The organism is Pseudoalteromonas sp. SWXJZ10B (genome assembly GCF_015864475.1).
Classification (GTDB): domain Bacteria; phylum Pseudomonadota; class Gammaproteobacteria; order Enterobacterales; family Alteromonadaceae; genus Pseudoalteromonas; species Pseudoalteromonas arctica.
This window is the reverse complement of sequence record NZ_JADYXD010000002.1, coordinates 1-372077: the sequence shown is the minus strand read 5'-3', so window position 1 is coordinate 372077 and position 372077 is coordinate 1. Positions and strand designations below refer to the sequence as shown.

Sequence of the window (372077 nt, the reverse complement as noted above, 5' to 3'; positions counted from 1 at the left end):
TTTTAATTTCGTCATTTTTTCACCCAAATTTGTATGCTTATTAGCATAACATTTCTTTCTTAATGGGTGGCCAAAATTACTGTACCACTACAAATGGCCAAGCAATTCCATTGCACTTTGAAATAAGGGGGATTCAATTGCCACGTTTTCTCCTAGGTGACTAACACCACTTTGGCGGTTTATAACACCACTTTTGGGGTTTATAACACCCCAAAACGGCATATATTGCATGGCTCAATAATTCCACCAAACAACTTCAATGTAAACAAGTGATTACGTATGTTGTAAAATTACCGTTGTTAAAATACACAAAACGACTTTTAATAATGTTATTGGACAAAACACAAGGCACTGTCTATACATACAGTTCACATTTGAAGTTGAATATTATTTATAAAATTTATCTTTTAACGATGATTAAAGAGCTTATGTATAGCAAGCTGTTTACAACAAAATACCAATGCCGTTACCAGCCCTTTTTCAAGATTATAAACTTCCCTATTTAAAACAAAAAAGCACAGCCCACAAGCGCCATGCTTTTTTAAATAAACCTTAATCCAGTTCGGTTTACAAACGAATCCCGCCGTCTATTTCAACCACGCGGCCGGTAAAAAAGTCGTTTTCGATTATGTATTGTGCAGTATGGGCAATTTCGTCGCTTTCGCCTAAGCGCCCTACGGGCGTTACTGCAAGCATACGCTGCTTGGCTTCGGGCTTCATGGCGTCGGTCATGGCGGTGCTTATTACACCTGGTGCAATAGCGCCTACACGTATACCAAAGCGGCCAAGTTCTTTAGCCCATGTGGTGGTAAGTGCCACTACGCCTGCTTTTGATGCTGCGTAGTTTGTTTGGCCTATGTTACCTGCACGCGCTACGCTCGACATATTCACAATTACGCCGCCTTTGCCTGATTCAATCATGTGGCTTGCAGCTTCGCGCCCGGCTAAAAACACACCGGTTAGGTTTACATCAATTACTGATTGAAATTGCTCAAGAGACATTTTTTTAACGACTTTGCCGTCTTTAGCCTTTATAAACATGCCGTCGCGTAAAATACCGGCGTTGTTTATAAGCACGCCAATGTGGCCAAAATCACTGTTAATGGTATTAAATACGTTTTCTACTTCGCTCTCAGCAGTTACGTTTGCGGCATACCCTTTAATGTTGCCTGTGACACCTTCAAGCTGTGTGAGTTGCTCGCATGCTGTATTAAGAAGCTCTTGCGCCATATCTATTAAAGCAATGTTTGCGCCCATAAGTGCAAACTTTTGCGCCATTGCAAAGCCTAAACCTTGTGCGCCACCGGTTATTACTACCGTGTTATTTTTAATTTCCACGCGTTGCTCCTACTTAGAAAACAGTTTAAAAATGGCACTAAAATCATCACTACCCGCACCTTGGTGCTGTAGCATAGTGTATAAATTTTTAGCCATTGAACCCATAGGGGTTGATGAATTACTTTGCTGCGCGGCTTCCATAGCAAGGCCTAAATCTTTAGCCATTAAATCAACCATAAAGCCTGGTTTGTAATCGTTACTTGCAGGTGCGGTATCCATTACACCTGGGCATGGGTTGTAAAGTTCAAGCGTCCAGTTACGGCCAGAACTTGCGGTCATTATGTCGCTAAGTACTTTAGGGTCTAGGCCGTTATTTATACCCATTTGCAGTGCTTCGCTGGTGCCTGCCATTAAAATGCTAAGCAGCATGTTGTTACATATTTTGGCAACTTGCCCTGCACCAATATCGCCTGCATGAAATATGTTTTTACCCATATCACTAAGCACTGTATTTGCTTTATTAAACGCTGCTTTTTCGCCGCCTACAATAAAGGTAAGTGTGCCTGCGGTTGCGCCTGCAACGCCGCCCGATACCGGTGCATCTACAAAGCTTATGCCTTGTTCACCAAGCGCACTGCCTACAACACGGGCTGATTCTGCATCTATTGTTGAGCAATCAATTACTAATGTATTTTTGTTCAGGACGTTAATTAGGCCGTTGTCGTCGTTATTACCTAAGTAAAGCGACTTAACATGTTTGCCCGCAGGTAACATACTAATAAGTACGTCAGCATTAGTTGCGCACTGTTTTGCATCAACTGCTGCTTTTGCGCCTTTGCTTGCAAGTTCGTTTACGACCGATTGGTTTAAATCGAACACGCTAACAGTATGCCCAGCTTTAATTAAGTTAGCCGCCATTGGGCCGCCCATATTACCTAAACCAATAAAACCTATGTTTAATTTACTCATAGTTGTTCCTTTTAGATACCAATTTTATTTAACAGCAAGCTCATTGAGCGGGTGGTTTTCGCCAAAGCGGTTAGCAAAAAAGCTATCTATTATTGTTTGTGGTACATCACTAAGTGTTTTGTATTGCCAATTTGGTGCACCGTCTTTATCTATTAGTAGCGCCCTTACACCTTCTTGAAACTCACCTACTTCGCCAGCGCGAACCGACATACCCAGTTCCATTTTAAAACACGCTAATAAGCTTTTGCCTTGGCTTGTTTTTAATTGTTCACTTACAAGTGCACAACTTAGTGGGCAGCCATGTTTAAGTGATTTTTGAGCGCGTTGTAGCCATTTATCGTCAGTGGTTAGCCCTAAAATGTAATCAACTTGCTCTTGCAAGGTTGTAAACTCACCCAGTTTTTGAATCGTTTTTAGGTTAGCTTTTACGTTGCCTTTGGGCATACGCGCCGACCGGTTGTCTAAATCGGTGAGTAAATCGGTTAATCGCTCATGATTTAGACTTGCCGTTTTGCCCCACTTGGCAGTTAAAATTTGCGCAAGCATGGCATCATATTTGTTGCTATCGATAAAGTGATCGGCAAGCGATACAAAACGTGCGTCGTCGCAGTTTATAGAAGCCGACGTTAACCCTAAAAATAACCCGACACTTTGTGGCATTTTATGTAAAAAGTAACTGCCGCCTACATCTGGGTATAAACCAATGGTTTGCTCTGGCATGGCAATGCGTGATGTTTCAGTTACGACGCGGTGGCTAGCACCGGCCATTAACCCTAAACCGCCGCCCATTACTATGCCGTTACCCCAAACAAGGATTGGTTTATCAAAGGTATGAATAAGGTAGTCAAGTTTATACTCTAGAGTAAAAAACTCTTCAACTAGGCTTGTTGGTTTACCTTGCGCCATTGCATGATGAAGGCTGACAACATCGCCACCAGCACAAAATGCTTTATCGCCAGCGCCTTTTAACAACACCATTGTAATAGCATCATCGTCTTGCCAAGCTTGCAATTGCGGCTCAAGTAATTTGATCATCTCAAAATTAAGCGCATTTAACGCTTTTGGCGCGTTGAGTGTAATAAGCCCTATTAAACTGCCGTTTTCTGCGGTTGCGGTTTCAAATATCACGGGCTCATCGGCGTTATTTAATAATGTTAAAGCACTCATTAGCCGTTTACCCAATTAGCGCGGCGTTTTTCTAAAAAGGCATTTACGCCTTCTTGTTGATCTTCGGTATCAAATAAACCAACAAATAATTCACGTTCAAGAGGCAATACACTTGCCATTGGTTGATGACGCCCTTTTTGAATCAATGTTTTACACGCAGCTACTGAGGTAGGGCTTTGATCGGCCACTTGGTTGGCAAGCTTTAATGCCGCTGCAAAGCTTTCGCCTTGTGATACTACTTCTTCTACTAAGCCAATTTGTAGGGCTTTATCGGCTTTTAAGCGCTCGCCGCATAAAATCATGCGTTTTGCCCAGCCTTCACCTACAAGCCATGCTAAATTTTGTGTACCACCCGCACACGGTAATAACCCTACTTTAGCTTCAGGTAGCGCCATTTGTGCTTGCTCTTCAGCAATACGTATATCGCACGCAAGGGCAACCTCTAAGCCACCGCCCATTGCATAACCGTTAATGGCAGCGACCGACACACCTCTAAAATTAGTCAGTGCTTCAAATGCTTCACCAAATACACGCGACATATCGGCGGCAACGCCTTTATCGCCACCTGCAAATACGTTTAGGTCGGCACCGGCGCTAAAAAACTTCTCGCCTTCGCCAGTCAGTACTAAGGCATAAATATTTTTATTATTGTTTAACTCGTTAACGGTATTTTTTAAATCAACTAAGGTGTCTTTTGTCCAGGTGTTTGCTGGCGGGTTAGACATCGTTAAAATTGCAACATGACCTTCGGTTGTAAGTTCAATACTTGGATTAGATTTAGATTCTGACATACATTGCTCCTTATAAAACGTCGCTTGCTGACTCGGCTAAAATACGGCGCGCAATAATTACGCGCATGATTTCGTTAGTGCCTTCTAAAATTTGATGAACGCGTACATCGCGTACATGGCGCTCAAGTGGGTATTCTTTTATGTAACCGTAACCACCATGAATTTGCAGTGCGTCGTTACACACGGTAAAGCCCACATCGGTAGCAAAGCGTTTAGCCATGGCGCAGTAAGTGGTTTTTTCAACGTCGTTATTATCAAGTTTGAATGCAGCAAGCCTTACCATTTGGCGCGCAGCTACAAGCTCGGTGTTCATATCGGCAATTTTAAATTGTAGTGCTTGAAACGCAGCCAATGGCTTACCAAATTGCGTGCGTTCTTTTAAATATTCGCGGGCGGTATTGAGTGCTGCCTGCGCTGTACCAATTGAACATGTGGCAATGTTAATTCGGCCGCCATCAAGGCCTTGCATCGCAAATTTAAAGCCTTCGCCCTCAGCCCCTAATAAGTTGTGCGCAGGAATGCGTACATCTTCAAAGCTAATTAGGCGTGTAGGTTGTGCGTTCCAACCCATTTTTTCTTCTGCTTTACCGTATTCAACGCCTTTTGCGTCGGCAGGCACTACAAATGCCGAAATACCCGCAGCGCCTTCGCCGCCTGTACGTGCCATTACCACTAGTACTTCGGTTTCGCCAGCGCCCGATATAAACATTTTTGAGCCGTTAATAACGTACTCATCGCCCTCAAGCACAGCTTTTGTTTTAAGTGATGCGGCATCTGAGCCCGAGCCTGGCTCTGTTAAACAATAAGAGGCAAGTAGCTCGCCCATGACTAATTGCTCTACGTATTGGTCTTTAACTGCATCGGTACCAAAACTTGCTACCATCCAGGTGGCCATATTATGAATGGTCAACATGGCCGTGGTTGCTGTACAGCCCATAGCAAGCTGTTCAAAAATAATGCTCGAATCTAAACGTGATAAACCAAGGCCGCCGGCTTCCTCTGGCGTGTATAAACCACAAAAACCAAGCTCGCCTGCTGCTTTAATCGTGTCTTTAGGGAAAATATGTTCGCGGTCCCATTTTGCTGCATAAGGTGCGAGTTCTGACTCGGCAAATTGTCGTGCTGTTTGCGCAAAGGCTTGTTGATCTTCAGATAAGTTAAAGTCCATGTTAGACCTCTTTAATTGTGTAAGTTATGTTAGTTGTGTTGTTAGTGTTTCCCGTTACGGGGATATCGTGACGAGCGGCGAAGGCTTATGTGTGTTGTGTGTGAAGTAGCCTTCGCGCCCATCTTTATTATTAATTATTCTTTTATTTACTCATTTTTTAATTACGATTATTTTAAGTTAATGCTCATGTTTGGACCCGAAGCAATATCATCTTCAAACCAACGTGAGGTAATCGTTTTAGTTTCTGTGTAAAAACGAATACCTTGCTTACCGTACGTGTGCGTATCGCCGTAAAACGAGCCTTTCCAACCAGTGAACGAAAAGAACGGAAGTGGCACCGGAATTGGTACATTAATACCTACTTGCCCTACTTCAATTTCGTGTTGGAATTTACGAGCCACTGCGCCGCTTGAGGTAAATAACGAGGTGCCGTTACCGTAAGGGCTGTCGTTAATAAGTGCGATTGCTTCATCAAGCGTGTCTACAAACATACACGCCAGTACGGGGCCAAATATTTCTTCTTTGTATAAATCCATCTCTTTGGTTACATCGGTAAATAACGTTGGGCCAACCCAGTTACCTTGCTCAAAACCTTCAACTGTAAAGTCAGAACCATCAATTAAACAGGTAGCGCCTTGTTCTTTACCACCGGCAATAAGCGATAAAATACGCGACTTTGCTGCTTTTGATGTTTGTGGCCCGTATGCTGCTTTTGCATCATCCCACACACCTGGGCGTACATTTTCAAAGCCTGCTTTAATTTCATCTACCCATTCGCTCGCTTGGCCTACAAATACAGCAACCGAAATACCCATACAACGCTGGCCAGCAGCACCTACTGATGCGCCTACTAGGTTATTTACAACGTGCGATTTACTTGCATCTGGCATAATAACCATGTGGTTTTTAGCACCAACACACGCTTGAACGCGTTTAAGGTTTTGCGTGCCTTTAGAATAAATATAAGCACCTACACCACACGAACCAACAAACGAAATAGCGCGTACTGCTTTATCTTCTAGTAGACGGTCTACTTGTGGTTTTGTACCGTGTACAACTTGTAATACGCCTTTTGGTGCGCCCGCTTCAATAAATAGCTCGGCTAAGCGCGTTGGTGTAAGTGGGTCTTGCTCAGACGGTTTTAAAATAAAGGTGTTACCACACACAATAGCCAGCGGGAACATCCAAAGTGGGATCATCGCAGGGAAGTTAAACGGAGTAACGCCCGCACATATGCCAAGTGGCTGCATGTAAGAATACGTATCGATTTTACGCGCTACGTTTTCCATTGTTTCACCCATCATTAATGATGGTGCGTTCGCTGCTTGTTCTACTACTTCAATACCACGCCAAACATCGCCTTTTGCATCTTCAAATGTTTTACCCAATTCGTGGCAAATAATGGTAGCAAGCTCATCGTGATGTTCTTTTAATAGCGCCGCGTACTTCATCATAATGCGAGCACGTTCAGTAATGGGTACGTCTTTCCATGTTTTAAACGTTTCAGAGGCTGAGGCAATTGCTGCGTCCATTTCTGACTCGGTGGTACATGGCACTTGTGCAAGTACTTCTTGAGTTGCTGGGTTTATAACATCGATAAGCTCTTTAGACGCTGATTGAATAAATTCGCCATTAATAAGTAGTGGTACTTGGTGCATGATTAAATCCTAGTGTGTGAGTTGTGTGTTCTCTTTTAAAATTGGTAGCGCCGCTTTGTTAGTATTATGAGTGCAGCGCCTTTATAGTTATTCGTTAAAGTATTCGTCTAGCTATTCATGTAACCCTAATTAGTACGCTTCTACGGCCATAGCAACCGCTTCACCGCCACCAATACATAAAGACGCAATGCCTTTTTTAAGGCCTCGGTTTTTAAGGGCATGAATAAGCGTTACTAAAATACGCGCGCCGCTTGCACCAATTGGGTGGCCAAGTGCACATGCACCGCCGTTAACGTTTACTTTGCTTTCATCAAGTTTTAACTCGTTAATAGCCAGCATGGTTACCATGGCAAATGCTTCGTTAATTTCCCAAAGGTCAACATCGTTTACAGCCCAACCTGCTTTTTCAAGCACGCTGCTTATTGCCCCTACTGGCGCTACTGTAAATTCACTTGGTTTTTGAGAGTGAGTACTGTGCGCCACAATTTTACAAAGCGGTGTTAAGCCTTGCTCTTTTGCTTTTGATTCGCTCATTAATATAAGCGCCGCGCCACCGTCTGAAATTGACGATGAATTAGCGGCTGTAATGGTGCCGTCTTTTTTAAAGGCTGCACGTAAGGTAGGAATTTTTTCTGGGCGGGCGTTACCTGGTTGCTCGTCAATCGAAACTGTTACATCACCTTTGCGTGTTTGCATTGTGTGCGGTGCAACTTCGTTATCAAAGCTACCATTTTGTATTGCTGCTTTTGCTTTACTTAATGAGCCTAATGCAAACGTATCCATTTGCTCGCGACCAATGCCGTATTCGTCGGCGGTGTCTTGTGCAAAACAACCCATTGCTTTGTTGTCGTAAGCATCTTCAAGGCCGTCGCTCATCATGTGATCTTTTATTTCGCCATGCCCCATACGCATTCCGCCACGCGCTTTTGGAATAAAGTACGGTGCGTTTGTCATGCTTTCCATGCCACCAGCAATAGCAGATTGAATAGAGCCGGCTTTAATTAAATCGTTTGCAAGCATGGCTGCTTTTAAACCAGATCCGCACACTTTATTAATTGTTGTAGCGCCAGTGCTAAGTGCAAGCCCTGCTTTTAACATTGCTTGGCGTGCAGGCGCTTGCCCAAGCCCTGCTGGTAATACACAGCCCATAATTACTTCGTCTATTGCATCATTAGCTAAACCAGTTTGTGCAAGTGCACTGGCAATGGCGGTAGCGCCAAGCTCGGTAGACTGCGCATCACTTAACGCTCCCATAAAACCACCCATTGGGGTGCGTTTTGCTGCTACAATTACCACTGATTCTAAAGTCATAACTAACTCCGTTGTAATTTAATGCAAATAATTGTTAGTATATTTGCTCTATTAATTTAGTATTCATTTATTATTTAATACCTACACACAATACTAACGTTTACGCCAACGTCAACTAAAAACAGCTTAATTTTTAGTTTTATAAGTGTAAGCATTATTTTCCAGCTGTTAGGCCACACTGAGGAAATAAAATTAACCTACTGAAAATTAATAAAATAAGTCAACTCTTCGCGCCAACATTCCTTTATAAATAGTTTCAAAACACACCAAGCTTTACCTTTACGTAAACTTCACTTATATTGGAGTTATTCGAATGAGGTAAATACAATTATGAAACCAGATAATCAAACAAACTTTGCAAGCTCAGCCAAAATGCCGGCTAGTAATGAACAAACATTTAGCATTAGCGAACTCGCTAAAGAATTTGACATTACAACCCGCTCTATTCGCTTTTACGAAGATCAAGGGTTAATAACGCCTGATCGTAATGGTCAAACACGTATTTATTCAAAACGCGACAAAGTTCGCTTAAAACTAATATTACGTGGTAAACGATTGGGCTTTACGCTTGCCGAAACCGGCCGTTTGTTTGAACTGTACGACGCTGATAAGTCGAGCGCTAAGCAGCTGGTTACCATGCTTGATTTAATAGCTGATAAAAAGTCTGACCTATCTCAACAAATGGACGACATTAAAGTTGTTCTTATGGAATTAGTGACGGCCGAACGCCGCTGCAGAGACACACTTAACAAAATAGACGAGTAGCCTATTTTAAGAATAACAACACACTGACGACACACAGGAATGAATCATGAGCACTATTTCACTATATAAAGAAATGAACTTTGGCCTAGGCGAAACCGCCGATATGATCCGCGACCACGTAAACAGTTTTGCGAGTCAGGAAATTGCCCCGCTTGCTGAAAAAACTGACTTAGATAACGCTTTTCCAAATCAACTTTGGGCACAAATGGGCGAAATGGGCGTACTGGGTATGACCGTATCTGAGGAGTTAGGCGGCGCGGGGTTAGGTTACTTAGAACATGTTATTGCTATGGAAGAAATTAGCCGTGCCAGTGCCTCTATTGGCCTAAGCTATGGCGCGCATTCAAACCTGTGTGTTAATCAAATTAACCGTAATGGCACACAAGCTCAAAAAGAAAAATACTTACCTAAGCTTATTAGTGGTGAGCACATTGGTGCCCTTGCAATGAGTGAGCCTAATGCAGGCTCTGACGTTGTATCAATGAAACTTAAAGCTGAGAAAAAAGGCGATAAGTACATTTTAAACGGTAACAAAATGTGGATCACTAATGGCCCAGACGCACATACATTAGTTATTTACGCTAAAACAGATTTAGATGCTGGTGCTAAAGGCATTACCGCGTTTATTGTAGAGAGTGACTGTCCGGGTTTTTCTACGGCGCAAAAGCTAGACAAACTAGGCATGCGTGGCTCAAACACCTGTGAGCTGGTATTTGAAAACTGCGAAGTACCCGAGGAGAACATTCTAGGTAACTTAAACGAAGGCGTTAAAGTACTTATGAGTGGCCTTGATTACGAACGCGTAGTACTTGCAGCAGGCCCGCTTGGCATAATGCAAGCGTGTATGGATATAGTAGTACCGTACATTCATGAGCGTAAACAGTTTGACACCCCTATTGGGCAGTTTCAGTTAATTCAAGGCAAAGTAGCCGACATGTATACACAAATGAATGCTGCGCGCTCATATGTATACACGGTAGCTCGCTCTTGTGACCGAGGTGAAACCACCCGTAAAGATGCCGCCGGTGCAATTTTATACGCCGCAGAGCTTGCAACCAAAATGGCGCTAGATGCGATTCAAATTTTAGGTGGCAATGGCTACATAAACGAATACGCAACAGGCCGCCTGCTGCGTGACGCCAAATTATACGAAATTGGTGCAGGTACATCAGAAATACGCCGCATGCTTATTGGCCGCGAACTTTTCACTGAAAGCCGTTAAGGATTAAACCATGACGATTTTAAAATCGAGCGTTAATCCTCACGATCCAACGTTTGTGCAAAACCATAAAAACATGTCGACGCTGGTGGATGATTTACGCAGTAAAGTAGCCACTATTAGCCAAGGCGGAGGCGCCGCATTAAAAGAGCGCCACGAAGGCCGTGGTAAGTTATTTGTACGCGACCGTATAAGTACGTTAATTGACGAAGGCTCACCGTTTTTAGAAATTTCACAATTTGCGGCATTTGGTGTGTACGAACAAGCAATACCGTGCGCCGGTGTTGTAGCCGGTATTGGCCGTGTTAAAGGCATTGAATGCATGATTATTGCAAACGATGCCACGGTTAAAGGCGGTACGTACTTTCCGCTTACTGTTAAAAAGCATTTACGTGCACAAGATATCGCAGAGCGTTGCCACTTACCGTGTATTTATTTGGTTGATTCGGGCGGTGCAAACCTGCCAGAGCAAGACGATGTATTTCCCGATAAGCTGCATTTTGGTCGTATTTTTTATAATCAAGCGCGTATGTCGGGTAAAGGTATCCCACAAATAGCCGTGGTAATGGGGCTGTGTACTGCAGGGGGTGCATATGTACCTGCAATGGCCGATGAAAGCATTATTGTAAAAGATCAAGGCACTATATTTTTAGCAGGCCCGCCGCTGGTAAAAGCAGCAACAGGCGAGGAAGTAACAGCCGAAGAACTTGGCGGCGCCGATGTGCACTGTAAAGTGTCGGGTGTTGCCGACCACTTTGCTGAGAATGATGCTCATGCGCTTTCTATTGCGCGCCAGTGTATTGAGCGAATTAATTACACACGCCCTACAGCCCCTCTTCTAGAGGATGTAAAACCACCGCGTTACGATATTAACGAGCTTTACGGCATTGTAGGCACCGACCTTAAAAAGCCATTTGATGTACGCGAAGTAATAGCGCGCACAGTGGACGACTCATCATTTGATGAATTTAAACGCTACTTTGGTGAGACACTCGTCACCGGTTTTGCCAGCATTTATGGCAACCCTGTTGGCATAGTGGCTAATAACGGTATTTTATTTAGTGAGTCGGCGCAAAAAGGCGCGCACTTTATTCAGCTGTGTGCTCAGCGCAATATTCCTTTGGTGTTTTTACAAAATATTACTGGCTTTATGGTGGGTAAAAAATACGAAGCCGAAGGCATTGCAAAGCACGGCGCTAAAATGGTGATGGCGGTTTCGTGTGCTGATGTGCCTAAATTTACAGTACTTATTGGCGGCTCTTACGGCGCAGGTAACTACGGAATGTGTGGCCGTGCATTTGAACCTACCATGATGTGGATGTGGCCTAATGCCCGTATTTCGGTAATGGGCGGCGAGCAAGCAGCCGGTGTAATGGCGCAAGTTAAACAAGATGGTTTAGCACGCAAAGGTCAAAGCATGAGCGAGCAAGAAATCAGTGACTTTAAAAAGCCAATTATTGATCAGTACGAAGAGCAAGGTCATCCGTATTACGCCAGCGCCCGCTTGTGGGATGACGGCATTATAGACCCTGCCGATACGCGTAATGTATTAGGGCTTGCGTTAACGGCTGCGAACAACGCACCAAAACGTGATTCGAAATTTGGCGTATTTAGAATGTAACCGGAGCGCAAAATGTCAGTAACACTACAAATAACAAAATCTAATGTGGCTGTACTTGTGTTAAGCCGCCCAGAAAAAAGAAACGCATTTAACAGTGAAGTAATACACGAACTGATTCAGTGTATTGAACATGCAAATACGCTTGATATTCGCGCTTTGGTTTTAAAAACAGAAGGTAAACACTTTTCAGCCGGTGCCGATTTAGCCTGGATGAAGTCGATGGCTGATAACAACTACGCCGATAATTTAGCTGACTCAATGCAATTAGCTAAATTAATGCAAGTGTTGGCAAGCTCGCCACATCCTACAATATGCGCTGTACAAGGCGCTGCTTTTGGTGGTGCACTGGGCTTAATAGCCTGTTGTGATATAGCCCTTAGTAAAGACGATGCGCAATTTTGTTTAAGCGAAGTAAAGCTGGGCCTTATTCCGGCTGTTATTAGCCCATACGTAATTAAAGCAATTGGTGAGCGCGCTGCTCGCAGATACTTTTTAACGGCTGAGGTATTTGATGCACATACTGCAAAACAACTGGGTTTAATTCATCAAGTAACCGGTAATTTAGACTGTGCGCTCGATAACATGCTGCAAACACTGATTGATAACGGACCTGTTGCAGTAAAAGCCGCAAAAGTATTAATTAACGATGTCGCAAACATGCCGATTACCGATGAACTCATTGAGCTTACCGCTGAGCGTATTGCAAAAATTCGTGTATCTGAAGAAGGTCAAGAAGGGCTAACTGCTTTTTTTGATAAACGCCCACCCGCTTGGCAACTGTAGGATTAATTATGAACACACAACGATTACAAAAAATACTGATTGCCAATCGTGGAGAAATTGCGTGCCGCGTAATGCGCAGTGCAAAACAAATGGGCTTAACCACGGTCGCGGTTTATTCTGATGCAGACAAAAATGCCCAGCACGTAAAAATGGCTGACGAGGCTTACCATATTGGCGCTGCGCCAAGTAAAGACTCGTATTTAGTGGCAGACAAAATTTTACAAGTAGCCAAAGACTGCAGCGCTGATTGTATTCACCCGGGGTATGGTTTTTTATCTGAAAACAGCGAATTTGCTAAAGCCTGCGAAGCGAACAACATTGCTTTTGTAGGGCCACCTGCAAGTAGCATTGAAGCAATGGGGTCTAAAACCCGCGCTAAAGAAATAATGGCAGCAGCTAATGTGCCTTTAGTACCTGGTTATTACGGTGATAAACAAGACCCTGCTTTTTTACAAAGTGAAGCTGAAAAAATTGGCTACCCTGTACTTATTAAAGCCGCCTTTGGTGGCGGTGGTAAAGGCATGCGAGTAGTTGAAAAAGCAAAAGACTTTATGGGCGCACTACAAGGTGCGCAACGTGAAGCTATTGCCGGCTTTGGTAATGATTTAGTTCTGCTTGAGCGCTACGTTAACCAACCTCGCCATGTTGAAGTACAAGTATTTGCAGATAACCACGGTAACTGTGTTTATTTAGGCGATCGTGATTGTTCTTTGCAACGTCGTCATCAAAAAGTAATTGAAGAAGCCCCTGCCCCGGGTTTATCTGACGAGCTACGCAAAGAAATGGGCGAAGCGGCTGTACGCTGTGCGCTTGCAATAAATTATCGAGGTGCAGGTACGGTTGAGTTTTTACTGTGTGGCGATGAATTTTTCTTTATGGAAATGAATACGCGCCTACAAGTAGAGCACCCAGTGACCGAAATGGTAACCGGTGTAGATTTAGTCAATTGGCAAATTAATATTGCGGGTGGGCAAACATTGCCACTGGCACAAAGTGATATTCAATTGCAGGGCCATAGCTTTGAAGCGCGCATATACGCAGAAGATCCAGCTAACGACTTTATCCCGTGCTCGGGCACTATTGAAGCACTGCATACACCGCTTAACAGTGAATTTGTACGCATTGATACAGGTATTGCACAAGGCGATGAAATCAGCCCATTTTACGACCCGATGATTGCAAAGCTGATTGTGCACGACGATAATCGCGAACAAGCACTGGGCCGTTTACAACACGCCCTTGAGCAATTTCATTTAGCGGGTTTTAGCACTAACATTGGTTTTTTACATAATTTAGCAAGCCACCCTACGTTTAAACAAGGTGCGCCCAGTACGCACTTTATTGCAGAGCAAGGTGACTCGTTAGTAGCGGTTGATGAGCAGTTGTTGCAAGCAAGCCAACTTATTGGTGCTTTTGCATATTTAGAATCGTTAACTAACACACAAAATGCGCCAAGCAGCGCAAGTCCGTGGCAACAACTAAGCGGTTTTACACTCAATGCGCCGCAAGCAATTAAAATTCCTTTTGCCGATTTACAGCTAAGCGCTATAAAAACGACAGCGGGCTATAGTATTACGCATAACGAGCACGTATTTACCCTACAAGGCACATTAAATAACGGCCTATGCACTGTATTTATTAACGGCGAAAAACACAGCGCACACGTAACTACGGTAGGTAATAATACCGTGGGCAATAATACCGTTGGCAATAGTACAGTAGCTAATAGTGTGACAGTGATGAATAAAGCACTGCAAACTAAGCTTGAACTAGTTGATAAACATTATATTAGTTCGCACGAAAGCGAAGCACTTCCACTTGCCGCCCCGCTCAATGGCACGGTAGTAAAACACTTAATTGACATTGGCAGCACAATTACCAAAGGCGATGCGGTTGTTATTATTGAAGCCATGAAAATGGAATACACGCTTAACGCGCCTCACGACGGTATTTTAAAAAGCTATTGCTTTGGTGAAGGTGAATTGGTAACGCATGGTGCCCTGCTTGCGATAGTCGAAGATACGACTGAGGAAGGTGCATAATGAGTGCTTTTCCGAGTAAAGTCCGTATTGTTGAAGTTGGCGCGCGAGACGGCCTTCAAAACGAAAAAACAGTCAGTACAGCGGATAAAGTAGCGCTTATTAACGCGCTAAGTACGGCAGGTTTAAAAGACATTGAAGCCGGCGCGTTTGTCTCCCCTAAGTGGGTTCCGCAAATGGCAGACTCGGCTGATGTAATATCAGCACTTGATTTACCTGATGTGAATTTAAGTGCCCTTACACCTAACTTAAAAGGTGCGCAAGCAGCGCACGCTGTTGGCATTAAAGAGTTTGCTATATTTACCGCTGCGAGTGAGTCGTTTTGTCAAAAAAACATAAACTGCTCAATTGATGAAAGTATTGAGCGTTTTAGTGAAGTAATGGCGTTTGCTAAAGCGAATAATATCCGCGTACGTGGTTATGTAAGCTGTGTGCTAGGTTGCCCTTACGAGGGTGATATAGACCCACTAGCAGTACTGAGTGTATCGCAAAAACTATTAGATTTAGGCTGTTACGAAGTAAGCCTTGGCGATACCATAGGTGTTGGCACTGCTAAAAAAGTAACGCAGCTAATAGAATTACTTTTAACACACATTGATAAAACCAAGTTGGCCGTGCATTTTCACGATACTTACGGCCAAGCGCTCACAAATATTTACGCAGCCTTAAACCTAGGTATAGCAACGGTTGACGCGGCAGTTGCAGGCCTTGGTGGTTGCCCTTATGCTAAGGGTGCGTCAGGAAATGTTGCCACCGAAGATGTAGTTTACTTACTGCAAGGGCTTGGCATTGAACATGGAATTGATTTACAAAGGTTAAGTGATGCTGGATGGGAGATAACCAAAGCACTTGGTAAGCAACCTGTGAGCAAAGTATCTGTGGCACTACACACTAAATAGCTATCTTATAAAATGATAACTCACTACTAATACAAGATAGTTAACAACAAATAGCACACAATGAGGAGAGACTCATGGCCGGTTTTGATAAAGTAGTTTCTAGTTACAAAGCTGCAATGGAAGGATTAAAAGACGGCGATACTATTATTGCCGGTGGTTTTGGTTTATGTGGTATTCCTGAGGGCTTAATTAAACAAATTAAGCAGATGCAAACAAAAGACTTAACCGTGGTATCTAATAACTGTGGTGTTGATGACTTTGGTTTAGGTATTTTATTACAAGACAAACAAATTAAAAAAGTAGTTGCCTCATACGTTGGCGAAAACGCCCTATTCGAGCAGCAGTTATTAAGTGGCGAAATTGACGTAGAACTTACGCCACAAGGTACTTTGGCTGAAAAAATGCGGGCTGGTGGCGCAGGTATACCTGCATTTTACACAGCAACCGGTTACGGTACTCCAGTTGCAGAAGGCAAAGACGTAAAAGAATTTAATGGTCGCCCGTATATTTTAGAAGAGTCTATAACAGGTGAATTTGCCATAGTAAAAGCATGGAAAGCCGATCGTTATGGCAATTTAGTGTTTAGACACACCGCCATGAACTTTAATCCAATGGCAGCAACGGCGGGTAAAATTACCGTTGCCGAAGTAGAAGAAATTGTAGAGCCGGGTGAGCTTGAACCAAGCCAAATTCATACCCCGGGTATTTTTGTAAATCGCGTTATTAAAGGCAACTTTGAAAAACGCATTGAACGTGTAACAACACGAGATTAAGCAGGAGCATAATTATGGCATTATCACGTGAACAAGTTGCAATGCGCGTTGCACAAGAACTTCAAGACGGCTATTACGTAAATTTGGGTATAGGAATTCCGACACTCGTCGCAAACTATGTACCGGATGATATTGAAGTTATGTTACAGTCCGAAAATGGCCTTTTAGGCATGGGCCCGTACCCTACTAAAGCAGAGCTAGATGCCGATATGATTAACGCGGGTAAAGAAACCGTGACAGCTGCCAAAGGTGCAGCCATATTTAATAGTGCAGATAGTTTTGCCATGATACGGGGTGGTCATGTAGACTTAACTGTTCTGGGTGCATTTGAAGTTGACCAGAACGGCAACATCGCCTCGTGGATGATCCCTAAAAAGCTGATTAAAGGCATGGGTGGCGCGATGGATTTAGTCGCTGGCGCAAAAAATATTATTGTTACTATGACCCATGCAAGTAAGCATGGTGACTCTAAATTACTAGAGGCCTGCTCTTTACCGCTTACTGGCGTTAATTGCGTTAAAAAAATAGTAACAGATTTAGCCGTATTAGAAGTTAAAGACGGCGCATTTCATCTATTAGAACGTGCTCCGGGCGTAACTGTTGATGAAATCATTAGTAAAACAGCAGGTAAATTACTTGTTGACGGTGAAGTACCAGAAATGGTTTTTTAGGAACTTTTTAACAAGTTAACTTAAAATAACGCTTTACCCTGTACCGACCTCATTCCCAGTGCCAATGGCGCTGAGTTACCCAAAATCCCTCTCACGAGGGATTTTTTTTGTCTTTTTTACTTATTTTTAGTCTTGTTCATACATCTGTAGTAAATTTTTATCTATAATAGTTGCATAAATAGATGATTAGTTAGTTAGAACATTTGCACTACTATGCTTTAATGATGCACCACTTTTGTGAATTTACGCTGTTAATATTTTTAACTTATTGATATTATTGTAATTACTAATTGGTTCGATTTTTGCCTATACTAGGCTATATAAACAACTTAATACTGGAAAACATGCAAACTCCTATTCGTGGCCTTCGCTCTTTTTGCTTTGCAGCAAGAAGCCTAAGTTTTAAGCATGCAGCTAATGAACTGTACTTAACACCTTCGGCAGTGAGCCACCAAATAAAACAACTTGAAGAACAACTTGGTATTGAACTTTTTCAACGTAAAACGCGTTCAATTAGTTTAACCACTGCGGGTAAAAACTTTTTTGATGCTGTGTCCCCAATTATCACTATGTTAGAAGGCACCATTAATGAGTTTAGTCAGATGCAGCAAAATACAAATTTGACGATTACGTTGCCTGAGTTTTTTGCCAGCGAACTACTCATGCCTAAATTAAGTGAGTGGACGTCAGAGCACCCTAATATAAACCTGCAAATGGATACGCTTAAAACACGTAAAGAAATAACCCGTCATAGCGATTTATCTATTGTATTATCATCGAGTAAACCCACTGAAGGTTCTGCAACAGAGCTATTTAATCTTGAATATATCCCTGCATGTAATAAAAAGCTGCTCGATCAGTGGAGGGACGATCACCGTCAAGCGCTTAATCAAGTTCCGCTAATACTACACAAAGCTCGCCCTTGGGCATGGCACCAGTGGGCCGAAAAAGCAGGAATTGATGACTTCTCTCCTTCTCAAATTATTCAAATAGATAGTATGTTTGGTGTAGCACGTGCAGCGCAGCAAGGCATGGGCATTGCGCTTATCCCACTGCCTATTAGTCAAAGCTGGTTAGATGAGCAATGGCTTTATAAATTATTCGAACAGCCTTTAACAACTAAAGATAAGTATTATTTAGTGCAGCACGAATCAAGCACACCTAATCACCCGCTTGATTTATTTGCGAAGTGGGTTGTAAGCACATTTAGAAAAATTCAAGAGTAACTCTCTATTAGGCGAACTTATTAATACAGCCATTGTGTGTTGTATTTATGGTTCGTCTAAATCCTAAACCTCACTTTATACCAACTCCAATAAATAGCTGATCTATTTTACTTGCTAAAACAACCCATTTCTTTGTTGTAAATTTCGCAAAGGGAACAACCATTTACATCAATTTACGCCTAGAACTGAATTATTTTTTCGGCGTAAAATGTAGATCACATACTTAATGGAATTGGTATTATTTTTCAGTAATTTCTTTAAAATACAATCTATTAAAATCACAGTTTAGACTAAAGTCTATAGTTAAATTTTTTTCACTCATTGGTTTCATTTTTATCGTTTGTCGAAAATAGAGTTAAATATTAAAGTTACTTTATCGGCTCGAAACAGTTAAGTTTAATTGTTTATTAAGAGTAATAAATGCAACCTTTTGAGTTTTAGTGACTCAAACCTTGCAGTGAAAAGAATCTTTATATTGTGTGTGAAGATGTTGTCAGTGTGAAAAATGGTTCAAGTTAGGTGGTGACTTGGCTTGAACTGTTTTTATTCTTGGCTCAAACCACATGATATGCAATACAAATGCTTTGAGAGCGTAGCAAACAGAATCTTTATATTGTGTGTGAAGATGTTGTCAGTGTGAAAAACGGTTCAAGTTAGGTGGTGACTTGGCTTGAACTGTTTTTATTATTAAACCACATACATAATATAGCTATATACAGGTTAAATACCTTTGTAAAAAGCCCCGTAAGTTATAACTTACGGGGCTTTTTTAGTTAATTTTTTATTTGATATTCTTTTTTTAATTTACGTATCTGCGCTTTATGTGAAAGCAAAAATGTATCAAATTTCTTAACTACCTCAGGGTAGTCAATGGACGATAATAAAAAGGCTTGTAAATCTGTCGGCAATTCGTTTTGAAAATAAACGGGTCGGGTTAATTTGAAATATTTAACAATATTATAGTTTAATACATCGTTAGATATGTAAATACACTCCACTCGCTCTTTCAAAAGCATCTCTATTAATTCCATTACATTAGCGGTTTCAATTAGCTCAACGTTTTCGTTATTCATTAAAGGTTTAAAGCTTTGAGACGTAAACCCTCTCACCGTTGCAAAACTAACGCATTCATCAATAGTGATATTTTTATTTAAACTCGCAATACCCGTTTTAGTCACAACGGTTGGCTGCGAATAAATAATTTCATTTAAATCATCAAAGGAAGCTTTATAACTTGGTTTCCATTGAGGATTATCTGGATATTTAAAATCAACATGATGGTGATCAATAAATTCTTTATAAAGACGATTAATTGGCAGCGTGTAAAACTCAAATTTAAAGTCGTGCTGCTGTGCAAACAAAGTTAGCAACTCTTCACTGAAGCCATAATAGTCAGCACCATTTGCTCCACTACCATCAAAGTAAGGTAGATACTCTATATTCTCTACGCCGACGACATAGTGCGTTGCCGACTTAGCATCGGTTATAAAAATTAATAAAGCTAAAGGCAAATACATTAACTGCGTTGTTATTTTTATAAATTGATTCATTTATAACCTAAGTAATATTATTGATTGATGTGTAGCTGAACGCTTTAATTTTAACAAATTTGCAAAAAATATGATAAATCTATTTTATTTTATGCAAAAAAAAAGCCTGATTAAAATCAGGCTTTACAAAGTAAAAGGTTTAGCTTTTATCTCTTGGTACAAAATCGAGTACTGTTGCGTTTATACAGTAGCGGTCTGTGCCTCTAGGGCCTTCTCCTGGGAATAAATGACCAAGATGAATACCTGTACTTTTAGAGCGAAGCTCAATACGTGTTATTCCCCAGCTGCTATCGTCATGCTGCGTTACACTACTTTTTACTGGGTGCTTAAACGACAACCAACCAGTGCCTGAATTAAATCTATCACGTGTATCAAATAGTGGCTCTCCACTTAATTTATCAACAAAAGTGCCATCAGGTGTATTTTTAAACTCCTTGTACTCTTTACAGTAAGGTCTATCTGTTCTTGCATCAAATGCGACTTTATAAGCGTCACTTTTACCTAACTTAAATGCACCCAATGCTTTATAAAATTCTTCAGGTGTTGCATAACCTTGACGCCCATATACTTCAATGCCATTTTCTAAAAACAAAATAGTCGGTGTTGCCCACGTGGCTGACTTAATAGTTAAACCTTTAAGCTGGTCAGCATGGCGAAACGACATTGGTATAGTCCCTTTGTAATCATTTGCGACTGTTTTTTTAAATTTTTCACAGTATGGGCAGTATTCACGTGAATCTAAGACTACGATCTGCTTACCTGCGAGTAAGTCACTGTTATCGACTTTTTCTACGGGTTTTTTATTAAAAACAACGCCTGTTGAATGATCTGGGCAATAGCCATTAGGGTTCTTTTGTAGATAATTTTGATGATATTCTTCTGCCGATACAAAACCTGTAAGCGGTTTAATAACCGTTTCGATTTTGCCGTAGCTCGCATCAGTTAAAAGCTGCTGATATTGCGATTTAACTTGCTCAGCTACTTTAGCTTGTGCATCAGTAGTCGTTAATACAATTGAACGGTATTGCGTACCGATGTCGTTACCTTGGCGATTTTTTTGCGTAGGATCGTGACTTTCAAAATAGTTTTTTAAGAGATCTTCTGCTGAAATTATATTGCTGTTATACATAACTTGCACAACTTCAGCATAATTGTTCTCGTCAAAACGACGAGACTGATCAGTAATATTTCTGTACGTTGCTTTAAACCCATTACCGTCAGCATAACCCGACTCAGCATCAATAACGCCATTAAGCGCTTCGTAGCGTTTTTCTGCTCCCCAAAAACAACCAGACCCCAGTACAATGGTTTCTACATGCATGGTGGCTTCTACATTACTGTGTTCTACCTTTTCCATAGATAAAGCAAAGCTGCCTGCGCTAAATATAATAGCAGCGCCTGATAAATATAATAAATGCTGGTGTTTCATAAAGTACCTCATAAACAAGTGCGTGCTAATTAAGACCTCCTTATCTTAATTTTCATTTCAACCTAATTACTTATTTAGTACGAAATGTATTAAGTTTTAGTCCTCAATAAGTTAAATACGATTAATTGAATATAAAAACACTCTTAAAGTAAGCTGGGTAAATAAACACTAAACATAACGACTTAGTCGCAATGGTGTAAATAAATTAATAAAACTGTGTTACGTTTAAATTATGTTGTACAAATAGGTTTATTTAATGAAGCCAGCTCCCCATATTTATGCATTAACAAACAGTAGTTTACTGCTTGATGCATCGCATTTAGACGCTATAGATAGACTCTCTATTCAAAAGAAAATTTGGGCTTTAACCAGCCACTGTAAATGCACTGATGAATTTACCGATTTGGTGCCAGCCATGAACTCGCTCACTCTCTATTTAAAATCAGATAAACACTTAAATAAGTGGTTAAAAGTGCTACCTTCGCTGTGGAATGATATTAAAACGAGTACTTTTAAAGGGCAACATCACTTAATCGAAACCATATACAAGGGTGAGGATATTAATTACGTGGCTCGTTATCATAATTTAAGCGCTGATGAGGTTATTAATATTCATAGTAAAACCAAATACCACGTTTTATTTTTAGGCTTTCAGCCCGGTTTTGCCTACCTACATGGCTTAAATCAGCAATTACATACACCAAGGCGTGATGAGCCACGCATTAAAGTTCCTAAAGGCTCTGTTGCGATAGGTGCTGAACAAACCGGAATTTACCCCGCAGATACCCCTGGTGGTTGGCACATAATAGGTCATACAGATACTGCTTTGTTTGATTCGACCTCGGAGCAACCTTGTTTAATTCAACCAGGCGATACGCTTGAATTTGTTCCGCTAGTTAATAGAGGAGCAACTCATGATTAAAGTACTTAGAAGTGGTGTATTACTTACAATTCAAGATTTTGGCCGTGAAGGCTACCGCCATTTAGGTGTAAGCAAAGCGGGTAGCTTAGACCCATTTGCACAAATAATTGCTAATAGATTACTTAACAATAATGACAATGATGCCGTTTTAGAAATAACCGTTGGTTTGTGCGAGCTGGAATTCACCTGCGACACAGTAATTGCGCTTCATGGTGCAGATTTGCAAGCAACCCTTGATGGACAAGCAATTTACCCTGGTTGGACATACGCAGTAAAAAACAAACAAGTACTGAGCTTTGCTACTGGTAGAGCCGGCTTAAGAGCTTATTTAGCAGTGAAAGGCGGTATACAAAATACTGATGTTATGGGCTCTAAATCTACAGATTTAAATGCACGTTTTGGTGGTATTGAAGGTAGAGCTCTCACCACAGGTGATGAAATACCTATTACTCCTTATTATGGAAAGTTTATAAAAGTAGGTGCAATTGCTCCACCTCAGCGCAAAATTATACGCTTGTACCCGAGCCCTCACGCTAACTTACTGGGTAAGCCATTATTGGATACCTTTGCAGCTACTGCATTCAAAGTCAGTACTAACAGTAATCGAATGGGCGTAAGGCTTGAGCATAATAAGAATAGCTTGGTGCATTCGCACTCTTTGCCATCACTGGGTGTAAGTCCTGGGAGCATTCAACTACCACCAAATGGTGATCCTATTGTGCTACTTAACGATGGACAAACCACTGGGGGCTATCCTCTTTTAGGAACAGTTATTGAAGCCGACTTACATCAATTTGCACAATTTAGACCTTTAGATACAGTTGAATTTAAATATGTAACGTTTGAAGAAGCAGCAAAGGCAAAGCAGAAACTTGACGGGCACCTACATCAATTGAGCCTTGCACTTAAAAATAACCTATAAAACATTCTAGAATCAACATGCCCTAGATTTAAAAAATAGGTACCATGTAATAAAGGCCCAAATTCCGACGGCAGTTACCTTACTCGCCGTTAATATTATTTTAATGTATAGCTTGGTGTTTAATGACTAAATCAACTTCTACTATGCCGTGTGTATTAATAACCGGTTTTGCTCCTTTTGGTGGCGAAACTATCAATCCTTCTTGGCAAACAGTGCAAAAACTTGATGAAACTATCATCATGAAACACAAAATATGCACACTAGAACTTGCCTGTGAGTTTAATACGTCTATCAGTCAGCTTATAAACGCCATTGAGTCGCATAACCCGGCGGTTGTTTTGTGTATAGGACAAGCTGGTGGGCGCAGTGAAATATCAATCGAGCGTATTGCAATAAACGTTGACGATGCACGCATTAAAGACAATGCAGGTAAGCAGCCTATCGATACGCCAATTGAAAAAAATGGCCCTGATGCCTATTTCACAAACTTACCCATAAAGCGCATGTTACAAGCATTGCACAACAGTAATATCCCTGCTGCTATTTCAAATACGGCAGGTACGTATGTGTGTAATCACGTTATGTATGGCCTTATGCATTATATAAACGATCACTGCGCGGTGATGAAAGGTGGCTTAGTACATGTCCCTTATTTACCAAGCCAAGCGGTGCACCACAATGGCGCACCAAGCATGAGTGAAGAAACCATTATTAACGCTTTAAAGGTCATGATCGCACAAGCTTTGAACAACAATAGTGATGTAAAAATAGCAGCAGGCACCACGCATTAACCATTTTGGTGCAGTTACATCTAAGTTGGTGCATAAATTATTCTTAATTAATTGTAAAAGCTATGTGACTTGAGTAATTTTTTCTGATAAAACAAGGTTTCGCAGTACAGTAAATTAGCTCTGCTGCACACATAATAGGAATGAGGAGTTACTATGTGTTCAATTTTTGGGGTATTAGATATTAAATCTGATCCCACTCAATTGCGTACCCAAGCAATTGAAATGTCAAAGCTGCTTAGACACCGTGGTCCGGATTGGTCTGGTGTATATGCATCTGAAAAAGCTATTTTAGTACATGAGCGTTTAGCTATTGTTGGTGTATCAAGCGGTGCACAGCCTTTATACAACCCAGAAAAAACAAATATTTTAGCGGTTAATGGCGAGATTTATAATCATAAAGAACTTGCTGCAGAGTTAGACGTTGATTTTACTTTTCAAACTCAATCAGACTGTGAAGTTATTTTAGCGCTATATAAACAAAAAGGGCCTGACTTTTTAGATGACCTAAACGGCATTTTTGCATTTTGTTTATACGACGAAGAAAATGACGCTTACTTAATTGGCCGTGACCATATTGGTATTATCCCGCTTTACACCGGTCACGACGAGCACGGTAACTTTTACGTTGCTTCTGAGCTAAAAGCACTTTCTCCAATTTGTAAGCATATTGAAGAATTTCCTCCAGGGCATTACCTGTACAGCAAAGATGGCAAAATGACGCCTTATTACAAACGTGATTGGGAAACATTTGATGCAGTTAAAGATAACAGCGCAGAAGCGCAAGACGTTAAAGATGCATTAGAAGCGGCCGTTAAACGCCAGCTAATGTGTGATGTACCTTACGGTGTATTACTTTCTGGTGGTTTAGACTCATCGGTTATCTCTGCTATTACGCAGCGCTTTGCCGCAAAACGTATTGAAGATAACGACGAAAGTGACGCATGGTGGCCTAAGCTGCATTCTTTTTCAGTAGGCCTTGAAGGCTCACCAGATTTAGCTGCTGCACAAAAAGTAGCTGACATGATTGGTACTATTCACCACCCTATCATTTTTACCATTCAAGAAGGTATTGATGCATTACGTGAAGTGATTTACCACATAGAAACCTATGACGTAACAACTATTCGTGCCTCTACACCTATGTACCTAATGGCTCGCCAGATTAAAGCAATGGGCATTAAAATGGTGTTATCTGGCGAAGGTGCTGATGAGCTATTTGGTGGTTACTTATACTTCCATAAAGCCCCTAACGCACAAGAGTTTCATGAAGAGCTAAACCGTAAAGTATCAAAACTGCATATGTTTGACTGTTTACGTGCTAATAAATCAATGGCGGCATGGGGCGTAGAAGCACGTGTACCGTTTCTTGATAAAGAATTTGTTGATGTTGCTATGCGTATCAACCCTGAAGCTAAAATGTGTAAAGATGGCAAAATTGAAAAACACATTTTACGTGAAGGCTTTGAAGGTTACTTACCTGATGAAGTGCTATGGCGTCAAAAAGAGCAATTTTCAGACGGTGTAGGCTACAGCTGGATTGATACCTTAAAAGAGTTTGTAAATGAGCAAGTGAGCGATCAAGAGCTTGAAAATGCGAAATTTAAATACCCTATTAATACGCCAGATTCAAAAGAAGCTTACTACTACCGTACTATTTTTGAATCGCATTTCCCTGGTGATGCATCAGCTAAATGTGTACCTCATGGTAAATCGGTAGCGTGTTCGACTCCTGAAGCACTTGCATGGGACGCATCGTTCCAAAACAATGCTGATCCATCAGGTCGTGCTGCAGGCGTTCATAACGACGCATATGCAAGCAAAGGTTAATACTCTTTGTTTAGCGAAGCGTAAGCCTAAATGGCTTACGCTTCGCTTTATAGAGCTCACTTCCACCGAATCTGTTTTTTATAGCCCTGCACATAACTTAAAAGGCTCAAGTGCTTTAATTGTTATTTATAAAAATGGGTTAACATCAAAAACAATGCAATATATTGCATCACAATCAACTTACCCTGCTACCGTATTTTTAAATCAAAATGAGATAACTAAACGCCATTGTAAAATTCGCTGGTTTAATCAAGCGAGTGAAATTAAACGCTGTGGACATGGTACTTTAGCAGCCGCTAATTTTTTAATAGACCATTTGGGTTATTGCCCTGAAGTATTTACTTCAATGAGTAATGAGCGCTTTACTATAAGAGTAAAAAAACAACGCGCTCAGCTGTCACTAAAAAGCATAGAGCCTAAAAAAAGCAAGTTAGCTAAAGGTGAGTTAAAAAGTGTGTTTTCAGTAGCAATAAAAGCAGCCTACAGTACCGGCGACAAAAACGGTTATACGGTTGTGTTATTTAATGAAGAATTTAATAAAAAACTCGATAAAGAGTTTAATGAAGAACTTGAAAATAATTCCGATGAAAAACAGAACTTAAAAAATTTACACGTTAATTTTAAAGCTTTGTGTGCACTCCACAAAAATGCAGTAATTGCCCTTAGTATAAAAAATAAAGACAAGAAAAATGCCATAGCGCATTTTAGATACTTTGCACCCCAGTTTGGTGTAAATGAAGACAGTGCTACAGGCTCTGCGGTATCTGTTATTGCCCCCCTGCTATTTAGACTACACGGTTTAAATAAAGCTATGCTTGTACAGCAGTCAAATAGTGGCGCATTGCTAAACTATGAGTTTAACAATGCTAAAGTTGTCATTTACTAAACATAACTTAAGTAATGCTTAAAGCGGTCTTAATAAACACAGGGCAAAATAGTTACTATCGTCTTGCCATGTTTGCTCTAACTTTAAATTAGCTTGCGCTGCAAGCTGCTTAAACGACTCGAGCGTGTACTTGTGAGAGTTTTCTGTATGGATACTTTCGCCTTCTATAAAGTCTATTTGCTGATCATTTATAATCACGCTTTGAGTACGATTACTTACTAAATGCATTTCGATACGGCTATGTTGCTCGTTAAAGCGTGACTCGTGGCTAAAGTTATCTATATTAAATGTGCCGTTTAGCTCGTTATTAATACGTTGTAGTAAATTTTTATTAAAAGCAGCGGTAACTCCCGCTTTATCGTTATATGCATCAAGTAACACTTGGCGCTCTTTTACTAAATCAACCCCAATTAATACATAACCATTTACACCGCATAAGCGATGGAAATTATTCATAATTTCTATGGCTTTAACTGGGGCAAAATTACCAAGAGTGGAGCCCGGAAAGTACACCAAATTAGTTTGGCTGTCTAAAGCGGTGTCTTTGGTTAACTGTTTGACCATTTGGCTGTGTGTAAAGTCTCCTAATAATGGCGAAATTGCCAAATCTGGAAATAACGGTGACAAATGTGCAAGTGAATAACTGAGCATCTCCTCAGATATTTCAAACGGTACAAAGGTTTTAACGTTTGCCATATGCGCTAATAAATAGGCTACCTTTTTACCCGAGCCACAGCCGGGCTCTATAATAGAGAGGTTTTCAGGTAGCATTTGAGCAATCGACTTCGAATGTTGCTCTAATATAGAAAGCTCCGTACGTGTTACGTAATACTCTTGTAAGGTTGTTATTTGCTCAAATAATGCAGCACCTTTATCATCATAAAAATATTTACACGGAAGCGTTTTTTGTTGTTGAGTTAATCCGCTTATCACGTCGTTTAGAAATTCAGTGTCGGTTATGTTGCTTTGCTTAATCGCTGTTACTTGGCTCATACTATATCCTTAACTAGTCTTATCCCGCTGCACATCCACGCTTGATGCGGGTAATAAAAATTACGGTATGTTTGTCGTAAATGGTTTTGAGGGGTAAACACACACCCACCACGTAACACCATTTGGTTATTCATAAATTTACCATTGTATTCCCCTGCTATTCCTTCAATAGGCTTAAAACCGGGGTATGGTAAATATGCACTGTTCGTCCATTGCCAACACGAATCAGTTAACTGATTTATTTTAGTATCACCTTTTGCTTGCTGTGGTGTTAGGTAGTGATTATTAGTGTCTTTTGAAGGAGTATTTTTAGCTGCATATTCCCATTCGAACTCTGTAGGCAAGCGAGCTTTTACAAAATTAGCATAGGCGCTGGCCTCAAAATAACTAACATGACAGATCGGGGCATTTAAATTGAGAGGCTCTAATCTATAGTGTGTAAACTCAAACCACTCGTTATCTATACAATGCCAATATAATGGTTGTGTTAGAGCGTTGTTTTGTATATTTGCCCAACCGTCACTTAACCAATACTGTGGATTGCTGTATCCACCTGCATTTATAAAGTCTAAATATTCACCATTGGTGACCAATCTATTAGCAAAACTGAATGGATGAATTAATACTTGGTGTTTGGGGCGCTCGTTATCATATGCAAATTCATCGTCGGCATTTGTACCTATATTAATAATACCTTGCTCAAAATTTATAAAATTAAGAGGCTTAATATCTGCTGATTTGTTTTGGCTGTTTAAAGGCGATGTTTTATATTGCGGAAATAATGGATTTACTGAAAAGTTATATTTGATGTCCATAAACATTAGTTCTTGATGCTGTTGCTCATGGTGTAACCCAAGTTCAATAATATCTTTAATTTGTGGACTAACTTCAGTTTTAAGTAATTCAACCATACAGCTATCAACATGCTCTCTGTAAGCTAGCACTTCATCTAAACTAGGCCTGGATAAACTACCTCGGTTGGCGCGCTTAAATTGCTCTCCAATACCATTGTAGTAAGAATTAAAAAGCATTTTATAGTGAGGATTAAACACTGTGTACTGTTTACAATGAACGCTAAGTAAAAACGTTTCAAAAAACCAGGTGGTGTGCGCTAAATGCCATTTGCTTGGACTGGCATCTGCCATAGCTTGTAGTTGGCAATCTTCTACAGTGAGAGGTTCAATAATAGCCAGACTTTCGCCTCTAACGCTGTAAAAGCGTTTAACAAGTTCGTTTTGATTGGTATTGTTTAAAGCGCATTCACGCATAATAGTATTAATCCTTTGCCTATCTATTTATAAAATATAGCTTAGGGCATGCTGAGTTTTTTGGATTGAAATTTATTCAATCTAGGGGCGATTAAATCGCGGCACGAGGTTTGTAACCTAGTGGGCTAAGTAAAAACCGAGTAACAAAGAGTTAATCGTCCCTAGAAAGAACCCAAAGGGCAGTGTATGTTTGGTATTTATGCTGCGTTATCGCCTATTTATGGGGAATGACCACACTACATAGGCTCTGCCTTGCCTAAAAACCAAACATACTACTGTAAATTCAATCGCCAAAATTCAACATGCCCTAATGTTGTGTTAAATCATATTCATATTACAACTTGATTAAAGATGCTTATCAGCTTATAAATTTATACTAGCCCTGGAGGGAAATTTGCTCTTTACTGCTCAGCTTTTAATTATTCTCACGTGTATGTAAGCATGTAGAATAACGCAGATTTGAAACAGCACCGTTAGGTTACAAACTTAGGATCGATTAAATCGCTCCTAAATAGAACAAATTTCAATCCTAAAAGGTCAACAAGCCCTAGTATTTAAGCATTAATTAAGTTGCTTAAAAGTGATCTTTTTTTACTTAACCAAGTAAATTAATACTTTTAATAGCAAACTAAATTTTAACGTTCACTGAATTTATAATTTTAGGGCTTTTTAAATAAAAGAATCATGAATTTGGCTATATAAACAGCGTTTTAAATGCAAATTCATTTACATTTAATATTTAACTCATACACTACTAGCTGTATGATCACTCTTCAAATTAGTTAGTCTTCAAATAATTATGGTATTACATTTACTTAATATTTAAAGGCTAATGTAATTCGATATGACGCCGAATTTATTTTGGCTTGTTAGGACAACTAAAGAGGTATTGCATGAAGGAAAATCATGACAAATATAGTATTGACAGTACAGACTACACTGTAGGTCAAGACAACGTACAAAAATGGGGGCTTGATATACATAACTCTGTTTTCGGCATAAGTGCCGGACTGATTGTCATTTTTTTAATCGCCATTCTTGTTACCGATCCACAAACGGCTAAATCTGCTCTTAATGGTATAAAAACAGATATTATCAATAACTTTGACGCCTTATTTATGTGGGCTGCTAATTTTTTCGTTGTTTTTTGTTTAGCGCTTATTGTTTCACCTTACGGTAACATTCGTTTAGGTGGTGATGATGCTAAACCGACTCATTCACGTATCTCATGGTTAGCTATGTTATTTGCTGCGGGAATGGGTATTGGCTTAATGTTTTGGGGCGTTGCTGAACCACTTGCTTATTATACAGGCTGGTTTGAAACACCACTGAATGTAACACCTAATACACCCGAGGCGGCAAAAGTAGCAATGGGTGCGACTATGTTTCACTGGGGCCTTCACCCTTGGGCTATTTATGCCGTTGTAGGGCTTTCGCTTGCATTTTTTACTTATAATAAAGGCTTGCCACTGTCTATTCGTTCTATCTTTTATCCTATTTTAGGTGATAGAGCATGGGGCTGGCCAGGTCACCTCATCGATATTTTAGCCGTGCTTGCAACCCTGTTTGGTCTTGCTACTTCTTTAGGACTTGGGGCACAGCAAGCTTCTGCAGGAATAGACCATGTATTTGGTACCTCAGGCGGAGTTGGTTCACAAATTTTAGTCATTATAGGTGTTTCACTTTTAGCTATTGTTTCAGTAATTCGAGGGATTGATGGCGGCGTTAAAGTACTTAGTAATGCCAATATGCTAATCGCCTTAGTTTTGCTTATCTTTGTTTTTTTAGTAGGCTTTGCTGTTTCTGTAGGTAATATCCCAACTACTGTTATGGGGTATATAGAAAATATTATTCCACTAAGTAATCCTCATGGTCGTGAAGATGAAACTTGGATGCACGGGTGGACTGTATCTTATTGGGCATGGTGGATTTCTTGGTCACCGTTCGTAGGTATGTTTATCGCGCGTGTATCACGTGGTCGTACAATTCGTGAATTCTTAATTGCGGTATTGCTTGTTCCTACTGCTGTTACTATTTTATGGATGTCTATATACGGCGGAATTGCAATTGATCAAGTAATCAACGGTGTAGGTGAACTAGGTGCTAATGGCCTAACTGAAGTACCTTTAGCTATGTTCCAAATGTTTGATGCATTACCTATGGCGAACATTTTATCATTTGTAGCAATTATTTTAGTATTGGTTTTCTTTATTACTTCATCGGACTCTGGTTCTTTGGTAATTGATTCAATCACTGCCGGTGGCAAAATTGATGCTCCAGTACCACAGCGTATTTTTTGGGCTGTGACTCAAGGTGCGGTAGCCGCTGCATTACTTTGGATAGGCGGGACTGAAGCGATTCAAGCACTTCAAGCTGGCTCTGTATCGGCAGGTTTACCTTTCACTATTGTATTGTTATTTATGTGTTTAAGCTTAGTTTTAGGTTTGCGAACTGAGCCTCGCCCAATTAAATAATACTTTTAGGTAACACTTTTACTTAGTAGTACTTTTACTTAGTAACAAAGCGCCGCAATTTTTTGCGGCGCTTATTTGTTTAATACCAATCTGCTTATATAGGGTCTATTTAACGTTAAGAAAATTACGCTAGAACTAGGAAAAAATTTTTAACGACGTTATAGTGAAATTTAATTCGTTAAATTGATCAAAGATTTATGCAGGTTGGTATAACTATTTAAGATTATCAATTCGCTTAATAAAGTGATCTAATTGGTATTATACCCACAACTCTGAAATTGGAGTATCTACACGGTAATGATGACTCAGCTGCGCTTGTAATAGCTCAGCGGTAGCAAGAGCATCTGTTAATGCATTATGGTTTTGATACGCGGGCAAAGAATAACGCGCACGGCAATCTGTTAATCTGAGTGAGCCAAGTTTTGTGTTAAACAATCGACCTAATACTCCCTGCCTTGCTTTTAGTGCTCTTTTTTCTAACTCCATTGTATCAACAAGTGCAAACTCAATACCTTCTTTAAGCCTCAGTAATAACGCATTATTTAAAAAATGGCGCTCTATTGCAGCGTAATGCACCACGACAACTTTGCCACTTAGCGCTTCAAGTAAAGGTTCAATAATTCGGTTAAAGTCAGGAGCGTCATCCACCTCAGAGTGCGTTATTCCATGGATTAAAATAGACTCTTCATGCAGGTTACGTCTAGGTTGAACAACCCAATGCCGGCTGTGCTTACAATAAATACGCTTTAAATTAAATGGCACTAAGCCAACACTCACAATATCGTCGTTCTGGCTATTTAAACCTGTTGTTTCAAAGTCCATTGCTACAAAAGGCACATCTTCTACTGCGGCTTTATCTTGGTTATAAGCACCTGCATAAAAGTGTTTTAACAATTTATTTTTGGTGTTGTTGGCAAGCTCGTTATATCTAGCTTGCCAATCAAGTACTTTATAATTACGTGGATTCATAGGCTACTTCACACCAGAATTTGCTGTGTAGCTAAATTTTAAATAGCTTTGTGCTTTTTCTAAAATAGCAAACGCCTCTTTTAAATTTCGCTGCTCGAACGGAGACAATAAATGTGGATCTAAGTCATTATCAGGCTCTTCGCCCTTCTCTATTTGCCACGCTTGATGACGAATTCGCATCATAGCAATATACTCAAGTGCATCACGTAAATCTTGGGCTTTACCCTGCGGTAATAGTTTAGCTTCAATAATATCTTCTAAACGCTCAAACGAATTTTGTTTACGCGAACCAATCGCTAACGCATGCACGCGTATAACATCAGAAAGCGGTGCTGTACCTCTTCGCTTTAAGTTCATTGAACGTTTATGCTGGCCATTATGCTCCATAACAAAGCCTTTAAAAAAACCAAGTGGCGGTGTTCTATTTCGAGCATTTGCTGCCATGTTAGCTAGAAATATACGATTCGCTTTACTTTGTTTCGCTATAAATATTTTAAGCTCATTAGCCCACTTAGTTTTACCCCACACCCCGTCTAAATCAAAAAATATAGAACTATTAAGCAGCGCTTGTGGTTTTGGCTGAGCAATCCAATCAGCAAATTGATCAAACCACTCTGAGCGAGTTTTACGCCACTTTTTAAACGACGCCATTATTTCGCCATCACAATAGGTATAACCACATTGCGCTAGGCCATCACAAACAAAGTCTGAGATATTTTGAAAATATTCATTATGTTTTTCGTCGTCGTAACTGTCATCTAAAATTAATGCGTTATCTTGATCAGTTACAATAAGTTGCTCGTCGCGAGCCATTGAGCCCAGTGCAATAAAGCAATAAGGAACGGGAGGTGGGCCAAATTTTTCTTCAGCTAATACGAGTAATCTTTGCTTAAATGTACGCCCGATAACAGCCATGGCAGTACCAATCATGTGTGAATTTGCATCTTCATTAACCATGCGTACAAATACATTGGGTAATTGGCGTGCATAATGCGCTAAATCCTCAATTGTTTGTTGAGCAAGTATGCCGCGCACAAGTAATAAGCTGCTTTGCGATTCATAACGTAAAATATCAGAGAGTGATATAACTCCTATAGGACGTCTTTTTTGTACTACAGGCAAATGATGTAAGTTGTCTCTAAGCATGGCCAGTACGGCTTCGAAAATATAGTCATTAGCATCTAAAAGCACTAAGTTAGTCGACATAATCTCTTTTGCTTGAGTATTAAAATCAAGTCCTTTAGCCACTACTTTTGAGCGTAAATCCCTATCGGTTATTATGCCAACGACTTGCCCATCATCTTCCTCAGGGTCATCATTTATAGGTTTATTTACATCAGTTACCAAAACTGACGAAACGGCCTCTTCGGTCATCAATTTTGCAATATCTTGTATTGTAGACGTTGCATCTACGGTGACTACATCTCTGTGAATTAATGATTTTACCTTCGCAGTTGTAAGGTCATTGCCATCAGCTTGTTCAACAATAGCTTGATGTAAACGCACGTTACCATCTGTTTCAAAGTAGTCAGCAAATGCATCAAACTCATCACAGTAACGATTAAATAGTTCAACATTTATGCAATAAACTAACGTATCTTCAAGAGCAGTTGCAGGAAAACGGACCTTACGGTTCATCAATAAACCCATTTGACCAAATATTCCTGCGATAGCCAAACGATTGTATAGCTCACCATTTCGGCGATACATTTCTACAGAACCACTTCTAATCACATACAGATCAGATATGTCTTGTCCAAAACTTAAAATGTCTGTTTTTGCTCTAAAATAAGCAACTTCTACTTGTTGAGCTAGCTCATTAAGCGCTTTTTGAGGTAAGTCATCAAAAGGAGGATGTTGTGCTAAAAATTGTGCGATTTCAACTTGTTCGGCTTGCATAAATCCCTTCCTGTATGCGCATTAAAATGACTAAATATGTTTGCAGATTAACACTATCATCGGAGCGTGAAAACAATTACTGCACAATTTTGGGCACAAAAAAAGAGCCCAGATAGACTCTTTAAATGTGATACTTATTGTAAAAATTTATTTACCGCGCTGAGCGTCTTTTTGTGCTTTTTTAGCTTCTTTACGTTGCTGTAAAACGGCTTGCGCTTCATTGCCAATATGACCTTCACCACGGGCTTGTGCTAGTTCTATTTGCTTTTGGCGTTCAGCAAATCGCGCGCGTTGCTCGTCTGTTACTTCCTCAATACAATGATGACAAGATACACCTTCCATGTATTCAGGCTTTAACTTTTCTTCTTCTGTAATTGGCATACGGCACGCGTGGCATTGATCATAAGAACCTTTTTGTAAGTCGTGATCAACCGCAACGCGATTATCAAATACAAAACATTCGCCTTCCCACATGGTTTCTTCTTTTGGCACTTCTTCAAGGTATTTTAAAATACCGCCTTCAAGATGATAAACCTCATCAAAACCTTGCTCTTTCATGTAGGCTGTCGATTTTTCACAGCGAATGCCGCCGGTACAAAACATTGCTACTTTTTTATGTTTCTCAGGGTCTAAGTTTTCTTTTGCCCACTGTGGAAATTCACGGAATGTCGTTGTATTTGGATCGACTGCATTTTGAAAAGTACCAATCTCAATTTCGTAGTCGTTTCGTGTATCAATTAAAATAACTTCTGGATCAGAAATAAGCGCATTCCAATCTTTTGGTTTTACATAGCTACCCACAACTTTTAGAGGGTCAATTCCCTCAACGCCCATCGTTACAATTTCTTTTTTGAGCTTTACTTTAGTGCGATAAAACGGGCATTCATCATCGTAAGATTCTTTTGTTACGATGTTTTTTAAATTTGGTTGCTTATCAAGCCATGCTAGTAAATTGTCTATCCCTTCACGTTTTGCAGAAACAGTGCCGTTTATTCCTTCAGCCGCAAGTAGTAATGTACCGCGTACTTCATTCGCTTCCATCACTTCAAGTAATGGCTTACGGATAGCTTCAAATTCAGGTAAACCAACAAACTTATACATCGCACACACTACAAAGTGCTCATTTGTTACATTATCTTTATGGACAGCCGTCATTTTATTTCCTATTTTGCTTTTTTAGCCAGTATTGGCGTTTACCGAATCGTAAATCCGGCGCATATGGGGCGCGTATTTTACGCTTTTTTAATTTAATTGCAAAAAATAGCGCTATAGATTGGTTTTTACTGTTAGCGACCTATCTGTGTAAGCTATAATGCACTGATAAATTTATAGACTTAATTTGCTCATTTTGGAGAAACACACATTGCAGTTTACTGATCTTGGGATTGATACACGCCTTGAAACACAATTAGCACATCAAGGGATCACCCAGCCCACCGACATTCAAGCTCATGCGGTGCCTACAGCACTTGCGGGGTATGATATTTTCGCTCAGTCTAAAACTGGGTCGGGCAAAACCTTGGCGTTTTTATTACCTGCTGTACAAAGGGTTATGAAACAAAAAGCACTCAGTAAACGCGATCCTCGTGTACTTATTGTTGCTCCTACGCGTGAGCTTGCTACGCAAGTATTTACTCAACTGCGTTTATTAATTGCAGGTACAGCCATTAAGGCCGTAAAAATACTTGGCGGCGAAAACTTTAATGACCAAATAAAAGCACTTAGAAACGATCCACAATTTGTAGTTGCTACACCTGGGCGTTTAGCCGATCACATTACAAAACGCTCACTACAATTGAGTGGACTAGAACTGCTTATTTTTGATGAAGCCGATCGTATATTAGATTTAGGCTTTACCGAGCAGTTAAAAATGATTAACGAGCAAGCGAATCATCGCTTACGTCAAACGTTATTGTTTTCTGCAACACTTGACCATGCGCAAGTAGATGCACTATCACGTAATCTATTAAAAAAGCCAAAGCAAATTACGCTAAGTGCAGCAAACGAGCAACATAGCGATATTAAACAAACGTTATATCTTGCCGATCACCTTGATCATAAAGAAGCGCTTTTAGAGCATTTCTTGAATCAAGATGATGTTGGCCAGTGCATTATCTTTACAGCAACACGTTCTGACACGAGTCGTTTGAGTGAGGCGCTTAATGCTAAAGGCTTTAAGTCTGTAGCGCTTGCTGGTGATTTAACACAAAATAAACGTTTAGATATTATGGATTCGTTTAGTCGCGAAAACTTTAAAATATTAATCACAACCGATGTTGCATCTCGTGGTTTAGATTTACTAAGCGTAACGCATGTTATTAACTTTGATTTACCAAAACACGCAGAAGAGTATGTACACCGCATAGGTCGTACTGGGCGTGCTGGTTTTAAAGGTAACGCAATTTCATTAGTTGGTCCTAAAGATTGGGCAAGTTATTTAGCTATTAAAGCATTTTTAAATGACGAGTTAAAATTTGCGAGTGTAGAGGGTTTAAAAGCTAAGTTTAAAGGTTTAAAAGAGAAAAAACCTGAGACAACGTGGGATAAATCTAAAGAAAAAGCAGCTGCTGTTAAAAAGCCTGTATTTAAACGCAAAGCTAAACCTAAAAAGCCAACTGCACCAATTAAAGCACCAATGAACATTGATGGCGATACACCAATGCGCCGTAAAAAAAAGACTGAGCAGGAATAATTATGAGTTACCTAGGAACCACACAAACATTATTTGTAAAAGAAGTGAGTAACGAAGGTGCTTACTTAGACGGCCATGATTTAGGTGAAGTGTTTTTACCAAAGCAAGAAATTAAACATGAGCTTGAAGCTGGCGATAGCATAAGTGTTTTTATCTTTTTAGATAATGCTAATTTAGCGACTGCGACAACTAAAAAGCCACACGCACAAGTAGGTGAATATGCCCTACTTCGCGTTAAAGAAATTAATAGTATTGGTGCATTTTTAGATTGGGGTCTTGAAAAAGATGTTCTAACTCCGTTCAACGAACAAAAACCACGCATGCAAGAAGGTCATTCATATTTAGTTCGTTTGTACCTTGATAATGCAAGCCAACGTATTTGTGCATCAAACAACTTTAATCGTTTCTTATCTAAAGATGAGCCGCAATATACTCACTTACAAGAAGTGGATTTAATCGTCGCTGGCAAAACAGATATTGGCTACAAGGTATTAATTGAAGAATCGCACTTCGGTGTTGTTTTTTACAATATGGTATTTAAAAGTTTATTTGTAGGCCAAAAGCTTAAAGGATTCATTCAAAAAGTACGTGAAGACGGAAAAATTGATGTTGTACTAGAAAAGCCAGGCATGGGTAAAGTAAGTGACCTTGGTGAAACTATTATGCAAAAACTTAAAAACGAAGGTGGAGTTATTCCATTAGGCGATAAGTCTGAACCTGAAGCGATTAAAAAGATGTTTTCTACTAGTAAAGCTAATTATAAAAAAGCGATTGGTGGATTGTTTAAACAAGAGTTAATAGATATTGAAGCGAAATCCATTCGCTTAAGATCTTAGTCATAAATAATAGGCTTTAATTACCAATAATATCTGTTGGTAATTAACCTAAAATATACTTATAAGGCAATGTACATTGCGTATATTGCCTAGAATAATCAAGCACTTCACCTTTCGACTCAATATTGAGTGGCGCTAAACGAAAAACCTTTTTTTCACATTCTGTTTTTTTATCATCAAGTTTCGATATGCATTCACTCACACTTACATGCTGAGATATGAGTGTATCTTCATTTTTGTAACACAGGTGATGAGCATAATCTTGCATTGTTTTTTTAAAATCAAACATATTGATTGGATATGTTTGAATTATATCTGTAACGGTTGTTACACCGTCATATGCTTTGTTAGAAAAAACATATTTATTTACGCTAAATCCCGCAACAATAATTATTAATGAACCAAATAATAACTTCAAAACAAACCCCTACTTCATCTTCATTCTAATAATGTAACATAAAACACACATTAGGTAAGGGTTATTAGCACTATATTGCTGCTTTTTGTTAATTTATACTATAGAACTATTAACATCACTAAGAACTTTTACGGGATCATCCGCCTGAGTAATAGGTCGGCCTATTACTAAATAATCACTTCCTGCATCTATTGCTTGCTTAGGAGTCATAATACGCTTTTGATCGCCAGCATCACTGCCTTCAGGACGTATACCTGGTGTTACAAGTTTAAAGTTCTCACCTAACTCTGCTTTTAATGCTTTAGCTTCTTGCGCAGAACACACAACGCCATCAAGCCCTGCTTCCTTTGCAAGCTTAGCTAAATATATAACTTGTTCTTGAGCTGATTTATCAACACCCAAACGCTTAAGTTCTGTTTCATCCATGCTGGTTAATACAGTAACAGCAATAAGTAGTGGCGCTTTGTCACCAAATTGCTCAAGAGCAGACTTAGCTTTACTCATCATTTCAAAGCCACCAGATGCATGTACATTAACCATCCATACACCCATTTTCGCAGCTGCAGTAACCGCTTTAGCTACTGTATTAGGGATGTCATGAAATTTTAAATCTAGAAAAACATCAAAACCTAAGTCAATTAACTCTTTAACAAATATAGGTCCAAAATAAGTAAACATCTCTTTGCCGACTTTAAGACGACATGTATTAGGAGAAAGTTGTTTAACAAAGTTTAAGGCAACTTCTTGATCATCGTAATCTAATGCTATAAGAATTTTTTTTGAGTGTTCGAAAGACATGACTATCCTAATGTATGGCAGTAAAATTATTAATATGGGGTTATTAAAATCCGTCTAAGCCTCGACTTGGAACAATGGTTTCCCAATGCTTACAAGAGGGGCAATTCCAATATATTGTGTAACTTGTAAAACCACAATGCTGACATTGAAAGTCAGGCTTTGTAGCAATATAAGAGGTTACAAGTTTATCAATTTCGTTAAGTACTTCTTTGGTATTTTTATTTTGATCGCCCATCAATTGCAGTAAAAAACTGAAACCACGAATAGTAGGTTGACGTTTTAAGCTATCAGTTAAAAATTCAAAGGCTTGTTTTGTATGCCCTTGTTCAAGTAAGGCTTGGCAATGTTTTATTTTAATTAATACACCGCCCTTTTCTAATAAATCACTGACTAATTCATGAAATTGATGCGTTAAATTTAATTGTTTATAACTGTGGGCAAGCTCATCAATAAATAAAGGCGCAAACAAAGTGAATTGAGTAACAAGTTCACGCCAGTAATAAATAGCTTTAACGTAATCTTCTTTTGCGTAAGCAACTAAACCTAATTCGTACAGGGGACGCACAGCTTTATAATTTAAGCTAATCGCTTTTCTCATTAGTTGGGGGGTACTGTCACTTAAAGCCGACTCACAATAAAAATTAGCAATCGCTTTAAATTGTTGTTCTTTTGAAAATAGCTCGCTATGGGCTTCAAACATGTTGATGCCTTTCTCCCATTCACGGGTTTGCGAGTATAAAGTAATAATAGGATCTAGCGCTTCTACATGCCCTGCTTTAACTAACCAAACTAAGTGCTCTTCCGCACTGTCTAGTAGCCCAGCCATTATGTAATCTTCGGCAAGTTCTAAACGGCTTGTTGCAGCTTGTTGTTCATTTAAGCTTGGGTGTTTTAATAAAAGTTCATGAATTTTTATTGCGCGGTCTAATTCACCTCTACGACGAAACATAGCGGCAAGTGTAGAATAGTGTTCAACCGAGTCGGCTGACACTTCAAGTAAGTTAATTAAATGCTCTAAGCCTTGATCTTCTTCTCTGTCGAGTAGAAACTTTAAGCCTTTGCTGTATTCAGAAGTGATCTGACGATTAAGTTGATGAGCTTGGTTTTTAGCACTGTTTTTACCCATAATCCAACCGTAACCGGCGGCAACAGGTAATAGTAAAAACAAAAGCTCAATCATAGTTAGGTGTCTTTATTCGCGGCAAGCTTTTTTTTATCTTTTTCAGGCGCTAATTGCTTTTTTAAACGGTAGTTTTGCCACTTTAATTGCGAAAACAATTTAAAGCTAATAAAACAACCAATCAAAACACCTAACAAAAAGCAGATACTTATTATTACAGCTAAAGGTAATGTATTACTGGCTATAATATAATTTATTTGTACTAACTGTGGGTTTTGTGACCCTAATACAAATGCACTGATAAGGCATAGTGCAACCAGAATAATTTTTAATACCTTGAACAAGTAACTACTCCACTAAGTTAACTAGGCAATGCTTTCATTTACGCGGTCGCGTAATTCTTTGCCTGGTTTAAAATGAGGTACATGCTTTCCTTCAAGCTCAACTGTATCGCCAGTCTTAGGATTACGACCTGTGCGAGGAGCGCGGAAATGCAAAGAGAAACTACCAAAACCTCTGATCTCAATACGATCTGAAGTAGATAATGAGCCGGCCATTTGTTCAAGAATTTCTTTTACAGCATTCTCAACATCTTTCACTGGAACGTGTGCGTGTTGTTCCGCAAGTGTTTCTATCAGTTCTGACTTAGTCATAGCGTTTCCTTAAAAAGAGATATAGGAAGGGCAAAAAATGCCCTTCCAACTAAAAACTAATTATATATTAGTCTTTTTGTGCATTTGCGAAAGCAGCTGCCATTGCGTTTTCAAACACTGGCTCTTCTTTCTTAAGCTTCTCTAGTACTTCTTTCTCTTCTGCTTCGAAAAGAGCTTTTACAGATAAGCTTAAAGTGCGGTTCTTACGATCAACACCAACGTATTTAACTTCAATCTCGTCGCCTACAGAAACAACAGTAGTTGCATCTTCAACGCGCTCTTGAGCGATATCAGCTACACGGATGTAACCTTCAACGCCTTCGATAAGTTCAACAGTTGCGCCTTTCGCATCAACTTCAGTCACTTTACCTTTAACAATAGCACCTTTTTTGTTTGCATCAAGGTAGTTATTGAATGGGTCAGCTTCGATTTGCTTAACACCTAGAGAGATACGTTCACGCTCTGGGTCAACTTGCAATACGATAGCAGTGATTTCGTCGCCTTTCTTGAATTCACGTACAGCTTCTTCGCCAGGTGTATTCCAAGAAATGTCTGAAAGGTGTACAAGACCGTCAATACCACCGTCAAGACCGATAAAGATACCGAAGTCAGTGATTGATTTGATCTTACCAGTAACTTGATCGCCTTTGTTCTGTAGACGAGCAAATTCCTGCCAAGGATTAGCAATACATTGCTTAAGACCAAGAGAAATACGACGACGTTCTTCGTCAATTTCTAAAACCATAACTTCAACAGTGTCGCCTAAGCTAACAACTTTTGAAGGATGGATATTTTTGTTAGTCCAATCCATTTCAGAAACGTGTACTAAACCTTCAACGCCTTCTTCGATTTCCACGAAACAGCCGTAATCTGTAAGGTTAGTAACACGACCAGAAAGTTTAGAACCTTCTGGGTAACGACCAGCGATAGCTGCCCATGGATCTTCACCAAGCTGTTTAAGGCCTAGAGATACACGAGTTTTATCTTTGTCGAATTTTAGAACTTTAACTGCGATTTCGTCGCCAACATTAACGATTTCTGAAGGGTGCTTAACACGCTTCCAAGCCATATCAGTAATGTGTAGTAGACCATCAACACCACCAAGGTCAACGAATGCACCGTAGTCAGTAAGGTTCTTAACGATACCTTTAACTTCTTGACCTTCAACAAGGTTAGCAAGAAGCTCTTCACGTTCTTGTGAGTTTTCAGATTCGATAACTGCACGACGTGAAACAACAACGTTGTTACGTTTTTGGTCAAGCTTGATTACTTTAAATTCAAGCTCTTTGCCTTCAAGGTGAGTTGTGTCACGTACTGGACGAACATCAACAAGTGAACCAGGTAGGAAAGCACGGATTGAATCAACTTCAACTGTGAAACCGCCTTTAACTTTACCGTTGATAACACCAGTAACAGTCTCTTGCTCTTCACATGCTTTCTCAAGACGGATCCATGCTTCGTGACGCTTAGCTTTCTCACGAGAAAGAATAGTTTCACCGAAACCGTCTTCAATTGCATCTAGTGCAACATCTACTTCGTCGCCTACAGCAACTTCAAGTTCACCAGCAGCATTTTTGAACTGCTCTGCAGGGATAGCACTTTCTGATTTAAGACCAGCATCTACAAGTACAATGTTATTCTCGATAGAGATTACTGTACCTTTAACGATAGAGCCTTGCTCTGCTTCAAAACCCTTTAAGCTTTCTTCAAATAACTGCGCAAAATTTTCTGACATACGAATATACGTCTCTATATATTATACCAATAAGCAACCATGCTGCATGGGGTTGTTAAAATAGCACTGGCATCCTGCTGGCGCATAAAATGTGTTTTAGCTTCGTTTAGGAAGCTTACCTTCAGATATTGCAATATCTAATAAAGTTATTACTTTATCAAACACTTGCTGTGCATTAAGTTCGCTAGTATCGATCTCAATAGCATCCTCTGCAGGCACAAGCGGAGCAACGGCACGATTCATATCGCGCTCATCACGAGCTTGAATGTCCTGTAATAGACCACTTAGTGTAACATCAAGACCGCGCGTATTCAACTCAACAAAACGTCTACGAGCACGCTCTTCTGCGCTTGCTGTTAAATATATTTTTAACGGTGCATCTTGAAAAACCACAGTGCCCATATCACGACCATCGGCGATTAAGCCATTTTCAGTGCGAAATGCACGCTGGCGGCGTAATAATGCTTCACGAACGCGAGGTAATGCTGCAACCTTTGACGCTGCAGCGCCTACTTCTTCATTACGAATAGTAGTCGTTACATCTTCGCCTTCTAAAATAACTTTTCCTGCATTAGTTTGGCTATCTACCAAAAACTGCACATCTAAATTTGCAGCAAGAGGGACAAGCCCTTCTTCATTGTCTAATGCAATTTGGTGGTGAAGTGCAGCTAAAGATAAAACGCGATAAATCGCACCACTATCTAGTACATCCCACCCCAACTTGTCGGCTAACAAGCGACAAACAGTTCCTTTACCTGAACCACTTGGGCCATCAACGGTGATCACGGGCATTAATAACGCCTGCATTTAAAACCTCCTGCAATGCACACCTAAATAAACCGCGACATTATACGTCAGTTATTAAAATATATCTGCTATTAGTGTGTAACTTTTGTAATTACTTCTAAATAGCTTATTCACTGACTGATGCTAAAACATTGAAAAATGTAGGAAATGTTTTATAAGTACACTTTGGATCATTAATCGTTATTGGCTTTCCGCCTACGGCAACCATAGCAAAACACATAGCTATACGGTGATCGTCGTAAGTATCAATAGCAACATCATTAAAATGTTCAGGTGGAGTGATTTCTATAAAATCTTCACCCTCTACAACTTCAGCGCCTACTTTTCTAAGCTCAGTTGCCATTGCGTACAAACGGTCTGTTTCTTTAACGCGCCAGTTATAAATATTACGAATAGCGGTTTTACCTTTAGCAAACAAAGCAACTGTTGCCAGTGTCATTGCTGCATCAGGAATTGCATTCGCATCTATATCTACGCCATTAAGCTCGCCTTTGCGAACAACTAAACGCTCATCATACCAATCAATTTTAGCGCCAACCTGCTCCATGACTTTAGCAAAGCCAATATCACCTTGAACCGATTTAGCGCCAACACCTTTAATTTCTATCTCGCCACCGGCAATCGCTGCAGCTGCAACGAAATAAGAAGCCGATGAAGCATCACCTTCAACCATAATACGCTCGATTGATTGATACTGTTGACCACCTTTAACGTTAAAAGTTGCATAGTCACTGTGCTCAACATCAATACCAAAGCGCGCCATAACACCTAACGTAATATCAATATAAGGTTTAGATACTAAAGTACCCTTAATAGTTATATTTGTATCGCCGTTAAATAAAGGTGCTGCCATTAACAAGGCAGTTAAAAATTGGCTTGAAATACTGCCGTCAATTTCAACTTCACCGCCTTTTATTTGACCACCTACGATTTTAAGTGGTGGATAGTCTTTGTGTTTTGTATAGGTAACATCACCACCAAGCGCTTGTAGAGCATCAACTAAGTGCCCTATTGGACGCTCTTCCATACGCGGCTCGCCTATTAGCTCGTACTCACCACTTACAGCAGCTAGTACGGCGGTTAGAGGTCGGTAGGCAGTACCTGCATTACCTAAAAATAATGGTTCGCTCGGTGTTTTAAACACACCACCAACACCCTCTACAGTGGCTACAGTGCGTTCTTCATTAAGTGTTACATTTACACCTAAAAGCTTCAGAGCACCCAACATATGACGAATATCATCACTATCAAGTAAGTTCTCTACAACAGTTGTACCACTAGCAAGCGCTGCTAATAATAAAATACGGTTTGATAAACTTTTTGACCCAGGTAAGGTAACTGTGCCATTTACACGAGAAATGGGCTCTAAACGAAGCTGCTCCATTAGCTATTTTCCTTTGCAAAGGCAGCCATAAAGTCAACTAGTGCTTGAACACCTTCAAGTGGCATTGCGTTGTAAATGCTGGCGCGCATACCGCCCACTATTCGGTGACCTTCCAAAGCAAGTAAACCCGCTTCGTTAGATTGAGCAACAAATTTGCTATTTAAGCTTTCATCATTCAACCAAAAAGGAACATTCATACGTGAGCGACAATGCTTAGCAACAATATTTGAATAAAAATCAGAGTTATCGATAAAATCATACAGTAAATCTGCTTTAGCAATATTTTGTGCTTCCATGGTTTTTACACCACCATTGCTTTCAAGCCATTCAAATACTTCAGCCGCTAAATACCAAGCAAAAGTCGGTGGGGTATTAAACATACTGCCCTGCTTTGCTTCAAGTGCGTAATCTAAAATACCAGGTTTTGCTAAACCTTCACGCTCTAGTAATGTTTTACGCACAATAACGATTGATATACCTGATGGACCAATATTCTTTTGTGCACCGGCATAAATTAAATCAAATTTATTAACGTCTATTTCGCGCGATAAAATAGTTGACGACATATCAGCAACAATTGGTGCTGTTGGGTGGCTAGGCACATCAAAAATCTCTAAGCCATCAACGGTTTCGTTAGGGCAATAGTGGATATACGCTGCATCTGCTGGTAAATCCCAGTCAGCAACCGCTTTAATAGAAAACTCGCCATCAGCATCATTACGTATGTCGGTAAAAGTCGTTTGAGTAAATTTACTCGCTTCATCTCTCGCGCTTTTTGACCATACGCCATTTTCGCAATAAAAAGCGGTTTTACCTTCTTGATGTAAGTTTAGCGGTACAGCACTAAATTGTCCTCGGCCACCACCATGCATAAACAACACTTCAAACTCATCACTAATATTCATTAAGCGGCGAAGGCTAGCTTCACATTTTGCAGTAACCGCTAAAAACTCTTTACTACGATGGCTTATTTCCATCACAGAAACACCCAAACCTTGCCAATCTAGGAACTCTTTTTGCGCTTTTTTCATCACCGCTTGCGGAAGCATAGCCGGTCCCGCACAAAAATTATATTTACTCATTACCTTTGCCTCATTCCAGTAATTAAAAATTTCAAGCCTGATCGCACTGCAAACAAGCTGTATTAGTTTTATTCAACAACATAAAAAAAAGCGGCTAAAGCCGCTTTTTCAATTTCAATTATTCAGAAGGAGGATTGTCATCCACTACTTCTTCAATAACCGTATCAACTGTTTCAACGTCTTCGATATCAATTAAGTCACTCTCAGTAACTTCAATCTCTTCTATACGTTGTAAACCAACTACTTGCTCTCCGTCAATAGTTCTGATCAAAATAACACCTTGCGTGTTACGTCCAACCGTAGAAACTTCATTAACGCGAGTTCGTACTAAGGTACCACGATTAGAAATAATCATTATTTCATCGTTGTCATCAACTTGCACAGCACCAACAACAGCACCGTTACGTTCACTCACCTTGATAGATACAACACCTTGTGTTGCACGACTCTTAGATGGATAATCTTCAAGCTGTGTACGTTTACCGTAACCATTTTCAGTTACCGTTAGAATAGCACCGTCAGTTTTTGGTACAATTAACGATACTACGCGTTGCTCGTCTGGCATTTTAATACCACGAACACCGGTAGCAGTACGACCCATTGGGCGAACACCTTTGAAGCGAATCTCAGGGTTGCCTTCTTCATCAAGTACTGGGTTACCGTTTTCATCAACAACGGTTGTTTCTTCAGCTTCTTTAAAGCGTACTACTTTACCAGCATCGGTGAACAACATAATTTCGTTGCTACCATCGGTAATATCAACACCAATTAAGCTATCGCCATCATTTAAGTTAACAGCAATAATACCGCTTGCACGTTGACGACTGTAAGCCGTTAATGGTGTTTTCTTAACAGTACCAAATGCAGTTGCCATAAAGATGTATTTATCTTCTGCGTACTCGCGTACTGGCAATATAGCTGTAATACGTTCATCAGCTTCAAGTGGTAACAAGTTAACAATTGGCTTGCCGCGCGCTGCACGACTTGCTAGTGGTAACTGATAAACTTTAAGCCAATATAAACGACCCGCTGTAGAGAAACACAATATAGTATCGTGCGTATTTGCAACTAACAGACGTTCAATGAAATCTTCATCTTTCATCTTCGTTGCTGACTTACCTTTACCACCACGACGCTGCGCTTCGTAATCAGACAATGCCTGATACTTCACATAACCTTCGTGAGAAAGCGTTACTACAACGTTTTCTTCAGTAATTAAATCTTCTAAGCTTATATCGTGAGCTGCGGCGTTAATTTCTGTACGACGTTCATCGCCATATTGCTCTTTAATTTCTACTAGTTCGTCACGAATAACTTCCATTAAACGCTCAGGCGTAGCCAAAATATATAAAAGATCAGCAATTAAATCTAATAAGGTTTGGTATTCACTTATAATTTTTTCGTGTTCAAGACCAGTCAACTTATGTAAACGTAAATCTAATATTGCTTGAGCTTGTTGCTCAGAAATATAATATTGACCATCACGAATACCTAAATCAGCGGCTAACCAATCAGGACGAGCTACATTATCTTCACCCGCTTTCTCAAGCATGCCTTGTACATGACCTAGTTCCCACGGACGCGCTGTTAAAGCAATTTTAGCTTCAGCAGGTGTAGGAGATTTACGAATAAGCTCGATAATTGGGTCAATGTTTGCAAGTGCAATCGCTAAGCCTTCAAGCGTGTGTGCACGGTCGCGGGCTTTGCGTAAATCAAACACGGTACGACGAGTTACTACTTCACGACGGTGAATAATAAACTCTTCAAGCATTTCTTTTAAATTAAAACACTTAGGTTGGTTATTAATTAAAGCAACCATATTCATACCAAACACAGTTTGTAACTGAGTTTGTGAATATAAGTTATTTAGAATAACTTCGCCTACGTCACCACGTTTGATCTCAATAACGATACGCATACCGTCTTTATCTGATTCATCTCGTAGCGCGCTAATACCTTCAATTTTCTTATCTTTAACCAGCTCAGCAATTTTTTCAATTAGGCGAGCTTTGTTAACTTGATAAGGAATTTCGTGAACGATGATTGTTTCACGGCCTGTTTTTTCATCGGTTTCGACGTCGGCGCGTGCACGCATGTACACTTTACCACGGCCAGTTAAGTAGGCTTGTTCGATGCCCTTCTTACCGTTGATAATTGCAGCCGTTGGGAAATCAGGACCAGGGATATAATCCATTAACTCTAAAATAGTTAAATCAGGATTTTGAATAAGTGCCAAACACCCGTTCACAACTTCAGTTAAGTTATGTGGTGGAATGTTTGTAGCCATGCCTACTGCAATACCCGACGAACCATTCACTAATAAATTAGGAACTTTCGTAGGTAACACGTCAGGGATGAACTCTGTGCCATCGTAGTTAGGAACGAAATCAACCGTTTCTTTTTCAAGATCGGCTAATAACTCATGCGACATTTTTGCCATACGTACTTCTGTATAACGCATTGCCGCTGCTGAATCACCATCAACCGAACCGAAGTTACCTTGGCCATCTACAAGCATATAACGTAGTGAGAATGGCTGAGCCATACGAACTATCGTGTCATAAACTGCACTGTCGCCGTGTGGGTGGTATTTACCGATTACGTCACCGACCACACGGGCCGATTTTTTGTAAGGCTTGTTCCAGTCATTACTAAGCTCGTTCATTGCAAACAAAACGCGGCGGTGAACAGGTTTTAAACCGTCACGTACGTCTGGTAATGCACGTCCTACTATTACGCTCATTGCGTAATCTAAGTAGGAGTTTTTTAACTCGTCTTCAATATTGACTGGCAGAATTTCATTGGCGAGATCAGTCATTTGATATCACATTCCTTCAGTATCAGCTCTCAACAACCCGGTATTGGGTATTAAGAGTATTTGTTATTATTACTAACAGCCATGCTATCACAATTAATTTCAATTTACAGGCGCAAAACTTTGCGATTTATCAATTTAGCCCTATATAATGGCCTCAGATTGACGAGGAAGTATTTTATGACCGAACATCAAAATGTAGATCACGCAGAAATAGCAAAATTTGAAGCCATCGCAGAGCGTTGGTGGGACCTAGACGGAGAATTCAAACCTCTTCACGAAATTAACCCGTTACGTTTAGATTTTATAGCAAACAAAACGCAAGGCTTATTCGATAAAGAAACACTCGACGTTGGCTGTGGCGGCGGTATTTTAAGCCAAAGCATGGCGCGTATGGGTGCAAAAGTAACCGGCATCGATATGGGACAAGAACCTTTAACTGTTGCTAAATTGCATAGTTTAGAGACAGGCGTAAATGTAGATTACATAAAAGTACCTGCAGAAGAGTTTGCATCACAAAACCCAGAACGTTTTGATGTAATAACATGTATGGAAATGCTTGAGCACGTACCCGACCCAGCTTCTATCATTCATGCTGTAGCTGCACTTGCAAAACCAGGTGCAGACGTGTTTTTTTCAACGCTAAACAAAACACCTAAAGCATATTTATACGCGATTGTTGGTGCCGAAAAGCTATTAAAAATGGTACCTGAAGGTACACATGATCATAAAAAGTTTATAAAACCTGCGCAACTTATTGCATGGGCGGAGCAAGCGGGTTTAAAAGTACGTGCAAGTACAGGGCTTTCTTATAACCCACTATCAAAGCAATATACGCTTAATAACGACGTTAGCGTAAATTACATACTTTATTTTGAGAAGTTAGCTTAATGGCTAGCTCTCAAGCCCCCCTGCCTCTTATTGAGTACGATGCATTTTTATTTGATTTAGACGGCACCCTGCTCGATACCGCTGATGATTTAGGCGCCGCTTTAAACGCAGTCCTTATTAGTAATAAAATCAAACCTGTTAGTAGTGATGTATACCGCCCTGCAGCCTCTAACGGCGCAGGTGCATTATTAGAGGCTGGTTTTAAAGAGTTATGGGCTAAACAACACCAAAGCGAGCTTATTAAGCAATTAGTTGACGAGTACGCTGCGAACATAGCAAAACACACGCATTGCTTCTCTGCAGTTGAATCGCTACTTATCGCCCTTGATCAAAAAAAGATCAAGTGGGGGATCATGACTAATAAACCAGGGTTTTTAACCGATCCTTTAGTTGCAGCTATCCCCGCTTTAAAAAACGCCAGTGTAGTAATAAGTGGCGATACCTTGGCTGAGGCCAAACCATCACCGCTACCACTACTACATTGTGCAAAGCTTATGGGGGTAAAACCAAACCGTTGTTTGTACATTGGTGATGCACAGCGTGACATACAAGCAGGCAAAGCGGCAGGTATGCACACTGCAACGGCACTTTGGGGTTATATACCAAGTATTGATGAAGCCAACAGCTGGAATGCTGATTTTAACTGGCAAAGTCCAATTGATGGTTTTAACCATATATAGTGCTATGTTAATTATTAAACACTATATATTGTGATTGTGTTAGTTTTCACACAAAGCTTGTCGATAAAAAAGCAGTCAGAATTTATTTTTAAAATGCGCAAATTTAGCAGAACATTAGTTTACTTTTTAAACGCCTTTAATTAAATGGTCGTTTAAGTGTGAGCGTCTACTAACACAAATGCGTTATCCCAAAGTTATACACAAACAGGGGCAATTATGTCCCTTGCAAAACAACTCAGACCACATTAAAGTTTTATTAACACTTTGATGGAATTGATATTTCAACTAGGTGGAGGGGCTAACACCATACTCAAGGTTTGAATATGATGTTAGCAAAGACACTTGCTAAAATTTAGGAAAGCGCCCAAGTGTGGAAATTTGAGCGTAACTGATTCTTATATTATCGGCAAGTGACTAACTCAGATTTAGGATAACTAAAGTTGAAACTCAATATTTCTATAGAAATTTCAGAGAGTGTAATAATGATTCTTTTTAAAATTATTACACTGGGTAGCATGCTCTTCGCATAAACTTAAATGGGCTATCTTTTAGCCCATTTCTATTTCTTACCCCTAATTATGCTTTTTATTTCTGAAAGCATTGAATCGTGAACATTAAACAACTAACTTAGATAGTCCATTAAAACCATATATAGTGCTATGTTAATTATTAAACACTATATATTGTGATTGTGTTAGTTTTCACACAAAGCTTGCTGATAAAAAAAGCAGTCAGAATTTATTTTTAAAATGCGTAAATTTAGCAGATCATTAGTTGATTTCTGCATATTCTAACTTAAATGATTGTTCGAAGGTGAGTGTCTACTAACACAAGTGTGTTATCCCAAAGTTATCCACAAATAGGGGCAATTATGTCCCTTGCAAAACAACTCAGACCACACTATCTTGTGATCTCTAAATTGAACAACACCAGATATTGTGGCCAAATGTTATTCAATTAAATTCGCCATTACGGTGAAACTTATAATAAATGAGTACTTACCTTGCTATTGCGAGGTATGACCCATTGGTCAAAATACATAATTCCCAAGGAATACAGGCAAATGAACCAACAGTTATCTGTAAGCAAACGTGACGGGCGTAAAGAGCCTCTTGATCTTGATAAGATCCATCGCGTTATTGAATGGGCCGCCGAAGGTTTAAGCAACGTTTCGGTTTCGCAAGTTGAATTAAAATCGCACATTCAGTTTTACGACGGTATTCGTACTAAAGACATTCACGAAACCATCATTAAAGCAGCAGCGGATCAGATTTCAAAAGAATCGCCTGATTATCAATACTTAGCTGCACGTTTAGCTGTATTCCATTTACGTAAAAAAGCGTACGGTCAATTTGAGCCACCACGTTTATTTGACCACGTAACAAAAATGGTTGGCGATAAACGCTACGATGCTCACTTATTAGTAGATTACACAGAGCAAGAATTAGACGAGCTTGATGCATACCTTGATCATTCTCGCGATCTTAACTTTAGCTACGCGGCTGTAAAACAGCTTGAAGGTAAGTATCTCGTTCAAAACCGTGTATCGGGTGAGATTTACGAAAGTGCACAGTTTTTATATATTTTAGTCGCGGCGAGCTTATTTTCTGACTACCCACGTGAAACACGCGTTTCTTACATTAAGCGTTTTTATGATGCAGTCTCGTTATTTAAAATATCATTACCTACGCCTATTATGGCAGGTGTACGTACGCCTACTCGCCAGTTTAGCTCATGTGTATTAATTGAATGTGGCGACAGCCTTGATTCAATTAATGCTACATCGTCTGCGATTGTTAAATACGTATCACAACGTGCGGGCATTGGTATTAACGCAGGTCGTATTCGTGCGTTAGGTAGCCACATCCGTAATGGCGAAGCGTACCACACAGGTTGTATTCCTTTTTATAAGCACTTTCAAACAGCTGTTAAAAGCTGTTCACAAGGTGGTGTACGTGGCGGCGCAGCAACATTATTCTACCCGCTTTGGCACCTAGAAGTAGAAAACCTACTTGTGCTTAAAAATAACCGTGGTGTAGATGACAACCGTGTTCGCCACCTTGATTACGGCGTACAGTTTAATAAATTAATGTACTCTCGTTTAATTAAAGACGATTACATTACGTTATTTAGCCCATCAGATGTGCCTGGTCTTTACGATGCATTTTTTGAAGACCAAGAAGAGTTTGATGCGCTTTACGTAAAATATGAGCAAGACGAATCTATTCGTAAAAAGCGTATTAAAGCCATTGAGCTTTTCTCTATGTTTGCACAAGAGCGTGCAAGTACAGGTCGTATTTATTTACAAAATGTGGACCACTGTAATACACACAGCCCGTTCATTGCTAAAGTTGCGCCTATTCGCCAATCTAACTTATGTTTAGAAATTGCATTGCCAACTAAGCCACTAAGCAACGTAAACGACGAAGAAGGCGAAATTGCCCTTTGTACACTGTCTGCGTTTAACTTAGGCGCCATTGAATCACTAGATGAGCTTGAAGAGCTAGCTGAACTTGCAGTGCGCGCACTTGATAACTTACTTGATTTCCAAGACTACCCTGTACCGGCTGCAAAAAATGCGACTATGGGTCGTCGTACACTAGGCATAGGCGTAATTAACTACGCATACTACTTAGCTAAAAACGGTAAGCGTTACTCAGATGGCAGCGCAAATGCACTGACTCACAAAACGTTTGAAGCGATTCAATACTACCTAATGAAAGCATCAAACGAGCTTGCTAAAGAGCGTGGTGCCTGTCCTAAGTTTAACGAAACAACGTATTCACAGGGCATTATGCCAACAGATACGTACAAACGTGACTTAGATAAAATTTGTGATGAACCACTTCACCTTGATTGGGATACATTACGTGCCAGCATTAAAGAGCACGGCATGCGTAACTCAACACTAAGTGCGTTAATGCCTTCAGAAACATCGTCGCAAATCTCTAACGCAACAAATGGTATTGAGCCACCACGTGGTCACATTAGCGTTAAAGCAAGTAAAGACGGTATTTTGAAACAAGTAGTGCCTGAGTACGAACGTTTAAAGAATAACTACGAGTTATTATGGGATATTCCATCAAACGATGGTTACCTACAACTTGTGGGCATAATGCAGAAATTTGTTGACCAAACTATATCGGCAAACACAAATTATGATCCAAATAAATTCGAAGGCGGTAAAGTACCTATGCAAGTCTTATTAAAAGACTTACTAACTGCGTACAAACTGGGTGTTAAAACCTTGTACTACCACAACACTCGCGATGGTGCCTCAGATATGCAAGAAGATACTCCAGAAGTGGAAGATGATGATTGTGAAGGCGGCGCGTGTAAAATATAGTTATTAATTTTTATTTTAAGCGGGCATTTAGCCCGCTTTTTCTGATAGTTTTTTGAGTGATAAACATGTCTTATACTACATTTAGCCGAAACCATAATAACCAAATGCTAGAGCCAATGTTTTTTGGCCAAACTGTTAACGTATCTCGTTATGACCAACAAAAATACCCAATTTTTGAAAAGTTAATCGAAAAGCAACTGTCTTTCTTTTGGCGTCCTGAAGAAGTAGATGTAAGCAAAGACCGTTTAGACTTTCAAGCATTACCAGATCACGAAAAGCATATATTTTTAAGTAACTTAAAATATCAAACTTTGCTTGATAGCGTACAAGGTCGTTCACCTAACGTTGCCCTACTTCCTATTGTATCGTTACCAGAGCTTGAAACATGGATAGAAACGTTATATGGACAACAAGTTAATTAAATATCTAACTATTTAATCATTAATTAACTTAACTCCAATTAAATCAGTAACTAAATAAAAAACCAACTTACATTAGATCTAACTTAACTCAACGTTTTAATAATAATACTAATAATAAATACAACTTTGGTTAGGTTATAATTAGAAGTGAAGCAATCATGAAATATACAACCTTTAATCAGAAAAAATTTAATCACATGTTGGAGCCGATGTTTTTTGGTAATCCAGTAAACGTATCTCGTTATGATGAACAGAAACACCCTATCTTCGAAAAGTTAATTGAGAAACAGCTTTCTTTCTTTTGGAGACCGGAAGAAGTTGATGTATCAAAAGATAGAGCTGATTGGCAAAATTTATCTGATGCAGAGAAGCATATTTTTATTTCTAATCTAAAATATCAAACCTTGCTAGATTCAATTGCAGCTCGTTCAGTTAATATGATAATGCTTCCTATTACATCACAACCTTCCATGGAAACATGGGCTGAAACGCATGCATTTTCAGAGACTATTCATTCAAGAAGTTATACTCATATTCTGAGAAACCTCTTTACAGATCCTGGTGAAGTCTTTGATGATATAATTATTAATCCAGCCATAATCAAAAGAGCTCAGAGTATTACTGATATCTTTGATGATTTAATTAAACATACTCAGGCATTCAATTTACACGGTGAGGGGACACATATAATTAGCGGAGAAGCTATCATAGTGTCTTTGACAGTGTTAAAAGAAAAGCTCTTCTGTTCAATCTGTGCACTCAATGCATTAGAAGCAATAAGATTTTATGTTTCGTTTGCATGTTCTTTTGCTTTCTCTGAACGCGAGTTATTGGAAGGTAATGCTAAGATAATTAAGCTTATCGCTCGTGATGAATCTCTTCATTTAACTGCGACTCAACATATATTAAATCTATGGGCATCTGGTAAAGATGATCCTGAAATGAAAATAATTTCTGAAAAATTACAATATAAGAGTAGAGAAATATTCTTAGAGGTTGTTGAACAAGAGAAAGAATGGGCTGACTATTTATTTAAGAATGGCTCAATGATCGGTATTAATGCAAATATATTAAAACAATACGTTGAGTATATTGCTAATCAAAGGATGTCGGCAATAGGCCTAGAACCCGCTTATAATGCTCCGAGCAATCCTATTCCGTGGATAAACTCATACTTGTCTAGCGATAATGTTCAAGTTGCCCCTCAAGAAGCAGAGATATCGAGTTACCTCGTTGGACAAGTTGACTCAAATGTATCAGTTGCTGATTTTGGGGATTTCGATTTGTAATGGATAAGAAAATAACTATTGAAGGGAGAGAATTGACCTTTTTTGATAGCGACATTAGTATTCTTAGATCATTAGAACGGGAAAATATAGACATTGAGTTTCACTGCCGTGATGGTTATTGCGGGGCTTGTCGATGCAAGCTCCTTAAAGGAGATATTTGTTATTTCATAGAGCCTTTGGCACATGTTCGATCTGGTGAAATACTCACATGTTGTTCAAAACCACTTTCTGATATTACAGTTGATATCTCCTCTTGATACCATATCGAGCGTAAGAAACACATCCACTTTGTTTGTGAACCACTTTTCGGTCACTCTATATTGATGTTCAATCAATATAGAGTGTTTTTATATTTCCATTAGTAACTGTACATTTTGCTAGCTTGGTTGTATATCTAGTTAGGGAAAACCCTCACTTTTTACCTATATTTCGTCATAGCCCCGCATAATATCAAACCTTCCTATATAATACTCAAGGAGCTTTTTCTTCATGTTTATTTCTGACTTTTCAGAAACACAGCCATTCGTTTAATCTAAATTTGGTCTTCCACTGTAACTCCGTAGCTGTGCAATCCCTTATTAATAAAGTGATATGAACTACTTGCCGTTAATCCCTAAGTATAACGGCTTAACCTGTGGCATTTTGATGATTAGAATGCACCAAATCTATAATATTAGTGAATTGTCAGTTCTACTAATAATTACCTGTGTATATCAGAAATTAAAATCACCCAATTTTAGGCATTATCTATGTTTCAATTTTGCTATGGGTTTAGCCAATCGATATAACTCATTTACGAATGGGCTTTATTTTTAATCGCGATAACAAACTAGAAATTATACTAAATCATCTTCATCTTCATCTTCATCTTCATCTTCATCTTCATCTTCATCTTCATCTTCATCTTCATCTTCATCTTCACAGTCCTCAGCACCTAAAGGATTCCAATCATCGCTGACTTCTTTTGTTGCTTGCTCAACAAATGTATCACTAAAGCAGTCTGAAAAAGTGTCATCATGTTCTGTAATAGCTTTTTCAGTATTTTGGATTAACTTAATAACTTTATTTATATCCTCTTCACATCTTATTTGATCTACTTCTATAATCATTTCATCAATTGATTCTACTATGCCATCTGTACGAATTAACTCCTCACCGAATGGCTGATTGTCTAAAGGAACATAATTATCATAACTATGAACTACTTTGTCATTTTCATAGCGTGCGTAGTTTGTAGTTGATTCGACTTTATTTCTTAAGTTTTCTGCATCCTCTATGACCTCATCAATAGTTGATTCTATTTCCAATAATATGTCATTAGTACTCATAATTTATCTCCTTAGGTAGGGCTGTAAAGTTAATAGTTAGGCTTACATTTAATCTATATCGATCTGTTCTAGCTCTTTAAGCCTTTTAATTTTATGATACCCAGAATAAATTAATACCGTAAAAGACGGATTAGCAATGTTTATACCTCATAATTACTTAAAGTTACTCAGTTTAGTTTTTGATTACTCTGGCGTAACTAAAGAAGCAGCAAGAAATGATAAGCTTGGATTCAAGGAACACTCAAGCCTAGAGCGTCACCAAGAAGCCTATAGACATACTTTAAATCTCTTTGTAGAGAACCTTGCTCAAAACCATCCAAAGCTTCTTTTAGAATACGCATCTAATTTTCAACGTTTTATTAATGAACTTCAGTCACTTCCATTCGAAACTAGTGTAAATCAAAGTAAAGGAGATGATATTTTTTGGCGGTATCTCTATGCTCCTATGATTGCAGCACTATTACATAAATATTTAGACTGCGAGTATGAAGGTAATGCAATCCACTTTTTAGGTAAATTTCTAATATCAATGAATGAAGCTCCAAATTATTGGTCTTCAGAGCCTACTGAGAAAAACAGATGGGCAAAAAATATTATTAAATCTCAAATCGAATTTCTCACTCCAAATTTTACGGCGCGGATCAATGATATTCGAGGAACTAGCATCCGCAGTATCACTACAATAAAAAATGATATATTGATTCTCGAAGAAGATTTAAAAAAATTAGATGACAAAAACATAGATATTCAGATGAACTTACAGAAAGTGAAATCATCATATATTGCAGCTATGGTTATCAGACGCCTTGAAGGTGATGGTTTACTCAGTCATTTAAAGCTCATAACTGAATATCTTGTGAATTTTGATAACCTGGAGTACACCGACAGTAGATTGCTTATATTACACAAGCGTATATGTACAAAATTACTTCGCGGGGACATTTATAATGAATGGCAAACAAAGGAAGGCGCTGAACTTATTTCGCATTTAGAGCAGCACCTTGTAAAACATATTTCACCTACTTTCCCAGCTATTCAGTACAATCTTTTAAACAGTGGCAGTGATGACCTTTGGCCTGATCCCTATTTACTCTATAAAGAGCTAGTGAATTACTATGGCTTTAGGCTTTATTATGAATACGAAGATAGCTTATTAACTAAGACTCTATTGGACTATTACAAAATGTTTCATTGCACCGAAAAAAGTGAATTTCAGAAAGCACTTAGTTTTTATGAAAAAGTAGAATCAGCTATTTATAAAGTTCACCTTGGGAAATTCTTAGCTGCCGCATTAGTACATAAAATCGTTTTACATTGGCTCATATCTTCAACAATGAAACATAACCAATTTGATTCTGAGATCACGACTATAGCTCTTAACATACAAGATGAAAATGAATTCTGTATAAATGAATTTTTTATCGAATACCTTGAAAACCTTACTGACGGAGAAATGATGATGTTCAAAGTGTTTAAGCTATTTAATAGAGCACACCCTAAAATAGCGGCAAATCCACTTCAGACAATAGAAGATGCAATGTCTTTAGCAATTATTCTTTGTGAAAACAATAACTCTTTAGTTGAAGATCTACTACCTGTTTTTCAAAAACAATTTAACACTAAATATAAACGAACACTATCAGTAGTCCCATTCTGTCGCCTAACATTGTCCCAGAGCGTTGACATGTTACCAGAGCTATTCGTCTTTGTGGGGCTAAGTATAAATCATAAATCCCTACATAACTTTAATAGTAATACAAAGTGTAGACAGCTCATTGAAGCATATGATTCAAAATTGATGCAACGCTTGAAACTCGTTAACCAAGATAACTAAATCACTCAGTATATAGACAATTAATAATAAGATATCGTATCTGAAGTAAAGGTTACTATTGTAGGTTTTCATGAATTAATTGTTCTACAAATCTCGTTGCTGTTTATTGACCAGTACATATTGAAGTATTCGAAGGGCGAAGTACGAGGTAAAACATGAGGAATCAAGGGAGATTTGAAGCTCCCTGACCCTATTAACTTTTGGAATTTCGTATTATTGTTGATTAGTTTAACTCTTCCTCATGAAGTAGCTTGTAAACTGTTTGAATAAAGTTGTTATGAATTTATTTAACCCTAGCAGAGTCTACTAAGTACTTTTTTGATTGTGTTTTATCTGCTAGCGATAAAAAACACTGTAACTCTGCTGGTCTATCGTAGCCAATTTTTAGCGAGCAGGTATTTTTAAAGAATACGTCAAAATGATACCTAGGGTGGATGTCTCCATTAACGTTGTCAATATCATCATCAAACCTAAAATAGCCATGATCCTCAGAAAGAATAGAAACAAACGCATCTATGTATTTCGATATTTCTTTCCAATCAATTTCAAAGCCTTGATGAATTGATAGAACGATATCGTCATAGGAATGACCTGACTCACGAACAGTCTGAATCGCGTTCTTCATAACAGCTATAAATAGTCCACTAACTGGCTCTGCCATTTGATCGCAGTTGAACGAGATTGTGTCATTACCAAAGTTGACTTGGAAAGGGTTAGCCATCGAGAAATATCCACTATCTTTATTGACGACAAACCGTTGTAAATCCTTCGTAAATACGGCAATATCAAAGCCATCTTGAGGAGTCATTGTTCTCAATTCAGGGTGAGAATTAATTACCTCTATAATGGTTAAGATATTCCATAGGTTATCTAATGGGGTTCTTACCGCGCATAACTTGTCTATAAGATATGCGGGGATATCATTAAAATAATACGTATTCATAATTTTTCGAAGCGTTTGAACTCAACATTGATGATTGCATTGAAATATTCATCGTCAAAATCCTCATCGCCCATCACTTCCGTCATTCTGTGGATTAATTTTGCCTTGAGTCTAGGACTAACCCCCCTCTCTTCACAGTATACGGTCACCTTATCCTCTATAGAAGGTTCCTCTTGCCATACGATTAAATCCTGCTGGTTCTCTATTTCTTCCCTAGTGGGGATTCGAAGGTTCATGTGTCCATTGTTATTAATGCATTCTAAGCCTTCATTTAAATTTTTTAATAAGTTAGCGTCTGTTCTAGTCCCCAAAATTAAATGACTCTCTAGAAATGAACGAGCCATCATTGTGTATAGACCATTACGGAAAGATGAATTGACTCGAAGGTCTCTTGCAACACAAATAACAAAAGGGAATTCTAATCCCTTCGCGTTGTTGATATTCGAAATGAAGAACTTAGCTGAATCACTAGTTTTAGTTTCGTGTGAAATATTCACAGGCCAGCCTAACCGTTCGATAATTTTACCAGATAGCTTTGTCATTTCATCATAGATATAATTAGCTTTATCTAAAAAAAGAACAGCTATATCTCCGGCTTCTACACTTTTATGTCGATCCTGAATTTGGTTTATAACCGAAAAAATTGAATCGGAAAGACCTTGATCAGCTTGTGATAAATGGATTGATGTAGATGAAAATTCTTGCGGGAGATCTTCAAATCTGCGTAATGGATCTCTACTTATAATTGCACGGGTATCTACTTCACTATAATTATATCCACACGCAGCCCATTCATTATCTTTAAGCCACCTAAGCACTGGCTGTTCATACAACCCCATGCCTAGAGCATGAGAAAACATTAAATTCTTAGGATCTGTTCGGTAGCACTTTTTTAAAACTAAATCAGCATGACTAACTGAGTCATCAATTGTTCTAAAGATATTTTGAAATACATCACCGGCAACGAACACTTTTTTCTCAGTTACTAATTCACATAACTCTACAAAATGCTCACCGAAATCCTGACTTTCATCAATAAAAACATAATCAAAAATGTATTCGTAATCTTCATTGGATCGACTATTCTTTATATTTTCTATAGCTTGCTTGCATAACTGATCAAAGCTTCCTGCTGCGAAAGTGCCAAACGGTATTCCATACATATGGCAAATATAGCGATACATACCTGAATTTGGGTATCTACCACTTCCCCATGAATGGAAACAAAAAAGCTTATTTTCCCAATCAATCTGTTTTTCGACTTTCATAAAGTTAAAAAATTCTGGAATACGGCTTTTCATACTTGAGGCAAGTATCTTATTGAAACATGTAAAAGCTATCCTTGCTTCTTGCTCATTAGAATAGACCTCTTTGAGTTTATGCAGAAGAAGCTCTGTTTTACCCGAACCAGCTAAACCCTGAATCATAAACCTTTTATTCGTATTCATCTTAAATACAAAACCTGTTTGATCTGTATCAAAGAGAACAATCTTAGACTTTATACTGTCAAGCAGATTATTTGCATCAAGGTTGACTCTGTTTACATCATTGATACTTCCTATAACCAAAGACGTTAGTAGATCTGCAATTCTTTTATCTCTCGGGTTTTCTAGCTTTAGAGAGGTAAGCTCTAAGTCACCATGCTCTGTAATCTCGATTAGCTCAAGCCAATGCTTTTTTCTACCAATTTTCTTACGATATTCAAATTTCTCTGACAAAAAAGCTATGTCATCTATAAAATCATCGACGAATTCTTCAAATTTTTCTACATTACTTCCAGTATCAACAAAGCATGGTTTATAGCCCGAAGCAAAAATTACAAATCCTTGTTCATAATCATAAGTGAGATCTTCTTTCGATAATGGTCGAGTTAAAACATAAATTTGCTTTTTGTTATTTTCTGCAAATTGTTCTAATAAATATTTGAGGTTAGCTGATTCAGCTAGTGCCTGAGACTCCGGGGTAAAAAAACAATATTCGGACATTACGTTTCCTTGAGTAGTTTTAGCTCTGAGCTACCGATGCTTCTTATATAGTGGCCTAGCCTATTAAATTACTTGGGATTTGTCATCAGGTATCGAGAAATAAAAACTAATAAACCTAGACCAAGGATTGCATCTTGATGTTCATATATAAGAGCTATCGATTGACTACCTATAGTTAATAGAGGAGCATTTAAGGTCGATTACAGAAGCACTCTATATTTCACTTATAAGACTGAAGATACTTGTAGACCTTATAAGATCTATCTCGCTTCACACCTACTTTTAACGACATTGTTCTCGCTTTTCTGTAAGCTAGATATTTTTTTTGCTCTAGTACATTCCCAATCATCTACAGGGTACATATTATCCCACGCATTCATCAGCTGTCGCTGTGATGAGCTCATATTATAACGTTTATAAGCGCTCTCCATATAAAGGTAAGTACGTGCAATCTCTCCTCTAGCTGATTCAGGCGGTTCTGCTTTTCTGTTATCTATCTTCATCGCACAACTACCGAAATCACTTTGTGCTGAAGGCAGTACAGTGAAATTATAATTACTTCTTAACGCATTAACAGCACCTATAGCAGGATAAAGGTTAAACATGTCAGCCTGCATAAGGCGATACTCAGTATTAACTTTCTCCGCACATCTTCGACCTTTAAATGACTTCCCTTTACTACTAACACATTGGCTATGTCCATCTCTCCATTCACTGAAAGTACGGCCAAAATTCTCCGCAGGCACAATATGCTCCCACTCAACTTTTTTGGCACGCTTCAGATACTTAGTCGTGGTAAAGCCTTTTGGTGCTGTTACTTTTTTCTGAGAATCAAATTCAGCACCACAGTAAAGCGTACTTCGGTGATTGTTATAAACTTGCTTTTCTAAAATCTTTTTCGCTTTACTAAATGATTCGATTTCTTGATTTTCAGCTAAGACTTCTGAACTGCCTAGTATTGTTAGTAGTAAGGTTGTTAATAATTTCATAGTGTTACCTGATAATTAGTTATTCCTATGAATATGCCTGTAACTGAGGAGGAGTTCAATATATAGAGTGGCAAGAGATAAATTTAAATAAACTGGCTTCTTTATGAATACAAACTTGGACCCTTGATAATCGTGGGGTGGTATACAAAATGATAGGAATTTATTACCTAACATAAAGGTTCATCTACAAATTTAATTTGCCCCCTAAATTAAAATTAAAAAAGTATTGGTATGTTTTATCTCTCAAACTATACTGTACATATAAACAGTATAGAGGTGCATATGTACATTATTCCAATTTTCATAGAAGCAGGTATTACAGGCTTTGAATCTCCTGCCGCAGAATATATTGAGCTAGATATTTCAATCGATGAGCTGATAATAAAACATCCTAACGCCACTTTTATTGGCCTAGCTTCAGGCCATTCTATGCAAGACGTAGGGATATTCGATGGTGATTTGTTAGTTATTGATAGAGCTGAAGATGTAAGTACAGGCGATATCATTGTTGCAAACTATAACGGTACATTTGTTTGTAAAATCATCGATAAATCAAAGCGTTTACTAATCTCTGCATCTAACGATTATAAATCTGTTTATATTTCTAAAGATGATGACTTTAAACTCGAAGGTGTCGTTACTACGAGTATCCGCCTACACAAAAATAAAGTTGAGTTAAATCGATGTTTGCCCTCGTAGATGCGGTGGCCTTTTATGCAAGTGCAGAAAAGGTGTTTGACCCTTCTTTACGGCACAAGCCCGTTGTTGTATTGACAAATAATGATGGCTGTATCTGCGCTATATGTCCTATTGCGAGAAAGCTTAACATCCCTAAGTTCGAGCCTTACTTTAAAATAAAACCCTATTTAGAGCAGCATAATGTCGTTGTGCGCTCATCGAATTATGAACTCTACGCTGATTTGAGTGAAAGAATGATGACAGTCATCAATCGTTTTTGTGATGACCATTATGTTTATAGTATTGATGAGTCATTTTTACGTTTTACTGGTTTTTCTAAAATTATTAACGACTGGACTGACTACGGACACACTATACGCCGGGCTGTATGGCGTGAGACAGGACTGCCCGTTGGGGTAGGCTTTGGCACTACGCCAACGTTAGCTAAAGCAGCCAATCATGCAGCAAAAAAACTGTCAGGCTATAACGGGGTTGCTGTGATTAATGATGATATATCACGCCAAGAAGTACTTATGCGGTTGGATGTTACCGATGTCTGGGGTATTGGTTCTCGACTCGGTAGGAAACTCAAGGTGATGGGAATTAAAAGTGCATGGGATTTAGCGAATCAAAACCCAAAAGCAATGCGACGTATTTTTAGCGTTGTTGTTGAGAGGACTGTAAGTGAACTCAATGGCATCGCCTGTTTGAGCTGGGATGAAGTAAAACAGAATAAAAAAGAAATCTACTCTACAAGAAGTTTCGGGGAAAGAGTGAGTGATTTAAATACATTAAAATCAGCCCTCGTGACACACGCAGCGATTGTTGGGCGTAAGCTAAGGAAACAGCAGTCATTAGCAAAGCGACTCGTTATATTCGCTGCAAGCTCGCCACACGAAGACATGTATTATAAAAAGTCTTTGCTCTATGATTTTCCTATACCCACATCTGATACCAATGTCATAGCTAACGCTGTCTCAGATGTTATTAATGATATTTTTAAATCTAACACGCGCTTTTATCGCTGCGGTATTGGCGCAATAGAATTAGAAAATGAGTCATTCCAGCAAAAGGATCTGTTTGCTGTAAGCAAAGATAATCCAGAAGTAATGGCGTGCTTGGATGCTATAAATAAACGTTATGGGGTTGGCACTTTATCTCTAGGAAGTGAAAAGCTTACAAAGTCATGGAGCATGAAGCGAGCTTTTCTATCGCCTCACTACACAACTCGTTGGTCAGATATCCCAATCATAGATTGCGATTAAAGAGTCTTATAGCTGTGATTAGGTGCAATATAACAAGTCTTGAATTAGAGCTATTTTAATTACTTGTTTACAATAGTAAGTATTGGTGAAATTATCGGATCATGGAATACACACTGTTCAGTGTTAACTATTAACCACAAAAATGGTGTTATTTTTCTTTGCGTAATGTAACCAAATCGTGAGATGGAGTTTAAGATTTGTCAAAGTCATTCATAGAATATCAAAAATTCTTGTCTCAATCCTCAAGCTCTATGAGTGTTCAAGAATTAAAGTTAGCAAATTTGATTTTAACTAACTTTTCAGATGTAGAAGCTAAATCCTCCTCTGGCGGTGCCAGAGCAAACAAATTGGTTGAACTCATCAAGAGTGATGGCAAAAATGTTTTGCCATATGCCAATTCTGAAATCGAAGTACCTTCAAACAAACCAAAAATTAAAAGCCTAAAAAAGCTATCAATTAAAGGCTTTCGAGGTTTCAATGAGCAACAGTACTTTGATTTAAGCAAGAGTTACACTTTTATATTTGGACTTAATGGAACAGGAAAATCCAGCTTCTGTGAAGCTCTAGAGTATTCTCTGACAGGTAAAGTCAATGAGGCCTCAAGTAAAAGATTTGACTCTTTTCAGTATGCAAGCAACATGTTATCGCCAAACATAGCAGTATCTTTAGAAGTTGAATATGATGACGGAAAGTCAGGCTCAGCAATCCAAGCGCCACTAGATAATGAATTTATTTTTGTTGAAAGGAATAGAATAGAATCCTTTGCTAGAGTGTCTTCATACGCGCCACAAGGCCAACAGCAACGTTTATCTGCTTTGTTTGGTCTGGAGGAGTTTAATAGCTTTTGTAATGGTTTTAATAAAACAATAGAGAACAGGTTACCAGTTGTCGCCCTTAAAGAAAATGAGTTGAAAGCTAAGGAAAAGGAAGTTGAGAAGTCAATGCTTGTTATTGATAACAAGAATGCAGAATTAAGTGGGTTTGAAAAAAGAAAAGATCGACTACTTTCTCGATACCCTAATAAAACCTTGATTTCCGAAGCTCTAATCTTACTCGGGGACGAAACCAACGGCTTAATCGTTAAAAAGAAAGAAGATATAGAAAGGTTGTCTAAGGTAATGTTAAAGCCAACAGATAAGTTGGAAGCAGCTCTCAAAAAATTATCCACATTCCCTGAGTTAATATCTAAATTAAGTATACTATCTAACGAGGTGACCAAATATAAAGATGAGATTAACTTTTTCGACTTGTATACAGCAATTACAAATATGTCATCTGATGAGATGCGTTCTTGTCCGGCCTGTGACACTCCAATTGAACAAGTAACTACTAATCCTTACCTTAAGGCAAACAAGCAACTAAAACTTCTTGAACAGATATCAGCCAAACAAAAGAAACTCCAACAAAACGAAAAGGAAATATCTGATTCATTGCTGACTTTTTCTTCTGAATTAAAAGAGATTGGTATTGACTGTAAGGCGAGCTATCGCGATTTTCTGGATGAATTTGATAGATTGAAGGATGAAATCGAAAAGAAAATAACTGACGCAAACAAGTGGAATCGTGAGAATAGAGAAGTATTTTCAAAGGTGTCAATTCTTAAGGAAGATCTTAAGGTTCTTGAAAACGATTATATGGAGTGCTCAACTATATCTGAGCTATATAAAGCAGCATTTTTAGAGAAAAGTCGAGCTGAAAATCTAATCAAGGAATTTCATACTTCAAATACAGAGCTGCTAACTGCTGTTGATGAAGAAAAGAAAGCAATATCTTACTATTTAGGCTATTCACGGGCATATGAAAGTTTTATTGATAAGCTTAAGGGTTATTCAGAAAAGCTTCCGCTTAAACTATCTCAATCACTCGAAAGCCAAGTGCTCAGTCTTTATAACGCTATCAATAAACACCCCTATGATCATGAGGTCTTAAAGTCGCTCACTCTTCCAACAAAACCAAATGAAGGAATTGTTATTGAGTATCTTGATGGGACCAAAGAAAATGCTTTAAGGGTCCTAAGTGAAGGGCATCTAAGATGTTTAGGGCTATCAATACTTCTTGCTAAGAATATTAATGATAACCACAATGTTATAATCTTTGATGATATTGTTAATGCTATTGATGACGAACATAGAGCGGGTATTATCAGTGAGCTGTTCTCAAACCCTTTACTTTCAGATAAGCAAATAGTCCTTACAACTCATGGTGAGGATTTTATAAAAAGGTTAGAAAACCAACTTGCTAGTAAGGTGATCAATAAAAAACTATCTAGATATGATTTTCTAAGAAATCGTGAGTCACGTGATGTGTTAGTTGAACAAAACCTAAATAGACATTACTTAATTAAAGCAGATAAAAATCTCAAGGAAGGTTTAATTAAGGATGGGCTTATGGAGTGCCGTAGAGCATTAGAAGAGCTTGCTCCAAGATTATGGAAAAAAATGAGAGCTGAAGGTCTTGATCCTGCCCTTAGTGTCAAATTAAGAGCTCCTTCAACAGAACCTGATTTATATAATCTTATAGATGGAATAATTAGCTATATTACAGAAATCGAAAAACGTCCCGGTATCCGTAATTTCTCTCCACATCGTCAATGTTTGATGAAAGTGAAAGATGCTAGTAAAAAGAATAAAGTGACTTGGAATTTATTGAATAAGGGTACTCATCAGGAAGATAGGGATGAGGAATTTGATGAAAACCAAGCTGATGAGTTATTTAAGCTGTGTGTTGAATTTGAAAGCTTAATAAAAAATTACTCAAGAAAAGAATTTGAAGTTACTGTGAGCGATTAAAATAACAAGCCGCTGCTAGCAGACAAATTTTACGCTACGCTCCTAATCAGCCACTGAGCGGAGCTTTATTTTTAGGTGACTTACATGAAACATTCTATATTTAAGTCGTTCCTGAGAGATCTTGAAACGCACAAGAAAGACCAGGATTTGAGCACTGAACAGCAGTATCACATTACTTGCTGGAAAACGTGCCAAGCAGTTTTCACTGCTTTAGATAAACTAGAGATAGCGAAAGAGTGTATTAAACATGCTTATAAATATGCGCCAAAAGAACACTTAGTTCCAGATTACATCGAATATCATATTGAAAATTATTTAATTAGAAGTAGATCAGTCTACGATAGAGTTCTAATATTCACAAATAGCCTCTGTGACATTGGGAAAAGCAAAGAACAAGTAAAACATAAATTAATTATTGGTCATCCGAAAGTGAAAAGTTGTGGACTAGTAAAGCTGATCGAAGCTATTAACGAAGAGTGTAATACATATCGAGAAGTAAGGAATGGCGTTGTGCATCATGATAAATATCAGAATAATGAACTAGCATGGGTGCACGCTGCGGTTAAGGCTAAATATATCTTAGATGGTGAAATTGAGAAAATTGGTATCACAACTGAAAACATAAATGCTAATATAATGAATATCATCTCACTGCATGTAAGTGATTTCGATAAAAATACTATGATGATTAATCAGTTAATATCAGTTTTTCTGGACTCTGCAAATAGTATCTATGATTCGCATATAGAACAAAAATATAAGTAATTCACATGTATGTATAGCGACCGTCATTGAATGAGCCGTTATGTTTACCTGAACATAAGAAACTTTGTCTGTAACCTCGAGACAATGAAACATTAACGGTACTATAAAAAACAAGGGAATATGTAATGACTCACACGGTAACGAAAATAACCTGTTCAGATTGCAAACAAGAATTCACTGGTGTTTTACACAATTTATTTAATGTGAGTGAAAACTATGCTGCTGAGTGCCCAGAATGTAAAGGTATGACTTTTTTCTATGGCGTTGCTGATTTTGTAAATGTTGATATACCAGTCGGCGCTGTTGAAATTAAATATGTCGCAAAACTGTAAACAGAACAAGAACTTCAAACGAAGTGAATACAGCTGGTTGTTTTCACTTCGTTCAACATTTTGCCAACTATATTTTTCTGCTTAAGGAGGTGGTTAAAAGCCCTATTAGGCTTGGCGTATACTTAAATAATTCTATTCATATCTATTTCACAACCTGACTCTTTCATTTCTTTTGCTAATTTGAACTTCCATGCACCAGCTTCATCAAAAGTCTCGTAAACAACACCACTAATGTCGTTTGGTTTTTCGATATTTCCTTTAACTATTGCCGTTACGTTCTCTCTACCTAATTTCCCTATGAAATACCCATGTTCAAAAATCACATTCTGACGAGCTCTTAGTGATAGTTCTGTTAGACCGACCACAGAACCTTGATCACAGGGAGTATATAAGACAATGGCAAAACATACTTCACCAGCATACTTTTCAATTTTTTCAATTATCGTTTTACTTGAACTAGCTTGCTCATGCAATATTATTGGTTCGAGCCCTACTTGGCTTACAAATCGAGCTAATTGTTCTTTTGCCAACTCATCATGACCATGAACAATGAACACCTTATTCTTAATGAGTATAAGGTTGCTGCAAACTGGACTATCTTGAGGGAAAGGTTGAGAGACTGCTTTAAATACCCCAGTAGCAGATGGATGCATAACTGGAGCATTTTTAATTTGGGAGTTTACAATATTTGGTTGTTTGGTTGGGAAAGGAGTCATAGGCAAACTAGTGTTTTCTAACCTCATAGCAATCTGTAAACAATGACTTTTTAATTCTTGGTTTCTATTTTTATTATATGTGGGATATAGAGAATGTTTATCTTCATCATCTTCAATTATCTCTCGAATTAATTTGCCAACTAATTGATTAGACTCTAAATGCCATATAGCACGCATTCTATTTGCTTTTGAGCCTGATCCAATTTCATATTTATCTGAATAAAGTTCTATATCTACTGATTCTGAAATAAATTGCTGTAAAGAATTGTTAGAAAAATCTAAAAAATATCCACTACCCATTTCAAAATAAGTTTCTAGCTTTCTACATTCTTTCGCGGTTAAATCAGACATCTGAGACCTTTAATAATTAAATCATAGTTCTAGCTTATTGTATTGTCCTATATTAACCTTGCAAAGGGCTTATAACAAGGCGTTTAAACGGACAAAAACCACTTGGCTTTTAGCAAAGCGTTGGGGATGTTTTTTCTAAAATAGAAATTCTAAAGGCTCATTAGCCCTAAAGAATTAAGGTTAGTTGAGAATAAAACACCTCTATTAAAACATGATAATGAGCAAACTCTTCGGGCTAGTACTGAAATATAATGATGGCTTCCTCTAATGACCAAAATTACTGCACCACTAGAATGAAGTTAATGTAGTAAGGTTAGTACTATTTTGCATGAACTCTCAATAATATTGGCCCAATTTGAATAATAATTCACCATAAAAACAGCTTAGTTGCATACAGTAGCCTCAAAACTAATACAACGGCTAGATTTAATTAACGACAGTGTAATCAAGTACAACAGGATTTTTAAGAAACTCTTTGCCAATCCCAAACTTTTTCGCTAGTAATCTCCCCTCTTCAGGCTGTATTCCGTGTAAATTTGAATCCCATATACAAAGACCAACTAAATAAGGTTTATCAAGATTCAAGCCTCCAACAGCTTGTTTTTCACACAACATATCAAAATCATTTTTAGCTTTCCCAACAAGGTATGTTACGCCATTACTTGCTTCATATGGTGGAAAGTCTTTGTCTTCTATTGATATAAACCCACAAGCAAGCTCTAACTGGATAGGTACCCCATAATTTAGTAATGATATCAAATCGGTTAAGTTTGTCTCTTTTGTTGCCAGCATTAATACGGATCCTCACTTTTATATTATTATTTCATACAGTGCTACAAATATGATTTAGTCTTTTGAATCGACAATCAATTTTCCATAGTTGTATATTCAATTTCAAAAACTATCGATGTTCGGTTAAATATTGACGCTATACTTTACTAATACCATTAAATGACATACTTGTTAAACAGTAATTTCTTTAAATAATCAACTTAAACTAATGTAGTTAATATTATTTTCTTACGGGCATGTAAGGCAGTATTGTGAAACTAAACAATCTCTTATTTAAGCTAAAAAATAGGGAGGGAAATCAAAAAAAAAAGCAGATTTAAACAAGAACAACATTATGTGTATGGCTTCCTCAATATTAAATATGCCCATAAAATAGTAGACAAAAATTATTACAGATTAATAGTCAGATTTAAGTACTAAGAGGACTTCTCTGTTATAAAGCTCTATTAATTGCTCTATGATCCCTATTTTGTTTTTAAGAAGGCTAGATTTATTTTTTAATAGTTCATGGGCGGGCTTCATTATTTCTTCTAAATCATGGCTATTTGCGTACGATTTAGAATACACTTCAAGTGCTTTGTCATATTCAAACATTTCAAAAATAAATCTAGCTCTTTGTGCTCGACAATCCTTAATAAACTCAGTTAACAACCAAGCTCTTGTCTTAGTAATGTCATTACTATCATAAAATAAACGAGTTTTTTTATAAGTTTTGAACTTATTATTTGCAATTGATGACTCTTCTAATTGCCCTTTCTTGAGCAACTTTTTTACATAGCCAGACACTTTTCTCTCTATTTCTGAGAGCTCAAAATGTTCTGTTTTAGTCAAACAACAAAAACCGACACTTACCTCTTTCATAGTAAAGTGATCTACGTTACTCATACTAATGACAGTGTGAAAAAATGAATCCAGATTTAAATCCATGAACCCTCTTATTTTATGACTTATAATACATATAATATGTACTATAGTACATATGGGGGTGACTAACAATATGGGATTATTATCTTTTTAAGATTCGGGTCCTAATTTAATGCGGTCAGTAATAAAAATGATTGGTAAAAATATAAAACTAGCACGTGTAAAAAAAGATTGGAGCCAAGCAGATCTAGCTCATCTGTTAAATGTAGAACAAGCCTATGTCAGTAGGATTGAATCAGGCGCGGTAGCTGTCTCATGTGAAAGAATATATGAAATAATGAACTTGTTAGATTGTGATACTGTTGATATATTTCCACCAATCTCGACAGTGAGAAACAACGTTAGTTAAAAAGGTTATACAATATTTAGGTACATCTCTTAAGGTGGAGCCAGCATGAAACATGAATCAAGTAAGTCAAATAAGGTTACCTCCGAGACATTTTTTAAAATTATGGAAATTTGGGATGTGCATCATGAGAGTCAAGTAATATTGCTTGGAAACTTATCGCCATCAAATTTTTTAAATGTTAAAAATGGAAATTTTACAGAGTTAAATTCTGAAGTAATCAGAAAGATTAAGTGTTTAATCAGTATATATAAATTTTTGAGAATACTATTTCACTCAAAAACCCAAGCTGATACTTGGGTTAGGAGACCTAATACAGCTTTTGAAAACCTATCTGCTTTAGAATTTATGTTAAAAGGCAGCAAGGAAAATATTGATCACGTTTATAGATATCTACGCGCCCAACTATTTTGAGTTTAATAATTCTTATTTGTTAATGATTTTAGGCCTAATGACTAGGCAATTAACTGCTTACTAAGATAGATAATTTTGGTCTAGTAATGTATTACTAGACCTTCTTATTCCTATAGCTCAGTATCATACATATACCCTTATGCAGCTAACCACACGCCATACAAATACAATTAAGCTTTAGGTGTATAAAGTGGAGTAATTTAAATTAAACTATTAAGGGCTTTTAAGCTAATTGGTTTTAATATAGTTTGTTTACTCAATGAACAGACAAGTCTCTGGCTACTCCCCTCTCCTTTCAAGTCACAATCTCTATCAAGCAACTCATTAAATATAGTTGTTATAGCTAATCTTTGAGTATCAGATACCAATGTAGAGGTTCTATCTATATCTATGGAATCATCGCCGCTTGATCCTGCTTCAACAAGCTCTTGTATTGAAATACCAGTAGATGCTTCCCGTATCAAAAATTGTTCTTTTAAAATATTTTCCAGCATTCTATTTCTATTATTCAAATTATTAATAATGATTTGAGCTGTAAGCGGAAATTCTGCCTTCGATTTACCTTTTATCGAACTATCTATCTTTTTAGTTATTCCTAGTTGCTCATATAAATCGAGCAAAGCCTTATAATTACCCGCTTTTTGCCTATCATTATAGATAAACTGTGCTGTAATTTTTCTTTTTTCAAACTGAGTGTATTTTTCAATCTCTATAGGTGATACTTCATTCCCTTCTTTTATTATTTTATTGCATACTTCTTTTAATTCTTCCAGAGTATTTTTAACTCTTTTATTACTAGTATTTTGAATTAAAGCATTTGCTTTTGCATTAGTGAAATCTAAAGTATCTTGTGTAATATTGCTCATTTAATTGTCCTCGATTAAAGACTCTTCAATGGATGTTAAGCTTGTACCTAGAGCATTGAATTTTTCTGTTCCTAAATTCTGAAGTAAGAGTTCTGGTGAACTAAACTCTTCATCGGTAATCTTTCTACCCATCATTTCACTCACATCATATAACTTATAAAGTATTGCTACTTTTTTTATATTCTCATCGGGTATGAGGTGGAGTGGGTTCGATTGTTTTGATAGCGACGCTACTGTAGCTAAAAACTTTTCTAAGTATTGTGATGACAACTCCACATTAGAGTCTTCTAAACCTAATACTACAGCCTGTGTAGTAACTTCCATACAAGCATCAAATAAACTCATCTCTTCAATATTTACACCATCAGGCTGATCATCAGAGTTCAAGTTCAGTGGAAGATTCTTGTTTTTTGAAGCAAGAGATACAGACTCATCAATTAACTTTTTTCTTCGCCTAGATTCAGTAACTTTAAATGCTAGAGTTTTTGTTAATTTATCAGCTTGTCTTTCATATCGTTCAGCAATGATATGACCATCTTGTAGCGATGGATTATCGTAATATGTATTGGCTTTTTCAATTAATTGCTCTCTTTCATCAAGTAATTTTTTTATTTCCATGCCTATAATATTAAAATAATAAATCTGCTCGGCGAGGAATCGAGGCCCAGTTCTAAAATATCGACAATTACCACAATTGAAATCACCTCCCACAACACGACTCAATTCAACTTTAACCCCACCTTTAACATAGCTGACATCAATTCCACCGTCAGCACAGTTAAAACTAGAGCAAATGCCACCATTAATAACTTGATCACGTCCACCATCTTTGAAGTTAGGTCTAGCTTTATAAATACCCTCAACATTCCACTCATCTACAACATCAAATAATGCAATTAAATCTTCACTATTAGAACCACCATTTTTCAATAGTTCGCGTTCATTAGCTATTGAAATACCTGTTGATTGTTTTGCATCTCTTAAAATTTTCATGAACTCTTCTCTAGACTTCTTATAGTAGTATAAAGTCATAATATGAGATGCGTGGCCAACTATCATTTGAACTACTTCAAGCGGTACTCCGTTATCTAGTAAGTCTGTAATACCGTAAACCCTCAAAGAGTGTAAATCATATCTAGAAAGACCATCATCACTAAATGCTATATATGAGTCTTTAAATTGTGGATACTTGTCTTTATAAAGATCTTCAGCTTTTTTCAATACCTTATAAAATAATTTGGTTATGCTATCAGAAGTAATTGGCATCAATAATTGATCTCTATTGAGTGCATCTAATTTCGAGACTGACTCAGTTCGCCTCCTGAATAGCGGTGTATAATATGGTATATTCATCTTTAAGCCAGAATATATAAAAGGGCTTTCATCTCTTTGGTTACAAGGCATGACTATTGCTGGAGAGTACTTATTATTAAACTTCTTTTGTTCATCTAACAAACGCCAAACAACATTAAGTGTTTCATTATCCGTATTAGTTGGCCAAGGGATTTCATACCCAATATTTTTCCCACCACTTAAAAGCTCTAATCTACTTTGAGTTTTATTTGTATTTATGAAAATATTTAAATCTTCATTTCCTTCACTCGACTTTGAACGTAATACTCCCGTACGTCCAAAATTCTGAGTATGAGTTTTACCATTAGGATAAATGAATTGACTAAGTGGGTGGCTGTTTTTTACATACTTTTGAAGATCGTAATCCCAGATATAATCATCTAACAGGCCTTCATCCAACCATCGAGCCTGCATACCTCTCACAGGAAGAGACAAAAGCATATGTAAACACCTCGGTGTTGTAGCGTCAAAAACATCACTATCTACCGATTTTGTTTCAAAGTTGTAAAGTCTTAACTGTTTACGGTTTAGGCCATCTCGATATAATTCATAGTTGTTATGACTTAACACTTCTACACAAAAGCTATGTAGTAAACTTGGCATTGATTCACGAGTCGTTACTGAATTTTTACTAGGGGAACCGAATGGCTTATCCTCAATAAAAGGACTAGCTATATTTTCTCCTAGTTCAATCGACTCCTTCTTTGACCACCAGACAAAGAACGCTTTGATATTACTCCAATCATTTTGTTTTGTGTATAAACTGGAAGAACCATCATGTTGATCTAAATATTCAAATAAAGTACGTCGCAGTGAAGTTTTTTTCTCACCATTTGAATAAATAAAATTATTTTTAATTTCTTTTAAATTTCCAATTCGTAAATTGATTGACTCTTCGACAATCCAAGCCCCAAACTTGTTCAAAGAGGTTACTATCGACTTTGACTTACCTCTAGAAAACTCTTTAAGGTTTTCAATAACTGATTCATCAGTATATAATTTCATGAAATAGAATTGGGCGCTTTCCAAAAGAGTGTGCTGTGTCCTGAGCATTCTATTTGATGTTTTATTAAAATCAGTTCTGTTGAAACGACCATGATTACGTAACCAATCCTCGTTTTCGATATACTCAAAAAGATTCCGCCATGCACCTAAGGATACGCCGCCAGTTGAATAGCCTTTAGCTCTATAAAAATCACGATAACTACCTGATATATCAAGTATAAAATCCTTCGGAATATCTTGAATATTTATAATATTTGAACAAGATACGACCCCTCGAAGTGATAATCGGTGACCAGTCATATCTTTAATGTCAAGTTGCCCTATATAATTTAGATAGATAGATATAAGAGAGTCAGAATCTGTTGACATATATTTAGTGACTAAATTATTTGTCGAATATGAAAATAAATAAGGTAAAAAGAGATAATTTCTACTAGCTAATAATAGGAGTAATGAGCCTAAACTAGCTTTAAGTATTCTAAAAACATCAGAAATAGGAACTCGGGTACATTTACTGGTAAATGCCCTCAGATAGTCGTCTAAAGTATCTTCAATAGGTTCAATGCAACTATAAGCTATTTCAACAGACTCTTTAACTTTGAGTATTGATGTCAGTTTACCTATTGGAGACTTCAATATGTCAGCTACACTCTTATATCCTTTTAGAGGCTTCCTTGTATCACTTGGTAAAGTAGGGAAAATACGCCTTGTCGCATACACTAACCACTTGATAATTTCAATATCTGAATACCCTTCAAATGTCTTCTCCCACGAAATCCACAAAACAGAAAACTGGTGAGTTGTGAGACCTTTTTTAATTTTATTTTTAGATGATATTACTTCAAATTCTAGATTGTAAATAAAGTTGATTTGTTCTGATAATGCGGCATTTTTATTAAAACCAGCCTTTAATAGTGCATTATATGTATTAACTGATGGAAAGTTATTATATGCATCTCTTGTTATACACCCATCAACTGCGAGTGACTCTAGCCTCTGCTTTAAAATTAACTCGGAGAATTCATTCAGTAAATTTACCATCCCACCAACATGGATAACTTTATCCATATTTATAACTACTGTGTTATGGGAGTTATTATAAAGTACAGTATTTCCTGAACTATAGCCTTTATCACACGCTAAGAAGCTGAGGTCTGTTGTGAACTTTACAGACTCTAAAGGGTTTGAATTAACTATTTCTTCCCATTCATTAAAGAGATCCATGCCTATCCTACTATTAGTTTATTTTCGATAAATTAGCTAAGCATTTGAAGTCTTGTGACTGCCAATTTGTATTTTTCGCCTGTTTAAATGCCGAATTTTGACCCAAATAATCTCTAGTTGTTTCATCCTGCAAATTATAATAAATTTCAGTCGAGGTACTCCGCTCATGTCTGAGAATTACTTTTGCGAAAAGAATATCTTTCTTCAGAGTATTCGCTATATAGAAACCACAAAAATGTCTCAAACAATGAGTACCGTAACTGTCTCCACATAATTCAGTAGAGGCACGACTAAGCCTCCTATAGTAAGTGTTATAAGTCAAAGGTGTACCGTTTGTATTTAAACAAAATAAATAAGGATGACCTAATCTTGATTGACCAAGTAAATGAGGTATTAATCTTTCAAAAGCCATACGGGCATAATCATTAACCCACTCTAAAGTGTATCCATATTTTGACTGTGCACCGTAGGAAACTGATATTCCTTTCCAACCTAAATGATATTTCCCCACAGCATTAGTTCTCGGTTTTGGGTCATTCAGATACTTTAGTGTAGATTTGTCTAAAGGAATATGACTGGTATCATCTAGTTTGAAATTCAATAAAACTTGCTTCCTATCGATTAATTTATTCGAAGTCGGACAATACGTTTTACTATGAGGAGGTGATAAAATGATGTCACTGCAAATAATACTTGTTTCACTTGCAACAATATCAGTTACCATAATGTTAAGGGCCTCACTAGCCCTTAGCCCAGTGAAAGCACAGAGCAAGTATAATGCTCTTTGATTTATATCATTTGTTCTATTCAATAGGGATTCAAGTTTATCAGGAGGGAAGAACGAATACTTTGAATTACTATTATGAAACACCATTTTAGGATCATGTTCATATGTGATCCCATTATTATCCCAACGTTTTGTTTTGGAGTCTAGGTCTAAGTGCTCTAATAACGAATAGCTTTTATTTTTAAAAAATTTATTTCCCTGTGCAGACATTCCTGAAAATAAATCTCTAATATTAAGTACGTTGTAATCTAGGTAATTAGATACATAGGCAGCATATTGGTCAAACTCATTTATCAATTTCCTCATCGTATTTAAGCTTACCCCATCCCAACTTAAATCATACAAACAAGTGTTATTTACTGTGCCGCAATATAAATCCTCAAAAAAACATAAGAGCATTTGTTGTGGATGTTTTTCCCATTTTGGAATCATATCTGAACGATGAAGGCAATACTGAGTTAGGTCACCTACGACCCTGAACAAATCATATAGTTTAGTAGTATTTTTACCTCGCTTCGTTTTATACAAATGATTCATATAGCAAAGTAAAGAATAGGACAATGTACCATTACATAAGTAAACTAAAGGAAACTCTCGTTCAGGAAATTCAGCGCAACTCGTCCATTGAACAATATAAGAAGTTGATTTTTTAAAATTCAAAGTTGCACTTTTGATTATATAATGATTGTCCATAGTATAAGCAGCAACTCGAACATTAGCAACATTTTGATTATCCATCTAAAACTATCAAATCATATTTTAAGTAATTAAATATCATTAACTTATCTAAAAATAACTTTGATTATATTTGTTGTCCATAAATGAAACGTGGGCATTTAGTGAAACGATTCACAGCCGCTCGTACACGCATATTATTCGTAATGTTACACAAGCCCCTGAACTTATTTTTGATGACATAGTTAGCAACGATAAAATAAGCGAACGCGCCGATGCTGTAACCACATACTACGATGACTTAATTAATTCAGTGTCGCTTTACAACCTTTACGGTGAAGGCAAACACGAAATTAACGGCAAAACAGTGATCGTTAATTTGTTCGAACTTAAAAAGAAACTTTACCTTGCCATGATGTCGGTAAATATTCTTGAAGCCATTCGTTTTTATGTAAGCTTTGCGTGTTCGTTTGCGTTTGCTGAGCGTGAATTAATGGAAGGTAACGCTAAAATCATTAAGCTTATTGCGCGTGATGAAGCACTTCATCTTTCGGGTACTCAGCATATTTTAAATATTATGCAAGACGGTAAAGACGACCCAGAAATGGCAATTGTTGCAGCTCAGTGCCGCGACGAAGCTATTAAAATGTTTGTAGAAGCCGCAGAGCAAGAAAAAGAATGGGCAGAGTACCTATTTAAAGATGGTTCTATGATTGGTCTAAACAAGCATATTTTATGTCAGTACGTTGAGTACATTACTAACGCACGTATGACCGCTATTGGCTTACCAGCACAGTTTGAAAATAACAGTAACCCTATTCCATGGATCAATTCATGGTTAGTGTCTGATAACGTGCAAGTAGCACCACAAGAAGCTGAAATTAGCTCATACCTTGTTGGTCAAATCGACTCGCAAGTAGATGCCTCTGAATTTGGTGACTTTGATTTATAATGAGTGACAAGTCTGCTGCAAGCATAACGCTTGCAGAAAACAGCCAGTGTATAGAATTTACCACTGGCTGCCTTTCTGTTTTACAGTGCTTAGAATCCATGAAAATAGACGTTGCATTCCAATGCCGCGAAGGTTACTGCGGCGCCTGTAGAGCAACGTTAGTTTCAGGTAACGTCGAGTATAACGAAGAGCCACTGGCGTTTGTGCGCGAAGGCGAAATACTCCTGTGCTGCTGCAAGCCTAATGGTGACATAAGCATAAATTTAAAATAATTTATGAATAAAATAAAAAGCCGATAATTTATTATCGGCTTTGTTATTTATAAATCAACGACCCAGGGAGATTGTTGTTTAATTATATTATTTTTCTTTTAAGTAAACGGTTTTCTTTTCTAGATATTGCTCTAAACCAAACTTACCGTCTTCACCGCCAAAACCACTTTGTTTCCAGCCATTATGAAAACCTTGATGCTGCTCACCCATACCACGGTTAACATAAACTTCACCCACTTCTAATTCGTTAATAGCTTTATTAATATCAAAAAAGTTTTGAGTGAATATATAGGCGCTTAAGCCATAAATACTGTCGTTACAGTACTGTATTGCTTGTTCCATATCTTTAACTTTTACAATAGGGAGTACTGGGCCAAAAGTTTCTTCGTGTACTGCAATGTTATCTTGCTTAACGTCTACAAGTAACGTTGGTTCGTACCAACAACCACCTTCGAAACCCTCAACAGACGCAACTTTACCACCAGTGGCAATGCTTGCACCTTGCTTAATACTTTGTTGAACAATGTGATCAATGTTGTCTATTTCACGTTGATTACATTTAGGCCCCATTTGTGTATCTGGGTTCATAGGATCCCCAACACGAAGTGCTTTTACTGCTGGTATAAATTTAGCCATAAATGCATCGTACACAGACTCTTGAACATATAAACGCTCAACACAGGTACATACTTGCCCGCAGTTAGCAAAGCGACCCCAAAGCGCACCTTCAACAGCCTCATCAAGGTCGGCATCTGCCATAACAACCATCGGGGCTTTACCGCCAAGTTCAAGCATTACAGGCGTCATGTATTCTGCGCTAGTTTTATAAATTTGCTTACCTGCAGCAGTAGAGCCTGTCATGGTGATCATTTTAGTAATTGGGCTTTCACACAATGCTTGGCCAACAACAGAACCTGATCCATTAATAACGTTTAGCACGCCAGCAGGAATCCCCGCTTCGTTTGCTAAACGACCCAGCTCGGTGGTTGCTAAAGGTGTTTCTTGGGTAGGTTTTAATACAATAGAGTTACCTGTAATCAACGCAGGTCCAATTTTACGACCAGCCAATGCCAGCGGAAAATTCCACGCAGTAATACCAACAACTACGCCACGTGGCACTTTATGAATGTATATTTTTTCATCTTCGTTATCTGAAGGTAAAATATCGCCTTCAATAGTAAGTGCATGGTCGCATGCATAGTCAATAAAAGTCGCTGTTACGTCGACTTCCATTTGTGCAACTGATAGCAATTTACCTTGCTCTGCAACAAGCATTGGTGCAAGAATATCTTTATTTTCACGAATTTTATTAGCAAACACGCGCAATATATTTTGACGTGTGCGAGCTGTCAATTTAGCCCACTTTTTCTGGCCTACATTCGCTGACTCAAGTGCATACTGCGCATCTTCTATACAGCCTTTTGGTATTTCACCAATTTTTTTACCCGTAGAGGGGCTTAGTATTTCAATGATGCCGCTCGCTTTAGACGCAACATATTCACCGTTTATAAAATTTACATTATTATGGAAGTTCATTGAACTATCTCCCCATCCATCCGCCATCAACCAATAAAATAGCGCCGTTTACATAACTAGCAGCCTCAGAAGCCAAGAACACTGCGGGCCCTTTAAAGTCTTCAGGATTTCCCCATCGACCTTGTGGAATGCGCGCTAAGATGGCTGCATTACGCTCTTTGTCATTGCGTAATGCTTCAGTGTTATCGGTATCAATGTAACCTGGCGCAATGGCATTTACATTAATGCCTTTACCTGCCCATTCGTTAGAAAGCGCCATAACCAATTGCCCAATAGCACCTTTACTAGCTGCGTAACCTGGTACTGTAATACCACCTTGAAAAGTGAGCAAAGAAGCCGTGAAAATAACTTTACCCTCGCCATGCTCTATCATTTGTTTGCCTATTTCGCGGCTTAAAATAAATTGAGCATTTAAGTTAACTTCAATCACTTTATCCCATAAATCATCTCCATGCTCAGCCGCTGGTGCACGTAAGATTGTACCTGCATTATTGACTAAAATATCAATTTTAGGAAAATCGCTTTTAACATCATTAATAAAAGAATAAAGCGCATCACGATCACCAAAGTCACATTGATAGGCTTTAAAGTTTCGGCCAAGGGCTTTAACTTCTTTTTCTACTTCTGAGCCTTCAAGCTCTAAGCTTGCAGACACACCAATAATATCAGCGCCAGCCTGTGCTAAACCTAGTGCAATACCTTTACCAATACCGCGCTTACAACCTGTAACAAGGGCTACTTTGCCTTCTAAGCTAAATTTTTCTAACATATTATTCATTTTAATACCTTTATAATTTTTATTATTGTGGATTACATTCAACAAGCGCTTTCATGCCTTCTGGATTTCCATCCATACTCGAAAATGCACTACCAATATCAGTTAACGAACTAACCGAACTAATAAAAGGTTTAAGATCTATTTGGCCCGATGAAATTAACTCTATTGCCCAATCAAAATCTGCCGCTTCGTATACGCGCGCACCTAATAACTCCAACTCTTTCCAAAAGAATTGAAATAAATCGATTTCAGGTTTAACACTGTGAATAGCCACCATGACTATACGACCCCGACGCCCTGATATTTCGGTCATAGCCTCTATTGCGGGTTTTACGCCTGATACTTCAAATACAACATCTGCACCTTTTGTTTGCGTCCAGCTATCTACATAGGCAGCTAAATCTTCTTCAATGGGATTAACCGATTTAACACCTAGCTCATTGGCAAAAGCACGGCGGCTTTCGTTAGGCTCAGACACGAGCACTTCTGCACCAACACTTTTAGCAACCGCAGCAACTAATTGCCCAATTGGCCCGCCACCAAGTACAACCACTTTCTCACCCGCTTGTAAGCGCGAGCGTCGTACATCATGGCACGCAACCGATAACGGCTCTATTAATGCGCCTTGTTTTAAATCAACGCCTGCTGGTAATTTATGCAAAGTACGCGCTTTAACTGTCCAGCTTGACTGAAAAGCACCTGGCGTATCTATTCCCATAAACTTTAAGTTTTGACAAATATGCGTATGCCCTGCATTACACGTAGGACAATCGCCACACCAATCTAATGGACGTACTACCACGTTTTCGCCTACAGCAAAGCCTTCAACGCCTTCACCTATTTCTGCAACAACACCTGATATTTCATGGCCAATTGTTTGCGGAATAGACACTCGTTGATCCATTACGCCGTGGTATATGTGCATATCTGTACCGCAAATACCAACGTATCCAACACTCAATCTAATCTCACCCGCTTTAGGTTTAATAGATGTGCCTTCAACAATGTTAAATGACTTGTTACCTATATATTGTGCAGCTTGCATATTTTTATACCTTCAAGAATGTTTAATTAAATAGTAACCAAGTAAAGCATCATTAAAACAATGCCGATACGAGGAATATCAAAGTGAACTATCATACCTTGATATGGTTTATTGTTAACAATCTACACCTAGGTATGTTGTTTGTAAAGCCACTATCAAAATTTAATATAACTTTAGAGCGCAAAAGCCAATACGTTAAAAAGCATTAAGAATAGTTATTAAAATTTACTTGTATGTTTTAATATCAACATATATTGTCAACAATTAACACAGTGTAAAGAGGGACAATAATGATTAAAAACAAAAAATCTGCGCTTAGCGTAGTGATTATCAGCGCTCTAAACTTAGCGGGATGCAGTCAAAACATACAAACACACACGCCCAGTAGTAAAACAAATAACAACGTAGTCTTTTCTGACGTATCTGAACAAGCAGGTTTAATAACACAAAAAAACTGGAAGTATGGCGGCCCTACCATTGCCGATATAAACAGTGATGGTCATTATGATCTGCTGCTAACAAATCACGACACCACCCCTATTCGTTTATTTATGGCAAATGGAGATGGCACATACACACTACAAAACGATATTTTTCCACGAGCAGATCTACACGGTATGTCGGCCGGTGATTACGACAACGATGGCGATCTCGATGTACTTATTGCACTAGGCGGTGGAAATGGCACCACACCTCAACCCCAGCGACTACTTAAGAACAATAATGGTAAATTTGAAGATAAAACTGTTGAAGCTGGCTTATCTAAAATGGGGGCTCGCGGGCGCTCTGTGCGCTGGGTTGATGTAGATGCCGATGGTGATCTTGATTTTATACAAGTAAACGCCGAAAAATTAATTCACGAAAACTCACCACGCAATATCATTTTTGAAAATCTCGGTAATGGAAAGTTTACTTATCACCCATCAGCTACTTTTGAAAATATAAAAGCCGAGCGTGTATTATTAACCGATTACAATAACGATGACATACTCGATATTTTTGCTTTTGATGGATACAACGATTTAACTATTTATCAAGGTAATAACGACTTTACCTTTGCCAATGTTACTAAAGATCTATTAGGTGCAAATAGTGAAGCCTACAAAGGCACGCTCGCAGTTGCACAAGCTGATATAGATAACGACGGCGATATGGACTACTACCTTGCTCGCGGAAAGCTAAGCTACGCTATCGCTAATAACAGTCTATCGTTTAATAAAGGCAGCAAACGGCTAGACCTGCGTGATGAAGGTAATAAAAGCCACGATGGCATAACACTCATTACCGACAACACAAACTCAGGAAGTCTTATACTAAGTGACTTTTATCACTTCCCGCGTGCCAAGCTATTAAGCCAAATGGATGTATACATAGGTGAGAAAAAAGAACTAATAAATACACCTAGTAAAAACACCACCATTAGCCAGAAAAAAGCGCAAGGGTTTCCAACTAAGCTTGATAAAACCGGCTGGTACATTGGGTATTTAGGGAATAATAAATGGCGAGTGGAATGGGTACTTACCGACAACCTTGCATGGGATGTACGCGCATCATTCAAAAATGTAAAAAACTATCAAAGCGATTGGCAACCACAAAATCTCGCCCTTCCTGATGTATTACTACGTAACGATAATGGTAAGCTGGTTGATATTTCATCTAAATTAGATGCATTAACAAACAGTAATAACTGGGGAGTTGTACCCGGCGATTTTAATAACGACACAAAAATAGACTTTATGGTCTATCGCTTTGGCGAACTAAAAGAGCGAGTTGCTGATGTTTTACTCATTAACCAAGGTGATTACAAATTTAAAGCAACAATCACTCACAACGCTGATACCGAACGTGGCTTAGACTCACACGGCGATATGGGAGCCGCATTTGACTTTAACCTAGATGGAAAACTCGACCTACTAAGCGGAGATGAAGATAACGGCCAATGGCATTTATATAAAAATACCACTGAGTTAAGTCACGCCCACTTCACCCTTATTAGAGTTGGATACTCAAAAAGTGGGGTTGATCCGTATGGTGCAAAAGTACAAATTAAAACAGCAACTGCGAACCAATATCAAGTTATTGGCTCACAAAGTGCTACTCACTCGCAAAGCTTACTTAATATTGTGCATTTTGGATTAGCACAAGCTGATACGCTTTCATCAGTTGTAATTACATGGCGAGATGGCAGCCAAAAAACGCTCACTAATGTTAAGGTAGACTCACTAATAAAAGTGGGAGAATTTAAGTAAGTCCTGTTTAATATGTACTAGCTCAGGCTTGATCTGACAGTTACCCATTTTTCTAATGATGACTGTTAGTTTAGATTTGAGCTAAATTATTTTCTGCCCAAACCGTTTTTCCATCCAGTGATGTTTTAAGTGGTGTTCGACCGCAACATACTTTCCCTTGATGAGTCCGATCATTGTTGTAGTAATCCATCCATTCGTACAGATCTTTTTATAGTTCTTCCTTAAGCGTATAGCTAACAATTGAACGAACACCACTACCTGAAAAAAACACGCCTAATTTACGAAGCTCATTGCTGCTTCTATGATGGCCGTGAGCAGGATAGTCAACTGCATATTTAATGACGGCTTGCTCTGTTTCTTCGTCAACGCGATTCTTTATATTTAGTGTACGGTGGTTCTTTTCGATTAACGCATCAATCCCCCCTCATTAACGAGTTCTTGATAACGATAAAATGTATCTCGTGATACGCCCATGACTTTACAGGCTCTTGATACATTGCCTAGTTCTTCAGCAAGGTTAAGTAAACCGGCTTTGTGTTTTATGGTTGGGTTGTTAGTGTGCAACATGAGAGTTACCTTTTTGTTTGTTTTGATTTAAAGATTCGACACCTTTATCAAAACGGGTAACTCTCACTTTTTCAAGTTGAATTGTCAGATATTGTCTGAACTAATACATATAAGTTAACTTAATATATTTTTGCCTTTATTCTCTTGTTGATGAATAGTTACTGGCCATCCTGGATACTGATTACTTGCTTTACCATCGGCTATATCTATTAAAAACTTATATGCTTCCATTGTGTATGTCAGCTTTTCAGAATCAAATGTAATAAAGCCAAAACCACTCCCTTTCTCATGTGCCTTTACATAACGATTACTGGATTTACCAACCTGTGGATTTCCTACCGCATAGACATAAATCTTATTACCGAAAGTGTCATTATATTCGCCAGTTTCGCCAAGGCCGTGTGCTGGCCGGTTTTGGTAAGGCATGCTCATCGAATCAGGTTTCCACCATCTTGGCCAACCGGCAGAAATAGCTGGCGTACAAAAAGCCCAATTGCTATCTCTTTGCTGGTTTACGCCATATTGCGATAAAGAACCTAAATGGGTATCTCCACAAATATGTAACGCCATAGAGTCACGCATTGCGTCAATTGCACGGTTACGTGCAGATGCAGGCCAACCACTCGAATCAAAATCATATTTCAAGAAGCGATCAGGTAGGGGCTGATGAGTAGAAATAGCAGCAAACACCGTTTGACTTAATACCGCTTTTAATTTATGCCCACGCCAATCATTACCCCACTTTATAAGAAAGTTCTCTTGGCGGTTTCCTAACAGGTCTAAGCCGGGGGGATTGAATATAGGATTATAAAAAAGTGGGTCTTCATCTTGTCCCGTTTCGCCAACCGCAACATTAATACGCTCTGGGCCACTTTTCCATTGTCTGTCGGCAAGAATCGCAAAACCGACACCGCCATATAGCATAGTGCCATAATACGAGCTAATACCATTAGTTGGCGTTGGATCATAAGGATCTGGATTATGGTTGAGAGTGGTTTTATGTATCATATTTATCACGCGTGCAGAATCAATATAACCACCTAATGCACTTGCTGAAGGGTCTTTGGAAATGTTTTCCATCCTTGCACCACCTTCCCCCCACAAATTACCTTGGAGTACATCATGATCATCGGGCAAACAAATTGTCGGTTGATTACGCATTACCTCTTTGAAAGCCAAGCCAAACTGATAGAATTTGCGTAAGTAATTTAAAATCGCTAAATTATCTGGAGTACGAATTACACCAAATCCGCCATGACTTTCATAAATTTGATCACCAGAAAAGAACACCAAATCGGGGTTTAGTTTTTCGACATTTTGAGCAACAGGTTGGTACGGAAAACCATAATCATTTTGACACGTGAGCGCGGCCATTCGTAATTTTTCACTCGCTGGGTTCGCTTTTATAATCCCTGAATATATATCTGGGGTTTGTGTACCATCTGTGTGTTTTTCACGGTATACAACCCGAAAAGGCGTATCGCGTGTTTCATCCCAATTAGCAATACGAAAGGTCGCCAACCAGCCATCATGGTCTATGACTTGCGAATCAATAGCGAGCCACTGATCATCACGCTGTATTTGTAGTTCTATTTGCTGATTATCTTGTTCACCTATAGGCCCTGTGTAAGCACTCAACTTCATCACAAAGCCTTCATCACTCAATGTATCGTTTAACGAATACATAGTCCAAAGTATCGGACCAAACGCTTGTTCATCTATTACTGAAAATGCTTCACCTTGCATGGTCCAATTACTAAATTTATATCGTGCGCCCAACTTGTCTTCAGGTGCATTTTCATATGTGACGGATGGAATCGAAAAGTTACTCACCAACGCCACATTGCCTAATAATTCAGTGGCTGCAGCCAAATGAGTGAGAGTACCTATCACTTTTCCTGACGACGTTAAACTAACCGTTAACTCTAAAGCCATGGCACCTGATTGAGGTGTTCCAGTCAGCGTTAAAGTAACAGCTTGATCCTCTATCGGAATCGATATAGGCACGGTGTTATTGCCTAACACTAAATCGTTGTTTTTAATACCAAGGTCATAACCCTGCTGTACAAAACAATTACTACGGTATTCATTTAATTCACTTTTAGCACCAAGACGAATACCCGCGCCACCATCGTTGCTGTTTTGCTCTAAGCGAGACACTTGCACCGACATTGTAAAAGATTGGTCAAGATGCGCTATTTGGTGAGTGAGTGAATGAACACTACGATTACCACCTCTACTTCTACATTCAGCAGCACCATTAACTACGCGCCAATCCTCCATTGGATTAGCCCAATATTGTTTTCCAAGCCATACTCTATCATACGTTTTATACCAATTATCATGATGAGATTTAGTACCGCGGGTAGTTGTTGAAGCCACTGTCCCAAAACTGCTAGTGCAACCAGAAATTCCTGTAGCAGCAACACCAGCAGCAAGCATTTTGAGGACTGAACGACGAGATATGTTTTTGTTCATAGTTTTAATCTCACAAATCAAATATTGTTAACAGTAAACAAACTATATTTGATTTTTTACTAAAGATCAGCATTTTTTTTTCTAAAAACGGTTACAAATTGATAAAAGTTAATTGCAAGTATTATCAGAGATGTTTACCTAGACACTAAATATTTTAGCTAGCTTGTTATAAAAAGGTATTATTGCAGATAGTTTTCTTAACCCGCCCTATATAAAGCTTTGTTTAGATAACCGATTAGAGCTTCCCACTATGAGAAAACTACAGTAACAATTTCTAAAATGAGATAGATTCTCCACTTTCAGTTAATAAATTTTTTGGGCTTGTTTATAAGTCATATCGCCTTTTTCTACAGCGTCGACAACTTGCAATTTAAAGCCTAATGAATAATCTCGTGTGTTCTTTTAATCGGTGTGTTCTTTTAATCGGTGTATTATTTGACTTGGTCATAATAAGTCCTAAATGTGTAAACACATTTCAGGACGAGACAAGTAACAAAAGCCAAAAAGCCCGCAGAAATGCTGCGGGCTTTTTATTAGATTAAAAATTTAGAAATTAATACGGGTATTAAGTCTCAATGTCCGGCCTGTTTTATATGCGTAAACAGTACGTGATTTAGTTGCATCGCCTTCAAGCGGGCTGCCTTCAGAAAACGTTTGGCCACCAGCATTTAAGAAACGACTGGTAAAGTATTGTCTTACGCCTTCGTCGGTTACATTGGCAACTTGTAGTGATACCGTCATGTAGTTATTTACTTTATAACTTGCAGAAAAGTCGAGCGTTTTACGTCCCTCTTCCCACAGCGATCCGTTTTCCCATGAGCGTTGTACTAGCTGATCGGTTGTCCCTTGGTAAGATAGACGTAATTGATGACCATCTTTTTCCCAAAAACCCGTTACGTTGTAGCTATGCTCTGGCGTATAGGCAACCGCCAATGAAGGAATTTTTACATTATTATCAATCGATGATACTTCTTGATCGTACTTACTGTCTTGATATGTATAGTTAGCCTGCAAGCCAAGGCCGGACCAAATACCCGGTAAGTTATCGTAGGTTTGCATGTATTGAAGCTCTAACCCTTTAATACTTGCCCCTTTACCATTTTTAATTCGGGTGGTGTTAAATTTGGCACACATTTGCTCTAAGTCGCCCGAATACATCCACTCTTTTTGATAATCCTGGCCACCTTGAAAACGCTTAGGCATACATTTTTCTAAGCTATCTTGGCCTGCAATAAGTACTAAATCGTCTGGGTTATAAGATTCGCCCTCTTCGAGTCCCACTCCACGTAGGTCATCCATGTAGGTAACAATCGTTTCAGACTCTTCAAAGTTTGTCATGTCTTTATAAAATAATGATGCTGCTAATAATCCCGAATCGTTGAAATACCATTCATATGATAAATCAAGGTTTATTGATTCAAGTGGATCGAGTTTAGGATTGGTAAGCGTAATTGAGTTGTTACGGTTTTCACCGCCCCATTGTGTTTCTCTTACTTTAAAACCAGGGCGAAGCGAGTCAATTTGCGGGCGTGCCATTGTTTTAGATGCTGCAAAACGAATAATGGTGTCTTCACTTTGCAAGTAGTTAATATTGATACTGGGTAAAAACAAATCGTAGTCGTGCTCACCAGTTACTGCAAACGAGCGTAAGCTTCTGTCTTCTGTTGGTAATAAGTTTCCATTTGCATCAAATTTACGCTCGCCATATATCCAGTTTTTTTCGGTTGATACATCAGAATGGCGCCATAACCACCACTCAGATTCATTTGGATTACCACGTACAGCGTTAGGATCATGACACGCGCCTTGAGCAGGAATAGCCACATCGTCTGATTTATCAATAGTGCCTTTTGTGTCGTAGCCTAGACCATCGGTTCTCGACCAGCGTATTTCTTCGTTGTAATCTGCACCATAAAATTGCGTTGCAGCACACAGTGGTAAGCTAGTATCACGCAACTCTGCTAATTTAAATGGGTCCATTAAACGAGCATTATTTGAAGGGTCAAATGCAAACTGTACACCCGATGCACCTTGCACTTCTACAGTCGTTTTTACATAACGCACACCCACATCACCTGTAACACGTCCATCTGCTAATTCAAAATTTAGCTTGGTGTAAAATGCTAAGTTATCTAGCTCTGTATTGCGAGTGTTTGAATCGTCTGTGGCAAAAGCAACTTCTGGACTCCCTAAAGCTACTTCAAATGCTTTAAAAGCCGAAAATCGATTCCACCCATCGGTTACATTGTCGCGGCCATAACCTAAATCAGCCATAAAATCGTCAACAGGAAACCCTTCACCGTTGGTTATTAAATCACCAGAAATATCTCTTAAACCGCTACCAAGTACTGCAGGTTGGCCTGTTGCAGGGTTTATAACTACAACCCCCTCGCCTACACTATTAAAGGCACCTTGCTGAGCATCTACATATTTTGTACGTTTTGACCATTTTGCACCAAATTCAATTGAGCGTACATAGCTTGTGTCAAGCACGTAATCAAAATCGACAAAGAGCGATTTTTGTTCATCTTCGACTTCGTTGAGGGTTCTGCCCATGTACGATAAATGCTGCGCTTTTAGCTCATCCGGATTAAATCCCGTGGTGCTGTAGTTATCCCATAGATTTGTTGGGTCACCAAAAGTGTCGTTTTCGCCGTAATCAATTAAGCCGGTGCCTGTAACTAATTTACACGGACCGCCTGCTGTACAGTCATAACCAACAGGCTCCATATCCTCTGGTGGCACATTTACTAAGCTCCATGCACTAATATTGGCAAAATTTTGCAGTGCAACGTACACTGAGTTTTCTGGTATTTGCTGCGTTTTAGAGTACCCAACGCCAGCTTCCATCGAAAATGAGTCACTAAAACCGTGATTCATATCAAGTGAGTAAACTTGGTTTTTATTTTCAAATTCACCTTCTGACTGCACTAAACCACCGTTACCAAAGCGGTTGATAAATTTAGTAAATGTATTCGTTTTTAAATCAATGGTACGCCAGCTAGCTTCAGGATCAGTAAATTTAGCTGTCACGCCAGAAAGGCCTGGGTCTTCACCTTCAACTAAGTTTTTAGTTTCCATTGAGCGCGTATTAATACCATGCATTGAGTTATTAACATCTTGTTTTGCAAGGTTTGCGTTAAAGTTAAACTCTGTGTTTTCACTTGCTCGCCACTGCAAACCTAAGTTAATACTGGTGCGGTCATTTTGACTATCAAAAAGCTGATAATTAACTAAACGAGGTGTAATACCTACCGCATTTTCAACAACGTTGCCATTTGTATCTGTTGCTAAAGGCGACTGAACTGCTGTCCACTCTGTAGCAGAGTATTGGTCTTTTCGGTATTCGTTAGTCTCTTTAACTGCAGTAAAAACCACGCCAAAGGTATCGTCAAAAAGCTTTTTCGACATCGTACCCGATATTTTATAATTTTCTTTATCAGATAAATCGTTGTACCTACCTTCTAAAGTCATAGTGGAAATTTCATAATTTAAATCAAGCGGCTTTGTAGTCGAAAGATTGATATTTGCGCCTAGCGAACCCTCTTCATGATCTGCACTCGGTGTTTTTACCACTTCAATTTTAGATAAAATATCGGATGAATACTGCGATAAGTCTACGCCTTGGCTAAAACCTGTAGAACCTAATTGCACACCATTCATGCTAATATTGTTTTGTTGTGAGTTAGCACCACGCACAGATATTCGTGCACCTTCACCATCAACGGATTGTACTGATACACCAGTTACACGCGAAAGCGCATCAGCAATATTTTGATCGGTAGACTTACCTATATCTTCCGCGTTAATCGAATCAACAACGTTTTCAGCAAAACGCTTATCATTAATAGATTTTTTAAGACTGGCGGCTAACCCGCTGACTTCAATTATTTCAATATCGGCTTCTACTTTCGGTTTTTCTTGTGTGCTTTCGTCTTGCTTGGCGTAAACCAATTGTGTTGCAAGTACTGCAGCTGTAATCGCGCTCAACTTGAACGCTTTGTTGATGATTGTCATGTGTGTTCCCTTTCTAAGGTATTATTATGTTGTCAGGTTAATCTTTTGTAAACAATAATATAATAACCAAACAATTGTCAACTGTATTTTGTTAACAATATTTATTTGATTATAAAAAACCAACTTAATGCGTAAGCATTAAATTGCTCTTAAGTAACAGTGTTAAAGTAAATATTTACACAGAGTTTATCGTCAATAGTTCTAGCCTAATCAAAATTCTTTTATATACGGCCAACCAGTAAACTGCTTTTCTGTTGATGGATCTGTATTCCACTCCCAGCACTCTAATTGATAATATTTTTTTGCATGGTTTATTTTAATAATTCCATAACCTTCACTTTTTAAGTTTCTGTCAGCTAAAAACTTACCCCACGTTGTATTTTGTTTAGCAAAAAGTTTATGCGTAACTTTTGGGTTAGCTGCCGCTAGAACTCGCATTTTATTGCCAAACGTGTCGGTAAAATCACCGGTGTTTTTGTCGTTGTTTCGCTGATTTGGTAAAGGTGCGTAGGGTTCAAACCATCGCTGCCAAAATGCTGCGCTAGCTGGGCCTGCAAAAAACAAGCTGCCATCATCAAAGGTATTTATTCCTTGGTAGGCAAGCAACCCGAGGTGTTGATCTCCCGCAATTACTAATGCGTTAGCGTCACTTACTAGTTTTACTGCGCGTGTACGCCCATCAGCCGGGTAGCCATTTGCATCGTAATCTATTAATGCTTTGCCATTTTCATCGGTTTGAGGCGACCCCCACATGGAAGCTGTAATACATATTTTAGGTTTACCCGGGTGCATAGTTTGCCAGTCTTTTAAAAAGGCTTCTTGGCGTTTACCTAATAACTCACCCGTTGTGGCAAGCTTATTAGCTTTGTAGTCAGGTGGCGTTTTAAATTTACGATCCTCAACCATCGCAAAGCTAATTCCGCCATATTCAAAAGCGGCGTAGGCTACAGGAATATCATATTTAATAGGCGTAGGGTCGTAAGGGTCTGGATTATGCCCATTTTGCATACGGTAGATCATTCTAACAAGGTCTTTGTCCCACTTATAACCGCCGTCTTCCTCTTTTAGCATATCGGAGTGATCGCCACCATCGCCCCACAAGTTACCTTGCAGCACATCATGGTCATCAACTAAAACAAGTGTAGGCTTATCTTTTATACTATCGGCAAACGCCCAGTACCATAAGTACCATTTATATAAGGTATCTAGTTTGGCATCTTTGGTGTGGCGACCATAGCGAGTCGGGTATGTTTCGTAGTACTGATCGCCACAAAAGACATACATATCAGGGTTATGGTAATTAGCATTTTCTACAAGTTCAGTGTGAGGAAATAAAATATTGTCTTTGGTGTAACGTCCTAAATCGCGCTCGCTACTAATAAGGCGTGTGTAATGTGTGTTGTCTAAGCTTTTAGAAGTAGGAATAATACAAGAGTACAATGCAATCGTGAATTCTTTAGTATTTTGTGGGTCCTTAGCAATAGTGCCAAAGTATAAAGTGTCTTCAGGCTTTTGTGGGTTAACAATTCTGTATTGAGCTTGTTTTAAATAGTTCCAATTACTTAACCTAAACCTTGCTACAAACCCATCTTCAATTTTTGCTGTGCCTGCATGCTGCCAATCCAATTGGTTTTCAAACTTATATTGCAGCTCTACGCGTGAAAATTCTTTAATATTAATAGGCATTAACTGACAAGATAACTTGAGGACCTGTTTATTAACGCTATACATACACCCCATAACCGGGCCTAAGGTATTGGCATTATTTAGAGTTATTTTACCGCCACCGGTTTCAATATCACTAAACCCCCAACGTGCGCCTGCTACAAAAGGCTCTGAGGAGCTTAATAACGAAATCCCCCCTTGCAGTTGATCTGCGGGTACTTTGTGAAGTACTGCAAATCCTAACTCCTGGGCTGTATTTGTGTTACTTGCCACAAGACGAATATCAAAATGGTGTGCATCTATTGGGTCTAAATGGCAATCGAGTGTTATTTTATCGCCGCTTTTATATTGTTGTATATTAAATGGAGCACGATTAATAATAGTAAAATCAAGCGCTTTGCTTTCATCATCAAACTGTCTAAATGATAATTTACCTAAACTGTCAAAGGCGGCAATTATTCCGCCATTTTCGCCACCAGCTCGCTGTGCTAAAGCAGCACCTTTAGCTGATAGCTCACCTTTGCCAATTCCTAATAAAAATCCACAAAAGCCCTCTTCATTCGGTGTTAAATTGCGTACGGTGGCTTTTATACGCCCACTTTGTAATGAGCCATTAAGTTGCCTGGTGAGTAACGATACAGTACGCGCTTCAAAATCTTTTCCTTCTCGGGTACATAAAAGCTCATTACCTATACGCTGCCAATCTTGTAGTCTGTTGCCCCAAAAATGCTTACCAAGCCACACCTGCTTACTAAAATTCGTATTATCTAATGGCGCAGTTGAGGTTAAGTCACCTCGGTATGATGCAAATAATCCGCTGCAACCACTTAACAGGCTTGAACTTAGTAGACCAGCGCTGAGTTTTAAAAAACTTCTCCGTTTCATTTTAATCACCTTTATTATTGTGTGTGGATTAGGGCGCCTTGTGTAGACAGTGCTTTACATAAGGAAGTTATACATTTGGATAGCCATTAGGGTTATTACTTTGCCAGCGCCATGTGTCTTTCATCATGTCTGCGAGGGTATATTGACATTGCCAGCCTAAAACAGACTGGGCTTTAGATGAATCGGCCCAAAAGGCAGCTAAGTCGCCATCTCGGCGCTTTACAATGTCAAAGTTAATATCAACTCCGGTATACTCAATAAATGCTTTTACTATGCCAAGCACAGAATAAGGAGTACCAGTGCCTAGGTTAAATGCTTCATATAGACTGTGGTGTTGCTCGCCAAGCCATTTAAGGGCTTTAATATGACCATTGGCTAAATCACTAACGTGTATATAGTCACGCTCACATGTACCGTCTTCAGTAGGGTAATCGCCTCCAAAAATAGCTAATTTGTCACGTTTACCTACAGCAACTTGAGCAATAAAGGGCATTAAATTGTTAGGAATACCTAATGGGTCTTCTCCTATTTGGCCGCTAATATCTGCGCCAATAGGATTAAAGTAGCGCAGGCTGGCTACTTGCAAACCGGTATTTGAGGCGACTATTTCTTGTAGTATTTGCTCAATCATTACCTTTGTTTGCCCATACGGGCTTGCTGCACGCCCTAGAGGTAAACTTTCGGTATAAGGCACCGATGCGCCTTGTCCATAAACTGTAGCTGATGAGCTAAACACGAGTTTATCAACATTATATTTAAGCATGCATTGGCATAAATTTAAGGTAGACACCAAGTTGGTATAATAATACTCAAGTGGTTTTTCTATGGATTCGCCTACCGCTTTTAAACCTGCAAAGTGAATAACCGAATCAAATTTATGCTCGCTAAACGTGGCAGACAACTTATCGTTATCAAGTAAACTGGCGTGAATAAATTCAACTTTTCGCTTTGATAACGCTTCTACGCGAGTTAGCGATTCACGACTCGAGTTACTTAAATCGTCTATTACTACTACGTCAAAACCATCTTTTAATAAGCTTAAAACAGTGTGGCTGCCAATATATCCCGCGCCTCCTGTTACCAGTACTTTTTTCATTAGATTGTCCTTATGCTCTTATAAGTGATACACCAGCTGAAGGTACGCTTGTGTAAATCGTTTCTTTTAATCCTGTTTGTTGCTCGTACTGCGTTTCAATAGCACTAATTACATTCTCTACCAAAAAATTAGGAACAAACGCCACTACACAACCACCAAAGCCACCGCCCGTCATTCTTACGCCGCCGTGTTCATTAATTACTTTTGCGATAATATTCACAAGAGTGTCGATTTGGGAGGTGGTTATTTCGAACAAATCACGCATAGAGGCATGGCTTTGTGCCATTAGTGTACTTAGTTTGGTTATATCGTTATTACTAAAGGCTTGCATGGCTTCTAATGTGCGCGCATTTTCATACACAATGTGCTCTACACGCTTGGCTACTTCAACGCTTAATGTATGTTTTTTTGCCTCAAACTCATCAATACTTACATCGCGCAAGCTCGGTTTAGACAAAGCTTCTGCCCCTGCATAACATTGCTCTCGGCGTAAGTTATATTCGCTATCAAGCAAGCCTCGTTTAACGTTTGAGTTAACCATTAAAATAGTCATCTTTGGGTCAATGCTCACTTCAATTAAATCAAGTGAGCGGCAATCTATACCCAATGCTTGTCCTTGCTGACCACACGCCGATATAAGCTGATCCATAATTCCACAGTTGCAGCCCACAAAATTGTTTTCAGCGGCTTGTGCAATTTGAGCTATGTCTTTTCGCTCAATAAACAATTCACATAAATGATTAAATGCATAAGCAATACCTACCTCAAGTGCAGCCGATGAACTAAGACCAGCTCCTTGCGGGACATTACCTGTGATGCATATATCGCAGCCACTGAGTTTATGATTTCGTTTTTGCAGTTCATCAACTACGCCGCGAACATAATTACTCCACGTTTGCGTACTGTGGCTATTAAGCGGTTTATTTACTAAAAAGTTGTCGGTTTGGTTATCGCAATCAAGTGCAAGTACATTTACTACATCGTCAGTTCGAGGGGACACCGCAATGTAAGTAGCGTATTCAATGGCACAAGGCAGTACAAAACCATCATTGTAATCGGTGTGCTCACCAATTAAATTAACACGCCCTGGGGCTTTGACAACAAAGTCGGCATCGCGTCCAAAGTGGTTTGAAAAAGCTAACCGTGCGCTTTGTTCAACATTCATTTAGTGTTCTCTTTATAATGCGTTAGTGATTGTTTCTTCAAAATAGTGGCAGCTTGCTCGGGTGTAATATCACGCTGTGCTTCGGCCATCATCTCGTAACCAACCATAAATTTTTTAACACTGGCTGATCGTAGTAATGGCGGTAAAAACTGCGCATGTAATTGCCAAAATAAGTGGCTTTGACCATCATAAGGCGCGCCATGCCAGCCCATAGAGTACGGAAATGAACATTGAAATAAGTTATCGTAACGAGTTGTTATATTTTTAATAATTTCAGCTAGACTACTTTGTTGAGCGTCTGTCAGCTGTATCATTTGAGTAATCGCAAACCGAGGCAATAGCAGTGTTTCAAATGGCCATGCAGCCCAATAAGGCACAACCACCAGCCAATCATCGTTTACACAAACCACGCGTTCTTGCTTTTCAATTTCACGTTTTGCGTAATCAAGCAGTAAATTACTTTTATACTTTTCGTAATATCGTTTGAGGTTTTCGTGTTTACGCGCAACCAAACTAGGTAATTTATTTTGTGCCCAAATTTGACCATGTGGATGTGGGTTAGAGCACCCCATTACAGCGCCTTTATTTTCAAATACCTGAACCCATTTGTAAGTTTTTGATAACTCTATGCATTGCTCTTGCCATGTGCTTACTACATTTGTAACTTGCGAAACACTAAGCTCTGGTAGTGTTTTTGCATGATTAGGCGAAAAACAAATAACACGCGCAGTGCCACGCTCTGTATGCATACTAAATAGGGGATCGGTTTGCTCCACATCAGGCACACCTTCACGCAAGGCGGCAAAGTCATTAGTAAACACAAAGGTGTTTTTGTAATCTGGATTTACTTCACCGTTAATACGCGTATTGCCTTTACATAAAAAGCAGCTTTCGTCGTATTCTGGTTTAACCTCAATATCTACACTTTCTTCTTGACCTTGCCATGGGCGTTTAGCCCGGTGTGGCGACACCAACACATATTCATTTAATAATGGGTTTAAACGCCGGTGTGGATGCTCTGTCGGGTCAAATTGATTTTGTTGCTCACTCATTCTTTACTTTCCCTAGTTACTGTTTTGAAAGGTACCGGCGTCGAGCACTTGCTTACGAGGAGTAAACCGACAAATATAGTTCCAGTTCCAACTGGCATCGTATTTATGGCACAATCCCCAGCTAATTCCAGGTGCTGGATTTTGCTCAAACCCTTGTGCAGGCCTATATAAACCAATTGCTTCTGGACCGCCTTTTATATGCGCCATAATTTCAAAATTAATACCGTCCTGAGCAAATTGAATGGTGTTTTTTTCAGGGCCATCGGTTGTTAGCAAACTAGCAATACCCCCTTTATAATTCCAAACAACGACCTCATGACCGCTATTTGAAATAGGGTTATAAGGCGATTTAACATAAGGACCTAATACATCATCAGCAATAGCAACACCGTGTTTTATTTCACGACCACCAAAGTTCATTCCTTCACCTTGGGTTTCGCCTTTGTAGTACAAGTAAAATTTATTATTAAAAAATACTAAACATGGGTCGTGTACTTTATGACTATCAAAACTACCTTTAGCTGTTACTGCAAAACGACTGTCTTCATCACCAAGCCATTTACCATCTTTGCTTGGGCTTACAATCGGTTTTGGTGATTTTATCCACGGCCCAAATGCAGATTCAGAGTGAGCTATTGCAATATGTTCGTACTGACGATTTGTATAAGGTGTTTGTACTGTTTGATAAACCAAATAATAATGACCTTGGTGTTCAAACACTTCAGGCGTAAAAATTGCTCTGTCGTCGTAATCACCTGGTTTACCTGGGCTTACAGCTAAGCCTTGTTCTTGCCATGTAATACTGTCTTTTGAGGTGGCATGCCAAACTTGCGTTAAATCCCATGGAAATACTTTGTCATTCGGATTAGTAGAGTTAAAACCAACCGTTTCCCCCTCACCTTTGGTGTACCAACAATGGTAAACACCATCAATGTATAAAACAGATGAAGGATCGCGACGTATAACCCCTTCTTCATAGGCAAAATCACCCAGCAACGGTTCTATATCAAATTCTGTAAGCCACTGCGGGCCATATTTATCGTAGCCACGCTCTATTGCACGCTTACTTGCTAAACTTAATTTTTTATCAGACATGTTAATTCCTTACTTACCTAGGCTTATATTTAGCGACTGGTATACGTCAAGAGGTAAAATAGCGCCTTGATGCTGCACAACTTGTGAGGCAACACTGTCAGCCATTTCTAATGCATTTTGAGGGTTTTGTGCGCACATTCTGGCGGCTAAGTAGGTTCCGGCAAATGAGTCACCTGCCGCTGTACTATCAACTTGCTTTGCAGCGGGTGTAAACGGACATGACGCTTTAAGGTCATCTTTGCAATAAACCTGCATCCCGGCACTACCAGCTTTAATAACAATTTCGTCGATATCAAATTGTGTACAGTACTGAACAATCTCTGCAATGCTTGAATGACCGAATAACACACGGTGATCATCAAGACCTGGTAAAACTACATTACTAAGCGCATAAGCACGCTCTAGCCATTCAATAGCGTGGCTTTTTGATTGCCACATACGCGCGCGATAATTAGGGTCGAACGCAATTGTGCAGCCTTGTTTTTTAAGATCAGCTAATAATGTGAGTAAACCTTGTTTAGATTCATCATCTAAAATACCTAAACTAATGCCACTGAAAAACACCCAGTCTGATTCTTTCAAACCTAAATTAAATGGCTTTTGAGTATATAAACTCATCATATGCTTCGCTGCTGATTGATTACGCCAATAATCAAAGCTTCGCTCACCATCAGCATCCGTTGAAATAGCGTAAATACCCACGTTATAGTCTGCTGTTGTAATCACGTTTTGCGTGCTAATACCTTCTTGTTGCCAACATTTGAGCATATTGGCACTCAGTACGTCGCTACCTACAGCTGTAAATAGCGCGCAATTTAGTGTGTTAGCAAAACGCTTTGCATACACAAGAGCATTGTAAGTATCGCCCGCAAATGACTGCTTGCATTCGCTAATACCTGTTGGTACTAGCTCAACCATACATTCGCCAATAGCAAGTAAAGTACTCACACACCCTCCTGTACTTTTTTAGTGTGTAGGCCTTCTAGGTAGACTTCAATTTCTTCTATCGATTTATTTTTAGTCTCTGGCATAAACTTAAATAACAATGCAAAGCCGGCTACACCCGATACGGTATAAAGTAAAAAGATGTTTGCAGCGCCTAAATTACTTAGCTGCCATGGGAAAAACTGCTGAACAAAATAGCTAATTACACTGGCAATAAATGCAAAGGTAGGAATGGCCACACCTCGAATACGAGTCGGGAATATTTCAGAAAATATCACCCACATAATTGGCCCAATCGAAAAGTGAAAGGCTGCAATAAAGCCCGCTATACCAAATGATATAAGTGGCGCGTTTATAGTTGCTGCGCGTGAAATTAAATCGCTTTCAAATAATTGCTGTTGCGAAGCTGTAAGTACGCTCGCTAAAGCCTGCTTAAATTCAATATCACTGTGATACACGGTACCAATTATGTGCTCCAGTCCTGTAATAGAGTTTAACGCTGAAAACGAGGTTATATCTTCAGCCGACAAACTATATTCTGCCTGGCTAAAGCCTAAATAACACATAAACAAACTAATTGTTGCAGCTGCTAATCCCCAAATAACAAGGGGTCTGCGCCCTAACTTATCTATCAAAGCAATAGCTACCACAGTAAATACAATACTGACTAAACCAATTAAAACAGCGTTAAAAAAAGCAGCATCAGTGCCGACTCCCAGTTGTTCAAACACCGTTGGAGCATAAAACATTATGGCGTTAATCCCCGTCACTTGCTGCACAATAGCAATAGTAAAAGCAATAATGACAGCTGTGCGAACACGACTTTCGAGTAGTTGTTTAAATGAAGAAAAATACCCACCTGTTTCGCTGTAATCAACCAAGCTCTCTTTAATACTCTTAAGTTGCTCTTGGGCCAATTCAGTATTTTTATTTAAACGATGCAAGATAGTTATAGCGCGTGTTTCGTTGCCTTTCATAACTAACCAACGCGGGCTTTGGGGAATAGTAAATAATAATAAAAACCATAAAATAGCAGGAATAATCTCAACGCCTAGCATCCAGCGCCATAAATTATCTTGTACATTCCACTGTGTTACCCACTCAAAATTACTGTGAGCTAAATCAACAAGTAAGTAGTTAGCAAAATACGCTGCGGATAATCCGACAACAATATTTATTTGAATCATAGACACTAATTTACCACGGTACTTAGACGGTGCAACTTCACCTATATACATAGCAGCGACCGATAAAGACGTGAATGCTAATCCACCTATAAAACGAGCAGTAACTAATAGCTCGTAACTTGGCGCGAAAACCGATGCAATTGCCGACAGTATGTATATAAACGCAATGCCTATTAAGGTATTTTTTCGGCCAAACATATTGCATATGTAACCGGTAATGACTAAAGCAAATAGCACACCAAAACCAGGCGCACTTACTACAGTGCCTATTTGGATGTCAGATAAATTAAATTCTGCAGATACAAAACGAACCGTACCTGAGATAAGAGCAGCGTCTAATCCAAAAATAAAGCCACCAAAGGCGACGATAAATGCAAAGAAAAACACATTACGTTTGCTACCATTCATACTTCTATCCAACTTTGTTGTTATCATTGTGTGTTGCTTTATATAGAGAATAAAGCGAGTGCTAGTGTCAAAACCCAACATTGTTAACAATTAACCATGAGTAATAACTTCGAGACTATTTCAAAATTAACGCACTTGCAACATCTATTTTAAGAAATCATGCTTTAACTTAAACTCTTTTACAATTAACATTAAAAATTAGTTAAACAAAATCAAAAGTTTATTATAAATAACACATAAAAACAAAAATTGCATATTGTCAACAATATTCAATTTGGTTTTTTTGTTGTATGGTATGTTAAATTGTAATTAAAGGTTGAACAGCAATGAAATATAAAAAGAACATACTACTCACATCGCTCTTACTTGCGCTAAGTGCCTGTAACCAACAAGAAATCAAGGTTGAAAAACCAACCAATGAGCCTACAGAGGTTAATTCAGCAGATACATTAATGTATTTATTTGCTGATGCTGCACACACACAGCTAACCCCAGTTCAATACAAAAGTAATGCAGCCACTGTAAAGGCAGAAAACTCTGTATTAGATGTGACATTTCAATCTAAGAAAAATTCGTACGCTAGTATTGTTTTTTCACCGGAAAAACCTTGGGATTGGAGTGAATTTAGTGATTTTAATCTTGCCTTTGAATTGGCAAACCCAGGAACACACTCTGTACAAATCTATTTAGATATCTCCGATATTGACGGTGCTAACTATACGCGTAGCGTTAATGTACCGGTAGGTGGATACAACACGTATTACGCAAAGCTTGATGGGCATGACCTTGCAACCCCTGATGGCGAGGAAAATGTAGAACTAAACTTTACCTCAGGACTTCGTTCAAACCCCGATACGTGGGAGTCTGATGAGGTACAGTTTATTTCTATGTGGGGTAAAAAAAATCTTAATTTAAAAGGTATAAATAAAATATCCATTAGCGTGCAAAGCAATCTGCACGACAAAGAGCTGGCAATAAAATCTATTTCACTTCGTAAAAACCCTCAATTTAATACTGCTTTTTTAACCAAAATTGTTGATGAATTTGGCCAAAATGCCAAACAAGAATTTTCAGGGAAGGTACATTCAGAAGCCGAGCTATTGAGCGACAAAAAACAAGAAGCAGCACAGTTACTTTCTAAACGCCCTACTAATCGCTCACGCTTTGGTGGCTGGGCAGAAGGTCCAAAATTAGAAGCTACTGGTTATTTTAGAACGGCTAAATATAATGATAAATGGTCATTAGTCGACCCTGATGGCTATTTATACCTTGCAACTGGAATTGATATTATTCGTCTTGCAAACTCAACAACACTAACTGGTTACGATTTTGATCAAGCGTTGTTGGCTAAACCAGCTAATGCAGGTGTAACACCTGAGGATTCAAAAGGGTTAAACCAAGTAAATAAAGAAGCGCTTAAAAGCCGCTTTGTAGCGTCACAAGTGCGTAAAAATTTATTTGAATGGCTACCTGATTATAATGAGCCTCTAGGTAAACATTTTGGCTATCGTAAAAGTGCGCATTCGGGTCCGTTAGAACACGGCGAAACATATAGCTTTTACGCAGCTAATTTAGAACGTAAATATGGTCAAAATAATGCAGATTACATGCAAAAATGGCGAGAAGTGACTCTTGATAGAATGATCACATGGGGCTTTAGCTCACTGGGTAATTGGACTGATCCGAGTTATTACGATAATCAAAAAGTGCCCTACTTTGCCAATGGTTGGATTATAGGTGATTTTAAAACCGTATCAAGCGGAAGCGATTTTTGGGGAGCCATGCCGGATGTATTCGACCCTGAATTTACAGTGCGTGCTAACGAAACCGTTAGTGTTGTTGCAAAAGAAGTTAAAAATTCGCCTTGGGCAGTAGGCGTATTTATTGATAACGAAAAAAGCTTTGGCCGCCCTGATTCCGTTAAAAGCCATTATGGTATTGTTATTAATACCTTAGGCCGTGATGCTAAAACAGTGCCTACTAAAGCTGAATTTTCTCGCTTAATGAAAGAAAAATATACTGATGTCGCTAAACTTAATAAGGTATGGCACTTAAACTTAGCCTCATGGGTTGAGTTTGACAAAGGTGTAACGGTTGATATAAAAAATGAAGAACAACTGAGTGATTTTGCTATTTTACTTACAGCCTATGCCGACAAGTATTTTAGTGTTGTAGATGCTGCTATGGATAAATACCTGCCAAATCATATGTATTTAGGTGCACGTTTTCCGGATTGGGGCATGCCAATCGAAGTGGTTAAAGCATCTGCTAAGTATGTAGATGTAATAAGCTTTAATGCATACAAAGAAGGCTTAAGAGAAGATAAATGGGCATTTTTATCACAATTTGATAAACCAGCAATTATTGGCGAATTTCATATTGGCGCATCTGACTCGGGTTTGTTTCACCCTGGGTTAATACATGCAGCTAACCAGCAAGACAGAGCAAAAATGTATACAGATTACATGAACTCAGTCATCGACAACCCTTACTTTATTGGCGCACATTGGTTTCAATATATCGACTCGCCAATTACTGGTAGAGCCTACGATGGCGAAAACTATAATGTTGGCTTTATTAGCGTTACAGATCGCCCCTATACTGAAATGGTTGAAGCAGCTAAAGCAATGAATGAGTCTATGTATGAACGACGTTTTAAAAAATAATCGTAAATACAGCCATTAATTGTACATTTATTGGTCTATTGTAATGTGTTGACAATAGACCATTCCACTTTTTTTATATACACTGAGATAAGTACATGATCTTGACTAAATTAACAAAGCTTATTAATTAATGTTAGGGTCAGATAAAGTTAATCAAATTTAGGAATAAATATGGCTGGTAACAGAGCAACTAAAATTTTATCTGTAAAAGATCAAATAGCTGAGCAATTACGCTCAGATATAATCTCTGGTGAAATGCCACCACAAACTAAGTTAAATGAAAAAGAGCTGGCAGAGCGATTTGGTCTTTCTCGCGGCCCTATTCGCGATGTTATATTACAGCTTACAAAAGAAGGTTTACTTATTTCTCGCAATAACTGTGGTGCGTCTGTAAATAGTGTTTTAGAGCCTAAATTACAACGCTTAATGATAAAACTTCGCCGTAGTATTGAAGAGTACGCAATCACTGAATTAAACGGTAATTTAACTGATCAAAACATTGCTGAACTAGAAGGCATTTTAGCATCTTTAGAAGACGCGCTCGATAGAGAAGATTATACCGAAGTAACTAAAATTGATATTTCGTTTCATCAGTATTTAATATACCAAGCTGGTGGCGAAGAACTTGTTAATATTTGGTACCCGTACGTAATGCGTATGCGCTTAAACTATAAGCGAATTACTTCAAGTTCTGAATGTGTAAACGAGCACCGCGCTATTTTAGAAGCACTAAAAGCACAAGATAGCGCCGCAGCAGTTAAAGCAGTAAAACATAATATTAAGTAACGTACTTTCGAAGTCATTTTGATACTCCGCTATATAAACTAGCGGCTATGAAGTCATAAGGGCGTGTTGATCTTTGTAGATTGAAATTTTTTCAATCTAGGAGCCGATTTAATCGCGGCCCGAGATTTGTAGTCTAGTGGGCTACCGAGCAAAAGCTCCGCGTCCCTTACCATCATCCACATCCATATAGGTAAGAAAGAGTAAATCGCTCTCGTTTATATAAATTACAGTTATAAAAAACTACCCTTTATTTATTACATTAAATGCATGAACACTCAATATCACTGAACGAGCTTTACACGCATTGAAACTGATGCGCTACGCCCTAAATTATCAACCACTCTTACGTCAAATTCGCCTACTTGCGGGTGCCAGAAAAAAGGCGTATCTCGCTCTACTTTACCAACAAAGCTGTTATCTACAAACCAGTATAAAATTCGTGAGTCTGTATCTGTGGTTGCACTAAAAGGCAGGCTTTCTTGCTTTAATTTACTGGCTCTTATCGTGTAGCTAATTAAATTACTCGGGGATGTAATAGTCGGTGCTGAGCCTTGTGTACTCGTATCATTAATTAAGCATGAATCTAAATAAGGTGGAGGTTGGCGTTTAACAATGCCTGCTTGTTTAAATAATCTGACTAAGTCAGATGGCCAAAATTCATAAACTACTTTTGTCGTTGTAGATTCATCATACTGACAAGCACGTAATCCTGATGCTTTATCAATATAAATTTCACGATGTACATCGGACACTTTAATTGGTGACTTACCTGGAATAAAAAGCCCTTTTTCTGTTTTAGGGCAATGCACATTAGGTAAATCACCGGTTGTAGAGCAAATATCTACTTCTGTAATATTTAAACCACCTGGTTTTATATCGCCTTTGATTAAGCCGTAACTATCTAATGAACGAATTATTTCGAAAAACAAAGGCGCGGCTGCTTGTCGCCCAATAAAAGATGGGTGCCCTTCTCCTGAAAAATTACCAACCCATGTAGCTAAAACATACGGACCAACAATACCTACTGACCATGCATCACGAAAAGCAAATGAAGTACCGGTTTTCCAATATACAGGGTATGCTTGCCTTCTTTCTTTTTGAAATGAGATCTCATCAACTGCACTGTTTTTACTTAGCATTTGTAAAGTCAGGTAGGCTGCCTCTGGGCTGATGAGTTGCTTGATATGTTTGTTTGGGTTGTTTGGGTTGTTTTGGTTAATACCAGTGGCGTCTTTTTTTAATATAACTTCATCCTTATACACCCCTAAATTAGCTAACATGGCGTATAACTTGACGAGCTCTAGCATCGTTACTTCACTGCCGCCCAGCGCAAGCGCTAAACCATAAAACTCTTTAGGCTGAAGCTTTTTAACATCGGCTGCAACGAGTAAATCGTATAACCCCACTTTTTGTAAGCGATACATCAAATTAACGGCAGGCACATTACGGCTCAACACGAGCGATTCAGTGGCTGATATAGGGCCTAAAAACTGCTGATCGTAGTTCTCTGGTGTATATCCTCCAAAGCGTTTGGGGGCATCTTTTACAAGCGTTAATGGATGAATTAACCCTTCATCTATCGCCAGAGCATAAATGAAGGGTTTAAGGGTTGAACCTGGCGACCGTTTAGCCCTTACACCATTTACTTGACCGCTAATGTCATTATTAAAAAAATCCACAGAGCCTAATTCTGCAACGACTTCCATGGTTTTATAATTTAGTAAAATAGCAGACGTATTACTAAGCCCGTCTCTTTGCCTACGATTAATATAATTTTTTGCATTGCGCTGAAGTAAGTTTTGTAAATTAAGGTCTATCGACGTTTTATATTCTCCAGGCTTTAAGTGCGGGTATTCGCTTTGTAAATTATTAATAAAATGTGGGGCTTCAAAAGGCAAGTCTGAAGAGGCATATACCTTTATCGGTAATTGCATAGCTGCTAGCCAATGTTTATCGTCTGGGTATTTTTCAAGCCAACGAGTAAACAGTTTTTTTCTTGTTTCTAGCAATATCAATTTAGCCGATTTTTTAATGGGATTTCGTTTGGTAGGGTTTTGCGGAATTAAGCTAAGTAATAATGACTCAGGTAAATTAAGATCAATGGCTGGTTTCTTAAAGTAAATTAAACTGGCTGCACCAACACCTTCAATATTTGATCCATAAGGCGCTAAGTTAAAATACGCCTCGAGTATTTGGTTTTTACTGTAGTGTCGCTCAATTTGTAACGCTCGAAATATTTGTTCTACTTTTCCAGAAATAACATGCGTGTTCATCCCAAAGTGTAACCGAGCTACTTGCATAGTTATTGTTGATGCACCGACTCGGTGACTTCTTTTAATATAACTAGTATAAAACGCATTTATTAAAGCAATAAAATCGACACCAACATGCTCATAAAAGTCTTGGTCTTCATACAATAAAGTCGCTTGTTGAACGCTCAAAGGGATTTTATCTATTGGCGTCCATAATCTATATCTATCGTCTGCGGCTAAATTTAAACGCAGTAATTTACCACTGCTATCGTAAAAAGCCGTTGAGTAAGCATTAGGCTGAGTAATATCAGGCTTTGGAGTAAATAAATACAACAGCACTGCAAGCAGTGCTGTTGTAAAAAAAGCCGTTTTTATTATAAAACTAAACTTTTTATTTAGCGGAGGTAACATCAAAACGACCCGATTTTGAGTGCGCTTTAATACTTAAATCATACATAGATTCAGCATAAGCCGATGGCACTACAAAGCTGCCAGATGCAGTAACCTTAACTTTGTAAGTAAGCTCACTCATGCTATCGCCAAAGCTGCCATACAATATAACGCGATCCTCTCGTATATCTTTATAGTCAGAGGTCCAGCGGTTATAGCTATTGCGAACGCTGTCTCTGAGCACTTCAAAGCCACCAGGTAGTAAATCAATAACAGCAACATCCGAAATATTTTTACCCGTTGTACTACGCACTCGCAATACAACGTTTAGCTCTTGACCTTGAACTGCGGTGGTTACAATATTACCTTTATCGTCTTGGTATTCTCTGACAACTTCTAAGCCATTACTTAATGACTTTTGTGGCACGTTTGTATCAAAACCAGCTTGGCTCATCATGTAAAATGAGCGAGGTTGCGCTAATACATCAAGCGTTTTAACGTCATTTAAAAACGAGGCTTTAGGATAAGGTGTATAGGTTACGTCTAATGCCTTTTTATCTGCCTTTGTCGTTGTTGCCATTATTTTTACATCTTCAGGCTGGGCTTGTGATAACGCAACTTTTGAGTATGCCGTCATAGCAAGTACCGACCAAGCAGACGACAACGTGTTGTAGTCTCCTTCAAAAATAGGGTCTACTACAGTAAACAAATCATCTTTAGTTAACTGCTTTAAGCGAGCCGGAAAATGTTTTGATAATAAATAAATATACTGTCCGTCGTGAGCTAGACGAGAATCGTAAGCGCCCCAATTATCGTGTTGCGTATTTTGCCCAATTTTATAGCTATTGATCAGTGCTTGCGCTTTATCGCTTGCACGTAATAGCTGATAAGTTGCGCCCATAAACGCGGACGTTATATCTTGCTGCCATACTTTGCTATTACTCGCATTTACGCTTTTTTCTAAATCAGATAAGTAATTAGTTGTTACCTCACCTTGTCGTGTTAGCAAATAAATAGCATAAGCGCGGTTTCTGTCATTCGTCTCTAAAGATCCGCTCGCTATACTGCGCACACCTTCAAAACCACTGCTCCACATATCATAAGGTATTGCTACGCCCGCTTCTTTTGCATCTAATAAAAAATGCATAACATAAAGAGAAGAATAAATAGATGCACTAGCATTACCCGGCCATAACATAAATCTGCCATCAGGTAACTGACGTTGACGAAGGGTATCTATTAAGTTGTTTATACGCTCATGTTTATAAGATACATCGCCCATATAACTTGGGTGTTCTAAATAACTCAGCACCGGAAACACACTACTTACCACTTGCTCGGTACACATATGAGGAAAGTTATCTAAATAACTAATAAGACCATCAACAAGCGCTAACGGGCTTTGTGAAGCGGTAATATTATTTTGTGCTAAATTAGGATATAGCTGTCTCGAAACCGCTATTTCTTTTTTACCTGATTCACTAAAGCCACTTTCAAAACTACTAACAAATGCAACCGCAGGGCGCACACTTAACGTAGCCGTACGTTGGCTAACATTGTCACCCGACAGCGCAGTAAATGTAATTGATGCAGCGCCAAGCTTATCGAGCACTTTTACTCTAAACGTCAATGTGTCTTCTGATTTTTCATCAATATTTAGCGTTAGTTTTTTATCACTTATTATTTCAATGTTGCTTGAAGCAAGCGCTTCTACCGTAATTGGGAGTTGTTTACCTGAATCCTCAACGCCATTGGCAATACCAAGTACAATATCAAACTCATCGCCTGGTGCCGCTGTCGTTAATACATTAGGGCTTAATACAAAGGGCCCTTTTACAAGTGTTGTACTTTCTTTAACACCAACACCCTCGTCATTTACGGCAATCGCAATTACACGTACCTGACCTGCAAAAGTATCTGGAATAGTGAACGTATGTTTTTTCGTTTTAGCATCAGCCGATAAAATACCAGACCAAAATGCGACTGGTTTTTGTACCTTACGAGAAAACGGGTTAAGTTGCTTGCTCTTGCGGTTCATTGCCATTGAGTCAGCATAACCACCACCGGCAGCTGCAAGCTCTTGCACTAGCTTAAATTCAGGTAAAATAAGATCAACAATTTGCATAGTGCTAACTTCTAATGCACGTTTTTGTAAGAAGTGATTTAACGGCTTTGGCGTCCGATAATTCGCCACTTGTAAAATACCTTCATCTACAGCAAATAAAAGAACACGTGACGGTGATTTGGCACTATATGAAATGACTAAATCGTCACCTGGTTTTACTTTATCAGGTATGTTTACGTCAAAATCTATTGCGCGTTTACTACGATCAATCGCAAATGGTTTAACTGCGTAGCTTAATGGGCTTGTAAATATTTCTTTCGATTCAAGGCTTCGAACAAATGAAACATTAACATACGCATTGCCTTCTATTCCTTTAGGTAGCGTTATTGTTTGTATGCTACTTGTTGTTTTACTCTCAAACCATTTAAAAGCGTGTACTTTATTGGTTTCAATTGTAATTAAACCCGAGCCAACATAAGGCGCTACAATACTTATTTCAATTGTTTCGCCCGGTTTGTAATCCGGTTTATTTAATTTAACTTGCAGTTCAGCATTTTTTTCAAGCTTACCCGCTATGTTACCCGTACCGGTTACCGTAAACGATACTCTACTGACGGTATTCCCTTTGCCATCAACGAGTTCTACTAAGTAATCACCTGGCTCAGCAGTGGGTAATTCGTAGTCTGCGCCATCTTCTTTAATGTAAAACGGATTGCTTGATACCTGTTTGTTTTTTCTAACCGATTGGTACTTATAAGTGCCGTTATTTTGTTGCACCAACGTAGATACATATTGTTGTTCTATTAAATTTAGCGATAAATCATCACGCGCAACTTGCTCAGTTTCTGAATTAATATTAATAAATTTTACAACACGTTTTGACTCTTTTGATATGTAGCTTAAATCGCCATCGGCTTTATAACCAACTAATTGCTCAACTGGCGAAACAAGCACCGAGCTGCTTGCGCGAACACTTTTACCACCGCCTTCTTCATACCCTTGTACTGCAAAATTTAACTGATAAGTACCTGCCTCATAGCGGGTTAAGTCAATATCAAACTCTGCCTTGCCTTGTTCATCAGTTTTGGTTTCGGTTAATGATTCATTACTGTGTCTAATATTTTTCCCTTCACTGTGGGGATCAGAAAACACATAATCTTTGTATTCATTAAAGTAAAAACCAGCTGGAGATAAACGTAAATCAGCAGTAACACGTCTATTTTGAGCGGGTGTACCAAATAAGTTTTGAAGGCTCACCAATGCTTTAAATTTTGAGCTGTTTACCCACCCCTTTGCAGATGACTGAGAAAATTGACTGCTGATTTTCAATCTATCGGGTACAAACTCTTCAACTTTAAACTCAGTACTGCCTAATTGGTCGCGGCTATTATTATTTTTAATAAGCTGGACCGATACATAATACGTTCCAGTGTTGGCGCTATTTTGTGTTTTAAAGTCAAAATCAAGCAATCCGTACTTATCCAAGCTCACACGTTTATTATAAACAGTTGTCCCTTTAGGATCGGTAATTATAAGTTCAAGCGGTATATCGCCCAGTTTTGCAAAATTTTGTTGCTTAACAATCGTGGCAAGTTTAACACTATCGCCTGGTCGATAAATTCCACGGTCAGAAAAAACAAACGCATCTATTTTATTACTACCACTGAGCCCAGAACTTACACCGCCGGTATCAAACCGAGAGTAGTTAACCATTCGAGCATAGCGATTATAAGGAATAAAAGACATGTCACTTTTAGTTTCGACTACAAAAGCAACGGGAGTTTGATCATCAGTAAACCACGTTGTGTTGTCGAAAAATGCGTGCCCCTCAGAATCTGTTTTAGCATTTAAAATAACTAATCCGTTTTTCCCCAATAACGACACCTTCGCTTTTGCTACCGGTTTTCCTGTTTCAATAGATTGGACAAATATATCGCGAGATCCATCTGCATTATTTTTTACCAAAATACCTAAATCAGTAATAAGAATAAGTCGTTTTTCTTGGGGTCCATATACGTAATTATCTTCTGTATTTAACGCTTGAGCATTTATAAAAAATAAGCCTAAACCAACTGACTCATTATACTTACTACTCAAATCAATAGATGAATAGACCGCTTTTTTAGGGTGCTCCGATTTTAAATTAACTTGTCTGGTAAAAATTGAACTTATGTTTTCTTCTGTAAAGTAATAATTATTAAATTCTGGATTAGAAATATCACCACTGGTTTGACTTATAAGGTGGTTAATTTGATTGGCTTCTACCCTACCTACTTTAACTTGAAGTGCGTTTACACCGCGGGTCAAAAATGACAATTTATGATCGCCATTTTTTGATAATATAGACCCTTTAGACATAATATTTACTTGTGTCGGATAAGCCGGCGTATCTAAAATAGTGTCGTATTTATTCACCATCGTAAACTCACCCGTCGACTTTAATCCCTTATCAATCGCGATATAAACTTGCTGGTTTTGAGGGGCGTCAAACGTAAAACTGTGTAACTTAGTTGTATCTTGCGCGGTAGGAATCGCATTTAACTTAACTTTTTGAGATTGCTTAAGCACTGCATCAGTAACTTCTCGTGGGCTACTGAAGTACTTATAGTTACCTTTTGAATCTTTAGTCGGTAATACGTAAGCAACCGTTTTACTAACCACATCTTGCGATGAAATATCATCTGTGAAGTCTAAAACAAGTGTTTGTTCGGGTTCCCCTTGCGTATTTTTTACCATCAACACATTGGCCGTATTTACTCTAAAAAAGCTATTTACACTTGGGATCAACACAGCGTCTTTGATCTCTACTGTTGTTTGAGAAGGACCCATAACCGGCTTTACACCGTTATTAATAACAAAATACAGATAGCTTTCGGTATCTTGAATACGTATTTGCTCTGAAGTAATGTAAATCTCTCGTTGATGCTTGTCGTAAGTAACATCAAATTTATATTGCGCGAGTTGGTTTTTGCCATCTTGCTCAAGTGATTGAGTCAGCTTTAGATTATTTTTTATAGTGCTTATATCTGTTGGGTGAGTCGCGTTTAATGTTGCAACCACCTTGTGACTTTTTTTAACGTTAGGGTCTTGATAAAAAGCGAGCGAGCTAAGTATTAGTTCAAAATCGGGAGTTTTAAATACATGCTCATTATCGCTTAGGTGTATATCGCTTTTAAAAATAGACGAATCAAAACGTACTGTATATTCTTGCCCTGCTGACCAATCTTGTTTTGGAATAAATTTAAGCTGGCTTTCACTATTCCAAGACCACTGTCCAATTAGCTCTGGCGTGACTTTTATACCTTTGGGGATCACTTTGCCAACAAGCGCAAGCTTTGCGACCGAGTAAGACACTGCATCCGTGTTCTCTACATCATCTAAAACAGGAGCAAAATCTATATAAAGCGGTTCAGGGTTTAAAACATCAGATAAAGTGGTAACAGCAGGTGTAGAGTGAGTTGCTTTGTAACTAATTGGCTGTAGTAAAGAAAGGAAAAAACAATAGCCTGCTATTAGTACTATCAGCATTAGCACGGCGCTAAAAAATGCTGCTTTGCGCTCTTTAGCAAATCTAAGCACACTATTTATAGCAGTGATTAACCATTTCGGTTTATGCCAAATAATGACACCAAATACATTTAAAATAACAAAAAACGTGGTCAGTAAAATCCACACACCGCCAACTGTTTTTTCGGTTACATTTACGTTGCCAAATAAGCTTGCAACCAAACCAAACAAGCCCGTTCCTATGGCTGAAAAAACAATACTCATAAATAAGCTCGCTATTTTGGGAGCGAGTTTACTTTGTTTAAGATTAACCTCTTTTGGGTTAGCCTCTTTTGAATCGGTTTTTGTATTCACGTTCAAAATCCTTTTTCTTTATACTGCAATATCAATAAATGAGAAAACTCATATTTATAATCTGATTATTTTTAATCTGGTTATTTATATTCTTCTGGGACGAAACGGTAATGCCCCGTAATTTTAAAATCGAAAAGCATGTCGCTTTTTTCAGGTCCTCGTCCAATATTATGAACAATTAATGGATTCCCTGTGTCTTTTGCTAACTCATTCACAACCATACCAATATGCGGCAAATTACCTGGCAGCATCCACGTTACAATATCACCCGTTTTATAATCTTTCGCGTTACTTGATTTAGTGAGCACTTGACCATGATTTTTAAAGTAAGCCTGTAAATTTGGCACACGGCGGTGATCTATATTTTTATCAGGTTTGGATAAACCCCAAATACGCTTAGAGGGATATAACTCAAAGCTTTTTAGCATGTCCTCATGCACAAGCTTTTGCAAATCAATACCTAAAAGTCGATATGATCGAATAACAACATCGGTACACACCCCTACATTAGCGGGCACATCGCCACCAGGGTATGCAATGGAGCGATAAGCACCATCGTAAGTAACGTTGTGTGTTGTTCTTTCAAGTAACGCAGCCACAATATCGTCATCAAACGATGCGGCATAGGCATTTACACTAAGTAAGCTCAGTAAAAAAACTGTAAAGCGTGTCATATCAATCCTTTGAAAATGTTCATTAACTACAACGCTTGAACCACGTGTTCAGGCACGTTTATTTTCTTGCCATTATTTGTAAAGTGCTTATCAAGACCATACGCCATGACTTCAAGTGGCGCAGCTGCATAACCAACCTGCTGAATTTCGGTTATGTAACGCAACATAAAAGCCTCGGCGCCAAGTTCACTCCATTGGGCTACGTGAACAAGTTCATGAAAATGCACAGCTAAATTATCAGCCACGTAAGGAAGCATGTAGTAAGTGTTTTTGTATGTAGTACCAGCCGCATCCATGTCAATAAAATCGCCTAGCCCCATTTCACGCAAAAAAGGAAAGTTAGGTTTGGGTATTTCATCGACAATAACGTAAAAGGCATTTTTTAAAAATTCAGTAGGATAAAACCCAGCAAACTCACTGGCAAATTTTTCACAGCTAATTCTTTGGTTTTTATATTTAATATTTGTTGCATCAATCCATTGTTCTATTTGTTCGAGCATGTCCATTCTCTTAATCATCAATGTTTACTGGCTAGACATTTCCCATTGCGATACAAGCCGATAAGTTAAATGATACCAAAACCAAGGCAAATAATCGAACTCCAAAACCTAAGAAGTGAACACATAATAGTCTCGAGTTGTAGTTCATTCCTTATTTCATAGGTATGAGCATTAACTAATTCACACGAACAATCAGTGGGTGTAAGTAACGCTAATTAATAAAAAACTTATTTTAAATCGTGTAACCATTTTACTAATTTTTGAACATGTCCGCTCGAACATATAATTAGATGACAAGCTTGTATGTAACCCATTGAGTGCAGAACGTTTAGTGTTTCTGCAGATAGTTGTTGTAGTGTATCTGCGGCAATAGAATACAAGCCATTGTAGCCTTGTGTTTTGCCATTTGGTTGAGTGATGTTTAGCTGCACTGCTTCAATTAAATCGTGTTTTAGTAAGGTATTGATAAACGCGGTTGTGCGTTCGCCGCCGTTCATAAGCTTAATTAGCTGCTCACTCACATTAGTTAGATAAGCAGTTGGCTCTGAATTTTCATCAAATAATTGTACCCCTTCGCTATTACTTACTCTTGGGTGCTGCTCGTTAATTGTAACGGCTAACTGGGTTTGCTCACTATTATTTGAAAGCCTATTACCTACGCCTAGCTTAAATGGTTGTCGCTGAATGTGTAATGGCACGTAAGTAGCTTGCCAGATATCCTTTTGTAAAAATAGATTTTGTCCCTCATCAAAACCGGTTAAAGCAAACAGCTCAAATTGCCCAGTCTGATTATTTTTCATAAAATAGACTGGGTAGTCTAATGCAAGTTGAGAAAGCTCATCGGCAACAACCGGAATGTAGTTTATTGCCTCACCGTACTGTGCACCTCGCTCAGTTTTAATGCGAGTGTACTTATGTGTATTTTTATCGAGTAATACTGAGTTTGTCATAGTGTGTCGCTCTTATGTTTTAACTATATTTGCTGCATACCAAATTGATTAATTTGCACTAATAATTCTTTATTTGTAGGTAATTTATTAAGTAATTTTTGGGTGACTTGCTGGTTGTTATTAACAAGCGCAATGGCCTTTTTAAAATAACTTTCTGAGTTGCCATACAGTTCGCTTGAGCCTGTAAACCCCATGCCATACATCACATATTGATAGCTTGCTGCTGGAAACACTTCTTGTGAATGATCAAAGTGGTTATCGCTTGGTGTATGAAATTCCCAAAGTGATAAGTTATCTTTTAAGCTTTGTGGAATAGTACTTTGATGACAGTGCGCTTGCCAAAATGGGCTGTCGGTTCGTTTACTCAACATATAATGCAACTTTAAAAAGTCGATTATTCGCTCCCACCGATAACTAAATGTGCGGTTAAAACGCTGCGCAGTTATATTCATTACATGCCTATTGGCCGGAAATTGCTGGGCAACAAAATTGGCTGATATTTCTACCAGTAATAAAGCAGAGGCTTCCAGTGGCTCCAAAAAACCAGCTGAGAGGCCTACTGCGACACAGTTTTTATGCCAAAATTTTTCACGATGTCCTGGTTCGAAACTAAGCTTTTTAACTTTGTATTCGCTTTGCTGATCTTTATTAATATTTAAGTAATCAAATAATTGCTGCTTAGCATCTTCATCACTAATGTGTTTACTAGAGTACACATGCCCTACTCCACGGCGTGTTTGTAACCCTATATCCCAAATCCAGCCAGATGTTTGTGCTGTAGATAAAGTATGCGAGCATATTGGTTCGTCATCTTTGTATGGCATGTGTATGGCAAGCGCACTATCAGCAAATAATACATCTTTACAAGATTTAAACCCCACCCCTAAGTTCTCACCTAGTAATAACGATTTAAAGCCACTGCAATCAATAAATAGATCCCCAGCTATCTCTATTTTATTATTAAGGCTAACGCTTTTAATATCGCCATTTGTGCAATTGTTTACACCGACGACAGTGCCTACAATGTGTTTAACATTAAGATTATTAATGCAGTGGTTTTTTAAGAATGTAGCGAATAAGCCTGCATCCAAGTGATAAGCATAATTTGCTATTGCACTAAATTCGGGTGTGGTGATTTGTTTGGGAGCTAATCCGCTTTCGCATATTGATTGCTGCGCACTTACATACTGGGCAAAAGGAAGTTTTGGCTCGTTTTTAGTTAGCCAACTAGTAGCTAAGTTATGTTCATACATCCCTGTTGGTAGTTCAAGCGGGTGATAGTAATAGTCGTCTTCTTCACCTGTAATCCATTTGGCAAACTTGGCGCCTTGTTTAAACGACACATTACACTTTTGAATAAACTCACTCTCACGTATTCCCATATCTTTAAGGGTTCTTCGCATAGTAGGCCACGTCCCCTCACCTACTCCCACTGTTGGAATATCAGATGACTCTAACAGCGTAATATTTATTTTTTTACTGTGATGCTTTTGTAAATAAGCTGCAATTATTCCTGCACTTAGCCATCCTGCTGTTCCACCGCCAACTATTACTATTGATTTAATATCATCGTTCATAGCAACCTCGTTAGTTAAAAGGCAAAAACGACAGCGCTGAGCTGTCGTTTTGTATTATTTGTCAAAAACTAACTTATCATTTACCATTTACCACTTAAGCCAATGCTAAAGCGCGGACCATATTGCTCAGCAGATACTAATTGCTCTGCAAAACGACCATGGCGGCGTGTTGTTTCATTAGTTAAATTAAGTGCATCAAAGCTAACACCCAAGGTGTCGTTAATGGTGTAATTAAAACTAAAATCTAGCTGACCGTACGCCTCTGTAAATGTAGGCTCAGTTCCCAAAGACAGTAAGAAATCATCGCGCCAGTTATAGGCTAAACGAACTTGGTAATCATCGTTTTCGTAAAAGCCGACCAAATTACCTGAGTCGCTTAGTCCTGCTAGTGCAATTGTTTGGTCAAAATCATACGGTTTAAACGATTCATCGCTATTAACTATCGTATAATTAGCAACGACGCCAAAGCCTGTATCAGGCACCATGTACTGCGCATTTAATTCCCAACCATCTACTTCACGATTTTGAAGATTATCTGGCGTTGCAATATCAAATTTAACAATCGGGTCTGACGCTTGGCTTAAACATGCTGGGTTAGGTGTATCTGAACTATCAGGACAACCAGGGCGGGGGTTAACACTTGGATCGCGTAACGGCTCGCCATTTACATCATTTAGCGTACCTTGCACTACGCCTGCACCAATGAAGTTTTCAACAAACTTTTTAAAGTAACCAACCGATGCATAGCTTCCGTCGTCTCCATACCACTCAACTGAAAAATCAAAGTTATCTGATGTAATTGGCAATAAGTTAGGGTTACCTTGCGATGCATTAAACGGTCCTTCAGGACGGGCATTAATGGTAGTTGATGGGAACATACCACCAATACCTGCACGGGCTAATGTACGACTATATGAAAAACGAGTTTTAAAGCCGTCATCTAAGTCGGCGCTTATATCAAAGTTTGGTAATATACGTGTATAACCACCTTCAAGCTCCTGCGGTGTTGCTGTTGCAGCAAATACAGGGCGAAGTTCTTCAGCATGACGATAGTTAAAAGCAACAACCCCAGGCTTGACTGAATAACCTGTTACATCGGTGTCTTCGTAGCGCACACCGACATTCATATCAATTGGAATATCGTTAAATTCGGTTTTAAGAGCAAATGATACATATATCGCGAGCGTTTGCTCCTCAACCCCATTTGTAGAAATATTTGGCTCAATAAATAATCCTTCATCTCTGACAATATCTACAAAATCGTTGGCACTGTAACGTGGAATAAATGGAAATAGCTGATCCGAACCTGAAAACTCATCAGCAAAGTCACCTTGTTCATCAAAGGTTAGCCCTAGGTTGTCTAGGGGAATATCGACAAATGAAAACTGCTCAGAAAGATAAGTATCAATTTGGTAATCGGTATACATTACACCAAAATTAATAGCGCTGAGTGCCCCACTCTTCAAATTCTCCCATTGTCCACTTGCATGATACTGCTTAATGGTATTTTTCATTTCATAGCCACGGCGCTGATATAAATCAGATACGATATTAGCAGGATCGTATGCACCGCCTGGCAATGTAGAGTCATCGACAGTAATACTCGGAATATCACCCGAAAAGTTAGCACCAATTGATTTAACAGAACCCGGTACATTTTTTAAGTTAGCAATCGTTTCGGCAGTATCTCCATCAGGGTTTGAGTGCGATGTAGAGTTATGAGCGTCAAACGTAAGTTTCAATGAATCGCTGGCTTGCCACGCTAAGTTAAGGCCTAGTGAATCATTTTCTTTTTTTTCGTAGAGTTCCCACGCCCAAAAATTCAACTCATCATTTGCATTTTTAATATCAACTAACGTACCGTTGGCATCAGTTGTACCGGTTGGATTATCGAACCAAAATGCCATTTTATTTGTGTTACTAGTTTCTTCAAAGCGCGATAAAGTGTAATCAAGCGTAGCCGTTAAGTTATCACTTGGAGCATACTGTAAAACCAGCTGCGCATTTTGACGCTCGCGCTTAGTTTCAAATCGCTCCATTTCTGGCGTCCAAGGTACCCAATAAGTACCCGTTGGATTAGCTGTTGTATCAATTGCACTGCTATCTACTCCTGTGGGGTTAGCGCGATTACGTACCCAGCCTTGCGATGTACCTACGCGCTCTCGGCCACTTTCTCGCTCTGAATGCGACAGCGCAAGTAAAACACCAAATGTATCGTCTGCAAATGTTTGGCTAACCATTCCCGAAATTTCAGGTGTTAAATTAGAATCTTCAGAGCTGGTATCTAATATTCCTTTTGCATTAGCAAAGGCTTTAAAGCCATCAAAATCAAACGGCTTTGCTGTATTTATATTAATGGTTGCGCCAATCCCTCCGGAGGCTACATTCGCTTTACCTGTTTTATAAACAGACACACCCGATACACTTTCTGCTGCTATTTCTCTAAAGTTAAAGCTGCGTGAAACACCCGCTTCTTGCAATACAGAAGAGTTAGGCATTTGGCGGCCATTTAAGGTAACAAGGTTAAAACCTGGACCAAAACCACGGACACTAACTTGGTTGCCTTCATTGTTTGCACGGTCGATTGATACACCACTAATACGTTGCAGCGATTCAGCTAGGTTAGTATCTGGTAACTTACCAATATCTTCAGCTGAAATAGCATCTACCACGCCCGATGAGTCTTGTTTTATTGACGCAGATTTACTTAATGCGCTTCTAATACCAGTTACTTGGATAACTTCAACATCACTTTGTACAGTTGTCTCGTTTTCCTGTGCGGCATAACTTACAGGAGACGTTATCAGCATTGCTGCGCAAATCGCATTTAATTTAAATTGTGTGTTAGTCATTTTTGCACCTAAATATTGTGTTTATTACGTGTAATCGTTGACGGATTATTTACGGGATGCTTATTGTTATCATAATATTGTTAACAATTAACTTTACAATAAATTAGTTTAGCTAACTAAGTCAAACAAATTGACCATTTATTTTACAGTTAGCGTTGGTTTTTTATTCGACATTGTAAGCAAGCAGTAAAGTACTGAGACTTATGCATGATTGTTGAGCGGGTTGCTTCCTACAAAAGCGCCAGTTGGTATTAGCGCTCTAATAACGAGGTTATTTTTTGGGCGGTATTTTTAAGCTCGCTAATTACACTGTGTTTATTAGCGTGAGTGTTTAGGGTTGAGTCAAAAGAAGAAATGGTCAATGCAGCTATTAAATTTGCATTAGGCTTGCCAATTAAGACACTAAAATCGTGTACTCCGGCGATAAGTGGATTGCTTTGCATTATGTGCCCTTGCACTTTGATTGTGTTTAGCTCATTTAATAATGCTTTATAGGCGTCTTTACTAGCACTGTAAATTTCATCGTGTTCGATAAGCATTTGCCGCACTTCGTCATTACTGTTAGCTAAAAGCAGTTTACCCGCGCTTGAGCTACTAAGTGGAAATAAAGCCCCCTCTGCAATACTCAAATGCATAGGGCTTTTGCTACGCGCTTGCACTACCACCATAGCTTGGCTTTGATAAAGCATACTTAGATGACATGACTGTTCAATATTTACAGCTAGATCTTCCATATGTGGCAAGGCCGATTTTAGTACATTATCCATTGGTGAAATACTTCGCGATAAATTATACAACTTTAATGACAAATGATATCGACCAGAGGTTTCAGAGCGAATTAGATAACCGCGTTTTTCAAGCCCAACAAGTACTCTATAGACTTCGTTAGGTGTTTTTAAAATACCAGCCGCTATCTCACTTTGTGTACAAGGCCTTTTATTTTTTGCTAAAAATTCTAATATATCCAACCCCTTATCTAAAGCAGGAACTGCATATTTAGTTTTTGATTTATCGTTCATTTGTACTTATTTATGCCTTTTAAAATTGATAAACAATACGTTTGTTTATATATAAATTTAAAACTTTTATTTAGCTTGAAATTTTCAATAATAATTTAAAATCAATAACTTAATAAAACAAAACCCATTCATATATGAATTCTATATTTTTATATAAATTACGCTTGACCTAAATGCTTAACCGAGCAATCATTGTTAACAATATACAACTGTAAGAGAAAATGGAAATATATTTATGTCACACACTTATTTAACACCACAACAAATAGCTGATTTTCACCGTGATGGTTATATTATTGTCAAAAATTACTACAGCGCTGATGAAATTGAGCTATTACAACAAACTGCTTTTAATGACGATACACTCTATGAGCGAGCATGGGACAAAAAAGACGCCGACGGCGCTGTAAGTAAAGTCTGTTTATGGCAAAAAACAGGCGACGATTTATACAGTATGTTTTCTCGCGGTCGTCGTTTAATTGAAGTATGCGAAACACTTATTGGCGAAGAGGTGTACCACACCAGCACTAAAATTATGATGAAAGAACCATTTGTAGGTGGCGCCTGGGAATGGCATCAAGATTTTGGCTACTGGCATCGTGATAACTACATGCTTTATCCAAAATCAATTAGCTGTATGGTCGCCATTAATAAAGCGACGCAAGAAAATGGTTGCTTGCAAGTACTTAAAGGCTCACATCATTTGGGACGATTAGATCACAGTAAAACGGGTGACCAAAAAGGCGCCTGTTTAGAGTTTGTAGAAGAAGCAATGAAGTACCATGAACTTATCAATGTAGAACTTGAACCAGGTGATGTACTGTTTTTCCACTGTAATTTACTGCATAAATCAAATCAAAACCGTGCTGCAGAACCTCGCTGGTCAATGATCAGTGCTTACAATGCGATTAGCAACCAACCATTTAAAGAAAACGAAGCTGTTTATTACCCTTTAAATCGCGTTAACGATGATGCTATTTTAAATTTTAAAGCAAAAGAACGCACTTAAAGTAACCTTCTAGCCTAAACCAGCTTATGCATTATAGCCCAATGCATAAGCTGGTTTTTTTATATGGAAAATTCTGTATGTTAACCTCAGAGCAAAAACACCTTATACCTCACGCTACTCCTAAAAATGACGAAGACCCGCACGGGAAAATAATTGGCCAAGGTCAATTTAAATACAAAATAGACGCCCACTGGGGGAAGTTAAACCCAAATAAATACCCTATAGAAAATTGTCATGCGATGGTGATGGACTCACAAGGGAGAATATTTATGATCACCGATAACACGACTAATAATATTTTAGTTTATAGCCAAAACGGTGAATTACTTGACGCTTTTGGAAGCTCTTTTCCTGGTGGACACGCTATAAAAATTGTAAAAGAAGGCGAGCAAGAATTTTTATACGTTGTAGATAGTGGCTGGATTGTTAATCGCCACTGGGATGGTCACAGCACAGAGCAATGGGATAGCCCTACTAACAATGTCATTCCACAGGCTGGCTTTATTTCCAAAATGACCTTAGATGGCAAACTGATTTACAGTATTGGCCATCCACAAACGTGCGGTGCTTATAAACCCGAGCAACCTTTTCGCCCTACTGATATTGCCATTGCCCCCAATGGGGACTTATACGTAACCGACGGTTATGGTAGCGACTTTTTACTGCATTATGATAAACAAGGCCGCTATATAAACCATTGGGGCGGTCACCATAATGATGACGAAAATTACAATTTACACAACACCCACGGTATTGAAGTAGACTTACGCGATCCATCAAATCCCACATTAATAGTAAGCTCTCGTTTTGAGCAATGTTTAAAAGTATTTTCGTTTGATGGTAAGTACCTTGATAGAATTAGCGCTAATGGGGCATATATTGGCGGTCCCGTGTTCAAAGGCGAACTATTTTATGCACCTGTTTGCTGGTCGCATATTGACAATAAAAATGCTGACGACTCTGGCTTTATTAGTATATTTGATAAAAATAACACGCTCATAGCTAATTTAGGAGCACCGCAACCCCAGTACATAAACGGTGAACTACAACCGATGCAAAGTAACGGGGACATTTTTAATCACGTGCATTGTATTTGCGTAGATCAAGACGATAACTTGTATGTTGGCCAGTGGAACTCCTCTAAAACATACCCCATTAAATTAATAAAACAACCATGCTAAGTTTAACGCTCTGAGAAAAGTGTTTATTTTTAATAATGAGTACCTTGTACTCATTGTGAAGCATAAAACTCACAGGCTTAACAGCAAAAATACACCTAAAGCCATTTCTCGCATATTTAGTATTAGTTTATTTGTATCGTGTTAGGTGGTTGTAGCCATACTAGTGAACTACCCATCGACGCCACTACGTGTCGATCAATCGGCTTCTACAGTCTAGCTTTTGAATGCTAGGCTGCTTCTTTTTTCTCAGATCCAACAGCAAACTTCGATAGCTCGAAGACTTTTATTTTATTAGCTGCTTTCCGCTGAGAAGTGGGATTAACCCTTGCGACGATTCCAGCCGCTATTAAGTCTAACTCACCTGTGTTCGCTATGCTTTTAGCCGCTGAAAGGTCGCGATTTTGATTCGCTCCGCAAGCCACACAAATGAAATGTCTATCGTTCAATGTTAAAACATGGTGCTGGCCGCATTCTGCGCAAATCCCAGTCGATTTTTCAAATCGACCAATTTCATGATAGAGCTTGCCTTCAAGCTCAGCCTTGTATTTTGAAAGCTGAGTTATCAGAGCCATCACATTGTCGGCCACCATGCTGCCATTGAATTTTTGCATCGCTTTTACGTTTAAATCTTCAAACACTAAAATGTCATTTCCATTGGTTATCTGTCGTGAGATTTGGTGTGCAAAGTCGAGCCTTTGCCTTGAGATTTTACCGTGTAATTTATTGATGCGTTGTTTTGTTTTGTGCCAGCGATTTGAGCCTTTATTTCGGCGAGCAAGCTGACGTTGCAATTGATTTAATTTTGCTTTTGATTGCTTTAAAAACTTTGGATTGTCGCCCACGTAGCCGTTCGAGCCAACTACCGTTTGCTTTGAGTTAATGTCAAAACCTGTGATTGTTTTTAAAACGCGAAGCGCTGTTTTGCACTCCACTTCTTGAGTAATACTGCATTCCCATTTACCGTGGCGATACTGAATAGTTACCGTTTTGATTTTGCTCGCCAGTTCGCGATGTAAAATGATAGGCACTTTACCAACTTTTGGAATACTGATAGTGCCATCTTCAATACGGATGCAATTAGAATTGTTTACCACTCGAAATGAATCGTTGTGAAGTTTTTTCTGTTTGTATGAGATTTTATGCTTTGGAAAGCGCTGCAAACGGCCTTTCGAGATTGCGTTCTTTAACGCTGTTTCTAAGTCGCGAGCAACTTGCTGAGCTGCTGCCGAGTCAAAAGATTTAATCCACGTAAACTCTTCAAAAGGCTTTATTTCCTTAAGAAGCGAGGCCATATCTTTGTAGAACAAGAATGTTTTATCGAACTCATATCGACGCCTATTTTCAGATAGCAATAAGTTCCAAATACCACGCGCTGTCGCGCCAAACTCTATGAGTTTAGCTTCTTGTTCTGGCGTAGGATTCAGTCTGTAATTGTATCTAAGCGTCTTGTTCATATACTGTATAGACTACTGTATATGAAAGGGTTGTCAAGATGGAATATGAAACTAAATCACACTGCAACTATCTAATAGCGTTACATTTAATCTTAGTTGTGAAATATAGAAGGCAATTGCTACAAGGTAACTTAGGTGAATGTGTAAAACAAAAAATCTCTGAAATTGCAGAGCGCTCAGAATTTAATATTGAAGAGATCGAGGTAGACAAAGATCATATACACATATTGCTTACGATTTCCCCGACCATTTGTGTTGCGAGTTATGTTCGTAGAATTAAACAATCAACGACACAAAGCCTATGGTCGAGATTTAAGTAGTTGAAAAAGTAATTCTGGATCGAGAAAACCTTTTGGTCTGACGGGTATTTTGCTTGCTCAGTTGGAAATGCTTCTGCTGATACAATTCGAAAATACATTCAAGATCAGGGCTAGTTATTCCGATTCATCCCATCGACGCCGCTTCGCGTCGAACAATGGGTTTTCTCGGAAAGATTCGATAAAAATAAAAAACTGCGAATCTATTATATAGATAAACCCGCAGTTTGTTTATTACTTAACCTTTATTACACCTTTTTAGCGAGTAATACGTTTACTCATTTTAAAGTTTTGTAGTGTAAGTGAACTAACAGCGCCGCCAGTGTCTGGAAATGTCACTTCAATACTATTCGTTTTTGCAAGGTCGCTATAAGGTACCGGTATTTCAAGTACACCAAAGAAACGTTCGCGTCCTAACCCTCCATTAACCTGGTCGTACCCTCTAAAATCAGTAGGTACAGCGACTTTATTACCATTAACAGTAACCGTAGGTGTAAGCGACTTACCATGAGGACGACCAACACCTAAGCGTAATACTGCCTCGCCATTAGTTCCTTTATCAACGTTATTAATTGTAAAAAACTGAGTTGAGTTAGCAACAATATCTTTAACCACAGCACTTGCGTAGTGCTTAGTTTCTTGATTAATATTATTAATTATCACATTACTTTGATGACTAATTTTAATGATCATCGTTGACTCTGTGCCCAAATTAACTAAATCAGGTAATACTGTACTATCGTTATCATCAAGGACTGGTTTACCTTGAGCATCAGGATGTAAATGCTTAATGTTTACGCCAGTAACGCTATTAGAACCACCGCCTAAAACACTTAAATCAATATTGGTTGGTGAATTTTCAAGGCTGTTTAATACCAAATAAACATCTTTGCCATCAACATAAGCATCTGCTTGTATATCCAAATCACTCGCCCAGCTATCGATTCGCGTCCCTTTAATATCTGACCAAAGCTGGTAAAACTTAACCATTTCGGTGTAAACCCACTGCTCGCCGGTTTCACCTTCTCCCTCTTTAGCTTGACGTAGTAAACGCCAGTAATACGGAATGGTATCGCTTATACGGCCCCACTCTGCTTTTAATGGAATAAACGGTATGGCTTTATCAATACGGTTAGGCCTTTCCATAAAGCTCATAAGCATAGAGCTCATTGCTTTTAAACATAGCCAATCACGTTGCGGTGTCCATTTAGTGCCAAAAGACCCTTGCAGTTGCGATCCATATTCCGAAATGACTATTGGTTTAATACTCCCCCATTTATAAGCCATGTATTGCTCAACCATATCAAGAGTCGCTTCCATGTTACTACCTTTACGGTATTGCTCTTGATGTTGACCACCAGGGCCGCCTGGAAAGTTTGGAAAATCGTATAAGTGCATCGAAATAAAATCCATTTTATCTCCTGCAATATCTAGAAATGCCTTGTCGCGTTGCTTCCAATTATCAAAATAGTTTGCCCCTTTTTCATAATCAGGAAATGCCACTGTAAAACCGCCTACTTTTACATCGTTCAATGCTGAATTATTATGAACTACATCTGCAACTGAGTTATGTAGCCTAAAGATGTCATATAGACTTTCTTTGTCATAACCTTTATGAGGAAAGTCGTGTAGTTCAAATAGTGGCTCGTTCATAACTTCAAGGTATGTTGGGCGCTTTTGACCTAGAGTATCTGATGCGCCAGCTTTAAAGTACTTTTGTAAAAACTGCGCCATATAATCACCAAGCGCGGTGCCTAGTGGTTCGCCGGCAGTATCAGTTTGCGAAAAAGACCAGTTTTGGTTACCAATTTTAGTACCATCTGGGTAATAAGGGTGCTGCTGTGCTGCGACAATTAAATCACTGTTACGCCCTTCATTCTTTCGCATTGCTTTAGCTTCATCTGTGGTAATATTGGAGTAATTCCATTTAACACCGCCACCATTAGTTGTAGCCGTTACCGCACTTGCATAACCTGGTTTAGCCGAATCTTCTGGTAACTGTGTTAATTGATATTTCATGCTGCCGGTATCGCGGCCAAAATATACATCATAATTTTCTAAAAAGTTCGTCATTAAATTAGGATCAGCATTAGGCGCATTTAAACTTTGAGCATTATTTCCAAACCAGTCACTTTCGGTATTAGATGAGTGCAATGTAATAAACTTACGACGATCAAAACTATCAAACTGACCCACCGCATGCTTAGTATCAATATTAAACTGTACCTTGACTGTATCGTTACTAACGTTTGCACCGCTATTTACTTGTTGCTCAACAACAAACTTACTTTGATTTGCACCACACTGCGATTTAACAACTAAATTACTACCGTCTGATGTGTTAGTTGGTTGAACACATTTACCTCCTGATACATGCTTAATAGCATTAGCCGACGTTTTAGTAAACTTCACTCGGTTATCAAAGTCACAACCCGACCACAAAACAAGTTGCTGTCCATCGACGGGGTTTGCTAAGCCGCCAGGGTGGACGCATAAACCCGACTTAACGTGCTTTATACTCCCACCAGATGTCCAGCTAAACCCTGCTGCATCACCGCTACAGTTATTGTTTAATACTACTTGAGTACCATTTACTGCATTATCAGCGGTTCTAAAACACATTTGTGAAGACGTTTGTTTAATAACAGTGCCAGCGTGTGCATTAAAAACGCTTGAAAGTAATAGCGCGCTCGAAATCGCGCAATACAATGAGCTTTTTTTCATTTTTTGTTACCTATCTTGGTGTGAAAATTAATCCTTTGTGTAAAGGCATCGAATTCACAATCAATATAATGTTAACAATTAACTGTATGCAACAATAAATTAATGATTTGTTCAAATTTCACACTTTAGTACCATAAATAGGCACGTGAATTTAAAGTTTAAATGAACAACATGAACACAATATTTATAGTTACAAATAATAGTCACTTATAACACACACGACAAAAAACAACCGTAAGCATATGTTACTAAATACTTTTTAATTTATCGGCATGAAATAAGTACAAGAATTAAATTTTTATATATGCACTTAGTTTTTTAAGAATATATTTTTTTACGACAGATTCGAATTGATATTTTAGAGGTTAAACTGTTAACAATTATTATATTTTATACTTAGACATTTAAGTAAATTGGAAGTTTTAATGAATGTAATTATTAAGATGGCTGGTCTAATTTGTTAATAAAGCAGTATTACCAAAACATTAACGAGTTTAGTTATGCACCCAGATATACAAAACAATCTTAAAATAAGACCTGCTCACATCGCCTCATTTATTGTGTTTTTATTAGTATCTATGTCTACACTTACCGCCAAAGTGTACGCCACAGATGCTGTATGGCCTTCAAAAACCACTTACAAATATGCAAACGTAAATGGTAAAAAAATATTTTATCGAGAAGCAGGCAAGCAACATGAGCAAACAATTGTACTTTTACATGGTTATCCGTCGTCATCACATAGCTACCGTGAGCTTATTCCGCTTTTATCTGGGCGTTATCATGTGATAGCACCTGATTATTTAGGCTCAGGTTATAGCGACCGCCCAAACCCAGAAACTCAAAAATATACTTTTGAATTACTAGCTCAATACGTTGAAGGGTTACTCACAACGCTTAAAGTAAAGCGCTACAGCCTATATATACAAGACTTTGGAGCGCCCGTAGGCTTTAGAATGCTGTTAAATAATCCTAATAAACTTGATGCACTTATTGTACAAAATGGTAATGCGTATTTAGAGGGGCTAACCCTACCGTGGCAAGCATTTTTTAAAGCCGCGAATGAAGATAGTTCGAAAGCTCAGCAAGATAAAATTTATTCGTTCACGTCTGAACAAGCCATTATTAATAAGCAGTATTTACGAGACGTACAAAGTAACCCAGAAGTGATGAGCCCAGATAGCTGGACGCACGATCTTCACTTTTTACAAACCAAAGCCGATAGAGTAATTCAAGTGCAATTGCTACAAGATTACTACAACAACCTTCTCGACTATCCAAAGTGGCAAGCTTATTTACGCAAGTACCAACCACCAACGTTAATTGTATGGGGTAAAAACGACCCAGCATTCATAGCCGAAGGCGCTAAAGCATACTTAAAAGATGTACCGAACGCTGAACTCTATTTACTCGATTCAGGGCACTTTAGCGTTGAAGAAAAACCAGTAGAAATTGCAAAGTACATTATCGACTTTATGAATAAGCTAGCTCAATAGTAAGCCTTTTATTTTGGTTTAGTATTTATAGCGAACATAAAAAAACGCTGAGGGTATAAACCATCAGCGCTTTATTAAGCTCAAGCTAAATCCACAAAAATCACATTTAATATGGATAAGTTATACTTTTATGTATTTAACCTTCTTCTTCAATAAGCGACTCTAGTAGGTCGTGTATTTCAGCTTTAAGCTCTTTGTCTTCAATTTTATTGGCGCTGACTTTAGCATTTTGAAGGTTTTTAATAGCTTCATCTTTTTGGCCAAGCTCAAGCTGTAATGTAGCCATTGAAAAAGAAACCGACGACATGTGATCTTTGTTATTAATCGCAATCGACTTTTCTAATGCTTTTTCGTAAGTAGTAATTGCCTCTTCTAACTCTTCGGTAAAATCAGCTAAAGTTTCCCATTGTACAGGGTGATCTTTTGAGGTGTTTTCGTTTTCAATACAAATAGCTTTTAATTGAGCAAATAACGACTCAAACTTTTCACGGTTATTTTTGTTAGCCGCCGCCATTAAATCTTCTGCTAGATCATGTACCGCTTTATATACTTTTGTATTCATCATCACTGGTTATCCTTTAATGCAGCTAAACTCATTTACTCACTCAATTTAGCTAAAATGTATCATTACAGTCATTATAAAACGTATTTAAACAACTGATTTATTTAATTTGGTGTATAGCGTAATAATACATTAATAATGAACATCGCGTAGGCGTTAAACACTCTGAGATTAAACTTTATCGCAATTACTCTTGGTAAACTTACACGCTGAATAAACTTGCAACCCAATCCAACGTAAAAATGGTCGTAAAGACTTTAAGTGCAATGACAACTAAAAATAATAGGATGATTGCCGCTTTGGCTTTGCTACTTTTAAGATTGTTCCAATACAATAGCTTTGCATTAAATTCTGTTTTTAACTTAGTGACAGCCTCCTTCATAATAACGCCCTGCTTAGGTATCTGCGCTCAGCAACATTTAACAATCACACAGTTGCTCAAGCGGGGTTTGTAATATTTTTCGCTACCTTTAGAGTAAACCATTAAATAAAGCCTGTACTATATAAAATGTAACAAAGGGTTTTAACTTAAGTTATTGTATCTAACTATTGTTTACACACCCAAAAATTAAAGGATGGGTAAATTCAGTAGAGCGTTAATAATAAATTTGGTGCTACACTAATAACTAACTTAAACTCGTTAACAGCCAACCAAATTAGCAAATTATGAAAGAATGCAACCAGTGTGGTAAATGCTGTATTAAATATGGCGGCGGCGATTTAAGCGCAACGAAAGAGGAAATAGATTTATGGGAGCTCTTTAACCCCGAAATTTATGAATACGTTAAAAACAACGAAATTTGGTTTGACCCAAAAACAGGCTTAAGACTTCAAGTGTGCCCATTTTTAGAAATTGCGCCTAAAAAAGATCCTCTCGCTAAAAATATGTATACCTGCAGTATTTACCTCGACCGCCCAGAGGACTGTCGCCACTACCCAAGCCTCATTCCTGAAATGATCAGAGACGAATGCGAAATGATTGAACCTATCGACATAAAAAATCAAACCAGGGCTCAACATAAACTAGATATACTTATGATTGATAGTCGGTAACTCTCTTTTAAACTGCAACAGGTTATTGGTTATTTTTTTATTTTTAAATAAGAGTAAACGTGTATACCAACAACCTATAGCCACAACAATAGAGCCAAAGCAAATTACAAATAAGGGTATTATAGGCTCATTCCATCCCATTGGAATAATTATAATAAATGGAGTTACACTCGCTAAAAGAACCATAGGTAAATTAAAAACATTAAATTTTTTTAATAAAATTGATATTGGTACCCCATAAACAAGTAGTGCGGGATAAACATAAAATAAGCTTCCGCCAACCATTAAGGCATCTGTTTTCTTTTCGGCCAATAGCACAAGTAAATATAATACACATAAAGATCAATCACTAATGCATACGAATTATGCCATCTATTTTTAAAATTTAATAAGACTTCTGTGATAATTAAAGATTGTCTATGAATTTAAAAAGCGGACGAATAACAACTAAGGCCACTAATAATTAGTGACCTTGCTTTTTATATCATAACAAATAGTTAGTTTTTTAAATTAAATATCATCACTGTACTCAAACGCTTGGAGCGTCACGCTGCTAACAAATCCGCCATCATCAGGATATGTAACTAATATTGTATTATTGGTTTTTAACAGCTCGTTTGGTACTTCGATTTCTAGCATACTAAATACTTGTGGGCGAAATACTTGCTCATCACCGGCATAATCGGTTGGTACAGTAACTAAAGTGTCATTTACTTTAACGATAGGTTGTTGAGCTAAATCATGCTCTCTACCAAAACTTAAACGCAATATACCTTTTCCATATTCACTTATTTTTACATCGTTAATGTTAAATTTAAGCGCTGTATTGGCTTTAATTGCCTGTTTGTAGGTTGTTGCATAGTATTTATGCTCGTCAGACTCAGCAATAATTTTTATATTGTCGCTGAACGTATATTCAATAATTACTGTGGCTTCTGCGCCTATGTTAATGCTTTTTGGTAACTCATTTTTTACACCAATATTTTGTGATGTTGTTGTAAGTGTTGGCTCACCATTAGCAAAGTGCAAGTGCTTAATTTTAATGTTATTAATCGGATTGCTTGGTAGCTCTGTTAAATTTAGCAAGGCGCTATTAGCACTTGTTTCTAAATTACTGATAATTACATATGCTTTGTTATTGTTTACATAACTATCTACTAGTAAGTCGGCTTCGTTTGATTCAGTATTAACACGTGTGCCATTTACATCTGACCACAATTGATAAAATTTAATAATGTCGGTGAATACATATTCATCGCCTGTTTCACATGTTTTTTCGTCATTGTGGCGTAGTAAGCGCCAAGCATAATCGCGTCCCTCATTACCACTCCACTCTGCTTTTGCTAAACTAAATGGAATGGCTTTAAGTATGAGATTCGGTTTAGCCATAAATTGCATCATCATAGGGCTAAACGATTTCATAGTTTGCCAGTCATTTATTGCAGTCCATGGCGTTGCTTCTGTTTTATGGTCACGCCCGCCGTATTCCGAAATCATGAAAGGTTTTACCTTACCTAGTTTAAGCTTTTCGTATTGCTCCATCATATCCATAGTGGCTTCTATACGGGCTCCTTTAAAGTTAGCAACGCCTTTATCGCGGTTTAAGTAGCCAAAGTCATAAAGGTGAATCGAAAAATAATCCATGTATTCACCGCTGGTATCTAAAAATAGCTTCATTCGCTCATCCCAACGATTGAAATTGTTATCGTCAAACCATGGAAAGGCAGTGGTGTACCCACCAATCTTAATACTTGTATTAACTTTTCGTATGCCTTGGGCTACTTCGTTATGAAAAATAAATGTATCGATAGGCTTACCGTGATGTACATCAACAAGTTCGTAAAGTGGCTCATTAAGTATTTCAAGGTATTGTGGGCGTGCTGGGCCTTTGTTCGGTCCTTGGTTGTCATTTCGATAAAATTCATTTACAAAATGTCCCATGTATTGACCCACGGCATCGGTATTAGCAAAGCTCCATTCGCCTTTGCCTTTATGATTACCAATCCAAAACTGATTAATTTGCCCGCCTATCATTACATGGGCTCTATTGTCGTATTTATGAAGCTTCGACAACGTTTTACCATAATAATCTTCGCGAGCAGTTTTGCCATAAGCAGCGATACTCTCAGGGCTTGCGTACCCTAGATTATTTGGGTTTTGCTCAACTTGAGTCGCGTAATACGGCATAGAACCGTTATCACGACCAAAGTACACATCAAGGTCGTTAAGTAAGTAGTCGAGCTTATCTTCTTCCCCCTTCCAATCGGTTGTTGTTAGCATCGAGTGCATAACAATATATTTGCTTCTATCAAAGGTTGATAGGCCGTCAATACTTCGCTTTACGTTTAAATTTACGGATACTTCTGGCTGTGCGACTAAATTGCTTGATGCAGTACATGCAAATGCAATTAAAAGTGAGCTAATGACTTTCATGGGTTATTTCCTTATTTTAATTGTGTGTGAGTTTTGCTTTCTAATTGAGCAAAAAAGATCATAGTTTTAGCTACATGTTCGTGCCAATACTCCCAGCAATGGGTGCCTGCAAAAATATCGAACGTATGAGGAACATTTTTATCAGCTAGCTTTTTTGCAAGCGCAGTATTAGCACTAAAAAGTACATCGTCTTTTCCGCAATCAAATCGCAGTGGCGGTAATGTCTTTTTATTCGCGCTCAATGTTTTAAACACGTCGCCTTTGTACTTATCAGTGGTTTTTTTTAGTGGCTTTAGAGTGTGTTCATCAACAAAGTGATTAAAGTCGTCAAGCTCAGTAATTGATGAATGCGCTGATATACCGCTAAAAATAGTTGGATGCTTTGCACCTAAACATAATGCTCCATACCCTCCCATTGAAAGGCCCGTAATATAAATATTTGATGAGCTCGAGCACATTGGTTGAGTTTGAATAACAGCGCTAATCACATCATCAACTATCCATGCTTCATAATCTGCATTTTTAAGTGGCAAATACCCGCTGCCCTCGGCGTGCGCGCCATCTGATGGCATCACTAATACAAACTCGTTAAGGCCACTGCTACGAAGCTGCTGATACACTTTATGTACGCCCCCTAGCTGGCTCCACACCCAGTGGCTACCATACACACCATGCAGTAATACAATTATAGGTACATTTTTATTACTGGTTGCTTCTTGGTAAATGCTTATATCACCTCGCCCTTTTAAGTGGCTGCTATACGCGGTTAGCGTTACAAAGTTATCAGCGGTGTAGCTGCTATTTGATATTTCTAAACGATGAATTGCCATTTTATACTCCTTTAATCATCAAACACGACGACACCTTTAGCGATACGCCCTGCTAGCATGTCGTCAAAGCCTGTTTGTAACTCATCTAACGAGTAAGTTTTTGTGACTAGCTCATCGAGCTTGAGCTTTTTTGCGTCATAAAGGTCTAGTATTTGAGCAAAGTCGCGCTTAGGATTACATTGCCCGTAGAGCGGATTTATATAAATTTTATCCCACTCAAATAGTTCGCAATCAAAATCTATTTTTTGCTCAATGCCACTCACTTGTACCGCAACTCCCGCGCTGCGTATTAATGCTAATGGCGCTGAACCAAGTGCCGGCACTGCTGTACACTCAAAGGCATAATCGGCTCCGCGACTATTTGTTAGCGCTTTAACTTCGTTTATCATGTGAACTAAATCAGGGTCATACTTTTTAGCAAGTACGGTATGTGTAGCACCAAATGCTTTAGCTTGTGTTAATCGCTCCGGTGACAAATCAATTGCTATTATTTTAGCGGCGCCTGAAATTGCAGCCCCTTGTATTGCATTTAGTCCTACGCCTCCACAGCCTAATACGGCCACTGAAGAACCTGCTTTTACTTTAGCTGCATTAACTACTGATCCGTAACCGGTCATTACGCCGCAACCAACAATACTTGCACTTGGAAAAGGAATGTCACTGTGTATTTTTATAACTGCAGCAGCCTTAACGACGGTGTATTCGCTCATCGTACCTAAATGAAATGAGCGCTCTAAGCTATTGCCATTATGCTCACACGCTTGTTTACCTGCGTGTCCGCATAAACCATTGCCAGTTACGGGGCTATTTACTTCACAAATGTGTAAATTACCCTCTTGGCACTGGAAACACTCACCACACGGAATTGCCCAATTTAGTATTACTTTATCGCCGATAGTAAATTCCGTTATACCTTCGCCCAACTCAACAACGGTTCCTGCGCCTTCATGACCAATGATAAATTTTTTATTCCACGTTTTAATTGAATCCCAATCTGTATGACAAATACCTGAGGCTTTTATTTTAATTTTTACTTCGCCAGCACTTGGTTTTCCGACATTAACGGTATCGAAGAAAAAACCGCCTTTTCCATCTGCAATTGCAGCTTTTGCCTTGTACATGTAGACTCCTAAGTCTCTAAATATAAGTATTATGTTATGAAGCAACCGACAATTTACTGTGAACCGTTTTGTATAAAAGACGGTTACGATTTCGAAATTCATCATGTAAGTTATCTTCAGCACGATAGCTATTCATGTTTTATGCACTTTCATCAGGTGCATGAATTTATATTTTTTGAACAAATTGACGGCACTTATTTTTATCATCAAGGTGAATCGATTCTTTCTGATTTTGAGGCCGTTTTTACACCCGCTATGGAAACCCACGACTTTGCTTTAAATCCGCGCCCTAAATCTTGGTATATTGTGCAATTTATGCCTGAACGCCTTAATAATCAGGCCTTACAAGAATTTATAGAATTACTAAAAACTGGTTTGCATTTAAGCTTTAGCATTGAAATACAAAAAAGGATTCATAAGTTGCTCGCTTGGATGCTTAGCGAATTTAACGAAAATCCTAAAAGTAAAACCTGTGCTCAACTGTTTGATAGCTTAATCACTATGGTGTGCGAATATGGTAAAAGCAGTTTATCTAAGCAGCAAACGTCATTAAGTAGCTCAGCAAGTTTTAAAAAGCTTGCTCCGGTAATTAATGAGCTTAAAACAAATAACGGCCTTAACCTGTCACTTGAGCAAGCCGCAGCCCTTTGCCATTTATCACCTTCGTATTTTTCAAGGGTATTTAAAAATCACTTTAGAGTGCCTTATTCCGACTACCTGATTCAGCACAAGTTATATAATGCCGCACGGTTACTCGGGCAAAGTGATGTTTCGGTGACTGATATATCTTACGATTTAAGCTTTTCTAGCCCGTCGTATTTTATTAAGCAGTTTAAACATCACTTTAAAGTGACTCCGCATCAGTATCGACAGCAGTTACGCCTGAAATAACTGAGGTTTTGCAAGTGCTATAGTCAAATTGTTCAATACCTGTTTGTTTACCTTTAAACCTTGCTTAATAGCCTGTGTGCCAAGTACATAGGCCTTTGCATAATTAACAGCTTCCACACAAAGCAGTGTGTCGTTATTAAAGTACCAAAGTGAAAATTGACCGGGAGCTTCTTGGCGCTTAATAATCTCGTTATAGCCTTGTGATAAACCTACTATTTGTAATTTATATTCGTATTGATCTGACCAAAACCAAGGGAGTGCAGGAGCTGACGTATTATTTTTAGCTAAAAACTGCGCAGCAACTTTAGCTTGGTCAACTGCGTTTTGTACCGACTCAAGTCTGATCCAACGATTATAAATTTTATTAAAATGAATAGTGCAATCACCAATTGAGTAGATATCAGGGTGTGATGTTTGGCATACGTCATTTACTTTTATGCCTTGCTCAACCACCAGCTCAGCATCTGTTGCAAGTTGTGTATTTAGCCTTACACCTACGCCAATTAAAATAAAATCGGCGGGATACTCACTGCCATCACTACATTGCACATAATGTTTATTGTTTGTGTGCTTAATTTGTACAATATCTTTTGCTGTTTGCAGGTCTACCCCCTTCGTTTTGTGTAAATCAGTTAAAAAGTTAGACATAGCAGATGATGTGACTCGCGATAGTATTTTTTCTTGTTTTTCGATAACCGTTACTTTAGCGCCAAGTGCAATAAAGGATGACGCCGATTCAAGGCCGATATAACCTCCACCAATAATCACCACTTCTTTGTTAGTGCTTGCACTTAGCGCTTTTTTTATTGCTACGGCATCACTATGTGTTCGCATTGCGAAATATTGAGAGGTGCCATATTCATCTACAGTTTCACTAAGGCCTTTAATGGGGGGTATAAAGGGCGAGCAACCAGTCGCGATCACTAATTTATCAAAATCTAGTTGTTTATTATTTTTAAGAGTCACTGTTTTGTTTTGCTTGTTAATTGCAGTAACACGCTCACCTAAACATAAATCTATATGGCTATCTGTGTAGGATTTTTGCACCTTTAAAGGTATTGATTTTACCTCTAACGATTGCAGCGTTTTTTTAGACAGCGGTGGCCTGTGATATGGCAGTTCAGGATCGCTATCGAGTAACGTAATTTTACCCAGCCAACCTTGCTGGCGTAAGTTAAATGCAAAGTTAACGCCGCCATGGCTTGCACCAATAATAACAACGCTTTGCTGCAGTGAGTTTGGCTCTAATTGTGTGTTTTGCATAATGCTGTACCCGCTTTTAATTGGCTACTCTGAAGGTCATGCCATCAATATTTTCAGACACCTCAATTTGGCAACATAAACGGCTGTATTGCGTTACGTTATCGTCCAGCTCTAGCATGTCGCTTTCTATCTCATCGGGTTTACCTACTTTTTTAAAGTCATCCGGTGTTAAGTAAATATGACACGTTGCACACGAACATACACCGCCACAATCACCATCAATACCAGCAACACCATTTGCTGATGCCAGTTCCATTAGCGAGCCACTGTCGCCCTCTACTTCAACTGCATCGTTTTTTTTGGTTATAAATATTACTTTCGCCATCGTATTAATCCTCTACTTTTACTTGTTACTGTATTTATTTAACTATTTTCTACGGTGTTTTTATTTTGATTTAAAGCTAACGTGCAGACTGTTAAAGCCTACCTTTCTTGGAAACTCACCGAGTTTTTCAATATTTTCATCTGCTTTTATTGTCTCTATTTGAGCAACTTTATTAGCAAGTGATAACACTAGTTGACGTAGAATTTGGCGGGCATGCGTTGCGCCCAAACAATTGTGATGGCTAAAACCAAAACTAATATGCGGGTTAACTTTTCGATCGAAGTCGACATTGTTGGGATCTTTGAATACCTTTTCATCGCGATTAGCCGACGCCCAACATAACGAAACTCGTGTGTCGGCTTTTATAGCGTGCTCACATACGCTTGTGTCTTGCGTAGCGACACGGCCCATTTGCGTAAGCGGCGAAAAATAGCGAATTAGTTCTTCTACGGCCCTGTTTAATATTTCAGGCTGATCATCAATACGCTTTAAATCGCTGATGTTTTCGCTAAAGTAGGCAATAGAGTTTGTGATCGCGTTTATAACGGTGTCGCGCCCCCCTGCAAAGGTGAGGATCATCACACCTTTTATTTCTTCTTTACTCAGCTTTTTACCGTTCGCCTCTGAATTTAAAAGCACTGAATATAAATCATCACCAGGGTTTAAAATGGCGTTTTCTATTTGCTCATCAATGTAGTTGTATAGAATATTGGCTTTATCGCCATCAAGGTCACTGCCTTCACTTCTAAATACATGAGTACCCCAATCTATCCATGTTTGTGCTTTATCCATTGAGGTATTAAGTAAAAGCGTTAACGCTTTAGATTGAAGTGGTAAAGCAAATTGTGACACCACATCAAACGACTCTGCTTTAAAGGCGTTTTCAATGGTTTCATCAATAATGGTTTGTAAACGCGCTTGGTAACATTCATCTAATGGGCGTTTAAACCAAGGGTTTAATAGTTCACGAAAACCGCCGTGCTCAGGCGGGTCTACTTCAAATGGAATTTGGCGTGTTTCACGTATTGCCACTTCTGATGGAATTACAATACGTCCAGGTTTAGCACCCGATTGAAAAACAGCACAATTATGCGCTGCTTTTCGTACATCTTTTAAGCCTAAGATCATATTTACAGGATCGTTTTGGTCATCCATTTGACCCATTCCTGTTACTTTTCGTTGCTGTGCAAACGCATCGGGAAACTCGCTAATACCAGTTACTTTTGACGTCATAATGAAACCTAATTTCTATTATTAATCTATTTTTGATACACCATTTTAATCACAACTTAATGATACAAATACACGGATTTGGCTTAAAAATGGTAATTTGATGCTCTTTATTGCTATTTTTAAAATATAAAAAAAGCCAGCAATTTAAGCTGGCTTTGGTGGGGTTGTGAGAGCCCTTAACTAATTAATTTAAAGCATTGAAATAAAACTATTCTCGGCGTTAATTACAACCATCGGGTTTACAGCAGACTTAGCAATTTGGGTTTGTGTAAAACAATCAATATTTGCAATGGCAATAACTATTTACCTTTATAAAAGCGTCCACAAAATCAGTACTCATAAATTAAAACTTATGACAAAGAGATTATCATTCATTCCTTGATAAATAATTTCTACACTGAATTTGTGGACACACAACAACTCTTTTCTTTTATTACTAATTTTTCTAGTTACGACTGTTTAATTAAATGTGTTCTCATTAGTTGAGGGGCAAATTCTACACCCGTCCCAATTATATCTGGCGCGCACGCTTGCCCATTTTCAAGCTTTAAAGGACGTGTTGTATATTCATCTATAGGGAATGAATGAACTTCTAAAAAACCAGCGTGAGGCTGAGATGCCAACAGTGATACATGTAGTTCATGCATGCCATGGCTACAAATAGGTAAATTATGGGTATATGCCATACTCGCTACATGTAACCACCCTGTTATGCCACCAATATTTGATGCATCTGGTTGTAAAAAACCTAATTTAGCTTGACTAATCGCATAGCCAAATTCGTGCAATGTATGCAAATTTTCACCCATTGCAAGCGGTATTGAAGTCGCTTGTGCTATGCGAGCAAAGCCTTTGTAATCATCAGGTATAGTCGGTTCTTCAAACCAGGTTATGTCGTATTTTTCAATTGATTTAGCAAAACGAATAGCTTGCTCAACAGTCATTGAGTAATTGGCATCTACCATAAGTATTTTATCTTTACCTATTAGCTCTCTTACTGCGGCTACACGTTCTATATCTTCTTTAAAGTTGGGTTTACCGACTTTAATTTTTACTGCATTAAAGCCACGATTTAAATAACCATCTATATTACTAAGCAGTTTTTCTTGGCTAAAGTTTAAATCTATTCCGCCTGCATAGCATTTTGTTTGGTCACTGCTACCACCCGCAACTTGCCATAATGGTGCATTTAAGCGCTTACACTTAATATCCCACAGCGCTATATCAACTGCTGAAATCGCAAAGCTAAGTAGTCCACCTCGGCCAACATAATGAAGATCCCACTGCAATTTGTCCCAAATTGCCATGATAGACATAGAATTTTGTCCAATTAGACCGGGCTTTATTTCATCGTTAAGGAGTGAATAAATTGCGCGACCACCTTTGCCGCCAGTGTAGGTATATCCCATCCCTTCATACCCGTCGTGAGTCATAATATGCACTGTAATAACTTCAAAGTGAGTGTGATCGCCATGCTTTGCATCACTTAACACTTCTGCTAGCGGAATTTGGTAATACTCGACTTTTACACTTTTGATTGTTTGTGATGATACTTTCATTAAGCCACCGAATTAGTTAACATGACACTGTTCATTGTTAACAATTTACAACAGGTATTTGTTGTTGTAAAGGTTATCTGTTTAATTAAGCGAAATTATCCGAAGGTCTGTTTATCTTTGAGAATTAAAATTTGTTCAAACTCGAGGCTATTTAATCGCAGCGTGAGATTTGTAACCTAGTGGGCTAAGTAAAAACCGAGCAAAGCTTCCGCGTCCTGCTCACGCCCCTTACCTTCATTCATGTAGGCAACAAAGAGTAAATAGCCCCTATCAAGCGTGCTTATAGGGGCTTTAATTTAACAATAGAATAACAAGACTATTTTAAATCAAGTGCCAATAGCTGTGTATGCGCTGTTATATAAACGCGGTTTTGTGATTGGTTAAACGTTAGATTAGCACTAATATTTGGCATTTCAATTTGAGCTAGTAGCTCAGCATTTTTATTAAATAACCATAACCCATTGGGACCTGTAGCAAATATAATCCCACTTTTATGTACCTTTAAACCATCTGGTAAGCCTTGGTCATGCTTAATTGCTGGTGGTAATTCATAAAATAAAGATTTACTTATCACTGCACCGCTGTCATTTAAATCATACTGATACCACGCAGGTTTATTAGCATTAGATGCCGCCACATATAAGGTTTTATTATCAGCTGATAATGCGACCCCATTAGGATAAATAAGATCACGATCCAATAAGGTAAGTTCCCCTGTATTTTTAAGTGAATATACCCCCTGAAACTTAAGCTCTTTGCCTTCATCATCTAATTGATTAGGTAAACCATAGGGTGGATCACTAAAATAAAGCATGCCTTGGTCGTTAAAAACGCCATCGTTTGGGCTGTTAAACTTTTGTCCATTATAATGACTTACAATTTGTAGGTATTGTGGTTTAGGCGTGCTTAATGGCGTCTTCATTTTTGATATAACACGTGAGCGCGATTGCAAAAGCACAAGCTCATTTTGTTTATTTACAATTAAACCATTTGAATAGCCACTATGCGCTAAGTACAAACTTGCACCTTTACCTGGTGTATATTTATAAACCTGATGATTAGGTATATCAGAATATAATAAATATCCTCCTTGATTAACCCAAACCGGCCCCTCTAGCCAGTCATAACCCGAAGCGAGGGGTTTAACATGGCTATTTAAGTTAAGCACTTCAAGCGCTTGCTCATTAAATATTTTGTAGGGGCCTTGCTCGAATAAAAGTGTGTTACTTTGCTTAGCAGATACACCCAAACAGAAAACACACACAGCGCTTAGTATATATTTAATTTTTTGCATTATTATACCTGCGTTCATACAACGATTTATTCACGCTTTTAGCTGCATCTACAAGCGGTTTGTAAGGAATGTCCGTTACATTTACAAAGCCTACATTGTAGTTTTCACCATCGTATGCTCGCCCAGTTAGTGGAGAGTCTATGTATTGAAACCAATGCGCACCAACAAAATATGGGTTATCTATAACGCTATTCATATATTTTTTGTATTTAGTACCACGCTCTTGCTGAGATTGAGTGTGTATAAGGCCTGGGTTTAATAGCCCAGAATCAAGCGCACCATTATGAAATTCACCTATTATGCTTGGCATGTCTATATCAGATAAAAATGCCCAAAAATCTTCATTTAATCCCTCTCGGTAATAGTTGTAGCTCATCACATCTACATGCGCGGCAGCGGCGGCTCTTATTTCAGGCGTCATACCCCAGTCAGCAAAACGTGCTCCCATATTCAGCTGATTTGGAAGGTGTTTAGCTATAGCCGCGTCAACCACTGCAAAATACTGATTAGCATAATGAAATAACATCGCTGATAAATCGATATTAGTTTGCTCGTTAAACTGCGTGAGTGCGACGCCTGCAGCAAACTCATCCCATGAGGCAATACGTGTATTCCATGCTTTATTAAGTTTGCTAATTTGGCTGTACTTATTTTTCATTAAGGTAACAAATTGTGCTTTAGTCGGGCTATTTTGGGCGTTATTTTTAAGTGTATTAATAGCAATACCATAACGTGAGGCGTCAGAATTCATCATGCCCCAGCTTTTTTCGTTATCAATAAATACACCAACACACCAAGGACTGTTTTTAACTTGCTGGGCTACTTTTGCAAGCGTTACATCTGCGCGCTCAACGAATAATGGATCAAATGGGTCAGGTAATGGGCTCCAGTAGTCGTTACCACTGCTTACCGTTTTGAAATTACCAATGATCCACGCATTAGCAAAGTAAGGTAATTGGTTAGTATGGTAATAGTCTTCTTCTATCCAATTGCCAAAAGAAGTAAAGCCCCATGAAAGCATGCGTTTTACAGTGGTATTTTGCCACTGTTTCATTAAGTCGTTGTTGTTATGGGTTTGATATTTTCGCTCTAAATTAGCGCGATAAAAGCTAAACGTTTCACCTTTTTTAATTGCACCACTGTGAACTTCGCGTCTGTAGCCGTAATTATCTGCTAAAGGGTTATTTTGCTCGGGTAGCCAATTAAACATATCAGATCTTAGTGTTGAGCTTTTATAACGTGTTGACCACGCAGTTTTTGGAGCTGGATTTAATCCTAATGAATCCTCTGGTGTTAAATCATTAGCTTCGCGCTGCTTAATATAGCTTTGGTCAAAATCGTAACCGGTAATAGTTGAAGTATTTGCCATACGAACGTTATCAATGCCGGTTGAAAAAAACAGATAACCTTCTGGGTCGACTAAACTCCATTTCCCTTTGTATTTTTCAGTTCTAAAATATCCCGTTGCCTTTAATTGTGGGCCGTTTTTCCAGCCACTATATTTAGAACGTCCTTTCATTGGTGAGTTTTGTAAGTTAATTTGCTCTTTTTGAGAAATAACTTGTAGCTGCTCTGTTGAAGATACTTTATTGGTAAAGTCTAATTTTGCATTTTGCCCAAATTTATCAACTAACCCTTTTAGATAGTTAGTATCAAAATTAGTTGGCTTTATAAGGCGTAAGTTGTCTATTAAAATTCGTTTATCGTCAAGTAGCCCTTTTACTCCAAATGATATCTTTACAATGCTGCTAACGTCGATATTTTTTTGTCCGCCTCTATAGATTATTGGCGTATAACTGCTTTTCCAACTTGGTGGGTTTGAGCGAATACCTGAATTAACATTTAAATTTGCGCCTTTTAATTCTATGTAATACGTATTTTGAGACTTTGCTGGCACAACAACACTTCGAGTTTGAAATTGTCCCGACTTGTCTATTGTCTTTATGTATAGGTGAGTAGAAGCCTCATCAGGGTTTTGTATATCAAGTGCAAGGGCAAAGTTTCCTGTTGCTTGCCAATCCCATCCTTTTGGGTTTATAAATTCAAAGTCACTTTCTACATTAGATTTAGATTTTAATGTAACCGCTAGTTTATGGTTTCCACCTTCCTTTATTAATGTACTAAAGCCATTAATTGTATTTATATATTGGCTGTAATTATCCTGTTCAAAATCAAAAATTATATGCTCTTTTTTTAATGGAGTGGCTCCTTTAGTTGAATTTTGATCTGAAGCTTTCGCATTGTGACACCCTGCAAGTACCGATAAACAAAAAAACGAGGATGCTAATTTTACACTATAAGGATTGAGAAACATGTTGGCCTACTATTGTGCGTGTTTAAATGTGTACTTTTGAGCAATAATTGATAGCTAAAAAGCGTTAAAACTACACAAGATAATTACACAAACGACGATATAAAACAATTAACTGTTAACAATGCAATGGATTTTAGAAGTATTTTATAATAGAGGGAGCTATTAAAAAATATAAATTATAGGTAAAAAACATAAAATTCAATACTTTAAACACTACTCTCCATAATCATTAGCAGATATTCTTTGAGGGTACTACGAGTAGATTTGTTACAGTAAAGTAGAGTTAATGCCAGATTAACTTCTATTGTAAAGCAAACAGTTTATCGGCACTTTTAGTGGTTTGAACGCAAAACACAAAGTTATACTATAACATTGTTGATTCGTTAATTTTGCGGTGTTATATTATATCACAACATAATAACCACGAACCAATATATCCATGACAAAGTTAACATTAATCTCCTCTGCTATTTTTTCTGTTTTATGTTCTCAATCAGCTTTGGCTACAACCGTTACTGGTAAAGTAATGGATGATAAAAATCAACCAATTAAAAATGCCTCTATCCATGTCCATGGCAAAAACCAAAGCGTTAAAAGTAATGATTTAGGCGAGTTTGCTATCGATATAGATGCAAACAGCCAATTACATATTAGTAAAGACAACTACATAGACTCTCGTATTACTGTTACCGAATCTTCAAATAATCTGTCTGTGTCACTTAAACCAACATCGGTTGAAACAGTGGTTGTTTATGCCTCTGCACTTCATAAGAACAGCCTAGAAATGATTTCTCCTGTAAGTGTGCTATCTGGTGATGAATTAAGAAATAAATCTAAACCAACACTTGGCGAAACTCTTAAAGGTTTACCAGGCGTAAATGCAAGTTACTTTGGCCCTGTATCATCAAGCCCAATTATTCGTGGTTTAGATGGCCCTCGCGTTAAAATCACACAAAATGGATTAGATGCCAGCGATGCGTCGCGAATTGGCCCAGACCACGCGACATCAAGCGACAGCCTAGCGGCAGAGCAAATTGAAGTGTTGCGCGGTCCAAGTACCCTACTTTATGGCTCTGGTGCAATTGGTGGCGTTGTAAACGTGGTTGATAACCGTATTCCTACTAGCAATATCGACGAGCTTACAGGCGCTGCTGAATACAGCCACGATACGGTGTCAAATTCAAACACCGTAGCTGCAAAACTTGAAACAGGTAATGAAGGCTTTAACTTTCATTTTGATGGTACAAAACGCAGCGGCGACGATTACCAAACACCAAACTTTACTATCACCGATGATGATGGCGATGTTGAAAAAGAAGATTCAGTAGAGAACACCTTTATTGATAGCGAAACACTCAACTTTGGTACCAGCTATGTTGGCGATCACTTAACGATTGGTTTTTCTTACGGTAGCATTGATACTGATTACGGCATTCCTGGGCATGAGCATCATCACGATCACGAAGGTGAAACTGAAGAAGAGCATGCAGAACATGAAGATGAAGCTGCTGAAGAGCCAGTTTACGCACATTTAGAGCAAGACCGCTGGCAAGGGCTTGTAAGTTACGCTCTTCATAATAACTGGATTGAAACCATCAACCTACGTGTTGGCTATACAGATTATTCACACAGCGAAATTGAAGATGGCGAAATTGGTACTACTTTTAAAAATAAAACGACTGAAGCACGTTTAAATTTAGAGCATAAGTTTGCTAATTGGCACGGAATGATGGGCTATCACTACAGCGATTCTGACTACGATGCAATTGGTGAAGAAGCATTTACACCCGCGAGTGTAACTACAACTAACGCATTATATTTACTAGAAGAGCGTGAATTTGGCGACGTGACAATAGAGCTTGGTGCACGTGTAGAAGATTACAAAATTGAAAGCCAAATCACGGCACACGAACATAGCCACGATGAAGTAGAAATAGATCATAGCGACGAAGAAACTATTGGATACAATAAAAGCTTTACCAATTTAAGCGTATCAGCGGGTGCTATATGGCAGTACAAACCAGGGCATAGTATTGCGACAAGTATTTCTCATTCAGAGCGTGCTCCACTTTCTGCAGAGCTTCTATCTAACGGTTTACACATTGCAACAGGTACGTATGAGCTTGGCCTTGGTTATAACATTGAGGGTAATGAAGCACATTTTGAGCCAGAGAATATCAAGCAAGAAACTTCAACAAACCTAGATTTAAGCTTTAGACGCTTTAGCGGCGACTTTGGTTACACGGTTAACTTTTTCTATAACGATATTAAGAACTTTTATTTCCAAGAAAATACAGGTTTAGTTTACGATGAAGAAGACGGTTTAGAGTCAGCAATTGGTGCACATGACGATGCTGTTGCGGTTTATCAGTTCACCAGCAAAGATGCAGAACTATATGGTATTGAATTTGATGCTCACTATCAAATTACATCAAGCGCTATGGTTAAAGTATTTGGTGACTCAACTCGTGCAAAACTTAAAGATGATGAAGGTAACCTACCACGTATCCCAGCCAATAAATTAGGCTCGGAGTTACAGTATGATTTAGGTGATTTACAACTAACCCTTACAGGTACTCATTACTTTGATCAAAACGATGTAACAGCATTTGAAACACAAACCGATGGCTATACGTTATTTGACGCACAAGCTAATTACCAACTAGGTTTAGGTGCAGTAGATGCGCAACTTTATATAAATGTAGATAACATTACCGACGAGTTAGGTTTTGTACATAGCTCGTTTATTAAAGATAAAGCACCGTTACCTGGTAGAAACTTTCGCTTTGGTATCCGTGGTTACTTTTAACCACTAAAATACAAGTAAATTGCTTGCTACTTTAAACATAATTAAAAACCGTATTTACTAAATGCGGTTTTTTATTTTTAATTAACTTAATCATATTTATGTATTTATAAAAAATAGGCACAAAAAAGCCGCATTCAATTTGAATGCGGCTTTTTAAATTATTACTTAATATTTATATTAAGAAATGATTTCGTGTAACTCAACGTCAAATACAAGCGTTGAGAAAGGTGCAATTGCAGCACCTGCGCCACGTTCACCATAAGCAAGCTCATGAGGAACGTAAATACGCCATTTAGTACCTACAGGCATCATTTGTAATGCTTCAGTCCAACCTTTGATTACGCCACCAACTGGGAATTCAGCAGGTTGACCGCGCTCGTATGAGCTATCAAAAACAGTACCGTTTACTAATGTACCGTGGTAATCAACACGTACTGTAGACTCAGCAGTCGGCTTTTCGCCTTCGCCAGTTGCTAGTACTTCATATTGAAGACCAGAATCAGTTACTGTGATTTCAGGACGTTTTGCGTTTTCTTCTAAGAATGCAATACCTTCAGCAGAAAGTACTTTTGATTCTTCTTCACGACGAGCTTGAATCTCTTCGTTAATTTTTTCGAATGCAGCTTGGATCTCTGGGATCTCAACTTGAAATGCGCTCTCTACGTACGCATCTTTCATGCCTTCAAACACTGAATTTAGGTTTAAGCCTTCGAAAGGATTAGACTTAAGTTGCTCACCCATTTGTAAGCCAATACCGTAACTTGCTTTTTCAGCATCTGTAGTAAAATTATCTGACATAATGTGTTTTTCACGTTTTGTTAGTTAAAAGACGCGACTATGCTATCACAAAATAAACCCCGTTTGTGCCTAGTTTTTATGGAGTTTTACCTTAATTAGACCAACAATATAACTACAAAGCGGTAAACTGAATAAAATTCCAGCAAGTAGAGGCATTGTTAGTAATCCTGATTCGCCAAACAGTAAAAATGGCACTACAAGCAGCCCTATACAACCAATAAAAACAGAGCCAATAACTGGCCAATGCTTATCGTATTTGGTAATAAGATGGGCAGCTAAAACATTAAAACCAACACCATAAATTAAAGCGGTAATTAATGGATACTCTGGTTGAGCATCTATAGCCATTTTTACTAATAAGCTAATAGCACTTTGATAGCAGTAACCAAACACAGTCCATAATAAAAGATGTTTTATTAATTTCTGCGAGGTTGAAAGGTTTGTTGCTTTTGTCACTTACTAAACTCCACAAAGCAAAAAACCGCCCATAAGGCGGTTTTTTTAAATAATGGTGGAGAGATAGGGATTTGAACCCTAGATGGGCTATAAACCCATGCCGGTTTTCAAGACCGGTGCATTCGACCACTCTGCCATCTCTCCGCACGGCGCGAATGATATGGTTAAACGTGTTACTTGTAAAGTGCTAAATATAAATTAATCGTAAATATTAGTTAATCGATTAAAAACAAATCACTTTACTCTTTTGTTACGCTAAAAAAGCTACAAATTTATTCGTTTAATAATATTGTTTTGGTCTGCGCGCAATCCAAGAACAAATTAAGCATGCTAATAAACTCAGTGCTGTGAATGTTACGCTTTGAAAAATTAAATCAAATCGATTTAAATCATCGCTTGGCACAACCACAAACATAAAAGCAGGTAGTATGCTAAGTAGTAAAACATAGCAGCATATTTTAAATGCACGGCCAAAATCAAAACGCTTGGTCTGTTGCATCCAAACAGTGAGCAACACCAGCATACCGATCGCAGAGCCTGCTATAAAGTGCGATGCATTTGTGTTCATTGCAACATACAGTGTTACAAAAGCACCAATGATTCCCCAAATTGACCATGCTAGCCAATTCTCTTTTTCTTGTAAAAATAAATTTCCCATAGTTTTCGTCTTCTTTATCGTTATTTTTATTAAGACTTTCCATAATGTATCAAAAAACAACCGATTAAAAAACAAACTGAAGAAGATTTATTAACTATTGTGCTTCCAAGCGCTTCTCACAGCCAAGTCATTAACTTTTAAATAATACTCTTTGTAACCTTAATGAATTATGACTATGTAAGTTGCGCAAAGTTCATACTATTTCACAAATTACTAAAATAATGCTCAGGCTTATGGCGAGGCGACTTTTTACAGTCCACTTCCGGTGTACCTATATATAAATACCCTACTATTTCATCTTGCTCATGTAAGTTAAGCGCTTTTTTAACCGCGCTACTTTGTGCAAAGTAGCCTGTGCGCCAAATACCGCCTAACCCTTGGGCAAATGCAGCTTGTTGCATTGCAAGCACACTGCACCCTGCGCTTTGTACTTGTTCAATACGAGGAACTTTTGGGTGTTCTTGATATTTAGCAATTGCTATTACAATCATAGGCGCACGAAGGGGAAGCTCTTTAGCACGGTTAATTACTTTTTCTTCTTGTTGCTCTGCCACTGCACTTTGATGATAAATGTCACCCAGTTTATGACGCGCTTCACCTTCGGCAATTATAAACTGCCACGGGGAAATACAGCCATGATCAGGAACACGTAATGCTGCTTGCTTAATTATGTCGAGCTGCTCAGGCGTAGGGCCCGGCTCTGTTAGTTTAGAGTCTGATTGGCGGGTAAGTAAAAGCTCGATAGCGTTCATAACGATTCCTCAAAATTCAAAACGCTAGAGTAACATTTAAAACCTTAAAAAATAAATACCGAGAAATTAAAATGTAAAACGACCGCAAAGGGTCAACTATGCGGCCGTTAGTAAAACAGATTAAATACGTTATTCTTTTACAATATTTCGCTTTAACCAGAAGTCGATGCTAACAAAGCGACCTCCTCCCATAAAAAATAAGCTAAGGAGCATCGCAAAATATATTGCAGAAAACTCTATACCATTATTTAAAATAGATGGTTTGCCTTTTTCGTAGAGATAATCAGGAAAACCGTGTTCTTCAACTAAGCCACGGATTTTTCCTATTCGATCTTGTACTTCTAATGAATTTTCGAGGCTTTCTTTAGCACCGGGAATTGATAACCAGTCGAGTACTTGCGCTGCACTTGTTTCTGGATTAGTTGGCGCAATTGCAAACCAACCATTATGCCAATGCACTGAGGTTGCAGCGACGACCATTGTGAACATAAGTGGGATACTGACCAAGCGAGTTAAAAGGCCAAATAATAAAAACCAACCACCTAAAAACTCACTCCAACCAGCTAAAAAGGCCAGTAAGTCTGGAAACGGTAATCCTAAACCCCATTCACTATTACCAAACCACTGAACCACATCAGGCGATGCTAGAAAATTATCAAAAAAGCCTTCTGTTTCACCGCTTATAGAGAGTTTATTATAACCCGCTATAATCATTACTGGGGCTAAAATCAGGCGAAATAGTAAAGCGGGTAAACCATCTAAAAATGATAATTTACTCAATGCTATATTATAAATATTGATTAGTTTATTCATGCGTATCCTGTGTGTTCAATGTTTATTAAGTTATAGACTATAAACAACAAAGACCGCATGAATTGATAAACTAATTCAATTTACTTACAAATGTTAAATACTTCTTGCTACTTGTAGGGCTTCAAAAATAGCGCGTTTTGCATCAATAGCTGCTGCTAATTTAGCGCCACCAATTACATGTACTTGTGCATTTTCGCTCTGATTTTTTAGCACTTCATTATTAGAAACCTGACCAATACAGGCAATAACCGTGTCTACTGGCAGTACTTTAGTTTCACCAGCAACATTAATAGTTAGCCCATTTTTATCAAAGCTTTGGTATTGGCAATCAGCGATTTGTTTAACGCCATGCTGCTTAGCAACTTGACGATGTATCCAACCGGTTGTTTTACCAAGCTCACTACCAAAACGCCCCGCACTGCGTTTTAACATATATAATTGACGTTCATCTTTATGCGGTTGAGGTTCACACTCAATGCCCCATTGCGATTTAAACTCGCTAATAGTTTGCGATTTATGCTCACTTAAAAACGCAACCATATCAAAACCTATACCACCGGCCCCTAAAATAGCGATTGATTTACCCAGCTCTACTTCGCCGCGTATAACTTCGTCATAAGCAAACACACGCTTATCATCGCTACACTTAATTGATGCTTCACGGGGGCGAACGCCAGTTGCAAATACGATATCGTCATAGTTTTTAAGCATTGAATCGTCATAAGCTTTACCAAGCTCTACAGTTACTTTTAACCGCTCAAGTTCATTAGTAAAGTAAGTAAGGGTATGATTAAAGTCTTCTTTGCCCGGTATTTGCATGGCTAAATTAAACTGACCACCCATTTGCGATTTTTGATCGATTAACGTGACCTTATGCCCTTTTTGAGCCAAGTAACAACTTGCCGATAAACCCGCAGGACCCGCACCAACTACTAATACATTTTTAGCTTTGGTTGCTTGTTCTAACGGGTAATCTAGCTCAAATGCGGCTTGTGGATTAACTAAACACGTAGCACGTTTATTTTTAAATACATGGTCTAAACAACCTTGGTTACAGCCAATACAAATATTAATTTGCTTAGATTGATTATTTGCGTATTTATTAAAAAACTCTGGATCGGCAAGTAGCGGCCTTGCCATCGAAATTAAATCAGCCTCGCCTGCATTTAAAATATCGTTAGCTATTTCTGGAGTATTAATTCGGTTAACAGCAATAACTGGCACGCTCACCACGTCTTTTAAACGTTTTGATGCTTCTTTAAATGCACCTGGCGGCACCATACTCGCAATAGTCGGTACACGCGCTTCGTGCCAACCAATACCTGTGTTAAATATATCAACACCCGCTTTTTCAAGCTCGGTAGCTTGTATGACAACTTCCTCTGGTGTTGAACCGTTTGGGATTAAATCAATAACCGACAATCTAAAAATGATTAAGAATTGCTCAGATACTTTTGCTCTTACAGCTTTAACTATTTCAAGCGCAAGTCGCATTCTATTTTCTAGGCTGCCACCAAATTCATCTTCACGTTTATTGGTGTGCGGCGCCATAAACTCATTAATCAAATACCCTTCAGAACCCATAACTTCAACGCCATCGTAGCCAGCTTTTTCAGCCATATAGGCAGAGTGCGCAAAGTCTTTAATCGTTTTTTTAATCGAGCCAAGCGACATCGCTTTAGGTTTATAAGGATTAATAGGTGCTTTTATTGCACTTGGTGCTTGATTGAATGGATGGTACGCATAACGTCCAGCGTGTAATAATTGCAAACAAATTTTTCCGCCGTGTTTATGCACAGCATCTGTGTAAGCGCGGTGCTTAAATACATCGTAATAACTATTAAATGAAGATGAAATAGGTGTTAATTTGCCACGTAAATTAGGGCTGTATCCGCCCGTAATTAACATTGCGGTACCGCCTTTTGCACGTGCTTCATAAAATGCACGTAAGCGTTTGCGATTATGCCATCCCTCTTCAAGGCCTGTATGCATTGAGCCCATCACTAAGCGGTTACGTAATTGTGTGTGTTTTAGTTGTAATTGTTGTTCTAACATCTTGTGCCCCGTCAACTGGTCTAACCTGTATACATTAGCTAATTCTGCTTTAATGGCAAGTAATAAGCAATATGTGCCTTCATTTAATTAAAAAAAGCCATAAAAACATGTATTAATAGCACCTCATAAACACTTCGTTACGATTTAGCAGTTAAATTTATTTTTATTCTAGGCTAAGATGGAACTAATGTATTAACTGTACCAAATTAAGGAGCTATTTTGATAGCAAAGGTATTTAAAGGTATTTGGGCTGGAATTAACTTTTCTCGTCGTTTAATACTCAACATTCTGTTTTTATTACTGGTAATTGTTTTCTTAGTGTCACTCTCAAGTGACGACGATAAAATAATAGTTGAAAATGGCTCTGTGCTTAGGCTTAACCTAAATGGCCCTATTGTTGAAGAAAAAACATACATAGATCCGGTCGAAGCTGCAATTAGTGATGCAACTTCTGGTTCTGAAGCGCCAAGCGAAATATTACTCGACGATATTGTTGAAGTAATAAACGAAGCGACTAAAGACGATCGCATTACGGTGATGCTGCTTGATTTACAAGAAATGCCTAAAGCACATTTAAACAAACTTAAGCAAATTACCAATGCTATTGATGCATTTAAACAAGCTGGCAAAAAAGTGATTGCATCGGGTTATTACTATACCCAAGCACAATACTATATTGCATCACATGCTGATGAAATAGCTATGCACCCATACGGTAGCGTAGGTATTGAAGGTTACGGCATGTATCCGCTTTACTTTAAAGACGCACTTGAAAAGCTTGAAGTAACGCAGCATATTTTCCGTGTTGGTACATTTAAGTCAGCAGTAGAACCTTTCATTCGGAACGACATGTCTGAAGCAGCCAAAGAAGCTAACCGTGTTTGGTTGGGCGCTCTTTGGAGTGAATACAAACAAGATGTTGCTGCGGTTCGCCCCTTTGATGAGTCAAATTTCGACGAGACAATGGACGTATATCTTGAAAAAATGAAAGCTGCAGATGGCGATGCAGGTAAATATGCACTTGACCACCAGTGGGTTGATTCTTTAAAAACAAATCAACAAGTTCGCAAACAATTAATTGATTTAGTTGGCGCACAAGAAGATGGCAAAACATTTAAGCAAGTTTCATTTCGTGAATACTTAAGCTTGGTTAAACCACCGATTGAATTTGATAACCCTATTACCGAAAAAGTCGCCGTTGTAGTTGCTAAAGGTACAATTGTGGATGGTGAGCGTAAAGCTGGCGAAATTGGTGGCGACTCTACAGCAGCCCTACTTCGTAAAGCACGCCTTGATGACAAAGTTAAAGCGGTTGTACTGCGCATTGATTCAGGTGGCGGTAGTATGTTTGCCTCTGAAGTTATTCGTGCAGAAGTATTAGCGCTTAAAGCTGCTGGTAAGCCTGTTATTGCCTCTATGAGCTCTGTAGCTGCATCAGGTGGTTATTGGATTGCCTCTGCTGCAAACGAAATCTGGGCAGCACCGAGTACTATTACAGGGTCGATTGGTGTGTTTGGTACGTTTATGACATTTGAAAAAACCTTATCTAAAATTGGTGTTTATTCAGATGGCGTTGCAACAACCGAAATGGCTGGTTTTTCTATCACTCGTCCCCTAAACGAAAAAATGGGTCAAGTAATTCAGATGAGCGTTGAAGAAGCATACGGTCGCTTTTTAAACGTTGTCGCTGATGCCCGTAATATGACGCCTGAGCAAGTTGATAAAATTGCCCAAGGCCGCGTATGGATTGCATCTCAAGCACTTGAACTAGGTTTAGTAGACAAACTTGGTGATAAACAAGATGCTATAAAAGCAGCTGCAGCACTTGCAAAACTTAATCACTATGAAGTTAAAACCATTAAACAAGATTTAAGCTCGCAAGAAAAAATGATTCAAAATATTTTTGGTAACGCGTCTATTAAATCGATGCTTGGTTTACAAACACAAAAAACATCTGTGTTAGCAACGCAAGCTAACTTGCAAAGCGTTATTAACCAATTAAGTACTGAAGTTGAAAACCTTAAAGATTACAACGATCCACAAGGTGTATATGCACGTTGTTTAGTGTGTAATGTTGCACAATAAAAGTGCATAGCTTTACCTAATCAGCTGTATTTAAAGTTACTTAACGTTATACTAAGCCCAGTTTTTTTACTGGGCTTTTTTTATGAAACGTAAACGCATTTATATCGCTTATACTGGCGGTACTATAGGTATGAAAAAATCGAGTCGAGGTTATATTCCTGCTGAAGGTTTTTTAACAGAAACCGTAGTGAACAACGCAGAGTTTAACCGTGATGAAATGCCTTTGTTTGATATTCACGAATACTGCCCTCTTATAGATTCTTCAGATATGTCTCCTGAGCATTGGCAACTTATTGCTGATGACATTAAAGATAAATACCAAGATTATGATGGTTTTGTTGTGCTTCATGGCACCGATACAATGGCGTATACAGCCTCAGCACTATCGTTTATGTTCGAAAACCTAACTAAACCTGTGATTGTAACTGGCTCACAAATTCCGCTTTCTCAATTACGCTCAGATGGTCAAGTAAACCTTCTGAATGCAATGTATTTAGCGGCAAATTATCCAATTGCAGAAGTAAGTCTATTTTTTAATAACCAACTGTTTAGAGGTAACAGAGCAACTAAAGCCCACGCCGATGGATTTAATGCATTTGCGTCGCCTAATCTTGATCCCTTAGCGTTATCGGGTATTAGTATTCAACTTATTAAAGGCCAACTTAGTCCTTATGTTGAAAATGAGCTGCAAGTTACCCCTATTACACCTCAACCCATTGGTGTGCTTTATTTATACCCTGGTATTAGTCAAGAAGTGGTTAAAAGCTTAGTTAACGGCAATATTAAAGCCTTGGTGTTGCTTAGTTTTGGTGTAGGTAATGCACCGCAAGATCCTAACTTTTTATCAATACTTGAAGAAGCAAGTAAACGTGGCGTCGTTATTGTTAATTTAACCCAGTGCTTAAAAGGCCATGTAAATATGGGCGGCTATGCAACGGGTAATGCACTGTTAAATATTGGTGTTATTAGTGGATACGATATGACCCTTGAAGCGTGTTTAACTAAATTACATTATTTATTTAGCCAAAAGCTAGAAGTAGAGACGATTCGTCATTTAATGCAAGACAATTTACGTGGTGAATTAAGCCGTTAAATCTCACCGCGCCTAAAATACAAAAGGCACGCTAAATAGCGTGCCTTTATCGTTTTAAACAACTGTTTATTACCTAACTTTAGCGTCGATATCTACTAAGTCAGTTAAATGGCATGTTTCACCGCTATGGGTTTTAACGCCGTGCTCACCAAAGTAATCACGCTGGGCTTGAACTAAATGCCCATTACTCGGTGTGGTTAATGTTGCTAAATACGTTTGTGTAGCACCCAATACAGGGAATGCTAAACCAGTCATTATTGCTTGTCCGGTAATTTTGCGCAAAGAGTTAGACTCTTTCTCAAGGGTATCAATAAATTCAACACCTTGTGCAACGCTATCAAGGTAGTCAGCACGAATAATACAACCAGCACGCCACGTTTGAAGCGTTTTAGATAAATCAACTTTCCACTGATGAGTACGTGATGCACCTTTAATTAACGCTAAACCTTGGCGATACGCTAGTAAGCTTGCAAGTAAGAACGCTTCTTTTAGCTCTTCTAAATCAATTTCAACATTGTTAGTTGATTTAGATGCATACGTCATCTCTTGTGCAGCCGTTGTATTACATGCATTAGTTAAATGACGAGCTTGTACAGCAGCAACAAGTGAAGGAACTGCAATACCAAGTTCTAGTGCATTTTGCGCAGTCCAAAGACCAGTACCTTTAGCGCCAACTTTATTATCAATTAAGTCCGCAAGCGGTACATTATTATGATTTTCAAGTGACAATATGTGGCTAGAAATAGACAGTAAATAGCTATTTAATTGACCTTCTGACCAGTCATTAAATATCTCAGCCACTTCTTTTGGAGAACGATTAGTGCCTAAACGAAGTAATTGGTACACTTCTGCAATAAGTTGCATAAGTGCGTATTCAATACCGTTGTGAACCATTTTTACAAAATGACCACTTGCTGATTGACCAACACGTGCAAAACACGAGTCGCCATTATAGCTAGCAGCTACTTTTTCAAACCATGGCTCAATACGTTCCCAACCACCCTCAGAACCACTTGCCATCATTGCAGGACCATGGCGAGCGCCTTCTGCACCGCCAGAAATTCCCATAGTGGCAAATTCAAATTTATTTTGGTATTTAAGTTTACGCGTTATACCGTCTTTATAATTACTATTACCGCAATCGACAATCATATCGTCACAGTTAACGCCGGCCTCTACAAGTTCATTACAAACTGTATCAACTAACTCACCAGCAGGAACAAGTAATAAAATAGAACGAGGTGCCTCTAAACGCCTTACCATGTCTCTTAAATCAGAGACAATGTGAAGCCTATCAGCCATGCCTTGAGATTTAGCACAACTTAGTAACTCTTCACCCGCATGTGGGTTTTTGTCATAAGCGACTAGCGTTATCCCTTTTTCAATCAAGTTTAGGGCAAGATTTTTTCCCATAACGCCTAACCCTACTAATGCAACTTGCATCTAGTGTCCTCCTCGGTAACAACTATTTGGTTAGAAAATTCAGTGTATAAATTAAATAATACCGCGTGCATTATACTCATGCAGTCATAAAATACTAATTATGAGTCAATACAACATGCTTTTTTATTACAGATAAATAAGCTACGTAATTATATCAAACATCAATGGTCTCGGGGTGACTAAAAGCAAAGCTAATTGAAATTAAGATCATTGACGCATTCTGACACCGGTGTCATAATGATGACACAATAGTTTTGTATAAAATAGTGGCAAACCTTTGAAGTTTGCACATAACTAAAATATTTTATTCTAATATAGATATTTTAAGTCAACAAAATAACGTCAACATGCTTTCACCAAGCAAACAGGAGAAATTGATGCTAAGACGCACGAAAATAGTCGCTACCCTTGGACCTGCTACCGATAGAGATAACAACTTAGAAAAAATTATTATCGCTGGGGCTAATGTAGTACGTTTAAACTTCTCACATGGTGTTGCCCAAGATCATAAAGACCGTGCACAAGCTGTACGCGATATTGCAAAAAGATTAGGCAAGCATATTGCTATCCTTGCTGACCTTCAAGGCCCTAAAATCCGCGTTTCTACTTTTAAAGAAGGTAAAGTAACGCTTGCTGTGGGTGCAAAATTTACCCTTGATGCAAAAATGGAAAAAGGCGAAGGCGACATAAACTCTGTAGGTATCGATTATAAAGAATTACCTAACGATGTAAGCCCTAACGATTTACTACTTCTAAATGACGGCCTTATTCAATTAAGTGTTGATGAAGTAGCTGGGCATTTAGTGCATTGTACAGTCACTGTTGGCGGTGTTTTATCTAACAATAAAGGTATTAACCGTTTAGGTGGTGGCTTAACTGCTCCAGCATTTACTGAAAAAGACAAAGAAGATTTAATAACTGCCGCTGAAATTGACGTAGATTACATTGCCGTATCATTCCCACGTAGTGGCGACGATATGCGCTACGTACGCTCACTTGCTGAAGCTGCTGGTTCAAAAGCACAGTTACTTGCTAAAATTGAACGTGCTGAAGCCGTTGAAACCCAAGAAGCTGTTGATGACATCATTTTAGCGTCTGACGCAGTAATGGTTGCTCGTGGTGATTTAGGTGTTGAAATTGGCGATGCTGCTCTTATGGGCAAGCAAAAACTAATTATTCGTCGTGCTCGTTCATTAAACCGTACTGTAGTAACAGCAACGCAAATGATGGAATCGATGATCGATAACCCTATGCCTACACGTGCAGAAGTTATGGATGTTGCAAATGCTGTTCTTGATGGAACAGATGCTGTAATGCTTTCAGCTGAAACAGCTGCTGGTGATTATCCTGAAGAAACAGTTGCGACTATGGCACGCGTTTGTTTAGGTGCTGAATCGCAAAAAGAAACGCACGTTTCTAAGCACCGTTTAGATAGTCGCTTTTCTAACAATGCTGAATCAATTGCGCTTTCTGCTATGTATGCAGCTAATCACTTAGATTCTGTTAAAGCAATTATCACACTTACTGAATCTGGTAGTACAGCGAAATTAATGTCGCGTATCAGCTCAGGCTTACCAATCTACTCGCTTTCACGTCATGCGAGTACATTAGGTCAAACAGCACTTTATCGTGGTGTTTACCCAGTATTTTTTGATTCTACAAAAACTGAAAAAGACGGTATGGTAAAAGCTGCGCTTGATACTTTAGTTTCTCAAGGGTCTTTACAGCCTGGCGATACAGTAATTATTACTCACGGTGACTCAATGGAAACTGTGGGCGCAACTAACACAATGAAAATTGTAACTGTTGCATAATTAAACGCCGAATATAAAAAATGCGAGCTTAGCTCGCATTTTTTGTGTCTGTAATAAAAGCGTTGGCTTTAACTTGCTAACGCCGCTTTAACCTTATCTCGGTAGCTACGGCTCACTTTTAATTCTTGGCCATTTTCAAGTACTAATAAATACTCACCACTTACTTGTGTAACCAGTTTACTAATTTGTTTTGTATTTACTATTGCGCTGCGGTGCACACGCACAAATAACTGAGGGTCGAGCTCTTGCTCAAGCTCTTTCATTGTTTTACGTAGAATATGCGTTTGTCCGTCTTCACAGTGTAAACACATATAGTCACCTGCTGCATCAACCCATTGGATAGTCGCTACTGGTACTCGAATAATTTCACCCTGCTCTTTTACAGCAAGCGATTCTGGGTAACGTCTGTCTGTTAGCATATCGCCAGTGGCTAATTTTTTAAGTATTTCTTCGCAATTGTTACCAGTAATACCGGCTACAAAACTCGCTAGTTTTTTCTTATGGGCGTTGTCTTGCTGCGTTTTTAAGTAGGTATGCACTTTTTCTACCGCCTGTTTTAGTCTGTTATCATCAACGGGTTTTAAAATGTAATCGAGAGCATGAATTTCAAACGCTTTTACAGCAAACTGATCAAAGGCCGTTACAAATACAATCGCTGGTAATGCTTTTGAGCTTTCGCTAAGGGCTCTTGCTACTTCAAAGCCATTCATACCTGGCATTTGAATATCTAAAAAAACCAAATCAATTTTCTCGCTTTGACACATTTCAATTGCATCAGCGCCTGAACTACACAATTTAATTACTTCAATATCAGAGTATTCTTCGAGCCTTACCGCTAAACCTTTTCGTGCTAACGGTTCATCATCAACAATGAGTGTTTTTATTTTAGTCATTTTTCACAGCCTTCTCAAAAGGTACTCGCAGATTAACTTTTAATCCACTTGGCGTATTATGTGATAATACAAACGAATAATTATTTTCATACAACGTTTTTAATCTATCTTTGGTATTAGCGACACCTACGCCTTGAGCGTTAACTAATTGGCCATCGAGTATGTCAGTACCTGGGCCGTTGTCGCCCACTTCTAGTAATAACTCATTCGCAAATACCTGTGCTTTTATATCAATTACTCCACCTTCTGTTAGATGAGCAATAGCATATTTAATCGCGTTTTCTATAATAGGTTGCAAGATTAAGCTCGGTACTAAAGCCTCTTTAGCTTGCTCGCTTATATCTACATTTACCTTTAATCGCTCATCAAAACGTACACGTTCTATTTCTAAGTAAAGCATGAGCGCATGTAACTCTTGCTCTAACGGTACTTTTTTTATTGGATCGGTATTTAATGTATAACGTAGAAAGTCACTTAACCTTGCTACCATTAAGTTAGCATCTTTGTTTTCTTTAACCAAAATTAAAGTAGAAATAGCGTTAAGTGTATTGAATAAAAAATGGGGGTTAAGCTGATACCTAAGCATTTTTAATTGCGCTTCGTGTGCCATAGTTGTGGCTTTTAGTGCTTTTTGTCGCTCACTTTGTAATAACTGATAATATTTAACGCCAAAGTACAGACCACTCCAACATAAAATAATATAAACCGAATCTAAACCTTGCTGCAGGTAATAAAACCACTCCTCTGGTCTATAACCATGGCGGTATATTTCCCACAAATTAAATTTTTGAACGACAGCCCATAAAGTACCTGTTACATAAGAGGCACCAAATACCACAATCATTAATACCCAAGGCGAGGCATTCCAAATTTTACGGTAAATATACCTAAGCGGTACTGTCATTAAGCAACCAGCGTAAGCATTTAATAAAATAACAAATACGTATATATCACGCATTTCAAATACTTTAGAGCCAATATAATTTACTAACGCATAACCAATCCAGCCTGCAATTTGCAAAAGCCAAAAAAAGCGCTGTCTGTTATCGACTAAAGATTGCCAGTTCAAAATAGATGTTTACTCCGTATAGTTAAAGACTAATTCCATAAAATAGGCGCTTGTTATTCTTTATTATTTTTACCTATGTAGGGCTAATTTTAATAAAATTAGATAGTCTTATTATATAGATTTATGAGTTTGCATAGCACTACAGCCTACCTTGCTTTTTAATAGTCTTACCGCAAACAAATAGTAGATACACTAAAAAAGCGAAAGGTTATTCACCTTTCGCTTTTTAAATATAAATAGCTTTGTGTAAATTAAGCTAGTTTGTCTGATGCTACTTTGTATGTTGGATCTTCAATCACATTCACTTCAACCAAATCGCGTGCTTTATGCAACAACTGCGTACAGTCTTTACTTAAGTGACGTAAGTGAAGTTGTTTACCTGCTTTTGTGTACTTATCAGCAAGTGTGTCAATTGCTTCTATTGCACTGTGATCAGATACGCGGCTATGCTTAAATTCAACAATTACATTTTTAGGGTCATTTTTAACATCAAATAACTCTGCAAAGTTTTTAACTGAACCAAAGAAAAGCGGGCCATGTAACTCATATACTTTAGCGCCTTCTTCATCAATATAGTTAGTTGTGTATATGTGCTTAGCATGCTGCCAAGCAAATACTAATGCAGATACAATAACACCTACACATACTGCAATCGCTAAATCGGTAATAACAGTCACACCCGATACAAGTACTATTACGAAAGCGTCTGATAGAGGCACACGCTTCATCATTTTAAAGCTGGCCCATTCAAACGTACCTAATACAACCATAAACATAACACCAACAAGTGCAGCTAGTGGGATCATCTCAATTAAGCTTGAAGCGAATATGATGAACGCAAGCAACATCAATGCAGCACTTATACCCGATAAGCGAGAACGACCACCTGAGTTAATGTTGATCATTGATTGACCAATCATTGCACAACCACCCATAGCACCAAACATACCACAAGTAATATTTGCAGCGCCTTGGCCTATACACTCTTTATTACTATGACCGCGAGTTTCTGTAATCTCGTCAATTAAGCTAAGCGTTAATAATGATTCAATTAAACCAATAGCCGCTAAAATAAGTGCATAAGGAAAAATAATTTGTAGCGTTTCGAAAGTAAACGGCACCATAGGAATATGAAACTGAGGTAAACCGCCTGCAATTGTTGCAGCTTCGTCGCCTGTCATTCCTTTTAAGAAATCAACTACAGTATGCGCTTCTAAATCCAAACCAATAACTAAAGCGGTCACTGTAATAATAGCGACTAATGTAGAGGGTACAGCCGTTGTTAGTTTAGGTAAAAACTGAATAATAGCCATCGTTAAAGCCACTAAACCAAGCATAATATATAACGGGTTACCCGTCATCCATTCTTGTCCGCCCATACCATCAGGCACTTTAAATTGTCCTAACTGAGCGAGAAAAATAACAATAGCTAAGCCGTTTACAAAACCAAGCATTACCGGATGAGGAACCATGCGGATAAACTTACCGAGTTTAAATACACCCGCGAGTATCTGCAGTATGCCCATGAGCAATACGGTCGCAAATAAATACTCAACACCATGATCAAGCACTAAACTTACCATAACAACAGCTAGTGCACCGGTTGCACCTGAAATCATACCAGGGCGGCCACCAAATATAGCCGTAATTAAACCAACGATAAACGCGGCATATAGACCAACTAAAGGTTCTACATTTGCAACAAAGGCAAACGCAACAGCTTCTGGAACTAAGGCTAGCGCCACAGTTAATCCAGATAAAATATCGTTTTTAGCAGAGCTAGGCGCCCTACTGAGTAAGTTAAACATTGAGTTCCTCAAATGGTGTAATGGGTATCAAAAAAGCGCTAAATTCTACCAAATTAGCGCTCAGTTAACAATTGTCATTATGTGGTTAAACTAAACTAAAAGAGGTTTAGCTTTTAAAAGAAGTGCTTTTATAAAGGGAGGGAAGTACTACGTTTTACACATGTCATTGTTACATTAGAATGTACTTCTTGTACATATTCTAAGCTTAGTAAATTATCGCGTACAAAGTGCTCATAACCTTCTATGCCTTGTGAAATTATGCGTAGCATAAAGTCCATTGTTCCAGCCATGGTGTAACACTCTGTTACTTGATCATAACTCATTATAAGTTTTTCAAATTCAGCAAGGTTCTTTTTACCGTGATTTGATAAACGCACATGTGCATATACAAGCATATCAAAGCCAAGTTTTTTCTCATCTAAAAGAGCCACTTTGCTTTTTATATAACCATCTTGCTCTAGCTTGGCAATTCGACGCCAGCATGGAGATTGAGACAAGCCTACTTTATCAGCAATTTCTGCGGTTGATAAACTAGCATCTTGTTGTAAAAGTGCCAATATTTGGCGATCTACGTGATTTAGAGACATTTTATTTCTTATTTATCAAATAAACTGGTTAAATTATACAACCATTTTAAAACTCAGTCTGCTTATTTTTAATTTTTATGCAGTTTACCAAACTTCAAATAAGTAACTTAACCAAACTTACCACTCACAAAAGGATTTGTTTGTTTTTCAAATCCAACCGTAGTGTCGCTCCCATGCCCTGCCAATATTTTAGTATTATCAGGTAAGGTTAGAATATGCGTCTTAATCGACTCTATAAGTTGTTCGCTATTCCCCTTAGGGAAATCAGTTCGCCCTACTGAGCCTTTAAAAATAACATCACCTACAATAACGCATTCATTGTCTTGTTGATAAAACACAATATGACCAGGTGTATGCCCTGGGCAATGCTTCACTAAAAAGCTAAGTTTACCTACGCTAACGGTGTCGTTATGGTTTAGCCAAATATCCGGGTAAAAAGGCTCAATGGGTTTAAACCCGAACATTTGTGCTTGCATAGGTAAGTTTTCAAACCAGAAGTACTCATCTTTTTGTGGGCCAATAATTTGTACGTTAAATTGATTACGTAAAATATCAGCCCCACCCACATGATCTAAATGCCCGTGCGTTAACCAAATAGCACTTAATTCTAGTTTATGCTCATTAAGGGCAGCTACTATTTTATCAGGGTCGCCACCTGGGTCTATGACTACGGCTTGTTTAGTTTCACTACACCAAATAATACGACTATTTTGTGCAAATGCAGTGACGGGTATGGTTATAATTTGCATATTAGATTTCTTTACTTTTTTGATCTGGAATAACAACTTCTTCTTCAAATGACATCAATATTGGGTACTTTAAGTACGCTTGATCATAAAATGGACTTTGCTCATATAACCAGTTTAGTCTCGCATCAGCGTCGCTTGCGAACGATTTATCTTTAAGCTTTTCATCAAACTTAAGCGCTAGCTTTGGATTGTCTTTTAGCATTTGGCGTGCAAACGGAATTAGTGCATAGTTTTCCATATACTCAGTACGCTGAAAAATAGTATTAAATTCCCCCCATGCAAAAAACGAATCTGGTGCTTCAGGATGCAATAAATGCACAGCAAGCTCACCTGCTTTTTGTTGAGTATTGACTTGATACCAACCATCTAAATCTACATTTATAGCAGGGACATAATCAAAACTTGCTGACACTCTAAAACGGCCTTCAAATGGTGCTTTATCAAACGTGTAGTCTGCCACCTTTGCTACTTTTAAAGGCTGTGTGTTTGCCCCTTCAAGTTTATTAATAGAGACACCATGTAACTTTAGTTTCTTAATAATATTGCGATATACAGGCGGAATAAAAAAAGCTTTAGGTACTTCAACTGTATGTTGTACATCTTTTTGCCAATAAATAGGTAAGTCGGTATATGTATGTGCTTTACCCAAATACTTCACTTCATTTTGGCCTGAGAGCGCATTCATGCTTGATGAATACTCAATACCTTTAAACTGCGCAATCGTATCAGCTTGCTTGGAATAGCCACGCTTTACTATTAACTGTTTAGGAACAAATTCCTGTTCTTTTTTTACTGCATTAGCTAATTCATGACTGTGCTTTGATAGCGCAGTAATAGCACCATCTAAAAATACGTAAGTTCCTAATACACGTTGCTTGTAAGGCTTCAATGAATGATTTTCAACTAAAATAGTCGGTAATGACTTTAAATCACCCCAACCATTTGAAAAGCGCGGCGTAGCAACCCATCCCGCTAATCCTTTTTTAAAGTCGCGCTTGTCCATAACAAAAACAAGTGGCCCTGGCATGTGCCCTTGCTTAGCTAGCGTATCGTCAATCAGAGGTTTAAAAAACTGGTTTAGTGCATCAGATACCGCAGGCGACTCGCTTGAAAATACCGGATTGTAGCCATAAGTCACATCGTATTGGTAATCTGCGCCATCGGTTACGTGTACATCAATGTATAAATTTGGGTTGTAGTCGTTAATAACCTTTAGAACACTTCTAACTTCTGGGGTATCTAATTTAGTAAAATCACGATTTAAATTAAGGTTATTAGCATTTGTTCTAAAGCCCATTTTTGTAGGGCCCCGTTGATTGATGCGATTGAATGCACTGCTACGTTCGTGTCCATCTACATTTAAAATAGGAATAAATAATATGTTTACCTTTTTTAAAATGTCACGGCGCTTACCCGTCGCTATATCTCTGAGTAACATAAACATGGCATCTTTACCGTCTATTTCACCAGAATGTATTCCTGCCTGGATAAAAATAGTTGGCTTAGTGCTATTAGCCATTTGCCTTGCTTCAAAAAAGCCTTGCTCACTGGCAATCAACATTTTTATTGCACGCTTGCTATTACTATAGCCAATGGTTTGAGATTGAAACTGAGTAGGGTTTGCAGCAACTAACCTATCAACAAATGCCATTGTATTTGCATAATCTGGCGACGCTTCACCTGCTGACAGCTCAAAATCAGTAGTTAGCGGCCCTTGTTTTTGTAAAAGCTCTACGCTTTTCCCCTGCCACTCAATTAATGGAGGTAAGTGTGCGTCATACGCCACACTTGCAGATAAAAATAGTAAACTTGCAAACATAAAATTCTCTAACAAACGCCTTAATTATATAAATTATATCAACTAAATTTTTTATAATGAGGAAACTGCGGTGATTCAACAAAAAAATGCAGCCAACTACATCTCACTCATTCACACCTGTCTTTTAAGGCTATATAACATTATTAATGTACAGTAATTCATTACATAACTATTTATACCAACTCGTAAAAATACTTAATCAATTTAAGGGATTACATCTGACGCTAACAGCGTCAAAAATGTCTGATATACGTCTGCATGGATCCAGGAGAGTGAGTAATGATGGAGCAATTGCCAAGAACAACTAAATAGTGAATTTCGCCCTGCTCTAACGTAATTTTTTATCGCTAAATAGAGCTCATATAAGTAGATGGGTATTAATTTGAAAAAGCCAATTTAGCTCAGCTATAAAAAAGTGTAAGTTATTAAATTACAGGCACAAAAAAAGGAGCCATAGGCTCCTTTTTTAATACTTATATGAAAAAGCTTAAGCGGCTAGGCCTTCTTTTGCTTTTTCTACAAGCGCTGCGAATGCAACTTGGTCATAAACAGCGATATCTGCAAGGATCTTACGATCGATTTCTACAGATGTCTTTTTAAGACCATTGATAAAACGGCTGTAAGACAGACCATTTTGACGTGAAGCAGCATTGATACGTGCAATCCATAATTGACGGAAAGTACGTTTCTTCGCACGACGGTCACGGTAAGCGTATTGACCCGCTTTAGTAACAGCCTGGAAAGCTACGCGGTAAACACGTGAACGTGCTCCGTAGTAACCTTTTGCTTGTTTTAAAACTTTTTTGTGACGTGCACGTGCGACAACGCCGCGTTTAACTCTTGCCATTTCTAAAAACCCCTATTAAGCGAACGGTAACATACGTGAAACTAGACCATGGTCATTTTTATGAACCATCATCTTAGGACGTAGGTGTAACTTACGCTTAGAAGTTTTCTTAGTCAGAATATGACGAAGATGCGCTTGTTTACGCTTGAAACCGCCAGAAGCAGTCTTTTTGAAACGCTTAGCAGCGCCACTGTGACTTTTTAGCTTATAAGCCATTGCAATAACTCCAAATTGTATTGCTTTTAAATTAGTAAGCAGGCGTGAGATATATTTCTATAGCTCCACTTTTAGGCCTAACTTACTGCCATGTTCCGGTGAAGACCCAGCATAAATGCCGCAATCTTACTTTAATACCGGTTAACTCAGGTGAATATTCGCATATTACTTGCAGACCTGAGCTAATTTCGGTGCGTATTATCGCTTAAAAATTATTTTTTAGCAACAGGCGCCATCATCATAACCATTTGGCGACCTTCAACACGATTTGGGAAAGACTCAACTACTGCAAGTTCTTCTAAATCGGCTTTGATACGGTTTAATAATTCTATACCAATTTCTTGGTGAGCCATTTCACGACCACGGAAGCGGATAGTAATCTTAGCTTTATCGCCAGCTTCTAAGAACTTACGTAAGTTGCGAAGCTTAACCTGATAATCACCTTCATCCGTACCAGGACGGAATTTGATTTCTTTTATCTGGATTTGCTTTTGCTTCTTCTTCTGCTCTTTTAGTTCTTTGCTTTTTTCAAAGATGAACTTACCGTAATCCATGATTCTACAAACAGGCGGCTCAGCGTTTGGACTGATCTCAACAAGATCAACACCCGCTGCATCGGCCATAGTTTGCGCGTCTTGTAATGACTGAATTCCAGCTTGTTCGCCTTCAATGTCAATTAAACGAACTTCTTGCGCTGTAATTTCTTCGTTAATACGATTTTTTTGAGCTGTTTGTTGCCCTTTCTTGCCGCCTCTAATAGTACGTTCCTCCAAGAATATCAATAATATAAGCGTGTAATTGGCTGTTTGTTAATGCCTTACACGCTCGATTTTTACTGCCGATTTTTAATTTCTTCGCTAATTTTAGCTACAAAATCATCGACATTAAATTTGCCTAGGTCTTCACCTGTGCGAGTACGCACTGCTACTTCTTGTTGTTCAACTTCTTTATCGCCAACAACAAGCAAGTATGGAATACGCTTCAGTGTATGCTCACGGATTTTAAAGCCAATCTTCTCATTTCTCAAGTCAGCAGCGGCTCTAATTCCAAGTTTATTTAATTTTTGTACAACTTCTTTAACATAAGGAGCCTGTTTATCGGTAATATTCATAATTACCACTTGCTTTGGCGCAAGCCACGTCGGGAATAAACCAGCGTACTCTTCAGTTAAAATGCCAATAAAGCGTTCAATAGAACCTAAAATAGCACGATGTATCATTACAGGTGTACGACGTTCGTTATTTTCTGCTACATAAGTAGCGCCTAAACGACCCGGTAATGCAAAGTCTAATTGCACTGTACCACACTGCCACGCTCTGTCTAAACAATCGTATAAAGTAAATTCAATCTTTGGACCATAAAACGCGCCTTCACCCGGAAGATAATCAAATTCAATATCGTTTAGCTTAAGTGCTTCGGCTAAAGCAAGCTCTGCTTTATCCCACATATGGTCTTCACCAATGCGTTGTTCTGGGCGAGTAGATAGCTTAACTACAATCTTCTCAAATCCGAATGTTTCATATGTATCATAAACCATCTTAATACACGCTGAAACTTCGTCCATTATCTGCTCTTCGGTACAGAAAATGTGAGCATCATCTTGGGTAAAGCCACGTACACGCATTAAACCATGTAGTGCACCTGATGGTTCATTACGATGACAACAACCAAATTCAGCCATACGAAGTGGTAAATCACGGTACGATTTTAAACCCTGGTTAAAGATCTGCACATGTCCTGGGCAGTTCATTGGTTTAATCGCGTATTCACGCTTTTCAGACTCAGTGGTAAACATTGCTTCTGAATATTTTTCCCAGTGACCTGATTTTTCCCAAAGTGAACGGTCCATCATCATTGGACCTTTTACTTCTTCGTACTCATATTCGCGTAATTTTTCACGTACAAATTCTTCAAGCTCGCGGTAAATGCTCCAACCATCGTTGTGCCAAAATACCATACCTGGCGCCTCTTCTTGCCAATGCCATAAATCAAGCGCTTTACCAATACGGCGGTGATCGCGTTTTTCAGCTTCTTCAAGGCGTTTTAAATACGCTTTAAGTTGCTTTTTATCGCCCCACGCTGTGCCGTAAATGCGTTGTAGCATTTTGTTTTCTGAATCACCACGCCAATATGCACCCGCAACTTTCATTATTTTGAAGTTTTGGCAAAATTTCATGTTAGGAACGTGAGGTCCACGACACATGTCTACATATTCTTCGTGATGATATAACCCTGGGTGGTCATCTTTAGCGATGTTTTCGTCCAGAATTTCTATTTTGTATGTTTCGCCACGCGCTTCAAATGTATCGCGTGCTTCTTGCCAGCTTACTGTTTTTTTCACTACGTCGTAGTTGGTTTTTGCAAGTTGCAACATACGCTTTTCAATTGCTTCAAGATCATCTTGTGATAATGAATGTTCCATATCGATATCGTAGTAAAAACCGTTATCAATGGTAGGACCTATTGCCATTTTTGCGTCTGGGAAAAGTTGCTTAACTGCATGACCAATTAAGTGAGCACAAGAGTGACGAATGATTTCAAGGCCGTCATCGTCTTTAGCGGTAATGATCTCAAGACGAGAGTCTTCACTAATTAAATCACATGCATCAACACGGTCGCCATTAACACGACCCGCAATGGTCGCTTTAGCTAAACCAGGGCCAATATCGTTTGCAACATCAAGCGTACTTACAGGGTTTTCAAAACTACGTTGACTTCCGTCTGGAAGAGTAATAACTGGCATTATAAATCCTTGCTACAGTGGTGACACCTACAATGTATCACGTGTATTTTTAATAAATTAAATGAGAATGACTCGACAACGCTTTTACGAATAAGCATTGACTAACAAATGTAGATGCAGAGTCTATTCAACTACAAAGATATATTGTCGCGTGCTGCGCATTTAATTACAAGTTTTAAGGGGTGAAATCCACCCGTTTTGAGCACAAAATGTAACTTTTAGAGCAAAAAAAATAATTTCATTAAAATATAAAAGCATCAACGCACTAATTACGCACCTACAACTATACCTACACTCGCATTTTAATGTGTGTTGCGTATAATACTGCGTAATTAAGTTATTTTAGAGAATAGACATGAGAACATGTGGTGTAGAAATTACCGGTAGTGATGTACTACTTTGTATTTTAAGTAAAGATAATGACGTATTTGATATTCGCGATGTGCGCCAAACACGCTTTACCTTAGGTAACGGTAACGACACTGAAGTAATGCGTAAATTTCAATTCGATTTTGCAAAACTAATGCAAGATTACCAAATTGATTCTGTTGCAATCCGTGAGCGTCAGCCTAAAGGTAAATTTGCTGGCAGCGCAAAAGGATTCAAAATGGAAACTGCGATTCAATTAATCGACAATTTAGATGTACGTTTATTTACCACAACTGAAATTAAAGAACAGGTAAAGCGTAATCCTATTCCTATTGATTTTGAAGAAACAGGCCTTAAAAAGTACCAAGAAAATGCATTTGTAAACGCTTACGTTTACATAATGAAAAAAACATACCGCAGCGACGAAATGTAAAGTTATTGCTCGTTTAAAAACGCGTACTTATCAGTGTAAGACGCGTTTTTTTGTATCTAAAAAACATAATTAGATTTTATTAATCTAATTATACATTAGTCTAACTGCACTTCTCTTTGTCGACAATATGTGTTTATTTTAACTTTGTAGTTTACATAACTCACACACATTTTCATGGAGAGAGCAATGCACACACACACTATTGCGGTAAAAGAAGTAGAACAAATAAATCACTTACCGTTATCGCAAAGCTATTTTAAAGGTATACAAAGCACACCTTTAACAAATTCGACTATCGGGGAGTACTTTGACTTTATTGTCGACAAAAATCCAGAGGCGTTAGCTGTTGTAGTTCATCACCAGGGTATTCGCTTAACGTATAAAGAATTTCAAAAAGAAGTTAATCAACTTGCTATGGGGTTGCTGGCACTTGGCGTGAAACCAGGCGAGCGTGTTGGTATTTGGTCTCCTAATAATATTGAGTGGTGCTTAACCCAATTTGCAACCGCAAAAATTGGCGCAATAATGGTTTGCATCAACCCTGCATATCGCCCTAACGAATTACAATACGCCTTAAATAGTGTTGAATGCTCTACTCTAATCACAGCATCAAACTTTAAAGGCAGTGATTATTTAGAAATGCTCAATGGTTTGGCTCCAGAACTTGCAACTTGCGATAAAGACACACTTAATTTAAAAGCACTGCCCACTCTTAAAAATATAATCCGCATTGGCGATGAAGCATCTCCTGGTATGTACTCTTTTAATGATGTTATTAACTTGCCAACATCAGCACATGAGCTTGAATTAAAAGCAATAGGTGCAAACTTAAATGCTGAGCAAGACATCAATATACAATTTACATCAGGCACAACAGGTAACCCAAAAGGCGCAACGCTCACTCATAAAAACATTTTAAATAATGCGCTATTCGTCGCCGAATCTATGCACTTTACGAGCGATGACAAGTTATGTATCCCCATCCCGTTATATCATTGCTTTGCAATGGTATTGGGTAGCTTGTTGTGTGTTAGTAAAGGTGCAGCAGCCATTTATCCAGGCGATTCGTTTGATGCAAAAACCACACTAGATGTAGTTCAACAAGAAGGATGTACAGCGCTGCACGGTGTACCTACCATGTTTATTAGTGAGCTTGAGCTAAGTAATTTTAACGATTATGACTTAAGTACTTTACGCACGGGTGTAATGGCAGGCTCTACATGCCCAGAGCAAGTAATGCGCAAAGTACAAACACAAATGAACATGCATCAAGTACTGATTGCTTACGGGCAAACTGAGTGCAGCCCCATAAACAACATTACCGAAACAGACTCTTCAATAGAGCGGCAAGTAACGACGGTTGGCCGCGCACTTGCCCATACCGAGGTTAAAATTATTGACGAGTTGGGTAACATTCAACAAATTGGTCAACCTGGCGAAGTGTGTAGTAAAGGTGCAGGTATAATGCGCTGCTATTGGAATGACGATGCTAAAACAAAAGCCACAATAGATGACAACGGTTGGCTACACTCTGGCGATTTAGGTGTCATGGATACAGAAGGGTTTGTCACTATTGTTGGCCGTATTAAAGATATGATTATTCGTGGCGGCGAAAACATTTACCCGCGCGAAATAGAAGAAGTGCTTTACACCTACCCGGGCATTCAAGATGCTGCCATATTTGGTATAACAGATGAAAGGTATGGCGAGGAAGTGTGCGCTTGGATCCAACCAAAAGAAGACGCTGTGCTTGATGAGCAAGCAATTCGTGAGTTTTTAAAAGACAAACTAGCCTATTTTAAAATGCCACGACATATCCGTTTTGTAGAAAACTATCCAATGACAGTAACAGGTAAACTGCAAAAATTTAAAATGCGTGAGCAAATGCAAGAAGAGCTAAGCGACAAAGCCTTCTCCTAATTTTTCTCTACAAAAAATCTGAACTCTGAATAATAAATCTACCTCAAGTAACGATTAAAAAGCACAGCCAATTGGCTGTGCTTTTTTTATACTGAATTGATTATAAATTCAGCATTCTCTTTTTTAAACGTTCTAAATCAATCGCACTCGAGCGCACTGTTAATTTAATGTGGCTGTATTCATATTCTTCTTTAACAACACTCATACTCGATCGGATTTCGCCCACGATACCTTTGGCTGTGTACGGTATAACAATCTCTTCTTCAATCATGTCCTCTTGAGCAATGCCAATAATGTATTTGTGCAATTTACTAATATCATCTGGATTACGCGTAGAGGTCATCATCGCATCAGGAAATTCATCCATTAGCGACTGCTGCTGCTCAGTACTTAATTGGTCTGACTTATTCAGTACTAATAATTTTTTGCTGCCTTCCACCCCTACTTCTGCCAGTACTTTATGTACTACTTCAAGTTGTGAGCGAAAAGAAGGATCTGAAGCATCTACAACATACAACAATAACGACGCATCATGTGCCTCAGCGAGCGTTGAGTGAAACGAAGCAACCAGGTCGTGAGGTAATTTTTTAATAAAACCAACAGTATCCGATACGAGTATACGAGGCTGTGTAATGGGGTATAACGCACGAACTGTAGTATCTAGCGTAGCAAAAAGCTTATTTTCGCCCTCTACATCACTGCCTGTAATAGCACGCATCATTGATGACTTGCCCGCATTGGTATAACCAATTAAAGCCACTGAAAATAGCTCAGAGCGTTGCGTTCTTCTGTCCATCATTACATCTTGAACACTAACAAGTTCGCGTTTTAATTCTGCTAACTGGTCACGTACTTTACGGCGATTTAGCTCAAGTGTGGTTTCACCCGCACCTTTACCCATTTGGCGTTCTTTATCACCGGTTGATGTTTCACGAAGTCGAGGCGCTACATAATTAAGACGAGCAATTTCAACTTGTAATTTTGCTGTTTTAGTTCGCGCATGGCGGCTAAATATTTCAATGATTATGCCGGTACGGTCAAATACTTCTACACCTAACTGGTTCTCAACATTACGTAGTTGAGAAGGCGTTAAATCGCAGTCAAAAACTACAACATCGGCACAAGCAAAATCTAAATCGTCTGATGGGATTTCTGACGGCATGTCGGATAATGGATCGTCATCAAGAACATTTTCATCCTCTTGCTCTTCTGCAGCAGACCCTTTATTACCAGTAAGGTGCGCTATTTCTGCTAGTTTGCCTGAGCCAAGTACATTAACCTTTTGGGTAGAACTTTGCTTTTGCGATTGAGTACCTACTACTTTAAACCCTAAAGTAGTCACCAAGCGCGCAAGTTCTGCAAGCGACTCTGTAGCTTCGTCTCCTTTAAACTGTGGTGTGCTAATAGAAATAAGTAAGGCGTTTGGAAGTGATGCTTTTGCAGTTGTTTGCATAAATTTTTGTGTTAATGCACTAAGGTGCAAACCTATTTTTCATTCGAAAGTAAGTTGATCCTACGCTGTTATAGCTCAGCTTTATAGAGTTATAATTAACTAATCACATTTATAACTAAATCTAGCCACAATTAGGTATAAATTTATGGCTAGGTTTGGCATTTAATCGTGTTTTTTATACTACGCCTTGCTCAATCATTGCATCGGCGACGCGCCTAAAGCCTGCAATATTAGCACCCAATAAAAGGTTTCCTGGTTCACCAAACTCTATTGCGGTGTCGTTGGCTGTCACAAATATATTTTTCATAATTTGCTTTAACTTCTCGTCGACCTCTTCAAAGGTCCAGCTTTGCATACTCGCATTTTGTGCCATTTCTAATTGGCTTGTTGCAACGCCGCCAGCATTTGCGGCTTTACCTGGCCCATACGCAATTTTTGCAGCAATAAAGCTCTCAATAGCCTCTTTTGTAGAAGGCATATTTGCGCCTTCACTTACTAATAAGCAGCCGCCGGTTAATAATGCGTTTGCATCGCCCTGTGTTAATTCATTTTGTGTGGCGCATGGAAAAGCAGCGTCTGCGTTAAATCGCCAAACAGCATGCCCATCTTTAGGGTAGTCATTTACAGCAATATAAATAGCATCGGGGTGAGTTTGTTTGTATGCACTTAAACAATCACGCGATTGCTCTTTTAAACACTTAATAAGGTCTAAATCTATACCCGACTCATGATACACAGTGCCACGAGAGTCGCTGCAACTTACTGGTGTTGCCCCCATTTGATAAAGTTTTTCCATAGCATAAATAGCAACATTACCTGCGCCCGAGACTAAACAGCGCTTACCTTGTAGGCTATCGCCGCGTGCTTCTAGCATGTAGTCAGCAAAATAAACAGCGCCGTATCCAGTGGCTTCTTTTCGTACAAGCGATCCACCCCACAATAAGCTTTTACCTGTTAAAACACCTTCATAGCGCCCAGTCAAACGCTTATATTGACCAAACAAGTAACCTATTTCTCTTGCCCCTACTCCAATGTCTCCAGCGGGTACGTCGGTTGTAGGACCAATATGGCGATAGAGCTCGCTCATAAATGATTGGCAAAAACGCATTATTTCAGCATCTGAGCGCCCTTTGGGATCAAAGTTTGCCCCGCCTTTACCACCACCGATCGGTAAACCTGTTAAAGCATTTTTAAATATTTGCTCAAACCCTAAAAACTTAATTATGCTGGCATTCACACTTGGGTGAAAACGTAAGCCACCTTTATAGGGGCCAAGTGCAGAATTAAACTCAATTCTGTAGCCTTTGTTCACCTGAATATTACCTTCGTCATCAACCCAAGGAACTCTAAACATAATTTGACGTTCAGGCTCAACTAAGCGTTGAATAATGGCATTTTTTTTGTGTTTTTCTGAGTTTTCTAAGATAGGTTCGAGTGATTCAAGTACTTCTTCAACAGCTTGATAAAACTCGCATTGTGCAGGGCTACTATTTTTTAATTGTGCAATTGTGCTATGGATATAATTCATAATTATTCTTCCGTGTTAATAATAAAAGTATTTATCAAATGTTAAAGTAAACGTGATCAAGTTTATGACTCATGCTTTAAGGTCTTAATTTAATATAATTAACTGCTACCTTAGCATGGAAAGTTAAGATATTTAACGGTCAGTACTTGAATTATTTTCGATTGGAAATTTGATTTTTATTTATTAAAGATGAATTTAAATTCACAGTTGCACGTAAAGATTTTTGCAAGGCTAAATTGTAATGTTTTTAAAAGGGAATTTTAGAAGTGTTAGGTTAGGTGTGGGTTTGTTTAAAAATATAACAATTAATAGGCTTTATGTTGCATTGCGCATACACAAGCCCATTAACTGAAAGCTGATTAGCTAAAACCAGTTACTCAGCAGAATCTTCTGGACGGTGCTGCTTTTGAACACCAGTTAAAAACAAGCGTAGTATTTGATCGTTACAAACACGGTAATGTTTGTTGTCTACTTTACGAGAAAATGCACTTAACTCATGTTTGCTTAAGTCAAAATCAACAAGTGCAAGTGTTGCAATAACATCTTCTGCCTTCATGTTTAAAGCAATACGCAGCTTCATGAAGATAATATTGTTATTTAGCTTTTTCTCAGGCTCTGGTTGCTCACCTTCGCGTTTGCCACGTTGGGTGTTAATAAACCCATTTAAAAAGCTAGCAAACTCAGTATCACTTATTGGGGTAAAAGCCTCTTCACCTTCTTTAGTTAACCATGCAATTACTTGCTCTTTGGTAACAGTATGCTCTGCTGATGCAAAAACATTGACCATAGCAGTATCAGTTAAGTTAAAAGTGTAGCGAATGCGGCGTAAAATATCGTTATTAGTCAAAGTAAATCCCAAAGTGAGGTATAGCAACCAAGCAGTTATTGCTTAATTTTAAATAAGCACCTAGTTTAACAGGTTTACTAATACCACCCTATTAATTTTTATTTAAGCTTCTTATACCTAATTACCTAGCACCTTGGCAGGATCTACGCGCGTTGCTTGCCATGCAGGATAAATAGTGGCAAGTATCGCAAGCACAAACGTAACAATCACTGTAATACCAATGTCTTCAAGAGCTAATTTACTTGGTAAAAACTCTATAAAATAAACACCTTCAAGCGGGTTAGCACCAAATAATTGGCTTATCCAGGTAAATAGCTCACTTATATTAAGTGCCAATACCACCCCAATTAATGTCCCGAGCGCAACTCCTACAAATGCTTGCATTAAGCCCTGCATTACAAAGGTGGCTAAAATAGTACTGTCTTTTGCGCCCATGGTTTTTAAAATAGCAATATTGCCTTGTTTTTCGCGCACTTCCATCACCAAAGACGACACAATATTAAAACTGGCTACCGCAATAATTAAAAACACCACAATATAAACAATGGTACGTACCATTTGAATATCTTGATACAGGCTGCCTTGCGTTCTAAACCAGCTAGAAATATACACGTAGTCATCAATAGTTTGACCCACTTTTAGCGCTATTTGATGCGCCGTAAACACATCATCAACGCTTAATCGTAGCCCTGTTACTTGGGTTTCATCGTAACCTAATGCTTGCTGCGCCTTGTTAAGGTGAATAAACGCAGCGGTACTATCAATGGGGCCTCCCATTTCTATAACACCTGCAAGGTTAAGTGTTACGCGTTTAGGCGCTAATAATGACTGACCTTTTTGGCCTATTTGCGGAATAAGTAACGTAATGTTGTCGCCTACTCTTGCATCTAACTGTTTTACTATTTGCTTACCTAAAATTACATCGTCAAGGGCTAACTGACTCACTAATTTACCACTGGTAAACTGGTTTACCGCCGATACATTACTCTCGAGCGATGGCTCAACACCTCGAATTTCTATCGCTTTTAGCTGGCTTTTATATTGCGCCATCCCATTCACTGCAATAAATGGCGCAGCCCCTGTTACATGCGGTTGTGTTTGTAAATCCTCAACTTTTTGCGGCCAATTTGCAATGGGTCTACTTGGTGCTACATATTCAACCTGCGGCACAACACTTAGCAATCTATGTACTAGTTGCTGCTCAAAACCATTAATTACCGACAGCGCCACAATTAAAACCGCGACACCTAATAAAATACCAATAGTCGACGCTTTAGCGATAAAACTAACAAAGCCGTTTTTTTCATCTTTGTGGCCTGAATAGGCTCTAAAACGTTTACTTAAAAATGCACTAAGCAACATGCTGCGACTCTTTAATAGCTAGTTTTCCATCGTCTAAATAAGCTATTTTGCCTAGCTTATCGGCAAGTTCTAAATCGTGTGTAACTACCACAAAACTGGTGTTTAAGCTTTGGTTAAGCTCATTAATTAAATCGTAAATTTTAATCGCATTTTGTTTATCTAAATTACCGGTTGGTTCATCAGCAAGCACAAGCGCAGGTTTAGTAACCAGTGCACGGGCAATAGCCACGCGTTGGCGCTCTCCACCAGAAAGCGCAGACGGTTTATGCGAGCTGCGATGTGCAAGGCCTACTTTTTCGAGCATATCGAGCGCTTGAGCTTTGGCTTCTTTTGCACTCAAGCCTTTAATTAATAATGGCATAGCCACGTTTTCAACTGCGCTAAACTCCATTAATAAGTGATGAAATTGATAGATGAAGCCCAAATTTTGGTTTCTAAATGCGGCTTGCTCTGTTCGCGAAAGTTTTGCAACTTCTTGGTTTTTAATTTTAGCGCTACCTGAGCTTGCGGTATCTAATGTGCCAAGTATGTGTAAAAGCGTACTTTTACCAGAGCCTGAACTCCCCACAATAGCGAGCATTTCACCTTGCTGAAGCGCTAAATCAACGCCTTTTAATACTTCAACTTGGTTGCTGCCATCTTGATAAACCTTACTTAAATTTTCACAACTAATTACTAAATCATTCATAACGTAATACCTCTGCTGGTTTTACTTTTGCGGCTTTACGCGCAGGATATAAGGTAGCTAAAAAGCTCATAGCAATACTGGCAAACGCTATTATTACTAAACTCAAAATATCAAATTTTACCGGAAGCTCTATACCCGCCAATAAGTTTAAGCCCACTAATGCAAGTAGCTCATTTATATATAAACTAAATATTACACCTAAAAATGCGCCTATTGCAGTACCAATTACGCCGTTATATAGGCCTTGCACCATAAACACTTTTTGCACTTGCGAAGGTGTTAAACCTAACGTTTGTAGTATGGCTACTTCACCTTGTTTTTCGCTTACCATCATGGTTAATGCCGATACAATATTAAATACAGCCACCAATACAATGAGGGCAAGCAACATTGACATAATGCGCTTTTCCATAGCAACGGCTGCAAATAGAGTACCTTGGGTACTGCGCCAATCACTGTAATTGTGATCTTTTAAAATACGTTGGCTTGCTTCAATAAATTCATCTAGTTCGAAAGGTTCGTGCAATGAAACACTTAAATTTGGGGCGGTGTTTTTATCCAGCTTTAATACCCGTTGTAGCGAAGCGCCACTCGTAAACGCAAGTGCCATATCTATCTCAGATCCGGTTTCGTATATTGCGGCAACTTTAAATAAACGCTGGCTGGGTACTCGCCCAAGAGGTGTATACGTTGAAGCATTAGGCATAATAACGCGAAGCTTATCACCCACGCTAACGCCTAATTTACGACTCAAATAACGGCTTATAGCAATGTTGTAATTTTTGTTTAATACAGTTTTCCAATCGCCTTGCACTATTTTATCGGTAATTTTATACAAAGAACCGCTGTCGTTATAAAGGCCTTGTAATAAAACGCCGTGCAAGTCTTTATTTGTTTGCACAATAGCTTCGCCGTGGCGATATAAGCTTACATGATCAACATAAGGAGATTGTTCGAGGTCGGTTTTAAGGGTGTTCATTTGGGTGGCAGTGTTTTTACCTGCGCTAACTTCAACATGTGGAATAAGTCCAAGCATATTGGTTTTTAGGCTATTTTCAAACCCGTTCATTACACTGCTTACCGTAAATAATGCCATTAAACCAATAGCGATACCGGCAATAGAAAAAAACGAAATAAACGATATAAACGCATTTCCTTTAGAGGAGCGACTATATCTAAGCCCTATAAATAAGCTAACCGGTTGAAACATATTATTTTTAACACTTATCGTAAAAGTATTGAGCAATAGTAGCACGAAAAAAGTGCCTTTGGGTATGGCGTAAAATGTAAGAAATAATTTAAAAATCTGATACTTGGCTATATTTACAGCAATATGTATTTAACCATTAATTCGCGGTTAAGTTTTCAGCCCTTTAACTAAATAATCGAGCAATACCCGTACATTAGTGGCCACAAACTGCCTTGGTGGATATACGCCCCATACCCCTTCTTGCTGTGGTTGATAGGGTGTTAAAATAGGCACCAATTGCCCTGAGTTAATTTCGTTTTCAATGTAGTAGTCTGGGAGCTGTACAATACCGAGCCCCTTTTTTGCGCCATCCACCAGCGCCCAACCACTATTACACTGTAGCCGCCCCGCTATTTTAATGTGTTTATCGCGCCCATTTTCGTTTACGCGCCAGTAGCTACTATTCCCAATTAAACATTCATGGCTGTTTAGCTCGCCTAAAGTATGCGGCTCACCAAATCGCGTTAAATACTGTGGTGCCGCGCACATAATAAACCGCCGCGCACTTAACCTGCGTGCTTTTAAGCTTGAATCTTTTAAATGCCCTAACCTTATTGCTAAATCAAAGCCGCCTTCTAGCAAGTTTTCTTGCTCGTTGCTTAATGTGGCAACAACTTCTACCTCAGGATGGTCATACATAAAGTTATTCACTAAAGGCATTATGAACGTTTCCCCGTACATAACCGGAGCCGTGAGTTTAATTTTACCCTTTGGTGTAGTTTGGTGCGTGGCAAGACCTTGCGTTGCTTCATCCATTGCATACTGTAAGTGCTTTATTTGATGTAAATACGCTTCACCCTCTTTAGTCAAAACGACTTTACGGGTTGTACGGGTTAAAAGTTGAGTATTTAAACGTTGCTCAAGCGCTGTTACATGTCGGCTAATATGCGCAACCGACAGCCCAAGCGTTTTAGCCGCTGCGGTAAAACTGCCCTCTTCACCTACCGCAATAAACTCATCTATCCCATCCCAACGCGCCATTATTACCATACTGTAAAAGTGTTTTAATAAATCAGAGATTATCATTGTTTGAGAAACAAATACAATAGCTACATTACCCAAGCAAATTGGGTCTACAATTATTATCTAACCACTACAAAGGATAAACACATGTCAGAATTTATTAAATCAAAAGCAGCTATTGCTTGGGGTCCTAATCAACCACTTAGCGTTGAAGAAGTTGATGTGATGATGCCTAAAAAAGGCGAAGTAATGGTAAAAATTACCGCTACTGGTGTATGTCATACCGATGCATTTACTTTATCAGGTGATGATCCTGAAGGTATTTTCCCTGCTATTTTAGGCCATGAAGGCGCAGGCGTTGTATACGCAATTGGCGAAGGCGTAACCAGTGTTGAAGTTGGGGATCATGTTATTCCTCTATACACTGCTGAATGTGGCGTGTGTAAAATGTGTACTTCAGGTAAAACTAACCTATGTTCAGCCGTGCGCGAAACTCAAGGTAAAGGCCTTATGCCAGACGGCACAACACGCTTTTTTAAAGACGGCCAACCTATATACCACTACATGGGTTGCTCAACGTTTTCTGAGTACACAGTACTTCCAGAAATTTCATTAGCCAAAGTAAATAAAGAAGCCTCTTTAGAAGAGATTTGTTTACTAGGTTGTGGTGTTACAACAGGCATGGGTGCAGTAACAAACACAGCAAACGTAAAACCTGGTGACACGGTTGCTATATTCGGCTTAGGCGGTATTGGTTTATCAGCCATTATTGGCGCAAAAATGGCAGGAGCAAGCCGTATTATTGGTGTTGATATAAACACCACTAAATTCGATTTAGCGACAAAACTTGGTGCAACTGATTTAATTAATCCAAAAGATTTTGATAGGCCAATTCAAGAAGTTATTGTTGAAATGACCGACGGTGGTGTTGACTACTCGTTTGAATGTATTGGTAATGTTGATGTTATGCGCTCAGCGCTTGAGTGTTGTCATAAAGGTTGGGGTGAGTCGGTAATTATTGGCGTAGCCGGTGCTGGCCAAGAAATATCAACCCGTCCGTTCCAACTGGTAACTGGGCGTGTATGGCGTGGTAGCGCATTTGGTGGCGTTAAAGGTCGCTCGCAACTTCCTGAAATAGTAGAACGTTATATGGCTGGCGAATTTGCTCTTAACGACTTTATTACCCATACAATGGGCCTTGAAGATATTAACGAAGCATTTGATTTAATGCACGAAGGTAAAAGTATTCGTACAGTCATTCATTACTAATAACTGCTAAGCACGTTTAATAAATAATAAGCCGTAATACTTTTAAGTAGACGGCTTTTAAGTTTGCGGCTTTTAAGGATTAAGTATGTTAGAAAATATCTCAAGTGTAAAAGTGTCTGGCGGTTGGCATAAACAATATACTCACAGCTCGCAAAGTACACATTGCACTATGCGCTTTGCCGTATTTTTACCACCTGGTGCAAGTGAAGCAAATAAAGTACCGGTGCTTTATTGGTTATCAGGTTTAACCTGTACTGACGAAAACTTTATGCAAAAAGCAGGCGCGTTTAAAAAAGCAGCAGAGCTGGGTATTGCAATTGTAGCGCCTGATACCAGCCCGCGCGGCGAAGATGTACCCAATGAAGACGCTTACGATTTTGCACAAGGTGCTGGCTTTTACGTGAATGCAACGCAAGCTCCTTACAACACCCATTTTAATATGTACGATTATGTTGTTAGTGAGTTACCGGCACTTATTGAACAACATTTTCCCGTCACAAGCACAAAAGCAATTAGCGGCCACTCTATGGGCGGGCACGGCGCTTTAATGGTTGCGCTTAAAAATCCTAAAGCATACGTTAGTGCATCTGCGTTTAGCCCTATCGTTAACCCAATAAACTGTCCGTGGGGCGAAAAAGCATTTACGGGATATTTGGGCAGTGATAAATCTCTTTGGGCACAGTACGACACGTGCGAGCTGATGAAAAAAGCCAAACAAACTGATTACTTACCGATGCTGACTACTCAAGGCGATGCTGATGGGTTTTTAGTGGAGCAACTCAAACCACAAAACTTAGTGGCTGTTGCTAACGAAAAGAGCTACCCGCTAACACTGGAGATGCAAGAAGGTTACGATCATAGTTACTTTTTTATAAGTAGCTTTATTGACCAACACTTATTATTTCATCATCAGTTTTTAACTGCTTAGACTCATTAGTGTGTAGAGATGACTTTTCTACTTCTACACACTCTTTTAGACTTTTAGTGACCTGCCTACATACTTGCGTTGTAGTGCTTTCCCCCTTCACTAGGCTAACAAGAGCCGAATCTATCTTTAATCCCATATCAGTAAAGTTAAATCCGTTTTTATCTGTAGGCACAGGTTCGAGTGGATTTTTATAAGGCTCTGAACGAGCAGGACTATTATTATATTTATTATCACGTGCATTTGACTGTGCTTGGCCGTCAATAATAGCGCCGGCAACTGTGCAGCCACTTAGGTAAATAACACATAAAAATAAAGTTAGCGTTCTCATGATTCATCCTGTTCAAAAACATTACCTAAATTATATACAACTTTAAAAATAGCATTGTAAAAATATGTAGGCATGATTACCTGAACTCATTTATAAACTCTTTTGTAAAACCCACCAGCTGAAAAATAAAAATAACTAAAAATGGCAAAGCGCCAATAATCGCAACACTTCTGTTTAACGGTTCGTTATTTTGCACTAACAAAACAAACGCGCATAAACCTAACGCAAACGACCAAGCATATAAGCTCCATGTTTGAGCTTCATTTGCACCACTCAGTTCACGAATTACTAAAACGGCAGAATCCGCTGAAGTTGCTACAAAAATAAGTAACAGTAATAAGCTTGACCAAATTAATAAGCCACCTTGCCACCCTAGCTGCTCAAAAAATACAAATAGCCCTTGTGTATAATCGGCTTTAATAGCCACTAAAATGCCTGCATTGTGCGTTTGATCCCACGCAATTGCAGAGCCCGAAAACACACTAAACCAAATAATTGTCACAAAAGTTGGTACAAATACAACACCTAAAATGTATTGCCAAACCGGCCGTCCTTGGCTAATTTTTGCCAAAAACACACCAACGAACGGGCCCCAAGCTAACCACCAAAAATAGTAATTGTATGTCCAACCTGTTGCCCATGCGGGGTCATTAAGTACGCTTTCAAACTGCCATGTACCTGTGGTTATGAGCTGAATGTAATCCCATGTTCCTCCTACAGCTATGTCTATAATTGGCTTTATAGGCACAAAAATTAATAGCCATGCTATAAGTGAAAATGCTAAAAACACATTAAACTTACTAAGAGTTTGAATTCCTTTTTTAAGCCCCAACTTTGCAGAAATGGTATAAAGCAGCGCAATTAGAAAAATTATAATAAACCCCGAAAATAAAGCCGATTCAACCCCTAGCTCAAGCTCGAGCCCTTTACGCAGTAATAAAGTTGAATTAGCAATTGTGCCCACGACACCAAAAAATATTGCAAGTATGGCAATTAATTTAATGCTAAAGCTCAACTGTAACTGCCAAGCCCGATTAATAACGCCTTTAGTTGCACTGATCACAGGAGCACTAATATCGCCCGCTTTACCACTATTGCGAGTAAGCCCACCTAATAACAAGCCAAATACTGCATAGAGCGCCCATGCATGCGCGCCCCAATTAGCTAAGGTAAGTGCCAAACCACTTGTTTGATTGTTAGGATACAAGCTTTGCTTTAAAGGCGAATTAACCGTGTGTAGTGCAGGCTCTGCTACTCCCCAAAATATAAGTCCTGAGCCCATTCCTGCTGCAAACAACATAGAAAGCCAACCAAAGGTACTAAACTCAACAAGTGCTTGCGCTCCTCCTATTTTTCGTTGCCCTAATGGGCTTATAGCAATAGCTATCACAGAAAAAAGTAACAAGTTTACCAATATAAAAAATGGCGAGCCTAAATAACCTAAAATTTTATTAATAGCGGGTTGTAAGTGCTCTGTGAGTAATTCAGGAAATAAAAAAGCAATAACAGATAACCCAACGCAAAATAGTAAGGCTGTTTTTTCAAGCTTAGTGGGTGTGCTTAATGTTTTATTTAAAGGCAAGAGATTCACATAGGTGTCTTTTAGTCTGGATAAAAGAATACGGGGCTTTAAAACTCAGATCAAATTAACTATTGCGTAAAATAGTAATAAAAACATGTAAAAGTTTCCTCAATAATTCTTGTTAAATACAGGTATTAACAATAACTAATTGATTAATAGTCATTTATTCTATGGCTTGCTGTTTGCTTATTATTAACAAAGTTAACCAGCACAGGCTCAATAATGGAAATTGATTTACAGTGGAATGAAATCATCGATAACTTAATACACTTAGGTATTGCATACCTACTTGCACTACCCATGGCTTACGACAGAGAGCGTAGTAATGATGGCGCAGGCCTTCGTACCTTTCCTCTTGTTGCTGTTGCATCGTGTGGGTATGCATTAATTGCTATGTCGGTTTTAGATGGCGCAGAAGCTCAATCAAAAATGTTGCAAGGCATCATTACTGGTATTGGTTTTATTGGCGGTGGCGCAATTTTGAAAAATAACAAATCAACCTCCGGCACAGCAACCGCAGCCAGTATTTGGAATATGGGCTTAATTGGTATAGCTGTAGCGTACAGCCGTTACGAAATAGCCATTTTACTTGCCATTATTAATTTTATAACGCTTAGGTATGTAAAAAAGTTTAAGTAACAGTTTTTTTAATAAGTATTGCAGCAAAATTCCAATGCATTATTTGAATAGCCAAAACTTATTAATGCAATAACTCCCCATAATTTATATGTGGGGAGTTACAATTTTTATAAAAAGCTTTCACCGCTTTGCTTAAGTGTAATTGTTTGTGCTTGAGCGCTTTTTATTAATAATCCACAACGCAAATCATTTTTCGAAATAACAATTTTATCAATTGTATTAGTGTCATAGTCAACGACTTTGTTTTCGCATCTAAGTTGCACTTTGCTCAGTGGTAATTCTGATTCTAATTTAACTTCAGACTTCGACATCATAGGCATTACAGCTTGTTCTGAAGCTAAACTAAATTGTTGCTTAATATCTCCCGAGTTTTTATAAATATCGTTCACTTGAGTTAACAACTGTTCCTTGTTTTGCTCTGTAAAGGTTATGGATTCAATATTGCCTAGTGCATCTATTGCATCATAAGCACGTACATAATCTTGTTTTGATATAAACCACTGTAAAGCGTTTTTAATCACACGTTTTTGAATTTGATCCGGTAGATTAGCTCTAAATAAAAACGCTTCGTAGATATGCTGATCAAAGCTCTTCCAGTCTTGCACAAAATAACTGTGCTGGCTTTTAAGCCATGCAAGCAAAACAATCTCAACCGTATTTTTTGTATGTTCATTTTCTAATTCATCGATACGGCTTTTAGCTTCATCGTATTTCTTTTCGTCGATTAATTTACTAGCTTGCTCATAATCATTAAAAAAGCCGCGAGACGCTTTATCGTTTGAAAAATTAATATGTAAATTTTGCGAACTTACAGTAATGGTTTTTGCTACAGGTATAGTCTCACCATTTAATTTTGCACTTTTGTAGTTGAGCTTAGACACGTAATCCATTACTTCTCTTTGGTACTTTTTTTGCCCAACCGTAGCTACAATTTCTATATCACTAACCTGCCCGCTTTTATCAACCAAGTAACTGCTCAAATTAATCCCCTCTAACCTCGAAGCGCGCGAAGAAGTATTAGTGAGCTGATCGTAGTTTTTATTAATTACTTCTGCAGGAATAAAGTCGTCAGAAAAAACAGAGAGTTGAGTAAAAGTACAAGTTAAAGAAAGCGCTAATATGAGTTTTTTCATCAGTTTTATCCATCCTAGATAGTGTTTATATAATAGAAACAAACGATCAACATAAAAGCAAGTGTAAACACAAAAGATTAGTTCATTTAATGAGCTTTACTTAGAAAAAACTTAATAGTAAATATATTTGAGGCATTAAAAAAGGCGCTTAAAAAGCGCCTTGCTAACAAGTATGTGTGCTTAAAACATATCTTGATAGGAATTTGTTGTGCTAAACGTAATTGCTTTTTCAAAGCCAGGTAACTGAATACTTTGCTCGTCTATTACAATATCGTTGTCGTCAATAAGTCCGTCGCCAAAGCGGTAAATAAGTTCGTACTGGCCTAAATCGGCTTGAGCTTGATACGTTTGTTGCGCGGCTTTAATTGCCACGTTTTTCTGCGCGTAACTACTCATAACTTCATCGCCATGGCGCTTAGCGAGCATTTGCATTGTTACTTTTGGTGAAAGTACGGTAGCTGTTGCATTGTTACCGCCAAAGCCTTTTGAATTTATAAAAGCAATATCCATATCGGCGCATTCGTAATGGCTATTACGAATATCAAGATGATCGGTGTAAACATCATCAGCCACTTTATCAATTGTGGTAATACCCGGCATAATATTATGGCTAAATACACCTAAAGCTATCGCTAATTGGTCGCCACTTGCAGGAGCTATAGTATGACCAACATAGGCTTTTGGCGCTGTCACTTTCCAATTATCAATAGCGAACGTTTGTGCCACTTTGTGATATATCAGCGACTCTGTTACGCGGTTTAGTGGTGTACTTGAGCCATGCGCTAAAATAAAGCTACGTTCTTGCAAAGCTTCTTTGCCTAAAAGGCTCGTTGCTAAAGCAGCCGATTTAGCCATGGTAATATAGTTACCAGGACCAGGTGACGTGATTGATTTTTTTATGCCATCTGCATTTACAAATACATCCGGTACGCAGCCCATAATGTCAGCGCCTAGTTCAAGGGCTAAGGCATCGTCCATTAAAATAGCAACTTGTGCGCCTTCACCTAATGTAAAGCCGCAGTTGTCGCCAAATGGGCGGCTACTTTTGCGATAATCTGGTTCTTCATCACTTGATAAGTTATCTAAACGGCGCAAACCTTCAACATTTGCAAGTGCGCTCATGTTACCAAAGCCTTCAATCACTTCTGGTGTAATAGCACACTCAACACTTGCGACAACCGCAACGCGTGTACGCCCTGCCTGTATGTCGTTAACCGCTGCACGTAAGTTGTATAAAAACGTAGCACAGGCGCCCGAGGTCGAAAACGTAGTACCTACATTGCCCGTAACATACGCGTTAATAAAATCAGTCGACATGGTATTTAAACCCAGTGCTAACTGTTTAGTACTAACACGGTCGCCTTGTTGGCGCGCTTTTACTAAACCGCCAAGGCCTTTGTCGTCCATTTGGCCAATTACCGATGCTGAATAAGTACCAATTTTATCTGGCTCTACGCTATTCATAATGTGTTGCCAATCAAGCCCTGTTGATTTAATCGCATCGGTAGCTGCAAAAATTGTCGCTTGCAGGCCACGTGGCTGATAACGGCTGTTATACATAACAGACGGATCAAACCCAGTTGGAAATTGCCCTGCAGATTTAATTGGGTTATCACGTGTTGAGTTGTGTTTTACATCTATTTCGGCAGCAATAGTAACTTTAACTTTTTTGCCTTCAAGTTCTTCAACCTGCCAACTCGTCGGAACCGGCGTTGGTAAATCGCGAGCACGTGTTTCAAACACAATAGCATTTTCGCTTGATGCGCTTAGTGTCATTTTTTGCTGCCACGGTGTGGCATCTGCATCAAAGTGTTCTTTTTCAATTTTACGAATAAGTGTACCAGCAATAATTTGCTCACCAAAGCGTGCTTCTATGTCGCTTTGCTCAACATTATTACCTTGTGTATCTTGTAATTGGCCGTTTACAACGCTTACTAGATTCATCAGTGTGGCGAGGCCTAAAAATGTTTCACTGCGATCTTGAGCGTTTAAACTATCTAACACGATACGGCGATAACCTTGATGAAAAGAAGTACGGCCAGCGGCGTTAATACCACCCATGCCTACTATAACGGGTAATGCAGTCATAATTTACCTTTAAAAAACGTGTTATTAGAAGAACAGCCAGTTTAAATGGATTATGCACTATGCATTGTGCTTTAATAGCCAAATATTCAGCACAAAAGGCCAAAATGTACTGGTCGGAGCATTTATATGACTGACAAACACACTAATCCACCACTAAACATTGCTATAGCGGTTTATCCGCATTTATTAGTGACTAGTTTAACGCTGCCAATTGAGATGTTAAGAGCCGGCGAGGCCTTTGCTAAAGGCCATATTGATAAACATGGCTTTAGACCGCTTGCTATAAATTTAGTGGCTAAAAATGCAGAATCTATAGCTACTCGCGCAGGCCTTGCGATAATTCCTGATTGCATAACAACTAATGCGCCCTATAGTGATTTAATTATAGTGCCTGGTATTTGGCGCAATCCGCGCCCAGTGGTGCGTACAAATCAAGACGTAGTTGACTGGCTAAGCGAGAGCTTTAGCGCAGGCAGCCATATAATTGGTGTAGGCACTGGCAACTGCTTACTAGCTGAGGCTGGCTTACTTGATGGGCACCCTGCTACCACCCATTGGCACTACGCCAATCAATTTAGCCACGACTACCCGTTAGTGCGCCTAAAACCCGACTTTTTTATAACCCAGTCAGAACGCATGTATACCGTAGCAAGCCTTAATGCCCTTGCAGATGTGATCGTACATATTATTAGTCAGTACTATGGAAAAGCCGCCGCTCAACATGTAGAGCGAAACTTTTCGCACGAAATACGTAAACCCTACGAAGATCAACGCTACTTAGAAGGCGCAGTTGACCGCCATCCCGACGAGCTAATTGCGCAAATTCAGTTTTGGCTAAAAACAAATTTAGCCACCGAGTTAAACCTTCAAGAAGTCGCTGCCCAATTTAGCTTGAGCTACCGTACTTTTACACGTCGCTTTAGAGCTGCTACCAATCAAAGCCCTATTGAGTATTGGCAACAATTACGCGTAGAAGGTGCGAAGGAGTTATTAGCGTCATCAAATCTATCAATTCAAGAAGTAGCTTTAGAGGTCGGTTATAACGATCAAGGGCATTTAACGCGTGTGTTTAAAAAGGTATTAAGCCAAACGCCCAGTGGTTATAGAAAAGTAGTTAGGAGAAAGTTATTTGGCTAACTTTTACTCTGTAAATATGTACAATGAATTACTTAGTTTCGATAAATATATACGAAGAGGCGAACCAAACAGGTAATTTTTTAGAGTCCTTTAATTTATTTTTTATTGATAAGTCAACAGAAGCTTCGAATGCTAAATAATATAAACCCGACTTTTCAATTTCAGTAAAAAAAGATAAAGTCTTTTTTACTCCAACAAGCAGATGTGCCTTCTCTATATATTTTTTATTATGAGAATTTTGATCCTGAAGGCTAGAGTATAAAAGTGGACTTAGCGATGACTCTCCTTTCAATTTATCACCTTTATATTTAGTCAAATAAATTTTTAAAGGTGATTTAACCCAAGACATACGAACATCATTGGTCCCTGTATTCTTAATAATTACATTAACTATCAAACCTACGTTCCCGTTAGGAAGGTTAGTTGTTTTTAAGTCAATATCTATTACGCTCGAGTCAACTCCATTAATTTTATTTTGTAAATCTGCGAGCTCTGCTTTACTTTTAGTTAACTCGGCTGTCGTTTTCTTTAACTCAGCCTCAGCTCTATCTTTTTGTAAAAGTGTATCAAACGTATGATAAGCCCAGAAACCAGAAACAACTAAACCAACAGCTACAACAATAAATTGAAGAGTCTCTGCCCAGTTATCTCGCCATGGTTTTTTAAATGCATCAAAAAAGTTCACTTGCAGCCCTAGATGTTCATAATATAAACATTTTATAGTTATATTTTAAGTAAATAATTAGGTTATTAATTATAAAATCAGCTTATTAGAAGGTGTAGCCTCGCCAAAACCATCATCTAGTTCCAGTAACGCCTTATCTGCTTTTTTTATCTTCAAATTTAGTTCGCTTTTACTATTACTAAATTGCGTTTCTATTTTTACTGCTTCCACTAATTTAGCTATTTGATTACTGGGGACTGTCATGTCAGCTTTAATCTCATCAGCAACAGCTATCTGCGTATTAAATAATGCAGCGAAGACAGCTGCAAAATAAATGTTTTTTATAAAATCATTTGTATTTAACTGAAGATACTCTACACCAGGAGACATAAACGCATGTTGAACTGTCAGTTCATAGTTGAAAGTACTTGCATTATCATTTAAGAAATTATGAAAATTATCTAAGGACGCATCATTTTCTCCCTCGCATGTCCTTAAAAAAGAAGAAAGTAATTCTAACTGTCGATAAGTGATTGATAAATTAGCAACTTCATTATTTCCTAAAGCTTTTTCTGAAGCAATATTAACTGAACACCTAACTTCATCATTAACTAAATGGATTGGGAAAAGCCAATGGTTTAAAGCTTGGATATGCTCACTTTTGTTTACTCCAAAGACAGCACCAGTATTTTTTAAACTTCTTTCTAAAGGGTAAGGAATATTATCTCTACTTTGGCTTCTACCCCAGTGGACATCGTATCTCAAAGAAAAATCGCAAGTCTTTACATCTTTTACTTTCACTAGATCTGTTAATTCTATTGATTGGTCACTAAAATAACAATCAGACTTAATAACGCCAGCTATGATACGTTTATCATTTACACTAATAACAATATCATTCTTTTTGATATCCGTGATAAACCGTTTTATCTGAGCGTTTTTATTACCTACCTGACTTTTTGATTCCCCTTTTTCAAGAAGAAATTTCTGATGTGATGAAATTATTTTTGATTTTTGTTCAATGGAGAGGAAGCTAGTGTCCTTTAAGGTAGATAAATTGAGCATATCAGCATGGCCAATTGCTACAAGATTATTTTGAACGAAATGAGGGAAAAAATGAGCCCCTACTCCAGCCCTAACGACCCAATATTTTCTATCTTCGGGAACTGGAAAAACATCTATACATCTTCCTTGCATTCTTAATACCTTTAATCCATTAAAAAATTAGTTTCTCATTAATACAGAGTTCATGTAAACAAATAAATTCGTTTAAGCAAAAACGCCACTTTTAGTGGCGTTCTGACTCGTTAAAATCCTTTCGATAGTAGCGCTTTTGATAGTTTTTTACTTTAGTGTGTACGCCTTTGCTTAAGCTTTTAAATTTAGCCTCGAGTACGTCTACACCGTATAAAATACCGACCACCAGCACCGAAAGTTTTATTGCAGCGCCAAGGTTTTCGGTCGCTATCATAACGCCTATTGATGCTAGCACCCAAATGGTTGCAGCTGATGTAACTCCAACCACTGCACCATCTTTTGCGAGCATAACGCCTGCCCCTAAAAAGCCAATACCTGTAATTATTTGCCCAACTACACGAGAATGATCTATTACATCCCCTTGTAAATTAAACGCAGTGGATAAAAACAAATACGTACCCAGCGTTATTAACGCTGAGGTACGAATACCCACAGGCTTGCCGCGCAACTGGCGCTCTATTCCAATAATGGCACCGCAAAAAGCCGCAGTACCAATAGCCGCCCACGAATACGGGGCTACATCAATTAAATCTAAAAAAGTCACTGTTAACCTATCTTTTATTAGCGATAGCCACCGCCGTTCGTAAACGCTGGCTACCAAATGCTGACATTTTACTAAAATCACTTCGTGCAATAGGCACATATTGGCAATCTATTGCGAGTTGTTTATCGTTACCGGGCTCACAAAACGGATCGTGAACATACACGCAGTGCTCATCAAGGTGTGTAACACACACCCAATGTGGCGATTTTTTACCATCAAAGCTGTATGTACTAATTAATAACAGCACACTAAAGCCTTTACTTAACCACTGCTCAATATGTTCAAGCTCTACATCTGTATACGTAAGCGGTATATTTGCTTGCGCTATACCATCTACAAATTGTTGATGCACGGTGGCAAGTACCACTTTTTTGTTTTCGTTACGTACGCCATCTAAAAACAAAGGCTCTGTGGTATTAACCATTACCTCGCTTTTAAAACCCCGCTTATTAGCGGCAAGTGCCAAACCAAATGGATGGCAACCACCATGACCCGATGTCATAAAAATGGTGGTACCTTCACGCCAAAGTGCTAACTCATGTGATTGAGTAAGCTCAGTAGTCGGCTCAAGTGCGCCCATTGCCATTAATAGCGCAGCAGGCCCGCACGTAAACTCGGTAGTTTGCTGATACCACGGCGTTAAACGCGCCACTTTTAACTCACTCGTTTGTCGAATGTTTTTTTGCATTCGCAGTGCGTCACTGTGGTCGTCGTAATAATCGCTGTATTGGCCAAATACTCTGTAGCCTAAGCTTTTATAAAGCCCTATCGCGCCTTCGTTATTTACAGCTACCTCTAAGCGCAGGTAAATACGAGCCCGCTCACACGTTTCTTTTTCAAGGCTAGTAAGCAGTGCTTTTGCAATGCCCTTACCTTGCATTGTGGGTAACACAGCAAGCGAATATAAACGCGCTAAACGCGTGCCTTTATGGCACCACACTAACCCATAGCCGCATATTTTCTCGCCATTTTCTGCAACGAGCAAAATACCATGTTTTGCACTAAGCCAGCGCTTTAAACTACGCGGGCTTAATTTATCGTTATTAAAGCAAGCGTTTTCAACGTCAATCAGTGCATTCAAATCACTGCTAAGCGCCTTTCGAATAACAAGGTTGCTCATGTTATTATCCACGGCCTCGTGCTTCTAAGCGTTGTTTAAACTCATCCATAATGATCATGTATAGCTCATCGCCTAAATAGCCGTCTTCTACTTTGTGATCAATACTTGGGTTGTCGTTTACTTCAAGCACGTATGCTTTGCCTTGATGCTCTTTAACATCTACGCCATATAAACCCCTACCCACTGTTTTACATGCTTTTAATGCGGCATCTAATACTGCTTTTGGTAACTCAAAGGTTGGTAGAGTTTCAAAGCCGCCAGAGAAAAACCGTTTCGCGTCGTGGTTATAAATTTGCCAATGGTTACGCGCCATTAAATAACGACATGCATAAATAGCACGACCGTTTAACACACCCACTCGCCAATCGTATTCGGTATACATATACTCTTGCGCGAGCACTAATGCGCTAAATTCAAACAACTCTGTAAGCTTAGCTTCAAGCTCATCACGGTTTGACACTTTATAAACACCTTTTGAGAAAGACCCTTCAGGCATTTTTAAAACAAGCGGATACGTAAAGGCTTCTTCTAGCTGCTCAAGCGTTTCACTTGATTGATCAGCCACTACAACCGTTTTTAAACTTGGCACTTTTTGATAATTAAATGCATCGTGTAAATACACTTTATTACAACAACGTAAAATAGACTCAGCATCGTCAATAACCACTAAACCAAGGCTTTGCGCTTTGCTCGCAAGGCGATACGTTGGATGGTCAATCGCTGTAGTTTGGCGAATAAATAACGCATCAAACTGGGCTATATTGTCAATTTCGTCAAAACTTAGGGCTTGTGCATTAATACCGTGTTTAGCAGCGGCTTTAATAAAGCGTGCAATAGCGTCTTTATCGCTCGGCGGTACTTTTTCGTTATGATCAACAAGTATTGCCATGTCCCATCTAAAACGACGTTGCACCGCACCAATACGCCACTGCGTTTTAGTAAAGTTATCTAGCTTGGCAACAAAGTCGCTGTACTGCTGCTCATTTAAAGACGACAACGACCCTTGTTGTAATAAGCCTTGCTCATCAACAAATAAAATAGGTGCTGGGTATTGTTTAAATACCGACTTTGCCGCTTTTGATTGTAAATCGTTTAGTGCATTACCAAAGTAAAGTGTGCCATCTATTTGGCCTACATTTAACATAGGGGCTTGGCCACTACGAAGTGCGTTTATTGTTTTTACACTTGGCAAAACTTGGTGCTTGCGCGCCTCAGCAAGTAACGAGCAATAGTAACCTTTGCTCAAGTATTGGCTTGAGTCGCACAGATTAATAATGCGTGTTTTTGGTTCATTTTGTTTTGGGTAATCACGTAAATAAGTATTAAAGGTAATTACATTTTCGAACGATTGAGCAAGCGTTTGCTCGTTGTTATCAACCACAATTAAGGTTTTAAACACGACTTTTCCTAGTTAAGTCAAAATATAAAAAGCATGCTTAAGTAACATTACTAAGCATTATAAATAGAAACACCCATCGTACTAAGTGGGCATTGCGCGAATCACTTAATACGATGGGTGCTTTAACAGGTACCTACTGTACACGTTAGCGCTTAAATTGCTTAAGCGACATGTGCTTTATATGCCCTTTTTTAAAAACGCACAAACGAGATATTTTTAGCGTGAAGATGAAAAATATTGATTAACTATATTTTCCACCTAATGCAGATTAAAATACGCAAAACAGTACTTTATAAGAGTTTAAAAATGTCGCTACCTGCTTGCCCAAAATGCCAATGTGAATATGTTTATGAAGACCAACAACTGCTTGCTTGCCCCGAGTGCGCTCATGAGTGGAACCCAAATAATACAAGCGACGAAGACGCTATTTTAATAAAAGATGCCAACGGCACCTTGCTAAGTGATGGCGACAAAGTGACAGTAGCCAAAGATTTAAAAATTAAAGGCAGCTCACAAGTAATTAAAATTGGCACCAAAGCGGTAGTTAGAAGAGTACTTGATAAAAAAGATCACGAGCTAGATTGTAAAGTAGAAGGCATTGGCGAAATGATGGTGACTGCTAAGTTTGTGAAAAAGGCTAATTAATTTGAGTAATACAATTTATGTTGGTCGGATAAATGGCGAAGCCATGTCATCCGACACATAGCTTCTTATGAATATAAGTAATGTATTAACGAGTGATGCCTTTCGCATTATGGCGCTTCGCTTATTCGAATTAGATGTAGTGATGTAGAATCAGCTATTAATTTTCAAGTCTTCCTTAGCAGCTTTGATAAGGGCTTTGTAGGCTAGTTCTGCTGCTTTAGATTTATGGTATAGATAATTTTCAAAGGTATCTGGGGAGCTAATATTGAATTTAGTTATTTCTCCTGTTTTAATGTCGTTCTGAAATGATTCTTCTAGGTTATTCTTTCTAATTTCTTCGGCATTGAAAAAATCATTTAAAACAACCATAACTTGGGGGCTAAGGAACAGGACACCTTTTTTATTTACTAATGATTTCAATTTAACAGTTAACTCTTTGACTTGACCATTATATATCTCATTTGCTTGGTTAAATAATTCATGCTCTATTTCATTAATTTTAGCATCATTACCCTCGTACATACCGTTTAAGGAAGGAACTTTATCTAGATATTTTTCAGCCACTAAACAGAAGTTTCTAATATCTAATATGATCTCAATCATACTCAAGAAAAGCTCTTTTCTGAACTCCCACTTCTGCTGTTCAACCCAATTTTTTTGTTGTACTTCTTCTTTTATTAAGTCAAATTGAGATTTTATTTTTTCTGTTACCTCAGTTTGATCAGATAGGTGCCTTAATAAAGTTTCATGTTGCTCATTTATCGCCTTTATTTCTGCCTTTTTCTTAAGATAAACACCAAAATAAGCGCTTAAACCTGAAAACAACGAAGTAAAAAAGATTATCCAATAATTAAAATCAGCCATAAGGTTCCTTAGAAAGGTTGGTAAACAGTGCTTTGGTTATTTCTAATATCCAAAATAAACTATATAGTCCAATAATTCCATTAGTTAACCCTATTGTAAACAATCGATTAACCAATCTATAAGCGCTTATATTACTTTAATCAAAGTGAGGCTTTAATATTTTAAAAAGACTTTTTTGCAGGGTGGCGTTTCGCTTATCCAACCTACGTTAAATCACATCAATAACTTTTTATAAAAGCTCAATCACATCATATTCATGGTTTTTTCCCATAATAGTTAGGCTAACCTCATCATCAAGGTGTTTGTCTAAAAGTAGTTTACCCAGCGGTGCTTCGGGGGTAACAACTTGTATCGTTGAGCCTTTTACTTCAACTGTTAATCCACCAGCGGCTGGGCCTAAATAAAACCATTTTTGGGCTGCGTTATCATCTTCTAAACATATCAGCGAACCGACGGCTATTTTGTCGGTTGGTTTTTCGTTAAAGGCAGGCTCAAACAATTCTATGCTTTTATAGCAATCGTTTACGCGCTGGGCCTGGCCTTGTGCTAAATAAGCGGCTTCGAGCCCTAGGGTATCGTATTTATTTTCGGCTATGTTTTCTTCATGTGTGGCGGTGTCGTGCGCGGTTTTTGCCGCCACTTTTGCTGTTGTAAGCTGCGCTTCTAGTGCAAAACGAAGATGTTCGATAACGTGGGTTTTATTCATGGGGATTAATACAATACAGGCTGTAAAAAATAAGGCAGTTAGTTTAACATTTTTGCGGGGCTTAAAACCATTGTTTTAACCCCGCAAGGTTGGTTGGAATACTTGCGGGATTTAAATAAGCATTAAACTAGCAAAGAGCCGTCGATTGGTTGGTACGGCTCTTTGCTTGTGCTTTATTAAAAACCTTATGGCATATCTAATAATGTTTGCGTGTGGGCATCTACTTTAACTTCGTAGTTTTTAGCGCTTAAACCCATTAGCTCTGGCAAGGTTGCCGCTATACAAATAGACGAGAACGTACCCACTACAATGCCGGTAAATAATGCAATAGCAAAACCTTGCAGTGGTGCGCCTGCAAGTAGCCAAACGCTGGCAACCGTAGCAAGTGTGGTACCCGATGTTATTAAAGTGCGTGTTAGCGTACTTTTAATCGCATTATTAATTATAGTCGCTGGGCTAAGTACATTGTTTGATTGAATACGTAAAAGCTCGCGTACTCTATCTCCCACTATTATTGAGTCGTTAAGTGAGTAACCAATAATAGCCAGTAAGCTGGCCAGCACGGTTAGGTTAAACTCAATTTGTAATAGTGAAAATAACCCAAGTACGAGTATTAAATCGTGCACTAACGCAACCACAGAGCCAACAGCTAAACGCCATTCAAAGCGAACTGCAAGGTAAAGCATTACCGCAATCATTGCAGCAAACATGGCTAAACAACCTTGATCAAATAGCTCATCGCCCACTTGTGATCCAATATAGGCCGATGATAAAACCTGTGCGTTTATATCATCGTTTTGTATAACGGCGCTTTGCCAATCAAGGCTATTAGTTGATGCGCTTGGCGCTTCTCTTAATTGAAAATGGCTATTACCTTGCGCGGTTAGCTCAAAATCACCGTTGTGATTTTTAGCAATAAACGATTGAAGCTCTTTTAGTTCAACACTTTGGTTGGTTGTAAACTCAGTTAAATAACCGCCGGTAAAATCCAGGCCGAAATTTAGCCCTTTTTGCGCAAGCGTAAATACCGATAGCAGCACTAAAATAGCACTTAAAAGCATACCCATAAAACGTAAACGTGTACCCTTTTCACCTTTCAAGAAAGTGTTAAGCATGTGCTTTTACTCCTGCTTTTTTACCCATTTTTAAATACAACGTTTGGCTTAATATTTTTGATACGTACACACCTGTAAATACAGACGTTAAAAGCCCCAGTGCGAGTGTAATGGCAAAACCTTTAACGGGCCCATAGCCTATGCCATATAAAATAAGTGCAGTGATCATGGTGGTTATATTGGCATCAAATATTGTATTTGCGGCTTGTTTATACCCCTCTTGAATAGCCTGATACGGTGCACGCCCTTGGCGACGCTCTTCTTTAATACGTTCAAATATTATTACGTTAGTGTCTACCGCCATACCTATAGTTAGCACTAGGCCTGCAATACCCGGAAGCGTTAACACAACCCCTGGTAATAATGACATTAAACCCACAAGCGACGTTAAATTTAATATAAGTGCTACGTTTGCAATAAGGCCTAAACGGCGATACCAAAGCGCCATAAATGCAAGGGTAATGCCCATACCTAACATAAGCGCAGCTAAGCCATTACTAATGTTTTCGCTGCCGAGGCTTGGCCCTATTGTTTGCTCGTGCACAATTGTAACAGGTGCTGTAAGCGAGCCTGCACGTAGTAACAATGCAAGATCGGCTGCCGCTTGTTGGCTTTTCATATTGGTAATACTAAAACGCGAACTTAAATGCTGAGCAATATTGGCAACATTAATAACTTCGCTTTTTTTAACTACTTCGCCTTTAGCGTTTTGAGAATACTCAGAGTAAACCGTCGCCATTGGCTTACCAATATTGGCTTTTGAAAACGCCGACATTGCATCGCCGCCTTGGCCGTCTAGGCTAAGTTGAACAAGTGGTTTACCCCAATCGTCGCGGCCTATGTTTGCATTATTGATATGGTCCCCTGTAAAAATTGGCACAGGGTCAAGCTCAATCGTACCGCCCGATTGCATATTAAATGTTTTGCCGCCAATTTCTTTTAATTGATAAAAACCAAGCGATGCTGTTGCACCAATAATACGTTTTGCTTCGGTTGGATCTTGCACGCCTGGTAGCTCTATACGAATGCGATGTTTGCCTTGTTGCTGTGTTACCGCTTCGGTAATGCCTAACTCTTCAATACGCGAACGAAGGGTTGTAAGTGTTTGCCCCATAACCTCTTTATCAAAGCTGCTGCGGCCTTGCTCTGAATAACTAAATTTGGCAGTTTTAACGCTGCCGTTATTGCTTGTTACAACGGCTAAATTAACAAATCGGCTTTGTAGCTCTTCAATAACGGGGGTTAACTTGTCGGTTGCATTAGGCAATGCGTTTATTTCAAACCCCTGCTGAGTTTGCTGCGCTTTTACGCCATGTGCTTTTTGCTTAATAATAATTGATTTAGCTTGTTGATACGCACTGACTAACTGCTCATCAACGGCTTTATCTAAATCTACGTCTAGTACAAATAGCACACCGCCATTTAAATCAAGGCCCAGCTTTATTGGTGATAAACCAAAATCTTGTAACCATGTTGGGCTGGTTGCATGCTCAACAATTTTAACTTGCGTGTTTGGATATTGCGCTTTTATAGCCGCTTGCGCCTGAGCGCTTTTAGTTGGCTCGTTTAAAAGTATATTAATAGTCGATTGCTTATCTAAACCCTGCTCAACCTCTAGCCCTTGTTTATTTAAAAAAGTAACTAGCGTTTTAGTGCTCGGTAAAGATTGCGTTTCGCTGTGCGGCGTACTACTTACGTGCAACCACGATTTATTTGGATATAGGTTTGGTAATGCGCTGATAGCTAATAAAACCAATACTATTAGCATGGCTATATAGCTTAATTTGAACTTAGCCGAAGACGGCTTTTTATCTTTTTTAAAACTTAACATGTTGAATCCTTATTGCCAGCAAAGCTAGCAACGTGCTTTTTAAAAGCACAATTAATCTGCAGGCTAAAACTTTAAAAGTTAAAACCTAATAAAATTAAATAAGGAAAATTAAGCGTGGTAGGTAGTTACAGCTCTGTAGAGTAAGTTTACGTCTTTCCAGCCACTCAAGCGCGACTTTTTACTATTAGTTACAAGCGTATACCAAGGCTGTATAGGATTAATCGCTCTTGGTCGTAAGAATATATGCCTAACAAGATTTTGAGCAAAAAATTCAAAAACCACATCGTATTCTGGCTCACTTTGAACAGTGTGCAAAAACAATGATGAATTATTGGCTGTTAACCTTGGTTGGTGCGCGTCAAAATCGGTTTGATGCGTTTTTTTATGCTGCGAAGTATCTACAGACTTAGTAATAGGCTGTATTTTAGTTAGATCGGTAATATCAGTAAGCGAAACCTGCGTACTTACATTAATATTTAAATTTTGTGAGGCGTCCATAGCATTGCTTTGCACACTAAAAAGTGCAGCAAGTAGCAAAAAGGCAGTTAAAAACACTCTAAATTTAAACATTCACGTTTTAAAACTAAAATAAGGGATGCGTAGTATATAAGGGCTAGTATTTGAAATACAATAGCCTTTAGTTATTTACTATCTATTTTAATTTTACTGAGACTTTTAATGCGCCCCAGACAAAGCAGTGAAAAACGACCAGACGCCATGAATTTACGCCAAAGTGTAAAAACACTGTGGCCCTACCTTACAAAATTTAAAGGCCGTGTTTTTATTGCACTTATGGCGCTTATAGGCGCAAAAGGTGCCACGCTTTTAATGCCTTGGGCACTTAAAGAAATAATAGACTCGGTTGATAAGTCGATTAACCCACTGCTAGTTATTCCCGCTTTATTGTTATTGATGTACGGCGCGCTGCGTTTTGCTAGCGTGTTTTTAGGTGAAATAAGAGATGCTGTATTTTCGCGCGTAACCGAGCACGCCATGCGTGATATTGGTTTAAAAGTATTTAAGCATTTGCACTCGCTTGAGCTGGCTTTTCATTTAGACAGGCAAACTGGCGGTATTAGCCGCGATATAGAACGCGGTACTAGCGGGTTAAGTTTTTTAATGCGTTTTTTAATGTTTAACATTGTGCCTACTTTGTTTGAAATACTGACCGTTGCGATTATTTTTGGCACGTTGTTTTCTGTTTGGTTTGCGCTTATTACATTACTGGCAGTTGCTATTTATATTACCTTTACTGTGGTGGTTACTCAGTGGCGAAACCGTTTTATTCGCGAAGCAAACGCTGCCGACAATCAAAGTAATACCCGCGCCATAGACAGCCTACTTAATTATGAAACTGTAAAGTATTTTAATAATGAGCAGTTTGAAGCAAAAACGTACGACACCTTTTTAGCAAACTGGGAAAAAGCCCGTTTAAAAAATAGAATGTCGTTGCTCGCGCTCAATTCAGGCCAAGCACTTATTATTGCTTGTGCTATTACCGCGTTAATGTGGTTGGGCTCAACCGAAGTAGTTGCAGGTGCGCTCTCTATTGGTGAACTTGTGATGATTAACGCGTATATGATTCAGCTATTTTTACCGCTTAACTTTTTAGGTTTTGTGTACCGCGAAATAAGACGCGCGCTAACCGATCTTGAAAATATGCTTGGGCTACTTAACAAAAAACCACAAATAACCGATGCACTTAATGCAAAAGAACTCAATATTAGCCAAGGTGAAATAACATTTAAAAATGTAAGTTTTAGTTACGATGCGCATCGCCCTATTCTTAATAACCTTAGCTTTAGTGTTAAAGCTGGCAGCAAAGTAGCCATTGTTGGTGCCAGTGGTGCTGGTAAAAGCTCATTAGCCCGACTTCTTTATCGTTTTTATGATGTAAGCGGTGGTGAAATTAGTATTGATAATCAAGCCATAAATTCAGTAACACTTAATAGTTTACGAAAAGCCATTGCAATAGTCCCGCAAGATACCGTGCTGTTTAACACGACTATTCGTGAAAATATCGCTTACGGTAGGCCATCAGCAAGCGATGCAGAAATTGATGAAGCCATTGCTATGGCGCATTTAAAAAACTTTATAGCAACTCTTGATAAAGGCGATAAAACGCTGGTTGGTGAGCGCGGTTTAAAAGTATCCGGCGGCGAAAAACAGCGTATTGCTATTGCGCGCGCCATTTTGAAAAAGTCCCCTATTTTAATTTTTGATGAAGCAACATCTGCACTCGATTCTCATTCTGAGCAAGCAATACTCGCAGCAATGCGTGAAGTTGCCAGTAACCATACGAGTATTGTTATTGCCCATCGCCTTTCTACTATTACCGATGCAGACACCATTATTGTGCTCAAAGCCGGACAAATTATTGAGCAAGGTAAGCACGATGAGTTACTTGCACTCGCCGGAGAATACGCTCGTATGTGGGAACTACAGCATAAAAAATAAGGGATAGTAGGCGTGAGTTTACCTCGCGCTTTGAGCTAACTTAAACAAGCGCGGCATAAAGCCCGCCTACGCATAAATTTAAGCCTCAGCCCACGAATACATCTAAACATTGCTGTTAAAGCGTAGGCGTGAGTTTACCTCGCGCTTTTTGAGCTAATTTAAACAAGCGCGGCATAAAGCCGCGCCTACACATAAATTTAAGCCCCAGCCCACTAATACATCTAAGCATCGCTATTAAACCGTAGGCGTGAGTTTACCTCGTGCTTTTAAGCTAATTTAAACAAGCGCGGCATAAAGCCGCGCCTACAGATAAATTAAAGCCCCAGTCCATGAATACATCTAAGCATCGCTATTAACTGTGGGCGGGAGTTTACCTCGCGCTTTTAAGCTAATTTAAACAAGCGCGGCATAAAGCCGCGCCTACAGATAAATTTAAGCCCTGCCCCATGAATAAACCTAAACATTGCTGTTAAAGCGTAGGCGTGAGTTTACCTCTCGCTTTGGGCTTGGCCTCTTCTTACTTAATCTAAGTTTTATCGAGCGCTGTGGTGATTCACCTCAAAAGGTTTGTTTGTCTGATTAATATCAATAACAATCGATAAGTTAAATATTCGTAACAATAAAAATGATTCATACCTATTTGAATCAAAAAAGCTCCTCAGGGGAACATAATGAAAAAGAGTTTAATTGCCGCAGCATTAGCTGCCACATTTATTACCGGTTGTTCAGAGCCGCAAACAACAAAAACAGACGAGCAACAACCTAAAGTAGCTACAGCAACAGTGGCAGAAAAAGCCGAATTAGGTAGTTTTGGTGTTGATTTAACAGCGCGTAACGAAGCCGTTAAACCAGGCGATGACTTTTTTATGTATGCCAGCGGCACATGGTATGACAACTATGAAATGCCTGCAGATAAAACTCGCTACGGTGCATTTTCAGGATTAGCTGAGCGCAGCGAAGACGATGTTAAAGCTATTATTGAAGAAATAGCGGCGCGTAAAGATTTAAACGCAGAAGAAAAACTCGTTGCTGATTTTTACAATGCGTATATGGATACCGAAACTCTTAATAAGCTAGGTGTGGCGCCAATCAAACCATTGTTAAGTGAAATTAGTGATATATCGTCAACTGACGATTTAGCTGAAATGTTTGGAAAGTCTTGGTTAACTGGTAATAAAGCCCCTTTGGGTGGCGGCATGTGGTTTAACCGCTTAGACCCTAATAAATATGAAATGTCACTAGGTGCTGGTGGTTTAGGCTTACCCGATCGCTCTTACTACCTTGAAGACGACGAGCGCTTTGTTAAAACGCGTGCAGCCTATGTTGCACACATTGCTGATATGCTTGAATTTACAGGCACTGAAAATACCGCTGAGCGTGCTCAAGCTATTGTTGATCTTGAAACTAAAATTGCACAAGGTCATTGGCCTCGTGAAAAACGTCGTAATCGCGATTTAACCCTAAACCAAGTTGAACGTGCCGATTTAAGCACTGCTTATCCTGGTTTTAACTGGGATTTATACTTTGCACAAACTGGTTATAAAGTACCTCAGTTGAATGTGTCTCAGCCTGAGCCAATAAAAGCGATGATTGAACTAATCAATCAAGAGGACATTGCAGTATGGAAAGACTACCTAACGTATCACGCTATTAGCGGTAACGCAGGTTTACTATCAGAAGACGTATTTAATACTAACTTTGCTTTTTTTGGTAAAGAACTAAACGGGCAGCAAGAGCCTCGCCCTCGCTGGAAACGTGCAATAAGCGAAATGTCGGGTACGACCTCTCTTGGTTTTGCTATTGGTAAAATATACGTAGCGCGTTACTTCCCTGAGTCATCAAAACAGCAAATGTCTGAGCTGGTTGAAAACCTACGTACAGCCCTGGGTGAACGTATTGATAACCTAGAGTGGATGGGCGATGCCACAAAAGTAAATGCGCGCGCTAAGCTTGCTGCATTTGTACCAAAAATTGGTTACCCCGATGTTTGGCAGTCTTATGACGGTTTAAGCATTACCAAAAACGATTTAATCGGTAATGTGAAAAACATGCGTGAGTTTTTCCACGCAGAAAGTGTTGAAAAAGAGCTACAAAAAACAGATCGTAACCGCTGGGGCATGACGCCACAACGCGTAAACGCTTACTACAACAGCTCATTTAATGAGATTGTATTTCCGGCTGCGATATTACAACCGCCATTTTTCGATCCAAATGCCGATCCGGCTGTAAACTATGGCGGTATTGGCGCTGTAATTGGTCATGAAATGGGTCATGGGTTTGACGATCAAGGTTCAAAATCAGACGAAAACGGTGTGCAACGTAACTGGTGGACTGATGCTGATCGCGCTGCATTTGACAAAAAAGCAGACCAACTTGCTGCCCAGTACAGTAAGTACGAGCCAATCGAAGGTAACTTTGTAAATGGTCGAAATAGCCTTGGTGAAAACATTGGTGATGTAGGTGGTTTGTCGATGGCTTATCATGCTTACAAGCTAAGTTTAAATGGTAAAGAAGCGCCTGTTATTGACGGTGTGACTGGCGATCAACGTTTCTTCCTTGCATGGGCACAAGTATGGAAAGAAAAACGTACTGAACAAAGCATGCTTAACCAACTTCGTGGTGGCACACATGCACCAGGTCGCTTTAGAGCACAGGCGCCACGTAACCACGATGCATGGTACAAAGCGTTTGATGTAAAACCAGGCGATGCGTTATACCTTCCTGAAGATGAACGTGTACGCATTTGGTAAATAAAATGGGGCTTTAGTTAGTCTCGTTTAATTTTATTACCCTTAGGCAACTCATTAAATGAGTTGCCTTTTTATTTAGTTAAATTTGCTCTGAAAACCACCTTTTAGCCCTCCCTAAAATCCCTTAATAACATGCACTTTATATGGCTTTTAAACGCGACAGTTTTAATCAGCTTTAATACTTACTAGCCCTTGAATGCATTTACCTTTAGAATACGTACTATAATTTTATTCTATTATTTACATATATTAAGGCGAAACGCAGATGGGAAGAGCTTACCAAAACAAAAAAGATTCAATGGCTAAGACTGCGGGTGCTAAAACTAAAGTTTATTCTAAGTACGGCAAAGAAATTTATATTTGTGCTAAAAACGGCGGTGTAGACCCAGATGGTAACTTATCATTACGTCGTTTAATTGAGCGCGCTAAAAAAGACCAAGTGCCAGCACACGTTATTGACCGCGCAATCGACAAAGCAAAAGGCGGCGGCGGTGAAGACTACTCAGCAACTCGTTACGAAGGTTACGGCCCAGGTAACTGCATGATTATTGTTGACTGTTTAACAGACAACAACAAACGTACCTTTGCTGATGTACGTGTTTGTTTTACCAAAGCAAATGCTAAAATTGGCGCTCAAAACTCTGTTTCACATTTATTTGATCACCTTGCTATTTTTGTATTTGACGGTGATGACGACGAAACGGTACTTGAAGCTCTTATGATGGCTGATGTTGATGTAACTGACGTAGAAGTTGATGACGGTAAAGTCACTGTTTTTGCTCCTCACACAGAGTACAACAATACACGTACAGCGCTTGAAGAAATGGGCGTGACTGAATTTGACGAAGACCTAATTAGCTTTGTGCCACAAATTGAAACGCCGATTGAAGGCGAAGACGTTGAAGTTATGGAACGCTTTTTAGCAATGTTAGAAGATTGCGACGATGTACAAAACGTTTACCATAACGCGCAATTCTAAAGAACAATTTAGTAAGTTAGAACGACTTTAAGCCAACAGCTATGTTGGCTTTTTCATTTTTAGAACGTGGTATAAATATATGAACTCCCTTAAAGAGCTTAAAAGTGGCAAGCTTGTTGGTGCTACTCACCTGCAATTAGTAGAAGAGCTAACCACATTTCCTGAAGAAATTTTTAGCTTAGCTGATACGCTTGAAGTGCTCGATTTATCAAATAATAACTTATCAACACTACCTGATGAATTTGCCTGTTTAACACGCCTTAAGCGAGTGTTTTTATCGTTTAATCAGTTTAAGCATATTCCTGCAGTTTTAGCTAAATGCCCTGCTCTGATAATGGCTGCATTTAAAGGCTGTAAAATAACTGAGTTTAGTGATTATTGTTTACCAAAAAATATTGAATGGCTCATACTAACCGATAACAATATTACTGAGCTGCCTCAAAGTTTTGGCCAATTTACACAGCTTAAAAAGTTAGCGCTTGCGGGCAATAAAATTAAGCAGCTGCCAAGTAGCATGGCGCAGTGTAAAAATCTTGAGCTTGTTAGGCTCTCTGCTAATAACTTAACACACGTAGACGACTGGCTTTTTGAACTGCCTAAACTTACTTGGCTGGCGTTTGCCGGTAACGATTTTAATAAGGCCCAGTGCCTTACAAAGTGCAGCTTAGAAAATAAGCCTCTTAACGATTACACTCTTAGCCATGTTATTGGTCAAGGTGCCTCGGGCGTTATTCATTTAGCAAAATCGGCTGATAGCGCTGTAGCAATTAAATTATTTAAAGGTGCAATTACCAGCGACGGCTACCCGCTTGATGAAGTAAATTGCTGCTTACAAGCAGGCGACCACGCTAGTTTAATTAAGGTACTTGCTTATATTGAACAAAGTGATCAGCTAGGCTTAGTAATGGAACTAATAGATAAAAGCTTCGCTAATTTAGGCCTGCCTCCAAGCCTCGAAACCTGTACGCGTGATACCTTTAATAATGATTGCCATTACTCAACTCACGCTATTTTAAAAATTACAAAACAAATGGCAAGCACACTGCACCACTTGCATACTAATAAAGTGAGCCATGGTGACATTTATGCGCACAATACTATGATTAACCAAGACCATGATGTTTTGTTTGGTGATTTTGGTGCTGCTACTAATTTAGCCATGTTAAGTGAGTATCAACAAAAGCAGTTAGAGCTTATAGAAGTAAGAGCCTTGGGCTGTTTAATTGAAGACTTATTAGGCACGGTAACCGGCGATGATAGGCAAAGTGAGCTATTTGATAAAATGTCCGATATGGCAAAACGCGCTATGCAACCTGTATTAAATCAAAGGCCTAAATTTACTGAGTTATTAGAAGAACTAAATATATAACTCAGTATTAATTAAATAAATTCTAAAAGGGAGCAACGTATAACGCGTTGCTCCCTTTTAGTTTATATTGTGTATTTATTCGAACTTTCGAATTTATTTAGTGCGCTTAAACGGGTAAACCTGTTGTTTAAGCATACCTACCGGCATGTAATCCCCGACTACACCGTATGCTTCTGGCCACTCTTTTTGGCCTTTAACAGCAGTACCAAACGCGTAATCTAAAAACGAAAAATGCGCAGCGTAGTTGCGGTCAATCGCGGCTTTATCTGACGCATGATGCCAATGATGAAACTGCGGTGTAACCATAAAGTACTTAAGCCAGCCAAACCTAACGCGTACATTTGCATGGTTAAACACAGCCTGTAAACCCACAATTATGACGTATAAACTAATTATTTGCTGTGAAAACCCAAGTACAAATATGGGCGTGAGCACTAAACTGCGAGTAACCAGTATTTCAAGAATATGCTGGCGAGAGCCCGCTAACCAATCCATTTCTTTGGCGCTGTGATGTACACCATGAAAACGCCATAGTAAAGGAACTTCGTGATAAGCACGATGCACCCAATATTGCATTAAATCGGCCACGAGTATAATTAAAAACAACTGCACTACAAATGGTGTTTGCTCTATATAACCTTGAATAGTCGTTGATACAGCCCAGCCAAAGCCATAATGCACAAAGTGGTTAGTAACGAGTAATACAAAACCAATAATTAAATGATTTACAAAAAAGTGGTTTAAATCTCCCCGCCATTCGCTACGTAATATTTTTTGATCTTTACGATGTGGTAGTAGCTTTTCAATCACGATAAATATAAGCGTTGAGCCGAGCAAATCTAAAATAAACCAATCAAGCCCTATGTAAGGCGTGTCGCTGGCAAACTCGTTTACCTCAACGTTTGGTCCGCCAAACATAATTGCCAGAATAATAAAAAACCACGCTGTAGCTCCTAAGCGTTTATTGGTATTACGTACAAAGTTAAGTAGCCCTAAACTGCCCGAGACCAATAATGATGCGAACATAAGTTGGCGTAAAAAGTCGACGCTGTAGCTTTTTCTCAGCTCTGGTGTGGTTAAGTATTCAGGAAAGTGAAACGCTAATACGCCTAAGCAACTCAGTATTGCTAAAAAGCAGGCTATGTAGCCACTTATGTTGCCCTCACCTATTTGTAGATGATTTGTGCGAAATATCTTTCGTGATAAAGCTTTGATCATTGTTATTATTCCTTGCGTCGTTTAAATATAACGAGATTTCCATGCCCCAATATTAACAAAATTTAGGGTATAAAAAATACAAATAGTTCCCTCCATAGTCTAAGTTGCAAATATACAGATAAACCAAACACAAAAAAGCCACGCAATGCGTGGCTTGGTTGGATAAAGCTAAACTTTTACAGAGTCAATTATAAGTACTGACCTAATGCTTTTACTTGGTCTAACATGCGGTTTGAGAAACCCCATTCGTTGTCGTACCAAGCCATTACTTTAACTAAATTGCCATCGGCTTTAGTTTGCGTTGCATCAAAGATAGATGACGCAGGGTTATGATTAAAGTCGATAGAAACAAGCGGAAGCTCATTATATTGTAAAATATCTTTCATTGAACCCGTTGACGCTTCTTTCATGATTGCATTGATTTCTTCTGCAGTCGTGTCGCGTTTGGTGATAAACGTAAAATCAACTAAAGATACGTTGATTGTTGGTACACGTACCGACATACCGTCTAATTTACCAGCAAGTTCTGGTAATACTAAACCAACAGCTGCCGCAGCACCTGTTTTAGTTGGGATCATAGATTGAGTTGCACTACGAGCACGGTATAGATCAGGGTGGTATACGTCAGATAAATTTTGATCATTCGTATAAGAATGAATAGTAGTCATGCTACCTTTTTCAATACCTACTGTGTCGTTAATTGCTTTTGCAAGCGGTGCTAAACAGTTAGTAGTACAAGAAGCATTAGAGATTATGTGGCTATCAGCGTTAATTACATCGCTGTTTACACCATGAACCACTGTTGCATCCATATCTTTACCTGGAGCAGAAACGATTACTTTTTTAGCGCCTGCAGTAATATGTTTAGCTGCATCTTCGCGTTTAGTGAAAAAACCAGTACATTCTAAAACGATATCTACGTTTAGTGCTTTCCACGGTAAATTTGCAGGGTCACGCTCTTGCGTTAACGTAATTACGTCATCGTCAATTAACATAGTGTTATTTTCAAGTGTTACTTTTTTAGAAAATTGACCATGAACTGAGTCATACTGCGTTAAATGTGCATTAACGTTAGCAGGTGCTAAATCGTTAATTGCTACAATTTTAATTTCGCTGTTTTGAGCTGACTCATAAAGTGCACGTAAAACATTTCTACCGATACGGCCGTAACCGTTAATTGCTACATTAATCATTTTAGACTCCTATTTAAGTTCACTTGCTTGGCGAGCAAGCGCTTCAATTGCTTGCCAGTCTTTATTTTCAATTAGTTGTTTATCTAGCATCCACGTACCACCAACACAAATAACGTTGTTAAGCGCTAAATAGTTCGGTGCAGTTGCTAGGCTAATGCCGCCAGTTGGGCAAAAAGTAATATGTGGTAATGGGCCACCGATTGATTTAAGCATGGCTGTTCCGCCTGCTGCTTCTGCAGGGAAGAATTTTAAATACTTAAAACCATGTGACGCAAGTTGCATAACTTCACTTGCTGTTGCAGCACCTGGTAAAAATGGTATATCTGATGTTTTAGCCAACGCAATAAGCTCATCGCTCACACCTGGACTCACCATAAAATCTGCACCAGCGGCAACCGAAAGATCAAAACTTGCTTTATCTACTACCGTACCAGTACCTATATAGGCTTCAGGTACTTCTGCTTTCATTAGCTTTATAGCTTCTGCAGCAATAGGTGTACGTAGTGTTATTTCTAAGGCTTTTAAGCCACCGTTATATAACGCTCTTGCAAGTGGTGCTGCATCTTCTAATTTTTCGATTACAACCACTGGCACTACAGGTGCCGATGCTAAGATTTTTTCAATACTCATTACTTGTTCCTCATTACCCAGTATGGCTAATATTTATTCAAGTCCAAAAGCACTCGCGCCTAAATCGGCACTGCTTACGATGTTTCTAAATCCAGTAAATAATTCTCTGCCTGTACCAAATGTGGCACTTGGTTGGCTAAGTTCTGCTTCACGTTTAGCAAGATCTTCGTCGCTAACGTGTACTTTTAATATTCCGTTTGGCGCATCAAGTGTCACTAAATCACCCTCTCGGATTTTAGCAATAATGCCGCCTTCTACAGCTTCAGGTGCTAAGTGAATAGCAGCTGGTACTTTACCTGATGCACCCGACATACGACCGTCAGTAACAATGGCTACTTTAAAGCCTTCATCTTGAAGCGTTGCCATTACTGGCGTTAACTTATGTAGCTCTGGCATACCTTTCGCTTTAGGGCCTTGCTCTTTTAGCACGGCAATAAAGTCTTGGTTTAATTCGCCACGCGTGTATGCATCTTGCAGAGCACTTTGTGAGCTAAATACTTTTGCAGGAGCAGTAACAACCTGATGTTCAATAGCAACCGCTGACACTTTGATAACGGCTTTACCTAAGTTACCCGTTAGAAGTTGCAGACCACCTTGCTTACTAAAAGGGTTACTCACTGGGCGAAGTACTTCTTCATCGTGTGAGTTTGCAGGGCAATCTACCCATTTAACTTTAGTTGGGCCGGTTGAGTTGCTCATAATAAGGCTGTCGTCTTTATCTAAACGAGGCTCTGTCATGTAAGGTGCTAAACCATCGCCTAGCATTGTTTTAACGTCTGTGTGTAAGTAACCAGCGCTTGCTAGCTCTCGCATTAAGAAACCCATACCGCCCGCTGCTTGGAAGTGATTTACATCAGCTGAGCCGTTAGGGTAAATACGTGTAAGTAGTGGTACAACTTCTGATAAATCAGACATGTCTTTCCACGTAACCTGAATGCCCGCCGCTTTTGCTATCGCAACAATATGAATAGCATGGTTAGTAGAACCACCTGTAGAAAGCAGGCCTACTAAGCCGTTTATGATCGTTTTTTCGCTGATCACATCAGCTAAACATGGGCTTTCTTTATCATCTGTAAGCTGCTTAAGCATAGTTTCTACAGCATTACCTGTAAGACCATCGCGAAGCTCAGTGTAAGGATTAATAAACGAGCTACCAGGAAGGTGTAAGCCCATTATTTCCATTAACATTTGATTTGAGTTTGCAGTACCGTAGAACGTACAAGTACCTGCGCTGTGATAAGACGCGCTTTCAGCTTCTAATAAGTCTTCACGGCTTACTAAACCTTGTGCAAATTTTTGACGAATACGTGCTTTTTCTTTATTAGGAATACCTGATTGCATTGGGCCTGCTGGTAAAAAGAACACAGGTAAATGACCAAACGACAATGCACCAATTAATAAACCCGGGACGATTTTGTCACAAACACCTAAACAAAAAACACCATCAAACACATCGTGCGAAAGAGAAATTGCCGTAGACATAGCAATTACATCACGAGAAAAAAGCGAAAGCTCCATGCCGTCACGCCCTTGCGTAACACCATCACACATTGCAGGAACGCCACCAGCAACTTGTGCTGTAGCATCGAATTTGGTAGCAATGTCTTTAATTAAATCTGGGTAATCTTTGTATGGCACATGAGCCGAAAGCATATCGTTATATGAGTTGATAATAGCAAGATTTGGCTGCTCATCAGCCTTTAAGCGCGCTTTGTCATCACTGCTACATGCAGCCATAACATGGGCTATATTTCCGCAACCTAAACCGGCACGAACTCTTGTTTGTTTTTTTGCGTGCGAAATACGTTCTAAATAATCTTGACGGGTATTTTTACTGCGTTCGATAACGCGCTGGGTAACTTCTTGAATACGAGGATGTAACATAATTTAACTCATCTCTATTAGTTAGAGGATAAAGGCTCAGTAGCAACTACAGACTCCACGTAAATAACTGTACTGAGCATCTTTGATTTACCCGTTCAAAGGTACGCTACCAGGGAGCCTCTCACAACCGCCCTGACACCGGTGTCACTGTATTAACGCATAGCAATGACACCGGTGTCAACCCTAGGTAACAAAAATAGTTTAATATTTTAACATGACCGAATAATGACCTAATTGATTTTTAGGCACAAAGTATATTTTAGCAAGTTCAGAGCAAAAAAAAGCCCGAATAAGCGTCACTCATATTCGGGCTACTGTGAAAATGTTTTTAACTCACTATTTTATCGCAGAGGTAGACTCACGTGTAATTAAGCGCGACTCAAGCGTTACTTGGTATGGTTGTTCTTGAGGCTGAGCTATGTGAGATATAAGCTGCGTTACGGCTTGTTTTGTCATTTCTTCAACAGGCTGTGCAATAGTCGTTAAACCAGGCCAAATATGACGTGCAATGGGTGCATTATCAAAGCCGGCTATTGAAATGTCATCAGGCACTTTTAATTGGCGCTGGGTAGCTAATTTTAATACCGCTGCCGCCATGTAATCGTTTGATGCAAATACAGCGGTTGGCCTAGGAGACAAATCTAAAATACTGCGTGCACTATCTACACCTGAGTGATAACTAAAGTTACCCTCCTCTACCAAGCGCTCATCAAACTCTATTCCATGGCTTGCAAGTGAACGCCTGTAGCCTTTAAAGCGTTGTTGAGTGGCACTGTGATCCGGGTGCCCTTTAATAAACGCTATAGATTTATGCCCAAGGCTAATTAGATGCTCAGTAATTTCAAATGCGCCTTGTTCATCGTTGCTACGCACAGAAATTGAGTCATCTTGAAGTAAAGCCGATGCAACTCTTGCGTAAGGAATTTTTTTAGATTTTAAAAAAGAAACGAGTTCAGCAAAATCACCAAAAGGAGGTGTTAATACAATGCCATCTAATCGAGAAGTCTGTAGTAATTGCTCAATATTATTAATAAGGGCTTCACCACGAAACTCACAAGGGTGTATCAATAAGTTATAGTTATTTTCTTTACATGCTTCTAAAGCGCCCGTTTGCACCCGAGTGATGTAACTTTTACTGGGATTATCGTAAAGACAACCAATAATAAAGCTACGATTTTGTGCAAGGCCACGCGCAATAGGATTAGGTGTGTAATCAAGTTCTTTAAATACCGCGAGTACCTTTTCTCGGGTAGCGGCACTTACATTTGGCTCATTATTTAAAACACGCGAAACGGTTTTTTTAGAAACCCCAGCATGGCTTGCTACACTATTTATGGTTACTTTTTTCATCTATCCATTATCCAAATACAACCAATAAGCCCTAAGCCCTATTTGCTATTGTGTAAACACGCAGCAGCGCCAATAAGCGGTATATTGTCTTGTGTTACAAGTGTTACAGGGATTTGCCCTGCGTACTGCGACATAATACCTTTTTGCGAAAATCGTTCAACAAAACGACTCTCTAGAAGTCTTGCTTGCATACGAGGCAGTATTCCACCGCCGATAAATAATCCGCCTAAAGCACCGTAAACAACGGCTAAATCGCCGGCAACACTGCCAATCCAATCACAAAATTGGTTAAGCGTTGCATCACACACAGCACATTCACCGCTATTTGCTAGACTACTTATTTGCGCCGCGTCTAAATTCTTAGCTGTTACACCCTTAACTGCAGCCATGGCCTTGTACAAATGCGCAATGCCAGGGCCTGAAAATACTGTTTCGATAGAAACATGGGGATGATCTTTACGTAACTCATTTAATAGTAAAGTATCGAGCTCATTAACAGGTGCAAGCGATATATGCCCCCCTTCTGAACTTAAAACAGCGGTAGATTGCGACGTTCTAACTAAACACGCTGCACCAAAGCCAGTACCTGGACCTATAACACCAATGTTTGCATTATCATCAGCTTGACCCGATTTAACAATGACATTTTGTTTAGGATCTAAATACGGGGCGGCGTATGCAAAGGCAGCAAAATCGTTTATAACTTCTAGTTGTTGTAAATCAAAATGAGTTTTAAATTCACTAACACTAAAATGCCAACCTAAGTTAGTTAAATGCACTTGCCCGGCTTTGATTGGGCCTGCAACGGCTAAACATGCGCGTTTAGGTGTAATATGCGGGACTGTTTGTAAATATTGCTCAAGCGCACTTTGAAGTGAGCCAAAATTAGCACTAGGAAAAATATTAATGTGCTCTATTACAAATTGGTTAGTGTGTTCATTAAAAGCAGTGATTAAAGCAAAGCGGGCATTAGTGCCGCCAACATCAGCAACTAAGATGGGATCAAATTGTGCAGAAGCGTTTGGGCTCATAGTATTATCTCTTTTGTTAAGCGACTCATGCTTATTATTTTACAATGGTGTACCATTGTTATTTATACTTTGAGCTATCACCTCAAAGTAGCTATCACAGTAAAAAAATGCTGCCTATAAAGATATAGACAGCGAATACGTTTTGACAACAAAATGATAAAACATTGATATTATGACACCGGTGTCAGCCGTTTATCAATAAAAATATACGTTAATTCACAAAAAGCTTGAAATTATTCATTAATAAACGAAAATGACACAATTATTTATCAAATTAATTAAGTTGTAACAATGAAAGGTAAAGCCACCTCATTTGATATTGCCCACTATGCAGGGGTATCTCAATCAACTGTATCTCGCGCTTTACGTAACAGCCACCTTGTTAATGAAGAAACACGTAAGCGTGTTTTCGATATAGCTAAAAAACTTAATTATAAAGTTGATAAAAATGCCAGTAACTTACGTACTCAGCAAAGTAGTACGCTTGCATTACTTTTATTTGAAGACCCTACTTCTGACGAATCACAAATTAACCCTTTCTTTTTAGCCATGCTTGGCAGCATTACCCGTGCTTGCGCTAAAGAAGGTTACGATTTATTAGTTTCATTTCAATCGGCCAGTGCAGATTGGCAAGCAGACTACGAAGATAGCCACAGAGCTGATGGTATTATTTTACTCGGTTATGGCGATTACATTGATTACCAACCAAAATTTAGCACCTTACTTGAACAAAATACGAAGTTTGTTTGTTGGGGTGCAACCGTTGATAACCGTCCCGATTTAACTGTTTGTTGTGACAATTACGGTGGCGGTAAGCTTGCCGCTGAGCACTTTATTGCTCATAGCAGAACTGATTGCGCTTTTATTGGTGATGCATCTGATCACAGCCCTGAATTTTTTAGTCGCTTTCAGGGGTTTAAAGATGAGCTATTGGCTAACAATGTTATTATAAACGAACGTAAAATGGCTAACGCTATATCCACCGAAGAATCTGGGTATCACGCCACTCGCTCGCTAATCGCTAATAATATTAAATTTAACGCCTTATTTGCTGCAAGCGACTTAATTGCTATTGGTGCAATACGGGCTCTTAAAGAAGCTAATATCAATGTACCAAAAGATGTTGCGGTAGTGGGCTTTGATAACATAGCCATTGCAAGTTACGTAAACCCACCCCTGACGACGATAGAGCAAAACACCACTGTAGCTGGGCAAATGCTAGTAGAGAATTTATTAAAACTAATACGTGGTGAAGAAGTACAAAGCACCCTATTACCTCCTATTTTGATTCCTAGAAAGTCGAGCTGAGCCTGTCTGATAAAATAAAGCAAAATTAACAAACCATTCTAATTGGCAGTTACAACTACTTAAATTTTATTCTCTATACTTTTATCTATTTATTTCACTTTTCGTTCTGATGTATTCCTATCTCATAAAATTCAAAATTTAAATATAAAAAAAGCCTCTAATGAGGCTTTTTGCTAAATTCTTTTTTAACTCAGACTAATAAGTTATTAAAAATCGTAAGACGCTGATAATTGAATTCTACGTGGTGATTGGTAAGACTCAGCTAAACCAAATGTAGCACTTCCATCGCCAGCAGCTACTTCTGCAGCTTCATCGTAACGAGTTTCAGTAGCAGCATCAAATACGTTAAATACATCCATAGCTAAACGAACTTTCTGATCGTTAAAGCGAAGGTTATAAGTAAAGTTAAGATCTAAACGTGCTGTCCATGGTGTATTACCCATGCTGCCACGAGGGAAACGTTTGTCACCCACGTAGTAAGTATCACCGTATTGGTATTGATCAGGGTCTGGAGTATAACCTTGACCTAAAGCAGTCCAAGGACGCCCAGATGCGATATTAACATTAGCACCAATTAAGAAGTCTTCTGTAACAGCAAAAGCACCATAAACTTTAATGTTATGACGACGATCTGCAGGTAGATTACCATTAGCACCATCCATTAAATAAGGGTAATCCCAATCTTGCGTAAGACCAGCATCATCTTGACCATTATCAGATTTAACAAAACCTTCGGTGTTACCGTAGTTGTGAGACCATGTGTATAGCGCTTTTAAAGACCAAACCTGATCCCATGTTTTCTCTAATGTTAAATCAACTGATGCATATTTACGCTTAGCTTCCGGGTAACCTAACTCTTGTGCAGTAAAGCTATATTCTTCAGTGGTGCCGTCACCATCAAGATCGAAATTGAAAGTAGCGCCATTACCAGGATTAAATAAGAACCAGTTCTCACCTAAATATTCACCATTTTCATCATTAAAGATATAAGAACCATCATCAATTTGATTACCTAAAACACGGTAAGTAGCCTTGATACCCCATGACCAATCATCATTAATTGCTGCTTGATAACCAATCATATACTCATCGTTATACATTGGTTCAAGATCTTTATCAGATAAGGTATTTGATGGTTTTGCAGTGCCGTCACCACCATTAGAAATAGCAGGGTCACCTAGCTGAGTACCTAAACCTACAGGGGTACCGTCAGCATTTAAACCTTCATACTCATACCAAGTTTGGATATATGTTTCTGCACCGGCTAAACGGATATTTGTATTAGCAGCTACTGGTAGGTAATAACGACCTGCGGTAAAAAACAACTTACTGTCGCCATCGCCATTAATATCCCAAGAACCACCTATACGAGGAGCAATTTGGTTATCAATAGCAACAAACTCTTCGCCATCTGCATTGTAGTTAGTAAAACTATCATTACGAAGACCTAATGTTAATGTTAAATCTTCAGTAACTGACCATTGATCTTCAATATAAATAGCCCAGTTTTCTACTTCAAACGAACCGCCATTTTTATAATCGCGTACACGTGTTGTCTTCATTTCTTCTGGTAAAACGTAACCATTAGCCAGTCTAGCGCCTTCTTCGTATGTACGATAATAGTAGTAAACGCCACCAGAGTTTTGTGTTGTTGAATCAGCTGTATTAGTTTCAGAATCATAGCCAAATTTTAACGTATGCTCATCGTTTAGGTAGTAATCAAAGTCAACGCGCAATTGCTCACGTTTATCTTCATTTTCACCAACGGTAAAGTTTACATAACATGTAGTATCCTGACCTAAATCGCCATCATAACCTGTAGGACAATCATCAAAGTCTGAGTAATCAGTTTCTGAAAATTTAACTTGCCCATACATTGCTGACATACTTAGATCATCTGTTAGATTACCAGTATAACGCAATGCAAAACTTTCTCCGCCTCGCTTGTGATAAGCTGTGCCACCATCTTCGGTATAATTACCATTTCCTTCAGGATCTGAAATTGTTTTTTCTGAATAAGTGCGTTTGTCACTAAAGCCCCAAAGCATTAGTTGATGATCTTCGTTAATATTCCAGTCAAATCGCGCTAGGTAATATGGGTCATCATCTTTTTCAACTGTTAAATCTGTTTGAGATGCATTACCGTATTCGTAGTCATTATCTCTTGCTGTGTAAATACCATAGAAGAATAATGTATCTTCAACTATCGCACCTGAAGCATAAATACTTGTTTCAAATGAGTTATCGTAGTCGTCTTGGTTATTAACATATAAATCACCAATACAATGCCCGTCTGCATCGTCACAACGATCATTTTGTTTGTAAAGTGAGTTAGGAGCTTGCTCACTTAACGAGTCAGATGAATAAATCGTTTCAACACCAAAGTGAAAATCATTAGAACCAGATTTAGTAACTGATGAGATTAATCCACCAGTAGTACGCCCGAACTCTGCAGAATAACCACCCGTTTTAACTTGGAAGCTGTCGTACGCGGTGAATGGGATTGTTGCACCACCAAGGCCATTACGGAAGTTAGTCATATTTAGACCATTCACGTAATAAGCATTTTCAGCTACAGAAGCACCACCAAATGAAGCTTGGTCGCCAAAACGACTGTCCCCTTCAGTTGCGCCAGGCGCAAGCAATGCTACTGAAGTTACTGAGCGAGATATAGGTAGTAGCGATAATTCTTCAGAGCTAATATTTAATGAAGACTCTGATGCAGAAACATCTATTGCACGAATAGAGCCACCTACAACAGCAATTCTTTCGATATTACCTGTAGTTAGTGGAATTTGAATGAGAGCTGTTTTACCTACCCCTATAACAACATCTTTAACTTGAGCTTGGTCAAAACCAGATTGGGATACTGTAATATCATACTTACCTACTGGCACTTGCTTAAGATCAAACTCACCATTTGCATCAGCAGTTAGTGTTTTAGAATAACCTTTGCTTTCATCTGTTATTGTTATTGATGCACCCGCTAATGAAACACCTGACTGAGCAGTTAAGCTACCTTTGATAGCGCCGTTAACGTTATCTGCCATTGCTGGCATTGCCGCACTTAACGTCATTGCAACTGCTGCAGCAGTGAATGAGCGTTTAAATGTCTTAGAAAAATTATGGTTCATTTTTGATTTATCCCTAGATAATTAGATTATTATTTTTTATGTCTTACGTTAAATACTTTATATAACGCCTACTAATTTAAAGTATTTAACCCCCTCAACGTGTAAGGAGAAACAAATTAATAACACAATAAAAACAAACTTGCCAACAAAATGCGACAGCAATTAACAGGAAAATCACCATAAAAAACAATAAATTAACAAAAAACCAAGGATAAAACCAAAAAACAAAATAAAAACAAAAAAACAAACATATAATTTACATTATTAGTTGTTTGCAAAACCAACAAAATGAATAAAAAGCAGGCTCCATTATTTATAAAAACAGCGCCATAAACACCATTAAAGAACAACTCTTATACAATTGACTTAAAACCCCTATCAAAATACTATCTCACTTAATTAGCATAAATATTCACATCACACTTCACAAACCCTATACCGTTGCAAAAAACGGAATTTAATTTAGAAAAAAAAACGCCTAATTAAAATCTTTTTTTATGTCATATAATTTCTAAATCATTACTTAAATGACTCGAAAACCACCAAATAATGATCCCAACCCGTTTACCACGGAGTAAACGTACCTGCTTAATATATTTTGCATGTATCCAAACTTTAGGTGTAGCTGAGTTTGTGTCCTCACCCAACTTATAACCTGCTTTATTTACACCTATACATCCCACGCTTATTTTGGTAAAAAAATGCCGCTATTAGCAAATTACCCTAACTCTTTTACATAACTATTTTTAATATCAGCTTGTTTTACATCATTTAGCGCATTACTTGCTAATAACGTTAAAATAAGAGAGCGAAAAATGGCTAATACTATACCCACTGAATAATTGAGGTATCACGCCGTTCACTTATCGCTAATAATATTAAATTTAACGCCTTATTTGCTGCAAGCGACTTAATTGCTATTGGCGCTATACGTGCACTTAAAGAAGCTAATATTAACGTACCAAAATTTGTTGCATCGGCTTTGTTATTACAGTCATTGCAAATTACGTAAACTCACAACTAACTACAATAGATCGAAACACCACTGTTGCTGGGCAAATGTAGTAGAGAACTTATTAAAATTGATATGTGGTGAATAAGTACAAAGTGCCCTATTAAATCCTATTCTCACTTCTAGAAGGTCAAGCTGAGCCTTCTTAATTAAGCAAATACTGATTACATCTGTTCACATTCATTTACAAACAATAAAATCATATAATAAACAATATATTAAAAAAAACACCACCCAAAAAACTATACTTTTTCATCAAAAAAACATCAATTACACATTCCTTAGCAACAGCAATTTGTTAACTGCATTTACTATTTTGTTTCTATAATGTAAATTTATTGTACCGATATGATCTTGATCTGTAACTTTATAGCCTAAATAACAACAATATCTCAGGGATTTACATATGTTTAAAACTAAAGCTCTATCAAATGCAATAAGATACTCTTTATTGCTAGGCTCTGTAGCCTTAGCGCCTAACGCGCTAGCTCAAGAAAATGACTTGAATTCAGACGTAGAATTAGAAGAAGAAGCACCTGAACGAATAGTTGTAACAGGCTCACGTATAAGAAAAGCTGAATTTTCAAATGCATCACCAATTCAAATTATCAATGGCGACTTATCTCGTGAAATGGGTTTATTTGATGCAGGCTCAATGCTTCAATCGACCAGCCAAGCGGCTGGTGCTCAAATAGATAATACATTTGGTGGTTTTGTACTAGATAACGGTCCGGGCGCTGCAACAATCGGATTTCGTGGTTTAGGTGCTGAACGAACTCTTGTACTTATTAATGGCCGAAGAATGGCTCCTGCTGGCGTTGGTGGTGCACCAACATCCCCTGATTTGAACTTAATACCTGGCGTAATGATTGAGCGTGTAGAGAATTTATTTGATGGCGCATCAACCGTTTATGGTTCTGATGCGGTAGCGGGTGTAGCTAACGTAATATTAAAAAAAGATGTTGAAGGTTTTATTTTTGATGCATCTTATCGTCAACCTAAAGGTGAAGGCGGTGAAGAAACTGTACTTTCGGGTATGTGGGGCAAAACCATGGATAATGGTTTTATCACTATAGGCGTTGAATATTCAGAACAAAAATCTCAATCTTTATCTGGTAACCCTTTTGTTAAAGGGTGTGAAGAGCGTATTTGGGAAGCTGAAGATGGCAGTATCGTAACGAGAAACAGTGGCTATGGTCCTGTGGCGAGTGGTGAAGATTCATGTGATATTTTCCCTCTAACAAATCGTATTAGCGTACCTTCTTTCTTTGGTAGTGTTTATTACACTCCTAATTTTACAAACACTGGTATTCCAAACTTTAGCGAATCAACTGTACCATCAAGTCTTGAAGGATTTTTACCTTCATGGGTAGCTGGCGATTTCGATGGCGATGGTATTAATGATGGTGTATTTGTTGATGGTAACGGAGATGGTTTCCGTGACGTTGATTTCCAAGACCCTCTATACGCTTTCCAACAATCTGATTACTACAAAAGTGGTGATTACAGAAGTAAAAATGAACGTATTTCACTAATGCTTAATGGTGAATACAACTTCCAAGACGATAACGACACAACTTTCTACTATGAAGGTTTATACGCTAGTCGTAAATCTCCAATTTTTAGCCCTGGTGCACAAATATTTCAACAAGTAGCGGCATCAAACCCATATAACCCTTGTGGTACAAACGGTATTGACTGTTTTGGCGTGTTAGGTGTGGGCCCTGGTGGACCTGAGGCCGTTCAGCCAATCATCAATATCCGTGGTGACCGTGATCAAACTGAGGTTGAAGTATCACAATATCGTTTAGTTACCGGTGTTACTGGTAATCTAGGTATGTTCGAAAACATTGGTTTAGACAATTGGTACTACGACGCGTCTGTATCGTACAGCGCATCTAAAGGTACTGACCACCGTGTTGGTATTGATGAAGAACGCTTAATTAACTCATTAGAAACCGCTGTTCTTAATGATGATGGTACTGTTACCTGTGGTACCGGTTCTGATGGATGTGTTCCTGTTAATTTATTTGCAGACAGTATTTACCAAGAAGGTGGCGGTACGCTTTCACCTGAAGAAGCGGCCTATTTATTTATTGACCGCGACATCGAAACTAAAGTAAACCAGTTTGTTTTTAATGCATTCATGGGTGGTGACTTCTTCGCACTACCATGGAATAACGAAACTGTTGCAGGTATCGTTGGTATTGAATATCGTCGTGATGAGATTGAATCAAATCCTAATGCAGCAGCATCACAAGGCTTACTATGGGGCTACTTTGCTGACCAAGGCGCTGATGGTTCTCGTAATCTAAAAGAAATATTTACAGAAGTTGACTTCCCTTTACTTAAAGGAGTTAAAGGTGCTGAAGAACTTACATTTACAGCTTCTGGCCGTGTTTCTGAGGAATCTTTCTACGATGCTGAATCAACTTATAGTCTTAAAACTATCTACCGTCCTGTTGATTGGTTTACTCTTCGTGCTACAAAAGGTACTTCTTATAGAGCGCCAAACTTACGTGAACGTTTCTTAAACGGTACGTCTGGTTTTAATACAGTTGCCGATCCATGTGTTGTTCCGGAAGATGCTCGTAATATTGACCCATTGAACCCAGGTTCAGCAGCTACATATAATGCAGCTGAAGAAACACGCGATACAGCGGTATTAAACGCTTGTCAAGCATCAGGTATTGATCCAACTACTCTTGGTTTAGGTCAAGGTGGGACTGATTCATATACTGGAACTTATAGCGCTGAGATTGAAACTGGCGGTACAACTGAGCTTAGTGCTGAAACATCAGTGGCTAAAACATACGGTTTTATCTTTGAACAACCGTTCACTGATGCATTTGATTTAACAATGTCATTAACTCGTTTTGATATTGAAGTAACAAATAGTATTGCAGAGCCAAGTGCTTTCTACAGTATTGGTCAGTGTTATTCTGCTGATGGTAATGATGCTTTTTGTAGCCGTATCGGCCGTGACGAAAATGGTCAAATTGATTTAGTTGATGCTAGCTTTATCAATATTGGTTTAATCTCTTCTAAAGGTTTTGATTACAATATCTACTTTGAAACAGATACGGTAATTGCAGAAGAAAACTTAGGTATTACACTAGACCTTCAAGCCACGCGCATGACAGAGCAAGTTTTTGATGTACTTGGTACTATTGATGACAATATGGGTGAGCCAGATTCACCAGAATGGCGCGGTACAGCACGCTTACAACTTAAATATTCTGATTTTAGGTTTAACTGGGAAACACGTTTCATCGGTAAAGGTCGTGAAGATGAAGATGATTTAGGTGAATTCGAAGAAGGTACTGCAGGTTGTCGTGGTTTAACTGACGCAAATGGTGCTCCACTTAAATGTCGCCCTGTTGGTTTCACTGATGACTACTTTGTACATAACATCGGTATGACTTGGTCTAACGATGCTTATAAAGTGAACTTTGGTGTACGTAACGTATTTAATGAAGCTCCACCAAAAGTAGACCCAAATGGTTCTTTCTCAAATACTAACATCCCTCTAGGTGTTGGTTATGATACTTCAGGACGTAGCCCATACATCAGTTTTACAGCTTCTTTTTAATTAGAATTGGCTGAGTATATATTCAATCCAGATGGCCTAAAATTTTAGGCCATTTTTTTTGAGGGAATAAAAAATGAAACTTAAAAAAAGAATGTTAGTAGGATTTACCTTACTAAGCCTATCTTCTTTCGCTAATAGCGAAACTGAAGATGCGACACAAGTGAGCAGTATCGATGCTTTCTCAATGTCATCTGCTATTCGTAGTGTTGTAGCATCACCTGATGGTAAGAAGCTTGCTATTTTAAGAGCGACTACCAAAAATGGTGACTATATAATTGAGATAAGAGATCCAAATAACCTAGAAGCAGACCCCGTAAGGTTGGGCGCTGATAAAATGCTGATATCTTCCATCGTATGGTTAAACGATGAAAAAATAGGCGTTATGTTTAGACAAATACTAGAAGATGGAAGTCGCAAATACTGGGTTAATAAGTTTGCAATAACTGATGCAGATGGTAAAGGCGACTGGTTATTACCATTTAAGAAAAAGCGAAATGTTCAATTTAATATAATAAATATACTTCCAGACAAAAAAGATGAAGTACTTGTAGAAGTTGATATTAATAATAACTACATTCCAGATGTAGTGAGATTTAATATTAACACTGGACGAAGCGTTACTGTAATGCGCGGAAATGAAAAAGTATCAGGCTCGTTTGTTTCTGACTACGATGGTGAAATAAGAATAGCCCAAGGTTGGAATAAATCTGATAACGCAATCGATTATTATGCCCGAGATAAAGGCAATGATGATTGGAAAGTAATTAAGCAAGTTAGTCCTAAAAAGCGTGAAAACTTTGAGATATTAGGATTTGCAAAAGGTAATCCTAACGAAGTTTATGTTAACGCCAACTTAGGCGAAAATACGACTGGCATTTATATTTACAATATTAAAACAGGTCAGTATTCTGAACGTCAATTTGGTCTTAAATCTGTAGATACAGACGGTGTTATACTTGATACCGACGGCACTTTACAAGGCTTTCGCTATACAACCAAGCAGCCTAAGTTTTATTTCACAGACCCAAACCTTCAAGCACTTAACGAATCTGTTGCTTCTTTATTTAAAGATAAGTTTGTACAAATCATTAGTAGCTCTGATAACGATAACGTATTAGTGGTGAGAGTATCTGCTGACGATAACCCAGGCAGCTATTACATTGTTACTAATAAGCAGAAGCTGACTAAAATTGGTGACCGACTTCCGTTTATTGATAAAAGTAAATTAGGATCCGTTAAATATATCTCTTATAAAGCAAGAGATGGACGCAAAATAAAAGCGTATGTAACCATCCCTGCGACTAAAGGTCCTTACCCTGCGATAGTACTTCCTCACGGTGGTCCTTGGGTGCGTGACTCTGTTGTATTTGATGACTGGGCGCAGTTACTTGCCTATCATGGTTACGTAGTTATTCAACCAAACTATCGTGGATCTACGGGGTACGGTCTGGAGCATTGGATAGCCGGTGATAATAACTGGGGCTTGAAAAAACAAGATGATTTAGACGACGCGGCACAATATTTAATAGATAAAGGCTTAGCAACAAAAGATAAGCTTGCTTTATTTGGTTGGAGTTATGGCGGTTATGCTGCATTTGCTGCATCTATGCGTGAAAACAACATATATAAATGTGTTGTTGCCGGTGCAGGGGTAAGTGATTTAAGCCGTATTAATGCAACTCTTAACGAAAATCGCTTTTTAAGTATTTTACAACGCCCTACGATTACAGGTGTCTCTCCTGTAGAGCAAGTAGATAAAGTAAATATTCCTATACTAGTTGTGCATGGTGATATCGACAGTCGTGTTCCAGTAAAACACAGTAGAGACTTCGTATCTGAGCTTGAGAAGTACAAAAAAGACTTTAAATATATTGAGCTTGAAGATGCTGATCACTTTTCTGATACGCTTTTCTACGATCATAAAAAAGAATTTTATACCGAGTTGTTATCATGGTTTGATAATAAGTGTGGTCTCAAATAATGTAACTAAAAAGTGACACTCATTTTATTTGAAGAGCATTCTTTTGTTTTAATATTAAGTGAGTACATAACAAAAAGGCTTCTAAATTTATTTAGAAGCCTTTTTTAATAACTACAGCATTTTATACCAATCCGCAATAATACTTAATCATTTAGCGGGGCTAAACGTGTCGCTAACTGCGTTAAAAAATTCTCATTTACGACTGCATGGATGCAGAAGGTAGAGCAATGCAGGAGCAATTGCCGAGAACAACTAAATAGCGAATTTTTTGCCTAGCTAACAACACGTTTTTCCTGCCTCAAAATAGCTCACTTAATTAAGCGAATTGGTATTATATATTAGTCTTTAAGCGATTCGGCAACCACAGGGTAATAATCCCAAACTTGTTTATCACTGAGTGAGCGTACAAGCTTGATGTATTCTGCGTGTGTCCAAGCTAGAGGTGTTGCTGAGTTTGTGCCCTCGCCTAATTCATAACCTGCTTTATTTACGCCAACGCCATCCCATACTTGCTCAGGTAGCATCATGCCGCTATTAGCAAATTGCTCTAGCCCTTTTACGTAACTATTTTTAATGTCCGCTTGTTTTGCATCATCTAGCGTATTATTTGCATTTGCAGCGGCTATTTCATAATGCCCGCGCTCACCTGTAAAAAATGGCCATACACGGCCACGTTGCCCTGGTGTGTTGCTGCCGCTTTCGGCGTAATTAGTACCGGTGGTTTCATCTTCGCCGTAACCGTCGTTACCATAACGGCGATAGCCTGCAAATGTGCCGCTACCATCGGTAAAGTTAAAGCTGTATTTAACTTGTAGATTATCTTCAAGTGTTTCGTCGTCATACTCTGGTAGCGTTTTAATGATGCTTGAATCGTTAGCGCTTCTTACTCCATAGCGAACTAATTCTAAAAACCCACCATCTAAAATCTGCTTTTTGTTAAAACCTTCACGGCCATTGTTGGTGTTAATTTTAGTATTAGAGTTAGCGTTGGTATCTTGACCTATACGAATAAAATACTCGCCATCGGTGCTATCACCTTCTAAATTACCTTGGGTGGTAAACATTTGCGACTCTATATCACTGTTATATTTTTTAGCCGTTGCTAAATAACGTTCTGCATTTTGAGTATCACCACTGAGTGTTGCTATGTCACTGGCTGTTATAAGACCAGCAACAACGGCAGCCGTTGTAGAGGGAGAATAACCACTTTGCTCTTCCCAGCGCTCTTGCTGTGTTGCAGGTGGAGTGATTTGCGTATCGTTCCATAAAATTTTAGCTCTTCCGCCATCGACTAAAAAATCAGCTGCCGGTTTTAGCATGCGTGCGTACCAATCTTTAAGCTCGGTATCGCTTAGTACGTTTGCTTGATGTAACTTCCACGCGAGCATAATAGGCATAGCCGTTTGATCTAGCTGTACCCCTACCCATTCAAGTTCACCGTCTACATGTGTTTTTTGTAAAAACCAGCCAGTGTCGCCATTGCTACCGGGGGTTTTACTGTTAACTTGTACTTTTTCAAGGTATTCAAATGCTGTTTTAGCTGTAGCAGTATCACCCAAAGCCATAAACGCCATCGCTACTTGATAAAAATCACGAACCCATACCGCTTTATAACCCGTTGACCCTTCTTTGGCCGAAACTGTTTCACCCCAAGGGTTAGAAAGCGAGGCGATAAGCGCGCCCGCATTGGTTTTATCTTCTTGCGCTTTTAGCACCATTGTACTGGTATAAAGTAGCTTTCCGTTATCGGCGGTTTGCTTAACCATTTCATTTAATGGCTCAAGGCTTTGTAGATAATCTTCCCATCCTAGCGCTTCACCTTTACCGTTGTAGGCATCGAGCACATTTTGATAACCTTTAGATAAGCTCTGCGCACCTTGTTGCTGGCTTTGTATCTGGGTTTTACCAAAGCTTAGTGCTAAATCAAATGTGGTATTACTACTTATATTGCCAAGCTCTGCAAGCATACTGACATTGCCCGATTCACTCCCTGTGTTTGAATATTGTTTGCTTAGTGTGTGTTGTTTTTTAAGTGAGGTGATGCCATCGCTCACACCTGTAAAGCCTACGCTTTTCATTTTGAATGGCGTAGATGATTGCAGTGTTAAAAAGTTATCGCCTTCCCAAGCAACTAAGCCTTGCTCAGTGGTTTTTGCAAAATCACCTAAGCCGTTGTTGTTTATATAAGGGTTAACAGCAACATACGCTTTTACACCTTTAAGTGATGTATTAAAAATACTGCGTACAAACAATGTTTGTCCGTCAGGGTCGGTGAATATGTGTTTTTCGAAGGTAAAACGCCCTTGCTTATCTGTACTTGTTACTTTGTAAGCAAGCGAGAGCGGTCTGCCTTTATCGTCTTTATGTAAGTAATCAATGGTAACGTCTAAATCGTCTGCTTCAGTAACTGTAAAATCTTTACCGGTTACTACAAACTGCATATCTTTAATTTGCGCTTGGTGAATGAGTCCAAACATAGTTTCGGTGATCATACCTTTAGCAATTGAAAACCAGACCTTTGATACTTCACCTGTCGCAGCGTTGTTATTATATTGACCGTTTTGGTATTGCTCAAAGGAAGTACCAATTCCGGTTTTACCTGCATAAGCCCAAAATGGTTCAGCGCCTGGTGCGCCTGGAGCTGATGCAATCGTAGCATCAATATTTTCATTATTCGTATTTTGCACGCCACAGGCCGTTAAACCCAAAGTTAAAAGAGAAGCGGTAATAAGGTTATATTTTTTCATTGTGTGACCCTTAGTTTGAATTTTTAACGCGCATAACAGCAATCGCAGCAACAACAAATGATGCGGCACCAATTAATAATGCGTAAATAGGCTGGTTAGAAAATACGTGGCGTAAAATAAGCCCTAAAATACTGGCAGCTAATAACTGTGGAATGACGATGAAGAAATTAAATATCCCCATATAAACGCCCATTTTACTACTCGGTAGTGCATTACTTAGCATGGCGTAAGGAAGCGACAAAATAGACGCCCATGCAAAGCCAACGCCTATCATTGGAATAAGAAGCATTTTTGGATCTGTTATAAACATAAAGCTCGCAAGGCCTAATGCGCCTAGTAGTAAGTTAAAGCAATGTGCGCCTTTTAAGCCCATTTTTTTAACTAAAAGCGGAATACACATTGCAGCAATGGCCGCAAAACCATTGTAAGCGGCAAATAAAATACCGACCCAGTCGGCACCATCGTTGAATGCTTTACTGGTTGCATCGCTGCTACCATAATGAAAGCTTGTTACTGCGGCTGTGGTGTATATCCACATAGCAAATAACGTAAACCAGCTAAAAAACTGTACCCACGCTAGCTGCTTCATTGCCTCTGGCATAGTAAATACATCTTGTACTACTTGATAAAAGCCGCCTTGTGTTTTATTTGCGCCCTTTAAAGCACCCGCTATCCACTGCACAATACCAAACGCTAATAAACCACCAGCAAGTAAATACAGTTCTTTTTCTAGCGCTAAACCCATAACTAAAGCAAGTGTTGCTAAACCTAGCACCACAAAAATAATGGCACCTTTATTGAAGTTGATATCTACTAATGCGGTGTTAGTCGGTTTGGTAGTTTGGTTTTCAAACTCAGCAAGCTGTTCAGGGCTATATTCTTTAGTGCGTGCTACAGTCCAAATAACGGCAGTAAGTAATACAACCCCACCCCAATAAAATGAATATTTAACAGATTCAGGTATTTCCCCTGCAGCAGCGGTATTACTAACATCAAACCAATTAGTCATCATCCATGGTAATGCTGAGGCCAGTACAGCACCAATACCAATAAAAAAGCTTTGTAAGCCGTAGCCTGTAGCACGTTGTTTTTCTGGCAGGTTATCGCCTACAAGTGCTCTAAAAGGTTCCATAGTGACATTGATTGAGGCATCCATAATCCATAACATACCTGCAGCAATCCAAAGGGTTGGTGAATGCGGCATGATAAAGAGTGAGATAGTAGTAAGTACCGCTCCTATGAAAAAGAATGGACGACGACGACCAAAACGCCCCCATGTTTTATCACTCCAATAACCAATTATTGGTTGCACTATTAAGCCCGTTAGCGGTGCTGCAACCCATAAAATAGGAATATCATCCACTTGTGCGCCTAGGGTTTGAAAAATACGGCTCACATTGCCGTTTTGTAGTGCAAAACCAAATTGAATACCCAAAAAGCCAAAGCACATATTCCATATTTGCCAAAAACTTAGATTTGGTTTGTTGCTGTCATAATTATTATTTTGATTATTCATGATTAGCCTTATTAGTTAAAACTGCGCTACTAAATGCATCTAGCGAAAGCATAAGCTTTGTAACTTCTTTGTCAGTGATGATCTTTACCGTGTTTTGTTCAAGTAAGTCGTGTAGCGGTTTATTTCGCTCAAAGGTATTAGCTTGCTCTGGTGTTAAATTAATTAATACCGTTTGTGGCTCCTCACTAAAATTACTAAAAACATAAATAGATTGCTGTCCCAGCGAGCGTACAAAACCAACAACGCGTTCGCTATTGCTAAGTGAAAGCTCTGACATGGTTCCACCTACAACAGCGGGCAAACTATTGAGAGCCATTATTGATTTATAATAATCACGAAGTGATGCTTGCTCGCTCGATAAGTTAGCGCCGTCGAATTTGCCGTTGTTCATCCATGCTTGATGCGCTGGTACACCAATGTAGTCAAAAATACTGGTGCGGGTAGATGTGCCAAAACCTGCGTTTTCAGATCCGTCCTCCCCCACATCTTGGGCAAAATATAATAAAGTAGGTGCGCGACTCATTAAGCTAGAAACGACCATTGCTGGTTTCCCCCAGCGTGCATCACCTGCAAAATCAGGGCTCGCAATGCGTTGTTCGTCGTGATTTTCTAAAAAGTGCAGCATGTGCGATTCAATATCGTTAACGTGGCTTTGGGCTGCAAAAATAGTATTAGCAGCTTGCTTACCCTGCATAATGGCTTTTAATGTGTCGTAAAAGCCGACTTTGTCATACAAGTAATCCATTTTTCCTTGCTGAATATACGCTCTGTACATTTGTGGGTTGTAAACTTCAGCCAATAAAAACGCATCGGGCTTTTGCATTTTTATTGATGAATTTAAAAAGCTCCAAAATTCAACCGGCACCATTTCGGCCATATCGTACCTAAAGCCATCTACGCCTTTATCAAGCCAGTACAAAGTGATGTCTCTAAATTTATACCAACTATTAGGAAGCTCTTTATTTTGCCAAAACGCATAATGAGCGCGATAATCTTGGTTTTCTAACTCTTTAGGTAATACAGGAAAGTCATAGCTGCCATCAGGCTTAACGCCATAATTCACTCTTACGGTTTCGTACCAATCGTTAATATCTGGCTTGGGTGCACGCGCACCATTACCCGTCCATTTTGCTGGCGTTTCATCAAAAAAAACGTCAGCTAAAGGGTGAGTATTACCCCCTAAAACTGTATAGCTTTGTGATGTTGGAACCTGAAAAGACTGGCCTGGTACATAATAAAAGTTATTATTTTTATCGTACTCTTTGCTGGTGTCGTCTTGTTCACCAAAGTCTTTTATTCCTTTGGGTTTTGCTACTGATTTATAATTACGAGCCACATGGTTAGGTACAATATCTATAACCACTTTCATGCCATGCTCATGAGTACGCTCAATCAGATCACTAAACTCACCCATTCTATTGGTCACATTTATGGCTAAATCTGGATTTACGTCGTAGTAATCTTTTATTGCATAAGGTGAACCTGCACGGCCTTTAACTACATCAGGGTCGTCTTGCGTAACCCCATACTGTGTATAATCGCCCACTAGCGCATGATGTAAAACACCGGTATACCAAACATGGGTTGTCCCCAATTCTTTAATACCTTTAAGTGCAGCATCGTTAAAATCGGCAAATTTACCTACACCATTTTGCTCTTTTGTACCCCAGGGCACATTCGCGGTCTGTGTGTTGCCAAATAAGCGTGTAAATACTTGGTATACAACAGGCTTTGTTAACTCATTTTGCGCCTGTTTAGGCGCTTGCTGTTGTTCGGTTTCATTATTGTCTGAGCATGCACTTGTTATAAGTGCGCTGCACAGTAATGTGGGTACATAAACTGATTTTTTCATTGTGTGTCTTTTTGTCAGTAGTGTTATAGCTTTATACTAAAGATATCTGCAGCAAGCATACAGTTGCTGCATACGTATTCACTTAAACATTCACGGCGTATTAATCACTAATACCGTAGCAGCCATTGGCTCTAAGTTAATACTGTTAGTTAGTTTAAAAGTGTGTTGTGTGAATAATGCCTGCGCATTGGCATTTTTTGGTATAACTTCTTGCATGTAATCAATATTATGCTTTTGTGTTACTTTGTTTTTATTCATAAAAACTAATACTGTTTGCGTGTCACTAACGCGAGCATAACTATAAACACCATTGTTCGGACTGAAATGAACGAGCTTACCCTTTGCCAGCGCCGGGCTTTGCTTTCTAAAGTTAAGTAGCGTGCTTATAGTTTCGTGCATATCGCGCTGATCTTTACTTAACCCGACTCCAGTAAACGCATTAGCGTTTTGATTTTTGAACCCACCAGGAAAATCAATGCGTATATCGCCATGATCTTTACTCGGCGTATTATCCAATAATATTTCGGTTCCGTAATACATTTGAGTAATGCCGCGCGTTGTTAAAAACAAAGTCATCGCCATTTTAGTTTTAGCTAAGTCTTGCCCAAGCTCTGTATATACACGGCTCATATCGTGGTTATCAGCAAACACCATAATGTTATTGGTGTCTGGGTATAAAAAATCGTTAGCTAATGACTGATATACTTTAACCCAGCCTGTGCTCCAACTTTCATCTTCATTTAAAGCTCGAATTACCGCCTCTTGCAACGAAAAGTCCATCACACTGGGTAAGCTTGACACATACCCATCTTGATTTACTTTACCGCGCTGCCAATACGACGCTATTGCAGGGTTTGAAGTCCACTCTTCGCCAACAATATTAAAGTGTGGGTATTCATCCATAATGGCCTTGGTCCAATCACTTAAAAATGCTTTGTCTGAATAAGAATAGGTATCTACACGAATACCGCTTAAATCTGCGTATTCAATCCACCAAATTGCATTTTGAATTAAATACTCATTTAATAATGGTTGGCGCTGGTTTAAATCGGGCATGCTAGCGACAAACCAACCATCGCTAAACTGGCGTTTATCGTAGTTACTGGCGTGTGGATCTTGAATTGTTTGGCGCGCATGGCTTGTGGCATTTTTGCCATTTTCAAACTGCCCATTAAAGTTAATCCAATCTTGAGTTGGTTTATCCTTCATCCACGGGTGCTCAGCACCAAAGTGATTAAGCACCATATCCATAACAAGCCCAATGCCCTGCTCTTTAGCCTTTATTGATAACGTTTTGTATAGGTTATTCGATCCCATTCGCGGATCAACGTTGTAAAAGTCTGTAATCGCGTAACCATGATAAGAGTAATCTGGCATGTTGTTTTCAAGCACTGGAGTAAGCCAAAGCTGTGTTACACCTAAATTATTTAAATACGGTAATGCGTTAATAACACCTTGAATATCCCCTCCATGCCGCCCGCCTTTAAAACCTGGGTTTGCAGCTTCTAGCATGCTTTTGACGGTATCATTTATGGAGTCGCCATTTACAAAGCGATCTGGGTTAATTAAATATAAAGCATCTGCACTTGTGAAACCTTGGCGTTGCGCGCTATTTTTATCTCGGGTAAATAAAGGAAACTCAAAGCTATGCGCTGTATTAGTGCTGTTAAACTTGAGCGTTCCTGCTTTTGCGTTATCGCTAATATTTAAATGTAGGAAAGCATAATTAGGGTTGTCGGTACGTGTTACGTTATTAAGTTCAACCCCTTTATACTTATCTAATTTAAATTCTTCGTTAGCTATATTTTGCTCATGCACGAGTACTGTAATGTTATTTTTATTCATGCCTACCCACCAATTGGCAGGCTCTACATTAAGTGCATAACTAAAGCTTGGTAAGCTACATGCGCTTACGAGTAAAAGTGTGTTTAAAAATCGCATTGTTATACCTTTTTAATGCTGGCTAAAAAATTCTGGTGAGTTGGTAACTGCGTTACAGTTGAGCTGATCAACGTTTTTAAAGTAGAGAATAAATCGCTCAGTTGATCATCACTTAGTGAATCAACAATACTGTTATAGTCATCAGGGATAAGCCCTTGCCCTATCATGACTTGCTGCCAAGCAACTTCGGCGAATAGTTCATCATCTTCACGTATTACTTTGCCTGTGTGTTTAAATAAATTCAGTTTATGGGTAAGGGAATTTGGTATATCCATTTGCATGCATTGACGCCAAAACGGGGAGTCTTCTCGCTCGGTGAGTTTATAATGCAAAATAATAAAATCACGTATGTGCTCTAATTCAATAACGCTTTGTTTATTAAACTCCGTTACTAACGCATCGCTAATACCGTTGTGTGGAAATAGCTTAATTAAACGCGTAACCGCAGTTTGAATTAAATGAATACTGGTTGACTCTAGCGGCTCTAAAAAACCACTTGAGAGGCCAACCGACACCACATTTTTATGCCATTGCTTTAAACGCCGACCTGTTTTGAATTTTATAATACGGGGCTCTGTAATTGGCTCAGCGGGTAAGCTTTTTAGCAGTAACTGCTTAGCATCATCATCTGACAAGTATCTACTGCAATAAACAAGGCCATTACCAATACGATTTTGCAGTGGTATTTGCCATTGCCAACCAGCACTATGTGCAATAGATCGCGTATAGGGCTTAAGCTCATGAGTACTTTTTGTTTGTACGGCTACTGCACTATCGCATGGTAAGTAATGAGACCAATCAATAAAACCTGTATTTAGTGTTTGTTCAATTAATAGTGCACGCAGCCCGGTGCAATCTATAAATAAATCCCCACTAATTTGACTGTCGTTATCAAGTGCTAGGCTTTTAACATTGCCTGTATCGCATTGTTCAACATGGCTTATTTTTGCATCTATGTGTTTAACACCGCGCGATATAGCCAACTTTTTTAAGTATTCAGCGTAAAGCGTCGCATCAAAATGATATGCGTAACTCAGCCCAGGTAGTTGGGTATTAGGAATTGTATTGAGGGGTGCAAATTTATGCTGTTTAGCCGTTTGGTAATTGAGTGAAAAATCCCATAAGTCGTCTTCGTAGCCCGTAATTTGACCTTTTAACCAAAAATTATAAAAATCGCAAAAGGGAAAATCTTTACCTAACGAGCCAAACGCATGCATGTAGCTATGCCCTGGCGTTTTCCAGTTTTCGAACTCTATACCTAATTTTATTGAAGCATTAGTGGCATCAATAAAATCTTGCTCGTTTATACCCAGCGCGTTATTAAGTTGAATAATGGGCGGTATCGTTGCTTCACCCACTCCTACCGTACCAATAGCTGATGATTCTATTAGTGTGATATTAATTACTTTACCTAACACTTTATTAAGCAGTGCTGCTGTTATCCACCCTGCGGTACCACCGCCTGCAATTACGACATGTTTTATTGGTTTCATATTATTGCCCACGCTTTAATACAGCGCTCAATAAACTTAATTAAGCGAATTGGTATTAATCAGTGTTTGATAAACTAGCTATAAAAAAGCCCTTGTAAAACAAATCACAAGGGCTTCTACACACAACTTTTATTATAGCTTGTAACTAAAGCCTAACAAGTAAGTACGACCGTAATCTTGATAGTCACGTACTTGTAGAGCATTATCGCCAGAAAGTGACGTAAACGGTTCTTCAGTTAAGTTTTGTACTTGAAACTGAACAGATAAACCTTCAAGGCTTTCAATGCCGGCCTCAGAGAAGTCATAACCTGCTTGAACATCCCAAATAGTTTCACCTAAAATATCAACTTGTTCAGTGTTAAAACCTAAACCATATACATCACCTTTAAAGGCACTGCGTTTGCGCATACTGGTACGTAATTGCATACCATGCATTTCGTAGTAAACTGTTAAGCTTTGAATTTTATCCGAAAGACCTGGTAGCTCGTAATCGTTACCGTTTTGATCTTCAATATCAGACTCAATACCAGTATGGCTGGCAATTAAACCAAAACCTTCAAGAGATGGATGGAATATTTTAAATGGTAACGCCAGTGAAAGCTCGTAACCATATAAATCGCCACCGCCGCCATTTATTTTACCGCTGCCTGTACCTGATGATGTTGCAGGAGCTTCACCTGTTGAAGGGTCAGCTACGCCTGACATATCAATTGCATACGTGCCGTCAAAAATCCACTGAGTTAAATCTTTATAGAAAAACGCAGCAGAGAAGTAACCTTCATCGCTAAAGTAATTCTCGTAAGTAAAATCGTAGCCGGTTGCTTCTTTAGGTTCTAAATTTGGGTTACCACCCGATACAGACCAATAGTTGCCATTTTCATCAGGTGTTTGATTATATGAAGCATTAACTGATGAATTCATTTCATCTAAGCGTGCACGAGAAATTGTTTTAGCAGCACCAAAACGTATCGTTTGTTGCTCATCAATCGCAAGTGACAAGTTTAAGCTAGGTAATACGTGCGAGTAATCATGACTTATGTTTGTAGGTGATGTAACAACCACACCATCAACAGTACTAAATGCATTACCTTGTGATGATTGATCAGTTTGTACATAACGCACGCCCACGTTACCCGTTAATGCAAGGCCGCTTACTTCAGCATTAATATTAGCTTGAACAAATGCAGAAGTAATTTCTTCTTTTACAGTCCACGATTTAGTCGCATGACTTGTATTTGTTAAGCTCTCTGCCAGTAAGTCGTAATAACCGTCGTTAACTAAGCCATTTACGTCATAAGCAATCATATCGCCCATGCCTATAAAACCTAAATCAACACTTCCGTTACGGTACTGTTCTGGCACATTAAGCATGCCTGGGTTATCAAGCGAAAAGCTAGATAACGTCATAAAGTAACCTTCTGAATCTTTTGTTTTCTCACGTTCTTTGTAAGACATACCAAATTCAATAGAACTTATGTACTCGTTTTCTAATACCTTTGAAGCCGCTATTTTTAATGTTGATAGCTCATCTTCAATGGTCGGTGCATTAATAAAACCATCTTGCGCTTGGTTTTCATACTCAGTACCAGTTAAACCATATTTATCGTTAAGTGCAGAGCTTGCACCCCACGATAGCGGGCCACCTAACTGTATTAAACCATAATCGCTATAATCTAAGTCATGAGTAAAACTTGCGCCGGTATTTCCACCATTAAATGTATAACCTAAGTTATCTGCAACACCGCGAGCATCACCACGCCCTGTACCTGAGTAGCTCTCAACACTCCAGATTTTGCGGTCTACTTGTGAATAACTTGCATCAAACTCTACTGACCACGAATCGTCAATATCATATTTAGTATTAAAACCAAAAGCTGTAAGTTCCGCTTCGCGTTCTTCATAATCGTTTCGAACTACTACACGTTGGCCTTGTGTTACTGCACTTGTTATAAAGCCAGATGCTTCATCAACTACAACACTATTTGCATCAATACTACCTTGACCCCATGCAAATGGAACTTCAATACCGCGTAGAATTTTTTCATCTGTAAAATCTACATATAATGCATCAAACGTCATGTTTAATTTGTCAGTAGGGGCTGCTTCAAGTACTAGCATTGCCGAATCACGCTCAAGGGTTGATGAACGTACAAATGGTTTAGCGCCGCCTAAAATTGAATAATCGTTACCATTTTCGGTGAATTCTGGGTAGCCCCATGAATTCCAACGTTTTTCTTGATTTGGTGAACTCATTGTATTTAAAGCAAATGCAACGCCAATTGTATCGTCAGCAAACTGATCAATGTATGAGATAGTGCCTCGATAGCCGTCATCATTACCGTCTGGATTTAATTTACCAAAGCTGGTTTGCTCATACTGCCCATTTACTTGTACAACACGTTCGCCTTTACTTAAAGGGCGCACGGTTTGCATATTAATAACACCGGCAATACCTTCAGCATCAATACTTGCATTTGGCGTTTTATAAACGGTTACACCGCTCATTATTTCTGATGGATAAAGGTCAAACTCTACACCACGGTTATCACCAATCGATACCTGCTCACGACCGTTAAACGTTGTGCCACTTTCATTCTCGCCAAAACCACGAATAGAGACACGACTTGCTCGCCCGTCTAAGCGCTGAGCTGTTAAGCCTGGTAAACGTGCAATTGATTCAGCAATTGAAGAATCTGGCAATTTGCCAATGTCTTCAGCCGATATAGATTCTACAACCTGTGTAGAGAAGCGTTTTGTGTTAATAGACTCAACCACACTGCCACGAAAGCCTTTAACTTCGATAACTTCTACATCATCTTTTTTTATTGTATCTTCTTGAGCAGCCTGTGTAGCAAAGCTTGATAAGCCTGCAGCTGTTAATGCCAAAGTTAATATACTTGGTTTGAACATAGACATAATGTTTTCCCGTTACCCATATTGTGATACCCGCGTTCAATGTTTAAGTGATAGTTAAACAAGGCGAGCTAATTTTGTTGTCAGGATGAATATTAACGCCAGATTTATTTTATTAACAACTTTATGCATACGTATTCAACAATTTCAATGTAGCCTAACATTAACATACATTACACACACATAACTTTAACCATATGATTTTATTAAAAATAAACAAAACAAAAAACACTGAAAGAGCATGACAGATTAAATCTATTTTGTAGAAAACTAATAGCCTTTCTACTTGAATGTAAACAAGATGAAATTAATTGGCACTGTTATATAACGTTTAAATAATTGCACATTTACTAAGTGTTAAATTGGTCAGACCATTTCTAGTAAAACCAAGGGTATATTTCCTTTATAGTACAAACTGTTAGGTTAAATTTAACTAAAAAATGAATGAATAACATAATTGGTAAACATTAAACACACAAAACGAACACCGCCAAAGAGGCGCTAAGCGCTTATTTTAAATAATTTTATTGCATTATTTTTAGTGCATACGTATGCAGACTTTTTACAGAATTACAGGCTTCACGTATGCTTTTTGAAAATAACGTGATTAATCGTAATCACAATAAAGAATAGTCTAAATACTGTGTGGAATGACGGAGAAAAGCATGACCCAAAAGCAGTGGTATAAAGGTGCGGTTATTTATCAAGTTTATCCGCGTAGCTTTCAAGATAGCAACAACGATGGTATTGGTGACTTAAAAGGGATTATTAATCGTATTGATTACATTAAAAGCTTAGGCGTTGATGCAATTTGGATTTCACCTTTTTTCAAATCGCCGATGAAAGACTTTGGCTACGATATTAGTGACTACCGTGACATTGACCCGCTTTTTGGTGATTTAAACGATTTTGATGAACTTATTAGCCAAGCCCACGATCGCAACATTAAAATTATAATTGACCAAGTACTAAGCCATACATCAGATCAACACCAATGGTTTACAGATAGCCGCGAAAATCAAAATAACGATAAAGCGGATTGGTATGTTTGGGCTGAAGCTAAAGATGACGGCACAGCACCTAATAATTGGCTGTCTATTTTTGGTGGTGGCGCGTGGCAGTGGGAACCTCGCCGTGGGCAATATTATTTGCATAACTTTTTAACCGAACAACCCGATTTAAACTTTCATAATCCTGACGTAAGACAAGCTGTACTTGATAACGTAGAGTTTTGGCTTAAAAAAGGCGTTGATGGCTTTAGATTAGATGCTATTAACTTTTGTTATCACGATGCACAACTTCGCGATAACCCAGCTAAACCAAAAGATAAGCGCCAGGGTCGTGGTTTTAGTGAAGATAACCCATACGCATTTCAGTATCATTACTACAACAACACTCAGCCAGAAAATATTGAGTTTATGCAAGACATTCGCACATTACTTAATAAATACCCAGGTACTGTATCGCTTGGCGAAATCTCATCAGAGGATTCATTGGCGACAATGGCGCAGTACACCCAAGGTGGCGATAAGCTGCACATGGGATATAGCTTTGAGCTCTTAACAAATGATTATTCAAGTGAATATATTAGAACTACGGTTCAAACTCTTGAACAACGTATGACTGAGGGTTGGCCGTGTTGGGCATTTAGCAACCATGATGTAGAGCGCGTAGCAAGTCGCTGGAGTGAAAATGGCGAAATAAACCCTCAGCAATGTAAAATGCTAACCGCCCTACTTGCTTCCCTTCGTGGCAGTGTATGTATGTACCAAGGTGAAGAATTAGGTTTAGGTGAGGCAAGTGTTGCCTTTGAAGACTTACAAGACCCATATGGCATAACATTTTGGCCTAATTTTAAAGGGCGTGATGGCTGTAGAACGCCAATGCCTTGGGGGCAAGCTGATTCACCTCATGCGGGTTTTAGTGACGTAAAACCTTGGCTACCTGTTGATGATGCACACAAACAGCAATCAGTCGCTGTGCAAACTAATGATAGCAACTCAATTTTAAACGCCTACCGTGAGTTTATGGCGTGGCGCAAGAGCCAAACTGTTTTACTTGAGGGTGATATTGAGTTTATTGAAACGCCTGAGCCTGTGCTTGCTTTTTATAGAACGCTTGGACCGCAAAAAATGCTGTGCATATTTAATCTAAACTCTCAACAAACAAGTATTGATATGCCAACATCAATCGTTAAAGAATACAATGAGCTTAGCCACCACAGCGCAAAATTAAGCCAAGACACACTTACGCTTGAGCCTTTCGCTTGCTTTTATGCAAAGTGTTAATGACATCAAGAATTACACTTAATATTACAGCTAAGTTCTAAACATAAAAAGCCCAAGTAAATTACTTGGGCTTTTTTGTGCATTTAATTTTTCTAATGACTTTGGGTTTTACTGTTTAAGTAGTCAGTTAAAGCAAATAAAACGCCTGACATTACAAACGTGACATGAATAGTCACTTTCCAAAGTAGCTCATCACTTGGATATGCGCCTGAGTTTATAAATACTTTTAATAACTCAACAGCAGAAATAGCGACTATCGCACTTATTAATTTCATCTTTAGACCTGAAAAACCAACCTTTCCCATCCAAGATGGTCTGTCTTCGTGATTATCAATATTAAGCTTAGAAACAAAGTTCTCGTAACCACTAAATGTAATGATCAGCAATAACCCCGCTAATAATGCTGTATCAACTAAAGTTAGAATACCGACAAGTAACTCTTGATTGGTTGCTGTAAATGTCGCAATACCCATTAAATAAAGCTGCTTAAAAAACTTTATTAACAACAGTACAACTGCAAATAGTAAACCCACAAAAAATGGGGCTAGTAGCCAACGCCCTTTAAAAATAAAAGATTCTAATGCATGCTCTACTTTATTAGCTTGGCGTGGTTTTTTATTAGGGGTGTGTGATGACATTGATTTGTCTTTTAATTAAAAAAGCGACCTTAGCTTATAAACCACTGCAACACAATGCTGCGAAATCCTGACAAGTAAATTACTCATCCTCACGATAAAAAAATTTCGTTATCTTTTATTTCGTTTTCGTTTAAAAATCAGTATACCAACAGAGTTGTTCTGGATTGGGCACTACTGGTTTAAACCTAATCTTAAACTGGGTAAATCAGTCATCACACCATTTTTTTAGGAATAAACGAATGAAAAAAGCATTGCTAGCATTAATCGTAGCTCCACTATTTGCAGTATCTGCGACTTACGCGGTAGCAGACGATGCGCCAACAGCTTCAGCCGAAATGGTAAAAGAATACACAGAAATGTGTGTTAACTGGGCTAAAGATGATGACGTAAGCAATGAAGAGCTAAATGCCTACGTATTAAAATGCGTAAATGATGAGCTTGAATCTGAAGGCTATAAAAAAGTATCTTCTGTTAAGATTTAATCATACCAATTGCATTAAATTAATGTTCTATTATACCGCTAAGAAAATAGCTCAATAGCAAGTGAAATAGCATGACATATAGTTGTTTTATATGAATGTTTTTTAACGCAGTGAGTGGGTTATTTAGTGCAATATAATGACCATTTTTTAATAAAATTGGTATCTCCAATACGCTTAGTTGAATGTACTGCTAATAAAGCCGTTGCGAAAACATTCAACTAAGCACAAAAAAACCGGAATAGACACAAGCTGTGCGTTCCGGTTTTTTTATGGTTTTTTAAAACCTATAAAAAGTTATGAATAAGCGATAACGTGCTTATTCATCTTCTTTTTTAGCTTTCGCTTTAGGCTTTGCTTTAGCTGGTGCCTTTTTTGCAGCAGCTTTCTTTTTAGGTGCTGCCTTTTTCTTCGCTTCTTCTGTCCATTTACCTGCTTCATAATGAGCAGTCCAGCCAGTAGCTTTACCGTCAACTTCAGTCATAACATACTGAGCTTTATTTTTACGGCTATAGCGTACAACAGCAAGATTACCATCAGGATCTTTAGCAGGTGCATCTGCTAAGTAATAAAACTTAGGCGAAATACGGTCTCTAAAGCGTTTTAACTCTTCTACTTTAGGTGCACGTGTTTCACGAGACTTAGGAAAAGTATTTGCAGCTAAAAATATACCCGCGGCGCCATCACGTAATACAAAATACGCATCTGACTTTTCACACTCTAACTCAGTAATGTGAACAGGATCTTCTTTTGGTGGAGCAGCTTCGCCACTTTTAAGTAGTTTACGTGTATTTTTACACTCGTCATTATTACAGCCAAAGTACTTACCAAAGCGACCAGATTTAAGCTCCATGTCAGAGCCACATTTATCACATTCGATAATTGGTCCGTCATAGCCTTTAATTTTAAAGGTACCTTCTTCAACTATATGCCCTTTACATGCTGGATTATTACCACACACATGTAATTTACGGGTTTCGTCAATTAGGTATGAATCCATTGCCGTTTCACAAATCGGGCAACGTTTCATCTGCATTAGCTTTTCAGTTTCTTCGTCTTCGACATCGGCTGCAACCGCTTCATCGCCCGACACTAAGTTCATTGTCGTTGTACAACGCTCTTTAGGTGGTAAGCTATAGCCAGTACACCCTAAGAAAACACCAGTTGATGCTGTGCGTATACCCATTTTTCGGCTACACGTAGGACATTCAATATCCGTTTCAACCATCTCGTTGAGACGCATACCGCCATTTTCTGGCTCATCTTTAGCGACAGTTAATTGCGTTGAAAAATCAGCATAAAATTTATCAAGAACTTCAGTCCATACTCGCTCGCCTTCAGCGATGTCATCTAAACGGCCTTCCATTTTTGCTGTAAAATCAAAATTCATTAAATCAGTGAAGTTTTCAACCAAACGATCGGTAACTATTTCACCCATTTTTTCAGCAAAGAAACGGCGATTTTCTACACGTACATAACCACGATCTTGAATCGTTGATATAATTGACGCATAAGTAGATGGACGACCAATACCGCGTTTTTCAAGCTCTTTTACTAAACTTGCTTCACTAAAGCGCGCTGGCGGTTTAGTAAAATGTTGCTTAGGATCAAGTTCGATTAAAGTAAGGACTTCACCTTCTTTAACAGCCGGTAGTGATTGATCTTCTTCGTTTTTCTTACGTATCGCAGGTTGTACTTTTGTCCAACCATCAAAGCGGAGCACACGGCCTTTCGCTTTAAGCTGGAAGTCGTTAGCTGCAACAGTTAGTGTTGTTAAATCGTATTCAGCAGGTACCATTTGGCACGCTACAAACTGACGCCAAATTAGCTCGTACAGTTTTTTAGCATCAGCATCTACACCTTCAACATGCCCAGATAACACGGTAACGCTTGAAGGACGTATTGCTTCATGCGCTTCTTGTGCATTACCTTTAGAGCTGTAGCTAATTGGATCTTTTGGTAAATATTTAGCACCAAACTCGTTTGTTACATACTCACGACACATTTCAACCGCGTCTTTTGAAAGATTAGTTGAATCGGTACGCATATACGTAATATAACCGCCTTCATACAAACGCTGAGCAAGCATCATGGTCTTTTTAACGCCATAACCTAAACGTGTACTTGCCGCTTGCTGCATGGTTGAAGTAATTAATGGCGCACTTGGGCGACTTTTACTTGGTTTTTCTTCAACGCTAATTACTTTATATTCTGCATTCTCAAGGCTTTTAACCGCTGCGCTAGCCTGAGCTTCATTTACAGGCTTAAATGGCTTTCCTGCTTGTTTGGCTACTTCTAAGCGTAACTCAGACTCAGTATTTTTAACGTCAGCGTGAATATCCCAAAATTCTTCTGGAATAAATGCTTTAATTTCACGTTCACGCTCTACTAATAAACGTACAGCAACAGACTGAACTCGTCCTGCAGAAAGTCCGCGGGCCACTTTAGCCCACAATAAAGGTGATACCATAAAGCCAACAACACGGTCTAAAAAGCGACGTGTTTGCTGAGCGTAAACCATATCAGTATTAAGCTCGCCAGGTGTTTCAAACGCTTGCTGTATTGCGTTTTTAGTAATTTCGTTAAAAACTACGCGCTTATATTTAGCAGGATCACCACCAATGATTTCTTGAAGGTGCCAAGCAATTGCTTCCCCTTCTCTATCCAAATCCGTTGCGAGATATATTTGGTCTGCATTTTCAGCCAGCTTTTGTAATTCTTGAACAACTTTTTCTTTACCAGGCAGTATTTCGTAATGCGGATCCCAGCCTTGGTTTGGGTCTATACCCATACGCGCGACTAAGTTTGTATAATCTCGTTGCTTTTTATACGCTGCTTTCTCTTCAGGTTCCATTTTACGAACTTCTGCTGGCGTTTTAGTTGCCGGCACTTTAGCTTTGCTCGAACCTGAAGTAGGTAAATCTCGTACATGCCCAATACTGGACTTTACGATGAAGTCATTACCTAAATATTTATTAATTGTTTTAGCCTTAGCAGGAGACTCTACAATTACTAGCGATTTGCCCATAGTTGCCTATTTCTAACCAAATATTGAAAATGTGTTTTGCCGACATAAGCGGCGCGAATATTTATAGGTATATCTACAAACACTAGTTGTTACAAGCTTTTAATACAAACTTTTCAGTATTTACTGAATAAACGAACAATTTTTGTCGTTAAATTAAACAAACTAGTGTTTTTAGATTAATTGATGTGGAATATATAGAACAGAAACAAAAATGCCAACCTAAAGGTTGGCATTTTTAAAATAAAGCCTTATTTACTATCGTAAATTTCGATTCCTTTGGAGACTGTTTTAGTGCCACCAGCCTGAGTAGTAAACTCAAATGTTATTGAAAGTACACCGTCAAATTTATCATTACCATCCGCTTCACGAGAAATACGAACATCTGAATACATTGGTTTATCCGTATTCGTACTTGGAATAATAGCGTTATTTTCGATAATAGATAAGTCGCCATTTGTAGAGGCTATAGATACAGTTGTACCCGCTGGTAGTGGATTACCAAACTCATCTGTGTAGTGAATACGAACTGTAATACCAGATAAGCCAACTTCCAATAGTTGAGGATCAGTTTCATCTGGATCCGTTTCATCATATTCAGGGTTATCTGCAAAAACATTTGATAAATCAACTGCTGATATATCACAACGCTCAGATACATCGGATGGCTCAAGTACTGCTGTAACTGAAACAGAGCAATCTGCTGGTACATAAACAGGATACGGTGCATCAAGAATATCCGTTGTTTTCAACACAGAAAAACGAACATATGGATTATCTCCAGACATAACCAATTCAATTTGTTTACGCACTTCAATTAGCTCTCGAGAACACTCACCTGCATTTTCAGCGGCTTCGCTACATAATAAGCCATTATATTTACCATCAGCAAAGTCATAAATACCGTCATTATCTAGGTCTCGCCATGTTTCATTATGACCACCTCGTGAAATTAACTCAGAACATTCATCCGTAGACGGGTCATAATTTGAAGCATCTGCATCACTACAGTTTGCTTTATCGAAGGCTGCATTTTCATTGTGATCTATAAATGCTTCAGGTAAATCGTAACTAGTATAATACTCACCAATATCAAACAAGCCATTGGTGCGTTTAACATCATCAGTGGTTTGCTCATCTACAAAGTTCTCTTGTCCTTTAGTGACAGCGAGAACACTTACACGTCCTCCCATAACAACGCCATCAGCATTATTTTTAGCGCGTGTAATACCATTTATACAAGGAGCTGCAATACCAAAATATGGGTCACAATTTATAATACCTGTTTTTGGATTAATACCTTCTGTAGTTGTTGCGTCCCCGTCAATATCGCCAATTCGGTTACCCCATTTGTAATCATAAAATGGACGGTCTCCTTGAGAGCGCCAGGTTACAACACAAGTAGCATCGTCAGTTTTACAAGTAACTTCATTGCTAGATGAGCCAATGACACCAGCTTCAGCTAAAATAGTTGCCTCTACACCGTCACCGTTATAATTATTAAATTGGTCACCAAAATATACCGTAATATCATTTAAAACACCGTTATAATTAAGTGAGTTAGTATTGAACGTATTTGGGCTTGCATCAAAACTGTTTTGGTCTGTTACGCCTGAAGCGAGCGTTAATTGAGCCGATACAGAACTTATCTGCTCGCTCAATGGTACTAAAGTAAGTGTTCCGTCTGGACAAATTTCATTGCTTGGTTCTGATGTACACAGTTCTACATCATCAACCCAACACGTTAAATCATCACCTTCAGGTAAATTATTAACATCTTCTTTAGAAATAAAACACGCTTTTACCACTAATGGACCAGGCACTATGCCAGATTCAACCGTTGTCTGAACAAAGCCTTCATTATTTGTATCACTTGTTCTAAGTGACAGTTTAGCTGCCCCCACTGAATCTGTTAACTTGAAATCAATACGTTGCTGCGTAGATGCAAGACCATCCGCATCTATTAGCTTAAATCTAACGATCGATTGAGTCGGGGCGCCGCCTTCACCTGGAGGTAATGCAATAAATGTTTCACTGACATCAACAAACTGTATTGATTGTACCGCTGATGTTTCCACAGGAATAATCGTAGTAGCAGTAAAGTTTTTACCGCCTGTCTCAACCGTGATATTAATATCATCGTCAATACTACAACCTGTAGCTCGGTATGTTGATGTTGCGATACCACTTGATGATTTTACTGATGCATCAATTACTGAGTCGCCGCTAATTACACACGTTGAGCTGAACTCAACATCTGTTGGAGTTAAGTATAAATTACCATCTTCATCTAAAAGTGTTACTTCAATAACTGTACTACCACCTGCTTTTAAAGGAATAACATTTCCTGAAGAATCTTTATTTAGCCCGTTATCAACCTCTAGGGTTAAATCAGCAATACCTACAGCAAAATTAGTTGAATTACTTTCACCTACAGACGTTACAGTAACAGTACCTGCGCCACCAGTATTACCAGGTTGCAATTTTAGTAAAGCAATACCAAAGTTATCAGTAAGGGCTGTCCCAGATGAAGGGAGAACAGAACCTAAATTTGTTGAAATATTAACTAGCGAATTTTTACTACCTTCACCACTTTGCTCATCAATGACTTCAACAAATAATTCACCTAGTTCTGATGAAGAGATAGTATTAGCTACCGTACAACCCGATGCTGCTTGTGTAGGGTCAAGTTTTACGCTAGAACGATTATCGTCCCAGCCTGCGTTACAGCCTGTTAAGAGCTTTACTGATATAGAGAATTGTGCCAGATCAACTGGTGCAGAATCACCTGATGAATAAAATACAGCTGTATTACTCACTTCTGTTGAGTTAGTAGGATTATAAGTTGCAACAACTTGACCTGCGCCTTTAAAACTACCACTAGAGAGAGTTACTTTTGCTTCACCCGCTGAGTTTGTAATTGCAGTTCCTAAGTCTGGCGTTATTTTACCTGTGAAGTTTGTAGTAAAAGTAACAAGCTGCTCGCTAAGTGCAACTCCATCATTTTTTAAAGCCGCTGTAACCGTGCCTAAGTTGTCAGTTGTAACCGGGTTTGTATCCGAATACTTAGCACCATTTTCATCGACAATATTTACTGTTAGAGTTGTTGACCCACTAACACCAGTATCATCACCCTGCCCACCGCTTGATTGAAAAGCAAAAGTACTTGTATAAGATTCACCATCGACTGTATAGGTAGCGGTTACTTCTCCAGCACCGGCTTGAGCACCGGCTGTAAGTTCAACCGTTGCAATACCATCGTTTTGAGTTAATGCACTTGATGGAGACAGTTCACCAATCTCATCTTCTAATGTAAACGTAATGCGCTTACCCGCAACAATTACACCGTCTTGAGTAAGAATTGCGCGTAAATCTAAAGAGGAGGTAGCGGTAACAGAATTTGACTCTGTTGCGTCTGTTTGAGAATACCCCTTTAATGAAACCGAGTATGTAGCAGCCTCTGTAGTGGAATCACCATCACTTATAGAACCGTCTTTTTCAAGTGACCCACCGCCACCACAGGCTGTGAGTAAAAAACTTAGCAATGAAATGCCGAGCAGTCGCATTAAAGGCATGAACCTCTCCCTAGCGTTGTTATTATAATTAAAATTAATTTACACTTAATATTAACCTATAACTTAGTCTAAAATCACAGTTTTTTATTACTTTTTTGTGCAAAATATTTTTAAATAAATACTAACTTTTTCTGTAGTAAATATTTCCTTGCTGGTAGTCTATGGCAAATTTATAAAATGTAGATCAGGAAATATGTCAAAAATCCGTTCAATGAGTTTAACCACTCGCATCATGATTGGTATGGCGCTTGGGGTTACAGTAGGTTTTATATTTCAGGCTATATTAGCTGGTGAAGACGATTATCTAATACCACTTGGGTTATTCTCTTTGCCAATTAAAGCCTTTTTTGTTGATGGTATTTTCCATGTTGGTGGTCAAATATTCATTGCCAGCTTGAAAATGTTAGTTGTGCCTCTTGTTTTTGTATCGCTTGTTTGTGGTACCTGTAGCTTAAGTGACCCTAAAAAACTAGGCCGCCTAGGTGGTAAATCTATTGGTTTATATTTATTAACTACAGCTATTGCTATAACAGTGGCGATTACACTTGCCTTATTATTTAGCCCGGGTGAAGGTATAAGCTTGCCATCTAATGCAACCTACGATGCTAAAGAAGCACCTACCCTTGCACGTGTAATTATAGATATGTTTCCTACAAATCCTTTTGAAGCAATGGCCAAAGGCAATATGCTTCAAGTTATTGTGTTTGCACTTTTATTTGGTGTAGCAATGGCATTAAGTGGTAAAGCAGGAAAACGTGTTGCTACCGTATTTGAAGATTTAAACACTGTGATTTTAAAACTAGTTACGCTTTTAATGAATATTGCCCCTTATGGCGTGTTCTTTTTAATGGCAAAACTGTTTACAACAATTGAGCTTAACTTAATTGTGAGCTTAGCGAAGTACTTTGGCGTTGTAGTGCTTGCACTGTTATTACATGCTTTTGTAAACTACACATTGCTTTTAAAAATATTAACGGGCTTAAACCCGCTTATTTTCTTAGCAAAAATGAAGCACACATGCTTATTTGCATTTAGTACCTCGAGCTCAAGCGCAACTATGCCTATTACACTTGAAACTGCTACTAAAAAGTTAGGTGCTAATAACTCGGTTGCCTCATTTACTATCCCACTGGGTGCTACCATTAACATGGATGGCACTGCCATCATGCAAGGTGTGGCTACCGTGTTCATTGCACAAGTGTTTAGTGTCGATTTGACAATATCTGATTATTTAATGGTTATATTAACAGCAACACTTGCCTCTGTAGGTACAGCAGGCGTACCTGGTGTTGGTTTAATAATGCTGGCAATGGTACTTAACCAAGTTGGCTTACCTGTAGAAGGGATTGCAATTATTATCGGTGTAGATAGATTACTTGATATGACACGTACAGCAGTTAATGTAACCGGCGATTGTATGGTTACCTGTGTTGTTGCCAAGTCTGAAGGCGAGCTAGATGAGAGCATCTTTAACGACCCTAATGCAGCTAAAGACTTAGAAGATTATCATAAATCTATTGACTCATAAGCTACATTTATACAGCTATAAAAAAACCTTGATGCAATCCATCAAGGTTTTTTTCGAGTAAAAATAATTTAACTGAATCCTGAAAAAGATTCTAATCTAAGGATTTAACGACTTAAACTTAGAAAGTAAGTTTATTCCCACTTTATTTACACCACTACTCAAGCCAAGAGCTAGCTTATCGCTCAACCCTTTTTTAACTTTGTATTTAATCTTATAAATTTGGCGCTCATGTTGCTGCTCTAGCAATGCATCATCACTTGTTTTTATAACATCTACCAAGCCTTTATCAATTGCTTGAGTTGCAAACCAATGCTCACCTGTCGCAACTAAGTTTATATCTAAGCTTGGACGTTGAGTGCTTACAAACGTTTTAAATAAACCATGTGTTTGTTCAATTTCTTCACGAAATTTTTCACGGGCCTTATCTGTGTTTTCACCAAATAAAGTAAGTGTGCGTTTAAATTCACCTGCTGTTATTTGCTCAAATTCAACATCATTTTTCTTTAATATTTTATTAAAGTTAGGTATTTGAGCTATCACACCAATAGATCCAACTATTGCAAAAGGCGCTGCAAGTATCTCGTCCGCGACACACGCCATCATGTAACCACCACTTGCTGCCACTTTATCAATTGCAACACTTAGAGGAATACCCGCACTTTTAATACGCTGTAACTGAGATGCAGCAAGTCCGTAGCCATGTACAACACCGCCACCACTTTCTAAACGAATAAGTACTTTGTCTTTACTTGGATCGGCAATAGAGATAATAGCCGTTATTTCTTCTCGTAAGCTTTCTACTTCGTGAGCGTCCATACTACCCACAAAGTCAATTACATATAAACGAGGTTTAGGCTCATCTTTATCTGCTTTTTTACTCTTTGATTTAAGTTGTTTTTGATGCGCTTTAAGCTCTTTTTTACCCAACGTATTTTGTAAAAAACTTTCTTTAAGTTCAACTAGCTGCTCTGATATATCATCAATTTGTATTTCACCTTTTTTGGCCTTTGGCTTAACTGCAGCGCCAACTATTAGCATTAAAACAACTGCGATAGCGATAACAAAAGTAACTGTTTTAGCAAAAAACAAACCGTATTCGTATAAAAATTCCAACTGGTTTCTCCATTTATAAATTTCAGCTAATTTAGCATGCTTTAAAGCAAAAAAAAGCCACTTTTCAGTGGCTTTTAAAGGTTAATTATTTTACTGGTTATTAATCAGTCACAACCTCAGGGTTGGAAACTAATAACATCCGTCCGCGAGCAGCTAAGTAAGTAGCTACTTGCAACTGCATTTCTGCATTAGCGGCAGCACTGCCTTCAACAGTTGCAGCCTGTGCAGCATCTTGAGCTGGTGTTAATATAGAACCATGATGCCCTTTAGTAAATTTAACTAAGTAGCTTGCTGGTGTTTCACTCAATGCTTGCGAAGAACTTACTGTCTCAAGACCCATCAAGTTAGCTAATGGAATTGTGCCAGAAATAGGATTATTAGCTGCCATTGGTGGTATCACTTGGTCAGGCTTGTTATCAACACCATCACCCACAACAACATTAGTATAAACAGGAGTACCTAATGCTTTCACAGTGGCTGCGTAGTTAGTTGGATCACCACTATCTAGCGCAGTTTGCGCCGCAAAAGCAAACTGTGTAAATACACCTTGAATGTTAGTAAGTTTAGTCGTTTCACCCGCAGTGGTAAGTGATGCAATATATTCGTTATAACCACATGTCAAGTAAGCTTCCATGTCTGGTATTAATGAGCCACAGTTAGAAACTGCATCTCCTTGTAAGTATGCAGTAAATTCATCAGCTTCTGTTGTACCCGCTTGTGAAAGTACTGAACCTTGAATAAATGGACCAAACGCAGCAGATTCAAGTAAGAAGCTTGCTATACCGCCACCACCGCTTGCAAGAGCTACCGTGTTTACATTAAATAGCGGATCAAGCGTTTCTGCCATTGGCGTATTAGCTTGAGCAATAAATGCTGGAGCAACAATAGAACCTAGCGAATGCCCAATGTAGGTAACGTCTTTACTATTAATAGTTGTATCGTTAATAAAGTTTAAGCCTAAACGAAGGCCTAATAAATCAGCAGCCGATTGACGTAAGCTATCACGTGCAACAAGTAATGAACTTAAGTTCATGTAACTAAGCACAGAACCCGTTGTTGCATTAAAGTCGTCTGTTCCATCACCATCAACATCTATTCCGCGCTCACCATGTCTTGGATGGTCAATAGCAACCGTTGCAAAGCCTTGAATAGAAAGCTGCGCAGTTAAAGCAAGCATACTTTCTTTTTGTGTTGTAATACCGTGCTGCATAATCACAACAGGCCATCCACCTTCAGGCATAGCGATAGGATCTAATTGTAACTGTGCACGGACACCATTAATTATCGGTAAAATAGGTTTAGTAACTTGCACTGGCACATTTGCCATGCTTTGTACTTTTGGAATTGAGTTGTATTTTGTTAAATGGCGTGTGCTGTCTAGTCCTAAGTCACGTAATTGTCCGTCACTTAATGCAGAACATAAACCATCATTTTCACTAATAGGATCTGTCGGAAATGCATCGCCTGCAACGGCCTTATAACCAATTATTGCCACTGCGTTATCACACATACCTTGCCAATATGTATCACTTAAATCACTAATATCAGTACCCGTTGGCGTACCTAAATACATCGGTAACATAATGCTACCTTTTTGATATTGCACACCAGAGAAAGCAGCAGAGACTTCTACACCCTGAGAAGCAAATACTTGTTGTACATTTACCATAGGCTGTTCAGGAACTTGAAGCGCAGGAGTTGGTAACGCAGGCTGTTGCAAGCTTGCAGCTAGTAACTTTTTAATTGTCCCAAGTACAGGGCCTGCTGATTGAATAGTCATCGCACTAGAAAAAATAATATCTTCTTTTGTGATATCTCCTGAACTTACAACTACATTTTCGTAACTGTTAACAGCACCCTGCAAACCAAGTTGGGCTTCTGTAATTAATGGCGCTTCTTGTTTAACCAGCCCATAAGTAGAAGAAGGCTCAATAGAGCGCCCTAATGAATCTTTAAGACCAGTAGTTAATACATTGATGTATGAGCTACCTGCCATAAATGGCTTTAAAGGAATAATTGCAACGCCATCACCTGAAGCTTGAGTTACAAAGTCAACACCAAAAGTAAGCTCACCGATCAATTTACAAGCAGTACCGGCAGCTACAACTGAACATTCTGCATCAGTTAAACTTGCACCCATTACAACTTCAAAAATTCTTACTGTACCAGGGGTCCCAGCAGACGCTTCATCTAAACTCACATTTGGTGGGAATGTTAAATCGATTTTATAAGGAACCTGCGAAGACCAACCATCAAGTGCACCTAGTGCAAGTTGAGGGTTTGCATAAGCTGCGCGCGAAATAGACACATTGTTGTCATCTAATTCACCAGGAATATTAAGTGTACCGTCTTGAGTTCCACTCATTAATAAATCATTGGGTACCGATAAGATACCTGCTGCTGGATCAAATGTAACTGTTGCTGTTGGGATAACTGGTGCTGTGTCGTTTTTGACATCTGTTAACGTTTCTCCACCGCCACAACCTGCTAAAGCAGCTGTAACTGAGAGTGAAAGTAGCATTTTTTTCATATTGTTGGCTCCGCACGTATTTTATTTTTATAGTGTGTTTAATCAGTGTATTAAGTTAAAACAATGTAATCAGGTTATTAATGAGACATTAGACCAGTTAAACTTAACGTAAAGTTTCTATTTTCGCCACCTAATTTTACAATAAATTCGATTACTTCACGTTTCGCTATGTTAAAATCAAAAAAATTATATGAATTGGTACTTTTATGCACACATATCAAGCAGCTGAAAACGCACTTAAAGATAAAGTTATTTTAATAACAGGCGCCGGTGATGGTATTGGCCGAGTTGCAGCAATTACGTATGCAAAATACGGCGCTACAGTTATCTTATTAGGAAAAACAACTAATAAACTTGAATGTGTTTACGATGAAATTGTTAATGCTGGCTACCCTAAACCTGCAATAGTCCCTATGGATTTAAAAGGCGCAACGAAGCAAAACTACCGTGACCTTGCTGCAACAATCGAATATCAGTTTGGACGCCTTGACGGGTTGCTTAATAATGCAGGTATTTTAGGGTCACTCGGTCCGCTTGAACATTTTTGCTCATCTACGTTCGAAAACATAATGAAAGTAAACGTGACTGCACAAGCAATGATCACTAAAGCACTTTTTCCTGTTCTTCGTAAGTCTGATAATGCATCAATCGTGTTTACGTCATCAGGTGTAGGCCGCAAAGGTCGTGAATTTTGGGGGCCTTATGCCATCTCAAAATTTGCAGTAGAAGGTATGATGCAAACATGGGCATGTGAAGTAGGTAAAACGAATATTCGTGTAAACTGTATTAACCCAGGCGCTACTCGCACTTCAATGCGAGCTGCTGCATATCCAGGTGAAGATAGAGACGCACTTGCTACACCAGAGGATTTAATGCCTACATATTTATATCTAATGAGTGACGATTCAAGTGAAGTGAATGGCGAATCGTTAGATGCTCAAGTAAAAAAGTAATTTAGAGTTTAAATAGTTTAAACAACACACATTAAAAAAGCCGCAATTAGCGGCTTTTTTGTGTTCAATAAATAACTAATTGATTATTTACGTTTAGTCGGCTTAACACGCTGATTGTGTTTTTTAACTGCTTTACGAATTTGATTGATTTTAGCGCGTTTATCTTTGCGTTTTTCAGGCATAACAGAAAGCTTAGTTTGTGTTTCGCGGCCTAATTTAACGGTTTTACGCAAGTAGTTTACTGTTTCTAAATCATACTCCATCCAACCACCTTGTGGCACGCGCTTATCAAGCTCTAGTTTACCGTAACGAATACGAATAAGACGAGATACTTCCGCATCTTGAGACTGCCATAAACGACGAACTTCACGGTTACGCCCTTCATTTAACGTTACATTAAACCATCGGTTAACGCCTTCGCCACCCATAGGGGTTACAGTCGTGAATTTGGCTGGACCATCTTCAAGCTCAACACCACGTAGTAAGTTTTTAACCGTCTCGTTGGTTACTTCACCAAATACACGTGCAGAGTATTCACGCTCTACTTCATAGCTTGGGTGCATTAAACGGTTTGCCAGTTCACCATCGTTTGTAAAAAGCATTAAACCCGATGTATTAACGTCTAGTCGACCAACCGCAATCCAGCGATCGCCATCAATACGCGGAAGTCGGTCAAATACAGTACGACGCCCTTCAGGATCTTTACGTGTGCTTAACTCACCTTCTGGTTTGTTATACATAATTACACGACAGATTCGGTCTGCTTTTTCTTCAATTTTTACACTGTGACCGTCAACACGAATCAAATCGGTTTCTTCAACACGGTCACCTAACTTTGCCACTTTACCGTTTACACTAACGCGGTTTGCGTCAATGTATTTTTCCATTTCACGGCGTGAGCCTACGCCTGCACGGGCTAAGACTTTTTGTAACTTTTCACCTTGTATAATACTCATTCGGATGGTTCTCTCACAGAAGGATCGCTCAATAACTGGTTAATTTTACTTTGCTGCTCTGTTGGCAACGCAGGTAAATTTTCAAGTCCAGTTAACGAAAAATAATCTAAAAATTGCTTAGTAGTTGCATATAAAGCCGGCTTTCCCGGAACCTCTTTATGCCCTACCACTTTAACCCACTCTCTTTCGAGTAAGGTTTTAATAATATTCGAACCCGTAGTAACACCTCTTACTTGCTCAATTTCGCCGCGTGTAATGGGCTGCCGGTATGCAATAAGTGATAATGTTTCCAGTAAAGCACGCGAGTATTTTGGTGCGCGTTCTTGCCACAAGTTATTTAACCAAGGGCTTAAACTACTGCATGCCTGAAACCGATACCCACTACCAACTTCAACTAAGCGAATACCACGAGTTTGAAAATGTTCTTGTATTGTATCTATTGCGTCATTTATTCGCGTCATAGAAATAGCTAAATCTATTAATACGATGTCTTTAAGGTGGCGTTTACTAACAGGCTTATCTGCAACAAAAATAGCTGCTTCAATGATCTCAACTAGTTGTTCATCACTAATTCGCCGACCCGCCATACACACTCTTAACAAATAAAAATACACAGCCATCTATTATGACAGAACAACACCAAACTAGGAAAATATATCTATCAAATAACTAAATTTAAAACACAAAAAAGCCAGTGACTAGCACTGGCTTTAATCTTACTTACTAAAATGGTAACTATTAGTTACTTTTAAAAGCTTCTAATGCATCATCTTCAGCTACTGCGTTACCGTATTTTTTAATGTAACCCATAAACTCGCTTTTACTAATGCGCTTATCTTGGTTTTTATCCATGTAACCAAAATGATTTGAAATATCATCATCGTTACCTTCAACTACCGAGATATAGCCATTGCTGTCGTTATCTAGACTTGCAAAGCTGCTTTCAATTTTATCGAATTTAGCAATTTCAGCTTTAAATGCCGACTCACTTACTTCAGAATCAGTGGCTACTTTGCCATTATTAAGCTTCATATAAGTGTTAAATTCTTTGCGGCTAATTTCGTTATCCATATTGGTATCAATATTTGAAAAATGGCCCCAAATGCTATCGTCATCAGCTTCAACTTTTGAGATGTAGCCATCGCTATCATTATCTAAACTTGCAAAGTCACTGTCTATTCTTTCAAGACCTTGATTAGATGAACAAGCCGCTAGGCTTAATGATGCTAAAATAGTGGCTGCTAATGTTAACTTTTTCATAAGACGTATCCTTCGTAATTAATTAAATGTCACTTTAACTAATACAAATCCAATGCCAATAATAGTTAACTTATAATAATCAATAACTTAATCTCGATCGGTATATTTATTAAACAGTTTCAATAAGTTAAGCTTGCAAGCTTTGCAAACAACCTTGTAATTTTTGCAAAAAAACACCCGGTAAAAACCAGGCATTTCAAATTTACTTATTATAGTTAAGCTAATAATTAGATTGCTGCGTTTTGGTAGCGTTTAACAAACTCAGTAACGTTTTGACCATTACATTTTAATGAGTTTAGGTTACCAATTTTTTGACGAACAGGTGCTAAACCTTGTTTTAAAGCCGTCATACATAATTGAGTTTCTTGTTGAGCGTCTTTTGCAAATACTTCTACTTTCTCAACTGATGCGTTGCTTAATGTCGTTTTTTTAGCAATATCACGAATATCTTCACCATTACATAAAATGCTTTTAGAAAAACGAGATAGGTAAACACCGTGCTGGGCAGCTTCTTTACGAGCAACGCTAAAGCCTTCGTTTGCACTTAGTACACATAACTTAGACTCAATTTTGTTATCTTGGCTAAAGTAAGTATTGCTTTGAGCTGACGCAGTTGCAGATGCTAGTAAAGCAGTGGCTAAAAGTAGTTGAGTTTTCATGAGAGATCCTATTTGAACGAGCTAAACAAGTGAATTTCGCGCATTATATATTCAATAAAGTTAAGTTCAATTGAATTTTTTATTTATTTAAATAATTAATATTGTATTCACAATGTTTAAACTTCACCCATCATTTGATCAACATTTGCGCAGCTATTATCTCAATTCAGTCATGTTATGTGCGCGTATTTACTGATACAATTTAATCTATTAAATAGAACCAATTTTAAGGTAAATTTTATGAAAGTGATTTCTTTCAATATCAATGGTCTGCGTGCTCGTCTTCACCAATTACAAGCAATTATCGACAAACATCAACCAGACGTTATTGGCTTGCAAGAGATTAAAGTTCACGACGAAGCATTCCCATTAGAAGATGTTCAAAAAATGGGATATCACGTCTACTTTCATGGTCAAAAAGCGCATTATGGCGTAGCTATGTTATGCAAAAAAGAGCCTAAATCGGTCTTAAAAGGTTTTGCCACCGATACAGATGAATCGCAAAAACGCATGATAAGCGTCACTGTTGAACAAGAAAACGGTCGCGACCTTACTGTCATGAATGGCTATTTCCCACAAGGTGATAATATTAATCACGAAACTAAATTCCCTTATAAACGTCAATTTTATAAAGATTTAATGACACACCTTGAAACCAATCACACACCCGATCAAGACGTCATCGTTATGGGTGATATCAACATATCACCTACCGATTTAGATATTGGTATTGGCGAAGTAAATGCTAAACGTTGGTTAAAAACGGGTAAATGTTCTTTTCAACCGGTAGAGCGTGAATGGCTTGCAACATTACTTAATTGGGGTTTTAAAGACACCTTTAGAGAGCAAAACCCCGAAACAGACGATCAATACTCATGGTTTGACTATCGCTCTAAAGGGTTTGTAGATAATCGAGGACTTCGTATAGATGTAGTGCTTGCAACCAATGAGCTTGCAGCACGCTGCATAGATACAGGTATTGATTACGAACTTCGCGGTATTGAAAAACCGTCAGATCATGCCCCTATATGGTCAACATTTAAGTAATTATTATGCTCAGCCTAACAATGCAGGGGCTACTTTGGGCTCTTGTAATTATTATTGCTCTATTAAGCTTTGATAAAAAAACATATAAAACATTGCTTAATACGCCAGTCCGTCAAACTGGCGTACTTGCGTGTGCGTTAGTGTTTGCAGTGCTTTGGCGAATAAAGGCTGGCATTTTAACTGGCCTTGATTTACACATACTAGGTGTTACGGCTGCTACATTAATTTTAGGCTGGCGGTTGACTATTTTAAGTAGCCTACTTGCCACAGCCCTACTCGCTGCCTTTGGTCAAATTGAACTTGAGCTGTTACCAGTACAACTGCTTATTGGTGCGTTTATTCCTATTTTATTGAGCTATCTTGGCTTTATAATTAGTTACCAATATTTACCTCGTCATTTTTTTGTCTATATATTTGTTTGTGCGTTTATAACCGCAGGATTTATAGCCTGTATAAAAATAAGCCTAGGTGCTTTATTTTACTTAGCTATAGGGCAATACAATTGGCAAGAACTTGCAGATAACTACGTTTATTTAAGTGCCATAATTTGGTTTCCTGAAGCAATGCTCAACGGCATGGCTATAACAATTATGATCACCTATCGCCCGCATTGGGTAAAAACTTTTTACGATAAGGACTACCTAGGCTCATGAGTCTTGAATATCAATGCCCCCTGTGTAACCTAGCACTTTTGAAAACTGATTCAACACTTCGTTGTGCTAACAACCACAGCTTTGATTTTGCTAAAGAAGGCTATGTTAATTTACTGCCTGTGCAACAGAAAAATTCAAAACAGCCGGGTGATTCACTTGAAATGGTACAAGCCAGACGTGCATTTTTAGAGCGTGGGTATTATCGTTTTTTACAGCAAAGCCTTAGTGATATAATCAGTAATATAAGTGCAAAAACTATTATTGATTTAGGATGCGGTGAAGGGTTTTATACCCAAGCAATAGCGAATAAAACAAATGCTGTTGTATACGGTGTCGATATTTCAAAATCAGCGGTTAAATATGCAGCAAAGCGCTACCCTAATTGCCATTTCAGTGTGGCATCAATCAGCCAAGCTCCCTTTAAAAGCCAATTTGCTGATGTACTTGTTAGCGTATTTGCACCTTTATTTGAGCAAGAGCTTGAACGCCTAGCAAATCAAAACGCAACATTAGTGGTTGCAAGCCCAGGACCCTGTCATTTAAAAGAGCTAAAATCGTATATATATTCAGAAGTAAACGAACATACTGAAATAGCCACTCCAAAAGGGTTTCAAAAATCAGAGCAGATCCTTTTAACAGAGCATGTAGCGCTTAGCTTTACTGATATTAAAAACTTAATAATGATGACGCCATTTGCATGGAAATTTAGACCCGAGCACTGGACAGCACTCGAAGAAAAAGGTGAACACACTGTCACCTTATCGTTTTATATTACTCAGTTTACCAAAATAGATAATGATGTAACTCTCTAAAACTGCTCTTTAGTAAACGCCCTGTCCATTTTATCAAACATATCTTTAAGTAAATTGGCAAGCTCCATATAACGGGGCTTGTTTTCACTTAACTGCGTTTGATATCCATTAGCTGCCATTTTAGTGTACAGCTCGTTATACCATTTTTGCATCGCAGGCTCTAAAGGCGTTTGCGCTCGCTTACCCAACCAAAATAAACCTTGTAATGGTAGCGATATAAAAAATAATGCACTTGCAATGGCTTGCGGTAAAAAATCAGAACCCAAGTAATTTAGCTGAAAAAACAATGTTAGCATGGCTAAGATTGGCATTACTGTAATGGCAAGCTCAGTCGCTCTAATTACTCTAAACTCTAAAAATAAGGGCGCAAGCTCTTTGCGCATTGGCCATTTTTTACCATACAAACGGCCAGTTTGTAGTTGTGACATCACACTTTTTTGCATCATGACTCCTCACAGATACTGCTTTTAAATACAATGGAAAAACGAGCTATACGCAAAGTGTAACACAAAATGAAAGAGTTACACTTTCTCAGTAAAACAGCTTAAATTTACCTTTTAATGGCGAATAATCCTAACTTAAACATCTCAATTAAGGTAAAGTATTTAACATTGCGTTAACCACTTTGCAATTGAACATTTAATTGTTTTAGCTTTACTTAATACCGTAAGTGTAACGATTACGAATTAACGTTTACTTACTAAATTTGTTTATGGAAATTGAATCTATGCCAACAACCTCTCCTGAATCACAACACGTTTTAGTTTTAAATTGTGGTAGCTCTAGCTTAAAGTTTGCCATTATTGATGCGAACGATGGTCACGAAATTATTTCAGGCCTTGCTGAACGCTTAGGCGCTAAAGCACCCTCTATTAAATACAAATTTAATGGTACTAAAACAGTTATCGACTTAGCGGCTAATCAAGCACATGCTAAGGCTATAAATACGCTTGTAAGCTTAATAAAAGATCACAACTTAGACGAGCAACTTATCGCAGTGGGCCATCGTGTTGTACATGGCGGCGAGCACTTTACGCGATCGGTATTGATTGACGAAAAAGTAATTGCAAGCATTACACAGTCGGCAACGCTTGCGCCGCTTCATGGGCACGCTAATTTACTAGGTATATCGTCGGCGCAGGCATCGTTTGAAGGTTTGCCACAAGTCGCGGTGTTTGATACTGCATTTCACCAAACTATGAATGAAGTTGCCTTTCTTTACGCTCTTCCATATAAGTTGTACACCGAGTTTGGTGTTAGGCGTTATGGTTTTCACGGCACAAGTCATTTTTATGTTGCAGGGCAAACAGCAAAGTTACTTGAGCAACCTATCGAGCAAAGCAATTTTATTAGTGCCCACTTAGGCAACGGCTGTTCTGTATGCGCTATTAAAAATGGTAAGAGTGTTGATACCAGCATGGGACTAACGCCTCTAGAGGGGCTGATAATGGGCACACGTAGCGGCGATATTGACCCTGGTTTATTTAACTTTTTAACCACTCAACTTGATTACACAGCCCAGCAAATAGATAACCTACTAAATCAAAAAAGTGGCTTGTTAGGTATTAGCGAGCTTTCTAACGATTGCCGTACCATTGAAGAAGCCGCTATAGCCGGTGATAAAAAAGCGATACTCGCAATTGAAATGTTTTGCTACCGACTTTCAAAACAAATCGCGGCGTATATGGTGCCATTACAGCGCCTTGATGCTGTTATATTTACTGGTGGTATTGGTGAAAACTCAGATATTATTCGTGAAAAAGTAATTACACAACTTGCCTTTTTAGGCATTAATTGTAATCCGCAAGCCAACCTCAATGCGCGCTTTGGTCAAGAAGGCGTTATTAGCTGTAAAAATTCACACGTCAAAGCAGTTGTAATGCCAACCAATGAAGAATGGGTTATTGCCCTTGATGCTGCAAATATTGTAAAGGAGCTTTAATATGGCACGTCGTATTATGTTAATTCCTGTTTCTACCGGTGTGGGTTTGACGTCGGTATCAGTTGGTTTAGTGCGTGCACTTGAACAAAAAACAGTTAAAGTTAACTTTTTTAAACCAATAGCTCAGCCACGTTCTGGTGAAACAGGCCCTGAAAAATCAACGCAAATAGTTACTCAAGGCTCACCTATCAACCCACCAATGCCTTTTGCACTTGATTATGCTGAGCAAATGATTGGCGACGGTAAAGGTGATGACCTCCTAGAGGAAATTGTTGAACGCTTTGAAAGTAAAATAAACGATAACGAAGTCGCTATTATTGAAGGTATGGTACCTACTCGTCGCCAACCTTATGCTGGGCGTGTAAACCGCGAAATTGCGCAAACACTCGGCGCCGAAATTGTATTTGTACTTACCCCAGGTAATTACACCATTACTCAAATAGAAGACCGCCTTGAAATTGCAGCAGGTAACTACGGTGGTATCGATCATCCTCGCGTACTGGGCTGTATTTTTAATAAAGTAAATGCGCCACTTGATGAAGAAGGTCGTGCACGCGCCGATTTAGTCGATGCCTATAAACCTGAAGAGCTTGAAAACGAGTTAAATCGTTTAGCCTCCCTGCCTATTTTTAAAAAAAATCCGTTTATGTTACTTGGTGCAATCCCGTGGGATTTTGACTTAGTAGCGCCGCGCGTAAAAGACTTAAGCGCATACTTAAAAGCCACGATTATTAACGAAGGCGATATGCTTCATCGTCGTCTGCGCCGTATTACTTTTTGTGCTCGTACGGTTTCAAATATTTTAAATTATTTTACGCCAGGCGCTTTATTAGTAACACCGGGCGATCGCTCTGACATACTTGTTGCTGCGTGCTTATCTGCTATGAACGGCACTAAACTTGGTGCTATATTACTCACCGGTGGTTTTGAGCCAGAGCCACGTATTATGGCCTTGTGTGAGCAAGCCATGCAAACCGGCTTACCAATACTCGCAACCGATGCAGACACGTGGCGTACATCATTACTACTGCATAACTTTAATATGGAAGTACCAAATGATGATGACCAGCGTATTGAAAAAGTAAAAGATCACAACGCAGAGCATATCAATTCAAGCTGGCTAGATACTCTAGCTAAAAGTGTAGGTAAAACTCGTAAGTTATCACCACCCGCATTTCGTTACTTACTTACCACTAAAGCGCGTAAAGCAGGTAAAACCGTGGTTCTACCAGAAGGTAATGAACCTCGTACAATTAAAGCGGCTGCTATTTGTGGTCAACGCGGAATTGCTAAAACTATATTACTAGGCGATCGCGAAGAAATAATGCGCATTGCACAGCAGCAAGGTATTGAGCTAAACGAACATGTAAGTATTATCGAGCCTCAAAGCATTATTAATGATTATATTGCGCCTATGGTCGAAATTCGTAAAAGCAAAGGCCTAACTGCCGTAGTAGCACAAGAGCAACTACAAGATAACGTCGTACTGGGTACAATGATGCTTGAGCAAGGTAAAGTAGACGGTTTAGTATCGGGTGCAGTAAACACTACGGCAAATACAATTCGCCCACCACTGCAATTGATTAAAACAGCACCAGGGTCATCACTAGTATCATCTGTATTTTTTATGCTACTGCCTGACCAAGTGTTAGTTTACGGTGACTGTGCGATTAACCCAGACCCTAATGCTGAGCAACTTGCAGACATAGCGATTCAATCTGCCGACTCTGCAGCTGCATTTGGCATAGAGCCGCGTGTTGCCATGATCAGCTACAGCACGGGCACTTCTGGTACAGGTGCCGATGTTGAAAAAGTACGTGAAGCCACAAAAATAGCAAAACAAAAACGTCCTGATCTAATTATCGACGGCCCACTACAATACGATGCAGCTATAATGGAAAACGTAGCACTTAAAAAAGCACCTAACAGCCCTGTAGCCGGTAAAGCGACCGTATTTATATTCCCAGATTTGAATACGGGTAATACCACGTATAAAGCAGTACAACGTAGTGCCGACTTGATAAGTATTGGCCCAATGCTGCAAGGTATGCGTAAACCTGTAAACGATTTAAGCCGTGGTGCATTAGTTGATGATATTGTGTATACAATCGCCTTAACTGCCATTCAGGCAGCTCAAACAGAAGCGCTAATTACTCATTAAACGTAACGTGTGCTTTTTATAGCCTAGCTATTATTTATTTAATAATTAACTAGTTAGGTTATTTATACCCTGCAACCCCCATACTTATCCACAGAAATTGTGGGTAAGTTTTTACTCCCTTCTTTTATCTACTTATTTACTGCTGAGTTAGTCGTTGTTACACCTTTAATTTAAAGCCAATAATCTATACTATAAAGCTATCAATATTGCTGTTCGCAGGCTTTTAATGTCAAAACAAACATTACAATTACACAGCACCATTTTATCTATACACAGTTTAGATGTAGATGCCGACATACCTGCGGCACTTTTAAAGCAATCTTTGTTTTTTATTTCTAAAACCCATGATGAACTTTCAATTGTATGCCCAAGCGATTTTGAAGTAAAAAGCCTGGATACCGAACCCGACTGGCAAGCTTTAGAGGTTGTAGGTCCACTTGGCTTTTCGTTAACCGGAATTATGGCTAATATTTCAGGGGTATTAGCGCGCGCTAAAATTTCTATCTTTTCAATCTCAACCTACGATACTGATTATATTCTCATAAAAAAACACACTGCAGAAAGTGCTATTTCCGCTTTAAAAAAAGAGGGTTATAACGTGGTGGTAAATTAACTTATGAAAGCTCAAAAAATTGACTATTTAGCTCAAAATAAAACGCCTCTTAATGCAATAAATATTACCAGCCCATTTACAGGTAAAGTAATTGAACTGAATGAGCACCCAGAACCTTTTTTTCGTTTTGGCACTCTGGGCCCTGGTATTATGGTGCAACTAACAAGTCATAAAATTTTAGCACCGTTTGATGGAACTTTATTACAAGTAAAAAATGCAGGTACTGAGTTTATTCTACAAGCTAATAATGGTCTAAAAATCTTGATTAACTTAACTATTTTTGATTCGCAATCAATTACGCATACCCATATTGCGCAACTCAATGGTAGCAAAATATGCAAAGGTCAACGCCTTGCTTATTTTGATTTACGAGAACTTGATACTCCAATGCTTGCTAGTTTAATTTTACTAAACGGCCATAACCTTGGCACATTTCATTACTCGCATTCGCATGTAAATGCGGGTGAAGACACACTATTAACTATTATTAAGAAGAACTAGATTTATGATCACTCTATACGGCATTAGCAACTGCGATACGATAAAAAAAGCTAAAAAACATTTAACTGATAACAACATCGAATTTACGTTTCATGACTACCGCAAAGATGGCGTAAATGAGCAAATGGTGAGTGAATTTGCAGACAAGCTCGATTGGGAGCAACTCGTTAATAAACGTGGAACAACTTATCGCGCATTAACTGATGAGCAAAAACGGAGTCTAACTAAAGAAAGTGCTATCCCATTGTTGGTTGAACAACCTGCCATGATCAAACGTCCAGTACTGGTAAACAATGGCAGTTACCATTTAGGTTTTAAAGCAGCCCAATACGACGAGATTTTTAAATAATGACTAATGACGTAATTCAACTCGCCCAAGCGCTAATCCAACGTGAATCGGTAACGCCCGAAGATGCTGGCTGCCAACAAATGATGAACGATCGCCTTGCTGCGGTTGGTTTTAATATAGAATCATTATTTTTTACCGACACACTTAATACTTGGGCTCGAAAAGGCACACAATCGCCGCACTTTTGTTTTGCTGGTCACACCGACGTTGTACCAACAGGTCCTGAAAAAAATTGGCAACATCCGCCGTTTTCAGGATTAATAAAAGATGGCCTATTACATGGACGTGGCGCTGCCGATATGAAAGGCTCGTTAGCTGCAATGCTTGTAGCAACCGAGCGCTTTGTTACTAAAAATCCTGATCATAAAGGTTCGATTTCTTTTTTAATTACTTCTGACGAAGAAGGCCCGTTTGTAAACGGGACTACTCGCGTAATTGATACATTAGAAGCACGCGGTGAAAAAATTGATATGTGCCTTGTAGGCGAGCCATCATCACGCGATGTACTCGGTGATGTGGTTAAAAATGGCCGCAGAGGTTCACTTACCGCTTACCTAACGGTTAAAGGCGTACAAGGTCATGTCGCCTACCCACATTTAGCACAAAACCCAATTCATCTAGCAACGCCTGCCCTTACTGAACTTAGCCAAACTGTGTGGGATAATGGAAATGAATACTTCCCTGCTACCAGCTTTCAAATTTCGAATATTAATGGCGGCACAGGTGCTGGTAATGTTATTCCGGGTGATCTAGAAGTACAGTTTAACTTTAGATTTAGCACGCAAGTAACACATGAGCAATTACAACAGCATGTAAATGACATTCTACAAAAGCATAACTTAAATTATGAATTAAGCTGGATAGTAAATGGCTTACCTTTTATTACCGAGCACGGCCCACTTGTTGATGCCACAGTAAAAGCGATTAAATCAGTAACCGGTTTAACCACGAATCTAGAAACTACCGGCGGCACATCAGATGGTCGTTTTATTGCACAAACAGGGGCTAAAGTAATTGAACTTGGACCACGTAACGCCACTATTCATAAAATAGATGAATGCGTAAGTACCGATGACTTAATAGCCCTTGCCGACATTTACGAGCAAATACTAGAGCAACTTTTAGCATAATGGATGTAACTAAACCAACACCAATAATGTGTATCACAGGGCAAAGTGATACACATTTAACTGATATACAAAATCATCGCTTGCACAGCGCTATTATCAGCGACTTTTTAGCGCTGCAAAGTGCAGCACAAAAAGCAGGATTTGAGCTTACTATTGCCTCAAGTTTTCGCGACTTTAATCGTCAATCAATTATTTGGAATAATAAGTTTTTAGGTATTCGACCTGTTTATAATAAACAGCAAAAGGTTGTAGATTTAACTAAATTAAATGATGTAGATAAATGCATAGCAATAATGCTCTACTCTGCATTACCTGGGGCAAGCAGGCACCATTTAGGCACCGATTTAGATGTGTTTGATAAAGCTGCGGTAAGCGATGATTATAAACTACAGCTAACACCTGATGAATACCTGCAAGGTGGGCCGTTTGCGCCTTTAAGTAATTGGCTTGATACTAACTTAGATAAATTTGGCTTTTATCGCCCTTACCAGCATGATTTAGGTGGTGTCGCACCTGAGCTTTGGCATATAAGCCATATTAAGCAATCGCAATTATTAGTGAATAAGCTTAGTGAACAAGTACTTTTTGAATGCATAAAAAACAGTGAACTACAGGGTAAGCAGGCAATACTTGATAACTTACCCGCTATTTATACACGCTTTGTAACGAACGTTAGTCCGCCATAAAGAACTTGTTTAAGTGGTATCACACCTTCTTTTTATTTAAGATAAATACCAGCACAGCGCCTAATATTAATGAGCTTGCTACAATAAATTCCATTGTGACCTGCTCTGATAAAAACAAGACCCCGGCCAAGGCTGCAAGTACAGGTACACAAAGCTGCACAACAGCAGCTTGGGTACTTTTAAGCAGTGGCATAGCCACATACCAAACACTGTAACCAATTCCAGACGCTATCGCACCCGAGGCACATGCAAGCAAAACCCCTTCAATACTCATATTTTTTAAATAACTCATACCAACAAGTAATAAAACAGGGATAGCCACTAAGCTTCTTATAAAGTTAAACCCCGTAGTACGCAGTGGCGATACGCACACTTTACCGCGAATACTGTAAATACCCCATGCCACACCACTGAGTGCCATAAGTGATGCACCTAATAATGAAGGTACAGCAGCAGATGGCAGCATTAAATATACAAACCCACCTAGCGCCACTATAAACGCGCACCACTGAAGCACACTCAACTGCTCTTTTTGATATATACCCCAGCCAATCATAGTGAGTTGCACGGCTGAAAACAAAATCAGTGCACCGGTGCCTGTATCCAGCTCTACGTATGCAATCGAAAAACAAAGTGCATAAACTAATAGGCTTATACTGCTTCGCCAGCTTCCTTTATCGCTTAAAATAGCGGGGTTAAAAGTGCCTTTTCGTTTTAAATTATGAGTATAAATAGCCATTATAATGCCCAAACACGCAGCACCACTGAGTAAGCGAATAACTGTAAAGTTCCAAGCATCTATATAGCCTTCGGCTAAAGCCATTCTGCAAAAAAGAGAGTTTGCAGCAAACGCAATTAAAGCAATTATTGTGTACAACGTAGCTTTCAAAAAAATTCCTTAGCAATAAAAACAAATTACAGCGTTATTTCAATTAATTAATTAACCTACTAAGCTAAAAACATTGTCGTAAGCGCCTATAAAACCGCTTACTGAGCAGCACATTTAAACAGGATTGGTATAACTGTGCAAAGGGAGTATTTAGTTTTAATAAATTAGATTATTTATACTAAAATCTTAGCCGCATTTGCAAAATACGGTGTCTACAACACAAGATATCCTTTTAGTATTTTTCGTATACGACTTAGTGAATATCAATTACTTCATTTAAAAAATTCATTTATCATTACGCTTTAGGGATCATTGTATTCAATAAGACCAATAAAGTACCTTAAGTATTTCAATATTGTTACCCAACAAGAAAATTCACACTTTGTTCACCAATGTCATTTTATATTTCTTTATTAGCAGGCAGTTTTACTCTACGATTTTTTACAATATTTCACACATTTAGCTAAAAATAATATGTTAATGTATACAGGTGAATTTAGAGGAGTGCGCAGTGCGCCTAAGTATAATTTTAAGCTTTTGTTGTATTTTAAGTGGGTGTAGCACAATGGGCTTTAATGACCTATTTAATGACTATGCCACGCAAATGACACCAATAAGAAATGCGATCGAGAAAAACAATATCGAAGAAGCGCAATCCCTTATTGCCGATAATAACACCATGCACAGCAGCTACTTACTCAACCAACTTGAGCAAGCTCGCTTAAACGACTTAGCCAATATGCCACAAGAGGCACAAGGTAAATTTGAGAACGTGTATACGCAAATGCAAAAAAAACGTGAAGCCGCCAAAATACAAGTAAGTGCGGGGCTTGAGCAAAGCAATGCGTTATTTACTAACGACTCAGCCATAACTTATGTGCCACCGGCTTACGAAATGAGTATGCTTCATAGTTATAAAGCACTTAACTACGTGTATAAAAATGATGTAGAAGGCGCTTTGGTCGAAATTCGCCGCGCTAATAAAGTACAAGTTGATGCACTAAGCGAAAATAAAACAGATGGCGACTCAACAGTTAAAGAAGCGCAGCAGCACTACCCTAGCATGGGCAATGTAACCAGAGATGTAAAAAATGGCTTTCAAAATGCCTACACATTTTATTTATCTGCTTTGCTTTATCAAAGTGCTAAACAGTATGACGATGCTTATATTGATTATAAAAAAGCACTGGCTATACAACCTAACAATATTTATTTACAGCAGGACGTAATGCGCCTTGCTAAAAAACAAGGGTTTGACCAAGACCTAAGTGAATTTAAAAAACGTTTTAGTGATGCACCCACAATTTCTGCAACGCAAGGCGAAGTAATTGTTTTATTTGAACAAGGCTTAGTACCAAAACAAGATGAATTTAAACTGCGCTTACCAATTTATTCATCACGCGGCGATGCACGCTTTTACAGCTTAGCAATGCCAGTGTACAAAGATAATGCCTATGTGCGCCGCCTTAATAATATAAACATAGATGCACAAAGCATAGAGCTGAGCCCATTAGTACACATTGAAGCACTTGCAGCAAAAACATTAGAAGATCAAATACCTGCAAAAGTAGCTCGCCAAGTACTCAGATTAGTAGCTAAAGAGAAAGTGCGTGCAGAACTTGCTCGCAGTGCCGGTGATGTAGGTAACATACTTGCTAATATTTATAATTTGGCGTCTGAGCAAGCTGATACACGTAGCTGGCTTACACTTCCAAATCAAATAAGTGTTGCAAGGCAAAGCCTAAATACAGGTGAGCATTCTCTGCATATAGGCACACAAGCACCTATAAATTTTACCGTTAGTAAGCAAGGGTTAACGTTAATTTACTTAACCTCCGTTAATAACTACTTTAATTACCACGTAGTTCAACTTTAGGAGCCATCATGAAATACATAGCGCCATTATTAGCAGTCTTAATGCTCAGTGCATGTTCCAGTAAACCGGTTACATCGGGTATTTCCGTTGAACAAAATAAAAATCAGTTTAATGAGCAATTACGTGTAGATAATCCAGAGCTCGGTAAAAAGCTGGCCATTACTGATGTTAAAACACGTCAAACCAACCAGTTAACCGACGTGGTAGTGACACTTTCGAGCCAGTATAAAAAATCACAGTATTTGCAGTATCAATTTAATTGGTTTGATAAAGACGGCTTTGTTATTAAAGGCAATCATTCACCTTGGCAAGCACTCACCTTATTTGGTTTTGCAAAAACACAATTACCGGGCTTAGCACCTAGCTCTGATGCGGTTACCTTTTCTTTAGCAGTAAGAGAAGTGTCTACCGAATCACAAGAATTTAAAGATTAAAGGAAACAACCATGATCATCAGTAACAAATTTAAAACAGCATCAACTTACGCTTTAGTTGGCTTGAGCGCTTTAGTATTAAGTGGCTGTGCTAATAAAGCTGTAGTAAGTTATGGCGATGCACAAGCAGTAGAAACAACAGATATTAATTTTGGTTCTACCGACTTACAAAAAGTAGCGAGCCAAATGACCGACTCATTACTCAGCTCACCTGTTGTTGGCACAATGACCGCTAATAAACGCCCTGTAGTATTTGTTGAGCGTATTAAAAATAAAACCAGCGAGCACATTGATACAGAATCAATCACCGATTCAATCTCAACACAAATGCTACGCAGCGGTAAGTTCCGTTTTGTAGATATGACCCGTGTTGAGTCAGTACGTGAGCAATTAACGTTTCAAAATGAAGATGCTCTTGTTAACCCTGCAACAGCCGTTGCATTTGGTAAACAAGTTGGTGCGCAATATATGTTATACGGAAACTTATCAAGCATCGTTAAATCAAATGCCGACAAATCAGACGTATACTATAAATTTACGATGCGTTTAATGGATATGGAAAGCGGCCTAGTTGAATGGGCAGACGAAACTGAAATTCGTAAAACGAAAGAAAAATCAACCTTTGGCTGGTAGCTAATACCAATCTGCTTATATATGGGGTCTATTTAACGTTAAGAAAATTACGCTAGTACTAGGCAAAAATTTTTGTATTTAGTTGTTCTAAATAAAAAATTTTTAACGACGTTATAGCACAATTTAATTCGTTAAATTGATCAAAGTTTTATGCAGGTTGGTATAAAAGGAGCAAGTTATGAAAGCAATTGCTGTAATTATGTGCGCTTTACTTACAATAAGCGCGCCTACGTTTGCTAAATACGAGCGCAATAAAGCAGTCCCTGTGCAGCAAGTTTTATTTGGTGACGTAAAATCGGTACGCAATATTACCGAACAAGAAATCATTCAAGACAAAAATAACGGCTGGAAAACCTTCGGCGGTGCATTACTCGGCGGCGTAGTAGGCAACCAGTTTGGTGGTGGTAGCGGCCGTACAGTAGCAACAATATTAGGTTCGGTAATTGGCGGCAGTGTTGCACATAATAGGCAGCAGCAAAGTCATTATCAGCAAAATCACTTTGTAGAGTTATTAATACAAGTTGAAAATGGCGACCAGTTTATGGTTGTTCAAGATCAGGACCAATCAATGCGTTTTAGCAAAGGCGATAACGTAAGATTAGTGTACTTGAACGACAACACAGTGCGTGTAGATAAAGCGTACTAGGCCGTGCTGAACTTTGGTGGTTGAATTTGCAGCAGAATGTTTGGTATTTAGACAAGGCAGAGCCTATGAAATGTGGTTTTTCCCTATAAATAGGCGATAACGCAGCATAAATGCCAAACATGCGCTGCCCGAAGGGTTCTGCCTAGCGGCAATTAACTCTTTGTTGCCTACATGGATGTAGGTAAGGGGCGTGAGCAGGACGCGGAAGCTTTGCTCGGTTTTTACTTAGCCCACTAGGTTACAAACCTCGCTTCGCGATTTAATCGCCCCTAGATTGAACAAATTTCAATCCACAAAGATCAACACGCCCTGTTAATATATTCATGACTAAAGTAAAAAACGAGCCAAATTTGGCTCGTTTTTTTATTATTTTTTAATAACTATACTTGGCGATAATCTTTAAAAAAGCGCTTCATTTTTAACATCGCATCCGATAAATCATCTTTGCTTGGTAAAAAGACCAACCTAAAATGATCAGGATCTGGCCAATTAAACGCCCTGCCATGCACAAGTAATATTTTTTCGGCTTTTAGCAAATCGTACATCATCTTTTCATCATCTTTGACGTTAAAAAGTGCTGTATCTACTTTGGCAAACGCATAGAGTGCGCCTTTAGGTTTTTTACAACTAATGCCTTCAATATCATTTAATCCACGCCATGCAATATCACGCTGCTCATATAAGCGCCCACCCGGGTTTATTAGACTATCAATTGATTGCACGCCGCCAAGTGCTTGTTGAATCGCATACTGCGCAGGTACATTGGCGCACAAACGCATAGATGAAAGTATTTCTAGGCCTTTGCGTAAATCATCCATTACCGAGGTACGACCGCTTAGAACCATCCACCCCATTCTCAGCCCCGCTGCACGGTATGTTTTTGCTAAACCATTAAAAGTAATAATAGGCACATCGTCGCAAAGTGAGCCGATTGAAGTATGCGTTATACCATCGTATAAAATCTTTTCGTAAATCTCATCGCTCAATAACAGCAGTTTATGTTCACGCGCTATATCAATTAATTGCATTAACAAATCATCACTGTAAACCGCACCAGTAGGATTATTAGGATTAATTAATACCAGAGCTTTAGTTTTAGACGTGATTTTACTTTTTATATCTGCAATGTCCGGAAACCAATCTTGCTCTTCATCACATAAATAATGCACGGGATTACCACCCGATAACGTGACCGAAGCAGTCCAAAGTGGATAATCTGGAGCAGGAATAAGCACTTCGTCGCCATTATTTAATAGCGCTTGGGTGATCATCTGAATAAGTTCGCTTACGCCATTACCAATATAAATGTTATCTACATCTAAATTATGTAATCCACGTTGTTGATAGTGTTGATAAATAGCCACGCGGGCAGAATAGAGGCCTTTAGAGTCACAGTAACCTTGGGCTGAATATAAGTTGCGGATAATATCTCGGTGCATATCTTCTGGCATATCAAAACCAAAAGCAGCCGGATTACCTATATTCAATTTTAATACTTTTTGACCTTCGTCTTCCATTTTTTTAGCTTGCGCTAAAACCGGCCCACGAATGTCATAACATACACCTTCTAATTTGTGACTCTTTTTAATATCAGACATTTTTACCTCTTTAGGGCGTATTGACTTTATGGATTAAATTTGTTCAACCTAGGGGCGATTTAATCGCGGCGCGAGATTTGTAACCTAGTGGGCTAAGTAAAAATTGAGTAACAAAGAGAAAATAGCCCCTAGGAAGAACCCTCTGGGCAATGCGTGTTTGGATTTTATGTGTTGTTATCGCCTATTTATGTGGGAAAACCACACTGCATAGGCTCTGCCTAACCTAAAAACCAAACACTCGTTGCAAATTCAATCCCGAAAGATCAACACGCCCTAGTGAGTCTTTAGACTAACCTAGTAAAGGCGTAAAATGCCAGCCTATTTAAACGCTTAATACTGAAATAAATTCACGTTTCAGTTTCAATAATTAACGAGATGCTAACCATTCATTTAGCTTAGCTTGAGAGCCTGTTACTTGAGCCATTAAGCTATTAGATGCGTCGATGGCTTCAGCTAAGTTATCTAGGTTTAAATTTTGTTCAATAACGCGAGATACTTCAGCAAGGCTTGAAGCACCAAACTGAGCAGCGTTAGATTTTAAGCTATGAGAATGACGAATCGCCGCTTCTCTGTCTTTTCCAATGGTTGCTAAAACTTCAGAGCCTAAACGCTCAAACTCCGAGCAGCAAAAATCAAGTGTATCAGCAAACTGCTCACCCAATAACGATTCCATACTCTCTAATGCTGATGTATCAATATTTATTTCTGTCATATTTTAAGCCCTTAAAACAATCCATGTAAATTACAGTTTAATAGTACTACTTTATATTGATGCGTAAAAAAAACCAACTTAATTACCTCATAAATGTATAATTGCGAGGATCATACTGGCAACAAAAAGTTTATTAAATGGCACGCACACTTTGTAATCATTGTAACTTTGCACTTAACACCTGTATTTGCAGCGCAATTACAAATATAAACAACAAAGTTAAGGTTATTATTCTACAGCACCCAAGCGAAGAAAAAATAGCAAAAAATACCGCTAAACTACTCAATTTGTGTCTAACTGATTGCCAAATAGTCAAAGGCGAAAATAATGACGACTTTTCTATTCTTAAATCACTGCCCGTAAGCTCAACTGTTTTGCTCTACCCTAACGAAAACGCTATTAATTTAGACGATAGCGCTGAGCAATCTAATATAAAAAACATCACCCATTTAATCGTGGTTGATGGTACATGGAAAAAAGCCTACAAAATTTTGCAGCTCACCACATTGCTAAATCAATTCAAAACGGTCAGTTTTAAACAGTTACCTAAAAATCGTTATGCTATTCGTAAAGCCCCTAGGGCTGACAGCCTATCCACACTTGAAGCTGTAGCGCATAGTTTGTTTTTAATAGAGCAGCTAAATCCTGCACCACTTTATAATGTGCTTGATGAATTAATACAAAAACAAACCCAACACATGCCCGAGCACGTAAAAGCACGTTACTTAGATTAAATTCGTTACTATATGAAACTTGCAATGCGTAACTACCCTAACAGGCTAAAACGTGGCTTTACTCGCCAAGGCCCCGACTATCGCTTTGACGACCAAGTCGACTTTAGCGATATAAGAGATACCTTTGGCTTTAGATCAATGGTCGTCGGTAAATGGGTAACTAAAGAAGAGCGCTACATTAGCGCTAATTTAATTTACGATGCACTGGCCGACCTTGCACAAATACTGCATTTACCGCCCAAAGCTATTGGTCTTCGTGGCAAACTTAATTTTGCATTTGGGCATGGCGGTCAAAAAGGTGTACAAGCGCATTATAATGCAGCTTCTCAAACGCTTGCCCTTGCAAAAAATGCAGGCGGTGGTGCACTTGCTCACGAATGGTTTCATGCGTTTGACCATCATATAAGCGAGCATTTATTTGCAGCAAAACCACGATTTGGTTTTGCCTCAAAATTATGGCTTTCAAACACGCCTAATTTATCGCATCCACTTAATAATGCTTTGAACAGTTTTTATAAACATGTATTTTTAGATGAGCACGGCGTTGATGCAAATAACTTTGTACAAACGTGTATAGAACACGATAAAGCCCACAATATGAATTATATGAGCATGCCAGAGGAGCTTGCCGCACGGTGTTTTGAAGCCTGTATTGAGCAGCATTCAAATATAAAAAATAGCTTTTTAGTGGGGGGCTTACAAAGTAGTAATTTAATATACCCAAATATTGGGCATATTAATAAAGCAAATGAAGCGCTTAACCAGTACTTTGAACTACTGGGTTATGCGCTTCATAAAATGGATTAAATCAGCTCTTAAAGTGATGCTTAGCTAAACCATTACCTGTACTAATGGTTAGCGAACTAAATCTAGTAATTTGTCTGTGCTCTGAACATTACAATAACCAAAGCTCAATGCAGCCATAAATGCATGATGAACATTATGTGCAGATACTACCACCCCATTAAATTCAAGATCTAATGTAGCACAAGCATCATGTGCTACATGACATTCATAGCCAAAATCTACTGCAGCACGAGTGACAGCATCAATACACATATGGCTCATAGCACCAACAATAATCAACCTTTCAACGTTGAGCTCTTCTAGTACTCTTTGTAAATCTGTATCGCGAAAACTATTTATTTGATGCTTTAAAACGACCGGCTCACCTTCAATTGGAGTAACCGTAGGATGGATTTTCGCACCATCAGAGTTAGGCACAAAGAACGGAGCCTCGTCAGAAGGAAACTCATGACGAACATGAACTACAGGCATACCATTATCACGAAATTGAGCTAGTAGTATTGCTGCATTTTCTGAGGCTTTTTCAGTTCCAGACAGAGGCCATTTAGCTCCTTCGAATGTAGAGTAATAATCGTTTTGTAAATCAATAAGTAGTAATGCTATGTTAGACATAATAATCTCTCTTATGTTGTTTAGGTTATCTGTTGAGACTATTATGCAAAACATCAACTCATTACACCGATGGCGAAATAGCCATAAATCAGTTTAAAAATGACAAAGCATGTTCAGATCACAATTATCGACTACCCCAACGCCCTACAAAGTGCAGTACAAGGCTTTAAAGAGTTATTTTTTTTGGCAAACAGGATAGTTATAGAAAGCCAGCTTGAAGTTCAGTTCTCTGTAAAGGTCATTCAGCCCGATATAGATTTAGATGGGATGAGCCAAAATGATATTATTATTCTCCCACCAAACTTAGATGGTGATTATTTCTTCACGCCTCAACCCAAGTTGTTGCAATACCTCAACGAGGCTCATCAAAAAGGGACTATATTATGCTCTGCTTGCGCTGGTGCATTTATACTTGCCAAAACAGGCTTATTAAATAATCGTGTTGCTACAACACATTGGCAATTAGCTGATGAATTTCATGAGGCATTCCCTAAAGTATCTCTTGAGATTGAAAGTTTACTAATTAATGACGGTGATATTATTAGCGCAGGTGGGCTGATGTCATGGATTGATCTAGGGCTAGAAATCGTGGCTCAATTCACAAAACCACACGTTATGCGTACACTTGGAAAGTTTCTTATCGTTGATACGGGTAGAAGAGAACAACGCTATTACGGTAGTTTTTCGCCAAAACTTAATCACGGGAATAAACAAATATTACTAGTTCAGCATTTCATTCAAGCAAATTATAGTAAAACACTGAATGTTTCTGTACTAGCAGCTTTGGCCTGTATGAGCGAGCGAACATTTCTTCGACAATTTACCCATGCCACAACATTAAAGCCGATACAGTATATTCAAAAAATAAGAGTGCAAAAGGCATGTGAGCTATTAGAATCGACCACTCACAGTTTTGAGCGAGTGGCTCTGAATATTGGCTATGACGATGTAAACAGTTTTCGCAAAGTATTTATTAAGATAATCGGATTAAGCCCTACGGCGTTTAAAGAAAGATTTGTTTGAATAGATAGTACCAAAGGGAAGAATCATTAATTACCGTTGTATTCTCACTTCACTATTAAAATAAATGGCTATTATTGTAAATATTGAATTAAAGGTATAAAGCTTTCATCTTTATACTTAGCAAACTTGTTGCACCCACTTAATAAAGCAAATGAAGCGCTTAACCAGTATTTTGCACTACTGGGTTATGCGCTTCATAAAATGGACGAATAAAAGCTTTATTTAGTGGTTACTTATCGTCACTAATACGACTTGCTACTGCACTGTTTTGATCTTTATATTTTGCATCTTTACGGATGTTGTATGGGTTTTCACACGGGCCCGATAGCATTTCAAAGCTCATAGCACCAATTTTCATCAGTGGGCGAAGCGCCAGTGGTAATTTACCTGAGTTGTAAAACTCTAAAACAATATTACCGCTCCAGCCTGGGTCGATTCGGTGCGCAGTTACATGCACCATTAAACCTAAACGCGCAAGCGATGAGCGTCCATCTAACCACCCTACTATGTCTGCTGGCAGAGTTACTTTTTCGTGCGTTATAGCAAGTGCAAGTTCACCTGGGTGTAAAAAGAATGCTTCACCTTCATCAAGCACTATTTCTTCACTCATGATTGATTCCATGGCTTTATTTAACTGATCTTTTGGACCACTTAAATCGACGTATGCTGCGTTGTGTGCATTAAAAGTTCTGAATTTATTACCTAGTCGCAAATCGGCAGTTACACCTGAAATCATGTCACTTGTTGGCGCAGGCTCAATAACAATGCGACCATCGCTTAGGTATTCATTAATATGTGTATCTGAAAGTCTCATTATTTACTAATCTTCTGTAATCACAATTTCAATCGCATTGTGATGCTGTTGATAATAAAGCGTGCTGGCTATAAGCCTCGCTGCTGCGCTGTATGTTTTGCTTATTGCCGCGTCGTTATCGTTGGCAATAAGTTTTCCTTGCTCAGAATACTCGCGTATATCTATTGCAAGAGGAATATGACTAAGTACGGGTACGCCGTGCTTGTGCGCCAGTTTTTGTGCGCCGTCTTTACCAAATACGTGGTTAGCTTCACCGCAGTGGCTACAAATGTAATAACTCATGTTTTCAATTAAGCCCAGCACTGGCACGTTTACTTTATTAAACATAGCAATGCCTTTTTGCGCATCGGCTAGGGCTAAGTCTTGCGGCGTAGTGACAATAACAGTGCCGCTCGCGGGTACTTTTTGGCTCATTGTAAGTTGAATATCACCAGTGCCCGGTGGCATATCTACAATTAAGTAATCAAGCTCGCCCCAATCAGTCTCGTTAAGCAATTGGCTAAGCGCGCCTGAAGCCATTGGCCCGCGCCATACGGTGGCATCATCGCTTGGGACTAAAAAGCCAATTGACTGCGCTTTAATGCCATTGGCATCAAAAGGCTGTAGCTGTTTGTTATCTTTAGTGACGGGCTCTGCGCCCACTAATCCTAAAAGCATTGGGATAGATGGGCCATAAATGTCAGCATCTAAAATACCCACCTTTGCGCCTTCATTTTTAAGCGCGCCTGCCAAGTTAACAGCAGTAGTCGACTTACCTACCCCACCTTTGCCTGAGGCAATAAGTACAATATGTTTAATCGCTTTAAACTTAGCCGCCTCTTTAATGATAACCTTGGCGCTAATAGTTACAGGCACATTTAAGCTTTCACATACGTGTTGCTCAACTAAAGGCATTTCTGATTGCCCAGCAAATGGCAGAGTTAATTTGATTTGTAGTGATTTATCGTCATTTTGAGTAATAGTATTAATGAAGCTTTCGTCAATACCGACGGCAAAAGCCGCACTACGATATGCCGCTAAGGCAGTAATAATCGGTTGTTTTTGCACCGATTTAGAAGAGAATAGTTTCGACAGTCCAAACATAGCAATTAAATAGCGTTTCTTTGATGAAAAGTGCCACGGAATTATGTAACATTCAGGGCATTAACACCAGTCAATTAATAAAAATCCATAAGCTGTGCGCACTCTAAGCAGATAGCTTGTAGATAAATTAATGATAATTGCCGTTTGTATAATAAAAACGGCGTTTTATCCTCAATTCGGAATGATTATGACGCAGCGAAAGATCCTGATTACCAGCGCATTACCTTATGCAAATGGCCCTACTCACCTAGGTCATTTATTGGAATATATTCAAACTGATATTTGGTCACGTTTTCAAAAACTACAGGGCCACGAAGCTTATTATGTTTGCGCAGACGATGCCCACGGCACGCCAATTATGCTTAATGCGCAAAAGCAAGGGATCACGCCTGAAGAAATGGTAAAACAAGTGAGCATAGAGCGCCAACGCGACTTCGCTGACTTTAATATCAAATTTGATAACTACCACAGCACGCATAGCCAAGAAAACAAAGAATTAAGCGAACTTATTTATAACCGCCTAAACGATGCCGGTCATATTAAAAAGCACACTATTTCGCAATTATTCGATCCAGAAAAAGGTATTTTCTTACCCGATCGTTTTGTAACTGGTACTTGCCCAACGTGTAAATCTGAAAACCAAAACGGCGACAGTTGTGATTCGTGTGGTGCTACATACAGCCCTACCGAACTCATTAATCCGCGTTCTGTAATGTCAGGTGCAGAGCCTGTACTTAAAGATTCTGAACATTACTTTTTTGACCTGCCAGCATTTGAAGGCATGCTAAAAGAGTGGTTACACTCGGGCACTATTCAACAAGAAATGGCTAACAAGCTAGACGAATGGTTTACCGATGGCCTGCAGCAGTGGGATATTAGCCGTGATGCGCCTTACTTTGGTTTTGAAATTCCAAATGCACCGGGCAAATATTTTTACGTTTGGTTAGATGCACCTATTGGTTACATGGCGAGCTTTAAAAACCTATGTGATAAAAAAGGCATCAACTTTGATGAGTTTTGGGCTGAAGGTTCAGACGCTGAGCTTTATCACTTTATTGGTAAAGACATCATTTATTTCCACAGCTTATTTTGGCCAGCAATGTTAGAAGGCGCTAATTTTAGAAAGCCAACTAACGTATTCGCTCATGGTTTTGTTACTGTAAATGGCGAAAAAATGTCTAAATCAAAGGGTACGTTTATTAAAGCGCGTACTTATTTAGATAACTTAAACCCAGAGTACTTACGTTACTACTACGCAGCAAAATTAAGCAGCGGTATTGTTGATCTTGATTTAAACCTAGAAGACTTTGCACAACGCGTAAATTCAGACCTAGTAGGTAAAGTAGTAAACATAGCGAGCCGTTGTGCTGGCTTTATTACTAAAAAGTTTGATGGCAAGCTAAGCAGCACTATTATGCAACCAGAGCTGTTAGCAGAGTTTCAAGCGGCTGCACCTAGCATTACAACACACTATGAGAACCGCGATTACAGCCGCGCAATTCGCGAAATAATGGCGCTTGCCGACAAAGCAAACCAATTTATTGATGGCGCAGCACCTTGGGTATTAATTAAAGACGAAACTAAGCAACAAGAAGCACACGAAGTGTGTTCTCTTGGTCTTAACTTGTTCCGCGTTTTAATTACTTACTTAAAACCAGTGCTACCAGAAATGGCCGACAACGTACAAGCATTTTTAAATGACGACCTTGCATGGGACGGCGTTCAAAATGCTCTCGTAAGCCACCCTATCAATAAATTTAAACCGTTAATGCAGCGTGTTGAAATGGATAAAGTAAATAAAATGGTTGAAGAATCTAAAGAAAGCTTAGCGCCAAAAGTAACTATTGACCCTAACAGCCCACTTGCAAAAGAGCCGATTAGCGACGAAATAGAATTTGATGACTTTGCAAAAGTAGACTTACGCGTAGCTAAAATTGCTAAAGCAGAGCACGTAGAAGGCGCTGATAAACTACTTAAGCTAACACTTGATTTAGGCGGCGAAACTCGCCAAGTGTTTGCAGGTATTAAATCAGCTTACGCACCAGAGGATCTCGAAGGTAAGTTAACCGTTATGGTCGCTAACCTTAAGCCTCGTAAAATGCGCTTTGGTATGTCTGAGGGCATGGTATTAGCAGCAGGTCCTGGCGGAAAAGAAATTTATATTCTTAACCCAGATGACGGCTCAGAGCCTGGTATGCGCGTAATGTAATATTACTCATACAATAAAAACCGCTGATACATCAGCGGTTTTTTTATGGGCTTCCCTATTTGCTTTATAAGCATTATTTAAATAATATCAGTGTATTAAAATATTTTTTAGATCAACAACCATGACCAGCAACCTTGATACCCAAAGACTAAATACCAGTGCGCTAATCAAGCAATATAAGTTACTCGCAATCTTACGCTTAAAACAACAAAGCGACGTAGCTCCATTAATTGATTGCTTAGTTAATGCAGGCATAAACGCACTCGAAATCACTTCAAACACGCCTGGCTTTGAGCAAGAAATAACAAAAGCACGCGCAGCTCATAAAAACGCACTTATTGGTGCAGGCACAATAATTAACACCACCCTTGCTCAGCAAGCAATTGATGCAGGCGCGCAGTTTATTGTAACGCCAAATACCAACAAATCGGTTGTCGAACTTGCCCACCAGCACGGGTTGCCGGTATTAATGGGCGCGCTAACACCTACCGATGTAGCAAATGCAATTGAATATAAGGCAGATATTATTAAGGTATTTCCTGCGGGCAGTATGGGCGTTGGTTACTTTAAAGCATTAACAGGTCCATTTTCAGAAGCACAATTAATACCTGTTGGTGGTGTGAATTTAGATAATTTATCACAATGGTTTGAAGCAGGTGCTTGTGGCGCGGCAGTAAGTGGCGATTTTTGTAAGGTATTAAATACCGAACAAGAGCGTAGCCACCTTACCAAGCTTGTAAAAAACTATATAAGTAAACTGCCTAAATAGGCAGTTTATTTTATTTATAAAATAGCCAAATGTGTGCTCATAAAATTTGATTGGGCGCTATACAAAATTAATTACTACTAATTAATTCAGCTTTTTCAATACGCGATCTTTTCTTGGTAGGTAATAATTATCGTAATCAAGTGACACTATAACGCGTTCTGCTTTTCCTAATAACTCGTTACGCGGAATTAAACCTATTACACGCGAGTCAGCGCTATTGTCGCGGTTATCGCCCATTGCTAAGTAATAATCATCAGGAATTGTAATTGCATCAAACCCCGATAAACGTGAAGGAATATTTGCCACTCTTATCGAATGCTCTAATCCGTTTAAATTTTCAATTTTATCAAGCGAGTCTATGTTGCTTCGCTGATCTGCATAATTAAGTTTTTTACCATTAATAATGAGCTCATTATTTTCAAGCGCAACGGTGTCTCCTGGCACACCAATTACACGTTTAATTAAACGGTTATCGGCAGCTTGTGAGTCAAAAACAATAATATCACCAGCTTGTGGATCCGCTAATTTAAGTAATTTTATGTGCGTAAATGGGACGCGAATATCGTAGGCCATTTTATCGGTAAGTATTCTGTCACCTTCTTGAATTGTCGGTTTCATTGAGCCTGTTGGCACTTCGTACCAATCGGCAACAGCGCTTCTAAATACGCTCATCAGTGCAATAAATACGATAAGAGAGCGGTTATTTTTCCAAAACTTATAAACTAATTTCATGCCTATTCCCTTCAATTGAACAAGTCTTTAATTGAGTAACTATTTATATGACTTTGCTAACTAGCTGCAGTTCAATCAATGATGTAACAAAACATGTTGACTACTAATTTTAATTGATCGATTAAATTTAGAGCGTCGTAACATTTAACGAAACCAACGGGTATTAACTTAAAGGAAAATAAAATGTTTAAGAAAATTACTACTGCATTATTGTTTACAACTGCAAGCCTTGGATTTACTACAATGGCTTATGCTGATCATCATGGTATGAAAAAAGACGTTGTTGAAGTAGCCGTTGAAAATGGTTCGTTCACTACTCTTGTTGCTGCTGTTAAAGCCGCAGGTTTAGTTGAAACACTGCAAGGTAAAGGACCATTTACTATTTTTGCACCAACAGATGCTGCATTTTCTAAATTACCTGAAGGCACTGTTGAAATGCTACTCAAGCCTGAAAACAAAGACAAGCTAACGGCGGTATTAACTTATCACGTAGTGTCTGGAAAAGTGATGGGAGCCGATGTAATGAAGGTAGACAGTGCGAAAACACTACAAGGCCAATCAGTTATGGTTAAAGCCGACAGCATGGGCGTAATGATAAATGATGCTAAAGTTGTAAAAGCTGATGTAAAAGCAAGCAACGGCGTAATTCATGTTATCGACACCGTACTACTTCCAAAAGAGTAGTCATAAAAGAATAAGTCAAATAAAAAAGCATAAGTAAATACTTATGCTCTTTTATTTATTTTTGTTTCATCACATAAAAAATTATTGATTTAGTTTTTCTTTCGCTTCTTTTACTTTTTCAAAATCTAAACCAAGTTCGTCAGTCGCTTCTTTAATAAGGTGCGGTTGAGTCATTACGACTGCCATTAGTTGCTGTAGTTTTTCTGGCGGAATACCAAGCTCTTGAACAAGCGCCATTGCCATCATTGGGTTTTGAGTAAACGCTTCAAACAATGCTTTTACTTTTTCGTCGCTTACATTGTGCTCTTTAAGTATTGCTAGTATTGGATTCATTATTAAACCTTAAGTGTTTTTTATAGGGCTTAGTATATGGACTAAACCCTAAAATTAAAGAGTTACTCTACAAGTAAAACAACTTTACCAGCATTTTCATTACGCTCTAAAATAGCATGAGCTTCGTTTGCGTCGCTCCAAGGCAATGTTTTATACAGGTTAAAGTCGTACTTTTTAGTGGCAATATCATTGTAAAAACGCGCTACAAAGTCGTCGCGCACCTGGCGTTTAAACTCAATACTACGATTTCTAAGCGTTGAGGCATGAAACGAAATACGTTTGCGTAAAAGCGCGGCAAAATCAACTTCTGCAAAACGTCCATCTAAAAATGCAAGCATTACAATTTGGCAATCCATCGCTGCAATAGCGGCATTTTTATTTAAGTAACTCCCCGAAACAGGATCTACAATTGCATTCGCTGTTAACTCATTTGCTTTCATGTATTCTACAAAGTCAGTGGTTTTGTAGTTAATTGCATGATCGGCACCGAGTTCCTTTGCGTGTTGGCATTTATCATCCGTACCGGCAGTAATAACAACGGTTGCACCTGCGCTTTTAGCCATTTGAATTGCTGCACCGCCCACACCACTAGCACCTGCATGAATAAGTGCTGTTTGCCCTTTTTGCAATTTACCAAGCTCAAATAAAGCGCCAAATGCTGTTAGGTACACTTCGCTTATTGCAGCCCCCTCTGCCATTGTTACATCATCGGGTAATTCCATAAGCTGCTTTGCATCAACGGCTACATATTCACTGTAAGCGCCGCCTGAGCACAAGGTAAAAACACGTTTATTAAGCCAAACTCTATCAACTTTACCGCCAATATCACTAACTACACCAGCGCATTCTAAACCTAAAATTGGACTATCTCCCGCAGGAGCTGGGTATTTTCCTTGACGCTGCATGCTATCTGCACGGTTCACACCTATAGCTTCTACTTTTACGAGTACTTCATGGCTCTTTAAAACCGGTTTTTCGGTTTCATTAAATGCAAGATTGCCATCTTCATGAGAAATATATTTCATTGTCGCTCCAAGTTTAAAAACTGTAATAACATATAGATGGGGATGAACACAGATTCAAACAACCTCAAAATCGCCAACTTTGTTTATAAGGATAAACATCGGGTAGATAGCCATTATGTATTTGTTGCTGGCAGCCTTGCCAAAATGGCGCTAAAAACAAATGACTGTGCTCGTTATTAAAATAGTTAAACGCAAGTTCGTTAGCACTAAAAAACACCTTAAATTGGCTCGGAAATATATCATTTTCGGCTATATCAAAATACGTGTGACTACTTAGCTCTTCAAGTGCATTTTGGGTTTGTGGCACCTCTCTAAAGTTGCAATCGGTCAGTGGGCAAATTTCGTCAAAGTCGTAAAATACCACTCGCCCCCATCGCGTTACGCCAAAATTTTTCATTAGCATGTCGCCCGGAAATATATTAGCGCCGGCTAACTCTTTAATTGCTTTACCGTAATCATGCATCACTCTTTCTAAGGTTTTGTTATCGCATTGGTTAATATACAAATTAAGTGGGGTCATTTTACGCTCAACGTAAACGTGCTTTAAAATAAGTGCCTTGCCCGATATAACCATACTGCTACCAATTTGGCTTTTCATCTGCTCAAGCAGCTCGTCGCTAAAACGGCTTAAATCAAACGCTAAATATCTAAATTCGTGTGTGTCTACCAAACGACCAACCCTATCGGCTTGTTTTACAAAGTTATACTTTTCTTTCACTTGTGCTTTGGTGGCTGTTTTTGGCGCACTAAATTTGTCTTTAATTACTTTATAAACGTAATCTAGCCCTTCAATAGTAAATACCAGCATTACCATACCTGGCGTCCCTGGTGCTGTAACATACTTAAAGTTGGCTGGACTATTTTTAGTCGTATCAACCTTGTGTCGATAAAACTCAGTTTTGGCGTGCTTTATAAAACCAATGGCGTTAAATAACTCAAAGCGTTGTTTATGTGGCATTAACACACTTAAGTAATCTACATAACGAGCGGGCTTATCGGTATCAACCATAAAATAGGTGCGTGCAAAACCAAATAATAAACTTAATTGATCGGCGCCCATCATTACAGCATCAAGCTTTAGTCCCTCATCGGTATTTAAAATAGCGATAGCAAAAGGCATATTGTCGCCATTTTTAGCAATGCAGCGCCCAATTAAATAACAGGCTTTGTTTCTAAAAAATAATGAGTTGGCGTATTCAATATACCCATCGTTTAAATTTATAAGTTCGTACACCTGTTTGCATTGCTGCTTAGAGCCTTGCATTAACGTACTTTGTAATGTGGCTACATCGCGTTCTAAATGACTAAACGGCACTCTAAATACTTGATTAGTGATAAGCGTTTTAACGGCGTTATTAAACCCATTATGTAGCGATACCCTGCTCACTAAGCTTTCATAAGAGCGTGGCTCACTACGATACTTTGCTTTTAATACAAACAAATGCACAGTACGAATTTTTTTATCGTCCCAAATTGCGCCAAACGTTGAGTTAAAAAAGGTATGCGCAATAGGTTTATTTTCGTGATTTTCTACCATATCGCCATAAATATTTTTAGCTAACTGCCACGTTTGCGGGCAAGTAAGTTCAGCATAAGCAATAACTCTGACGGCTTCACTCACGTTTTTAACTTCGCGCTCATACACCTGTAAACGTTCACGCATAGCACTTTGTACACTGTGATACTGTCGTTGCTCAAACCGGCTTTGTGCACCCAGTGTAATATTTAAAAATTGCGAAAACATCGCCTCAAATCCAGCAAAAACAGATCGTGCAAGCTTACTGGCTACAACGTGTTGTAGCGCATTATTAGATTGATTTGTTAGCTTATTTTGCATAAATACAGCACTTATATTGATGCCAGTTATGGCGGTTATTTTTTATTAATGGTTTACACCTTAGCAAGCAGGCTTTAATTTAGATAATTAATAAAGCATATAAATAGAATTTATTGGGCGTATTGACCTTTCGAGGTTAATTTTGCAGCCGTGTATTTGGTTTTTAAGCAAGGCAAAGTACATGTAGTGTTGTGACTCCCCATAAATGTACTTTAACGCTATATAAAGGCCAAATACACACTGCCCATAGGGTTCTTTCTAGGGACAATTAACTCTTTGTTGCCTACATGGATGTAGGTAAGGGGCGTGAGCAGGACGCGGAAGCTTTGCTCGATTTTTACTTAGCCCACTAGGTGGCAAACCTCGCGCCGCGATTAAATCGCCCCTAGATTGAACAAATTTCAACCCTGAAAGGCAAACACGCCCATATGAATATAAGAAATGTCGATCTTAACCTTCTCGTTTATTTAAATGTGTTAATAGATGAAAAAAGTGTGTCAAAAGCTGCAAATAAACTTGCTCTTACGCAACCGGCTATGAGTAATGCGCTAAAACGTTTGCGCGATTTATTTGACGACCCGCTACTTGTGCGTGCCGCAGGCTCTATGACGCCAACGGCAAAGGCACTTGCATTAAAGCCTGAAGTTGAGGCCCTATTAAAAATGGCTGAAGCTATTACGCAGCCTAGTGAGCAGTTTAACCCTACAACCGCTGAAGTTACCTTTAGAATAATGGCAAACGACTATATAGAGTCGACCTTAATAGCCCCTTTTATAACGGCGCAGCTTAGTAAAAACCCCGGTATTAATTTTGATGTATTGAGCCCAAGCGACGTAAACCTACAAGACATGGAAAAAGGCACTATAGATTTAGCTATAAACCGCTTTAACGGTCTCCCTCGCTCGTTTCATCAGGCCAGTGTTTGGCGCGATAACTACTGTTGTTTAACGCATCCTAAAAATACATTTTTACAACATTCAGGGTTAGACGACTACTTACAAAAAGAACATATTTGGGTAAACCGTGCAGGCTGGGGACCAGAGGCCGCTGTTACTAATAAATCAGGTAAGCAAAAATTAGGCTGGGTAGACGAAGCGCTTTGGCAACTAGAGCAAACTCGTAAAATACGTGTTTTTACTCGCCACTACATGGTCGCAAGCCTGCTTTGCCAATCAGAGCAACTTATTGCCACCCTACCGCGCAGGCAAGCTAAGTTATTAACTTCTCATACTGATTTAGTAATCAGCCCTGTGCCATTTCAAATAGTGCCTATTGAGGTAAAAATGATATGGAGCCCGCTACTACACCACGCGCCTGCACACCAATGGTTAAGGCGTGAATTATTAGCGTTTGCTAAAACGATTGCAGATAGGTAATTAAGAGCAAACCTTTGATTAGTACTCAAGAGCCTAATGAGAGTGCCTGTGCTATGTACTGAATCATCTTATTTTGAGCTAATAGCTTGGTTAGCATTTTAAATACATTGAGTTAAAAACTACCTAATGAAAAAGCTAGAACTCAAATACAATGTTCGCTGAAGAATTGAATCAAAATAGGTACTGCGTTATTCTTAATTAGTAATATAAAGTCAATAACTTTAGATACTCGTTATCAATAACCTAAGACATATTAAAAAATGGAATTTTATGTACCAATACCTATATTTGAAGTGTTCACTTATAATGAGCAAGGTCACCAAAATTAGCTTTCTTCCTTTCTCTAAAGTTGAAACTGATAATTTAAAAACCCTCTTATTTACTGCACGACTTTTTGTTTATATAGCTCTTGCATACTTTTTGAATGGGTTAGGTACTTTTTTATATGATGTTCATGAAGTTGTTAATTTATACAACTTTGAACAAACTTGGAGCGTAATATTTACAAATATTCATCAGACTCTACTGTTGAAAAAATTATTATGGGAGATGTTATTTAGCGCTGCTATATTAGCGACTGGAGGTATATTGGCTGCAATAGTTTCATTCGAGTTTAAATATGAAAGTAAAAGTGACTAACCTCAAGTCTTTGCTACATTAAAATAAACTTAATCGGATTATAAAAATACCATTAAATAACAACAATTTAAAAACCTTGCTGTGTAAGTGTTATTTAAGAGCCTTTTAAGGAAGATTATTATAAATATTGATTACTCTGCTTATTCACTTAGTGAATTAAACGAAGCAATTGAAAGTATTGACTCACATAAATATCCAGAGAACTACAAACGCCTTAAAGATGAATTAGCTAAACCAAGTCGTACTGAGCCAAAAGCTGCGCAACAAATAGTAATAGCTAAAAAGAACACTAAGAAAACAAGTAAAGCGCTCCTGTGTATTGTTCTAGGTTTGTTTATTCTTTTGCGCAGCTATTTTAATTACGAAAGTGGTGTTATTTATAAGAGATACAATGAGCCGGCAGTGGCATCTTTAGAAAATAACCCGAAAAAGTTTTATTTATTTCTTTTTTTCACAATTGGTGCCGGAGGTTTTATTACGGCATATGGTATTCATGCTTTATTTTCTAAAAAAGAAGACAATGATAAACAAACTTAATAATAAGAATAACGATACTGCAAATAAAATTTTTGCTGTCTTTCAAAAATCCTATGCTATTGAGGCTAAACTGATCGGCGCGCATAACTTCCCTCCTTTAGCGCGTAATATTAAAGGTATAAAAAAGTCAGAAACAACTTTTTATGGCTACAGCGAAAATGAATGTTTAGCAGCCGTTATTGAAGTAGATACAAACAACGAGTGTTTAGATATTTGTAGTTTAACCGTTGATCCTAGCTATTTTAAAAAAGATATCGCAAGTAAGCTAATAAATTATGTTCTAGCAATCGGTGATTTATCTCATGCAAGAGTTGAGACTGCAGTTGCTAATACTCCTGCAATAAATTTATATAAAAAGCATGGTTTCGTGGAATTCAAAAGATGGACTCCTTCACATGGTATTGAAAAACTGGCTATGTCGGTCGTAATTTAAATCAGTATTTCAAAATAGGTAATTTATAAATGGATAGTGCATCAATAATTGCGTGGAGTGTTTTGTTTGGCGGCATAGGTATTGGCTACCTTACTTACGGGCGAAGAAAAAAAGCCGTAGTGCCACTTTGTATTGGTTTGTCATTATTGGTTTTTCCGTACTTTATGACCAGTGTTAGCATGCTACTGATTGTAGGCGCTATTTTAGTGGCCATTCCCTACTTTGTTAAAATTTAACATTACCATTGTTATTGCTATTGTGACGGCTAAATAAAATACACGCGAAAAATAAAAAAGCGCCATGGTATTCAACTTTGGGAAAATACCGTGGCGCTTTTGGAAATCGTCGATATAGGAATCTACCTACAGTGTATTATTAGCAAGCTTAGTACCAACTTCATAAAATAATTAAAATTCAATAAAAACAATTAACTAAGATTCCTTCTTTATTCCTCAACTCCTCCCTTTGTTCCAGTTTTGTGCACACTTTCACCGCATTGCACCAAATTAATTAGTATTATTTAGATATGTTTTCTATTTTTTATTTAGTTTTCAAACTTACTATTGATAAAATCAATATCAGTTATTGAAAACAACAATTTTATTAATAATACACTTAGCGCTAGAGTGAAGTTAAGCCAACAAACTAAGAGTAATTATTATGACAACAGCTTCTTTCACACGCCAAGACGGATTATTCATCGATGCTAACTTGCATCAGTTCATTGAAGAGCAGTTATGCACTAAAGCTAACACCACTGAAACTTACCAAGCGTTAGCTACTTTAGTTGATGAGTTTGGTTGTAAATGCCGTAAAACAAAGCATCAACCAGATGATGTATTAGAAGTTGATACATTATTAAATGCATACCAACTTAAAAATCATCCACTTTGCCATGTAGATGCACAAACTACGGAAGCCGTTTTAGACGAATATTGCTGCCAGGTTCCTGCAATTATTGTTGTTGCGTTAATGGATACGCTTAGTGGTACACAGTGCGATGAACCCCAAGCACATGAGATTTACCATCGTGCAGCGCAGTTAACCAACCGCCCTTGTATGCACAGAGTAAAAACTGCCTCAGCAGCTTAATAATGGATGTATTTAAAAGTGCTCGATAACCTTCTTTGCAAAGCCAGTACAAGTTAAGGTTGTCGAGTTATGAATACTTGAGCTATCAGTGTGCTCTTGTGCTAAATCAAAGGTTACTTCACCGCTTTTAAATGTTTGCTCTAACGCATTTTCTATGAGTAATGCGGCTTCGTCCCAGCCCATAAATTTAAGCATTAATACCGAACTTAAAATACTACTGCTGGGGTTTGCTTTATTTTGCCCTGCTATACGTTCAAACGTGCCGTGTGTAGGCTCAAAAAATGCGACATCGTTATTTAAATTTGCAGCAGGCATTATGCCAACACCACCAACTTGTGCACTGAGCATATCCGCTAAAAAGTCACCATTTTGATTAGTCGTCACCACTACATCAAATTGCTCTGGATGCATTAAACATTGTTGCAGCATGTTGTCAGCTATGACTTCTTTAATAATTAAGGGCGATTGGTGTGCTCGCTCTATTTGCAACCAACGCCCATTTTCATGTGCAGTGGCATTAAACTCGTTTTGTGCAAGTGCAAACCCCCAACGCTTAAATGCCCCATCGGTAAATTTAAGTACATTACCTTTGTGTACTAGCGTTAGAGATTCACTATCGTTTTTAAGTGCATAGTTAATGGCATAACGCATTAGTCGCTCAGAGCCTTCTTTAGATATATTTTTAATACCAATTCCGCACTCTTGTGAAAACCTTAAGCGGGTTACCCCCATTTCCTCACATAAAAAGTCGAGCATTTTTTCGCTTTCTACACTGCCTGCTTGCCACTCAATACCTGAGTACACGTCTTCGCTGCTATCACGAAGCACTGTTATGTTTGTTAAAAATGGATTTTTTAAAGGAGAAGGGAGCGCACTAAAGCCTTTTATAGTGCGCATATTTACAAACAAATCCATTTCTTGCCTGAGGGCTACATTAAGCGATCGAAAACCACCACCCAGTGGTGTGGTTAACGGCCCTTTTATGGCAATTTTACAGGCACGTACTGCGTTAATTGTTTCTTGTGGAAACCAGTCACCGTCATACAGCTTTGCGGCCTGCTCGCCATTATAAACCTGCATCCAATGAATTTTCCGTGCGCTTTTATAACAATGTTCAATTGCACTATCAACAACATGGCGCATTACCGGCATAACATCTAGCCCCACGCCATCGCCATCAATAAAAGCAATGATAGGTTCTAACGGTATTTGCCAGTGTCCTTGTGCATCAATAGTGATATTTTGGCCGTGCTCAGGAACTTGAATATGCTGATACGTCATGGCTAAACCTAACTTAAAATAACGATTAATTGATTAAACCATGCTTAGCTAGGAGTGTCTGTATTTGTACTTTTATAGTTACTATCATTTTAAAAAATAAAGAATTAGGCGTGATTATTTATCCATTTAGTTGGTCTTGTATATTAGAATTTTCGTACCAGTTATTAAATTACAGTGGAGCATTTTAATGAAATTCTTTTTTGTACTGCTACTATTAATCAGCTCTTTTAACGCATTAGCCGTTGAAGTAGTCATACATAACCTTAGCTCGCTCTCAAGTAATGCTCAAAATACGGTGTCTACATGGGTTAATCAAAGTGCTGAAAAAACACAAAATACACTGGGACCTTTAAAACAAACCACATTGCCTATTTATTTAAAACCGCAATACTTTGCTTTTGAGCCTGTACCTTGGGCTACAGTTAAGCGCAATAACCCCGATGGGCTTGAACTACATATAGATCGCTATGCCAGTTTAAATGCATTCACTAAAGATTGGACGCTATACCATGAACTTTCGCATTTATATTTGCCGCTACTTCCCTACTCCGGTTTTTGGCTAAGCGAGGGTTTTGCTAGTTACATGCAAAACGTAATAATGCGTGACAGCGGTATAATTACCCAGCCGCAATTTGTACAACGTTTAAATGCAGGATTTGATCGTGCCCGCCTGCAAACTAAAACTAAAACACAGCCACTTAATAAGCTCTCTGCTGATATGTGGAAACAACAAGCCCAGCAACGTGTTTATTGGACGGGTGCGGCTTTTTTTGCACAGGCCGATTTGGAGCTACAAAAACAAGGTTTATCTGTCGCGGGTATAATAAAACAGTATCAAGTATGCTGTAGACCCGCTCGATCTAGTGCGAAAACCTTTATAAAAGAGTTAGATAAGCTATCCGGTAGTAGCGTTTTTACAACGCTGTATGCAAAATATAATACCCGCACCGATTTTCCTGATATTAGTAAAGAGCAGCTAAACACGCTTTAACGGCTGCTCAGTTTTATATAGTTACTATATTCAACAAGCCCTTGCGCATTAAAATTGGTTGAGTACTCGTTCATAAAACCATGCAAAAAATTGGTTTTATAGCACTTAACATCCGCTTTGGTGCTTAAAGCTTTAATAACTTCATCAACATTAAAGTGACTCTCACTTGCTGGAAATATGAACTCACAGGGTACTTTTGCACTTAAATTTAAGTTATGTCTAATTTGCGACGGATAAAAGCCAATTAACTTTTTAAGGTGTGTATTGCCTGTTAATAACTGTGCCCGCCATGCTGCACTTGCCCCTGCACTAAAAGCAATACACGTCGTTGGCAATTTTAAACTCTCAAAGCATTTTTGAAGTTTGTCGGTGTATTTATCATGGCCACACTGCTGTATAAAATTGTTGTAACTATCTTGTTCACTTTCAATGGCTTGATACTTGTTATTGTAAGGGTCAACAATAACTAAATTTGAACTAATTGCCTGTGATAACCTCCTTAAAGCAGGGGTTAAACCATAAATATCACTCACTATTAGGTAATTCATACTTATCCTTTGGTAACTAAAAACGGGCTTTGTAAGCAGTTGATAAGATTTATTATAAATATTTTTACAAAAATAGCTTGCACACAATTTATATATAAGTTACCTTCCTTCTCTGGTTTAAAGAAACCGCCGCGGTTAACCATTTACCCTGATCCAGTAAGCCCCGCAAAACGTATATTTGAAAGCTAAGTTATTGTACGGCGAGAACCCCTTGAATAATACCGAGATGATTTTTTACTATCATCGCAAAAGTGTCATAAAGATCGTCAACACTGTAATGAAGCTAAACACAACATCGTTAATTTATTAACTGCAATTTGCTATAAAAATATAGCGCAGAATAAATAACAAGAATAAAGTGAGTTTTATTATGTCTTATAAATATAATGGGTCTATGATCCAAATCGCACATCCAGTGCAATCAATTTCAGTAAACAAACATCGTGTAATCTTTAGTGATACACAAGGTTTAAAAAATGCATTGTTTCAAAAAGCGAGTGATGCACGCCAGTTTGTTAAGTGGCTAAAAGCTAACTAAGCAACACATAACTTTAATTGCCCTTTTATTATTGCAATTATTGATAAGATATTATGCCAGCCTCGTTGCTGGCATTTTACTTTTTAGCTCTTTATTGGTTACAATAGTTTTACAATAATAATTACTGGCAGCTGTTGTAATGCTCCGTATATTTTTAACTTTCTTACTTTTTTTCTGTCTGACCTCAATAGGCAATGCTAGAACCATAAACTGGCTAGCGCACGACTTTGCACCCTATTATATTTTAAATGGTCAATATCAACACCAAGGCCGTGACGAAAGCATAATTTATTTACTTGAAAAACAACTTCCTAATATTACCTTTAACCGCATGCTTATCCCCTCAGGTAAGGTAATCCAAGAGCTGTCTAATACTTCAAATAATGTTTGTGCGTTATCGCTTTATAAAAATGATTACAGAAAAGAGCATATTTATTTTACAGACGAAAGCTCAACAACGGGCCTCTCGCCTTCAATAGCAATGCACAAAAGGCTCGCCAAAGCGCTAAATATAGCGGAATCAAAAGAAGTATCACTATTAGATTTAATACAAGATAAAAAACTAACTCTTGGGATCTCTATGAGCCGCTCTTATGGCCAAGAGATAGATACATTGATAAACAGTACGCCTAATATAGATTTAGTAATTAGACCCACTCGCGATAGCCTAGCGAGCCTCACATATATGCTTAACCTAAAACGAATTGATATTTTGCTGGGTTACCCAAGCGAGCATTACTATTTAGCTAAATCAATGCACTTTGAAGAGAACTTAACGCAGCGTCCATTAACCGAATCACCTGCGTTAAGTTATGGTTTTATTGGCTGTACTAAAAACGAGCAAGGCGCAGAAAACATTGCTACTCTTAATAAGCAGCTTAAAGTTATTAAAAAAACGCAGGCTTATAATGATTTACTCATGCGCTGGTTGCCCGAGCATTTAAGGCCGCTATTACAGTCACGTATTAATAGCGCAAAATAAGCAAATTCGAAGTCGCTTAATTTGAGTTTCTGTTAAGCAAAAAAAACGCCACAGTAAGTGGCGTTTTTATATTTAATAATGCTATTACTGACGAACACCTTCTATTGATAAAATAATATCAACATGAGTAGATGCAGGTCCTAAGTTGTAATCAATACCGTAATCGGTAAGTTTAAGGCTGGTTTCGCCCTCAAAACCTACGCGGTAGCCGCCCCACGGATCTTTACCTTCGCCCACTTTATCTATTTCAAAGGTAATAGTGTTAGTTACGCCGTGCAGCGTAAACTCACCGGTTACATCAGCCTCTTCGCCGTCTTCATCAAATTTAATACTCGTGCTTTTAAATGTCGCTTTTGGGTATTTATCTACATTTAAAAAATCTTTACCATGTAAATGCTTATCGCGCTCTGCATGGTTAGAGTCAAGACTTGTAGTATCAATGTTTACCATAATTTTTGACGTATTAGGGTTTTTAGCATCGTAGCTAAATGTGCCGTCAAAAGTATTAAAACGACCATATAACCAGCTGTAACCTAAGTGTTTAATTTTAAAGTTAACAGATGCATGCCCGCCTTTTGTATCAATTACATAATCAGCTGCATTGGCGGCTGTTGCCGATAACATCATTGCAGCCGAAACGGCTGTGCTTACTAATAATTTTTTCATTTTAATCATCCTTTAATGGTTTGATCATTCTAATTAAGGTTTTATCTTTATCGATAAAGTGATGTTTTAACGCCCCTAGTGCATGCAATACTGCAAACCCGATTAATGTGCACGCGCCGTAATAATGTACTTTTCCTGCAATATCGGCTTGGTCATCAAAGGCAAAATCAAGCGCTGATACGTTAAATAAAGTAAATACTTCTATTGGACGCCCGTCTGCGGTTGATATTAAATACCCTGCAACAACAATAACAGCCAAAATAATATACATAGCAATATGCGCCGTATGCGCTAATTGGTTCATGCCTTTACTCTCACCTAATGGTTTAGGTTGTGTAGATAAAGCACGCCATAAAATTCTAAATAAAAATACGGCCACAAGCGTAATACCAATACTCTTATGTAAATCGAGTGAACCTTTATACCAGCTATCGTAATAAGTAAGCTCAACCATATATAAACCTAAACCAAACAGGCCAAAAATAGTCAGCGCCATGAGCCAATGTAAAATAATGGCGACAAGTCCGTAAGATGAAGGTGTATTTTTAAACATGTGTAAGTTCCTATAATGCTATGACGTTACAATATAGTGCACAGCCGTAAATGAAAATAACATTTACAAACACTTTACGTGCGTATACGCACAGAACTTTATTATTTAAAGTCAGTTTTGCAAATAGATGATTAAACAGATAAGTTTATAGGGTGGATTGTTCGCTTAAGCTGACATAAATTAAGCTCTCAGGGCTTACTTGCAAACAGGTAACAAGTCCTTCTTTAATAAGCTCAAGCATAGCTATAAAACTAACCACTACACCACTTCGCCCTTCATTTGGGGTAAAAAGCGCATTAAATACCACTGCCGAGTTTGCTTGCGATAGTTGCTGTAATATTTGGCTCATTCTCTCTCGGGTTGAGAGTACTTCAGCAGTAATTTGATGATGCTCAAACGTTTTTGCTCGCGCCATTACATCACTCAGCGCCAGCATTAAGTCTTTAAGTTCAATATCGGGGAGATTTTGACTTGTATCTTCACTTATTGGCATAGCGGCATGCGCTATAAAAATATCACGACCAACACGAGGAATATCGTCGAGGTTTTCGGCGGCTTGTTTAAACAGCTCATACTCTTGCAGGCGTTTAATAAGCTCAGCGCGAGGATCTTCTTCCTCTTCAAGCTCTTCGTGTACAGGTAATAATAAGCGCGACTTAATTTGCGCAAGTAACGCAGCCATTACTAAATATTCGCCAGCAAGTTCGAGTTGAAATTCTGTCATCATTTCTACATAACTTACGTACTGCTCTGTAATACTAAAAATAGAAAGTTCGAGTACATCAAGCTTATGCTTTTTAATTAAATAGAGCAGTAAATCGAGCGGGCCTTCAAAGGTTTCTAATATTATTTCGAGCGCGTCAGGTGGAATGTATAAATCTTCTGGTTTGTCTACAACCGCTTTACCATGCAAAAAAGCCAGTGGCAGCTTTTGCTGCACTGGCTTTTCACTATTTTTTGTATTCGCAGTACTTTCGCTCATTATTTATTATTCAAATGGGCTTGTATCACCACAGCCAACACGCAAAATCTTGACTTCATCTTCCGACAAATCGATTACCGTGGTTGCTTGCTCGGCTAAGTGGCCACCGTGAATAATTAAATCAACGTGTTTATCTAATCGCTCTAATATTTCATCAGGATCTGATTCTGTAAACTGCTCACCTGGTAAAATTAAAGAACACGACATTAACGGCTCACCAAGTTCGGCAAGCAATGCACAAGCAATTGGGTGCTCAATTACACGCATGCCAATGGTTTTTTTCTTGTCGTTTAATAAACGTTTAGGGACTTCTTTTGTGCCTTTAAAAATAAAGGTATAAGGCCCTGGCGTATTATTTTTAATGAGTCTAAATAGCTGATTATCTACGCGTGCATAAGTAGATAACTCCGATAAATCACGGCAAACTAGCGTAAAATTATCGTTTTTTTCAATACCACGAATACGCTCTATGCGCTCTTTGGCTTGCTTATTACCAATGTTACAACCGATGGCGTAGCCCGAATCTGTTGGGTAAACAACAACGCCGCCTTGTTTAATAATATCAACGGCTTGACTAATTAGTCTCGGTTGCGGGTTATCAGGATGAATATGAAATAATTGACTCATGTTAATGCCCCTTCTTCTCCTTCCCAAGCTTGCCAAACACCTTGGCAATCTTTTGGTAGGTATAAATTTTTGCCAAGCTCTAAATAGCTTGTCGGAAAATGAAAATCAGACCCTTGCGAGCAAAGTAGTTCGTACTCACGGCTGAGTTCACCTAAAAATTGACGTTCGCTTGGCGCCTGTTGAGGTTGTGCAACTTCCATTGCGTCCCCTCCTACACTTTTAAATTCTACTAATAATTTGCGTAGCCACTTGTTTGACATTTGATAGCTACTTGGATGCGCAAGTACAGCAACACCACCAGCGGCATGTATGGCCTCAATAGCGGTTTGCATGGTGCACCAGCAACTTGGTACGTAGCCTGTTTTGCCACGCCCTAAGTACTTTTTAAAAACACCCGGGAAATTTTTAGCAACACCACGCTCAATAAGGGCGCGTGCAAAATGTGCACGCGTTATTTGCGCGTCTTTTGCCAGCTCTTTAGCTTGCTCGTAAATGCCATCAAAGCCATTTTTTGCAAGGCGAACACCAATCTCTAGTGCACGCTCTTCTCGCTTTTGCTGCTGAGCTGATAATAAAGAGGTAAGGTCAATATTATTAATATCAATATTTAAACCTACAATATGAATTTCGAAGCTTTCCCATTTAGTAGACACTTCGGTACCCGTTATTAATGAAAGCGGTAAGTTTTCGGTTTTAATAAATTGCTGCGCAGGCTTAATAGCCGCCACAGTGTCATGATCGGTAATAGCAAACACATCAATATTTTTATCAACAGCGCGATGCAATAATTCTTCAACCGTTAAACGCCCGTCTGAATGTGTGGTATGGCTATGTAAATCATATTTTATCAAAAGAAAACTGCTTAAAATTAAGGGTTACTGGTGTTTGTGTAAGTATAACAACTTTTTTGACTAAATTGTTTTAAATAAACACTTGACACAAAAGCATAAGATACGTTTTACTGTAGCCACTTTCAGACACATTAAGAATTAACAATAATGATCAATTCAAACTTAAACACTATTTGGTGGTGGCACTCGTAATTATCGGGTGATGAATTGTCGTGTCTAACAAAAATTCAAAACCCGCAACTATGCGGGTTTTTTTATAACTAAATTTTACGAAACGTATACGTTAAAAATATTTAACAAATTTTGAGGCAGAAAAACATGAATAACGGTCTTACTCTTACACATCGTTGGTGGTGGCGCCTGATATAGCGGGACGGTAATGATCTGTTTGTAATTTAGATATCGTTATTCAAACCCCGCATTGCAAAAGCATTGCGGGGTTTAATTTTTTGAGGGAATGAGGTTTGATTTTTAGTCATATAACTACCACACCAGGCGAAGTAACAAGTATTACGCAAGTACGCGACTATATTAGTAGCCCTCTTGCATTATACGCGGCACTTGATAAGCCTAACTCACTACTGCTTGAATCGGCTGAGATTGATTCTAAAGACAGTGTAAAAAGTTTAATTTTAGTCGATTGTGCCCTGCGCATTGTATGTCAAGGTAAAACGGTAACCGTTACTGCAAAGTCAAATAACGGGCAGCAACTGCTTAGCTACTTACACGCTAATGTTAAAAGCTGTACAGCCACGCTAAACGATACAACATTAACGCTTGAGTACTTAAGCGCTAATAATGATATTGACGAGGCGAGCAAGCTGGTTGCCGATAATGCATTTAGCGCATTACGTACTTGTATTAACAGTATTAAAAGTACTACTAACAATCCTTTCTCGGTGTTTTTAGGCGGTGTATTTGCCTACGACATGGTGGCAAATTTTGAACAGTTAAGTGACGTGCCAGACGGCGAAAACACCTGCCCAGATTACGTATTTTATTTAGCCGAAACCTTAGTGGTTATTGATCATCAAAAACAAACAACTGAGCTTATTGGTAATGTATTTAACGGGCCAGACGTACATGCAAACTGCTTTGAAGTAGGTAAAGAGCTTGAGCGCTTAAATACACTATGTGATAACGCTGCTGAATTTAGTGCCGATATGCAAAGCGGCGAGTGTGACGTAAGCGTTGATATAAGTGACGAAACGTACTGTGAGCAAGTAGTAAAGCTTAAAAAGAATATTGTTGATGGCGATATTTTTCAGGTAGTGCCGTCGCGTACATTTTCACTACCTTGTCCTGACGCTTTGCATGCTTATAGCCAGCTTAAAAAGCAAAATCCAAGTCCGTATATGTTTTATATGCGCGATGAAGACTTTGCTTTATTTGGCGCATCGCCTGAATCAGCACTTAAATACACAGTGCAATCTCAGCAAGTTGAAGTATACCCAATTGCTGGCACTCGCCCACGTGGCAAATTTGCTAATGGGCAAATAAATCCAGACCTAGACAGCCGCATTGAGCTTGAACTTAGAAACGATCAAAAAGAGCGCGCCGAGCATTTAATGCTTGTCGATTTAGCCCGTAACGACGTAGCCCGCATTAGTGTTGCAGGTACTCGTTTTGCCAAAGAGCTATTAAAAGTAGACCGCTATTCACAAGTAATGCATTTAGTGTCACGCGTTGTTGGCACACTAAAACCCGATCTTGATGCACTGCATGCTTACCAAGCGTGTATGAACATGGGCACGCTTGTTGGTGCACCAAAGGTTCGTGCTGCTGAGCTTGTTCGTCAAACTGAAGGTAAACGCCGTGGCAGCTATGGCGGCGCAGTAGGTTACTTAACCGGTGATGGCGCAATGGATAGCTGTATTGTTATTCGCTCAGCTTTTGTTAAAAATAACAAAGCGTATGTGCAAGCAGGTGCCGGTGTGGTGTTTGACTCAGATCCTATTTCAGAAGCAAACGAAACTCGCGCTAAAGCACAAGCGGTTATCACCGCCATAAAATCTACGTATAAGGCGGTATAAAATGAGTAAAGCGAATCCTATTAAAATCTATTTTTTAGATAACTTTGACTCATTTACATATAACCTTGTTGATGAGCTTACGATGCTTGGCTGCGAACTGGTTGTTTACAGAAACAACATTAGCGCTGAGGTTATTTTTAACAAAATGCGCCAAGAGCAAGGCCAAGTGCTATTAGTACTTTCGCCTGGCCCTGGAACACCAAGCGATGCGGGCTGTTTAATGGAGCTTATTGAGCTCTCTAAAGGCCACTTCCCAATGCTAGGCATTTGTTTAGGCCAACAAGCGTTAACACAAAGCTACGGCGGAGTAATCGGTCACGCGGGTGAAACCGTACATGGTAAGTCTTCAATTATTAATTTAGGCGAGCACCCTGTATTTGATGGTATGGGAAATACAATGCCTGTGGCACGTTACCATTCATTAATGGCAACAAAAGTACCTGATAATATTGAGGTTATTGCCCAGTACGAAGATATCCCTATGGCTATTTATCATCATGATGACAACGCATTGGGCTACCAGTTTCATCCAGAGTCAATACTAACGCCAAACGGCGCAATGCTACTTCAGCAAAGTGTCGCTTACTTAACACGCGCTAAATAAAAGAGGACATTATGAGTACACAACCAGAACAACCCATAAATGTTCAATACGCTATTGAGCAACTAATTACGGGGCAATCATTAAGCTACGCAGACTCCAAAGCGCTTTTTGATGAAATAATGCAAGGTAATATGAGTGAAATTGAGCTAACCGCCCTACTTATAAGCCTTAAAATTAAAGGCGAAGTAAGCGACGAGATTGCAGGCGCTGCAGCTTCAATGCGCGAAAACGCCGTTGCTTTTACTACCAGCAGTACGCAACTTGCCGATAGCTGTGGCACTGGTGGCGATGGCTCAAACACAATTAATATAAGTACAACGGCTGCAATTGTTGCCGCTGCTGCTGGTATTAACATGGTAAAACATGGTAATCGCAGTGTATCGAGTAATTCAGGCTCAGCCGATTTACTCAAAGCCCTGGGCATTAATATAGATATGAGCCCAGAGCAAGCAGCAAAATGTCTTGAGCAAACCAATTTTACCTTTTTGTTTGCACCGCACTATCACAGTGGCGTACGCCATGCGATGGGCGTACGAACATCGCTTAAAACACGCACTATTTTTAATATTTTAGGTCCGCTTGCTAACCCTGCAGCACCTGAAGTGCAATTACTCGGCGTCTATAACGAAGCGTTGTGTATGCCAATGGCACAAACACTTAAAACCCTTGGCACAAAGCGCGCTATGATTGTTCACGGCTCGGGCACTGACGAAATAGCCCTACACGGCCCAACAACGGTAGTTGAGCTAAATAATGGCGAGATTACGCAGTACACACTAAACCCAAGCGACTTTGACCTTGCAAACTATTCACTTGAACAACTCGCTGGTGAAGGCCCACAATACAACGCAAATGCTAGCCTTGCCATCTTGCAAGGCAAAGGCACAGATGCACATAATGCTGCTATTGTGGTTAACGTAGCTGCCCTTTTATACCTAACAGGTAAAGCAAAAACGTTAAAAGAAGGGGCAAAACAAGTACAAACATTATTAAGTTCAGGGCAAGCCATGAACACACTAAGTGCAATTATTGAGGTAAGTAATGGCTAATGTATTAGACAAAATTGTTGCTGATAAAAAATTAGAGCTAATTGAGCGTAAAGCCGCACGCCCACTTGAAAGCTTTAAGCACCTTGCAGTGCCTACAAGCCGTAGCTTTTATAAAGCACTTGCAGCACCTGGCACTCAGTTTATTTTAGAGTGTAAAAAAGCATCGCCTTCAAAAGGGTTAATTAGAGACCCTTTTGATTTAACCGAAATCACATCGGTTTATAAAAAATATGCCACCTGCATGAGTGTGTTAACTGATACTAAATATTTTCAAGGCAGTTTTGACTATCTTGAATTTGTGCGCAGCCAAGTAGAACAACCGCTTATCTGTAAAGACTTTTTTATAGACGAATACCAAGTGTACATGGCACGAATTTATGGCGGCGATGCTATATTACTGATGCTTTCGGTACTCGATGACGAAAGCTTTAAAGCACTGCATGCTGTTGCCGATTCACTTAATATGTCGGTGTTAACAGAAGTAAGTAATGAAGAAGAAGTACACCGCGCACTTGCACTTGATGCACAAATTATTGGTATTAATAACCGCGATTTACGCGATTTAAGCACCGACTTAGCCACTACTGAAAAACTACGAAAGCTTATTCCGGCTGATAAAGTGGTTATTTCGGAATCGGGTATTTACACCCATCAAGACGTAAAACGTTTAGCTCCATTATGCGATGGCTTTTTAATTGGCAGCTCACTTATGGGCGAGCGTGATTTAGAGCAAGCATGTCGCCGTGTTATTTTAGGTGACAATAAAGTATGTGGTTTAACACGTAGCCAAGATGCACAAGCGGCATATCAAAACGGTGCTGTTTATGGTGGTTTAATTTTTCATCCTAAATCGCCTCGCTATGTCGATTTAGATTGTGCAAGAGAGCTGAGCCAAAGCGCACCACTTAACTTTGTTGGTGTATTTGTAGATGCTCCCATTGAGCAAGTTGCTCAATACGCAAGTGTGCTAAAATTAGCGGCAGTTCAATTACATGGCCAAGAAAGTGACGATTACATTGCTGAGTTGCGTACACAGTTACCAACTAATTGCGAAATTTGGAAAGCCCAAGCAATAAAAGATGCATTGCCAACGCCTGTAAATGGGGTTGATCGACACCTTTACGATACGCACAGTGATACACAAGCTGGCGGTACTGGTAAAGCATTTGATTGGTCGGTGCTTAGCGGCGCAACTACACCATTTATGCTCGCTGGAGGCTTAAATCCAGACAATATTAAAGATGCGCTTTTTAAAGGTGCCTTAGGCCTTGACTTAAACTCAGGCGTTGAAGAATCTGCGGGTAAAAAGTGCCCTAACAAATTACATAATGCTTTCACAAGCATCAGAAATTATTGAGGTTAAAATGCAAAATCCAGCTTATTTTGGCGAGTTTGGCGGTATGTTTGTACCCGAGTTACTTGTCCCTGCGCTTAAGCAGTTAGAAAATGAATTTAACAAAGCACAAAAAGATCCTGAGTTTCAGGCAGAGCTAAGTAAATTATTAAACGAGTATGCGGGTCGTCCTACCCCACTTACTTTAACGCGCAATTTAGTTAAAAATCCAAAAGTAAAACTGTACCTAAAGCGTGAAGACTTACTACACGGCGGCGCACATAAAACGAACCAAGTACTTGGTCAGGCGTTACTTACTAAGCGTATGGGTAAAAAACAAGTAATTGCTGAAACAGGTGCCGGTCAACACGGCGTTGCAACAGCGCTAGCGTGTGCCTTACTGGGTTTAAAATGTCGTATTTATATGGGTGCAAAAGACGTTGATCGTCAGCAACCTAACGTATTTAGAATGAAGTTAATGGGCGCAGAGGTTATTCCGGTAACAGCGGGTTCTGGCACATTAAAAGATGCAGTAAATGAAGCGCTGCGTGACTGGTCAGCAAACTACCAAGACGCACATTACCTACTAGGTACAGCTGCGGGTCCTCACCCATTCCCAACAATTGTACGCGAGTATCAAAAAATTATTGGTGAAGAAGCCAAGCAACAGGTACTTAAAGCAGAAGGTCGTTTACCTGACGCTGTTATTGCCTGTGTTGGTGGTGGTTCAAACGCGATTGGTATGTTTACTGACTTTATTGACGAGCCAGGCGTTAAATTAATTGGTGTTGAGCCAGCTGGTAAAGGGCTTGATACAAATGAACACGGTGCAACAATTTGTAAAGGCACTAAAGGCATATTGCACGGTACTTATACGTACATTATGCAAAATGACGATGGCCAAATTGAAGAGTCTTACTCTGTATCAGCGGGTCTTGATTACCCAGCTGTTGGTCCTCAACATGCATTTCTACACGAAACTGGTCGCGCTCAATACGTGGGTATTACCGATACAGAAGCGCTTGATGCGTTTCAGTCGCTTGCTAAAAATGAAGGTATTATTCCGGCACTTGAATCAAGCCATGCGCTAGCTTATGCGCTTAAGTACGCAGAGGAGCTAACCGAGGAGAGTGTTATAGTGATTAATTTGAGTGGTCGTGGCGATAAAGATTTAGCACACGTTCACAATGTACTAACTGAAAGAGGTCAGCTATGAGCCAAGTAAAAACGGATCGTTACGGCAAAATGTTTGCAGCGCTTAACGAGCAAAAACAAGGTGCGTTTGTACCATTTGTAACGATTGGCGACCCAGGTAAAAAGCAAAGTATTGCGATTATTAAAAGTCTAATTGACGGCGGAGCAGATGCGCTTGAGCTTGGTATCCCGTTTTCGGACCCAATTGCAGATGGTCCAGTAATTCAAAAAGCTAATATTCGCGCACTCGATGTGCACATTAACACACAAGATTGCTTTGATATTATTAAAGAAATACGTGAGTATAATGCTGATATTCCAATTGGCTTATTATTGTATTCAAACCTTGTGTTTAAACGCGGTATAGAAGCATTTTATAAAGATGCAAAAGCAGTAGGCGTAGACTCAATTTTAGTGGCTGACGTGCCTCTGCATGAATCTAAAATGTTTAGAAAGTCAGCAATGGATAACGGTGTAGACCCAATTTTTATTGCAACACCAAATGCGGATGACGACACACTTCGCCAGTGCGCCTCTTACGGTCGTGGTTACACGTATTTACTATCGCGCGCAGGTGTTACCGGTACCGATACTAAGGCACAAATGCCTGCTGGTAATATTGTCACTAAATTAAAAGAATACCATGCAGCGCCTGCTCTTTTAGGGTTTGGCATTTCAACGCCAGATGATGTTAAAGCGGCTCTTAATGCAGGAGCAGCCGGTGCTATTTCAGGCTCTGCCGTGGTTAAAATTATTGAAGCTAACCTTAATGATTTACCAACAATGACCGCGCAACTAAAAGTATTTGTAGCTGATATGAAAGCAGCGACATCGCTATAAGTTAACTAGGGCGTGTTTTATACGCATTAAAAAAGGGCATTTAAAATGCCCTTTTTTGTTTTTTAAAAATCAAACGCTATAGCAATATCCAAACGTTTTAAAAAAATTAGTGAGCTTGGTGTTTACCCTCTAAAATCTCTTCAATAAATTTAGCATTAAATGCTTCTAAATCGGCTGGGCTACGGCTTGTTACTAGGCCTTTATCTACACATACTTCTTGGTCAACCCAATTGGCACCTGCATTAATTAAATCGCTTTTAATACTTGGAAAAGAGGTAATGGTACGGTCACGCAGTTTATTAATTTCAGCTAACAGCCACGGCGCATGGCAAATAGCAGCAACGGGTTTGTTTTTTTCTGCGCCAAAAAAGCCATCAATAAAGGCTTTAGCATCTTTATCTTGGCGTAAACTGTCTGGGTTAAATAAACCACCAGGAAGCATAAGCGCGTCGTAATCAGCAGGGTCTGCGTTTGTAACTAGTTTATCTACTGTTACTTTATCGCCCCACTTATCTTCATCCCAGCCCGTAATTTGGCCTTCTTTAATTGATACTATTTCGATGTTTGCACCGGCATCAAGTAATGCGCTGCGTGGAGATAAAAGCTCACTTTGCTCAAACCCATCAGTGGCTAAAATTGCAATTTTTTTGCCTTGTAAACGCGTGCTTGTTTGTAATGTACTCATTGAGATCTCCTTATTTGATACCAACCTGCATAAATCTTTGAGCAATTTAACGAATTAAATCGCACTATAACGTCGTTAAAAACCTTTCATTTAGAACAACTAAATACGAAAAATTTTTGCCTAGTTCTAGCGTAATTTTCTTAACGTTCAATAGACCCCATATATAAGCGGACTGGTATTATTTAAAAATATGTTCGAAACACACAGTTAAACAGCATAATGCATGCCGATGGCAAGCAATTGAAAATAAAGGATTTAATGTAAGTGGGATTTATAATACCATGTAAATCATTTAGAGATTATGAATAATCTACATAGGTGCGAATTTATTTCCAGCTCATATAATTTAAAGCCACCAAACGCGAGGTGTAAAACCTCACCTACAACATATACCCGTAGGTGCGAATTTACTTCGCGCTCATGTAACTTATCTATCAATACGGGGTTTAAAACCTTAAATAGAATTAAAGTAGATCTTTTAACGCTTTAGCAGGCTTAAAAACCGCTTTATTAGCGCCTTCTATTTCAATTGCAGCACCTGTTTGCGGGTTACGTCCAGTACGCGCTGGGTAATAACTTAGTGCAAACGTACCAAAGCCATTTATTTGAACCTGATCACCCTCAGAAAGCGATTTAGTAATTACTTTTTGCAAGCTTGAAAGCGCCGCTTGAGAATCTTTTTTTGTTAATTCACTTTTGTGTGCAATGGCAGCAACGAGTTCTGCTTTATTCATTTTAGGCTCCTAAATACACGCCAAATCAGTGTTGGTTAAGCGTGGGAATATGATGATATAAAAAATACCAAACCAAATTGGCAATAAAGCCACGCAGGCTAAGGGTTACAGGGCAACAAGTCAACCTTGTAGTTGTTAAGCTTTATGTGGTAAAAAGCCTTTGACTCTTTTTTGTATAATTTAGGTAAGCTATGCACGCATTAATTGAATACATCCCACTCATACTGTTTTTTGCAGTTTTTAAGCTAGTCGATATTTACTGGGCTACCGGTTTATTAATGGCAACTACACTCATTCAAGTTGCTTATAGCTACTTTAAACATGGCTCTGTGCCAACTCGTCAGTGGATATTTTTTGGCATTGCTGCCGTGTTTGGTACGTTAACGCTGGTACTTCATGATGAGCAATACATAAAATGGAAAGCAACACTCATATACGCAGGTTTAAGCTTAACGTTACTTGTTAGCCGTTATGTACTTAAGAAAAATCTCGTTAAAAAAGCGCTTAGCTCAATCCTCGAAAATGCTAATGATACAAAACAAGCCATTGTAGTCCCAGAACCATTATGGGATAAGCTTAACCTAATGTGGGTTGCTATAACTGCTGGCATCGCAGCACTAAACATTTATATTGCATATAATTTCTCGCTCGACTTTTGGGTTAATTTTAAAGTGTTTGGTTTAATGGGTATTACCTTTGTGAGTATTTTTGCCACTATTATTGCCTTGTACAAATACCTCCCTAGTGAAGAAGAACCTGCAAAATAATTTTATAGATCACTTTGTAGATTACTAATCTCGTCATAAAAATGTCGTCTTAGCTTGATAGCTTATTAAAAAAACAAGTTGAGACGACCTTGAACGCCAATCAATATCGCTGGTTTGAATTTACCCTCATTTTTGTGTTACTACCCTTATTGGGTTTTGTATTACGCGAGTATTTAGCTAACTGGCTTATTCCTGCGCTTATTATTTTAATGAGCGTGTGTTGTATGTTGCTACTGGGCGATCCCCACTTTAAACGTTTTAGGCTTACAAGCCTTGGGCAATTTTCTGCTGTTAAAAAACGTGTGTTTAGCTTCTTTTTTTTAGGTGCACTGTTCTCAGGTATGTTTTACGGGATTATTCATCAGGGCAACTGGTTTACCCTTCCCCGCAACTCGTTTAATGATTGGCTTTTACTGTTGCTACTCTACCCAATACTGTCGGTTATTCCTCAAGAGTTAATATTCAGAACGTATTTTTTTCATCGTTATAAACGCATCATGCCCAAAAAAGCAGTGCGTATTGTAGTTAGTGCGAGTGTATTTGCGTTGGCGCATATTGTGTATGCAAATTGGATTGCAGTAGCCTTAGCCTTTTTAGGTGGCTTACTGTTTGCTTATACCTATGCACAAAGCCGCTCAACCGTCGTGTGTGTTATTGAGCATAGTTTATGGGGGATATGGATGTTTACACTCGGGATCGGCAGCTACCTTGATTCAGGCGCATTTAACTAATATAACAAGCATTAAAAAATCCGATACTAGAAAACTAATATCGGATTTTGAATATTTCTAAAACTACTTAACTAATGGTTAAAATAACGATTCAAACTCACCATTTGGAAATAAAACACCAGGAATACCACGTACTGCAGTAACATCAGCTAGTTTAGTATCACCAAAATATAAACCGCCACTGTAATTACGGCCCTTTTGCTTTACATCTAACCAACGTCCATTTTCGCCTTTCGCTATTAGATTAATGTTGCCACTAACATCACGAATACGTAAATCTAACGCACGGTTTTTTATGCTAACAAATATATCTGTAGAGGTAAGTTCTGATAAGTTTTCAACATCGCCCACGTAAGCAAACTTAAAATCGCTTGCACCACTCAACGGAAAATCTAATTCAAAAGTAAATGCTAAATCGTCATTATCTTCACCAATAAAAGGCGAAGCCTCTACTGCAGTGATATGAAATGCAGTGTCTTGAATGTCACTTACGTAATCACCATTAAAATCAAAAGTAGATAACGTCGTAGACTCTTCACCTAATGAATTAACAAAGCGATTTAAGTTTAGTGATAAGTCACCTTCAAGTTTACCAGCGGCTTTATTGATAATTACATTGGTAGTTACCTGTGTAATACCTGTGTCGGCTTCTGGATTTAATTCACTTTGAGCATCTATACCATCAAACTGAATTAGCAACTCACTTACATCTACACTTAAAACCGTAGCACCATTTGTGACTGTTGCGCTCATTACACCTTCAATTTTATTACCTAATACACCACTTACTCTAAATGTTGGAATTGATAAATCAATTGTTATAGGTAAATCATCATATGTGCCAGTTATAGCCCAAGTATAAGGTGATTGGCTGTAATCAATATCTAAGTCACGAAGTTTATATTGTCCTGATGGTGTAGAGCCATCAGCTAGTGGTGAATAATTTGTAATAACTTCGTTTAAAGCATTAGTAAGTGCATCAAGTGTTCTTTGTGTGTCTTCATCAAACGCACTTTCAAGCTCAGCGAATTTTGCGTCTAATTCATCTGAATAGCTTTTTTCTTGAAGTCTTGCTGCACCTATAATATTTCGTGTATCAACAAGTAACTCTCTTGAATCTAAGCTTTGAACTTCTGTTGAACGAGCCTGCCAATTTGTAAATGTAGTTACACTTGCAATCGTTTGCTTAACTTGACCAGCTACATTTTGCAGTAAAGCATTACCTTGGTCGCTAAATAAGTTATCTGTAACATACTGCGCTGCTAAATCGCTATAATCTTGCCATGCTTGCTGGTCAGTCTCTAAGTTAGTAAATGCATTAAAAGCACTTTCAACACTAAACGAACTATCAGCAACACCAGCTAAAATTGCCGCGTAAGTAAATGCATTAGTAACCATTTCTGCTTCAACACTTGCATTTAAATTGCTGTGCGTTAAATGATAAAAAGGCGTGGCTGATAAACTAGCTTGCGTAGCACTAAAGCCTTCATCTGTAATTGCTTTACTCAATGGCGATAAATAAACCGTATTTACACCTAGTGCACTAAATGCATCTGCTTTGTAATTAAGAGTAACGGCTGTCAATTCTTGGTAGTCTATTAAACGGTTTGCGTTTAAGTCATTTACATCACCACGAACTGTTCTGCCACAACCTGTAAAGCGAGGACAAGGTAGAGCAGTATCACTCGGTATAAACTCAAAACTATTAAAAGTAAGTGGAGTTACACTTACACTCGCAGTATTGATGTTTTCGACTTCAATTGATTCTTGCACCACCCCGTCGCTATCTAAAACATTAAGCGTGCCCTGTGGTGATTGCCAATTAGATACATAAAAACTCACAGAAGAAGATGTAGCAATCTCACTCACTGCAACAGATTCTGAACTGTCACTGTCTGATGAAGAACCACAACCTACCAATGCAATAGCTACCCCTAAGGGTATAATTTGTTTTAACATCTTCATTCCTTAAAACTTAATGTTCACGTACCAATTCACATTAGCATAATAGGCTTTATCTAAATCTAGGCTATCAGTTTGTAAATTAAGACCAAAATACTCGTTTTCTATACCAACTAAAAATGCTTCACTTTTTGTCTCATAGCCTGCCTGTACTTTCCAATGATCCCAAAAGTGTATACGGCCTTTTAATTGGCTGAACGTGTCTTTGTCGTAACGTTTTAAAGTTAACTGAGTCGAAAATCGGTCGTTTATTCTGTAATCGGCAAATGCTTGTAGTCGCATTTCCATTTCTAAATCATGAGATACCGTATTTCCAAATGCAGATGTTTTTAATGAAACTGTTGGCTGAGTAATAATATCGCCGTTGTCATCTTCGCTAAATGGGATCTCAGTAGTTTGACCCTTTACAGAGCCGCTGTCTTCGTACTCTGTTTTATAGAGCAAATCTTTTACGCTAAAACCAACTTGAAGCTCATCATTTACTTGCCAATCAGCAAAAATATCTAGGCTATAGCCAAGCCCTTCAGGTTTTTGTGAAGGTGAAAACTTTTTAAATAATATGTCTTTTGAAAAGTTGTAATCGACAGTTACAGCGCCTTCAACTTCATCACTATAAATTTCACCATTTACAGTGGCATCTTGATAGTGCGAGCTGGCAAAAACAGAAAGTTTAGGTGTTATTGTTAATGCATTTTTATCTAAAAATTTAAAATCATAAGATACAAATACACCGTTAGACGTTGCTTGTTTAGCATCAAGGTAATATGTATAAAATCTATCTTCAAACTCTAGATCATTTTTTTCGGTATGAGTATATTTGGCTGTATCAGGATCAAAGTTAAGAACATAGTCGTAACGACTTTGTAAACCGACCTTAAAATTACCGTAGCCAACACCTACTTCAAATATATTATAGGTGAATGCACTGTCACCCGATTTTAATGGAGCATCAAAATCATCTACAAAGGCTTGTACTGGTTGTGCTTCTGTATAAATTTCTGCGTCAAAGTGGGTAAAAATTTGAAATTGGTTATCTGCGGAAGCAAGAGGAGAAATAAAAGCTGTTGAAAATCCTAACAAGAGAATTTTTTTTTTCATAATTTAATCGCTTTCTATAAAAAAAGGGAAAAGCGCTGCTTTCCCCTTTTATAGTTTAAATATTACTTAGATGAATCAATTAAATCAACATCAGTGTAATCAACTACGTCACCATCAATGTAAGTAATTGAAAGACCGTTTGTTGTTTTAGCTGCAGTACCAAAAGACATCATCATCTCATTGTACATAGCCATAACGTCACCAGTGTAACCTGCACTTTCATTACCAGTAATAGACAACGTGTAACCCATTGCATTATTTACTGTAATATCTAAAGCACTTGCTTCTTCCATGTCGCTGTCAAGGTATGTAGTCATTACTTTAAAGTCTACATCACCAGAAACACCCTCTAATGTAATAGAGCCTGAATCTGTTGCATCATCAGCTGTAATACTTAACATACCAGTGAAGCCAGAATCACCATCCATGATTTCAACATGGTTAGCCGTTTCAGTCATTATGATTTCTGCATCATCTACATTATCAGCAGTTACTGCGCCATCAAAAGTAAATACTAAACATGAATCGATTTGAGTAGCATCAATTGTACCGGCTGCAAAATCAACACAATCTGTAAGTGCTTGTGTTTGTGTAGCAGCAGTAACAAGCTCAACAGATACGTCATTCTCACCTTTTAATGTAGCGCCCCAAGCAACAACAAGCTTGTCGCCTTCATAAGAAGCCGCTGCATTAATCATCTCACCTGTAGTAGCATTGCTAAGCATTAGCGTAAGATCATCTAAGCTGTAAGCATAGTCCCAATCAGCATTGCGAGTTGATGTGCCTGTACCTGAGTTATTACCCATTTCAGCTAATTCATCAATTACGTCTGCAAGAATATCTGCTGCATCAGCAACTGCATCAGCACCAGTGCCTGTAAGCACAGTCATAGTCGATAATGACTCTGATGTAGCTTTAACAGAAGTTAGTACTTCAAGTTTTGCAACTGCAGTTTCAGCAGCAAGCTGTAGATTATAAGCTGTTACAAATTGCTCGCTAGCTAGTTCACCTTGAGCTACAGCAGCTGTTTGCATAGCTGTAAGCGCATCAATCATTGCTTGTGCGCCTTCGCCTTCAAGAGCTAAGTATTCATTCGCAGCAACAAGTGCTTGCTCAATAGCAATTTCAAGTGCATCAACAGCAGCAGCAAAATCAGACGCAGCAGTAACGGCAGTCATTGCAAGCTCAAGAGCTTCTGTTGCGTTTGCAGCTGTATCTACCATTGCATTTTCTGCGTTAGCAAGTGCGCTAGTAGAAGCCGCTTCAGCTGTGTCTGCTACTGATTTTTTCTCATCAGCAACGTCTGCAGTGTCTTCAGCAACTAGTTTTGCTGCAGCAAGAGCAATATCAAACGTTTCAATCGCAGTTTCTGCTTCTGCTACTAGTGCAGCTAATGCAATGTCGTATGCAACTGTGTCAGTTACAGCAACAGATGCGTCTGTTTGCAACGACGTTGCAGAATCAAGAACTTGTTGGTAATCAGAGCTTTGAGTAACTAACGCTTTTGCTGCAGTTACATAGCCTTGTGATTTAACAAAAATAGAACCCGCTTTAGCTGTTAAACCAGCTGTAGCAGCTTCATTTTTCAGTAATGTAACAGCGCTTACAAATGCAGCTGCGTTATCAGCGGTAAGAGCATCGCCACCCATTGCTTGAACATCTACAAGTGAGCTTTGAGCTGTTTCAATGCTCATTTCTAATGCAGTAAGTGCAGTTTGAGAAGCAGTAACTTCTAATGTTAAAGCAGCTGCTAGAGCTGTATAAAAGTCATCTCCAACTGTACATTCTGCGCCAGTACAACCAATTACTTCTAGTGCTTTTTTAATTTTCACTGCAGCGGCTGCAAGGCTCGCATCAGTTGCTGCACCATTTTTAACAGCTTTATCTTTAGCAGCTTTTGCTTTTTTAGCAACATCAGCTGAGTTAGCAGCAAATGCAACTATCTCACCAGCAGTAGGAGCTGGAATTTTTGCTGCGAAAGCGGCTTCTAATGCAGTTTTAATGTCATCTTCAGTACCAGTAGCAATGGCAACAAAAACATTTGCAGTATTTGTAATAGCTGTTTGTAACATTGTCGCTATTGCTGCAATGCTAGCATCAGCATTACCTTTAAACTGGCCTGATTTAATACCAGCTTTAATGCTGCTCATTACATCACCAATTGAAGGTAAACCTTGAATTGAAGATGAAAGCTGTGCAATTGCTAAAATACCGTCAGTTAGTTCTTCTTCGCCATCAACATCACTTAAATCTACAGCGCCGCCGTTAGATAAATCACCAATAATAGCTGAAAGTAAAAGTGCAGCGTCTTGACCCATTACTTGTACAACAGTATCTAAGCTTGCTTTAGCAATTGCGTCTTCATCTACACTTGAACCTGAGTCAAGAAGAAGAGCCGCCACTAACGATGTTAAGAAAGTAACATTAGCTTTATAAGAACTAGCAACATTAAGATCGCCAGCTGCACCACTTACTCCAGATGTATCTGCTTCAACAGCTGGAACAAATTTAACAACTGAAAGCTCTAGGTCCGTTTTGTACCATTCGCCAAACTCAATCGCAGTATCGCCATCATTTACGTCATCTTCTTCTGGCGCTACATCGTAATCGCCACAACCTACGTAAGCATCACAACGTAAAAAGCTATCATCGCCTTCTGCAGACGTTTTAACAGTAATGTAAACTGGTCCAGTAAAGTCATCATCTAAGTAGATGCTGTAACGGCCGCTTTCATCAGTTAATACTTCAGGGTTAGCAGCAATTTTACTTGCTTCTACTGCAGCATCAGCAGCACTTTGTGATAGTGCTTCTTCAGAAAAAGACTCTGCTTCTGCTGAAGCAGCTGAGCGAAACGCAACAGGAACGCTTTGACCAGATGCATCTAAAGTCATTACAGTTACTACTGCACTTTTCATTGAACCTTTAACTGCTTTACCAGTTACTTCAATGTTGAACTGTGCATCACCTGTTGCAGTAAAAGATTCTACAGGTGTAACAGGAATGTTTCTGTCATTGTCCGAACCACATGCTGTTAAGCCTAATGTAAGTGCAACTGAAGCTGCAATAGGTGTAAATTTGATCGTACGCTTTACCATTTATTTCTCCTTGATAGCCTGGAATGAGTATCAGAAATTAGTTTAGTTGATAGTGGCTTGTGTAAGCTTTTATGTTTAAAAAGCATTAAAAAAGTACACAATCATAACCTTTGTTACCAGAACATTAAAAATACCATTAAGCTATATAGTTATGCTACATATTTATACGTTTTATAGAAGTATTTATCTTTATTCTATGAGCTACTTCTTTATCAGCATCTCTATTATTCAATAACCTATAGACACTCATAAAGAACCAGCACATATTGATACAATATATTCACTTTATTAAATGAATATTACATACAATCTAGTTTGTTAATTATATTCTTCAAGTAAATGCGATGGATGAGAGCTAAAAAAGAGGATAATTCGAAAAATTAATGAAAAAGGATTATTTATAATGAATGTTAGTAGGTTTTACTTTAGCTAAGCAAACGTTTATAAAACTTGTTTACTTACCTAAAGTAAATGTTTAGTAATTACTGAGGGACTCTTACAACCCCTTCCATTAATACGCGTGCACTTCGGCTCATACTTGCTTTGGTAACTAGCCAGTTGCCAGCATTATTTTTAGCCTCAGCACCTACTTTTAGCGTGCCCGACGGATGACCAAAGTTAACTTCACTCAATGCGCCGCCACCAGCGGCTATATTTACGAGTGTGCCTTCGATTGCTGCAGCCGTGCCAATAGCAACAGCAGCTGTGCCCATCATGGCATGGTGCAGTTTACCCATCGACATAGCGCGTACTAACAAGTTGATATTTGCAGCTTCAATAAGCTTTCCGCTAGACGCTTTATAATCTAAAGGCGATGCAACAAACGCAACTTTAGGCGTATGTTGGCGAGCTTGCGCTTCACTAATGTTAGTGATTAAGCCCATTTTAACAGCGCCATAAGCACGAATGGTTTCAAGCTTTTTAAGCGCTGCAACATCGTTATTTATATCGTCTTGCAGCTCTGTGCCGGTATAACCAATATCAGTGGCGTTAATAAATATGGTAGGAATACCTGCATTTATCATTGTTGCTTTTAAAGTACCAACACCCGGTACTTCTAAATCATCAGCTACATTACCTGTTGGAAATAACGCGCCATCGCCATCAGCGGGATCAATAAATTCAAGTTTTACTTCAGCTGCAGCAAAAGTAACGCCATCGAGCTCAAAGTCGCCGGTTTCTTGTACTTCGCCATTTGTCATGGGGACATGCACTAATATGCTTTTTTTAATATTAGCCTGCCACACACGCACAATAGCAACACCGTTATCGGGCACTCGGTTTTTATCGACCAAACCATTACTAATGGCAAAAGCACCCACTGCTGAGGTTAAGTTGCCGCAGTTACCGCTCCAATCTACAAAAGGTTTATCTATTGCCACTTGACCAAATAAATAATCTACATCGTGGTCAGCTTGCCCACTTTTACTTAAAATTACAGTTTTACTAGTACTTGATGTAGCACCACCCATGCCATCCGTTTGCTTAGCATACGGATCGGGGCTGCCAATAACACGCAGTAATAAATTATCCCGCGCCTCGCCTGCTACTTGAGCAGGCTTTGGCAAGTCAGTTAAATTAAAAAATACACCTTTACTGGTGCCGCCACGCATATAGGTTGCAGGCACTTTAATTTGCGGTTTAAACATAATGCTTGCCCTTATGCAGATTGTGCTGCTTCTAAAAAGTCTTGTGCAAAGCGTTGTAACACACCACCAGCCGCGTAAATAGAAAGCTCTTCTTGGGTATCGATACGGCACTTCATAGGCACAGTGAGTACTTCACCGTCTTTACGAGTAATACTTAAATTAACGGTGGCACCTGGTTTTAAATCGCCTGCTACATCGTACGTTTCACTGCCATCCAGCTTTAGAGTTTTACGCGTTGTGCCCGCTTTAAACTCAAGCGGTAAAACACCCATACCAATTAGGTTAGTACGGTGAATACGCTCAAAACCTTCAGCTGCTATTACTTCAACGCCTGCAAGTCTTACGCCTTTTGCTGCCCAATCGCGCGACGAACCTTGCCCGTAATCGGCACCGGCTACAATAATAAGCGGTTGTTTACGCTCCATGTAAGCTTCGATTGCTTCCCACATACGAGTATTAGTGCCTTGTGGTTCTAAGCGTGCGTAAGAGCCTTGCTTAACTTCGCCGTTTTCGTCCAGTACCATTTCATTAAGTAGTTTAGGGTTTGCAAATGTTGCACGCTGCGCTGTTAAATGATCGCCCCGGTGCGTTGCGTACGAGTTGTAGTCTTCCTCTGGGACGTTCATTTTGGTCAGGTATTCGCCAGCAGCGCTGCTTGCCATAATTGCGTTTGATGGCGATAAATGATCCGTTGTAATGTTATCGCCAAGAACTGCAAGCGCACGCATACCGGTCATTGTGCGCTCACCCGCAAGTGCACCTTCCCAATAAGGAGGGCGACGAATATACGTACTTTCTGGGCGCCAGTCGTAAAGTGGGTCGTTATCTTCACCGTAATCTACGGTTAAATTAAACATTGGCTCGTATACTTTTCTAAATTGCTCAGGCTTAACGCTTTGCTTAATTACTGCATCAATCTCTTCGTCTGATGGCCATAAATCTTTAAGCGTAATATCGTTGCCTTGTTGATCTTGCCCTAGTATCCCTTTTTCAATATCAAAGCGAATAGTACCTGCAATGGCGTACGCAACAACTAAAGGAGGCGACGCTAAAAATGCTTGCTTAGCGTAAGGATGAATACGCCCATCAAAGTTACGATTGCCCGAAAGCACCGCTGTAGTGTATAAATCGCGATCGATTACTTCTTTTTGAATAACAGGGTCAAGCGCCCCGCTCATCCCATTACAGGTAGTACACGCAAAACCAACAATGCCAAAGCCAAGTTGCTCAAGCTCTGTTAGTAGGTTTGCGTCTTCAAGGTATGATTGCACTGCTTTTGAGCCCGGTGCTAATGAAGTTTTAACCCAAGGTTTACGCGTTAAGCCTTTTGCATTTGCGTTACGGGCAAGTAATGCTGCGGCAATTACATTGCGTGGATTACTCGTATTAGTACAGCTAGTAATAGCGGCAATAATACATGCGCCGTCTGGCATTAAGCCTTCTTCATTTTCAACAACGCCCGAAATACCTTCTTTAGCTAAATCGCTTGTCGATACACGGCGGTGCGGATTAGACGGACCCGCAATATTGCGTCCCACGCTTGATAAATCAAACTTAAGTACACGCTCGTATTTTGCGGTTTTTAAGCTATCGCTCCAAAGGCCCGCTGTTTTTGCGTAGTTTTCTACAAGGGCAATTTGTTCTTCTTCACGGCCTGTTAAACGCAAGTAATCTATTGTTTTATCATCGATATAAAACATGGCTGCAGTTGCGCCAAATTCAGGTGTCATGTTCGAAATGGTTGCTCTGTCGCCAAGTGTAAGCGCGTCGGCACCTTCACCGTAAAACTCTAAATAAGTAGAAACAACACGTTGCTCACGTAAAAATTCAGTAATGGCCAACACAATATCGGTTGCGGTAATACCGGGTTGGCGCTTGCCTGTTAGCTCAACACCGACAATATCGGGCAAGCGAATATAAGAAGCACGGCCCAGCATTACGCTTTCAGCTTCAAGCCCACCTACACCCACAGCAATAACACCTAGCGCATCAACATGTGGCGTGTGGCTGTCGGTGCCAACTAGTGTATCTGGGAATGCAATGCCATCTCGGTTTTGAATAACCGGCGACATTTTTTCAAGATTAATTTGATGCATAATGCCGTTACCCGGTGGAATAACGTCAATATTTTTAAAGGCAGTTTTTGTCCAATTTATAAAGTGAAAACGGTCGTCATTTCGTCTGTCTTCAATGGCGCGATTTTTTTCAAATGCGTCAGGATCAAAACCGGCATGCTCTACCGCTAACGAATGATCAACTATTAACTGCGTAGGGACTACCGGATTCACTTTTGCCGGATCGCCGCCTTTAGCTGCAATTGCATCACGAAGCCCTGCTAAATCAACAAGTGCCGTTTGGCCTAAAATATCGTGGCATACTACGCGCGCCGGATACCAAGGGAAATCTAAATCTTGCTTGCGCTCAATTAGCTGATTAAGTGCATCGGTTAACATGGCAGGGTCGCATCGACGTACTAGATTTTCGGCAAATACACGCGATGTATAAGGTAGCGTGGCGTATGCACCTGGCTTAATTGCATCTACGGCTTCTTGGGTATCGTAGTAGTCGACATTTGAGCCCGGTAAGGGTTTACGGTATTGGGTGTTATTAATTATGGTCATGGTAAGGGTTCGCTAATTTGGTGACGGTGTTTGCTCACAGCTAGCGTGTTTAATGAAAAGTTTGAGAAAAACTGCTCGCTAGTGGCTATGTGCAATAAAAAAGTGAGCACATACGTGCTCACCCATTTTTTAACGTGACTCTATTAGTGTGTAACTACGTGCATCAGGCCCTGTGTAATCGGCACTTGGGCGAATAATACGGTTGTTAGCGCGTTGCTCTTTTACATGCGCAGTCCAACCCGTAACACGGCTCATTACAAATATTGGCGTAAATAACTTAGTCGGAATATCCATAAAGTGATAAGCAGACGCATGGAAAAAATCGGCATTACAAAACAGTTTTTTCTCGCGCCACATAATCTCCTCACAACGAACAGACACTGAGTAAAGCACGGTATCGCCTACCTCTGCCGCTAGTTTTTCAGACCATTTTTTAATAATTACATTGCGTGGATCAGATTCGCGATAAATAGCATGACCAAAGCCCATTATTTTATCTTTACGTTCAAGCATGCCCATTACTTCTTGCTCAGCATGCTCAGCACTTGTAAAGCCTTGAATCATATCCATAGCGGCTTCGTTAGCACCACCATGTAATGGACCACGTAGCGTACCAATCGCACCTGTTACACAAGAATGAATATCAGAAAGCGTTGATGCACACACACGACCCGCAAATGTAGAAGCATTAAACTCGTGCTCTGCGTATAAAATTAGTGATACGTTCATCACTTGTGCAAATAAATCACTAGGTGCTTTGTCATGTAACAGTGTTAAAAAATGTGCGCCAACTGAGTCGTCATCAGTTTGTGTTTCAATGCGTACGCCATCATGTGTAAAGCGGTACCAGTAACAAATAATACTTGGGAACACAGCAACCATACGGTCGATTGCATCATTGGCTTGGTTAAAATCAAGCTCCATTTCAAGGTTACCCAACATTGAGCAGCCCGTGCGCATTACATCCATTGGATGCGCGTCTTTAGGAATATTTTCAAGCACGGTTTTAAGTGCATCTGGTAAGCCGCGTAAGCTTTTTAACTTTGCTTTATATTCAGCCAATTCGCTAGTGGTTGGTAACTCACCGCGTGAAAGTAAAAATGAGACTTCTTCAAACTGCGCTTTTTCGGCCAGTTCACTAATATCGTAACCACAATACGTTAAACCAGAACCACTTTGCCCTACAGTACACAATGCTGTTTGACCAGCCACTTGTCCGCGTAAACCCGCGCCACCTAATGCTTTATCTACCATGATTTTCTCCTATCTTAAATTTGTGTGTAATATCTGTTCTAATAATTATTATTTGTCAGATTTTGATGAAAAAAGTGTATCGAGTGTGTTCTCGTACGTGTGGTAATCTAAAAAGTCGTAAAGCTCTGAACGCGTTTGCATATTTTCAATTTGGCTTTGTTGCGAGCCTTCATTTAAAATTGCTGAATACACGTTGAGTGCTGCTTTGTTCATGGCTCTAAATGCACTTAGTGGGTAAAGCACCATTTCAACGCCTACATCACTTAACTGCTCTTTAGTATAAATAGGTGTTTGACCAAACTCAGTAATGTTTGCCAAAATTGGAACATTAATCGCTTTTGCAAATGCTTGGTAATCAGCAAGGTCGTGTACGGCTTCTGCAAAAATAGCATCAGCACCGGCTTCAACACAGGCAGCTGCACGGTCAATAGCGGCATTTAAACCTTCTTTTTGAAATGCATCGGTACGGGCCATAATGTAAAAATCGCTATCGGTTTTTGCATCAACTGCCGCTTTAATACGGTCAACCATTTCACCTTGGCTTACAATCTCTTTATTAGGACGATGGCCACAGCGCTTTTGTGCTACTTGATCTTCTATATGAAAACCCGCTGCACCAGCTTTAGTCATTTCTTTTACTGTGCGTGCAATATTAAACGCGCCACCCCAACCGGTATCGGCATCAACTAACAGCGGTAAATCGCTCGCGCCTGTAATACGGCGAATATCTTCAAGCACGTTATCAAGGCTTGTCATACCTAAATCAGGCATACCAAAAGAGGCGTTTGCAACACCGGCACCTGAGAGGTAAATAGCTTGATGGCCCATCTTTTCTGCCATCATCGCTGTATATGCGTTAATAGTGCCTACAACTTGTAACGGGCGGTTATTGGCAATAGCCTGTTTAAATTTTAATCCTGCTGGCATTACTTTCTCCTCACTTTGAACGGTTGCTACGTGGAGTAACTTATAGTTTTAATCTGTAATTATAACTGTTTAACTGCTCTGCTTAATTTGAGCAGCTTATGCATTTTGCTTAGCTAATAAGTCGAATTTGGTTTGAATATTTGCTTGCGATGCGCTTATGTGGCGCTTCATTAACATTTCGGCCAGTTCACCGTCGTGGTTTTCAATGGCGTTAATAATGGCTAAATGCTCATCAAACGCTTTTGATACACGCGGCCCCACCATGCCCATTTGAACGCGGTACATGCGTATTAATTGATAAAGCTCATTACACAGTAAATGAATTAAATGCGCGTTTTTACTGCCTTTAATAATACGGTAATGAAAATCTAAATCGCCGGCTTCTTGATAATAAGACTCGCCCTCTTTAACACGTTGCGTTTGTAGGTGCTGATTAAGTAATTGCTTCAAGCCTTTTACTTCTTCGGGTTCCATATTGTCGGCAGCAAGCCTACATGCTAAGCCCTCAAGAGAGCTACGAACCTGGTAAACTTCAATCAAGCGCTCAGCGGTAAGGGCAACTACGCGGCAACCTACGTTGGCCTTACGCTCAACAAGGTAACAACTTTCTAGACGATTTAAAGCCTCTCTAAGTGTTGCACGGCTTACGCCATAACGTTTTGCAAGTTCTGGCTCTGATATTTTACTACCTTGAACTATAGTGCCTTCAACAATCTCACGGCGCATATCTACAAATACTTGATCTGATGCGGTAGTTATAGGCGCTTCGTTTAAAAATGTGTGTGTCATAAGTTATTTTTTAGATTGTCGACAATTCATGTGGTCACTATGTGCTTATTAAAAAAACATGTCAACCCTAAAAGCCAATAAAAAGACTAAAAAACACCCCGATTGTCGACACTATTAATCTAAAGTCGTATATAACTGGTTTTAAAATAAGCTGCCGCAGTAAAGTGTCGACACAACTTCAAAGTAGTTAATATGCTTTTTAGCGCTGAAAACACCTTATATAAATGTTATTATCGCGCTTTATTTTTATAGTATGAGCTAACGCGTGAACGCCAACACTTTTATTCCTGAGCACTTTATTGATGACGTAAAAACCTATTTACCAGCGCATCTAAGCTTAGATGACTTTTTAAATGCGTGTCGCAGGCCGCTCAGAAAATCTATTCGCGTTAATACATTAAAAATTAGCATTGAAGAATTTGTAAAACGTGCAGCTAAAAAAAATTGGCTACTAACCCCAATCCCATGGTGCAGTGAAGGCTTTTGGCTAGAGCGCCCAAGCGATGAAGAGCAAAATCTAGCCCTTGGTAATACCGACTTACACCTAAGCGGGGCTATGTACGTACAAGAAGCAAGTTCAATGCTGCCGCCTATCGCCTTAAAGCAAAGTATTGAACTAGCAGACCCTCAAAATAACACCGTACTTGATATGGCATCTGCGCCGGGTTCTAAAACATCGCAACTTGCAGCACTTATGAATAACCAAGGTGTATTAGTTGCTAACGAGCTTTCGTCTTCACGTTTAAAAGTACTTAGCGCCACGCTTAAACGCATGGGCGTTGGTAACTGTGCGCTCTCACACTTTGATGGCGTTATATTTGGCAACTACATGTTTGAATGCTTTGATAGTATTTTACTAGATGCGCCCTGCTCTGGCGAAGGCACAGTACGTAAAGACGCCGACGCTCTTAAAAATTGGTCAATAGAATCAAACATACAAATTGCTCAAGTACAAAAAGACTTAATTAAAAGCGCATTTTATGCATTAAAGCCAGGTGGCACGTTAGTGTATTCAACCTGCACACTTACCCCGCTCGAAAATCAACAAGTATGCGATTATTTACTCAATGAATTTGGTGACTACATAGCACCGCAATCCCTAAGCGACTTATTTGAAGGTGCAAGCAAAGCCACCACAAGTGAAGGCTATTTGCATGTATGGCCGCAAACATTCGATAGCGAAGGCTTTTTTATCGCTAAATTTAAAAAGCACGCAAGCTGTAATAATCCAAATCAAACAGTTAAAAAAGGTGCATTCCCGTTTAACGAGTTTGATAAAAAACAAAGTGCCGCGTTTATGCAATCGCTTAAAAAGCACTTTGGGTTAACTAATATACCTGGCAACTTAATGCAGCGCGACAAAGAGCTGTGGTTATTTCCTGAGGGGTTTGAAGCCATACAAAATAAAATTAAGTACGCACGTTTAGGTATTCAAATTGGCATTATTCATAAAAATGGCGTAAGACTAACGCACGAATTTGCTACTGTGTTTGGCAACGAGTGCAAAACGAATATTTACGCGTTAAATAACGAGCAAGCAAATGATTATTTTCAAGGTAAAGATATACGCTTAGCTGAGGCAACCCAAACAATAGGTGAAGTAGTATTAACATTGTGTGGATGCCCTATTGGGCTGGGTAAATGGCAAAAAAATAAGATCAAAAATTCACTCCCTCGCGATCTCGTACAAAATACGCAGTTAATAAGCTGGGGTTAAACTAAAGTATAGAGTATGCATAATTAATCTAATCCTTTATTGCCAAATGTAACTAAGTGGCAAAATTAGTTATGCTTTTTTAGGTGGTTTTACTACACTTTTAAATACTTTCTTCTTCTCCCTAATGAACCAGAAAGTTTTTAGTTAACGCTAGACTCAATTTAGAGTCATTTTATTGCCCAGAGGTTTTTTATAAACCACTGGGCAATTTTTTGCGCAGTATAATAACAATTCAGCTTTACCAAAAAAACAAGTATTCACAAAGAAGTTATGAGGCACTGCGCTTTTAGAAAAGTGATAAATCAGTTAGTTGAGTAGATCACTTGGTCTCTGCTCATTTACTCCTCATTCACTTCTCTTTGTGCAATTGGTTTATCACATTTAACTTTAACGCGAGTAAGCTCAACGATCACAAGCGGAGTTTTTCAAGTTAGTTGTCGCACCAAGTAAACATCAAACTCCTGTAGATTAGCTGCTTGCTGCCATTTAAAACAACGCTTTTACCAATAAAAAAAGTATTCACAAAGAGGTTATGAGGCGCTGCGCTTTTAGAGAAGTGATAAATCAGTTAGTTGAATAGATCACTTGGTGTCTTCTCATTTACTCCTCATTCTCTTCTCTTTGTGCAATTGGTTTATCACATTTAACTTTAACGTGAACCCGCTTCACGATTATAAGTAAGCACAATTCTCTTCTAGAGATACAAGACGTGCTGCTTGCTGCCGTTTAAAGCAACGCTTTTACCAATAAAACAAGTATTCACAAAGAGGTTTTGAGACGCTGCGCTTTTAGAGAAGTGATAAGTCAGTTCGTTGAATAGATCACTTGGTGTCTTCTCATTTACTCCTCATTCACTTCTCTTTGTGCAATTGGTTTATCACATTTAACTTTAACGTAATTAAGCTAAACGATTACAAGTAAGCACAAAACTCTTGTAGGGATACAATACGAGCTGCTTGCTGCCGTTTAAAGCAACGCTTTTACCAATAAAACAAGTATTCACAAAGAGGTTTTGAGACGCTGCGCTTTTAGATAAGTGAAAAATCAGTCAGTTGAATAGATCACTTGGTGTCTTCTCATTTACTCCTCATTCTCTTCTCTTTGTGCAATTGGTTTACGCTTTAACGTAAACAGGCTAAACACTTTCAAAACCAACCTAATTACAATGTTTTTTAAACATCCATCTTGTTCTAACGGCTTCAAAGTCGGGGCTAAATTTAAGCGACAGACATAAAATAGGTAGAGCATCAACTTGCTTAGCCACATCAAAAATTTGATAAAATTTATAACCATATTTAACGGTTAAATTTAGTTCAGCAATATACAATGCTTTATACTTTGGAGGGAGTCGCTGCCAGTTCATTAGCGCTATTTGAATAATACCAAGCTGCACATCAAGCTTGTACGGCCCGAATTTTTTAGCCTGCTGAATATACTCGTACACGCGCTCTGTCGGCCCTTCTTGGTAACTAACTACTTGTGCTAGTGCAATCCAAGTTTCTGACCATGTTTGCCTTAACTCTAATGACTTTAATAGATCTTTTTCTGCTTGTTGATAAACCAAAAGCTTATTGTTATTTTGCTCGCTAGTTACAGCTAGGTTTAGCATTTTTATATATGCACTAAGTTGCCAGTAATGAGGGTGTGTAGGCTCTTTTGCTGTTGAAAGGTTAATTGCACTCTCTGCAAGCTTTAACTCTTCAGAAGTAATTAAGCTAACCGGCTGCTTTAAAATATTGAGCGCATTAAAGTACCATGTATTTGCGCGCATACTTTGTAAGCTTTGATAGCTTATAATTAAAGTAATAACTGCAAGCAAAATTATTTGAGTAAGTCGTTTCATATTTAAATTATTCATTAAATAAAGACTCTGTTAAACGCTGTGGATTATTAAAAAACAAATTTTGCGCTTCAATTTCACCAATCAACTCGCTCACTATTTTTTTAGCTTTACTCAAAATGGGCGGCCTACGCTTAACTGAATGAGCATCAGATGCAACATAAGTTACTAAACCCTTTTTTAGCATATCTATACTAATATTTTTTGCAGTTTCGCCCCATGCACCTTCAATGCTTGAAGCTGTTAATTGAAAATCACAACCTAATTGCTTTAAACGATCAATATAAAAAGGATTTACTTGAATATCGCGATTACGCTCAGGGTGAGGAATAATTACTTTTATATTTTGTTTAGCTAGCCAATTTATAAACTTATCGTAGCCTTGGGGGACATGCGAATGCGGGAGTTCTAATAATAAATAATTTACTGAATTAAGTGTACCAATAAACGGGAGTTTATTACCAAGCACTAAACTCATTAGCTCTACATCAAGCCTAACTTCAGCGGCCACTGCTAGTTTAATACCAATATTATTTACTAATGCCTGTGCTTTTAAATTAGCAAGCTCGCTATACAATTGCGAAACCGAATTATTAAATCGCCCAATATGTATATGTGGCGTGGCAACCATATGGGTTATTCCATCATTTTGCGCAATCTTTAATAACGCTAAAGATTCACTTAAATCTTTAGCGCCATCATCTATTCCTGGCAAAATATGGGAGTGGATATCAATCATAGGTTTGGCATTTGACTATGTATTAGGTTGTTCTGGCTTTTGCGAATAATCGTAATAGTCGTAGTAGCCATGGCTATGCTCGTCTTTACTTTTACTCATATCTACTTGGTTAAGCACAATACCTGCAACATGAGCCTTAGACTCAAACAAACGTTCAATACCCGCTTTAATAGGTTTAATTCGCGTAATATCCGACTTAACCACATAAATTACCGAATCTACACTTTGTGCAATCACTAAAGCATCACTTACAGCCTGTGTAGGCGGTGTATCTATAATTATATGGTCGTACTCAGCTTTTAATATAGTAAGCACCTCACTAAAGCGCGAGTTAGATAAAAGCTCTAGCGGGTTTCCTGGTATTTGGCCGCTAGGCATAATAGCGACGCCCGATTGCCCATCAATATGTACACACTCACTTAACTGCTCAGTGCCTATAATTAAATTGCTTAACCCCGGATGAAATACCGGTATATCGAAGCGTTTAGCAATACTTGGTTTGCGTAAATCAGCATCAATTAATAAAACTTTACCCATTTGCGCAAGCGACATAGCTAAATTAGCTGAGGTTGTGGTTTTACCCTCACCCGGAGCACTTGATGTTACGGCTATTACTTTATGATCGCGCTCTAACTGAGTTAATAGTAAACTAGTTCTGAACGTACGTACCGACTCTGCAAATCGCCTATAATTATCATCAAGATAAGCGTGTATCGGAAACACGCTATTTTTTGGTGTTTGCACATGTGGTAAAAGCCCAAGCATACGCTGCGCTAACTTACTTTCAATATCGTTTTTAGTTTTAACTGTATCGTTAAGTGCATCAAATATAAAGCTCATAACTACTGCAAAACCAAAACTTGCTACAAAAGCTAATATAACAATTAACTTTTTATTCGGTTTACTTGGATCTTTCGGGGCATAAGCTCTGTCAGTAAAGCGCGCAGCTGCCGAGCTAAAATCACTTGTTACTTCGGTTTCTTTAGAGCGAGATAAAAACGTATTAAATATATTACGATTGGTCTCTACTTCACGCTTTAGCTGGTTATATTGAGTTTCTTTACGCGTGATATCTTGATATTCAGCACGTATTTTAACTAAATCACGCTCAAGCGCACTAACCGTACGTGTTATACGGTTTAGCTCTTTTTCAATACCGGTAATAAGTCCCTTAATTTGCTTATTTAAGTTATTTTTTACAGTAGCAAGCTCAGCATTAGCGGAAATCATACGAGGATGCTTAGGGCCATATACTTCGCCTAAGTCACTTAACTTACGCTCAACTAATATAACTTCACGTTTTACGTCCTGTATTACTCTATGCGATGTAATCTCTGGCATACTGCCTAAAAGCTCTAAATTATTATTTCCATACTCTCTTATTACACGGTTAATGCTTTCAAGGTTATTTTTTTCGTTACGGGCAACAATTAACTGCTGAGATATTTGCTCAAGCTCTTGCGTGGCTAGCCCTGCTATCCCCTCAATATCAACTAATTTTTGCTGCTCTCGGTATTCTTGTAAACGTACCTCGGAGTCATCAAGCTGAATGCGTAATTGCGATAAGCGTGTATTTAACCAACTAGAAGCTTGTTGGGTAATCCCCATTTTTGCGCGCATTTGGCTTTCTATATACACTTCACCAATAGTATTAGCCACAAGTGCTGCTAATTTAGGGTCGCTCGACTCAAAGCCCACTCTTACTAATTGAGTTTTAGTGATAGGAGATATCGAAAGACGCGATTTAAAGGCAGCCAGCAAATCTAACATTTCGCGCTCAGCTTGCTCTTCAGGGGCGTATACAGTTACTTCTTTTTTATTTAAAAAAGGCAGTTGCTCTTTTACTGTAGCTTTAAGCTCACTTAAAAGAGAGGGTTTTGCTATAAAGTCTGTATGCGCTTTTAAATTAAGCTTAGTAATTACTTCACGAGCAATACTGTCAGATTTAATAACCTCAAACTGAGTAAGGTAGTATTCTTTTTTAGTCGAATCTAGCCCATAAATTTCATCAAAACTTACTGCCTTAGTTTGCTCCGCTTCGATAAGTAAAGTAGCCGTCGCTACATATTTAGGTATTAACGTGAGGGCTACCATTATAGTTAGTAAGGTAACTACAGTCGCAAAACCCAAAATACGCCATTTGGCACGTTTAATTACATTGAGGTAAGATCCTAAATCAATAATTTCTTCATTATTGCTCAGGTTTTCATTTGTTTGGTTCATTAATTACTGCCTTGTTAACTGCTTAAAACAAGCGTTGTTCTATTTTTATGGTATCGCCCGCTGCAATTTGGCTATTTAAATTCCCTTTTTGTTGCTGCTGTTTAGTTTGCTCTTTAAATATGTATATTTTATCAATCGAGGCCCGCTCAGTTAAACCACCGGCAAGCGCAATCGCTTGATTAACTGTCATCGCGGGTTGATAAGGATAAGCGCCAGGCTCTTTAACTTCACCATGAATATAAAAAGGGCGGTACTCAATAACCTGAACATATACATTGGGATTTATTAAATACTCAGGCTTTAAGCCTTGCGTTATAACTTGCTCAATCTCAGACGTATTAAGCCCCGCAAGTTTTACTTTACCTAAAAATGGGTAGTTAACTTCTCCGCTATTACCTAAAAGTGCAGTTACCTCTAGATCGGGCTGACCAAACACTTTAATTTCAACCTTATCTCCTGCGCCTATTACATAACTTTGCGCAGATTGAGCAAAACATACGCTGCTTAAAAATAGCAGCGTTAAACTAAAAATAAACTTCATTAATTAGCCTTTAAAGCAAACGTAAAATTAATACCTACAACTACTCGGTCAAACTCAATAGCAGATTGGGTAGAGTCTTTATCAATAAAATCTACATAAGTAGAAACCATACCAAAGTTACTCGCAACATAGTTTAACCCTAAGCGTGCGCTTTTAGTTTTATCCTTACGGCCAATATCACCCGTATATTGCTCATCAATGTAATTAATACCCGCAAGTGAGCTTAAATAATCGCTCCAGCTATGTGTCCAATTAATACCGTAAGTACTTTCTTTAATATAATCGCCCTGTACTAGCGGATCTTTAGCTGAGCGACTTGTTGTTAATTGCACTGTAGAATAACTAAGTGGCTGCCAGTTAACCCCGGCTTCCCAGCTTAAACCACTAAAGCCTTCTCGCTCATTGGCGCTAAAATCTTTATTTTGATAACCCAATTTAAATGAACCTGAGGTAAGTGCGGTTGCTTCCCATTCCATACCAATTAACACTTTTACGTCATCTGAGTCACGTGATATACCGCTGCTAGCTAAAAAGTCGTAACGGTAATTTTCTTGCTTAACTTCTAAAAAGGTACGTGTAGCAGCTTGAGTATTATAATAACCAGTAATACCAATTAATGATTTATCGTAATCACGAAACTGCGACACGGCTCTAAAATTTTGATATTTTTTACTATAAAAGCCAGCATTTAAAGCAACTTGCGCTTTTGAGCTTAGCGCACCGTATTCGTAGCGTGCTATAAAATTTTGCTGCTGATATTTCACAAGCTCATTGACTGTATCGCCAAGACCTTCAGTTAAACCACTACCACGCGGTTCATAAAGCCAGTCGGCTTTGCCATTAACATCTAAACGATGTTGACTAGTAAACTCCTTATGTACACCAGCTCCTATATTAACTTGAGTAAAATTATCGTCAGAATCTTTATTATGTAACGAACTACTCGTACCTAAATCAAGGTTATAACTATCGGGGCCGTCTTCAATAGCTGCCTTTATATTAGGCGTAATGGTCCAAATTGTACGCGACTCTTCATTTTCTGGAGTGCTAAAAAAGTTATTATTACTGCTTATACCCGTTTGTAACGTTGGCGTGATTTCGGCGCCATCTTTAGTTATAAAACTACCTGGTTTTAAATTAGCAGCTGCAGGTGCTGCAACCCCTACACTTAACAAAGCAAATATAGGTGCAAGTGTTTTAGTATGCATTCGCATTCTTAAATCCTTTAAAAATTGTCATAAAAATAATTTTTATATCAAACCATAACGACCAGTGCTTAATATAATGTAAGTCAAATTCAACACGTTTTTCCATTTTGTTCAGCGTATCAGTTTCGCCGCGCCATCCGTTAATTTGAGCCCAGCCTGTTATACCTGGCTTTGTTTTATGCCTAAACATATAAAACTCTACTTTTTTACGGTATTCCTCATTATGGGCAACCGCATGAGGCCTTGGCCCAACTATCGACATATCGCCTTTTAAAACATTTATAAATTGCGGTAATTCGTCAAGGCTTGTACGGCGTAAAAAACTACCTAAAGGTGTAATACGCGCATCATTTTTTGTGGCTTGCGTTACCACTGCACTGTTTTCGGTAACACTCATTGAACGAAATTTCCATACTTTAATTTTACGTCCATCAAGCCCGTATCGGTCTTGCTTAAAAATCACAGGGCCTTTTGAAGTAAATTTAACAGCAAATGCAATCGCCATAACTACTGGAGAAATCAGCATTAAAATAATAGAGGCAACAATGATATCTTCAGTACGCTTTATAAATTCACGAGCACCTATAAACGGTGATTCAAACACACTTAATGTGTCAACATCCCCCACATGCTCTATACGAGCATGTATTAAGTTAGATATTAAAAAGTCAGGAATTATATGCACATCAACCGTTGTATCACCTAACTGTAATAAAATATCGGCAATGCGTTTATCAGCCTTCATTGGCAATGCAATATACAACACGCCTATTTCACCATTACGCGCTGCATTAACCGCATCTTGAATACGTCCTGCAACATCGTGTTTTGTGGAGTTTTCAAAAAGGCGTTCTGGTTGCCTGTCGTCATAAAAACCTAAAAAATTAAAGCCAAGTTCGTCATTTTTAGTAATCTCGTTATATAAATGTACTGCTGACTCGGTAGCGCCAACAATGGCAACATTGCGCAAATTTAACCCTAGTTTACGTCTACTTCTTTTAAATAAGTATGCAGCAAGGCGCCAAGCATATAAAAAAGTTACACTTAACAAAAACCACAATCCTAGGCCAATACGCGAAAGCGACTCAGTAAACTTAAATGCAAACGATATAACTAATAAAACAAAAAATGCAGCAAATAAGGAGCCCCAAGCACAAAGCACCATAGTTCTAAATTTACCAGCACGCCAGGAGCGATAAGCGGAGAATATTTCAGCACAGTATAAAAAGCTTAAAGCAACGGTTAAGACTGAAACCATATAAATAGGAGTGAGCTCAAAACTGTAGAACAAAGCTGAGCATTGAAAGGCTAAAAACAGTGCAAAAATATCGAACAAACGATAAAAATTTGCATCCGACGAGCCATTGGGCTTAAACGTCCTTGAAGATGTCATACTATGAATTCCCTATAGCTATCTTTAAAAGTGAACTTAGCTCCACAAAACTATGCGGCAAATGTTACAGCATCATACTAAAGTATTCAACTTTAAGGATGAATTTATATAGCAATAGTATGCAAAATGTCTTTAAGTAGCGAGGAGCTGACACACAAAAAAACAAATATAAACTCATATAAACTTCAGTAAACATTTGCAAACCACCCCTAAACAGAAGCATATTATTTTTATTTAAACAGCTCCTTAAACCACACCCATACTCCAAATGAGTAATTACTAAATATATCAATACCTAAAGCCGACTTAACTAAATAAATAATAAGCAGAAAAATTGTAATAACAAATAAACTAAATATAGATACGGTGATGGCCTGCGATATAGCTGCTATTTTTTGCTCTTTTTTACTAAGTTCTCGCCTGTTTCGACCAGCCAGTATAACAAAATAGTATCTGTATTTAAAAAACTTGAATACCCCTCTGCAATCAACAGCATGCTTACCCCACTGCCTTGCACCTATTGCCACTTTTAAATGAGCTAGCTGATCTTCAGTAAAGCTATCTTGCACATCACTAGGCATACGATTTAGTAAACTACGGATAGTTGGATCTGCTTTTAATTTCGACAAATGTAAACCTTACTTATTCTTAAAATATAAAAACGTTATATAATTTTATTAATATAAACAATAAAAAAGCCAACATTCACTTGATAGTAATTGAGTGATAAGTATTACTATTTAACCAGCTAGGTTAGCGGTTATAGCTGACACTATACAAACCTTTTAAATTAATATCACCAGCAGCACGATCTACGTGAAGTTAAAAGTTGTCAAACACAAACATATAGCTTTTGACTCTCTTTTTCAAAATCAAAAAAACGGATTACAAATAAGGTAACAAATAATATATGCGTGAAGGAGGATTGAAAATACTAAATGCAATAAAGACGAAAATTCAAGGTAGGGCCAAGACAAAAACAATTCCTAGCCCTTTTTACAGTATAAATTTAGTTTAGATATAACACTCAACATACCTGAGAGAAAATTTAAGCGTATATGTTTAAATATAACCTCTATTGTTCTATGTTTTTATAGATAAAATAAAATTTTACTTAAAATTAATTTTTCGTACCACTATCATTAGCGACTAAATATATAATGCTTTAAGTATTTAGTATTTTCAGTGTAGCTAATCAGCTCAGAATAAAATACACTATTCCCCCCAAAAGCCTGCGTGCAAGTCTGTTGCGCTAAAATATCATAATCGGCATTTACCTCTAATATTAGAGGGCCATTTTCAGTTAAAGCAATATCCCAACCTAATGATTTAAGGTTTGGAAACTGTAAAGCAGCTTTTTTAACAATATTAATAATTTCATCCCAATATGGAACCGTTAGACCAGAAAAGACAGCGCCTGTATTTGGGTGCTCTGAATATAGATTCTTACAATAGTCGATACCTAATGAACTTAATTCTCCAGTCTCAGTATTAACATTTACGCCTATTCCACCAGACTTCCCAGACCAATTATCGACCTTACGGCCATTCCTGCCTATGCGTAAATAGGCTGAATTGATAATCGCTTCACCTGCTTTTGAAAGTAAGGAATCTACTCTTACTGTATTTACTGACTCAGGATAAAGGCTCTGGTTAAATGAATGCTGCTGTATCTTTTCTTCAATTAAATAACTACAAGGCGATTCAGAGAATATTTTTTCTAATAACTCTACTGAGGTATAAGTAACACCCGACATTTCAAACTTTTTTATAGCATTTATATTTACATTAATTACATTAACTCCAACACCTTGGGATGAATCAATTACAGGTTTAATAACAATCGCAGGCGTAATGATAGCGTCTAAAACATCTTTAGCATTCGCGCCATTGAGACCTATTGACTCATTTGTATATGTATTATGGGAAATTACATTTATTAACTTAGCCGTTGGTATATTAGAATCAGCCATCAACTTATGAAATAAAAACTTATCGTCAGCAAATACTGTATACCTGCTATCATTTAAGTATTTTTGTCTAAAGTCACCAAAAAGTAATCCGGTTGAATATAGTTTAACTTCGTCTAAACCTTTACCTTTTTTGTATCCATCATATTTAAAATAATTATGAGGCCAATATTTTATCGCTCGCGCCAACAAGTAAAGCTCTTTAACTTGTTGTAATAATGGCTTCCTTTCCTTATCGTGAAGCATTTTGACAATAAATTCATTATAGAGATAAGTCACCCTATCTTTATTAATAACATTAAACATACTAACTTCCTTTTTTAGCTTTAAATTTTTCACTTAATAAAAGTATTAAAAACTTTGTATTTGTTTTTAAATAGCGCTTCCACATTCTACCTGGTTCTTGTATTACTCTATAAAGCCATTCAAGCCCTGCTTTTTGCATCCACTGTGGTGCACGTTTTACTTTACCGGCAACCACATCAAATGTGCCGCCTACCCCCATAACAAAGTCAACGCCAAGCTTGTCTTGCCATTTATTGATAAAGTTTTCTTTTTTGGGTGAGGTAATTGCCACAAATAATAACTTTGCACCAGATTTACGTATTTTATTAACAACGGCCTCTTCGTCATTCCCCTCTTTATTTCCAAAGAAGTAGCCATCATGGTATCCAGCTATATTTAAATTTGGATTTTGTGCTTTAACTTTTTCTACTGTTTTGCTTACAACCTCTTCGGTAGCACCGAGTAAAAAAACAGGGAAGTCTCGCTTTGCACTCATGGCTAATAGTTCATGGAATAAATCAACACCAGCAACACGTTCTGCTACATTGTGCCCTAAAAAACGTGCGCCAAATACAACACCCATACCATCAATATTTATTAAATCGCACGCTTTAACTGAATCAGCTAAAACAAGATCTTTTTGCATATTTACAATTTTTGCCACATTAACCACTACATGCTGCAAAAATTGCTTTTGTTCAATTCTACTTTCAATAAAAGAAACTGTTTCTTCCATTGTTGCTATATCCATAGGCGCTTTTAAAAATTCAATACGTTTCATTGCTGTGTCCGTTTTTAAAGTTGTTCAATAGCCGCACTTTTTGTGCTGTTCATTTTTTGACGATTAAAATAAGCAAATGAATAATAAACCCATGCTTGAGTCCAACGTATGTAATCAACCTTATTAGTAAAGTACTTATTTTTTTGATAAATAAAACGCTGCTTTTTAGGCATATATAGGGTTTGAATAGAACGATCAATTATCTTCTCTGCCATAGCAAAATCATCCTTTGTTTTACCTACTTTTAATAAGGTAAATACAGCTTGGGATACACTATGCATATCAAGTGGGTAGCGGTTATTATGATAATATTTAGATGTGCCGTCCTCTTCAAATAAATGCTTTTTATAATATTGCAAACCTAGTTTAATAGATTCTTCAAATTCATCTGTATCCAGAGCGTTACTCAATAAGCGTAATGCTTCTAAATTGTAACCTGTGTGAAAGCCATCTATAAACTGATGATGATGGCGAGATCCATAAACCCAAGAGCCATCAGCTCCCTGACCTTTTACTGACTGACGCGCAGCATTTAAAGCAAGCTGTTTATAAGGTTCATTATTTGTAAGTGTTGCCACTTTTGCAACCCATGCAGCGCCCCACAAACTTGCGTTATGCACAAATGTATTTTCACCTGGAATGTAGCCAAAAAACTGCTTACCATCATATTCTTTGTATAACGTATTTACTATAAAGTGAGCACTATCAAGCGCAGGCTCTCTATATTTATTATCGCCGGTTATTTCACTTAATGCGTACAAAGCTTGTGCTACATAAATAGTAGTAATTACATTCGGCTTTCCTTTAGGTACAAAAAAAGCGCGTGCATTCCAGTCAAAGTGGTAACCCCAACAACTATGCAACCAAGTAGCTTTATCACTTTGCTGAGTTAGCAACCAATCAGCTAGTTCTATCGCTTCATTTAAATAAAGTTGCTCGTTCGTTGCTTTATAGTCTTCCAGTAAACCTAAAATAAATAAACCAATTCCTTTAGGGTTGCGCTTTTGGGGCACAGCACATAATGGCCGCAAGTTAATTGCTAAACGTTTATGAAGTTGTATCCAAGCAAGCCCTATAATGCCTTTCTTAAACCGAGGAAATAATTCAAATAGTTTACTGTTTAGACCATCAAACGGGTCTTGGCCTGCATAGCTATTACTTTTTGCCTTACTGAACATGGTTTTTGTTATTAAGTTAATCTGACTGCTCATTTATTGGCCTTGGCAATTAGTTGCTGGTAATAACCCGATAACGTATTACCTACTACATCATCTTGAAAACACTCTAAAAACTTAGCTTTAGCTGCTTCACCAAATTTAGTTCGCTTATCTGAGTTCTGCGCCAGCTCACTCAACGCATCAGAAATCTGTTCGATGTTGCCAGGCTGCACTAATAAGCCATGAACATTATGTGTGATAGCATCTTCTACTGCACCAACAGGTGTCGTTATAACAGCTAAACCAACAGACATAGCTTCAAGAATACTCATTGGTAGGCCCTCTGCAAAACTTGGTAGCACTACAACATCTGTTCGCGCTAACAAATCAAGCTTTTGCTCTTTGTTAATCCACCCCAAGAATTCTACCTTTTCAGAAATGCCAAGTTCGCTGCAGAGTAAAGCTAAGCATTCAACATCACCGTTACCCGCAACTAGCAATCGCGCATTTTTGTTTTCTGCTTTTGCAAATGCATGTATTAAATCTTTAACCCCTTTTCGTGAACTAAGCTCGCCCATAAATGTAAAATTACACGTATTATGGTGTGATTTTTTTAATAGTAATTCAGGGACAGGGTTATATAGGACTTCCCACTTTGTTCCCATAACCTTGCCTAACGTTTGCTTCCAATAACTACCTAAACATAATCGAAGGTCATAAAGGTTAAAAATATAATCCATATATGCTCTTTTAATACCTGTTGCACCTTTATAGTATGTATCAAGGTTAGCAGCGTGGTTTTGATATATAGTTGGTATTTTAAAAAGCTTTAACCAAAGTGCATAATAGCTTTTACGGAGCACACTGCCGCCATGAATATGAGCCACTTCATAACTATTAAAAATTAATAAAAAGGGAAAATAAATAAAAGCAAACAACGTACTTATAAATTTACTAGCATTACTCCCTGGTCTATTTGTAAAAAAATAGCTAATTTTATACTTTGAGTTTAAAAATTCATTCTCCATAAATGTGCTAACAACACTAGCTACACCACCCGCCCCTTTATTTGACACACTAATTACCAATACTTTACTCTTCAATTTAATTCCTCACATTTTAACAGTTCTATTTTCAGAGAATTTTTTTTCTAGGCCACCTAAAGCTGACTGCAATCCATCAATACCAAATAATGTATTGATTTCAATAACTACAATACCATCATGCGTTATAGCAATATCCCAACCAGTTAAATTCATAATTATATTTTTATTCGCAAGTTCTAATATTTCATTATGGATATTTAACCAATTAGGAATTGCTAAATCTTTAAATTTAAAACCAGAGTCTGGGTGCTCATAAAAACGCTCTAGGCCATATTCATGAGTCGCATAATCTCTAAAGGCGCAACCGGTCAATAGATCAACACCTATAACAAGCCCTCCTGCAGATGTATTGTCTATTTCACTCCCTTTCGAACCCATCCTAAGCGTCGTAGCTATTATCTCTACTTGCCCTTGAGCATTTCTTTTTGTAATAACTCTAAGAGTGTTTACACTGTGGGCATAGACGGCAGCAATATCCAAATGTTGAGTAATGGCTTCTTCAATAACAAAATCACCTTTCAACTTACTAACATAATTAAAGTTTAACTCTAAATCCGAGTCTTTAATTTTATATATACCATCTTGCTTTTTAGCAATTAAAATTCCGCTACCGCCACGCCCATTAGCAGGTTTAATAAATAATTTAGCACTATGGGAGAAGCTTAATAATTCTGCAAAACTGTTGTTATTAAGTGAAATACCTTTTGAATTAAAAATATAGTGAGTCTTTTTCTTCGCTATAACGCTTGCCGTTGGAAAATTCATACCATCAAACAAAACATCCATTACTATTTTATCTTCTACAATATTAAGTAATGCTTTTGAATCATCATATTGTGGAAATATGATCCTATAAAAGTAGTAGCTAGGAATAAATTGTTTCATCTCTTCGATGCTAAGCGTGCAATCTTTCAAATAAAAGTCATGATTAAAATACTGAAGAGGGTAACAACCCCAGTGTCTTTTTAATTCTTTCATTTCAAAATTTATTACTACTTTACTTTTTGTATTTTTAGATAACCTATAGCGATACATATTACTTTTATATCTATAATTAAAGTTAATTAAGTATAAACATCTTACATTTTCAATTAACTTATGCTTAAAAAAAGTGAAAAATTTCATTATAATCCTTTATAGTACACACATTAATTATTACAATTTAAATTTTAATATTATTAGGTACGAAGTTCAATTATACAATCTCATTTTCGAATTTATTAGGGGTAAAGGCATACCTACTCAGCCTTTCACACCTTAGCCTTACAACTGAGGTTTCCTCACTCATAAGACTGCTTTTAAAACTGCTATTTTTTGTTAAAAATTCAGTTCGCCACTAACAAAAAACTTTCAAATCACCCTCTCTAGCCTGTGTATGGTCAATCTAAAACATAATATTTATATCTATTACTAATATATCATTTTGAGTAATAGCAACCCTTCAATCAGCTAAAATTATCTCTGTAAATTAATAGTATAATTAATTACCTTTGATTTTTACTAGTCAATTATCTGTAATATTTAAAGCGCCGATTTGTACGATAACTGGTTAAATAATGATAAAAATTATAGTGTGTTCTACAAAAGTTCTTATATTCATAGAGCTATCTATTTTTAGGTGAGTAAATGATAATATTTATGTTTCTAAAAATATTATCATTATTTTTTAACTCTGCCTGATGATTTCTTTAGCCCCTCTGTTTGAACATTAAATTACATCTAAGTCTTCATAAATAGTAATTAATTGAGGGATAATAATCTCAGGGCTAAATTTAGAAAGATATTTACTTTTAGCGTTTAATTGCATGCGTTTTATCTCAAGTGGTGACTCAATTGAAAATAGCATCGCTTGAGTGAGTTCATCGACGTCGCCGGCCTTGATAAGAACACCTTCTTCGTCTGATGTAATTGCATCTGGTATACCGCCAACGATCGTAGCTATAATTGGAACCTTGCAAGACATAGCCTCTAAAATCCCCATTGGAAAGCCTTCGTTATAGCTAGGCAGTACATAAGAATCAGCTCTTTTTAGTAGATTAAATTTTTCCTCACCAGATATCCAACCCAAAAACTCTACATAAGGACTTAAGTTCAACTCTATAACTAAGCTTTTAAACTTTTGAAGTTCTCCATCACCACCTAGTAATAAACGAGAGTGTGGGTAACGCTTTAGAACATTAGAAAAGGCAATAATTAAATCAGTAACTCCCTTTCTGTCACTTAACCTTCCTAAAAATACAAAATTAAAAAACTCGCTCCGTTGTGCAGGTTCAATGGGTTTAATTGAAACTGCGTTGTGAACAACAATACCTTTACCTTTATCTTTTAAAATAGTGTTTAACCAGCTAAGCCACTGAGTGGATAAAACAATTACTTTATCAGCCATGTTAAATGTATTACGGATATGTTCTTTTTTTTGTGTATTACATTCATCATTATAAAAATCTTTAAATTCACCGCTATGAAGATGAAGGATCACCTTCACTTTAAAAAATTTAGCAATTCTAATTAGTATTGATTTACGCATATAACTTCCTCTAGAGGACATATGAATATGGACAACACCTATGCTTTGAAATATTAAGTTAAGCAATAACCTAATCACGCATATAGAAAAAACAAACAATTGGCTTACTACGCTAAAATTATTAAAGTTAGCATGGCTAACTAGTAATTTAGAGTTGGTTCGCGCAAGGAATCCTTCGTCTTTCAATACATTAATAACACTCGACACACCTCCTTTACCACGTAGGTCTGTAGCTATTGTCAAGTTATGTTTCTTACTCAATGAGATTCTCCCGTGAACTAATTCTCTTTGTTAAATTCTTAATATAAATAGCCGAAGTTAGTATTTATAATTAAGTAAGAGTAATTAGAATTCCTTATGATTATTAGTACTAAAAATAAAAATAGTTTCGTGATTTTTCGTGCATTCCAACTAAATTGAGCAAATAGCCTGCCGTACTTTGCCATTTTTAGTACGAGGAATTGCGTCTATTATTTCAACTGAAACCGCAATACTTTTACCTAAACGTTTTTTTGTATTGTTAATAAGTTTCTCTTGTTGAGCTTCGGTAAATAAAGACGGGATAACCACAACAAGTACTTTTATTTCATAATGTGAGCTTTGTATGAATTGTGTAGCTAACAAACCTTCTACGCCTTTAGGAATATGATTAAGAATATGGATTTTTTGTCCATCCTCACCAACAAGATAATCTCCTACTCGCCCTTCAATTCTGTCTACAATCGGGAATACCCGACCACAGGGGCACGATTCTTCATCAGATAAATAAACGTGATCTCCAGTACGATAACGTACGAGAGGATATAACTCATTATTAAAATTAGTGCCTACAATTTCGTGACGACCTTCGCCTGCATCCAGTAATTCAACATGAGAGTAATCGGCTAAAATATGATATCGCCCATGTTCACAACTACCAATTGCAGCTACACGCTCGAAAAGACCATACCAATCAAATACCGTACATTTAAACCTTTTTTCAACAAGCTCTTTATCTTCTTGGCTTAAGGATTCAGAGGAAGTGATTATCGATTTTAACTCACCTAGGTAATACCTATTATTTGACTCTAAATATTTTGCCAATGCCACAATAGAAGACGGGTAAGCTTGAATAACTTGCACATTGAAATCATAAATAGCTTTAATATAACTATCTAAGTTTTTTTGTAACATATGAAAAGATGATAAAATAATAGTATCTTCAAAATAAGAATATCGCCAAAATGGAGGTTTTTTTTGTTCTAAGGGAACAATCATATCCCCTCTTATCCAAGCTTTTTTATCACCTGACTCCAAACCAGCCCATGTCATCATTCTATTAACAAAAGCTTGTTCAGCAATTACAGACTCCATATTTTGTGGTATAGACAAAGGAGTCCCTGTTGTCCCGCTTGTTGCGCCTTGTATAACTAGTCCACTTCTTTTAGAGGATACAAATTCTTTTTTATGCTTATTAACTATAGCTTTATCTATATAAGGAAAGTCTTTTATCTGACTAAATTCAGACGTGTAAAAAGATACATTTTTAGTTGCTTCTTTTATCACATGACTAAGCGCGGCTTTTGTATACTTATTCAGTGCATCAGCATCATACTCATGTGTAATAAGAGTATTCGTAAGTTCGTTACATTTTTTATTTTCCCGCATTTTTTTTCTTATAAACGCCCTAACACTGAGCATTATATTTTGAATAAAAACAGGACTCGCTTGATACAATTTACTGTTAAACATTAGTAATAATTCTTTGGGTTAATATTTGACTTTATAACTTCACCTGGAATACCAGCCACAGCACTATTATCTGGAATGTCTTTAACAACAACACAATTTGCACCTATAACACAGTTATTTCCAATTGTAATATCTCCCAAAATTTTAGCGCCTGTTGCTATATAGCAATTATCACCAATAATAGGAACGTTTATCGATTTAGATTTCCCCCCAATAGTGACATTAGAACCTATGACACAGTTTTTGCCTATAATGGATCTTTTATGTATTACTACCCCTATTCCACCATAAGCGAATATAGTGTTACTTCCAATTTCACACTCTGAAAAAATAGCACTGTTGTGAAAAAAACGGATTAAAGCATTAAAAAACTTTGGCAAAAGTGGGATTTTATTTTTATAAAACCAAGAGCCTATTTTATACAACATCATTTTTGTACTTCCTTGAATAAACTAAATATAAACACGAAATAAATAACATAATGACAGGAGTTTTAGTGGTCAGTGCGTTGTTTGTTAACGATACAGCGAATAAAATGAGTAGTGAAACTTGCATGTAAATATCATTTTTCCAAGCCATTTTTATTGATATTAAAAAACTAGAAAAAAGAAGTAAAATAGTGCCAAACAAACCAAAGCTGACTACCCATCCTATTACATAGTTTTCTATTACATTAATACCAATATAAAACTCTATATTATTCATAATTGAAGCTGAAGCACCTAACAGCCATTCGCTAATACTTAATTGTTCTAAAATAATAAACACATCAAAACGCGCTTGTGCACTGCCATCTATATACAGTTTACTTATAATCCGCTCACCCACTGGTGTAAGTGTAAGAATTAAAATTATTGCTATTAACGTAAGTAAAAAAAATGCTTGCCCTAATGCAAACTTAAGTTTTGATATTTTAATACCTGTTGTGAAAAAGCGCATCGATTTTGGTAAAGTAATTATGGCGAAACCAACTAAAAACATGCCTGCGGCTCCTCTTCCACCAAAAGCAAATAGCGAGATTAATACAGCTGTAAAATAAATAAATACAGGGACCTTTATTTTATTTACTAATAATAAAGCTAAAGAAGCAGTGATTAATGCATTATTTAATGGGTGTGTTAATAATGCCGTTGAACGAAAATGGGAAAAGCCTAAAAAGCTTGCCTCAACCAAAGTTTTGCCTAATATAAATTCTAAGATAGCAATTACGGCATTAATGAATAACAAATAAGCCACTAATTTTAATAGCTTGTCTTTATGTTCGTTTGTTAATTGGCTTAAAAGATATATAGCAAACAGTGCAGACACTATTGTATCTATTAAGTATGCCATCCCTGATGTACCAAATCGATATAATCCATACATAATTACAATAGAAACACTGATGGTGCTTATCAGCCATACTGTTTTTAATTCTCTTAAATTATCTAGCGGTTTACTAATACCTTTTTTTAGCGTAAGAAATGCAACAGATAATAATAACACATAACTATAAATATGAATTTTCACTAAAGGGTTCCCACCTTCCGACACATATTTTATGCCTAAATTTTCTAATAAGTATCCTCCTAATATAAAAGAAGATATAAAAACAAAAAACATTACTTTGTATATAGTTTGGCTATTCATTTATTTAATATCCATATTTTACATTTTTTGTAATTAAGCGAGGTAAGTACCAATAAAAATAAAAATAAACCAATAACCACATCAAAAATAATATTTAAAATCGGTATATTCATTACTAAAAATTTATAGGTACGAAGCTCAGGTAGGAAAATAGCCATACATACCGTTGAAATAATAATTTTATATACCTGCAGTGGTACAGAGTACCTATATCCTTTTTTAATAGATAAAAATAAAGCCACGCTAAATGAGATCAGACTCGCGATAAAAAAAGCACTTGCAGCGCCGATTAAACCGTAAATAGGTATTAAGGTAATTAATAAAGTAAGGTTAACGACTAAAGAAAAAACACTAATTCTTGGGAGGTACTTGGTATTTAAGGAAAACTGTAAACCATGGTCTATATAATGTGCTTTTAAATTTACAACAAATACTCCTGCACATAAAATATAAATGATTGTTGAACCTTGCGATAAGTATTCTTCACTAAGTAATAGTTGCATTATCGGTTCTGCTAATAGACAAAAACCAACTAATGCTGGCAATGCAATTAAACATAATAAAGTTAAGTACTCGCCATGAGCTTTATATAATTCAGCCTTATTATTAATTTTTTTTGTTAGTTCAGGGTAACTAGGTAAAGCTACAACCATAAAAATAAGTGCACCAATACCAAGTAAAATATTTGAAATAGCGGCGTAAATACCTGTTTGTGCTAAGTTAAGATGATCTGCAATAAAGTAACGATCTAACCGACTTGATATGGCTGCTACCAACCCACTTGCCATTAATGGTAAACCATATGAAAAAATAGCCTGAGCGTCAGCAGTTCTAAGTTTACTTATACTAAACTTTAAAGGTTTAAATACGATTGAACCCGCAGCAATATAACTTAAAAATAAGGCACACAGTGCAGACAATGTATCAGGATAAAAAAACAACAACCCTCCTGTAAATACAATAGCCATTATGGACTGAGTTAGTACAGCCACCCTATATTGATTTAAACGTTCCATAACTCGTGCTAATTCTAAATAGAACAGATAAAAAGCTTTCGTTAAAAATAGTAAAAATGTAGCTATAAAAGTGTAAAACGTTAATAAATCAGTTAAATACAAACCTAAAATGACTAATGCTAGTGCAGGTAACGTACAGCAAAAAATAATTGAAGTGGCTATAGCAGCAAAGTGCTCATACTCTTCTTCTTTTTTACTAGGGAGTAAACGCAGCATACTAGAATTAACCCACTGAGCAGCCACTGCCCTAACAACTTCTACAGTGAGCAGCATTAGTGCCAACATACCGTATTCCGTCGTCGTTAATAACTTTGTATGTATGCTAATTAAGGCAAAAACACTGATCGCTGCAAAAATTTGTACTGGCGCATATTTGAGTAATGATTTAAGCATTATTGTACTTCATCTAAAATTCTTACATATAAATTACTATATTGGCTAAAAATCGATTTAATGTTGAATTTAGTTTCGAGAGCGCGTTTCGAGTAGTCAACGTTATGCTTTACAACAAGATTATTAATTCTGTCGGGGCTCAACGAGTCTGAGAAATATAAAACCCCCATTTTTTCAAAGAAAGCTTTCTCATCTTCAAGTATACCAACCTCAGTGGCAACCAGAGGCAGACCAACAGCTAACATCTCTAAAGGAGCTAAGCCAAAGGTCTCTTCGCTAGAAGTAAAAACACCTAAATCTGCATCAAGGTATTGCTCAACAATTTGGGTTTTGTTTAGCTTACCTAAAAAGCTCACTTTTCCTTCTAAGCCCAAAGAAGTCACCTGCTTTTTAAGTTGCTCAGTATATAATCTATCGGCGGCTGGCCCGATAATAATTAGAGACGACCCAAGACCACTTTTGACTAATTTATTGAATAAAACAATAGAATCTTCGACCCTCTTTCTTGGTGTTAATAATGCACAGGTCACAACCTTTATTTCTTTTCGTTCACGTTTTATATAGTCAGCTTTAAAATATTCCTGATCAATTGGGTTATGAACCACTTCTGGTTGAAAACCATCTTTTAGTAATGCTTTCTCTAACTGCTTACCAACGACAACTACATAATCCTTTCGTTTTTTCACTATTTTAGGAATAACTTTTTCATATAATAAATTATTTATTAGACCAACATTACGACGGGCTATTTTTTTATAACTATGAACAGTTACAACTACCTTTCCTTTGTAGCCACAGCCCAATAAAAAACTCCAAAGATGTGTATGAACTAAATCTGGCTTGAGTAATTTTAATAATTTACGAATATGCCAATTTTGCCAAAGAATACCTGGAATTTTTAAACCCGTTTGCTTACTAGATGCTGGCAACCAAATAAAGTCCACATTATCGGCTAAATTAATAACTTCAGCTGTATAGGATTTTTTACTCTGCGGATCGAGCCCAATGATAGTAAACTTAAAGTTAGTGTCAGAATAATTAACCAAATATTCGGCAAACATTTGACAAACACTATCGACTCCACCACAATTTTCTGTACCCCACTCATAAGTTGAGAGGGGCATAATTAACACTACATGTTGTTTAGGCATAGCTCTTCTTTATAAAACAGATTACTAAATTCATTATTAATAAAAGACTTAAATTGCATGAAGAGCATCCATATATATTACTTTCATTTAACTTACTGGTAATCATATTAACTTACATTATCCCGCGCGTATCTATAACAACTTTTGAAGCAAACTCTGTTTTATCTGCTGCTTTAAATTGCTTGTGATCTACTAGCACTACTATTATATTTGCTTGCTCTAGTGCGGTTTCTAATGTTGTAAGCTCTACACCTTTTGATGAAAGCTTTTCAGGTAGTTCTTGTATATTAGGTTCTACAGCTAAAATTTTACCTACATTTTGTATAGCTAGCTCTTGTACTATTTGAAGAGCAGGACTTTCACGCAAGTCGTCAATGTCAGCTTTAAATGCTAAACCTAGGCACGCTATTACTGGGCGTTTAAATTCGTCGGCGGCTTTTGCTATTTTATTTATTACGTAATGCGGTTTTGCATCATTTGTTAAACGCGCTTGTTTAATTATTTTTGCTTCGTCTGGGCAGCTAGCAACAATAAACCAAGGGTCAACAGCAATACAATGCCCGCCTACACCCGGGCCTGGGTTAAGTATATTTACGCGAGGGTGGCGATTAGCTAATTTAACTAATTCCCATACGTTAATTTTAAGCTTGTCACAAATTACAGATAATTCATTAGCAAATGCTATGTTTACATCACGAAATGAATTCTCTGTTAGTTTTGCCATTTCAGCTGTACGTGCGTTTGTTACGATGCATTCACCACGCACAAATGTTTCATATAATTTTACTGCTTTTTCGCTACACGTTTTACTCATCCCACCGATAACACGGTCGTTAGATACCAGTTCTTGTAGTACATAACCTGGTAATACGCGTTCAGGGCAATGTGCGACGTTAATGTCGGCTGCATCGCCTTTATCTTGCGGGAACGATAAATCAGGGCGAGCTTCACTTAGCCATTGTGCTAGCTGCTCTGTTGCACCTACTGGTGAGGTTGATTCTAAAATGACTAAATTGCCTTTTTCGAGTACTGGGGCAATAGTTTTAGCTGCAGATTCTATGTAGCTTAGATCTGCTTTATGATCACCGCTTTCGCTATGGATAAATGGTGTTGGTACTGCAACCATAAATACATCAGCTTTTTCTGGAACCGTTGTTGCTCGTAAGTTACCTGTAGAAACAACACCGCGTACAATAATATCTAAATCAGGCTCTACAATATGTATTTCACCAGCATTAATTGTATCAACCGCTTTTTGATTTACATCTAAACCAATAACGTTAATCCCTCTTGAGGCTATTACAGCTGCTGTTGGTAACCCTATGTAGCCTAAACCTACTACTGATACTGTTTTAATTGTCATTACAAAATCCTTTAAAAAACTTTTTATTGCACGTTAAAGTGTTGTTTAATTTTTGAAATAATACGCTCACATGCTTTACCATCACCATATGGGTTATGAGCTCGGCTCATTGTTTGGTAATCAGCTTGATTTGTTAGTAGGTTTTTAACTTCATCTATAATTCGATTTTTATCGGTGCCTACTAATTTAACTGTGCCTGCAGCAACTGCTTCTGGGCGCTCAGTTGTATCGCGCATTACTAAAACAGGTTTACCTAAGCTTGGCGCTTCTTCTTGTACGCCGCCTGAGTCAGTTACTATTATGTGGGCTTTACTCATCAGGTATACAAATGGCAAGTAGTCTTGAGGTTCTATAAGCTGTACGTTTTTAACGTCTTTTAAAATACGATTTACAGGCTCACGTACATTTGGGTTTAAATGCATAGGGTAAAGTACTTGCGCCTCTGGATGTGCAAGTGCTATTTCTGCTAGTGCTTCGCAAATACGTTCAAAACCACCACCAAAACTTTCTCGTCTGTGGCCTGTTACTAAAATTAACTTTTTACTTTCGTCTAATTCTGGAAACTTTGCTTTTAGTGTACTTATTAATACTTCATCTGTTTTTACTTTATCAACAACTTGTAATAGTGCATCTATTACGGTGTTACCCGTTATAACTATGTCGCTTAAATTAACACCTTCGTTAAGTAAGTTTTGCTGTGAAGTATCGGTTGGTGCAAAGTGAAGTTTTGTAATTGCACCTGTTAATTTACGATTTCCTTCTTCTGGCCAAGGAGATGCTAAATTACCTGTGCGTAAGCCTGCTTCTACATGCCCTACCGGAATTTGTTGATAAAATGCAGCAAGGCTTGCTGAAAGTGTTGTACTTGTATCGCCATGAACAAGTATTAGGTCTGGCTTAAACTCTTCCAAAATAGGTTTTAAACCTAAAAGGATGTTTGTAGTTACATCGTATAAGCTTTGGCCTGGCTTCATTATGTTTAAGTCGTATTCTGGTACAATTTCGAATAAGTCTAAAACTTGGTCTAGCATTTCTCTATGCTGCGCGGTAACGCATACTTTAGCTTCAATACCATCAGCTAAGTTTAATGCTTTTACCAATGGCGCCATTTTAATAGCCTCAGGACGCGTACCAAATATGCTCAATATCTTAATAGCCATGACTTTCCTTAATTTGAATAATTCAATCTATTAGTTGCTTACAGCAAATAGCTTTTTAACTTGCTGGGTAAATTCCTGACCCATTTGACTCGATTGCATTGCATATTCGACATTAGCAAGCATATAACCTAGCTTCGAACCACAATCATGTGACTTACCTCTTAGATGGTATGCTTCTAGAGTTTCCAAATGGCGTAATTGTAATAATGCATCAGTAAGCTGTATTTCACCGCCCGCACCTGGTGGGGTGTACTCAAGTAAATCCCAAATAGCGGTAGATACAACATAGCGCCCTGTAATAGCTAAATTACTTGGCGCTTCGTCGTTATTAGGTTTTTCGACCATGTTTTTAATTGCAGCATTTTCGCCTGCATTTATTTTTTTACCGGCTAAATCAACCACACCATATTGATGCACTTGTTCTTGCGGTACGGGCTCTACCATTACTTGGTTGTAGCCTGTTTTATCGAATCGGTCGATCATTTGGCTTAAATTGTCAGTTTTTGAATTTGATTTATATTTATCGATAATTACATCGGGTAGCATTATCGCAAATGGGTTATTACCAACAATTGGACGCGCTGCTAATACCGCGTGGCCTAAGCCTAGTGGTGCTGATTGACGCACAGAAATTACCGTTACATCGGTTGGTACTATTGAGCGAACCTCTTCTAGCAGGCTACGTTTTACGCGTGCTTCTAGTGTGGCTTCTAGCTCAAAGCTTGTATCAAAGTGATTTTCGATTGAGTTTTTTGAAGCGTGTGTAACAAGCACAATTTCTTTAATGCCTGCTGCTACAGCTTCGTTAACTACGTATTGAATTAAAGGTTTATCTACCAGAGAGAGCATTTCTTTAGGGATAGCTTTAGTGGCTGGTAACATGCGTGTACCAAGGCCAGCTACAGGTAAAACTGCTTTTAAAACTTTCACTTTAATTCCTTTCATTATTTTGCTAAACAACAAAAAAAGAAATTACTAAGCTAAAATCCCTTTTCAAGCGCTTCACATGCCGTGTGAGATTGCTATTATACACAACACAATAATGCACTCAATAATTAAAGAGTACTTTTTGATTGTTTTTTTGTTAAATTTATGTTGCATGAAATTCGATTTCATCACACTATTCTAGTACTCCCATACTTTTTGGTGATCTACCTTTTCAAAGCTAGCAATACTATACTAGGCTTAGCTTGTTTGGTTATTTGGAAAAACAGACTTAAAGGAACATTTGTGCGTTTAGGGTTTTGCATTTTATTATTAGTGTCTTTTTTTGTATGCGCACAAGATATGCTTTTGTATTTACGCAATAGCGATATAATTGCGCGCGCTCAAAAACAGTATGGTGATGAGGGCCACAAACGCATTAAAAACTGGCTAAGTTTTATAGATGAATCGGCTGACAAAAGTGAATGGCAAAAAATCCATTTAGTGAATGACTTTTTTAATAAGCACATTAAATACAAAACCGATGATGAGCTTTGGCACCAAAAAGATTATTGGGCTACCCCGCTTGAAAGCTTAGGCGTGGGTATGGGTGATTGTGAAGACTACGTAATTGCCAAATACTTTACGTTAATAGCGCTTGGCGTACCCGAAGATAAAGTACGTTTAATGTATGTACGTCAAAAAACAGTTAATCAACCTCACATGGTGCTTATATATATTGAAACTCCTAATCAAATCCCCTTTGTTTTAGGTAACTTTAATACTAAACTACTGCCCGCTAATAAACGCTCTGATTTAACACCTATATATAGTTTTAATGGCCAAGGTTTATGGTTAGCCAAATCAAAAGGGTTAGGCAATAAAGTAAAAAATAGCCGTGGTGTTTCTGCCTGGAACACCATGCTAGAGCGAATTGAACAAGGTGAGCTTGCGCCCGCCAAAAGTGATAAAGGAACACCGAGTTATGTCTCGACTTTTTAAAAATGGATTAAGTTTAAAAACCCAAGTATATGGCCTTATTATATTGATTTCGGTACTTTCGTTTTTTGTACGCGTAATTACTGACGTTGATACCACTCGCCAATACTTACAAACACAAATGGGTAGCCACGCGCAAGATACAGCAACAAGCTTAGGGCTTTCTATTTCACCCTACCTTGAAGAAGATAGCTTAATGATTGCTCAAACCATGGCAACCGCTATTTTCGACTCAGGTTATTACAAACAAATAAAATTTACTAACGCCGATAGTAACGTGGTATTTAACCTAACAAGCCCAAAACGCGTTGAGTCTGTACCTAATTGGTTTATTACAGCAGTAAAGCTTAAAGCCCCGACTATGCAATCAGAATTAAACAATGGCTGGATTATGGCTGGAGTGCTTGAAGTAACAAGCCATGTTGGGCAATCGTATTTAACGCTATGGGAACATACTAAACGCAGCTTTTATGGTTCTTTATTATTATTGGTAGCGTCGCTTGCTGTAGCATATTTGATATTACGTGCTGTATTTAAACCTTTAAAAGCAGTAGAGAACCAAGCTCACCTGGTAACGCGTAAACGCTTTACATTAAACGACGAAATACCTGTTGCGCGCGAGCTGCGTACTGTAACTAAAGCCATAAATAATATGGTAATGAACCTACAAAGCACCTTCGACTCTTTAACAAAGCAAACACAAGCACTTACCGATGAAGTATATGTAGACTCACTCACTGGGCTGGGTAACCGCCGTTCGTTTGAGAACCACTTTAACTCAGTGGTTGACACCATTACTAGCGACACTCCAATCACTGCAATGATGGTTACTCTCCCCTCACTTGCTAATATTAACCAAACTGTAAGTTACCAAGATGGTGACGAGCACGTACATGATGTAAGCGTTACTTTGCAAAATGTGTTTGGTGCTTTGACCAACTCTAAAATATTTAGACTTAACGGTAGTACTTTTATTGCTTTAGTCCCATTCGATATGCAATTTTTAAGTAGAACACGCCTCGATATAAATGATGCCTTTAGTAAAAAGAAAAACAGCTTACACGTAAATGGTTTTGCTAACTTAGCGTTAGTAAGTGTTGATAATGGCTCATCTATTGGGAGTGTGCTTTCGGCGCTTGATACTGGCTGTACTATTGGCGATTCGGCTGTAAATAAAGTAGATAAAGATACTTTGTTTAGTGTTAAAGAGTGGCGTTCGCTTATTCAGTCAATTATTGCTACTGGTGAGGTTAGCTTTTCGGTGCAGCCAGTCAAGCGCACTAAATCAGAAAACAAGCAGTGCTACTTTGAGGTGTTTGCTCATTTTACGCATGAAGGCGAAAAGGTTAATAATGGCCATTTATTTGCTATGGCCGAAAAGCTTAACTTAACCGAAGAGTTAGACAAAAAAATAATTCGTAACTTTGTAAACGTTAAAGAGCAACACCCAGACGATACATTTGCGTTAAATATTAGTAAAGCTTCGTTGTATTCAACTGACTTTATTGAATGGCTTACTCTTTATGCTCACACTAAACCAATTATTAAAACAAACTTGGTTTTTGAATTGCATGAAATTAGCTTGCTTTATAACGTACATGTTGCCTCTTTACATATAGATACAATAAAAGATATTGGCATAAGTGTGTGTGTTGAACACTTTGGCACTAGTTTAACCTCGTTTAGATACTTACAAGGGTTAGATATTGAATATATAAAAATAGATGGTAGCTATATTCAAGATTTATTAGATAACACCCAAAGCCAATTTTTTATTCAAACAGTTAATAATATTTGTCATGGCTTTGGTATTAAAGTTTTAGCTTGTTTAATTGAAAAACCTGAAACTTTAAAGGTACTTGAAGGTTTAGGTTGCGATGGCGTACAGGGCAATTTAATAATGCCGCCAACCAAAATAATAAAAACTAATGATAATGGCGCAAATAAAGAGTTTACTTTTTGCACCGATGCGCTAAAATTTTGTAATTAATACTCTACCAAGGGACAAGAGATGAAATCATTTATATTGGCCAGCTTAATCGCTGGTGCATCTGCACTTACAGTTTTACCAAGTTATGCACAAACGGATACTGATGCAGTCGTACAAACTGAAGGCATGACTAATTTAGTCAACGTTTTAAATAGCGTAACCGCTGAAACAGCTCCAGATCAGCTTAAAGCAGACTTAGTAGCGGCTATTAACGGCGTATGTACAAATTGTACTGCTGCCCAAGTTGATTCTATGATGACTGTAGTTGTAGACGCTATTGGTGCTGATAGCCCACTTATTGCTGATTTTTTAGCTGCACTTGTAGCCGCTGGCGTTGACAGCGATACCGTTACACTTGCTGCTATTACCGCTGGCGTTGATGCCACTGTTGCCTCTGAAGCAACAGCAGCTGGCCCAGGTGGCGCTCCAACTCCTGTAGCCCCGGTAATTGTTACTTTACCAACAACTCCAGTACCACAAGGTGCCGGCGGCACAGGTGGCGATGAAGGTATATCTGAAGTCGGTAACTAACCGTTAATAAAATAATAAAAACGCAGCCTTTTGGCTGCGTTTTATTTTATATGGCTTATTTTTTTAGCCCTTCTTTTTAGGCTCTTAGTTTAGAGAATCCTGTGAATCGTTTTATATTTTTTTTACTCTGCGCAATTTTATTTTTGCTGCCCTTACCATTAGGTAGTTACCGCCCTTGGGCAATTTTAGCAATGGGGATATTAATTAGTGCTACCTTTTTTATCCATTTAGTTTACAGCAGTATTAATAACGAGCACCCTTTATACCCTCCTTTATATTCTTGGCCCTTATTTACTGTACTCGGTATAGTTGCGGGCGTATGCGCAGTACAAATATTTACCGTAAGTGTTGACCCGTTTCAAACTAAACAAATGCTTATTAAAACAAGTTTTATGATTTTATTTTGTTGGCTTGTGCTTATTTATTGCAATAGCGAAAAGCGTATTAAAAATTTAATATATGCAATTATAAGTGCCGGCGTGTTTCAAGCTTTATATGCGACTTATTTAAATTTATCGCCAGATATAATTAGCCCGTTATTTGGCTATAAACATACCGACCGTGCTATTGGCACGTTTACTTACTCTAACTTTTTGGCTAACTTTTTAGCTTTATGTTTATGTTTAGGTATTGGTGTTTTAGTTAGCGAATTAAAGCGTTCTACTAGCGATTACAAACAAACATTAAAGCAAACGCTTCGTGCGTGGGCTGAAATACTTTTAAGCTCAAAAATAATTTTACGTATTTCGTTAATTATTATTATTGTTGCGTTAATTTTAACGCGTAGCCGTATGGGTAACTCGGCATTTTTTATTGCATTAATGGTTGTTAGCTTACTCGCGTTTTTTATTTACAGGCAAAAACCTAAAGCGTTTAAACTACTTATAGTTAGTTTTTTTATAATCGATTTAATTATTATTGGCGCTATATTTGATGTAGAAAAAGTTAAACAGCGTATTAGCGAAACCAGTATTTCATCAGAAACCCGCGACGAAGTTGTTCGTGATTCAATACCCCTCATTTTAGATAAGCCTTTATTGGGCTCTGGTGGTGGTACATTTTATACTGCGTTTCCGGCGTATCAGTCTGAGCCTTATTCTGGTTACTACGATAACGCCCATAACGATTACGTGCAGTTTGCAGTAGAGCTTGGGATACCCACTACAGCCGCACTGGGCTCACTTATACTTTATTGTTTATGGTTATGTATTGCTACTATGCGAAAACGTAAAACAGCGCTGTTTCAGGGTGTTGCCTTTGGTTGTGCCATTGCAATTATAGATATGCTGCTGCACTCGTTGGTAGATTATTCTTTGCAAGCCGGTGCAAACTCAATGTTGTTTATGACTATTTTATGTTTGGCTATTTTAAGTAATAAATTACCTGCGTCTAAACGAAGTCGAAAAGAGCATAGTTAAATACAAAGCAAGTAATTATCTAATATAGAGTGATTAGAAGCTGCGCTTCTCACGCGAGCAAGCTCTGCTTCTACCGCCAAGGTTCAATTTACGGTTAACTATCCTGACACAGGGGGATAAGTAACTGTACATTAAATTTTTAAGCGATTTATTCACAAAGAGGTTATGAGGCGCTGCGCTTTTAGAGAAGAAAATAAACACCGAAACTGTATTCTGATTGGCATTGTGTCTTCTCATTTACTCCTCTTTCGCTTCTCTTTGTGCAAATAGGCCTTTAATTTATTTAATTATTGATTAAGAATTACTGTTCTTCTAAATCAAACTCGGTTAAATGCCCTTCACCGTGTATAAGTTGATAGCGGGCTAAATTTCCTTGCTCTAATGTTATTAAACTAATAGCGGAGTCGCTTACTAAGTATTTTTGCCCTTCACCTATAGTTTGGTGTTTATCTACTTCCATATGCCAACGTTTGGTAAAAAAGTTTAAGGGGCTTTTGGGGCCGTATAGAATTGAATCTAGTTTATCGAGTATGTTTATTAATTTACGCGGGAACTCGTTTTTAATACCGCTGGCGGTAAGTTGCCAAATTCGATTGGGGTGATCGCCAAAACGCTTTTGCACCGAAAAGCAAAATGAGTAATGCACGTCTCCCGATAAAATAAGGGTTTCGTTTGGGGTGTCGGTTCGTCTAAATGTATCGAGTAGCTTTTTGGCTGAGCCTTCGTGCGCCATCCAGTTTTCTACGTCAACCATGAGCGGTTGACCACATATATTAAACATGGCTTGAATGGCTTCTATTGATTTAACACCAAACACGGGGGCTGGCGATACAATAATAACTTGGTCGTGGCTTAGTAGGCTTTCTTCAAGCTCTGTGAGGCGCTCCCAATCAAGTAGACCTGAAGGCTCATTAAAGTTTTGCTCATTTCGCCAACGGTGCGTACGTGTATCTAGCACCACTACTTTAGGGGTTGTAGTTAACTCATAATGCCAAAAACTAAAATCGTTTAGTGGTTTATCAAATACTTTAAACTGCCATAAATTATTAGCAGTACGGCTTTGCTTAAAAGGTGTTAGTAACTCGCCTGTTTTATTTAGTGCATCGTTCCCTATTCCCTGAAAAAGCCAATAACTAATTAAGCCGTTATTAATGATTCGTTTACTACTTGGGTTTTCATTTATAGCTTGCTCCCACCCAGCGGTGAGGTTCCAATCGTCAGTTACATCGTGATCGTCAAACATCATTAATGTAGAGACATTGGCAAACAACCGCTCTACTTCAGTTAAGCCTTTTGCATAGTCAATCAGTGCTGTTTTTTCAGCGTTAAAAATAGTTTTGTTTTGCTCGCTTTGACCTAAATACGTTGTGTTTTGTATATCAACGCATTGCCAAGCAGCAGCACTAAAATTTAATAAATAAAGTGCTATATATTCTTCAAAATGGATAAGGTGATTGTAGGCTTTTACACTTGAAAAGTGAGGTTCGTCTTTTTTTAGCCAGTAACCAACACCTAACTTTGAGCGTTTTTGCCAAGGCGTTTTTGGTAAGAACAAATGGCGATTATAAAGTTGCTCATTTATGTCGGCGGGTAGCTCAATGGCAAGTGGTTGCTCTTTATAAATACCTAACGCTTTAATTAACTGATGAATAGCTAATAACATGGGGCCTGCTACGTCATCGGCGTAAACCTGGTCACCGCTCAGTAATAGCAATTGTGCGCCTTGAGTATTATTACCGCGCTGAGTATTTTGCCAGTGACTTGCAGACACTAAGCTATCTTTTGCTGGGTGATGTGCATTACGGCACGAGCCATGCAAAATATCACTGAGTTTATCGGGAATCACAAATGCAGGCGTTGTTTGATTGCTATAGCACCAAGGCGATAAATCGATTGCTGTATCGTCAATTACAAGCTCATAGCTTAATAAGCTATCGACAGGGAGTTTGTTGTCTATTGGCTTTATAATAACGAAATGCAGGTATAAATGTTCGCCTACAGAAACAGTATGTTGATCGCTATAACACTCAACATTTAATAAGTTTATTTGGCAGTTTGCAGGCTTGGAGGTAGCAAACTGAATACAGACTCCAGTTTGCTCTGCACGGCGCACCATTGGCCCCATTAGTAAAATAGGAAGGTTTGCCGTGTGAGTAATCATGTATTTAGCCTTTAGCTGCTAATTTAAATAAAGAATAAAAGTTTTCGGTAGTCGCTTTAGCAAGTTCATTAAAGCTAATGCCTTTAAGTTCGCTAATGTAATAAGCTACATCTTCTACGTACGCTGGCTGGTTTGTTTGCCCACGGTACGGCACCGGTGCTAAATAAGGCGAGTCGGTTTCTATTAATAATCTATCTAGCGGTATTTGCTTTACTACTTCTTTTAGCTCAATAGCATTTTTAAAGGTAACAATGCCCGAAATAGAAATATAAAAACCCATGTCTATGGCTTTTTTAGCCATATCCCAGTCTTCGGTAAAACAATGTAGTACACCACCGCAGTTTTCGGCCTTGTGCTCGCGCATTAAATTAATGGTGTCGGCGCGGGCATCACGAGTATGAATAATTAACGGTTTTTGTAATTCGTTAGCCACTTCAATATGCCCAACAAAGCTGGCTTGTTGCACTGCATGAGTATCTTTTGAATAGTAGTAATCAAGGCCCGTTTCGCCAATAGCAACGACTTTTTCGTGTGAGGCTAAGTCGATTAGTTGCTGTTTATTAAGGGCGTCTTTTTGATCAAGTGGATGTACACCACATGAGGCTGAAACATCATCGTAATGCTTAATTTTATCAAGCATGCTTGGAAACTGATCAAGCGTTACGCTTACACATAAAAAGTGCTCTATTTGCTTTGCACGCGCTTTATCAAGAACTTGGTCAAGGTTTAAGTCTAATTTATCAAAATCAAGACGATCTAAATGGCAATGAGAATCTACAATCACTATAAGGCCTGTATTATGTTCAGGGTTTAAATTTGTTCTTTTAATTTATTATGTTAGCAATTAAAAGAACCCAATATAGGGCGGCGTTAATCTCAATGAAAAACCGACCCTATAACTACATGGTATATGTTTGATCGCCTGAGTTTAACATAGTCCCAAGTAGCTTTTCGATTTTAGCGTTTAGGTTTGTTTTATCGTCTAAAAAGCTAATACCAATACCTGGAGGGTTAGAGCTTTGTGCCCCTTGTGGCGTGATCCACGACACTTTACCTGTTACTACATCATCTTCTAAGGCATCGGGCAAGGTAACTCTAAGCGCTAATGAATGCCCTGCTTCGTAACGCATATTAGTGCGTACAAATAAGCCACCTTTTTTTAAGTAAGGCATATAACAACGGTATAACTCGTCTAAATCGTCTATGTCTACTAGTAGTTCTTGCATGATTAATCCTTTTAAGAATTTCGCAATGTGTATGCTAATCGTGATACAGCAAGCGGTAAATTAAGGCCAAGTACTTGTGTGTTATTTTGTAAAAACTCGCCTAATGCATTTTGCGCACTTTGATAAGCGTCAAAACTCATACCTTGCAGTAATTGCTGCTTTAGTTGCACGCTTAAAAACAAAGTAAATATACGAACAAGTTCAGGCTGTTTATTTATTATATCGACTAACGCTTTGAAATTATGGCTTTGTTTAAACTCAGTTGCAAACTTATACAGCGTATCAATATTTTTTAGCTGGTCTTGCTGTTGCCAATGCTTTACTTGCAGCGGTTGGTTATAAAAAAGTGCTAACCAACTATAGTTAGGTATATCTAATGTCTCTAGCCATTGCTGAGCAAGTGCTGTATTTGTTATTTTTACATCGCTTTTAGCGCATCGACTTAAAATAGTTGCAGGGAGCTGTGCTGGTTGACTTGTAGTTAATATTAAAAAGCGGCTATTAGTTGGCTCTTCAAGTGTTTTTAATAATGCGTTAGCTGCTGCAGTAGTCATTTTTTCGCAATTTTCGATTATCGCTACTTTATTACCATTTTGCGCTGCTGAGTGATTCATAAAATCACTAATGCCGCGTATATCATCTACGCCTATGCTTTGCCCATCAACTTGCGTTAAACGCTTGTCGGGATGAGTACCCGCAAGAGTAAGTAAACAGCTTTTACAATGCCCGCAAGGTTTTAGCATACTGTTTTGCGCAGCTACCTGCTTAGCTATATTTTGGCATAACAAAGCATTACCAAGCTCATCACTTAACTCAAATTTACCTACGCCAACAGGCCCACAAAATAATTGCGCATGATGAAAACGCTCTGCGCGATAACTTTGCGCTAAACGTGCTTGGGTATCATGTAGCCACGGCAATGGCATATTATTTTAGGCCTTCAAAAAATGAATGCAGTACATTGGTTATATCGCGATGTACTTTATCAATACTTTGGTTTGCATCAACCGTTTTAATGGTGTTGTCGTCATTAGCAAGTTCAACATAACGCATACGTGTACGCTGAAAAAACTCAATGGCTTCTTGTTCAATACGGTCAAGCTCACCACGTCCTTTTGCACGTTCAAGGCCTATCACTGGATCAATATCAAGGTAAATAGTTAAATCAGGCTTTAAGCCCTTTAATACCATTGACGAAAGTGAAGCTAATGTATTTGAGCTAATACCACGCCCACCACCTTGATACGCCTGAGACGATAAGTCATGACGATCGGCAAGTACCCATTGGCCTTTATCAAGCGCTGGGGTAATAACATTGTGCATTAATTGCGAACGTGCTGCGTACATAATAAGCAACTCGGTTTCAAAGGCAATTTCTTCTTCGTGCTCTGCTTTTACAAGCGTACGAAGCGATTCAGCAAGCGGTGTGCCGCCAGGTTCGCGGACGTTAATGAAGTCTATTTTTTGTTTGTTTAAAAAGTCTTGGCATAACGAAATAGCGGTTGATTTACCCGCGCCTTCTAGCCCTTCTATTACTATAAATTTTGATTTCATAAAAATTAATTCTTTTTATTTAATATATACGTTTTAACTGCCGCGTTATGCTGCTTTAACGTGGTTGAAAACTGGTGGCTACCATCGCCTTTTGATACAAAGTAAACGTATTCACTTTGTGGCGGATTAACTGCAGCTAAAATAGCGGCTTTTGATGGCATTGCAATCGGTGTTGGTGGTAAACCATTAATACGATACGTATTGTAAGGCGTATAATCGCGTAAATCTTTGCGTTTAATATCGCCATCAAAATCAGCGCCTAATCCGTATATTACGGTTGGATCGGTCTGTAAGCGCATATTGGTGTTTAATCGATTAACAAACGCTGATGCAATTAACGGACGCTCGCTGGCAAGGCCTGTTTCTTTTTCAATAATTGAGGCCATTATAAGTGCTTCGTATGCTGTTTTGTAAGGGAGCTCAGCTGCGCGCTGCTGCCAAGCATCGTCTAACGTTTGCTGCATTTTTTGTGCTGCACGTTTTAATACACTGCTTGCAGTATCGTTATTATGATAGTGGTAAGTGTCGGGGAATAACCAGCCTTCTAAGTGCGTATTATTACCCAGTATTTGTGTACTTAGTTCATCACTTTTTAAATCGTTTTGTAAATTATCGGCTTTTTTAATAGCACTTAGTACTTCACGTAAGTTTTGCCCTTCAATTATGGTAAAACTAAAGTTGATTTGCTGGCCTTGATTAATTTTTTTTACGTTGTTGATAACGCTATCATCTGTTAGCTCGTAAAGGCCCGCTTTTAAATCGGTAAGTGTGGGATCTAATTTGGCAATTACTTGATAACGCCAGCAACTCTCTACCCAGTTGTTAGCTTGCCACTGCTGACATAACTTATTAAAGCCAGTGCCATGCTTAACTTCAAATTGTGTGTTTTGCGCTACTTTTAGCGGGCTATTTATTGTTGCTTGTAATTGCTGGTAACCAATAGCAGTGGTTATAACAGCTAAAAAAAGTACCGATAAAATAACTTTTAACACTCAGCCTCCTTGGCTAATAATCTAGTTAGTAATGCGTAGCTGTCGTCTGTATTAAATACCTGTTGCTCAATACGTTTAACAGGTACTGCTCCCATTAAGCTATTACACAAAAATACAGCGTCTGCTTGGGTTAAATCTTCTACTTTCACGCGTTTAAATTCAACAGGCAATTTATCACATAACGATTGTAGATAAACGCCCTTTATTCCGCACTCATCAAGCAATGGCGTAAACACACACTTATTTTTAATCGCAAAAATATTAGCTGCTGAAGCTTCAATTACATTGTTATTGTAATCAAGCACTAACACATCGTCACAGTTTTGCGTTTGCATCGCTTTTTTAACTAGCACTTGTTCAAGCCGGTTTAATGTTTTAAGGCCCGCTAAATATGGCTGTGCCGCTAATTTAATCGGGCTTATTTCGAGATTTACACCCTTTTTAGTAAGCGCTTCGTAATTACTAGGGTAATCTAATACACTCAATAAAATAGTGACATTACACTCACTTGGCAGCCCATAACCACGTCCGCCTTCGCCTCGCGTTACAAGTATTTTAAGCACGTTTAGTGGTGCAGCGTTTATATGCAAAGCAATTTGATTTTCAAGGCTATTAAAGTCTAACTCAGGAAAACCCAAGCGCTGTGCGCATTCAATCAAACGCGCTTTATGATGAGCCCAATACTGTACTTGCCCATCAACAACCTTAGCGGTTGTAAAAAAGCCATCACCGTAATTTAAGCCCCTGTCACGCGTGCTTAAAGTGCTGTTTTGATCTACTGCTATTATTGTTTGCATTTTGTTTGGCATATAAAAAAAGCCCAGTTAAACAACTGAGCTCTTATAATTTGATTCGTTGTTAAAAAAGATTATACCTTTTTAAATAGCAACGAGCCATTAGTACCACCAAAACCGAACGAGTTACACAGTGCAAAGTCTAACTTTGCATCACGTGCAGTGTGAGCAATATAATCTAAGTCACACCCTTCGTCTGGGTTATCAAGGTTGATAGTTGGCGACACTTTTTGATCTGTCAGTGATAAAATCGAAATAATCGATTCAACTGAACCTGCAGCACCTAACAAGTGACCCATCATCGATTTAGACGAGCCTACCATTACATCTTTAGCTGCATTACCAAAAATAGACTTAACAGCGGCAGTTTCTGCTTTATCGCCTGCATTTGTAGATGTACCGTGTGCGTTAATGTAACCAATTTGCTCAGCGTTTACTTGCGCATCGTTTAGTGCGTTTTGCATTGCAAGTGCAGCACCCGCACCATCTTCTGGTGGTGACGTCATGTGATACGCGTCGCCGCTCATACCAAAGCCTACTAGCTCAGCATAAATTTTAGCGCCACGAGCTTTAGCATGTTCGTACTCTTCAACTACAACAACACCTGCACCGTCAGAAAGCACAAAGCCATCGCGGTCTTTATCCCAAGGGCGAGAAGCCGCTTGTGGATCGTCGTTACGTGTTGAAAGTGCACGTGCAGCATTAAAGCCACCCATACCAATTGGGGTACAGGCTTTTTCTGCACCGCCAGCAACCATTGCATCTGCATCACCGTAGGCAATCATACGCGCTGCATGGCCAATATTATGCAAACCAGTTGTACAAGCAGTTACAATTGAAATATTAGGACCACGAAGTTCATGCATTATTGATAAATGACCTGAGATCATATTAATAATGGTAGACGGCACATAAAATGGCGATAACTTGCGCGGACCACTATTTAATAGCTTAATGTGGTTTTCTTCAATTAACGTAAGCCCACCAATACCTGAACCTACAGCTACACCAATGCGTGCTGCGTTTTGCTCAGTGATTTCAAGGCCTGAATCTTTAAAGGCTTGAACACCCGCTGCAATGCCGTACTGAATAAACAAGTCCATTTTTTTAGTATCTTTCGCTGACATGTATGCAGTTGCATCAAAATCATTTATTAAACCAGCGAATTTAGTACCAAATTTTGATGTATCAAAGTGCGTTATTGTTTGAATGCCACTTTTACCATCTAATAAGCCTTGCCAGGTTGATTGAACATCATTACCTAGCGGCGTCAACATTCCTAAGCCAGTTACGACGACTCGACGTTTAGCCACGGTTTGCCTCCAATAAGGGATATTTTACAAGGGGATGATCATACCCAAGCTACCTCAAAGTGCTAGTCCCAAATAGATTAAAAACGCATAACACAATCAAAATTAATTTTTAACTAAAATTGAGCATAGAGATTTAAGTTTTGAATCACGAACTTTGAGGTGGTTTGGATATAAAAAATTAAAGGCAGCGGATGCTGCCTTTAACGTGCGATTAATTACTCAGCGTGTGCTGTAACGTAATCGATAGCAGTTTGTACTGTAGTGATCTTCTCAGCTTCTTCATCTGGGATCTCAGTATCAAACTCTTCTTCAAGAGCCATTACTAGTTCAACAGTATCAAGAGAATCTGCACCTAGGTCATCTACGAAAGAAGATTCATTTTTAACTTCTTCTTCTTTAACACCTAGTTGTTCAATGATAATTTTCTTTACGCGTTCTTGGATATCGCTCATTCTTCTTTCCTTTATTAAAAACGCCAATGCGTTATTTTCAGATTGCGGCGTAGTTTACGCCGCATAATTCTCTGATTCAATGATTTGACCATAAATAATTGTCTGGTCAAACCTCTGAGTGTGTGTTTTGTCTTTTATCGCTTATTTTCGCAGCGATTTCAAGTATGTTTAAAGCAAGTTCACAAATAATTCAATGTTTTTGAGGTAACTTACTTAACTTTATCAAGTAGCAATCTAGGTACAATGGCGATTAAACCATGTACATCGCGCCATTTACATGCAAAGTTTCGCCTGATACATACGCAGCCGCGTCAGATGCTAAATAACATACTGCAGCAGCAATTTCGTCTGGTTGGCCTAAACGCCCTGCTGGAACATTTGCAAGTGTTGCTGCTTTTTGCTCATCAGTTAAATTATCAGTCATGTCTGTTTGAATAAAACCAGGTGCGATTACGTTAACTGTAATACCGCGTGATGCAACTTCGCGCGCAAGTGACTTAGAAAAACCAATTACACCCGCTTTAGCCGCTGCATAATTAGCTTGACCTGCATTACCCATAGTACCCACTACTGAGCCAATGTTAATAATACGGCCTTTCTTTTTCTTCATCATTGGACGAAGTACCGCTTTAGATAAACGGAAAACTGAGCTTAAATTAGTGTCAATAATATCGTCCCACTCAGTTTCTTTCATACGCATTAATAAGTTATCGCGTGTAATACCTGCGTTATTTACAAGTACGTCAATATCGCCTAAATCAGCTTTTATTGCAGCAAGTGTTGCTTCAATAGATGCAGGATCGGTTACGTTTAATGCATAACCTTTACCATTGTCACCTAAGTATTCACTGATTTTAGCAGCGCCTGACTCACTTGTCGCAGTACCTGCAACTTTTGCACCTTGTGCAACTAATGTTGTTGCAATTGCTTTACCAATACCACGGCTGGCGCCAGTAATTAGGACAATTTTGCCCTCTAATGAAAATAAATTAGACATTTTATATACTCTTATTTAGCTGCATCAATTGAAGCGGCGTCGTTTACTGAGCCACAGATCATTGCTTTATCAATTCGTTTAGCAAGTCCTGTTAATACTTTACCAGGACCAAATTCGTAGCTTTGTGTTACATCTTGCACAACCAAGGCTTGTACTGTTTCTGTCCAGCGAACTGGGCTGTAAAGCTGGCGTACTAGTGCGTCTTTAATTGCATCAGCTGACGTTTCAGCTTTTACATCAACATTATTAATTACATCACACTTAGGTGTATTAAATGTTAAAGCGGCTAAGTCTGCTGCTAGCTTGTCAGCTGCTGGCTTCATTAACTCACAATGTGAAGGTACGCTAACAGAAAGTGGTAATGCACGTTTAGCACCGGCATCTTTACATGCTTGCGATGCTCTATCTACTGCCGCTTTATGGCCTGCGATAACAACTTGACCAGGAGAGTTGTAGTTAACTGGAGATACAACCTCACCTTGCGCTGAGGCAGCACAAGCCGCTTTAATTTCATCATCGCCTAAGCCAATAATAGCAGCCATTGAACCTACGCCTGCTGGCACGGCTTCTTGCATGTATAAACCACGGTTTTCAACAAGCTTTACGGCTTCGCTCAAGCTTAATACATCGCTACATACTAACGCTGAGTATTCACCTAAGCTGTGACCCGCCATAACAACGTCTGCATCAGGGTTAGCTGCTAACCAATCACGGTAAATAGCAACACTTGCAGTTAGTAATGCAGGTTGTGTGCGGTGGGTTTGATTTAATTTTTCTTCTGGGCCATTAATAACTAGCTCTGCTAAGTCGTAACCCAGTGCATTTGACGCTTCTGTAAATGTTGCTTTAACAATGTCAGAACTCTCTAGTAGCTCTTGTAACATACCAACGCTTTGCGAGCCTTGACCTGGGAATAGAAGTGCAATTTTTTGTGCCATACTTTGCTCTTTTTAATTAAACAAATAAATAATGAAATACACGGCACATCAATTATTGATTAACCGCCGTGTCTTTAGAATGTGTTTTTTCGAAAATAGCGGCTATTTTATCAGGAAGTTGACGTTCAACCTCTTTTACCGCTTCATCAATTGCTGCTTGAAATGCTTTAGCTGACGCATTTCCATGACTTTTAACGACAATACCGCGCAATCCTACCAGAGAAGCACCGTTATACTGGTCGGGGTTCACCCTTTTATAGAGTTTTTTTATTATTGGGCGCAATATAAACGCCATACATTTATATAAAAGGTGCTTTTCGAGTGCGGTTGTAAACTTATTCATAATAAGCTTGGCAATGCCTTCACATGTTTTAAGTGCTACGTTGCCAACAAACCCTTCGCATACAATGACATCAGCCTTACCCGAAAAAATATCACTTCCTTCGCTGTAACCAATATAATTTATATGTGGGCTTTGCTGCATTAATTGTGCAGCTTGTTTAATGTCGTCGTGGCCTTTAATGTCCTCAGCGCCAATATTTAATAAACTAACGCGAGGATTATCCAAACCAAGTGCTTGTCCAGCAACAATAGAGCCCATAATGCCAAACTGATACAACATTTGCGCATCACAATGCACATTAGCACCTAAGTCAAGTAAATATACTGGGTTTTTAAGCTCTGTAGGAACAGATGAAATGAGTGCGGCACGTTTAACACCTGGCAGCATTTTTAATACATAGTGAGCCATAAAAAATAGAGCGCCGGTATTACCTGAGCTAACACATGCTTGAGCCTCGCCCGATTTAACTAAATCTAGGGCAACACGCATAGATGAATCTTTTTTTGAACGCACAGCAATTGCAGGTTCACAGGCATTAGTGACTATTTCACTACAGTGACGAATTATGAGTCTAGGATGAGGTAGAGAATCGAGAGATTCGAGTTCTTTAGATATAACGTGTTCATTGCCACATAAAATGAGAGTTAAATTGGCATGAGCATTTACCGCACAAACGGCAGCAGGAATAGATGAACGGGGGCCGTAATCGCCCCCCATCATATCTAACGCTATGGTTAGATCTTTCAGCATATAAGTAATCTCTTATTTAGAAATTACTTGAACGCCTTTGTAGTAACCATCTGCAGTCACATGGTGACGACGATGAGTCTCACCAGATGTTTGATCTACAGTTAAAGTTGGACCACTGATCGCATCGTGTGAACGGCGCATGCCGCGTCTTGCACGAGACTTTTTGCTTTTTTGTACAGCCATAGTCTTCTCCTAAGAATCTTTCTTAAGTTGTTTCAAAATATCAAATGGATTAGGTTTATCATCTTCCGCCTTTAATACACCAAAGCTGGCAGGCTTTGCTGAATAACTGCATGAAGCTTCGTTGTGGGTAGCCACTAATGGAACTGCTAAAATTAGCTCGTCTTCAATTAAATCAAAAACGTTAATTTCACCATTTTCATCAAGCGCTACTTCATCGTAGTCTTCTGGAAAAATATCCAACTCTGTATCTTCACCTACTGGTGAATATGCAAAGTCTTGAACCAAATCCAACCCTAAATCACCATTACAACGTTGACAAATGACAGTAACGTGTGTGGACAAATTGCCTCTAATCACAGCGAAACCTTGATCATCGTTTTTGCAATGTATTTTTACCGCTATTTCACCTACTTCTTCCTGCACAACTTTCTCTAAACGAGTAAGTTTTTCAAGCGGTACAATTCCGTCATACTTTAAACGGTGCTGCGCTGCTTTGCCTGGATGAAGAGTGATGGGAATTTTCACCTTTTGCATAGGGGCTGCATCATATAGATAGTTAGTTTGTTAGTCAAAGTAAAAAACCATTTTTACTTGGTTTTTAACGTGTTTTACTCTCGGATCTGATTTATCCTAACTCAATCTGAATTATTGAAGGAAAACAGTCCGTGAAGCACCCACTTATTTTAGCGTCAAGCTCGCCTTTTAGGCAGTCTTTATTACAAAAATTTAATTTACCATTTGATACGTTTTCACCAGATGTTGACGAATCAGCACTTGAAGCCGAAACACCTACCGAACTGGTTAAGCGTTTAAGTGAATTAAAAGCCTCAGCAGCTAATAAACACTTTAACAAAGGGTTAGCTATTGGATCAGACCAAGTCGCTGTATTTAACAATCAAATTTTAGGTAAACCACATAATAAACAAAATGCCGTAAAACAACTAAATTTATTTAGCGGCAATACTGTAACATTTTTAACAGGGCTTTGTGTTTACGATATTGTAACTGGCACTAAAAAAACGTGTGTTGAACCCTTTGATGTTACTTTTAAAATACTTAGTGATGCACAAATTAGTGCTTATTGCGACGCAGAGCAGCCTTATAACTGTGCTGGTAGCTTTAAAAGCGAAGGGTTAGGTATTTGTTTATTTGAAAAACTAACGGGTGACGATCCTAATAGCTTAATTGGATTACCATTAATTAAACTCAGCCAATTACTGGCTGAGTTTGGTATTGATGTACTTAATGCTCAAAACAAGTTCTAGTTAAATAAATTAGCCAAGCAAAACCTGTTGCAGCTGCAGATAGTTATCTACAGTGGCAATAGGGCTAAGCTCATTTAGTTGCTGAGCGTTGTGTACACCCATAGTTACACCAATTCTATCCATGCCAGCGGCTTTTGCCATGTTCATGTCTATTTGAGTGTCACCAATCATTACAGCGTCATTAGCGCTTATGCCAAGTTCTTCTAGTAATTGATACAACATATCTGGAGAGGGCTTAGATTGCGCTTCGTCGCTAGTACGCGTTGCACTAAAAAAGTGGCGCAATTTACTTTGTTCAAGTAAACGCTCTAATCCATCCCTACCTTTACCTGTAGCAACGGCTAAAACAATGCCCTGCTCTTTTAAGGTACCTAAAACGCTGGCAACATTGTCAAATACAGGAGTAGGTGTGGTATCCACACTATACTGATGCTTATAAGCAGAAATTAACGCTTGATGCTGCGCTGCATTATTGGGAAATAAAACGTCAATTGCTTTTTCAAGCGACATCCCAATAATATTCTTAATTGCTAAGTCGCTTGGCGGCACAATATTAAGTAACTCGGCGCTACTACGAATACAGTTAACTATTTTAGTGACTGAATCCATAACTGTGCCGTCCCAATCAAAAATAACGAGCTTATATTTTTTAATTGGGGCTACTTTTATCACAGTTTTGCATCTCGTAATTTTAGTAATGTATTTTTAAGCGTTTTATCTAGCGGTGCTTCTACTCGCATCGTTGTTTCGTTTTTAGGATGATAAAAAGTTAAATCGTGTGCGTGTAAAAATAATCGGTTTAAACCAACTTTACGCATAGAATCGTCAAAACCCTGATCGCCATATTTATCGTCGCATGCTATTGGGTGGCCTTTACATTGCGTATGCACACGAATTTGGTGCGTACGTCCTGTAACAGGTGATGCTTGTACCAATGAGCAATCGTTAAAGCGCTCTAATACTTTAAAGCGAGTATGTGAAGGTTTACCCTCAGTGTTATCTACGCGTACTACGCGCTCACCCGATTTAAGTGTGTTTTTACGCAGCCCTTCGGTTACGTTTTTAGTTTTAGAGTCCCACTGCCCTTCTACAAGCGCCCAGTAATTTTTTTCCATTGTTTTTTCACGAAGTTGTTCATGCAATGCGGTTAACACCGAACGACGCTTCGCGATAAGTAAACAACCCGATGTATCACGGTCAAGCCTATGAACTAGTTCAAGGCTACGTTCTTCTGGGCGAAGTGCGCGTAGTGCTTCAATTAAACCATAACTTAAGCCACTGCCACCATGAACAGCCATACCTGATGGCTTATTGATAACGATGAGGTATTTATCTTCAAATAAAATATCGTTTTCAAGGCGCGTTACTTTGTCTAACTTTGATGGAACAAATTCTTCACGCTCAGCAACTCTGATAGGTGCAATACGAAGTACATCTTCAAGCTGTAGTTTATATACAGGCTTAATACGCTTTTTATTAACGCGTACCTCACCTTTGCGCAAAAGTTTATAAATAGCGCTTTTAGGCACCCCTTTTAAATGGGTAATAAGAAAGTTATCAATACGCTGACCTAAATGGTCTTCGTTGATCGTGACATAAGTTACTTGTAAGTCGTTTTTTTCTGACATTGCCTAATCACTAATTTAAGTAAAATAATTTAGTTGCTAACACTGTAATAATAGTGGGATAATCAGCAGCGCAAATATTTAGTATTTGCAAATAACAACGGTGCTTTTTAACACATTAAAACATTCGTGATGCACATTCTGGGTAGCCGATCATACAGATCCGAGTTAAGTTTTCCAAAGCTTTTATGCCTCCTCAGTTAACACGTGCGATCAATTAACGGCAATGCGCGTAATATATTGCTGGTTAAGTTTGAACATGAAGCGATTTTTAACGTGCTAGAGAAAGCAATGAACAGATAATTTGTCTGATAGTGACGACGTAAAAAACGTCGTTCAGCACTAGCTCAATTATTGTAGTACCGTATAGCAGCTTATTTAGAACTAAAAAAATCTAATAAATAAGCGTTCATTAACATCGGCAGCGATTTTTGCTCTTAAAACGGATATTAGCGATACATCAGTATGTATTGCTCACCAACTTAATGAGCCCTACGCGCCTAATATGAATGATATTTAGTAAGATTAATATGACAGGCCGACTTCTGGGTAAAACTTGTAAACGTAGCTGAAAAGCCGACAGTTTTAGCACCATTAAGAATTTAATAGCGATAATAATTGCTATTGTTTGCCAGCATTTAAAATACTGCATACGAGAAACAGAGCCGTTCCGTTAAAGACCCAGTCGTGAGGCTGCACATTCTAAAAATAGGGACAACTGAACAGGCGAGAAAAACATCGTCATGTCAGCGACATAAATAAGTAGAGTAACAATATGAAACGTATGCTAATCAATGCAACGCAGCAAGAAGAAATGCGCGTAGCACTGGTTGATGGCCAGCGCCTATATGATTTAGATATCGAAAGCCCAGGTCACGAACAGAAAAAAGCCAATATTTATAAAGGCAAAATCACTCGCATTGAACCATCTCTTGAAGCAGCATTTGTTGATTACGGTGCTGACCGCCATGGTTTCCTTCCTTTAAAAGAAATTGCCCGTACTTACTTCCCTGCAGGTTACACTTTTCATGGTCGCCCTAACATTCGCGACGTGATCAAAGAAGGTCAAGAAGTTATAGTACAAGTTGATAAAGAAGAGCGTGGCCAAAAAGGCGCTGCGTTAACTACTTTTATCAGTGTTGCTGGTAGCTACTTAGTACTTATGCCTAACAACCCACGTGCTGGCGGTATTTCTCGTCGCATTGAAGGTGATGAACGTACTGAACTTAAAGAAGCATTGGGTCGTTTAGAACTTCCTAAAGGTATGGGCTTAATTGTTCGTACAGCGGGTGTTGGTAAATCGTTTGAAGAATTAAACTACGATTTAAAAGCATTATTAGTACATTGGGAAGCAATTAGACAAGCAGCCGATAGTGCTAAAGCGCCATTTTTAATACACCAAGAAAGCAATGTAATATTCCGTGCGATACGCGATTATTTACGTCGTGATATTGGCGAAATTTTAATTGATAAACCACGTGTTTTTGAAGAAGCTAAAGCGCACATTGAGCGTTTTCGCCCTGACTTTATGAGCCGTGTTAAGCTTTATCAAGGCGACACTCCTTTATTTACGCATTACCAAATTGAAAGCCAAATTGAGTCTGCGTTCCAGCGTGAAGTACGCTTGCCTTCTGGTGGTTCAATTGTAATTGACCCAACTGAAGCACTAACGTCTATCGATATCAACTCGTCTAAAGCAACTAAAGGCGGCGATATTGAAGAAACAGCACTTAATACTAACTTAGAAGCAGCTGATGAGATTGCACGTCAATTACGTCTTCGTGACTTAGGTGGTTTAATTGTTATCGACTTTATCGATATGACGCCTCCACGTCATCAACGTGAAGTAGAAAATCGTTTAAAAGATGCTGCTCGTCCAGATCGTGCTCGTGTTCAAATTGGTAAAATTTCACGCTTTGGTTTACTTGAAATGTCGCGTCAGCGCCTGCGTCCTTCATTAGGTGAAGCAAGCCAAGGCCCATGCCCACGTTGTAGTGGACAAGGTACTATTCGTTCAAACGAATCTATCGCACTTTCTATTCTTCGTTTAATTGAAGAAGAAGCAATTAAAGACAACACAGCACAAGTAAATGCACAAGTGCCTGTTGCCGTTGCTGCTTATTTATTAAATGAGCAACGTCGTAGTGTTCATCGCATTGAAAAACATCATAAATGTGACGTAGTGATTATTCCTAATCAACATATGGAAACACCACATTACGAAGTTATGCGTTTACGTAAAGACGAAACACTTGAAACGGTAAGTTACGGACAAGTTGTTGCGCCAGAACCTGAAGCATTTGAGATGTCAAAATCACCAAGTGCACCAGTACGTGAAGAGCCAATGCTAAAAGGTGTTGTAATGCCTTCTACACCGGCTCCACAAGCAGCGCCTGCACCAGTAGCTCAGCCTGTAGTAACAGAGACTAAAACTGAAGGTGGCTTGTTTGAAGCAATCACTAAATGGTTTAAATCGTTATTTGCAAGCGAAACAGTAGAAGAGAAAAAAGAAGCTGTAGAAAAAGAGCAGCAAGAAGCGCGTAATAACGCTCGCCGTGGTAACGATAATCGTCGTCGTAATAACAACCAACGTCGTCGTAATAATAACCCGCGCACTAATAAACCACGCAATGAGCGCCCTGCAGCTGAAGAGGAAGTTAAAACAGACTCACCAGCAGCAACTAGTACTGAGACTCAAGAGAGAAGCGAGAACCGTAATAAGCGTCGTCGTAACCCTAACTCTCGTAAGCGCCCAGAGCATAAAAGCGAAGACAAAGATCAAGTTAAAGCTGAAGCTCCTGTAAAAGCAGAAGTAGAAGTAGAAACTGATTCTAAGCCAGCTCAAGCTGTAGAGCCTAAAGAGCAAAAGCCTAAGGTTCGCCGTCAACGTCGTAACATACGTAAAAAAGTACGTCTGCAAGATGAAAACGCTGAGCAAGCAAACTCAACAGAGCAAACACCTGAACAAGCGGTAGTTACTGACACTCCACAAGTTCAAGAGCAAGCACCTGTTGTAGAAAAGCAAACACAAGCTCCGGCAGAAAAAACAGCGCATATTAAAGAAGAGAAAGTTGATATTGAAACTGTTGATTCTAACGATGAAACAGCAACTACAGAAGATGAGCAAGAGCAAACACGTACACGCTCACGCCGTTCTCCTCGTCATCTTCGTGCATCTGGTCAACGTCGTCGACGTCCTGAAGGTGAAGCAGAAGTTAAATCTGATGAAGCCCCTGCATTTGTTCCAGTTGCTGATCAAGCAGCTGCAGAATATGAAGCAGAACTGAAAGCGAAATCTGAAGAAACACCTGTGGATGCAGCGCAGCAAATTGAACAAGCCGTTGCCGTTGAAGACTTAGCAAAAGTTGAAGCTGTAGAAGAGCCAGCTAAAGTTGAAACGCCTGTAGTAACTGAAGAGCCAGCTAAAGTTGAAGCTCCAGTAGCAACTGAAGAGCCAGCTAAAGTTGAAACTCCAGTAGCAACTGAAGAGCCAGCTAAAGTTGAAACTCCTGTAGTAACTGAAGAGCCAGCTAAAGTTGAAGCTCCAGTAGCAACTGAAGAGCCAGCTAAAGTTGAAACGCCAGTAGTAACTGAAGAGCCAACTAAAGTTGAAACTCCAGTAGTGACTGAAGAGCCAGCTAAAGTTGAAGCGCCAGTAGTAACTGAAGAACCAGCTAAAGTTGAAACTCCAGTAGTAACTGAAGAGCCAGCTAAAGTTGAAGCAAAAGTGAAAACTGAAAAATCAGCACCGCATGTTAAAACAGCGGTTACTCAAGGGTCTGCAAGTGCGCCAATGGCACAGCCTACTCCTGTAGCTGATAGCGAAGTAAAACACACATCTGTAGCAATGGCTCACGATAAACGTGAACTAGTGCCAGATAGTGGTTTACGTGCGGGTTCTATCAAACCTGCTGGTCGTGCAAGTTCTGCAATGACTAAAACATTGAGTGTTGATTAATAACTAACACTTATTTAAAAGCCCCGCTATTTAATAAATAGCGGGGCTTTTTTGTTTACATACTTTGAATAATTATTAAAGTTTCTTCACGCCCATAATAAGCGATTTGTTCACAAAGAGGTTAAAAGACGCTGCGCTTTTAGAGGTAACAATAAAGCTAAATTGAAAAAGCTCCGCTAATAAACCATCGCTTGTGTTTTCTCATTTACTCCTCTTTCACTTCTCTTTGTGAAATAGATCTTTAAGTTGTTTTGTTAGCAAAGAAATTAAGTAAACAGAAGCGATGCTTCTCCCCCTGTGTCAGGATAGTTGTCGCCTCTAACTTTTAATAGAGGCAGATAAAATGAGACGTCGATTTACACCAGAAT

General features: G+C 38.6%; 298 protein-coding genes, 1 tRNA gene and 6 pseudogenes. 110 read left to right on the top strand and 195 right to left on the bottom strand.

The genetic code is table 11. The features are described 5' to 3' along the window. Positions 1-87: 87 nt before the first annotated feature. From I6F54_RS03490 to I6F54_RS03455, 8 genes are all read right to left on the bottom strand, one after another. Positions 88-231 carry a hypothetical protein gene (locus I6F54_RS03490; RefSeq protein ID WP_197139751.1) on the bottom strand — a complete coding sequence of 48 codons (144 nt, stop codon included), beginning with the start codon at positions 229-231 and terminating at the stop codon, positions 88-90. A 336-nt stretch (positions 232-567) separates the two neighbouring features. After that, complete coding sequence (locus tag I6F54_RS03485) at positions 568-1338, bottom strand: SDR family oxidoreductase (RefSeq protein WP_197119139.1); 771 nt, start codon at positions 1336-1338, stop codon at positions 568-570. Between the two features lie 9 nt (positions 1339-1347). Then, on the bottom strand, positions 1348-2247 hold the full coding sequence (gene mmsB / locus I6F54_RS03480; RefSeq protein ID WP_197139749.1) for a 3-hydroxyisobutyrate dehydrogenase: 900 nt from the start codon (positions 2245-2247) through the stop codon (positions 1348-1350). Between the two features lie 24 nt (positions 2248-2271). Beyond that, positions 2272-3414: an enoyl-CoA hydratase/isomerase family protein gene (locus tag I6F54_RS03475; RefSeq protein WP_197139739.1), complete on the bottom strand. Its 1143-nt coding sequence runs from the start codon at positions 3412-3414 to the stop codon at positions 2272-2274. Continuing rightward, complete coding sequence (locus tag I6F54_RS03470; protein ID WP_197139738.1) at positions 3414-4205, bottom strand: enoyl-CoA hydratase; 792 nt, start codon at positions 4203-4205, stop codon at positions 3414-3416. Before I6F54_RS03470 ends, I6F54_RS03475 begins: the two co-directional genes overlap by 1 nt. 10 nt (positions 4206-4215) lie before the next feature. Beyond that, the gene (locus tag I6F54_RS03465) at positions 4216-5373 is read right to left on the bottom strand and encodes an acyl-CoA dehydrogenase family protein (RefSeq protein WP_165727517.1); all 1158 of its coding nucleotides are present in this window, start codon (positions 5371-5373) and stop codon (positions 4216-4218) included. A 167-nt stretch (positions 5374-5540) separates the two neighbouring features. Next, a complete protein-coding gene (locus I6F54_RS03460) occupies positions 5541-7031 on the bottom strand; it encodes a CoA-acylating methylmalonate-semialdehyde dehydrogenase (RefSeq protein ID WP_197139736.1) in 1491 nt (496 codons plus the stop codon). Between the two features lie 129 nt (positions 7032-7160). Next, a complete protein-coding gene (locus I6F54_RS03455) occupies positions 7161-8342 on the bottom strand; it encodes a thiolase family protein (RefSeq protein WP_197139734.1) in 1182 nt (393 codons plus the stop codon). A 330-nt stretch (positions 8343-8672) separates the two neighbouring features. Here I6F54_RS03455 and I6F54_RS03450 point away from each other — a divergent pair, with 330 nt between their 5' ends. The 9 genes from I6F54_RS03450 (at position 8673) to I6F54_RS03410 (ending at position 18338) form a co-directional block, all read left to right on the top strand. Beyond that, a complete protein-coding gene (locus I6F54_RS03450; protein WP_024592405.1) occupies positions 8673-9107 on the top strand; it encodes a MerR family transcriptional regulator in 435 nt (144 codons plus the stop codon). Positions 9108-9153: 46 nt separating this feature from the next. Continuing rightward, positions 9154-10329, top strand: coding sequence for an isovaleryl-CoA dehydrogenase (locus I6F54_RS03445; protein ID WP_197139732.1), 1176 nt, complete (start codon positions 9154-9156; stop codon positions 10327-10329). Between the two features lie 10 nt (positions 10330-10339). Beyond that, positions 10340-11947 (top strand): carboxyl transferase domain-containing protein, encoded by a 1608-nt coding sequence (locus I6F54_RS03440; protein ID WP_197119144.1) that lies wholly within the window; start codon positions 10340-10342, stop codon positions 11945-11947. A gap of 12 nt (positions 11948-11959) precedes the next feature. Beyond that, positions 11960-12730, top strand: coding sequence for an enoyl-CoA hydratase/isomerase family protein (locus I6F54_RS03435; RefSeq protein WP_197139730.1), 771 nt, complete (start codon positions 11960-11962; stop codon positions 12728-12730). An 8-nt stretch (positions 12731-12738) separates the two neighbouring features. After that, complete coding sequence (locus I6F54_RS03430; protein WP_197139728.1) at positions 12739-14772, top strand: acetyl/propionyl/methylcrotonyl-CoA carboxylase subunit alpha; 2034 nt, start codon at positions 12739-12741, stop codon at positions 14770-14772. Continuing rightward, positions 14772-15668 carry a hydroxymethylglutaryl-CoA lyase gene (locus I6F54_RS03425; RefSeq protein WP_197139726.1) on the top strand — a complete coding sequence of 299 codons (897 nt, stop codon included), beginning with the start codon at positions 14772-14774 and terminating at the stop codon, positions 15666-15668. Before I6F54_RS03430 ends, I6F54_RS03425 begins: the two co-directional genes overlap by 1 nt. A 74-nt stretch (positions 15669-15742) precedes the next feature. Continuing rightward, complete coding sequence (locus I6F54_RS03420) at positions 15743-16441, top strand: CoA transferase subunit A (protein WP_197139724.1); 699 nt, start codon at positions 15743-15745, stop codon at positions 16439-16441. Positions 16442-16455: 14 nt separating this feature from the next. Further along, on the top strand, positions 16456-17112 hold the full coding sequence (locus I6F54_RS03415) for a CoA transferase subunit B (RefSeq protein ID WP_007580251.1): 657 nt from the start codon (positions 16456-16458) through the stop codon (positions 17110-17112). Between the two features lie 344 nt (positions 17113-17456). Continuing rightward, positions 17457-18338, top strand: a complete 882-nt coding sequence (locus I6F54_RS03410) for a LysR family transcriptional regulator (protein ID WP_166419004.1) — start codon at positions 17457-17459, stop codon at positions 18336-18338. Positions 18339-19111: 773 nt separating this feature from the next. Here the strand turns inward: I6F54_RS03410 and I6F54_RS03405 are convergent. Then, positions 19112-19888, bottom strand: coding sequence for an amino acid ABC transporter substrate-binding protein (locus I6F54_RS03405; protein ID WP_165727508.1), 777 nt, complete (start codon positions 19886-19888; stop codon positions 19112-19114). Positions 19889-20027: 139 nt separating this feature from the next. Beyond that, positions 20028-21317 (bottom strand): peptide-methionine (S)-S-oxide reductase MsrA, encoded by a 1290-nt coding sequence (gene msrA, locus I6F54_RS03400; RefSeq protein WP_197139722.1) that lies wholly within the window; start codon positions 21315-21317, stop codon positions 20028-20030. A gap of 256 nt (positions 21318-21573) precedes the next feature. On the opposite strand from msrA, the gene pxpB reads away from it, so the two are divergent. The 6 genes and pseudogenes from pxpB to I6F54_RS03370 all read left to right on the top strand — a co-directional run bounded on the left by pxpB (position 21574) and on the right by I6F54_RS03370 (position 26665). Beyond that, the gene (gene pxpB, locus I6F54_RS03395; RefSeq protein ID WP_197139720.1) at positions 21574-22239 is read left to right on the top strand and encodes a 5-oxoprolinase subunit PxpB; all 666 of its coding nucleotides are present in this window, start codon (positions 21574-21576) and stop codon (positions 22237-22239) included. Then, on the top strand, positions 22232-23161 hold the full coding sequence (locus I6F54_RS03390; RefSeq protein WP_197139711.1) for a biotin-dependent carboxyltransferase family protein: 930 nt from the start codon (positions 22232-22234) through the stop codon (positions 23159-23161). Before pxpB ends, I6F54_RS03390 begins: the two co-directional genes overlap by 8 nt. A 34-nt stretch (positions 23162-23195) precedes the next feature. Beyond that, positions 23196-23291: pseudogene (locus tag I6F54_RS20485) on the top strand (5-oxoproline transporter, DUF979 family subunit); the annotation flags it as partial. After that, positions 23284-23952: a pyroglutamyl-peptidase I gene (pcp, locus tag I6F54_RS03380; RefSeq protein WP_197139709.1), complete on the top strand. Its 669-nt coding sequence runs from the start codon at positions 23284-23286 to the stop codon at positions 23950-23952. The pseudogene I6F54_RS20485 and the gene pcp, both read left to right, overlap by 8 nt. A gap of 153 nt (positions 23953-24105) precedes the next feature. After that, positions 24106-25779, top strand: a complete 1674-nt coding sequence (gene asnB, locus I6F54_RS03375; protein ID WP_007583083.1) for an asparagine synthase B — start codon at positions 24106-24108, stop codon at positions 25777-25779. Further along, a complete protein-coding gene (locus I6F54_RS03370; RefSeq protein ID WP_197139707.1) occupies positions 25763-26665 on the top strand; it encodes a PhzF family phenazine biosynthesis protein in 903 nt (300 codons plus the stop codon). Before asnB ends, I6F54_RS03370 begins: the two co-directional genes overlap by 17 nt. A gap of 18 nt (positions 26666-26683) precedes the next feature. Here I6F54_RS03370 and egtD read toward each other — a convergent pair whose 3' ends face one another. Both egtD and egtB read right to left on the bottom strand, forming a co-directional pair. Further along, entirely contained in the window at positions 26684-27658 is a 975-nt protein-coding gene (gene egtD, locus I6F54_RS03365) for an L-histidine N(alpha)-methyltransferase (RefSeq protein WP_010552853.1), read from the bottom strand. Next, positions 27655-28926 (bottom strand): ergothioneine biosynthesis protein EgtB, encoded by a 1272-nt coding sequence (gene egtB / locus I6F54_RS03360; RefSeq protein WP_197139706.1) that lies wholly within the window; start codon positions 28924-28926, stop codon positions 27655-27657. The genes egtD and egtB overlap by 4 nt, the downstream gene beginning before the upstream one ends. Before the next feature lie 893 nt (positions 28927-29819). Here egtB and I6F54_RS03355 point away from each other — a divergent pair. After that, the gene (locus tag I6F54_RS03355) at positions 29820-31400 is read left to right on the top strand and encodes a BCCT family transporter (RefSeq protein ID WP_197139704.1); all 1581 of its coding nucleotides are present in this window, start codon (positions 29820-29822) and stop codon (positions 31398-31400) included. A 258-nt stretch (positions 31401-31658) separates the two neighbouring features. On the opposite strand, the gene I6F54_RS03350 is transcribed toward I6F54_RS03355, so the two are convergent. From I6F54_RS03350 to trhO, 3 genes are all read right to left on the bottom strand, one after another. Further along, positions 31659-32369 (bottom strand): 3'-5' exonuclease, encoded by a 711-nt coding sequence (locus I6F54_RS03350; protein WP_166419014.1) that lies wholly within the window; start codon positions 32367-32369, stop codon positions 31659-31661. A gap of 3 nt (positions 32370-32372) precedes the next feature. After that, positions 32373-34268 (bottom strand): DUF294 nucleotidyltransferase-like domain-containing protein, encoded by a 1896-nt coding sequence (locus tag I6F54_RS03345; RefSeq protein ID WP_165727499.1) that lies wholly within the window; start codon positions 34266-34268, stop codon positions 32373-32375. Between the two features lie 147 nt (positions 34269-34415). Continuing rightward, entirely contained in the window at positions 34416-35423 is a 1008-nt protein-coding gene (gene trhO / locus I6F54_RS03340) for an oxygen-dependent tRNA uridine(34) hydroxylase TrhO (RefSeq protein ID WP_165727498.1), read from the bottom strand. 208 nt (positions 35424-35631) lie between these two features. Here trhO and I6F54_RS03335 point away from each other — a divergent pair, with 208 nt between their 5' ends. Both I6F54_RS03335 and I6F54_RS03330 read left to right on the top strand, forming a co-directional pair. After that, complete coding sequence (locus tag I6F54_RS03335) at positions 35632-36960, top strand: DEAD/DEAH box helicase (RefSeq protein WP_165727497.1); 1329 nt, start codon at positions 35632-35634, stop codon at positions 36958-36960. Between the two features lie 2 nt (positions 36961-36962). Then, on the top strand, positions 36963-37796 hold the full coding sequence (locus tag I6F54_RS03330; protein WP_024590152.1) for a CvfB family protein: 834 nt from the start codon (positions 36963-36965) through the stop codon (positions 37794-37796). 43 nt (positions 37797-37839) lie between these two features. Here I6F54_RS03330 and I6F54_RS03325 read toward each other — a convergent pair whose 3' ends face one another. The 10 genes from I6F54_RS03325 to gyrA form a co-directional block, all read right to left on the bottom strand. After that, the gene (locus tag I6F54_RS03325) at positions 37840-38214 is read right to left on the bottom strand and encodes a hypothetical protein (RefSeq protein WP_165727496.1); all 375 of its coding nucleotides are present in this window, start codon (positions 38212-38214) and stop codon (positions 37840-37842) included. Positions 38215-38307: 93 nt separating this feature from the next. Next, a complete protein-coding gene (gene pyrF, locus I6F54_RS03320) occupies positions 38308-39012 on the bottom strand; it encodes an orotidine-5'-phosphate decarboxylase (protein ID WP_197139702.1) in 705 nt (234 codons plus the stop codon). Positions 39013-39055: 43 nt separating this feature from the next. After that, positions 39056-40192, bottom strand: a complete 1137-nt coding sequence (gene lapB, locus I6F54_RS03315) for a lipopolysaccharide assembly protein LapB (protein ID WP_165727494.1) — start codon at positions 40190-40192, stop codon at positions 39056-39058. Between the two features lie 2 nt (positions 40193-40194). Then, positions 40195-40476, bottom strand: coding sequence for a lipopolysaccharide assembly protein LapA domain-containing protein (locus tag I6F54_RS03310; RefSeq protein ID WP_024600249.1), 282 nt, complete (start codon positions 40474-40476; stop codon positions 40195-40197). Positions 40477-40497: 21 nt separating this feature from the next. Next, positions 40498-40785 (bottom strand): integration host factor subunit beta, encoded by a 288-nt coding sequence (gene ihfB, locus I6F54_RS03305; RefSeq protein WP_007583054.1) that lies wholly within the window; start codon positions 40783-40785, stop codon positions 40498-40500. Positions 40786-40852: 67 nt separating this feature from the next. Continuing rightward, positions 40853-42520 carry a 30S ribosomal protein S1 gene (gene rpsA / locus I6F54_RS03300; RefSeq protein ID WP_002961176.1) on the bottom strand — a complete coding sequence of 556 codons (1668 nt, stop codon included), beginning with the start codon at positions 42518-42520 and terminating at the stop codon, positions 40853-40855. A gap of 96 nt (positions 42521-42616) precedes the next feature. Continuing rightward, complete coding sequence (gene cmk, locus I6F54_RS03295) at positions 42617-43327, bottom strand: (d)CMP kinase (protein WP_076923977.1); 711 nt, start codon at positions 43325-43327, stop codon at positions 42617-42619. A gap of 106 nt (positions 43328-43433) precedes the next feature. Then, on the bottom strand, positions 43434-44711 hold the full coding sequence (gene aroA, locus I6F54_RS03290) for a 3-phosphoshikimate 1-carboxyvinyltransferase (RefSeq protein ID WP_197139700.1): 1278 nt from the start codon (positions 44709-44711) through the stop codon (positions 43434-43436). Further along, on the bottom strand, positions 44711-45793 hold the full coding sequence (serC, locus tag I6F54_RS03285) for a 3-phosphoserine/phosphohydroxythreonine transaminase (protein WP_165727491.1): 1083 nt from the start codon (positions 45791-45793) through the stop codon (positions 44711-44713). Before serC ends, aroA begins: the two co-directional genes overlap by 1 nt. Before the next feature lie 118 nt (positions 45794-45911). Further along, entirely contained in the window at positions 45912-48611 is a 2700-nt protein-coding gene (gyrA, locus tag I6F54_RS03280) for a DNA topoisomerase (ATP-hydrolyzing) subunit A (RefSeq protein WP_165727490.1), read from the bottom strand. A gap of 177 nt (positions 48612-48788) precedes the next feature. Between gyrA and ubiG the strand changes: the two genes are divergently transcribed. From ubiG to yfaE (I6F54_RS03250), 6 genes and pseudogenes are all read left to right on the top strand, one after another. Beyond that, a complete protein-coding gene (gene ubiG / locus I6F54_RS03275) occupies positions 48789-49499 on the top strand; it encodes a bifunctional 2-polyprenyl-6-hydroxyphenol methylase/3-demethylubiquinol 3-O-methyltransferase UbiG (RefSeq protein ID WP_007376602.1) in 711 nt (236 codons plus the stop codon). After that, positions 49499-50179 carry an HAD-IA family hydrolase gene (locus I6F54_RS03270; RefSeq protein WP_197139698.1) on the top strand — a complete coding sequence of 227 codons (681 nt, stop codon included), beginning with the start codon at positions 49499-49501 and terminating at the stop codon, positions 50177-50179. The genes ubiG and I6F54_RS03270 overlap by 1 nt, the downstream gene beginning before the upstream one ends. A gap of 1063 nt (positions 50180-51242) precedes the next feature. After that, a complete protein-coding gene (gene nrdA, locus I6F54_RS03265) occupies positions 51243-53525 on the top strand; it encodes a class 1a ribonucleoside-diphosphate reductase subunit alpha (protein WP_197139696.1) in 2283 nt (760 codons plus the stop codon). A 65-nt stretch (positions 53526-53590) separates the two neighbouring features. Then, positions 53591-53923: pseudogene (locus I6F54_RS03260) on the top strand (ribonucleotide-diphosphate reductase subunit beta); the annotation flags it as partial. A 182-nt stretch (positions 53924-54105) separates the two neighbouring features. Further along, complete coding sequence (nrdB, locus tag I6F54_RS03255; protein WP_197139694.1) at positions 54106-55236, top strand: class Ia ribonucleoside-diphosphate reductase subunit beta; 1131 nt, start codon at positions 54106-54108, stop codon at positions 55234-55236. Beyond that, positions 55236-55493, top strand: a complete 258-nt coding sequence (yfaE, locus tag I6F54_RS03250; protein WP_197139683.1) for a class I ribonucleotide reductase maintenance protein YfaE — start codon at positions 55236-55238, stop codon at positions 55491-55493. The genes nrdB (I6F54_RS03255) and yfaE (I6F54_RS03250) overlap by 1 nt, the downstream gene beginning before the upstream one ends. A gap of 579 nt (positions 55494-56072) precedes the next feature. On the opposite strand, the gene I6F54_RS03245 is transcribed toward yfaE (I6F54_RS03250), so the two are convergent. After that, positions 56073-56564: a hypothetical protein gene (locus I6F54_RS03245; RefSeq protein ID WP_197139681.1), complete on the bottom strand. Its 492-nt coding sequence runs from the start codon at positions 56562-56564 to the stop codon at positions 56073-56075. Positions 56565-56700: 136 nt separating this feature from the next. On the opposite strand from I6F54_RS03245, the gene I6F54_RS03240 reads away from it, so the two are divergent. Then, positions 56701-58398 (top strand): hypothetical protein, encoded by a 1698-nt coding sequence (locus I6F54_RS03240; protein WP_197139679.1) that lies wholly within the window; start codon positions 56701-56703, stop codon positions 58396-58398. A gap of 283 nt (positions 58399-58681) precedes the next feature. Here I6F54_RS03240 and I6F54_RS03235 read toward each other — a convergent pair whose 3' ends face one another. The 3 genes from I6F54_RS03235 to I6F54_RS03225 all read right to left on the bottom strand — a co-directional run bounded on the left by I6F54_RS03235 (position 58682) and on the right by I6F54_RS03225 (position 62315). Continuing rightward, complete coding sequence (locus I6F54_RS03235; RefSeq protein WP_197139677.1) at positions 58682-59206, bottom strand: hypothetical protein; 525 nt, start codon at positions 59204-59206, stop codon at positions 58682-58684. Positions 59207-59337: 131 nt separating this feature from the next. After that, a complete protein-coding gene (locus I6F54_RS03230; RefSeq protein WP_197139675.1) occupies positions 59338-61326 on the bottom strand; it encodes a DEAD/DEAH box helicase in 1989 nt (662 codons plus the stop codon). Positions 61327-61586: 260 nt separating this feature from the next. Next, a complete protein-coding gene (locus I6F54_RS03225) occupies positions 61587-62315 on the bottom strand; it encodes an endonuclease (protein ID WP_197139673.1) in 729 nt (242 codons plus the stop codon). Positions 62316-62597: 282 nt separating this feature from the next. On the opposite strand from I6F54_RS03225, the gene I6F54_RS03220 reads away from it, so the two are divergent. The 5 genes from I6F54_RS03220 (at position 62598) to I6F54_RS03200 (ending at position 68144) form a co-directional block, all read left to right on the top strand. After that, a complete protein-coding gene (locus tag I6F54_RS03220) occupies positions 62598-63014 on the top strand; it encodes a LexA family protein (protein WP_165725968.1) in 417 nt (138 codons plus the stop codon). Continuing rightward, positions 62999-64258, top strand: coding sequence for a Y-family DNA polymerase (locus I6F54_RS03215; RefSeq protein WP_197139664.1), 1260 nt, complete (start codon positions 62999-63001; stop codon positions 64256-64258). The genes I6F54_RS03220 and I6F54_RS03215 overlap by 16 nt, the downstream gene beginning before the upstream one ends. A 197-nt stretch (positions 64259-64455) precedes the next feature. Then, positions 64456-67047 (top strand): AAA family ATPase, encoded by a 2592-nt coding sequence (locus tag I6F54_RS03210; RefSeq protein WP_197139662.1) that lies wholly within the window; start codon positions 64456-64458, stop codon positions 67045-67047. 84 nt (positions 67048-67131) lie between these two features. After that, positions 67132-67812, top strand: a complete 681-nt coding sequence (locus I6F54_RS03205; RefSeq protein WP_197139660.1) for a Cthe_2314 family HEPN domain-containing protein — start codon at positions 67132-67134, stop codon at positions 67810-67812. A gap of 125 nt (positions 67813-67937) precedes the next feature. Continuing rightward, complete coding sequence (locus tag I6F54_RS03200; RefSeq protein WP_197139658.1) at positions 67938-68144, top strand: hypothetical protein; 207 nt, start codon at positions 67938-67940, stop codon at positions 68142-68144. A 122-nt stretch (positions 68145-68266) separates the two neighbouring features. Here I6F54_RS03200 and I6F54_RS03195 read toward each other — a convergent pair whose 3' ends face one another. From I6F54_RS03195 to I6F54_RS03185, 3 genes are all read right to left on the bottom strand, one after another. Then, positions 68267-69211 (bottom strand): TIR domain-containing protein, encoded by a 945-nt coding sequence (locus I6F54_RS03195; RefSeq protein WP_197139656.1) that lies wholly within the window; start codon positions 69209-69211, stop codon positions 68267-68269. A 426-nt stretch (positions 69212-69637) separates the two neighbouring features. After that, positions 69638-70003, bottom strand: a complete 366-nt coding sequence (locus I6F54_RS03190) for a hypothetical protein (protein WP_197139654.1) — start codon at positions 70001-70003, stop codon at positions 69638-69640. Between the two features lie 396 nt (positions 70004-70399). Further along, complete coding sequence (locus I6F54_RS03185; protein WP_197139653.1) at positions 70400-70930, bottom strand: hypothetical protein; 531 nt, start codon at positions 70928-70930, stop codon at positions 70400-70402. Between the two features lie 109 nt (positions 70931-71039). On the opposite strand from I6F54_RS03185, the gene I6F54_RS03180 reads away from it, so the two are divergent. Both I6F54_RS03180 and I6F54_RS03175 read left to right on the top strand, forming a co-directional pair. Further along, entirely contained in the window at positions 71040-71276 is a 237-nt protein-coding gene (locus tag I6F54_RS03180) for a helix-turn-helix domain-containing protein (protein ID WP_197139651.1), read from the top strand. A gap of 45 nt (positions 71277-71321) precedes the next feature. Beyond that, complete coding sequence (locus tag I6F54_RS03175; RefSeq protein WP_197139649.1) at positions 71322-71687, top strand: antitoxin Xre/MbcA/ParS toxin-binding domain-containing protein; 366 nt, start codon at positions 71322-71324, stop codon at positions 71685-71687. Between the two features lie 200 nt (positions 71688-71887). Here I6F54_RS03175 and I6F54_RS03170 read toward each other — a convergent pair whose 3' ends face one another. The 3 genes from I6F54_RS03170 to I6F54_RS03160 are packed head-to-tail and all read right to left on the bottom strand — an operon-like array spanning position 71888 to position 77660. Then, complete coding sequence (locus tag I6F54_RS03170) at positions 71888-72553, bottom strand: hypothetical protein (RefSeq protein ID WP_197139647.1); 666 nt, start codon at positions 72551-72553, stop codon at positions 71888-71890. Further along, complete coding sequence (locus I6F54_RS03165) at positions 72554-76135, bottom strand: VPA1269 family protein (protein WP_197139645.1); 3582 nt, start codon at positions 76133-76135, stop codon at positions 72554-72556. 13 nt (positions 76136-76148) lie between these two features. After that, a complete protein-coding gene (locus tag I6F54_RS03160; RefSeq protein WP_197139643.1) occupies positions 76149-77660 on the bottom strand; it encodes a tyrosine-type recombinase/integrase in 1512 nt (503 codons plus the stop codon). A gap of 85 nt (positions 77661-77745) precedes the next feature. Here I6F54_RS03160 and nrdB (I6F54_RS03155) point away from each other — a divergent pair. Together nrdB (I6F54_RS03155) and yfaE (I6F54_RS03150) are read left to right on the top strand one after the other, a co-directional pair. Beyond that, positions 77746-78549, top strand: a pseudogene (nrdB, locus tag I6F54_RS03155) (class Ia ribonucleoside-diphosphate reductase subunit beta); the annotation flags it as partial. Continuing rightward, on the top strand, positions 78549-78821 hold the full coding sequence (gene yfaE, locus I6F54_RS03150) for a class I ribonucleotide reductase maintenance protein YfaE (protein WP_165739718.1): 273 nt from the start codon (positions 78549-78551) through the stop codon (positions 78819-78821). The pseudogene nrdB (I6F54_RS03155) and the gene yfaE (I6F54_RS03150), both read left to right, overlap by 1 nt. An 87-nt stretch (positions 78822-78908) precedes the next feature. Here the strand turns inward: yfaE (I6F54_RS03150) and aldA are convergent, their stop codons facing one another. From aldA to I6F54_RS03135, 3 genes are read right to left on the bottom strand one after another with little or no spacing between them, the layout of a single operon-like run. Next, a complete protein-coding gene (gene aldA / locus I6F54_RS03145; protein ID WP_165741093.1) occupies positions 78909-80357 on the bottom strand; it encodes an aldehyde dehydrogenase in 1449 nt (482 codons plus the stop codon). A 4-nt stretch (positions 80358-80361) separates the two neighbouring features. Beyond that, positions 80362-81126 (bottom strand): 2,5-didehydro-3-deoxy-L-galactonate 5-reductase, encoded by a 765-nt coding sequence (locus I6F54_RS03140; RefSeq protein WP_033016439.1) that lies wholly within the window; start codon positions 81124-81126, stop codon positions 80362-80364. A gap of 31 nt (positions 81127-81157) precedes the next feature. Then, a complete protein-coding gene (locus I6F54_RS03135) occupies positions 81158-82180 on the bottom strand; it encodes a zinc-dependent alcohol dehydrogenase (RefSeq protein ID WP_165727483.1) in 1023 nt (340 codons plus the stop codon). 290 nt (positions 82181-82470) lie between these two features. On the opposite strand from I6F54_RS03135, the gene I6F54_RS03130 reads away from it, so the two are divergent. Next, positions 82471-84429 (top strand): CRTAC1 family protein, encoded by a 1959-nt coding sequence (locus I6F54_RS03130; RefSeq protein ID WP_165727482.1) that lies wholly within the window; start codon positions 82471-82473, stop codon positions 84427-84429. Between the two features lie 238 nt (positions 84430-84667). On the opposite strand, the pseudogene I6F54_RS03125 reads toward I6F54_RS03130, so the two are convergent. From I6F54_RS03125 to I6F54_RS03080, 10 genes and pseudogenes are all read right to left on the bottom strand, one after another. Then, positions 84668-84996: pseudogene (locus I6F54_RS03125) on the bottom strand (helix-turn-helix domain-containing protein); the annotation flags it as partial. A 114-nt stretch (positions 84997-85110) separates the two neighbouring features. Continuing rightward, positions 85111-87474, bottom strand: coding sequence for an alkaline phosphatase D family protein (locus I6F54_RS03120; RefSeq protein WP_165727481.1), 2364 nt, complete (start codon positions 87472-87474; stop codon positions 85111-85113). Positions 87475-88020: 546 nt separating this feature from the next. Further along, on the bottom strand, positions 88021-91491 hold the full coding sequence (locus I6F54_RS03115; RefSeq protein WP_165741745.1) for a TonB-dependent receptor: 3471 nt from the start codon (positions 91489-91491) through the stop codon (positions 88021-88023). 210 nt (positions 91492-91701) lie between these two features. Continuing rightward, entirely contained in the window at positions 91702-94041 is a 2340-nt protein-coding gene (locus I6F54_RS03110; protein WP_197139641.1) for an alkaline phosphatase D family protein, read from the bottom strand. A gap of 67 nt (positions 94042-94108) precedes the next feature. Continuing rightward, entirely contained in the window at positions 94109-95137 is a 1029-nt protein-coding gene (gene galE, locus I6F54_RS03105) for a UDP-glucose 4-epimerase GalE (protein ID WP_165740990.1), read from the bottom strand. A gap of 10 nt (positions 95138-95147) precedes the next feature. After that, entirely contained in the window at positions 95148-96302 is a 1155-nt protein-coding gene (gene galK, locus I6F54_RS03100; RefSeq protein WP_165727477.1) for a galactokinase, read from the bottom strand. After that, entirely contained in the window at positions 96299-97354 is a 1056-nt protein-coding gene (locus I6F54_RS03095; RefSeq protein WP_165740989.1) for a UDP-glucose--hexose-1-phosphate uridylyltransferase, read from the bottom strand. The genes galK and I6F54_RS03095 overlap by 4 nt, the downstream gene beginning before the upstream one ends. 12 nt (positions 97355-97366) lie before the next feature. Next, positions 97367-98449: a glycoside hydrolase family 117 protein gene (locus tag I6F54_RS03090; protein ID WP_165727475.1), complete on the bottom strand. Its 1083-nt coding sequence runs from the start codon at positions 98447-98449 to the stop codon at positions 97367-97369. Between the two features lie 9 nt (positions 98450-98458). Continuing rightward, entirely contained in the window at positions 98459-99397 is a 939-nt protein-coding gene (locus I6F54_RS03085; protein WP_197139639.1) for a sugar kinase, read from the bottom strand. Further along, positions 99394-100989: an MFS transporter gene (locus I6F54_RS03080; protein WP_165727473.1), complete on the bottom strand. Its 1596-nt coding sequence runs from the start codon at positions 100987-100989 to the stop codon at positions 99394-99396. Before I6F54_RS03080 ends, I6F54_RS03085 begins: the two co-directional genes overlap by 4 nt. 326 nt (positions 100990-101315) lie before the next feature. Here I6F54_RS03080 and I6F54_RS03075 point away from each other — a divergent pair, with 326 nt between their 5' ends. Continuing rightward, positions 101316-103655, top strand: a complete 2340-nt coding sequence (locus tag I6F54_RS03075) for an agarase (protein ID WP_197139637.1) — start codon at positions 101316-101318, stop codon at positions 103653-103655. 171 nt (positions 103656-103826) lie between these two features. Then, the gene (locus tag I6F54_RS03070) at positions 103827-104441 is read left to right on the top strand and encodes a GntR family transcriptional regulator (protein ID WP_149605600.1); all 615 of its coding nucleotides are present in this window, start codon (positions 103827-103829) and stop codon (positions 104439-104441) included. A 281-nt stretch (positions 104442-104722) separates the two neighbouring features. Here the strand turns inward: I6F54_RS03070 and pbpC are convergent, their stop codons facing one another. From pbpC to I6F54_RS03030, 8 genes are all read right to left on the bottom strand, one after another. After that, positions 104723-107104, bottom strand: coding sequence for a penicillin-binding protein 1C (gene pbpC, locus I6F54_RS03065; protein ID WP_197139635.1), 2382 nt, complete (start codon positions 107102-107104; stop codon positions 104723-104725). Beyond that, positions 107085-113009 (bottom strand): alpha-2-macroglobulin family protein, encoded by a 5925-nt coding sequence (locus tag I6F54_RS03060; RefSeq protein ID WP_197139633.1) that lies wholly within the window; start codon positions 113007-113009, stop codon positions 107085-107087. Before I6F54_RS03060 ends, pbpC begins: the two co-directional genes overlap by 20 nt. Positions 113010-113089: 80 nt before the next feature. Further along, positions 113090-113683, bottom strand: a complete 594-nt coding sequence (locus I6F54_RS03055; protein WP_197112166.1) for a DUF1287 domain-containing protein — start codon at positions 113681-113683, stop codon at positions 113090-113092. Positions 113684-113709: 26 nt separating this feature from the next. Beyond that, positions 113710-114189 carry a hypothetical protein gene (locus I6F54_RS03050; protein WP_197119167.1) on the bottom strand — a complete coding sequence of 160 codons (480 nt, stop codon included), beginning with the start codon at positions 114187-114189 and terminating at the stop codon, positions 113710-113712. 221 nt (positions 114190-114410) lie between these two features. Further along, positions 114411-115133, bottom strand: a complete 723-nt coding sequence (locus I6F54_RS03045; protein WP_166419035.1) for a SapC family protein — start codon at positions 115131-115133, stop codon at positions 114411-114413. Positions 115134-115156: 23 nt separating this feature from the next. Next, a complete protein-coding gene (locus I6F54_RS03040) occupies positions 115157-116710 on the bottom strand; it encodes a tryptophan halogenase family protein (RefSeq protein WP_197139631.1) in 1554 nt (517 codons plus the stop codon). An 80-nt stretch (positions 116711-116790) separates the two neighbouring features. Next, a complete protein-coding gene (locus I6F54_RS03035; RefSeq protein ID WP_197139629.1) occupies positions 116791-119562 on the bottom strand; it encodes a TonB-dependent receptor in 2772 nt (923 codons plus the stop codon). A 251-nt stretch (positions 119563-119813) separates the two neighbouring features. After that, positions 119814-120581, bottom strand: a complete 768-nt coding sequence (locus I6F54_RS03030) for an IclR family transcriptional regulator (protein ID WP_166419038.1) — start codon at positions 120579-120581, stop codon at positions 119814-119816. Between the two features lie 235 nt (positions 120582-120816). Between I6F54_RS03030 and I6F54_RS03025 the strand changes: the two genes are divergently transcribed. Both I6F54_RS03025 and I6F54_RS03020 read left to right on the top strand, forming a co-directional pair. Then, positions 120817-121590 (top strand): phytanoyl-CoA dioxygenase family protein, encoded by a 774-nt coding sequence (locus I6F54_RS03025; protein WP_007378079.1) that lies wholly within the window; start codon positions 120817-120819, stop codon positions 121588-121590. Between the two features lie 77 nt (positions 121591-121667). Further along, on the top strand, positions 121668-122771 hold the full coding sequence (locus I6F54_RS03020; RefSeq protein WP_165727464.1) for a 6-bladed beta-propeller: 1104 nt from the start codon (positions 121668-121670) through the stop codon (positions 122769-122771). Positions 122772-122998: 227 nt separating this feature from the next. Here the strand turns inward: I6F54_RS03020 and I6F54_RS03015 are convergent, their stop codons facing one another. After that, positions 122999-124225: an RNA-guided endonuclease InsQ/TnpB family protein gene (locus I6F54_RS03015; RefSeq protein ID WP_197139627.1), complete on the bottom strand. Its 1227-nt coding sequence runs from the start codon at positions 124223-124225 to the stop codon at positions 122999-123001. Positions 124226-124263: 38 nt separating this feature from the next. Between I6F54_RS03015 and tnpA the strand changes: the two are divergent. Beyond that, positions 124264-124659, top strand: a pseudogene (gene tnpA, locus I6F54_RS03010) (IS200/IS605 family transposase). 141 nt (positions 124660-124800) lie between these two features. Here the strand turns inward: tnpA and I6F54_RS03000 are convergent. Then, complete coding sequence (locus I6F54_RS03000) at positions 124801-127266, bottom strand: agarase (protein ID WP_197139623.1); 2466 nt, start codon at positions 127264-127266, stop codon at positions 124801-124803. Positions 127267-127766: 500 nt separating this feature from the next. On the opposite strand from I6F54_RS03000, the gene I6F54_RS02995 reads away from it, so the two are divergent. After that, the gene (locus tag I6F54_RS02995; RefSeq protein ID WP_197139621.1) at positions 127767-128762 is read left to right on the top strand and encodes an alpha/beta fold hydrolase; all 996 of its coding nucleotides are present in this window, start codon (positions 127767-127769) and stop codon (positions 128760-128762) included. 136 nt (positions 128763-128898) lie between these two features. Here the strand turns inward: I6F54_RS02995 and I6F54_RS02990 are convergent, their stop codons facing one another. Further along, positions 128899-129327, bottom strand: coding sequence for a hypothetical protein (locus I6F54_RS02990; RefSeq protein ID WP_007586178.1), 429 nt, complete (start codon positions 129325-129327; stop codon positions 128899-128901). 663 nt (positions 129328-129990) lie between these two features. Between I6F54_RS02990 and I6F54_RS02985 the strand changes: the two genes are divergently transcribed. Beyond that, positions 129991-130377, top strand: coding sequence for a YkgJ family cysteine cluster protein (locus I6F54_RS02985; RefSeq protein WP_007586180.1), 387 nt, complete (start codon positions 129991-129993; stop codon positions 130375-130377). Here the strand turns inward: I6F54_RS02985 and I6F54_RS02980 are convergent. The 4 genes from I6F54_RS02980 to I6F54_RS02965 all read right to left on the bottom strand — a co-directional run bounded on the left by I6F54_RS02980 (position 130348) and on the right by I6F54_RS02965 (position 134761). Next, positions 130348-130689, bottom strand: coding sequence for a hypothetical protein (locus tag I6F54_RS02980; RefSeq protein WP_166418992.1), 342 nt, complete (start codon positions 130687-130689; stop codon positions 130348-130350). The two genes, I6F54_RS02985 and I6F54_RS02980, sit on opposite strands and share 30 nt — an antisense overlap. A 198-nt stretch (positions 130690-130887) precedes the next feature. Then, positions 130888-132810 carry a beta-agarase gene (locus tag I6F54_RS02975; protein WP_197139619.1) on the bottom strand — a complete coding sequence of 641 codons (1923 nt, stop codon included), beginning with the start codon at positions 132808-132810 and terminating at the stop codon, positions 130888-130890. An 11-nt stretch (positions 132811-132821) separates the two neighbouring features. Beyond that, positions 132822-133640 carry an alpha/beta hydrolase gene (locus tag I6F54_RS02970; protein WP_197139617.1) on the bottom strand — a complete coding sequence of 273 codons (819 nt, stop codon included), beginning with the start codon at positions 133638-133640 and terminating at the stop codon, positions 132822-132824. 11 nt (positions 133641-133651) lie between these two features. Then, complete coding sequence (locus tag I6F54_RS02965) at positions 133652-134761, bottom strand: Zn-dependent alcohol dehydrogenase (protein WP_007586186.1); 1110 nt, start codon at positions 134759-134761, stop codon at positions 133652-133654. A gap of 36 nt (positions 134762-134797) precedes the next feature. Between I6F54_RS02965 and I6F54_RS02960 the strand changes: the two genes are divergently transcribed. After that, complete coding sequence (locus I6F54_RS02960) at positions 134798-135652, top strand: helix-turn-helix transcriptional regulator (protein ID WP_231616980.1); 855 nt, start codon at positions 134798-134800, stop codon at positions 135650-135652. On the opposite strand, the gene I6F54_RS02955 is transcribed toward I6F54_RS02960, so the two are convergent. The 6 genes from I6F54_RS02955 to I6F54_RS02930 form a co-directional block, all read right to left on the bottom strand. After that, a complete protein-coding gene (locus I6F54_RS02955) occupies positions 135638-136915 on the bottom strand; it encodes an NAD(P)/FAD-dependent oxidoreductase (RefSeq protein WP_197139615.1) in 1278 nt (425 codons plus the stop codon). The two genes, I6F54_RS02960 and I6F54_RS02955, sit on opposite strands and share 15 nt — an antisense overlap. A gap of 16 nt (positions 136916-136931) precedes the next feature. After that, the gene (locus I6F54_RS02950) at positions 136932-137240 is read right to left on the bottom strand and encodes a 2Fe-2S iron-sulfur cluster-binding protein (protein WP_166113097.1); all 309 of its coding nucleotides are present in this window, start codon (positions 137238-137240) and stop codon (positions 136932-136934) included. A 60-nt stretch (positions 137241-137300) separates the two neighbouring features. After that, positions 137301-138473 carry a cytochrome P450 gene (locus tag I6F54_RS02945; protein ID WP_197139613.1) on the bottom strand — a complete coding sequence of 391 codons (1173 nt, stop codon included), beginning with the start codon at positions 138471-138473 and terminating at the stop codon, positions 137301-137303. Between the two features lie 449 nt (positions 138474-138922). Beyond that, entirely contained in the window at positions 138923-140032 is a 1110-nt protein-coding gene (locus tag I6F54_RS02940; RefSeq protein ID WP_197139611.1) for a mandelate racemase/muconate lactonizing enzyme family protein, read from the bottom strand. Positions 140033-140348: 316 nt separating this feature from the next. After that, positions 140349-141326, bottom strand: coding sequence for an SMP-30/gluconolactonase/LRE family protein (locus I6F54_RS02935; RefSeq protein WP_197139609.1), 978 nt, complete (start codon positions 141324-141326; stop codon positions 140349-140351). Continuing rightward, entirely contained in the window at positions 141313-143640 is a 2328-nt protein-coding gene (locus I6F54_RS02930) for a beta-galactosidase (protein ID WP_166113094.1), read from the bottom strand. Before I6F54_RS02930 ends, I6F54_RS02935 begins: the two co-directional genes overlap by 14 nt. Positions 143641-144079: 439 nt before the next feature. On the opposite strand from I6F54_RS02930, the gene I6F54_RS02925 reads away from it, so the two are divergent. Next, the gene (locus tag I6F54_RS02925) at positions 144080-146449 is read left to right on the top strand and encodes a TonB-dependent receptor (RefSeq protein WP_197139606.1); all 2370 of its coding nucleotides are present in this window, start codon (positions 144080-144082) and stop codon (positions 146447-146449) included. Positions 146450-146626: 177 nt separating this feature from the next. Here I6F54_RS02925 and I6F54_RS02920 read toward each other — a convergent pair whose 3' ends face one another. The 7 genes from I6F54_RS02920 to I6F54_RS02890 form a co-directional block, all read right to left on the bottom strand. Further along, positions 146627-147247: an FKBP-type peptidyl-prolyl cis-trans isomerase gene (locus tag I6F54_RS02920; RefSeq protein ID WP_197139604.1), complete on the bottom strand. Its 621-nt coding sequence runs from the start codon at positions 147245-147247 to the stop codon at positions 146627-146629. Positions 147248-147316: 69 nt separating this feature from the next. Then, positions 147317-147703 (bottom strand): hypothetical protein, encoded by a 387-nt coding sequence (locus I6F54_RS02915; RefSeq protein ID WP_197139602.1) that lies wholly within the window; start codon positions 147701-147703, stop codon positions 147317-147319. Positions 147704-147756: 53 nt separating this feature from the next. Continuing rightward, positions 147757-147847, bottom strand: a tRNA-Ser gene (locus tag I6F54_RS02910). A 136-nt stretch (positions 147848-147983) separates the two neighbouring features. Continuing rightward, positions 147984-148361 (bottom strand): hypothetical protein, encoded by a 378-nt coding sequence (locus tag I6F54_RS02905; RefSeq protein WP_197139600.1) that lies wholly within the window; start codon positions 148359-148361, stop codon positions 147984-147986. Positions 148362-148564: 203 nt separating this feature from the next. Next, entirely contained in the window at positions 148565-149113 is a 549-nt protein-coding gene (locus I6F54_RS02900) for an NAD(P)H nitroreductase (protein WP_197139598.1), read from the bottom strand. A gap of 129 nt (positions 149114-149242) precedes the next feature. Beyond that, positions 149243-149926: an HvfX family Cu-binding RiPP maturation protein gene (locus I6F54_RS02895; RefSeq protein WP_197139596.1), complete on the bottom strand. Its 684-nt coding sequence runs from the start codon at positions 149924-149926 to the stop codon at positions 149243-149245. Positions 149927-150019: 93 nt separating this feature from the next. Beyond that, positions 150020-151981, bottom strand: coding sequence for an oxidoreductase (locus I6F54_RS02890; protein WP_197139594.1), 1962 nt, complete (start codon positions 151979-151981; stop codon positions 150020-150022). A 219-nt stretch (positions 151982-152200) separates the two neighbouring features. Here I6F54_RS02890 and sppA point away from each other — a divergent pair, with 219 nt between their 5' ends. Continuing rightward, the gene (gene sppA, locus I6F54_RS02885) at positions 152201-154066 is read left to right on the top strand and encodes a signal peptide peptidase SppA (protein ID WP_024590136.1); all 1866 of its coding nucleotides are present in this window, start codon (positions 152201-152203) and stop codon (positions 154064-154066) included. A gap of 82 nt (positions 154067-154148) precedes the next feature. Then, positions 154149-155159, top strand: coding sequence for an asparaginase (gene ansA / locus I6F54_RS02880; protein WP_007582693.1), 1011 nt, complete (start codon positions 154149-154151; stop codon positions 155157-155159). Between the two features lie 69 nt (positions 155160-155228). On the opposite strand, the gene gndA is transcribed toward ansA, so the two are convergent. Next, complete coding sequence (gndA, locus tag I6F54_RS02875; RefSeq protein WP_010554474.1) at positions 155229-156602, bottom strand: NADP-dependent phosphogluconate dehydrogenase; 1374 nt, start codon at positions 156600-156602, stop codon at positions 155229-155231. Positions 156603-156979: 377 nt separating this feature from the next. Between gndA and pyk the strand changes: the two genes are divergently transcribed. Further along, positions 156980-158416, top strand: coding sequence for a pyruvate kinase (gene pyk, locus I6F54_RS02870; protein WP_197139592.1), 1437 nt, complete (start codon positions 156980-156982; stop codon positions 158414-158416). Positions 158417-158484: 68 nt separating this feature from the next. Here the strand turns inward: pyk and I6F54_RS02865 are convergent, their stop codons facing one another. The 10 genes from I6F54_RS02865 to thrS all read right to left on the bottom strand — a co-directional run bounded on the left by I6F54_RS02865 (position 158485) and on the right by thrS (position 169147). Continuing rightward, complete coding sequence (locus I6F54_RS02865; RefSeq protein WP_007582688.1) at positions 158485-159309, bottom strand: LytR/AlgR family response regulator transcription factor; 825 nt, start codon at positions 159307-159309, stop codon at positions 158485-158487. Beyond that, entirely contained in the window at positions 159302-160378 is a 1077-nt protein-coding gene (locus I6F54_RS02860) for a sensor histidine kinase (protein ID WP_007582687.1), read from the bottom strand. Before I6F54_RS02860 ends, I6F54_RS02865 begins: the two co-directional genes overlap by 8 nt. Before the next feature lie 251 nt (positions 160379-160629). Further along, positions 160630-162186 carry a SulP family inorganic anion transporter gene (locus I6F54_RS02855; RefSeq protein ID WP_010554472.1) on the bottom strand — a complete coding sequence of 519 codons (1557 nt, stop codon included), beginning with the start codon at positions 162184-162186 and terminating at the stop codon, positions 160630-160632. A 128-nt stretch (positions 162187-162314) separates the two neighbouring features. Further along, complete coding sequence (locus I6F54_RS02850) at positions 162315-162773, bottom strand: Lrp/AsnC family transcriptional regulator (protein ID WP_007375323.1); 459 nt, start codon at positions 162771-162773, stop codon at positions 162315-162317. A gap of 107 nt (positions 162774-162880) precedes the next feature. After that, entirely contained in the window at positions 162881-163522 is a 642-nt protein-coding gene (locus I6F54_RS02845; protein WP_024592375.1) for an MBL fold metallo-hydrolase, read from the bottom strand. A 1-nt stretch (position 163523) separates the two neighbouring features. Then, positions 163524-165341, bottom strand: a complete 1818-nt coding sequence (locus I6F54_RS02840; RefSeq protein WP_165727445.1) for a M14 family metallopeptidase — start codon at positions 165339-165341, stop codon at positions 163524-163526. Positions 165342-165828: 487 nt separating this feature from the next. Continuing rightward, positions 165829-166188 carry a 50S ribosomal protein L20 gene (gene rplT, locus I6F54_RS02835; protein ID WP_002960711.1) on the bottom strand — a complete coding sequence of 120 codons (360 nt, stop codon included), beginning with the start codon at positions 166186-166188 and terminating at the stop codon, positions 165829-165831. A gap of 15 nt (positions 166189-166203) precedes the next feature. Further along, entirely contained in the window at positions 166204-166404 is a 201-nt protein-coding gene (gene rpmI / locus I6F54_RS02830; RefSeq protein WP_002960713.1) for a 50S ribosomal protein L35, read from the bottom strand. Between the two features lie 212 nt (positions 166405-166616). After that, complete coding sequence (infC, locus tag I6F54_RS02825) at positions 166617-167177, bottom strand: translation initiation factor IF-3 (RefSeq protein WP_002960714.1); 561 nt, start codon at positions 167175-167177, stop codon at positions 166617-166619. A 59-nt stretch (positions 167178-167236) separates the two neighbouring features. Further along, the gene (gene thrS, locus I6F54_RS02820) at positions 167237-169147 is read right to left on the bottom strand and encodes a threonine--tRNA ligase (RefSeq protein WP_197139590.1); all 1911 of its coding nucleotides are present in this window, start codon (positions 169145-169147) and stop codon (positions 167237-167239) included. Positions 169148-169502: 355 nt separating this feature from the next. Here thrS and I6F54_RS02815 point away from each other — a divergent pair, with 355 nt between their 5' ends. Continuing rightward, complete coding sequence (locus tag I6F54_RS02815) at positions 169503-169949, top strand: DUF3010 family protein (RefSeq protein ID WP_007582681.1); 447 nt, start codon at positions 169503-169505, stop codon at positions 169947-169949. A gap of 186 nt (positions 169950-170135) precedes the next feature. Further along, the gene (locus tag I6F54_RS02810; protein WP_165741330.1) at positions 170136-171869 is read left to right on the top strand and encodes an AMP-binding protein; all 1734 of its coding nucleotides are present in this window, start codon (positions 170136-170138) and stop codon (positions 171867-171869) included. Positions 171870-171969: 100 nt separating this feature from the next. Here the strand turns inward: I6F54_RS02810 and hflX are convergent, their stop codons facing one another. From hflX to I6F54_RS02775, 7 genes are all read right to left on the bottom strand, one after another. Then, entirely contained in the window at positions 171970-173322 is a 1353-nt protein-coding gene (gene hflX, locus I6F54_RS02805) for a GTPase HflX (RefSeq protein ID WP_197139588.1), read from the bottom strand. 175 nt (positions 173323-173497) lie between these two features. Continuing rightward, complete coding sequence (gdhA, locus tag I6F54_RS02800; protein WP_197139579.1) at positions 173498-174850, bottom strand: NADP-specific glutamate dehydrogenase; 1353 nt, start codon at positions 174848-174850, stop codon at positions 173498-173500. A gap of 373 nt (positions 174851-175223) precedes the next feature. Next, positions 175224-175697, bottom strand: coding sequence for a DUF1456 family protein (locus tag I6F54_RS02795; protein WP_197139577.1), 474 nt, complete (start codon positions 175695-175697; stop codon positions 175224-175226). A 117-nt stretch (positions 175698-175814) separates the two neighbouring features. After that, positions 175815-177059, bottom strand: coding sequence for a lipoprotein-releasing ABC transporter permease subunit (locus tag I6F54_RS02790; RefSeq protein WP_197139569.1), 1245 nt, complete (start codon positions 177057-177059; stop codon positions 175815-175817). Continuing rightward, a complete protein-coding gene (gene lolD / locus I6F54_RS02785; RefSeq protein WP_007375330.1) occupies positions 177049-177747 on the bottom strand; it encodes a lipoprotein-releasing ABC transporter ATP-binding protein LolD in 699 nt (232 codons plus the stop codon). The genes I6F54_RS02790 and lolD overlap by 11 nt, the downstream gene beginning before the upstream one ends. Next, the gene (locus I6F54_RS02780; protein ID WP_165727440.1) at positions 177740-178957 is read right to left on the bottom strand and encodes a lipoprotein-releasing ABC transporter permease subunit; all 1218 of its coding nucleotides are present in this window, start codon (positions 178955-178957) and stop codon (positions 177740-177742) included. Before I6F54_RS02780 ends, lolD begins: the two co-directional genes overlap by 8 nt. A gap of 147 nt (positions 178958-179104) precedes the next feature. Beyond that, positions 179105-179977, bottom strand: a complete 873-nt coding sequence (locus tag I6F54_RS02775) for a LysR family transcriptional regulator (RefSeq protein ID WP_197139561.1) — start codon at positions 179975-179977, stop codon at positions 179105-179107. A 129-nt stretch (positions 179978-180106) separates the two neighbouring features. On the opposite strand from I6F54_RS02775, the gene I6F54_RS02770 reads away from it, so the two are divergent. Together I6F54_RS02770 and fghA are read left to right on the top strand one after the other, a co-directional pair. Continuing rightward, a complete protein-coding gene (locus tag I6F54_RS02770) occupies positions 180107-181228 on the top strand; it encodes an S-(hydroxymethyl)glutathione dehydrogenase/class III alcohol dehydrogenase (RefSeq protein ID WP_197139559.1) in 1122 nt (373 codons plus the stop codon). Positions 181229-181313: 85 nt separating this feature from the next. Continuing rightward, positions 181314-182156, top strand: coding sequence for an S-formylglutathione hydrolase (fghA, locus tag I6F54_RS02765; protein WP_197139557.1), 843 nt, complete (start codon positions 181314-181316; stop codon positions 182154-182156). On the opposite strand, the gene I6F54_RS02760 is transcribed toward fghA, so the two are convergent. Further along, the gene (locus I6F54_RS02760; RefSeq protein WP_197139555.1) at positions 182110-182484 is read right to left on the bottom strand and encodes a hypothetical protein; all 375 of its coding nucleotides are present in this window, start codon (positions 182482-182484) and stop codon (positions 182110-182112) included. The genes fghA and I6F54_RS02760 overlap by 47 nt on opposite strands. Before the next feature lie 76 nt (positions 182485-182560). Beyond that, entirely contained in the window at positions 182561-184075 is a 1515-nt protein-coding gene (locus tag I6F54_RS02755) for a BCCT family transporter (protein WP_331461803.1), read from the bottom strand. 213 nt (positions 184076-184288) lie between these two features. Here I6F54_RS02755 and I6F54_RS02750 point away from each other — a divergent pair, with 213 nt between their 5' ends. Then, on the top strand, positions 184289-184705 hold the full coding sequence (locus I6F54_RS02750) for an MgtC/SapB family protein (RefSeq protein WP_024590122.1): 417 nt from the start codon (positions 184289-184291) through the stop codon (positions 184703-184705). 107 nt (positions 184706-184812) lie between these two features. Here I6F54_RS02750 and I6F54_RS02745 read toward each other — a convergent pair whose 3' ends face one another. Both I6F54_RS02745 and I6F54_RS02740 read right to left on the bottom strand, forming a co-directional pair. Next, positions 184813-185838: an energy transducer TonB gene (locus I6F54_RS02745; RefSeq protein ID WP_197139554.1), complete on the bottom strand. Its 1026-nt coding sequence runs from the start codon at positions 185836-185838 to the stop codon at positions 184813-184815. A 180-nt stretch (positions 185839-186018) separates the two neighbouring features. Further along, positions 186019-187926: a beta-ketoacyl synthase gene (locus I6F54_RS02740; protein ID WP_197139552.1), complete on the bottom strand. Its 1908-nt coding sequence runs from the start codon at positions 187924-187926 to the stop codon at positions 186019-186021. 126 nt (positions 187927-188052) lie between these two features. On the opposite strand from I6F54_RS02740, the gene I6F54_RS02735 reads away from it, so the two are divergent. Continuing rightward, positions 188053-189063, top strand: a complete 1011-nt coding sequence (locus tag I6F54_RS02735) for a GlxA family transcriptional regulator (RefSeq protein ID WP_197139550.1) — start codon at positions 188053-188055, stop codon at positions 189061-189063. Between the two features lie 28 nt (positions 189064-189091). Here I6F54_RS02735 and I6F54_RS02730 read toward each other — a convergent pair whose 3' ends face one another. From I6F54_RS02730 to I6F54_RS02710, 5 genes are all read right to left on the bottom strand, one after another. Next, positions 189092-189748, bottom strand: a complete 657-nt coding sequence (locus tag I6F54_RS02730) for a hypothetical protein (RefSeq protein WP_197139548.1) — start codon at positions 189746-189748, stop codon at positions 189092-189094. A gap of 69 nt (positions 189749-189817) precedes the next feature. Next, a complete protein-coding gene (locus I6F54_RS02725; RefSeq protein ID WP_165740702.1) occupies positions 189818-190924 on the bottom strand; it encodes a hypothetical protein in 1107 nt (368 codons plus the stop codon). A gap of 91 nt (positions 190925-191015) precedes the next feature. After that, complete coding sequence (locus tag I6F54_RS02720; RefSeq protein WP_165740703.1) at positions 191016-191528, bottom strand: MgtC/SapB family protein; 513 nt, start codon at positions 191526-191528, stop codon at positions 191016-191018. 7 nt (positions 191529-191535) lie between these two features. Further along, on the bottom strand, positions 191536-192648 hold the full coding sequence (locus tag I6F54_RS02715) for a GNAT family N-acetyltransferase/peptidase C39 family protein (RefSeq protein WP_197139546.1): 1113 nt from the start codon (positions 192646-192648) through the stop codon (positions 191536-191538). A gap of 4 nt (positions 192649-192652) precedes the next feature. Beyond that, positions 192653-194047, bottom strand: a complete 1395-nt coding sequence (locus tag I6F54_RS02710) for a RimK family protein (RefSeq protein ID WP_197139537.1) — start codon at positions 194045-194047, stop codon at positions 192653-192655. A gap of 306 nt (positions 194048-194353) precedes the next feature. Between I6F54_RS02710 and I6F54_RS02705 the strand changes: the two genes are divergently transcribed. Further along, a complete protein-coding gene (locus I6F54_RS02705) occupies positions 194354-194692 on the top strand; it encodes a zinc ribbon domain-containing protein YjdM (protein ID WP_197139535.1) in 339 nt (112 codons plus the stop codon). A 150-nt stretch (positions 194693-194842) separates the two neighbouring features. On the opposite strand, the gene I6F54_RS02700 is transcribed toward I6F54_RS02705, so the two are convergent. The 5 genes from I6F54_RS02700 to I6F54_RS02680 form a co-directional block, all read right to left on the bottom strand. After that, the gene (locus I6F54_RS02700; protein ID WP_197139533.1) at positions 194843-195556 is read right to left on the bottom strand and encodes a hypothetical protein; all 714 of its coding nucleotides are present in this window, start codon (positions 195554-195556) and stop codon (positions 194843-194845) included. Between the two features lie 229 nt (positions 195557-195785). Next, a complete protein-coding gene (locus tag I6F54_RS02695) occupies positions 195786-196262 on the bottom strand; it encodes a GreA/GreB family elongation factor (RefSeq protein WP_197139531.1) in 477 nt (158 codons plus the stop codon). A 185-nt stretch (positions 196263-196447) separates the two neighbouring features. Next, positions 196448-197377, bottom strand: coding sequence for a protein translocase subunit SecF (secF, locus tag I6F54_RS02690; protein ID WP_197139524.1), 930 nt, complete (start codon positions 197375-197377; stop codon positions 196448-196450). After that, positions 197370-199208, bottom strand: a complete 1839-nt coding sequence (secD, locus tag I6F54_RS02685) for a protein translocase subunit SecD (RefSeq protein WP_197139523.1) — start codon at positions 199206-199208, stop codon at positions 197370-197372. The genes secF and secD overlap by 8 nt, the downstream gene beginning before the upstream one ends. Before the next feature lie 108 nt (positions 199209-199316). Continuing rightward, a complete protein-coding gene (locus I6F54_RS02680) occupies positions 199317-199778 on the bottom strand; it encodes a hypothetical protein (RefSeq protein ID WP_197139522.1) in 462 nt (153 codons plus the stop codon). Positions 199779-199886: 108 nt separating this feature from the next. On the opposite strand from I6F54_RS02680, the gene I6F54_RS02675 reads away from it, so the two are divergent. The 4 genes from I6F54_RS02675 (at position 199887) to I6F54_RS02660 (ending at position 206763) form a co-directional block, all read left to right on the top strand. Continuing rightward, positions 199887-201665 (top strand): ABCB family ABC transporter ATP-binding protein/permease, encoded by a 1779-nt coding sequence (locus I6F54_RS02675; protein ID WP_197139521.1) that lies wholly within the window; start codon positions 199887-199889, stop codon positions 201663-201665. Positions 201666-202336: 671 nt separating this feature from the next. Then, positions 202337-204415 (top strand): M13 family metallopeptidase, encoded by a 2079-nt coding sequence (locus I6F54_RS02670; protein WP_197139520.1) that lies wholly within the window; start codon positions 202337-202339, stop codon positions 204413-204415. A gap of 265 nt (positions 204416-204680) precedes the next feature. Continuing rightward, complete coding sequence (locus I6F54_RS02665) at positions 204681-205394, top strand: YebC/PmpR family DNA-binding transcriptional regulator (RefSeq protein ID WP_024592923.1); 714 nt, start codon at positions 204681-204683, stop codon at positions 205392-205394. A 79-nt stretch (positions 205395-205473) separates the two neighbouring features. Further along, positions 205474-206763 (top strand): leucine-rich repeat-containing protein kinase family protein, encoded by a 1290-nt coding sequence (locus tag I6F54_RS02660; RefSeq protein WP_197139519.1) that lies wholly within the window; start codon positions 205474-205476, stop codon positions 206761-206763. A 93-nt stretch (positions 206764-206856) separates the two neighbouring features. On the opposite strand, the gene I6F54_RS02655 is transcribed toward I6F54_RS02660, so the two are convergent. The 6 genes from I6F54_RS02655 to glk all read right to left on the bottom strand — a co-directional run bounded on the left by I6F54_RS02655 (position 206857) and on the right by glk (position 214069). Next, a complete protein-coding gene (locus tag I6F54_RS02655) occupies positions 206857-207981 on the bottom strand; it encodes a sterol desaturase family protein (protein ID WP_165740598.1) in 1125 nt (374 codons plus the stop codon). Positions 207982-208169: 188 nt separating this feature from the next. Next, entirely contained in the window at positions 208170-209174 is a 1005-nt protein-coding gene (gene gap / locus I6F54_RS02650) for a type I glyceraldehyde-3-phosphate dehydrogenase (protein WP_166419083.1), read from the bottom strand. A gap of 9 nt (positions 209175-209183) precedes the next feature. Then, on the bottom strand, positions 209184-209804 hold the full coding sequence (gene eda / locus I6F54_RS02645) for a bifunctional 4-hydroxy-2-oxoglutarate aldolase/2-dehydro-3-deoxy-phosphogluconate aldolase (RefSeq protein WP_165740597.1): 621 nt from the start codon (positions 209802-209804) through the stop codon (positions 209184-209186). Between the two features lie 33 nt (positions 209805-209837). Beyond that, complete coding sequence (edd, locus tag I6F54_RS02640) at positions 209838-211688, bottom strand: phosphogluconate dehydratase (RefSeq protein WP_197139518.1); 1851 nt, start codon at positions 211686-211688, stop codon at positions 209838-209840. A gap of 336 nt (positions 211689-212024) precedes the next feature. Beyond that, positions 212025-213038 carry a LacI family DNA-binding transcriptional regulator gene (locus I6F54_RS02635; RefSeq protein WP_165740595.1) on the bottom strand — a complete coding sequence of 338 codons (1014 nt, stop codon included), beginning with the start codon at positions 213036-213038 and terminating at the stop codon, positions 212025-212027. Positions 213039-213076: 38 nt separating this feature from the next. Further along, positions 213077-214069 (bottom strand): glucokinase, encoded by a 993-nt coding sequence (gene glk, locus I6F54_RS02630; protein WP_197139517.1) that lies wholly within the window; start codon positions 214067-214069, stop codon positions 213077-213079. 291 nt (positions 214070-214360) lie between these two features. Between glk and I6F54_RS02625 the strand changes: the two genes are divergently transcribed. Next, complete coding sequence (locus I6F54_RS02625; protein WP_197139516.1) at positions 214361-215377, top strand: LacI family DNA-binding transcriptional regulator; 1017 nt, start codon at positions 214361-214363, stop codon at positions 215375-215377. A gap of 206 nt (positions 215378-215583) precedes the next feature. Here the strand turns inward: I6F54_RS02625 and I6F54_RS02620 are convergent, their stop codons facing one another. Next, positions 215584-218511 carry a TonB-dependent receptor gene (locus tag I6F54_RS02620; RefSeq protein ID WP_197119200.1) on the bottom strand — a complete coding sequence of 976 codons (2928 nt, stop codon included), beginning with the start codon at positions 218509-218511 and terminating at the stop codon, positions 215584-215586. Positions 218512-219266: 755 nt separating this feature from the next. Here I6F54_RS02620 and I6F54_RS20240 point away from each other — a divergent pair. The 3 genes and pseudogenes from I6F54_RS20240 to I6F54_RS02610 all read left to right on the top strand — a co-directional run. Beyond that, positions 219267-219611 (top strand): annotated as a pseudogene (locus tag I6F54_RS20240) (substrate-binding domain-containing protein); the annotation flags it as partial. Between the two features lie 318 nt (positions 219612-219929). Then, positions 219930-223115 (top strand): TonB-dependent receptor, encoded by a 3186-nt coding sequence (locus I6F54_RS02615; RefSeq protein ID WP_197139515.1) that lies wholly within the window; start codon positions 219930-219932, stop codon positions 223113-223115. 73 nt (positions 223116-223188) lie between these two features. Next, positions 223189-225096 carry an alpha/beta hydrolase family protein gene (locus I6F54_RS02610; RefSeq protein WP_165741319.1) on the top strand — a complete coding sequence of 636 codons (1908 nt, stop codon included), beginning with the start codon at positions 223189-223191 and terminating at the stop codon, positions 225094-225096. A gap of 338 nt (positions 225097-225434) precedes the next feature. On the opposite strand, the gene I6F54_RS02605 is transcribed toward I6F54_RS02610, so the two are convergent. From I6F54_RS02605 to I6F54_RS02580, 6 genes are all read right to left on the bottom strand, one after another. Next, complete coding sequence (locus I6F54_RS02605) at positions 225435-227843, bottom strand: glucan 1,4-alpha-glucosidase (protein WP_197139514.1); 2409 nt, start codon at positions 227841-227843, stop codon at positions 225435-225437. A gap of 10 nt (positions 227844-227853) precedes the next feature. After that, complete coding sequence (locus I6F54_RS02600; protein ID WP_197139513.1) at positions 227854-229359, bottom strand: MFS transporter; 1506 nt, start codon at positions 229357-229359, stop codon at positions 227854-227856. Continuing rightward, positions 229352-231211 (bottom strand): alpha-amylase family glycosyl hydrolase, encoded by a 1860-nt coding sequence (locus I6F54_RS02595; RefSeq protein ID WP_197139512.1) that lies wholly within the window; start codon positions 231209-231211, stop codon positions 229352-229354. Before I6F54_RS02595 ends, I6F54_RS02600 begins: the two co-directional genes overlap by 8 nt. A 90-nt stretch (positions 231212-231301) precedes the next feature. Beyond that, complete coding sequence (locus tag I6F54_RS02590) at positions 231302-233152, bottom strand: glycoside hydrolase family 13 protein (RefSeq protein ID WP_197139511.1); 1851 nt, start codon at positions 233150-233152, stop codon at positions 231302-231304. 2 nt (positions 233153-233154) lie between these two features. Next, positions 233155-234645 carry a tryptophan halogenase family protein gene (locus I6F54_RS02585; protein WP_197139510.1) on the bottom strand — a complete coding sequence of 497 codons (1491 nt, stop codon included), beginning with the start codon at positions 234643-234645 and terminating at the stop codon, positions 233155-233157. A gap of 132 nt (positions 234646-234777) precedes the next feature. Continuing rightward, on the bottom strand, positions 234778-237561 hold the full coding sequence (locus tag I6F54_RS02580; RefSeq protein ID WP_197139509.1) for a TonB-dependent receptor: 2784 nt from the start codon (positions 237559-237561) through the stop codon (positions 234778-234780). 662 nt (positions 237562-238223) lie between these two features. Here I6F54_RS02580 and I6F54_RS02575 point away from each other — a divergent pair. After that, on the top strand, positions 238224-239846 hold the full coding sequence (locus tag I6F54_RS02575) for an alpha-glucosidase family protein (protein ID WP_197139508.1): 1623 nt from the start codon (positions 238224-238226) through the stop codon (positions 239844-239846). Positions 239847-239938: 92 nt separating this feature from the next. On the opposite strand, the gene I6F54_RS02570 is transcribed toward I6F54_RS02575, so the two are convergent. Next, on the bottom strand, positions 239939-240484 hold the full coding sequence (locus I6F54_RS02570) for a TIGR00645 family protein (RefSeq protein WP_007582598.1): 546 nt from the start codon (positions 240482-240484) through the stop codon (positions 239939-239941). A gap of 239 nt (positions 240485-240723) precedes the next feature. On the opposite strand from I6F54_RS02570, the gene I6F54_RS02565 reads away from it, so the two are divergent. Beyond that, a complete protein-coding gene (locus tag I6F54_RS02565; RefSeq protein ID WP_007582596.1) occupies positions 240724-240966 on the top strand; it encodes a hypothetical protein in 243 nt (80 codons plus the stop codon). Between the two features lie 316 nt (positions 240967-241282). Here the strand turns inward: I6F54_RS02565 and topA are convergent, their stop codons facing one another. Both topA and I6F54_RS02555 read right to left on the bottom strand, forming a co-directional pair. Then, on the bottom strand, positions 241283-243991 hold the full coding sequence (gene topA, locus I6F54_RS02560) for a type I DNA topoisomerase (RefSeq protein WP_165727402.1): 2709 nt from the start codon (positions 243989-243991) through the stop codon (positions 241283-241285). A gap of 248 nt (positions 243992-244239) precedes the next feature. After that, complete coding sequence (locus I6F54_RS02555) at positions 244240-247563, bottom strand: hypothetical protein (protein ID WP_197139507.1); 3324 nt, start codon at positions 247561-247563, stop codon at positions 244240-244242. Between the two features lie 193 nt (positions 247564-247756). Between I6F54_RS02555 and I6F54_RS02550 the strand changes: the two genes are divergently transcribed. Next, positions 247757-249091: a dicarboxylate/amino acid:cation symporter gene (locus I6F54_RS02550; RefSeq protein WP_007582590.1), complete on the top strand. Its 1335-nt coding sequence runs from the start codon at positions 247757-247759 to the stop codon at positions 249089-249091. Positions 249092-249187: 96 nt separating this feature from the next. Here the strand turns inward: I6F54_RS02550 and sohB are convergent, their stop codons facing one another. Together sohB and I6F54_RS02540 are read right to left on the bottom strand one after the other, a co-directional pair. After that, positions 249188-250204, bottom strand: a complete 1017-nt coding sequence (sohB, locus tag I6F54_RS02545; RefSeq protein WP_197139506.1) for a protease SohB — start codon at positions 250202-250204, stop codon at positions 249188-249190. A gap of 100 nt (positions 250205-250304) precedes the next feature. Further along, positions 250305-252734 (bottom strand): VolA/Pla-1 family phospholipase, encoded by a 2430-nt coding sequence (locus I6F54_RS02540; protein WP_197139505.1) that lies wholly within the window; start codon positions 252732-252734, stop codon positions 250305-250307. A gap of 206 nt (positions 252735-252940) precedes the next feature. Between I6F54_RS02540 and I6F54_RS02535 the strand changes: the two genes are divergently transcribed. Beyond that, a complete protein-coding gene (locus I6F54_RS02535; RefSeq protein WP_007375386.1) occupies positions 252941-253687 on the top strand; it encodes a YciK family oxidoreductase in 747 nt (248 codons plus the stop codon). Between the two features lie 83 nt (positions 253688-253770). Here the strand turns inward: I6F54_RS02535 and rluB are convergent, their stop codons facing one another. The 4 genes from rluB to I6F54_RS02515 form a co-directional block, all read right to left on the bottom strand. Continuing rightward, positions 253771-254643, bottom strand: a complete 873-nt coding sequence (rluB, locus tag I6F54_RS02530; RefSeq protein WP_007582584.1) for a 23S rRNA pseudouridine(2605) synthase RluB — start codon at positions 254641-254643, stop codon at positions 253771-253773. Further along, on the bottom strand, positions 254640-255230 hold the full coding sequence (scpB, locus tag I6F54_RS02525; protein ID WP_024592539.1) for an SMC-Scp complex subunit ScpB: 591 nt from the start codon (positions 255228-255230) through the stop codon (positions 254640-254642). Before scpB ends, rluB begins: the two co-directional genes overlap by 4 nt. A gap of 151 nt (positions 255231-255381) precedes the next feature. Continuing rightward, on the bottom strand, positions 255382-255903 hold the full coding sequence (locus I6F54_RS02520; RefSeq protein WP_165721507.1) for an EF-hand domain-containing protein: 522 nt from the start codon (positions 255901-255903) through the stop codon (positions 255382-255384). A gap of 227 nt (positions 255904-256130) precedes the next feature. Then, positions 256131-256562: a hypothetical protein gene (locus I6F54_RS02515; RefSeq protein ID WP_007582577.1), complete on the bottom strand. Its 432-nt coding sequence runs from the start codon at positions 256560-256562 to the stop codon at positions 256131-256133. Between the two features lie 240 nt (positions 256563-256802). Between I6F54_RS02515 and xthA the strand changes: the two genes are divergently transcribed. The 3 genes from xthA to I6F54_RS02500 are packed head-to-tail and all read left to right on the top strand — an operon-like array spanning position 256803 to position 259074. Continuing rightward, a complete protein-coding gene (gene xthA / locus I6F54_RS02510; protein WP_165727397.1) occupies positions 256803-257609 on the top strand; it encodes an exodeoxyribonuclease III in 807 nt (268 codons plus the stop codon). A gap of 5 nt (positions 257610-257614) precedes the next feature. Beyond that, the gene (locus tag I6F54_RS02505; RefSeq protein WP_165727396.1) at positions 257615-258262 is read left to right on the top strand and encodes an energy-coupling factor ABC transporter permease; all 648 of its coding nucleotides are present in this window, start codon (positions 257615-257617) and stop codon (positions 258260-258262) included. Beyond that, positions 258259-259074 (top strand): putative RNA methyltransferase, encoded by an 816-nt coding sequence (locus I6F54_RS02500; RefSeq protein WP_165727395.1) that lies wholly within the window; start codon positions 258259-258261, stop codon positions 259072-259074. The genes I6F54_RS02505 and I6F54_RS02500 overlap by 4 nt, the downstream gene beginning before the upstream one ends. Here the strand turns inward: I6F54_RS02500 and yfbV are convergent. Further along, the gene (yfbV, locus tag I6F54_RS02495; protein ID WP_007582569.1) at positions 259071-259517 is read right to left on the bottom strand and encodes a terminus macrodomain insulation protein YfbV; all 447 of its coding nucleotides are present in this window, start codon (positions 259515-259517) and stop codon (positions 259071-259073) included. The genes I6F54_RS02500 and yfbV overlap by 4 nt on opposite strands. Before the next feature lie 284 nt (positions 259518-259801). On the opposite strand from yfbV, the gene I6F54_RS02490 reads away from it, so the two are divergent. From I6F54_RS02490 to I6F54_RS02460, 7 genes are all read left to right on the top strand, one after another. Continuing rightward, a complete protein-coding gene (locus I6F54_RS02490; protein ID WP_197139504.1) occupies positions 259802-261016 on the top strand; it encodes an acetate kinase in 1215 nt (404 codons plus the stop codon). 1 nt (position 261017) lies between these two features. Beyond that, positions 261018-263177 carry a phosphate acetyltransferase gene (gene pta, locus I6F54_RS02485; RefSeq protein ID WP_165727393.1) on the top strand — a complete coding sequence of 720 codons (2160 nt, stop codon included), beginning with the start codon at positions 261018-261020 and terminating at the stop codon, positions 263175-263177. 226 nt (positions 263178-263403) lie between these two features. Beyond that, entirely contained in the window at positions 263404-263790 is a 387-nt protein-coding gene (locus tag I6F54_RS02480) for an ACT domain-containing protein (RefSeq protein ID WP_197139503.1), read from the top strand. A gap of 3 nt (positions 263791-263793) precedes the next feature. Continuing rightward, positions 263794-264291, top strand: coding sequence for a PTS glucose transporter subunit IIA (locus tag I6F54_RS02475; RefSeq protein ID WP_166376237.1), 498 nt, complete (start codon positions 263794-263796; stop codon positions 264289-264291). A 4-nt stretch (positions 264292-264295) separates the two neighbouring features. Next, positions 264296-264640, top strand: a complete 345-nt coding sequence (locus I6F54_RS02470) for an ArsC family reductase (protein ID WP_197139502.1) — start codon at positions 264296-264298, stop codon at positions 264638-264640. Next, a complete protein-coding gene (gene dapE, locus I6F54_RS02465; RefSeq protein ID WP_197139501.1) occupies positions 264640-265770 on the top strand; it encodes a succinyl-diaminopimelate desuccinylase in 1131 nt (376 codons plus the stop codon). Before I6F54_RS02470 ends, dapE begins: the two co-directional genes overlap by 1 nt. Further along, positions 265770-266456, top strand: a complete 687-nt coding sequence (locus tag I6F54_RS02460; RefSeq protein ID WP_010554242.1) for a M15 family metallopeptidase — start codon at positions 265770-265772, stop codon at positions 266454-266456. The genes dapE and I6F54_RS02460 overlap by 1 nt, the downstream gene beginning before the upstream one ends. A gap of 19 nt (positions 266457-266475) precedes the next feature. Here I6F54_RS02460 and I6F54_RS02455 read toward each other — a convergent pair whose 3' ends face one another. Next, positions 266476-267345, bottom strand: a complete 870-nt coding sequence (locus I6F54_RS02455; RefSeq protein WP_197119733.1) for a DMT family transporter — start codon at positions 267343-267345, stop codon at positions 266476-266478. Between the two features lie 511 nt (positions 267346-267856). On the opposite strand from I6F54_RS02455, the gene I6F54_RS02450 reads away from it, so the two are divergent. The 4 genes from I6F54_RS02450 (at position 267857) to I6F54_RS02435 (ending at position 270933) form a co-directional block, all read left to right on the top strand. After that, positions 267857-269221 (top strand): COG3014 family protein, encoded by a 1365-nt coding sequence (locus I6F54_RS02450; protein WP_197139500.1) that lies wholly within the window; start codon positions 267857-267859, stop codon positions 269219-269221. A gap of 8 nt (positions 269222-269229) precedes the next feature. Further along, positions 269230-269655 (top strand): YcfL family protein, encoded by a 426-nt coding sequence (locus I6F54_RS02445; protein WP_007582549.1) that lies wholly within the window; start codon positions 269230-269232, stop codon positions 269653-269655. Positions 269656-269666: 11 nt separating this feature from the next. Next, positions 269667-270287 carry a penicillin-binding protein activator LpoB gene (gene lpoB / locus I6F54_RS02440; protein WP_197139499.1) on the top strand — a complete coding sequence of 207 codons (621 nt, stop codon included), beginning with the start codon at positions 269667-269669 and terminating at the stop codon, positions 270285-270287. 178 nt (positions 270288-270465) lie between these two features. Next, on the top strand, positions 270466-270933 hold the full coding sequence (locus I6F54_RS02435; RefSeq protein ID WP_197139498.1) for a glycine zipper 2TM domain-containing protein: 468 nt from the start codon (positions 270466-270468) through the stop codon (positions 270931-270933). 380 nt (positions 270934-271313) lie between these two features. Here I6F54_RS02435 and I6F54_RS02430 read toward each other — a convergent pair whose 3' ends face one another. Both I6F54_RS02430 and I6F54_RS02425 read right to left on the bottom strand, forming a co-directional pair. Beyond that, a complete protein-coding gene (locus tag I6F54_RS02430) occupies positions 271314-272531 on the bottom strand; it encodes a pyridoxal phosphate-dependent aminotransferase (RefSeq protein WP_010554238.1) in 1218 nt (405 codons plus the stop codon). A 367-nt stretch (positions 272532-272898) separates the two neighbouring features. Continuing rightward, a complete protein-coding gene (locus I6F54_RS02425) occupies positions 272899-273243 on the bottom strand; it encodes an Hpt domain-containing protein (protein WP_007582543.1) in 345 nt (114 codons plus the stop codon). A 137-nt stretch (positions 273244-273380) separates the two neighbouring features. Between I6F54_RS02425 and I6F54_RS02420 the strand changes: the two genes are divergently transcribed. Together I6F54_RS02420 and I6F54_RS02415 are read left to right on the top strand one after the other, a co-directional pair. Continuing rightward, on the top strand, positions 273381-273977 hold the full coding sequence (locus I6F54_RS02420; RefSeq protein ID WP_024590433.1) for a tRNA-uridine aminocarboxypropyltransferase: 597 nt from the start codon (positions 273381-273383) through the stop codon (positions 273975-273977). Between the two features lie 24 nt (positions 273978-274001). After that, positions 274002-274784, top strand: coding sequence for a CLCA_X family protein (locus I6F54_RS02415; RefSeq protein WP_165727525.1), 783 nt, complete (start codon positions 274002-274004; stop codon positions 274782-274784). A 48-nt stretch (positions 274785-274832) separates the two neighbouring features. On the opposite strand, the gene I6F54_RS02410 is transcribed toward I6F54_RS02415, so the two are convergent. Beyond that, positions 274833-275396, bottom strand: coding sequence for a cysteine hydrolase family protein (locus tag I6F54_RS02410; protein WP_024592527.1), 564 nt, complete (start codon positions 275394-275396; stop codon positions 274833-274835). 99 nt (positions 275397-275495) lie between these two features. Between I6F54_RS02410 and I6F54_RS02405 the strand changes: the two genes are divergently transcribed. Then, on the top strand, positions 275496-276419 hold the full coding sequence (locus I6F54_RS02405) for a GlxA family transcriptional regulator (RefSeq protein WP_166421413.1): 924 nt from the start codon (positions 275496-275498) through the stop codon (positions 276417-276419). A 229-nt stretch (positions 276420-276648) separates the two neighbouring features. Here the strand turns inward: I6F54_RS02405 and dcd are convergent, their stop codons facing one another. Then, complete coding sequence (gene dcd / locus I6F54_RS02400; RefSeq protein ID WP_007582539.1) at positions 276649-277233, bottom strand: dCTP deaminase; 585 nt, start codon at positions 277231-277233, stop codon at positions 276649-276651. A 6-nt stretch (positions 277234-277239) separates the two neighbouring features. Beyond that, entirely contained in the window at positions 277240-278316 is a 1077-nt protein-coding gene (gene apbC / locus I6F54_RS02395; protein WP_165741044.1) for an iron-sulfur cluster carrier protein ApbC, read from the bottom strand. A 187-nt stretch (positions 278317-278503) separates the two neighbouring features. Here apbC and metG point away from each other — a divergent pair, with 187 nt between their 5' ends. Further along, the gene (metG, locus tag I6F54_RS02390) at positions 278504-280525 is read left to right on the top strand and encodes a methionine--tRNA ligase (protein ID WP_007582537.1); all 2022 of its coding nucleotides are present in this window, start codon (positions 278504-278506) and stop codon (positions 280523-280525) included. A 121-nt stretch (positions 280526-280646) separates the two neighbouring features. After that, a complete protein-coding gene (locus I6F54_RS02385) occupies positions 280647-281294 on the top strand; it encodes a bifunctional 4-hydroxy-2-oxoglutarate aldolase/2-dehydro-3-deoxy-phosphogluconate aldolase (protein WP_165727382.1) in 648 nt (215 codons plus the stop codon). An 81-nt stretch (positions 281295-281375) separates the two neighbouring features. Here I6F54_RS02385 and lepB read toward each other — a convergent pair whose 3' ends face one another. Continuing rightward, a complete protein-coding gene (lepB, locus tag I6F54_RS02380) occupies positions 281376-282026 on the bottom strand; it encodes a signal peptidase I (protein ID WP_165727381.1) in 651 nt (216 codons plus the stop codon). 183 nt (positions 282027-282209) lie between these two features. Here lepB and I6F54_RS02375 point away from each other — a divergent pair, with 183 nt between their 5' ends. After that, positions 282210-282710, top strand: coding sequence for a fasciclin domain-containing protein (locus I6F54_RS02375; protein ID WP_165727380.1), 501 nt, complete (start codon positions 282210-282212; stop codon positions 282708-282710). Positions 282711-282791: 81 nt separating this feature from the next. Here the strand turns inward: I6F54_RS02375 and I6F54_RS02370 are convergent, their stop codons facing one another. The 3 genes from I6F54_RS02370 to aceK all read right to left on the bottom strand — a co-directional run bounded on the left by I6F54_RS02370 (position 282792) and on the right by aceK (position 285905). After that, positions 282792-283043, bottom strand: coding sequence for a DUF2999 family protein (locus I6F54_RS02370; protein WP_007582532.1), 252 nt, complete (start codon positions 283041-283043; stop codon positions 282792-282794). A gap of 62 nt (positions 283044-283105) precedes the next feature. After that, complete coding sequence (locus I6F54_RS02365; protein ID WP_197139497.1) at positions 283106-284068, bottom strand: zinc-binding dehydrogenase; 963 nt, start codon at positions 284066-284068, stop codon at positions 283106-283108. 64 nt (positions 284069-284132) lie between these two features. Next, positions 284133-285905 (bottom strand): bifunctional isocitrate dehydrogenase kinase/phosphatase, encoded by a 1773-nt coding sequence (gene aceK, locus I6F54_RS02360; RefSeq protein ID WP_197139496.1) that lies wholly within the window; start codon positions 285903-285905, stop codon positions 284133-284135. A gap of 428 nt (positions 285906-286333) precedes the next feature. Between aceK and I6F54_RS02355 the strand changes: the two genes are divergently transcribed. From I6F54_RS02355 to I6F54_RS02330, 6 genes are all read left to right on the top strand, one after another. Then, the gene (locus tag I6F54_RS02355) at positions 286334-287281 is read left to right on the top strand and encodes a LysR family transcriptional regulator (protein WP_101216732.1); all 948 of its coding nucleotides are present in this window, start codon (positions 286334-286336) and stop codon (positions 287279-287281) included. A 306-nt stretch (positions 287282-287587) separates the two neighbouring features. After that, positions 287588-287920: a hypothetical protein gene (locus I6F54_RS02350; protein WP_139016249.1), complete on the top strand. Its 333-nt coding sequence runs from the start codon at positions 287588-287590 to the stop codon at positions 287918-287920. Between the two features lie 87 nt (positions 287921-288007). After that, the gene (locus I6F54_RS02345) at positions 288008-288457 is read left to right on the top strand and encodes a hypothetical protein (RefSeq protein ID WP_197139495.1); all 450 of its coding nucleotides are present in this window, start codon (positions 288008-288010) and stop codon (positions 288455-288457) included. Next, a complete protein-coding gene (locus tag I6F54_RS02340) occupies positions 288441-288890 on the top strand; it encodes a GNAT family N-acetyltransferase (RefSeq protein WP_197139494.1) in 450 nt (149 codons plus the stop codon). The genes I6F54_RS02345 and I6F54_RS02340 overlap by 17 nt, the downstream gene beginning before the upstream one ends. A gap of 29 nt (positions 288891-288919) precedes the next feature. Continuing rightward, positions 288920-289126, top strand: coding sequence for a hypothetical protein (locus I6F54_RS02335; protein WP_007582523.1), 207 nt, complete (start codon positions 288920-288922; stop codon positions 289124-289126). Between the two features lie 424 nt (positions 289127-289550). Next, the gene (locus I6F54_RS02330; RefSeq protein WP_010554222.1) at positions 289551-289982 is read left to right on the top strand and encodes a hypothetical protein; all 432 of its coding nucleotides are present in this window, start codon (positions 289551-289553) and stop codon (positions 289980-289982) included. 12 nt (positions 289983-289994) lie between these two features. On the opposite strand, the gene icd is transcribed toward I6F54_RS02330, so the two are convergent. Continuing rightward, entirely contained in the window at positions 289995-291263 is a 1269-nt protein-coding gene (gene icd, locus I6F54_RS02325; RefSeq protein WP_165741762.1) for an NADP-dependent isocitrate dehydrogenase, read from the bottom strand. Between the two features lie 187 nt (positions 291264-291450). On the opposite strand from icd, the gene I6F54_RS02320 reads away from it, so the two are divergent. Beyond that, positions 291451-292254, top strand: coding sequence for a M61 family metallopeptidase (locus I6F54_RS02320; RefSeq protein WP_165741763.1), 804 nt, complete (start codon positions 291451-291453; stop codon positions 292252-292254). Here I6F54_RS02320 and I6F54_RS02315 read toward each other — a convergent pair. Continuing rightward, positions 292251-292802: a hypothetical protein gene (locus tag I6F54_RS02315; RefSeq protein ID WP_165727372.1), complete on the bottom strand. Its 552-nt coding sequence runs from the start codon at positions 292800-292802 to the stop codon at positions 292251-292253. The two genes, I6F54_RS02320 and I6F54_RS02315, sit on opposite strands and share 4 nt — an antisense overlap. Before the next feature lie 370 nt (positions 292803-293172). Between I6F54_RS02315 and I6F54_RS02310 the strand changes: the two genes are divergently transcribed. After that, on the top strand, positions 293173-293340 hold the full coding sequence (locus I6F54_RS02310; protein WP_002961566.1) for a hypothetical protein: 168 nt from the start codon (positions 293173-293175) through the stop codon (positions 293338-293340). A gap of 139 nt (positions 293341-293479) precedes the next feature. Further along, positions 293480-294322 (top strand): transporter substrate-binding domain-containing protein, encoded by an 843-nt coding sequence (locus I6F54_RS02305; RefSeq protein WP_197119741.1) that lies wholly within the window; start codon positions 293480-293482, stop codon positions 294320-294322. A gap of 84 nt (positions 294323-294406) precedes the next feature. On the opposite strand, the gene I6F54_RS02300 is transcribed toward I6F54_RS02305, so the two are convergent. The 5 genes from I6F54_RS02300 to rnm form a co-directional block, all read right to left on the bottom strand. After that, positions 294407-294988 (bottom strand): YceI family protein, encoded by a 582-nt coding sequence (locus I6F54_RS02300; RefSeq protein ID WP_165741701.1) that lies wholly within the window; start codon positions 294986-294988, stop codon positions 294407-294409. A gap of 1 nt (position 294989) precedes the next feature. Next, positions 294990-295541, bottom strand: a complete 552-nt coding sequence (locus I6F54_RS02295) for a cytochrome b (protein WP_002961572.1) — start codon at positions 295539-295541, stop codon at positions 294990-294992. 145 nt (positions 295542-295686) lie between these two features. Beyond that, positions 295687-296523 carry a segregation and condensation protein A gene (locus I6F54_RS02290; RefSeq protein WP_010554218.1) on the bottom strand — a complete coding sequence of 279 codons (837 nt, stop codon included), beginning with the start codon at positions 296521-296523 and terminating at the stop codon, positions 295687-295689. Positions 296524-296529: 6 nt separating this feature from the next. After that, positions 296530-297150 (bottom strand): L-threonylcarbamoyladenylate synthase, encoded by a 621-nt coding sequence (locus I6F54_RS02285; protein WP_024590418.1) that lies wholly within the window; start codon positions 297148-297150, stop codon positions 296530-296532. Further along, positions 297147-298001, bottom strand: coding sequence for an RNase RNM (rnm, locus tag I6F54_RS02280; RefSeq protein WP_024590417.1), 855 nt, complete (start codon positions 297999-298001; stop codon positions 297147-297149). Before rnm ends, I6F54_RS02285 begins: the two co-directional genes overlap by 4 nt. 464 nt (positions 298002-298465) lie before the next feature. Here rnm and I6F54_RS02275 point away from each other — a divergent pair, with 464 nt between their 5' ends. From I6F54_RS02275 to trpA, 6 genes are read left to right on the top strand one after another with little or no spacing between them, the layout of a single operon-like run. Then, entirely contained in the window at positions 298466-300034 is a 1569-nt protein-coding gene (locus tag I6F54_RS02275) for an anthranilate synthase component 1 (RefSeq protein WP_165740700.1), read from the top strand. Between the two features lies 1 nt (position 300035). After that, complete coding sequence (locus I6F54_RS02270; protein ID WP_007582498.1) at positions 300036-300638, top strand: aminodeoxychorismate/anthranilate synthase component II; 603 nt, start codon at positions 300036-300038, stop codon at positions 300636-300638. An 11-nt stretch (positions 300639-300649) separates the two neighbouring features. Continuing rightward, positions 300650-301687 carry an anthranilate phosphoribosyltransferase gene (gene trpD / locus I6F54_RS02265; protein ID WP_197139493.1) on the top strand — a complete coding sequence of 346 codons (1038 nt, stop codon included), beginning with the start codon at positions 300650-300652 and terminating at the stop codon, positions 301685-301687. After that, positions 301680-303044, top strand: coding sequence for a bifunctional indole-3-glycerol-phosphate synthase TrpC/phosphoribosylanthranilate isomerase TrpF (trpCF, locus tag I6F54_RS02260; RefSeq protein ID WP_197139492.1), 1365 nt, complete (start codon positions 301680-301682; stop codon positions 303042-303044). The genes trpD and trpCF overlap by 8 nt, the downstream gene beginning before the upstream one ends. Positions 303045-303051: 7 nt before the next feature. Then, a complete protein-coding gene (gene trpB, locus I6F54_RS02255) occupies positions 303052-304236 on the top strand; it encodes a tryptophan synthase subunit beta (protein ID WP_024590412.1) in 1185 nt (394 codons plus the stop codon). After that, complete coding sequence (gene trpA, locus I6F54_RS02250; RefSeq protein WP_197139491.1) at positions 304233-305054, top strand: tryptophan synthase subunit alpha; 822 nt, start codon at positions 304233-304235, stop codon at positions 305052-305054. The genes trpB and trpA overlap by 4 nt, the downstream gene beginning before the upstream one ends. A gap of 106 nt (positions 305055-305160) precedes the next feature. Here the strand turns inward: trpA and I6F54_RS02245 are convergent, their stop codons facing one another. Continuing rightward, positions 305161-305739: a type 1 glutamine amidotransferase domain-containing protein gene (locus tag I6F54_RS02245; RefSeq protein WP_007582489.1), complete on the bottom strand. Its 579-nt coding sequence runs from the start codon at positions 305737-305739 to the stop codon at positions 305161-305163. Between the two features lie 464 nt (positions 305740-306203). Next, the gene (locus tag I6F54_RS02240) at positions 306204-306473 is read right to left on the bottom strand and encodes an HU family DNA-binding protein (RefSeq protein WP_007375441.1); all 270 of its coding nucleotides are present in this window, start codon (positions 306471-306473) and stop codon (positions 306204-306206) included. 191 nt (positions 306474-306664) lie between these two features. Here I6F54_RS02240 and I6F54_RS02235 point away from each other — a divergent pair, with 191 nt between their 5' ends. Both I6F54_RS02235 and I6F54_RS02230 read left to right on the top strand, forming a co-directional pair. Continuing rightward, a complete protein-coding gene (locus I6F54_RS02235; protein WP_165726114.1) occupies positions 306665-307240 on the top strand; it encodes an inner membrane-spanning protein YciB in 576 nt (191 codons plus the stop codon). Between the two features lie 89 nt (positions 307241-307329). Beyond that, entirely contained in the window at positions 307330-307971 is a 642-nt protein-coding gene (locus I6F54_RS02230) for a CPBP family intramembrane glutamic endopeptidase (RefSeq protein WP_165727361.1), read from the top strand. A gap of 78 nt (positions 307972-308049) precedes the next feature. Here the strand turns inward: I6F54_RS02230 and I6F54_RS02225 are convergent, their stop codons facing one another. The 8 genes from I6F54_RS02225 to I6F54_RS02190 form a co-directional block, all read right to left on the bottom strand. Continuing rightward, the gene (locus I6F54_RS02225; protein WP_197139490.1) at positions 308050-309930 is read right to left on the bottom strand and encodes a hypothetical protein; all 1881 of its coding nucleotides are present in this window, start codon (positions 309928-309930) and stop codon (positions 308050-308052) included. Positions 309931-309939: 9 nt separating this feature from the next. Then, on the bottom strand, positions 309940-311031 hold the full coding sequence (locus I6F54_RS02220) for a hypothetical protein (RefSeq protein WP_024607186.1): 1092 nt from the start codon (positions 311029-311031) through the stop codon (positions 309940-309942). Positions 311032-311093: 62 nt separating this feature from the next. After that, complete coding sequence (locus I6F54_RS02215) at positions 311094-314126, bottom strand: hypothetical protein (RefSeq protein WP_197139489.1); 3033 nt, start codon at positions 314124-314126, stop codon at positions 311094-311096. A 482-nt stretch (positions 314127-314608) separates the two neighbouring features. Then, a complete protein-coding gene (gene prpF, locus I6F54_RS02210) occupies positions 314609-315775 on the bottom strand; it encodes a 2-methylaconitate cis-trans isomerase PrpF (protein ID WP_101163596.1) in 1167 nt (388 codons plus the stop codon). 11 nt (positions 315776-315786) lie between these two features. Beyond that, positions 315787-318396: a Fe/S-dependent 2-methylisocitrate dehydratase AcnD gene (gene acnD / locus I6F54_RS02205; protein ID WP_197139488.1), complete on the bottom strand. Its 2610-nt coding sequence runs from the start codon at positions 318394-318396 to the stop codon at positions 315787-315789. A 129-nt stretch (positions 318397-318525) separates the two neighbouring features. Further along, positions 318526-319650, bottom strand: coding sequence for a bifunctional 2-methylcitrate synthase/citrate synthase (prpC, locus tag I6F54_RS02200; RefSeq protein WP_197139487.1), 1125 nt, complete (start codon positions 319648-319650; stop codon positions 318526-318528). Positions 319651-319698: 48 nt separating this feature from the next. Next, the gene (prpB, locus tag I6F54_RS02195) at positions 319699-320577 is read right to left on the bottom strand and encodes a methylisocitrate lyase (protein WP_197139486.1); all 879 of its coding nucleotides are present in this window, start codon (positions 320575-320577) and stop codon (positions 319699-319701) included. 96 nt (positions 320578-320673) lie between these two features. Next, positions 320674-321366 carry a GntR family transcriptional regulator gene (locus I6F54_RS02190; protein ID WP_197139485.1) on the bottom strand — a complete coding sequence of 231 codons (693 nt, stop codon included), beginning with the start codon at positions 321364-321366 and terminating at the stop codon, positions 320674-320676. A gap of 265 nt (positions 321367-321631) precedes the next feature. Here I6F54_RS02190 and rsmF point away from each other — a divergent pair, with 265 nt between their 5' ends. After that, positions 321632-323083: a 16S rRNA (cytosine(1407)-C(5))-methyltransferase RsmF gene (rsmF, locus tag I6F54_RS02185; protein WP_197139484.1), complete on the top strand. Its 1452-nt coding sequence runs from the start codon at positions 321632-321634 to the stop codon at positions 323081-323083. Positions 323084-324239: 1156 nt separating this feature from the next. On the opposite strand, the gene I6F54_RS02180 is transcribed toward rsmF, so the two are convergent. From I6F54_RS02180 to galU, 21 genes are all read right to left on the bottom strand, one after another. Further along, positions 324240-324941, bottom strand: coding sequence for a VpsP family polysaccharide biosynthesis protein (locus I6F54_RS02180; RefSeq protein WP_197139483.1), 702 nt, complete (start codon positions 324939-324941; stop codon positions 324240-324242). Then, entirely contained in the window at positions 324934-325662 is a 729-nt protein-coding gene (locus I6F54_RS02175; protein WP_197139482.1) for a tyrosine-protein phosphatase, read from the bottom strand. Before I6F54_RS02175 ends, I6F54_RS02180 begins: the two co-directional genes overlap by 8 nt. 15 nt (positions 325663-325677) lie before the next feature. Continuing rightward, positions 325678-327885, bottom strand: coding sequence for a GumC family protein (locus I6F54_RS02170; protein WP_197139481.1), 2208 nt, complete (start codon positions 327883-327885; stop codon positions 325678-325680). Positions 327886-327907: 22 nt separating this feature from the next. Then, entirely contained in the window at positions 327908-328426 is a 519-nt protein-coding gene (locus tag I6F54_RS02165; RefSeq protein WP_197119760.1) for a polysaccharide biosynthesis/export family protein, read from the bottom strand. Next, complete coding sequence (locus I6F54_RS02160) at positions 328426-329640, bottom strand: outer membrane beta-barrel protein (RefSeq protein WP_197119761.1); 1215 nt, start codon at positions 329638-329640, stop codon at positions 328426-328428. The genes I6F54_RS02165 and I6F54_RS02160 overlap by 1 nt, the downstream gene beginning before the upstream one ends. Beyond that, positions 329624-331027, bottom strand: a complete 1404-nt coding sequence (locus tag I6F54_RS02155) for an undecaprenyl-phosphate glucose phosphotransferase (RefSeq protein ID WP_197139480.1) — start codon at positions 331025-331027, stop codon at positions 329624-329626. Before I6F54_RS02155 ends, I6F54_RS02160 begins: the two co-directional genes overlap by 17 nt. 230 nt (positions 331028-331257) lie before the next feature. Then, complete coding sequence (locus tag I6F54_RS02150; RefSeq protein WP_197139479.1) at positions 331258-331656, bottom strand: 3-phosphoshikimate 1-carboxyvinyltransferase; 399 nt, start codon at positions 331654-331656, stop codon at positions 331258-331260. A gap of 513 nt (positions 331657-332169) precedes the next feature. Continuing rightward, positions 332170-333303, bottom strand: coding sequence for a sugar-transfer associated ATP-grasp domain-containing protein (locus I6F54_RS02145; protein ID WP_197119764.1), 1134 nt, complete (start codon positions 333301-333303; stop codon positions 332170-332172). Between the two features lies 1 nt (position 333304). Beyond that, a complete protein-coding gene (locus I6F54_RS02140; RefSeq protein ID WP_197119765.1) occupies positions 333305-334063 on the bottom strand; it encodes a WecB/TagA/CpsF family glycosyltransferase in 759 nt (252 codons plus the stop codon). Between the two features lie 14 nt (positions 334064-334077). Continuing rightward, positions 334078-335274, bottom strand: a complete 1197-nt coding sequence (locus tag I6F54_RS02135) for an aspartate-semialdehyde dehydrogenase (RefSeq protein WP_197139478.1) — start codon at positions 335272-335274, stop codon at positions 334078-334080. Then, positions 335271-335960 (bottom strand): glycosyltransferase family 4 protein, encoded by a 690-nt coding sequence (locus I6F54_RS02130; RefSeq protein WP_231615244.1) that lies wholly within the window; start codon positions 335958-335960, stop codon positions 335271-335273. Before I6F54_RS02130 ends, I6F54_RS02135 begins: the two co-directional genes overlap by 4 nt. Positions 335961-336332: 372 nt before the next feature. Then, a complete protein-coding gene (locus I6F54_RS02125) occupies positions 336333-337451 on the bottom strand; it encodes a sugar-transfer associated ATP-grasp domain-containing protein (protein WP_197139477.1) in 1119 nt (372 codons plus the stop codon). Positions 337452-338034: 583 nt separating this feature from the next. Next, positions 338035-339114, bottom strand: coding sequence for a glycosyltransferase family 4 protein (locus I6F54_RS02120; RefSeq protein WP_197119769.1), 1080 nt, complete (start codon positions 339112-339114; stop codon positions 338035-338037). A gap of 150 nt (positions 339115-339264) precedes the next feature. Then, positions 339265-340584: a phenylacetate--CoA ligase family protein gene (locus I6F54_RS02115; RefSeq protein ID WP_197139476.1), complete on the bottom strand. Its 1320-nt coding sequence runs from the start codon at positions 340582-340584 to the stop codon at positions 339265-339267. Further along, entirely contained in the window at positions 340584-341015 is a 432-nt protein-coding gene (locus I6F54_RS02110) for a serine O-acetyltransferase (RefSeq protein WP_197139475.1), read from the bottom strand. The genes I6F54_RS02115 and I6F54_RS02110 overlap by 1 nt, the downstream gene beginning before the upstream one ends. Beyond that, the gene (locus tag I6F54_RS02105; RefSeq protein WP_197139474.1) at positions 341002-342213 is read right to left on the bottom strand and encodes a VpsF family polysaccharide biosynthesis protein; all 1212 of its coding nucleotides are present in this window, start codon (positions 342211-342213) and stop codon (positions 341002-341004) included. The genes I6F54_RS02110 and I6F54_RS02105 overlap by 14 nt, the downstream gene beginning before the upstream one ends. Next, positions 342210-343622, bottom strand: coding sequence for an oligosaccharide flippase family protein (locus I6F54_RS02100; protein ID WP_197119773.1), 1413 nt, complete (start codon positions 343620-343622; stop codon positions 342210-342212). The genes I6F54_RS02105 and I6F54_RS02100 overlap by 4 nt, the downstream gene beginning before the upstream one ends. Beyond that, positions 343622-344773 (bottom strand): VpsD family glycosyltransferase, encoded by a 1152-nt coding sequence (locus tag I6F54_RS02095; protein ID WP_197139473.1) that lies wholly within the window; start codon positions 344771-344773, stop codon positions 343622-343624. Before I6F54_RS02095 ends, I6F54_RS02100 begins: the two co-directional genes overlap by 1 nt. 112 nt (positions 344774-344885) lie before the next feature. After that, positions 344886-346136 carry a UDP-N-acetyl-D-mannosamine dehydrogenase gene (gene wecC / locus I6F54_RS02090; protein ID WP_010554186.1) on the bottom strand — a complete coding sequence of 417 codons (1251 nt, stop codon included), beginning with the start codon at positions 346134-346136 and terminating at the stop codon, positions 344886-344888. Positions 346137-346159: 23 nt separating this feature from the next. Further along, on the bottom strand, positions 346160-347296 hold the full coding sequence (gene wecB, locus I6F54_RS02085; RefSeq protein WP_197119776.1) for a non-hydrolyzing UDP-N-acetylglucosamine 2-epimerase: 1137 nt from the start codon (positions 347294-347296) through the stop codon (positions 346160-346162). A gap of 30 nt (positions 347297-347326) precedes the next feature. Next, the gene (galU, locus tag I6F54_RS02080) at positions 347327-348226 is read right to left on the bottom strand and encodes a UTP--glucose-1-phosphate uridylyltransferase GalU (RefSeq protein ID WP_197119777.1); all 900 of its coding nucleotides are present in this window, start codon (positions 348224-348226) and stop codon (positions 347327-347329) included. A 300-nt stretch (positions 348227-348526) separates the two neighbouring features. Here galU and I6F54_RS02075 point away from each other — a divergent pair, with 300 nt between their 5' ends. From I6F54_RS02075 to I6F54_RS02060, 4 genes are all read left to right on the top strand, one after another. Beyond that, positions 348527-349222 (top strand): transglutaminase-like cysteine peptidase, encoded by a 696-nt coding sequence (locus tag I6F54_RS02075; protein WP_197119778.1) that lies wholly within the window; start codon positions 348527-348529, stop codon positions 349220-349222. Then, a complete protein-coding gene (locus tag I6F54_RS02070) occupies positions 349206-351209 on the top strand; it encodes a bifunctional diguanylate cyclase/phosphodiesterase (RefSeq protein WP_197119779.1) in 2004 nt (667 codons plus the stop codon). The genes I6F54_RS02075 and I6F54_RS02070 overlap by 17 nt, the downstream gene beginning before the upstream one ends. Before the next feature lie 21 nt (positions 351210-351230). Next, a complete protein-coding gene (locus I6F54_RS02065; protein WP_165727333.1) occupies positions 351231-351740 on the top strand; it encodes a hypothetical protein in 510 nt (169 codons plus the stop codon). Positions 351741-351841: 101 nt separating this feature from the next. Then, complete coding sequence (locus tag I6F54_RS02060; RefSeq protein ID WP_197139472.1) at positions 351842-353158, top strand: O-antigen ligase family protein; 1317 nt, start codon at positions 351842-351844, stop codon at positions 353156-353158. A gap of 301 nt (positions 353159-353459) precedes the next feature. Here I6F54_RS02060 and I6F54_RS02055 read toward each other — a convergent pair whose 3' ends face one another. The 14 genes from I6F54_RS02055 to yceD form a co-directional block, all read right to left on the bottom strand. Continuing rightward, on the bottom strand, positions 353460-355319 hold the full coding sequence (locus tag I6F54_RS02055) for an alkaline phosphatase D family protein (RefSeq protein WP_197139471.1): 1860 nt from the start codon (positions 355317-355319) through the stop codon (positions 353460-353462). A gap of 4 nt (positions 355320-355323) precedes the next feature. Continuing rightward, complete coding sequence (locus I6F54_RS02050) at positions 355324-356103, bottom strand: TatD family hydrolase (RefSeq protein ID WP_007585741.1); 780 nt, start codon at positions 356101-356103, stop codon at positions 355324-355326. Between the two features lie 115 nt (positions 356104-356218). Next, a complete protein-coding gene (locus I6F54_RS02045; protein WP_002962367.1) occupies positions 356219-356545 on the bottom strand; it encodes a PilZ domain-containing protein in 327 nt (108 codons plus the stop codon). 11 nt (positions 356546-356556) lie between these two features. After that, on the bottom strand, positions 356557-357471 hold the full coding sequence (locus I6F54_RS02040) for a DNA polymerase III subunit (protein WP_024590369.1): 915 nt from the start codon (positions 357469-357471) through the stop codon (positions 356557-356559). 1 nt (position 357472) lies between these two features. Beyond that, entirely contained in the window at positions 357473-358099 is a 627-nt protein-coding gene (gene tmk, locus I6F54_RS02035; RefSeq protein WP_007585737.1) for a dTMP kinase, read from the bottom strand. A gap of 5 nt (positions 358100-358104) precedes the next feature. Next, positions 358105-359091: an endolytic transglycosylase MltG gene (gene mltG / locus I6F54_RS02030; RefSeq protein WP_197139470.1), complete on the bottom strand. Its 987-nt coding sequence runs from the start codon at positions 359089-359091 to the stop codon at positions 358105-358107. Then, entirely contained in the window at positions 359085-359900 is an 816-nt protein-coding gene (gene pabC / locus I6F54_RS02025) for an aminodeoxychorismate lyase (RefSeq protein WP_197139469.1), read from the bottom strand. Before pabC ends, mltG begins: the two co-directional genes overlap by 7 nt. A gap of 59 nt (positions 359901-359959) precedes the next feature. Continuing rightward, the gene (fabF, locus tag I6F54_RS02020) at positions 359960-361198 is read right to left on the bottom strand and encodes a beta-ketoacyl-ACP synthase II (protein WP_197139468.1); all 1239 of its coding nucleotides are present in this window, start codon (positions 361196-361198) and stop codon (positions 359960-359962) included. A gap of 215 nt (positions 361199-361413) precedes the next feature. Continuing rightward, positions 361414-361650 (bottom strand): acyl carrier protein, encoded by a 237-nt coding sequence (gene acpP, locus I6F54_RS02015; protein ID WP_002962377.1) that lies wholly within the window; start codon positions 361648-361650, stop codon positions 361414-361416. Between the two features lie 250 nt (positions 361651-361900). Continuing rightward, on the bottom strand, positions 361901-362647 hold the full coding sequence (gene fabG, locus I6F54_RS02010) for a 3-oxoacyl-ACP reductase FabG (RefSeq protein ID WP_007585730.1): 747 nt from the start codon (positions 362645-362647) through the stop codon (positions 361901-361903). Between the two features lie 11 nt (positions 362648-362658). After that, positions 362659-363585, bottom strand: coding sequence for an ACP S-malonyltransferase (gene fabD / locus I6F54_RS02005; RefSeq protein ID WP_197139467.1), 927 nt, complete (start codon positions 363583-363585; stop codon positions 362659-362661). 52 nt (positions 363586-363637) lie between these two features. Beyond that, entirely contained in the window at positions 363638-364678 is a 1041-nt protein-coding gene (gene plsX, locus I6F54_RS02000) for a phosphate acyltransferase PlsX (protein ID WP_007585728.1), read from the bottom strand. 12 nt (positions 364679-364690) lie between these two features. Continuing rightward, positions 364691-364861, bottom strand: coding sequence for a 50S ribosomal protein L32 (gene rpmF / locus I6F54_RS01995; protein ID WP_002962381.1), 171 nt, complete (start codon positions 364859-364861; stop codon positions 364691-364693). Positions 364862-364870: 9 nt separating this feature from the next. After that, positions 364871-365395, bottom strand: coding sequence for a 23S rRNA accumulation protein YceD (yceD, locus tag I6F54_RS01990; RefSeq protein ID WP_166421419.1), 525 nt, complete (start codon positions 365393-365395; stop codon positions 364871-364873). A gap of 131 nt (positions 365396-365526) precedes the next feature. Here yceD and I6F54_RS01985 point away from each other — a divergent pair, with 131 nt between their 5' ends. Next, positions 365527-366126: a Maf family protein gene (locus I6F54_RS01985; protein ID WP_197120177.1), complete on the top strand. Its 600-nt coding sequence runs from the start codon at positions 365527-365529 to the stop codon at positions 366124-366126. Between the two features lie 9 nt (positions 366127-366135). Here the strand turns inward: I6F54_RS01985 and I6F54_RS01980 are convergent, their stop codons facing one another. Together I6F54_RS01980 and rluC are read right to left on the bottom strand one after the other, a co-directional pair. Then, positions 366136-366798, bottom strand: a complete 663-nt coding sequence (locus I6F54_RS01980) for an HAD-IA family hydrolase (protein WP_331460712.1) — start codon at positions 366796-366798, stop codon at positions 366136-366138. Continuing rightward, the gene (gene rluC, locus I6F54_RS01975; protein ID WP_024593397.1) at positions 366795-367754 is read right to left on the bottom strand and encodes a 23S rRNA pseudouridine(955/2504/2580) synthase RluC; all 960 of its coding nucleotides are present in this window, start codon (positions 367752-367754) and stop codon (positions 366795-366797) included. Before rluC ends, I6F54_RS01980 begins: the two co-directional genes overlap by 4 nt. 772 nt (positions 367755-368526) lie before the next feature. Here rluC and rne point away from each other — a divergent pair. Further along, entirely contained in the window at positions 368527-371709 is a 3183-nt protein-coding gene (gene rne / locus I6F54_RS01970) for a ribonuclease E (protein ID WP_197139466.1), read from the top strand. Positions 371710-372077 lie beyond the last annotated feature (368 nt).

Excerpts from the sequence above, each read along its gene's own strand:
- aldA (WP_165741093.1), bottom strand. The coding sequence starts at position 80,357 with ATGAACTTCCATAATAATGTAAATTTTATAAACGGTGAATATGTTGCG.
- I6F54_RS03045 (WP_166419035.1), bottom strand. The coding sequence starts at position 115,133 with ATGACAAACTCAGTATTACTCGATAAAAATACACATAAGTACACTCGC.
- I6F54_RS02945 (WP_197139613.1), bottom strand. The coding sequence starts at position 138,473 with ATGACGTCAAAAGTAACTGGTATTAGCGAGTTTCCCGATGCGTTTGCA.
- I6F54_RS02715 (WP_197139546.1), bottom strand. The coding sequence starts at position 192,648 with ATGAGCAACCTTGTTATTCGAAAGGCGCTTAGCAGTGATTTGAATGCA.
- I6F54_RS02175 (WP_197139482.1), bottom strand. The coding sequence starts at position 325,662 with ATGATTGATATCCACTCCCATATTTTGCCAGGAATAGATGATGGCGCT.
- pbpC (WP_197139635.1), bottom strand. The coding sequence starts at position 107,104 with ATGTTACCTCCGCTAAATAAAAAGTTTAGTTTTATAATAAAAACGGCT.
- secD (WP_197139523.1), bottom strand. The coding sequence starts at position 199,208 with ATGTTAAGTTTTAAAAAAGATAAAAAGCCGTCTTCGGCTAAGTTCAAA.
- I6F54_RS02565 (WP_007582596.1), top strand. The coding sequence starts at position 240,724 with ATGAAAAAAGCATTGCTAGCATTAATCGTAGCTCCACTATTTGCAGTA.
- fabG (WP_007585730.1), bottom strand. The coding sequence starts at position 362,647 with ATGTCTAATTTATTTTCATTAGAGGGCAAAATTGTCCTAATTACTGGC.
- I6F54_RS03070 (WP_149605600.1), top strand. The coding sequence starts at position 103,827 with ATGGCTGGTAACAGAGCAACTAAAATTTTATCTGTAAAAGATCAAATA.
- I6F54_RS02055 (WP_197139471.1), bottom strand. The coding sequence starts at position 355,319 with ATGATTACTCACACGGCAAACCTTCCTATTTTACTAATGGGGCCAATG.
- I6F54_RS03195 (WP_197139656.1), bottom strand. The coding sequence starts at position 69,211 with ATGTCTGATTTAACCGCGAAAGAATGTAGAAAGCTAGAAACTTATTTT.
- I6F54_RS03440 (WP_197119144.1), top strand. The coding sequence starts at position 10,340 with ATGACGATTTTAAAATCGAGCGTTAATCCTCACGATCCAACGTTTGTG.
- I6F54_RS03035 (WP_197139629.1), bottom strand. The coding sequence starts at position 119,562 with ATGACTAACACACAATTTAAATTAAATGCGATTTGCGCAGCAATGCTG.
- egtB (WP_197139706.1), bottom strand. The coding sequence starts at position 28,926 with ATGCGTGAATGCGCTTTAAACAATACCAATCAAAACGAACTTGTTAAA.
- I6F54_RS03075 (WP_197139637.1), top strand. The coding sequence starts at position 101,316 with ATGAAATATAAAAAGAACATACTACTCACATCGCTCTTACTTGCGCTA.
- I6F54_RS02760 (WP_197139555.1), bottom strand. The coding sequence starts at position 182,484 with ATGAGAACGCTAACTTTATTTTTATGTGTTATTTACCTAAGTGGCTGC.
- msrA (WP_197139722.1), bottom strand. The coding sequence starts at position 21,317 with ATGAAACACCAGCATTTATTATATTTATCAGGCGCTGCTATTATATTT.
- I6F54_RS02140 (WP_197119765.1), bottom strand. The coding sequence starts at position 334,063 with ATGAAACGTATTGAATTTTTAAAAGCGCCTATGGATATAGCAACAATG.
- I6F54_RS02680 (WP_197139522.1), bottom strand. The coding sequence starts at position 199,778 with ATGTTTAAATTTAGAGTGTTTTTAACTGCCTTTTTGCTACTTGCTGCA.
- plsX (WP_007585728.1), bottom strand. The coding sequence starts at position 364,678 with ATGCTGAAAGATCTAACCATAGCGTTAGATATGATGGGGGGCGATTAC.
- I6F54_RS02845 (WP_024592375.1), bottom strand. The coding sequence starts at position 163,522 with ATGCAAATTATAACCATACCCGTCACTGCATTTGCACAAAATAGTCGT.
- pyrF (WP_197139702.1), bottom strand. The coding sequence starts at position 39,012 with ATGTCTTTCGAACACTCAAAAAAAATTCTTATAGCATTAGATTACGAT.
- I6F54_RS02935 (WP_197139609.1), bottom strand. The coding sequence starts at position 141,326 with ATGCAAAAAATTAAATATATACTAAGCGCTGTGTGTGTTTTCTGTTTG.
- trpB (WP_024590412.1), top strand. The coding sequence starts at position 303,052 with ATGCAAAATCCAGCTTATTTTGGCGAGTTTGGCGGTATGTTTGTACCC.
- I6F54_RS03215 (WP_197139664.1), top strand. The coding sequence starts at position 62,999 with ATGTTTGCCCTCGTAGATGCGGTGGCCTTTTATGCAAGTGCAGAAAAG.
- I6F54_RS03420 (WP_197139724.1), top strand. The coding sequence starts at position 15,743 with ATGGCCGGTTTTGATAAAGTAGTTTCTAGTTACAAAGCTGCAATGGAA.
- edd (WP_197139518.1), bottom strand. The coding sequence starts at position 211,688 with ATGTTACATCCTCGTATTCAAGAAGTTACCCAGCGCGTTATCGAACGC.
- tmk (WP_007585737.1), bottom strand. The coding sequence starts at position 358,099 with ATGAAATCAAAATTTATAGTAATAGAAGGGCTAGAAGGCGCGGGTAAA.
- yfaE (WP_165739718.1), top strand. The coding sequence starts at position 78,549 with ATGAGTGACAAGTCTGCTGCAAGCATAACGCTTGCAGAAAACAGCCAG.
- I6F54_RS02540 (WP_197139505.1), bottom strand. The coding sequence starts at position 252,734 with ATGAAAAAAATGCTACTTTCACTCTCAGTTACAGCTGCTTTAGCAGGT.
- gap (WP_166419083.1), bottom strand. The coding sequence starts at position 209,174 with ATGATTAATGTAGCAATTAACGGTTACGGCCGTATCGGTAGAAATGTT.
- I6F54_RS02990 (WP_007586178.1), bottom strand. The coding sequence starts at position 129,327 with ATGATGAATACAAAAGTATATAAAGCGGTACATGATCTAGCAGAAGAT.
- I6F54_RS02490 (WP_197139504.1), top strand. The coding sequence starts at position 259,802 with ATGCCAACAACCTCTCCTGAATCACAACACGTTTTAGTTTTAAATTGT.
- I6F54_RS03140 (WP_033016439.1), bottom strand. The coding sequence starts at position 81,126 with ATGTTAGAAAAATTTAGCTTAGAAGGCAAAGTAGCCCTTGTTACAGGT.
- pxpB (WP_197139720.1), top strand. The coding sequence starts at position 21,574 with ATGAAGCCAGCTCCCCATATTTATGCATTAACAAACAGTAGTTTACTG.
- I6F54_RS02865 (WP_007582688.1), bottom strand. The coding sequence starts at position 159,309 with ATGACTAAAATAAAAACACTCATTGTTGATGATGAACCGTTAGCACGA.
- I6F54_RS02615 (WP_197139515.1), top strand. The coding sequence starts at position 219,930 with ATGTTTAAAACTAAAGCTCTATCAAATGCAATAAGATACTCTTTATTG.
- ubiG (WP_007376602.1), top strand. The coding sequence starts at position 48,789 with ATGACCGAACATCAAAATGTAGATCACGCAGAAATAGCAAAATTTGAA.
- trpD (WP_197139493.1), top strand. The coding sequence starts at position 300,650 with ATGAGTACACAACCAGAACAACCCATAAATGTTCAATACGCTATTGAG.
- I6F54_RS02070 (WP_197119779.1), top strand. The coding sequence starts at position 349,206 with ATGTCTCGACTTTTTAAAAATGGATTAAGTTTAAAAACCCAAGTATAT.
- I6F54_RS02295 (WP_002961572.1), bottom strand. The coding sequence starts at position 295,541 with ATGTTTAAAAATACACCTTCATCTTACGGACTTGTCGCCATTATTTTA.
- pta (WP_165727393.1), top strand. The coding sequence starts at position 261,018 with ATGGCACGTCGTATTATGTTAATTCCTGTTTCTACCGGTGTGGGTTTG.
- I6F54_RS02320 (WP_165741763.1), top strand. The coding sequence starts at position 291,451 with ATGAAATTCTTTTTTGTACTGCTACTATTAATCAGCTCTTTTAACGCA.
- I6F54_RS02555 (WP_197139507.1), bottom strand. The coding sequence starts at position 247,563 with ATGCCTTTAATGCGACTGCTCGGCATTTCATTGCTAAGTTTTTTACTC.
- gyrA (WP_165727490.1), bottom strand. The coding sequence starts at position 48,611 with ATGACTGATCTCGCCAATGAAATTCTGCCAGTCAATATTGAAGACGAG.
- I6F54_RS03450 (WP_024592405.1), top strand. The coding sequence starts at position 8,673 with ATGAAACCAGATAATCAAACAAACTTTGCAAGCTCAGCCAAAATGCCG.
- rluC (WP_024593397.1), bottom strand. The coding sequence starts at position 367,754 with ATGTCAGAAAAAAACGACTTACAAGTAACTTATGTCACGATCAACGAA.
- I6F54_RS02130 (WP_231615244.1), bottom strand. The coding sequence starts at position 335,960 with ATGGATTATATTTTTAACCTTTATGACCTTCGATTATGTTTAGGTAGT.
- I6F54_RS03020 (WP_165727464.1), top strand. The coding sequence starts at position 121,668 with ATGTTAACCTCAGAGCAAAAACACCTTATACCTCACGCTACTCCTAAA.
- I6F54_RS03080 (WP_165727473.1), bottom strand. The coding sequence starts at position 100,989 with ATGAATGGTAGCAAACGTAATGTGTTTTTCTTTGCATTTATCGTCGCC.
- I6F54_RS02095 (WP_197139473.1), bottom strand. The coding sequence starts at position 344,773 with ATGCCTAAACAACATGTAGTGTTAATTATGCCCCTCTCAACTTATGAG.
- I6F54_RS02515 (WP_007582577.1), bottom strand. The coding sequence starts at position 256,562 with ATGAAAACTCAACTACTTTTAGCCACTGCTTTACTAGCATCTGCAACT.
- I6F54_RS02735 (WP_197139550.1), top strand. The coding sequence starts at position 188,053 with ATGACTGACAAACACACTAATCCACCACTAAACATTGCTATAGCGGTT.
- I6F54_RS02270 (WP_007582498.1), top strand. The coding sequence starts at position 300,036 with ATGAGTAAAGCGAATCCTATTAAAATCTATTTTTTAGATAACTTTGAC.
- wecC (WP_010554186.1), bottom strand. The coding sequence starts at position 346,136 with ATGACAATTAAAACAGTATCAGTAGTAGGTTTAGGCTACATAGGGTTA.
- I6F54_RS02960 (WP_231616980.1), top strand. The coding sequence starts at position 134,798 with ATGAAGCAACCGACAATTTACTGTGAACCGTTTTGTATAAAAGACGGT.
- I6F54_RS02905 (WP_197139600.1), bottom strand. The coding sequence starts at position 148,361 with ATGGGAAATTTATTTTTACAAGAAAAAGAGAATTGGCTAGCATGGTCA.
- I6F54_RS02580 (WP_197139509.1), bottom strand. The coding sequence starts at position 237,561 with ATGTCTATGTTCAAACCAAGTATATTAACTTTGGCATTAACAGCTGCA.
- I6F54_RS02605 (WP_197139514.1), bottom strand. The coding sequence starts at position 227,843 with ATGAAAAAATATAACCTTATTACCGCTTCTCTTTTAACTTTGGGTTTA.
- I6F54_RS02815 (WP_007582681.1), top strand. The coding sequence starts at position 169,503 with ATGAGAACATGTGGTGTAGAAATTACCGGTAGTGATGTACTACTTTGT.
- I6F54_RS03465 (WP_165727517.1), bottom strand. The coding sequence starts at position 5,373 with ATGGACTTTAACTTATCTGAAGATCAACAAGCCTTTGCGCAAACAGCA.
- I6F54_RS03405 (WP_165727508.1), bottom strand. The coding sequence starts at position 19,888 with ATGAATCAATTTATAAAAATAACAACGCAGTTAATGTATTTGCCTTTA.
- I6F54_RS02985 (WP_007586180.1), top strand. The coding sequence starts at position 129,991 with ATGAAAGAATGCAACCAGTGTGGTAAATGCTGTATTAAATATGGCGGC.
- rplT (WP_002960711.1), bottom strand. The coding sequence starts at position 166,188 with ATGGCAAGAGTTAAACGCGGCGTTGTCGCACGTGCACGTCACAAAAAA.
- I6F54_RS03470 (WP_197139738.1), bottom strand. The coding sequence starts at position 4,205 with ATGTCAGAATCTAAATCTAATCCAAGTATTGAACTTACAACCGAAGGT.
- I6F54_RS02100 (WP_197119773.1), bottom strand. The coding sequence starts at position 343,622 with ATGCTTAAATCATTACTCAAATATGCGCCAGTACAAATTTTTGCAGCG.
- I6F54_RS03490 (WP_197139751.1), bottom strand. The coding sequence starts at position 231 with ATGCAATATATGCCGTTTTGGGGTGTTATAAACCCCAAAAGTGGTGTT.
- I6F54_RS02470 (WP_197139502.1), top strand. The coding sequence starts at position 264,296 with ATGATCACTCTATACGGCATTAGCAACTGCGATACGATAAAAAAAGCT.
- I6F54_RS03190 (WP_197139654.1), bottom strand. The coding sequence starts at position 70,003 with ATGCTGGCAACAAAAGAGACAAACTTAACCGATTTGATATCATTACTA.
- aceK (WP_197139496.1), bottom strand. The coding sequence starts at position 285,905 with ATGCAAAATAAGCTAACAAATCAATCTAATAATGCGCTACAACACGTT.
- nrdB (WP_197139694.1), top strand. The coding sequence starts at position 54,106 with ATGAAATATACAACCTTTAATCAGAAAAAATTTAATCACATGTTGGAG.
- I6F54_RS02750 (WP_024590122.1), top strand. The coding sequence starts at position 184,289 with ATGGAAATTGATTTACAGTGGAATGAAATCATCGATAACTTAATACAC.
- I6F54_RS02840 (WP_165727445.1), bottom strand. The coding sequence starts at position 165,341 with ATGTTTGCAAGTTTACTATTTTTATCTGCAAGTGTGGCGTATGACGCA.
- rpmF (WP_002962381.1), bottom strand. The coding sequence starts at position 364,861 with ATGGCTGTACAAAAAAGCAAAAAGTCTCGTGCAAGACGCGGCATGCGC.
- I6F54_RS03135 (WP_165727483.1), bottom strand. The coding sequence starts at position 82,180 with ATGCAAGCTGCACAATATATAGGTAACAAGTCATTTAACATTGTTGAA.
- thrS (WP_197139590.1), bottom strand. The coding sequence starts at position 169,147 with ATGCCAGTTATTACTCTTCCAGACGGAAGTCAACGTAGTTTTGAAAAC.
- I6F54_RS02155 (WP_197139480.1), bottom strand. The coding sequence starts at position 331,027 with ATGACATCTTCAAGGACGTTTAAGCCCAATGGCTCGTCGGATGCAAAT.
- icd (WP_165741762.1), bottom strand. The coding sequence starts at position 291,263 with ATGACGTATCAGCATATTCAAGTTCCTGAGCACGGCCAAAATATCACT.
- I6F54_RS02180 (WP_197139483.1), bottom strand. The coding sequence starts at position 324,941 with ATGAATAATTTAAATATGAAACGACTTACTCAAATAATTTTGCTTGCA.
- I6F54_RS03025 (WP_007378079.1), top strand. The coding sequence starts at position 120,817 with ATGTCACACACTTATTTAACACCACAACAAATAGCTGATTTTCACCGT.
- I6F54_RS03430 (WP_197139728.1), top strand. The coding sequence starts at position 12,739 with ATGAACACACAACGATTACAAAAAATACTGATTGCCAATCGTGGAGAA.
- lolD (WP_007375330.1), bottom strand. The coding sequence starts at position 177,747 with ATGAATGATTTAGTAATTAGTTGTGAAAATTTAAGTAAGGTTTATCAA.
- metG (WP_007582537.1), top strand. The coding sequence starts at position 278,504 with ATGACGCAGCGAAAGATCCTGATTACCAGCGCATTACCTTATGCAAAT.
- lpoB (WP_197139499.1), top strand. The coding sequence starts at position 269,667 with ATGATCATCAGTAACAAATTTAAAACAGCATCAACTTACGCTTTAGTT.
- I6F54_RS02165 (WP_197119760.1), bottom strand. The coding sequence starts at position 328,426 with ATGAAGTTTATTTTTAGTTTAACGCTGCTATTTTTAAGCAGCGTATGT.
- I6F54_RS02600 (WP_197139513.1), bottom strand. The coding sequence starts at position 229,359 with ATGAATAATCAAAATAATAATTATGACAGCAACAAACCAAATCTAAGT.
- I6F54_RS02350 (WP_139016249.1), top strand. The coding sequence starts at position 287,588 with ATGAGCAAGGTCACCAAAATTAGCTTTCTTCCTTTCTCTAAAGTTGAA.
- I6F54_RS03235 (WP_197139677.1), bottom strand. The coding sequence starts at position 59,206 with ATGACTCCTCAAGATGGCTTTGATATTGCCGTATTTACGAAGGATTTA.
- acpP (WP_002962377.1), bottom strand. The coding sequence starts at position 361,650 with ATGAGCGATATCCAAGAACGCGTAAAGAAAATTATCATTGAACAACTA.
- I6F54_RS02570 (WP_007582598.1), bottom strand. The coding sequence starts at position 240,484 with ATGTCATCACACACCCCTAATAAAAAACCACGCCAAGCTAATAAAGTA.
- I6F54_RS02220 (WP_024607186.1), bottom strand. The coding sequence starts at position 311,031 with ATGAAAAAAAAAATTCTCTTGTTAGGATTTTCAACAGCTTTTATTTCT.
- I6F54_RS02285 (WP_024590418.1), bottom strand. The coding sequence starts at position 297,150 with ATGAGTCAATTATTTCATATTCATCCTGATAACCCGCAACCGAGACTA.
- I6F54_RS03345 (WP_165727499.1), bottom strand. The coding sequence starts at position 34,268 with ATGCAAGCCGAACAAGTTGAAATCGCACAATTTTTAGCACAACATCCT.
- I6F54_RS03350 (WP_166419014.1), bottom strand. The coding sequence starts at position 32,369 with ATGAATCCACGTAATTATAAAGTACTTGATTGGCAAGCTAGATATAAC.
- I6F54_RS02740 (WP_197139552.1), bottom strand. The coding sequence starts at position 187,926 with ATGACTGCATTACCCGTTATAGTAGGCATGGGTGGTATTAACGCCGCT.
- I6F54_RS02475 (WP_166376237.1), top strand. The coding sequence starts at position 263,794 with ATGAAAGCTCAAAAAATTGACTATTTAGCTCAAAATAAAACGCCTCTT.
- nrdA (WP_197139696.1), top strand. The coding sequence starts at position 51,243 with ATGAACCAACAGTTATCTGTAAGCAAACGTGACGGGCGTAAAGAGCCT.
- dapE (WP_197139501.1), top strand. The coding sequence starts at position 264,640 with ATGACTAATGACGTAATTCAACTCGCCCAAGCGCTAATCCAACGTGAA.
- I6F54_RS03445 (WP_197139732.1), top strand. The coding sequence starts at position 9,154 with ATGAGCACTATTTCACTATATAAAGAAATGAACTTTGGCCTAGGCGAA.
- I6F54_RS03175 (WP_197139649.1), top strand. The coding sequence starts at position 71,322 with ATGAAACATGAATCAAGTAAGTCAAATAAGGTTACCTCCGAGACATTT.
- I6F54_RS02355 (WP_101216732.1), top strand. The coding sequence starts at position 286,334 with ATGAATATAAGAAATGTCGATCTTAACCTTCTCGTTTATTTAAATGTG.
- eda (WP_165740597.1), bottom strand. The coding sequence starts at position 209,804 with ATGAGTATTGAAAAAATCTTAGCATCGGCACCTGTAGTGCCAGTGGTT.
- I6F54_RS03110 (WP_197139641.1), bottom strand. The coding sequence starts at position 94,041 with ATGAAACGGAGAAGTTTTTTAAAACTCAGCGCTGGTCTACTAAGTTCA.
- I6F54_RS03425 (WP_197139726.1), top strand. The coding sequence starts at position 14,772 with ATGAGTGCTTTTCCGAGTAAAGTCCGTATTGTTGAAGTTGGCGCGCGA.
- I6F54_RS02170 (WP_197139481.1), bottom strand. The coding sequence starts at position 327,885 with ATGAACCAAACAAATGAAAACCTGAGCAATAATGAAGAAATTATTGAT.
- I6F54_RS02790 (WP_197139569.1), bottom strand. The coding sequence starts at position 177,059 with ATGTTGCTTAGTGCATTTTTAAGTAAACGTTTTAGAGCCTATTCAGGC.
- I6F54_RS02955 (WP_197139615.1), bottom strand. The coding sequence starts at position 136,915 with ATGCAAAACACACAATTAGAGCCAAACTCACTGCAGCAAAGCGTTGTT.
- yceD (WP_166421419.1), bottom strand. The coding sequence starts at position 365,395 with ATGCAAAAGGTGAAAATTCCCATCACTCTTCATCCAGGCAAAGCAGCG.
- I6F54_RS02315 (WP_165727372.1), bottom strand. The coding sequence starts at position 292,802 with ATGAATTACCTAATAGTGAGTGATATTTATGGTTTAACCCCTGCTTTA.
- I6F54_RS03435 (WP_197139730.1), top strand. The coding sequence starts at position 11,960 with ATGTCAGTAACACTACAAATAACAAAATCTAATGTGGCTGTACTTGTG.
- I6F54_RS03475 (WP_197139739.1), bottom strand. The coding sequence starts at position 3,414 with ATGAGTGCTTTAACATTATTAAATAACGCCGATGAGCCCGTGATATTT.
- I6F54_RS02665 (WP_024592923.1), top strand. The coding sequence starts at position 204,681 with ATGGGAAGAGCTTACCAAAACAAAAAAGATTCAATGGCTAAGACTGCG.
- I6F54_RS02410 (WP_024592527.1), bottom strand. The coding sequence starts at position 275,396 with ATGTCTAACATAGCATTACTACTTATTGATTTACAAAACGATTATTAC.
- I6F54_RS02160 (WP_197119761.1), bottom strand. The coding sequence starts at position 329,640 with ATGCGAATGCATACTAAAACACTTGCACCTATATTTGCTTTGTTAAGT.
- trpCF (WP_197139492.1), top strand. The coding sequence starts at position 301,680 with ATGGCTAATGTATTAGACAAAATTGTTGCTGATAAAAAATTAGAGCTA.
- I6F54_RS03130 (WP_165727482.1), top strand. The coding sequence starts at position 82,471 with ATGATTAAAAACAAAAAATCTGCGCTTAGCGTAGTGATTATCAGCGCT.
- I6F54_RS02575 (WP_197139508.1), top strand. The coding sequence starts at position 238,224 with ATGACCCAAAAGCAGTGGTATAAAGGTGCGGTTATTTATCAAGTTTAT.
- I6F54_RS02940 (WP_197139611.1), bottom strand. The coding sequence starts at position 140,032 with ATGAAAGTATCATCACAAACAATCAAAAGTGTAAAAGTCGAGTATTAC.
- I6F54_RS03200 (WP_197139658.1), top strand. The coding sequence starts at position 67,938 with ATGACTCACACGGTAACGAAAATAACCTGTTCAGATTGCAAACAAGAA.
- I6F54_RS03240 (WP_197139679.1), top strand. The coding sequence starts at position 56,701 with ATGTTTATACCTCATAATTACTTAAAGTTACTCAGTTTAGTTTTTGAT.
- I6F54_RS03160 (WP_197139643.1), bottom strand. The coding sequence starts at position 77,660 with ATGGATAATCAAAATGTTGCTAATGTTCGAGTTGCTGCTTATACTATG.
- I6F54_RS02065 (WP_165727333.1), top strand. The coding sequence starts at position 351,231 with ATGAAATCATTTATATTGGCCAGCTTAATCGCTGGTGCATCTGCACTT.
- I6F54_RS02535 (WP_007375386.1), top strand. The coding sequence starts at position 252,941 with ATGCACACATATCAAGCAGCTGAAAACGCACTTAAAGATAAAGTTATT.
- I6F54_RS02245 (WP_007582489.1), bottom strand. The coding sequence starts at position 305,739 with ATGAGTACATTACAAACAAGCACGCGTTTACAAGGCAAAAAAATTGCA.
- I6F54_RS02500 (WP_165727395.1), top strand. The coding sequence starts at position 258,259 with ATGAGTCTTGAATATCAATGCCCCCTGTGTAACCTAGCACTTTTGAAA.
- I6F54_RS02855 (WP_010554472.1), bottom strand. The coding sequence starts at position 162,186 with ATGTTTAACTTACTCAGTAGGGCGCCTAGCTCTGCTAAAAACGATATT.
- glk (WP_197139517.1), bottom strand. The coding sequence starts at position 214,069 with ATGAGCCCAAACGCTTCTGCACAATTTGATCCCATCTTAGTTGCTGAT.
- I6F54_RS02135 (WP_197139478.1), bottom strand. The coding sequence starts at position 335,274 with ATGAGCAGTCAGATTAACTTAATAACAAAAACCATGTTCAGTAAGGCA.
- I6F54_RS03460 (WP_197139736.1), bottom strand. The coding sequence starts at position 7,031 with ATGCACCAAGTACCACTACTTATTAATGGCGAATTTATTCAATCAGCG.
- I6F54_RS02305 (WP_197119741.1), top strand. The coding sequence starts at position 293,480 with ATGCTCCGTATATTTTTAACTTTCTTACTTTTTTTCTGTCTGACCTCA.
- I6F54_RS02675 (WP_197139521.1), top strand. The coding sequence starts at position 199,887 with ATGCGCCCCAGACAAAGCAGTGAAAAACGACCAGACGCCATGAATTTA.
- I6F54_RS02725 (WP_165740702.1), bottom strand. The coding sequence starts at position 190,924 with ATGCAAGGAAGATGTATAGATGTTTTTCCAGTTCCCGAAGATAGAAAA.
- rluB (WP_007582584.1), bottom strand. The coding sequence starts at position 254,643 with ATGAGTATTATACAAGGTGAAAAGTTACAAAAAGTCTTAGCCCGTGCA.
- dcd (WP_007582539.1), bottom strand. The coding sequence starts at position 277,233 with ATGAGACTTTCAGATACACATATTAATGAATACCTAAGCGATGGTCGC.
- I6F54_RS02505 (WP_165727396.1), top strand. The coding sequence starts at position 257,615 with ATGCTCAGCCTAACAATGCAGGGGCTACTTTGGGCTCTTGTAATTATT.
- yfaE (WP_197139683.1), top strand. The coding sequence starts at position 55,236 with ATGGATAAGAAAATAACTATTGAAGGGAGAGAATTGACCTTTTTTGAT.
- I6F54_RS03055 (WP_197112166.1), bottom strand. The coding sequence starts at position 113,683 with ATGACACGCTTTACAGTTTTTTTACTGAGCTTACTTAGTGTAAATGCC.
- I6F54_RS02590 (WP_197139511.1), bottom strand. The coding sequence starts at position 233,152 with ATGCGATTTTTAAACACACTTTTACTCGTAAGCGCATGTAGCTTACCA.
- I6F54_RS02975 (WP_197139619.1), bottom strand. The coding sequence starts at position 132,810 with ATGAAAGTCATTAGCTCACTTTTAATTGCATTTGCATGTACTGCATCA.
- I6F54_RS02635 (WP_165740595.1), bottom strand. The coding sequence starts at position 213,038 with ATGAAAAAAGTAACCATAAATAGTGTAGCAAGCCATGCTGGGGTTTCT.
- I6F54_RS02290 (WP_010554218.1), bottom strand. The coding sequence starts at position 296,523 with ATGAGCGAAAGTACTGCGAATACAAAAAATAGTGAAAAGCCAGTGCAG.
- I6F54_RS03205 (WP_197139660.1), top strand. The coding sequence starts at position 67,132 with ATGAAACATTCTATATTTAAGTCGTTCCTGAGAGATCTTGAAACGCAC.
- I6F54_RS02235 (WP_165726114.1), top strand. The coding sequence starts at position 306,665 with ATGCACGCATTAATTGAATACATCCCACTCATACTGTTTTTTGCAGTT.
- galE (WP_165740990.1), bottom strand. The coding sequence starts at position 95,137 with ATGAAAAAAGTACTGGTAACAGGAGGCGCGGGATATATTGGCAGCCAC.
- I6F54_RS03115 (WP_165741745.1), bottom strand. The coding sequence starts at position 91,491 with ATGACAATCATCAACAAAGCGTTCAAGTTGAGCGCGATTACAGCTGCA.
- I6F54_RS02300 (WP_165741701.1), bottom strand. The coding sequence starts at position 294,988 with ATGAAAAAATTATTAGTAAGCACAGCCGTTTCGGCTGCAATGATGTTA.
- serC (WP_165727491.1), bottom strand. The coding sequence starts at position 45,793 with ATGAGTAAATATAATTTTTGTGCGGGACCGGCTATGCTTCCGCAAGCG.
- I6F54_RS02900 (WP_197139598.1), bottom strand. The coding sequence starts at position 149,113 with ATGAACGCTATCGAGCTTTTACTTACCCGCCAATCAGACTCTAAACTA.
- pyk (WP_197139592.1), top strand. The coding sequence starts at position 156,980 with ATGCTAAGACGCACGAAAATAGTCGCTACCCTTGGACCTGCTACCGAT.
- secF (WP_197139524.1), bottom strand. The coding sequence starts at position 197,377 with ATGCTTAACACTTTCTTGAAAGGTGAAAAGGGTACACGTTTACGTTTT.
- I6F54_RS02770 (WP_197139559.1), top strand. The coding sequence starts at position 180,107 with ATGTCAGAATTTATTAAATCAAAAGCAGCTATTGCTTGGGGTCCTAAT.
- I6F54_RS03245 (WP_197139681.1), bottom strand. The coding sequence starts at position 56,564 with ATGAGTACTAATGACATATTATTGGAAATAGAATCAACTATTGATGAG.
- I6F54_RS02330 (WP_010554222.1), top strand. The coding sequence starts at position 289,551 with ATGACAACAGCTTCTTTCACACGCCAAGACGGATTATTCATCGATGCT.
- I6F54_RS02520 (WP_165721507.1), bottom strand. The coding sequence starts at position 255,903 with ATGAAAAAGTTAACATTAGCAGCCACTATTTTAGCATCATTAAGCCTA.
- I6F54_RS02480 (WP_197139503.1), top strand. The coding sequence starts at position 263,404 with ATGTCAAAACAAACATTACAATTACACAGCACCATTTTATCTATACAC.
- I6F54_RS02310 (WP_002961566.1), top strand. The coding sequence starts at position 293,173 with ATGTCTTATAAATATAATGGGTCTATGATCCAAATCGCACATCCAGTG.
- I6F54_RS03030 (WP_166419038.1), bottom strand. The coding sequence starts at position 120,581 with ATGAACGATAAATCAAAAACTAAATATGCAGTTCCTGCTTTAGATAAG.
- I6F54_RS02995 (WP_197139621.1), top strand. The coding sequence starts at position 127,767 with ATGCACCCAGATATACAAAACAATCTTAAAATAAGACCTGCTCACATC.
- wecB (WP_197119776.1), bottom strand. The coding sequence starts at position 347,296 with ATGGCTATTAAGATATTGAGCATATTTGGTACGCGTCCTGAGGCTATT.
- prpC (WP_197139487.1), bottom strand. The coding sequence starts at position 319,650 with ATGGTAGATAAAGCATTAGGTGGCGCGGGTTTACGCGGACAAGTGGCT.
- I6F54_RS03185 (WP_197139653.1), bottom strand. The coding sequence starts at position 70,930 with ATGGATTTAAATCTGGATTCATTTTTTCACACTGTCATTAGTATGAGT.
- I6F54_RS02965 (WP_007586186.1), bottom strand. The coding sequence starts at position 134,761 with ATGTACAAGGCAAAAGCTGCAATTGCAGATGGAAAAGGCGGTTTTTTC.
- I6F54_RS03370 (WP_197139707.1), top strand. The coding sequence starts at position 25,763 with ATGCAAGCAAAGGTTAATACTCTTTGTTTAGCGAAGCGTAAGCCTAAA.
- I6F54_RS02925 (WP_197139606.1), top strand. The coding sequence starts at position 144,080 with ATGACAAAGTTAACATTAATCTCCTCTGCTATTTTTTCTGTTTTATGT.
- I6F54_RS02240 (WP_007375441.1), bottom strand. The coding sequence starts at position 306,473 with ATGAATAAAGCAGAACTCGTTGCTGCCATTGCACACAAAAGTGAATTA.
- topA (WP_165727402.1), bottom strand. The coding sequence starts at position 243,991 with ATGGGCAAATCGCTAGTAATTGTAGAGTCTCCTGCTAAGGCTAAAACA.
- rne (WP_197139466.1), top strand. The coding sequence starts at position 368,527 with ATGAAACGTATGCTAATCAATGCAACGCAGCAAGAAGAAATGCGCGTA.
- I6F54_RS02225 (WP_197139490.1), bottom strand. The coding sequence starts at position 309,930 with ATGTTAAAACAAATTATACCCTTAGGGGTAGCTATTGCATTGGTAGGT.
- I6F54_RS02550 (WP_007582590.1), top strand. The coding sequence starts at position 247,757 with ATGTCAAAAATCCGTTCAATGAGTTTAACCACTCGCATCATGATTGGT.
- I6F54_RS03455 (WP_197139734.1), bottom strand. The coding sequence starts at position 8,342 with ATGACTTTAGAATCAGTGGTAATTGTAGCAGCAAAACGCACCCCAATG.
- I6F54_RS02585 (WP_197139510.1), bottom strand. The coding sequence starts at position 234,645 with ATGAAACCAATAAAACATGTCGTAATTGCAGGCGGTGGTACCGCAGGG.
- I6F54_RS03170 (WP_197139647.1), bottom strand. The coding sequence starts at position 72,553 with ATGAGCAATATTACACAAGATACTTTAGATTTCACTAATGCAAAAGCA.
- I6F54_RS02340 (WP_197139494.1), top strand. The coding sequence starts at position 288,441 with ATGATAAACAAACTTAATAATAAGAATAACGATACTGCAAATAAAATT.
- I6F54_RS03180 (WP_197139651.1), top strand. The coding sequence starts at position 71,040 with ATGCGGTCAGTAATAAAAATGATTGGTAAAAATATAAAACTAGCACGT.
- yfbV (WP_007582569.1), bottom strand. The coding sequence starts at position 259,517 with ATGCAAAAAAGTGTGATGTCACAACTACAAACTGGCCGTTTGTATGGT.
- I6F54_RS03095 (WP_165740989.1), bottom strand. The coding sequence starts at position 97,354 with ATGAGTGAGCAACAAAATCAATTTGACCCGACAGAGCATCCACACCGG.
- gdhA (WP_197139579.1), bottom strand. The coding sequence starts at position 174,850 with ATGAATTATATCCATAGCACAATTGCACAATTAAAAAATAGTAGCCCT.
- I6F54_RS02110 (WP_197139475.1), bottom strand. The coding sequence starts at position 341,015 with ATGATGTTGTATAAAATAGGCTCTTGGTTTTATAAAAATAAAATCCCA.
- I6F54_RS02695 (WP_197139531.1), bottom strand. The coding sequence starts at position 196,262 with ATGAATAAAACCCACGTTATCGAACATCTTCGTTTTGCACTAGAAGCG.
- I6F54_RS03120 (WP_165727481.1), bottom strand. The coding sequence starts at position 87,474 with ATGAACAAAAACATATCTCGTCGTTCAGTCCTCAAAATGCTTGCTGCT.
- ihfB (WP_007583054.1), bottom strand. The coding sequence starts at position 40,785 with ATGACTAAGTCAGAACTGATAGAAACACTTGCGGAACAACACGCACAC.
- gndA (WP_010554474.1), bottom strand. The coding sequence starts at position 156,602 with ATGCAAGTTGCATTAGTAGGGTTAGGCGTTATGGGAAAAAATCTTGCC.
- I6F54_RS02105 (WP_197139474.1), bottom strand. The coding sequence starts at position 342,213 with ATGAATAGCCAAACTATATACAAAGTAATGTTTTTTGTTTTTATATCT.
- I6F54_RS02810 (WP_165741330.1), top strand. The coding sequence starts at position 170,136 with ATGCACACACACACTATTGCGGTAAAAGAAGTAGAACAAATAAATCAC.
- I6F54_RS02670 (WP_197139520.1), top strand. The coding sequence starts at position 202,337 with ATGAAAAAGAGTTTAATTGCCGCAGCATTAGCTGCCACATTTATTACC.
- egtD (WP_010552853.1), bottom strand. The coding sequence starts at position 27,658 with ATGAGCCAAGTAACAGCGATTAAGCAAAGCAACATAACCGACACTGAA.
- I6F54_RS03330 (WP_024590152.1), top strand. The coding sequence starts at position 36,963 with ATGAGTTACCTAGGAACCACACAAACATTATTTGTAAAAGAAGTGAGT.
- mmsB (WP_197139749.1), bottom strand. The coding sequence starts at position 2,247 with ATGAGTAAATTAAACATAGGTTTTATTGGTTTAGGTAATATGGGCGGC.
- prpF (WP_101163596.1), bottom strand. The coding sequence starts at position 315,775 with ATGTTTAAACCGCAAATTAAAGTGCCTGCAACCTATATGCGTGGCGGC.
- I6F54_RS03225 (WP_197139673.1), bottom strand. The coding sequence starts at position 62,315 with ATGAAATTATTAACAACCTTACTACTAACAATACTAGGCAGTTCAGAA.
- galK (WP_165727477.1), bottom strand. The coding sequence starts at position 96,302 with ATGAATGTTGAACAAAGCGCACGGTTAGCTTTTTCAAACCACTTTGGA.
- I6F54_RS02215 (WP_197139489.1), bottom strand. The coding sequence starts at position 314,126 with ATGGTAAAGCGTACGATCAAATTTACACCTATTGCAGCTTCAGTTGCA.
- I6F54_RS02405 (WP_166421413.1), top strand. The coding sequence starts at position 275,496 with ATGACAAAGCATGTTCAGATCACAATTATCGACTACCCCAACGCCCTA.
- I6F54_RS03165 (WP_197139645.1), bottom strand. The coding sequence starts at position 76,135 with ATGGATCTCTTTAATGAATGGGAAGAAATAGTTAATTCAAACCCTTTA.
- I6F54_RS02115 (WP_197139476.1), bottom strand. The coding sequence starts at position 340,584 with ATGTTTAACAGTAAATTGTATCAAGCGAGTCCTGTTTTTATTCAAAAT.
- I6F54_RS02435 (WP_197139498.1), top strand. The coding sequence starts at position 270,466 with ATGAAAGCAATTGCTGTAATTATGTGCGCTTTACTTACAATAAGCGCG.
- hflX (WP_197139588.1), bottom strand. The coding sequence starts at position 173,322 with ATGCAAACAACTGCAAAAGCATCACTTCCAAACGCCTTACTTATTTCT.
- pabC (WP_197139469.1), bottom strand. The coding sequence starts at position 359,900 with ATGCCAAACAAAATGCAAACAATAATAGCAGTAGATCAAAACAGCACT.
- I6F54_RS02370 (WP_007582532.1), bottom strand. The coding sequence starts at position 283,043 with ATGAATCCAATACTAGCAATACTTAAAGAGCACAATGTAAGCGACGAA.
- I6F54_RS02190 (WP_197139485.1), bottom strand. The coding sequence starts at position 321,366 with ATGACACACACATTTTTAAACGAAGCGCCTATAACTACCGCATCAGAT.
- acnD (WP_197139488.1), bottom strand. The coding sequence starts at position 318,396 with ATGACCATAATTAATAACACCCAATACCGTAAACCCTTACCGGGCTCA.
- I6F54_RS02850 (WP_007375323.1), bottom strand. The coding sequence starts at position 162,773 with ATGTCTCTAAATCACGTAGATCGCCAAATATTGGCACTTTTACAACAA.
- I6F54_RS02460 (WP_010554242.1), top strand. The coding sequence starts at position 265,770 with ATGGATGTAACTAAACCAACACCAATAATGTGTATCACAGGGCAAAGT.
- cmk (WP_076923977.1), bottom strand. The coding sequence starts at position 43,327 with ATGCAGGCGTTATTAATGCCCGTGATCACCGTTGATGGCCCAAGTGGT.
- I6F54_RS02415 (WP_165727525.1), top strand. The coding sequence starts at position 274,002 with ATGCGTAACTACCCTAACAGGCTAAAACGTGGCTTTACTCGCCAAGGC.
- I6F54_RS02420 (WP_024590433.1), top strand. The coding sequence starts at position 273,381 with ATGGCACGCACACTTTGTAATCATTGTAACTTTGCACTTAACACCTGT.
- I6F54_RS02950 (WP_166113097.1), bottom strand. The coding sequence starts at position 137,240 with ATGGCGAAAGTAATATTTATAACCAAAAAAAACGATGCAGTTGAAGTA.
- I6F54_RS02895 (WP_197139596.1), bottom strand. The coding sequence starts at position 149,926 with ATGAATAAACTAATCAATATTTATAATATAGCATTGAGTAAATTATCA.
- I6F54_RS02335 (WP_007582523.1), top strand. The coding sequence starts at position 288,920 with ATGGATAGTGCATCAATAATTGCGTGGAGTGTTTTGTTTGGCGGCATA.
- I6F54_RS02425 (WP_007582543.1), bottom strand. The coding sequence starts at position 273,243 with ATGACAGAAATAAATATTGATACATCAGCATTAGAGAGTATGGAATCG.
- xthA (WP_165727397.1), top strand. The coding sequence starts at position 256,803 with ATGAAAGTGATTTCTTTCAATATCAATGGTCTGCGTGCTCGTCTTCAC.
- I6F54_RS02780 (WP_165727440.1), bottom strand. The coding sequence starts at position 178,957 with ATGTTTCAACCGGTTAGCTTATTTATAGGGCTTAGATATAGTCGCTCC.
- I6F54_RS02430 (WP_010554238.1), bottom strand. The coding sequence starts at position 272,531 with ATGTCTGATATTAAAAAGAGTCACAAATTAGAAGGTGTATGTTATGAC.
- pcp (WP_197139709.1), top strand. The coding sequence starts at position 23,284 with ATGACTAAATCAACTTCTACTATGCCGTGTGTATTAATAACCGGTTTT.
- I6F54_RS02040 (WP_024590369.1), bottom strand. The coding sequence starts at position 357,471 with ATGCCATTGCCGTGGCTACATGATACCCAAGCACGTTTAGCGCAAAGT.
- I6F54_RS02610 (WP_165741319.1), top strand. The coding sequence starts at position 223,189 with ATGAAACTTAAAAAAAGAATGTTAGTAGGATTTACCTTACTAAGCCTA.
- I6F54_RS02625 (WP_197139516.1), top strand. The coding sequence starts at position 214,361 with ATGAAAGGTAAAGCCACCTCATTTGATATTGCCCACTATGCAGGGGTA.
- I6F54_RS03270 (WP_197139698.1), top strand. The coding sequence starts at position 49,499 with ATGGCTAGCTCTCAAGCCCCCCTGCCTCTTATTGAGTACGATGCATTT.
- I6F54_RS02655 (WP_165740598.1), bottom strand. The coding sequence starts at position 207,981 with ATGATCAAAGCTTTATCACGAAAGATATTTCGCACAAATCATCTACAA.
- I6F54_RS03390 (WP_197139711.1), top strand. The coding sequence starts at position 22,232 with ATGATTAAAGTACTTAGAAGTGGTGTATTACTTACAATTCAAGATTTT.
- I6F54_RS02595 (WP_197139512.1), bottom strand. The coding sequence starts at position 231,211 with ATGAAAAAATCAGTTTATGTACCCACATTACTGTGCAGCGCACTTATA.
- lapB (WP_165727494.1), bottom strand. The coding sequence starts at position 40,192 with ATGATTGAGCTTTTGTTTTTACTATTACCTGTTGCCGCCGGTTACGGT.
- I6F54_RS02045 (WP_002962367.1), bottom strand. The coding sequence starts at position 356,545 with ATGCAAGAACTACTAGTAGACATAGACGATTTAGACGAGTTATACCGT.
- I6F54_RS02145 (WP_197119764.1), bottom strand. The coding sequence starts at position 333,303 with ATGTTTAATGTTATTAATAAAGATAGGGTGACTTATCTCTATAATGAA.
- I6F54_RS02385 (WP_165727382.1), top strand. The coding sequence starts at position 280,647 with ATGACCAGCAACCTTGATACCCAAAGACTAAATACCAGTGCGCTAATC.
- I6F54_RS02365 (WP_197139497.1), bottom strand. The coding sequence starts at position 284,068 with ATGAAATATATTTCTCATGAAGATGGCAATCTTGCATTTAATGAAACC.
- aroA (WP_197139700.1), bottom strand. The coding sequence starts at position 44,711 with ATGGAGCAGCTTCGTTTAGAGCCCATTTCTCGTGTAAATGGCACAGTT.
- I6F54_RS03040 (WP_197139631.1), bottom strand. The coding sequence starts at position 116,710 with ATGAACGATGATATTAAATCAATAGTAATAGTTGGCGGTGGAACAGCA.
- I6F54_RS02660 (WP_197139519.1), top strand. The coding sequence starts at position 205,474 with ATGAACTCCCTTAAAGAGCTTAAAAGTGGCAAGCTTGTTGGTGCTACT.
- I6F54_RS03230 (WP_197139675.1), bottom strand. The coding sequence starts at position 61,326 with ATGTCCGAATATTGTTTTTTTACCCCGGAGTCTCAGGCACTAGCTGAA.
- I6F54_RS02125 (WP_197139477.1), bottom strand. The coding sequence starts at position 337,451 with ATGAAATTTTTCACTTTTTTTAAGCATAAGTTAATTGAAAATGTAAGA.
- I6F54_RS03410 (WP_166419004.1), top strand. The coding sequence starts at position 17,457 with ATGCAAACTCCTATTCGTGGCCTTCGCTCTTTTTGCTTTGCAGCAAGA.
- I6F54_RS02920 (WP_197139604.1), bottom strand. The coding sequence starts at position 147,247 with ATGTCAGATAATTTTACTACAGATGCTGAAAAAGCAAGTTACGGTATT.
- I6F54_RS03415 (WP_007580251.1), top strand. The coding sequence starts at position 16,456 with ATGGCATTATCACGTGAACAAGTTGCAATGCGCGTTGCACAAGAACTT.
- I6F54_RS02700 (WP_197139533.1), bottom strand. The coding sequence starts at position 195,556 with ATGGCTGATTTTAATTATTGGATAATCTTTTTTACTTCGTTGTTTTCA.
- prpB (WP_197139486.1), bottom strand. The coding sequence starts at position 320,577 with ATGCCAGCAGGATTAAAATTTAAACAGGCTATTGCCAATAACCGCCCG.
- fabD (WP_197139467.1), bottom strand. The coding sequence starts at position 363,585 with ATGGCACAAAAAATTGCACTTCTATTCCCAGGTCAAGGCTCGCAAAGC.
- ansA (WP_007582693.1), top strand. The coding sequence starts at position 154,149 with ATGAAACGTAAACGCATTTATATCGCTTATACTGGCGGTACTATAGGT.
- I6F54_RS02775 (WP_197139561.1), bottom strand. The coding sequence starts at position 179,977 with ATGGCGCGTTGGGATGGGATAGATGAGTTTATTGCGGTAGGTGAAGAG.
- I6F54_RS02745 (WP_197139554.1), bottom strand. The coding sequence starts at position 185,838 with ATGAAAAAACTCATATTAGCGCTTTCTTTAACTTGTACTTTTACTCAA.
- I6F54_RS03220 (WP_165725968.1), top strand. The coding sequence starts at position 62,598 with ATGTACATTATTCCAATTTTCATAGAAGCAGGTATTACAGGCTTTGAA.
- rpsA (WP_002961176.1), bottom strand. The coding sequence starts at position 42,520 with ATGTCAGAAAATTTTGCGCAGTTATTTGAAGAAAGCTTAAAGGGTTTT.
- asnB (WP_007583083.1), top strand. The coding sequence starts at position 24,106 with ATGTGTTCAATTTTTGGGGTATTAGATATTAAATCTGATCCCACTCAA.
- I6F54_RS02890 (WP_197139594.1), bottom strand. The coding sequence starts at position 151,981 with ATGTTAGAACAACAATTACAACTAAAACACACACAATTACGTAACCGC.
- I6F54_RS03090 (WP_165727475.1), bottom strand. The coding sequence starts at position 98,449 with ATGTCTGATAAAAAATTAAGTTTAGCAAGTAAGCGTGCAATAGAGCGT.
- apbC (WP_165741044.1), bottom strand. The coding sequence starts at position 278,316 with ATGTTTGGACTGTCGAAACTATTCTCTTCTAAATCGGTGCAAAAACAA.
- I6F54_RS02705 (WP_197139535.1), top strand. The coding sequence starts at position 194,354 with ATGTCGCTACCTGCTTGCCCAAAATGCCAATGTGAATATGTTTATGAA.
- I6F54_RS03355 (WP_197139704.1), top strand. The coding sequence starts at position 29,820 with ATGAAGGAAAATCATGACAAATATAGTATTGACAGTACAGACTACACT.
- rpmI (WP_002960713.1), bottom strand. The coding sequence starts at position 166,404 with ATGGCTTATAAGCTAAAAAGTCACAGTGGCGCTGCTAAGCGTTTCAAA.
- I6F54_RS02375 (WP_165727380.1), top strand. The coding sequence starts at position 282,210 with ATGTTTAAGAAAATTACTACTGCATTATTGTTTACAACTGCAAGCCTT.
- scpB (WP_024592539.1), bottom strand. The coding sequence starts at position 255,230 with ATGGCGGGTCGGCGAATTAGTGATGAACAACTAGTTGAGATCATTGAA.
- I6F54_RS03050 (WP_197119167.1), bottom strand. The coding sequence starts at position 114,189 with ATGGACATGCTCGAACAAATAGAACAATGGATTGATGCAACAAATATT.
- I6F54_RS02970 (WP_197139617.1), bottom strand. The coding sequence starts at position 133,640 with ATGGCAATTCATCGTTTAGAAATATCAAATAGCAGCTACACCGCTGAT.
- trpA (WP_197139491.1), top strand. The coding sequence starts at position 304,233 with ATGAGCCAAGTAAAAACGGATCGTTACGGCAAAATGTTTGCAGCGCTT.
- I6F54_RS02445 (WP_007582549.1), top strand. The coding sequence starts at position 269,230 with ATGAAATACATAGCGCCATTATTAGCAGTCTTAATGCTCAGTGCATGT.
- I6F54_RS03015 (WP_197139627.1), bottom strand. The coding sequence starts at position 124,225 with ATGAACAAGACGCTTAGATACAATTACAGACTGAATCCTACGCCAGAA.
- lepB (WP_165727381.1), bottom strand. The coding sequence starts at position 282,026 with ATGAAATTAGTTTATAAGTTTTGGAAAAATAACCGCTCTCTTATCGTA.
- I6F54_RS03000 (WP_197139623.1), bottom strand. The coding sequence starts at position 127,266 with ATGAAAAAAAGCTCATTGTATTGCGCGATTTCGAGCGCGCTATTACTT.
- fghA (WP_197139557.1), top strand. The coding sequence starts at position 181,314 with ATGTTAGAAAATATCTCAAGTGTAAAAGTGTCTGGCGGTTGGCATAAA.
- I6F54_RS02930 (WP_166113094.1), bottom strand. The coding sequence starts at position 143,640 with ATGTTTCTCAATCCTTATAGTGTAAAATTAGCATCCTCGTTTTTTTGT.
- I6F54_RS02620 (WP_197119200.1), bottom strand. The coding sequence starts at position 218,511 with ATGAACCATAATTTTTCTAAGACATTTAAACGCTCATTCACTGCTGCA.
- trhO (WP_165727498.1), bottom strand. The coding sequence starts at position 35,423 with ATGACGGCTGTCCATAAAGATAATGTAACAAATGAGCACTTTGTAGTG.